General features: G+C 69.5%; 405 protein-coding genes, 12 tRNA genes, 1 other RNA gene, 4 pseudogenes and 1 riboswitch (1 of these 423 only partly in view). Of the genes and pseudogenes, 231 read left to right on the forward strand and 191 right to left on the reverse strand.

Annotated features, from left to right (window positions below; all coding sequences use genetic code 11):
* Positions 1–83: 83 nt before the first annotated feature.
* The gene (aceE, locus tag ACSU1G_RS08070; protein ID WP_439279424.1) at positions 84–2834 is read right to left on the reverse strand and encodes a pyruvate dehydrogenase (acetyl-transferring), homodimeric type; all 2751 of its coding nucleotides are present in this window, start codon (positions 2832–2834) and stop codon (positions 84–86) included.
* Positions 2835–3125: 291 nt separating this feature from the next.
* Between aceE and ACSU1G_RS08075 the strand changes: the two genes are divergently transcribed.
* The 3 genes from ACSU1G_RS08075 (at position 3126) to ACSU1G_RS08085 (ending at position 4192) form a co-directional block, all read left to right on the forward strand.
* Positions 3126–3578: a DUF3052 domain-containing protein gene (locus ACSU1G_RS08075; RefSeq protein WP_439279425.1), complete on the forward strand. Its 453-nt coding sequence runs from the start codon at positions 3126–3128 to the stop codon at positions 3576–3578.
* A 23-nt stretch (positions 3579–3601) separates the two neighbouring features.
* The gene (locus ACSU1G_RS08080) at positions 3602–4078 is read left to right on the forward strand and encodes a redoxin domain-containing protein (protein WP_439279426.1); all 477 of its coding nucleotides are present in this window, start codon (positions 3602–3604) and stop codon (positions 4076–4078) included.
* A 40-nt stretch (positions 4079–4118) separates the two neighbouring features.
* A tRNA-Val gene (locus ACSU1G_RS08085) sits at positions 4119–4192 on the forward strand.
* A 43-nt stretch (positions 4193–4235) separates the two neighbouring features.
* On the opposite strand, the gene ACSU1G_RS08090 is transcribed toward ACSU1G_RS08085, so the two are convergent.
* Entirely contained in the window at positions 4236–5414 is a 1179-nt protein-coding gene (locus ACSU1G_RS08090) for a methyltransferase (protein ID WP_439279427.1), read from the reverse strand.
* A 259-nt stretch (positions 5415–5673) separates the two neighbouring features.
* Here ACSU1G_RS08090 and panD point away from each other — a divergent pair, with 259 nt between their 5' ends.
* The 4 genes from panD to gndA all read left to right on the forward strand — a co-directional run bounded on the left by panD (position 5674) and on the right by gndA (position 9573).
* Positions 5674–6090 carry an aspartate 1-decarboxylase gene (gene panD / locus ACSU1G_RS08095; protein ID WP_439279934.1) on the forward strand — a complete coding sequence of 139 codons (417 nt, stop codon included), beginning with the start codon at positions 5674–5676 and terminating at the stop codon, positions 6088–6090.
* A 314-nt stretch (positions 6091–6404) separates the two neighbouring features.
* Positions 6405–7316, forward strand: coding sequence for a polyphosphate kinase 2 (ppk2, locus tag ACSU1G_RS08100; protein ID WP_439279428.1), 912 nt, complete (start codon positions 6405–6407; stop codon positions 7314–7316).
* Positions 7317–7360: 44 nt separating this feature from the next.
* Positions 7361–8056 (forward strand): SGNH/GDSL hydrolase family protein, encoded by a 696-nt coding sequence (locus ACSU1G_RS08105; RefSeq protein ID WP_439279429.1) that lies wholly within the window; start codon positions 7361–7363, stop codon positions 8054–8056.
* 38 nt (positions 8057–8094) lie between these two features.
* Positions 8095–9573, forward strand: a complete 1479-nt coding sequence (gene gndA, locus ACSU1G_RS08110) for an NADP-dependent phosphogluconate dehydrogenase (protein WP_439279430.1) — start codon at positions 8095–8097, stop codon at positions 9571–9573.
* Positions 9574–9723: 150 nt separating this feature from the next.
* On the opposite strand, the gene epsC is transcribed toward gndA, so the two are convergent.
* The 3 genes from epsC to msrA form a co-directional block, all read right to left on the reverse strand.
* A complete protein-coding gene (epsC, locus tag ACSU1G_RS08115) occupies positions 9724–10308 on the reverse strand; it encodes a serine O-acetyltransferase EpsC (protein WP_439279431.1) in 585 nt (194 codons plus the stop codon).
* 46 nt (positions 10309–10354) lie between these two features.
* Positions 10355–11287 carry a cysteine synthase A gene (cysK, locus tag ACSU1G_RS08120; RefSeq protein WP_439279432.1) on the reverse strand — a complete coding sequence of 311 codons (933 nt, stop codon included), beginning with the start codon at positions 11285–11287 and terminating at the stop codon, positions 10355–10357.
* Between the two features lie 83 nt (positions 11288–11370).
* Positions 11371–11931, reverse strand: coding sequence for a peptide-methionine (S)-S-oxide reductase MsrA (gene msrA, locus ACSU1G_RS08125; protein ID WP_439279935.1), 561 nt, complete (start codon positions 11929–11931; stop codon positions 11371–11373).
* 114 nt (positions 11932–12045) lie between these two features.
* On the opposite strand from msrA, the gene ACSU1G_RS08130 reads away from it, so the two are divergent.
* The 3 genes from ACSU1G_RS08130 to ACSU1G_RS08140 are packed head-to-tail and all read left to right on the forward strand — an operon-like array spanning position 12046 to position 14679.
* Positions 12046–12915 carry a Nif3-like dinuclear metal center hexameric protein gene (locus ACSU1G_RS08130; RefSeq protein WP_439279433.1) on the forward strand — a complete coding sequence of 290 codons (870 nt, stop codon included), beginning with the start codon at positions 12046–12048 and terminating at the stop codon, positions 12913–12915.
* A 10-nt stretch (positions 12916–12925) separates the two neighbouring features.
* Positions 12926–13681: a zinc ribbon domain-containing protein gene (locus tag ACSU1G_RS08135; RefSeq protein ID WP_439279434.1), complete on the forward strand. Its 756-nt coding sequence runs from the start codon at positions 12926–12928 to the stop codon at positions 13679–13681.
* A 2-nt stretch (positions 13682–13683) separates the two neighbouring features.
* Complete coding sequence (locus tag ACSU1G_RS08140) at positions 13684–14679, forward strand: reverse transcriptase-like protein (protein ID WP_439279435.1); 996 nt, start codon at positions 13684–13686, stop codon at positions 14677–14679.
* Positions 14680–14769: 90 nt separating this feature from the next.
* On the opposite strand, the gene ACSU1G_RS08145 is transcribed toward ACSU1G_RS08140, so the two are convergent.
* Positions 14770–15576: a YaaA family protein gene (locus ACSU1G_RS08145; protein WP_439279436.1), complete on the reverse strand. Its 807-nt coding sequence runs from the start codon at positions 15574–15576 to the stop codon at positions 14770–14772.
* Between the two features lie 59 nt (positions 15577–15635).
* Between ACSU1G_RS08145 and rnpB the strand changes: the two genes are divergently transcribed.
* An RNA gene (gene rnpB, locus ACSU1G_RS08150) (RNase P RNA component class A) lies at positions 15636–16031 on the forward strand.
* Between the two features lie 64 nt (positions 16032–16095).
* On the opposite strand, the gene ACSU1G_RS08155 is transcribed toward rnpB, so the two are convergent.
* Positions 16096–17958, reverse strand: a complete 1863-nt coding sequence (locus tag ACSU1G_RS08155; RefSeq protein WP_439279437.1) for a BCCT family transporter — start codon at positions 17956–17958, stop codon at positions 16096–16098.
* 327 nt (positions 17959–18285) lie between these two features.
* Between ACSU1G_RS08155 and ACSU1G_RS08160 the strand changes: the two genes are divergently transcribed.
* The gene (locus ACSU1G_RS08160; RefSeq protein ID WP_439279438.1) at positions 18286–19740 is read left to right on the forward strand and encodes a glyceraldehyde-3-phosphate dehydrogenase; all 1455 of its coding nucleotides are present in this window, start codon (positions 18286–18288) and stop codon (positions 19738–19740) included.
* A gap of 79 nt (positions 19741–19819) precedes the next feature.
* Here the strand turns inward: ACSU1G_RS08160 and def (ACSU1G_RS08165) are convergent, their stop codons facing one another.
* The 5 genes from def (ACSU1G_RS08165) to orn form a co-directional block, all read right to left on the reverse strand.
* A complete protein-coding gene (gene def, locus ACSU1G_RS08165) occupies positions 19820–20431 on the reverse strand; it encodes a peptide deformylase (protein WP_439279439.1) in 612 nt (203 codons plus the stop codon).
* A 56-nt stretch (positions 20432–20487) separates the two neighbouring features.
* Positions 20488–21714, reverse strand: a complete 1227-nt coding sequence (locus tag ACSU1G_RS08170; RefSeq protein WP_439279440.1) for an amidohydrolase — start codon at positions 21712–21714, stop codon at positions 20488–20490.
* Positions 21714–22016 (reverse strand): antibiotic biosynthesis monooxygenase family protein, encoded by a 303-nt coding sequence (locus ACSU1G_RS08175; RefSeq protein WP_439279441.1) that lies wholly within the window; start codon positions 22014–22016, stop codon positions 21714–21716. The genes ACSU1G_RS08170 and ACSU1G_RS08175 overlap by 1 nt, the downstream gene beginning before the upstream one ends.
* 129 nt (positions 22017–22145) lie before the next feature.
* A tRNA-His gene (locus ACSU1G_RS08180) sits at positions 22146–22221 on the reverse strand.
* A gap of 101 nt (positions 22222–22322) precedes the next feature.
* Positions 22323–22943, reverse strand: coding sequence for an oligoribonuclease (orn, locus tag ACSU1G_RS08185; protein ID WP_439279442.1), 621 nt, complete (start codon positions 22941–22943; stop codon positions 22323–22325).
* A 96-nt stretch (positions 22944–23039) separates the two neighbouring features.
* Here orn and mptB (ACSU1G_RS08190) point away from each other — a divergent pair, with 96 nt between their 5' ends.
* From mptB (ACSU1G_RS08190) to ACSU1G_RS08200, 3 genes are read left to right on the forward strand one after another with little or no spacing between them, the layout of a single operon-like run.
* Positions 23040–24602, forward strand: coding sequence for a polyprenol phosphomannose-dependent alpha 1,6 mannosyltransferase MptB (gene mptB / locus ACSU1G_RS08190; protein ID WP_439279443.1), 1563 nt, complete (start codon positions 23040–23042; stop codon positions 24600–24602).
* A complete protein-coding gene (mptB, locus tag ACSU1G_RS08195) occupies positions 24599–26212 on the forward strand; it encodes a polyprenol phosphomannose-dependent alpha 1,6 mannosyltransferase MptB (protein ID WP_439279444.1) in 1614 nt (537 codons plus the stop codon). Before mptB (ACSU1G_RS08190) ends, mptB (ACSU1G_RS08195) begins: the two co-directional genes overlap by 4 nt.
* Positions 26209–27633 (forward strand): glycosyltransferase family 87 protein, encoded by a 1425-nt coding sequence (locus ACSU1G_RS08200; protein WP_439279445.1) that lies wholly within the window; start codon positions 26209–26211, stop codon positions 27631–27633. Before mptB (ACSU1G_RS08195) ends, ACSU1G_RS08200 begins: the two co-directional genes overlap by 4 nt.
* Before the next feature lie 149 nt (positions 27634–27782).
* Here the strand turns inward: ACSU1G_RS08200 and ACSU1G_RS08205 are convergent, their stop codons facing one another.
* Positions 27783–29108 (reverse strand): helix-turn-helix domain-containing protein, encoded by a 1326-nt coding sequence (locus ACSU1G_RS08205; RefSeq protein ID WP_439279446.1) that lies wholly within the window; start codon positions 29106–29108, stop codon positions 27783–27785.
* Positions 29109–29167: 59 nt separating this feature from the next.
* On the opposite strand from ACSU1G_RS08205, the gene ACSU1G_RS08210 reads away from it, so the two are divergent.
* The gene (locus ACSU1G_RS08210; RefSeq protein ID WP_439279447.1) at positions 29168–30229 is read left to right on the forward strand and encodes a ferredoxin reductase; all 1062 of its coding nucleotides are present in this window, start codon (positions 29168–29170) and stop codon (positions 30227–30229) included.
* Positions 30230–30299: 70 nt separating this feature from the next.
* Positions 30300–31598: a fatty acid desaturase gene (locus ACSU1G_RS08215; RefSeq protein WP_439279448.1), complete on the forward strand. Its 1299-nt coding sequence runs from the start codon at positions 30300–30302 to the stop codon at positions 31596–31598.
* Positions 31599–31647: 49 nt separating this feature from the next.
* Here the strand turns inward: ACSU1G_RS08215 and ACSU1G_RS08220 are convergent, their stop codons facing one another.
* Together ACSU1G_RS08220 and ACSU1G_RS08225 are read right to left on the reverse strand one after the other, a co-directional pair.
* Positions 31648–33153, reverse strand: coding sequence for a DUF2079 domain-containing protein (locus ACSU1G_RS08220; protein ID WP_439279936.1), 1506 nt, complete (start codon positions 33151–33153; stop codon positions 31648–31650).
* Between the two features lie 248 nt (positions 33154–33401).
* A complete protein-coding gene (locus ACSU1G_RS08225) occupies positions 33402–35153 on the reverse strand; it encodes an L-aspartate oxidase (RefSeq protein WP_439279449.1) in 1752 nt (583 codons plus the stop codon).
* A 78-nt stretch (positions 35154–35231) separates the two neighbouring features.
* On the opposite strand from ACSU1G_RS08225, the pseudogene ACSU1G_RS08230 reads away from it, so the two are divergent.
* A pseudogene (locus ACSU1G_RS08230) lies at positions 35232–36047 on the forward strand (LysR substrate-binding domain-containing protein); the annotation flags it as partial.
* Positions 36048–36153: 106 nt separating this feature from the next.
* Here the strand turns inward: ACSU1G_RS08230 and ACSU1G_RS08235 are convergent.
* Positions 36154–36226, reverse strand: a tRNA-Arg gene (locus ACSU1G_RS08235).
* Between the two features lie 205 nt (positions 36227–36431).
* Between ACSU1G_RS08235 and ssb the strand changes: the two genes are divergently transcribed.
* Together ssb and ettA are read left to right on the forward strand one after the other, a co-directional pair.
* Positions 36432–36986, forward strand: coding sequence for a single-stranded DNA-binding protein (gene ssb, locus ACSU1G_RS08240; RefSeq protein WP_439279450.1), 555 nt, complete (start codon positions 36432–36434; stop codon positions 36984–36986).
* Between the two features lie 79 nt (positions 36987–37065).
* Positions 37066–38748: an energy-dependent translational throttle protein EttA gene (ettA, locus tag ACSU1G_RS08245; protein WP_439279451.1), complete on the forward strand. Its 1683-nt coding sequence runs from the start codon at positions 37066–37068 to the stop codon at positions 38746–38748.
* 19 nt (positions 38749–38767) lie between these two features.
* On the opposite strand, the gene ACSU1G_RS08250 is transcribed toward ettA, so the two are convergent.
* The 5 genes from ACSU1G_RS08250 to ACSU1G_RS08270 are packed head-to-tail and all read right to left on the reverse strand — an operon-like array spanning position 38768 to position 42947.
* Positions 38768–39811 carry a glutathione synthetase gene (locus tag ACSU1G_RS08250; protein ID WP_439279452.1) on the reverse strand — a complete coding sequence of 348 codons (1044 nt, stop codon included), beginning with the start codon at positions 39809–39811 and terminating at the stop codon, positions 38768–38770.
* A gap of 53 nt (positions 39812–39864) precedes the next feature.
* Positions 39865–41061 (reverse strand): flavohemoglobin expression-modulating QEGLA motif protein, encoded by a 1197-nt coding sequence (locus ACSU1G_RS08255; protein ID WP_439279453.1) that lies wholly within the window; start codon positions 41059–41061, stop codon positions 39865–39867.
* Complete coding sequence (locus ACSU1G_RS08260; protein ID WP_439279454.1) at positions 41058–41471, reverse strand: hypothetical protein; 414 nt, start codon at positions 41469–41471, stop codon at positions 41058–41060. Before ACSU1G_RS08260 ends, ACSU1G_RS08255 begins: the two co-directional genes overlap by 4 nt.
* Before the next feature lie 51 nt (positions 41472–41522).
* Entirely contained in the window at positions 41523–41918 is a 396-nt protein-coding gene (locus ACSU1G_RS08265; RefSeq protein WP_439279455.1) for an N-formylglutamate amidohydrolase, read from the reverse strand.
* Between the two features lie 48 nt (positions 41919–41966).
* The gene (locus ACSU1G_RS08270) at positions 41967–42947 is read right to left on the reverse strand and encodes an acyl-CoA thioesterase (RefSeq protein WP_439279456.1); all 981 of its coding nucleotides are present in this window, start codon (positions 42945–42947) and stop codon (positions 41967–41969) included.
* Positions 42948–43056: 109 nt separating this feature from the next.
* Between ACSU1G_RS08270 and ACSU1G_RS08275 the strand changes: the two genes are divergently transcribed.
* Positions 43057–43815: a hypothetical protein gene (locus ACSU1G_RS08275; protein WP_439279457.1), complete on the forward strand. Its 759-nt coding sequence runs from the start codon at positions 43057–43059 to the stop codon at positions 43813–43815.
* Between the two features lie 44 nt (positions 43816–43859).
* Here ACSU1G_RS08275 and ACSU1G_RS08280 read toward each other — a convergent pair whose 3' ends face one another.
* On the reverse strand, positions 43860–44210 hold the full coding sequence (locus ACSU1G_RS08280; protein WP_439279937.1) for a globin: 351 nt from the start codon (positions 44208–44210) through the stop codon (positions 43860–43862).
* Positions 44211–44480: 270 nt separating this feature from the next.
* Positions 44481–44870, reverse strand: a pseudogene (locus ACSU1G_RS08285) (OsmC family protein); the annotation flags it as partial.
* A gap of 70 nt (positions 44871–44940) precedes the next feature.
* Here ACSU1G_RS08285 and ACSU1G_RS08290 point away from each other — a divergent pair.
* The 4 genes from ACSU1G_RS08290 to ACSU1G_RS08305 are packed head-to-tail and all read left to right on the forward strand — an operon-like array spanning position 44941 to position 48052.
* Positions 44941–45477: a MogA/MoaB family molybdenum cofactor biosynthesis protein gene (locus ACSU1G_RS08290; RefSeq protein WP_439279458.1), complete on the forward strand. Its 537-nt coding sequence runs from the start codon at positions 44941–44943 to the stop codon at positions 45475–45477.
* Positions 45464–45922, forward strand: a complete 459-nt coding sequence (locus ACSU1G_RS08295; protein WP_439279459.1) for a molybdenum cofactor biosynthesis protein MoaE — start codon at positions 45464–45466, stop codon at positions 45920–45922. The genes ACSU1G_RS08290 and ACSU1G_RS08295 overlap by 14 nt, the downstream gene beginning before the upstream one ends.
* Positions 45919–47109 (forward strand): GTP 3',8-cyclase MoaA, encoded by a 1191-nt coding sequence (gene moaA, locus ACSU1G_RS08300; RefSeq protein ID WP_439279460.1) that lies wholly within the window; start codon positions 45919–45921, stop codon positions 47107–47109. Before ACSU1G_RS08295 ends, moaA begins: the two co-directional genes overlap by 4 nt.
* Before the next feature lie 49 nt (positions 47110–47158).
* Positions 47159–48052, forward strand: coding sequence for an SDR family oxidoreductase (locus ACSU1G_RS08305; protein ID WP_439279461.1), 894 nt, complete (start codon positions 47159–47161; stop codon positions 48050–48052).
* Here ACSU1G_RS08305 and ACSU1G_RS08310 read toward each other — a convergent pair.
* The 5 genes from ACSU1G_RS08310 to ACSU1G_RS08330 are packed head-to-tail and all read right to left on the reverse strand — an operon-like array spanning position 47995 to position 52338.
* On the reverse strand, positions 47995–48234 hold the full coding sequence (locus ACSU1G_RS08310) for a MoaD/ThiS family protein (RefSeq protein WP_439279462.1): 240 nt from the start codon (positions 48232–48234) through the stop codon (positions 47995–47997). The two genes, ACSU1G_RS08305 and ACSU1G_RS08310, sit on opposite strands and share 58 nt — an antisense overlap.
* A complete protein-coding gene (locus ACSU1G_RS08315; RefSeq protein WP_439279463.1) occupies positions 48231–49244 on the reverse strand; it encodes an NTP transferase domain-containing protein in 1014 nt (337 codons plus the stop codon). The genes ACSU1G_RS08310 and ACSU1G_RS08315 overlap by 4 nt, the downstream gene beginning before the upstream one ends.
* Entirely contained in the window at positions 49237–49794 is a 558-nt protein-coding gene (gene moaC / locus ACSU1G_RS08320) for a cyclic pyranopterin monophosphate synthase MoaC (RefSeq protein WP_439279464.1), read from the reverse strand. Before moaC ends, ACSU1G_RS08315 begins: the two co-directional genes overlap by 8 nt.
* Complete coding sequence (locus ACSU1G_RS08325) at positions 49794–51146, reverse strand: molybdopterin molybdotransferase MoeA (RefSeq protein WP_439279465.1); 1353 nt, start codon at positions 51144–51146, stop codon at positions 49794–49796. The genes moaC and ACSU1G_RS08325 overlap by 1 nt, the downstream gene beginning before the upstream one ends.
* Positions 51139–52338 (reverse strand): ThiF family adenylyltransferase, encoded by a 1200-nt coding sequence (locus tag ACSU1G_RS08330; RefSeq protein ID WP_439279466.1) that lies wholly within the window; start codon positions 52336–52338, stop codon positions 51139–51141. Before ACSU1G_RS08330 ends, ACSU1G_RS08325 begins: the two co-directional genes overlap by 8 nt.
* A 66-nt stretch (positions 52339–52404) precedes the next feature.
* Here ACSU1G_RS08330 and fdhD point away from each other — a divergent pair, with 66 nt between their 5' ends.
* Positions 52405–53241, forward strand: a complete 837-nt coding sequence (gene fdhD / locus ACSU1G_RS08335; RefSeq protein WP_439279467.1) for a formate dehydrogenase accessory sulfurtransferase FdhD — start codon at positions 52405–52407, stop codon at positions 53239–53241.
* Here fdhD and pepN (ACSU1G_RS08340) read toward each other — a convergent pair.
* Positions 53238–55820: an aminopeptidase N gene (gene pepN, locus ACSU1G_RS08340; RefSeq protein WP_439279468.1), complete on the reverse strand. Its 2583-nt coding sequence runs from the start codon at positions 55818–55820 to the stop codon at positions 53238–53240. The two genes, fdhD and pepN (ACSU1G_RS08340), sit on opposite strands and share 4 nt — an antisense overlap.
* A gap of 152 nt (positions 55821–55972) precedes the next feature.
* Here pepN (ACSU1G_RS08340) and ACSU1G_RS08345 point away from each other — a divergent pair, with 152 nt between their 5' ends.
* Together ACSU1G_RS08345 and ACSU1G_RS08350 are read left to right on the forward strand one after the other, a co-directional pair.
* Positions 55973–56446 (forward strand): ribose-5-phosphate isomerase, encoded by a 474-nt coding sequence (locus tag ACSU1G_RS08345; RefSeq protein WP_439279469.1) that lies wholly within the window; start codon positions 55973–55975, stop codon positions 56444–56446.
* A 16-nt stretch (positions 56447–56462) separates the two neighbouring features.
* Positions 56463–57398: an Fpg/Nei family DNA glycosylase gene (locus ACSU1G_RS08350; RefSeq protein ID WP_439279470.1), complete on the forward strand. Its 936-nt coding sequence runs from the start codon at positions 56463–56465 to the stop codon at positions 57396–57398.
* Here ACSU1G_RS08350 and ACSU1G_RS08355 read toward each other — a convergent pair.
* From ACSU1G_RS08355 to ACSU1G_RS08365, 3 genes are all read right to left on the reverse strand, one after another.
* Complete coding sequence (locus ACSU1G_RS08355; RefSeq protein WP_439279471.1) at positions 57377–58033, reverse strand: SRPBCC domain-containing protein; 657 nt, start codon at positions 58031–58033, stop codon at positions 57377–57379. The genes ACSU1G_RS08350 and ACSU1G_RS08355 overlap by 22 nt on opposite strands.
* A gap of 1 nt (position 58034) precedes the next feature.
* On the reverse strand, positions 58035–58448 hold the full coding sequence (locus ACSU1G_RS08360; protein WP_439279472.1) for an ArsR/SmtB family transcription factor: 414 nt from the start codon (positions 58446–58448) through the stop codon (positions 58035–58037).
* A gap of 233 nt (positions 58449–58681) precedes the next feature.
* Positions 58682–58755: transfer RNA gene (locus ACSU1G_RS08365), tRNA-Gly, on the reverse strand.
* 229 nt (positions 58756–58984) lie between these two features.
* Between ACSU1G_RS08365 and ACSU1G_RS08370 the strand changes: the two genes are divergently transcribed.
* The 7 genes and pseudogenes from ACSU1G_RS08370 (at position 58985) to ACSU1G_RS08400 (ending at position 65130) form a co-directional block, all read left to right on the forward strand.
* Positions 58985–59058 (forward strand) — tRNA-Pro (locus ACSU1G_RS08370).
* Positions 59059–59169: 111 nt separating this feature from the next.
* Positions 59170–60579: pseudogene (gene tig / locus ACSU1G_RS08375) on the forward strand (trigger factor); the annotation flags it as partial.
* A gap of 605 nt (positions 60580–61184) precedes the next feature.
* On the forward strand, positions 61185–61781 hold the full coding sequence (locus tag ACSU1G_RS08380) for an ATP-dependent Clp protease proteolytic subunit (RefSeq protein WP_439279938.1): 597 nt from the start codon (positions 61185–61187) through the stop codon (positions 61779–61781).
* 67 nt (positions 61782–61848) lie between these two features.
* Positions 61849–62517, forward strand: a complete 669-nt coding sequence (locus ACSU1G_RS08385; RefSeq protein WP_439279473.1) for an ATP-dependent Clp protease proteolytic subunit — start codon at positions 61849–61851, stop codon at positions 62515–62517.
* A 186-nt stretch (positions 62518–62703) separates the two neighbouring features.
* Positions 62704–64017, forward strand: coding sequence for an ATP-dependent Clp protease ATP-binding subunit ClpX (clpX, locus tag ACSU1G_RS08390; RefSeq protein ID WP_439279474.1), 1314 nt, complete (start codon positions 62704–62706; stop codon positions 64015–64017).
* Between the two features lie 52 nt (positions 64018–64069).
* Positions 64070–64708, forward strand: coding sequence for a mycothiol-dependent nitroreductase Rv2466c family protein (locus tag ACSU1G_RS08395; protein WP_439279475.1), 639 nt, complete (start codon positions 64070–64072; stop codon positions 64706–64708).
* A 122-nt stretch (positions 64709–64830) separates the two neighbouring features.
* Positions 64831–65130 (forward strand): hypothetical protein, encoded by a 300-nt coding sequence (locus ACSU1G_RS08400; protein ID WP_439279476.1) that lies wholly within the window; start codon positions 64831–64833, stop codon positions 65128–65130.
* Positions 65131–65187: 57 nt separating this feature from the next.
* Here the strand turns inward: ACSU1G_RS08400 and ACSU1G_RS08405 are convergent, their stop codons facing one another.
* From ACSU1G_RS08405 to valS, 5 genes are all read right to left on the reverse strand, one after another.
* Complete coding sequence (locus ACSU1G_RS08405) at positions 65188–65544, reverse strand: DoxX family protein (RefSeq protein WP_439279477.1); 357 nt, start codon at positions 65542–65544, stop codon at positions 65188–65190.
* Between the two features lie 10 nt (positions 65545–65554).
* Positions 65555–65989 (reverse strand): ATP-binding protein, encoded by a 435-nt coding sequence (locus tag ACSU1G_RS08410; RefSeq protein WP_439279478.1) that lies wholly within the window; start codon positions 65987–65989, stop codon positions 65555–65557.
* 4 nt (positions 65990–65993) lie between these two features.
* Entirely contained in the window at positions 65994–66326 is a 333-nt protein-coding gene (locus tag ACSU1G_RS08415) for an STAS domain-containing protein (protein ID WP_439279479.1), read from the reverse strand.
* Positions 66327–66373: 47 nt separating this feature from the next.
* Entirely contained in the window at positions 66374–67480 is a 1107-nt protein-coding gene (locus ACSU1G_RS08420; protein WP_439279480.1) for a response regulator, read from the reverse strand.
* 268 nt (positions 67481–67748) lie between these two features.
* Entirely contained in the window at positions 67749–70472 is a 2724-nt protein-coding gene (valS, locus tag ACSU1G_RS08425) for a valine--tRNA ligase (protein WP_439279481.1), read from the reverse strand.
* 69 nt (positions 70473–70541) lie between these two features.
* On the opposite strand from valS, the gene ACSU1G_RS08430 reads away from it, so the two are divergent.
* From ACSU1G_RS08430 to ndk, 8 genes are all read left to right on the forward strand, one after another.
* A complete protein-coding gene (locus tag ACSU1G_RS08430; RefSeq protein ID WP_439279482.1) occupies positions 70542–70955 on the forward strand; it encodes a DUF488 domain-containing protein in 414 nt (137 codons plus the stop codon).
* Positions 70952–72385 carry an FAD-binding oxidoreductase gene (locus ACSU1G_RS08435; RefSeq protein WP_439279483.1) on the forward strand — a complete coding sequence of 478 codons (1434 nt, stop codon included), beginning with the start codon at positions 70952–70954 and terminating at the stop codon, positions 72383–72385. Before ACSU1G_RS08430 ends, ACSU1G_RS08435 begins: the two co-directional genes overlap by 4 nt.
* A gap of 61 nt (positions 72386–72446) precedes the next feature.
* Positions 72447–73220 carry an SDR family oxidoreductase gene (locus ACSU1G_RS08440; RefSeq protein WP_439279484.1) on the forward strand — a complete coding sequence of 258 codons (774 nt, stop codon included), beginning with the start codon at positions 72447–72449 and terminating at the stop codon, positions 73218–73220.
* 17 nt (positions 73221–73237) lie between these two features.
* Entirely contained in the window at positions 73238–73693 is a 456-nt protein-coding gene (locus tag ACSU1G_RS08445; RefSeq protein ID WP_439279485.1) for a hypothetical protein, read from the forward strand.
* A gap of 274 nt (positions 73694–73967) precedes the next feature.
* Entirely contained in the window at positions 73968–77414 is a 3447-nt protein-coding gene (ileS, locus tag ACSU1G_RS08450) for an isoleucine--tRNA ligase (protein ID WP_439279486.1), read from the forward strand.
* Positions 77411–78970: a bifunctional folylpolyglutamate synthase/dihydrofolate synthase gene (locus ACSU1G_RS08455; protein ID WP_439279487.1), complete on the forward strand. Its 1560-nt coding sequence runs from the start codon at positions 77411–77413 to the stop codon at positions 78968–78970. Before ileS ends, ACSU1G_RS08455 begins: the two co-directional genes overlap by 4 nt.
* Positions 78960–79532: a DUF4233 domain-containing protein gene (locus ACSU1G_RS08460; protein ID WP_439279488.1), complete on the forward strand. Its 573-nt coding sequence runs from the start codon at positions 78960–78962 to the stop codon at positions 79530–79532. The genes ACSU1G_RS08455 and ACSU1G_RS08460 overlap by 11 nt, the downstream gene beginning before the upstream one ends.
* Positions 79533–79599: 67 nt before the next feature.
* Positions 79600–80022 carry a nucleoside-diphosphate kinase gene (ndk, locus tag ACSU1G_RS08465; protein WP_439279489.1) on the forward strand — a complete coding sequence of 141 codons (423 nt, stop codon included), beginning with the start codon at positions 79600–79602 and terminating at the stop codon, positions 80020–80022.
* 321 nt (positions 80023–80343) lie between these two features.
* On the opposite strand, the gene ACSU1G_RS08470 is transcribed toward ndk, so the two are convergent.
* On the reverse strand, positions 80344–81426 hold the full coding sequence (locus tag ACSU1G_RS08470; protein WP_439279490.1) for a hypothetical protein: 1083 nt from the start codon (positions 81424–81426) through the stop codon (positions 80344–80346).
* 298 nt (positions 81427–81724) lie between these two features.
* On the opposite strand from ACSU1G_RS08470, the gene ACSU1G_RS08475 reads away from it, so the two are divergent.
* Positions 81725–82243 carry a GyrI-like domain-containing protein gene (locus tag ACSU1G_RS08475; RefSeq protein ID WP_439279491.1) on the forward strand — a complete coding sequence of 173 codons (519 nt, stop codon included), beginning with the start codon at positions 81725–81727 and terminating at the stop codon, positions 82241–82243.
* A 9-nt stretch (positions 82244–82252) separates the two neighbouring features.
* Here the strand turns inward: ACSU1G_RS08475 and ACSU1G_RS08480 are convergent, their stop codons facing one another.
* Complete coding sequence (locus tag ACSU1G_RS08480) at positions 82253–82795, reverse strand: vitamin K epoxide reductase family protein (RefSeq protein WP_439279939.1); 543 nt, start codon at positions 82793–82795, stop codon at positions 82253–82255.
* Positions 82796–83316: 521 nt separating this feature from the next.
* On the opposite strand from ACSU1G_RS08480, the gene ACSU1G_RS08485 reads away from it, so the two are divergent.
* The 17 genes from ACSU1G_RS08485 to ACSU1G_RS08565 all read left to right on the forward strand — a co-directional run bounded on the left by ACSU1G_RS08485 (position 83317) and on the right by ACSU1G_RS08565 (position 100492).
* On the forward strand, positions 83317–86325 hold the full coding sequence (locus ACSU1G_RS08485) for an Rne/Rng family ribonuclease (protein ID WP_439279492.1): 3009 nt from the start codon (positions 83317–83319) through the stop codon (positions 86323–86325).
* 233 nt (positions 86326–86558) lie between these two features.
* Positions 86559–86867 carry a 50S ribosomal protein L21 gene (gene rplU, locus ACSU1G_RS08490; protein ID WP_439279493.1) on the forward strand — a complete coding sequence of 103 codons (309 nt, stop codon included), beginning with the start codon at positions 86559–86561 and terminating at the stop codon, positions 86865–86867.
* A 75-nt stretch (positions 86868–86942) separates the two neighbouring features.
* Positions 86943–87203 carry a 50S ribosomal protein L27 gene (gene rpmA / locus ACSU1G_RS08495; RefSeq protein ID WP_439279494.1) on the forward strand — a complete coding sequence of 87 codons (261 nt, stop codon included), beginning with the start codon at positions 86943–86945 and terminating at the stop codon, positions 87201–87203.
* A gap of 163 nt (positions 87204–87366) precedes the next feature.
* Positions 87367–89001: a GTPase ObgE gene (gene obgE / locus ACSU1G_RS08500; RefSeq protein ID WP_439279495.1), complete on the forward strand. Its 1635-nt coding sequence runs from the start codon at positions 87367–87369 to the stop codon at positions 88999–89001.
* Positions 88994–90151: a glutamate 5-kinase gene (gene proB, locus ACSU1G_RS08505; RefSeq protein ID WP_439279496.1), complete on the forward strand. Its 1158-nt coding sequence runs from the start codon at positions 88994–88996 to the stop codon at positions 90149–90151. The genes obgE and proB overlap by 8 nt, the downstream gene beginning before the upstream one ends.
* Before the next feature lie 18 nt (positions 90152–90169).
* Positions 90170–91480 (forward strand): glutamate-5-semialdehyde dehydrogenase, encoded by a 1311-nt coding sequence (locus tag ACSU1G_RS08510; RefSeq protein WP_439279497.1) that lies wholly within the window; start codon positions 90170–90172, stop codon positions 91478–91480.
* Positions 91481–91624: 144 nt separating this feature from the next.
* Positions 91625–91852, forward strand: a complete 228-nt coding sequence (locus ACSU1G_RS08515; RefSeq protein WP_439279498.1) for a hypothetical protein — start codon at positions 91625–91627, stop codon at positions 91850–91852.
* Between the two features lie 53 nt (positions 91853–91905).
* Positions 91906–92538, forward strand: a complete 633-nt coding sequence (gene nadD, locus ACSU1G_RS08520; RefSeq protein ID WP_439279940.1) for a nicotinate-nucleotide adenylyltransferase — start codon at positions 91906–91908, stop codon at positions 92536–92538.
* Entirely contained in the window at positions 92535–93500 is a 966-nt protein-coding gene (locus tag ACSU1G_RS08525) for a hypothetical protein (protein ID WP_439279499.1), read from the forward strand. Before nadD ends, ACSU1G_RS08525 begins: the two co-directional genes overlap by 4 nt.
* Before the next feature lie 46 nt (positions 93501–93546).
* The gene (gene rsfS / locus ACSU1G_RS08530) at positions 93547–93993 is read left to right on the forward strand and encodes a ribosome silencing factor (RefSeq protein WP_439279500.1); all 447 of its coding nucleotides are present in this window, start codon (positions 93547–93549) and stop codon (positions 93991–93993) included.
* A gap of 5 nt (positions 93994–93998) precedes the next feature.
* Positions 93999–94613 (forward strand): histidine phosphatase family protein, encoded by a 615-nt coding sequence (locus ACSU1G_RS08535; RefSeq protein WP_439279501.1) that lies wholly within the window; start codon positions 93999–94001, stop codon positions 94611–94613.
* A 110-nt stretch (positions 94614–94723) separates the two neighbouring features.
* Positions 94724–94799: transfer RNA gene (locus tag ACSU1G_RS08540), tRNA-Ala, on the forward strand.
* A gap of 131 nt (positions 94800–94930) precedes the next feature.
* Positions 94931–96757, forward strand: coding sequence for a glutaminase A (gene glsA / locus ACSU1G_RS08545; RefSeq protein ID WP_439279502.1), 1827 nt, complete (start codon positions 94931–94933; stop codon positions 96755–96757).
* A 72-nt stretch (positions 96758–96829) separates the two neighbouring features.
* The gene (locus ACSU1G_RS08550) at positions 96830–97474 is read left to right on the forward strand and encodes an ABC transporter permease (RefSeq protein ID WP_439279503.1); all 645 of its coding nucleotides are present in this window, start codon (positions 96830–96832) and stop codon (positions 97472–97474) included.
* Complete coding sequence (locus tag ACSU1G_RS08555) at positions 97471–98673, forward strand: betaine/proline/choline family ABC transporter ATP-binding protein (RefSeq protein ID WP_439279504.1); 1203 nt, start codon at positions 97471–97473, stop codon at positions 98671–98673. Before ACSU1G_RS08550 ends, ACSU1G_RS08555 begins: the two co-directional genes overlap by 4 nt.
* Entirely contained in the window at positions 98670–99479 is an 810-nt protein-coding gene (locus ACSU1G_RS08560) for an ABC transporter permease (RefSeq protein ID WP_439279505.1), read from the forward strand. The genes ACSU1G_RS08555 and ACSU1G_RS08560 overlap by 4 nt, the downstream gene beginning before the upstream one ends.
* Before the next feature lie 56 nt (positions 99480–99535).
* On the forward strand, positions 99536–100492 hold the full coding sequence (locus ACSU1G_RS08565; protein WP_439279506.1) for a glycine betaine ABC transporter substrate-binding protein: 957 nt from the start codon (positions 99536–99538) through the stop codon (positions 100490–100492).
* A gap of 46 nt (positions 100493–100538) precedes the next feature.
* On the opposite strand, the gene ACSU1G_RS08570 is transcribed toward ACSU1G_RS08565, so the two are convergent.
* Positions 100539–102062, reverse strand: a complete 1524-nt coding sequence (locus ACSU1G_RS08570; RefSeq protein ID WP_439279507.1) for an asparagine synthase-related protein — start codon at positions 102060–102062, stop codon at positions 100539–100541.
* 180 nt (positions 102063–102242) lie between these two features.
* Between ACSU1G_RS08570 and ACSU1G_RS08575 the strand changes: the two genes are divergently transcribed.
* Positions 102243–103394: a N(5)-(carboxyethyl)ornithine synthase gene (locus tag ACSU1G_RS08575; protein ID WP_439279508.1), complete on the forward strand. Its 1152-nt coding sequence runs from the start codon at positions 102243–102245 to the stop codon at positions 103392–103394.
* A 22-nt stretch (positions 103395–103416) separates the two neighbouring features.
* Positions 103417–104418 carry an arsenic resistance protein gene (locus ACSU1G_RS08580; RefSeq protein ID WP_439279941.1) on the forward strand — a complete coding sequence of 334 codons (1002 nt, stop codon included), beginning with the start codon at positions 103417–103419 and terminating at the stop codon, positions 104416–104418.
* Here the strand turns inward: ACSU1G_RS08580 and ACSU1G_RS08585 are convergent.
* The 5 genes from ACSU1G_RS08585 to ACSU1G_RS08605 are packed head-to-tail and all read right to left on the reverse strand — an operon-like array spanning position 104336 to position 109440.
* Positions 104336–105013 (reverse strand): DUF6320 domain-containing protein, encoded by a 678-nt coding sequence (locus tag ACSU1G_RS08585; RefSeq protein ID WP_439279509.1) that lies wholly within the window; start codon positions 105011–105013, stop codon positions 104336–104338. The two genes, ACSU1G_RS08580 and ACSU1G_RS08585, sit on opposite strands and share 83 nt — an antisense overlap.
* Positions 105010–106458: an alcohol acetyltransferase gene (locus ACSU1G_RS08590; protein ID WP_439279510.1), complete on the reverse strand. Its 1449-nt coding sequence runs from the start codon at positions 106456–106458 to the stop codon at positions 105010–105012. The genes ACSU1G_RS08585 and ACSU1G_RS08590 overlap by 4 nt, the downstream gene beginning before the upstream one ends.
* The gene (locus ACSU1G_RS08595) at positions 106455–107429 is read right to left on the reverse strand and encodes an alpha/beta hydrolase (protein WP_439279511.1); all 975 of its coding nucleotides are present in this window, start codon (positions 107427–107429) and stop codon (positions 106455–106457) included. Before ACSU1G_RS08595 ends, ACSU1G_RS08590 begins: the two co-directional genes overlap by 4 nt.
* Positions 107430–107476: 47 nt before the next feature.
* Complete coding sequence (locus ACSU1G_RS08600; protein ID WP_439279512.1) at positions 107477–108769, reverse strand: sensor histidine kinase; 1293 nt, start codon at positions 108767–108769, stop codon at positions 107477–107479.
* A 5-nt stretch (positions 108770–108774) separates the two neighbouring features.
* A complete protein-coding gene (locus ACSU1G_RS08605; RefSeq protein ID WP_439279513.1) occupies positions 108775–109440 on the reverse strand; it encodes a sensor domain-containing protein in 666 nt (221 codons plus the stop codon).
* A 112-nt stretch (positions 109441–109552) separates the two neighbouring features.
* Between ACSU1G_RS08605 and ACSU1G_RS08610 the strand changes: the two genes are divergently transcribed.
* The 13 genes from ACSU1G_RS08610 (at position 109553) to ACSU1G_RS08670 (ending at position 126869) form a co-directional block, all read left to right on the forward strand.
* Entirely contained in the window at positions 109553–110263 is a 711-nt protein-coding gene (locus tag ACSU1G_RS08610) for a response regulator (protein WP_439279514.1), read from the forward strand.
* Between the two features lie 84 nt (positions 110264–110347).
* Positions 110348–112000, forward strand: a complete 1653-nt coding sequence (locus ACSU1G_RS08615; RefSeq protein WP_439279515.1) for an HNH endonuclease — start codon at positions 110348–110350, stop codon at positions 111998–112000.
* A complete protein-coding gene (locus ACSU1G_RS08620) occupies positions 111997–113010 on the forward strand; it encodes a hypothetical protein (protein ID WP_439279516.1) in 1014 nt (337 codons plus the stop codon). Before ACSU1G_RS08615 ends, ACSU1G_RS08620 begins: the two co-directional genes overlap by 4 nt.
* Before the next feature lie 34 nt (positions 113011–113044).
* On the forward strand, positions 113045–113674 hold the full coding sequence (locus ACSU1G_RS08625; RefSeq protein WP_439279517.1) for a hypothetical protein: 630 nt from the start codon (positions 113045–113047) through the stop codon (positions 113672–113674).
* A gap of 1 nt (position 113675) precedes the next feature.
* On the forward strand, positions 113676–113969 hold the full coding sequence (locus ACSU1G_RS08630; protein WP_439279518.1) for a hypothetical protein: 294 nt from the start codon (positions 113676–113678) through the stop codon (positions 113967–113969).
* Positions 113970–113981: 12 nt separating this feature from the next.
* On the forward strand, positions 113982–115118 hold the full coding sequence (locus tag ACSU1G_RS08635) for a hypothetical protein (RefSeq protein WP_439279519.1): 1137 nt from the start codon (positions 113982–113984) through the stop codon (positions 115116–115118).
* On the forward strand, positions 115115–115618 hold the full coding sequence (locus ACSU1G_RS08640; protein WP_439279520.1) for a phage baseplate assembly protein V: 504 nt from the start codon (positions 115115–115117) through the stop codon (positions 115616–115618). The genes ACSU1G_RS08635 and ACSU1G_RS08640 overlap by 4 nt, the downstream gene beginning before the upstream one ends.
* Positions 115618–115935 carry a hypothetical protein gene (locus tag ACSU1G_RS08645; protein ID WP_439279521.1) on the forward strand — a complete coding sequence of 106 codons (318 nt, stop codon included), beginning with the start codon at positions 115618–115620 and terminating at the stop codon, positions 115933–115935. Before ACSU1G_RS08640 ends, ACSU1G_RS08645 begins: the two co-directional genes overlap by 1 nt.
* Entirely contained in the window at positions 115932–116354 is a 423-nt protein-coding gene (locus ACSU1G_RS08650) for a GPW/gp25 family protein (protein WP_439279522.1), read from the forward strand. The genes ACSU1G_RS08645 and ACSU1G_RS08650 overlap by 4 nt, the downstream gene beginning before the upstream one ends.
* The gene (locus ACSU1G_RS08655) at positions 116351–119044 is read left to right on the forward strand and encodes a baseplate J/gp47 family protein (RefSeq protein ID WP_439279523.1); all 2694 of its coding nucleotides are present in this window, start codon (positions 116351–116353) and stop codon (positions 119042–119044) included. The genes ACSU1G_RS08650 and ACSU1G_RS08655 overlap by 4 nt, the downstream gene beginning before the upstream one ends.
* On the forward strand, positions 119041–121692 hold the full coding sequence (locus ACSU1G_RS08660) for a hypothetical protein (protein ID WP_439279524.1): 2652 nt from the start codon (positions 119041–119043) through the stop codon (positions 121690–121692). The genes ACSU1G_RS08655 and ACSU1G_RS08660 overlap by 4 nt, the downstream gene beginning before the upstream one ends.
* Positions 121689–123797, forward strand: a complete 2109-nt coding sequence (locus ACSU1G_RS08665) for a hypothetical protein (protein WP_439279525.1) — start codon at positions 121689–121691, stop codon at positions 123795–123797. The genes ACSU1G_RS08660 and ACSU1G_RS08665 overlap by 4 nt, the downstream gene beginning before the upstream one ends.
* Before the next feature lie 93 nt (positions 123798–123890).
* Complete coding sequence (locus tag ACSU1G_RS08670; protein ID WP_439279526.1) at positions 123891–126869, forward strand: DUF6519 domain-containing protein; 2979 nt, start codon at positions 123891–123893, stop codon at positions 126867–126869.
* On the opposite strand, the gene ACSU1G_RS08675 is transcribed toward ACSU1G_RS08670, so the two are convergent.
* From ACSU1G_RS08675 to ACSU1G_RS08710, 8 genes are all read right to left on the reverse strand, one after another.
* A complete protein-coding gene (locus ACSU1G_RS08675) occupies positions 126847–130086 on the reverse strand; it encodes a phage tail protein (RefSeq protein WP_439279527.1) in 3240 nt (1079 codons plus the stop codon). The two genes, ACSU1G_RS08670 and ACSU1G_RS08675, sit on opposite strands and share 23 nt — an antisense overlap.
* Positions 130083–131861, reverse strand: a complete 1779-nt coding sequence (locus tag ACSU1G_RS08680) for an ATP-binding protein (RefSeq protein ID WP_439279528.1) — start codon at positions 131859–131861, stop codon at positions 130083–130085. Before ACSU1G_RS08680 ends, ACSU1G_RS08675 begins: the two co-directional genes overlap by 4 nt.
* Complete coding sequence (locus tag ACSU1G_RS08685) at positions 131861–133171, reverse strand: DUF4255 domain-containing protein (RefSeq protein WP_439279529.1); 1311 nt, start codon at positions 133169–133171, stop codon at positions 131861–131863. Before ACSU1G_RS08685 ends, ACSU1G_RS08680 begins: the two co-directional genes overlap by 1 nt.
* Complete coding sequence (locus ACSU1G_RS08690) at positions 133168–134328, reverse strand: hypothetical protein (RefSeq protein ID WP_439279530.1); 1161 nt, start codon at positions 134326–134328, stop codon at positions 133168–133170. Before ACSU1G_RS08690 ends, ACSU1G_RS08685 begins: the two co-directional genes overlap by 4 nt.
* On the reverse strand, positions 134325–134975 hold the full coding sequence (locus ACSU1G_RS08695) for a hypothetical protein (RefSeq protein WP_439279531.1): 651 nt from the start codon (positions 134973–134975) through the stop codon (positions 134325–134327). The genes ACSU1G_RS08690 and ACSU1G_RS08695 overlap by 4 nt, the downstream gene beginning before the upstream one ends.
* A gap of 13 nt (positions 134976–134988) precedes the next feature.
* Positions 134989–135510: a phage tail protein gene (locus ACSU1G_RS08700; protein WP_439279532.1), complete on the reverse strand. Its 522-nt coding sequence runs from the start codon at positions 135508–135510 to the stop codon at positions 134989–134991.
* 14 nt (positions 135511–135524) lie between these two features.
* Complete coding sequence (locus ACSU1G_RS08705) at positions 135525–137099, reverse strand: phage tail sheath family protein (RefSeq protein ID WP_439279533.1); 1575 nt, start codon at positions 137097–137099, stop codon at positions 135525–135527.
* A gap of 61 nt (positions 137100–137160) precedes the next feature.
* The gene (locus ACSU1G_RS08710; RefSeq protein WP_439279534.1) at positions 137161–138033 is read right to left on the reverse strand and encodes an AfsR/SARP family transcriptional regulator; all 873 of its coding nucleotides are present in this window, start codon (positions 138031–138033) and stop codon (positions 137161–137163) included.
* Between the two features lie 84 nt (positions 138034–138117).
* Between ACSU1G_RS08710 and mftF (ACSU1G_RS08715) the strand changes: the two genes are divergently transcribed.
* Positions 138118–139680, forward strand: a complete 1563-nt coding sequence (mftF, locus tag ACSU1G_RS08715) for a mycofactocin biosynthesis glycosyltransferase MftF (RefSeq protein ID WP_439279535.1) — start codon at positions 138118–138120, stop codon at positions 139678–139680.
* 46 nt (positions 139681–139726) lie between these two features.
* Here mftF (ACSU1G_RS08715) and ACSU1G_RS08720 read toward each other — a convergent pair whose 3' ends face one another.
* The 3 genes from ACSU1G_RS08720 to mftR form a co-directional block, all read right to left on the reverse strand.
* On the reverse strand, positions 139727–141106 hold the full coding sequence (locus ACSU1G_RS08720) for a M14 family zinc carboxypeptidase (RefSeq protein WP_439279536.1): 1380 nt from the start codon (positions 141104–141106) through the stop codon (positions 139727–139729).
* A gap of 164 nt (positions 141107–141270) precedes the next feature.
* Positions 141271–141957, reverse strand: coding sequence for a mycofactocin biosynthesis peptidyl-dipeptidase MftE (mftE, locus tag ACSU1G_RS08725; protein WP_439279537.1), 687 nt, complete (start codon positions 141955–141957; stop codon positions 141271–141273).
* Positions 141957–142622: a mycofactocin system transcriptional regulator gene (mftR, locus tag ACSU1G_RS08730; protein WP_439279538.1), complete on the reverse strand. Its 666-nt coding sequence runs from the start codon at positions 142620–142622 to the stop codon at positions 141957–141959. The genes mftE and mftR overlap by 1 nt, the downstream gene beginning before the upstream one ends.
* 191 nt (positions 142623–142813) lie before the next feature.
* Between mftR and mftA the strand changes: the two genes are divergently transcribed.
* The 8 genes from mftA to mftD all read left to right on the forward strand — a co-directional run bounded on the left by mftA (position 142814) and on the right by mftD (position 149727).
* A complete protein-coding gene (gene mftA, locus ACSU1G_RS08735; RefSeq protein ID WP_363355522.1) occupies positions 142814–142909 on the forward strand; it encodes a mycofactocin precursor MftA in 96 nt (31 codons plus the stop codon).
* A gap of 2 nt (positions 142910–142911) precedes the next feature.
* Complete coding sequence (gene mftB, locus ACSU1G_RS08740) at positions 142912–143232, forward strand: mycofactocin biosynthesis chaperone MftB (protein WP_439279539.1); 321 nt, start codon at positions 142912–142914, stop codon at positions 143230–143232.
* Positions 143233–143308: 76 nt separating this feature from the next.
* Positions 143309–144550, forward strand: a complete 1242-nt coding sequence (gene mftC / locus ACSU1G_RS08745; protein WP_439279540.1) for a mycofactocin radical SAM maturase — start codon at positions 143309–143311, stop codon at positions 144548–144550.
* 57 nt (positions 144551–144607) lie between these two features.
* The gene (locus ACSU1G_RS08750) at positions 144608–145456 is read left to right on the forward strand and encodes a mycofactocin-coupled SDR family oxidoreductase (protein ID WP_439279541.1); all 849 of its coding nucleotides are present in this window, start codon (positions 144608–144610) and stop codon (positions 145454–145456) included.
* Between the two features lie 60 nt (positions 145457–145516).
* Entirely contained in the window at positions 145517–146359 is an 843-nt protein-coding gene (locus ACSU1G_RS08755; RefSeq protein WP_439279542.1) for a mycofactocin-coupled SDR family oxidoreductase, read from the forward strand.
* 47 nt (positions 146360–146406) lie between these two features.
* Positions 146407–147396, forward strand: coding sequence for an AAA family ATPase (locus tag ACSU1G_RS08760; RefSeq protein WP_439279543.1), 990 nt, complete (start codon positions 146407–146409; stop codon positions 147394–147396).
* 27 nt (positions 147397–147423) lie between these two features.
* Positions 147424–148371: a vWA domain-containing protein gene (locus ACSU1G_RS08765; protein ID WP_439279544.1), complete on the forward strand. Its 948-nt coding sequence runs from the start codon at positions 147424–147426 to the stop codon at positions 148369–148371.
* Positions 148372–148446: 75 nt separating this feature from the next.
* Entirely contained in the window at positions 148447–149727 is a 1281-nt protein-coding gene (gene mftD, locus ACSU1G_RS08770; protein WP_439279545.1) for a pre-mycofactocin synthase MftD, read from the forward strand.
* Here mftD and ACSU1G_RS08775 read toward each other — a convergent pair whose 3' ends face one another.
* Positions 149728–150531, reverse strand: a complete 804-nt coding sequence (locus ACSU1G_RS08775) for a hypothetical protein (protein ID WP_439279546.1) — start codon at positions 150529–150531, stop codon at positions 149728–149730.
* Positions 150532–150601: 70 nt separating this feature from the next.
* On the opposite strand from ACSU1G_RS08775, the gene ACSU1G_RS08780 reads away from it, so the two are divergent.
* Complete coding sequence (locus tag ACSU1G_RS08780; RefSeq protein ID WP_439279547.1) at positions 150602–151648, forward strand: zinc-binding dehydrogenase; 1047 nt, start codon at positions 150602–150604, stop codon at positions 151646–151648.
* Positions 151649–151728: 80 nt separating this feature from the next.
* On the opposite strand, the pseudogene ACSU1G_RS08785 reads toward ACSU1G_RS08780, so the two are convergent.
* From ACSU1G_RS08785 to poxB, 3 genes and pseudogenes are all read right to left on the reverse strand, one after another.
* Positions 151729–151839 (reverse strand): annotated as a pseudogene (locus ACSU1G_RS08785) (hypothetical protein); the annotation flags it as partial.
* A 227-nt stretch (positions 151840–152066) separates the two neighbouring features.
* Entirely contained in the window at positions 152067–152318 is a 252-nt protein-coding gene (locus ACSU1G_RS08790; protein WP_439279548.1) for an NINE protein, read from the reverse strand.
* A gap of 19 nt (positions 152319–152337) precedes the next feature.
* On the reverse strand, positions 152338–154059 hold the full coding sequence (poxB, locus tag ACSU1G_RS08795; protein ID WP_439279549.1) for a ubiquinone-dependent pyruvate dehydrogenase: 1722 nt from the start codon (positions 154057–154059) through the stop codon (positions 152338–152340).
* A gap of 71 nt (positions 154060–154130) precedes the next feature.
* Between poxB and ACSU1G_RS08800 the strand changes: the two genes are divergently transcribed.
* Positions 154131–155684 carry a dihydrolipoyl dehydrogenase family protein gene (locus ACSU1G_RS08800; protein ID WP_439279550.1) on the forward strand — a complete coding sequence of 518 codons (1554 nt, stop codon included), beginning with the start codon at positions 154131–154133 and terminating at the stop codon, positions 155682–155684.
* Positions 155685–155711: 27 nt separating this feature from the next.
* Here the strand turns inward: ACSU1G_RS08800 and ACSU1G_RS08805 are convergent, their stop codons facing one another.
* Entirely contained in the window at positions 155712–156191 is a 480-nt protein-coding gene (locus ACSU1G_RS08805) for a cupin (RefSeq protein ID WP_439279551.1), read from the reverse strand.
* A 516-nt stretch (positions 156192–156707) separates the two neighbouring features.
* Between ACSU1G_RS08805 and nrdH the strand changes: the two genes are divergently transcribed.
* From nrdH to nrdF, 4 genes are read left to right on the forward strand one after another with little or no spacing between them, the layout of a single operon-like run.
* On the forward strand, positions 156708–156950 hold the full coding sequence (gene nrdH / locus ACSU1G_RS08810) for a glutaredoxin-like protein NrdH (RefSeq protein ID WP_439279942.1): 243 nt from the start codon (positions 156708–156710) through the stop codon (positions 156948–156950).
* Between the two features lie 16 nt (positions 156951–156966).
* On the forward strand, positions 156967–157437 hold the full coding sequence (nrdI, locus tag ACSU1G_RS08815) for a class Ib ribonucleoside-diphosphate reductase assembly flavoprotein NrdI (RefSeq protein ID WP_439279552.1): 471 nt from the start codon (positions 156967–156969) through the stop codon (positions 157435–157437).
* Complete coding sequence (gene nrdE / locus ACSU1G_RS08820; protein ID WP_439279553.1) at positions 157434–159602, forward strand: class 1b ribonucleoside-diphosphate reductase subunit alpha; 2169 nt, start codon at positions 157434–157436, stop codon at positions 159600–159602. The genes nrdI and nrdE overlap by 4 nt, the downstream gene beginning before the upstream one ends.
* 54 nt (positions 159603–159656) lie before the next feature.
* A complete protein-coding gene (gene nrdF / locus ACSU1G_RS08825; RefSeq protein ID WP_439279943.1) occupies positions 159657–160631 on the forward strand; it encodes a class 1b ribonucleoside-diphosphate reductase subunit beta in 975 nt (324 codons plus the stop codon).
* Positions 160632–160846: 215 nt separating this feature from the next.
* Here nrdF and ACSU1G_RS08830 read toward each other — a convergent pair whose 3' ends face one another.
* From ACSU1G_RS08830 to mftF (ACSU1G_RS08850), 5 genes are all read right to left on the reverse strand, one after another.
* The gene (locus ACSU1G_RS08830; RefSeq protein ID WP_439279554.1) at positions 160847–161545 is read right to left on the reverse strand and encodes an ABC transporter ATP-binding protein; all 699 of its coding nucleotides are present in this window, start codon (positions 161543–161545) and stop codon (positions 160847–160849) included.
* The gene (locus ACSU1G_RS08835) at positions 161542–163341 is read right to left on the reverse strand and encodes a branched-chain amino acid ABC transporter ATP-binding protein/permease (protein WP_439279555.1); all 1800 of its coding nucleotides are present in this window, start codon (positions 163339–163341) and stop codon (positions 161542–161544) included. Before ACSU1G_RS08835 ends, ACSU1G_RS08830 begins: the two co-directional genes overlap by 4 nt.
* Positions 163328–164185: a branched-chain amino acid ABC transporter permease gene (locus ACSU1G_RS08840; RefSeq protein ID WP_439279556.1), complete on the reverse strand. Its 858-nt coding sequence runs from the start codon at positions 164183–164185 to the stop codon at positions 163328–163330. Before ACSU1G_RS08840 ends, ACSU1G_RS08835 begins: the two co-directional genes overlap by 14 nt.
* Before the next feature lie 65 nt (positions 164186–164250).
* Entirely contained in the window at positions 164251–165453 is a 1203-nt protein-coding gene (locus ACSU1G_RS08845; RefSeq protein ID WP_439279557.1) for an ABC transporter substrate-binding protein, read from the reverse strand.
* 39 nt (positions 165454–165492) lie between these two features.
* Positions 165493–167091, reverse strand: coding sequence for a mycofactocin biosynthesis glycosyltransferase MftF (mftF, locus tag ACSU1G_RS08850; protein ID WP_439279558.1), 1599 nt, complete (start codon positions 167089–167091; stop codon positions 165493–165495).
* Between the two features lie 648 nt (positions 167092–167739).
* Between mftF (ACSU1G_RS08850) and ACSU1G_RS08855 the strand changes: the two genes are divergently transcribed.
* The 3 genes from ACSU1G_RS08855 to ACSU1G_RS08865 all read left to right on the forward strand — a co-directional run bounded on the left by ACSU1G_RS08855 (position 167740) and on the right by ACSU1G_RS08865 (position 172422).
* Complete coding sequence (locus ACSU1G_RS08855) at positions 167740–170688, forward strand: S-layer homology domain-containing protein (RefSeq protein ID WP_439279559.1); 2949 nt, start codon at positions 167740–167742, stop codon at positions 170686–170688.
* Positions 170689–170762: 74 nt separating this feature from the next.
* Complete coding sequence (locus ACSU1G_RS08860) at positions 170763–171638, forward strand: thioesterase family protein (protein WP_439279560.1); 876 nt, start codon at positions 170763–170765, stop codon at positions 171636–171638.
* On the forward strand, positions 171631–172422 hold the full coding sequence (locus tag ACSU1G_RS08865) for a lipoate--protein ligase family protein (protein ID WP_439279561.1): 792 nt from the start codon (positions 171631–171633) through the stop codon (positions 172420–172422). Before ACSU1G_RS08860 ends, ACSU1G_RS08865 begins: the two co-directional genes overlap by 8 nt.
* 46 nt (positions 172423–172468) lie before the next feature.
* Here ACSU1G_RS08865 and ACSU1G_RS08870 read toward each other — a convergent pair whose 3' ends face one another.
* From ACSU1G_RS08870 to ACSU1G_RS08880, 3 genes are read right to left on the reverse strand one after another with little or no spacing between them, the layout of a single operon-like run.
* Positions 172469–173095 carry a uridine kinase gene (locus tag ACSU1G_RS08870; protein WP_439279562.1) on the reverse strand — a complete coding sequence of 209 codons (627 nt, stop codon included), beginning with the start codon at positions 173093–173095 and terminating at the stop codon, positions 172469–172471.
* A 54-nt stretch (positions 173096–173149) separates the two neighbouring features.
* Positions 173150–173797 carry an MBL fold metallo-hydrolase gene (locus tag ACSU1G_RS08875; protein ID WP_439279563.1) on the reverse strand — a complete coding sequence of 216 codons (648 nt, stop codon included), beginning with the start codon at positions 173795–173797 and terminating at the stop codon, positions 173150–173152.
* Positions 173797–174888: an S-(hydroxymethyl)mycothiol dehydrogenase gene (locus ACSU1G_RS08880; protein WP_439279564.1), complete on the reverse strand. Its 1092-nt coding sequence runs from the start codon at positions 174886–174888 to the stop codon at positions 173797–173799. The genes ACSU1G_RS08875 and ACSU1G_RS08880 overlap by 1 nt, the downstream gene beginning before the upstream one ends.
* Positions 174889–175200: 312 nt before the next feature.
* Between ACSU1G_RS08880 and ACSU1G_RS08885 the strand changes: the two genes are divergently transcribed.
* The 6 genes from ACSU1G_RS08885 (at position 175201) to ACSU1G_RS08910 (ending at position 182802) form a co-directional block, all read left to right on the forward strand.
* Complete coding sequence (locus ACSU1G_RS08885) at positions 175201–175884, forward strand: DUF6318 family protein (protein WP_439279565.1); 684 nt, start codon at positions 175201–175203, stop codon at positions 175882–175884.
* A gap of 2 nt (positions 175885–175886) precedes the next feature.
* Positions 175887–176912, forward strand: coding sequence for a hypothetical protein (locus tag ACSU1G_RS08890; RefSeq protein WP_439279566.1), 1026 nt, complete (start codon positions 175887–175889; stop codon positions 176910–176912).
* A 69-nt stretch (positions 176913–176981) separates the two neighbouring features.
* Positions 176982–177806: an SOS response-associated peptidase gene (locus ACSU1G_RS08895; RefSeq protein ID WP_439279567.1), complete on the forward strand. Its 825-nt coding sequence runs from the start codon at positions 176982–176984 to the stop codon at positions 177804–177806.
* A 314-nt stretch (positions 177807–178120) separates the two neighbouring features.
* Positions 178121–178450 carry a DUF6504 family protein gene (locus ACSU1G_RS08900; protein WP_439279568.1) on the forward strand — a complete coding sequence of 110 codons (330 nt, stop codon included), beginning with the start codon at positions 178121–178123 and terminating at the stop codon, positions 178448–178450.
* Positions 178450–182313, forward strand: coding sequence for a DNA polymerase III subunit alpha (locus ACSU1G_RS08905; RefSeq protein ID WP_439279569.1), 3864 nt, complete (start codon positions 178450–178452; stop codon positions 182311–182313). The genes ACSU1G_RS08900 and ACSU1G_RS08905 overlap by 1 nt, the downstream gene beginning before the upstream one ends.
* A 36-nt stretch (positions 182314–182349) precedes the next feature.
* A complete protein-coding gene (locus ACSU1G_RS08910; protein ID WP_439279570.1) occupies positions 182350–182802 on the forward strand; it encodes an SRPBCC family protein in 453 nt (150 codons plus the stop codon).
* 41 nt (positions 182803–182843) lie between these two features.
* On the opposite strand, the gene ACSU1G_RS08915 is transcribed toward ACSU1G_RS08910, so the two are convergent.
* Complete coding sequence (locus ACSU1G_RS08915) at positions 182844–183545, reverse strand: dihydrofolate reductase family protein (RefSeq protein ID WP_439279571.1); 702 nt, start codon at positions 183543–183545, stop codon at positions 182844–182846.
* A 279-nt stretch (positions 183546–183824) separates the two neighbouring features.
* On the opposite strand from ACSU1G_RS08915, the gene ACSU1G_RS08920 reads away from it, so the two are divergent.
* Positions 183825–185519, forward strand: a complete 1695-nt coding sequence (locus ACSU1G_RS08920; protein WP_439279572.1) for a DUF222 domain-containing protein — start codon at positions 183825–183827, stop codon at positions 185517–185519.
* Positions 185520–185539: 20 nt separating this feature from the next.
* Here the strand turns inward: ACSU1G_RS08920 and ACSU1G_RS08925 are convergent, their stop codons facing one another.
* Complete coding sequence (locus ACSU1G_RS08925; protein ID WP_439279573.1) at positions 185540–187489, reverse strand: potassium transporter Kup; 1950 nt, start codon at positions 187487–187489, stop codon at positions 185540–185542.
* Positions 187490–187672: 183 nt separating this feature from the next.
* Here ACSU1G_RS08925 and thrS point away from each other — a divergent pair, with 183 nt between their 5' ends.
* From thrS to ACSU1G_RS08945, 4 genes are read left to right on the forward strand one after another with little or no spacing between them, the layout of a single operon-like run.
* On the forward strand, positions 187673–189697 hold the full coding sequence (gene thrS / locus ACSU1G_RS08930; protein WP_439279574.1) for a threonine--tRNA ligase: 2025 nt from the start codon (positions 187673–187675) through the stop codon (positions 189695–189697).
* Between the two features lie 8 nt (positions 189698–189705).
* Positions 189706–190308, forward strand: coding sequence for an HIT family protein (locus tag ACSU1G_RS08935; RefSeq protein WP_439279944.1), 603 nt, complete (start codon positions 189706–189708; stop codon positions 190306–190308).
* Positions 190308–190928, forward strand: coding sequence for a phosphatidylinositol phosphate synthase (gene pgsA, locus ACSU1G_RS08940; RefSeq protein ID WP_439279575.1), 621 nt, complete (start codon positions 190308–190310; stop codon positions 190926–190928). Before ACSU1G_RS08935 ends, pgsA begins: the two co-directional genes overlap by 1 nt.
* 32 nt (positions 190929–190960) lie before the next feature.
* The gene (locus ACSU1G_RS08945) at positions 190961–191716 is read left to right on the forward strand and encodes a GOLPH3/VPS74 family protein (protein ID WP_439279576.1); all 756 of its coding nucleotides are present in this window, start codon (positions 190961–190963) and stop codon (positions 191714–191716) included.
* Between the two features lie 138 nt (positions 191717–191854).
* Here ACSU1G_RS08945 and ACSU1G_RS08950 read toward each other — a convergent pair whose 3' ends face one another.
* From ACSU1G_RS08950 to ACSU1G_RS08960, 3 genes are read right to left on the reverse strand one after another with little or no spacing between them, the layout of a single operon-like run.
* Positions 191855–192436 (reverse strand): aminoacyl-tRNA deacylase, encoded by a 582-nt coding sequence (locus ACSU1G_RS08950; RefSeq protein WP_439279577.1) that lies wholly within the window; start codon positions 192434–192436, stop codon positions 191855–191857.
* A 28-nt stretch (positions 192437–192464) separates the two neighbouring features.
* Entirely contained in the window at positions 192465–192974 is a 510-nt protein-coding gene (locus tag ACSU1G_RS08955; protein WP_439279578.1) for a SufE family protein, read from the reverse strand.
* Positions 192971–193900 (reverse strand): sulfurtransferase, encoded by a 930-nt coding sequence (locus ACSU1G_RS08960; RefSeq protein WP_439279579.1) that lies wholly within the window; start codon positions 193898–193900, stop codon positions 192971–192973. The genes ACSU1G_RS08955 and ACSU1G_RS08960 overlap by 4 nt, the downstream gene beginning before the upstream one ends.
* Before the next feature lie 213 nt (positions 193901–194113).
* On the opposite strand from ACSU1G_RS08960, the gene zapE reads away from it, so the two are divergent.
* A complete protein-coding gene (zapE, locus tag ACSU1G_RS08965) occupies positions 194114–195220 on the forward strand; it encodes a cell division protein ZapE (RefSeq protein ID WP_439279580.1) in 1107 nt (368 codons plus the stop codon).
* Between the two features lie 139 nt (positions 195221–195359).
* Here zapE and ACSU1G_RS08970 read toward each other — a convergent pair.
* From ACSU1G_RS08970 to ACSU1G_RS08985, 4 genes are all read right to left on the reverse strand, one after another.
* Positions 195360–195433: transfer RNA gene (locus ACSU1G_RS08970), tRNA-Gly, on the reverse strand.
* A 35-nt stretch (positions 195434–195468) separates the two neighbouring features.
* Positions 195469–195540, reverse strand: a tRNA-Val gene (locus ACSU1G_RS08975).
* Between the two features lie 68 nt (positions 195541–195608).
* Positions 195609–195679: transfer RNA gene (locus ACSU1G_RS08980), tRNA-Cys, on the reverse strand.
* 18 nt (positions 195680–195697) lie between these two features.
* A tRNA-Gly gene (locus ACSU1G_RS08985) sits at positions 195698–195771 on the reverse strand.
* 171 nt (positions 195772–195942) lie between these two features.
* Between ACSU1G_RS08985 and ACSU1G_RS08990 the strand changes: the two genes are divergently transcribed.
* The 14 genes from ACSU1G_RS08990 to ACSU1G_RS09055 all read left to right on the forward strand — a co-directional run bounded on the left by ACSU1G_RS08990 (position 195943) and on the right by ACSU1G_RS09055 (position 208835).
* Positions 195943–196839 (forward strand): cytochrome, encoded by an 897-nt coding sequence (locus tag ACSU1G_RS08990; protein ID WP_439279945.1) that lies wholly within the window; start codon positions 195943–195945, stop codon positions 196837–196839.
* A complete protein-coding gene (gene def, locus ACSU1G_RS08995; protein ID WP_439279581.1) occupies positions 196836–197393 on the forward strand; it encodes a peptide deformylase in 558 nt (185 codons plus the stop codon). The genes ACSU1G_RS08990 and def (ACSU1G_RS08995) overlap by 4 nt, the downstream gene beginning before the upstream one ends.
* Positions 197390–198475 (forward strand): methionyl-tRNA formyltransferase, encoded by a 1086-nt coding sequence (locus tag ACSU1G_RS09000; protein WP_439279582.1) that lies wholly within the window; start codon positions 197390–197392, stop codon positions 198473–198475. The genes def (ACSU1G_RS08995) and ACSU1G_RS09000 overlap by 4 nt, the downstream gene beginning before the upstream one ends.
* Positions 198472–200199 (forward strand): RsmB/NOP family class I SAM-dependent RNA methyltransferase, encoded by a 1728-nt coding sequence (locus ACSU1G_RS09005; protein WP_439279583.1) that lies wholly within the window; start codon positions 198472–198474, stop codon positions 200197–200199. The genes ACSU1G_RS09000 and ACSU1G_RS09005 overlap by 4 nt, the downstream gene beginning before the upstream one ends.
* A gap of 11 nt (positions 200200–200210) precedes the next feature.
* The gene (rpe, locus tag ACSU1G_RS09010; protein ID WP_439279584.1) at positions 200211–200906 is read left to right on the forward strand and encodes a ribulose-phosphate 3-epimerase; all 696 of its coding nucleotides are present in this window, start codon (positions 200211–200213) and stop codon (positions 200904–200906) included.
* Between the two features lie 37 nt (positions 200907–200943).
* Positions 200944–201088: riboswitch (FMN riboswitch) on the forward strand.
* Between the two features lie 121 nt (positions 201089–201209).
* Positions 201210–201950 carry a nicotinamide riboside transporter PnuC gene (gene pnuC / locus ACSU1G_RS09015; protein ID WP_439279585.1) on the forward strand — a complete coding sequence of 247 codons (741 nt, stop codon included), beginning with the start codon at positions 201210–201212 and terminating at the stop codon, positions 201948–201950.
* Positions 201934–203058 (forward strand): bifunctional diaminohydroxyphosphoribosylaminopyrimidine deaminase/5-amino-6-(5-phosphoribosylamino)uracil reductase RibD, encoded by a 1125-nt coding sequence (gene ribD / locus ACSU1G_RS09020; RefSeq protein ID WP_439279586.1) that lies wholly within the window; start codon positions 201934–201936, stop codon positions 203056–203058. The genes pnuC and ribD overlap by 17 nt, the downstream gene beginning before the upstream one ends.
* Positions 203059–203126: 68 nt before the next feature.
* Positions 203127–203939, forward strand: coding sequence for a riboflavin synthase (locus ACSU1G_RS09025; protein ID WP_439279587.1), 813 nt, complete (start codon positions 203127–203129; stop codon positions 203937–203939).
* A 38-nt stretch (positions 203940–203977) separates the two neighbouring features.
* A complete protein-coding gene (gene ribB / locus ACSU1G_RS09030; RefSeq protein WP_439279588.1) occupies positions 203978–205297 on the forward strand; it encodes a 3,4-dihydroxy-2-butanone-4-phosphate synthase in 1320 nt (439 codons plus the stop codon).
* On the forward strand, positions 205294–205815 hold the full coding sequence (gene ribH / locus ACSU1G_RS09035; RefSeq protein WP_439279589.1) for a 6,7-dimethyl-8-ribityllumazine synthase: 522 nt from the start codon (positions 205294–205296) through the stop codon (positions 205813–205815). Before ribB ends, ribH begins: the two co-directional genes overlap by 4 nt.
* 91 nt (positions 205816–205906) lie before the next feature.
* Positions 205907–206170, forward strand: a complete 264-nt coding sequence (locus ACSU1G_RS09040; protein WP_439279590.1) for a phosphoribosyl-ATP diphosphatase — start codon at positions 205907–205909, stop codon at positions 206168–206170.
* 81 nt (positions 206171–206251) lie between these two features.
* Positions 206252–207103 (forward strand): ATP phosphoribosyltransferase, encoded by an 852-nt coding sequence (gene hisG, locus ACSU1G_RS09045; protein WP_439279591.1) that lies wholly within the window; start codon positions 206252–206254, stop codon positions 207101–207103.
* A 66-nt stretch (positions 207104–207169) separates the two neighbouring features.
* The gene (gene hisF / locus ACSU1G_RS09050; protein WP_439279592.1) at positions 207170–207940 is read left to right on the forward strand and encodes an imidazole glycerol phosphate synthase subunit HisF; all 771 of its coding nucleotides are present in this window, start codon (positions 207170–207172) and stop codon (positions 207938–207940) included.
* 34 nt (positions 207941–207974) lie between these two features.
* Positions 207975–208835: a GNAT family N-acetyltransferase gene (locus ACSU1G_RS09055; RefSeq protein ID WP_439279946.1), complete on the forward strand. Its 861-nt coding sequence runs from the start codon at positions 207975–207977 to the stop codon at positions 208833–208835.
* Here ACSU1G_RS09055 and ACSU1G_RS09060 read toward each other — a convergent pair.
* A complete protein-coding gene (locus ACSU1G_RS09060; RefSeq protein WP_439279593.1) occupies positions 208832–209539 on the reverse strand; it encodes a TIGR03085 family metal-binding protein in 708 nt (235 codons plus the stop codon). The genes ACSU1G_RS09055 and ACSU1G_RS09060 overlap by 4 nt on opposite strands.
* Positions 209540–209578: 39 nt before the next feature.
* Here ACSU1G_RS09060 and hisI point away from each other — a divergent pair, with 39 nt between their 5' ends.
* From hisI to pyk, 11 genes are all read left to right on the forward strand, one after another.
* A complete protein-coding gene (gene hisI / locus ACSU1G_RS09065) occupies positions 209579–210004 on the forward strand; it encodes a phosphoribosyl-AMP cyclohydrolase (protein WP_439279594.1) in 426 nt (141 codons plus the stop codon).
* The gene (locus ACSU1G_RS09070; protein WP_439279595.1) at positions 209997–211598 is read left to right on the forward strand and encodes an anthranilate synthase component I; all 1602 of its coding nucleotides are present in this window, start codon (positions 209997–209999) and stop codon (positions 211596–211598) included. Before hisI ends, ACSU1G_RS09070 begins: the two co-directional genes overlap by 8 nt.
* The gene (locus ACSU1G_RS09075) at positions 211595–212245 is read left to right on the forward strand and encodes a Trp biosynthesis-associated membrane protein (protein WP_439279596.1); all 651 of its coding nucleotides are present in this window, start codon (positions 211595–211597) and stop codon (positions 212243–212245) included. The genes ACSU1G_RS09070 and ACSU1G_RS09075 overlap by 4 nt, the downstream gene beginning before the upstream one ends.
* 125 nt (positions 212246–212370) lie before the next feature.
* On the forward strand, positions 212371–212643 hold the full coding sequence (locus ACSU1G_RS09080; protein WP_439279597.1) for an HGxxPAAW family protein: 273 nt from the start codon (positions 212371–212373) through the stop codon (positions 212641–212643).
* Positions 212643–213464 carry an indole-3-glycerol phosphate synthase TrpC gene (gene trpC, locus ACSU1G_RS09085; protein WP_439279598.1) on the forward strand — a complete coding sequence of 274 codons (822 nt, stop codon included), beginning with the start codon at positions 212643–212645 and terminating at the stop codon, positions 213462–213464. The genes ACSU1G_RS09080 and trpC overlap by 1 nt, the downstream gene beginning before the upstream one ends.
* An 89-nt stretch (positions 213465–213553) precedes the next feature.
* Complete coding sequence (gene trpB / locus ACSU1G_RS09090; protein WP_439279599.1) at positions 213554–214864, forward strand: tryptophan synthase subunit beta; 1311 nt, start codon at positions 213554–213556, stop codon at positions 214862–214864.
* Complete coding sequence (trpA, locus tag ACSU1G_RS09095) at positions 214864–215682, forward strand: tryptophan synthase subunit alpha (protein WP_439279600.1); 819 nt, start codon at positions 214864–214866, stop codon at positions 215680–215682. The genes trpB and trpA overlap by 1 nt, the downstream gene beginning before the upstream one ends.
* The gene (lgt, locus tag ACSU1G_RS09100) at positions 215679–216713 is read left to right on the forward strand and encodes a prolipoprotein diacylglyceryl transferase (protein ID WP_439279601.1); all 1035 of its coding nucleotides are present in this window, start codon (positions 215679–215681) and stop codon (positions 216711–216713) included. Before trpA ends, lgt begins: the two co-directional genes overlap by 4 nt.
* Before the next feature lie 128 nt (positions 216714–216841).
* Positions 216842–221623, forward strand: coding sequence for a glutamate synthase-related protein (locus ACSU1G_RS09105; protein WP_439279602.1), 4782 nt, complete (start codon positions 216842–216844; stop codon positions 221621–221623).
* Positions 221616–223121, forward strand: a complete 1506-nt coding sequence (locus ACSU1G_RS09110; RefSeq protein WP_439279603.1) for a glutamate synthase subunit beta — start codon at positions 221616–221618, stop codon at positions 223119–223121. Before ACSU1G_RS09105 ends, ACSU1G_RS09110 begins: the two co-directional genes overlap by 8 nt.
* A 53-nt stretch (positions 223122–223174) precedes the next feature.
* Entirely contained in the window at positions 223175–224668 is a 1494-nt protein-coding gene (pyk, locus tag ACSU1G_RS09115) for a pyruvate kinase (RefSeq protein WP_439279604.1), read from the forward strand.
* Positions 224669–224685: 17 nt separating this feature from the next.
* Here the strand turns inward: pyk and ACSU1G_RS09120 are convergent, their stop codons facing one another.
* Positions 224686–225309, reverse strand: a complete 624-nt coding sequence (locus tag ACSU1G_RS09120) for an ANTAR domain-containing response regulator (protein ID WP_439279947.1) — start codon at positions 225307–225309, stop codon at positions 224686–224688.
* A gap of 150 nt (positions 225310–225459) precedes the next feature.
* Between ACSU1G_RS09120 and ACSU1G_RS09125 the strand changes: the two genes are divergently transcribed.
* Positions 225460–225544, forward strand: a tRNA-Leu gene (locus tag ACSU1G_RS09125).
* A gap of 260 nt (positions 225545–225804) precedes the next feature.
* Positions 225805–226977 (forward strand): peptidoglycan DD-metalloendopeptidase family protein, encoded by a 1173-nt coding sequence (locus ACSU1G_RS09130; protein ID WP_439279605.1) that lies wholly within the window; start codon positions 225805–225807, stop codon positions 226975–226977.
* A gap of 22 nt (positions 226978–226999) precedes the next feature.
* Here ACSU1G_RS09130 and ACSU1G_RS09135 read toward each other — a convergent pair whose 3' ends face one another.
* A complete protein-coding gene (locus ACSU1G_RS09135) occupies positions 227000–227590 on the reverse strand; it encodes a hotdog fold thioesterase (protein WP_439279606.1) in 591 nt (196 codons plus the stop codon).
* Between ACSU1G_RS09135 and polA the strand changes: the two genes are divergently transcribed.
* The 4 genes from polA (at position 227583) to ACSU1G_RS09155 (ending at position 234136) form a co-directional block, all read left to right on the forward strand.
* Positions 227583–230501, forward strand: coding sequence for a DNA polymerase I (gene polA / locus ACSU1G_RS09140; RefSeq protein ID WP_439279607.1), 2919 nt, complete (start codon positions 227583–227585; stop codon positions 230499–230501). The two genes, ACSU1G_RS09135 and polA, sit on opposite strands and share 8 nt — an antisense overlap.
* Positions 230485–231837, forward strand: a complete 1353-nt coding sequence (locus ACSU1G_RS09145) for a GNAT family N-acetyltransferase (RefSeq protein ID WP_439279608.1) — start codon at positions 230485–230487, stop codon at positions 231835–231837. The genes polA and ACSU1G_RS09145 overlap by 17 nt, the downstream gene beginning before the upstream one ends.
* Before the next feature lie 174 nt (positions 231838–232011).
* The gene (rpsA, locus tag ACSU1G_RS09150; protein ID WP_439279609.1) at positions 232012–233469 is read left to right on the forward strand and encodes a 30S ribosomal protein S1; all 1458 of its coding nucleotides are present in this window, start codon (positions 232012–232014) and stop codon (positions 233467–233469) included.
* Between the two features lie 115 nt (positions 233470–233584).
* Positions 233585–234136: a DinB family protein gene (locus ACSU1G_RS09155; RefSeq protein WP_439279610.1), complete on the forward strand. Its 552-nt coding sequence runs from the start codon at positions 233585–233587 to the stop codon at positions 234134–234136.
* A gap of 23 nt (positions 234137–234159) precedes the next feature.
* On the opposite strand, the gene ACSU1G_RS09160 is transcribed toward ACSU1G_RS09155, so the two are convergent.
* Together ACSU1G_RS09160 and ACSU1G_RS09165 are read right to left on the reverse strand one after the other, a co-directional pair.
* Positions 234160–235446, reverse strand: a complete 1287-nt coding sequence (locus tag ACSU1G_RS09160) for a class I SAM-dependent methyltransferase (protein ID WP_439279611.1) — start codon at positions 235444–235446, stop codon at positions 234160–234162.
* A complete protein-coding gene (locus ACSU1G_RS09165; protein WP_439279612.1) occupies positions 235443–236180 on the reverse strand; it encodes an IMPACT family protein in 738 nt (245 codons plus the stop codon). Before ACSU1G_RS09165 ends, ACSU1G_RS09160 begins: the two co-directional genes overlap by 4 nt.
* 114 nt (positions 236181–236294) lie before the next feature.
* On the opposite strand from ACSU1G_RS09165, the gene coaE (ACSU1G_RS09170) reads away from it, so the two are divergent.
* The 4 genes from coaE (ACSU1G_RS09170) (at position 236295) to ACSU1G_RS09185 (ending at position 242961) form a co-directional block, all read left to right on the forward strand.
* Positions 236295–238673: a dephospho-CoA kinase gene (coaE, locus tag ACSU1G_RS09170; RefSeq protein ID WP_439279613.1), complete on the forward strand. Its 2379-nt coding sequence runs from the start codon at positions 236295–236297 to the stop codon at positions 238671–238673.
* Complete coding sequence (gene coaE / locus ACSU1G_RS09175) at positions 238670–239302, forward strand: dephospho-CoA kinase (protein ID WP_439279614.1); 633 nt, start codon at positions 238670–238672, stop codon at positions 239300–239302. Before coaE (ACSU1G_RS09170) ends, coaE (ACSU1G_RS09175) begins: the two co-directional genes overlap by 4 nt.
* Before the next feature lie 27 nt (positions 239303–239329).
* Complete coding sequence (gene uvrB, locus ACSU1G_RS09180) at positions 239330–241492, forward strand: excinuclease ABC subunit UvrB (protein WP_439279615.1); 2163 nt, start codon at positions 239330–239332, stop codon at positions 241490–241492.
* Positions 241493–241698: 206 nt separating this feature from the next.
* On the forward strand, positions 241699–242961 hold the full coding sequence (locus tag ACSU1G_RS09185; RefSeq protein ID WP_439279616.1) for a TerC family protein: 1263 nt from the start codon (positions 241699–241701) through the stop codon (positions 242959–242961).
* Between the two features lie 88 nt (positions 242962–243049).
* Here the strand turns inward: ACSU1G_RS09185 and ACSU1G_RS09190 are convergent, their stop codons facing one another.
* Genes ACSU1G_RS09190 through ACSU1G_RS09200 form a run of 3 tightly spaced genes read right to left on the reverse strand, consistent with a single transcriptional unit; the run spans position 243050 to position 247670 of the window.
* The gene (locus ACSU1G_RS09190; protein WP_439279617.1) at positions 243050–244486 is read right to left on the reverse strand and encodes an alpha/beta fold hydrolase; all 1437 of its coding nucleotides are present in this window, start codon (positions 244484–244486) and stop codon (positions 243050–243052) included.
* Complete coding sequence (locus ACSU1G_RS09195) at positions 244483–245019, reverse strand: GNAT family N-acetyltransferase (protein ID WP_439279618.1); 537 nt, start codon at positions 245017–245019, stop codon at positions 244483–244485. Before ACSU1G_RS09195 ends, ACSU1G_RS09190 begins: the two co-directional genes overlap by 4 nt.
* On the reverse strand, positions 245016–247670 hold the full coding sequence (locus tag ACSU1G_RS09200; protein WP_439279619.1) for a DEAD/DEAH box helicase: 2655 nt from the start codon (positions 247668–247670) through the stop codon (positions 245016–245018). Before ACSU1G_RS09200 ends, ACSU1G_RS09195 begins: the two co-directional genes overlap by 4 nt.
* 44 nt (positions 247671–247714) lie before the next feature.
* Here ACSU1G_RS09200 and ACSU1G_RS09205 point away from each other — a divergent pair, with 44 nt between their 5' ends.
* Positions 247715–248557 (forward strand): methyltransferase domain-containing protein, encoded by an 843-nt coding sequence (locus ACSU1G_RS09205; protein WP_439279620.1) that lies wholly within the window; start codon positions 247715–247717, stop codon positions 248555–248557.
* Between the two features lie 29 nt (positions 248558–248586).
* Here the strand turns inward: ACSU1G_RS09205 and ACSU1G_RS09210 are convergent, their stop codons facing one another.
* Positions 248587–249267 (reverse strand): MBL fold metallo-hydrolase, encoded by a 681-nt coding sequence (locus ACSU1G_RS09210; protein WP_439279621.1) that lies wholly within the window; start codon positions 249265–249267, stop codon positions 248587–248589.
* 205 nt (positions 249268–249472) lie between these two features.
* On the opposite strand from ACSU1G_RS09210, the gene ACSU1G_RS09215 reads away from it, so the two are divergent.
* The 13 genes from ACSU1G_RS09215 (at position 249473) to secG (ending at position 263887) form a co-directional block, all read left to right on the forward strand.
* Positions 249473–249880, forward strand: coding sequence for a GntR family transcriptional regulator (locus ACSU1G_RS09215; RefSeq protein WP_439279622.1), 408 nt, complete (start codon positions 249473–249475; stop codon positions 249878–249880).
* An 81-nt stretch (positions 249881–249961) separates the two neighbouring features.
* The gene (uvrA, locus tag ACSU1G_RS09220; RefSeq protein WP_439279623.1) at positions 249962–252928 is read left to right on the forward strand and encodes an excinuclease ABC subunit UvrA; all 2967 of its coding nucleotides are present in this window, start codon (positions 249962–249964) and stop codon (positions 252926–252928) included.
* 8 nt (positions 252929–252936) lie between these two features.
* Entirely contained in the window at positions 252937–253653 is a 717-nt protein-coding gene (locus ACSU1G_RS09225; RefSeq protein WP_439279624.1) for an HAD hydrolase-like protein, read from the forward strand.
* Positions 253654–253707: 54 nt separating this feature from the next.
* A complete protein-coding gene (locus ACSU1G_RS09230) occupies positions 253708–254403 on the forward strand; it encodes a lysophospholipid acyltransferase family protein (protein WP_439279625.1) in 696 nt (231 codons plus the stop codon).
* Positions 254404–254421: 18 nt separating this feature from the next.
* On the forward strand, positions 254422–256461 hold the full coding sequence (gene uvrC, locus ACSU1G_RS09235; protein WP_439279626.1) for an excinuclease ABC subunit UvrC: 2040 nt from the start codon (positions 254422–254424) through the stop codon (positions 256459–256461).
* 69 nt (positions 256462–256530) lie between these two features.
* Positions 256531–257424 carry an RNase adapter RapZ gene (gene rapZ / locus ACSU1G_RS09240; protein WP_439279627.1) on the forward strand — a complete coding sequence of 298 codons (894 nt, stop codon included), beginning with the start codon at positions 256531–256533 and terminating at the stop codon, positions 257422–257424.
* Between the two features lie 10 nt (positions 257425–257434).
* Positions 257435–258475, forward strand: coding sequence for a gluconeogenesis factor YvcK family protein (locus tag ACSU1G_RS09245; RefSeq protein ID WP_439279628.1), 1041 nt, complete (start codon positions 257435–257437; stop codon positions 258473–258475).
* A gap of 84 nt (positions 258476–258559) precedes the next feature.
* Positions 258560–259549 (forward strand): DNA-binding protein WhiA, encoded by a 990-nt coding sequence (gene whiA, locus ACSU1G_RS09250; protein WP_439279629.1) that lies wholly within the window; start codon positions 258560–258562, stop codon positions 259547–259549.
* Between the two features lie 135 nt (positions 259550–259684).
* Positions 259685–260308, forward strand: coding sequence for a superoxide dismutase (locus ACSU1G_RS09255; protein ID WP_439279630.1), 624 nt, complete (start codon positions 259685–259687; stop codon positions 260306–260308).
* A gap of 146 nt (positions 260309–260454) precedes the next feature.
* Positions 260455–261459: a type I glyceraldehyde-3-phosphate dehydrogenase gene (gap, locus tag ACSU1G_RS09260; RefSeq protein WP_439279631.1), complete on the forward strand. Its 1005-nt coding sequence runs from the start codon at positions 260455–260457 to the stop codon at positions 261457–261459.
* Between the two features lie 40 nt (positions 261460–261499).
* Positions 261500–262771: a phosphoglycerate kinase gene (locus ACSU1G_RS09265; protein WP_439279632.1), complete on the forward strand. Its 1272-nt coding sequence runs from the start codon at positions 261500–261502 to the stop codon at positions 262769–262771.
* A 1-nt stretch (position 262772) separates the two neighbouring features.
* Entirely contained in the window at positions 262773–263588 is an 816-nt protein-coding gene (gene tpiA, locus ACSU1G_RS09270; protein WP_439279633.1) for a triose-phosphate isomerase, read from the forward strand.
* Positions 263589–263635: 47 nt separating this feature from the next.
* Positions 263636–263887 (forward strand): preprotein translocase subunit SecG, encoded by a 252-nt coding sequence (gene secG, locus ACSU1G_RS09275; RefSeq protein WP_439279634.1) that lies wholly within the window; start codon positions 263636–263638, stop codon positions 263885–263887.
* Positions 263888–263946: 59 nt separating this feature from the next.
* Here secG and pgl read toward each other — a convergent pair whose 3' ends face one another.
* From pgl to tkt, 6 genes are read right to left on the reverse strand one after another with little or no spacing between them, the layout of a single operon-like run.
* On the reverse strand, positions 263947–264771 hold the full coding sequence (gene pgl / locus ACSU1G_RS09280) for a 6-phosphogluconolactonase (protein WP_439279635.1): 825 nt from the start codon (positions 264769–264771) through the stop codon (positions 263947–263949).
* Positions 264761–265702: a glucose-6-phosphate dehydrogenase assembly protein OpcA gene (locus tag ACSU1G_RS09285; protein ID WP_439279636.1), complete on the reverse strand. Its 942-nt coding sequence runs from the start codon at positions 265700–265702 to the stop codon at positions 264761–264763. The genes pgl and ACSU1G_RS09285 overlap by 11 nt, the downstream gene beginning before the upstream one ends.
* On the reverse strand, positions 265702–267279 hold the full coding sequence (gene zwf / locus ACSU1G_RS09290) for a glucose-6-phosphate dehydrogenase (RefSeq protein ID WP_439279637.1): 1578 nt from the start codon (positions 267277–267279) through the stop codon (positions 265702–265704). The genes ACSU1G_RS09285 and zwf overlap by 1 nt, the downstream gene beginning before the upstream one ends.
* Positions 267272–268945 (reverse strand): glucose-6-phosphate isomerase, encoded by a 1674-nt coding sequence (locus tag ACSU1G_RS09295; RefSeq protein WP_439279638.1) that lies wholly within the window; start codon positions 268943–268945, stop codon positions 267272–267274. Before ACSU1G_RS09295 ends, zwf begins: the two co-directional genes overlap by 8 nt.
* The gene (gene tal / locus ACSU1G_RS09300) at positions 268942–270057 is read right to left on the reverse strand and encodes a transaldolase (protein ID WP_439279639.1); all 1116 of its coding nucleotides are present in this window, start codon (positions 270055–270057) and stop codon (positions 268942–268944) included. Before tal ends, ACSU1G_RS09295 begins: the two co-directional genes overlap by 4 nt.
* A 31-nt stretch (positions 270058–270088) precedes the next feature.
* Positions 270089–272251 carry a transketolase gene (tkt, locus tag ACSU1G_RS09305; protein ID WP_439279640.1) on the reverse strand — a complete coding sequence of 721 codons (2163 nt, stop codon included), beginning with the start codon at positions 272249–272251 and terminating at the stop codon, positions 270089–270091.
* Between the two features lie 261 nt (positions 272252–272512).
* On the opposite strand from tkt, the gene ACSU1G_RS09310 reads away from it, so the two are divergent.
* Entirely contained in the window at positions 272513–273502 is a 990-nt protein-coding gene (locus tag ACSU1G_RS09310; RefSeq protein ID WP_439279641.1) for a heme o synthase, read from the forward strand.
* A gap of 71 nt (positions 273503–273573) precedes the next feature.
* Here ACSU1G_RS09310 and ACSU1G_RS09315 read toward each other — a convergent pair whose 3' ends face one another.
* Positions 273574–276339 (reverse strand): ATP-binding protein, encoded by a 2766-nt coding sequence (locus tag ACSU1G_RS09315; protein WP_439279642.1) that lies wholly within the window; start codon positions 276337–276339, stop codon positions 273574–273576.
* A gap of 301 nt (positions 276340–276640) precedes the next feature.
* Here ACSU1G_RS09315 and ACSU1G_RS09320 point away from each other — a divergent pair, with 301 nt between their 5' ends.
* Entirely contained in the window at positions 276641–277234 is a 594-nt protein-coding gene (locus ACSU1G_RS09320) for a small multidrug efflux protein (RefSeq protein WP_439279643.1), read from the forward strand.
* Between the two features lie 23 nt (positions 277235–277257).
* Here the strand turns inward: ACSU1G_RS09320 and ACSU1G_RS09325 are convergent, their stop codons facing one another.
* From ACSU1G_RS09325 to ACSU1G_RS09335, 3 genes are all read right to left on the reverse strand, one after another.
* The gene (locus tag ACSU1G_RS09325; RefSeq protein ID WP_439279644.1) at positions 277258–278295 is read right to left on the reverse strand and encodes a COX15/CtaA family protein; all 1038 of its coding nucleotides are present in this window, start codon (positions 278293–278295) and stop codon (positions 277258–277260) included.
* A 25-nt stretch (positions 278296–278320) separates the two neighbouring features.
* On the reverse strand, positions 278321–279028 hold the full coding sequence (locus tag ACSU1G_RS09330; protein WP_439279948.1) for an ABC transporter permease: 708 nt from the start codon (positions 279026–279028) through the stop codon (positions 278321–278323).
* Between the two features lie 74 nt (positions 279029–279102).
* The gene (locus tag ACSU1G_RS09335; protein ID WP_439279645.1) at positions 279103–280068 is read right to left on the reverse strand and encodes an ABC transporter ATP-binding protein; all 966 of its coding nucleotides are present in this window, start codon (positions 280066–280068) and stop codon (positions 279103–279105) included.
* A gap of 109 nt (positions 280069–280177) precedes the next feature.
* Here ACSU1G_RS09335 and ACSU1G_RS09340 point away from each other — a divergent pair, with 109 nt between their 5' ends.
* From ACSU1G_RS09340 to ACSU1G_RS09365, 6 genes are all read left to right on the forward strand, one after another.
* Positions 280178–280891 carry a helix-turn-helix transcriptional regulator gene (locus tag ACSU1G_RS09340; protein ID WP_439279646.1) on the forward strand — a complete coding sequence of 238 codons (714 nt, stop codon included), beginning with the start codon at positions 280178–280180 and terminating at the stop codon, positions 280889–280891.
* Between the two features lie 71 nt (positions 280892–280962).
* Entirely contained in the window at positions 280963–282423 is a 1461-nt protein-coding gene (sufB, locus tag ACSU1G_RS09345; RefSeq protein WP_439279647.1) for a Fe-S cluster assembly protein SufB, read from the forward strand.
* A gap of 2 nt (positions 282424–282425) precedes the next feature.
* A complete protein-coding gene (gene sufD, locus ACSU1G_RS09350) occupies positions 282426–283754 on the forward strand; it encodes a Fe-S cluster assembly protein SufD (RefSeq protein ID WP_439279648.1) in 1329 nt (442 codons plus the stop codon).
* Positions 283754–284098, forward strand: a complete 345-nt coding sequence (locus tag ACSU1G_RS09355; protein ID WP_439279649.1) for a non-heme iron oxygenase ferredoxin subunit — start codon at positions 283754–283756, stop codon at positions 284096–284098. Before sufD ends, ACSU1G_RS09355 begins: the two co-directional genes overlap by 1 nt.
* A 59-nt stretch (positions 284099–284157) precedes the next feature.
* Entirely contained in the window at positions 284158–284922 is a 765-nt protein-coding gene (sufC, locus tag ACSU1G_RS09360; protein WP_439279650.1) for a Fe-S cluster assembly ATPase SufC, read from the forward strand.
* Between the two features lie 19 nt (positions 284923–284941).
* Complete coding sequence (locus ACSU1G_RS09365) at positions 284942–285268, forward strand: metal-sulfur cluster assembly factor (RefSeq protein ID WP_439279651.1); 327 nt, start codon at positions 284942–284944, stop codon at positions 285266–285268.
* A 151-nt stretch (positions 285269–285419) separates the two neighbouring features.
* Here ACSU1G_RS09365 and ypfJ read toward each other — a convergent pair whose 3' ends face one another.
* The 4 genes from ypfJ to ACSU1G_RS09385 are packed head-to-tail and all read right to left on the reverse strand — an operon-like array spanning position 285420 to position 288550.
* Entirely contained in the window at positions 285420–286367 is a 948-nt protein-coding gene (gene ypfJ, locus ACSU1G_RS09370; RefSeq protein WP_439279652.1) for a KPN_02809 family neutral zinc metallopeptidase, read from the reverse strand.
* Positions 286368–286404: 37 nt separating this feature from the next.
* Positions 286405–287073, reverse strand: a complete 669-nt coding sequence (locus ACSU1G_RS09375; RefSeq protein WP_439279653.1) for a CbiQ family ECF transporter T component — start codon at positions 287071–287073, stop codon at positions 286405–286407.
* Complete coding sequence (locus tag ACSU1G_RS09380; RefSeq protein WP_439279654.1) at positions 287070–287903, reverse strand: energy-coupling factor ABC transporter ATP-binding protein; 834 nt, start codon at positions 287901–287903, stop codon at positions 287070–287072. Before ACSU1G_RS09380 ends, ACSU1G_RS09375 begins: the two co-directional genes overlap by 4 nt.
* 5 nt (positions 287904–287908) lie before the next feature.
* A complete protein-coding gene (locus ACSU1G_RS09385; RefSeq protein ID WP_439279655.1) occupies positions 287909–288550 on the reverse strand; it encodes a biotin transporter BioY in 642 nt (213 codons plus the stop codon).
* Positions 288551–288658: 108 nt separating this feature from the next.
* Between ACSU1G_RS09385 and ACSU1G_RS09390 the strand changes: the two genes are divergently transcribed.
* On the forward strand, positions 288659–290257 hold the full coding sequence (locus ACSU1G_RS09390; protein WP_439279656.1) for an ABC-F family ATP-binding cassette domain-containing protein: 1599 nt from the start codon (positions 288659–288661) through the stop codon (positions 290255–290257).
* 72 nt (positions 290258–290329) lie between these two features.
* Here ACSU1G_RS09390 and ACSU1G_RS09395 read toward each other — a convergent pair whose 3' ends face one another.
* From ACSU1G_RS09395 to ACSU1G_RS09405, 3 genes are read right to left on the reverse strand one after another with little or no spacing between them, the layout of a single operon-like run.
* Positions 290330–291265: an SURF1 family cytochrome oxidase biogenesis protein gene (locus ACSU1G_RS09395; protein ID WP_439279657.1), complete on the reverse strand. Its 936-nt coding sequence runs from the start codon at positions 291263–291265 to the stop codon at positions 290330–290332.
* Complete coding sequence (locus tag ACSU1G_RS09400; RefSeq protein WP_439279658.1) at positions 291262–291573, reverse strand: hypothetical protein; 312 nt, start codon at positions 291571–291573, stop codon at positions 291262–291264. Before ACSU1G_RS09400 ends, ACSU1G_RS09395 begins: the two co-directional genes overlap by 4 nt.
* Complete coding sequence (locus tag ACSU1G_RS09405) at positions 291570–292016, reverse strand: DUF3099 domain-containing protein (RefSeq protein ID WP_439279659.1); 447 nt, start codon at positions 292014–292016, stop codon at positions 291570–291572. Before ACSU1G_RS09405 ends, ACSU1G_RS09400 begins: the two co-directional genes overlap by 4 nt.
* A gap of 108 nt (positions 292017–292124) precedes the next feature.
* On the opposite strand from ACSU1G_RS09405, the gene fabG reads away from it, so the two are divergent.
* Together fabG and ACSU1G_RS09415 are read left to right on the forward strand one after the other, a co-directional pair.
* A complete protein-coding gene (gene fabG / locus ACSU1G_RS09410) occupies positions 292125–292889 on the forward strand; it encodes a 3-oxoacyl-[acyl-carrier-protein] reductase (protein WP_439279660.1) in 765 nt (254 codons plus the stop codon).
* A 5-nt stretch (positions 292890–292894) separates the two neighbouring features.
* Positions 292895–293713: an SDR family oxidoreductase gene (locus tag ACSU1G_RS09415; protein WP_439279661.1), complete on the forward strand. Its 819-nt coding sequence runs from the start codon at positions 292895–292897 to the stop codon at positions 293711–293713.
* A 79-nt stretch (positions 293714–293792) separates the two neighbouring features.
* Here the strand turns inward: ACSU1G_RS09415 and serB are convergent, their stop codons facing one another.
* Entirely contained in the window at positions 293793–294710 is a 918-nt protein-coding gene (gene serB / locus ACSU1G_RS09420) for a phosphoserine phosphatase SerB (RefSeq protein ID WP_439279662.1), read from the reverse strand.
* 131 nt (positions 294711–294841) lie between these two features.
* Between serB and ACSU1G_RS09425 the strand changes: the two genes are divergently transcribed.
* The 4 genes from ACSU1G_RS09425 (at position 294842) to ACSU1G_RS09440 (ending at position 297744) form a co-directional block, all read left to right on the forward strand.
* Positions 294842–295606, forward strand: coding sequence for an ABC transporter ATP-binding protein (locus ACSU1G_RS09425; protein ID WP_439279949.1), 765 nt, complete (start codon positions 294842–294844; stop codon positions 295604–295606).
* Between the two features lie 30 nt (positions 295607–295636).
* The gene (locus ACSU1G_RS09430) at positions 295637–296491 is read left to right on the forward strand and encodes a sulfite exporter TauE/SafE family protein (RefSeq protein WP_439279663.1); all 855 of its coding nucleotides are present in this window, start codon (positions 295637–295639) and stop codon (positions 296489–296491) included.
* Positions 296492–296573: 82 nt separating this feature from the next.
* Positions 296574–297398 carry a TrmH family RNA methyltransferase gene (locus ACSU1G_RS09435; protein WP_439279950.1) on the forward strand — a complete coding sequence of 275 codons (825 nt, stop codon included), beginning with the start codon at positions 296574–296576 and terminating at the stop codon, positions 297396–297398.
* Positions 297399–297486: 88 nt separating this feature from the next.
* Positions 297487–297744, forward strand: coding sequence for a type B 50S ribosomal protein L31 (locus ACSU1G_RS09440; RefSeq protein WP_363353361.1), 258 nt, complete (start codon positions 297487–297489; stop codon positions 297742–297744).
* Between the two features lie 130 nt (positions 297745–297874).
* Here the strand turns inward: ACSU1G_RS09440 and ACSU1G_RS09445 are convergent, their stop codons facing one another.
* The 4 genes from ACSU1G_RS09445 to ACSU1G_RS09460 all read right to left on the reverse strand — a co-directional run bounded on the left by ACSU1G_RS09445 (position 297875) and on the right by ACSU1G_RS09460 (position 300313).
* On the reverse strand, positions 297875–298414 hold the full coding sequence (locus ACSU1G_RS09445; RefSeq protein WP_439279664.1) for a hypothetical protein: 540 nt from the start codon (positions 298412–298414) through the stop codon (positions 297875–297877).
* A 74-nt stretch (positions 298415–298488) separates the two neighbouring features.
* Positions 298489–299118, reverse strand: coding sequence for a DNA-3-methyladenine glycosylase I (locus ACSU1G_RS09450; RefSeq protein ID WP_439279665.1), 630 nt, complete (start codon positions 299116–299118; stop codon positions 298489–298491).
* Entirely contained in the window at positions 299115–299744 is a 630-nt protein-coding gene (locus tag ACSU1G_RS09455) for a methylated-DNA--[protein]-cysteine S-methyltransferase (protein WP_439279666.1), read from the reverse strand. Before ACSU1G_RS09455 ends, ACSU1G_RS09450 begins: the two co-directional genes overlap by 4 nt.
* A gap of 29 nt (positions 299745–299773) precedes the next feature.
* On the reverse strand, positions 299774–300313 hold the full coding sequence (locus tag ACSU1G_RS09460; RefSeq protein ID WP_439279667.1) for an RNA polymerase sigma factor: 540 nt from the start codon (positions 300311–300313) through the stop codon (positions 299774–299776).
* Between the two features lie 107 nt (positions 300314–300420).
* On the opposite strand from ACSU1G_RS09460, the gene ACSU1G_RS09465 reads away from it, so the two are divergent.
* Complete coding sequence (locus ACSU1G_RS09465; RefSeq protein WP_439279668.1) at positions 300421–301485, forward strand: lipoate--protein ligase family protein; 1065 nt, start codon at positions 300421–300423, stop codon at positions 301483–301485.
* 12 nt (positions 301486–301497) lie between these two features.
* Here ACSU1G_RS09465 and pepN (ACSU1G_RS09470) read toward each other — a convergent pair whose 3' ends face one another.
* Entirely contained in the window at positions 301498–304251 is a 2754-nt protein-coding gene (gene pepN, locus ACSU1G_RS09470; protein WP_439279669.1) for an aminopeptidase N, read from the reverse strand.
* Positions 304252–304507: 256 nt separating this feature from the next.
* Entirely contained in the window at positions 304508–305752 is a 1245-nt protein-coding gene (gene glgC, locus ACSU1G_RS09475) for a glucose-1-phosphate adenylyltransferase (RefSeq protein WP_439279670.1), read from the reverse strand.
* Between the two features lie 92 nt (positions 305753–305844).
* On the opposite strand from glgC, the gene glgA reads away from it, so the two are divergent.
* Positions 305845–307041 (forward strand): glycogen synthase, encoded by a 1197-nt coding sequence (glgA, locus tag ACSU1G_RS09480; protein ID WP_439279671.1) that lies wholly within the window; start codon positions 305845–305847, stop codon positions 307039–307041.
* 49 nt (positions 307042–307090) lie between these two features.
* Here the strand turns inward: glgA and ACSU1G_RS09485 are convergent, their stop codons facing one another.
* Positions 307091–309262: an acyl-CoA dehydrogenase family protein gene (locus tag ACSU1G_RS09485; RefSeq protein WP_439279672.1), complete on the reverse strand. Its 2172-nt coding sequence runs from the start codon at positions 309260–309262 to the stop codon at positions 307091–307093.
* The gene (locus tag ACSU1G_RS09490; protein ID WP_439279673.1) at positions 309259–309996 is read right to left on the reverse strand and encodes a TetR/AcrR family transcriptional regulator; all 738 of its coding nucleotides are present in this window, start codon (positions 309994–309996) and stop codon (positions 309259–309261) included. The genes ACSU1G_RS09485 and ACSU1G_RS09490 overlap by 4 nt, the downstream gene beginning before the upstream one ends.
* A gap of 91 nt (positions 309997–310087) precedes the next feature.
* On the opposite strand from ACSU1G_RS09490, the gene ACSU1G_RS09495 reads away from it, so the two are divergent.
* From ACSU1G_RS09495 to ACSU1G_RS09505, 3 genes are read left to right on the forward strand one after another with little or no spacing between them, the layout of a single operon-like run.
* On the forward strand, positions 310088–311452 hold the full coding sequence (locus ACSU1G_RS09495; RefSeq protein ID WP_439279674.1) for an acetyl-CoA C-acetyltransferase: 1365 nt from the start codon (positions 310088–310090) through the stop codon (positions 311450–311452).
* A 4-nt stretch (positions 311453–311456) separates the two neighbouring features.
* The gene (locus ACSU1G_RS09500) at positions 311457–312836 is read left to right on the forward strand and encodes a 3-oxoacyl-ACP reductase (RefSeq protein WP_439279675.1); all 1380 of its coding nucleotides are present in this window, start codon (positions 311457–311459) and stop codon (positions 312834–312836) included.
* 17 nt (positions 312837–312853) lie between these two features.
* Positions 312854–313786 (forward strand): MaoC family dehydratase, encoded by a 933-nt coding sequence (locus ACSU1G_RS09505; protein ID WP_439279676.1) that lies wholly within the window; start codon positions 312854–312856, stop codon positions 313784–313786.
* Here the strand turns inward: ACSU1G_RS09505 and ACSU1G_RS09510 are convergent.
* From ACSU1G_RS09510 to ACSU1G_RS09525, 4 genes are all read right to left on the reverse strand, one after another.
* Positions 313771–315012, reverse strand: coding sequence for a glycosyltransferase (locus tag ACSU1G_RS09510; protein WP_439279677.1), 1242 nt, complete (start codon positions 315010–315012; stop codon positions 313771–313773). The two genes, ACSU1G_RS09505 and ACSU1G_RS09510, sit on opposite strands and share 16 nt — an antisense overlap.
* Complete coding sequence (gene malQ, locus ACSU1G_RS09515; protein ID WP_439279678.1) at positions 315009–317210, reverse strand: 4-alpha-glucanotransferase; 2202 nt, start codon at positions 317208–317210, stop codon at positions 315009–315011. Before malQ ends, ACSU1G_RS09510 begins: the two co-directional genes overlap by 4 nt.
* 88 nt (positions 317211–317298) lie before the next feature.
* Positions 317299–318204, reverse strand: a complete 906-nt coding sequence (locus tag ACSU1G_RS09520) for a hypothetical protein (protein ID WP_439279679.1) — start codon at positions 318202–318204, stop codon at positions 317299–317301.
* Between the two features lie 188 nt (positions 318205–318392).
* A tRNA-Leu gene (locus ACSU1G_RS09525) sits at positions 318393–318476 on the reverse strand.
* A 147-nt stretch (positions 318477–318623) separates the two neighbouring features.
* Here ACSU1G_RS09525 and ACSU1G_RS09530 point away from each other — a divergent pair.
* Both ACSU1G_RS09530 and ACSU1G_RS09535 read left to right on the forward strand, forming a co-directional pair.
* Positions 318624–319976 (forward strand): M20/M25/M40 family metallo-hydrolase, encoded by a 1353-nt coding sequence (locus tag ACSU1G_RS09530; RefSeq protein ID WP_439279680.1) that lies wholly within the window; start codon positions 318624–318626, stop codon positions 319974–319976.
* Positions 319977–320045: 69 nt separating this feature from the next.
* Positions 320046–321203, forward strand: a complete 1158-nt coding sequence (locus ACSU1G_RS09535) for an acyl-CoA dehydrogenase family protein (RefSeq protein ID WP_439279681.1) — start codon at positions 320046–320048, stop codon at positions 321201–321203.
* A 43-nt stretch (positions 321204–321246) separates the two neighbouring features.
* Here ACSU1G_RS09535 and ACSU1G_RS09540 read toward each other — a convergent pair whose 3' ends face one another.
* Entirely contained in the window at positions 321247–321489 is a 243-nt protein-coding gene (locus ACSU1G_RS09540; protein ID WP_439279682.1) for a DUF5703 family protein, read from the reverse strand.
* Positions 321490–321562: 73 nt separating this feature from the next.
* On the opposite strand from ACSU1G_RS09540, the gene ACSU1G_RS09545 reads away from it, so the two are divergent.
* The 3 genes from ACSU1G_RS09545 to mshC all read left to right on the forward strand — a co-directional run bounded on the left by ACSU1G_RS09545 (position 321563) and on the right by mshC (position 324118).
* Complete coding sequence (locus ACSU1G_RS09545; protein WP_439279683.1) at positions 321563–321883, forward strand: hypothetical protein; 321 nt, start codon at positions 321563–321565, stop codon at positions 321881–321883.
* A 103-nt stretch (positions 321884–321986) separates the two neighbouring features.
* Positions 321987–322820, forward strand: a complete 834-nt coding sequence (locus tag ACSU1G_RS09550; RefSeq protein ID WP_439279684.1) for an undecaprenyl-diphosphate phosphatase — start codon at positions 321987–321989, stop codon at positions 322818–322820.
* Positions 322820–324118: a cysteine--1-D-myo-inosityl 2-amino-2-deoxy-alpha-D-glucopyranoside ligase gene (mshC, locus tag ACSU1G_RS09555; RefSeq protein ID WP_439279685.1), complete on the forward strand. Its 1299-nt coding sequence runs from the start codon at positions 322820–322822 to the stop codon at positions 324116–324118. Before ACSU1G_RS09550 ends, mshC begins: the two co-directional genes overlap by 1 nt.
* A 7-nt stretch (positions 324119–324125) precedes the next feature.
* Here the strand turns inward: mshC and ACSU1G_RS09560 are convergent, their stop codons facing one another.
* Complete coding sequence (locus ACSU1G_RS09560) at positions 324126–325013, reverse strand: PAC2 family protein (RefSeq protein ID WP_439279686.1); 888 nt, start codon at positions 325011–325013, stop codon at positions 324126–324128.
* 82 nt (positions 325014–325095) lie between these two features.
* Between ACSU1G_RS09560 and ACSU1G_RS09565 the strand changes: the two genes are divergently transcribed.
* From ACSU1G_RS09565 to ACSU1G_RS09635, 15 genes are all read left to right on the forward strand, one after another.
* Positions 325096–325833 (forward strand): HAD family hydrolase, encoded by a 738-nt coding sequence (locus ACSU1G_RS09565; RefSeq protein WP_439279687.1) that lies wholly within the window; start codon positions 325096–325098, stop codon positions 325831–325833.
* Between the two features lie 38 nt (positions 325834–325871).
* Positions 325872–326969, forward strand: a complete 1098-nt coding sequence (locus ACSU1G_RS09570) for a site-2 protease family protein (RefSeq protein WP_439279688.1) — start codon at positions 325872–325874, stop codon at positions 326967–326969.
* A gap of 86 nt (positions 326970–327055) precedes the next feature.
* The gene (locus ACSU1G_RS09575; protein WP_439279689.1) at positions 327056–328162 is read left to right on the forward strand and encodes a tRNA (adenine-N1)-methyltransferase; all 1107 of its coding nucleotides are present in this window, start codon (positions 327056–327058) and stop codon (positions 328160–328162) included.
* Positions 328163–328224: 62 nt separating this feature from the next.
* Positions 328225–329940: a proteasome ATPase gene (arc, locus tag ACSU1G_RS09580; RefSeq protein ID WP_439279690.1), complete on the forward strand. Its 1716-nt coding sequence runs from the start codon at positions 328225–328227 to the stop codon at positions 329938–329940.
* Between the two features lie 122 nt (positions 329941–330062).
* Positions 330063–331640, forward strand: a complete 1578-nt coding sequence (dop, locus tag ACSU1G_RS09585) for a depupylase/deamidase Dop (RefSeq protein WP_439279951.1) — start codon at positions 330063–330065, stop codon at positions 331638–331640.
* A 57-nt stretch (positions 331641–331697) separates the two neighbouring features.
* Positions 331698–331889, forward strand: coding sequence for a ubiquitin-like protein Pup (locus tag ACSU1G_RS09590; RefSeq protein WP_439279691.1), 192 nt, complete (start codon positions 331698–331700; stop codon positions 331887–331889).
* A 4-nt stretch (positions 331890–331893) separates the two neighbouring features.
* On the forward strand, positions 331894–333321 hold the full coding sequence (gene pafA, locus ACSU1G_RS09595) for a Pup--protein ligase (protein ID WP_439279692.1): 1428 nt from the start codon (positions 331894–331896) through the stop codon (positions 333319–333321).
* Positions 333322–333367: 46 nt separating this feature from the next.
* Positions 333368–334306, forward strand: coding sequence for an FKBP-type peptidyl-prolyl cis-trans isomerase (locus ACSU1G_RS09600; protein ID WP_439279693.1), 939 nt, complete (start codon positions 333368–333370; stop codon positions 334304–334306).
* A gap of 51 nt (positions 334307–334357) precedes the next feature.
* Positions 334358–334753, forward strand: coding sequence for an FKBP-type peptidyl-prolyl cis-trans isomerase (locus tag ACSU1G_RS09605; RefSeq protein WP_439279694.1), 396 nt, complete (start codon positions 334358–334360; stop codon positions 334751–334753).
* A gap of 7 nt (positions 334754–334760) precedes the next feature.
* Positions 334761–336839, forward strand: coding sequence for a helix-turn-helix transcriptional regulator (locus ACSU1G_RS09610; RefSeq protein WP_439279695.1), 2079 nt, complete (start codon positions 334761–334763; stop codon positions 336837–336839).
* 33 nt (positions 336840–336872) lie between these two features.
* On the forward strand, positions 336873–337172 hold the full coding sequence (gene tatA / locus ACSU1G_RS09615) for a Sec-independent protein translocase subunit TatA (protein WP_439279696.1): 300 nt from the start codon (positions 336873–336875) through the stop codon (positions 337170–337172).
* A gap of 109 nt (positions 337173–337281) precedes the next feature.
* Positions 337282–338067, forward strand: a complete 786-nt coding sequence (gene tatC, locus ACSU1G_RS09620) for a twin-arginine translocase subunit TatC (RefSeq protein WP_439279952.1) — start codon at positions 337282–337284, stop codon at positions 338065–338067.
* A gap of 50 nt (positions 338068–338117) precedes the next feature.
* Positions 338118–341228: a DEAD/DEAH box helicase gene (locus ACSU1G_RS09625; RefSeq protein WP_439279697.1), complete on the forward strand. Its 3111-nt coding sequence runs from the start codon at positions 338118–338120 to the stop codon at positions 341226–341228.
* A complete protein-coding gene (locus ACSU1G_RS09630; RefSeq protein ID WP_439279698.1) occupies positions 341225–342307 on the forward strand; it encodes an amidohydrolase family protein in 1083 nt (360 codons plus the stop codon). The genes ACSU1G_RS09625 and ACSU1G_RS09630 overlap by 4 nt, the downstream gene beginning before the upstream one ends.
* Positions 342308–342386: 79 nt before the next feature.
* Complete coding sequence (locus ACSU1G_RS09635; RefSeq protein WP_439279699.1) at positions 342387–343118, forward strand: polyprenol monophosphomannose synthase; 732 nt, start codon at positions 342387–342389, stop codon at positions 343116–343118.
* 87 nt (positions 343119–343205) lie between these two features.
* On the opposite strand, the gene ACSU1G_RS09640 is transcribed toward ACSU1G_RS09635, so the two are convergent.
* From ACSU1G_RS09640 to ACSU1G_RS09650, 3 genes are all read right to left on the reverse strand, one after another.
* Positions 343206–343553: an RNA polymerase-binding protein RbpA gene (locus tag ACSU1G_RS09640; protein WP_439279700.1), complete on the reverse strand. Its 348-nt coding sequence runs from the start codon at positions 343551–343553 to the stop codon at positions 343206–343208.
* Positions 343554–343682: 129 nt separating this feature from the next.
* Entirely contained in the window at positions 343683–344921 is a 1239-nt protein-coding gene (locus tag ACSU1G_RS09645; RefSeq protein WP_439279701.1) for an SPFH domain-containing protein, read from the reverse strand.
* Positions 344922–345003: 82 nt separating this feature from the next.
* Complete coding sequence (locus tag ACSU1G_RS09650; RefSeq protein ID WP_439279702.1) at positions 345004–345498, reverse strand: NfeD family protein; 495 nt, start codon at positions 345496–345498, stop codon at positions 345004–345006.
* A 79-nt stretch (positions 345499–345577) separates the two neighbouring features.
* On the opposite strand from ACSU1G_RS09650, the gene ACSU1G_RS09655 reads away from it, so the two are divergent.
* The 6 genes from ACSU1G_RS09655 to ACSU1G_RS09680 are packed head-to-tail and all read left to right on the forward strand — an operon-like array spanning position 345578 to position 353724.
* Positions 345578–347719, forward strand: a complete 2142-nt coding sequence (locus tag ACSU1G_RS09655; RefSeq protein WP_439279703.1) for a S9 family peptidase — start codon at positions 345578–345580, stop codon at positions 347717–347719.
* 24 nt (positions 347720–347743) lie between these two features.
* On the forward strand, positions 347744–349867 hold the full coding sequence (locus tag ACSU1G_RS09660; RefSeq protein WP_439279704.1) for an FAD-dependent oxidoreductase: 2124 nt from the start codon (positions 347744–347746) through the stop codon (positions 349865–349867).
* A 30-nt stretch (positions 349868–349897) separates the two neighbouring features.
* Positions 349898–350488 carry a CG0192-related protein gene (locus ACSU1G_RS09665; RefSeq protein ID WP_439279705.1) on the forward strand — a complete coding sequence of 197 codons (591 nt, stop codon included), beginning with the start codon at positions 349898–349900 and terminating at the stop codon, positions 350486–350488.
* Between the two features lie 41 nt (positions 350489–350529).
* The gene (locus ACSU1G_RS09670; protein WP_439279706.1) at positions 350530–350937 is read left to right on the forward strand and encodes a helix-turn-helix transcriptional regulator; all 408 of its coding nucleotides are present in this window, start codon (positions 350530–350532) and stop codon (positions 350935–350937) included.
* A 4-nt stretch (positions 350938–350941) separates the two neighbouring features.
* Positions 350942–351352 carry a VOC family protein gene (locus tag ACSU1G_RS09675; protein WP_439279707.1) on the forward strand — a complete coding sequence of 137 codons (411 nt, stop codon included), beginning with the start codon at positions 350942–350944 and terminating at the stop codon, positions 351350–351352.
* The gene (locus ACSU1G_RS09680; protein WP_439279708.1) at positions 351349–353724 is read left to right on the forward strand and encodes an ATP-binding cassette domain-containing protein; all 2376 of its coding nucleotides are present in this window, start codon (positions 351349–351351) and stop codon (positions 353722–353724) included. The genes ACSU1G_RS09675 and ACSU1G_RS09680 overlap by 4 nt, the downstream gene beginning before the upstream one ends.
* A 13-nt stretch (positions 353725–353737) precedes the next feature.
* Here the strand turns inward: ACSU1G_RS09680 and ACSU1G_RS09685 are convergent, their stop codons facing one another.
* The 4 genes from ACSU1G_RS09685 to ACSU1G_RS09700 all read right to left on the reverse strand — a co-directional run bounded on the left by ACSU1G_RS09685 (position 353738) and on the right by ACSU1G_RS09700 (position 357381).
* Positions 353738–353998 (reverse strand): hypothetical protein, encoded by a 261-nt coding sequence (locus ACSU1G_RS09685; protein WP_439279709.1) that lies wholly within the window; start codon positions 353996–353998, stop codon positions 353738–353740.
* A 123-nt stretch (positions 353999–354121) separates the two neighbouring features.
* Positions 354122–355738, reverse strand: coding sequence for an ABC transporter permease (locus ACSU1G_RS09690; protein ID WP_439279710.1), 1617 nt, complete (start codon positions 355736–355738; stop codon positions 354122–354124).
* Positions 355735–356736 carry an ATP-binding cassette domain-containing protein gene (locus ACSU1G_RS09695; RefSeq protein WP_439279711.1) on the reverse strand — a complete coding sequence of 334 codons (1002 nt, stop codon included), beginning with the start codon at positions 356734–356736 and terminating at the stop codon, positions 355735–355737. Before ACSU1G_RS09695 ends, ACSU1G_RS09690 begins: the two co-directional genes overlap by 4 nt.
* 15 nt (positions 356737–356751) lie before the next feature.
* The gene (locus ACSU1G_RS09700) at positions 356752–357381 is read right to left on the reverse strand and encodes a TetR family transcriptional regulator (protein WP_439279712.1); all 630 of its coding nucleotides are present in this window, start codon (positions 357379–357381) and stop codon (positions 356752–356754) included.
* Positions 357382–357619: 238 nt separating this feature from the next.
* Between ACSU1G_RS09700 and ACSU1G_RS09705 the strand changes: the two genes are divergently transcribed.
* Positions 357620–357913 carry a cytoplasmic protein gene (locus tag ACSU1G_RS09705; protein ID WP_439279713.1) on the forward strand — a complete coding sequence of 98 codons (294 nt, stop codon included), beginning with the start codon at positions 357620–357622 and terminating at the stop codon, positions 357911–357913.
* Positions 357914–358038: 125 nt separating this feature from the next.
* Here the strand turns inward: ACSU1G_RS09705 and ACSU1G_RS09710 are convergent, their stop codons facing one another.
* From ACSU1G_RS09710 to ACSU1G_RS09720, 3 genes are all read right to left on the reverse strand, one after another.
* On the reverse strand, positions 358039–358269 hold the full coding sequence (locus ACSU1G_RS09710; RefSeq protein WP_439279714.1) for a hexameric tyrosine-coordinated heme protein: 231 nt from the start codon (positions 358267–358269) through the stop codon (positions 358039–358041).
* Positions 358270–358309: 40 nt separating this feature from the next.
* Positions 358310–360907 (reverse strand): multicopper oxidase domain-containing protein, encoded by a 2598-nt coding sequence (locus tag ACSU1G_RS09715; protein ID WP_439279715.1) that lies wholly within the window; start codon positions 360905–360907, stop codon positions 358310–358312.
* A gap of 95 nt (positions 360908–361002) precedes the next feature.
* A complete protein-coding gene (locus tag ACSU1G_RS09720; RefSeq protein ID WP_439279716.1) occupies positions 361003–361275 on the reverse strand; it encodes a DUF2249 domain-containing protein in 273 nt (90 codons plus the stop codon).
* An 80-nt stretch (positions 361276–361355) separates the two neighbouring features.
* Here ACSU1G_RS09720 and ACSU1G_RS09725 point away from each other — a divergent pair, with 80 nt between their 5' ends.
* Positions 361356–362072 carry a helix-turn-helix transcriptional regulator gene (locus ACSU1G_RS09725; protein WP_439279717.1) on the forward strand — a complete coding sequence of 239 codons (717 nt, stop codon included), beginning with the start codon at positions 361356–361358 and terminating at the stop codon, positions 362070–362072.
* A gap of 79 nt (positions 362073–362151) precedes the next feature.
* Positions 362152–363399 (forward strand): CapA family protein, encoded by a 1248-nt coding sequence (locus ACSU1G_RS09730; RefSeq protein ID WP_439279718.1) that lies wholly within the window; start codon positions 362152–362154, stop codon positions 363397–363399.
* Positions 363400–363420: 21 nt separating this feature from the next.
* Here the strand turns inward: ACSU1G_RS09730 and ACSU1G_RS09735 are convergent, their stop codons facing one another.
* Positions 363421–364392 (reverse strand): aldo/keto reductase, encoded by a 972-nt coding sequence (locus tag ACSU1G_RS09735; protein WP_439279719.1) that lies wholly within the window; start codon positions 364390–364392, stop codon positions 363421–363423.
* 61 nt (positions 364393–364453) lie between these two features.
* Here ACSU1G_RS09735 and ACSU1G_RS09740 point away from each other — a divergent pair, with 61 nt between their 5' ends.
* Both ACSU1G_RS09740 and ACSU1G_RS09745 read left to right on the forward strand, forming a co-directional pair.
* Positions 364454–365461 (forward strand): endonuclease/exonuclease/phosphatase family protein, encoded by a 1008-nt coding sequence (locus ACSU1G_RS09740; RefSeq protein ID WP_439279720.1) that lies wholly within the window; start codon positions 364454–364456, stop codon positions 365459–365461.
* Positions 365462–365492: 31 nt separating this feature from the next.
* Positions 365493–366926, forward strand: coding sequence for an MBL fold metallo-hydrolase (locus ACSU1G_RS09745; RefSeq protein WP_439279721.1), 1434 nt, complete (start codon positions 365493–365495; stop codon positions 366924–366926).
* A 52-nt stretch (positions 366927–366978) separates the two neighbouring features.
* Here ACSU1G_RS09745 and ACSU1G_RS09750 read toward each other — a convergent pair whose 3' ends face one another.
* Both ACSU1G_RS09750 and ACSU1G_RS09755 read right to left on the reverse strand, forming a co-directional pair.
* Positions 366979–367569 carry a hypothetical protein gene (locus ACSU1G_RS09750; RefSeq protein WP_439279722.1) on the reverse strand — a complete coding sequence of 197 codons (591 nt, stop codon included), beginning with the start codon at positions 367567–367569 and terminating at the stop codon, positions 366979–366981.
* Positions 367566–368231 (reverse strand): hypothetical protein, encoded by a 666-nt coding sequence (locus ACSU1G_RS09755; RefSeq protein ID WP_439279723.1) that lies wholly within the window; start codon positions 368229–368231, stop codon positions 367566–367568. Before ACSU1G_RS09755 ends, ACSU1G_RS09750 begins: the two co-directional genes overlap by 4 nt.
* Positions 368232–368307: 76 nt before the next feature.
* On the opposite strand from ACSU1G_RS09755, the gene ACSU1G_RS09760 reads away from it, so the two are divergent.
* Positions 368308–368742, forward strand: a complete 435-nt coding sequence (locus tag ACSU1G_RS09760) for a DUF3054 domain-containing protein (protein WP_439279724.1) — start codon at positions 368308–368310, stop codon at positions 368740–368742.
* 54 nt (positions 368743–368796) lie between these two features.
* Positions 368797–369087: an Lrp/AsnC family transcriptional regulator gene (locus ACSU1G_RS09765; RefSeq protein ID WP_439279725.1), complete on the forward strand. Its 291-nt coding sequence runs from the start codon at positions 368797–368799 to the stop codon at positions 369085–369087.
* A 27-nt stretch (positions 369088–369114) separates the two neighbouring features.
* Here the strand turns inward: ACSU1G_RS09765 and trpD are convergent, their stop codons facing one another.
* Positions 369115–370170 carry an anthranilate phosphoribosyltransferase gene (trpD, locus tag ACSU1G_RS09770; RefSeq protein ID WP_439279726.1) on the reverse strand — a complete coding sequence of 352 codons (1056 nt, stop codon included), beginning with the start codon at positions 370168–370170 and terminating at the stop codon, positions 369115–369117.
* Between the two features lie 354 nt (positions 370171–370524).
* Between trpD and ctaE the strand changes: the two genes are divergently transcribed.
* From ctaE to qcrB, 4 genes are all read left to right on the forward strand, one after another.
* Entirely contained in the window at positions 370525–371163 is a 639-nt protein-coding gene (ctaE, locus tag ACSU1G_RS09775; RefSeq protein ID WP_439279727.1) for an aa3-type cytochrome oxidase subunit III, read from the forward strand.
* A gap of 96 nt (positions 371164–371259) precedes the next feature.
* Positions 371260–372063, forward strand: coding sequence for a cytochrome bc1 complex diheme cytochrome c subunit (gene qcrC / locus ACSU1G_RS09780; RefSeq protein ID WP_439279728.1), 804 nt, complete (start codon positions 371260–371262; stop codon positions 372061–372063).
* A gap of 68 nt (positions 372064–372131) precedes the next feature.
* Positions 372132–373211 (forward strand): cytochrome bc1 complex Rieske iron-sulfur subunit, encoded by a 1080-nt coding sequence (gene qcrA / locus ACSU1G_RS09785; protein WP_439279729.1) that lies wholly within the window; start codon positions 372132–372134, stop codon positions 373209–373211.
* 5 nt (positions 373212–373216) lie between these two features.
* Positions 373217–374905 (forward strand): cytochrome bc1 complex cytochrome b subunit, encoded by a 1689-nt coding sequence (gene qcrB / locus ACSU1G_RS09790; protein WP_439279730.1) that lies wholly within the window; start codon positions 373217–373219, stop codon positions 374903–374905.
* A 1199-nt stretch (positions 374906–376104) separates the two neighbouring features.
* On the opposite strand, the gene ACSU1G_RS09795 is transcribed toward qcrB, so the two are convergent.
* The 5 genes from ACSU1G_RS09795 to ACSU1G_RS09815 form a co-directional block, all read right to left on the reverse strand.
* Positions 376105–376506 (reverse strand): cytochrome c oxidase subunit 4, encoded by a 402-nt coding sequence (locus ACSU1G_RS09795; RefSeq protein WP_439279731.1) that lies wholly within the window; start codon positions 376504–376506, stop codon positions 376105–376107.
* Complete coding sequence (ctaD, locus tag ACSU1G_RS09800) at positions 376503–378212, reverse strand: aa3-type cytochrome oxidase subunit I (protein ID WP_439279732.1); 1710 nt, start codon at positions 378210–378212, stop codon at positions 376503–376505. The genes ACSU1G_RS09795 and ctaD overlap by 4 nt, the downstream gene beginning before the upstream one ends.
* Positions 378209–379162 carry an aa3-type cytochrome oxidase subunit II gene (gene ctaC / locus ACSU1G_RS09805; RefSeq protein ID WP_439279733.1) on the reverse strand — a complete coding sequence of 318 codons (954 nt, stop codon included), beginning with the start codon at positions 379160–379162 and terminating at the stop codon, positions 378209–378211. Before ctaC ends, ctaD begins: the two co-directional genes overlap by 4 nt.
* Positions 379163–379410: 248 nt before the next feature.
* On the reverse strand, positions 379411–379803 hold the full coding sequence (locus ACSU1G_RS09810; RefSeq protein ID WP_439279734.1) for a HesB/IscA family protein: 393 nt from the start codon (positions 379801–379803) through the stop codon (positions 379411–379413).
* Positions 379804–379964: 161 nt separating this feature from the next.
* A complete protein-coding gene (locus tag ACSU1G_RS09815; RefSeq protein ID WP_439279735.1) occupies positions 379965–381380 on the reverse strand; it encodes a dipeptidase in 1416 nt (471 codons plus the stop codon).
* A 74-nt stretch (positions 381381–381454) separates the two neighbouring features.
* On the opposite strand from ACSU1G_RS09815, the gene ACSU1G_RS09820 reads away from it, so the two are divergent.
* Positions 381455–382060, forward strand: a complete 606-nt coding sequence (locus ACSU1G_RS09820; protein WP_439279736.1) for a DUF3043 domain-containing protein — start codon at positions 381455–381457, stop codon at positions 382058–382060.
* A 4-nt stretch (positions 382061–382064) separates the two neighbouring features.
* Here the strand turns inward: ACSU1G_RS09820 and ACSU1G_RS09825 are convergent, their stop codons facing one another.
* On the reverse strand, positions 382065–383144 hold the full coding sequence (locus tag ACSU1G_RS09825) for a quinone-dependent dihydroorotate dehydrogenase (protein WP_439279737.1): 1080 nt from the start codon (positions 383142–383144) through the stop codon (positions 382065–382067).
* A 67-nt stretch (positions 383145–383211) separates the two neighbouring features.
* Here ACSU1G_RS09825 and ACSU1G_RS09830 point away from each other — a divergent pair, with 67 nt between their 5' ends.
* Complete coding sequence (locus ACSU1G_RS09830) at positions 383212–384279, forward strand: alpha/beta hydrolase (RefSeq protein WP_439279738.1); 1068 nt, start codon at positions 383212–383214, stop codon at positions 384277–384279.
* Here ACSU1G_RS09830 and ACSU1G_RS09835 read toward each other — a convergent pair.
* The 10 genes from ACSU1G_RS09835 to hrcA all read right to left on the reverse strand — a co-directional run bounded on the left by ACSU1G_RS09835 (position 384234) and on the right by hrcA (position 394844).
* Positions 384234–385064, reverse strand: a complete 831-nt coding sequence (locus ACSU1G_RS09835) for an isoprenyl transferase (RefSeq protein ID WP_439279739.1) — start codon at positions 385062–385064, stop codon at positions 384234–384236. The genes ACSU1G_RS09830 and ACSU1G_RS09835 overlap by 46 nt on opposite strands.
* Positions 385065–385081: 17 nt before the next feature.
* Positions 385082–385885 carry a DNA repair protein RecO gene (recO, locus tag ACSU1G_RS09840; protein WP_439279740.1) on the reverse strand — a complete coding sequence of 268 codons (804 nt, stop codon included), beginning with the start codon at positions 385883–385885 and terminating at the stop codon, positions 385082–385084.
* On the reverse strand, positions 385885–387681 hold the full coding sequence (gene leuA, locus ACSU1G_RS09845; RefSeq protein ID WP_439279741.1) for a 2-isopropylmalate synthase: 1797 nt from the start codon (positions 387679–387681) through the stop codon (positions 385885–385887). Before leuA ends, recO begins: the two co-directional genes overlap by 1 nt.
* A 288-nt stretch (positions 387682–387969) precedes the next feature.
* Positions 387970–388935 carry a GTPase Era gene (era, locus tag ACSU1G_RS09850; protein ID WP_439279742.1) on the reverse strand — a complete coding sequence of 322 codons (966 nt, stop codon included), beginning with the start codon at positions 388933–388935 and terminating at the stop codon, positions 387970–387972.
* On the reverse strand, positions 388932–390314 hold the full coding sequence (locus tag ACSU1G_RS09855; protein ID WP_439279743.1) for a hemolysin family protein: 1383 nt from the start codon (positions 390312–390314) through the stop codon (positions 388932–388934). The genes era and ACSU1G_RS09855 overlap by 4 nt, the downstream gene beginning before the upstream one ends.
* Positions 390314–390787, reverse strand: a complete 474-nt coding sequence (gene ybeY / locus ACSU1G_RS09860; RefSeq protein ID WP_439279744.1) for an rRNA maturation RNase YbeY — start codon at positions 390785–390787, stop codon at positions 390314–390316. Before ybeY ends, ACSU1G_RS09855 begins: the two co-directional genes overlap by 1 nt.
* The gene (locus tag ACSU1G_RS09865; RefSeq protein ID WP_439279953.1) at positions 390777–391694 is read right to left on the reverse strand and encodes a PhoH family protein; all 918 of its coding nucleotides are present in this window, start codon (positions 391692–391694) and stop codon (positions 390777–390779) included. Before ACSU1G_RS09865 ends, ybeY begins: the two co-directional genes overlap by 11 nt.
* A 106-nt stretch (positions 391695–391800) precedes the next feature.
* On the reverse strand, positions 391801–392586 hold the full coding sequence (locus ACSU1G_RS09870) for a 16S rRNA (uracil(1498)-N(3))-methyltransferase (RefSeq protein WP_439279745.1): 786 nt from the start codon (positions 392584–392586) through the stop codon (positions 391801–391803).
* Between the two features lie 8 nt (positions 392587–392594).
* A complete protein-coding gene (dnaJ, locus tag ACSU1G_RS09875) occupies positions 392595–393740 on the reverse strand; it encodes a molecular chaperone DnaJ (protein ID WP_439279746.1) in 1146 nt (381 codons plus the stop codon).
* An 84-nt stretch (positions 393741–393824) separates the two neighbouring features.
* A complete protein-coding gene (gene hrcA / locus ACSU1G_RS09880) occupies positions 393825–394844 on the reverse strand; it encodes a heat-inducible transcriptional repressor HrcA (protein WP_439279747.1) in 1020 nt (339 codons plus the stop codon).
* 149 nt (positions 394845–394993) lie between these two features.
* Here hrcA and ACSU1G_RS09885 point away from each other — a divergent pair, with 149 nt between their 5' ends.
* A complete protein-coding gene (locus tag ACSU1G_RS09885; protein ID WP_439279748.1) occupies positions 394994–395869 on the forward strand; it encodes a DUF3097 family protein in 876 nt (291 codons plus the stop codon).
* A 95-nt stretch (positions 395870–395964) separates the two neighbouring features.
* A complete protein-coding gene (locus tag ACSU1G_RS09890) occupies positions 395965–396396 on the forward strand; it encodes a DUF4870 domain-containing protein (RefSeq protein ID WP_439279749.1) in 432 nt (143 codons plus the stop codon).
* A 14-nt stretch (positions 396397–396410) separates the two neighbouring features.
* On the opposite strand, the gene hemW is transcribed toward ACSU1G_RS09890, so the two are convergent.
* Positions 396411–397691, reverse strand: coding sequence for a radical SAM family heme chaperone HemW (hemW, locus tag ACSU1G_RS09895; protein WP_439279750.1), 1281 nt, complete (start codon positions 397689–397691; stop codon positions 396411–396413).
* Positions 397692–397699: 8 nt separating this feature from the next.
* Positions 397700–399574, reverse strand: coding sequence for a translation elongation factor 4 (lepA, locus tag ACSU1G_RS09900; RefSeq protein WP_439279954.1), 1875 nt, complete (start codon positions 399572–399574; stop codon positions 397700–397702).
* 99 nt (positions 399575–399673) lie between these two features.
* Between lepA and ACSU1G_RS09905 the strand changes: the two genes are divergently transcribed.
* Positions 399674–400240 carry a type II toxin-antitoxin system PemK/MazF family toxin gene (locus ACSU1G_RS09905; RefSeq protein ID WP_439279751.1) on the forward strand — a complete coding sequence of 189 codons (567 nt, stop codon included), beginning with the start codon at positions 399674–399676 and terminating at the stop codon, positions 400238–400240.
* A gap of 139 nt (positions 400241–400379) precedes the next feature.
* Complete coding sequence (rpsT, locus tag ACSU1G_RS09910) at positions 400380–400646, forward strand: 30S ribosomal protein S20 (protein ID WP_439279752.1); 267 nt, start codon at positions 400380–400382, stop codon at positions 400644–400646.
* A gap of 79 nt (positions 400647–400725) precedes the next feature.
* Here rpsT and holA read toward each other — a convergent pair whose 3' ends face one another.
* The 6 genes from holA to glpK all read right to left on the reverse strand — a co-directional run bounded on the left by holA (position 400726) and on the right by glpK (position 410331).
* Positions 400726–401730 (reverse strand): DNA polymerase III subunit delta, encoded by a 1005-nt coding sequence (gene holA / locus ACSU1G_RS09915; protein WP_439279753.1) that lies wholly within the window; start codon positions 401728–401730, stop codon positions 400726–400728.
* A gap of 10 nt (positions 401731–401740) precedes the next feature.
* Positions 401741–404272: a ComEC/Rec2 family competence protein gene (locus ACSU1G_RS09920; protein ID WP_439279754.1), complete on the reverse strand. Its 2532-nt coding sequence runs from the start codon at positions 404270–404272 to the stop codon at positions 401741–401743.
* A 13-nt stretch (positions 404273–404285) separates the two neighbouring features.
* Positions 404286–405050: a helix-hairpin-helix domain-containing protein gene (locus tag ACSU1G_RS09925; protein WP_439279755.1), complete on the reverse strand. Its 765-nt coding sequence runs from the start codon at positions 405048–405050 to the stop codon at positions 404286–404288.
* 68 nt (positions 405051–405118) lie between these two features.
* Positions 405119–406093: a DegV family protein gene (locus ACSU1G_RS09930; protein WP_439279756.1), complete on the reverse strand. Its 975-nt coding sequence runs from the start codon at positions 406091–406093 to the stop codon at positions 405119–405121.
* 54 nt (positions 406094–406147) lie between these two features.
* A complete protein-coding gene (gene leuS / locus ACSU1G_RS09935; RefSeq protein ID WP_439279757.1) occupies positions 406148–408685 on the reverse strand; it encodes a leucine--tRNA ligase in 2538 nt (845 codons plus the stop codon).
* A gap of 128 nt (positions 408686–408813) precedes the next feature.
* On the reverse strand, positions 408814–410331 hold the full coding sequence (gene glpK, locus ACSU1G_RS09940; protein ID WP_439279758.1) for a glycerol kinase GlpK: 1518 nt from the start codon (positions 410329–410331) through the stop codon (positions 408814–408816).
* An 82-nt stretch (positions 410332–410413) separates the two neighbouring features.
* On the opposite strand from glpK, the gene ACSU1G_RS09945 reads away from it, so the two are divergent.
* Entirely contained in the window at positions 410414–411541 is a 1128-nt protein-coding gene (locus ACSU1G_RS09945) for an alpha/beta fold hydrolase (RefSeq protein WP_439279759.1), read from the forward strand.
* Positions 411542–411561: 20 nt separating this feature from the next.
* Here the strand turns inward: ACSU1G_RS09945 and ACSU1G_RS09950 are convergent, their stop codons facing one another.
* The 27 genes from ACSU1G_RS09950 to ACSU1G_RS10080 form a co-directional block, all read right to left on the reverse strand.
* Positions 411562–413478 carry a DUF222 domain-containing protein gene (locus ACSU1G_RS09950; RefSeq protein WP_439279760.1) on the reverse strand — a complete coding sequence of 639 codons (1917 nt, stop codon included), beginning with the start codon at positions 413476–413478 and terminating at the stop codon, positions 411562–411564.
* A gap of 129 nt (positions 413479–413607) precedes the next feature.
* Entirely contained in the window at positions 413608–415812 is a 2205-nt protein-coding gene (locus tag ACSU1G_RS09955) for a primosomal protein N' (RefSeq protein WP_439279761.1), read from the reverse strand.
* Between the two features lie 11 nt (positions 415813–415823).
* Positions 415824–417065, reverse strand: a complete 1242-nt coding sequence (gene metK, locus ACSU1G_RS09960) for a methionine adenosyltransferase (protein ID WP_439279955.1) — start codon at positions 417063–417065, stop codon at positions 415824–415826.
* 20 nt (positions 417066–417085) lie between these two features.
* On the reverse strand, positions 417086–418399 hold the full coding sequence (locus ACSU1G_RS09965; RefSeq protein ID WP_439279762.1) for a bifunctional phosphopantothenoylcysteine decarboxylase/phosphopantothenate synthase: 1314 nt from the start codon (positions 418397–418399) through the stop codon (positions 417086–417088).
* 57 nt (positions 418400–418456) lie between these two features.
* Positions 418457–418921 (reverse strand): DNA-directed RNA polymerase subunit omega, encoded by a 465-nt coding sequence (rpoZ, locus tag ACSU1G_RS09970; protein WP_439279763.1) that lies wholly within the window; start codon positions 418919–418921, stop codon positions 418457–418459.
* Between the two features lie 47 nt (positions 418922–418968).
* Positions 418969–419526 (reverse strand): guanylate kinase, encoded by a 558-nt coding sequence (gene gmk / locus ACSU1G_RS09975; RefSeq protein WP_439279956.1) that lies wholly within the window; start codon positions 419524–419526, stop codon positions 418969–418971.
* Positions 419527–419674: 148 nt separating this feature from the next.
* Complete coding sequence (gene mihF / locus ACSU1G_RS09980) at positions 419675–419989, reverse strand: integration host factor, actinobacterial type (protein WP_439279764.1); 315 nt, start codon at positions 419987–419989, stop codon at positions 419675–419677.
* Between the two features lie 133 nt (positions 419990–420122).
* Positions 420123–421055, reverse strand: a complete 933-nt coding sequence (gene pyrF, locus ACSU1G_RS09985; RefSeq protein ID WP_439279765.1) for an orotidine-5'-phosphate decarboxylase — start codon at positions 421053–421055, stop codon at positions 420123–420125.
* Positions 421052–424372 (reverse strand): carbamoyl-phosphate synthase large subunit, encoded by a 3321-nt coding sequence (carB, locus tag ACSU1G_RS09990; RefSeq protein WP_439279766.1) that lies wholly within the window; start codon positions 424370–424372, stop codon positions 421052–421054. Before carB ends, pyrF begins: the two co-directional genes overlap by 4 nt.
* 6 nt (positions 424373–424378) lie before the next feature.
* A complete protein-coding gene (gene carA / locus ACSU1G_RS09995; protein WP_439279767.1) occupies positions 424379–425566 on the reverse strand; it encodes a glutamine-hydrolyzing carbamoyl-phosphate synthase small subunit in 1188 nt (395 codons plus the stop codon).
* Complete coding sequence (locus ACSU1G_RS10000) at positions 425563–426117, reverse strand: PH-like domain-containing protein (RefSeq protein ID WP_439279768.1); 555 nt, start codon at positions 426115–426117, stop codon at positions 425563–425565. The genes carA and ACSU1G_RS10000 overlap by 4 nt, the downstream gene beginning before the upstream one ends.
* Positions 426114–427472 carry a dihydroorotase gene (locus tag ACSU1G_RS10005; RefSeq protein WP_439279769.1) on the reverse strand — a complete coding sequence of 453 codons (1359 nt, stop codon included), beginning with the start codon at positions 427470–427472 and terminating at the stop codon, positions 426114–426116. The genes ACSU1G_RS10000 and ACSU1G_RS10005 overlap by 4 nt, the downstream gene beginning before the upstream one ends.
* On the reverse strand, positions 427469–428437 hold the full coding sequence (locus ACSU1G_RS10010; protein WP_439279770.1) for an aspartate carbamoyltransferase catalytic subunit: 969 nt from the start codon (positions 428435–428437) through the stop codon (positions 427469–427471). The genes ACSU1G_RS10005 and ACSU1G_RS10010 overlap by 4 nt, the downstream gene beginning before the upstream one ends.
* Positions 428434–429039 (reverse strand): bifunctional pyr operon transcriptional regulator/uracil phosphoribosyltransferase PyrR, encoded by a 606-nt coding sequence (gene pyrR, locus ACSU1G_RS10015; RefSeq protein WP_439279771.1) that lies wholly within the window; start codon positions 429037–429039, stop codon positions 428434–428436. Before pyrR ends, ACSU1G_RS10010 begins: the two co-directional genes overlap by 4 nt.
* Before the next feature lie 155 nt (positions 429040–429194).
* Complete coding sequence (gene nusB, locus ACSU1G_RS10020; RefSeq protein ID WP_439279772.1) at positions 429195–429605, reverse strand: transcription antitermination factor NusB; 411 nt, start codon at positions 429603–429605, stop codon at positions 429195–429197.
* 20 nt (positions 429606–429625) lie between these two features.
* The gene (gene efp / locus ACSU1G_RS10025) at positions 429626–430189 is read right to left on the reverse strand and encodes an elongation factor P (RefSeq protein ID WP_439279773.1); all 564 of its coding nucleotides are present in this window, start codon (positions 430187–430189) and stop codon (positions 429626–429628) included.
* A gap of 81 nt (positions 430190–430270) precedes the next feature.
* The gene (gene aroB, locus ACSU1G_RS10030; RefSeq protein ID WP_439279774.1) at positions 430271–431425 is read right to left on the reverse strand and encodes a 3-dehydroquinate synthase; all 1155 of its coding nucleotides are present in this window, start codon (positions 431423–431425) and stop codon (positions 430271–430273) included.
* The gene (locus ACSU1G_RS10035; protein WP_439279775.1) at positions 431422–432003 is read right to left on the reverse strand and encodes a shikimate kinase; all 582 of its coding nucleotides are present in this window, start codon (positions 432001–432003) and stop codon (positions 431422–431424) included. Before ACSU1G_RS10035 ends, aroB begins: the two co-directional genes overlap by 4 nt.
* Entirely contained in the window at positions 432000–433244 is a 1245-nt protein-coding gene (gene aroC, locus ACSU1G_RS10040; RefSeq protein WP_439279776.1) for a chorismate synthase, read from the reverse strand. Before aroC ends, ACSU1G_RS10035 begins: the two co-directional genes overlap by 4 nt.
* A gap of 60 nt (positions 433245–433304) precedes the next feature.
* The gene (locus tag ACSU1G_RS10045) at positions 433305–434204 is read right to left on the reverse strand and encodes a shikimate dehydrogenase family protein (RefSeq protein WP_439279777.1); all 900 of its coding nucleotides are present in this window, start codon (positions 434202–434204) and stop codon (positions 433305–433307) included.
* Positions 434197–435531 carry an endolytic transglycosylase MltG gene (gene mltG, locus ACSU1G_RS10050; RefSeq protein WP_439279778.1) on the reverse strand — a complete coding sequence of 445 codons (1335 nt, stop codon included), beginning with the start codon at positions 435529–435531 and terminating at the stop codon, positions 434197–434199. Before mltG ends, ACSU1G_RS10045 begins: the two co-directional genes overlap by 8 nt.
* The gene (ruvX, locus tag ACSU1G_RS10055) at positions 435512–436042 is read right to left on the reverse strand and encodes a Holliday junction resolvase RuvX (protein ID WP_439279779.1); all 531 of its coding nucleotides are present in this window, start codon (positions 436040–436042) and stop codon (positions 435512–435514) included. The genes mltG and ruvX overlap by 20 nt, the downstream gene beginning before the upstream one ends.
* The gene (gene alaS / locus ACSU1G_RS10060; protein WP_439279780.1) at positions 436039–438780 is read right to left on the reverse strand and encodes an alanine--tRNA ligase; all 2742 of its coding nucleotides are present in this window, start codon (positions 438778–438780) and stop codon (positions 436039–436041) included. Before alaS ends, ruvX begins: the two co-directional genes overlap by 4 nt.
* A 7-nt stretch (positions 438781–438787) precedes the next feature.
* Positions 438788–439198 (reverse strand): hypothetical protein, encoded by a 411-nt coding sequence (locus tag ACSU1G_RS10065; protein ID WP_439279781.1) that lies wholly within the window; start codon positions 439196–439198, stop codon positions 438788–438790.
* Between the two features lie 130 nt (positions 439199–439328).
* Positions 439329–439955, reverse strand: a complete 627-nt coding sequence (gene rpsD, locus ACSU1G_RS10070; protein ID WP_439279782.1) for a 30S ribosomal protein S4 — start codon at positions 439953–439955, stop codon at positions 439329–439331.
* A gap of 223 nt (positions 439956–440178) precedes the next feature.
* The gene (locus tag ACSU1G_RS10075; protein ID WP_439279783.1) at positions 440179–440715 is read right to left on the reverse strand and encodes a general stress protein; all 537 of its coding nucleotides are present in this window, start codon (positions 440713–440715) and stop codon (positions 440179–440181) included.
* Between the two features lie 41 nt (positions 440716–440756).
* Positions 440757–442214 carry a replication-associated recombination protein A gene (locus ACSU1G_RS10080; RefSeq protein ID WP_439279784.1) on the reverse strand — a complete coding sequence of 486 codons (1458 nt, stop codon included), beginning with the start codon at positions 442212–442214 and terminating at the stop codon, positions 440757–440759.
* A 95-nt stretch (positions 442215–442309) separates the two neighbouring features.
* Here ACSU1G_RS10080 and dtd point away from each other — a divergent pair, with 95 nt between their 5' ends.
* The gene (dtd, locus tag ACSU1G_RS10085) at positions 442310–442762 is read left to right on the forward strand and encodes a D-aminoacyl-tRNA deacylase (protein ID WP_439279785.1); all 453 of its coding nucleotides are present in this window, start codon (positions 442310–442312) and stop codon (positions 442760–442762) included.
* On the opposite strand, the gene ACSU1G_RS10090 is transcribed toward dtd, so the two are convergent.
* From ACSU1G_RS10090 to aspS, 3 genes are read right to left on the reverse strand one after another with little or no spacing between them, the layout of a single operon-like run.
* Entirely contained in the window at positions 442759–443547 is a 789-nt protein-coding gene (locus tag ACSU1G_RS10090; RefSeq protein WP_439279786.1) for a DUF4232 domain-containing protein, read from the reverse strand. The genes dtd and ACSU1G_RS10090 overlap by 4 nt on opposite strands.
* The gene (locus ACSU1G_RS10095; protein ID WP_439279787.1) at positions 443526–443732 is read right to left on the reverse strand and encodes a hypothetical protein; all 207 of its coding nucleotides are present in this window, start codon (positions 443730–443732) and stop codon (positions 443526–443528) included. The genes ACSU1G_RS10090 and ACSU1G_RS10095 overlap by 22 nt, the downstream gene beginning before the upstream one ends.
* A 1-nt stretch (position 443733) precedes the next feature.
* Positions 443734–445581 (reverse strand): aspartate--tRNA ligase, encoded by a 1848-nt coding sequence (gene aspS / locus ACSU1G_RS10100; protein ID WP_439279788.1) that lies wholly within the window; start codon positions 445579–445581, stop codon positions 443734–443736.
* A gap of 118 nt (positions 445582–445699) precedes the next feature.
* Between aspS and ACSU1G_RS10105 the strand changes: the two genes are divergently transcribed.
* From ACSU1G_RS10105 to ACSU1G_RS10120, 4 genes are all read left to right on the forward strand, one after another.
* Entirely contained in the window at positions 445700–447001 is a 1302-nt protein-coding gene (locus ACSU1G_RS10105; protein ID WP_439279789.1) for an APC family permease, read from the forward strand.
* Between the two features lie 10 nt (positions 447002–447011).
* A complete protein-coding gene (locus ACSU1G_RS10110; protein ID WP_439279790.1) occupies positions 447012–447449 on the forward strand; it encodes a VOC family protein in 438 nt (145 codons plus the stop codon).
* Between the two features lie 636 nt (positions 447450–448085).
* The gene (locus ACSU1G_RS10115) at positions 448086–450506 is read left to right on the forward strand and encodes a hypothetical protein (RefSeq protein ID WP_439279791.1); all 2421 of its coding nucleotides are present in this window, start codon (positions 448086–448088) and stop codon (positions 450504–450506) included.
* A 233-nt stretch (positions 450507–450739) separates the two neighbouring features.
* Positions 450740–451354, forward strand: coding sequence for a recombinase family protein (locus tag ACSU1G_RS10120; protein WP_439279792.1), 615 nt, complete (start codon positions 450740–450742; stop codon positions 451352–451354).
* 291 nt (positions 451355–451645) lie between these two features.
* Here the strand turns inward: ACSU1G_RS10120 and ACSU1G_RS10125 are convergent, their stop codons facing one another.
* Both ACSU1G_RS10125 and ACSU1G_RS10130 read right to left on the reverse strand, forming a co-directional pair.
* Positions 451646–452401 (reverse strand): ZIP family metal transporter, encoded by a 756-nt coding sequence (locus ACSU1G_RS10125; protein WP_439279793.1) that lies wholly within the window; start codon positions 452399–452401, stop codon positions 451646–451648.
* Entirely contained in the window at positions 452401–453030 is a 630-nt protein-coding gene (locus ACSU1G_RS10130) for a trehalase-like domain-containing protein (protein WP_439279794.1), read from the reverse strand. The genes ACSU1G_RS10125 and ACSU1G_RS10130 overlap by 1 nt, the downstream gene beginning before the upstream one ends.
* A gap of 281 nt (positions 453031–453311) precedes the next feature.
* Between ACSU1G_RS10130 and ACSU1G_RS10135 the strand changes: the two genes are divergently transcribed.
* The gene (locus ACSU1G_RS10135) at positions 453312–453677 is read left to right on the forward strand and encodes a nuclear transport factor 2 family protein (RefSeq protein ID WP_439279795.1); all 366 of its coding nucleotides are present in this window, start codon (positions 453312–453314) and stop codon (positions 453675–453677) included.
* A 109-nt stretch (positions 453678–453786) separates the two neighbouring features.
* On the opposite strand, the gene ACSU1G_RS10140 is transcribed toward ACSU1G_RS10135, so the two are convergent.
* Positions 453787–454281: a DUF1801 domain-containing protein gene (locus ACSU1G_RS10140; protein WP_439279796.1), complete on the reverse strand. Its 495-nt coding sequence runs from the start codon at positions 454279–454281 to the stop codon at positions 453787–453789.
* Between the two features lie 321 nt (positions 454282–454602).
* Here ACSU1G_RS10140 and ACSU1G_RS10145 point away from each other — a divergent pair, with 321 nt between their 5' ends.
* The 5 genes from ACSU1G_RS10145 (at position 454603) to ACSU1G_RS10165 (ending at position 458957) form a co-directional block, all read left to right on the forward strand.
* Positions 454603–455208, forward strand: a complete 606-nt coding sequence (locus tag ACSU1G_RS10145; RefSeq protein ID WP_439279797.1) for a TIGR03086 family metal-binding protein — start codon at positions 454603–454605, stop codon at positions 455206–455208.
* 219 nt (positions 455209–455427) lie between these two features.
* Positions 455428–456744 (forward strand): APC family permease, encoded by a 1317-nt coding sequence (locus ACSU1G_RS10150; RefSeq protein ID WP_439279798.1) that lies wholly within the window; start codon positions 455428–455430, stop codon positions 456742–456744.
* A gap of 82 nt (positions 456745–456826) precedes the next feature.
* Positions 456827–457591 carry a pyrimidine reductase family protein gene (locus tag ACSU1G_RS10155; RefSeq protein WP_439279799.1) on the forward strand — a complete coding sequence of 255 codons (765 nt, stop codon included), beginning with the start codon at positions 456827–456829 and terminating at the stop codon, positions 457589–457591.
* Positions 457584–458093: a flavin reductase family protein gene (locus tag ACSU1G_RS10160; protein WP_439279800.1), complete on the forward strand. Its 510-nt coding sequence runs from the start codon at positions 457584–457586 to the stop codon at positions 458091–458093. The genes ACSU1G_RS10155 and ACSU1G_RS10160 overlap by 8 nt, the downstream gene beginning before the upstream one ends.
* 162 nt (positions 458094–458255) lie before the next feature.
* Complete coding sequence (locus tag ACSU1G_RS10165; RefSeq protein WP_439279801.1) at positions 458256–458957, forward strand: alpha/beta hydrolase; 702 nt, start codon at positions 458256–458258, stop codon at positions 458955–458957.
* A gap of 10 nt (positions 458958–458967) precedes the next feature.
* Here the strand turns inward: ACSU1G_RS10165 and hisS are convergent, their stop codons facing one another.
* Positions 458968–460335 carry a histidine--tRNA ligase gene (gene hisS / locus ACSU1G_RS10170; protein ID WP_439279802.1) on the reverse strand — a complete coding sequence of 456 codons (1368 nt, stop codon included), beginning with the start codon at positions 460333–460335 and terminating at the stop codon, positions 458968–458970.
* A gap of 135 nt (positions 460336–460470) precedes the next feature.
* Between hisS and ACSU1G_RS10175 the strand changes: the two genes are divergently transcribed.
* Positions 460471–461373: the 5' portion of a DUF349 domain-containing protein gene (locus ACSU1G_RS10175; RefSeq protein WP_439279803.1), read on the forward strand. The gene runs 816 nt beyond the window's last position; 903 of the gene's 1719 nt are visible here — the first part of the coding sequence; it begins with the start codon at positions 460471–460473; its stop codon lies beyond the right edge, outside the window.

Below are 461373 nucleotides of genomic sequence, written 5' to 3' on the forward strand. Positions count from 1 at the left end.
CGGCGGGGTGCGCGGAACACCCCGCCGGCCGCCGTCGTGGGGGACCGGGACGGACCGCTGGTCACGGCCGCATCAGGACCGACTCAGGCATCGCCGCCGACGGTGCCCGTGGTGCCGGCGTTGACGTCGTCGATCCGGTACTTCCGGTAGGCCTCGGCGGCGGTGCCGGTCTTGACCGAACCGTCCTTCTCCAGCATCTGCAGCGCCTTGACCACCATCGAGTGGGTGTCGATGTGGAAGTAGCGGCGGGCCGCGGCGCGCGTGTCGGCGAACCCGAACTCGTCCGCGCCGAGGGTGGCGAAGTCGTTCGGGATGAAGGGACGGATCTGGTCCGGGACCAGGGTGGCGTAATCGGTCGTGGCGACGATCGGCCCCTCGACGTCGGCCAGCTTCTGCGTGATGTACGGGGTCCGGGCGATGCCGTCCTCGTTCTGCATGGCCTCGCGCTCGGCGGCCACCGCGTCCCGGCGAAGTTCGGTCCAGCTGGTCACCGACCAGACGTCCGCGGCGACGCCCCAGTCCTTGGCGAGGATCGAGGCGGCGTCGATCACCCAGGGCAGGGACACCCCGGATCCCATGAGCTGGACCTTCGGCCCGTCACCCTCGGCCTGGCTGTAGCGGTAGATGCCCTTGAGCAGCCCCTCCACGTCCAGGTCCTCCGGTTCGTTCGGGTGGATGATCGGCTCGTTGTACACGGTGATGTAGTACATGACGTTGCGGACGTCGTCCCCGCGGTCATGCTCGCCGTACATGTCCTCCAGGCCTTGACGCATGATGTGGGCGATCTCGAAGGAGAACGCCGGATCGTAGGTCTTCACCGCCGGGTTGGTGCCCGCCAGGATGGGCGAGTGCCCGTCCATGTGCTGGGTGCCCTCGCCGGCCAGGGTGGTGCGCCCTGCGGTGGCGCCGATGACGAAGCCGCGCACCAGTTGGTCCCCGGCGGCCCAGAAGGCATCGCCGGTGCGCTGGAAGCCGAACATCGAGTAGAAGATGTACACGGGGATCATCAGCTCTCCGTGCGTGGAGTAGGACGAGCCCACGGCGGTCATCGCCGCGGTGGCGCCGGCCTCGTTGATGCCCACGTGGTAGAGCTGGCCGGAGGTGGACTCCTTGTAGGACAGGAAGAGGTCGCGGTCCACGGAGAGGTAGTTCTGGCCCCGGGGGTTGTAGATCTTGGCGGTGGGGAAGAACGAGTCCATCCCGAAGGTGCGGGCCTCATCCGGGATGATCGGCACGATCCGGTTGCCGATGTTCTTGTCCCGCATCAGGTCCTTGAGCAGGCGCACGAAGGCCATGGTGGTGGCGGCCTGCTGCTTGCCGGTGCCCTTGCGGGCGTGCTTGTACATCGACTCCGGCGGCATCGGGATCCGGTCGTAGTCGGTGCGGCGCTCCGGCGTGAAGCCGCCGAGCTGACGCCGCCTCTCCATCATGTACTTGATCTCCGGTGCATCCGGGCCCGGGTGGTAGTACGGCACGTTGTACGGATCGCCTTCGATCTGTTCGTCCGTGATGGGGATGCGGTGGCGGTCGCGGAACATCTTGACGTCCTCGACCGTGAGCTTCTTCATCTGGTGGGTGGCGTTCTTCGCCTCGAAGTTCTGGCCGAGCCCGTAGCCCTTGACCGTCTGCGCGAGGATCACGGTCGGCTTGCCCTTGTAGTCCATGGCGGCCTTGTAGGCGGCATAGACCTTGTTGTAGTCGTGGCCACCGCGCTTGAGGTTCCAGATCTCGTCATCGGACATCTCCGAGACCATGTCCTTGGTCACCGAGGACCGGCCGAAGAAGTGCTCCCGCACGAAGCCGCCGGACTCGGCCTTGTAGGTCTGGTAGTCGCCGTCGAGGGTCTCGTTCATGATGCGCACGAGCTCGCCCTCGTCATCCTGGTCCAGCAGGGCATCCCACTCGCGGCCCCACATGACCTTGATGACGTTCCAGCCGGCGCCACGGAAGTAGGCCTCCAGCTCCTGGATGATCTTGCCGTTGCCGCGGACCGGACCGTCGAGACGCTGCAGGTTGCAGTTGATGACGAAGTTCAGGTTGTCGAGCTTGTCGTTGGCGGCGATGTGCAGGGCGCCGCGTGATTCCGGTTCGTCCATCTCGCCGTCACCCAGGAAGGCCCAGACCTGCTGATCCGAGGTGTCCTTGATGCCGCGGTTGTGCAGGTAGCGGTTGAACTGTGCCTGGTGGATCGCGTTGATGGGCCCCAGTCCCATGGACACGGTGGGGAACTGCCAGAAGTCGTGCAGCATGCGCGGGTGCGGATAGGAAGGCAGGGCGTGCCCGGCCCTCGACTTCTCCTGGCGGAAGCCGTCCAGGTCCTCCTCGCCCAACCGGCCCTCGAGGAAGGCCCGGGCGTAGTTGCCCGGGGAGGAGTGGCCCTGGTAGAAGATCTGGTCGCCACCTCCGGGGTGGTCCTGGCCGCGGAAGAAGTGGTTCAGGCCCACCTCGTAGAGGGTGGCCTGACCGGCGTAGGAGGAGATGTGGCCGCCCACGCCGACGCCGTCGCGCTGGGCGCGCTGGACGATCATGGCGGCGTTCCACCGCAGGTAGTTGCGGTAGCGGCGCTCGAGCTCCTCGTCACCGGGGTATTCGGGCTCCTGGTCCACGGGGATGGTGTTGACGTAGTCCGTGGTGGTGACCATCGGCACGCCCACCGACTTGGTCCCCGCACGCTGCAGGAGGTGGCGCATGATGTACTCCGCCCGCTCCGTCCCGCGCGCTTCGACCAGTCCGTCGAAGGACTCGATCCATTCGGCCGTCTCCTGCGGATCCTTGTCGGGCAACTGGTTGGTCAGGCCACTCAGGATATGGGAGCTCTCTTCAGCTGCGCTCACGGCAACCTCTCTGTCTGCGGACGGTGATCCGCTGGTCTCTAGGTCCCGCGGTCCGTCCCGGGATCATCCGGGCGGGACGTGTAGCGGCGGGTCCGCTGCTTCCATCCCCGACTGTATAACCTGTAGCGCCTCCCTTGCAGGCTTCGGTACCCTCCATGACGCCCGGAAGACACTCGTCTGCGGGCGTTCTCCAGCACGCCGGAACACGGTGGCATGGCCCCGGGTGTCCCGGAGCACGTAATCTGGTGAGATGATGCCTTTATGGGTAGCCCGCAACAGTCAAGGAGAGAAGTGAACCAGCCAGACTCCGCCCCAGTGGTGGGGGGATCAACGGTGACCAGTGATGGACCGGCCGCAAAGATGGGCCTGTCCGCAGGTCGACTGGTCCAAGAACTCGGTTTTGACGAGGACATCGACTTCGATTTCCGGAACACCCTCGAGGACGAACTCGGCTCCGAGATCCTCACCGAGGAGGACCAGGAGCCGGTGGATGCCGTCATGCTCTGGTGGCGGGAGGCTGACGGTGACGTCGAGGACCTGGCCGATGCCCTGATGGATGCGCAGACCTCCCTGGACGCCGGGGGAGCGCTGTGGCTGCTGACCCCGCGCAACAGCCGTCCGGGGCACGTTCCGCCGGCCGATGTCGCGGAGGCCGCGCCGACGGCCGGTCTGCACGTCACCACCACCGCCGGGGTGTCCGCTGATTGGACCTGCACCCGCTTGGTCGGTAAGCGCAACCTGTGACCGGTGCCCCGGGGGACTGTCCAGTGCTCCGGGACCAACACGGGCAGACCTGGGCTTGGCCGCCCGTGGCGCTGGCCGGCCCCGGTGGGGATCCGGAGCCCACGGACGACGCCGGCCCGGTGCGCTCCCGTGTCTGGCTCCTGTTCCTGCCGGGAGCCTTCACCCCGGTGTGTATGGCCGAGCTGACCTGGGTGGATGACCTGGCCGCGCAACTGGCTCCGGCCGGCGTCGGGCTCCGGGTGTTGTCCTGCGATTCCGCCGCCGTCCTGCGGACGGTGGCCGATCAGCTCGGGGTCCGCACACCGCTGTTGTCCGATTTCTGGCCCCACGGGGCCGCCGCGCGCGCCGTGGGGGAGTTCAACGAGACCACCGGTAGGGCGCTGAGGTCCAGCGTGTTGGTGGACGCCGGCGGTGCGGTGCTCGCCAGGGTGCGCGCCGAGGCCGGTGCCGAGCGGCGACTTCAGGACCACCTGGATCCCGCCGTGCTGGAGCTGGGCTAATATAGGCGGGTCCGGTTGCATTCGGTGCGGCGCGGACCAGGGGCCTATAGCTCAGTTGGTTAGAGCACTTCGTTTACACCGAAGGGGTCGGGGGTTCGAGTCCCTCTGGGCCCACCCACACCGTCGGATGTTCGCGTCGGATGTTCGCGTCGGATGGTCACACCGTCGGCGCCGAGCGTCCCTCCGCCGGCCGTCTGGCCTGCAGCCTCCACAGCGAGGTGACCTCCCGCGACCGTGCGGCGTGGAGGATGTCCGAGCGGTCCTGCGCTCGTCGATGGGTGGGTGCGGTGTCGAGGCGATCGATCACCCGGAGCCCCGCCCGGTCAATGGCGTCCAGAAGCATCTGCCGACTGCGCAGACCCAGCAGTTCGGCCAGGTCCGAGAGGATCAACCAGCCCTCTCCGTCATCGGTGAGGTGGCGCGGCAGCCCCGCCAGGAACTGCAGCAGCATCTTGCCGCCGGGGTCGTACACCGCCGCGTCCAGGGTGGTCGCCGCACTGCCCGGCAGCCACGGGGGGTTGCAGACGACCAGCGGCGCCCTTCCCTCCGGGAACATACTGGTCAGCTGAGCCTCTGCGGCTCCCTGGATGCCCAATCGGGCGAAGTTGTCGTTCGCGCAGTCCACCGCACGTTGGTGGATGTCCGTGGCCACCACCTTCTTCACGCCGCGCTGCACGAGGACTGCGGCCAACACCCCGGTGCCCGTGCCGATATCGAACGCCACCTCGCGACGGACCAACGGCGCCCGGGCCACGAGGTCCACATACTCGTGGCGGGTGGGCAGGAACGTGCCGTAATGGGGATGGATGGACCCGTTCACGGCGGGGATGTCGATGCCGGTCACAAACCACTGATAGGCGCCCTGCACCCCGATCAGCTCCTGCAGACTCACCACAGCGGGCGCCTCACCGAATCCGGGGTGTGGCCCGTAGGCGAATTCCACCGCCGGTCCGACCTGTGGGGCTCGGGGCAGGGGTAACAGTGCTGCCCCACCCGGTGTGTCGAAGGTCAGCGGCACCAGGATCAAGGACATCATCCGCGAACGTTGGGCCCGGCCCTGGCGAAGACGGTAGAACTCCTCCGCGTCGGTGAGTCCAGTCCGTGCCGTGTCGCCCCTGCCGCCTTTGGCCAGGCGTCGATCGATTGCGCTCAGTAGCTGGCGTGCGTTGTGGAAGTCGCCCAGCCACAGCATGGCGGTGCCCTGGGCCGCATACCTCACCGCCTGGTCGGCGGTGAGTCGGTCGTCGACCGCGACCAGTCTCCGGGGGGCCGGTCGACCATTGGCGGACCACCACCTGGCCGCACCGGTCTGACCGGCGTGTTCCCAGGTCAGCATCGGTGCGAGGTCAATCGGTTCCTGAGTGATGGCAGATCAACCTCGTTCGGTAGTAGCACGTCCTGGTTCGACACCGCGCAGGGGCACACCGACCACGGCCATCGACTATCCTCAGACTACCGAGGGGCCCACGCCGGCCGGTGCCGTAGACTGGGTGGTCGGGAATACGCAGAGACCGGCTTCCGTTGCACAGTGCGTTGACGAATGCACGGCGAAACCTGACTCCGTGACTCCGTTTGAAGGGATGTTCCGTATGGCCATGACCCGGACCATGTTCAAGTCCAAGATCCACCGCGCCACCGTGACCCATGCCGACCTGCACTATGTCGGCTCCGTGACAGTGGACCAGGACCTGTTGGACGCCGCGGACATCCTCCCCGGCGAGCTGGTGGCCATCGTGGACGTGACGAACGGGGCCCGGCTGGAGACCTACACCATCGCCGGCGAACGCGGCTCGGGTGTGCTCGGCATCAACGGTGCGGCCGCCCACCTCGTGGACATCGGTGACACCGTCATCCTCATCACGTACGCGCAGCTGGAGGACGCGGAGGCCCGCGCCTTCGTGCCGAGAGTGGTCCACGTCGACGTGGACAACCGGATCGTCGATCTCGGGACCGACCCCGCCGAGGCCCTGACGGCCGAGCTGCAGCGCCCACCCTTTGCGGTGGCCCACTAGCCACCGGAGGCCCCGGCCATCGGGGCGCCGAACACCGCAGCACCGGACCACAGCAACACCGGACCACAGCAACACCGGACCACAGCAACACCGGACCACAGCAACACCGGACCACAGCAACACCGAGGGCCGACCGCCGTACGCGGCCGGCCGTCGTCGTGCTCCCCGACCCTCCCGTGACCGGATCTCGGGATTGTTCACGGTTCGTTCACCGGTGTCACCCGGTGTGACGCCGCCCGCCGTATCCAGTGGGGCCCATGATGGACAATGAAGGCCTAACCCCGCCCTGAGACCGGCATAGAAGGAGAGCCCCCGTGCTGCTGACCCCGGACGCACCCCGACAGAACCTGCGCGAGTTCATCGACAACCTCCGTGAGGGCGGCTACACCGTTGCTGACAAGCACACCCCTGACCCGGACCTGATCTCACCGGACGGCAAGGCCGTGGAGACCTGGCGCGAGGACTACCCGTACCAGGAGCGGCTCTCCCGCGAGGAGTACGAGGTGGACAAGTACATGCTGCAGATCGAGCTGCTGAAGCTGCAGTACTGGGGCGAGGACACCGGGCAGCGGCACATCGTGGTCTTCGAGGGCCGGGACGCCGCCGGCAAGGGCGGCACCATCAAGCGTTTCACCGAGTACATGAACCCCCGGACCGCCCGCGTGGTGGCACTCAACAAGCCCTCGGACCGCGAGCAGGGCCAGTGGTACTTCCAGCGCTACATCAACCATTTCCCCACGGAGGGGGAGATCGTGCTCTTCGACCGCTCCTGGTACAACCGGGCGGGTGTGGAGCGGGTCATGGGCTTCAGCACGGACGATCAGTACACCACCTTCATGAACCAGGTGCCGCTGTTCGAGAAGATGCTGGTGGACGAGGGCATCCACCTGACGAAGTTCTGGTTCTCCGTGACCCAGTCAGAACAGCGGACCCGCTTCGCGATCCGCCAGATCGACCCGGTCCGCCGGTGGAAGCTCTCGCCCATGGACCTGGAGTCCCTGGACCGCTGGGAGGACTACACCGCGGCGAAGGAGGCCATGTTCATGCACACGGACACGGACCACGCGCCCTGGACCACCATCCGCTCCAATGACAAGAAGCGGGCCCGGCTGAACGCCATCCGTTACTTCCTGTCCCAGTTCGAGTATGACGACAAGGACCACGCCGTGGTCGGCTCACCCGACCCGGTGATCGTCCGCCGCGGCCGGGATGCCGTCGGGGACTGAGGCACCCCGTGCGGGCCGGACACCGTTCCACCGGCTGGCCCGGCATGTCCGGTTTGATCCTGGTCCTGGGGCTCACCGCCGCCCTGCTGACCGGGTGCCGGGGCCTGCCCGACGACGGCCCCTCGCGCTCCCCGGAGGGCGGCGGTCCCAGCGCGGGACGGCAGACGATGACCCTCGAGGTCTACGGGGACTCCCTGACGGTGGCGGACTCCCCGTCCGTGGCCGAGGGGCGCACGGGGCCCGAGTCCTGGCTCCACCACCTCGGGCCGCACGGACTGAGCCTGGCGGGAGGATCGGGCCGTTGGGGCGCCACCGCCGGGGACATCCTCGACCAGCACCTGCAGCCGCCGGTCTCCGCCGAGGTGCTGGTGCTCTTCCTCGGCACCAACGACCTCGCCGCGGGCGGCGTGGCAGCGCACGGGGAGGACTACCTGGCGGCCCTGGACCAGATCGTCAGGCGCCAGGGGTACCCGGCGCAGGACGTGGTGGTGGTCGCCGTGGGGCCCCGCGACGCCGGGAGTCCCGGTCCGGTCCAGGCCTGGAACCGACGGACTGCGGAGGCCGCCCGGGAACGGGGTTGGCACCTCATCGACCCGTGGGGCCCCCTGCGGACGGAGGGGAACCGCTACCGTCATAGCGCGCTGACCACGGACGGCCTGCATCTGTCCGTGCACGGGGCCTCGTTGCTCGCGGAGGGGATGGCCGGGGAGCTCCGGCGGGTGGAGGCCGGGACCGCGTAGGCTGGGATGCGCAACTGGAGCTCCTCGGAAGGAACGGCATGAAGGCTGATATCGGCGTCACGGGACTGGCGGTCATGGGGGCCAACCTGGCCCGGAACTTCGCCCGGAACGGCTATACCGTGGCCCTGCACAACCGCAGCCGGGCCCGCACGGACGCGCTGGTGGCCGATCACGGCCACGAGGGAGCCTTCATCCCCACCGAGACCTTGGCCGAGCTGGTAGAGAACCTCGCGGTTCCGCGGCGGGTACTCCTGATGGTCCAGGCCGGGGCACCCGTGGACAGCGTGATCGATCAGTTGGTGCCATTGCTCCAGCCGGGCGACATCGTGATCGACGGCGGGAACTCGCACTACGAGGACACCCGCCGCCGCGAGGCGGCCCTGGCCGCGAAGGACCTGCACTTCGTGGGCATCGGCGTCTCGGGTGGCGAGGAGGGCGCCCTGAACGGCCCGTCCATCATGCCGGGCGGCCCGAAGAAGTCCTACGAGGCGCTCGGGCCCCTGCTGGAGGACATCTCCGCACAGTACGAGGGGGATCCGTGTTGCGCCTGGATCGGCACGGACGGTGCCGGCCACTTCGTCAAGATGGTCCACAACGGCATCGAGTACGCCGACATGCAGGTCATCGGCGAGGCCTTTGACCTGTTGCGCTCCGTCGGCGGGATCGAGCCGGCCGAGCAGGCCGGGATCTTCCGTGACTGGAACTCCACGGAGCTGGCCTCCTACCTGATCGAGATCACCGCCGAGGTCCTGGGACACACGGACGGCGCCACCGGGCAGCCGCTGGTGGACGTGATCGCGGATGCAGCCGGCCAGAAGGGCACCGGCCGCTGGACCGCCATCTCCGGGCTGGACCTGGGCTCGCCCGTCGGGGCAATCGCCGAATCGGTCTTCGCCCGCTCCCTGTCCAGCCAGCCGGCCATCCGCGCCACCGCACAGCAGGTGCTGGCGGCCGGCACCGATCCGGTACACCCCCCGCAGGACGCCGACCGGGCGACCTTCGTGGAGGACGTGCGCCTGGCCCTCTATGCCTCGAAGCTGGTCTCCTATGCCCAAGGCCTGGACATGCTCACGGCGGCGGCCGAGGAGTACGGCTGGTCCCTGGACCTCGGGACCATCGCCTCCCTGTGGCGGGATGGCTGCATCATCCGCGCCGATCTGCTCGATGTCATCATGAAGGCCTATGGCGGCCGGGACACGGACCGCCACCCGGCGCCGGGATCCACGGCCGAGGGCCAGCCCGCCAACCTGCTGTTCGCCCCCGAATTCCGGGACGCGATCGCCGCCGCCCTGCCGGCCTGGCGCCGGGTCGTGGCCACCGCCGTGGCGGCCGGGGTCCCGGTCCCGGTCTTCTCCTCCGCGCTGTCCTACTACGACGGGCTGCGGCGCGAGCGGCTGCCCGCCGCCCTGACCCAGGGGCTGCGGGACTACTTCGGCGCCCACACCTACCGCCGGGTGGATCGGGACGGTTCCTTCCACACCCTGTGGTCCGGCGACCGCAGCGAAGTCCAGGCCTGAGCCACTCCCTGCCCTCAGAGTGCTGAGAGCCGGGAACGACGTCGGCCGGCACCTTCCGCGAGAATCCTGCGGTAGGTGCCGGCCGACGTCGTTCTGGGGTGTCCTCTCCCGGATCAACACCTACTGGGTCAACCCCGGATCACCAAGGCGTCAGATCCACATGGCGGGGTCCACGTACTCCGCCGGGTCCACCGCCGCCTGGTGTTCCTTGGGGGCCCGCAACCGCCAGGTGGCCGGGACGCCCGTGGCGATGGAGTCGGCGGGGGTGTCCTTGACCACCACCGCGTTGGCGCCGACCGCCGAGCCCGAACCGATCTCCACGGGGCCGAGGATCTTCGCCCCGGCGCCCACCACCACGCCGTCAGCCAGGGTCGGGTGCCGCTTCACCTGGGCCAGCGACCGCCCGCCGAGGGTCACGCCGTGGTAGAGCATGACATCGTTCCCGATCTCGGCGGTCTCACCGATGACGACCCCCATGCCGTGATCGATGAAGAAGCGCCGACCGATCGTGGCACCGGGGTGGATCTCGATCCCGGTGAGGGAGCGGGTGAGTTGGGAGAGCATACGGGCCGGGGTCTTGAGCTGTTCGACCTTCCACATCTGGTGCGTCAGCCGATGGGCCCAGATCGCGTGCAGTCCCGAATAGACCACCGCCACCTCCACATCCCCGCGGGCGGCCGGGTCATGGGCTCGGGCATTGGCGATATCTTCCCTCAGTCGGGACAGGAAACCCACGGGAGGCCTTTCGATCGGGGTGACGGGGAGATGGGGGCACCGCGGCTCAGCCGCGGATGTCCTCGAAGAGCACGGTGGAGATGTACCGCTCGCCGAAGTCCGGCACGATGGCCACGATCAGCTTGTCCCGGTTCTCCTCGCGCTGGGCCACCTTCAGTGCGGCGGCGACCGCCGCGCCGGCGGAGATCCCGCCGAGGATGCCCTCGCGGGTGCCCATGGCGCGGGCCGTGGAGACCGATTCCTCGAGGGTGGCGGTGTAGACCTCGTCGTAGATCTCGGTGTCCAGGATCTCGGGGATGAAGTTGGCGCCGAGGCCCTGGATCTTGTGGGGGCCCGGCTTGCCGCCGGAGAGGATGGGGGAGTCGGCCGGTTCCACGGCGACGAGGCCGATCCCGGGCTTCTGCTCCCGGAGGTAGCGGCCCGCGCCGGTGATGGTGCCACCGGTGCCGATGCCGGAGACCAGGATGTCCACGGCACCCTCGGAATCGGCCCAGATCTCGGGGCCTGTGGTGTCATAGTGCGCCTGGACGTTGGCCTGGCTGGAGAACTGGCGGGCCCAGATGGCGTTGCCCGAGTCGGCCACGATCTGCTGGGCCTTGTCCAGGGCCCCCCGCATGCCGTCCGCGCCCGGGGTCAGGACGATCTCCGCCCCATAGGCGCGCAACATCACCCGGCGCTCATTGGACATGGTCTCCGGCATGGTCAGGATGACCTTGTACCCACGGGCTGCGCCGACCATGGCCAGGGCGATGCCGGTGTTACCGGAGGTGCCCTCCACGATGGTGCCCCCCGGCTTCAGCTCACCCGAGGCCTCGGCGGCGTCCACGATGGATCGGCCGATGCGGTCCTTCACGGAGTTCGCCGGGCTGTAGAACTCCGCCTTGACGGCGACCTTGCCGGGCAGGCCCTCGGCCAGGTGGTTCAACATGATCAGTGGCGTGTTACCGATGGCTTCGGTGATGTTGTTCAGAATGGCCACAGCGGGGGTCCTTCCAGAAACGGATGTGGGTTGACGTGGGAGGCAGGGTGCAGCGCCTCGGGCACAGCAGTACTGGGCCCAGCCTAGGACAGGCCGACGGCCTCGGAGGGTTCCACGAGCCATTCGGAGTAACGCCGGCGTACAGCGGCCAGCTTCGGCGTGATGATCACATGGCAGTATCCGACGTCCGGACGGTTGGTGTAGAAGTCCTGGTGGAAGGACTCCGCCGGATACCACGTACCCAGTGGCTCGATGGCGGTGACGATCGGATCCTCCCAGTTCTGCTGGTTGCGTCGGATCGCGGACTGGAACAGCTCCTCGTCCGCCGTATCCGCGGCGAACAGGGCCGAGCGGTACTGGGTGCCCACGTCATAGCCCTGGCGGTTCAGGGTGGTGGGGTCATGGCCGGTGAAGAACAGGTCCAGGATCATGTCCGCGCTGATCACGGACTCGTCGAAGGTCACGCGCACGCCCTCCGCATGGCCCGTGCGGCCGGAGCAGACGGATTCGTAGTCGGGGTCGGGCCAGTCGCTCCCCGTGTATCCGGACTCCACGGCGGTGACGCCTCGGATCCGCCGATAGACGGCATCCAGGCACCAGAAGCAGCCGGCGGCCACGGTCAGGACCCGCGGCGACGGATGCACAGGCTCGGTGGCCGGGTCTACGGCCGGGGCGACGGGGGTGTTCTCGAGATCACTCACATCCGCCTACAGCACCGATTCCACCGTGTTCATTCCCGTCTCAGGCAGAATGGCCTTATGAGCGTGCAGAACCAGCCCCCCCGGACACCGACCCTGACCCAGGTCCTGGAGTGCTTCGAGGAGCTGTGGCCGCAGTCCCTGGCCGAGGGGTGGGATGCCTCCGGACTGGTGACGGGCCGTCCCGATCAGCCGGTCGGACGCATCCACTTCGCGGTGGACCCCGTCCAGGACGTGGTCCAGGAGGCGGTGGGGGCAGGGGCCCAGCTGCTGGTGACCCACCATCCGCTGCTGCTGCGCGGGGTGAACTCGGTGGCGGCCACCGAGTACAAGGGGCAGCTGGTCCACACGCTGATCGAGGGCGGCTGCGCCCTGCTGACCGCACACACCAACGCCGACTCCGCCGTGGGCGGGGTCTCCGATGTCCTGGCCGACATCCTGGGGCTGCGCGACGTGGTCCCCCTGGCACCCGCCCGGGACGGCCTTCCCGAGGAGGGACTGGGCCGGGTGGGACAGCTGGAGAGGCCGATGGCGCTGTCCGATTTCGCCGCCCGCGTGTTCGGTGCGATGCCGGCGGTGGCCGGTGGAGTCCGCGTGGCGGGGGACCGGGACGGGATCGTCCAGCGGGTGGCCGTGTGCGGTGGGGCGGGCGACAGCCTGTTCGACGAGGTCCGGGCGGCCGCCGCGGACGTCTACGTCACCGCCGACCTGCGCCACCACCCCGCCTCCGAGCTGCGGGAGGCCGCCCGTCTGACCGGGGGCCGCCCCTACCTCGTGGAGGTCTCCCACTTCGGCAGCGAATGGCTGTGGCTGCCCGCCGCGGCCGAGGCGCTGGACACCCTGCTCTCCGAGAGCGGCTTCGACGTGGAGATCGCCGTGAGCGGCCAGAACACCGACCCCTGGGACTACGTCCTGACGCCCGGCAGCTGAGGAGCCCGCCTTGACCATCACCACCGCAACACCCGCCGACCAACTCCGGCTTCTGGACCTGCAACAACTGGACACCGCGCTGGACCGGGCCCGGCACCGCATGCAGCAGCTGCGCCAGGACCCCGGATACGCCGGACTGCAACGGGCGCTCGCCGAGCGGCAGGCCGCCGCCGAGCAGTCGGCGGCGGCCTGGGAGCAGGCCCGCGAGACGGTCCGCCAGGCCGAATCCCGCGTGGCCGAGGTCCGGGGGCGCCGGGACCGCAACCAGAAGCGGCTTGATGCCGGCCAGGGATCGGCCAAAGACCTCGAGAGCATGATGCACGAGCTGGCCACGCTCACGGCACTGCAGGACGAGCACGAGGGCACCGAGCTGGAGGCCATGGAGGCCGCCGAGCAGTCCGAGGCCGCCGATGCCGTGGCCCAGCAGGACCTCGCCGCCGCGCGGTCCGCCGCGCAGGAGCGGGGCGCCGCGCTGAAGGAGGAGGCAGCCGCCGTGGCCGCCGAGGGCAACGATCTCACCGGGCAGCGCAAGGCGATGGCCGCCACCCTGCCGGCGGACCTCGTGGCCCGCTATGACAAGCTCCGGGAACGCAACGGCGGCATCGGTGCCGCCCGCCTGATCGGCAACACCTCGGAGGCTTCCGGCATGCCGATCAGCCCCGCGGACCTGGCCCAGATCGAGCAGGCGGACGCCCAGACCCTCGTGTTCTGCCCGGATTCCGGAGCCATCCTGGTCCGTGTCCAGAACACCGAGAAGGAGCAGTGACCGTGCCCGCACAGTCCTCGGCGCGCCCGTCCACGAGCCAGCCCACCGGTGCGCGACTGCTGCAGGTGGAGGCCGATGGCGGCTCCCGCGGCAACCCCGGGGTGGCTGGTTACGGCGCCCTCGTCCGCGACCCCGCCAGCGGTGCCCTGCTGGACATCGACGCGCAACCGCTGGGCAAGGCCTCCAACAACGTGGCCGAGTACTCCGGGCTCATCGCCGGACTGCGGCTGGCGCGGGCGATCGACCCGGAGGCCGCCGTCCACGTGAAGATGGACTCCAAGCTCGTGGTGGAACAGATGAGCGGCCGCTGGAAGATCAAGCACGCGGACATGCAGAAACTCGCGGCTGAGGCCAAGAGCCTGCTCCCCGCCGGTCAGGTCACCTACGAGTGGATCCCGCGGGCCCGGAACAAGGACGCGGACCTGCTCTCCAACGAGGCCATGGACGCCGGGGCCAGCGGCACGGAATGGGTGAAGTCCCGTTCCGGTCTGAAGGTCACGGGGGCACCGGCGCTCACTGCGGAACCGGCCGTGCTGGAACCGGCCGTGCCGGAACCGGCACCCGCCGCGTCATCCCAGCCGGCCGACGTCGGGCCCTCCCGCCGGGCGGGGCGGCTGCACCACGTGGAGATCTGGGTGGCGGATCTGCCCGCCGCCCGCGACGGCCTCGGGTGGTTGTTGCAACAGCTGGGCTATGCGGTGAGCGGGGAATGGTCCGAGGGGACGAGCTACCAGGGCGCGGGTGAGTACCTGGTGCTGGAATCCGGCCCGGACGTGGCGGCGGCCGGTCATGAGCGGCGGCGGCCCGGACTGAACCACCTGGCCTTCCATGCGGGCACCCGTGCTGAGGTGGATGCCCTCACCTCGGCCGCCCGGGAGCGGGGATTCACCCTGCTGTTCGCCGACCGCCACCCCTTCGCCGGGGGCCGCAACCACTATGCCGCCTACCTGGAGGCCCCGGACGGCTTCGAGGTCGAACTCGTGGCCGATCCCGCCTGACCCCTTGAACTGCAGGTCGAATCCGGACCACTTACTCGCCGGTAACCCGGAATTCAGGAGCGGATCCGACCGCCGGTTTCGGCGGGCGGGTCAGACGGTGGTGTGGACCTCGGACAGGGTGACCTGGAGACTGGCGTGCTTCTTCTCACTGGCCGGGACGAGGTCCACGGTCCAGTCGTGGGCTCCGGTCGCAGACCCGGCGGCGGCCACCACCTCGGCGGCGGTCTCGGGAGAGGTCACCACCCGGCTGCCGGCGAGCAGCAGTTCGCGGGCCACCAGACCCCGGGTGTGCTTGGCGAAGTGGGAGACCACCGTGCGCTTGCCCTGGCGGACCTGGAAGACGTCCACGGTGGCGGTGCGGGCGGCCGGCGCCTTCCACTGGGCCATGTAACCGCCGGAGCGGCAGTCGATGATGACCCCCGTGCGCTCGGCGTGGGCGTCCAGCGACGGGGTGAGACGCGGCTTCCACCAGCTGGACATCCGCCCCAGGCCCGGCAGGGTGGCCGTGACGGTCAGGCGGTGGTTCGGGACGCGGTCACCGAGGGCGAGGACGCCGAACAGGCCGGAGAAGACGAGCACGTCCGCCCGGGCCCTGCGGCGGGCGGCCTCGGGGAGGGAGGCGTAGTCCAGGGCGTCGAAGAGGACCCCGGTGAAGATCCGGTGGGCGGGCGCCGCGGGGGACTCGAAGAGCACCATGTTGGCCTCGATATCGGACCGGACGGCCGGGCCGACGCCCAACACCTCGGCGGCGTCGGGGGCGGAGGACACGGCGGAGAGGATGCCTATGGCCGTGGTGCGCTCCCCGGCCAGCGAAGGCAGCACCAGGGATTCGAGGTCCAGGGGGGCACCGGAACGGGGAGCGGTCTTGCCCTCGGAGGGCGGCAACAGGATCAACACGGTGAACAGCCTAGCCAGTGCACGGCAGGTCTCTCACCCACGTAGACTGGGACGCTGGGACAGGCTGGTGGACGGCCGCAGGGCACCGGCGACGGTGCCGTGAGGAACGTCCGGGCTCCACAGGGCAGGATGGTGGGTAACGCCCACTCGGGGTAACCCGCAGGAAAGTGCCACAGAAAGCAGACCGCCTGGTCTATGACGGTGTTCGCACCGCCGTGGGCCCGGTGAGGGTGAAAGGGTGGTGTAAGAGACCACCAGCGGTCCGGGTGACCGGATCGGCTCGGTAAACCCCATCCGGAGCAAAGCCGAACAGGATGTGATCGAGGGCTGCCCGCCCGAGCATCCGGGTTGGCTGCTCGAGCCCGTCGGCAACGGCGGGCCTAGATGGATGGCCGTCGCCGGGAGGTGGGTAACCGCCCCCGGTACAGAACCCGGCGTATAGCCAGCCTGTCCCGCCCCACACTCCACAGAACCCCCACCAGGCTTCGGGCCTGGCGGGGGTTCTCGGGTTGAGGGGGACTACCTCTGTGGTGCGTCCGGTGCGTCCGGTACCTCGGGTGCCTCGGGGGCCGCACCGTGTCGGTCTGCCACCACGGTCTCAGGGACGTCAGGTTCCTCGCGCTGGCCGTGGGCGGCCCGGGTGGCGATCGACTTGGTCACGAGACCGAAGCTGCCGCCGTGGTGGGCCTCCACGGCCTCGGAGACCGAGTCCTCCAGCACGATCCGGGCGATCCTGTCCTGCAGCATCAGCGGATCCCGTCTGAGGTCCTTCCAGATGGCCACGCACAGCAGGAGCATGACCGTCACGAAGGGCAGCGCCGAGACGATGGTGATGTTCTTGATGCCGTTCAGCGCCTCGGCCGGCACATCACCGCCCGCCAGGAGCATGGCGGCTGCGGAGGCCCCCACGGCGACGCCCCAGAAGATGATCGACTTCTTGGAGGGATCGTCGGTGCCGCGCTCACTCAGGGTACCCATCACGATGGAGGCGGAATCCGCGCCGGTGACGAAGAAGATGGCGATGAGGATCACCGTCACGGCGAACACCACGATGGTCAGCACCTGCGGCAACGGCAGGGCGCCGAGCATGTCGAACAGGATCAGGTCGAAGTCGATGTCCGGTGCGCCATCCACGATCTGGGCGAGCTGCGAACCCGTATCACCGGCCTGCTCCGCACGTTCCTGGATGCCGATGGCGCCGCCGCCGAAGATGGCGAACCAGATCAGGGACACGGCCGAGGGCACGAGCAGCACACCGACGATGAACTGGCGGATGGTACGGCCCCGGGAGATGCGGGCGATGAACATGCCGACGAACGGCGCCCAGGACACCCACCAGGCCCAGTAGAAGATGGTCCACGTGCCCAGCCAGTCCTGCATGGACTGGTCACCGGAACCGGTCCGCGAAGCCATGTCCGGCAGGTCGCCGATGAAGGAGCCGATGGCGTCGGGGATGACATTGAAGATGAACAGGGTCGGCCCGCCCACGAAGACGAGCAGTGCCAGCAGCAGGGCCATGACCATGTTGATGTTGGACAGCCACTGGATGCCGCGGGCGATCCCGGAGACTGCGGAGGCGACGAACGCCAGGGTCAGGATGCCGATGATGATCACCAGCAGGCTGGTGGTGGCCTGCTCCACGATCCCGGAGGCCTGCAAGCCGCCGCCGATCTGGAGCGCGCCCAGACCCAGCGAACAGGCGGAGCCGAACAGGGTGGCCAGGATGGCCAGGATGTTGATGACCTTGCCGCCCCAGCCGTTGACGGCCTTCTCGCCGAACAGCGGGGTGAACATGGAGGAGAACAGCTGCGAGCGGCCCAGCCGGAAGGTGCCGTAGGCGATGCCGAGGCCGACCACGGCATACATGGCCCATGGGTACAGGGTCCAGTGGAACAGGGTGGTGCCCATCGCGGCGCCGACGGCCTCGGGTGTCTGGCCCTCCACGGTGCCCGGCGGCGGAGCCATGTAGAAGAACAGCGGCTCACCCACGCCGTAGAACACCAGACCGATGCCCATGCCGGTGGCGAACATCATGGAGATCCAGGAGGTCGTCTTGAACTCCGGCTTCTCGTCGTCGGCGCCCAGGTTGATCCGACCGAAGCGGCTGAAGGCGACCACGAGCACGAACACCGTGAACACGGTGGCGGCGATGACGAACAGCCAGCCGAAGTGCGTGATGGTCCAGCTCAGCGCGTCGGCCGAGAAGTTGCCGAGGGACTCCGATCCGATGAATCCCCACAGGACCATGGCCAGGGCCACGGCCGCCGCCGTGCCGAAGACCCAGAAATCCACCCCCGAGGTGCGGAACATCTTCAGGGGACGCCGTCGGCGTTCCCTGAGTTCGCTGACCAGGTCAGCCGTTGTATTCGTGTCATGGCTCATGATGGCGATGCCGGAGCACGGTGGCTCCGGCCCTCCTCTCGAATGTGATGCGCGGGTGGGGCGTTCGGTGCGAGGTGTCAGTGCGTGGCTTCCCCTGGAAGGGGTCAGCCGAGATGTCAACTCCCAGCACCATATCCCCGGGTCGGCGCCCTGGTCAGCGTCTCGGTGCGCGCGTCTGCCTGTTGTTGGACACATCACGGATACGGGCCGGTCACGTCTCGGCCACACGCCAGGTACCCAAAGCACCGCGGGCCGGCCGGATTCACTAGACTGGACACCGCCGTGGCCGCCAACGTGGTCGGCACGGGAACAAGGGAAGGACCTACCGTGGCAGACAAGACCAACGGCACCGCGCAGGACCAGCACACCACCTGGAACCACCGGGAGGAGCTGGCCGAGCGGATGGTTCCGCTGATCGGCTCGTTGTACCGGGACAACAACGTGATCACGAGCATCTACGGCCGCCAGCTCGTCCACAAGGGTGTCATCGACATCATCAAGGCGCACCGCTATGCCCGCCAGATCGACGAGGCCGTCCTCCCGATCGAGGTGACCTACCCCATGGTCCAGGCCCTGGCCGGCATGAACCTGGGTGCCGCGTCGATCGATCTGGGCCGGATGGCGGCCGCCTACCGCTCCGCCGGTGGTGACCTGCAGGACTTCCTCGACACCGAACTCGCGGAGATCGCCGGTCACGGCGGCGAAGGCGTCAAGACCCAGAAGGACGTGGTCCTCTACGGCTTCGGCCGGATCGGCCGGCTGCTGGCCCGCATCATCCTCTCCCATGAGGGCGGCGGCTCGTCGCTCCGGCTGCGTGCCATCGTGGTCCGCAAGAACTCCGAGGACGATCTGGTCAAGCGGGCCTCACTGCTGCGCCGCGACTCCATCCACGGCCCCTTCGAGGGCACCATCACCGTGGACCAGGAACAGAACACGATCACCGCCAACGGCACGGTCATCCAGGTCATCTACTCCAACGACCCATCCACCGTGGACTACACCGCCTATGGGATCCAGGACGCGATCGTGGTGGACAACACCGGCCGCTGGCGGGACGAGGACGGGCTGGGCCAGCACCTGCAGGCCACCGGTGCCGCCAAGGTCCTGTTGACGGCTCCGGGCAAGGGCGACATCAAGAACATCGTCTTCGGCGTCAACACGGGCGACATCAAGGACGAGGACACCATCCTCTCGGCGGCCTCCTGCACCACCAACGGCATCACCCCGGTGCTGAAGGTCCTCAACGACGCGTACGGGATCGACCACGGCCACGTCGAGACCGTGCACGCCTACACCAACGACCAGAACCTCACGGACAACTTCCACAAGGGTTCCCGCCGAGGCCGCGCCGCCGGACTGAACATGGTGCTCACGGAGACCGGGGCCGCCAAGGCGGTGGCGAAGGCGCTGCCCGAACTGGAGGGCAAGCTCTCCGGAAACGCCATCCGCGTCCCCACCCCGAACGTCTCCATGGCCATCCTCAACCTGGCCCTGCAGAAGGAGACCACGGTGGAGGAACTCAACAAGCGCCTGCGGAACGAGTCCCTGACCGGTGCGCTGCGCAACCAGATCGACTACATCCACTCGCCCGAGATCGTCTCCTCGGACTTCGTCGGGTCCAACCGCGCCGGGATCGTGGACGGGCTGGCCACCATCGTCAACGGCGGCAAGAACGCCGTGCTCTACGTCTGGTATGACAACGAGTTCGGCTACTCCTGCCAGGTCGTCCGCGTCATCGAAGAGATGGCCGGAGACGCCGTTCCGGTGTTCCCGAAGGCCTGAACCGGGCCTGAACCCCGGGCCAGGGCCAACACCCTGGACCACGACGCCGGGAACACTGTCGGGAAGAGGATGAAGAGGATCAGGCGGGGTGGTGGTCCTCATGGTGTTCGTGCTCGTCGTGGCCGAAGGGGTCGGCGTCCACGCCGGGCAACCAGGTGTTGCCGGCCACCGTCCAGCCCTCGCGGCGCAGCGACTTCTTCCACCGGCGGCTCCACTTCCCGTTGAGCCGGTTGATGTAGAGGTAGCCGTCGAGGTGGTCGAACTCGTGCTGCATGATCCGGGCGAACCACCCGGTGGCCTCGAAGTCGATCGCTGCCCCGTGTACGTCGATCCCCGTCAGCCGCACATGGTCGGAGCGCTTCAGGGGGAAGCTGTATCCCGGGACGGACAGGCAACCCTCGGACTCCTCGTCCGGATCGGGGTCCTCCTGGGAGGTCTTGCCCAGGCGGGTCAGCACGGGGTTGATGACGTGGCCGCGGGAGGGAGCCTCGCCGGAGTCGTCGAAGGTCCACGTGAAGATCCGAAGCCCCACGCCCACCTGGGGTGCCGCCAGCCCCACACCGCGGGCCGCGTCCTGGGTCTCGGACATGTCTGCCACGAGGGTGCGGATCTCATCGTCGATCTGGGTGACCTCGGCCGCCCGGCGGTGCAGAACGGGCTCGCCGTGGATGGTGATCGGGCGGACAGTCATGGTGCTGGGGGCTCCTTCGCTACGGTGGCGCCACGCTCCGGACGCCGGAGCTGATTCTAGCGAACGGGCAGGTAGGCCAGCGCCGCCAGCACCTGTGCGCGGGTGGCGACCTCCAGGGTGGGGTCGATGGCCGGGGCGAAGAAGGGGGAGTGGTTGGCCGGGATGTCCGTGGTCACGGTGCCCGCCCGCACCGCGGCACGGTAGGTCTCGGCCGGGACGGAGCCGACGAACCAGTAGGTGTAGGGGATGCCGAAGGCCCCGGGCAGGTGGCTGAAGTCCTCGGAGGCCGTGGCCGGGGCGGCCTGATGCACCGCAGCCGGCCCGAGATGTTCTCTGAAGGCGCGCGTGACGGTCTCGGTCACCACGGGATCGTTGGACGTCAGCGGGAACTGGTCGTAATACTCGAACAGCGGCTCCCGCGGGGAGCCGGCCGCCGCGCACTCGCCGCGGACGATGCGTTCGATCGAGGCGATGATGTGCTGGCGCAGCTGCGTGTCATAGGTGCGCAGGTTCAGGCGCAGCTCCGCGCGGTCCGGGATGATGTTCGCGGTGGTGCCGGCGTTGGAGGCACCGACCGTGACCACGGCGAACTGCCCCGGCTCGGTCTCACGGGAGACGATGGTCTGCAGGCGAAGCACAATCGAGGCGGCCAGCACCACCGGGTCGACCGACTGATGGGGCATGGACCCGTGGGCGCCACGGCCGAACACCGTGATCCGGACCGAGTCCCCGGCGGAGAGGGCAGGACCCGCCACCGTGCCGATGGTGCCGGCCTCGGCGGGCATGACGTGCTGGGCGAAGGCGACGTCCGGGGTCGGCAACCGCGCCACCAGCCCGTCGTCGATCATGGCCCGGGCCCCCGCCGCGTTCTCCTCGGAGGGCTGGAACAGGGCCACATACGTCCCGGACCAGGCATCGCGATGCTCCGCCATCAGCCGGACGGCACCCATCAGTGCGGCGATGTGCAGGTCATGGCCGCAGGCGTGCATGACGCCCTCGGTCTCGGAGGAGTAGTCCAGCCCGGTGTCCTCGGTCACCGGCAGCGCATCGATGTCGGCACGGGCCAGCACGGTGGGCCCGTCACCGTTGCGCAGGACGGTCACGAGCCCCGTTCCACCGCAGCGGATGACCTCGAGTCCCAGTCCGGTCAGTTCCTGTTCGATGCGCTCGGCCGTCTCGTGCTCCTGGAGTCCGAGCTCCGGGTGGCGGTGGAAATGGCGGTAGAGCTCGCGTTGCCACTCGAGCTGCACCGGGAGGGCATCCATCCATCCGGTGGCGGCCATCAGAGGTCCACGACCTCGAACTCGAGCAGCTCGGCGCCGGTGGCGACAGGTTGCTTCTGCCCGCCGTCCGGGCCGCTGTGGGCCGCGGCGCTGCGCGTCTGTCGCCAGGACTGGAAGTCGGCCTCGGTGGCCCAGTGGGTGACCACGAAGTATCGGTCCTCGCCCGCGGTGGGCCGCAGCAGCTGGAAGCCCTCGAAGCCGGGGGAGCTGTCCACGGAGTGCTTGCGGGCGGCGAAGCGTGCTTCCAGTTCGGGGCCGGAGCCTTCTGGGACGCTGATCGCATTGATCTTCACGACGCTCATGTCAGAGACCTTTCGGCAGGCGGATGGTTCCGATGAGGTCATCCTAGGCGCGGCCGGCCCTCAGCGTGGGAGAAAGCCCCGCACAGACGACACCGGCCCGGACTTCCGCAGAAGTCCGGGCCGGTGATATGGGGTGAGTAACGGGGCTTGAACCCGCGACCTTCTGGACCACAACCAGACGCTCTACCAGCTGAGCTATACCCACCATGCTTGATCGGGAAACCGACCGTGACAGCGCGTTCCATCTTACACGGTTTTCACGGTGCCTAGAACCACGCGAACCGTGTGCCGGTGTCCCGGCGCCCGCTAGTGCTCCGGTGACGTCACCTTCTGCAGCCCGGCGGCGATCCGCTGTGCGGCTTTCGAATCGGGCCCGGGGGCGGGCACCATGACGGCCTGACGGTAGTACCGCAGCTCGTTGATGGAGTCGACGATGTCCCCGAGGGCGCGGTGGCCCCCGGTCTTGGCCGGCGACTGGTAGTACGCCTTCGGATACCAGCGGCGGGCGAGCTCCTTGAGGGTGGACACGTCCACGATCCGGTAGTGCAGGTGGTCCGTGAGCGCGGGCAGGTCCCGGGTGAGGAACAGCTTGTCCTGGCCCACCGAGTTGCCGGCCAGCACCGCCTTGCCCGGCTGCGGGCAGTGCTCGGTGATGTACGCCAGGCAGGCCTCGGACGCCTCGGCGAGCGAGACTCCGTCCGCCAACCGCTCCAGCAGGCCGGAGGAGGTGTGCATGTCCCGCACGAAGGGGACCATCTGGTCCAGTGCCGCCTGGGGAGGTCTGATGACGATGTCCACCCCGTCCCCCAGCACGTTGAGCTCGGGATCCGTCACCAGGACGGCGATCTCCACCAGGGCATCTGCCACCGGATCCAGCCCGGTCATCTCACAATCGATCCACACGAGGTTCTCTGCTGTAGCTGCCACGCCTCCCACAGTAGCCTGAGCCCCGGTGGTAGTTTGTGGGAAGCCCGCGGCGGGCTGTGGACCGGCCGCCCACTGCATGGAAGGATCCCGCCTGCGATGAGCGTGTCCAGTACCCGCACGGCACCGGCCTCCGCCTCGTGGACTCTGTCCGTCTGGGTCCCGGCCGTGATGGGTTTCATCGGATCCTGCGCCGTGCTGGCCGGTTCCCTCTCCGTGGGGTGGCTCGCCTCCGTCTCCCCGATCAACCGCTGGGCCTGGCTCATCCCCTGGCGCACCACCGAGTCCGGCGTCATCACCGGCACCGTGGTGCTGACCCTGGGGTGCTGGCTGATGTTCTGGGCCTGGTTGCGCCTCGGTACGGTGCTGCGCCCCTTCGGGCCGGGGGCCCTGAAGATCGTCAACCTCACGACGGCGGCCTGGATCCTGCCGCTGCTGGCCTGCCTGCCGATCTTCTCCCGGGACATCTTCGCCTACCTGGGGCAGGGACGGCTCATGGTGGCCGGCCAGGATCCCTATGAGGACGGGATCTCCACCCTCTCCAATTGGTTCCAGCTGGGAACGGACGCCACCTGGGCCCAGACGGAGACCCCGTACGGTCCCGGATTCCTCTGGATCGAGCAGTTCGTCATGGCCGTGGCCGGTCCCGACGATCCTGACCTGGCCGTCTTCCTGTTCCGGCTGGCCGCCGTGGCCGGGGTCGTGCTCATCATGGTCTACGTGCCCAAACTGGCCTCCCTGCTCGGCACCGATGCGGCGCGCGCCCAGTGGATCACCGTGGCCAACCCGTTGTTCCTCATCAGCTTCGTGGCCTCCGGTCACAACGACGCCCTGATGACCGGACTGGCTGTGGCCGGCGTCTGGTACGCCGCCACCGGCCGCGGACTGCTGGGAGTCCTGCTGGTCACCGCCTCGCTGGGTATCAAACCCATCACCATGGTCCTGTTGCCGTTCATCGGACTGCTCTGGGCCGGGCGCGGCGCCAGCTGGGGCCGGCGCTTCGGTTACTGGTTCCTCACCGCCGGTATCGCGGGCACCATTATGGTGCTGGTCGGGCTCCTCAATGACTTCGGCTTCGGATGGCTCACCGTCATGCTCGGAACGGGAACCGGATCCGTGCCCTGGTCGCCGGTCGGGATCCTGGCCGAGGGGACCAAGGTGATCCTCGACTCCCTCGGCTTCGACAACCACTGGGTGCTCGACGCCTTCAAGACCGCCGGGCGGCTGCTCTCCGTCCTGGTGGTCATCTGGCTCATGTTCCGCGGCCGCCACGAGCACCTCATGCAGCGGATGACGTGGGCCTTCACCGCCCTGGTGGTGCTCACCCCCATCATCCAGCCCTGGTACCTGCTGTGGTTGCTGCCGTTCTTCGCGGTGATCGGCATCCGCAGCGACTGGCAGCTGAAGTGGGTCGTGTTCACGGTGGCCTTCTTCGTGGCCTTCGGGGCTGCGGACCAGCTCTTCGTCTGGCAGTTCCTGGGGATCGGTCCCCAGCTGGCGCAGGGAGCCACGGTGTTGTCCTGGGGCTGCATGCTCTGGATCCTGCTGTTGGATCCGTGGACGAGCTCCATCATGAAGGAGGAATGGCATGTGCGGGCCGCCTTGCGCCGCACGGCCGCGCGCCTCCGTGGCCCGCGGAAGCCGGAGCAGACCGCCCCGTGACGGAACCCAGGAGTGTGAAGCCCGGGCGGCTGGAGGGAATACGCCGCCGCCTGGGCGAGGCGCCGATGACCCGCCGTGTGGTGGGCGGGCCGGATCAGCTGACGGCTCCGAGCCTGTGGCAGGGGCTCATCGGCTCGGTGATGATCATGGTGGGCTCCTGGGGTGTCGGTTGGCTGGCGATGACCCCGACCTCCCTGTTCGCCCGGACCACCGTGCTCAATCCGCTGCGCGTGGAACCGGTGGGCGTGGTGGGGTGTGCCATCCTGCTGGTGGTGGGCTCCCTGCTGCTGGTGCGGGCGTGGCTGCGGCTGGGACAACGTCTGGAGGGGCAGTGGCAGAGTCCGACGGCCGGCGCCACCGTGACCACGGCCACCTGGTGGTGGTCTGCACCGCTGATGCTCGCCTTCCCCGTGTTCTCCCGGGACGTCTACTCCTATCTCAGCCAGGGGCGGCTCCTGCACGCCGGGCTGAACCCCTACGAGGATTGGATCTCCGAGCTGCCCGGCTGGTTCATGCAGGGGGCCGACTCGATCTGGGCCGAGTCCCCGTCACCGTACGGTCCGTTGTTCCTGCTGGTGTCCCGTGCGGTCTGGTTCATCACCGGGGGCGGCCCGGAGCTGGGGTTCCTGCTCTTCCGGCTGGTCTCGGTCCTGGGGCTGGCGCTGTGCCTGTGGGCTGTACCGCGGCTGGCCCGGCGGTTCGGTGCGGAACCGGCGTGGTCGGTGTGGATTTCCGTGGCCAACCCGCTGTTCGCGCTCTACATGATCGCCGGCATCCACAACGACTCGCTCATGGTGGGCCTGTTGTTGGCCGGATTCGTCGTGATCGGCCCCGCGGCCTCCCGCAGCCAGAACCTGACCGGCCTGGTCCTGGTGTCCCTGTCCATCGCCATCAAGCCCCTGACGATCATCGCCCTGCCCTTCGCCGGCCTGCTGATGCTCAGGGACCACCCCGGCTGGTTGGCACGGGTGAAGGTCTGGGCGCTGTGTCTGGCCGTGGCCGCCGTGGTGCTGGCCGGCCTCGGCGCCCTGACCGGCCTGTGGTTCGGGTGGGCACCGGCGATGCTCACCTCGGGGGACGCCGCGTTCCCCTACGCCCCCTTCGGAGTGTTCGGACTGGGGATCGGCTGGGTCGTGGATTCCGTGACGGGGGCCGGGGTCCGCCCCGTGGCGGATGTCGTCTACACCCTGGGCAAGGTGGCCGCCATCGGGTTCACCGCCTGGCTGGCCCTGACCCGGCGGCCCGTGCATCCTGTCCTGGCCACCGGGCTGGCACTGCTGGCCGCCGTCCTGCTGGCCCCGATCATCCAGCCGTGGTACCTGCTCTGGGTGCTGCCGTTGTTCGCGGTGGTGCGGCGGTGGCACGGCTGGCCCGTGTGGACGTTGTACCTGCTGGTCATGGCGCTCGTGGTGGTCGGCGTGGTGGACCAGCTCTCCGTGGCCCAGTGGATCTCGCTGTTCTGGGTGCGGGTCATCACCGGCCTCGTCGGTCTCACCTATATGGTGTTCATTGTCTTTCTGGACCCCAAGACCTCTGCACTGTTCCCCCTGACCGCCCGCTGGCGGTCCCGCCGACACCCGAGAAGCACCACCCACCAGGAGATGCCGTGAACCAGACCGGACCAGCCGCCCCGCACGCAGGCCCGGACCGCCGGTTGTTGTTCGTGCTCGTGGGGGCCACCCTGTTGGCCGCCGTGATCGCCGTGCTGTCCAAGCAGTGGTGCCGCGTCAACGGTTGGGAGGCGCCGGGGGTGCACATCCACATGTGCTATTCGGATTTCGGGCAGCTGTTCGGCACCCGCGGGCTGGCCGAGGGGTACTTCCCCTTCTACACGCCGTTGCCGGAGGACCAGTGGATGGAGTATCCGGCACTGTTGGCCGTGGTGGCCGGGGTGAGCGCCTGGTTCGTCCCGGGCGAGGGGACGCTGTTGGAGCGCACCGTCACCTACTTCGACGTCAATGCGGTCGGCGCCCTGATCTGCTGGCTGATCTTGGTGATCGCCACGGCCTACACCGCCCGCGGACGGTCCAAGGACGCCCTGATGGTGGCCGTGGCCCCGGGGATCATCCTGACCTCCTTCCTCAACTGGGACCTGTGGGCCGTCATGCTGGCCGCCCTGGGACTGTTGCTCTGGTCTCGCAACCACCCCGTGCTGGCCGGGGTGGTCCTGGGCCTCGGGGCCGCCATGAAGCTGTACCCGCTGTTCTTCTTCGGGGCGATCCTCGTGCTGTGCTGGCGGGCCGGCAGACTCGGGGTGTTCTTCAAGTCCCTGGCCGCCGGCGTGCTGGCGTGGCTGGCCGTGAACGTGCCGTTCATGCTCACGGCCTTCGACCAGTGGAGCCGCTTCTACACGTTCTCGGGCGATCGCGAGGTGTCCTTCTCCTCGCTGTGGCTGGCCTTCACGTGGACCGGATGGTCCGGGGAGGCGTTCTCGCTGATCTCCAACGGCCTCTTCGCCCTCTGCTGCCTCGGCATCGCCTATCTGGGACTGTCCTCCCGCCACCGGCCCCGGATGGCACAGCTGTGCCTGCTGATCGTGGCCGCGTTCATCCTGTTGGGGAAGGTGTACTCACCGCAGTTCGTCATGTGGCTGATCCCACTGGTGGTCCTGGCGCGGCCGGACTGGCGGCAGTTCTGGATCTGGCAGGCCGTGGAGGTCTACCACTGGGGCGGGGTCTGGATGGAATCCGCCCGGATCACCTCGGACGGCGAGTTCGGTGGCGGGGCGCTGTGGATCCCGCTCTGGTACGGCTCGGGGATTGTCCTGCACATGGCCGCTGTGATCTGGATCTGCGTGTCCGTCATCCGGGACATCCGCGATCCGGACCGGGATTTGGTGCGCCGGTCAGAGGACCCCGCACCACCCGCCGGCGTGAGCCCTGTTCCGGCTCCCGGCTCCCACCCTGTTCTGTCTTCCGGCTCCGACGCTGTCCCCGCCCCGTGGTATGACCCCTCGGCCGGCATCTTGGCGAGGGAGCCCGACCGGTTCCTTCTGCCACCGGCCGGACGGGGCTCCGTCCGGACCGGGTGACGCCGCCTCGCCGGAGCACTCCTCGCCGCCATCTACAACCGGCTTTCGGGTGTCCCGGCGGAGTCGGGTCGCGACGCCCGGATTTCGGCATGACCGGTCGTCGAGGCCACGCCAAGGATTCGACGAGGAATCTCCTGACGGCACGCCATTCACCCCGCGCCCGTGGTCTGGCCCTCTGACGCCTGGCGTGCGCGCAGGACGAGTTCGAGTTCGAATCGGACCTCGGGGTCGTCCAGGTCGCCTCCGAAGAGGTCCTTCAGCTTCGCCACCCGATACCCCACGGTCTGGGCGTGGATCCCCAGCTCACGGGCGACCGGAAGGCGCTGACCCCAGTGGACCAGCCACAGCAACAGGGTCTCCTCCAGGACACGGCGCTTGGCCTCTCCCAAGACCTCCAGGGGAGCCAGCCGGCGGGCGGCGAGATCCGCCATGACCTGGGGCTCCGAGCCGAGGATGATCTGGGACAGGTGATCCGAGGCGAAGACCGGGTCCCCCGGGTCGGTGGGTTCCGCGAGCGGCAGCTGGGCCGCCACCAGTTGGGCCACCCGGTGGGAATGTGGCACGGCCTCCCAGGGGACGGATGGGCCCAGCACGGCGGAGGAGCCGGCGAAGACCTCCTGTAACCGGGGGCGGAGCCGCTCGGCGTGCGGGACGGCCACGATGGCCATGGCCTCGGACTCGCGCTCGACCACGATCCCGGAGGTGCCCAGGCGCGTCCGGATACCGGCCGCCGCCGCGAGGGGGAACACCGCGGCCGCCATCTGCTGGGGCAGGTGCCAATCGGCTCCGGAGGCCAGCCGGCGTACCTCGTGCAGTTCGGCCCCGCCGGCCACCAGGGCCGCAATCAGGTCTGCCCGGCGCATCTCCAGGGCCCCCGCGTGGGCGGACTGCTCCACCGCATAGGCCTGCACGCTCACGGCGGACAATTCGTCGATATAGGCGAGGATCGTCTCGCCCAGATCCACCACCACCTCCATGGGCAGGCCCAGCCGGGCGCAGGCCTCGGACAGCCCGCGGAAGGTGATCCGGGCACTGGTACGGTAGGCCGCCAGGAGGGCATCCATGCTCCGGCCCTGGCGGAACTCGCCGGCCCCGAGGGCCGCCACCAACTGACGCGACTCCTCATTCAGTGCCGGGTGGTCGGTCCCCGGCAGGGACAGCAGCTGTTCGAGGGCGCCCTGGACGCCCAGGAAGAGCACGTGGCTGAACCGTTCCGTCCGGGCCAACTGGTAGGCGGGGATCTGGTTCGGCACCGTCTCGATGATCTGCTCCACGACGGCGGGGACCGCCGGTGCTAGCAGCTGGGCGAGTTCCGGGGGCAGGGACAGCCACGGTGGCTCCGGTGGGCCCCCGGCCTGCCCGGCTTCCCCGGCACCGTGGGAGCGCTGGGCGTGGGACGTGTCCCCGACCTCGGGCGGCGGGGGCCCACCGGCGAGGGGATGGGGTGAGGTGTTGTCTTGGGACGACAAGTTCATGCACTCAATCGTATCCCCGCGGTGAAGAACTTAGCCCTGTGGGCGTATAAGCTGGACCAATGGCCGGTCGTTCCCTGTTGTCCCTGTTCTCCTCAGTACTCTCCACCCCCCGATCACCCCAGGACTTCCTGGCGTTGCTGGACCCGGTGCACTCGTCCCGGCAGTTGCGCGGGATCGTGACGAGGGTCGAACGCCCTGCGCCCGGAACGGCCACCATCTCCTTCCGCGCCGGATCCGGGTGGAAAGCCCATCAGGCCGGCCAGTGGGCTCGCATCGGGGTGGACGTGGACGGGGTGCGCCAGTGGCGCTCCTATTCACTCTCCGCTGCGGCAGGTATGGACCCGGAGATCACGGTCTCGGACATCGGCAAGGTCTCCGGGGCACTGGTTCGGGACACCGAGCCCGGAGATGTGCTGTTCCTGGCCCGGCCCGAGGGCGATTTCACCCTGCCCGAGCACCCCCGCCCGCTGTTGATGCTCACGGCCGGGTCCGGGATCACCCCGGTGATGTCCATGATCCGCACGCTGGTCCCGCGCCGTCCGGACGCCGATGTGGTCCTCATCCACTCGGTGCGCACGCGTGAGGCCTCTCCCTTCCGGGAGGAGCTGGAGGAGCTGGCCCAGCAGTTCCCGGGCCTGCGGGTGGTCCACCACCTCACCGCGGAGGAGGGGCGGCTCGACCTCACCGTCCCCCACGCCATGGACCGGCTGTGCCCGGATTGGCGGGAACGGGCCGCCTACGCCTGCGGCCCCACGGGCTTCCTGGATGACGCCGAGGAACTCTGGTCCCGCGAGATCGGGCCCGGGGCCGAAGGCCTGAGGATCGAACGGTTCCAGGCTGGGCTGACGGCGGGCGTCGCCGGGGCCGGCGGCATGGCCGTGTTCGAGAACTCGGATATCGAGGTGGAGGCCGCCGGAGACCTTCCGCTGCTCGAGGTGGCCGAGGACGCCGGCGTGGCGGCCCCCAGCGGTTGCCGGATGGGCATCTGCCACGCCTGCCTGGTGCCCCTGCGCTCCGGCCAGGTCACCGACCTGAGGACCGGCGAGGTGCACGGCGATCCCGGAGAGCTCATCCAGACCTGTGTGAGCGCCGCCGCCGGACCGGTCAGCCTGGCGTTGTAGCCTCACAGTCCGGGGCCCTTCCACCTCACAGAACCCCACCGATTTTCCGCTTCCGACCCCTAGGAGCACCATGACCCTCACCGACACGCAGAAGACCACTCAGAAGACCACTCAGAAGACCAAAACCGTCCAAGGCCCGGACACCGTCAGCTGGGCCCCCGGCCGCGGCAAGGGCCCTTCCGGGGAACCACAGCCGAATCCGGCCCCGCACGGCCAGGCCGAGGGCCGACGTCGCGCCCCGGGCAACGGCGCAGTGCGGGCCGGGACACTCCAGACCACCGGCAGCCCCACCGTGCGTCCGCCGGCCGCCGCCCACCTCAGCGACGAACAGGTGGCCGAGCTCGGCCGGGAGCTGGACGCCGTCCGGGACGGGATCCTGGCGAAACGCGGCGCCGAGGATGCGGCGTACATCCGCAAGGTCATCCGTGTCCAGCGCGCCCTGGAGTTCGCAGGCCGCACCTGTCTGCTCGGCGCTGGCAACAAGGTGGCCTGGGTCGCGGGAACCGCCATGCTGAGTGTCGCGAAGATCATCGAGAACATGGAGATCGGGCACAACGTCCTGCACGGCCAGTGGGACTGGATGCGGGATCCGGACATCCACTCCACCACGTGGGAATGGGACTTCGTCACCCCCTCGAAGTCCTGGCAGAACACCCACAACGACATGCACCACCGCTGGACCAACGTGATCGGCAAGGACCGGGACGTCGGCTACAACGTGCTGCGGGTGGACCGGGACCAGCCTTGGGAGCCCAAACACGTGCTGAACCCGGTCATCAACGCCGGGCTGGCACCGGTCTTCGAATGGGGCATCGCGCTCTACGACCTGGAGATCGACCGAGTCAAGACCGGCGAGAAGTCCAAGGCCGAGCTGGTGCGGGACCTGAAGGTCGTCGGGGTGAAGGCCGCCAAGCAGTTCGCCAAGGACTACGCGGCCACACCGCTGGCGGCCCAGCTGCTGACCGGCTCCGGGAAATCGGCGTTGCTGGCCACCGCCACGGCCAACGGGCTGCGCAACATCTGGGCCCACGCCGTGATCTTCTGCGGTCACTTCCCCGAGGGCGCCGAGACCTTCACGGAGGAGATGGTCGAGGGGGAGACCCGGGGGGACTGGTACGTGCGGCAGATGATCGGCTCCGCCAACATCTCCGGGTCCAAGGCCATGCACTTCATGACGGGCAACCTCTCGCATCAGGTGGAGCATCACCTGTTCCCCGACCTGCCGTCCAATCGGTACGCCGAGGTAGCCGTCCAGGTCCGCGAGATCTGCGAACGCTACGGACTGCCCTACAACATCGGCCCCCTGCACAAGCAGGTCGGCTCCACCTGGGGCAAGATCTTCCGCCTGGCCCTGCCGAACCGGGACTGAACCCGGGCTGGGACTGAGCCCGGGCCGGGGCTGAACCCCGGCCCCGGTCTCAGGGCGCGTAGTCCGCGCAGACCGGGTCCACCGGCTTCTCCCGGTGCAGCACCCAGATGCCGTGGTCGTCCTGGGTGACGGGCTCGTAGCCGAGCCGGTCGGCCCGCGCCAGGGCCTCATCCGGGGTGAGCGGGTCCCAGCCGCCGAGCTCCTCGGCCGTGGTGTCGATGATCATCCACGTGGCCAGGTCATCGCCCATGTCCCCGTGCAGGCCCACATAGGTGCGGTCCACCAGATGCGGCACGGCGTTGTCCGCGGCCTCGACGCAGACGCCGTCCGGGATGGACTGGACCGCCCGGTCCAGGGCGTGGGCCCACTCGGTCATTCGCCAGTTCTGACCTGTCACGGTCCGGTGCAGGGGGAAGACCTGTGGGAAGACCGCGGTGCCGGCCACGCCCGCGGCCAGGAAGACTGCGGTGAACACCGTGAAGACCCGGGAACCGGTCGGCCCGGGGGCACGACGCCGGCCCTCGGCGACCGCGTTCGCCTCACCGTGCGCTGCGGCCGGGGATGCCTCGCGTGCGTCACGGGAGACGCGTCGCCGGGCGTGCCAGGCGACGATCCGGCCCAAGGCCTCCAGCGCCGCCATCAGGAAGATGACGCCGAGGATGGCGTCGTACTGGTAGACCGGGCTCCAGACGTTGAGCCGGTCGTTGAAGAGCCGGGATAGCAGGATGGGGGCGCCGATGAGCGCGTAGGGGGAGAGGAACGGGAGCAGCCACAGCAGGACGAAGTGCAGCAGCCACAGCCCGATCTTCAGCGGATGGTCGAACAGCACGGCCGCCGCCGCGAAGGGTTCGGTGAGCATGAACTGCAGCGAGGAGCCCATATCCGGGCCGAGCGCCGTGAACTGCCAGTAGCCGAACTCGCCCTCAGGGGAGAAGTGCGGGATGACCGCGGAGGTCGCGAACCAGTACCCCGCCACCCCGGCCACCGCGGAGAGCACCGCCGGGGCCCAGGCGCGCTTGATGGCGAAGACCAGGGCGATGGCCAGCACGGTGATCCCCATGTCCTCGCGCACGGCCAGCAGGCTCAGGGCTAGCCCGAACCCGAGCCAGTACCGGCGGGCGTCGATGGCCCAGATGACCCACGCCATGATCGGCACGCCGAGGGTGATCTCGTGGAGGTCCCAGTTGACCATGGCCTGGAACGGCCACCACAGCATCAGGCCCGCGGCGGCCAGCAGCGAGGGCAGGTGCCCGCAGCGCCGCCGGGCGAACAGGTAGACCGGGATGGCGCAGGAGGCCAGGAGCAGGGCCATGGCGATCCCCAGCATCCGAGGGTCGTCCCAGATCCAGTAGAGAGGCGCCAGCAGCACCAGGATCGGGTGGAAGTGGTCCCCGAGGATGTTGAAGTCCACCCCCTTGATCGGGACGATGGGCTCCCGGAACAGGGCGTACTGACGCACCACCTGGTCGAAGATGCCCAGGTCGTAGCCTTTGGCCTCGAAGTTCCGGAAGCGCAGGAACGAGTGGATGAGGTAGAGCGCCGTGCTGGCCACCATCACCGCGGTGAGCTGCAGCCACTGCCGCCTCGTGGTGCGTGGCCCGGTGTCCACGGCCCCGTCGCGGCGCTCGGGTTGCCGGCCGATGACCCAGCGCGGCGTCGTGGCATGCTCGCGGGGTGCGGTGCCGGGTGCCGCGTCAGTCACTGCGTGCGGGGCGGGGGTCCGGGGCACAGGCCACCTTCCGGTTCGGGATCGGGTCATCCCCACCATCGTAATGACTGCGGCGCCGGCCGCCCGGCATGCGCCTACTCCACGAGCTTGCCCTCCTGGGAGACCTCCCGGAACAGCGCGGAGATCTCCGCGGGCACCTCGGGGATCTGTTCGCGGACGATTCCGGTGGTGGGGGACCAGACGAGGTTAACCTGCAGCTGCGGGTCCATCTCCGGATAGTCGCTGCGGTTGTGGCAGCCGCGGGTCTCCCGTCGCTCGAGGGCCGCCTCCAGGGTGGCCCGGGCGGCCAGGGCCGAGGCCTTCAGGTCGAAGGCGTGCTGCAGGTCCTGGTAGCCGGCGATGTCCGGGTGGATGCCCACGTGCTCCATGCGGGCCTCGATCTCGGTCAGCTCCCGCAGGCCGGCGGTCAGGCCCTCCTCGCTGCGCACCACGCCGGCGTGCTCGGTCATGGTGTCGCGCAGGGCGCGCTGGAGGGCGCGGACATTCTCGGGGCCGTCCGCGGCCAGCAGCCCGTCCACCTCGGCGCGGGCCTCGGCCAGGGCGCCGGCGGAGCGGCGCTGCGACTCCAATCCGGCGGAGTGGGCCACGGCGGCCCGCCCCACGAGGCGGCCGAAGACCAGCAGCTCGATCAGTGAGTTGCCGCCGAGCCGGTTGGCACCGTGCAGGCCGGAGGAGGCCTCGCCGATGGCGTAGAGGCCTTCGACCTCCGTGCCGTGGTCCTCGGGGCGGACCCAGACGCCGCCCATGGAGTAGTGCGCGGTGGGGGCGATCTCGATCGGGTCCCGGGTGACGTCCAGCATCTGCAGTTCCATCATGGTCTGGTAGACGCGCGGCAACCGCGACATGATCGTCTCGCGCGGCAGGTGGGAGATGTCCAGCCAGACCCCGCCGTTCGGCGTCCCGCGGCCCTCCTGGATCTCGGTGTAACCGGCCAGGGCTACCCGGTCGCGGGTGGAGAGCTCCATCCGTTCGGGGTCGTACTTGGCCATGTAGCGCTCGCCGAGGGCATTGCGCAGGATGCCGCCCTCGCCGCGGGCGGCCTCGGAGATGAGGGTCCCTGCCGCGGATTCCGGCTCGATGATGCCGGAGGGATGGAACTGGACCAGCTCCGGGTCCCGCAGCCGGGCGCCGGCCTCGACGGCCAGCCGGAACGAGTCCCCGGTGTTCTCGTCCCGGCGGGAGGACGTGCGGCGCCAGATGCGGGTGTGGCCGCCGGCGGCCAGGATCACGGAGTCCGCGTGGATGCGGTACCGGGTGCCGGAGTTGAGGTCGAATCCGTAGGCGCCGAAGACCGCGTTGTCCCGCACCAGCAGCCGGGTGATGTAGACCGAGTCGAGGATCGGCACCTCGAGCTGCTCGGCCCGGTGGACCAGGGTGCGTTGGATCTCCAAGCCGGTGTAGTCCCCGGCGAAGGCGGTACGGCGGAAGGTGTGGGCGCCGAAGAAGCGCTGGGAGATCCGGCCGTCCTCCTCCCGGGCGAAGGACATGCCGTAGCGGTCCAGGTCGGCGATGCCCTCGGCGGCATTGCGCGCCACGATCTCGACCGTGTGCGGGTTCGCCAGCAGGTAGCTCTCCTGAAGGGTGTCCGCGGCGTGCTGCTGCCAAGTGTCCTCCTCGTCCATGGTGCCGAGGGCGGCGTTGATGCCGCCGGCCGCGAGGGAGGTGTGGGCGTCCTGTCGCGGCCGCTTGCCCACGGCTAGGACGTCCACGCCCTGCTCGGCCACCTCGATGGCCGCCCGGAGACCGGAACCGCCGGTGCCGATGACCAACACGGTGGTGGAGATCAGGCGTTCTGTGGCTGCCGTGGAGACTGCTGTTCGTGTCATGTGAACCAGCGTAGAAAGGAGGGCCTTGATAACTCCAATGAATAGTTCGAGTAGACACGATACGCTTTTGCTATGGCCATGAATCTGGAGCAGTTGCGCGGCTTCGTGGAGGTGGCCCGAGTGGGCCATTTCACCCGCGCTGCGGAGACGCTTCACCTCACCCAGCCCTCCCTGAGCCGCCAGATCGCCACCCTGGAACACGACCTCGGCTCCGAGCTCTTCCACCGGGCCCGCGGCCACATCACGCTGACCGCCGCGGGGGAGGCGCTGTGGCCCGTGGCGCGGCGGATGCTGGCCGACGCGGAGGACATCCGCCGGCAGATGGCCGAGCTGACCGACCTGAAGCGGGGGCGGGTCCGCCTCGGCGCCACGCCCACGCTCTGCGTCAGCCTGGTGGCGGATGCCCTCGCGGCCTTCCATGCCGACCACCCGGGGATCGAGCTGCACCTGACGGAGCGCGGATCACGCGGGCTGATCGAGGAGCTGGCCGCCGGCGCCCTGGACCTCGCGCTGGTCATCACCTCGGACGCCCACCCGGCCACCGCCCCGAGCCTGGTCCGCAGCCCCCTGCTCACCGAGGAACTCGTGGTGGTCGGCGGCGGCCCCGCGCCGTTCGGCGGACGGGACTCGCTGACGCTGGCCGAACTCGCGGGAAGGCCGCAGATCGTCTTCGCCTCCAGCTACGACCTCCGCGCCACCCTGGACGAGGCCTTCCGGTCCGCGGGCCTCACTCCGACCGTGGTCCTCGAGGGCGCCGAGATGGACGCGGTGCTGCGGTTCGTGGAGCTCCAGATGGGGGTGGCCCTGGTGCCGGCCATGGTGCTCAAGGACCGTCCCGGGCTGAGCTCGGTGCGCCTCGTGCAGCCCCGGCTGACACGCACGATCAGCCTGGCCAGGCGGCAGGACGTGAGTCCGACCCGTGCCGCGGCCGCCCTGCAACGCGTGCTGCTGTCCACGGCGGATGCGCTCGCGGAGGGAGGGGACGGGCTGGTCTCACGGGTGCCCCAGGAGGGAGTCGAACCCCCGACCAAGAGATTAGAAGGCTCCTGCTCTATCCACTGAGCTACTGGGGCTGGGCGCGACCATTCTACCGGCGGCCCGCTCCTGCACAGGACACCGCCGACGGTGCGTTGTCCACCGGCGGGCGGTGGGGCGCTGGTGTGCCCGGCCGGTGGGCGGTGTGCTGGAGGCACAGGAGGAGATCCTCCTGCCGCCGGAGGGGAATTGCCCGACGGCGGCCCCTCGCCGGCCGCGGCCGGCCCACCGAAAGGCACCACCATGAGTGAACACATCACCGTCCGCGGCTTCGTGGCCACCGATCCCACCACCCGCACCACCGGGTCCGGCTTGGCCGTGGGCAACTTCCGCCTGGCCTCCACCGACCGGCGCTTCGACCGGGAGCAGCAGGCCTGGGTGGACGGGGCCACCAACTGGTTCACGGTCAACATGTTCCGCCAGCTGTCCACCAACGCCGCGGCCTCGCTGTCCAAGGGTCAGCCGGTGCTCGTCACCGGGCGGCTCAAGGTCCGGCAGTGGCAGAGCGAGGAGCGGTCCGGAACCTCGGTGGAGATCGAGGCCGAGACCATCGGCCACGACCTGACCCTGGGTACTGCCTTCTTCAACCGGGCCGCAGGCCGTTCTGCGCCCCTCGCCGGGCCGCTCGGCGAAGGGGCCGAGGACCCCGAGGAGGGCGTGGACCGGTTGACCGGCGAGCTGATGGAGGGTTCGGGGTACGGGGACTCTGAGGACCTGGAAGGGGCCGGGCCCGGGGCCGGGGATGGTGCCGGGCGGTCGGCGGACGAGGAGGAAGCGGAGGGCTCACGCGCGGCCTGAGGCACCTCGACGCAGGACGGTGGCCGCCGGCCGCACCCCGATGCGGGTAATCCGGCGGCCACCCACTAGCCTTGGGGTCATGGCGGAATACATTTACAGCATGATCAAGGCCCGCAAAAAAGTGGGCGACAAGCTGATCTTGGATGACGTGACGATGGCTTTCCTTCCGGGGGCCAAGATCGGCATGTTGGGGCCCAACGGAGCGGGTAAATCCACCATCCTGAAGATCATGGCGGGGCTGGACACACCCTCGAACGGTGACGCCCTGCTCTCTCCGGGGTACAGCGTCGGCATCCTCATGCAGGAGCCGGAGCTGAACGAGGAGAAGACGGTCCTGGGCAACGTCCAGGAGGGTGTGGGCGAGGTCTACCAGCAGATCCAGCGCTACAACGAGATCTCCGAACAGATGGCGGATCCGGACGCGGACTTCGACGCGCTGATGGAGGAGATGGGCAAGCTCCAGGAGCAGATCGATGCCGCTGACGCGTGGGACATCGACTCCCAGGTCGAGCAGGCCATGGATGCCCTGCGCTGCCCCCCGGGTGATGCCGACGTCTCGGTCCTCTCCGGCGGTGAGCGCCGCCGTGTGGCGCTGTGCAAGCTGCTGCTGCAGAAGCCCGATCTGCTGTTGCTGGACGAGCCCACCAACCACTTGGACGCCGAGTCCGTGCTGTGGCTCGAGCAGCACCTGGCCGCCTACCACGGTGCCGTCCTGGCCGTCACCCACGATCGGTACTTCCTGGACCACGTGGCTGAGTGGATCTGCGAGGTGGATCGCGGACGCCTGTACCCCTATGAGGGCAACTACTCCACCTACCTGGAGAAGAAGCGCGCCCGCCTGGACATCCAGGGCAAGAAGGACGCCAAGATGGCCAAGCGGCTGTCCGAGGAACTCGACTGGGTGCGTTCCAACACCAAGGGGCGCCAGGCCAAGTCCAAGGCCCGCCTCGCGCGCTACGAGGAGATGGCCACCGAGGCCGAGAAGACCCGGAAGCTGGACCTGGAGGAGCTGCAGATCCCACCGGGCCCGCGGCTGGGCAACCAGGTCATCGAGGCGAAGAACCTGCAGAAGGGCTTCGGCGACCGTGTGCTGATCGACGGCCTGTCCTTCTCGCTGCCGCCCAACGGCATCGTCGGGATCATCGGCCCCAACGGCGTGGGTAAGACCACCCTGTTCAAGACCATCGTGGGCCACGAGCCCCTCGACGGTGGCGAGCTGAAGATCGGCGAATCGGTCAAGATCTCCTACGTGGACCAGTCCCGCGGTGGGATCGACCCGGAGAAGTCGCTGTGGGAGGTCGTCTCGGAGGGACTGGACTACATCAAGGTCGGTCAGGTCGAGATGCCGTCCCGCGCCTATGTCTCCGCGTTCGGCTTCAAGGGCCCCGACCAGCAGAAGAAGGCCGGCATCCTCTCCGGTGGTGAACGCAACCGCCTGAACCTGGCGTTGACCCTCAAGGAGGGCGGCAACCTGCTGCTCCTCGATGAGCCCACCAACGACCTGGACGTGGAGACGCTGACCTCCTTGGAGAACGCCCTTCTCGAGTTCCCCGGCTGTGCCGTGGTCATCTCGCACGACCGCTGGTTCCTGGACCGGGTGGCCACCCACATGCTGGCCTACGAGGGCACCGAGGCGAACCCCGCGGAGTGGTACTGGTTCGAGGGCAACTTCGAGTCCTACGAGGCCAACAAGGTCGAGCGGTTGGGCCCGGATGCGGCCCGCCCGCACCGCGTCACCCACCGCAAGCTGACCCGGGACTGAACCCCGGAGGACGTCCGGCTCACATGGTCGCGAGCCGGGCGTTCTCCAGCGTGTCCCCGTAGTGGGCGCACACATCCATCTTGCGTTCCAGGTCGGCGATCACGGCCGCGGCGAAGTCCTCGCCGTACAGCCGCTGACAGGATCCGAACCCGCCGGGCGAGAACACGTTGATCTCCATCAGCTTGTCGCCCACGATGTCCAGGCCGACCAGGAACATGCCGTCCGCCACCAGCTTGGGCCGGACGACCTCCACGAGGTGCAGCATCTCGTCGGTGAGGTGGACGCCCTCGGCGTCCCCGCCGGCGGACATGTTCGAGCGCACGTCGTTGGACCGGTTGCGTCGGCGGACGGCCGCGGTCTTCCCGTTCACGGTGAGGGGCCGGCCGTTCATCAGGAACAGCCGCACATCCCCGTTCACCGCCTCCGGCAGATACTCCTGGGCCACGATGTAGCCGTCCCGGCCGATGGCCTCGATGATCTGGGTGAGGTTGGGTGACTCCGTGCGGTCGACCAGGAACACCCCGGAGCCTCCGGAGCCCTGGAGCGGCTTCAACACCGCCTTGCCGCCCATCTCGTCGATGAAGTCGGAGATCATCGACTCGTCCCGGGAGATCAGGGTCCGGGGCCGGACCGCCTCGGGGAAGTGCTGGAAGTAGGCCTTGGAGAGGGCGTTGGCCAGGGTGTGCGGGTCATTGACCACGAGCACGCCGGTGGAGGCGATCAGCTGGCCGAAGGCCACCGAGGCGGTGGGGGCCCACGGGCGGTCCACCGCGTCGTCGGCGGGGTCGTTGCGCAGCATCACCACGTCGAAGTCGTTCACGGCGACCTGCTGTTCGATCTCGGGGCGCTGGACGTCCTCGAGGTAGCGGTCCAGGGACCGGTAGTTCTTCTGCGCCCCGCCGCGGGCGAGGACGGAGAGGGTGCCGTCCGGCTCATAGGCGAAGTCTCCCGTGCCCGTCAGCCAGACCTCGTGTCCCGCCCGGGTGGCGGCCAACGCCAGGCGATTGGTCGTGTGGTGCGGCTTCTCGGTGGAGACGTCGTTGACCACGAATCCGATCTTCACACTGCGCTCCGTTCGTTGGGGTGGTACCGCGTCATGCGTCGCGGCCATGGCGCTCAGGCGCCGAGGAATTCCCGGGGGTCGTCGAGGGCGGCGGCCCGTCCGAGGCGCGCGGAGGCGTCCTCGTCGGCCAGCCACCGGGGGGTGAGCAGCGCCGGTTCGAGGACGCCGCGATCCTGGAGGTCACTGACGAGGGGAAGGTCCCGGAGGGAGAACTTGCCCAGCAGCAGGACCTCGAGGGTGCCCCCGTGGCGCAGATGGGCGAGGAGGTCCAGCATCCCGCGCAGGTAGATGGCGTCCTTGGTCAGACCCCCGGAGCGGAAGGCGCGCATGGTGGTGGTGAAGGCCGAGGACGCCGGGATGCCGCCGGCCACGAGCGCCTCGTGGGCCTCCGCGAAGTTGGCGCCGGTGACCATCCGGTGCACGGTCATGACCCGGGCCGCCAACTGCCGCAGGCGGAACGCCGTGAGCCCACCACAGGCCACCTCGGCCAGGACGGCCAGCCCCTCCTGCGTCTCGTCGTAGCCGGCCAGCCCCGAGCCGAGGATCTTGATGGGTTGGACGGAGCCGTTGACGTGGGTGACCAGATGGGTGCCCACCTCGTGCTGCAGCAGGGCATGGGCCCGGACCTTCTGCACCTTGGCCTCCGGCCCGAGCAGGAGGGTGTTCCCGGAGACCATGACCCCGGAGACGTCCTCGCGGATCTCGGCGTGGAGCTCGATGTCCGCATCCTGGTGCCGGTAGTACTCGATCTCCTTCTGGGCCTGGGCGAGGAACTCCTTGGCGCCGAGGCTGCCGGCAGACGTCGACTCAGAGGTCGTCACCGTCTCCAGGATCCGCTCTGCCGATCCCCGCAGGTCCGGGGTGATCGCCCCGTACAGCTCGATGCTCAGCGGCATGAAGTCCTCGGTGTCCCGGGCCGCCAACAGATCGATCTGCAGGGACAGCTCCCGGTGCTTGTTGCGCAACAGCGTGCCCAGGACGGTGTCCTCCACGAGGTGGATCGGGATGTCCGCCAGCACCTGCTTGAGCACCTCGGGATCGTCCTCGAGGTCCCGGTAGCTGAACTCCGGAAGTCCTCCGGTGGCGAGGAACTCGGTGCGCGCCTGTTCCACGTTGACGGGGGTGACGTCCAGGAGGAACCGGAGCGATCCGGACAGCAGGGCCAGCTCGTGGTCGATCGCCCGGTCCCGGGTGGAGATGCCGACGTCGGTGCGGGCCCCGTCGCTACGGGCAGGTTTCCGGAGGCTCATGGTGTGGGCACCTCCACGTCCTCCAAGGCTGCCGTCACGGCCGGGACGGTGCGGGCCAGGGCCTGCGCCAGCTGGTCCAGATGCTCCTCGTCCACCTCCCCGGTCCACTCGTCCATGAAGGTCTTCTTGAACTCGAGCGCGAGAACGCAGGCGGAGTCCGGGAACAGCCGGTGGGTCCAGCGGCTCTCGTTCTGGCCCCAGAACCTGACGTTCTCACGGACGTCCAGCCGTTCACCCGTCGCCGGGATGACCTCGGCGGACAGGGACCGGGTGAAGGCCTCGACCACAGGATCCCAGGGCTCACGGTCGAGCGGCCCGGTGCCGATGTTGACGTCCGGATTCTCCCGGGGTGGCGCGGGGTCGGCCTCGGGTCCGCCCCGACGGTGGTTGTAGCTGTGCAGGTCGAACACGACGAAGGGCCCGCGGCCGGCCAGCGCCGACAGGCGCCGCTCGAGCTCGGCTTACCAGGCGTCGTGGACCTGGCGGCTGCGCTCGACGACCTCCTCCGGCAGGCGCCCGCCCGCCCACACATCCAAGCCCCAGCAGTCGTCCGGCTCGCGGTACACGGAGGTGTCCCGCGGGCGATTGAGATCCGTCTCGAACCGGGACCGGTGCATGACCATCCCCGACTCGAGCCGGGCGCCGAGCCGTTCGGTGTGCGGGTCCTCCTCCCGCGACCGGGTGGCCTCGTCCAGGATCATCAGGTCCCGGAGCTCCGGCCGCAGGTCGTGACCGGCGTGGACGGCGGTGAAGACGACCCGCCCGTCCCACGGGCCGATCACCGACAGGAGGCCGTCGCCCTCGTGGCCGTGGCCGTCGCCGTGACCGGGACCTGGAGGCTGGGTGAGATCGTCCATCCCCTCAACGTAGACCACGTGGTCCTGAGCGCAAGCGGTGTACAGGAGTTATCTGGCGGGACGCCGGGCGGTCTTCAGGTACAGGTCCTGGACGGCGCCCTTGACCTTGTTCTGGAAGTCGCGGGGCACCCGGAGCATGCCCTCCTGGGCCACCGAGGCGACCAGCTCACCGGTACGGGAATAGATCCGGCCGGTGCTCAGCCCCCGGGCCCCCTGGGCCGAGGGACTGGACTGGACGTACAGCAACCACTCGTCCACGCGGGCCGGACGGTGCCACCACATGGCATGGTCCAAGGAGGCGATGGACAGCCCGGGGCGGACCCAGGAGAGTCCGTGACGGCGCAACACCGGTTCCAGCAACGTGTAGTCGGAGGCATAGGCCAGGGCGGCACGCTGGATGTTCTCGTCACCGTCCAGGCTGGAGAAGGTCTTCATCCACACCATGTTCGTGGCCACCTGCCGTTTGTCCGCCGTGGTCTCCAGGGGAGGGTCCACGTGCCGGATGTCGAACGGCCGGGCCCAGGACCACTCCTGGGCCATGGGATGCCCGAGGTGTCCGAGCCGCTGGGAGGTCCGGGGCAGGGACTCGGGGTCCGGGACGTCGGTCGGCATGGGGGACTGGTGCTCCAGTCCCTCCGAGGGCTCCTGGAAGGAGCAGATCAGGGACAGCAGGGTCTTGTCCTCCTGCCGGGCGTGCACGCGGCGGACCGAGAAGGACCGGCCGTCCCGGAGCTCCTCCACGGCAAAGGTGATCGGCAGCGAGGCGTCACCCGGCCGGATGAAGTACCCGTGCATCGAATGGATCAGGCGCCCGGGATCCACGGTGGACATCGCCGCCACCAGGGACTGGGCCATGACCTGGCCGCCGAACACCCGTCCCCGGGCCTGAGGCGGGGTGTGGCCGGTCAGCAGTCTCTCGCCGGAGACCGGGTCGGACCCTGACCCGGTGAGGGACAGGACCTCACGCAGCACATCGGTGGGGTCCTCGGGGAACCCGGATCGCATCGCACGGATCTTGCCTGTCCCCATGGACGTCCCTTCGCTTGACTCCTACCGCCACCGCGTCGATACCGGCCGGTAACACTCCGGGAAGTCTACTCCGCCCGGTCTCCACCGGCCCGGTGGGACAATGGACACCATGTCACCGATGCCTTCCGAGCCGTCCCACCCCGCCCAGTCCTCCTCCGAGTCCCACACGGCGGCGGCCCCGGTGTTGGTCCTGGAGGACCGGGAGGCGGCCGTGGACCTGGAGCGGTTCGCCACGCGGGCCAAGCTGATGGCAGACACGGGTATGCGGCTGCAGGTGGCCGGGAACGTCCTGGCCTCCTGGGTCTCAGTGCTGCAGCCCCGAGGGCTGGGGGACCAGGTGCCCGTGGCGCTGGGCCTGCGGACCATCCGGCTGGTGGAGGGCCGGCAGGACGGCGTCGACGCCGTCTATGCCCTGTCCTCCGTGCTGGAGCGTCTGGCCCGCATGACGTCCACGGGCTCCTCCGCCTTCACCCTGCCGCCCGTGTCCGAGCAGGCCCCCTGGACGGCGGTGACGCCGCCCCGGTCCGGCTGGACCCCGGTGGCCACGGTTGAGGACGAGGAACTGCAGACGGTGGCCCGGGACGGCATCCGGGAACTCGCCGACGCCCTGCCCCAGGATCCGGGGGCCGCCATGGTGGCCCAGGCCCGCGCCGCCGTCTGGGGGCGCCTGCTGGGCGGGCCTACTGCGGATCCTGCTGATCCAGCTGAGGCCGGTGAGGGCTTTCTGCCCGCGGGGGCGGCCTTCGCCGCCCACGGGCTGGGATTCCTCACCCCCGGGGGTACGACGGCGGTGCACACCTCCGGCCCGTGGGTCCGCCTGTCCGGGCCGGCCGGCTTTGTGCTCTGCCGGCGTCCCCTGTTGCTCTGAACTGCAGCGCCTGTGTTGCTCTGAGCCGCACGGACGGGAACGGCTCAGCTGGAGTTGACCATCGAGTGGGCGGCACGTTCCAGGTAGTCCCAGAGGGTGCCCTCCAGCAGCGGTGGCAGCTGCAGGGAGTCCACGGCCGTGCGCATGTGCCGCAGCCAGGTGTCCCGGGCGGCGAAGTCGACCGTGTAGGGCACGTGGCGCATCCGCAGCCGCGGATGCCCGCGCTGCTCGCTGTAGGTCTTGGGGCCGCCCCAGTACTGCTCCAGGAACATCCGCAGCCGCTCCTCGGCCGGGCCCAGGTCCTCCTCCGGGTACATGGCGCGGAACTCGGGATCGCCGGCCACACCCTCGTAGAACACCCGGGCCAGCTTCACGAACGTCGCATGCCCGCCCACCTGGTCGTAGAAGGAGGCGTTCTCCGGCGGGGCCGGCGCGGGGGACTGAGCCGGAGGCCGGTGTCCGGTGGATGCGGTGGGGCGGTTCTCCAGCCCGGTCACGCGGCTGGGGGCCTTGCCCTGACGTGGTTTCAACACCGCGATGGGGGCGCCCAGGCGGCTGCCGAACTCCGGCAGGTTCCGGTTCTGCGGGCGGCGCACCTGCTGTGGCCGGATGGTGACCGGGAAGGAGACCGAGCGGGCGATGAAGCACTGTTCGTGGGCCGTCGCATGCAGCGCGTCCGCAGCATCACGCTGGTCCTCCTCGGCGAGCCAGATCTCGGGGTCCAGCGTCGCGGAGGTGACCCGGCCGCCGTCGTGGTCATGGGTCAACACGCATTCGGCGCGGACTGACGCGCCGGTGACCACCACCCCTGCCCGCGTGGCCGCCTGGAGATACGAGAGCAGGTGGCACTCCGCCAGCGCCGCCAGCAACAGCTGCTCGGGGTTCCAGCGTGACTCGGCCCCGTGGAAGGCTCGGGCGGCGGAACCGGCGAGTTCACCGGGGCCTTCGGCGCGTACCACCAGATCGCGGTCGTAGTCCTTGTACCCGGAGGTCCCGGTGCCCCGGTTTCCGGTCCATTCGGCGTGTAGGGAGAAGGTGTGGTCCACACCCCCCACGGTACCCGCCGGCCCGGTGCTGGCCGGACCGGACCCGCCACCCTAGACTCGAGGGACATCGGGAGGTTCCATGCCACACATCCACATCTTGACGGTCTCCGACCGCGCCCATGCAGGTCATGCACCGGATACCGCCGGCCCCCGGGCCTTGGAACTCGCCTCCGAGCACCTCCCGGAGTGGACGGCGGACGGGGCGGTCGTGCCGGACGGCATCGAGTCCGTGACCTCCGGTGTCCTCGCGGCGCGGGACCGCGGCGCGGACGTGGTGGTGACCCTCGGTGGCACGGGATCGTCCCCTCGGGACCTGACCCCCGAGGCCATGCAGACCCTGATCGGCACGGACCTGCCGGGCATCGCCGAGATGCTCCGCCGCGAAGGCGCCACCCAGACCCCTGCCGCCGCTCTCGGGCGCGGCCGGGCCGGCATCGTGGACCGCCCCGTGGCCGGAGCGGGCGGGGAGGGCACACCGCCGGCCGGCCGGCCGACCGTGGTCGTGAACCTGCCCGGTTCCCTCCGGGCCACTGACCAGGGGCTGCCGCTCATCGCCCCGCTCCTGGGCCATCTGATCGAACAACTCTCCGGAGGTGGTGACCATGCACGTCACTGAGCAGACGGAACGGGCCATGGTGGCCGGCCTCAGTGAGCGGCCGCTGGACGCCGCGGCCCTGGAGCAGTCCGTGACCTCACCCCGGTGCGGGGCGGCCCTGACCTTCACGGGAGTCGTGCGCAACCATGACCCCGAGGCCACCGGCACGGTGACGTCACTGGAGTACTCGGCCCACCCGGACGCCGGGAGCATCCTCGCCGGGATCGTGGAGCGGCACCGCCGGGGGGATGCAGCGCCGGCCGGGGAGGTGCGGATCGCCGCGGTCCACCGGATCGGTCTGCTCGACGTCGGCGACCTGGCTCTCGTGGTCTCGGTCGCCTCCGCGCACCGGGCCGCTGCCTTCGAGGTCTGCCGAGCGGTGGTCGAGGACATCAAGGCCGAGGTGCCCATCTGGAAGAAACAGCAGACGGCCGCCGGCACGTCCCACTGGGTGGGGTTGCCATGAGCTCGGTGGGCGTCACCCTGACCACCAGGACGGCCACGGGCATCGGCGCGGTGCCGGCCGGAGCCGATGCTGCCGCGAACCCTGCCGCAGACCCCGGCGACGGCCCCGAGGCCCGGCGGATCCTGCCCACGCGGGCCGAGCTGGCCGCAGTCGCGACGGCGTCGGCGTCTGACCAGCGCTCCGGCGCGGAGCGCCACCTGACGGACACCTTCGGCCGCGTCCACCGGGACCTCCGGGTGTCCCTGACGGACAAATGCTCCCTGCGCTGCACCTACTGCATGCCGGAGGACGCCGGTCCCTTCCTGCCCAAGGACCAGACCCTGTCTGCCGCCCAGATCGAGCGGCTCGTGCGGATCGCCGTGGACCACGGCATCACCGGGGTCCGGCTGACCGGTGGGGAGCCACTGCTCCGCGCCGACCTGGTGGACATCGTGGGCCGGGTGGCGGCGATCGAACTGCCCGGCGGCGGCACGCTGCCCGTGGCGATGACCACCAACGGCATCTCCCTGGACCGCCGGCTGCCCGCCCTACAGGAGGCCGGGCTGGGGCGCGTGAACATCTCCCTCGACACGCTCAAGCCGGAGAGGTTCCACCAGCTGACCCGCCGGGACCGGCACGCCGACGTCCTGGCCGGGATCGCGGCCGCCCGGGACTCCGGGCTGCGCCCGCTCAAACTCAACGCCGTGGCCATGCGGGGCGTGAACGATGAGGAGCTGGGTGATCTGGTGGCCTTCGCCGTCTCCCAGGACGCCCAGATGCGGTTCATCGAGCAGATGCCCCTGGACGCCGGCCACACCTGGAAGCGGGACCATCTCGTCTCCGGTGAGGAGATCCTCGAACGGCTCTCCGAGAGGTTCGAGCTGAGCGAGGTGCCGGGCCGCGGATCCTCGCCGGCGGCCCTGTACACCGTGGACGGCGGCCCCCACACCGTGGGCGTCATCGCCTCGGTCTCCAAGCCGTTCTGCGGTGACTGTGACCGCTTGCGCCTGACCGCTGACGGGCAGATGCGCAACTGCCTGTTCGCCCGGGAGGAGACGGACCTGCGGACCCTGCTGGGCGATTCCGCCACGGACGGTGACCTGGCCGCCGCCATGCAGCTGTCCGTTACGGCGAAGAAGGCCGGCCACGGCATCGATGATCCGGACTTCGTCCAGCCGGGACGCGGCATGAACGCGATCGGTGGCTGACGTCCCCGCCCCTCTGGTCGAAAGCCTTACCACCGGGTAACTTGTGCTCATGACCACATCACGGAGCAGGGGATACCCACTCGACGGGGCTCGCGTCCTGATCACGGGGGCCGGATCCGGCATCGGCCGGCTGATGGCGCTCGAGGCTGCCCGGCGCGGTGCCGAGGTCATCATCTGGGACCTGGACGATGCCGCGGCCCGGGGCACCGTGGCCGCGGTGACGGCGCAGGGCGGGACGGCCCGTTCCCTCCGGGTGGACGTGACGGACCGCCAGGCCGTCGCCCGGGCGGCCGATGAGACCGGAGCCGTGGACGTGGTCATCAACAATGCGGGCGTGGTGACCGGGGCGCGACTGCTGGACGCCTCGGAGGACTCGATTCAGCGGACCCTGGAGGTGAACGTGATGGCCCTGTTCTGGGTCACCAGGGCCTTCCTCGGTGGCATGATCTCGCGGGGGCGGGGCGCGGTGGTCACCGTGGCCAGTGCCGCCGGCTGGACCGGGGTGGCGCGGCAGACCGACTACTCGGCCAGCAAGTGGGCTGCCATCGGTTTCACGGAATCCCTGCGTCACGAACTGCGGGCCGATGGCCACCCGATCAACACCTTGGTGGTGTGTCCCTACTACATCGACACCGGCATGTTCGACGGTGTGCAGACCCGGTACCCGGCGCTGCTGCCGATCCTGAAGCCCGAGCAGGTGGCGCGCTCAGTGATCTCAGCCCTGGAGGCCGGCCGCCAGCAACTCGTGATGCCGCCCCTGGTGCGTTGGGTGCCGGCCTTGAGGATCCTGCCGGTCAGGATCTTCGACCGGATCCTGGACACCCTGGGCGTGAACCAGACCATGGACCATTTCACCGGCCGAACTGCCGTCCGAACCGGCGGGGATCAGCCGCCGGCGAAGGGCGGCAGCACGTCAACGAGTGAGTCCTCCGCGACCGGGTGATCGTCGCCCGCCGCCCGGACGCCGTCCACGAGGAGTGAGCAACGGGTGATGACCTGCTCCGCGCTGACCCCGTGGCCGGCGGTCAGCGCCGCCCGCAACTCGCCGGCGGTGGCGGCCTGAAGCTCCAGTTCGGTGGCACCGAGGATGTCGGCGGCCCCGGCGAAGAGTCGTACGCGGGTCATGGTCGTTCTCCTTCTGTGCGCTCTGTGCGCTCGGTGCGCTCTGTGGACCGGTACCCCAGGGCGAGCTTCTGGATACGTGCCGAGAGCCGTTCAACGAGAGAGACCGTCTCGGCCGCGTCCGCAGGGGTGTCCTGTCCCGCGGCCAGGGCTTGTCCCACGGCGATGCCGATCAGGTAGGTGGTGGTCGGTGCCCCGGGACGGATGACCCCGTGGGCGACGTCCCGGGCCACATCCAACAGCGGACCGGGCACCACCACGGACGGCGGCAGGCCCAGCTCACGGACCACTGTGCGCAGCCAGGGATCCAGACCGGGGATGCCAGAGGCGGTGGCGGCTTGGACGCCGTCGGGTGCGGGGTCACCGTCCCGCAGGCGGGACCGGACCAGCTCGAGGTCTTCCGGGGTGTCCATGTCCGCCCAGAGTCCCGGAGCGTCGGCGGGTTCGGGCACTTCGGACAGGTCGAGTCCGGCGACCCGTTCCCGCACCCGGCCCGAGGTGGCCGCAGCGGCGGCTCCGGAGTCCGCGGTGGAGTCGCGGCGGAGGGCTGCGGCACGGAAGAGGGCGGTGAGGTGCTGACGGTGGCCCTCGGCATCCACGGCCACGAGGCCGTCGTGTCCGGCGTCCAGCCCGTCGGCAGCCTGGACGAGGAGGGCGGCGGCCGCCCAGGGGTCGGCGAGGTCGCAGGGCAGCACGAGCACGAACTCCGCCGAGACCTGTTCCAGCGCTGCGTCCAGGGCGGGGACCGGCCCGGAGCGGGGAGGATCCTCGCGGACGAACACCACGTCCGCCGCGTCCGCCACGGTGGCCGCCGGGGTGGCATGAGGGGAGGGGGCGGACGGGTCGGGGGCATCACCGGCCACCACCAGCTGGGTGGCACCGGCGGAGCGGGCCGCGTCAAGGGTCCGTGCCAGCAGGGTCTCGCCGTCCCGCAGGGCGAGGGAGGCCTTGTCCCGGCCCATCCGGCGCGAGGCGCCGCCGGCCAGGATGATGGCCGCCAGGGAGTCAACCACGCAGGCCCCGCTCGCCCCGGCGCCAGGTCCCCGAGCGTCCGCCGGTCTTCTCCAGCAGCTTGACCCCGGTGAGCTCCACGGACCGGTCCAGCCCTTTGACCATGTCCACCATGGCCAGCCCGGCCACGGAGGCCGCGGTCATGGCCTCCATCTCCACCCCGGTGCGGTCCGCGGTCCGGGTGGTGGCGATGATCCGGATCCGGTCCGTGCCGACCTCGAAGTCCACCGTGGCCCCGTGCACGCCGATCACGTGTGCCAGCGGCAGCAGCTCCGCGCAGCGTTTGGCCCCCTGGATGCCGGCGATCCTGGCCACCGCCCAGACGTCGCCCTTGGGCACGGTCCCGCCGGTCAGGGCCTCCAACACCGCCGGCGCCACGAGTACGGTCGCCTCGGCCGTGGCGCTGCGGATCGTGGGGGTCTTCGCGGTGACGTCCACCATCCGGGCGGAGCCGTCCCCGGACAGGTGGGTGAAGCCGTCCGCGCCGCCGGCGTCCAGGGGTGCGGCCTGCCGTGCGTTCTGCGGCGCGTCGGACGGTGGGATGGTGCTCATCAGGACTCCAGAGGTCGGTAGAGGACGGTGTCCCCGCTGGACACCTCGAGGGTCTCGGCGGGGACGCGGACCAGGCCGGTGGCCCGTGCCAGGCGCCCGGCCAGGTGGGAGCCGGAGCCGCGCTCGGTGGCCTGCGCCACGCGGAGCGGCTCGCCGGGGCCGGAGACCACGCGGGCGGGGACATACTGTTCGCGGCGGGGTGGGGACCGCCAGCCCTCCGCCGCGGTGGCCGGGTACCAGGTGGGCGCGGTGGTGGCGCGGCCCTGCATGCCGAGCAGCCCCGCCTCCACGAAGACCAGATAGGACACCCAGGCGCTCACCGGGTTGCCCGGCAGCGACCACACGGGCCGGCCGTCGGGCAGCAGCCCGAAGCCCTGCGGTTTGCCGGGCTGGACGGAGACCCGATCGAAGCGCACGGCCGGGTCCTGCGGGGCCGAGGGACCGGCGTCGTGCTCCGGCTCCGTCCTCGTCCCGGCTGCCGCGTCCAGGGGGACGCCGCCGCCCGATCCGGGGGCCAGCACCAGGCGGGCCACATCATGGGCGCCCACACTGGCGCCGCCCGTGACGATGACGGCGTCCGAATCGTCAGCGGTCTGTGCCAGCACGGCCCGGAGCTCCGCGGGATCGTCTGAGACCCGGGCCCGGTGGATGACGTCGGTGCCGGTGGCCTGCACGAGGGCCGCGAGCAGGATGCTGTTGGAGTCCGGGATCTGGCCGCGTTGCACGGGGTGGCCCGGGGCCACCAGCTCGGAGCCGGTGGCCACGACCACCACGCGCGGCACGCGCCGGACCGAGACCTGCGGGATGCCGGCCGCGGCCAGGGCCGCCACCCGCTGGGGCGCCAGGGGTTCGCCGGCGGTGGCGATCACGTGCCCGGCGCGCACGTCCTCGCCGCTGCGGCGGATGTGCCGCCCGGCCTGGACCGGCCGGCCCAGGTCCACGGAGGCGGGGGTGGCGGATCCCGCGGTGGGGGCGGTCGGATCCCAGCCCACGGTGTCCTCCACGGGCACGACGGCGTCCGCGTCGCTGGGCAGGGGGGCTCCGGTCATGATGGCGGCGGTCTGGCCCGGGGCGAGCGCGGGGTCGGCCTCGGTGCCGGCCGGCAGTTCCGTCAGGACGGTCAGCCGGACGGGGGCCGCGGCGGTGGCGGAGGCGGTGTCGGCCGAGCGCACCGCGTAGCCGTCCATGGCCGAGTTGTCCCACGGGGGCAGGTCCAGGGTGGCGATCGCGTCCGCGGCGAGCGTGCGGCCCGCGGCCCGGGTGATGGACACGTCCTCCGCGGGCAGGAGGGGGACGAGGCCGAGGATGCGCCGGCGGTGCTCCTCGACACTGAGATACCGGAATTCAGTCATGGTGCGCTCCGGTGCTGGTGCTGGTGCTGGTGGCGGGGAGTGTGGCGGGCAGCCCGCCGTCCAGGTAGCCCGCCACCGGCCACCCGAGGGACGCCAGGTGACGGGCTGCGGTGGCGCTGCGCGGTCCGGAGGCGCAGAACGGCAACAGGGTGGCGCCGGAGGCCTGCACGGCGGCCAGTGGGTGGCCCGTGGGTAGGGCGGCCGTGGGACCGGCGGACAGCCGTAGCAACAGGTCGAGCGGCAGCTGGACGGCTCCGTCCGGTCCGGGGCGGTCACGGGACTCCTCGGGCCGGCGGACGTCGAGCCAGACGCACTGCGGGTCGCCCGCGGCCTCGGCCGGGGCCACGGGGCCGGTGCCGTTGCTGTGGCCGACCACAGCGTGACCGGCGGCCCCCCGGGGGAGGTGGGCGGCCGGCGTCGTGCCCGGGGTGGTGCCGCCGGCGGCGGGGATGGCCGCGAGCGGGATCTCGGAGGTGGTGCCGGCGAGGCCGTCGATGAGCAGCAGGCGGCCGAGCAGCGGCGTGCCGGTGCCCAGGATGAGTTTGACGGCCTCCAGTGCCATGAAGGAGCCGGTGATCCCGACGACGGCCCCCAGCACCCCGGCCTCGGCGCAGCCGGGGGCGGCATGGGTGGCGGCGCTGTCCTCGAAGACATCGGTGAGCACGGTCGCGGGGAGTCCGGAGTCTGCCGGCGGGGCCGACCAGAAGACGGTGACCTGGGCGTTCCACTGCATGAGTGCGCCGTAGACCACGGGGCGGCCGAGGGCGGTGGCCGCGCGGTGGACGATGAACCGGGTGGTGAAGGAGTCGCTGCCGTCCAGGATGACGTCCGCCCCGGCCAGCAGGTCCCGGGCATTGGCGTCGGTGAGGCGCACGGTGTGCGGGACCACCGTGGTCTCGGGGGAGAGGCGCCGGGCAGCGGCCACGGCGCCGTCGGTCTTGAGCTGTCCGAGGGTGTCCACACCGTGCAGGGTCTGACGGTTGAGGTTGCTCAGCTCCACCGTGTCGTCGTCGATCACGTGGACGGTGCCGATCCCGGCGGCCGCCAGGTACTGGATCACGGGGGAGCCGAGGCCTCCGGCGCCCACCACGGCCACGGTGGCTCGCGCCAGCAGTTCCTGGCCGGAATCGCCGATCTGGGGCAGGGTCCGCTGACGGACCGTGCGGTCAGCGGCCACGTGGGGGGTGGACATGCTCCAACCTTAGTCGGGGTGCACTCGGAGTTTCCGCCGGGGGCGGAGAGCAGAGATGATGGATGCATGAGCAGGAGTGAATCGCGGATCCGGGTGGTCCGAGTCAAAGCGGGTGAGCGGGAGGCACGGGCGGATGTGCTCGCCGCCGAGGAACCGCTGGAGATCCGGGTCAACGGACGCCGGCTGGCCGTGACGATGCGGACCCCCACGGAGGACTTCTCCCTGGCCGTCGGCTTCCTGCTGAGCGAGGGGCTGATCGGCGCTGCGGACGAGGTGCACTCCGTGCGGTACTGCGGCCGCGACTTCGGCCCCGCTGCCGAGGAGACGGACAACACCGTGGACGTGGTGCTGCGTCCGGGGGTGGCCGCCCCGGCACCGGAGATGGAACGCCAGGTGCTGATGACCAGCGCCTGCGGACTGTGCGGTCGGACCAGCATCGAGAACGTGCGCACCCAGTCCCGGTTCCCCGTGGACGGGGATCCGATGCGGGTCACCGAGTCCTTCGTCCTGCAGATGCCGGAGACCTTGCGGGAGCGCCAGAAGGTCTTCGACCGTACCGGCGGCCTGCACGCGGCCGGTCTCTTCGACACGGTCAGTGGGGAGCTGGTGGCGGTGCGGGAGGACGTGGGCCGGCACAACGCCGTGGACAAGGTCCTGGGCTGGGCCCTGCTGCAGGGGATGCTGCCCTTGGCCGGACACGCCCTGATGGTCTCCGGCCGGGCCAGCTTCGAGCTGACCCAGAAGGCCATGATGGCCGGGGTGCCGATGCTCGCCTCGGTCTCCGCGCCGTCATCCCTGGCGGTGGACCTGGCCCGGGAGACCGGTATGACGCTCGCCGGCTTCGTCCGCGGAGACCGCTTCGTCATCTACGCCGGCGAGCACCGAATCCTCCCCGACCCCTAACCCGCTGCATCAGCCTTCCGGGCGGCCAGGGCGCGGACCATCTCGTCGCGGGCCTCGGCCACGGTGCGGGACAGTGCCGGCTGCTTCTGCTGGGACCGTTCCACCAGGGCCTGGGCTGCGTCGATCGTCGCGGCGGACACCTGCGCGCCCGGGAAGAGTCCGATCGCCGCGGATTCGGCCATCTCGTGCGAGCGGGAGGCCCACAGCCCTTCCACCGCCGAGAAGTACTCGGCGGCGAACGGTGCCAGCAGCGCCGGATCGTGTACCCGGTTGAACCCCAGCAGCACGTTGCGCTGCGTCATGTTGGACAGCGAGCCGGACACCACCTGGTCCCAGGCGGTCCGCTTGGCCTCGGCCGTGGCCACGGCGGCCCGCGCCTGGGTGGCGGCCAGCGCACCGGTGGCGGTGGCGTCGCCCGCCTCGGCTGCGGCGATCTCGGCCTCGCCGGCGCGAGAGCCGGCCACGAGCCCGGTGAGCATCTCCCACTTCAGATCCGTGTTCAGGTCGAGACCGGCGAGCACCTCGGTGCCCGTGTGCAGGCCCGCCAGGGTGTCCAGCTGCCCGGCGGTGCGGGCGTGCAGGGCGAAGGCCTTGAGGAACTGCAGCTGGTTGTCCGAACCGGCCTCGGCGGCACGGGCCATCTCCAGCAACCGATCAGCAGCCTCCTCGCGCAGCCGGGCGGCGTGCTCCGGCGCGGCGTACTGGCCCAGCGCGGTGGCCAACTGGCGCAACAGCGTCTGCACCACGGAGGAATCACGCTCCTGGCCGATGTTCGCCAGCAGCAGCTCGACGAACCAGCCGGCGGTGGCCTCGGCATCCCGCACGGTGTCCCACGCGGCACCCCACAACAGGGTGCGCGGCAGGGAATCCGCCACGTCCTTCAGGTGGGTGGACACGTAGGCCCAGGACGCGCCGTCGAGGCGGATCTTGGCGTAGGCCAGGTCGTCGTCATTGGGCAGGATGACGTCCGGGCGGGGCTTCCCGGCGGCCTCGGTGACCTCGGTGACCTCACCGGCCACGTCCAGCTCGAAGCGCTCGGTGCGCACCAGTTTCCCGGAGCCGTCGGCAGAGTAGAACCCCACGGCCATGCGGTGCGGGCGCAGGATGTCGTCCCCGTGCTGTCCGAGGGTGCCGTCCGGCGCGGACTGGCGCAGGCGCAGGGAGGTGATCGGGCCGGCGTCGGGCCCCTCCACCTCGACCGCGAGGGTGTTCACACCCGAGGTCTCCAGCCACAGCCGCGTCCACTCGGACAGGTCCCGGCCGGAGGAGGTCTCCAGCTCACGCATCAGGTCCGGCAGCTCGGTGTTGGACCAGGCGTGCTTGCCGAAGTAGGCGCGCACCCCGGCCATGAAGTTCTCCTGGCCCACCCAGGCCACGAGCTGACGCAGCACGGAGGCGCCCTTGGCGTAGGTGATGCCGTCGAAGTTCACGAGCACGTCATCCAGGTCCCGGATCTCGGCCTTGATCGGGTGCGTGGTGGTGAGCTGGTCCTGACGGTAGGCCCAGTTCTTCTCCATGGAGGAGAAGGTGGTCCAGGCGCCGGTGTAGCGGGTGTTCTCGGCGGCGGAGAGGGTGGACATGAACTCGGCGAAGGACTCGTTGAGCCACAGGTCGTTCCACCACCGCATGGTCACCAGGTCGCCGAACCACATGTGGGCCAGCTCGTGCAGGATGGTGATGGCCCGGCGTTCCACCATGGCCTCGGTGACGGTGGAGCGGAAGACGTAGCTCTCCAGGAAGGTCACGGCACCGGCGTTCTCCATGGCCCCGGCGTTGAACTCGGGCACGAAGAGCTGGTCGTACTTCTCGAAGGGGTACGGGGTGCCGAACTGGGCCTCGTAGAACTCGAAGCCCTGGCGGGTCAGCTCGAAGATGTTCTCGGCGTCCAGGTACTCGAACAGGGAGGCCCGGCAGTAGGCGCCCAGGGGGATCGTCCGGCCGTCCGAGCTCGTCAGCTCGGAGTGGGTGGACCGGTACGGTCCGGCGATCAGCGCGGTGATGTAGGAGGAGATGACCGGGGTGGGCTTGAAGGCCCAGGTCGCCATTCCCTCCCGCCCGGCACCGGCCGGCAGCGGCTGCGGGGTGGGGGAGTTGGAGACCACGGCCCAGTGATCCGGCGCGGTCACGGTGAAGGCGAAGGTGGCCTTCAGGTCCGGCTGCTCGAACACGGTGAACATGCGGCGGGAGTCCGGGACCTCGAACTGCGAGTAGAGATAGGTCTCCGAATCCACGGGGTCCACGAACCGGTGCAGTCCCTCGCCGGTGTTCATGTAGTCGGCCAGGCCGTCCACCACCAGGACGTTCTGGGCGGCCAGGGGTCCGATGGTGATCCGGGTGCCGTCGAAGGCCCCGGCGTCCAGGACCTCGCCGTTGAGGGTCATGGCCGGGGTCTGGGTGGAGACGAAGTCGATGAAGGTGCTGGTGCCCACCGCGTCCGCCGAGGCGGAGAAGGTGACCGTGGTGGCCGAGCCGAAGTGATCGCCCTGGAGCGTCAGGTCCAGCTCGACCGCGTAGGAGCTGACGGACAGGGCCGCGGCGCGCTCGGCGGCCTCGGTGCGGGTGATGTTCAGAGTGGGCACGGGGCCTCCGTTTGTGAAGCGAATGCTGGATATCGGACCATTGTGCCACCGGCCACACCGTCTGCGGTAGTGCGGGGCAGCCGCCGGTAGGCTGGCGTGCGGTCCCGACCGTACTTCACCGGACACCTCACCCCGGATACAGGAGCAGATCCATGCGCGTGCACATCGCCACCGACCACGCCGGCCTCGAGCTGAGCGCCCACCTCATCAGGCATCTGGGTGCCAAAGGACACGAGATGGTGGACCACGGCCCGCAGTCCTATGACGCGCAGGACGACTACCCGGCCTTCTGCATCAATGCCGCCGCCGCCGTGGTGGTGGACCAGCAGTCGGGGGTGGAGGCCCTCGGGATCGTGCTCGGCGGCTCGGGCAACGGCGAACAGATCGCCGCCAACAAGGTCCGCGGCATCCGCGCTGCCCTGGCCTGGAGCCAGGACACCGCTCGACTGGCCCGCGAACACAACGATGCCAACGTCATCGCCGTCGGCGGCCGGCAGCACTCCCTCGCCGAGGCCACCGAGATCGTCGAGGCCTTCCTGAGCACCGGGTTCTCCGGGGAGGAGCGCCACGTGCGCCGCATCGGCAAGATCGCCCACTTCGAGCAGACCCGCGAAGTCCTTGCCTGACCGGGGGGCTGTATAGATGCCTGAGGGCCATTCGATCCACCGTCTGGCCCGGCAGCTCGCCGACGTCTTCGCCGGTCAGCGCCTCCACGTGAGCTCCCCGCAGGGCCGCTTCGAGGCCGGCGCGCGACTGCTGGACGGCCAGGTGCTGCGCGGCACCCGGGCGCACGGCAAGCACCTCTTCCTCGAGTTCGGCGAAGCCGGGTCCCCGCCCGGCGGCACCGAGCGGGTGCTGCGCATCCATCTCGGGCTGTACGGCGCCTTCAGCTTCGGCGGCGACGAGACCTTCCGCGGCGCCTCCAGCATTGGGGCGCCGCGGAGGATGGGGGAGACGGAGGTGCCCGACGACGGCCCCGCCCCCGATTATGCCGGCCCACCGGATCCGGTGGGACAGGTCCGGGTCCGGCTGGTCTCGGAGCACGGCTGGGCGGACCTGCGCGGCCCCAGCGCCTGCGAGGTGATCCCGGTCCCGGAGGCGGCGGCCGTCATCGACCGTCTCGGGCCGGACCCCCTGGTACCCGGCACCGGGCCGGAGCAGTTCCTGGAGCGGGTCTCCCGCCGGGGCGTGGCACTCGGGCAACTGTTGATGGACCAGGCCGTGCTGGCCGGCGTCGGGAACATCTACCGCGCCGAGGTTCTGTTCCGTCAGGGACTCGACCCGTACCTGACCGGCCGCCGGCTGTCGCCTCAGGCGGGGACGGACCTGTGGGAGGACCTCGTGGTCCTGATGGGCCACGGCGTGCGGGACGGCAGGATCATCACCACCCGCCCCGAGCACCGTGCGGTGGTGGACGAGGCGGGGGAACCGGTGCCCGTGTGGCCGGAGAACGCCTATTACGTCTACCAGCGGGACGGGCTGGCCTGCCGGGTCTGTGGGACGGTCGTGCGGATGGCTGCCATGCAGGCCCGGAAGCTGTACTGGTGTCCGGGATGTCAGCCGCCGGCGCCGGTGTAGAAGCCGTACGTCGCGTCTGCGGCACGGCCGGCCGTCTCGGGATCCGTCCCGGCGGCCACCTGTGCCGCCGCCCAACCGTCGGCGGCACCGCGGTAGAAGCGCATTCCCTCCTCGGTGATGGCCCAGGCCTCGGCCTCCTGCGGGGAGAGCGAGCCCTCCGTGGCCCCCAGGTGCAGGCCCAGTCCGAGCAGCCCGCCGTCCCAGCCCACGCCGGTGGCGCCGGGCCCGTAGGTCTCCCACATCCCGGCCGGCAGGTCCCCGGCCCGGGCCACGTGTTCCAGCACGAGCCGGGTGGCCTCGCCCTCGGCGGCCAAGCTGTTGGTCACCCAGGTGACCCCGCCGCCGAACTCCCAGGTGACCCGGTAGCCGGCGGAGCCGTCCGCCGGCGGGGTGCACTCCAACACCGTGCCGCCGGCGTTGCCCTCGAACTGGTAGCGGCCGCCGGGCCGAAGGTCACCGCTGACCGGAAGGAACCAGCGGGCGATGCGGTCGGCCGTGGTGACGGCCTCCCACACGTCCTCGAGGTCGGCCGGGTACGTCTGTTCCAGGGTCTGGACGTGCGAGGGCTCGCCGTCCCGGTCCTCCAGGCTGAGACCGCGGGTGACCGCGGCCAGTTGGCTTTGAACATCGACCATGTCAGTACTCCTTTGGAAGGGTTGTCTCTGTAGTTGGCGGAGTTGGGGGTGTTGGGGGCATCGGTGGTGCGGCGGCCTCCTCCGCGGCGATCCGGCGCTGGCGCTTGCCGCGGGCCAGCTCCGTGCCCAGGGCGTCCAGCTTCGGAGCGAAGAACCTCTCGAAGGGGCTGAGCCATTCGCTGGCCTGGCGTGGACCGCTCGGATCCACGGCATAGAGCCGGCGCGTGCCCTCGGGGCGGACGGTGGCGAATCCCTGCTCGCGCAGCACCCTCAGGTGCTGGGAGACCGCCGGCTGGCTGATGCCGAACTCGGACTGGACCACGGAGCCCACCCCACCGGCACTGAGTTCGCCCTCTGCGAGCAGCTCCAGGATGCGGCGCCGCACCGGATCACCCAAGACGTCGAGAGCGTGCATGGGCCAAGTATTGCATCGGCACTTATATAAGCCAAGGGTTTATAAATAACTGCAGGCCTGATGCAGGCCTGATGCGGGCCGGCGTCCGACGCGGCTTCTGACGCGGGGTCGGACACGGATTGGGGCGGTCCGCCGCGGGGCCGGCTGAGGGGGCGCAGTGCGGCGTGGGGGCCTGCCGTGGCCCCCGTTAACACCACAAGCCCCGGCCGAGGCCGGGGCTTGTGGTGGTGCGGTGGAGGGGATGACGGGAATCGAACCCGCGTAGCCAGTTTGGAAGACTGGGGCTCTACCATTGAGCTACATCCCCACAGCGTTGATGATCCTATCAAGCTGTCCGGTCGGGCCGCAAAATCCTGTTCGTCCGGCGCGGCGTCACGGCGGACAAGTGCTCTCGGCGGACGTCTCGGCAGGGACTCGAGGGGCCCGTCGGCAGGGCTGCCGGTGGCTGTGGCGAGGCTTGAATGTCGTCGGGATGCGGAGTATGGCGCGTCCAATGCGTACACTGGTCTCTGGTCAGAAATGGCCAGGGCCGTCTGCGGGGTGTAGCTCAGCTTGGTAGAGCGCGCGCTTTGGGAGCGTGAGGCCGCAGGTTCAAATCCTGTCACCCCGACGTCATGGTCTCCCCCTCTTGCCAGGGGGAGGCCTGATTCACCGGATGCCCGACGGCCGGGCCCATCCGTGCCCCTATACACGAGACGATCGATCCACACAGGAGTCCCACGTGGTCAAGAGCACCGCAGAAAACCTCAGCCCGACCCGGGTCAAGCTGGACGTCGAGGTCCCCTTCGAGGACCTCAAGCCGCGCCTGGACCAGGCCTACAAGACCGTGGCCAACCAGATCCAGGTCCCAGGCTTCCGCAAGGGCAAGGTTCCTGCGCGCATCATCGACCAGCGCGTCGGCCGCGGCTACGTGGTGGAGACGGCCGTCAACGAGGGCCTCAACGACTTCTACCAGGAAGCCCTGACGCAGACCGAGACGACGCCGATGTCTCGCCCCGAGGTCGAGGTCACCTCGATGCCGGGTGTGGACGGCCAGGCCGAGGGGCCGCTGACGTTCAGCGTGGAGCTGGACATCCGCCCGGAGATCGAGCTGCCCGACTACAAGGGCCTCAAGGTCACCGTGGAGCCTGCCGCCGCCTCGGAGGAGGACGAGCAGAAGGCCCTGGACGAACTGCGGTCCCGCTTCGGTACCCTCAAGGCCGTCGAACGTCCCGCCGCGAAGGACGACTTCGTCACCCTCACCCTGACGGCCACCGTCGATGATGAGCAGGTCGACCACGCCGAGGACCTCTCCTACCAGGTGGGCGCCGGGACGATGCTCGACGGCATGGACGAGGCCCTTGAAGGGCTGTCTGCCGGCGAAGACGCCGTCTTCGAGACCACGCTGGCCGGTGGCGAGCACTCGGGCGCGAAGGCCACCGTCAAGGTGGTGCTCGGCGCCGTCAAGGAGCGCGAGCTGCCCGAGGCTGATGACGACTTCGCCCAGCTGGCCTCCGAGTTCGACACGATCGACGAGCTCAAGGCAGACCTCAAGGAGAAGGCCTCTGAGGGAGCCGTCACCGGTCAGGGCATCGAGGCCCGTGACAAGGTGCTCGAGGAGCTCGTGAAGCTGGTTGAGGTCCCGGTCCCGGATTCGGTCGTCGCCGAGCAGATGGAGCAGCACTTCTCCGGGCAGGGTCACTCCGAGGGCGATGAGCACGACACCGAGGAGCACCGCGCCGAGGTGGAGGGCAATGCCCGCGAGGCCTTCCGGAACGAGATCATCCTCGACAAGATCGCCGACGCCGAAGAGGTCGGCGTGGATCAGGGCGAGCTGATCGAGTACATCATCTCCACGTCCCAGCAGTACGGCATGGATCCGAACCAGTTCGCGCAGATGCTGGACCAGGCCGGCCAGGTCCCGATGATCATGGGCGAGGTGCGCCGTCGCAAGGCCCTGGCCAAGGTCCTTGAATACGCCGTGGTCACCGACACCGCGGGCAACACCGTGGACCTGAGCTCCTTCGTCACCCCGGGTGGTGACGACTCGGCTGAGTCCGCCGAGTCCGCGGACTCTGCCGATTCCGCAGACTCAGCTGATTCCGCAGACTCAGCTGCTTCGGCCGACTCTGCTGATTCCCCGGCGGAGGCCGTAGAGAAGGCCCCGGCGAAGAAGGCTCCCGCCAAGAAGGCCCCGGCGAAGAAGGCTCCGGCCAAGAAGGCCACCGAGGCCGAGGCCGCTGACGCTGATGCCGACAAGGCTCCGGCCAAGAAGGCCCCCGCCAAGAAGGCCCCGGCGAAGAAGGCTCCGGCCAAGAAGGCCACCGAGGCCGAGGCAGCTGATGCTGACGCCGACAAGGCTCCGGCGAAGAAGGCCCCCGCCAAGAAGGCCCCGGCCAAGAAGGCCCCGGCCAAGAAGGCCACCGAGGAGCAGGCCGACTCGGCCAAGTGACCTCTCAGGGCCTCTGACGAGTGTCCGACCGCCCGGGCCCCGCCACGGATCATCCGTGGTGGGGCCCGGGCGTTCTGCTGTCCGGTGGCGGCTCGGTCCGCTGACAGCGCATCCCGGTCCGCTGGCAGCGCATCCATCCACGCCAACAGCGAACAGTCGGGCCGGAAGGGGCACAGGGCCGCCCGGGGACAGTAGTCTCGATCCAAGATCAATGCCTTCGGCGCACCTCCTGGTGCCAACGGAGCATGAGAAGTCCATCTGAAGGAAGGCAGGGCGTCATGTCCGCATCGTCCACTGCTCCCCGTATGGCGTCGGTAGATCCGGCGGCCCGCGAGGACTACATCTACAACCGTCTGCTCAAGGAACGCATCATCTGGCTGGGTTCCGAGGTCATGGATGAGAACGCCAACGCCATCTGCTCGCAGATGCTCCTGCTCTCCGCCGAGGACCCGGACAAGGACATCTACCTCTACATCAACTCCCCGGGTGGGTCCATCACCGCGGGCATGGCGATCTACGACACCATGAAGTACATCCCGAATGATGTGGTGACCGTGGCCACCGGCATGGCCGCCTCCATGGGTCAGTTCCTGCTGTCCTCGGGCACCCCGGGCAAGCGATACGCCACTCCGCACGCCCGCATCCTGATGCACCAGCCCTCCGGCGGCATCGGCGGCACCGAATCGGACATCCGCATCCAGGCACAGCTGATCCTGCACATGAAGCAGGTTATGGCCGAGCTCACCGCCGAGCAGACCGGACAGACGGTGGACACCATCCTCAAGGACAATGAGCGGGACAAGTGGTTCACCGCTCCGGAGGGCCTGGCCTACGGGTTCTTCGACCACATCGCCGAACGTGCCGGCACCGTGTCCGGCGGCGGGGGCGTGGACAACTCCTGATCCGGCCCACGCCGTCCCAGGACCGTCCATCCCAGCTCACAGACCTTTCGCCCAGGAGAAACCAGACATGAACCAGTTCCCCGTCGGAATGCCCTCCGCTGCCGGCCAGCCGGCCCCGGGCAACCGCTACGTCCTGCCCCAGTTCGAGGAGCGCACGCCGTACGGCTTCAAGCGCAACGACCCGTACGCCAAGCTGTTCGAGGACCGCATCGTGTTCCTCGGTTCGCAGGTGGACGACGTCTCCGCGGATGACATCATGGCCCAGCTGCTCGTGCTGGAGTCGATGGACTCGGAGCGGGACATCACCCTGTACATCAACTCCCCGGGTGGTTCGTTCACCGCCATGACGGCGATCTACGACACCATGCAGTTTGTGCGTCCGGAGATCCAGACCGTGTGCCTCGGCCAGGCGGCCTCGGCTGCTGCCGTCCTGCTGGCCGCCGGTGCACCGGGCAAACGCCTGGCCCTGCCGAACGCCCGCGTCCTGATCCATCAGCCCTCCATGGGCGGGGACCGGGGCACCGCCACGGATCTGCAGATCCACGCGGAGGAGTTGCTGCGCATCCGTACCTGGATGGAGGAGATCCTCGCCGGTCATACCAACAAGACGGCGGAGCAGATCCGCCATGACATCGACCGGGACAAGTTCCTCTCGGCCCAGGGGGCCAAGGACTACGGCCTCGTGGACGAGGTCCTGGAATCGCGCAAGATCACGCGTCCCCAGCTCTCCAACTGACCGATACCCCCAGGGCTTCGGCCCGTTCAGACCACGACGGCGGCGCGCACCTCGACATGACACGTCATGTCCGGTGGGTGCCGCCGTTGCGGTCCAGTACCTTAACGTGTCCACCCCCTAAGCTGGAATGGCACGACCTTGGGCAGTTACGTCTGGCCGCCCGACCCCTATCGAGGAGATACCCGCATGGCCCGCATCGGTGAGAGCGCCGACCTGCTGAAGTGCTCGTTCTGTGGAAAGAGCCAGAAGCAGGTCCGGAAACTGATCGCCGGTCCCGGCGTCTACATCTGCGACGAGTGCATCGAGCTGTGCAACGAGATCATCGAGGAGGAGCTCTCCGAGGTCGCGGAGACCGCCGAGATCGAGTTGCCCAAGCCGAAGGAGATCTACGACTTCCTGGAGGAGTACGTGATCGGGCAGTCGGAGGCGAAGCGTTCGCTCGCCGTGGCGGTCTACAACCACTACAAGCGGATCCGCTCGGGGCAGCAGCCGGCCCAGTCGAAGAGTGAGTCGTTCGCAGACCGCTCCGGAGAGGAGGTGGACGAACTGGCGGATGTCGAGGTCGGCAAGTCGAACATCCTCCTCGTGGGTCCCACCGGCTCCGGCAAGACGTACCTCGCCCAGACCCTGGCCCGGAAGCTCAACGTCCCGTTCGCCGTGGCAGATGCGACCTCCCTGACGGAGGCCGGTTACGTGGGCGAGGATGTGGAGAACATCCTGCTCAAGCTCATCCAGTCCGCCGACTATGACGTGAAGAAGGCGGAGCAGGGCATCATCTACATCGACGAGATCGACAAGATCTCGCGGAAGTCCGAGAATCCCTCGATCACCCGGGACGTCTCCGGTGAGGGCGTCCAGCAGGCCTTGCTGAAGATCCTGGAGGGCACCACCGCTGCTGTTCCGCCGCAGGGTGGCCGCAAGCACCCGCATCAGGAGTTCCTCCAGATCGACACCTCGAACGTGCTGTTCATCGTGGCCGGCGCCTTCGCCGGGCTGGATGAGATCATCTCCTCCCGCGCGGGTTCCAAGGGCATCGGTTTCGGAGCCCCCCTGAATACCATCGGCAAGCGGGACGTCTCCTACTCGGACGTGCGGCCGGAGGACCTGCTGAAGTTCGGTCTGATCCCCGAGTTCATCGGCCGTCTGCCGGTCATCACCACGGTGGACAACCTGGACCATGCCCAGCTGATCAGCATCCTCACCACACCGAAGAACGCCCTCGTGAAGCAATATCAGAAGATGTTCCTCATGGACGGCGTCGAGCTGCAGTTCGATGACGAGGCCCTGGATGCCATGGTCGAGCAGGCCGAGGAGCGGGGGACCGGTGCCCGCGGTCTGCGCTCCATCATGGAGGCGGTGCTCAAGCCGGTCATGTTCGACCTGCCGTCCCGCGAGGACATCGCCACCGTGGTCATCACCGGGGACGTGGTCCGGGAGGGCGCTGAGGCCACGCTGATCTCCCGTGAGGTGCAGCGCAAGCGCCGCACCAAATCCGCCTGACTCCGCCTGAACCCATCCGGCCTGAACGTATCCACCCCTTCTGGAGGAAACCGTGACTGAAACCACTGGCACCGCCACGTCCGCTGAGACCGAGACCGTCGACTTCTGGTTCGACTCCGTGTGTCCGTTCGCCTGGATCACGTCCCGGTGGATGCTGGAGGTGGAGAAGGTCCGCCCCGTGACGGTGAACTGGCACATCATGTCCCTGTCCGTCCTCAACGAGGAGCAGGACATCGATGAGGGCTACCGGGAGATGATGGACCGCGCCTGGCTGCCCGCCCGCGCCGCCACCCAGGTGAGGGAACGTCATGGCAACGGTGCGGTGGGCCGGTACTACACCGCGGTCGGTACTCGCATCCACAACGAGGGCCAGAAGGACTACGAGGTCGCCGTCCGCGGCGCCCTGGAGGAGCTGGGGTTCGAGACCGACGAGATCCTCGCCGCGGCGCGGACCGATGTCCTGGATGCGACGCTGCGTGCCTCGCATCAGGAGGGCATCGACCAGGTCGGCCATGACGTGGGCACCCCCGTGGTGGCCCTCAACGGCACCGCGTTCTTCGGTCCGGTCATGACCCGCATCCCGCGCGGCGAGGAGGCGGGCCGGATCTTCGATGCGACCGTGACCCTGGCCGGATACCCGTACTTCTATGAGATCAAGCGTTCCCGGACGACGCGCCCCCAGTTCGACTGAGCCTTCGGCCTGCGGGCGTGCCATGGGCGTATCGGGTCTTGAACCTGACGCACTCCCTGTCTATCCTCGGGTGGTGACAGCGCAGTGATGCGTGCCTCTCCACTGAACGGGATGACATGAAGATGACCACGAGGTTGTTCTCTGCCGGTGCATCCCTCCTCCTGGCGGCCGGGGCCCTCACAGGACTCGCCGGACCGGCCCAGGCCGACACCGTGATCAAACGGACGATCATCGCCGGCCTGAGCCTCAAGCACTGCCAAGGCAGCATTGAGGACGTCAACGAGGAGACCAACAGGATCAACGGCCGGTACATGACGGTCACCAGGTCCTGCTACAAGTTGGCCACACCGGAGAACTGGCAGGGCCAGCGGGTCACCCACAAGGCCGAGGTGGCCATCTGGCGGACCAACATCCCGCGGTGACCCGCTGCCGTTCCGACTGGCGGGGCTGCGTCCGTCAGTGCCCGGCGGCGATGTCTGTCAGTGCCCGGCGGCGATCCGTCCGGCCGCGGCGATCATCGGGATCTGGAGCGGCAGCCGCGCCCACGTGATGGCCCGGACCCTCGGTGAGGCGTTCCGGGCGCGGTAGGCATGGTAGAAATTCCCGGGCCACACGGCCAGGAAGAGCAGCTGAGCGGCCCGGCCACCCGCGCGTCGGGTCCCCGGGACGGCGAGCAGGCCGGCCACGGCCAACTCGGCCACCCCGGAACCGTACGTCCAGGTCCGGGCTGAGCCGGGGAGCGCACGGGGGATGAGCCCGTCGAACGCCCGGGGCGTGGCGAAATGCAGTGCTCCCATGCCCGCAAGCGCGGTGGCCATCAGTACCGGTCTGCTCATGCCACCCAACCTACACGCCGGTCTGCCGCCACAACCGCCAGACGTTGGTGGGGCCGACCCGTTCGAAGCCCAGGGTCACCAGGGTGCGGATCAGGGCCAGGCCCCGTCCTGATTCGGTCAGGCACTGCTGGGCGGCGTCCATGATCGCCTCGTCGCAGGCGCGCGTCCGCTCGGCCAGGAGTGGGGGAGTGGCAGCGCCGTACTCGACGATCGTGGCCTGCAGGGTCGAGGTGCGGGCATCGAGCTCCACGCCGACCTCCAGCGGCCCCGGGCCGGCCACGCCGTGTTGGATGGTGTTGCTGACGGTCTCGATCACGGCCAGGTCAAAGGCCATGCGGTCCGGGAACGGCACGTGGTCGGCGCAACGCCAGAGCCGTTCAAGCTGATCTAGGACCACGTCGACGGTCTGCGGCTCGGCCGGGAGCCGGAAGGCGAGCGTTGACATCGGGTCAACCTGCAGGGAATGCCGACACGGCATCGGGATAGGGCGTCAGGACGCGATCCATGCTGGTCAGCTGGAGGACCATCAGCACCTGCGGCGGAACATTGGCGATGCGGAGGTCTCCGCTGGCCTGGCGGGCCAGCTTCAGGCAGCTGATGAGGGCACCCAGTCCGGAGGAGTCCATGAACTCCGTCTGGCCGAGTTCCACCACGATCTGCCGTGAGCCTGCTCCGATCTCGGTGGCGACCACGTCCTTGAGTTTCGGGGCGGCCACCATGTTGAGCCGGCCCTCGCCCTTTACCTCCGTATAGGTGTCATGCCTTTCCACGGTGAACTGCATCGGGGTGTTTCCTTTCGTCCGGAGGTGTACCGGGTGGGGTGGGGAGATCAAGGGAGGAGTTCACGATGGCGTCGGACCACCACGGCCGTGACGTCGTCGTGCTCCGGATCGCCCTGGGCCAATCGGGCGAGGTCGTCCGCGACGCCCTGGGCGGACGTGTTGGCGAGGACGAGCGCCGACATGGCGGCCCAGGTGCCCTCGAGGTCGCCGACGGCGTCGAGGACACCGTCGGAGACCACGATCAGGGATTCACCCGGGAGCAGGTCGGCACGTTGTGCCTCCCACCGGTCCTCGAACCAGAGCCCCACGGGGGGACCACCCGGTTCGAGCCGGCGGATCCCGCCGTCCGCGGACACGATGGCCGCGATCCCGTGTCCGGCGTCCACATAGGACAGCCGCCCGCTGGTCGGGTTCATGCGGAGGGTGAAGACGGTGGAGAAGGAGCCGGAGCTCTGCAGGGCGCTGGACAGGGCCGCCGCGGCGTGGTTGAAGGCATGGGTCAGGCCCGGCATCAGGGCCACGGAGCGGAAGGTGGCCCGGACGGAGGCCGCGATCATGGCGGCGCCCATGCCCTTGCCCATCGCGTCGGCCAGGGTGAGGTGCAGCTGGCCGGACTCGACGTACCAGTCGTAGAGGTCGCCACCGACCAGCCGGGACGGCTGGAAGGTCGCCGCCACGTCATAACCGGGCAGATCCGGCGGGGCGTCCGGGAGCAGCCCGCGCTGGACCTCGACGGCCCGCTCGCGCTCGGACTGCTCGGGGGCGGAGTCCGTGATGCGGGGGCGGCGGAACAGGGCCGCCACCCGGGCCCGGAGCTCCCGGGTGCTGAACGGCTTGCTCAGGTAGTCGTCCGCGCCCGCCTCAAGACCGGCCAGTTTGTCCGTCTCGGTGGACCGGGCCGAGATCATCACCACGTAGGCGTTGGAGTGCTCCCGCAACCGCCGGCACACCTCCAGACCGTCCAGGCCCGGCAACTGGACGTCCAGGGTGACCAGATCCGGTTCAACCGTCTGGACGAGTTCGATGGCCTGGCTGCCCGTCGGGGCCTCGGTCACGGTGAAGCCCTCCTTGTTCAGGGTGTGGACGAGCAGACTGCGGATATCCTCGTCGTCCTCGACCACGAGGGCATGACGGAGGGTGGTGGGTGGCGCCATGTGTCATCGAACTCCCATGAAGTGGTGCGGAGACTGAGCGGTGGATGACGGGCGTGGAGGGGGATGGAACGCCAGCCATCTGGTACGTGCTTTATCAGTACGGTGCAAGCAACTTTTTACCCCGGGCGTCACTGGGGCCCGAAAAAGACCTGAGGGCCACCCGGAACCCATCGGTTCCGGATGGCCCTCAGGCGGTGTCCCGGCCGGGGGGACTGGCTAGGACTGGCTGGGACTGGCTGGGACTGGCGGGTATCGGTGGGGCCGCGCCCTACCGCCCGGTGGATCCAGTGGACCCAGTCGACTCAACAGGCTCAGCGGACTCGGGTGCGGCGAGCACCACGTCGGAGACCAGCACCTCGGTCTCGCCCGCGGGGGAGCCTGCCGCGAGGGTGAGCTCGCGGACGTTGCCGGCCGCCTTCAGGTCGGCCAGCCCGCCCCGCAGGGACCCCAGGCGGTTCTCCGGGGCGGTCACGACGGCGGAGAGCACCTCCGTGCGCTGCTTCACCTTCGCCTCGGACTTTGCCCTGCGGATGCCGCCCAGGGCCAGGGCGACGGCCGCCAGGACGTCGGCGGTGGCTCCGGCGGACGCGGCCTCGATGCCGATGATCTGGTCCGGCTGCCCCGGCCAGGCGGCCCGGTGCACGGACCCGGTCTGCCACCAGCTCCAGACCTCCTCGGTGGCGAAGGGCTGGAACGGGGCCAACAGGCGCAGCAGGGCGTCCAGGGTGGTGGCGAGGGTGGCCCGCACGGAGGCCTGTTCGGCCTCGCCGTGGCCCCCGTAGGCGCGGTCCTTGATCAGCTCCACATAGTCATCCGTGAACTGCCAGAAGAAGGACTCCGTCAGGTGCAGGGCCCGCGCGTAGTCGTAGGACTCGAAGGCCCGGGTGGACTGCTGGATCGTGTCGAAGAGCCGGACCATGAGGGCTCGGTCCAGGGGATTGGTGATGACCGCGGCGTCCTCTGCCGTGCGCACCACGTGCTCCACGGAGGCGCCCAGGTTCAGCGCGAACTTGGAGGCGTTGAGCATCTTGATGGCCAGACGCCGGCCGATCTTCATCTGCGCGACCTCATAGGCGGTGTCCGCACCCAGCTTGGCCGAGGCCGCCCAGTAGCGGACCGCGTCCGAGCCGTATTCGTCCAGCACATCGGTGGGGACCACCACGTTGCCCTTGGACTTGGACATCTTCTTGCGGTCCGGGTCCAGGATCCAGCCGGACAGGGCGGTGTGGTTCCACGGCACGGTGTCCTGGAGTGACTCGGCGCGGACCACGGTGGAGAAGAGCCAGGTCCGGATGATGTCGTGGCCTTGGGGGCGCAGGTCGAACGGGAAGACCGAGGCGAAGAAGTCCTCATCCCTGCTCCACCGCCCGGCGATCTGCGGGGTGAGGGAGGACGTGGCCCAGGTGTCCAGCACGTCCGGGTCACCGGTGAAGCCGCCGGGCACGTCCCGCTGGGAGTCCTGGTAGCCCGGGGCGGTCTCGGCGACCGGGTCCACCGGCAGCTGGTCCTCGGCGGGCAGGATCGGGTGGTCGTAGTCCGGTTCGCCGGAGTCGTCCAGCGGGTACCAGACCGGGATCGGCACGCCGAAGAACCGCTGGCGGGAGACGAGCCAGTCGCCGTTGAGGCCCTGGACCCAGTTCTCGTACCGGGACCGCATGAACTCGGGGTGCCAGGACAGCTGCCGGCCACGGGCCACGAGCTTCTCGCGCCGCTCGGCATCCCGTCCGCCGTTGCGGATGTACCACTGGCGGGAGGAGATGACCTCGAGGGGTTTGTCCCCCTTCTCGAAGAAGTTCACCGGGTGGGTGATCTTCTTCGGCTCACCGTCCAGCAGATCGGCCTCGATCAGCGAGGCCACCACGGCCTCCTTGGCCGAGAACACGGTCTTGCCGGCGAGCTTCTCGTACTCGGCCCGGCCGGACTCCGTGGTGATCCACTCGGGGGTCTCCGCATGGAAGCGGCCGTCCCGGCCGACCACGGTCCGCGTGGGCAGATCGAGCTCGCGCCACCAGGTGACGTCCGTCAGGTCGCCGAAGGTGCAGACCATGGCGATGCCGGAGCCTTTGTCCTGCTTGGCCAGCCCGTGGGCCCGGACCTCGACCTCGACCCCGAACAGGGGAGAGGTCACGGTGGTCCCGAACAGGCCCTGGTACCGCTCGTCGTCGGGATGGGCCACCAGGGCCGAACAGGCCGGCAGCAGCTCGGGCCGGGTGGTCTCGATGATCACCTGCTGCCCCTCCGGCGTGAAGAAGGGGATCCGGTGGTAGGCGCCGGACACCTCGCGGTCCTCCAGTTCGGCCTGGGCCACGGCGGTGCGGAAGGTGACGTCCCACAGGGTGGGCGCCTCGGCCATGTACGCGTCACCGGAGGCCAGGTTGCGCAGGAAGCCCCGTTGGGAGACGGAGCGGGAGGTGTCGTCGATGGTCCGGTAGGTCAAGGACCAGTCCACGGACAGCCCCAGCCGGGTGAAGAGGTCCTCGAAGACCTTCTCGTCCTCCACGGCCAGTTCCTCACACAGCTCGATGAAGTTCTTGCGGGAGACCACGTCCCAGTCGCGCTGGTTCTTCGCAGGCTGCTCGGGCGGGCGGTAGTCCTCGAGGTACGGCTTGGTCGGATCGCAGCGCACCCCGTAGTAGTTCTGCACCCGGCGCTCGGTGGGCAGGCCGTTGTCATCCCAGCCCATCGGATAGAACACGTTCTTGCCGGTCATCCGCTGGTACCGGGCCAGCACATCGGTCTGCGTGTAGGAGAACATGTGCCCCACGTGCAGGGATCCGGAGGCGGTCGGCGGCGGGGTGTCGATCGAGTAGACCGCCTCCCGCGTGGTGTCCGGATCGAAGGTGTAGGTGCCGTTCTCGCGCCAGACGGCGGAGAGCTTGTCTTCGAGTCCCTCCAGGCCGGGGCGGTCCGGAACGGTCACGGTGGGTGCCGGGGCGGGGGCGGTGGACGGAGAAGTGGCGGGCGTGTCTGTGCCCGGGGTCTGTTCAGCCATGGTCTCGATTCTCCCATGACCCCCGTACACCCCCGAACCCGGTGGCCCGGGAGGGTTTACGGTGGGGGCATGGCACCAGAATCCGGAGAGCGCCCCGCGGAGATCCGCATCCGCCGTGTCTACGAGTCCCCGGACGGCGGGTACCGCGTCCTGGTGGACCGGATCTGGCCGCGCGGGATCGCCAAGGCAGACCTCGAGCTCGACGAGTGGTGCAAGGCGGTGGCCCCCTCCAATGAGGTCCGGAAGGACTTCAACCACGATCCCGAACGCTTCGCCTCCTTCCGCCGGCGGTACACGGCCGAGCTGGAGCACACCGCAGACCCGGAGGAGCCCGACGACGGCGGCGCACCCGCGGTGCAGGCCCTCCTGGAGCGCTGGCGGGACTCCCGCAAGAAGGATCTCGTGCTGGTGTACGCCGCGAAGGACACCGAGAACAACCAGGCGGTGGTCCTGCGGGACCACCTGCGGAAGCAGGACTCATGACGGCAGGGCCGGCCGGCACCGGGGCGCTGCTCGAGGACCTCGCCGCGGAACTCACCCCCGAACTCAGCGCGGGCGCGCTGACCACGGACCCGGAGGTGGTCTCCTCCCACGCCCGGGACGAGGCCCCCTTCGCGGCCGTCGGCACGGCCCTGGCCCTCGTCCGGGCCCGCACTGTGCAGGACGTGCAGGCCACGATGCGCTGGGCCTCCAGGCACCGGATCCCCGTGGTGCCGCAGGGCGCCCGCTCGGGGATCTCCGGTGGGGCGAACGCGGTGGACGGATGCCTGCTGCTCTCGGTGGAGAGGATGGACCGGATCCTGCAGGTCAATGCGGCCGAGCAGACCGTGACCGTGGAACCCGGGATCATCAACCAGGACCTGAAGGACGCGGTGGCCGCCCACGGCCTGTCCTACCCGCCGGACCCGGGATCCGTGGCGATGTCCTCGATCGGCGGCAACCTCGCTACGAACGCCGGCGGGCTGTGCTGCGTGAAGTACGGCGTCACCCGGGACTACGTGCGGCAGGTCGCCGTGGTCCTGGCCGATGGCACCCTGACACGGTTGGGCAGCACCACCGCCAAGGGAGTGGCCGGGCTGGACCTCTGCGGCCTGTTCGTCGGCTCCGAGGGCACCCTGGGGATCATCGTGGAGGCCACCCTCCGCCTGGTGCCGAGCCTGCCTCCGCCCCTCACCGCCGTGGCCACCTTCCGCCAGCCCCGCGAGGCCGCCCAGACGGTCGCTGAGTTCATGGGCGCCGGTGCCCGTCCCTCCATGATGGAATCCCTGGACCGGATCTCCATCGACCTGCTGAACCGCTTCGGTGACTTCGGCCTGGACGATCAGGCCGGAGCCCTGCTGCTGATGCAGTCGGACGGCAACGGCGTGGTGGCCGAGGCCGCCCGGGAGGTCGCCGAGTTCGCTGACGTGGCCCAGCGGCTCGGGGCCCTGGAGGTGGCCTTCAGCGAGGATCCCGAGGACAGCGAGGCCCTCGTGGCGGCTCGCCGCATGGCCCAACCGGCCTTCGAGCGGTACTCCCGTGACCACGGTGGCGGGCAGCTGCTGGACGACGTCTGCCTGCCCCGCACCGCGATCCCGGAGTTCTACGACCGGCTGGACGCCGTCCGGGCCCGGACCGGGCTGATGATCGCCGTGGTGGCCCACGCCGGAGACGGCAACATGCACCCCTCCGTCTTCTTCGACACCACGGACGAGACCTCCGTACGTCTGGCCCATGAGGCCTTCGACGAGATCATGGCGATCGGCCTCGACCTCGGCGGCACCATCACCGGCGAGCACGGGGTCGGGTCCCTCAAGAGCGCCTGGCTGGCCCGGGAACTGGATGAGGGCAGCCGCCGGCTGCACCGGGCCGTCAAGGACGCCATCGACCCGCTCGGGATCATGAACCCCGGCAAGCAGTTCGCGGCGCTGTGACGTGGAGCAGTGACGTGGAGCAGCGAAGCGGATCGGTGAAGCGGATCAGTAGGGTGGTGCCATGAGCACTCAACCGCACCGCACCGCCGTTGTGACCGGGGCCTCCTCCGGCATCGGCCGGGCCACCGCCGCCCAGCTGGCCGCCGCAGGATGGACCGTCTACGCCCTCGCCCGTCGCTCGGAACGACTCGAGTCCCTGGCCGCCGAGGTGCCTGAAGGGACCGGCAGGATCGTGCCCCTGACCGTGGACGTCGCCGACCGGGAGCAGGTGGACCGGGCCGCGGCCGTGGTCGAGGACGGCGGAGGAGCGGACACCCTGCTCTGCATCGCCGGCGGGGCGCTGGGCACGGACCGCGTCGCCGAGGGGCGGGCCGAGGACTGGGACTGGATGTACCGGGTCAACGTCGCCGGCACCCTGAACACCACGCAGGCCTTCCTGCCGATGCTGCGGGCCACCGGCCACGGCACCGTGCTGGTCCTGACCTCGACGGCGGCCCTGGCCAGCTACGAGGGCGGCGCCGGGTACAACGCGGCCAAGATGGCCCAGCACGGCCTGGTGGGGGCCTTGCGCCTCGAGGAGGCAGACCACAACGTCCGGGTCGTGGAGGTGCTGCCGGGGATGGTGCACACCGAGGAGTTCACCCGCAACCGGCTCGGTGGCGACCAGGAGGCCGCGGATCAGGTCTACGCGGGCGTGGAGAAGCCGCTCACGGCCGAGGACGTGGCGGACGTGTGCACCTACGCCGTCACCGTGCCGCACCACGTCAACCTGGATCAGATCGTGTTGCGTCCGGTGGCCCAGGCCGCCCAGTTCAAGGTCATCCGCACGCCGTAGACGAGAGGGCAGGAAGAATGAGCATGGAGAACACCCCGAGACTGCGCCGGGCACTCGGCATGGGGCTGGCCACGGCGGCCGCCTCGGCGATTCCCCTCTGGCGGATCCCGCGTAGACCACTCGTCCTGTGGACCGGCGGACTGGCCGCCGTGGCCGCGGCCGGCGGTGCAGCACTGGCGATGGACCGGGCCCGGCGCGAAGACGAGGTCCAGGGCACGGCCAGACCGGCCAAGCCGCTGGCCCGGCGCATCGCCGGGCCGGCCTTGATCGGCACCGCGGTTGGCAGCGCTGCGGCCGGAACCATGTGGTTCACGGCGGTCTCAGACCGGTGGGCCGAGGCGTTCGTCGCCAGGCTGGGCGCCCGTCGCCCCCGGGCCACCTACGCCGTCCTCGCCGGGGTCGTCACCGCGGCCGTCGAGTACGCCGATCCGGCGCAGCGGGCCACGTCCCCCTCCGGCGCCGAGAAGGCGTAGAATCGGCTGAAGTAACCCCAACAGCCAGCAACACCAACAGCACCGACCCGGCCATCACCGGCGAGCTTCCGGAAGAACAGCCCCGCAGCCAGCATCTGTCTGTCTCGCGGGTCCCAGTAGACCCGGACGGGTAAGCCCGTCACAGCAGTCACAAGCGGCCGGCCCGGCCCCGCAGCAGTCCAGCGGGACACGGGACGGCAAGCAGGGTGGTACCGCGCCTCACGGCGTCCTTGCAGTTCGAGCAGACCAGCACCACAGTCGACCTCACGCAAGGATGGAACGCCCCGTGTACCCCCTCGCCAGCTCTGATCCGGACGCCACCGGCCCCGGCACCCCCGCGTCGCCGCGCTTCCCACAGATCGAGGAGCGCATCCTGAAGTACTGGGAGGCGGACGGCACCTTCCAGGCCTCCATCGAGGCCCGCCCGGCGGAGCACGAGGACGGCTCGCCGAACGAGTTCGTGTTCTATGACGGCCCGCCCTTCGCCAACGGCCTGCCGCACTACGGCCACCTGCTCACCGGCTACGTCAAGGACCTGGTGGCCCGCTACCAGACCCAGCAGGGCCGCCGCGTGGAGCGCCGCTTCGGCTGGGACACCCATGGGCTGCCCGCCGAACTCGAGGCCATGAAGCAGCTGGGCATGACGGACAAGGCCCAGATCGAGGCCATGGGCATCGACACGTTCAACGACGCCTGCCGAGCCTCCGTGCTGAAGTACACGGACCAGTGGAAGGACTACGTCAACCGGCAGGCCCGCTGGGTCGACTTCGAGAACGACTACAAGACCCTGAACCCCGAGTTCATGGAGTCCGTGCTGTGGGCGTTCAAGTCCTTGCATGAGAAGGACCTGACCTACCGCGGTTTCCGGGTGCTGCCGTACTGCTGGAAGGACGAGACGCCGCTGTCCAACCACGAGTTGCGCATGGACGACGACGTCTATAAGTCCCGCCAGGACCCCTCCGTCACGGTGGCCTTCCCGGTCACGGGGGCCACTGCCGGTGCGGCGGAGCCGGACCTGGCCGTCGAACTCGCCGGAGTGCGGGTGCTCGCCTGGACCACCACCCCCTGGACCCTGCCGACCAACCAGGCGCTTGTCGTCGGGCCGGAGTTCAGCTATGCCGTGGTCCCGGCCGGGCCGGACGCGGACGAGGCGGTCGCCGGCCACCGGTACCTGCTGGCCGCGGACCTGATCGGCGCGCACGCCAAGGAGCTGGGATATCCCGACGCCGGCTCCATCACCGAGGCGGTCACCGCCACCTATGCTGGGGCCCGGTTGGCCGGCCTCACCTACGAGCCGCTGTTCACCTACTTCACGGACCCCGAGGAGTACGGGACGCAGAACGCGTGGCAGCTGCTGGTGGACGACTACGTCACTACCGAGGACGGCACGGGCGTGGTGCACCAGGCACCCGCCTACGGCGAGGACGATCAGCGGGTCTGCGAGGCGAACGGCATCCCCGTGATCCTCTCCGTGGACGAGGGGGCGCGGTTCCTACCCCTGTTCGGGAAGGGGGACCTCGGCGGCGGGGTGCTGAAGGACATCGCCGGCGTCCAGGTCTTCGAGGCCAACCGGAGCATCATCCGGGCCCTGCGGGCCGCCGGAAAGCTGGTCAAGGAGGCCTCCTACGAGCACTCCTACCCGCACTGCTGGCGGTGCCGCACCCCGCTGATCTACCGCGCCATCACCTCCTGGTACGTCTCTGTCAGCGCGTTCAAGGACCGCATGGTCGAGCTGAACGAGGACATCAACTGGATCCCGTCCAACGTGAAGCACGGCCAGTTCGGCAAGTGGCTGCAGAACGCCCGCGACTGGTCGATCTCCCGTAACCGCTACTGGGGCTCACCGATCCCCGTCTGGGAGTCGGACCACCCGGACTACCCGCTGCAGGAGGTCCACGGCTCCCTCGCCGAGCTCCAGGAGGCCTTCGGCCGCCTGCCGCGCAATGCGGCCGGAGAGGTGGACCTGCACCGGCCCTGGATCGACGAGCTGACCCGCCCCCACCCGGACCCGGAGGCCGCCGCCGCCGGGGCGAGGATGCGGCGCGTGGAGGACGTGCTGGACGTCTGGTTCGACTCCGGCTCCATGCCCTACGCCCAGGTGCACTACCCCTTCGAGAACCGCGACTGGTTCGACTCCGGGCACCACCCGGCCGACTTCATCGTGGAGTACATCGGCCAGACGCGTGGCTGGTTCTACACCATGCACGTGCTCTCCACCGCCCTGTTCGACCGGCCGGCGTTCTCCAACGTCATCAGCCACGGGATCGTGCTGGGCTCGGACGGGCAGAAGATGTCCAAGTCCCTGAAGAACTACCCGGACGTCTCCGAGGTGCTGGACCGGGACGGTTCGGACGCCATGCGCTGGTTTCTGATGGCCTCGCCGATCCTGCGCGGCGGCAACCTCGTGGTCACCGAGGAGGGGATCCGCGAGGGCACCCGCCAGGTGCTGCTGCCGATCTGGAATGTGTGGCACTTCTTCAGCCTCTACGCCAACTCCGCCCGCGGCCTCGGGACAGACGGAGCCGGTCGCCCCTCCGGCTACCGGGCCCAGCCCCGCTACGAGTCCACCGACCCCCTGGACCAGTACCTGCTGGCCGCCACCGGGCGGATGCTGCGTGAGGTCAAGACCGGGATGGACGCCTACGAGGTCTCCGATGCCACGGACGCGCTGCGTGCCTACACGGACACCCTGACCAACTGGTATGTGCGCCGGTCCCGCCAGCGCTTCTTCGACGAGGACACCCAGGCCCTGGATGTGCTGGCGACCTGCCTGGAGGCCTTCTGCCGTGCGGCCGCACCCCTGCTGCCGCTTGTGGCCGAGGAGATCTGGCGGGGATTGACCGGGGGCCGCTCGGTGCACCTGACCGACTACCCGGATCCCGCCCCGTTCTTCTCCGGCTTCGGTTCCGAGGCCGCGGCCGAGGCCGGCGTGGAGCGGATGGAGACCGTGCGGCGCATCGCCTCGGCCGGGTCCTCCCTGCGCAAGGGGGCCAAGCGGCGCGTCCGCCTGCCCCTGCAGTCCCTGACCGTGGTGGTCCCGGACGCCGCCGGACTGACCGGGGCGTACACGGAGATCATCAAGGACGAGCTGAACCTCAAGGACGTGCAGCTACTGGATGCCGCAGAGGTCTCCGCGGCGGACTTCGGTATCAGCCAGTCCCTGTCCGTCAACGCCCGCGCGGCCGGCCCGCGGCTGGGCAAACAGGTCCAGGTGGCCCTCAAGGGCGCCAAGTCCGGGGACTGGTCCGTGGCCGAGGACGGCTCCGTGGTCGCCGGCGGGATCGCCCTGCAGGAGGGGGAGTACTCCCTCGAGACCACCGTGGGCGCTGCCGGCTCGGCGGACGGGGACGACGACGGCGCAGCGGCCACGGCGCGGGCCGTCACCGTGGTGCCCGGCGGCTTCCTGGTCCTGGACACGGACGTGCCGGCCGCCCTGGCGGCCGAGGGGACCGCGCGGGACGTGATCCGCGCGGTGCAGGCGGCCCGCAAGGACGCCGGGCTGGACGTGTCGGACCGGGTGCGGACCGTGATCACCGGACCGGCCGTCGTCGTGCAGGCTGTTGACGGACACCGGGACCTGGTCTCCAACGAGACCCTGACGCTGGACCTGGTGCTGCAGGATTCCGGCGCCGAGGACCCACGCCGGGACCCGGCGGATGACGCGACGAAGACCGTGCAGGTCACGGTGGAGAAGATCACGGTGGAGAAGGTGGAAGCATGAGTCAGACGCCCCCAGCGCCCCAGACCGTCGAGGCGGTTTACCGGGACCTGCTCGCGCGGGCCCCGGAGAACAAGATGGAGCCGCGGATGGCTCCCATGTTCCGGGCCATGGAGCTCCTCGGGGAGCCGCAGCGCGCGGCGCCCGTCATCCATCTGACCGGGACCAACGGCAAGACCTCCACCGCCAGGATCATCGAGTCGGTGCTGCGCGCCTACGGGCTGCGCACCGGGCGGTACACCTCGCCGCACCTGAGCTCGGTGACGGAGCGCATCAGCATCGACGGTGCCCCCGTGGAGGAGGGGACCTTCGTGCGGATCTGGAACGAGATCCTGCCGATGGTGCAGGTGGTGGACGCCGAGCTCGAGGCGGCCGGGGAGGTCCGGCTGACCTACTTCGAGGCCGTGACCGTCCTCGGCTTCGCCGTCTTCGCGGACGAACCCGTGGACGTGGTGGTACTCGAGGTCGGCCTCGGCGGGATCACCGATGCCACCAACGTGGCAGATGCCGTGGTGTCCGTCGTGACGCCGATCTCGCTGGACCACAGCGACCTGCTGGGGGATTCGGAGGCGGAGATCGCGCAGGAGAAGGCCGGGATCATCAAGCCCGGCGGCTTCCTCGTCTCCGCGGCCCAGGACCCGGACGCGGCCCAGGTGCTGCTGGATGCGGCCCGTGCCGCCGGAGCCGGCTTCCGGTTCGAGGGCGTGGACTTCGGGGTGGAGTCCCGCTCCGTCGCCGTGGGCGGCCAGCAGGTCTCCGTGCAGGGCATCGCCGGTCGTTATCCGGAGCTGACCCTGCCCCTGCACGGCGAGCATCAGGCCGAGAACCTGGCCCTGGCCATCGCCGCACTGGAGGCCTTCTTCGGTGCCGAGAAGCCGCTGGAGTTCGACCTGCTGCAGGAGGGGGTGGCGCAGGTGTCGGCCCCGGGCCGGCTGGAGGTGCTGCGCAAGGCCCCGACCATCGTGGTGGACGCCGCGCACAACCCCGCGGGGATCAAGGCCACCGCCGGTGCGCTGCAGGAGGCCTTCGGCCTTCAGAAGCTGGTGCTCGTGGTGGGGATCCTGCAGGAGAAGGACGCCCTGTCCATGCTGACGGAGCTCTACCGCGAGTTCGGCGACGAGGTGGAGGACCTCTGCCTGACGCAGTCCGACTCGCCGCGGGCCATCCCGGCCGGCGAACTGGCGCAGCTGGCCCTGGACGCCGGCTGGCCGGAGGACGACCTCTTCGCCACCGAGTCCCTCCCGGATGCCATCGAGTGGGCCGTGGGCCGGGCCGAGGCGGTGGACGGTGGCGGTGCCGACGCGTCCGGACTGGGCGGCGGCGTGCTCATCACCGGATCTATCACGCTCGTGGCCGAAGCCCGCGAGCTGCTGGGCGCACCGGCGGCCGGATCCGCCGGGCCGACGACGCCCGAAGTGGTGGCCGTGCCCACCGCCGTGGACGTCTTCGATGACTTCGGGCTCGAGCTGGGTGACGGACTGGACGAGGACGACGAGGAGTTCGAGGACATCTTCGACGAGGGTGATGAGGATGATGAGGGTGAACAGGATGAACGGTAACGAGACCGACGGTCAACCGCAGGACCGCCCGGACCGCCCGGACCGCCCGGACCGCCCGGACCGCCCCGACCGCCCGGACCGCCAAGCCTCGGCCGCGGACCCGGGTGGGCGGGAAGCCTGGCGGCCGGCGCGCGAGTCCAGGTCCCAGCGCGCCTGGACCCCCGGGCAACGCAAGAAGGCCCGCTCCATCCGGGCCACCTTCACCTCCTCCGTGCTGGTGATGGAGGCGCTCGTCCTGGTCTTCTTCGGCATGGCCCTCGCCGGCGCGAACCGGGGTACTCCGATGGCGCCGTGGATCCTGACGATCTCCCTGATCCTGGCCGTCGTGGCCGTCCTGGACTGTGCGCTCGTCCGGAAGCCGGTGGGCCTCTGGATCGGCTGGGCCATCCAGATCCTGCTGGTGGCCTCCGCCTTCATCGAGTACACGATGGCGATCGTGGGGATCGGTTTCGGACTCACCTGGTGGTACGCCGTGACCAAGGGCGGTCAGATCGACCGCGAGAACCTGAAGCGCGCCGAAGCCGAGGACCGCTGGCGCGAGGAGCATCCGGACGGCGTGTGACACCAGGACCGGAGCGTCCCGTTAGGGTTGGACCCGGAGAAACCGTCCCGCACACCAAGGAGCATTCGTGACCACCACCGTTGAAGAGACCCTCGTCCTGATCAAGCCCGATGGCGTGGCCCGCAACCTGACCGGCCAGATCCTGGCACGTATTGAGGCCAAGGGATACACCATCGCCGACCTGACCATGCTGGTGCCCGGCCGGGAGCTGCTCGTACAGCACTACGCCGAGCACGAGGGCAAGCCCTTCTTCGAGCCCCTGGTGGAGTTCATGGGGTCCGGCCCGGTGGTGGCCGCCCGCGTGCAGGGCCACCGCGTGATCGAGGGGTTCCGCTCCCTGGCAGGTACCACCGAGCCCACCACAGCGGCCCCGGGGACCATCCGCGGCGACCTCGGCCGTGACTGGGGCGAGTCCGTGCAGAAGAACCTCGTCCACGGCTCCGACTCGACCGATTCCGCCAGCCGTGAGCTCGGACTCTGGTTCGCCTGAGCCGCTGAGCTGGTCAGACAGCGAGCCGCAGGCCCGCTGCCGCTGACCGACTGAGCCGCTGTCCGTGGCCGACGGAGCCGCGCCGCTCCGCGCCAGCGCCGCTCCGCGCCAGCGCCGCTCCGCGCCAGCGCCGCTCCGCGCCAGCGCCCGGCGCAACGTCATCCGATTCCACGCATTCCGACGACCGTTTCCCGCCGGAGATGCGTGGAATCGGATGACGCTCTGTTTCCGGCCGTCTCCAGCCGCCTCCAGACCGTCTCCAGACCGTCTCCAGCCGCCTCCAGGCCGTCACTAAACCGCCGCCCGGCGTCCTCCCGGATATCAACCTGCACGCCGGGGCACGCCGTGGTGGACCAGCAGGCGTTCGAACCGTCGGTGGTCGCGGAGGTCTTTCCACAGCCAGCGCATGACACCGGCTCCTGTACGGCGGATGGCGTCCTCCCGTTCCTTCTCCCGGACCAAGACGTCCTGCCAGGAGTCGCCGGGTTTCCGGAGGGCTTCCGAGTACTTGGACTTCCCGTCGAACTCGCCGGCCAGCCCGATCTCCTCCCACCAGTGGTCGACCCGGGCGATCCAGCGGCTCCCGTCGTAGAGGTTCCGCTGGGGTTCGGGCACCACGAAGCCCAACTCGTGGACTGCTGCCCGACTCAAGGACTCTCCCGGGGATTCCGCCCGTCCATCTGCGAAAGACCACGCCGTCTCGAGTCGGTACTGTCCGGCCTGTGAGGTGACCAGCGGTTCAGCGAGGTCCGTGAAGGTTCCGGCCCACGCGCTGTGGTGGCGCTTCACGGCATCCGCCGGCACCGCGGAGACCTGGAGCGGTTCATGGATGAGCACATCGGCCAAGGCCTGATGAAGAGGAGCGCAGAGGACGGTCCCCACTTCTGTGCCATCGGAGAGCCGCACGAGCACCGACTCCGGCTCCCGCGTGTCCTGACGCCGGGTCCACCGACGACGCACCCCGGGCTGGACAGGAAAGGAACCGCTGAACTCCTGTCCCGTCGAGTCCAGGTGCCGGAGGTACACCTTCATCCGCTGGGTGCCGTCCCGATAGGGCTTCGTCGGACGGACCACGCCGGCCCGGCCAGCAGAACCTGCTCGGACCTCGAGGTGCGCGGGGACATCGGCAGTGGGCAGCCCCCGGATCAACAGGGCCGTGAGGCCCCTGAAGACCACCGGTTCCTGGCGGGAGAGGGCGTGGGCCACCGTACTGATCAGATACCGGTCCCACGGGGCGTGACGGAACCAGGAGCCGGTGTGGCAGTAGACGCCAGGGGCCAAGCGCAGGGCATCCCCTCGGTCCACGGCTCGTCTCCAGGTGCTCGCGGAACGACCTTTCTCGGGGTTGCGGCAGGAGATCAACAGGGGATCCTGTTCGGTCGGGTGCGGTTCGATGCTGTCCACCCGGTCATCGTGTCTGAGGATGTGGGCGTCTGGGTGAGCGTGGTGCCGGTGTCGTGGACAGCTCGGTGCTGGCAGTGGGTTGTGGAGTACGAGTCTTGGTTCGACGGCGAGATGGGGCCGGTGAACCGGATATCCTCCGATTCCACGCATCTGCGGCGCTGCGTTGTGGGGAGTCTGCGTGAAATCGGAGGACGACCCCCACGCCAACCCGACCCCGACCCCGACGCCAGCCCCGATCCAGTCACCAGGCCGCATTTTCGGAGTGGTCGGGTGGCCTGGACGGGCCTACGCTCGTGTCATGACCGAACCCAGCACTCCGTACTTCTTGGCTGAGCCCTACACCGCGGTCGCTCTCCTCGACGCTCCGGAGGTGCCCACCGTCGTGAGCGCCTTCTCCGACTTCCCGATGACGAACATGCGGGAGGCCTTCGACTCCACCTTCACCGCCCTGTTCCCGGCCCTGAGCGCCCAGGGCATCCAGCCAGTCGGTCCGGGCTTCTCCCTGCACACCCGTATGCCCACGGACACCGTGGACATGGAGATCGGCATCCCGGTGGACCGAGCCCTGGCGGAGAGCGTCACCGAGGGGGCCGGGGTGACACTGCGGGCTTCTCGGCTCCCGGCTGGACGGGTCGCGATCATCTCCCACCTGGGGTCCTATGACGGGCTCGGCGAGGCCTGGGGGGCCTTCCTGCAGGCCGTCGCCGAGGCCGGCCACCAGCCGGCCCTGCCGTTCTGGGAGATCTACGTGACGGAGCCGAGCCCGGAGGCGGACGCAGCGTCCATGCGCACCGACCTCGTCACCCTGCTCGGCTGATCAGCCGGATCAGAAGAAGGCGTTCGAGAAGCGCAGCAGGATCGAGGCCATGACCCCCACGTAGAGCAGCACGATGATCGGCCAGCTCCACTCCGCCGCGAATTTCCGCACGCCGGCGGTCGAGGGGATGACCCCGTGCTGGAGGTTGCGGGAGGTGAGCAGGATCAACATCAGGATCATCCCCGCCCAGACGACCATGCAATACAGGCACAGGATGCTGATGTCATAGACGGCCTGACTCCACAGCCACACGATGAAGACGAATCCGGCCAGCACCCCCACGTTCATCCCGATCCAGTACCAGCGGGAGAAGCGTGCGCGGGCGAACAGGGCCATCGCGATGGTGAGGACGATCGGGAACGCCACCATGCCGATGAACTGGTTGGGGAAGCCGAACAGCTGCGACTGCCAGGTCTTCATCACCTCGCCACAGGACACCCAGGGGTTCACATCGCAACTGGTGATGTGGGCCGGATCGTTCCACAGCATCACCCGCTCCATGACCAGCATGAGCGTGCCGTACAGACCGATCAGCCCGGTCACCAGGAGCATCCACGCCGTGCCGCGAGGCCGTGCGTACCAGCTCCGGTGTGGTTCGGTCTCGGGACGAGGTGCGGGTTCGGCGCCGGCACCGACGATGGCTGGGGAGTTCACCGTCCCATCGTAGAACCTCCCGGCGTTGTCCACAGGCGTGTGAGACAATGAACATCGACTCGCCAGTGGCCACACCATCGGCCGAGTCCATCGGACGGCCACCGGGCTGGCGGCAGAGGATTGCGGCAGTGTTAGGAAACTGCCCGGCCAGAGTGATGCGGACCGCGCGTCCCTGGCCTGCGACAGCCGCCACGGGCACGCGAGACCACGCGTCAGACCGGGTCGGTCGCCGATGGTTCCGGGTACGTGCCCCGCATCCAGCGGAGAACGCGATTCCGGTTCAACTCAGACTTTTGGAGTCCGTCGACGGCGGCACCCCGAGGACCGCTGGACGGGGTCGGGGGAAACGCCACCGGGAACGGACCTACCCGCTCCGCGGGCACGAGTGTGGCGTGATCGCGGTGCAGGAGGTGCTGTTCATGACAGCCAACGACCAGAACGAGCAGAGCGAACAGAACGAACAGAACGAACAGGGCGAGGGCGTCACGGAGGCCGCCGCAGCGGCGCCCCCGGAGGAGTCAACAACCCCCCGGGCCGAGACGACGGCCCCGGTGCCACCGGATGCAGATGCGGCCGTCAAGGCTGACACCGCGGAGGAGGCCGACGTGACGGCCGAGCCCGCCGCTGCGCAGCAGGAGGAGGAGGAGTCAGCCGAGGCTGAGTCCGGGGACCCCTTCGCCGTGCCGCACGACGCGCTGGCCCTGATCTTCCAGGCCCCGGACCTGTCCACGCTGCCGCCGGCCACGCGCTCGCCCCGCGCTCAGCGCGCCCCTGGCGCCGACCAGCAGGCGGATCGCGCCGACCACCGCGCCGACCACCGCGCCGACCGCACGGACGATGGCGAGGACGACCAGCAGCACCACCAGGGCGAGGACGACGACCAGCAGTCGGGCTCCCGCTCCTCCCGACGGCGCCGGCGCAGCCGTGGCCGCTCCGGGGGTCAGGGCTCGGACCAGGACCGCAACCACGACGACGGCGACGACCACTCCCAGCGCCGCTCCGGTCCCCGGGATGCAGACCACGCCGCAGACCACGACGAGGCCGACGAGGACGGCGGCAGCACGCGCCGCCGCCGCAAGCGCCGCCGAGGTGACGTGGACATGGAGCTCGAGGGTGGAGCCGGGGACGACCCGGAGAACACGGTGACCCGCGTCCGGGCACCCCGCCAGGCCGGGTCCACCGGCCCCGAAGCCGTCACCTCGCTCAAGGGTTCCACGCGCCTGGAGGCCAAGCGTCAGCGCCGCCGTGATTCCCGGTCCGGGGGCCGTCAGCGCCGCCATGTCATCACGGAGGCGGAGTTCCTGGCCCGCCGCGAGTCGGTGGACCGGAAGATGCTGGTGCGTCAGCGTGATCATCGCATCCAGATCGCCGTGATGGAGGACGGGGTCCTCGCCGAGCACTTCGTGTCCAACACCACCCAGGACTCGCTGATCGGCAATGTCTACGTGGGCAAGGTGCAGAACGTGCTGCCGTCCATGGAAGCCGCGTTCGTGGACATCGGCCGCGGCCGCAACGCCGTGCTGTACGCCGGTGAGGTCAACTGGGACGCCGCCAACCTCGAGGGCAAGTCCCGCAAGATCGAGAACGCCCTGAAGTCCGGGGACTCCGTGCTGGTGCAGGTCACCAAGGACCCGGTGGGCCACAAGGGCGCCCGCCTGACCAGTCAGATCTCCCTGCCGGGCCGCTACCTGGTCTACGTGCCGGGTGGATCCATGACCGGCATCTCCCGCAAGCTGCCGGATGTGGAGCGCTCCCGCCTGAAGAAGATCCTGAAGGACCACCTCCCGGAGAATGCCGGCGTGATCGTGCGGACCGCCGCCGAGGGCACCTCGGAGCAGGAGCTGATGCATGACATCAACCGGCTGCGGGCTCAGTGGGAGGGGATCGAGGCGCAGGCCGCGTCCACCAAGACGCTGGCTCCCGAACTGCTCTACTCGGAGCCGGACCTGACCATCAAGGTGGTCCGGGACGTCTTCAATGAGGACTTCTCCGGCATGGTCGTCCAGGGCGAGGAGGTCTGGGACAACATCGAGGCCTACGTGACCTACGTGGCCCCGGACCTGCTGCCCCGACTGGAGCAGTGGAAGTCCGAGGAGCATGACGGTGAGGACCTCTTCGCCTCGAACCGCATCGACGAGCAGCTGCAGAAGGCGCTGGACCGCAAGGTGTTCCTGCCCTCCGGTGGTTCCCTGGTGATCGACCGGACCGAGGCCATGACGGTGGTGGACGTCAACACCGGCAAGTTCACCGGCTCCGGTGGCAACCTGGAGGAGACGGTCACCAAGAACAACCTGGAGGCGGCCGAGGAGATCGTCCGTCAGCTGCGGCTGCGGGACATCGGCGGCATCATCGTCATCGACTACATCGACATGGTGCTCGAGTCCAACCGCGACCTCGTGTTGCGCCGGATGGTCGAGTGCCTGGGCCGGGACCGTACCAAGCACCAGGTCGCGGAGGTGACCTCCCTCGGCCTGGTCCAGATGACGCGTAAGCGGATGGGCACCGGCCTGGTGGAGATCTTCTCGGAGAACTGCGAGCACTGCAACGGCCGCGGCATCATCGTCCACGACATGCCGGTGGAGCACCGCCGCTCCCACACCGCGCAGGGCGAGCCCCGCGGTCAGTCCGGTTCCAGCCACGGTGGCGCATCCGGCGGGGGAGACAGCAACGCCCACGACGGCGGCCGGAAATCCTCCCGCAGTGAGCGTCGCCGCCGCAGCCGGGAACGTCAGGCCGAGCGGGAGCACCCGGACCTGTCGGAGGCACCGGTCGAGCGGCAGCTCAGCCCCGAGGAGGAGGCCGAGCGCAAGGCCCGCGCCGAGGTCGCCCGGACGGCCTTCGCCAACATGGCGGCTGCCGCAGCCCACGCGCACGACGAGAAGCAGGACCAGAAGCAGGACCAGAAGCAGGACCAGAAGGGGCGCGAGAAGCAGGAGGGCCAGGGCGGAGCCGCCCAGGACTCCGAGCGGTCGGCTTCGACCCTGACCATCGGGGGCGAGTCCGTGGAGATGCCGCGGGGACGCCGCACGTCCCGGCGCGCCAGGTCCACATCGGACCTCTCCTCGCTGGAGAGCGCCCTGGATGAGAAGACCCCGCACGACCAGCAGCGTCAGGTTCAGCCGGAGCCGGCTGCAGCGGCTGCCGCACCGGCTGCCCAGTCTGCCGCTCCGGCTGCCCAGTCTGCCCCAGCGGCTGCGGCGCCGTCAGCGCGACCGGCGCGCCGCCGTCGTGCCGCCTCCTCGGATGGCACCTCCGGTGACATCCGGACGGTGGACGTCTCCGCCTCCGGAGCCGACGCCGCCCAGGGCCACCGGTTCAGTGCCTCCGCCGCCCCTGCACAGGACAAGGCTGCTGAGCCCGGCGGCGCCCCGGCGCCGATGATGCTCGGGGTCGGGGTCAAGGCGGAGGATATCGCCCGTCCCGAATGAGCGTGTCATTTGGTCCAGACGGGCACCGGCGGGTACGATGAATACTCGGTGCTGCGCCGCCGTCGTTTTCTGTCTGCCCCGTCTTGGGTGTTGGAAAGCCCGCCGGTACGCCTAGGGCCATAGCCCCCGCTGTCCGGGACCGTCCGCTGTTGCCGGCCGGACACCGCTGGTTTGGGTTGGTGCGGGAAAGCAGCAAATACAGATTCGTAAATGTCGAGAGAAGTGAGTCCCAAGTGGTGTACGCGATTGTCCGCGCTGGCGGCCGCCAGGAAAAGGTTTCCGTAGGAGACCTCGTTACCCTTGACCGCGTCGCCGCTGAGGCGGGAAGCTCCTTGGAGCTCTCCGCCGTCATGCTGGTGGATGGGGACAAGGTGACCACCGGTACCGATGACCTGGCCAAGGTCAAGGTCACCGCCGAGGTCCTTGACCATTCCCGTGGCAAGAAGATTGTCATCCAGAAGTACAAGAACAAGACCGGCTACATCAGGCGTCAGGGTCACCGTTCCGAGCTGACCACCGTCAAGGTCACCTCGATCGCCTGACCTCGGTCACCCCACCCGTCCCCGCGGTTACCCGGCGAACAGCCCACGGCCGCACCTTCAGTAAAGGATTCAGCAATGGCAACGAAAAAGGCCGGCAGTTCCTCCAAGAACGGCCGCGACTCGAACGCACAGTTCCTGGGCATCAAGCGCTTCGGCGGCCAGGCCGTCAACGCCGGTGAGATCCTGGTCCGCCAGCGCGGCACCAAGTTCCACCCGGGCTCCAACGTCGGCATCGGCAAGGACGACACCCTGTTCGCCCTGTCCGCCGGCGCCGTGGAGTACGGCAACCGCCGTGGTCGCAAGGTCGTGAACATCGTTCCTGCCATCGCCGGTTGATCACCAGCTGACGGCGCCAGGGGAGTGATCCCCGGGTATTTCATCGCTCCGGCGGGGGCGGGCCACTACGGCCCGTCCCCGCCGTAGTCGTTAACGCACCACATTGCACAACACCGATATCACCGCACGGGTGGTACGGCTGAAGTTTTCAGGAGAGGCGGCCATGGCGGCTTTCGTGGACCGGGTGGTCCTGCACGTTTCCGGCGGGTATGGAGGTCACGGTGTGGCCTCCGTCAAGCGGGAGAAGTTCAAACCCCTCGGCGGTCCCGACGGCGGCAATGGCGGGGACGGCGGGGACGTCACCTTGGTGGTGGACAACCAGACCACCACGTTGCTCTCCTACCACCACGCCCCCCACCGGAAGGGCGGCAACGGTGGGCCCGGGATGGGCGACTTCCGCAACGGCGGGACGGGGGAGTCCCTCACGCTGAGCGTGCCCGACGGCACCGTGGTCAAGGACGAGGACGGCAACATCCTGGCCGACCTGGTGGGCCACGGGACCAGCTACGTGGCGGCCCACGGTGGCCAGGGTGGTCTCGGCAACGCGGCGCTGGCCTCGTCCAAGCGGAAGGCCCCGGGTTTTGCCCTGCTCGGCATCCCCGGCGAGGAACGGGACATCGTCCTGGAGCTGAAGTCCGTCGCGGACATCGCCCTGGTCGGCTTCCCCTCGGCCGGCAAGTCCTCCCTCATCGCCTCGATCTCCGCGGCCCGTCCGAAGATCGCCGACTACCCCTTCACCACCCTGGTGCCCCACCTCGGCGTGGTGCAGGCGGGGGAGACCCGTTACACGGTGGCCGATGTCCCGGGTCTGATCCCGGGGGCCTCTGAGGGCAAGGGTCTGGGCCTGGAGTTCCTGCGGCACGTGGAACGCTGTGCGGCCCTGGTCCACGTGCTGGACTGCGGGTCCCTGGAGTCCGACCGTGATCCGCTGTCCGACTTCGCGGCGATCGAGGCCGAACTCGCCGCCTACGCCGTGGAGCCGACCTTCGCGCAGGCCGGTCACGGTGTGGTGCCGTTGAATGAGCGGCCGCGTCTGGTGGCCCTGAACAAGACGGACCTGCCGGACGGCCAGGACATGGCGGATATGGTCCGGGAATCCCTGGAGCAGCGTGGACTGCGGGTCTTCGAGATCTCCGCGGTGTCCCACAAAGGCCTCGAGCCGCTGAAGTACGCCATGGCAGAGCTGGTCCTGCAGGCCCGGAAACGCCTGCCGGAGCCCGAGCAGCTCGCGGAACCCGAGGTCGTCCGCCCGCGCTCGGTCCGTTCGCGCAAGGGGGGTCGCGGGGAGTTCGAGATCCGCCGCGAGGAGCGCAACCTGGAACCGCTGTTCCGGGTCCGCGGTGTCAAGCCCGAGCGCTGGGTGGCCCAGACCGACTTCACCATCGACGAGGCGGTGGGCTATCTGGCCGACCGGCTCCAACGACTCGGGGTGGAGGACGAGCTGTTCAAGCAGGGCGCCACGCCGGGTGACGCCGTGGTCATCGGCGCCGACGACAACGGCGTGGTCTTCGACTGGGAGCCCACCATGGCCGCCGGTGCCGAGTTGCTCGGCGGACCGCGTGGTGCCGACCTGCGCATGGAGGAGAACCAGCGTCCCACCCGCCAGGACAAGCGACGGGAGTACGAGGAGCGCAAGGTGGCCCGCGCCGCCACGCAGGCGGAGCTGGAGACCGAGCGCCGTACCGGGGTGTGGGCTGTGGACCAGGAGATCAACCGCCTGGCCGGGATCGAGGACGAGTCTGAGTCCGAGTCTGAGTCTGAGTCCAACTCGGGGTCCGATGCCGAGACACATGGCTGAACAGGTCCCCAACCCGGTCACGGGCCGGGACACGCTGCACCGGGCGCGTCGGCTCGTCGTGAAGATCGGCTCCTCCTCGTTGACCACCCCCACGGGCGTCGACGGTGCGGCCATCGACTCCCTGGTGGACACCCTGGCCGCCGTCCGTGGCCGCGGCACCGAGGTCGTCCTCGTGTCCTCGGGGACCATCGCCGCGGGCATCCACCCCCTGGGCCTGGGCAAACGCCCACGGGACCTGGCCACCCAACAGGCCGCGGCCGCCGTCGGGCAGGGCAAGCTGTTGGCCCAGTACACGGCGTCCTTCGCGCGGCACGGCCTGGAGGTGGCGCAGGTGCTGCTGACGGCCGAGGACCTGATCCGCCGCATCCAGTACACCAACGCCCACCGGGCGCTGAACCGGCTGCTGGCGCTGGACGTGGTGCCGATCGTCAATGAGAACGACACCGTGACGACCGCGGAGATCCGCTTCGGTGACAACGACCGACTCTCCGCGCTGGTGGCCAACCTGCTGCGGGCGGATGCCCTGCTGCTGCTGACGGACGTGGACGCGCTCTATACGGCACCTCCCTCGCGCCCCGGGGCCAGAAGGATCGCCCAGGTGGCGTCCCGGGCCGACCTCGATGAGGTGCTGATCAGCAGCACCGGACCGGCCGGCGTCGGGACCGGGGGCATGGTCACCAAGGTGGAGGCCGCGGGGATCGCCTCCGGCTCGGGCATCCACGCCCTCGTCACCTCGGCCGCCAACGCCGATGCGGCCCTGGCGGGCCAGGATGTGGGCACCTGGTTCCAGGCGTCCGGCAAGCGTCAGTCCGCCCGGGGCATCTGGCTCGGGCTGCTCGCCGAGGTGCAGGGCCGCGTGGTGATCGACGACGGCGCCGTCGCCGCCGTGGTGACCAACAAGCGCTCCCTGTTGCCGGCCGGGATCACCGGGGTCCAGGGCCGCTTCGACGCGGGCGATCCGATCGAGCTGGCCGATCCCCGCGGCACGGTGGTGGCCCGGGGCTTCGTGAACTACTCCTCCTCCGAGTTGCCGGCGATGCTCGGACGGCGGACGGCCCAGCTGATGGAGGAATTCGGGCCGGAGTACCAGCGCCCGGTGGTGCACACGGATGACTGCGTGCGGCTTCCCGCCAGACCTCGCCGGGCCTGATCGGGATAGACTGCGGTCATGTCCACCACTGCCGATACCGCTGCCGCATCCGAGGTTCCCACCGAGGTCCGGGACGCCATCCTGAAGGTGGCCGAGCGCGCCCGCAAGGCCCGCGGGGAGCTGGCCACCGCGCGCCGGGCCCGCAAGGACGAGACCCTCCAGGGCATGGCCGACGCACTGCGGGCCGACGCCCCCGCGATCCTGGCGGCCAACCGCAAGGACGTGGAGGACGGCCGGGCGAAGGGCACCTCGGAGGCCATGCTCGACCGCCTGAGCCTGGACGAACAGCGCATCGGCGCCCTGGCCGCGGCTCTGGAGGAACTCGTGGCCCTGCCCGACCCCGTGGGCAACGTGGTGCGGGGACGCGACCTGCCCAACGGGATGCACATGACCCAGCTGCGGGTGCCCCTCGGCGTGGTCGGCGCCATCTACGAGGCCCGGCCCAACGTGACCGTGGACATCGCCGGGCTGGCCCTGAAATCGGGCAACGCCGTGATCCTGCGCGGCGGATCGGCGGCGCGCCACACCAACACCGTCCTGATCCAGATCCTGCGTGAGCAGGCCCTGGCCCACGGGTTCGAGGCGGACATCATCCAGGGGATCGACGAGTACGGCCGAGACGGCGCCACCGCGCTGATGTCCGAACGCGGTTCCGTGGACGTGCTGATCCCCCGCGGCGGACGGGACCTCATTCAGGCTGTGGTCCGCAACGCCAGGGTCCCGGTCATCGAGACCGGGGAGGGCAACGTGCACCTGTTCATCGACGCCTCGGCCCCCGTGAAGATGGCCGTGGACATCGCGTTGAACGCCAAGACCCATCGGGTCTCCGTGTGCAACTCGGCCGAGACCCTGCTGATCCATGCGGACGCCGAGGAGGCCGGGCGCGAGGTGTTGCGGTCCCTGTCCCGCGCCGGGGTGTTCCTGCACGTGGACGAGGGCGCCCGGGCCTGGCTGCCCTCGGCGGCCCAAATCTCGGCCGAGACCGCCACGGACGAGGACTGGGGCACGGAATACCTGGCCCTGGAGTTGGCCGTGAAGACGGTGGGCTCCCTGGACGAGGCCATGGACCACATCCGCCGCTGGTCCACCGGGCACACCGAGGCGATCGTCACCAATGACCTCGCCAACGCCGACCGCTTCGTGGCGGAGATCGACTCAGCGGCCGTGATCGTCAACGCCTCGACCCGCTTCACGGACGGCGGTCAGCTGGGCCTGGGCGCGGAGGTGGGCATCTCGACGCAGAAGATGCACGCCCGCGGCCCGATGGGCCTGGAGGAACTCACCACCACGAAGTGGGTCCTGCGCGGCCAGGGTCAGATCCGCCCGTGAACCGCGCCGGACCCGCCCCGGCCCGCCTGTGATCGGCGCTGATCGGCGCTGATCTGCGCGGTGCGCGGAACGTACTAGGATGGACGGCAGACATCACCGTGATACGCGGCCGGGGCGCCGGCCGCCGCAAGGGAGAATAACCAGATGCAGAACCTCACCGCTGCCTTGACCGTTGCCGCCGAAGAGGCGCACGTGGTCAACGAACTGATCGCCCCGGCCTGGGTGTTCGGCGTAGGGCCCTTCGTCCTGATGCTGCTCATGCTGTCGGCCATCATGTCCCTGCGTTCCGTCGCGTTGCGCCACCCCGCCCCCGTCACGGACGTCGAGGTCCATGGCACCGCCGGCCGTAGCGGCCGGCGCTCCGGCCACTGATCCCTGAAGCGCCGCACCACACTGTGACCCAACGTCGCTTCCGTCTCGGCATCATGGGCGGCACCTTCGACCCGATCCACCACGGCCACCTGGTGGCCGCCTCCGAGGTGGCCTCGGAGCTGGACCTGGACGAGGTCGTCTTCGTGCCCACCGGCCAGCCGTGGCAGAAGGATGCCCAGAAGGTCTCTCCGGCCGAGCACCGCTACCTGATGACGGTGGTGGCCACGGCCTCCAACCCGCGCTTCACGGTGTCCCGGGTGGACATCGACCGGCCCGGCCCCACGTACACGGCGGACACCCTGCGTGATCTGCGGACCCTGCGGCCCGAGGCAGACCTGTTCTTCATCACCGGGGCGGATGCCCTCGAGCAGATCATGACTTGGAAGGACGTGCACCGGTTGTGGGACATGGCCCAATTCGTGGGTGTGACCCGTCCCGGCCATGAACTGGTGGAGGTCGGCCCGGAGACCGGCGTCAAGTTGATGGAGATCCCCGCCATGGCGATCTCCTCCACGGACTGCCGTGCACGGGTGCAGGAGGGCAAGCCGGTCTGGTACCTCGTGCCGGACGGCGTGGTGCAGTACATCGCCAAGCACAACCTGTATCTGCCCTCGGCCCACCTCCCGGGCAGCGCGCCTGATGGCGGGCCGGCGCTCGGCCAGGCCACTGCGGAGTCCACCGTATGAGCGAGAACCCCCGGAAGGGTCCCATGCCGCGGCTGGGCACGCCGCAGATCAAGGGCAGCGCACCCCGTCCCGCGGACCAACCGACCGAGGCACCCCTGTCGACGCGCCGGTCCCCGGGCCACCCGCGCCGGGTCGACAGTGCGGCGGGTGCTCCGGCGGGGAACGCCTCCCAGCCCGCCATCCTCGAACTTCCGGCCGCCACCATCAGCCCCTCGGATGTGCGCTCACTCACGGGCCAGCTGCCGACAGACCTCTCTTCGACGCGACGCGACGCCGACCTCGGTGGCGCCTCCAGGTCCGGGAGTTCACCGGCTATGGCGGTGCGGGTGGATCATGATGGAGTGGCTGTCTGGCCGGACGGGCATCCGTTGACACGTCGAGAGTTGCGCGAATGGCGGCGGCGTCAGGAGGAGGCCTCGGCCTGGCATCCCGAGCCGTCCGAAGCACCGGCTCCGTCCGCGGCGGCCGGCCCACCGTCTCAGTCCCGGCGTGCGGAGGCCCCGGTAGGCTCACCCGGCACCGCGGCGACCGCCGCGACCGCCGCTGAAGGGCCAACGCGGGAGTCCCTGGCGACCGAGGGCGCGGCCCTGGCGGCCAGGATCGAGGAGTCGGGCGGGGGGGACCCCTCCGCCGTGGACCCGGTGCTGCTGCGGGAGCAGGAGCTGTTGGCAGAGCGCGCCCGGCTATTGAACACTGGGCTGATCGCCCGCGTGCCCGTGGCCGATCCCGCCCCGGCTGCCCCGACCGCGCCCCTGACGTCTGAACCGGCCGCGACCGTCACGCCTATGCAGGGGGCCGCGGCCCCGGTCGCTGCCCAGGAACCCGTTCAGGCCCGGTCCGCCCACGGCCTCGACTCCCTGGGGGCCTCCGCGTGGTCGTCCCGGGAACACCGTCTGATCCTCGCGGCGATCCTCGTGATCCTCGCCCTGCTGGTCGCGCTCATTCTCGCTCTCGTGCTCTGATGAGCACGGAGGACCCCATCCACAACCCATCAGCCCTGAGGTGCACATGACCGTTCCCGAGACCACCCTGAACGCCCTGAAACTGGCCGGCCAGGCCGCTGCGGACAAACAGGCCACGGACATCGTGGCGGTGGACGTGGGACAGCAGATGGGCCTGACGGACGCCTTCCTGTTGGCCTCCGCCAGTTCCGAACGCCAGGTCGTCTCCGTGGTGGACGAGATCGAGGACGTGCTGACCCAGCAGTTGAGCGTGGACGTCCTGCGCCGTGAGGGCAAGGCCGGCGGGCGCTGGGTGCTGCTGGACTACGGCCACTTCGTGGTGCACGTCCAGCACGAGGAGGAGCGGGTGTTCTATGCCCTCGACCGGCTGTGGAAGGACGCCCCGGTGATCGATCTCGGTCTGACGGACGGGGTGGCTCCGCATGAGGGCGGCTCCGCGGTGGACCCCGATGCGGGCCCGCGGGACTGGACACCCGACTCCGCCCAGGACTGACCACCGTGCGTCTGGTGTTGCTGCGGCACGGTCGGACCGCCTGGAACGCCGAGAACCGGTACCAGGGGCATACGGACATCCCGCTGGATGACGTCGGCCGGGCCCAGGCCGAGGACGTAGCCCGCCGACTGGCAGGGCACCCCTTCGATCTGGCCGCCTCCTCACCCCTGCTGCGGGCCCGCGCCACGGCCGAGGCCGTAATGCGGGATCGGAGCGGGCAGCTGATCATCGATGACGGGCTGAAGGAGACGGGCGGCGGAAGCTGGGAGGGGCTGACCTTCACCGAGATCCAGACCCAGTGGAGCCAGCAGTGGGCCTCGTGGCGGCATTCCCACCTGGACCGCGGCCCGCTGGGCGGGGAGACACCACGGCAGTCGGGGACGCGGGTGGTGGAGGCGGTCACCCGTCTGGTGCAGGAGGCGGAGGCCCTGCGTGGCCTGCCGGAGAGCGTGCTGGTCACCGCCCACGGAAATTGCCTGCGCGCCGCCACCACGTTGTTGACCGGGATGGATGCCGCGGGGATGGGCCGACTGGAGCGGTTGCGCAACGGGGCTGCCATCATCCTCTGGGGATCCGTGGAACGTCCCGGCGAGTGGAGGATCACGGAGTACAACGTCTGAACCCGCCCGATTTGCGAGTGGCGCGCGGTGCTGTGTATATTTATGGAGTTGCTTCGGGCAAGACGGAAACTCCGCAGGGGTTCCGTGCAGACCGGAGTGGCCACCACTCTGGGGGTATGGCGCAGTTGGTAGCGCGTCTCCATGGCATGGAGAAGGTCAGGGGTTCGAATCCCCTTACCTCCACCAGATGAAAGGCCCCCCTTCCGCGGAAGGGGGGCCTTTCTCATACCCGGTCTCCTGCCCGGCCCCCAGCACGGTTTCCTGCACGGCCTGCAGGAGGAGGGCTGCCGCTGGCGGCAACGATTAGCGTGGGGTCCATGGAATCACCCATCCAGCATTACCTGGAGCAGCTGCTCGCCGAGGTCCAGCACCTGGGTGCCGGTGTGCCGTACGGCGTCCATCCCGGTGGGCGGGAGCCCCGTCCCGAGGACTTCGGGATCTGCCTGGCCACGGTCGACGGCCGCGTGTACTCCGTGGGGGTCGCGGACCAGGAGTTCTCGATCCAGTCGATCTCCAAGCCATTCAGCTACGGCCTCGCCCTCGCCGACTACGGCTTCGACGCCGTGGACGAGAAGGTGGATGTGGAGCCCTCCGGGGATCCGTTCAACCAGATCTCCCTGGCCCCGGACACCGGGCGTCCGCCGAACGCCATGGTCAACGCGGGCGCCCTGGCCATGTCCGGGATGATCCGCGGCGGGGGCGGCAAATCGGCCGTGCGCCGGATCGTGGACACCTACTCGCGCTCCGCGGGACGGGCGCTGACGAGCAGTCGATCCGTCTTCGATGTGGAGATGCGCCAGAGTGACCGCAACCATTCGCTCGCCTACCTGCTCAGTTCCGTGGGCATCATCGAGAACGACCCGACGCGTGCCCTGGAGGTCTATCTGCGTCAGTGCGCCGTGCAGGTGACGTGCCGGGACCTGGCCCTGATGGCAGCCACGTTGGCCAACGGCGGCACCCAGCCCCTGACCGGTGAGGAGGTGTTCGGGATCGACGTGGTGGAGCGGGTGCTCTCCGTCATGATGACCTCCGGGATGTATGACGACGCCGGCGCCTGGGTCAGCAGCGTCGGGATGCCGGCGAAGTCCGGCGTGGGCGGGGGCACCCTGGCGGTGCTGCCCGGCCAGGCCGGCCTGGCCGTCTTCTCACCACCGCTGGACGGCCACGGCAACAGCGTGCGCGGCCTGGAGACCTGCCGCCGGTTGTCCCGTGACATGGAGATGCACTTCGTGCGCGCGGCCCGAAGCGGTCGTTCGGCGGTCCGGGACACCCGGGAGATCTCGCAACTGCCCTCCCGGGTGCGGCGCACCCTGGAGGAGGCCGAGGTGCTGGAACAGCATGGTCATCGGGCCCGGATCATCGAGGTGGCGGGGGACCTGTTCTTCGCCGGCACCGAGTCCTTGGTCCGGGCCGTCAGCGAGCTGGAGGAGACCGTCGCTTTCGTGGTCCTGGACCTGAGGCAGGTCTACGACGCCGGCCGGCTCGCCCGGCAGATGCTCACCGACCTGCAGCACCGGTTGGCCGCCACAGGACGGGAGATGGTCCTCGTCACCGGGGAGGAGGCGCCGGCCTTCATGGCGGGGGACGACGCCGGCCCGGACGGTTCCGCAGTACCGGTCTTCCGGGGGCTCGGCGAGGCCGTCGAGCACTGCGAGGATGCGTTGCTGGCCCGCTATGGGGCTCCGCCCGCGGTGACGGAGCGGGTCCTGGTCACCGATTCGCCGGCGCTGGCCGTGCTGGGGGAGGCAGATCGTCACCGGCTCGCCGGGCTGATGGAACACCGTTCCCATCTGGACGGGGACATCATCCGCCGCGTGGGGCAGCGCTTCGGCGGCGTCCATTTCATCGTGGCCGGCCGGATCAACACCATCGCCACCGATCCTGACGGCGAGCGGGTCCGGTTGAACACGCTGGGGGCGGGCATGACCTTCGGCGAGCTCGCCCTGGGCACCTCCGACCGGCAGGAGACCACCGAGAAGGCCGTCGGCGACGTGGAGCTGATGGTCCTGACCCCGGAGGCGATCGAGGTGTTGGAGTCGGAGGATCCCGCCCTGGCGCTGCAACTGTGGCGGGCCCTGACCCGGGACGCCTATACCCTCGTGGACCGCTACCTGCGGGAGGCGGCCGTCCGGCTGACCTACTGACCGGTGCCCTCCTGACCGGGCCCTTCAACTATAGTCAGGGCCAGGCATCATTCGTTTCGAAAGAGGTCAGCAGTGGAATTTCTCGAGTTCCTGGGGAACCGGGCGGACGACCTGCTGGAGATGGGTCTGGCCCACGCCGCCATCGTCGGTGCGGCCGTGGTCATCGCGACCATCATCGGGATCGGCCTGGGAGTGGCCACCTATCAAACGGATCGGCCGCGGGCGCTGGTCCTGGCCGTCACCGGCACCTTCCTGACCATCCCGTCCTTCGCGCTCTTCATCCTGATGCTCAGACCCTTCGGTCTCGGCTGGAAGCCGGTCCTGGTCGCCCTGGTGATGTACGGTCTGCTGCCCGTGGTGCGCAACACCATCACCGGGCTGCGTGAAGTCGATCCGGCCATCATCGAATCCGCCAAGGGGATGGGCCTGAACCGGCGCCAGCGGTTGCTGCGGATCGAACTGCCCCTGGCCTGGCCGGTGGTCATCACCGGGGTGCGCGTGTCGACCCTGATCCTGCTCGGGATCGCCGCGATCGGTGCCTTCGTGAACGGCCCCGGTTATGGCGAGATCATCGTGACCGGCCTGGCCCGTGTGGGCACCCCGGTCGCGGTGAACATGATCCTGGCCGGCACCCTGGGCGTGATCGTGCTCGCCATCCTCTTCGACCTGCTCTTCTATGCCGTCCAGCGTCTGTCCACTTCGAGAGGTATCCGATGAACCGAACACCGCCCGCAGCTGACCAGGCCGAGATCATGATCCGCCTGGAGAACCTGACGAAGCGTTTCCCCGGATCCGAGCGCAATGCGGTGGACGGCCTGTCCCTGGACATCCGCAAGGGGGAGATCGTGGTGCTCGTGGGTCCCTCAGGCTGCGGCAAGACCACCACCATGAAGATGATCAACCGGATCATCGAGCCGAGCTCCGGCCGGATCATCCTGGGCGGCGAGGACGTCACCACCACCAACCCGGACCGGTTGCGCCGCCGGATCGGCTACGTGATCCAGCAGATCGGGCTGTTCCCGCACATCACCATCGGCGAGAACGTGGCGACGGTCCCGAAGCTGTTGGGCTGGGACGCCGCCCGGGTCCGTGCCCGGGTGGACGAACTCCTGACGACCGTCAACATGGATCCGGCGGAGTACCGGGACCGGTTCCCCAACCAGCTCTCCGGTGGCCAGCAGCAGCGTGTCGGTGTCGCCCGCGCCCTCGGCGGGGACCCCGAGGTCATGCTCATGGACGAGCCCTTCGGGGCGATCGACCCCATCACCCGCGACCGGTTGCAGAACGAGTTCCTCCGGCTCCAGGCCGAGGTCCGCAAGACGATCGTCTTCGTCACCCACGACATCGACGAGGCCATCAAGATGGGGGACCGGATCGCCATCCTGCAGGAGGGCTCGCGGATCGCGCAGTACGACACCCCCGAGAGGATCCTCACCGCCCCGGCCAACGACTTCGTGCGGGACTTCATCGGTGGCGGGGCGTCCCTCAAGCGGCTGAGCCTCTCCCGCGTGCGGGACATCGAGCTAGCCTCCTGGCCGACGGTTTCCGCCGCCGATTCACAGGAACAGGCCCACCGGGTCCTGCGCGAATCGGACCGCGGTTCCGTCCTCGTCCTGGACACGGAGGGTCGGCCGGCACGCTGGGTCGGCGCCGAGGACCTGCGCCGCGACACCACGTCACCACTCGACCGGCTCGGCACCGAGACGCGGGCCGTCATCGAACCCCGGGCGACCCTGCACGATGCCCTCAACGAGCTCATCAGCGCCCGGTACGCGGTCGCCGTGGTGGTGGACGAGGACGGCCGCTACCAGGGGGTCGTGGACATCGACCAGATCAACGACGCCATCCGTTCGATGCGCCGCACCTCGGTCGCTGAGGCCCGCGCCGAATCCAGGCAGACGGAGGTCCCGTCATGACGACCGGGACCACCGTCGAGATCCCCGACTCCGCCGTCGTCGCTCAGACGCCGCCTCCGGCCGGACGCCGCCGATGGCTTTCCTACTTGACGATGCCGCTGATCCTGGCGGCGGTGCTGGTGGCCCTGTACCTCTACGTCAGCAGTCACGAGCTCGACAGCATCGAGGCACGCTCCCTCAACGCGGCCTCCCTGACCACCGCCGTCTGGCAACACGTGCAGCTCGCCGCGGTGTCCACGGGCATCACGCTGATCATCGCGGTGCCCCTGGGTGTGCTGTTGACGCGGCCCTTCACCCGGCGGGTCCGCCCCTACCTGATCACGGTGCTGACCCTGGCTCAGGCGGTGCCGACGATCTCCATCCTCTTCCTGATGGCCGCCGCCTTCCTGTTCCTGGGCTTCAGCGCCGCCATCGTCGGGCTCGTGCTGTATGCCATCATCCCGGTGCTGCTGAACACCATGGTGGGCCTCGAGCAGGTCGACGACTCCGTCCTCGAGGCCGGTCGGGGGATGGGACTGTCCCGATTCCAGGTGCTGCGCCGGATCGAGCTGCCCCTGGCGGTGCCGGTGATCCTGGCCGGCGTCCGCACGGCCCTGGTCATCAACGTCGGCACGGCTGCCCTGGTGACCTATATCAACGCCGGCGGCCTGGGGGACATCATCGTGGCCGGCCTGTCCACCAACCGCGTGCTCGTCCAGATCGTGGGCGCCGTCCTGACCGCCGTCCTCGCCCTGACCATCGACTACTTCGCCGGGATCGCCGAAGACCTGTTGCGGCCCAAAGGCCTGCGCCCGACCGGGGCCTAGGGGCGCCACCACACACGCACCACGTACGACCAAACACACCTAATGGAGGCACGGACATGAAGAACACCACACCGAGATCGACCCTGCTCAACGGCGCCGGACTGGCGGTCGCTGCAGCCCTGCTGCTGACCGCCTGCGGCGGCGGTGACGGAGGTGGCGGCGACGACGGCGGCACCGACGACGGCGCGCTGGCGGGAGCGAACCTGACGGCCGGCTCCAAGGAGTTCACCGAGTCGGTCATCCTGGGACAGATCACCTCCGTGGCACTGGAGGACGCCGGGGCCACGATCGAGGACCAGACCGGCATCTCCGGCAGCGCCACGGTCCGTGAGGCCCTGGAGACGGACGAGATCGACTTCTACTGGGACTACACCGGTACGGGTTGGGTCAACATCCTGGGTCACACCACGGAGGACGTGCCGGAGGACCTGTATCAGGCGGTGGCGGACGAGGACGCGGAGAACGGCATCGCCTGGCTGGAACCGGCCCCGTTCGAGAACACCTACCGCATCGCCGTCAAGCAGGACTTCGCCGATGAGAACGGCCTGGTGACCCAGTCCGATGCCGCCGAGTTCATCACCGCGAACCCGGGCCAGGCCCGCGTGTGTGCGGCGAGTGAGTTCATCAACCGCGACGACGGCCTGCCCGGCCTCGAGGAGGCCTACGGCTTCGAGTTCTCCGAGACCGTCGAACTCGACCTGAACCTGATCTACACCCAGGTCGGGGACACCTGTGAGTTCGGTGAGGTGTTCTCCACCGACGCGCGGGTCGCCTCCAACGACATGGTGATCCTGGAAGACGACGAGGACTTCTTCGTGCAGTACCAGGGGGCCATGACCTTGCGGCAGGACACCCTGGACGAATTCCCCGCGATCGCGGAGATCATGGCCCCGATCTCGGAGAAGCTCACGAACGAGACCATGATGGAGCTCAACGGCAAGGTGGACACGGACGGCGAGGACCCGCGGGACGTGGCCGAGGATTGGCTCCAGGACCAGGGTCTCATCGGCTGAGACCACAGCGTCTGACGCAGCAGACCGTCGGCCGGTTCGCGGGGGCTCAGGCCTCGGCGAACCGGCCGACGGTCTCCTGGGCATTCACCCCGGGCAGAGCGGCGGTGAACATCCGCAGGTAGGCCAGTTCCTCCCGGGTGCGCACCGGTGGGGTCAGCGCCCCCGCCGCGGCGGCCAGATCGTCCTCGCTGACCGTCTGGCCGAAGTGTTCGGTCAACACGTCATTCATCCCGGTGCCCTCGCCGAACTGTTCCTTGCGCCGCCAGAGCACCTCGTCCGGCAGCCAGCCGTCGAAGGCCTTGCGCAGCAGCCATTTGGCCGGACGATCCCGCCCGACCAGCTTCCACTCAGGAGGCAGCGCCATGGCCAGTTCCACCATGTCCAGGTCCAGGAACGGCAGTCGCGGCTCCACTCCGAGGGCACCGGCCACGCGGTCCACCCGCTGCAGGCCACCGATGTGCATGCCCTGCAGGGTGGCCAGCAGCTCGGCGTGCAGCTCGGCCCCGTCGTCATGGCGTCCATAGTGGCTGTACCCGGCGAAGAGCTCGTCGGCGCCCTCGCCCACCAAGACGATCTTGGCGTGTAGGGAGGCCAGCCTCGAGACGAAGTAGTTCGGGACGGCCGAGTGCACCAGGGTCGGGTCGAAGGACTCCAGGCCGGCCACCACGCGTGGCACGGCGTCGATGGCGTCCTCGGCCGTGTAGACCAGCTCGTGGTGGTCCGTGCCGCAGTGTTCGGCCACGAGCCGCGCGGCGGCGAGGTCTCCGCTGCCCTCCAATCCCACCGCGAAGGTCTTCAGTCTCTGCCCCCCGTCCTGCTGGCCCCGGGCGGCGATGGCCGTGATGAGGCTCGAGTCCACGCCACCGGAGAGCAGTACCCCGGGGGTGAGGCGGCCGGCCATGCTGCGGTCGACGGCGCGGATCAGTGTCTCCCGGAGGGCGTCGAAGACCCACGCCGGTGGCTCGTCGTCCTGGGCACGGCTCTGCAACAGGACCGGTGCGGTCCCGGGGAAGCGACGGATGGGCGTGAGGCCGCCCGCCGGAGTCCAGCAGTGCCCCGGCGGGAAGGGCCTCACGGCCGGCCGCTGGTCCTCGTCGAAGGCCTTGAGCTCGGAGGCGAAGACCACCGTGTCGCCCTCGTGCACCCAGTACAGGGGTGCCAGCCCGAGCACGTCCCGGGCCGCCGCGAACCGACCGTCCGTCGCAGCGACCACCAGGGCGAAGGGGCCCCACACATGCTCGAAGGCCTGGGCGCCGAACTCCTCCACGAGCACCAGGACGGCCTCCAGGTCCGAATCGGTCCGGAACCTCTCGGCGCCGAACCGCTCCCGGATCCGCCGGTGGTTGTGGAGCATGCCGTCACCGACCACCCAGAGCTCACCTGCGCGCCCTCCGGACAGCGGCTGATCGCCCGCGACCGGGTCCACGATGGACAGGTACCTGCTGCCCAGCCACGAGGGCCCCAGCGCTCGGCTTCCCGATCCGTCCGGGCCACGGTGGGCCAGCCGGTCCAGCATCCGCTGGCCCTGGCCGGCATCGAAGGGACCGTGGGCTGCAACGATGCCTGACATGGACAACCACCCCTGTGACGAGAACTCCGAAGTCCAGTCCAGCTTAGCCCGGTCCCCGCACCATCAGCCCCGCTTCGAGGCCTCTGGCCCGGGGGACACAGCGACAGCGCTGGGTGGCAGAGGCCCGGTATAGCCTGAGTCACATGGCGTCAGTGCGGCGCCGTAGAACGGATGTAGACCATGCGAAGACCGAATGACGCAGTCCTGGGTGTGCTGGGCAAGTCGCGCAAGACCGACGAGCACCGCGTCCCCATCCACCCGGACCATCTCGAGCGCATCGAGCCCTCCCTGCGCAGCAGGATGGTCCTGGAGGAAGGCTACGGCGAGCGGTTCGGCCGCACCGACGCCGAGCTCCGCGCGCTGGTGGGCGGGGTGACGGACCGGGCCGGCGTCATCGCCGCCGCAGACACCGTACTGCTGGCCAAGCCACAGGCGGCGGACCTGCAGCAGCTCCGCGATGGGCAGACGCTCTGGGGGTGGCAGCACTGCGTGCAGGACCGTGAACTCACCCAGCAGGCCATTGACAAGCGCCTGACGCTGATCGCCTTCGAGGCCATGAACCACTGGGCCAGTGATGGCGGCTTCTCCCTGCACGTCTTCCACCAGAACAACGAGCTGGCCGGCTACTCCTCGGTGATCCATGCCCTGGCCCTCATCGGCGTCACCGGTGTCTACGGGCGGCGGCTCAGTGCCGTGGTGATCGGCTTCGGAGCGACCGCCCGCGGTTCGGTCACCGCGCTCAAGGCCCACGGCATCTCGGATGTCCGCGTGCTGACCAACCGCAAGGTCGCCTCCGTGGCCTCGCCCATCCACTCCGCACAGATGATCCAGTTCGACCATGACGGCGGCCCCTACCTGAGCGAGGTCATCACCGATGACCGCGGACGGGTCCCCTTGGCCCCCTTCCTGGCGGAGAGTGACATCGTGGTCAACTGCACGCTGCAGGATCCCAACCGCCCGCTCCTGTACCTGCGCGGTGGCGACCTGGCGGCCTTCCGGCCGGGGAGTCTGATCGTGGATGTCTCCTGTGACGAGGGCATGGCCTTCGACTGGGCCCGCCCCACCTCCTTCGCCGATCCCCTGTTCACGGTGGGCCGGGACATCAACTACTACGCGGTGGACCACAGCCCCTCCTACCTGTGGAACTCGTCCAGCTGGGAGATCAGCGACGCGATCCTGCCCTTCCTGGGCCCCGTCATGGGCGGACCCGAGGCGTGGGCCGGCAGCGAGACCCTGACCCGGGCGATCGAGATCCAGGACGGAGCCGTTCAGAATCCGGCGATCCTGGAGTTCCAGGGCCGCACCGCGGCGTATCCGCATCCGAGTGTCTGACCCACGTCAGCAGCAGAGCTGGATGGAGCGGCACCAGGTGCCCCTGTACCTGGCCGCGCTGCTGGCCGGGGCCGGCGTCGGGCTCGGGGTACCGGCGGTGGCCGGCCCCGCGGGGCTGGCCGTCACGCCCGTGCTCGGGCTGCTGCTCTACACCACCTTCCTGGCCGTCCCGTTCCGGCAGCTGGGCCATGCCTTCCGGGAACCGCGGTTCCTGATCACCGTCCTGCTGGTCAACTTCGTGCTGGTGCCGATCGTGGCCTTCGGGCTCTCCCGCTTCGTGGCGCAGGACCGGGTGCTGGTGGTCGGGGTGCTGTTCGTGCTGCTGACCCCCTGCGTGGACTACGTCATCGTGTTCACCCGCCTGGCCGGCGGGGCGGCGGACCGGCTGTTGGCGGCCACCCCGCTGCAGATGCTCCTGCAGCTGCTGCTGCTGCCGGTGTACCTGCGGCTGATGGTGGGGGAACAGTTCGCCCGCGTGGTCGAGCTGGGTCCCTTCGTCGAGGCCTTCGTGGTGCTCATCGCCCTGCCGGCCCTGGCCGCCTGGCTGACGCAGCTGGCCGCCGCCCGGTGGCGGGCCGGCCGTGTGCTGGAGCAGGGCGGAGCGGCCGGGATGGTCCCGCTGATGATGGCCACCCTCGCGGTGGTGGTGGCCGCCCAGATGCACGACGTCGGCGCGCATCTGGGCGGGCTGGTCACCGTGGTGCCGGTGTTCGTGGCCTTCGCCGGGGTGATGCTCGGCCTCGGCTCCGCGGCCGGGCGGGTGGCGGGGCTTGCGGTGCCGGACCGGCGGGCCGTGGTCCTCAGCGGGGTGACCCGGAACTCGCTCGTGGTGCTGCCCCTGGTGCTCGCCCTGCCGGCCGGCTTCGAGCTCGCCCCGCTCGTGGTGGTGACCCAGACGCTGGTGGAGCTGGTGGTCATGGTGGCCCTGGTGCGGGTGATGACTACACGTGGAGGCGTTTGGCGAGCTCGTGCCGGACGCCGGCCCCTCGGGCCATCTGGAGCAGTGCCAGGGCGAGGAGGCTGAGCCCGCCGCAGATGGCGGAGGGCACCGGGTGGGTGACCCAGCCCAGGAGCAGGAAACCCAGCGGCGTCAGGCCCAGCAGCACCGTCAACCAGCTGTAGACGACGTGTTCGCCCTCCTCGATGCGCATGACCCGGACCGTGATCAGCAGGCCGACGATCGAGGAGGCACACAGGATGGGGACCACGTAGGTCAGGGACCATCCGGGCCACCCGGCGAGATAGTCCCAGTACACGCAGACCAGCCCGACCAGCACCACGAGGTAGGCCGTGCTCTTGGCGATGTTGCGCCGTTGACGGATGGCCATTAGCACCACCAACCACATGGCGCTCACCCCCAGCCACACGGAGCGCAGCACCCCCAGTCCGTCCACGTCCTGACCGAACAGCAGCTGCGCCGTGAAGGAGGCCAGGATCAGTGCGATCGAGACGAGGGACAGGGCCTTGAGCACGCGCCGCCGGGAGAAGACGAGCGGGATGGCCGCCAGCGGGCTGGGGGACTCCTCCCCGCCCGGCGGGGCGCCGACCGGGGCCGAGCATAGGGGGCACCGGGTCCACACGCCCTCGATCGCCACGTCACACCGATCGCACCGTCTCACGGTGTGACCCCCGTGCCGTCAACGCCCGTGCCGTCAACGCCCGTGCCTTCGGCCCCTGCGCGCACTGTCTCCGCGAGTTCCTCCTCGGTGACGCGCGTCGACGCCACGCTCACCTGAACGCCGTGGCCGGTGAGCTCCCGGGCGAACTCCCGGATGTGCCCGGTCTCGATGAACGGCGAGGAGAAGCTCACGGTGAGCCACCCGGCGTGGGAGACCACGCAGAACTGCGGGCGGGCCGCCGAGACGTGCAGGAACATCCTGGCGACATGGTCCTCGGCCGGCTCGGGTAGGGCGACGCGGCCCATGTTGGAGATCGCGACGGTCAGGCCGCGGTTGTTGACACGGTTCACCAGTCCCAGCATCAGGTCCTTGAGCGGCCGGGGTAACACCCGCAGCACGGGCATCCGCTCGAACCGGATGAACTGGCGCAACTTCGCCTCGAGCGCCTCGGCGGTGGCCTTGGGACGGAACTGCGCCTGGAGCTGGCGGGCCACCGCGCCGATGCTGTCGGCGTCCTCACCCGCCCCCGCTTCTGCACCCTGCCCATAGGTGTGCTCCACCCGCACGGTCGCGAAGAAATTGCGTGCCGACGTGGAGGGGAAGAACTGGCGGAGGTTCACCGGCACGGACACCGCGAGCGTCTGGTTCCGCCCCAGTCCGCCCGAGGAGCGACGGATGGACTCGAAGAACAACGCCGTCAGGTACATCGTCATCGAGACCTGCTCGGCGCGGGCCACCTCCAGCACCTCCGCGGCGGACAGGGTGAGCTCGACGTCCCGGGTGCGGTGGTCCGGGGTCCGGGTGCCACGGACCCGGTAGACCCGCGGACGGCCGGTGCCGACGGACGGCCGGTGTTGCAGGGCGTGCGGTGCGGGCTCCCGTGCGGTGCCCGTCTCCACGCCCGGCACGGTGAGGGTGGCCGGCGCGGCGTCGCGGCGGAAGTACTGGGCGAAGCTGTCCCCCGTCAACCCGCGCGCCGGTTCGGGGGCCCCAAGAACCCCGGGGTCGGGCTCGTGGGACTGTTCCGGGTACCGCAGGCGGTGATAAGCGGTCACCAGGTCCGAGAGGAACCACAGCGCTCCGGTGCCGTCGGAGAGGGCATGGAACACCTCGAGGTTGATCCGCTTCAGGTGGTGGGTCACGCGGAACAGCAGGTTGCGCCGATCCGCCCGGTAGATCGGCGCACAGGAGTGCAGCTCGTCCCCGGTGACGTGGGGGCGGAGGTCACTGTCCTGCAGGTAGTACCAGAACACCCCGCGGCGCAACACCGCGTGGTACAGCGGGTACCGCGCATAGGTCTCGTCCAGGGCCTGCTGCAGGAGGACGGGATGCACCTCGTGGTCCGTCTCGGCACTGAGCCGGAAGACCTTGGGGTCCGCGTCGGTCCGGGCGGCCAGGAAGATGTTGGAGGCGTTGTCCAGCCGCACCCAGGTCCGCCCCGTCATGCCGGGACCTCGTCGAGGAAATCATTGATGACCTCGTAGGCCTCCCGGAGGGAGCGGGAGAACCGGGGTAGGGCGATGAACCCGTGCAGCGCGCCGTCCACGCGGTGGACACGCACCTCATTGCCGGCCGCCCGCAGGGCCCGCCCGTACTCCTCGCCCTCGTCACACAGCAGGTCCAGCTCCGCGGTGATGACCAGGCTCGCCGGCTGACCGGACAGGTCGGTGGCCATCAGCGGGGCCACCAGCGGGTTCCGGCGGTCCTGCGGCTCGGGGACGTACAGCTCGAAGTAGTCCTGCACCTCGGAGTTGGTGAGGCGGTAGTCCTCACCGTGGTGGCGGACCGAGGCGAAGGGGGAGGTCTGCGGATCGTGGTCCCAATGGGTCACCGGGTACAACAGGATCTGCCGGCCGGCCACGGGAAGGCCTCGCTCCCGGAGCATCAGGGAGACGGTGGCGGCCAGGTTCCCGCCGGCCGAATCGCCCACCAGGACGATCTGCCCGGCGTCCTGGACGCCCGCACGCTGCGGGTCCTGCAACAGACGCCGCGTCACGTCGAAACAGTCCTGGAGTCCGGCCGGGAAGCGGTGCTCCGGAGCGAGCCGGTAGTCCACGGAGGCCACCACGCATCCGGTGAGCTCGGCCATCGTGGCGCAGGCCGGTGTGTAGCTCTCGATGTCCCCGGTGACCCAGCCGCCGCCGTGGAAGAACAACAGGACGTCATCCCGCCGTTTCCGTCTCGGCTGGAAGACCCGGACCGGGATGTCGCCGTGCTCCGTGCTGGCCATCGCCTCCCGGTATGCGGTGCGGTACCGCGGCCCCCGCACGGCGGCCAGGACCTGCTGGACCCGCCGGACCTTCGGATAGTCCTCGCGCAGGTTCAGCCGCGGCGCGGCGAAGAGGCCCAGCACCGCCCGGAACAGCGGGTTCACGGCAGCGGACCGGGGTGAAGACGGTGCGGCGGTCGGTTCCATGGGTCCAGCCTAGGCGTGGCACGCCCGCCGCAGGGCGACACACCAGATCACAGCGGCAGGCGGGCCTTCACGGTGAAGCCCCCGTCCGGCGTCGGGCCAGCCGTCACCGTGCCACCGAGGGCGCCGACGCGCTCGCGGATCCCCTTCAGCCCGAGCCCGGCTCCGGGAGCCGGGACCGCCAGCGTGCGGGTGGACGGTCCGTTCACCACCCGGACCCCGATCAGGTCGCCCACCGTGACCTGCACGCGGATCGCCGCGCCGGGAGCGTGGCGCAGGGCGTTGCTCACCGCCTCCTGGACCAGCCGGTAGGCGGTGAGCCCGGTGGCCGGGGGCACGACGGCGGACCAGTCGCCCGCCGCGCTCGGCCCACCCGGTCCGGAGGTGCCGTGGGAGGGGGCCGTGCCCCGTTGGGGCAGCAGCTCCGGATCGATCTCCAGGTCCACGGTGGCCCCGGAGGACCGGGTGCTGGCCACGAGGCTGGGGATGTCCGCGATGGTGGGTTGGGGTGCCAGCTGCGCGGCGTCGTCTCCGCGCAGCACCGCCAGCAGCCCGCGCATCTCGCTCAGGGCGCGCCGGGAGGAGCCGGCGATCGAGTCGAACTCGCCGAGCGTGGACTCGTCCATCCCCGGCAGCCGGTAGGGGGCGGTAGTGGCCTGGACGGAGATGACGGACAGGGAATGGGCCACCACATCGTGCAGTTCCTGGGCGATCCGGTTGCGTTGCTGCAGCTCGCGCCGCTTGGTCTCCTCCTCGGCGGTGAGCCGGCGTTCCTGCACGAGCTGCCGGCGGCTGCTGGTCAGCTGGCGTAGCGCCGTGCCGATGGAGAGGGCGGCAGCGGTGAGGGCGAGGCACAGGAAGGCGTTGCCCAGCAACGGCCCGAGGGCGGCGGCGGGATAGATCCCGAAGGTCACAGCAACGGTGAGGGTCAGCGCCGAGATCACCGCCCCGGTCAGCACGGCGGCAGCACCCGTCCGCCATCCCGCGGTGGCGGCGATCAGCAGCACGAGGAACACATACCAGAGCAGAGTCGTGACCGGCCACGGCCAGGGACCGGAGTCCAGATTCACGGTCAGGGCGGAGAGCAGGGCTCCGGCGGCCCCGAGCAGGATGCCGAGCCGTGGGCGCGAGACGCTCACGGGCAGGGCGGCGGCGAGGAGCATGGCGGCGATCATGGCCCACAGCACGTGCGCCCCGTGGACCGCGGCCAGGACCGGCCAGCCGATCGCCAGCTGGGCCACGGCACCGAAGCCCGTGAGGACGTATAGCCAGCCGGTGGCGGAGAAGCTCGCGGTGGTCTTGCCCGTGACCTTGGCCAGGGGCTCGCGCGGGGAGGCGTGCATGGTCGTCACGCTACCCGGGCCACTGCGGGACCGGACGCCGGAGCGGCACCCAGCGCGGCCGTCGTCGTGCTGGCGTCCAGCAGGGCGATCCCCCGCATGACCAGCGGGAGGGTGAGGGTGAAGAGGACCCCGAGGGCGAGATAGACGATGGACTCCACCAGGTAGCTGGTGGCGAGGCCGTCCGGGATGGAACTGCCGGTCAGGGCCTGGAGCATGCCGCCGACCAGTGGGAAATCGTGGTCGGTCCGCGGGATGAAGTGACCCCAGAGGACGTAGGTGAGTCCACCGAGGGCCACCGCGGTCCAGGTGACGGACACCACGAAGGTGACGATGCGCATCGGGAAGGCGATCAGGGTCTCGAACAGCAGGTCCAGCCACCGGCGCGGATCGGTGAGATACCTCAGGGCACCGTTGAACCCGCTGCCGCGCCCGCGGTAGACGGGCTGCTCCAGCCGGCCGCCCCAGAGGCGGACCCGGCGGCGAGAGAGCTCGGCGAAACCGGCGGCGACGAGCAGCACGATCGGCAGGAGCCAGACGCCGACCGAGACGACGACGGTGCCCAGGGCGAGTGAGAAGAGCGGGACGAGCAGGATGAAGGCCACGAGGGAGAGGACGAAACCGGGCAGGACGTAGGCGTAGTCGCGGCCGAGGCGGCGGAGGGTGTGGTTCATGATGTTGAAACTAGGGTGCGGGCCTCGGCCGGTCGTCACCCGGGCGGGTGAACCTGGGTGTCTGGTGGGATACCTGCGGGGGACCTGCGGGGGACGGCGATAGGCTGGCGGCGTGAGCAATCCTTCGACGGTGTCCACGGGGGACTTCTCCGGTGCGCACCCCATCCGCATCCTGATCGTGGACGACCAGGCCATGGTGCGCCAGGGGTTCGGCGCGCTGTTGGACGCGCAGGAGGACATGAGTGTGGTCGGGAGCGCGGCCGACGGCTCGGAGGTGGTGGACCTCGTGCGCACCACCCGTCCTGACGTGGTGCTCATGGACATCCGCATGCCACTGGTCAACGGATTGGATGCCACGCGGGCGGTCTTCGCGATGCCCGGAGACCTGCACCCGCGCGTGATCATGCTGACCACCTTCGACGCGGACGAGTACGTCTTCGCCGCCCTGCAGGCCGGGGCCAGCGGATTCCTGCTCAAGGACGCCACCGCCGAGGACCTGGCCGGTGCCGTGCGGGTGGTCGCCGGCGGAGAGGCGTTGCTGGCCCCGTCCGTCACCCAGAAGCTCATCGCCGACTATGTGTCCCGGCCGGCCATCCGGACGCCGGACACCACCGTGCTGAAGGCCTTGACGGAACGGGAGCTGGACGTGATGCGGCTGGTGGCCACCGGCCGGTCCAATGCGGAGCTCGCCGCCGAGCTGTTCCTGTCCGAGCAGACCATCAAGACGCACGTGTCCAGGATCCTGGCCAAGCTCGGGCTACGGGACAGGACCCAGATCGTGGTCACCGCCTACGAGTCGGGGCTGGTCAGCGCCGGCTCCTGAGGGGTGGTCCACGGATCCTGCCGTGCTTGTACCGTTCGCGGCCGGGATCCTTATCGTGTCCGTGAGGGTTTATAGCCTGGGATCATGAAGCAGGCAGCCACTCTTCACCCCGTGTTTCGGAACGGTGGCGGGACCGAACAGGTCACCGCGGCGGAGGGACGCGCACCGTTGCCGATCCTCGAGGGGCTGCGGTCACTGCGGGACTCCCTGGGTGCCCTGGACCCGGCCGCGGCGGAGGGCGAGGCGATCGACCGGCTCCGCGTCTTGGAGGAGATCAAGGGCGCCTGCGCAGCTGCCCAGGCCCGGGAATCGGTGGCCCTGGACGGCCTGCGCCGTGACCGAGAGGCCGCTGAAGGTCTGCCGGCGGACAAGCTGTGTCAGGGTCTGGGTGCCGAGATCGCCCTGGCCCGCCGCGACCCGGCCCACCAGGGCGGTCGCCACCTGGGCCTGGCCCGGGCGCTGTGCCGGGAGATGCCGCACACCCTGGGCGCCCTGTCCACGGGAACCATCTCGGAGTACCAGGCCACGGTGATGGTCCGTGAGACGGCCTGGTTGCCGGTGGAGTCCCGCCGGGACGTCGACGCCCTGATGTCCGAACGCCTGGGACGGGTGGGCACCCGGCGGCTGGCCGCCGAGGCCAAGGCCCACGCGCAACGCCTCGACCAGGAGGAGGCCGTGCGCCACCTGGAGCGCTCGGTCCGAGAACGCCGCGTCGGTGTGCGGCCGGCCCCGGGCGGGATGGCGTACCTGACGGCACTGCTGCCCCTGCCACAGGCCGTAGCCGCCCTGGCCTCGCTGAAGCGTGATGCCGCCACGGCCGTGGGGGTGGGGGACGAACAGGCCCGGACACAGGACCAGATCACCGCCGATCTCCTGGTGGAACGCCTGACCGGGCAGCTCTCGGCGGCTGCCGTCCCGGTGGAGGTCCACCTGGTGATGACGGACGGCGCCCTGCTGGGATCGGATCCGGACCCGGCCTGGATCCCCGGGCAGGGACCCCTGCCCGCCGAGACGGCACGGCGGATACTGAGCGATCCTGAGGCAGAGGTCTTCCTCCGGCGGCTCTACACCCGGCCGGCGGACGGTCAGCTGGTGTCCATGGACTCGCGGAACCGGGTCTTCCCACCGCTGCTGCGCCGGATGATCCTGCTGCGTGACGACGTCTGCCGCACCCCCTGGTGCGAAGCACCCATCCGGCATGCGGACCACGTCTTGGCATACCGGGACGGCGGGCCCACCAGCTTCGAGAATGGTTCGGGCTTGTGCGCAGCGTGCAACTTCACCAAGGAGAGACCCGGCTGGACCCATGAGGCCGATCCGGAGGGACTGGCGGTCACCACACCCACCGGTCATCACTACCCGCGGGACGCAACACCGCTTCTCCCCGTCGCCTCCGTGACCCCTTCCGTGCCCCCCGCAGTGACCCCCGCCGTGACAGGGACCGCGCCGGGTGAGCCTGCAAGGCCAACGGCAGCTCCCCCGCCGCACGGCGGCTGGCCGCCCGGTCCGGAGGACGCACGATCCCACCGCCCACCGGTCGCCGTGGCCGAAGCGCGCCTGGAACAATGCCTGCGGGAATACCGCCCGGCGCTGCGCCTGGCCCGTCTGGCGATGGCCAGCATCCCCGCCCGGCATGAGTCCGTCCGGCTGGGCGGGGCACGGAGTATCCTCGACTCACGCACCGGGCTGGACACGTGCAGGCCGGCGCCACCGGTTCCGTCACGAGGAGGGTCATGACCACGCTGCTGCTGATCCACGGACGCGGGCAGCACACCCCGCGAGACTTCCCCGCCGACCGCGTCCCCGCCTTCGCGGCGGATATCCGCGGACGGTGGCTGCAGGCACTGAACACCGGGCTGACGGGTGCCGGGATGGACCCGGTGCCGCAGGACACGCGGGTGCTGTTCCCCTTCTACGGCAACGCCTTCCGTGATGCCGTGGATGCACGGGAGGGCAGTGGCCCCGGCCCCGACCTGGCAATCTGGACCACGGGCCAGCCGATGCCGGACGACCTCCAGGCGGTCTGCGAGGTCAAAGCGCACCTGATCAATGACGTCGTGGCCCACCTGTCGGCGCACCCGCCCTCCGCGGGCCGCGAGCCGATCCCGCCGGACCATGAGCCGACGGCGCGCGGTGTCCCGGCCGGCGTCGGGCGTCCGTGGTGGAATCTGGACGAGCTGCTGCGGATCCCGTGGCTACGGGACGCCCTGCAATATCTGGCCCGGCAGGCCGGCGTCTCGGCGAGCGTGATCGAGAGCCATTTCACGGATGTGGCCTATTACCTGGGCTGCACCCAGGTGCGGGACACGGTTCTGGGGATCGTCGAGCAGGAGCTGGCCACGGTCGATCCGGGTGAGCCGCTGGTGCTGCTCGCCCACAGCCTGGGCAGCGTGGTGGCTTACGACCTGTTGACACGGATGGACCCCGGCCGCCACGTGTCCCTGCTGGTGACGACCGGCAGCCCGCTGGGCCTGCCCGCGGTGCAGAAGCATCTGCTGGGCCACGGGGGAGTGTCCCCGGCGCCGGTGCCGGCCACGGTTCCCGCGAGCGCCGGCGCCTGGCAGAACGGCTTCGATGTGCGGGATGTGGTTGCCATCCTGAACCCCCTGGGACCCCACCTGGCCCAGGCCGTGGACGGACAGATCCGGGACCTGACGGTGGACGCCGGCGAGGAGCCACACGCGGTGGTCGGTTATCTCGAGAACGCCGAGGTGGCACGCGTGATCGGCGGCTCCCTGACGCCGTGACGGGTCGGTGACGAGCGGCCGCCAAGCTGTCTGCATGGCCAGTCCGCTCAGTCCGCGCACTGTCCGGGGCGCGCTGGTGTCGGTCGATCCGGCCAACCCTCCGCCACGGATCGTGCCGTTCCAGTACAACCCCGACGAGGTCGTGCGGGAGATCTCCCCGCTCCAGGCACCGTCCACGGCCGGGGCGGGCACGGACGTGCGCCGGCTGTGGGGTGCCGGGGCGGAGTCCATCAAGCTGACCCTGGAACTGGACGCCGCGGACAACGTGGGGGAGGGGCGCCCGCTGGCCGGGATCGGTGTGGCCGCCCGGCTCGCGGCCCTGGAGCTGATCCTGTATCCGAGCATCGCCCAGGTCGTGGCGAACTCCCTGGCCCAGGCCGCCGGCGTGATCGAGATCCTGCCGCCGCAGGCCCCGCTGACGGTGCTGACCCTGGGGCCGCGACTGGTGGTCCCGGTGTCCCTGGAGGGTCTGACCGTCACCGAACAGGCCTTCGGCCCCGACCTCTCACCCATCCGTGCCACCGTGGCCGTCTCCGCCCGCGTCCTGACCTACTCCGACCTGCCCGTCTCGGACCCCGGTCATGCCCTGTCCGTGGTGCATCAGGGCCTGAAGGAAGCCGTCGCCCTGCTGGCCCCCGCCGCCGCACTGACCGAGGAGGGATGAGATGACGGGACGGTATGAGCGCACGGGAACAGCGGAACTGCAGGTCCCCGACGGCAGGGGTGGAGAGCGCACCGTGCGGTATCTGCTCCGCCGGCCGGAGCCACACGATCCGACGGTTCCACCGCTGGCCCACCACCGGGTCCTCTCCGGGGACCGGCCCGATACCCTGGCCGCCCGGTACCTCGGCGACTCCACGGCCTGGTGGCGGATCGCCGACGCCCACCGGGTGCTGGACCCGGGTGAGCTGACGGCCCGGCCCGGGGACGTGGTGGCGATTCCCACCCCGGAACTGTAGGGCGGTGCCTCCATGGATCTTGGCACCCACGTGGCGGTCCTGGCCGGACCCGTGATCCCCGTGCCCCTACCCGCCTCCGTCGCGGCCCGGCTGCTGGGAGTCGGCGTGCGCGAGACGGACGGGGAACGCTCGGCGTTCAGCCTGGAGTTCGACGCAGGCCGCTCCGGTCCCGCTGACCTGATGGACTCGCCCCTGCTGTCCCTGCCCGCGTTGCAATCGGGTTCCCGGGTCTCGATCATCCTGACCTCATCGGGCCTGCCGATGGTGCTCTTCGACGGCTTCACCACCCAGGTGGAGCACCGGCCCGGTGCCGGGCCGGGGGCCTCCCGGCTGGTGCTGACGGGCGTGGACGTCACCTGGCTCCTGGACCGGGAGGAGATGTCCAGGGAACTGCCGATGGACGACTACCCGCAGGTCCTGATGATCCTGGCCGGCTATGCGGCCCGGGGCATCATCCCCCAGGCGCTGCCCCCCTCGGACATGGACCCACCCCTGCCGGTCGACCGGGTCCCCCAGCAGCGGAACACCGACCTGGCCCACCTGGTGGAGCTGGCCGGACACCATGGCTACGTCACCTATGCCGTCCCCGGCCCGCTGGCCGGGATGAGCACGTTCTACTGGGGCCCGCCGGTCCGGGTGGGCGTGCCCCAACGGGCCATCACCGTGGGCCAGCTGCCCACCGCCAACGTCACGGGGGATCTCACCTTCACCCTGGACGCCCATGAACCGGTGCAGGTCACCGGCCGGGACACCGATGCCCGGACCGGCCAGACCACCTCGGTGCGGACGGGCCCGCCCACGCGGATGCCGTTGTCCGCCCAACCCCTGGCCACCACCCGTCCCGGTGACACCCGGGTGCGTCTGCACCGCACGGCCGGCGCCTCCGCGGCGGGGACGCAGGCGCGGGCCCAGGCGGAGGTGGACCGTGCCGCCGATGCGGTCACCGCCACCGGGACCCTCGACGGCGCCCGGTACGGGGCCGTGCTGCGGCCCCGCGGCCTGGTGGGGGTCCGGGGCGCCGGCTGGGCCCATGACGGGTACTGGTACGTCCGCGGTGTGGAGCACCACCTGGCGCCGGGGTCCTGGACCCAGGACTTCACGCTCGCCCGCGACGGCCACGGTTCCACTGTCCCGGCGGTCCGGCCATGAACGGGCAGCGCGAATACGGCATGCACCGAGGCACGGTGACCAACAACGTGGACCCGAAACGCCAGGGACGGGTGCAGGTGCAGGTCCCCGCCGTGACCGGTGAGGGACGCTTCAACTGGGCCCTGCCCTGCACCCCCTGCAGCGGGGACGGCCTGGGGCTGTTCCTGGTCCCCGCGGTCGGAGCCGAGGTCTGGGTGGTCTTCGAGGCCGGGGACATCGACCGTCCGGTGGTGATGGGCGGGTTCTGGACGCAGGGCACACCACCCTCGGCGACCGGGCTGCCGGGCACGGCCGTGCTGAAGACGGACGGGATCACCCTCACCCTCGACTCCACCCCGGGGGCCGGCGGCCTGACCCTGGAGATCAGCTCTCCGGCGGTGGCCAACCCGGTGACGATCACGGCCTCGTCCTCCGGCGTGGAACTGAGTGTCGGGGCCTCCAAGGTCCAGCTCAACGGGGTCTCCGTGAAGATCAACGACGGCGCTCTGGAGGTGCTGTGATGACCGGGCCACTCGTCACCACCGCCTCCACCGTGCAGTGCTCCCACGCCGGGCAGGCCCAGGGCACCTCCCCGGCCGCCCGCGTGCTGGTGGACGGCAGTCCTGCAATCCTGGCCACCGCCCCCTGGAGCATCGCCGGCTGTCCCTTCCCACCGAACGCGGGCGGGCCGTGCGCCACGGCGACCTGGACGGTCTCCAGCCTGCGGGTCACCAGCATGAACCAACCCCTGGTGCTTGCCACCGGGATGGCGACCTGCGTTCCCACCGGGGTGCCCCTGATGGTGGTCTCCGTCCAGTCTCGGGCGGTGGGCACATGAGGACCATGGTGGGCTTCCCCCTGCGACTGGACGCCCGGGGCCGGGTGGACACCGTGTCCCGCGAGCGCTGGTTGGCTTCACTGGTGGAGCAGGTGCTGTTCACCCGGCCCGGTGAGCGCCTCCACCGTCCCGGGTTCGGCTCCGGACTGTTGGACCTGGTCTTCGAACCCATCGGCGCGGCACTGGCCGAGACCACCACCGCACTGGTCACCGGTGCACTGCAGGACGCTCTGGGTGACCTGCTCCGGGTGGAGGAGGTCTCGATCCGCGTCGAGGAGACGGCGGTGCACGTCACGGTGCGCTACCAACCCCACCATCTGCCGGCCGGGGAGAGCCGGAGCCTGACGGTGTCCAGCCCCACCAGCCCCACCGGTTCTGTCGGCCCCACGGGGTCCGCCGGGACGGGAGGTGCCCCATGAGCACCGCTGACCACCGCGCCCGTCTGGCCGACGTCCCCGCCGCCCTGCTGGGTGTGGTGGACCGCGAGGCCCGACGGGCCGCCGTCGCCGGCTCTGAGGCCCCGGAACCCACCGGCATCGACTTCGTGGAGGTCGTCTCCATGGAACGCACCATGGAGGTGCTCAGTGAACGCCACCGGTTGCCGCGCTGGCGCACCCTGTTGGTGCAGCTGATGCGGGGCCCGGTGCCTTCCGGCTGGGACGCCTCCCGTGTGGCGATCACCGGTGGGGTGCGCCAGGACCCCGCAGTGAACCCCGTGGAGGTCGTCTGGGCGTACCCCGCCCGGGCCGTCACCGGGGCGGAGGGCGGCCCGGTCCCCACCCTGCCGCCGGGGCTGAAGGGGCGGGACCGCCGCCTGGTGTCGGCCGTGGTGGACCCCTCGCGGCGGGACCGCGTCCTGGTCGTGCGGACCAGGGGTTGGGGTGACCTGTCCGGGTATGTGCTGCGGATCCTGCGGGATGACGCGGGTGCGGGGCTCCCGGCGGAGCTGGACGCCCCCCTGGCTCAGGACCGGTTCTCCTTCGCCATCGACTGCCCGAACCCCTTCGACTGCCGCTCCCCGGCCCCCGGCCTGCCGGATGTCGGGGAACACCCGGTGCTGGATTACACGGCCCGCGACTACCCGGCCCTGCGCCAGCGCCTGATGGACCGGATGGCCTCCCTGGTCCCCGGCTGGCGGGAGGAGTCCAGCGCGGACGGGACGGTGATGCTCCTGGAGCTGATGGCGCACCTGGGCGACGTGCACGCCTACCGCCAGGATGCCGCCGTGGTGGAGGCCTACCTGAGCACCGCCCGCCGGCGCACCTCGGTGCGGCGTCACGCGCGGTTGCTGGGCTACCCGGTCCAGGAGGGCTGCGCGGCCCGGACCTGGTTGGCCCTGGAGGTGGAGGGCGCGGTGGACCTCGCAGCCGGGGCGGGCGTGGCCGATGTCGGCGTGGACCCCGCGGTCCCGGGGACCCCCCGTACTCCGGTCCAGGCCCACGAGGCCGGAGCCACCGTCTTCGAGACCACCCGTGGGGTCGCCGTGCGGCCCAGCCGCAACATGATCGAACTGCACCCCTGGTCCGACCGTGACCATGTCCTGGCCGCCGGGTCCACCGCCGCGTTCCTGGCCACACCGGCTGGCGTGGACCCCGGGCTGGTGGCCGGAGACGTCATCGTGCTGGCCGAACTGCCCCACGGAGGCCGGCCGGAACCGTGGAACGGTGACCCAGGACACCGTCAGGCCGTCCGGCTGTCCCGCGATCCGGTGGTGATCGCCGACGCCTATGCGCCGGGGACCACCGTCTGGGAGATCCGCTGGGAGACCACAGACGCCCTGGATGCACCCCTGGTGGTGTCCGAGCCAGGAGGCGACGGGCGCCCCGTGGTCCGGGCGGTGGCGCTGTGCAACGTGGTCCTGGCCGATGCAGGAGCCACCCTCCGGGGGGAGAGGCTGGACCAGGTGCACGACGGCGGCGGTGCGGCAGGGCTGTTCGATGGCCGCCCGCGGACCGCCTACCGGCCCCGGCTGTCCCGTCCCGGTGTGGTCTGGGTCCATGCGGTGGACCCGGAGGCCGGCCCCACCGGTGGGGCGCCCAGCGCCCGCGCCGCGCTGGAAACGGATCCCGCCCGGGCCCGCGCGGCCGTGGGGCTCGACGACGGCTCCCGCACCTGGGCGGTGCGGCCGGACCTGATCGCCAGCTCCGCCCTGGACACACACCTCGTCGCCGAGCCGGAACCCGATCCCCGCGGACCCGGTGCGGACGGAAGTCCCACCGCGACATGGCTGCGGTTCGGGGACGGCACCTTCGGGCGGGAACCCGCCGACGGCACGGACTTCACCGCCACCTACCGGGTCGGCCCCGGTGCCGGGGGCAACGTGGCCCCCGGGGCCCTCACCGAGACACTCTTAGGCCCGGGCCATGAGGTGGTCTTCCCCGCGGGTGTCCGACGGGTATGGAATCCGGTGTCCGCACGGGGTGGCAGCGATCCGGAGCCCTCGGCCACCGTCCGCCAAATGGCGCCACGGTTGATCGGTCGGCAGGAACGGGCGGTGAACACCCAGGACCACCAGGACGTGGCGGAGGCGGTCGACGGCGTGCAGCGGGCCGTGGCACGGCGGCGGTGGACCGGCTCCTGGCATGCGGTGGAGGTGATGGTGGATCCCGTTCAGGACCGGGGCAGCTCCCTGGCTCCGGACCCGGGGCTGCCCGGACGGGTGCTGGAGCGGCTGGAGTCCCGGCGGATGGCGGCCATCGACGTCGAGGTCCGCCGGCCGCTCTGGGTGCCGGTCCGGCTGACGCTGACCGGGTGTGTGCTCGCCGGATACCGGGCCGTGGACGTGGCCTTCCGCATCCGCCGATTGCTCTCGGCGGGCGTGCTGCCGGACGGGACCCGGGGGCTGTTCCACCCGGACCGGTTGACCTTCGGCACCCCCGTCCGGCTCTCTGACGTGGTCGGTACGGCGATGCAGGTGCCGGGGATCGCCTGGATCGAGCCGACGCAGCTGCGCCGCCTCACGGACACCGACGTGCAGGCTCGAGGGCACCTCCTCGCGGGGCTGCTGCAGGCCGGGGCCCGGGAGGTCATCCGGTGCGACTCGGACCCCAACCAGCCCGAGTTCGGCCGCGTCGAGGTCACCCTGGGCGAGGGCGGAGGCCACCCATGACCGAGACCACGGCCGGGCAGCCCCGGCTGGAGAGGAAGGCCCGAACCCATCCGCAGTCCCTCGCGGCCCAGCGCGCCGGGCTGGCAGCCCCCCACCACCCGCCGGCCGTCCGTGGGTTGGCCACGCAGCCGACCTCCGAACCCGGGGTGGCACTGTTGGATGCCTTCGCCATGGTGGTGGACATCGTGTGCTTCTACTCCGAACGCCATGCCACCGAGGGGTACCTGCGCACGGCCACCGAGCGGCGGTCCGTCCGCGAGCTGGCGCGAACCCTGGGCCATGAGCTGCGCCCCGGGCTCTCGGCCTCCGCGGATCTCGTGTTCCAGGTGGAGGACGCCGGTACCGGGGAGCGGGAGGCCACCGTGCCGGCCGGTACCCCCGTGCAGTCCATCCCCGGCCCCGGGCAGGTGCCGCAGGTCTTCGAGACCGGGGAAGACCTCCAGGCGCACGCCGCCTGGAATGAGATCCCCGCGGCGGCCACCGAACCGCAGGTGCTGCGCTACGGGGCTCGGGAGGTCTGGCTGCGGGGCGGCAACCGGGGCCTGCGGCGCGGGGATGCGGTGTTGATCGCCGGCGACGAGCGCCTTCAGTTCCGCCCCGGCACCTCCTCGGGAGTGGACGAGGAGAGCTTCGACCTGCGCCGCCTGGACGAGGTGACCGTGGACCCACCCGACCACCCCGGCTGGACCCTGCTCCGCCTGGACCGCACCCTGGGCTTCCTGCCGTTCCGGCCCCTGGTCGGCACCCGGCGCCAGCGGATCTGGCACCTGCCCGAGCGGGGCCGGCTCTTCGGGGCCACCGCCCCGGACCCCGGGCTGCTGCGGATCGGGCCGGACGGCCAGCTGCCGCCCGGATCCACCGGTCCTCCGGACAGGCCGGGTCAGGACAGGACGGGTCAGGACACGGTGACCTGGGACGGTTTCGACCTGCCGGAGGAGGACGCGCCAACGTTGATCGAGGTCGCGGGGGACCAACCGTCCATCATCCCCGGATCCTGGGTGGTCCTGGAGCAGGAGGACAAGGTCGAGGCCTACGTGGTCAAGGACGTGCAGGCCTCCGGGATGCTGCGCTTCGGGATCTCCGGACCCGTCACGCGGGTCCTGCTGGACACCGGGGAGAAGCTGGAGCGCTACGACCGCCGGGCCGCCATGGTCCACTACGGCTCCGTGGAGATCCCCGAGGCACGCCGGCAGCCCCGTGGCCCGGTGGGCGGTGAGGACACCGCCGTCCTGGACCTGGAACCGTTCCTGCCGCTGCTGCCCGGAGGGCACCGGGTCCTGGTGTCCGGCACCGACGTGGACGGCCTCCACCGGGTGGAGGAGGCAACCGTCCTCGACTGCCGGGAGACCCTGGTGGACGCCGGACCCCGCGGGGAACCGCTCGTCCAACCGCAGCGGCTGGTCCGTCTCACCCTCACGGCGGCCACCGCCCACCGGTACCGGGTCGAGGGCCTCGTGGTGCACGGCAACGTGGCCGCGGCCACGCACGGGTCCACCACCACACAGGTGCTGGGTTCCGGTGACGGCTTCAGCCCCTACCTCCGGTTCGCGCTGAGGCACCCACCTCTGACCCACGTGCGTCCCGGTGAGGAGCAGACCTCGGAGCACACGGCGACCGGTGCGGTCCCCGCCCTGGAGGTCCATGTGGACGGGGTGCGCTGGCACGAGGTGGAGGGCTTCGAATCAGCCCGGGCCACCGACCGGGTGTACCGGCTCGAACACTCTGAACCACGGGCGCTGGTGGACGGCGCCGCCCCGGGACCACTCGAGACCGACGTGGTGTTCGGTGACGGCATCCGGGGGGTCATCCCACCGAGCGGCTCCGAGAACATCGTGGCCGTCTACCGTGCGGGAATCGGAGAGGCCGGGGCCCTGGTGGCCGGACAGCTGTCCCTGCCGATGCGCCGCCCCCTGGGCATCCGGGAGGTGGACAACCCGGGCCCCACCCGGGACTGGGCGCCACCGGAGTCCCTGGCCGAGGCCCGCCGGACCGCGCCGCAGCGCATCCGCACCCTGGACCGGGTGGTCTCCGTGGCGGATTTCGAAGACCTGGCCCGCAACTTCGCCGGCGTGGGACAGGCCGCGGCCGAGCAGGTCTGGGACGGCCGGACCTCCACCGTGGTGCTCAGCGTTCGCGGTACCGCCGGGGTCCAGCCCAGTGAGGCACTGCTGGCCGCGCTCGCCGTCCAGATCGAGGCGGTCCGGGACCCGAGGATGCCGTTCCGGGTGGTACGCGCCACTCTGGCCGGCTGCGGGGTGGGCGTGGACGTCGCCACCGATCCGGACCACCGGCGTGAGCAGGTGCTCCGGGAGGTGCGGGACGAGCTGGTCGTCCGGCACGGGGCCGGGGTGCGGCGGATCGGCCAGCCGATGACGGCCGCCGAGATCCTGGTCTCCGTCCGGTCCGTGCCCGGGGTGCTCTACTGCACCATGCCCGTCCTGCGCCGGACGGGTCCCACCGGCCGGGGCGACCGTGGGGCGCCGGACCACTCCGGCACCCTCCTCGTCGCCCGCGGGGCCCACTGGGAGACCGGCGGGGCGGCAGGCCCGGCCGGATCCCCACCGGTGTTGCACCCGGCCGAGCTGCTCGCCCTGCTGCCGGCCGGCGTCGTGCTCTCCGGAGACGGCCTGAGGGGGCAGCCGCGATGACCACGGCCGACGACCTCTTCGCCCTGCTGCCACGTCACGTGCTGGCCCGGGACGCCACCGAGAACGGCGGTACCGGGCTGCTGCGTGCGGTGCTGGAGGCCGTGGCGGCGGAGGCCACGGTGCTGGAGGAGGATACCCAGAGCCTCTACGACGACTTCTTCGTGGAGACCGCCGGTGACTGGGCCCTGCCCTATCTGGCGGACCTGCTGGGCATCGAGGGCCTGCCCCCGGGGCGGGGTCGCCGGGCCGTGGTGGCCAACACCGTCGAGTACCGGCGCCGCAAGGGGACCGTGGCGGTGGCCGAACAGGTGGCGCGGGACGTGGTGGGTGCCCCGGCGAGGGCGGTGGAGCACCACCGGCTGCTGGCGGCCACGGTCCACGTGAACCACGTACGTCTGGACCGTCCGGCGGTGGCCGGCCTCCGGGACACCGACGAGCGGTCCTCTCCCGCCGTGGCCCACGGCGCCCTGGACCCGCTGATGCACACCGCCGAGGTGCGGCGTGCGGTCTCCGGCCGGGGGAGGTACGGGATCGGCAACCTCTGGGTCTACTCCTTCGGCACCGAGGTGCAGACGCTGCGGGGGGCGGAGGCCACGCCGGATGCCGCCACCGGGTGCTGGTGGGTGCACCCCCTGGCCGTGCCGACCCCGCTCTTCGCCCCGCCGAGGGCCGAGGAGGACCCGGGCCAGCTGGCCGGCGAGGCCGAGCTGCCGATCCCGTTGCGCCCCCGCCGGCTGCTGCACCTGCTCCGCCGGGCCCGGACGGACGCGGCGGCCCGGGCCGAGCTCCCGGTGGCCGTCACCCTGGTGGACGCACCCGGAGTGCCGGGGCAGATGACGCTCGGCCCGGGGAGGCTGTTGGTGCGCGGGCTCGAGGACCTGCCGGCAGACCCCGCGGGATGGTACGGCCTCGTGGACCCGGTCACCGGACAGCTGTGCCTCCACCACGACGGCGGCTCCGTCACCCCGGGCAGTCCGGCGTCCCCTGAGCGGGTGCTCACCGACCACGCGGTGGGTGGCCGGCCGGGCCTCGGCGCCGGCACCTATGACCGGGCCGCGGTCCATGAGGATCAGCTGGTGGACACGTCCCTGTATCCCGGGGCCACGATCCTGCCGGCAGCCCAACATCCCGTCTCGCCCGGACAGGGCGGGGACGTGGCCGAGGCCCTGCACGCCGCCGAGGAGTCCTGGGCGGAGGGGGGCGCAGGGACCGTGGTGGTGTCGCTCGCAGACTCCGGGACCTGGCGGGGCGATCTGGCCGTGACGATCCCCACGGCGGCACGGCTGGTGCTGGTGGCGGCTTCCTACGGGCCACGTCGGCTGCCCGACGGTTCCCTGGTGCCACCGGTTCCCGGCCACTACGCTCCGGACGGTCTGCGTCCGGTGATCCGCGGGGACCTCACCCTCAGGGGAGGCGAGGGGGCCGCTGTGGTGGTGGACGGCATCACCGTGGTCGGAGACCTGGTGGTGCGGGCCGAGGGCATGACCTCGGTGAGCGTGGCGCAGTCCACCGTCACCGGCACCATCCGGATCGAGGGTGCCGGTGACGTCGGCGCCCAGGCGCTCACCCTTCGTATGGTCCGGTCCCTGGCCGGGGGGCTCAGTGCGGACGACCGGGTCCCGAGCCTCGAACTGGTGGACAGCATCCTCAGCCCCGAGGTCGGCGCCATGCCCCTGCCCCCGGGTGGGGCCATGACCGTGCAGGCCCGGGGGGCCCACCTGGACGTGGAGGGCTGCACCGTCCGCGGGGATGTGGCCGTACGGACCCTGGCCGGAACGGATCTGCTGGCGGATGGGACCGTGACGGTCCTGCACCGCCAGGTGCACTGTCTGCGCTACTCCCGGGTGGGAGCCGGATCCAGCACGCCGCGGCGCTTCCGGCCGGCGGAGGCGGCCCCGGCGTACGGGTCCACCACCATCGGGGATCCGGATTTCCTGGTGCTGTCCTCCCCGGGCCTGGAGACCGCCTCGGAGACCGACAACGAGGTGGGGGTGGACGCCTACCTGCGGCGCCCCGAACTGCTGGTGGCGGCCTCGCGCCTGGTGGCCGACTATCTGCCGGCCGGCGTCGAGCTCCACCTGCGCGCGGCACGGCGGCACCGATGAACGACCCTCCGATGACCCCGAACGATCTCGTCCTGAACCGCACCGACCTGAACGGCACCGACCTGAACGGCACCGACCCCGAAAGGACCGACCATGCCCGCGGACTTCTCCCGAACCACGTTCAACCCCCGGAACGGCTACCGCGCGATGCTGCTGATGCAGGGGCGTGTGCTGCTGGACGCCGACCTCAACGAGCAGGGTGACCTGACGGCCCACCATGACGAGATCCGCAGCCGGGACACCGTCGGCCGGGTCGGCGGGCCGCTGCCGGAGGACCCGGCGGATCCCGGTCCCTTCGCCATCGTGGACGAGTCCGGCACGCCGCCCGTGGCCGGCGTGCATCCCACCGGCATCGGCTGGGAGCGGCTGCGGATCACCCCCGGGCGGTACTACGTGGACGGGGCGGCCGTGGAGTCCTTCCCGCCGGCCGAGATCGATTCCGAGGCGGCGGAAGAGCTCACCCGCCAACTCGAGACGGCGTGGCCGTTGCTGTTGCAGCCCTTCGGCTCCACGCCGGCCCCGCCGGGCACCGCCGGGTCCCGCGTGGTGCTCTATCTGGAGGTCACCGACCACCTCGTCACGGCGGATGAGGCCCCGAAGCTACTGGAGTCCGCGCTGGGAGGCCCGGACACGGCGGTCCGCCGTCAGACCGGATGGCAGGTGCGGTGGCGTGCCCTGGAGGGGGAACGGTGCCCGGACCTCGGGCCAGCGTTCTTCGACCGGGAGCCCCGGAGGATGATCGCCCGGGTCACCACCGAACCCGCCGCCGCGGATCCCTGCACCATCACGGCCTCAGGGGGGTACCGACGGCTGGAGAACCAGCTGTACCGCGTGCAGGTGCATGAGCAGGACGCCGTCGGCACCGGGGGTAGCTTTCTGTGGTCACGGGAGAACGGCTCGGTGGTGGCCCGCGCCCTGGACCTGACCGTCCTGCCGGTGGCCGGCACTGCCCGGCTGGCCCTGGACCGGGAGGGCCGGGACCCCGAACTGTCGATGGACATCAACGACCTGGTGGAGCTGACCGGGCCGGACCGGCAGCGCCAGCACCGCCCCGGATTCCTCGCCACCGTCATCGCGCGGGCCGGACTGGACCTGGAGGTCCGGTGGAGTGGCGCCGTCCCGGCCGACCTGCGCGAGGTGGGCGAGAGGCCGATCGTGCGCCGCTGGGAGGGCGGACCACTGCCGATGAGGACTGGCACCACGGACCTGGAGGACGGGATCGCCGTGCGCTTCCCGGCCGGGGGGGAGGCGCGCACGGGCGATCACTGGCAGATCCCCGCGCGTGCAGTCCAGCTGGCCTACGGTCTGACGTCCGCCGCCGGCACCATCGAGTGGCCGCCTCCCGGGACCGTGGGTGATGCCGCGCCTCCGTTGGGGCCGGTGACCCGCTGCGCTCCCTTGGGAATCCTGGCCGCCGCGGCCGACGGTTGGGTCCTCGAGCATGACTGCCGGAGCCTGTTCCCGCCGCTGACCTCAATGACCGCGGTCGACCTCATCGGCGGAGACGGCCAGGAGTCACTGCCGGAGACCTGGCTGGACGAGCCCGTGCTGGTGGCCGTGCGGCGTGGTGACATCCCCGTGGCAGGGGCCCGGCTGCAGGCAGCCGCCTCGGACAGCGGACGCCTGTCCACCGGGGAACCGGGAGCGGCCGGTGTGCCACCGGATGAGGGGCCGGCCGTCGTCGTGGTCACCGGCCCGGACGGGGTGGGCCGGGTGCGCTGGCGGCTGGACCCGGAGGGGCCGGTCACCCAGGTGCTGACCCTGCAGCGGATCGATGAGTACGACGTCGGCCGCGACGTGGCCGTGCGCGTCACCGCCCGCCGGTCGCTGGCCTCCCAGGTGGCCTTCAGCCGGGAGGACTGTGAGGTCTTCGCGGGCGTGGAGACCGTGGCCGAGGCGCTGAACGGGCTGGCCGGCCACCCCGAGTTGCGCCTGCACGGTGGGGACGGGCAACAGGTGGAGCCGGAGTCGCCGGTGCTGCCCCAACCCCTCCGGCTGATCGTGGACAGCAGCTGCGGGCCGGTGGAGGGGGATACCGTGGTGGCGAGAGCCACGGAGGGCGGGCATGTCCGGGCGGCCATCGTGGGTGAGGACCGACCGGAATCCCTCGATGCCGATCCCGCGACCGCCGAGGCCGTCAGTGGGACGGACGGCTCGGTCCTGTTCTGGTGGCAGCCGGCCAAGGCCGCCGGTGGCGGCGCGTCCGACACCCTGACGGTATCCCGGGCCCGGGACAAGACGCGGGTGCCGATCGTGGCCACCGCCCAGTACGAGCGCTTCGGTGGTGGGGGTGGCCCCGTGGCGGACGGCGCCCATCTGGAGGGCATCCGGCTCGGCGCACGCGGGGAATTCCCCAATGACGAGTCCTACTCTCCGGGGGAATTCATCGAGGGCGTGATCCTCACCCTGGATGAGGAGGTAGCCGAGGAGTTCGGCGGGGAGCCTCGGGGCAAGCCCGTGCTGAGGGTGGAGCTGGACCTGCCGTGGCCTTTCGAGGCCGAGCGCTCCCCCTGGGGGCCGGTGCCCGTCGGCACCCGGACGGTGGTCCTGGACGGAAGGGTGGCGGTCAACGGGAACGAGCTGTCCTGGACGCCGAGCCAGCAGACCTGGGAGTGGATGGCGGATGACGGGCCGCTGTGGTGGTTCGCCGACTCAGCCGAGGGTAAGGTCCTGGTCGATCGCGGCCTGCTGGGACGGGTGGTCCTGGAGGGCTGGGCCGTGCGCACCACCCGGAACCGTGCCGTGAACACGCACACCGAGATGGAGCTGGAGCCCGGCAGCGCCGGGATGCGGCTGGAACACCGGTTCCCGAGCGACGACCTGGTGGCCGGGGGGACCTTCACCCAGTGGTTCTACCTGCGGCCGGGGCAGCTCGAACGGCGGAGTGTCCCGGATCTGAGGGGCCTGTCCGTGGCCGAGGCCCGCAAACGGGCCAGTGACTCTGGGTTCCTCAACGTCACGGTGTCCTCTGGCGGCCTGTTCATCGGCCGGGTCACGGCCCAGCAGCCCGAGGCCGGTACTCGCGTGTCCCCTGGAACCCCACTGGAGATCAGGCTGGGCCTGCTGGGGTGACGTCCGGACCGTGAGCCGGCCGGAGCGTCTCCGCGAGCGCCCGGTCCAGCATCAGATCGGCATCATCGATCTCTTCCCGGGCTGCCTGGCGGATCCTGTCCCGCGTGGGGACCGGAGACGGTTCGTTCCGCAGCTGGCCGTGGGTGGACAGCCCAAGGAGCATCTGGTGCTCTCCTTGAACGCAGGCCACCGTCAGATCTGAATACCAGCCCTCTTCATTCCTCAGGACCGCGATCACCTCAGCGCGGAATACGGCATCGGCAGCCGGCGTATCCGCAGGACCTTGAGAATTTCCCTCCGCGACATAACGACGCGTCATGCTTTCCATCTGGTTCGCCGCGCGCGCACGACGTGCTCCTTCGGTCCTGGTCTTCGAATCGGCGGCCCCCTGATAGATCAGGATGGTCGTCAGACCCCGGTCAGACGAAGACAGGACGCTGCGGGACGCCACGCCTTCCACACCCAGCGCCTCCCAGAGCTTGCGCACCACCATGAAGGGCACCACGTGCTCTGATTCCATCGACCAGAGGGGAACCCCGACGTCCGTGAGACGTATCGGCTGAGACCCGTGGCGGACCAGGGATCCGAGGCCGGGGGCACTAGTACCGGGGCCCTCCCCGGTCCCATGCTCGGCAATCCACCGGCCGACGTCCTGGGCGGCCTGGTCTCTGGCCCTTCGGGAGGTAGCGGCGTTGTACCGGCTGACGAGAGTCTCCAGATCCGGGCGGTCCACCGTGTCCATCACCAGGACCGGTGAATGGAGCACGAGTCCACCGTCGGAGGCGTCGTTGCGCAGATGATGCGTTTCGCCGCCGATGGCTACGGGGATGTCGATCCGGTCCGCGGCATCTGGTGGAGGAGCCGCCGGTGGGCCGTCTGCTGCAGTGGCATCTTCCCCACCCCTGGCCAGCGCCCGTAGCGCGGCGGCCCCGATCCGCAGGGCCTGGGCGATCAGCCAGTCGATGGCCCGGGTGACCAGCGCTCGCAGCCGGCCGATGATCTCCACGATCTTCTCGGGCACGTTGCCCAGTCCCACCTGGTGGGCGAGGAAGCCGAGGGCCACCGGGATGGCGTTCGCCAGCCCCTGCTCGAGCATGGCCGCGCCGGGCTCGATCTCCCCGCGGGCGATGGCCGCGAGGGTGTCCACGTAGGTCTTGATGATCTGCAGCAGTTCGGTGATGTAGTCGATCACGGACTGCACGGCGCGGAAGAAGGCGACGGCGCTGTTGATCACGGCCATGACCCCGGTCGGGTCCAGCATCGAGAGCACCTTGGTGATGGCCGCCTGGATCAGGTTGGTCATCAACCAGTCCTGCGCGGCGGACAGGATCGTCTCCCACAACCCGGACAGCTGCTCGGCCACCAGGTCCCAGACCGCCACGAGCCCCCGTTCCTGCACATCCTGGAGGAAGGACCACGCCTGGCCCATGGTGTCCAGAGCACCGCGGATCCGGTCCACCCGTTCCTGACCGACGGCCGCCGCCAGCCTCTCCCACAGGAAGTCCTCGGTGAGACCCAGTACCTGCAGGACCGTCTCGAGGACTCCCGCCCCGCTCAACTCGGTGGGCGGTTCGATGCCCAGGCTCCGCAGACCACGGAAGAGCCAGCCGGCCAGGCCCGCGAACAGGTGGGTGAGGATGTGGTCGAAGAACCGCTGGAATCCGGACTTCAGGGCGTCGAGCAGGTGCATCAGGAAGCCCACCGGGTCACGCTTGATGTCCTCGACGGCGGCCACCACCCCGGCGATGATCCTGGCCAGCAGCTCGGAGGGGAAGTTCATCAGCCGCAGCACCAGCTCGATGACCACCTGGACCACCGTGGCCACGAAGGAGAGGATCCGTCCCAGCGGTTCGCCGAACTGCTCGATCACCCGGCTGATCGCCGCGACGGGATCCAGCAGGTCGGCCAGGGACATCTGGTCCCAGATCGCGCCGAACGTGCCGGTGATCAGCTCCCAGCTGATCTGAAGCCGCCCCATCTCGGACTCGATCCGGCCGGCGGCCTCGGCGATCACGCCGGTCTCGGCGAGCTGGCGGTAGGTCTCCCGGCCGCCGGGCAGCAGCTCGATGAAGCCGCCGATCAGTCCCTCGGCGGTCCGGGGCACCGCGGCCTGGGTGAAGGGGTTCCGCCCGAGGATCACGGTCAGGAGCCGGAACCCGGGGACCTGCCCGGCGTGGTCGCTGACCATCCCCAGCAGCGAGTCCTTGACGAAGACCAGCACCTGCCCGAACACCGTGGTGGCGAAGTCCGCGACCACACCGAACAGGGCCACCGCTCGGGACGCCAGGGCCGGCAGGGTCTCCAACAGCCGGGGCAGGTTCTGGGGCGAGATGGCGTCCCAGGCGTCGGCGAACAGCGCCGAGGCCTGGCCGGTCAACCCCTGGAAGCGCTCGAACTGGGTCTCCAGCCAGTCCGCGGTCTGCTGCAGGGTGCCCCGCTCGCGCATCTGCTCCACGGCCTCGCCCTGGCCGATCAGGGTGAGGAAGTCCGCCAGGATCTCCACGGTGGGCGCCTCGACCGGCTGCCCGGTGAGTGGGTCGGTGCCCAGGACCTTGGTGGCCAGGCTCCACACCGGCGCCACGGCCGGATCGGCCAGCAACGGTTCCACCAGGGGAACGACGGCGGCGCGCACGGCCTCCAGCAGCACGTCCACGATCTGGCGGATGGCCGCCCGCACATCGCTCAGGAAGGCCTCGACGTAACCGGCCAGGATGGCGAGGTTGGCGTCCAGGCCGCGGAGGACCTCCACCCGCTCCCAGGCGGCGCTGAGGTCGCGGCCGATGCGCGCGAAGCTCACCCGGTGGTCGGCGAAGGCCCGCTGCACGGCCTGGACCGCCTCACCGAGGACGTCGAGGACCCCCAACACGGGCCCGACGCCGGCCCCGAAGGGTCCGGCGGCACTGAGCAGGTTCTCGAGGGTCTCGCCCACGGTGCGGTTGACCGCCTGGCCGGTGAGCAGGTCCTGGCCCAGGGCTGCACTGGCGAGTGAGTACCCGGGCAGGCCGCGGGCTGCTGATCTGACCTGCTCCATCAGCCAGCTGTCCTCGGCGGCGGCCGCGGGGGCGGCGAGGGCCACCGATCCCGCCGACCACTGGGCGGTCGGGGCGGGGGACGGGGCGCGGGTCCGTTCGGCCGGCGCGGGGGCCGGCGGACGGGCGGCGGCTGGGGTCCGGACCGGCACGGGAGCGGCCGGTGTGTGCACGGCGACGGTGGTCATGACCCGCCCCGCATCCGGCCCGTCTTGGCCAGCTCCCAGTCCAGGGCCTTCAACACGTGCTCGGTGTCCACCGGCTGCTGTGCCTCGGCGGCCAGATAGGCCCCGGACAGGGCGGCGGCCATGATGGTGGCCCCCGTCGCATCGATCCGGGACAGCCGGGCGAGGTCCAGGTCGCCGCGGGGCATCTGGGCCGGGAAGGCGCGCTGCCACAGCGCCAGCCGGGCGCCGGCGTCGGGATGGGGGAAGACCACCACCGTGGTCAGGCGCCGCAGGAAGGCCGTGTCCAGCGCGGACCGGGCGTTGGAGGCCAGCACGGCCAGACCGGTGAAGGACTCCAGGCGCTGCAGCAGGTAGGACACCTCGATGTTGGCGTAGCGGTCGTGGCTGTCCTTCACCGCGGTGCGCTTGCCGAAGAGGGCGTCGGCCTCATCGAAGAACAGCACCGACCCCTCCTGCTCGGCGGCGTCGAAGAGCCGGGCCAGCGCCTTCTCCGTCTCGCCGATGTATTTGCTGACCACCTGACTCAAGTCGACCTGGACCAGCTCCCGCCCGAGCCCGCCCGCCAGGACCTCGGCGGCGAAGGTCTTGCCGGTGCCGCTCGCCCCGGAGAACAGGGCGCTGGTACCCAGCCCGCGCTGCCGCCGGGCGGCGAAGCCCCACCGGTCCAGCACCGTCCCGCGGTGGCCCACGGTCGCGGCCAGGGCGCGGAGCTGCTCGAGCGGTCCGGCCGGCAGGACCAGATCCTCCCACCCGGGATGATTCCCGACGCCGGCCCGCGCCCGGGTGCCCTCCTGGCGGTCTCGCTCGGCGTGGGTGGGTGGCGGCACGCGCAGGGTGGTGACGGTGCTGGCTGTCATGGCGGTGTGGGCGGTGTGGGCGGCGTTCGGTGCGGCGCCGTCTGAGTCCTCGGTGCCGATCAGCACCACGGCAGGCACGGCGGACAGCAGCCGCGCCCACCGGTCTGCCGCGGGCCCGGCCACACCCGTGAGGTCCACCTGGAAGGCGTGATCCCCGAGCCGGACCTCGCGGGCCATCAGGGTGGCCTGGCGGGCGGCGTCCTGAGGTCCGGTGGCCAGGTCCGTGCCGGAGACCTGCCAGAGACGGCGGCCGTGGTGGGCGGCAGCCCGTCCGGCCAGCGCCGCTGCTGACGGTGCACCGACGCCGGTGACCCGGACCGCGCCGGAGTCCCAGAGCAGGCCCAGTCGTTCCGCGGCGGTGGTCCAGGCGGCGGGCAGCTCCCGTGCCACCGGGGTCGGGACGGGCGCGGGCCAGCAGATGCTGCGGAGGCGGTCGTCGATCAGGTCCAGTCCGGCCACCTGGTGCAGGATCCGTTCATCCACCACGAGTCGGCTGGTCATCAGCTGGCCGGGATCCTCCGGGGCCAGCAGCAGCCAGTGTCGCAGTCCGGAGGTCGGTGCGGTCGCGGACCAGTGGGCCCCGGGCAGCAGGGCCAGCGCGGTGCCGAAGCACAGGTGGGGCATCCCGGTGTGCTCAGCCAGCTCGCGGGCCACGGTGCCCATCAGTGACGGCCCGCAGGCCAGCAGCAGCAGTGATCGTTCAAAGTCGCTGAGGCCGCAGGCGGCCTGCACCAGATCCAGGCCGGCGGTGCTCAGCTCCGCGTCTGCCGCCGCGTCTGCCGCAGTGTCTGCCGCAGTGTCTGCCGCAGTGTCTGCCGCAGTGTCAGCCGCGGCGCTGGGCCCGGGCGCCTCGGTGTCCGCAGTCCTCTCCCCGCGCACGTAGCCACGCAGGACCGCGAGCTCGCCCAGGAGGTCCATCAGAGCAGGTCGAGCCGTGGGCCGGAGTACGTGCCACCGCTGAACTCCGGGATGCTCATGATGCCGTCGGTCTCCAGCCGGACCAACCACCCGCCGTCCGGGATCAGCTCCCGATCCACCGTGACCTCCGCCCGGGGTGCGGCTCCGGGTGGCACCGGTTCCACGGCCAGGACGAGGGGCAGGCGGGGGTCGGACGCCCCGCCGCCGGGTTCGTCGCGCAGCGGGTCCAGGTGCACCACCGCGCGCTGGCCGGCCACCACCGGTGGGAACAGGGTGAAGGTGACCTGATCGGTGGTGATCCCGGCCACCGCCAGAGTCGGATGGACGGTGAGGGCCAGGGCGTTGGAGGCGCCCACCGTCCGTTCCGGTAGGCCACCCGGCCCACCCGGCCCACCCGGCCCGCCCGGCCCGCCCGGGTCGGGGGCCGGACGGAGCAGGAGCACGCGGACGGACTGGATGCCGGCCGGCACGTCCGGTGTCAGGACCGTCCGGAGTTCGGCGGGGGTGGACCCCGGGGACGGGGTCAGGCGCACCGGACCGATCTGGATGACGGTCGGCTCGGTGGGCCCCTGAAGCAGGGACCGTCCGCGCAGCACGAGTTCCACGCCGGTGGCCGGGGCCGTTCCGGGGCCGGCGGGGGAGACCGAGGCCAGGTGCGGCTGGGTGTCGGCCTGCACCGTGAGCACCCGCGTCCGGACCGGCTGGGGGCGCCGGGTGGGCACCTCGGCCTCCAGCAACACCACCGTGGCCCGGTAGGCGATCGAGAGCTGGAAGGTCGCCTCGTGGAACAGTCCCCACAACCGGGTGTGGTCCTCCAGGGACAGGGGGACGGGGGAGAGCTTGACCCGTTCGATCTGGTCGGAGAGGTCAGCCGAGGCCAGGAATGCCGTCTCCGGCTGGGTCTGGTGTGCCGTGCGGGCGGCCTCGATGACGTCCCGGGTCAGCACGGGCGTCGCGGCCAAGGCCACGAGCGCGCGGGCCAGCAGCCGCTGACCCTCCAGGCTGGACTCGTCGCCCGAGGCGGTGATCAGGTAATGCAGGTCCACGGCGGCGTTCGGGCGGCGCACCAGGGCGCCGGAGGCGTCCCGAGTGGACAGGTCCGTCAGGTTGCCGGCGTGGTTGGGGGTCACCTGATAGAGCAGCAGGTTCAGGCACGGCGTCCCCACCAGGTCACCGGTGGACAGCTGGTCCAGACGCAAGGTGTGCACCGTGGCCCCGCCGACCGGACCGGGGTGCGCCGATTCGAGGGCACGCTGGAGGAGATAACGGACAGTCGAGGTCACGGCCGCGATGGCCAGGGTGTTGCTCATCGTGAGGACCGTGCCCTGTGGTCCAGGAAGGTGCGCAGCCGGGAGGGCGCACTTTGGGCTCCGGCGGGGCCCGACGGCGGCACGGCACCGGGCGCTGGCCGTGCCGGTGCCGGCGGTGGTGCAGGGCGGGCCGGAGCTGTCGGCGGCGGGGTGATGACCTCCACGCGCCCGATGTGGACGTGCAGGGGACCGGGTCTGCGCTGACCGGTCTCGGTCGCCGTGGACGGGTCCTCCAGCGAGACCATGGACCCGGGCCCGGCGAGCCCCCGGCGCGTCAACTCCGCCCGGACGGCCGCGTCCAGGGCGTCCGGGTCGGGCGGGCGGGGGGTGCTCCTGCGGGTGGCGGGGTCCGTGGCGACGATGTCCACGGGGTGGTGCCCATGCTCCGCACTCCGCAGGCCCGGGCCCGAGGTCCGGAGGGCTGGTTCCGGCGGGGTTTCCGGTGTGGTCCCTGGCGTGGTGTCCCATGAGTCCTCTGCGGAGGGTGGGGACGACGGTGCGAGCGCCGGTGGCGCCGCGCGTGGGGTCCGGCGCGGGGTCGCCAGGGAATCAGGTGGTGCTGCTGGACCTTGGGTCACCCCGGCACGCGGAGGGCCAGGGGCGGCCTTGCTGGCGCTCGGTGGCAGGGCACGGGTGACCGGCGCCGGGGAGAACGGGGCCGGGGAGAGCTGGGCTGGGGGGACCTGGGCTGGAGGGACCCGGGACGGGGCGGCGTCGTCCCGGACGGGTTCCACCGCGGGCGCGACGGCCGACTCCGGCGCGTCTGGCAGCTCAGGCTCGTCAGAGCCGACAGCACTGAACGAGCCGGCAGCACCGAACGAGCCGGCAGCACCGAACGAGCCGACGGGGTGGCTCGGTGAGGACAACGCACCCGGTGGCGAGGAGGTGGACGGCGCTGCATCCGGGCGGCCCGGCCGTCCGCCGGCTCCGTGGGTCACCGGCCGGACTGCCTCCGGACCGCTACCGATTCCGTCCCGCTGGTCGTTCCCGGGCAGCGTCCCGTCGCCGTCGACGTTGGACTGCAATGAGGACAACCACGAGGACCGAGCGGTGCTCACCGGCCGCGGCTCGAAGCGGGACGCCGGGCGCAACCGCCACTGGGGAGCGTCTCCGCCGCCGCCGAAGGCGGCCAGCTGTTCGAAGATCTCCCCACTCATGGTCCGGCCCCCGCCAGCTGGAGGTAGGCCGTCCGGCGGTGGGCGGACAGGCCCAGGATCTCGGCCTCGGACCAGCCGAAGGCCGAAGCCAGGACGGCCACGTCCGCCAGCAGACGGGGCGCCTCGGTACTGATGCGCTCCCAGGACAGGGCGGCCACATCCAGGGTGGCGTCGAAGACCGCCTCGCAGTCCGGGCACACCACCGGCCCCTGGACCATAGTGCGCTCCGCCAGGTGTGCCAGGACCGTGCCCGGCTCGGTGTGGCCGGCGCACCAATGCCGCAGGGTGGCGGCCGCATCAGGGCGGCCATGGACCCGGGACAACTCACCCAAGGTCGGCAGGCGAGCCGTCTCAGGGTCTGTGGGGGCCGCCGTCGGGCCCGGTTGCGGGGACCGTGGGACCGTGGCCTGCGCCTGGAGCAGGCCACCGCACTGCGGACACCCGACCACCACCTCGACCGTCTCCCCGAAGGTCTCCGCCAAACCGGTACCCAACAGCGCAGCGGCCCGGCCGACGTCGTACTCCAAGGCCGTCCGGTGGTCCGGCGCTAGGCCGAGGGCCACCAGCAGTGCGGCCGTGCGTTCGGCCGGGATCAGGCCTTCCGCCGTTTCCCAGGCGGAGACCACATCGGACGCGGACCACGGCATCCCGGGACCTCACTCACGGTTCGGTGAAGGTCGGTTCGCTGGGCTCGGGGATGTCCACGTCCCGCTCCCAACCCTCGTTCTCCAACTTGATGGACTGGATGGCCACGGCATTGGCGTTGGCGTCGAGCTCCGGCAGGGCTTGGAACTCGGAGACCCAACAGCGGTACACCTTGTATCCCAGAACCACCTGACCGGCCTCGTTGAACATCTCCAGGATCAGGTCCTTGCGGAAATCCGCCAGGGACACCTCCACTCCCGGGCCGGCCTGGAAGTTCCAGACCTTGTTGGCCCACCGTTCGAACTCGAGGTCATGGGTGACTCCGCGTTCGAGGGTGAGCGCCTCGTACTCGGTGCGTCCGGGGGACTTCCGGGATGAGCTCGGATCCCCACCGGAGCGATGCGGGACCACCTCCGTGGTGCGCTTGAGGGGACTGACCTTGCTGATGCCGGCCACGTACTGCCCGTCCCACTTGAGCCGGAACTTGAAGTTCTTGTAGGGGTCGAATCGCTGGGCGTTCTGGGTGAACTCGGCCATGTCCAGTCCTTTCTCTAGGCGGCGGCCGCCGACTTCTGCTGGATGGTGATCAGCACGAACTCCGCGGGCTTGAGCGGGGCGAAGCCCACCTCGATATTCACGATGCCGCGATCGATGTCGTACTGGGTGGTGGTCTCGGCGCTGCACCGCACGAAGTAGGCGTCCTTGGGGCTGGCCCCTTGGAAGGCCCCCTTGCGGAACAGGTCCTGCATGAAGGAGCCGACGGAGAGCCGGATCTGCGACCACAGGGATTCGTCGTTCGGTTCGAAGACCACCCACTGGGTCGCCCTGAACAGCGACTCCTCCAGGAACAGGGCCAACCGCCGGACCGGGATGTACTTGTACTCATCCGCCAGTCGGTCTGCGCCCCGCAGCGTGCGGGTGCCCCAGAGCACGGTGCCGGCCCCCGGGAAGGTCTGGAGGGCGTTGATGCCCTCGGGATTGAGGACCGCGCTCTCCGCATTCGTCATCACCCGGGAGGTGCCCAGCACGCCGGTCAGTCCCGTCTCCGTACCGGCCGGAGCCTTCCACACCCCGCGGGTGGCATCCGTGCGGGCGTACATCCCGGCGATCGCCCCCGAGGGCACGAAGTCACCGACCGCGCCGTCACGCAGGGGATCGGCCTGCCGGATCCTCGGGACGTAGACGGCGGCATTGCGCCCGTTCACCCCGGAGAGCCCGGCCGTCGTGGTGGCCCACTGGGAGACGGCGTTCAGGGCGGTGTCTTTCGGCGCATCCACGATCAGGAAGGCCCGTCGTTCCACGGCATAGGCCATGGCGGGCGCCCAGACGCCAACGGGCAGGTCGCCGCCCGGAACCACCGGCGGCAGGACCAGCAGATTCACCAGGTCCACCGTGTCGAGGGCGCGCAGCCCCGTACGCGCTGGACCGCTGGGAACGTACTCCTCCTGTTCGGGGGCCACTCCGTCGTCCACTGTCGTGGTCACGATGTAGCGCAGGTCCGTCGCGGTCGGGGGATCAGGCCGGGTGGCGGGAAGGGGGGCCTTCACCCGGGCCAACCGGGAGGAGGCCAGGACCGTGTCCACCCGCCGCGGACCGTCGGCCACACTGACATTGACGTAGGTCTCGCGTGCCTCGACCTCAGGATTCTCGACGTCAGCGGCCACCCCCTCCTGCGCGAGCAGGAGCAGCTCCAGGGTGAAGAGTTGGTCGGGAGTCAAGCCCTGGGACTCCGCGATCTCCTGGAGGTCTTTGTCGGCGGGATCGGGATATGAGATGACCACCGCCAGCCGGTTGCCCCACGAACCCGGTCCGTTCGCCTGCAGGATCAGGTCGTCCGCCGAGACCTCGGCAGTATCGGTGGTGCGGGCCACCCGCACCACATAGGCCGGGCCGCCGCCGTTGAGGTAGAAGTCCCGTACCGCGTAACCCAGCCCGGACAGGCGCCAGATCGGACCGAAGGTCCGGATGAAGTCGGTGAGATTCGTGATCCGCACCGGCTCGTCGACGGGGCCGCGCAGTGCGCGTCCGATGAAGGCGGTCACCGAGGTGGCCACGCCCGTCACCGTCCGGTTGCCGGACGGCACCTCCGAGACGTAGACGCCGGGGTAGGTGGGGGTGATGGACATGGCGGCTCCTTTCCGCGCTGGACCGTGGACCCCAGCCTGACGGGTCCACGTCACGGAGTCGTCACCGTGGACGGGGTAGGTCCACCGCCTCGTGCAGGTCCGCACTGGGAGCCGCCCGCAGCTCCTCCCACAATATGGAGCGGAAGCGGGTGAACACCCGGCGGGCCTCCACCAGGTTCCCCTCCGCGAGGTGGGCCCCGATCAAGGCTCGCTGAGCCGATTCGCGGAGGGGCTCGGCCTCGACCGCCAGGACTCCGGCGTCGATCGCCCCGGCGAAATCCCCCCGGTCACACAGGGACCGGGCCACAGCGTCCAAGGCATGCAGCACCCGCTGGCGAAGCCGGTCCCGGTGAACCAGGACCCAGTCGTCGAACCACCCGGGCAGCAGGTGGAGTGCCGGATAGACCGGGACCGGTGGGCTGAGATCAGCGCTGGTCGGCGGGCCGGTCAGCACCCGGTCCGCCCACTCCGTCATGACTTCGGCATCCACCTGGACGGAGGGGGCCAACCGGATGGAGGCCTTGTTGACGGCGATCAGCTCCAGCCCGGTGCGTTGCAATCGCCACAGGCTCGTGCGCAGGCAGCCGGCTGCACGCTCATCGTCGGTGTCCGGCCACAACGATCCCGAGACGTAGCGGCGGTCGAGCGGGCGGCGGTCCAGGGCGAGGAAGGCCAGCAGGCGCTTGGATCCATCGGGCACATCCCGAGTACCGTCCGGGACCGTGACCCAGGGGCCACCCAACAGGTGGACGGAGAGGTGCCGTTCCGACGGTGGTCGCGCGGAGTCTGGCAGAAGGTCCTGAGGGCGTGCGGCGGGGAGGGGCAGACCGGCCCGAGCGGGGGAGGCGGGGGCCGGTGAGACGGTGGCTGGCGCAGCGGGTGCGAGGGGGTAGGCGGCGGAGGAGGAGGACCAGACAGCCGGACGAGTCTCCATGATCGATGATAGGCCGGGGCCCACCGTACGGGCCATGCGCGGTCGGCAGAGCGCGGCTCGGAGGGTGGCTACGATGAACGCATCATGATCTCAACCCCGATCCTGCGGACGCAGGGTTCCTACACCCGCCGGTCCGGTGAACTGCTGTTCGGTGGCTCCCCGTGGGGGTTGGCACGGCTCTCGGCCCCGGCCCGGCCCTGGGCACACCGCGTTCTGCGGGCCGGGGCGAGAGCGGTGGCCCCCGGCACCGACGTCGAGCGGGCCACCGCCCGGCTGCTGGTGGACCGGGGACTGGCGCTGCCGGTGTTGCCGGCCCGCGCCCCGCGCCCGGAGGAGATCGAGGTGGTGGTGCCCGTCTACGGGTCCGCCGAGCCGCTGGCCCGGCTGCTGGCGGCCCTGGGCGCCGCGGATCCGGACGGAGAGGTCGGTGGAGGTTCCCGCGTGCCCCGCGTCACCGTGGTGGATGACGGCTCCGCCGAGACCGACGCGCGTGAGATCGCCCGTGTCTGCGCCGAGCACGGTGTGCGGTTGGTGGTGCTGCCTCAGAACCTCGGGCCGGGTGGCGCGCGCAACGCCGGGCTGGCCGCGACCACCGCAGGGCTGGTGGCCTTCCTGGACGCCGACACCCTGCCGAGCCGTGGATGGTTGGAGCACCTGGTGCCGCATTTCGACGACCCCGCGGTGGCCGCCGCAGCCCCCCGGGTGCGCGGCGCGGTCACCGGCCCGGGAACCGGGAGCCTGCTGGAACGCTTCGAGATGCTGCGGGGCGGGCTCGACCTCGGACCCCATGCCCGCCGCGTGGCCCCCGGCGGGCAGGTCGGCTACGTCCCCACCGCGGCCCTGGTGGTCCGCCGTGTCGCCCTGCCGGATCCAGCGTTCGAGCCCGGGCTGCGGGTCGGCGAGGACGTGGACCTGGTCTGGCGGCTGGTGGAGGCCGGCTGGTCGATCCGGTACCTGCCGGCGGCGGAGGTCCACCACGAGGTCCGCTCGGGGGTGCCCGCCTGGGCTCGCCGGCATGCCGCCTATGGTTCCTCGGCCGTGCCCCTGGAACGGCGGCACCCCGGGCGCCTGGCGCCGGCGACGCTGGGCTGGCCCGGCCTCACCCTCCTCCTCGGCGCGGTGGTGGCGGCTGGGGGTGGAGCGAGAGGCAGTTCAGGGGCCCGGGCCGTGGGCGCCGGGATGGCAGCTGTCGGGATCGCCGTGCAGATCGGTGCATCGGTGCGCCGCCTCCGGGGCCGAGGACTGCCGGTGTCCGCCGGCGTGGAGATCGCGGTGCTGGGCCTGCGCTCCGAGGCCACCGCCATCGGCCATGCGCTGCGCCGGGAATGGTGGCCCATCGGTGCCGCGGCCCTGCTCCTGACCACCGCGTCGGTGCCGCGGGTGCGCGCGGTGGCGCGCGCCGTCGTCGTGCTCGGCATGCTGCCCACGGTGCCGGACACCGCGCACGCTGCCCGGCACCACTGGCAGTTTTTGAGGGGTCCCACCCCCCGGATGCACGACGCCGGCGCCCCCCTGGACCCGGTCCGTCACCTCGTGCTGCGGCTCGGCGCGGACGCGGCGTACGGGACCGGTGTGATCGGTGCCGCGGTGCGCTCCGGATGCCTCAGCGTCTTGCGACCTCGGTTCCGCGGGCGGGTCCGGGGATAGGCCCCGAGCCCGCCCGCGGTGTCTGCTGCCGTCGGTCAGCCGGCGGTCAGCAGTCGTCCAGCGGCGTCGCCTCCGTCAGGCCGTATTCGGAGCGGGCGTCCAGCAACAGCGGGATCAACGTCTTGCTCGGCTGGGCCATGGACACGAAGGCCCCGTTGGCATTCTCCGTCCAGGCGACGTCCTGCAGTTCCAGCGTCGCGCCCACCGCCTGCACCTGGGCCTCCGTCAGTTGGTAGCCGCACATGGGGTCCGGCTCGGCCCCCTCGGACGTGGTCGGGACCATGTTGTCCTGGCCGCCGAAATACACCACACCGGACTGGGCGGCGCCGGCCTCGGTGGCCCGCTCGGCCGCTGCCTCAGACTGACGCGCCAGACGGTTGCGGTTCTCCGAGACCATGGCCAGCGAACCGACGGCACTGGAGTACTGCACCGAGACCCGGCGGCGGTTGGTCAGCAACGGATCGTTCTCCTCCTCCGCGGTGACCGGTCCGGAGGCCGCCTCGGTCAATTGACCCGTGATGTGCTTGAGTCCGGCATAGTTGCGCAGGATCCGGGCCTGCCCGTCACCGGCCACCTGCTGGAACGGCACACCGTCCTTGACCAGCAACCCGTAGATCCCGCTGGTCATGCCCTGGGACTCGATCTGCGGCTCCGTGTAGTCGTTGACCATCCGCTGGGACAGCCGGTGGATGGTCTCGTCCACGTTCCTGTTCCGGGGCCACAGCACCAACGCCGCGGTGTCGTAGTACTCCCGCGGACCGTATTCGTGCAGGTCGTTGAGGACATCGGGTTTCCAGTCGCGGAACACCTTCGCCAGGGCCTGTGCCTCGGGGGTCTCGAGGGCCAGGAAGTCCCGGTTGATGTCCGTACCCTCGGCATTGCCGCGGGTATCCGCCACCCAGCCGTCAGGATTCGTGTAGAGGAATCCCACCGTGGTCTTCTGCAGGAGCCGGTTCCACGCCGGGTCGGTGGTGGTGCTCATGTCCCGCGCCAGTTGGAGGCAGCCCTCACGACCCGAGGGCTCGTCGCCGTGGATGGAGCAGTTGAAGAGGACCATGGAGCCCTCGGCAATGTCCTCCGGAGACTGCTGTGCCGGGGAGCCGATGGTCATCAGGTTGATGGGCCGGCCCTCGCCGGAGGCACCCACCTCGTGAACGGCGACGCGGTCACTGGAGGCCTCCAGGTCCTGCAGGAATGACTGCGCCTGCTCGACCGTGGTCCAGTTCGCCCCGTTGCTGGCCTCGAAGGGTGTCTGCAGGCCTTGTACCGGCGCCGCCGCCAGAGATTTCTCCAGGGTCTGTGAATCGACGGCTACCGTGTTCTCCGCCTTGTTGTCTGCCGTGGCCGCCGTTGGACCGGCCACGAACGCGGTGCCGACCATCGCCAGCGCGCACGCCATTGATCCGAGTGTTCTGCGCTTTCCCATGGGTGTTCCCCTCCACATAGATGAGGCGGCACCACCGGGACCCGTCATCCTGGGGCGCCGCCTTTGGACGGTGCCCAGTAGATGTGAGGTAGGCCACACGGGTCAAGGGTTGGTCAACGGTTTCGGGGGAGGCAGTCGAAGGTGGGAGAGGGGTGCTGCGGGTGTCAGTCCGCGACCCCGTCGAAGGCCGTCAGGGCCTTCTGGACCAGTGCCGCGAAGAGCTCGGCACCTTCTGCCGCGGTGGCGCCCGTCGGGTCTCCCAACACGCCGTTCGGGCTCACGCCCCGGACACCGTGGGCGCGCATCTGGGGGAGTAGATCCCGGAGAGGACTGGTGTTCCCGGGTGCGGCCCGTTGAAGCCGGACGCGAGTCGGGGCCAGATGCAACATCAGTGAGGTCTCGGTCCGTCCGGCGTGGGCGTCCATGCCGGGCAGGCCGAGCGGGTGGGGGAGTAGGGTGCGTCCTTCCGCCGCGCACAGGGCCGCCGCGGATCGGAGCGCCTCCAGGTTGCCTCCGTGCCCGTTGATCACCATGACCGCCGCGAAGGTCGGGGTGGAGCTGCGGACCAGTTCCACGAGGACGTCATGCATCGCCGCGGCCCCGATCGAGAGGGTGCCGGGGAAACCCGCATGCTCACCGCTCGCGCCGAGGGGCAGGGTCGGGGCGAGGGCCGCGCGGTCCCGGACCGCGGCCACCTCCGTGGCGACGGCTGCGGCGATGAAGGCATCGGTGTCTAGTGGTAGGTGGGGACCGTGTTGCTCGAGGGCGCCGACCGGGACCACGAGGAGGGGGGCCTTGCCGCCGAAGGTCTCCGGGCGGACCTCCGGCCAGGTGGTGTCCGCGAGTCGCATCAGGATTCACCCACCGGCAGGGTCATCTGGTGCGCGAGTACTGCGGCAGCCCCGTGTTCGAGGGCATCGAGGTCGAGGATCGCTGCGAAGGCCGTGTCGATGAGCGTCGGCAGGTCCGACGTGGTCGCTGGAATCCACTCCCGGTAGGCCGCCACGGCGGCTGACAGGGCGATCTCCCCGACCAGCTCGGGGAGAAACGCCGAAGGCGGCATGTCGAGTCGTCGGGAGGCGAACTCCGCGACCGCCTCACGCCACTGCTGGAACTTGAGCAGAGACCGGGCAATCAGCTCCGGCTCGGTCAGGATGAGTCCCAGGCGGGCGCGGTGCTGGTCCACCGACTCCGGGGAGACCCGGTTGAAGTCCACCACGGCGCGGCGCAACGCGGCCATCAGCGGCACGTGGTCGGGAACGGCGGTCAGGGTGGCGCGCAACCGGTCGACCTCTTGGGCGAAATCGCCCCAGGGCAGATCCGACTTGGTGGCGAAGTAGCGGAAGAAGGTCCGGCGGGAGACTCCCGCGGCGTCCGCGATCTGCTGCACCGAGACGTTCTCGTAGCCCATGCGGCGGAACAGGTCCATGCCAATGGCCTCCAGCTCATCATGGGTGGTGGCGCGCGGGCGGCCCATCGGCCGATCCGGCGCGGGCACGTCATTCAACCCGGCCATGACCCTCCTGTCATTGTGGTTTCCACCCGGCGGAAGCGCTGTTGAGGCATGGTTCGCAACAGACGGTGATCTTCTCAGATTCTCCACCTGATCAGGGCGAATCCATTGCATTGGCACTGGGTGTCATTTATGCTCCTTGCGTGTGAGTGATCCACCTCACAGTCTCCACCACCAGTTTCCCGGGAGGAACCATGGACCAGTCCACTGCCCATTCCAACTCAGCCGAGGTCACGGCCGACGACCTGGTCGAGGACGTCTCGATCGACGGCATGTGCGGGGTCTACTGACCGTGACGACCACCACGTCCGCAGCCGCTGTCCTGGGATCGGGGCCCGTCCTCGATCCCGGGGCGGCCTGGCTCCTGAATCCCCGCGTCGCGGTGCGGCCCGAGCCTTTCGGTGCGTTGCTCTATCACTTCGGTACCCGGCGTCTGAGCTTCCTGAAGGACACCCGCCTCGTGGAACTGGTCACCGCACTGGCGGACTTCCCGAGCGTGGACGCCACCTTCACGGCTCTGGGCATCGAGGACGGGGCCCGTCCCGGCTATGTGTCCGCCCTGCAGCGGCTGGCCGAGACGGACATGCTGCTGCCGGCCTCCGAGCGTGCCTGATCGCCCACCGATTCTCCGCCTGATCCACTGCTGACTGATCCACCGCCGACCCTGACTGCCACCCCTGGAGTGACCCGTGACCCTCGCACCCGAGCGCCGACCAAGCCTCATCGACCACTTCGAGCGTGGACTCGATTCCCCGATCTGCCTGACCTGGGAGCTGACCTACGCCTGCAACCTGAGCTGTTCACACTGTCTCTCGGCCTCCGGGCGCCGTGACCCGAACGAGCTGTCCACCGAGCAGTGCAAGGAGATCATCGACGAACTGCAGCGGATGCAGGTCTTCTACGTGAACATCGGCGGCGGTGAACCGACCGTCCGGTCCGACTTCTGGGAGATCGTCGAGTATGCCACCAGCCATGACGTGGGCGTGAAGTTCTCCACCAACGGCGTGCGCATCGATGCCGCTGCGGCCCAGCGGATCGCGGACAACGGGTATATCGACGTGCAGATCTCCCTGGACGGGGCCACCGCGGAGGTCAATGACGCCCTGCGGGGCAAGGGATCCTTCGACCTGGCCGTGCGCGCCATGGAGAACCTGCGTGATGCCGGGGTGGAGGGCTTCAAGATCTCCGTGGTCATGACCCGGCACAACATCCCCCAGCTGGATGAGTTCAAGGCCCTGGCGGACCAGTACGGCGCCACGCTGCGTATCACCCGCCTGCGCCCCTCCGGCCGGGCCGTGGACGTGTGGGATGACATCCACCCGCGTCCCGAGCAGCAGCGGGAGCTGTACGACTGGCTGGTGGCCCACGGCGAGGGGGTACTGACCGGGGACTCGTTCTTCCACCTCTCCGCCTACGGGGAGTCCCTCCCGGGGCTGAACCTGTGCGGGGCCGGCCGTGTGGTCTGCCTGATCGACCCGGTGGGGGACGTCTATGCCTGCCCCTTCGCGATCCACGACGAGTTCAAGGCCGGGAACACGGTCACGGACGGCGGCTTCGCCAGCGTCTGGCGGGGAGCCGAGCTGTTCACGGAACTGCGTGAGCCGCAGACCGGCGGGGCGTGCTCCGGGTGCGAGTTCCTGGACAGCTGCCGTGGTGGGTGCATGGCGGCGAAGTTCTTCACCGGCCTGCCCCTGGATGGCCCGGACCCGGAGTGTGTGCGCGGCTTGGGCGAGGAACTGCTCCAGGAGCGGGAGGAAGACCACGCCAAGCCCCGCCCCAGCGTCGACCGCTCGCACCGGACCTCGCCACCCCGGCCCCGGGCCAAGTCCCGCCCCGTGGCGGTGAGCATCGGCATGGGAGTCCCCGCCCGGCCGCCCGTCAGCGCCTGTGAGATCGATCCCCTGGCCGGGTTCGTCCCGCCGGCGTCCTAGACCACCGATAGACCACCAATAGACCCAAGGTCCACCGACTGAAGGAGTCAAAACATCATGGGTGCACGTCTCGAAGGCAAAGTCGCGTTCATCTCCGGCGGCGCACGCGGGCAAGGCAGAAGCCACGCGGTGCGGTTGGCGGAGGAGGGCGCGGACATCATCACGTTCGACATCTGCTCTGATGTCGAGCACGTCCCCTACGCAGGGCCCACCCCGGAGGACCTCGCGGAAACGGTCCGCCAGGTCGAGGCCCTGGACCGAAGGATCATCGCGAAGCAAGCCGATGTCCGGGACTATGACGCCCTGAAGGCCTTGGCTGATGAGGGTATGGCGGAGTTCGGCCGCATCGACATCGTCTCGGCCAATGCGGGCATCTCGGGGGAGATGGCCGAGGCCGACGTCCTGTCCGAGGACGGCTGGCAGTCGATGATCGACATCAACCTCACCGGCGTCTGGCATACGGCCAAGGCAGCCATCCCACATCTCAAAGCCGGAGGCAACGGCGGCTCGATCGTCATCACCAGTTCACTGGCGGGGCTCAAGGGCATGGCGAACATCGCCCACTACGTCTCGGCCAAGCACGGTCTGGTCGGGCTGATGCGGACCCTGGCCATCGAGTTGGCGCCCCACAACATCCGGGTCAACTCCATCCACCCGACCCAGGTGGACACGCCCATGATCATGAACGAGGCCACCAAGAAGCTCTTCCGCCCCGACCTGGAGAATCCCACGGACGAGGAATTCGCCGCGACCTCCCAGGCCATGAACTCCCTGCCGATCCCGTGGATCGAGGCGGTGGACATCTCCAATGCGGTGCTCTTCCTCTCCTCGGAGGAGGGCCGCTACGTCACCGGTGTCCCATTGCCCGTCGACGCCGGCGCCGGCCTCAAATCCGTCATCTTCTGACCGCTACTACTCCCGAGTACTTCCCCCGAGCAGCACCCCATCAGACTGAGGAGTCACATCATGGCAGGACGTATGGAAGGCAAGGTCGTCTTCATCACCGGCGCCGCCCGCGGTCAGGGCCGGAGCCACGCACTCCGGCTGGCCGAGGAGGGCGCGGACATCATCGCCGTCGATCTCTGTGCACCCGTGGAGAGTCTTGAGGGCTTCTACGACCTGCCGGGGGAGGAGGAGCTCCAGGAGACCGCGAGACTCGTGGAGGCCTTGGAACGCCGCATCATCACGCGGGTGGCGGATGTTCGCGATCTCGACGCCTTGAAGGCTGCGGTCAATGACGGGGTGGCCGAGCTCGGTGCCGTCAACGCCATCGTGGCCAACGCGGGGATCTTCACCTTCGGACCGGACACGCACGAGGTCAGTGAGTCGTCGTGGAAGGACATCCAGGACATCAATCTCACGGGGGTCTGGCACACCTACGCGGCGGCAGCTGAGCACCTGATCAAGGCGGGCGCGGGAGGGTCCGTCATCATCATCTCCTCGCTCGCGGGCTTCAAGGGCCTGGCGAATGTTGCCGCGTACACGACCGCGAAGCACGGGATCGTCGGGTTGATGAAGGTCCTGGCGAATGAACTGGGGCCGCACGGGATCCGGGTCAACACCATCCACCCGAACTCGATCGACACACCGATGGTCAAGAACAAGAGGACGTACGGGCTCTTCCGGCCGGATCTGGACGAACCGACGGCCTCCGATGCAGAGGCCGCCTTCGCCGGGCTGAACCCCTTCGGCAAGGCGTGGATCGAGCCCATTCACGTGTCCAACGCCGTGCTCTGGTTGGCCTCCGATGAGTCGTACTACGTCTCAGGCGGTCAGATTCCGGTCGATGGAGGCGCAGCAGTCCAGTAGGACGGGCCACGACGACGGCAACCAGGGGAAGATCAACGAGGGGAAGAATGGGCATCCAGAGCACCGGCCTACGGGACACGAGCCACGTGTCTCGCGTGCGCGCCAGCGTCGGCGACCGCGTCGTCGGCCGGGAGCGGGAGCTCGACCTGGTCCTCGCCGCGGTGGCGGCCGGGCGGGACATCCTGCTGGAAGGACCGCCCGGCACCTCGAAGTCCACGATCCTGCGGGCCATCGCGGAGGAATGGGGCATCCCGTTCGTCCTCGTGGAGGGCAACGCGGACCTGACGCCGTCCAAATTGCTCGGCGGACATGACCCTGCGCGGGTGCTGAGGGAGGGCTACCGGGACGAGAACTTTGTGGACGGGCCTCTCGTGCGGGCCATGCGCGAGGGGGGCTTCCTGTATATCGAGGAGTTCAACCGTGCCCCGGACGACACCCTGAACACCCTGCTGACCGCGATGGCCGAGCGTGAGGTCACCATTCCGCGGATCGGCACCTTCCCGGCCCAGTCGACCTTCCGGATCATCGGTTCCATGAACCCCTACGACCATGTCGGGACCACCCGGCTGTCCACCTCCGTCCATGATCGGTTCAACCGACTGGTCCTGGGATATCAGGATGCGCAGGCCGAACGGCAGATCGTGGCGCTGCGCACCGATGGGGGGCCCGACGGCGGCGCTGACGTCTCGGTGGACCTCACCGACGCTCTGGTCACGGATGCGGTGGCCCTGACCCGGGCCACCCGCGAGCGCGAGGACACCCGTCAGGGCAGCTCGGTGCGCGGCGCGATCGACCTGGTCCTGGTGGCCGGCCAACTGCTGGCGCTGCACGGTATCGACTCCCCGGGTGAGGGGCGGGTGACGGCGGAGGAGGACAACCGACGCCGCTACGCCGAGGCCGTCCTCGATGCTGCACTGGTGGCCCTCTCCGGGCGCATCCATGTGGACGAGTCCGCCGGGACCACGCCGGAGCGCGTGCTGCGGGAAATCTGGGAGGATCACTTCATCCTGCACCCGGCGGCGGCGGAGCCGGGTTGAAGGCAGATCGAGGCCGACGCTCCCATCGTGCGGCGGACGCAGAAGGCGAGCGGCCGTCGTCGTCGGCCCAAGGTCCTGGACGAGGAGCCGACCGTGTTCCAGCCGGCGACCGGCGAGGGTGGCAGCCAGGTGCTGATGGCCACCGGGGCCGGACGCGACCGTGGTGGAATCCGAGCCCGGGGGACCGCAGCACCGGGGGAGACGGGCGAGGACAGCCACGTCATCGACCTGGCGGACCTGGAGGAAGACGCCGACCTCGAGGTCTTGGAGCGGGCCCGGGAGATCGCCTCCGCCCTGTCGATCCCACAGCCGCCGCGGCAGACACGGCCGCGGCGGAGATTGGGCGAGTTGGAGCGGCTGCCCTTTGCGGGCAGTGCCGAGGACATCGACGTCGAGGCCACGGTGGAGAACCTGGTGGCCCAGCCGGTGCCGGATGCCTCGGACATCGTGGTGCGCGAGCGTGTCCGGCAGCGCCGGGCCATGGTGCTGGCGCTCGATGTCTCGGGGTCTATGCGGGGCGAGAGGATCAGGTCGGCTGCCGCCGCGGTGGGTGCCCTCGCGGGAGAGTTCGCCCGGGACGATCTGGCCGTGATCGCCTTCTGGTCAGACGCGGCGATCCTGGCCCCGATGGGACGTGCAGGGACTCCGGCCGAGATCCTCGACCTGCTGGTTCGCATCCCGGCGCGCGGACTGACGAACGTGGAGCATCCCCTGCGGCTGGCCCGCGACGAACTGGCCACGGTCCCTCAGGCCGAGGGCCGGGTGCTGCTGCTGTCCGACTGCGTCCACAACGCCGGCCCCGATCCCCGCACCGTGGCCGCGACGCTGCCCCGGCTGGATGTCCTCCTGGACACCTCGGGGGAGAAGGACCTGGAGATGGCCCGTGACCTGACCCGGTGGGGCCGGGGCCGGATGGAGACGGTGCACACGTTCCGGGACCTGCCCCGTGCCCTGACCCGGATGCTGAGTCCGTGACGACCAGTACAGGCCAGTACAGACCAATTCAGATCAATTCAGACCAAGAAGACTGACAGAAAGGTTGGCATCACCATGACAAACCCGTGGTTCGAGAGCGTGGCGGAGGCCCAGCGCCGGGCGAAGAGACGCCTGCCGAAGTCCGTGTACATGGCCCTGGTGGCCGGTTCGGAGCGCGGCATGACCGTGCAGAACAACATCGATGCGTTCTCGGAGCTCGGCTTCGCGCCGAAGATCACCGGCAACCCCCTGGCCCAGGACACCTCCACCACCATCATGGGTGTGCCGGTGGACCTACCCGTGATGATCTCGCCGACCGGTGTCCAGGCCGTGCACCCGGACGGGGAGATCGCCGTGGCGCGGGCCGCCAACAACCGCGGTGCCGCCATGGGGTTGGGGGCCTACTCCTCCAAGGCCATGGAGGACGTCATGCCGGAGAACCCGGGGCGCACCTTCTTCCAGCTGTACTGGTCCGGGGGGCGTGAGCAGATGCTGGCCCTGGCCCAGCGCGCCCAGGAGGCGGGCACGGCCGGGCTGATCATCTCCCTGGACTGGACCAACGGCTACGGCCGTGACTGGGGCAGCCCCGAGATCCCGCAGGAGATGAACCTCAAGACGATCCTGAAGTACGTTCCGGAAATCGTCCTGGGCCGCAAGTTCGGCTATGCCATGGACTGGGCGAAGACCCTGTCCCCGCCGGAGCTGTCCGTGCCCAACGCCGTGCCGAAGGGGGAGCCCGTACCTGGCTTCTTTGAGGCCATGGGCTGGTGGCGCCAGACCCAGATCCCCACCTGGGAGGACATCGCCTGGCTGCGCGCCCAGTGGGACGGGCCTTTCATGGTCAAGGGCATCACCCGCGTGGATGACGCCAAGTCCGCGCGGGACGCCGGGGTCACGGCCATCTCCGTCTCCAACCACGGCGGCAACAACCTGGACACGACGCCGGCCACCATCAGGTTGCTGCCGGCCGTCGCCGAGGCGGTGGGAGACGAGGTCGAGGTGTACCTCGACGGCGGCATCCGCCGCGGTTCCCACGTCTACAAGGCCCTGGCCCTGGGGGCCCGGGGCGTGCTGATCGGCCGGGCCTACCTGTGGGGCATGAGTGCCAACGGCCAGTCCGGCGTGGAGAACGTGCTGGACATCATGAAGGACGGCCTGAAGGCCGCCATGATGGGCAACGGCCACGCCACCCTGGACGAGATCCGCGCAGACGACCTGCTGATCCCACCAGGATTCGCCATCACCGCCGGCGGCGAGCACGGCCATGTCTGGGGTGCCCCGTCCCTGGGCTCGGCGGTGGCCGAAGGAGTCGGGAGCGGCCTGGGCCCGGCGAGCAGCCCGCAGCTGAGCGAATAGTCAGCCGATCGTGACCGGTGCCAACGCGTGCCAGAGGACCACGGCGATGGCGAGGACCAGCACCACCACCTGCACCACCGGGGAGCCGTGACTCCACGGCTGGTGCAGGTGGGGGACCCGCTGCCACCAGATGGTGGCCAGGGGCGCGAAGACGAGCGCCGTCGTCGCGCCGATGAGGGTGGGCACGAGGTGCTCGGCGTTGTACCCGGCGATCAGGGCGGCGCTGGTATAGACGGCCGCCAGGACGGCCGTGGCCACCAGCCAGGTCATCACGGACGCGGCGACGACGTCGCCGGGGTCCGACAGCGTCCGCAGGAGCTCCCGTGACAGCAGGTAAGAGAGGAGGAACATCCCCGCGATGCCGATGATCCCGGCGGCGATGTAGCCGATCGACGAGAACCCCCAGGTCTCGAAGAGGACGGCGGTGTCCCCGACCGGCATGAACATCCCGACCATGAGGTAGCCGAAGGTGCCCTGCGCCGCGGCGAGGGACATCCATGTGAGGAAGGCCCGCAGATAGCCGGCGGGCAGGGGCCGTGACGCGGCGTAGAGAATGACAGCCAGGACGATCGAGACAAGCGGCCCGGCCAGGGTCGCCAGCGTGTCATCCACCCCGGGGGCGGGCTGGTGCTCGGCCATCAGCGAGCTGATGGTGGCCGGGGCGCCCTGGACGGCCGCGGTGATCCCGTGTGCATACTCGTGCACCTGGATCTGCAGCATGGCCGCCGAGGCGGCGATGACCGATGAGCTGAGGATGATGGTGCGGCGGGAGGGTCCAGAGGCTATGGCGGCTTCGGTGCTCATGACCGCAGGGTAGAGGTTGGACCTGCTCCCTGTCAGCGGTTGGTTCGCGTTCCCCGGTAGCGTGGGACCCATGAAAGCCACCCTCATGTACGCTGCCGGCGATGTCCGGGTCGAGACCGTCCCGGACCCCTCCATCCTCGAGCCCACGGACGCGATCATCCGGACCGTGCGGTCCTGCGTCTGCGGCTCGGACCTGCACCCGTACCACTCGATGAAGTCCTCGGACCACGGCAGCCCCATGGGACACGAGGTGATCGGCGTGGTGGAGGAGACCGGTTCCGCGGTCACCTCGTTGCGGCGCGGTGAGCTGGTGGTCTCCTCCTTCACCTTCCAGGACAACACCTGCGTCTATTGCCGTGAGGGATTCCACGTCTCCTGCCAGCACGGCGGCTTCTTCGGTGGCCACGGCATCGGCCTACAGGCGGAGTACGTCCGGGTCCCGCAGGCGGACGGGACCCTGGTCGTCGTCCCGGACACCGACGGGACCGGCAACGGCTCGGAGGAACTGCTGGCCGGGCTGCTCTCCCTCTCAGACGTCTACCTGACCGGACTCCATGCCGCCACCATGGGCCAGGTGGCCCCCGGGAAGACGGTCACCGTCATCGGAGACGGCGCCGTCGGACTCTCCGCGGTCCTGGCCTCCCGCCAGCTCGGTGCCGAACGGATCATCCTGATGGGCCGCCATGCCTCCCGCACGGACCTGGGCCGGGAGTTCGGTGCCACCGAGGTAGTGGCCGAGCGCGGCGAGGAGGGCATCAACGCCGTGCGCGAGTTGACCGGCGGAGAGGGGACCCACGTGGTCCTGGAGGCCGTGGGGCACCGGCCGGCCTTCGATCAGGCGGTGGGCGTGATCCGTCCCGGTGGCACCATCTCACGCGTGGGCGTCCCGCAGTACAAGGAGGCACCCCTGGGCGGCCCGCTGTTCCTGCACAACATCACCCTGACCGGAGGGACGGCACCGGTGCGCCGTTACCTGGACGGGGCGATCCCGCAGGTGCTCTCCGGGGAGATCCAACCCGGCCGGGTCTTCGACGTCTCGATGCCGTTGGCCGAGGCGCCGGCGGCGTATGCCGCCATGGATGCCCGCGAGGCGCTCAAGGTCATGCTGGTCCCGTAGATGCCGTAGGCGAACGTCTGCAGTGTGCGTTCCGGGAGGGTGAAGATCAACCGGCCGATGTTCTGGACGATCCAAGTGAATAGCTTGTACCGGGGGCGGGAGTGGCCCGGACCGAGCCGGACCTTGCCCTCTTCGGACAGGGCGGCCCAGAGGACGAAGCCGATCACGATCGTGATTGTCAGGACGTGGTACCAGCCGAGGTCGGTCTACCAGATCCGTGGGACCTCGGACCATCTCACTGCTGGTCAGTGGCGGCCGGAACTGCTCCTCGCGGTCCTAGCGCTGCCGCCGGCGGTCGACGGCCGGGTCGGTGCGAGCCGGCCATGCCCCGAGGGGCGGCCGTTGATCGTCGTAGGATTCCCTCTCTCGGGGGACAGCGCCGAGGCGAGCCTACGGCCGGGCCGCGTCCGGCGTCAGGTCAGTTCAGGCCTCCGTTGGCCGCCCGGACCTGGCCGGGGAGACGCATCAGGTCGATCAGGCAGAGCAGGATCACGAGCCCCCCGAAGACGAACCCGATGCCCCAGGAGGCGCTGGCGATCCCGGCGACCGTCAGGATGAGGTAGAGGGCACCGGCGGGGCGGTTCCCCAGATACCACTGGTGTGCACCCAGGAGCCCGAGCGCCAGGCACAGCAGATAGGTGAGGACGAGGTTCTTCGGTGCGCGGGCCACGGGCCCACCCTAATCCGCCCTAGAACAGCTGCCGCAGATTGGTCTTGGCGAGGTCGAACAGTTCGTCCCCGCGTCCCGAGAGCACCGTGCGCAGGGAGTACAGAGCGAAGCCCTTGGCCTGCTCCAGCTGGATGGCCGGGGGAATCGTGAGTTCCTGCGGGTCGGTGACCACGTCCACGAGGGCCGGTCCATCGTGGGCGAAGGCCTCGGTCAGGGCCGCGTCCACGTCCCGTGAGTCCTCCACCCGGATCCCCTTGACGCCCATGGCCTGGGCCACCGCGGCGAAGTCGGGGTTCTCCAGGGTGGTGGCGAAGGGCAGCTGCCCGGCGGCCTTCATCTCCAGCTCCACGAAGTTCAGCGAGGAGTTGTTGAACACCACCACCTTCGCGGGCAAGTCCATCTGCACGAGCGTGAGGAGGTCACCCAGCAGCATGGTCAGCCCGCCGTCGCCGGACAGCGTGACCGTCTGCCGCCCGCGGTCCTGGGCCAGCACCCCGATCGCCTGGGGGACCGCATTCGCCATCGAGCCGTGGGAGAACGAGCCGAGCAGCCGGCGCTGTCCGTTCATCTCGAGGTACCGGGCGGCATAGACCACGGGGGAGCCGACGTCCGGGATGAACACCGCGTCCTGCGCGGCGAGTGCGCTGATCCGGCGGGCCAGGTACTGCGGGTGCACGGCGGCGCCCCGGCGCGAGGGGGTGGCGAGGTCGTCCAGTTTCTCGCGGGTCTTGACGTAGTGCTTCCGCGCGTCCTTGAGGTGCTTGTCCTTCTTCGTCTCCAGCATCGGCACGAGGGCCGCCGCGGTCTCGCGCACCCCGCCGACCAGGGCCAGGTCCACCGGGTGCCGCCGGCCGATGTGCTCACCGCGCAGGTCCACCTGGATCACCGTGGCGTCGTCCGGATAGAACTGCGGGTACGGGAAGTCGGTGCCCAGCATCAGGATGGCGTCGGCCTCGCACATGGCCTTGTAGCCGCTGGCGAAGCCGAGCAGTCCGGTCATGCCGACGTCGAAGGGGTTGTCATACTCCAGGTGTTCCTTGCCGCGCATGGCATGCACCACCGGGGCGTTCAGCTTCTCGGCCAGCTGCATCACCTCGGCGTGGGCACCGGCGGTGCCGGCACCGCCGAGGATGGTCACGCTCTTGGCGGCATTGAGCATCTCAGCAGCCTGTTGGAGCTGGTCCGGCAGGGGCACGACGGCGGAGCGCGTCCTGCGCACGAGCGTGCGCCGTTCGCTCTGGGCGGGCGCCGAGGCCACATCCCCGGGGATGACCAGGACCGCCACGCCGCGCTGCTCGATCGCGGCGCGCATGGCCACCTCCAGCAGCCGCGGCATCTGCTTCGGGTCGGCCACGTACTCCACGTAGACGGAGCACTCGCGGAACAGGTCCTGCGGGTGGGTCTCCTGGAAGTAGGTGGTGCCGATCTCCTCCGTGGGGATGTGCGCGGCGATGGCCAGCACCGGGACCCTGTTGCGGTTCGCATCGTAGAGGCCGTTGATCAGGTGCAGGTTGCCGGGCCCACAGCTGCCGGCGCAGACGGCGAGCTCACCGGTCATCTCCGCCTCCGCCCCGGCCGCGAACGCCGCGGTCTCCTCGTGGCGCACATGCACCCACTCGATCTCGGGGTGGGTCCGCAGGGACTCGGTGACGGCGTTGAGTGAATCCCCGGGGATTCCGTAGACACGCTGCACGCCGTTGAGGGACAGCGTCTGGACGAGGTTCTCGGCAACAGTGACCATGGACCCACCGTACGCACCGGCCGGGGCCGGAGCCATAGCCGGTGGGTACTGCGGAGTGGGACGGTAGGGGCATGGACAGCGAGCAGCAGGTTGCACCGGCCCACGAGGATCAGCACTCCGTCGATCAGCACCCCGTCGACCAGCACCCCGAGCGGAGCGTCGACGCGATCGTGATCGGGCTTGGCCCCGGTGGTGAGGACCTGGCCGCACGGTTGGCCCGCGGCGGATGGCGGGTGGCAGCCGTGGAATCCCATCTGGTGGGCGGTGAGTGCCCCTACTACGGCTGCATCCCGAGCAAGATGATGCTGCACGAGTCCCGCCGTGACGAACCGGACTGGGAGCGGGTGGCGACCCGCATCCGGCAGGACGCCACGGACCACTGGGACGACCGGGTGGCGGTGGAGCGGCTCACCGATGCGGGCGTCACCTTCCTGCGCGGCCAGGCCACGGTCGACGGCGGCCCGTCCGGTCCCGGGGCGCCGTCCACTTCCGGAGGCCGGGGCGGGCAGGGGCACCACGCGGTCACCATCACCCCGGACGGCGGCGGCACGCCCCAGCGGTGGACCGCGAGCCGGGCGGTGGTGCTGAACACGGGGTCCGTCCCCTCGCTGGCGCCGATCCCCGGCCTGCCGGAGCGGGAGGCCTGGACGCACCGGGACGTGGTCACCGCACAGACGCTCCCGGCGTCCCTGGCGATCGTGGGCGGCGGACCCCTCGCCTGTGAACTGGCCCAGGCACTGGCCGGCTTCGGGGTCCGCATCACTCTGGTGGTCCGTGGTGGGCGGTTGCTCTCGGGCGAGGTGCCCCAGGCCGGCGACCTGCTGGCGGAGCGCTTCCGGGCTGAGGGGATCGACGTGCGGACCGGGACGGAGATCACCGGCGTGACCACGAGCGATATCACCCGCTACGAGTCCTCCCACGGTCTGCCGACTCCCTCCGGTCCGGTGGACGTGACCCTGTCCACGGGGGAGTCGCTCAGCGTGGACCATGTGCTGCTGGCCACCGGTCGCATGCCCCGCGACGAGGTCCGGGTGGACGAGTGGTGCCGGATCCTGGACGGCGGGGGACAACCGGTGCCGGGCCGCTACGCCCTCGGCGACATGACCGGTGCCGGGCCCTTCACCCACACGTCTGTGGCCCAGTCGGCCGTGGTGGCGGGGCAGCTGCTCGGCGGGCAGCACGACGGTACGGAGCCGAAGCCGTTCCCCCGGGACTCCGTGCCCCGGGTGACGTACACGGATCCGGAGGTGGCCGCCGTCGGGCTCTCCGAGCGCGCGGCGCGGGACGGCGGGGGCGAGGTGAGGGTCGCCCGGGTGGACCTGGCCTCCTCCAGCCGCGGCTGGATCGATGAGGTGGCGGGGCACCTCACCCTGGTGGCGCGGGACGGTGGAGTGGGAGCCGGCGGTTCGGGAGTTGGTGGTTCGGGCATTGGTGGTTCGGAGGTCGGGCAGGTGCTGGTCGGCGCCAGCGTGGTGGGACCCCAGGCCGGGGAGATCGTGGGGGCCCTGACCGTGGCGGTACATGCCCGGGTCCGGGTGGCCGAGCTGATGAGGATCCCGTGGGCCTACCCCACGCTGCACCGGGCCATCGGGGACGCCCTGGGGCAGCTGGGGCAGGATTCCTGAGTTCGGGTGACTGCTGCGGGTGTCTGCTCAGCGCCCGACGTCGGGCCGTTCCCTCTGGAGCTGGAGACCCGGCTTCCTCTGGTGCACGGTGTGGTAGATCAGCCCGTCCGTCCCGGCGGTGAAGGAGCGCAGGGTGCGGCGGGGCATCCAGAGCAGGTCACCGGCCCGTAGCGGCAGGTCCCCGGTCTCGGTGCCCAGGGTGCCGGAACCGTCGAGGACGTGGATGAGCACGTCGAGGCCGGGGCCCTGGTGCGCCTGGATGCCGTCCCCGGCCGGCAGGGAGACGACGTTCGAATCGAGGTCCCGCACCGGTTCCTCCAGTTTCCAGACAGCACCCGGCGCAGCAGGCCCGGAGCCGCTGATCAGCTCTCGGGTGTTGACGAGCCGGCGGGGTGCGTCCGGACCGGGGGAGCCGACGGCTGGAGTCGGGGCTGGAGTCGGGGTCAGACTCGGGGTTGGACTCGGAGTTGGACTCTCGCTGGGATGGTGGGGGTGGGGTGTGGGCATACGGAGCTCCTGGCGGGGGTGCTGGATGGGTGCTGGTGGTGCCACTGAGGGTAGCTCGCCGGCCGACACGCCGCCCGCGTCGAGGAGACACGCCGGGGGTCTGCGACCGGACCATCTGTGCACAACTTCTCGTGTGGACGTCCACACCCTGTGGACGTTCCCGGTCCGGTCACCGACGATCGGCGTGATTCCGCCGTTTCAGGCGGACCGGCCACCGCCAGCTCATCCACAGGCCCTGTGGATGAGTTGGGGGAAACTAATGACAAACATGTAAGACAGGATCTTGTGGTTGTTCCCTACCTCCACCACTAGATGTAGTATTGGACTCAGTGGTTCGGACCGCGGCGCATGAGGGTGCTGATGGAGCCGGACCGGCTCGGATCCACCGCTTCACGCCTTGTTCAGCAGGCCGGCGGTGCCCTTCAGGGCCATGACGTATGAACACAGACCACAGACCAGAAATGCTCGCCGGTCCGGCCTCTTCCGGATGCGGTAACCGAGGACAGGGGAATGACCATGACCGTCACCGTTTACTCCAAGCCGGCTTGCGTCCAGTGCAATGCCACCTACCGGGCGCTGGACAAGAAGGGCATCGCCTACGAGACCGTGGACATGTCCCAGGATGTCGACGCCCTGGAGCGTGTCCGCGCCCTGGGGTACATGCAGGCCCCGGTCGTGATGGCCGGTGCCGAGCACTGGTCCGGCTTCCGCCCGGACAAGATCGACGAGCTGGCCACCGCCGCCGTCTCGGTGGCCTGAGGTACTCGAGGCCAACATGACAAGCGTGGTCAGCGACCGCAGGCCGGTGGATGGTGCGGAGCCCGGTGCCCCGCAGCGCACGGCAGCCCGGCTGATCTACTTCTCCTCGGCGTCGGGCTACACGCACCGCTTCATCTCCAAGCTGGGATATCCGGAGGGTGAGACGGCGCGGCTGCCGCTCATCACCAGGAAGCCGACCCTCCTGGCCACGGAACCTTTCGTCCTCGCCCTGCCCACCTATGGCGGGGGAGACGGCAAGGGGGCCGTGCCGAAGCAGGTCATCAAATTCCTCAACGTCAAGACGAACCGGGACCTGGTCCGAGGCGTCATCGCCGCAGGGAACACGAACTTCTACGAGGCCTACTGCCTCGGCGGGGAGATTGTGGCACGCAAGTGCCAGGTCCCCCTCATGTACAGATTTGAACTCATGGGCACACCGGAGGATGTCACGGCCGTGCGCGAAGGATTGGAAAGGTTTTGGGGATGACAGTCACCGAACAAGACATGAACCGCTCGACCAAGGAGCTGCCGGCAGCATGGCAGAACCTCGGGTACCACGAACTGAACGCCATGCTGAACCTCTACGGGGCGGACGGCAAGATCCAGTTCGAAGCCGACCGCGCCGCCGCGCGGCAGTACTTCCTGGAACACGTCAACAACAACACGGTCTTCTTCCATGACCTGGATGAGAAGCTGACCTATCTCGTGGACCATGACTACTACGAGGCTGAGACGCTGGAGCAGTACTCCGCCGAGTTCAGGACGGCCCTGTGGGACCGCGCCTACCAGCTCAAGTTCCGCTTCCCGACCTTCCTCGGTGCGTTCAAGTTCTACACCTCCTACGCGCTGAAGACCTTCGACGGCAATCGCTACCTCGAGCGCTACGAGGACCGCGTCTGCATGGTGGCCCTCCACCTGGCCCAGGGCGACGAGCAGCTGGCCACGGAACTCGTGGAGGAGATGGTCGGCGGCCGTTTCCAGCCCGCGACCCCCACCTTCCTCAACGCCGGCAAGGCCCAGCGCGGTGAGCTCGTCTCCTGTTTCCTGCTGCGCATCGAGGACAACATGGAGTCGATCGCGCGGAGCATCAACTCCTCCCTGCAGCTCTCCAAGCGCGGCGGCGGCGTGGCCCTGTCCCTGACCAACATCCGCGAGCACGGCGCGCCGATCAAGCAGATCGAGAACCAGTCCTCCGGCGTCATCCCCGTGATGAAGCTCCTGGAAGACTCCTTCTCCTACGCCAACCAGCTGGGTGCCCGTCAGGGTGCCGGCGCCGTCTACCTGCACGCACACCACCCGGACATCTACCGGTTCCTGGACACCAAGCGCGAGAACGCGGACGAGAAGGTCCGGATCAAGACCCTGTCCCTGGGCGTCGTCATCCCGGACATCACCTTCGAGCTGGCCAAGACGAACGAGGACATGTACCTCTTCAGCCCGTATGACGTGCAGCGCGTCTACGGCAAGCCGTTCACCGAGATCTCCGTCTCGGAGAAGTACTACGAGATGGTCGACGACGCGCGGATCAAGAAGACCAAGATCAACGCCCGCGAGTTCTTCCAGACGCTCGCCGAGATCCAGTTCGAGTCCGGCTACCCGTACATCGTGTTCGAGGACACCGTGAACGAGGCCAACCCGATCAAGGGCCGGATCACCATGTCCAACCTGTGCTCCGAGATCCTCCAGGTCTCGGAGGCCTCGGAGTTCAACGAGGATCTGACCTACTCGAGCGTCGGCAAGGACATCTCCTGCAACCTCGGTTCCATGAACATCGCCAAGACCATGGACTCGCCGGACTTCGGCAAGTCCATCGAGACCGCCATCCGGGCGCTCACCGCGGTGTCCACCATGTCCGAGATCGTCTCGGTGCCGTCGATCGTCAACGGCAACAACTCCTCCCACGCCATCGGGCTGGGCCAGATGAACCTGCACGGCTACCTGGCGCGCGAGCGGGTCCACTACGGTTCGGAGGAGGGCATCGACTTCACGAACATCTACTTCTACACGGTGCTATTCCACGCGCTGCGGTCCTCCAACCTGATCTCGATCGAGACCGGTGAGCGGTTCGGCGGCTTCAACGACTCGAAGTACGCCTCCGGCGAGTTCTTCGACAAGTACACGGAGCAGGTCTGGGAGCCGGCCACCCCGAAGGTGGCCGAGCTGTTCGCCGGTTCCAACGTGTCCATCCCCACCCAGGCGGATTGGCGCGAGCTGAAGGCCTCCGTGATGGAACACGGGATCTTCAACCAGAACCTCCAGGCCGTGCCACCGACCGGCTCGATCTCCTACATCAACAACTCCACCTCCTCGATCCACCCGGTCGCCTCGAAGGTCGAGATCCGCAAGGAGGGCAAGCTGGGCCGCGTCTACTACCCGGCTCCCTACCTGACGAACGAGAACCTCGAGTACTACGACGACGCGTACGAGATCGGCTACGAGAAGGTCATCGACACCTACGCCGCAGCGACCCAGCACGTGGACCAGGGCCTGTCCCTGACCCTGTTCTTCAAGGACACGGCCACCACCCGTGACCTGAACCGGGCCCAGATCTACGCGTGGCGCAAGGGCATCAAGACCATCTACTACATCCGCCTGCGTCAGCTCGCGCTGGAAGGCACCGAGGTGGAGGGCTGCGTCAGCTGCATGCTCTGAGTGACGCCCGCCACGCACCGAAACCCGTACTGAAATGAGGACAACACCACGATGATGGCCGACGCTGTCAAGACCCTCGAGACTGTCGAGGCAATCAACTGGAACCGCATCCAGGATGACAAGGACGTTGAGGTGTGGAACCGCCTGACCTCCAACTTCTGGCTCCCGGAGAAGGTTCCGCTGTCCAATGACATCCAGTCCTGGGCCACACTGACCGAGGATGAGAAGACGCTGACCATGCGGGTCTTCACCGGCCTGACCCTGCTGGACACCATCCAGGGCACCGTCGGTGCCGTCTCGCTCATCCCGGACTCGCTGACCACCCACGAGGAGGCGGTGTACACCAACATCGCCTTCATGGAGTCGGTGCACGCCAAGAGCTATTCCTCGATCTTCTCCACGTTGGCGAACACCAAGGAGATCGACGACGCCTTCCGCTGGTCCCGTGAGAACGCGAACCTGCAGAAGAAGGCCCAGATCATCCTGGACTACTACCACGGTGACGATGCGCTGAAGAAGAAGGTGGCCTCCACCATCCTGGAGTCCTTCCTCTTCTACTCGGGCTTCTACCTGCCGATGTACTGGTCCTCGCGGGCCAAGCTCACGAACACCGCGGACATGATCCGGTTGATCATCCGTGACGAGGCGGTGCACGGCTACTACATCGGGTACAAGTACCAGCGTGGAGTGGAGACGGAATCTGCGGAACGTCAGCAGGAACTCAAGGATTACACCTTCGAGCTGCTGTTCGAGCTGTACGAGAACGAGGTCCAGTACACCCATGACCTCTACGACTCCGTCGGCCTGGCGGAGGACGTGAAGAAGTTCCTCCACTACAACGCCAACAAGGCCCTGATGAACCTCGGGTACGAGGGGATGTTCCCGTCCACCGTGACCGATGTGAACCCGGCCATCCTCTCGGCACTGTCCCCGAACGCGGACGAGAATCACGATTTCTTCTCCGGGTCGGGCTCGTCCTACGTGATCGGCAAGGCCGAGAACACCGAGGACGAGGATTGGGACTTCTAAAAACGTCTCTGAGACGTCCCGGCTGAGAACCTGGTCAGAGGCCCGGATCCGCGATGCATCGCGGGTTCGGGCCTTTTGAGTCCCTTGATCCGGACCACAGCTTCTGCCCTTCGCGGCAGATCGGGGCGGACCGACCCAACGGTAGGACGGTGTGGGATTCGACGCCACGAGGCTGCGCGGAAGAGTACACGGACAAGGACCACACGGGCCCCGTGTCACTCCGGCGGCAGCAGGTACGGAGAGACGAGCGAGGCGCGATCCGCGGCGAGCGCGGCACACGAGGCGCTCAGCACGATGCGACCGTGCCGCATGATGTGTGAGTCGGCGCCGATCCTGAGTGCGGTGTCGACGAACTGCTCAACGAGTAAGATGCCCGTGCCTTCGCGGGCGAGCCTCGCGAGCACCTCGGCGAGGGTCGCGACAATGCGGGGTGCGAGCCCGAGCGACAGCTCGTCGACGAGCAGGAAATCGGGCCGTGTCGCGAGCGCCCGGGCGACCATGAGCATCTGCTGCTCCCCGCCTGAAAGCAGCCCGGCCGGCTGGTCCCGCTGCTCCGCGAGTTGCGGGAAGAGGGCGAACGCCCGGGTGAGCGCGGCAGGTGAGCGGTCGACCACAGCGAGGTTCTGCGCGACGGTGAGTCGCGAGAACACCGTGCGGCCTTGCTCGACGTATGCGAGGCCGCGGCCGACCCGGCGATGCACCGGAAGCCGGTCGATCCGGCGGCCCCCGATCAGCACCTCCCCGGAAGCGAGTGGCAACATCCCGGCGATCCCGTCGAGTAGCGTCGTCTTTCCGGCACCGTTCGCACCGAGCAGCACTGTGATCTCTCCCGCGGGCACCGATAACCACACATCCCTGCAGACGGCGAGATCGCCGCGGCGTACCGAGACGCCTCGCAGCTCGAGTGCGCTCACCGAACGGCCTCCCGCCCGAGGTAGGCGTCGATCACCTGGGGCAACGCCATGGTGTCTACGACGGAGCCGGAATCCGAGCCGGAGGCGATGATCCGCCCCGCCTCCAGCACGGCAAGCCGCTCCGCCGCGGCCCGCACGAACTCCATGTCGTGCTCGACAAGAAGCACCGAGCAGCCGAACCGGGCAGGTATCCCTCGCAGCCGCGCCGCGAGGGATGTCCGCTCCGCCTCCCCGAGCCCGGCGGCCGGCTCATCGAGCAGCAGCACACGCGGCCCTGCGGCGAGCGCACCCGCGATCTCGAGCATGCGACGGGTGCCGACGTCGAGCAGGCGGGTCGGTACGACCACCTCAGGGAGCCCGAAGTAGCGGCGCACGGACTCGCGATGCTCGGTCGCAGCCGCCGGGGCGGCGAGGCGGATGAAATCCCCCACCGTCGCGGCTGAGATGCCGCGGCTGTGCTGGAAGGTGCGACGGATCCCTCGCCGCGCACGCAGATGGGCGGGGGTGCCGTCGAGCGGCACGCCGTCGAGTCGCACCGTGCCCGCAGTATCCGAGAGGAACCCCGAGATCCCGTCGACGAGCGTCGACTTGCCCGCACCGTTGGGCCCGATGAGCGCAAGCACCTCTGCCTCGCGGACGACGAGGTCGACGTCGTCGAGCGCGGGAGTGCCGCCGAAAACGACCGTCATCCCCTTGATCTCGAGGGGTGGGACGTCAGATTCCGGAGGGGTCGTCCGGGTTCCGCCCGCGCCCGTACCGCCGGGGCCGACCGCATTGCCGATTCCGCGGTTATCGATCGGTTCGCACGTGGTGCGCACTCCACGGAATGCGCGATCCTGGAGCTTCGCATGAAGGAGCTCGGCGATGCCGCCGGTGCCCCTTCGCAGCACATCGAAGGCCCCCAGCGCGAGCAACGCGTTTCCAACGTCGAGAGGCAAGCCCACCCGGCGCAGCGCCTCCGGCACGAACACAGCAAACACCCCCGCGAGGAGTGCTCCGCTGAACAACGCGGCACCGCACAGCACCGCGGTCGCGAGGTGCACCATCGAGGTGAGTGGCGTGAAGACGCTCGTAGTCAGCAGCCCGTACTGCCCCGCGAGCATCCCGCCTGCGACCCCTGCAAAGAGTGCCCCCGCCCCGAACGCGGTTGCTTTCGACCACCAAGTGCGCACGCCCAGGGCCGCAGCGGCTCGTTCGCTCGCTCCCACCGCGCGCCAACCAAGCCCGTGGGGCGTCCGGCCGACGGCCCACAGCGCGAGCTGCAGCACGATCAGCAGAGCCCAGGCGAGCGCGAAGAAGCAGCGCGGATCGTCGAACGGCGCGGCTGGCAGTACCGGGACACCCCTGCCCACTCCGGGGAAGCTCCACTGCCGGAGCACCAGGTCGAGAGCACCGGCGAACCCCAGCGTCAGCACCGCGAGTTCGACGCCACGGATTCTCGAGGTGGCGAGTCCCAGCAGCAGCCCGATCGGCGCGGTCGCGATGCCGGCGACGACGACGAGCAGCGGGAATGGAAGCTCGGGCCAGTGCAGTGCCAGCCACGACACGACCCAGCCGCCGATCGCGGCGAACGACATCTGGCACAGGGTAATGATCCCGACCCGGTTCGTGACGAGCCCGACGCCACGGGCGATCATCGCGCTCACCGCGACGGACGACAACAGGTACACCCAGTAAAGGGGTAGCAGCCACCCGAGCACGACGAGGACCACGACGAGCAGTGCCCAAAGTCCGCTGGAGGGTGGAATGCGCTGCCCTGCACGGAGACCATCACGTACGCACTCAGCGAACCGCATCCCAAGCCTCCCGCCTGCGCAGCCAGATGAGCGCGACGACGATGATCACGAAAGGGATCGCGCCACGATAGTCAGCAACGGTTTCGATGCGCGCCCCTGCACCCTCGATCGCTCCGATGGTGAGCCCGGCCAGCGCCGCCACCCACACGTTCGAGAACGCGCCGAGCAGGCCTGCAGCGAGCGCTGGAATGATGAAGAACGACATCGTCTCAAAGGTCGGATTGCGGGTGGGGGCGACGAGCAACAGCGCGAGCGTCGCGAACACGCCCGTCACGGCCCACACTCCGACGCTCAAGAGCCGTGAATTCATGCCCATCAGCTGCGCAGTAACGGGCCGTTCGGACATCGCCTGAAGTCGGAGCCCGAGGGTCGAATAGCGCAAGAGCAGCGACAGCCCAGCCGCGATCACGAGGGTCAGGGCGAGTGCGACAACCGTGGTGAGCGCGACTCGTACTCCGCCGAGATCGAAGGAGATCTCCGGCACGAGGCTCGGCATCACACGGGGCGAGTCACCGAACAGCCGAAACCCCAGGGTGAGCAGGACGATGAGCAGCACGACGGCGACGACCGCGCGCACGGTCGTGCTCGGCTCCCCGAACCAACGCGCGAGGACCCAGCCGGAGAGCCCGGCGAGGGTCCCTGAGAGCACCAGTCCAGCGAGGACGGCGAGCGGCCATGGAAGGCCCGCACCGAGGAGGGCGTAGCAGCCGTAGGCGCCGAGGGCGCCGAGCGCCGCGTGGCTGAAGTTCAGGACGCCGACCAGCCGGTACAGCACGACCACGCAGACGGCGAGGATCGCATAGGTGGACCCCATGATGAGGCCCGAGACGGTTCCGTCAATCATGGTCGGCGACCTTGCCGCGCTGCGTGCCGGTGCGCAGACCGGTCTGGGTGCCAGTCAATGATGGTCTACTGCTCAGGGACTTCGACCCAGTCGCCAACCGGGACCCATCCCTCCTCGGTCGCCTGCACCATCATGCTGGCGCGGTTCGGGTTGTGTGCGCCGGCATCACTGTAGACGAACGGCATGCCCATGAGGGGGTTATCGATCTCGCCGGCGTCGCGGAGTGCCTGGCGCACCGACTCGGGGGTGATCTCGCCATCCATCCCTCGCAGCACGTCGACGAGAAGCTGCGCGCTCACATATCCGCCCTCGGAGAGCGAGGTGATCGCCACGCCGGCGTCGTCGAGCGTCGAACGCCACTCGGTGACCTCGGGGTCGTCGCTGGTGAAGGGCAGGAACTCGGAGTTCGCGTAGACGTTGCCGATCGATTCCTGGGTCTGCAACGCCTCCACTGCAGCCTCTGTGTAGACGTTCGTGAGCATGAGCCAGTCGGCCTGGTCGAAGATGCCCTGCTGCTTGACCGCGTTCATGAACGCGACGCCCTCCGGCTCGGTCGGGTTGAGCACGACCGCATCGCAGCCGGCATCCTTCACCGCGAGAATCGCGGGCGTCGGGTCATCGCCGAGGTTCACGGAGGTATCGACGTGGGTGAAGGTCACGCCAGTGTCCTCCTGCCACCGGTCGAGTAGTTCGAGATATGGCGTGGTGAGCGCCTCACTCTTGAGGATCACCGGGCAGATCCTCTTGGCCCGGAGCTGATCCTTCGCGAAGTAGAGGAGGCTCTCGTAGCCATTGAATGTGCCCGCATTCACCGGCGCAATGTTCCGCGAGGAGAAGCAGGAGGGCTCGATGCCGGTACCCATGACCGAGACGATGTCGCTCTGCTCGTAGAACGCCGCGTTCGCGCTGCACTCGACGAGGCTTGCGGCCCCCACCATCGCGACGACGCCCTCCTCGTTGACGAGGCGACGGGCTGCCTGGCTCGCCTGAGCGGGGTCGGCGCCGTCGTCCGCGGAGATGTACTCGATCATGCGGCCGTCGATGCCGCCCTCCGCGTTCGCCCGGTCGAACACGGCCTGCGCGGCGGCCGGCACCTCGGGAAAAGGCGCGGGACCGGTGATTGAGCTGATCGCACCGATCTTGATGGGTGCTGCATCGCCGCCCGCGCCGCCGTATGCAGTCCCACCCGTCGCACAGCCGGTCAGGAGGAGCCCCGCGACTGCGGAGAGTGCGAGCGTGGAGACAACCCGCGAATGATACTGGGACATGCTGGAAGGTACTACTTTCTCGTCGATGATGGTGCTCGATTACCGCTCGGCGGCTGATGCGGGAGCGGCGTCGCCCGCGTGCGGGCCGGCTTGCATCGACGCCTGCGCGTCACCGCGTTTCTTCGGCCAGGAGGGGATGCGCACGCGCGGGGTGATCACGCTCCAGACCCGGCTGCGGAGTGCTCCCCTGATCACGCCGGTGCCGTAAGAGGCGTCGTCCAGGAGCCGCAACCCCAGGCTGCTGAACGGACCGAGTCGCGTCGGGCGCAGCAGATGATCCCGCACCGGCTCCCACATCATCGCGACACCGATGCCGCGCGCGGCCCGCGAGAACGGGGTCGCCGCGAGCACGGCCCAGCCGACGGGCCACCAGTCGCGGCGCAGCAGATGCCCCATCCAGAACGCGTCGGACCACATCGAGCGCGCCGACATCTCGATCGCGACCGAGAACGGGATTTCGGGGCCCAGGATGCGCCGCTGCCTGGCCACCTCGTAGATGAAGATCGCCGGGGCGAGGAGCCGCACGACACGGAACGGGCTCGTGAGGGCTGCGAGGGCTACGAGTCCCGACGCCGAGGGACGGGCCGGGATAAGCCGTCCCGGGTGGCGCGCCTCGAGCGGAGCCGCAGAGTCGCCGTACATCGCACGGCGGCTTGAGAATTCCTTGAGCGAGGTGCGGACTTCGTGGCGGTTGACGACGTCGGTGACGTAGCGCACGGTCCAACCGGACTCGTACATGCGCCAGAAAAGGTCGACGTCTTCACCCACCCGCATGCCGGGCTCGAACGGGGGATCGGTGACGGCCGCGCGGCGCACGATGACCGAGACGCTCGGCAGCCAGCCGACCGGAACGCCGTAGACGACGCGGCTCGGATCGGGGCCCATATCGAGTTCCGAGCGCGTCTCTTCATAGAGTTCGACGGACGAGTCGCCGACTACCGCGGGGAGCACGCGCGGGCCTACCGCGCCGACGACCGGATCGTCGAAAAGCGGGCGAAGGCGGGCCACCCAGTCCGAAGCTGCGAGTGCGTCCGCGTCGATGAACGCGATGAATGGGGCCGAGGTCTCTTGGAACCCGGTATTGCGCGCGCCGCCGGGGCCGCCGTTCGTCTTCCGGACAACGAGGCGGGCCCCCGCTTGCTCGACAACCTCACGGATGCGAGCGGCATCGGCCATCGGCGACGCGTCATCCACGACCGTGATCGGGATTCCCTGACCCGAGAGCGATGCGAGGCATCGTTCGAGCGGCTCCGCGTCGCCGTGGACGGGGATCACGATCTCGACGTCGTCGACTTCACGTGCCTCGGCTGGAAGTGGGTCGGCGATGCCGCGGTCGAGAAGGTAGATGGCCGCTTCCTGCTCGTCACGTGTCGTCGCGACGACCCCTCGGCGGTTCGCTGCGAAGAGCCTCCGGGCGAAAGGCCATACCGATTCGGGGAGGAGCGTCACCTCCCACGGGGAGCCCCCGATCGTCACCTTGCCGGCGCGGAGCACTACGCCCGATGTCCACGCGAGGGGCACGCGGGTGGTGAACTCAGAAGTCTCGAAGGTGCGCTGGGGCGGCACGGGGGCGGCGGGCGGACCCCAGTCCAGGCGCCCGGAGCACTGCTGCTGCATTGGCTTCTTGGGTAATAGCATTCGATTACTCCACGGTCTTCTCGACGGGCCGTTCCGCAGCGCGCATCCTCGCCTGCTGAGGCTCTGGCGCGGGCTTGCCGGTATCGCCAATACTGACTTCGAAGCAGGGGTTCTTTCTCCAGGGCCACAGGTCGACCATGATGACCTCCTCGTTTGAGCTCTGCGCAAGACTACGGTGGCGTCACTGCACCGCATCCATTTTGTCATCATGTGACAGAAGGCACGACTTGCGCTGAGATCCCTGATCGTCTTCCGCTCAGCGTTGCAGGCTCACTCGGATCACGGCCGTCGGCGCCCCCCGTGAGTTCGCGCGCGGCTCCACTGCGACCCCCCCCGAGGGACAGCAGGGGCGCGTGTCTGATGATCAATAGGGGGCTTCTGACCGTCCGGCACAACTGACCACCGTCTGCCGGCGGCACGCATAGGGACACCGGGTCCACCCTGTCGGGTGGGGCCGGTGTCTTTTCGTGATGATGTGATGCTCACAGCGCAACAGTTCCAACACCCATGTGAACTCTGTGTGAAAACAGAGACTATTGGGACCAGAGTGATTACAACTCCATCAAGAATTGATAACCTTGTCGAGGCGTGGAGGGGAAGAACCACGCCCGCTTCCACTTCTTTGCACCACTTGAGGGAAAAACTGATATGTCGCGGACGCTCCACCCTGTCCTGAAGACCGGCGCAGCCACTGCGTTGGCTCTCGCCCTGGCGGCCACCACGGTCTTGCCGGCCACGGCCATACCCGTCGTGCCGGAGACCACCGGTGTCCCGACGGCATCCACCCCGGCCGACCGGCCGCCGGCGGACCCGGCGGTCGCCACGGGGCAGGAGGCCTCCGAGGTCAAGGGTGCGGGGGAGGAATCCCTCGCCTTGGGCGGGATCGACGCCGAGGCGCTGCCCGAGGTGGCCGAGCAGGAGGAGGCACCGCCGGCAGAGAGCCCCGAGGACAAGGTCGAGGAGCGTGAAGAGCCCGTTCCGACTCCAGACGCTGAGACTGACGCAGCCGACGAGGCAGACGAAGCAGACGCAGCCGCCGCGCTGATGTCCCTGACGGTCCCGGCCTCCGGCACGGCCAGCCCGGCACCGAGGCCTGCGGAGAGCGGTTCCCAGCCGTCCGACGTCGTGATCCAGAACCTCCAGGAGAAGGCCCAGGCCGCTCCCACCACCCTCGACGCACCAGTGGCTGAGGAGGCCGAGGAGCTGACCACATCGGTCATGGACCACGCGCTCTCCGCCACGAAGGACGTCGAGGTCGAGAAGATCGCCACCTTGACGCAGCCCGTGGAGACCATGGACTTCATCGTGGCCGGTGTCACCTGGGATATCGAGGACGCCGGTCAGGTCACGGAGGTGTCTCTCCGGGTACGGGAGGGCTCCGACTGGACCGATTGGAACAGCATGGAGATCCATGCGGGGGATGAGATGCCGAACGCCGACCGCGTGGGCACCGAGCCGCTGATCTCCAGCGGCGCCGATGCCATCCAGGTGCGCATCACCACCGTGGACGGCGAGAACCCCTCCGGGCTCGCGCTGGACCTGATCGACCCGGGCGTGGCGGACACGGACGGCCAGCTCCAGCCAGCCTCGCCGGCCTCCCCGGCACTGCAGCAGATCGAGGGCGAGGCCGGCCTGGCCGCCCAGGAGCCGGTGGAGGCCGCCGCGGCCTCGACCACCCGTTCTGAGGCCCGCGCCACGGATGGCGCGGACTTCGTTCCAGCGGTCCACGAGCAGCAGGGCCTGATCACCGGCACCGCGCAGGCCAGCACCGCCTCGACCGGGAGCAACGCCCTGAAGCCGGCGATCATCACCCGCGCGCAGTGGGGCGCCAACGAGTCCGTGGTCAACGACTGGGGCACCCCGTCCAAGGACCTCAAGGCGATGTACGTGCACCACACGGCCGGTTCCAACAACTACTCGGCCTCGGGTGCCTACGCCCAGATCCGCGGTATCTTCACCTACCACGCGGTCAACCTGCGGTGGGGCGACATCGGCTACCAGTTCCTCGTGGACAAGTACGGCAAGATCTACCAGGGCCGCCGCGGTTCCATCGACGCGCCGGTGGTGGGCGCGCAGGCCGGCGGGTTCAACACGGACACCATCGGCGTCTCGGCCATGGGCAACTATGACGTGGCCTCGGCCCCGGCCGCCATGGTCCGGGCCATCGAGCGGGTCCTGGCCTGGCAGGCCGACCGCTACGACGTGGACCCGACGGCCAGCACCCGGCTCACGCAGAGCGGCAAGGGCACCGCACGGTGGAGTAGCGGCACCACGGTCACCGTCCCCACGATCCTCGGGCACAAGGTCACCAACTCCACGGCCTGCCCGGGCCGCTACCTGGACGCGCAGCTGCCGACCATCCGCAAGAACGTGGACCGCTTGGTCGCCAATGCCCAGGTCAAGCAGCCCCCGGCACAGCCGAGCCTGCCGTCCAACTCCTACCGTCTGGACGGCACCGGAACGCAGGCCACCGCCTCGTGGAACCAGGTCTCCGGAGCGGACCACTACCAGATCATGTACCGCGCCGTCCCACAGGGTGGCGGCGCGATCACGAACCAGCCGTGGAGTGCCGGCAAGACGGGCACGGCCACCAGCACCGTGTTGAGCAACCTTCCCGGTGAGACGGCGCAGTATGCCGTACGGGCCGTCAGCGGAGGGGTGGTGGGACCGCAGATCTACCTGGGTCAGCACACGGCCCCGCTGAACTGGGACGATCGCGACGTCTACTTCGGCAACGGGACGACCCGGTCCAACGGGACCATCCGGGCCGATGCCACGCGTGAGGCCATCCGCTTCGAGGGCGCCGCTCAGGCGGATCGGGTGGTCGTCTCGGCCACCGTTGCCTCCGGTACCGCGAGTATCCGGGTGGAACGGGACGGGAAGTACGCCGGCCGGATGAAGATCCGTGCCGGTGGGGCGACTGTCTGTGCCGTGCCGCTGGGCGCGGGTTCCAACGTGCGCCTGGAGCTGGAGAACAACGCCACCGTGACCTACTCCTCCGTCGCGCTGACGCGTCCCGGCCAGAGTCAGGACCTCGGTCTGGACAACGCCCGGTGCCAGGCCACCTTCGGGGACGTGAACAGTTCGCAGACGGCCTTCAATGCTGTCGAGTGGATGCAGTGGTCCGGACTGAGCCACGGTTACGAGACGGACAACAGCTTCGGGGTCCACCGGGACATCGGCCGCGGCGAATCGGTGGCCTTCCTCTACCGGTATCTGGATCCGCGCTTCTCGGTCCCGAGCAAGGCGCCGTTCTCCGACGTCGCGAAGGGGAGCACCTTCTTCGAGCCGATCAGCTGGGCCGCGGGCACCGGTGTGACCGAAGGCTATGCCGGCGGCGGGTTCAAGGTCTCGAAGAGTGTGACGCGCGGCGAGTTCGCCTCATTCCTCTACCGGGCCGTGAAGCCGAAGTTCAGTGTGCCGGGCAAGTCCGCCTTCTCGGACGTCAGCACCAAGAGCTCCCACCATGCGGCCATCGCCTGGATGAAGAAGGAGAAGCTGTCCACCGGATACTCGGACGGAACCTACCGCTCCGGCCAGCCCATCACCCGTGGCGAGGCGGCACTCCTGCTGCACCGCTTCCACCTGAACCGGTAGGGGCGGCAGGGGAGGCAGATGCGGTAGGGGCGGTCGGGACGGTACGGCCCGGCGATTCTGGCAGGATGGACGGCATGACTTCCAGCACCACAGTCGGCGGCGCGGACCGCCCCGGAAAGCCCCAGCACGACGTCGGCGCCAACTTCCAGCGCACCGCGCCACCGCGGGTGGAGGCAGGGGTCCGGACCGCCGAGTTCGACTCGGTGGTCCACGCCCAGGGCACCTGGCGCGACGACGAACTGCACATGGCACCGGTCTCCGGCCTCATGACCGCGGAGATCCTGGCGCATGAACCGCGCTCGGGGCTGCGGCTGGCCCGGCTCTCCTTCGAGATCCTCGGGACGTTGCACTTCGGACCGCTCACCGTCACCACCCGCACGGTGCGGCCCGGCCGCACGATCGAGTTGATCGAGTCACGGCTCACGGCCCAGGGGCGGGACGTCCTGGTGGCCCGGGCCTGGCGCCTTGTCACGATGGACACCACTGAGGTGGCCGTCACCCATGACAGTGACCTGACACCACTGCAGGAGTGCGAGCCGTTCCCGGCCATGAACCAGCGGTGGCCGGGAGGGTACATCCAGTCCCTTCAGATGCGGGTCGCGGCAGATCACGCCGCCGGGCATGGACGCTGCTGGTCCACCACCACGGTGGACATGGTCGCCGGGGAACAGACCACGGACCTGGTGCGCCTGATCGGCATGGTGGACACCGCCAACGGGGTGGCCCCCGTGCTGCCCGACGGGCCCGGGGCCTTCGCCTTCCCCAACGTGGACCTGCAGATCCACCTGTACCGCGAGCCCGTCGGCCCGTGGCTGGGGTATGCGACCACCTCGAACCTCGGCGGTGACGGGATCGGGGTGACCTCGGCCGTCCTCCACGACGAGCGCGGGGCGTTCGGACGGTCCGAGCAGATCCAGACCATCCGGAGAATCCCCGCAGCTGATGCCTGAGAGATCACCCGAGACGGGGTTGGACTGGGTCAGGCAGGATGCCTCGCTGGGCGCCGCCGCCGACCTGGAGTATGGGATCACCTTGCTGCGGGCTGCCCAGTCCGGGGTGCTCAGCACCCCCCTGGTCCGCGTCTACCGTCCCCGGCCCACGGTGGCGTTCGGCCAGCGTGATGTGCGGCTGGACGGATTCGAGCAGGCCCGGCAGGCCGCCCGGCGGCACGGCTTCGAACCCGTGGTGCGCCGCGCGGGGGGCCGGGCTGCCGCCTACCACCACGGTTCCCTGGTGGTCGACCACCTTGAACCCGACACGGACGCGATGCAGGGATTCCGGGATCGCTTTGCCGGCTTCGGGGAGCTGTTCGCCCAGGTGTTCCGGGACGCCGAGGTGCCGGCCGCCGTCGGGGAGATCCCCGGGGAGTACTGCGCCGGCGAGTTCTCCGTGCACACACCGTTGCCGCCACAAGAGGACGGGTCCGCACGCGGGCCCGTGAAGCTGGTGGGCACCGCACAGCGGGTGGTGCGGGGGGCGTGGCTGTTCTCCTCCTCCCTCATCGTCCAGGACCCGGAACCGATCCGCGCGGTGCTGGTGGACGTGTACCGGGCGCTGGATCTGGACTGGGACCCTAGCACGGCCGGGGCCGCCACGGAAGCCGTACCCGGGATCACCGTCGAGTCCTTGGTCCAGCGGCTCCGCGGGGCCTACGGGGCGGAGCACGGACCGCTGCAGGACCGGTCCTGGTCCGATCTGCTGGACACCGTTCCGCCGCAGGATCCGGGCGGCTGACGAGTCGGCTGTCGAGACGACTGTCGAGACGGCCGGCCAAGTGGACCTATGGTCCGCTGAGCCGCCGATGCAGCTCGCGCTTGGGCACCGGGACGAAGCCTGCAGCCAGATAGTGCTCGCGGATCAGACGCTCCTGACGCATCAGGGACCAGCCTCGTTGGACGAGGAAGGGGACCGGCTTCCGGCGTTCGGCGACGTCGCGGGCGAACCGGCGGGCCGCCGTCGGGAACCGGTGTTGGTCGATGTACCAGGCATGGAAGTCCGTGCCTGGGAGCAGGCCGAGCCGGGACAGGGCGCGCGGCAGTTCGGCGGCGAAGATGCCCTCCGCCACGAGGGGCCCGCCGTTGAGTTCGACATCCTCATAGCCGGTGACCGAGGAACTGGTGATGGAATAGACCGGGACCCGGGTGCGGCCGGTCTCCAGCAGCTCCACGATGGCGTCCACGGCGGCGTCCAGGTTCCAGGTGAGTGGGTCATCCCAGTCGATCTCGCCGTAGACCGTCCGGGGCAACGCCGGCCCGTCGGCCGTGCTGTCTTCGGAGATCTCGCGGTAGAAGGCATCCAGCAACAGGTGCGGACGCCCGTAGGTGCGGGCCAGATAGGACTTGTCCGCACCGGAGGCCCCGCCCAACAGGACGAGGCCTCCGGCATGGTGTTCGGCTGCGTTGTTCAAGAACCCGGTCTTCCCGTCGGCGGCTGGTCGCACTCCGCGGGAGGACCGATCCGCTCAGTGGCCGCGGTCGATCCACTCCTGCAGGTGCGGGGCTTCGGTGCCGATCGTGGTGGAATCGCCGTGTCCGGTGTAGACCGTGGTCTCGGCCGGAAGGGTGAACAGGCGGCCCTTGATCGACTCGATGATGGTACCGAAGTCCGAGTAGGTCCGTCCGGTGGCGCCCGGACCGCCCTGGAAGAGGGTATCTCCGGAGAACAGGACACCCTGGGTGCCGTCCAGGGCCACGAGCTCGGGGGAGTGGAAGCAGACCGAGCCCGGCGAGTGGCCGGGGGTGTGCAGGGCGGTCAGCTGGATGCCGGCCACCGTGAAGGCCTCCCCGTCGGTGATGGTCCCATCAGGGGCCTGGTCCGGGTAGACACTGTCCCACAGCATGCGGTCGTCCTCGTGCATCAGCACGGGGGCGTCCACGAGGGAGCGGAACATCTGGACGGCGCGGATGTGGTCGTCGTGGCCGTGGGTCAGCAGGATCGCCAGGACCTGCCGGCCGTTGACGGCCTTCTGGACCTCGAGGGCGTCGTGGGCCGGGTCGATGACCACGCACGTCTTGTCATCACCGATGATCCAGACGTTGTTGTCCACCTCCCAGGTCCCGCCGTCGAGGGAGAAGGTGCCGGAGGTGACGAGCTGGTCGATGCGTGCCATCAGAGCACCACCACCGAGCGGAGGACGTCACCGGAGTGCATCTTGGTGAACGCGGCGTCGATGTCCTCGAGCGTGATCGTCTCGGTGACGAAGGCGTCCAGATCGAGTCGGCCGAGGTTGTACTGGTCGATCAGCATCTGGAAGTCCCTCGAGGGCAGGGTGTCCCCGTACCAGGAGGACTTCAGGGAACCACCGCGGCCGAAAACGTCCAGCAGGGGCAGCTCCAGCGTCATCTCCGGGGTCGGGACCCCGACCAGGACCACGCGACCGGCGAGGTCACGGGCGTAGAAGGCCTGCTTGTAGGTCTCCGGGCGGCCGACGGCATCGATCACGACGTCGGCACCGAAGCCGCCGGTGAGCTCCTGGATGGCCTCGACGGCGTCCTTCTCCTTGGAGTTGACCGTGTGGGTGGCACCCAGTTCCACGGCCTTGTCCAGTTTCCGCTGGTCCAGGTCCACGGCGATGATGGTGGTGGCTCCGGCCAGCCTGGCGCCGGCGATGGCTGCGGTGCCGACGCCGCCGCAGCCGATGACGGCCACGGACTCGCCGCGCTTGACCTCGCCGGTGTTGATGGCCGCGCCGATGCCCGCCATGATGCCGCAGCCCAGCAGGCCCGCGGCAGCGTTCTGCTCATCGGAGACACCCTCCACCTTGGTGCACTGGCCGGCAGCGACCAGGGTCTTCTCGGCGAAGGCGCCGATGCCCAGGGCCGGATCCAGCTCGGTGCCGTCCTCGAGGGTCATCTTCTGGGTGGCGTTGTGGGTGTTGAAGCAGTACTGGGCCTGGCCCTTCTTGCAGGCCCGGCACTCGCCACAGACCGCACGCCAGTTGAGGATGACCTTGTCACCGACGGCCACGTCCGTGACGCCCTCGCCGATCTGGGAGACGACGCCGGTGGCCTCGTGCCCGAGCAGGTAGGGGTAGTTGTCCCCGATCCCGCCCTGGACGTAGTGCAGGTCGGTGTGGCAGACGCCGCAGGTCAGGATGTCCACCACGGCCTCTCCGGGGCCGGGATCCGGGATCACGATGGTCTCGATGCTGACGGGGGCGTCCTTCGCCTTCGCGACGACAGCCTTCACCTTCTGGGGCACGGTGCAACTCCTTCCGGCCGTGGCGGGGCACGGTCCGACTCGGGATGGGTCTGGGTCCATCTCATCACATCTGGCGGTGGCGTGGGTGGCGCCTTCCCTGTGAGACGTATTCGCCGGGTTCTGGGGTGATGTGGGAGTGACGTGGGAGTGATGTGGGCCTCGTCAATCTGTGGATAACTGTGACGTGGTTCATGGGGTTCTGCTTAGACTGGGCGGCAGACTCGGGGTGGCGGGAACGGCCCGAGGTGGAGTGCTCGATGGGCCGCAGGAACGGCATGTGCCAGTCTTGCGGTCCCCGAAAGAGGGGGCCACATGGCCGTACTGGTGAATCGTTCTGCCCGATGGGCAACTGTGGCGGTGGTGGCCTCGGTGGGCCTGTTGCTGACCGGATGCTCCGGGGACGGTGGGGATGATGGCCCGACGTCGGCCACCCCCACCGCGAGCGTCTCGCCTTCTGCGTCGCCTTCGGGATCAGCCGGTGGTGACTCCGGTTCGCCGAGCGCATCGGCTTCGGGGAGTTATGAGCCGGCGACGTCTGAGGGGCCGGCCAAGAACGTGCCGGTCCCCGAGATGCCCGAGGCCGTGAAGGAACCGACGGAGGAAGGGCTCGAGGCGGCGGTTGAGTACTGGTGGACCACGAATTTCCATCTGCGCGAAACAGGAGACCCCGCGCCTTTCGCCACCGTTTCATCCGACGATTGCAAACTGTGCGCGAACCAGATCGACCGCTGGGTCAAGGTCTATGGGGACGATGCCTGGATTGCTACTGATTTGGCCTCTGTGAAGTTTCAGTTCACTGACTTCGACGAGGAATCCAGAAAGGGCACAACGGCGTTCTTGGTATCCGAGGCGACCGGAGAGATTTACCTCGAAGGCGGAGAAAAGGTCGAAGAGGCGTCAGGTGATGGGTCGGAGGATCGTCCATGGACTGCCGCGCTTCACTTTGACGAAAGTGTGGGGCATTGGATGATTGACGACATTGGCACGGCGAGTTGACCGTGGTCCTGGACACTTTCAACCGGGCCGCCCTGCTCGTGGTCGCGGTCAGTTCGTTGCTTTTCGGTGGGTTGCTGCTTCCCGATCCTGCTTGGGCCTCGAATGATGATTGCCCCGAGTACATCTGCGGTGCTCTCGACGCCGAGGACGATCAGTTTAACGTCGAAGGTGTTATCCCGCCGGCCCAAGAACAAGAAGACAATCAAACAGAACCGACAGGTGCCTGGGATGCGGTAGGGGCAGGCTTCGAACAGAATTCAGATGGACAGAATGGGGGCGAGATCGATCCTAAAAGGTTGATCTCGATTACTCGTGGATACTGCATGGATATCCAGGGCGTCGCGATGCAGGACTGCCTACAAGCCGAACAGTCGGCATGCACGGAACCGGGCAGTCAGTGGTTGATTCGCCTTCAGTATCGAGCGAATGACCCGGGGGCGCTACAGGAAGTTGGTCGCCAGTTTTGCTCTCAGCCAGACGTAGAGGTGTTCAACGATCCTGCCGCTGGTACGCCGGATGCTCCGCCGATGCCGGTCGTGACACTCTCTGACTTCAGGGCTTTGAATATCGCTCCGTCCCAGATCGAATCGGACTCCGGTGGATTTGGACTGATCCGTGCGAACACGAACTTCTATGCGACGGAGGAGCCGCAGACCCTGAACACCACGATGTTGGACCAGGCGGTGGCGATTCAGGCGGTGCCGGTGCGGTGGACGTGGGGTTACGGGGATGGCTCCGAGCCGTTGAGCAATCCTTTTCCGGGTGGTCCGCAGCGGGAGTTCAACCAGGAGACGACTACCTCGCATGCCTATCAGGACACGGGGGAGTTCCCGGTCAGCCTGACCACGTCCTACCGGGGTCAGTTCTCGGTCAACGGTGGCCCGTGGATCGCGATCCCGGGCACAGCCGAGGTACCCAGCGATCCGGTGACGGCGGATATCTGGCGGTCGAAGTCCAAGAACGTGGCGGAGAACTGTGTGGAGAACCCGGAAGGCTGGGCGTGCGGGGACCCGTTCGTCGAAGACTGACCCCTTCGACCCCATCGACCCCATCGGCCCCATCGACAACATCGACGACGAGAGCGGCAGACTGAACCCATGTGCGGACGGTATGTGATGGCACGGGCCATCGGTGACCTGGTGGCGGACTCCGGGGCGCTGGAGCCTGACGAGGAACTGGTGCTCCCGCCCAACTGGAATGTGGCGCCCACCTCGGATGTCCCGGTGGTGCTGGAACGGGCCGAGCCGGCGTCGGGAACCAAGACTCGCCGGGAGATCCACGTGGCCCGGTGGGGTCTGGTCCCGCCGTGGGCCAAGGACCTGTCCGTGGGATCGCGGGCCTTCAATGCGCGTTCGGAGACTGTCACGGAGAAGCCCACCTTCCGTGCCGCGGTCAAGGCCCGGCGCTGCGCCGTGCCGGTGGACGGCTACTACGAATGGCTCAAGCCGGAGGCCGGCGCGCCGAAGTCGGCGAAGAAGCGCCCCTTCTATATCCACCCCGAGGACGGGTCCCCGATCTACTTCGCGGGACTCTACGAATGGTGGAAGGACGAGTCCGTGCCGGAGCACGACCCGGCCCGATGGCTGCTGAGCTGCACCATCCTCACCGGCGCCTCGCCGGACGCCACAGACGTCGAGGCTGCCCGGGCCGAGGGCGTGGACCAGCCCGGACTCAACGCCCTCGAACAACTCGGAGGACTGCACGATCGGCTCCCGCTGCCGATGGACCGGGACACCCTGGACGCGTGGCTGGAACCGGAGAGGCTCGGCTCGGCAGAAGCCGCTGGCGCTCTGGTGGACCGCGTCCGCCGGCAGGCGTTCCGCACCGCCTCGGGATGGATCCTGGATGAAGTGGGGACCGCCGTCGGCAACGTCCGTCACAACGGACCCGAGCTGATCGAACCGTTGGAAACCCTGCTCTGACCTGTGGTGGAATGTCCGGCTCCGATCTCTCCGGGGCTGGGTGCTTATCGTGTCCGGCACTCTTCGTAGTCTTCTTCTTGGCGTTAGAACACATGTTCTAATACCATGGTGGGGTGCGGCCGGGACTTCCCGTCGGCCGTTCTACTTCCCACCGCCCCGCCGGAGCGCCCCGGCGTCTGTTCTGCCGTTCCTTCCCAGACGGCAGGGCCCGACGCCGGCCCGGGCCGTTCCGGACGAACCTCGCCGGCCGTTCGCCGGAGGGGAGGAGCACGGCATGAGAAGTCACGACGAGAACAGGTCAGGAATCACGTCCCATGGGAATCTTCACTCAATCGGTCACCGTTCGATGCACCACGGCGGGGTCCCCGCAGCACCTGGAATGGAACGGTAGGAACTATGTGCTGGCGGCTGATCCGGTGCGCTGGTATGAGCGGCGCAAGTGGTGGACCGAGGAACAGCGGGCCGAACGGGGCCGCGGTGCCGGACTGGTGGACCACGAGGTCTGGCGGGTCCAGGTCCGGCTGGAGCGGGCCCGCAACGCGCCCCTGCTGACGCTGGACCTCTCCCACCATCTCGACTCCGGCCGATGGCGGCTGGTCCGCGTGCATGACGGCGCCGCCGTACGCCTGCGGGAGAGCGCCTGATGGGTGGTGCCGGAGGCTTTCCACACCTGAACGTGGCCAGCGCCTTCAGCTCCCATTACGGGGTGTCCTGGCCGGCTGAGCTGGCCGCGGCCGCCGCGGCGGACGGTGCGGAGGTGCTGGCCTGCACGGACCGGGATGGGCTGTATGGCACGGCCAAGCACGTGAGCGCCTGCCTCGAGCATGGCCTGGCCCCGGTGCTCGGGGTGGACCTGGCGGTGCGCTGGGGACCTCCCGATGACGGACCGGCCGGCCGGGTGCTGGTGCTGGCCCGCGGGGGAGCCGGCGGCACCGGTTACCGCGCCCTCGTCCGGCTCATCTCGGTCGCGCACGCCCACACCACGGGAGGCGCAGCAGGAGGATCGCCGTACGTCACGGTCGCTGAACTGGCGCAGTGGTCCGCCGGCAGGCACCACGGTGCCCCACCGGAGCTGTTCGTGTTGCTGGGACCGGGATCCGGCGTCGGGCAGCTGATGGCCGCACGCAAGTACACCGCCGGCCGGGCGCTGCTGCGCCGCTGGAAGACGGTCCTGCCCGCGGGATCGCTGCGGGTGGAGGTGGTGTGCCACCTCTCGCCGCCGGGGGAGAAGCTCTCCGCGCCGCACGCCGTGAAGATGTTGCGGGCCGCCCGGGATGTGGGGGTGCCCGCGGTGCTGACCAACGCGGTGCGCTACGCCACCCCGGACGGGGCCGCCACCGCGGACGTCCTGGACGCCGCCCGCGCCCTGAGCTCCCTGGAGGCCCTGAGTGATCTCCAGCCCAACGGGCAGGGGTGGCTGAAGCCGGCCGGGGCCATGCACCAGATCGCCCGGGAGGTCTGCCGCGCCGCGAACGGTGAGGGCAACGGTGCCGAGGGGATCGCCGCCCTGCTGGGGGACACCCAGGCCCTGGCCGAGGCATGCCGGATGGACCCCGAGACGGACCTGGGCTGGGGTCGCCCCACGGTGCCGGAGACCTCCGTGCTGGGGCTGGACCGGGACCCCGTCACCGAGCTGCGGAACCGTTCCCTCGCCGGGGCCGGGGCGCGTTTCCCGGAGCTCTACACGGGGAGCCGCTTCGCGTCCTCACGGGCCGGGCAGGACCTGGAGGCTCGGCTGGAACACGAGCTGGGGATCATCAACCGGCTCGGCTTCGCCAGCTACTTCCTCACCGTGGCAGAGGTGGTGCGGATGATCGAGGGCATGGGGGTGCGCGTCTCAGCACGCGGATCCGGGGCATCCTCGCTGGTCAACCACCTGTTGCGGATCTCCAACGTGGACCCGATGCGGCACGAGCTGATCTTCGAGCGGTTCCTCTCGAACGACCGCTCGACCCTGCCGGACATCGACATCGATGTGGAATCGGCGCGCCGGCACGACGTCTACCACGCGATGTTCGCCCGGTTCGGGTCCGAGCGCACCACGCTGATGAGCATGCAGAACGGCTACCGGGCGCGCGGCGCGGTCCGGGATGCGGGCATGGCGCTGGGCATGGAACCCGAGCGGGTGGACACGATCGCCAAGCAGCTGTGGCGGTTCTCCGCCTCGAGCTTCCGTGAGGCCATGGACCGGATGCCGGAGCTGCGCGGCTTCGCCGATCAGGTCGCCTCCGGGCGGGCCGCCGGGCAGCAGCAGCTGGACCTGCTCGTGGACCTCACCGAGCGGCTGGACCGGCTGCCGCGGCACATCGCCATGCACCCCTGCGGGGTGATCCTCGGGGACGCCACCCTGCTGGACCGCACCCCCGTGCAGCCCTCCGGGATCGGGCTACCGATGAGTCAGTTCGACAAGCACGACATGGACCCGATGGGCCTGCTCAAGCTGGACGTGCTCGGGGTGCGTATGCAGTCGACCATCGCCTACACGCTTCAGGAGATCGAGCGGACCACGGGGCGGCGGGTGGACCTGGAACAGGTGCCCTTCGATGACGAGCCGACCTTCGAGATGATCCGCACCACCCACACCCTGGGGCTCTTCCAGATCGAGTCCCCGGGGCAGCGGGAGCTGATCGGGAAGATGGCCCCCACCGAGTTCAACGACCTCATCATCGACATCTCCCTGTTCCGCCCCGGCCCCATGCAATCGGACATGGTGCGGCCCTTCCTGGAGCAGCGGCACGGCTTCTCCGAGGCGAGATACCCCCACCGGAGCCTGGAACCCGTGCTCGCCGAGACGCACGGGGTCACGGTCTTCCACGAGCAGGTGCTGCGGACCTTCCACGTGATGACCGGGTGCGGGCTGGCGAAGGCGGATGAGTTCCGCCGCCAGATCGGCGGACCGCAGGAACACGTGGTGGAGGAGTTCTTCCGGGCCGAGGCACTGCGGCGGGAGTATCCGCTGAAGGTCATCGACGAGGTCTGGGGAACCCTGCACGCCTTCGGCTCCTTCGGCTTCTGCAAGGCCCACGGCGCCGCCTTCGCCGTGCCCACCTACCACTCGGCCTGGCTCAAGACCCACCACCCCGAGGCCTTCCTGGCCGGCATCTTCGAACACGACCCCGGCATGTACCCGCGCCGGCTGATGATCGCCGAGGCCCGCCGCATGGGCATCCCCGTGCTCCCGGTGGACGTCAACGCCTCCACCGGGACCTTCCGGCTCGAGTGGGTGCCCGCGCACCCGGAGCTGAACGGGAAGAGGCCCGACGCCGGCCCGGCGGCTGCCGCTGGAACCGCACCTTCCGCTGGGAGCCGGGGGGCCGACGTCGTGCCCGGAGGTGGGCGTTCTGCTCACCGTCCGCCCGGCCGCTGGGGGATCCGGCTCGCACTGAACGCACTGTCCGGGCTGAGCGAGGCGGAGATCACCCGACTCGTGGCGGGGCAGCCGTACGCCTCGCTGGCCGACGTGCGGGACCGGGCGCGGCCGAGCCGGCGGAACCTCGAACGGCTGGCGCAGCTCGGCGCCCTGGACTGCCTGCTGCCGCCGGGTGGGGCCTCGCGCACTGACCTGGTGCACCACCTGGAACTGCAACACGGTGGGGACGCCGAAGGGCTCTCGGGGCGGCGGAAGCGTCCCGGGCGCCGGCAGGTGGACGGCCAGCTCTCCCTCCAACTGCCGGACACCGAGGCGGCGGCGATCGTGCCGATGTTCCCGGACCCGAGCCGGGACCAGCAGGTGCGCACCGAGCTCGACCTCACCGCGATGGACCTGAGCGCCCACCTGATGGAGTCGCACCGGCCGTATCTGGACGCACTCGGGGTGACGGCGGCGGAGGACCTGCTCTCGTTGCGGTCGCAGTCGCGGGTGCTCGTGGCCGGGGTACGGGTGGCCACGCAGACCCCGCCGATGCGCAGCGGCAAGCGCGTGGTGTTCATCTCCGTGGACGACGGCACCGGTTGCGTGGACGCCTCCTTCTTCACGGAGGCCCAGCACGAGACCGGGGAGATGCTGTTCTCCTCCCGGCTGATGCTGATCGAGGGCACCACCCGCCGCACCGGGCCGAAGGCCGTCAGTCTGCAGGCCATCCGGGCGTGGGACCTGCACCGGCCGGAGTCCCTGCCGGATCCGGACTACCTGGATGCCAGCCGGGACCAGTGGCGGGCCTGGCTGCGCAGAGACCGGAACCGGACCACCGGGCAGCCGGCTCCGGTGCCATGGGGATCCGCTGCCTCGTCGGCGGCCCAGCAGCAGGACACCGGCGGAACGCGAAGGACGGTGGAGCGCGACGCCGGCACCCGGGTCCCTGACATCCCGCACCATGACACCGGGGCCTGGCCCGTCAAGGTCCGCGGACCGGTGGGGGTGCCCGCCGGAGCCTCGGCCACGGGCGGGAACAGGTCGGCCGGGGTCTATCAGGCATCGCACGCGGCCGCGTCGATCCACCGCCCCGTCCCGGTGCCACACCCGGAGACCTGGGAGCTGCTGCCGACGCCGGAGGACTGGGCTGACTGAACGCTGTGCTGTGCCCTGCTGTGCGACGATCGTTGCATGACGAGCACCTTCACGGTGGAGACGATCTCGTTCCATCCCGTGGAGCGACTCTTCGAGGTCTCCCTCAACATCGATGAGCATCTGGGGTCGATGGCCGACTCCGGTGAACGGGCCATCGGCGGCGTGACCACGGGGGCCATTCAGCTCGGAGAGACGGTCACCTGGCGGGCCCGGCACTTCGGGGTCTGGTTCACCATGACCTCGCAGATCACCGAACACGAGTGGCCCCGCCGTTTCGTCGACGAGCAGATCGCCGGCCCCTTCAGATCCTTTCGCCACGTGCACGAATACCGGACGGTGGGCCGGACTGCGGTGATGACGGATACGATCACCCTGGCCTCACCCGTGTTCGGTCGACTGGCCGAGAAGCTGGTGCTGGTGCCCTATCTGCGGCGTCTCATCCGGCAGCGCAACCGGCATCTACTCGCTGTACTCGACGCCCACGGATGACCGGCCCCATGGGGCGACCTCCGGGACGTTGTCGCAGGTCGTCACCGCCAGAAGAAGTGGTGCTCCACCCCACTGGGACTGAGGACGCTCTCGTGAAGATACCGATCCTCGAGATCGGCGGGGGAGTCCCACAACCGCAGTCCTGAACCGACGTCATGGGGTGCCACGGCGATGTGCAGCTCGTCCACGAGATCGGCCTCGATGAACTCCAGCACCGTGGTGACGCCGCCGCCGAGCCGGACATCCTTGCCGTCGGCTGCCTGGTGCGCGATCCTGAGCGCCTCCGGTGGGGTGGCCTCGAGGAAGTGGAACGTGGTGTCGCCGAGGGAGAATGACGGCCGGTTGTGGTGCGTGAGAACGAACACCGGAGTGTGGAACGGCGGATCCTCGCCCCACCACCCCAACCAGTCCTCATCCTCCCAAGGGCCGCGGTAGGGGCTGAACTTGTGGCTGCCCATGATCTCGGCGCCGATGTTGTGGCTGAAATCTCGCACGATGTGGTCGTCTAGGCCGCGCGTACCGCCGGGATCGCTGCGGTTGGGCCAGCTGGCGGTGGCAACGACCCATGCCGTCAGCGGACCCGGATCAACATGACCGAAGGGACGCTCCAGGCTCTGATCCTCCCCGGCCGCGACGCCGTCCCGCGAGACGCAGAAGTTCTGGACCTTGAGCCGTTGGGGTCTGGGCGCGTGGCTGGCTGCGTGGCCGGATGCGGTGCTGGAACCATTCGTGGAGGAGGACATGGGCGCTTTCCTGACGTCGAGGACACCGGTAGCCGCCGCGCCGAGAGGCGTCGGATCCTGTGCGATCACCCGAGTGTAGGAACCCCGACTCCGGCGCGCCAGATCCACGGTGCGCTCGCCGTGGCATGCGTGTGGGTGGGAGCTGAGTCCTCCACAGGGGACTCCTCCCGGCGAGTCGCCCACCTCCAACCCGATGCGCTCTTATCTCGTCTGACCCCCGTGTTCGAATATCAGTACTAGAAAAAACGTTGGGGCGGGAACCAGCGGGAGGTGGGCGCAGTGACAGAATCCATGCCGGACGACGTCGGCGCCCTGGCAGTCCCAGACCTCCTCGCCCTGTCGCTCTCGCTGGCCGCGGAGCTGACGCAGCGATTGTCCTCACCGGACTTCCTGGACGATCTGCCACGGTTTCCGCACGGCCCGCAGCGTGACCGCTCCGCGGAGTGGGGCCTCTATGCCGACGACCGTGCAGACGACCGAGACCCTGGTTTGAACCAGACACCAGACGTTCCCCAGGGAGTCCTGCCGGAGATCACCAGGGCCGTCGAACGGCTGGCCCGCGCCATCGACGCCTCGAGGACCGCGCTGGCGGGGCATGTCGACCGGGTCTTCGAGCTGCCGGACCAGCGCCGAGAGATCCTGGGAATCCCCGAGGGTAAGACTGCCTTTCGCCATGCTCCGGACTACCTCCGTGAACACCTGCTGATCGATCGGAGAGAGGCCAAGCGACGGGTGGAACGGTCCGGGCACGTCATGGCGACCCGTACCGTGGACCAGGCACAGGTCCTCCCACCCCGGATGCCGGTGCTGGCCGATTCCGTGCGTCAGGCTGAGATCGACACCTCTGCGGCTGACCTCATCGCCTCCACGCTGAGCACCGCCCGGCGGGAGGCGGCCCTGGCCGATGCGCCCCCGGAGATCGTCGACGAACAGCTGGTGGCCGGAGAGCGACTCCTGGTGACCTACGCCCGGGACGTCGACCCGGAGACGTTGTCGAAGATCTGCGCCCATTGGCGGCAGCGGTTCGACGCGCTGGTCGATCCCGATGGCCGCGAACCGACCGACGCCGAACTCCATGCAGCGCAGGGGCTCTTCTATCGAGGGCGGAAGCGGGGTCACGGTCTGCACCGGTGGGAGATCCTGGCCGCCGATGGGCAGCACGAGATCCTGCAGACCGTCGCCGCCGCCGCCTCGAATCCCCGGGCTTCCGGTCCGGAGTGTACGACGACCGATGCCGTGGACACCGCTGATCCGAACGCCGCTGATCTGAATGCCGCTGATCTGAATGCCGCTGATCTGAACGCCGTGGATCCAGCCACAGCGGGCGCAGACACCAGGGAGCTGCAGATGCTGGACCCCCGCAGTACGGGGCAGAAACAACTGGACGGCCTCGTGAGCGCCCTGACCGGGGCCCTCTCCCTGGCCGATCTCTCCGACCTGCCGGCCAGCGGTGGCTCCCGGCCGCAGGTGCTCGTCACGATCGACTACGACTCGCTACTCGGCCGCGTGCACCAGAGCCACGCAGTAGACACGATACTGTCCCAGGCGGCCTACGCCGGGACCATCCAGCCACGGCTCATCCGGCAGTGGGCCTGCGATGCGGATCTGATCCCGGTGGTCCTGGGCGGAGACGGGCAGGTCCTGGACATCGGCCGGGCGCAACGGATCTTCCCCCGCAGGCTCCGGCAGGCACTGGTGGCACGTGACGGTGGATGTGCAGCACCGAACTGCTCCATCCCAGCGCCGTGGTGCGAGGCCCACCACATCGACCATTGGGAGCATGGGGGACCGACCTCGGTGGAGAACGGAGTCCTGTTGTGCTCCCACCATCACCATGCAGTCCATGCCGATGCTTGGGAGATCTCTGTCCGCAACGGCGTCCCCTGGTTCATCCCGGCCCCGTATCTGGACACCACCCGGCGTGCTCGGCGGAACAGGTACCGGCGCAGTGGGACCGAAGACCCACCGGATTGATGCCCGCGTCAAGCCGCCTCTCAGGACGGCAGCTCCGAACCCATGACCACCGTGCGGGTGGGGGGCAGGTGGAACACCTCGGTGCGGTCGGCCTGGTTGCGCTCCAGGGCCAGGAACAACCGCTGTCCCCAACTGCGGAACGGATGTGTGTGGGGCGGCAAAAGGGCCAGGATCGAGATGAAATAGTGTGCCGAATCCAGGTCCAGGTCCAGTTCCGGGCCGTGTCCAGAAGTCAGGGCCAGGTTCCGCGGGATGTCCTGCGCGTCCAGGAACCCCACGGTGACGGTCACGTGGACGATTCCATCGGCCGTCGAACCCAGATGGCGCACCTGGATCCGTTGGCCCGGACGTACATGCGGGACTCCTGCGGCAACGACCCGGACGATGACCACCCGCTCATGCAACACCCCGAAACTCTCCACACAGCGCAACAACGCCAGCGGGGTGGTGTCAAGAAAGGGATGCGGGAAGACTGCCACCCCTGGGATTCGTCGTAAGTCCTGCACCGTGGCGATGAACTCCCGCAGCTCGCCCTCCATCCGGCGGCGCGCCTCCACCATGCGCTGGCGTCCGCGGTGCCAGGTCACCATGACGGTCAGGACCAGAGCGGCAAGAAGCAGCGGGATCCAGCCGCCCGACAGGATCTTGGTGGAGTTCGCCGCCAGCAACACCACCTCCAGGAGGCCGATCACCGTCACATAGGCTCCCACCGCCCACCAGGGCCACCGCCAGATGGAGTAGGCGAAGACCAGGAAGATCACGGACTCGAGCAGCAGGGTCCCGGTGACCGCCAGGCCGTAGGCGTTGGCCAGTTCGGCGGAGGAGCCGAAGGCCAACACCAGGACCATGACGCCGGTGAACAGCACCCCGTTGACGGTCGGCAGGTAGACCTGTCCCTCCTCCCGCGAGGTATGCCGCACCACGAGCCGGGGGAGCAGCCCCAGTCGGATGGCCTGGACTGTCACAGAGAATGCTCCGGAGATGACGGCTTGGGAGGCGATGACTGTGGCCAGCGTGGCCAGGATGACCAGCGGTAGCTGCAGTACCGGGGGCGCCAGGTGGAAGAACGGGTTGCCCGCTGTATCGGGTGCGGAGATGACCGCGGCTCCCTGGCCCAGGTAGACGATGGCCAAGGCCGGCATCGCCACCGTCAGCCAGGCCCGCCGCACCGCTTTCGCGCCGAAGTGTCCGAGGTCCGCATAGAGAGCTTCTGCACCCGTCACTGTGAGGACGATCGCGCCCATCAGCACGAAGGCCGGCAAGGGCTGGCGCAGCACCAGCTCGATGGCCCAGTGCGGGGACAGGCTTCCCAGTATTTGGGGGTGGGCGATGATCTGCGGTAGCCCCATGATCGCCATGACCGCGAGCCAGAGCAGCATGACGGGTCCGAAGGCCCGGCTGACCCGCCCGGTCCCGACCGGCTGGAGGAGGAACAACAAGGCCAGGATCAGCGCCGAGACTGGCACCACCGCGTGTCCCAGTTCCGGTGAGACCACGGAGAGACCCTCGACCGCGCTCATGACCGAGATGGCCGGGGTGATCACCGAGTCTCCGTAGAAGAGGGCGGCACCCAGCATGCCCAGCACGGTGAGTACCGCCATCCTGCGGCGTCCGGTCATTCGCCGCTGCAGCAGAGCCAGCAGTGCCAGGATCCCACCCTCACCGCCGTTGTCCGCCCGAATGACCAGGACCACGTACTTGACGGTCACGATGAGTGTGATCGTCCACAGCACCATCGAGATGACGCCATAGATCTCGTGCGAAGAGAGGCCCACGGCGTTGTGATCCATGCTGAACGCCGTATGCAGCGCGTACAGGGGGCTGGTGCCGATATCCCCGAAGACCACCCCGAGGGCACCCAATGTGGCCAGTCGACCTCCGGAGGAGCGATTTCTCGAGCTGTGGTTTCCAGGCCGGCGCTTTCCCGACCCGAGCGACCCGGCTCCGCCCAGCGGACGCGATGCAGTCATACGGGTATTGTGCACCCGCCACAGCCTCCACGGTCAGGTCAGGATCCCTGCCGATGGAACGGCCGGCGATCGCCCACGGGCCGAACAGAGCGCAGGGGCAACACTGGCCTAGAATGGCCGGTGGCTGGCGGTGGCCACCGTATGCCACCAGCTCAGAAGCCCTACCCGAGGAGGAACCGGACCGTGTCCGAGGCGTCGCAGAACGAACTCATCACCATCACCGTCAACGCGGAACAGCGGGAGGTGTCCTCGGGAACCACCGGTACGGAGCTCTTCGCCGAGAAGAGGACCACCGTCGTGATGCGCGTGGACGGCGAGCTGCAGGACTTGAGCCGGCAGATCCCGGCCGGGGCCGACGTCGTGGGCGTTGAGATCTCCGAAGCGGATGGACTGAACGTCCTGCGCCACTCCACCGCACACGTGATGGCCCAGGCAGTGCAGCAGCTGCGCCCGGACGCCAAGCTGGGCATCGGCCCGTACATCACGGACGGCTTCTACTTCGATTTCGACGTGGAGGAGCCGTTCACCCCCGAAGACCTCAAGACGCTTGAGAAGATGATGCTCAAGATCGTCAACTCGAACCAGACCTTCTCCCGCCGGGTCGTCACCGAGGACGAGGCCCGCCAGGCGATGGCGGACGAACCCTACAAGCTGGAACTCCTCGGCAAGCAGAACGACGCCGACGCCGTGGGCGAGGGCGCCAACATCGAGGTGGGCGCCGGTGAGATCACCATCTATGACAACGTGGACCGCAAGTCCGGGGACACGGTCTGGTGCGACCTCTGCCGCGGACCCCACCTGCCGAACACCAAGCTGATCTCCAACGCCTTCGCCCTGACCCGCTCGGCCGCTGCGTATTGGCTGGGCAACGAGAACAACCGGCAGCTGCAGCGCATCTACGGGACGGCCTGGCCCACCAAGGACGACCTCAAGGCCTACCAGGAGCGGCTGGCCGAGGCCGAGCGGCGGGATCACCGCCGACTCGGCGCCGAACTGGACCTGTTCTCCTTCCCGGACGAGCTCGGCTCCGGCCTGCCCGTGTTCCACCCCCGCGGCGGCATCATCCGCAAGGAGATGGAGGACTACTCCCGCCAGCGTCACACCGAGGCCGGCTATGAGTTCGTCTACACCCCGCACATCACCAAGCAGCACCTCTACGAGATCTCCGGGCACCTCGACTGGTATGCGGACGGTATGTTCCCGCCCATGCAGATCGACGAGCAGCGCGACCCGATCACCGGCGAGATCACCAAGCAGGGGCAGAACTACTACCTCAAGCCCATGAACTGCCCCATGCACAACCTGATCTTCGCCTCGCGTGGCCGCTCCTACCGGGAGCTGCCGCTGCGCCTGTTCGAGTTCGGGCAGGTCTACCGGTACGAGAAGTCCGGCGTGGTCCACGGCCTGACCCGGGTGCGCGGCATGACGCAGGATGATGCCCACATCTACTGCACCAAGGAGCAGATGAAGGAGGAGCTGACCAGCACACTCACCTTCGTGTTGGACCTGCTCAAGGACTACGGCCTCAACGACTTCTACCTGGAGCTCTCCACCAAGGACCCGGAGAAGTACGTGGGGGAGGACGACGTGTGGGAGGAGGCGACCCGCACGCTCGAGGAGGTCGCCACCGCCTCCGGGCTGGACCTCGTGCCGGATCCGGGTGGAGCGGCGTTCTACGGCCCCAAGATCTCCGTCCAGGCCAAGGACGCGATCGGCCGGACGTGGCAGATGTCCACAATCCAGCTGGACTTCAACCTGCCCGAGCGGTTCGACCTCGAATACCAGGCCGCCGATGGCACCCGGCAGCGACCGGTGATGATCCACCGGGCCCTGTTCGGCTCCATCGAGCGCTTCCTCGGCGTGCTCACCGAGCACTACGCCGGCGCGTTCCCCGCCTGGCTGGCCCCGGAGCAGGTCGTGGCGATCCCGGTGGCGGAGGCCTTCAACGACTATCTGGGGGAGGTGGTCGCCCAGCTCAAGGCACAGGGCATCCGCGCCCGCCTCGACGACGGCTCGGACCGGTTCCCGAAGAAGATCCGCACGGCCTCCAAGGAGAAGGTGCCCTTTGTGCTCATCGCCGGTGGCGAGGACGCCGAGGCCGGCGCCGTGTCCTTCCGCTTCCGCGATGGCAGCCAGGACAACGGCGTGCCGGTCGCGGACGCGGTGGACCGGATCGTGCAGGCCGTGAGGAATCGGGAGACCCAGTGACCTCGGGGATGGCGTCGGGGCCGGAGGGATGGCCCGACGACGGACCGGTCACCGACGACTTCCAGCTCGCCGGGACGCCGGACGGCTTCCAGCGGCTGTGGAACCCGCACCGGATGGCTTACGTCCGCGGTGGGCAGGACCAGGTCAGCGGAGAGTCGACGTGTCCGTTCTGTGCCGCGCCCGAGCGTCCGGACGAACAGTCGCTGATCGTGGCCCGGGGTGAGACGGCGTACGTGTTGTGCAACCTCTACCCGTACAACGCCGGCCACCTGCTGGTCTGTCCCTACCGTCACGTACCCGATTACACGGACCTGACCCTGGCGGAGACGTCGGAGCTGGCCCGGATGTCCCAGATCGCGATGATCGCTCTGCGGGCCACCGCCCGGGCCACCGGTTTCAACCTGGGCATGAACCAGGGCAAGACGGGCGGTGCCGGGATCGCGGCGCACCTGCACCAGCACATCGTGCCGCGGTGGGGTGGGGACGGGAACTTCCTGCCGATCATCGCGGAGACCAAGAACATCACGGTCACCCTGGACACCGTACGTTCCGCCGTGTCCGGAGCCTGGTCAGAGGCCGAGGCCGAGTTCGACGCCCGGCAGGGCGGCTGATGCTCAACCGCTATGCCCGGGCCCTGTTCGCCCGGATCTTCACACCGGTGGCCAGGTTCCTGCTGGCGCGCGGCGTGTCGGCGGACGCCGTGACGATCGTGGGGACGCTCGGGGTCAGCCTCGGGGCGCTCGTGCTGTTCCCGATGGGCGAGCTGTTCTGGGGCACCATGGTCATCACCCTGTTCGTGTTCTCGGACGTCCTGGACGGGGTGATGGCGCGGCTCTCCGGGACCACCGGACGGTGGGGGAACTTCCTGGACTCCACGCTGGACCGTGTCCAGGACGCAGCCGTCTTCCTGGGGCTGATGCTGTGGTTCTTCGGTGCCGGCGATTTCTGGATCGCCGGGGTGGCGGCCGGTGTCAGCCTGGCGCTGGGCATGCTGGTGTCCTACGTCCGGGCCAAGGCCGAGTCCCTGGGATTCGAGGCCAACACCGGGATCGCCGAACGGGCCGAACGGCTCGTGTCCACGCTCGTGTTGGCCGGGCTCACCGGTCTGGGCCTGGACCCGTGGTTCCTGGCCGTCGTCCTGATGCTGCTGACGGTGGCCTCCGCCATCACCGTGGGCCAGCGCATGGGGACGGTGTACCGGCAGAGCAGGGTCCAACCACCCAGCTCCTGACCTGGCATGGAACTCTGGGTCACAATGGGACTATGAGCGAGCCCATCACCGGCAGCGACGAAGCTGTCATCGACCGTCCCCTGAACATCCCCGAGTACTTCCTCCTGCTCTGCCTGGACGAGAAGAAGGGGCGGCTGTTGCTGGACGGGCCGACCGTCGGCATGGGGATCGCCGGGGCCGCGATCACCGAGTTGGCGCGCCGTGGACGACTCGAGGTGACGGGGACCACCGTGCGCTCGATCGAGCACCCGGAGCAGGTCTTCGCCGCGGACCCCAACCCGCCCGCCTGGGCCAGCGCCACCGATCTGGAATGGCCGTTGGAGCAGGTCTGGGACATCATCAATGCCTTCACCCGCCACCGGGATGCCGAGCAGTGGATCAACCGCTTCTCCCGCCAATCACTGCGTGATGCGGTCGCTGCCTCGCTGGTCAAGCGCCGGATCGTGGAGGAGGGGGAGAGCACCGTGCTCTGGATCTTCCACCGCACCCGCTATGTGGAACGGGACCACCACGTCGAACAGGAGCTGCGGGAACGGATCCGAGCCGTGCTGATGGAGGGACTCCCGGCCGACGACCTCACCTGGCCGCTCATCTCCCTGTTGCGCACCACGAGGCTGTTGCACCGGCTCTTCCCCGACGTGGACAAGGCCAAGGTCCGTGCCGCCGCGCTGACCCCCGCAGGCAGCGCCGCCACCCGGCAATCCATGGCGGAGGCCCTGCTGGCCACGGAGAATGCGGTGGCTGAGGCGCTGACCGCCACCACGGGGGGCGCCTCCGCGCTCGACTGAAGGACCGATGGGGGGATCGGCCGACGGATTGGCCGACGGATCGTCCGAGGGATCGGCCGGGCGCATTCTGGTGTCGGTTCCCGGGTGTCAGATCCTGGGCGTCAGATCCCGGGCGTCAGCTGGATGTCAGATGCCGGGTCAGGACGTCGCGATGTCCGCGACCACGGCATCGAGGACCCGGACCAGGTCCGTGGCGCTCAGCCGGAGGTCCAGCCCGCGTCGTCCCCCGGAGACCAGGAGGTCCGGGAGGGCCAGGGCGGAGGAGTCCACCACCACGGGGGGGCGCTGCCGCTGGCCCAGCGGCGAGATCCCACCGACCACATAGCCGGTGCGCCTCTCCGCCAGCGCCGGATCCGCCATCGCGACCTTCTTCACGCCCAGTGCCGCGGCCAGGGACTTGAGGTCGAGGCTGCCCGCGACGGGGACCACCCCCGCCGCCAGGGAGCCGTCCGGCAGCTGCACCATCAGCGTCTTGAACACGCGCCCGGGATCCTCCCCGAGCGCCGCAGCGGCCTGGAGACCGTAGCCGGCACGGGGACCCACACCGGGCCTCGCTCCCGCAGCCGCCTCCGGCGCGGACTCCTGCACCTCGAACTCCCGCACCTCGAAGGCGACGCCGGCCCGGCGTAGGGCGGTGAGGGCCGGCGTCCCTGTGGTGGCTCGGGCGGTCGGTCGGGTGGTGAGCGGGACGGTCGCTCGGGTGGTCGGTCTGCGGGCCATGGTGGGACGTCTCGAACGACCAGCGGTCTCAGGCGGCCAGTTGCAGGGAGATGTTGCGCTTGATGCGACCCAGCAGCGCCGACATGCCGCGCAGGCGCAGCGGGGTCAGCGACTTCTGCAGTCCCAGCAGCCTGGACAGGTCCTCGGGGACCGCCAGGACCTCGGAGGCGGGGAGTCCATCGAGCCCTTGGGACAACACCGAGGCGAAGCCGCGGGTCGTCGGGGCCTCGGGTGGGGCGGAGACGAACAGGCGGACGAGAGGATCGGGCGAGGGGCCGGCGTCGGGCCCTGCTGTTCCTGCTGTCTCTGCTGCCCCGGCCGGAGCCTCTGGCGCCGGCTCCAACTCGAGGGCCAGGAACAACGGGGTCTGGCACTCCACCACCTGTTCCATCTGATCCAGATGACCGTCATAGCGCGCGGGCAGGGCCGGCAGCTCGTCGGAGAACTCGAGCAGCAGCTCCAGCTTCTCGTCATCCGGCACGGCCTGGAAGTCGTCGATGATCTCCTGCAGCTTCGCCGGGATCTGGTTGTCGCTCATCGGGTGGGGACCTCTCCCGGCTCGGTGCCCACGGCGATCGGCAGGCGCACGGAGTTGCCCCACTCGGTCCAGGAGCCGTCATAGTTGCGGACCTTCTCGTAGCCGAGCAGGTGACGCAGCACGAACCAGGTGTGGGAGGAGCGCTCCCCGATGCGGCAGTAGGCCACCACGTCATCGGACTCCCCGACGCCGGCCTCCACCTTGTAGATCTGTTCCAATTCCTCACGCGACTTGAACGTCCCGTCCTCGTTCGCGGCCCGGGCCCACGGCACCGAGGCGGCGGACGGGATGTGGCCGCCGCGCAGGGTGCCCTCCTGCGGGTAGCCGTCCATGTGGGTGGTCTCGCCGGTGTACTCCAGCGGGGAGCGGACATCCACGAGGGGCTTGCCGAAATGGTTCAGCACGTCCTCACGGGACGCCCGCTCGGTGGCGTCATCACGCTCGGTGACGGGGTAGTCCACGGCGACGACCTCGCGGACCTGACGGGTGGTCTCACGGCCTTCGGCGATCCACTTGTCGCGGCCGCCGTCCATGAGGCGGGTGTCCGGGTGCCCGTAGAGGGTGAAGACCCACAGGGCGTAGGAGGCCCACCAGTTGGACTTGTCGCCGTAGAAGACCACCGTGGTGTCCCGGCCGATGCCTTTGGAACCCAGGACGCGGGCGAACTCCTCCGGGCCCACGAAGTCGCGGGTGACGGGATCGTTGAGCTCCGTGTGCCAATCGATCTTCAGCGCGCCCGGGATGTGTCCGGTGGAGTACAGCAGGGTGTCCTCATTGGACTCCAGGACCACGATGTTGCCGTGGTCGCCGCCCTGGGCGTGCTCGGCCACCCACTGGGTGGAGACGAGCTTCTCCGGATGGGCGTAGGAGGAGAAATCTGTTGCGTCGGGAGAGGTGCCGGGGGAGGTGGTGGAATCCGCAGTCATGATCCGTACATTACGCCACGGGGGCGGGAGCTATTTAGTGAGGTGACCCTTCATTGACTGGCGGCGAGCGGCGGTAGAGTTACCGAGGTCGTTGCCGTCAGTAGCAACCGCCAGTAGCAACCGCCAGTTACAAACGGCCTGTAAGAAGCCGCCGGTACCCATGCGTACCGTGACCAACCCATGACCCGTCACCCGTCCAGGATGGAGCCGCCCGTGGCCGAGATCGTCCACCTCGCCGACCGCACCCCGCAGGTGTCCGCAGAAGACCTGCTCGCCGGCTTCCACCCCTCCTACCGCTTCGGGGAGGTGTCCTTCGACACCTACATCCCGGACCCGGCCCATCCCTCGCAGGCAGATGCCGTGAACCGCCTGCGGGACTTCGCCGCCTCCATCAAGGGCCGCCGCGGCGGGGCCGGCGGCGGTACCGCCAACGGCTCCGGCGGGGGACTGCTCGGCTTCCTGAAGGGCGGCAAGTCTGGCAAGTCCGGGAAGAACGGCAAGGGCACGACGTCGGCCACCGGCGTCTACCTAGACGGCGGCTTCGGCGTGGGCAAGACCCACCTGCTCGCCTCGACCTGGCATGCGGCCCCGGGCCCCAAGGCCTTCGGAACCTTCGTGGAGTACACCAACCTGGTGGGCGCGTTGTCCTTCCGCAAGACGGTGGACGTGCTCAAGGAGTACACCCTGGTCTGCATCGACGAGTTCGAGCTGGACGATCCGGGCGACACCGTGCTGATGTCCCGGCTGATGCGAGAGCTCGCCGACGCCGGCGTGAAGCTCGTGGCCACGTCCAACACCCTGCCGGGCTCGCTGGGTGACGGTCGCTTCGCGGCCCAGGACTTCAAGCGGGAGATCCAGGTCCTGGCCGAGCAGTTCGACGTGGTCCGGGTGGACGGCGAGGACTACCGCCATCGCGGTCTCACCGAGGCGCCCGCCCCGCTGGAGGACAGCCAGCTGGAAGCCGTACGGGCCGAGCGTTTCCCGGGGGCCGGCGTCGTCTCCGAGGACGAGTTCGCCGACCTGACCGCGAACCTCTCCCGCGTCCACCCGAGCCGCTACCGCAAGCTGGTGGAGGACCTGGACGTGATGGTGCTGCACAACGTGCAGACCATCTCCGAGCAGGCCATGGCCCTGCGCTTCGTGGTCCTGGCCGACCGGCTGTATGACAAGGACGTGCCGGTGATCGCCTCCGGGGTGCCGTTCGATCAGCTCTTCACCGAGGAGATGATGAGCGGTGGCTACCTGAAGAAGTACTTCCGCACCGTCTCACGCATGACCGCGCTGGTCCGTGAGGGTCAGATGGGGGAGACGGGGCTGTAGCCCGTACTCCAAGCTCCGCGATCCTCGACACCCCCTCCGTGGATGCGTGGTCGGCTTCTCTGATCCACTGAGCGGGGTTGAGACAACGTTGAGACAACTCTGGCCGCTCCCGATCGGGAGCGGCCAGAGTGTTGTTCGGAGCGGATGACGAGATTCGAACTCGCGACCTCCACCTTGGCAAGGTGGCGCTCTAGCCAGCTGAGCTACATCCGCAGGATCAGGCTATCCCGGAATCGGGATCCTGTCCGTGCGCGATACTGGGATCGAACCAGTGACCTCTTCCGTGTCAGGGAAGCGCGCTACCGCTGCGCTAATCGCGCCCATCAGCCCCGGCGAACCGGAACCGCTGAGATGCAGGTCCCCATCCTAACGGACGAAAACCGATGCGAGGTGGGGACGGGATTCGAACCCGCGTACACGGCTTTGCAGGCCGTTGCCTCGCCTCTCGGCCACCCCACCAGGGATTGGAGACTTGCGAGCGGATGACGAGATTCGAACTCGCGACCTCCACCTTGGCAAGGTGGCGCTCTAGCCAGCTGAGCTACATCCGCACAGAAAACCGGTGACCGGAAGGACCAGTCACCGTGATTTCCAACGAGAGATGACTCTAGTGCACGTGACGCTGGATCGTCCAATCGGCGGTCGGTGCGGTGCCGGGCGCGGTGCGCGCTGTCATCGCCTCAGGCTTATCGCGTCCGCAAGCGATGGAAGAATGGATGACCATGACGCAACCCCAGCTCGCCCACCAGACCGACTATGGACGCATGTACGCGCGGAACCTGACCGGCGTCCCCGAGGTTCCGTCCATCACCACGGTGATCGCCCAGCAGAACACCGATCTCAGCGGCTGGGTGGGACACATGGCCGCCACCGCCGTGATCGAGGATCCACGTCTGCCCCAGGCGGTCGGCTCCCGTCCCCAGCTCAAGACGGTGGCGAAGCAGGCCTCCAATGCGGCCGAGCGCTTCCGGGATGAGGCGGCGGCCCGCGGGGATCGCGTCCACAACTACGCCGAACAGGTGGGCCTGCGCGCCCTGGGACGCCCACACGAGATGGCACCGATGCGTGAGGTGCTCGCGGAGCACGGTGAGGCGGCCTACGCGGATCGCTTCGACGAGTGGTGGGATCTCTTCGACGTCCGGCCCCTGGCCACGGAGCTGACGGTGTGGAACCACACCGTCGGTTACGCCGGGACCCTGGACCTCGTGGCCTCCATCGGCGGGCGGATCTGCATCGTCGACTACAAGACCAAGGGCACCGGCCGCGACGGCAGGGTCAAGCCCCTCGACGCCAAGGTCGTGATGCAGCTCGTCGCAGGACTCAAGGCCGAGGAGTCGCTCGTGGACCCTGCGGCGGGGACCTGGGAGCCCTGGCAGTACGGGGACGCCCCCGTGCTACTGGGCGTGGCCGTCGGACAGACCGAGGTGGTGGCCCACCAGGCCAATCCACAGGTGCTGCCGGACCACTGGCGCAAGTTCTGGGCGTTGCGGCAGGTCTGGGGATACTCGCAGGCCGCGGAAGGGGCCGGCCCCGCCCTGCGCCCACTGGGCCCGCCGCCCGCCACGGACGTCAGCGGTGGGGACGGGGCCGCGGCCACCACGGCTAAGGTGGGCGCGTGACCGTCCTGCCCATTCGCACCGTCCCCGATCCCGTGCTGCGCACCGTCACCGATCCGGTGGTGGGTTCAGGACGTGACCTGCACCGGCTGGTGCAGGACATGTTCGAGACCATGGACGACGTCGGCGGTGTCGGCCTCGCCGCGCCCCAGGTCGGCGTGGGGTTGAGGATCTTCACCTTCGATGTGGAGGACCAGCGCGGACACGTGATCAACCCGGTCCTGCAGACGGGCGGAGACGTGGTCACCGAGCCGGGGGAGGGCTGCCTGTCCGTGCCGGGGCTGCACTACAACCCCGAACGCTTCGTGGAGGCCACCGTCACCGGCCTCGACCAGGACGGACAGCCGGTCGAATACCACGGCACGGGCCTCACCGCCCGGTGCTTCCAGCACGAGGTGGATCATCTGGAGGGCATGCTGTTCGTCGACCGACTCACCGGGGAGGCCCGCAAGGACTCCCGGCGCCGGCTGCGCGACCCCGGCTACGGGCGCATCTCCACCTCCACCCGCGCCGACCGCGCCGCCACCATCAGCTCCAGCTTCGGGGGATTCCGGTGAGCGCCGCGCCCGCCCCGACCGGCACGACCGGCTCCCCGGCGGACTTCCGCATCCTCTTCGCCGGCACCCCCTCCACCGCCGTGCCGTCCCTGGAGGCCCTCGTGGAGGCAGGCTTCACCGTTGCGGCCGTCCTGACACGTCCGGATGCCCCGGTCGGTCGCAAGAAGGTCCTGACGCCGTCGCCGGTGGCCCGCCGCGCCGCCGAACTGGGATTGCCCGTGCTCTACGCCTCCCGCCTGACCGGTGATGCCGGCCGGGAGGCCCTCGAACGGATCGCCGCGCTGGACCTGGACGCGGCCGCCGTGGTCGCCTACGGCGCCCTCGTCCCTGCCGCCGGCCTCGGGCTGCCCCGCCGGGGGTGGGTGAACCTCCACTTCTCGTTGCTGCCCGCCTACCGCGGGGCGGCGCCCGTGCAACACGCCGTGATCCAGCAGGAGGAGCAGACCGGGGCGTGCGTCTTCCAGCTCGAGGAAGGTCTGGACACCGGCCCGGTGTACTCGCGGATCGTCCGGGACCTGGCGCCCGGCGAGACCTCGGGTGAGGTGCTGGCAGACCTGGCCATCTCAGGCGCTGACCTGCTGGCCCGCACACTCGCGGACCTCCTGTCCGGCGAGGCCACCGCAGAGCCCCAGCGCGGGGAACCGACGTTCGCGCCGAAGCTCGATCAGTCAGACGGGTTCATCGACCCCGCGCGCCCGGCTGCCGAGGTGGCCGCCCGCATCAACGGGACCACCCCGGAACCCGGAGCCTGGGCGTGGCTGGACCTCCCGGCGGCCGACCCGGCCGACCCGTCCGCCCCGGCGACGCCGGTGCGCGTCAAACTCGTCGGGGCCGTCGCCGAGGAGTTGCCCGAGGTGGCAACGGTGGAAACGGCGGAAACGGTGGCAGACGACGGGGTCGCCATCGGGGATCTGGTCCGGGGGCGCCAGAGCGTCCACCTGCAGTGTTCCGACACGGCGGTCCGGCTGATCCAGGTCCAGCCCGCCGGCAAGAAGCCCATGATCGCCGCCGACTGGGCCCGGGGCCTGCCCGCAGGGGCCCGCTTCCAGGTGGCACAGGCAGCAGAAGAGGAGACGTCATGAACGCAGAGGGCAACAGGGGCGGCAGTAGCAACCAGGGCGGCCCGGGCGGTCAGGGAGGCTCCGGAGCGAGGAAGTCCTCGGGCCGTGGACAGTCGGGACGGGGACAGCAGAGTCAGGGAAAGCAGAGCCAGGGACAGTCGGGACGGGGACAGGACCGTCGCGACGAGCAAGGCCGCAGCCGCAACCGCGGCACCTCCGGTGGGCCCCGGCAGTTCTCGGCCTCCGCACCGTCGAAGCGCAAGCGCCAGGCCGATCCGGCCCGGCTGGCCGCCTTTGAGACCCTGACGGCGGTCAGCCGGGATGACGCCTACGCGAACCTCGTCCTGCCCGGCCGGATCGCGGCACACCGCCTCGATCAGCGCGACGCCGGCTTCGCCACCGAGCTGGCCTACGGCGCCCTGCGGGGGCAGGGCCTCTACGACGCCGTCCTGGCCAGGTGCGTGGACCGGCCCCTGTCCCAGTTGGACCGTCCCGTCCTGGACGCGCTCCGCCTCGGGACCCACCAACTGCTCAGCCTGCGCGTGCCCGCCCATGCCGCCCTCGACTCCACGGTGGCCCTGGTCCGGGAGCAGATCGGCGCGGGGCCGTCCGGATTCGTCAATGCCGTGCTGCGCAAGGTCACGGCACGGGACCGGGACGCCTGGCTGGATGAGCTGGCGCCGCTGCCGCCCGGGTCTGGCGCCCCCTCGGATGAGGTGCTGTCCATCCGCCACTCACACCCGGTGTGGATCATCCGGGCCCTGCGTCAGTCGCTGGCCAACCACGGGCGTCCTGCGGAGCGCCTCGCGTCAGAACTCGTGGCACTGCTGGAGGCCGACAACGCCGCCCCGGTGGTCAACCTCGTCGCCTTGCCCGGACTGGGGGAGCTGGGCCCCGTACTCGAGGCCGGGGCGGAACCCGGGCCGTTGGCGCCCGGTTCAGCCCTGTACCAGGGGGGCGACGCCGGCCGGTTGCCCGGCGTGAAAGAGGGCACCGTCCGCGTGCAGGACGTCGGCTCCCAACTCACGGCCCATGCCCTGGCCCAGGTCCCCCTGGGCGGGGGCGCCGTGCCGGCAGGTGATTCCGGCGAGGTACCCGAACGATGGCTCGACCTCTGCGCCGGGCCCGGCGGCAAGGCCGCGCTGCTGGCCGCTCTGGCCCGCCAGCGCGGTGCGAGTCTGCTGGCCAACGAGCCCGCCGAGCACCGGGCCCGACTGGTGGAACGGGCCCTGGAGGCGGTGCCCCGCAAACCCGTGGCTGATACCCCCGAACCCACCTGGACCGTGCGGTGCGGCGATGGACGCGAGCTGGACCCTGACCACGAGGGGGCCTTCGACCGCGTCCTCGTGGATGCCCCGTGCACGGGTCTGGGTGCCCTGCGCCGCCGGCCTGAGTCGCGGTGGCGCCGCCAGCCCTCCGACCTCGGCCCCCTGACGGAGCTGCAGCGACAGCTGATCGACGCCGCCGTGGGCGCCCTGAAACCCGGGGGAGTCCTCGGCTACGTGACCTGTTCGCCCCACCCGGCGGAGACGGTCTTCCAGGTCCAGGACGCGCTCAAACGCCACCCCGGATTGGAACTGCTGGACACCACCTCGTTCCTCACCGAGGTCGCGCCCACCCTGCAGGACGCGGCCGGCGGATCCGGATACACCGGCTTCGGTGCCGGCAACACCAGCCAGCTCTGGCCCCACCTGCATTCCACGGACGCGATGTTCATGGCCCTGCTGCGCAAGACGACTCCCTGAGGACGGTTCCCATGACCACACCCGTGACCACCCCCGAGAAGGGGTCCCGCCCCCACGGCATCCACATCCACCCGTCCATCCTCTCGGCCGATTTCTCCCGCCTGGCCGAGGAACTGACACGCATCCAGAACGCGGACGCCGTGCACGTGGACGTCATGGACAACCACTTCGTCCCCAACCTCACCCTGGGACTTCCCGTGGTCCAGGCCATCCGCCGGGCCACGGACCTGCCGCTGGACATCCACCTCATGATCGAGGACGCCGACCGCTGGGCGCCTCAGTACGCCGAGGCCGGGGCGGAGTCCGTGACCTTCCACGCGGAGGCCGCCGCCGCACCCATCCGGCTCGCCCGGGAACTGCGGGCCCACGGCGCGAAGGCGGGGATGGCGCTGAAGCCGGCGACCGCCGTCGAGCCCTATCTGGACATGCTCGAGGAGTTGGACCTGCTGCTACTCATGACCGTGGAGCCCGGCTTCGGGGGACAACCGTTCCTGGACGTCGTCCTGCCCAAGATCCGGCGGGCCCGTGAGGCCTTGGACGGCACCGGGGTGCCGGTGGCGCTGCAGGTGGACGGTGGGGTCACGCGGGAGACGATCCTGCGCGCCGCCGAGGCCGGAGCGGACGTGTTCGTGGCCGGCTCGGCGGTGTACGGCGCGGACGACCCGGCGGCCGCAATTGACGAATTGCGTCGTACGCCACTGCGCTGAGGGCGCAATGTGCTGTCTTTGTGGCAGAATCAGGTTCATCGTGCTCCGGGGTCGGTGTAAATCCGAACCGGCGGTCATAGTCCGCGACCCGCGCGTCGGCCCACACCCGTGGCCCCCGACCAGCGGTTGAACCGGTGGAATTCCGGTACCGACAGTTAAAGTCTGGATGGGAGAAGCACGTGCAGCACCGCCGTTCCGGTCGGTGCGGTCTTGAGGTAGGCCCACAGGCGTACCCGGGATCGGACCACGGGACGATTGAAGCAGCATGAACCCCCGGAGCCGCCGCGTTCCGAAGGAGGATTCATGGATTCCATGCGGTGGCTCGTCGACATCTTCAACTGGTACATCCCGGTCGCCGGAGGCGGCCTGTTGATGCGTGAGGTGTTCGGCAATATCTTTGGTCTGGCCTCGGCCCTGGGCGGCATGCGCCGCAAGGTCTGGGCCTGGCCGGTCGGCATCATCGGCAATCTCATCCTGCTCACGGTGTTCCTGTCCAGCCTGTTCGGCGGGGCGGACACCGCGACCCTGCTGGGCCAGGCCGGCCGCCAGGTCATGTTCATCGCCGTCTCGGTGTACGGCTGGGTGCAGTGGCGTCGGGCCAAGGCCGAACGCCAGACCGGCCGGGAGGACGGTGGCGGAGACGACACCGCGATCGCTCCGCAGTGGGCGGGACTGCCGGCCCGGATCGGGATCGTGGCGACCATGGTGATCGGCACCGTGGCCCTCACCCCGCTGTTCGCCGCCCTCGGGTCCTATGAGCCGGTCTGGGCGGACGCCTGGACTTTCGTGGGTTCCCTCGTGGCGACCTATGGCATGGCCCGCGGATGGGTCGAGTTCTGGCTGGTGTGGGTGGCGGTGGACGTAGTCGGGGTGCCGCTGCTGTTCGACGCCGGCTATTACGCCAGCGCGTTCATGTACATGTTCTACGGGGTCTTCACCCTGGTGGGGTTCTTCGTCTGGGTCCGCGCCAAGGCCCACGAGAAGCCCGAGGTGGAGACGGTCATGCCCGATCCGAGGGTACGGGTCCATGACAGCGTCCGGTAGCGCCGTCAGGGCGCCGGCCGAGGCGTTGTCCCTCGGCGTGCGGGAGGCCAGGCGCGGCCACCGGGGTGCCAATCCCCTGGTGGGTGCCGTGGTGACCGCGGCGGACGGGATGGTGGTGGCCTCGGGGTTCCACCGGGGGCGGGGCACGGCCCATGCCGAGGTGGCCGCCCTGGAGCAGTTCGCCGTGACATCCGCGGCATCGAGGATCCCGCCCGCTGATGTCACCCTGTGGGTCACGCTCGAACCCTGCGACCACACCGGCTCCACGGGCCCCTGCACGGAGGCCATCCTGGCCTCCGGCATCCGACGGGTCCGGTATGCGGTGGCGGACCCCACGGGGCACCACGGCGGCGGGTCGGCCCGGTTACGCCGGTCCGGCCTCGACGTGGAACAGATCGACCCGGCCGTCACCGCAGTGTCGGGTGCAGACGACCTGAACCACCGATGGCTGGTGGCCCGGGACGCCGGGCGCCCCTTCGTGACGGCTCATCTGGCCCAGTCCCTGGACGGCCGCGTGGCCGCCGCTGACGGGACCAGCCAGTGGATCACGGGACCGGAGTCCCGCCGCCATGCCCACGCCGTCCGCTCCCGGGTGGACGCGATCATCGTCGGCACCGGGACGGTGGTGGCGGACGATCCTCGGCTCACGGCCCGGGACGCCGGTGGCCACGACCTCACCGACCAGCCGGTCCCGGTGGTCCAGGGACGTCGAGGTGTCCCTGAGGGCGCGGCACTGCGCGGCGGTCCGGGCGGGGCTCCCCGGCCCTGGATCCACGTTCCGAATCACGAGCCCCACGCCGTGCTCGATCACCTCCGACTGGATCACCGCCGCGAGGCCGGCATCGCCTGGCCGAACGGCGGTGACACCCCGTCTCACCTCCTCATCGAGGGTGGGCCCACCGTGCTCGCCGCCTGGTTGGGGGCCGGACTCGTCGACGAGATCTTCGTCTACCAGGCACCCCTGGTCCTCGGCGGTGGGCCCACCGGCCTCGACCTGCCGCATCTCACCACGCTCACCCAGGCCCTGCGCCTGCGGCTGGACCCCGCCGAGAACGGCGGACTCAGCCGTCGAGGTGATGATGTCCTGCTGCACTACGCGACGCAGTGAACCCGCGTCGCCCTGAAACCTGTACCCCACTGGAACCTCTAGCTCACGGACTTCTCGAAGGAAACACCATGTTCACCGGAATCATCACGGAGCTCGGCACCGTCACGGCGCTGGAGCACCAACCCGAGCGGGACTCCGCCCGGTTGACCATCCATGCCCCGGAATCGGTCGCCGACCTGCCCCTGGGAGGGTCGATCGCCGTCAACGGCACCTGCCTCACCGCCACGTCCACCGCCACGGCGCCGGACAGTACCGGCATCGCCGCCCCGGCGGGGAGCGTGGTGGTGGACGTCATCGGCGAATCACTGCGCCGCACCTCCGTCGGAGACCTGGTCGCCGGGGACCGGGTCAACCTGGAGCGGTGCATGCCGGCGGCGGGCCGCTTCGACGGGCACATCGTGCAGGGCCACGTCGACGGCACCGGGACCATCGCCAAGATCGAGGTCCACGGGTCGTGGCGGTCAATCCGGGTGGCTCTGCCCACCGGCCTCGGCCGCTATGTGGCGGAGAAGGGTTCCATCGCCGTGGACGGCGTCTCCCTGACGGTCACCGCCGTGAACATACCCGGTACCGGAGGCGGTGACGGTGGTGCGCGCGGGGGCGCGGACGACGGTGCTGACGCCGGCGATTGGTTCGAGATCGGCGTCATCCCCGCCACGCTGGCCCAGACCACCTTGGGCGCCCGCACCGTCGGGGACCGCGTCAACCTCGAGGTGGATGTGGTGGCCAAGTACGCGGCCCGGCTGACGGACTATGACCGTGCGGCGGAGGCATCCGGCAACCATGTTGCGAGTAGACGGGAAGCCAGCAGACGGGAAGCCAGCAGACGGGAAGCCAGTAGCCAGGAAGCCGACAGCCAGCTCGGAGAGGGGTCACGATGACCGCGGCCAGGACAGTTCACCCAGGATCGGAACGGATCATGCTGGACCCCATCGAGGAGGCCGTGGCCGCCATCGCAGCGGGCCGGGCCGTCGTCGTGGTGGATGACGAGGACCGCGAGAACGAGGGGGACATCGTCTTCGCGGCGGATGCCGCCACCCCGGAGACCGTGGCCCTGACCGTGCGCTACACCTCGGGGGTGCTGTGCGCGCCGATGCCCGCGGAGACCGCCGCCCGGCTAGAGCTGCCACCCATGACGGCACGCAACGAGGACCCCAAAGGGACCGCGTACACCGTCTCGTGCGATGCCATCGCCGGGACCACCACGGGGATCTCCGCAGCGGACCGGGCCACGACCCTCAAGGTCCTGGCCGACCCCTCCGCCACCGCCGGCCTGATCAGCCGACCGGGTCATGTGTTCCCCCTCGTGGCGGCGCCCGGCGGCGTGGCCGAACGGCGGGGCCATACGGAGGCTGCCGTGGACCTCAGCCGGCTGGCCGGCCGGGCCCCCGTCGGGGCCATCGCGGAACTCGTCCACGATGACGGGACCATGATGCGCCTGCCGGCGTTGCGCGATTTCGCCGATCGGCACGGCATGCCCCTGATCTCGATCGAGGATCTGGTGGCCTACCTCGGGCCGGCGGAGGTGGTCGAGCCGGTCACTCCACCGGACACCAGCACCCCGACCGTCAGCCTGCCGACCCGTTACGGAACCTTCCGCGTATCGGTCCACCCCGATCCGGAGACGGGTGCGGAGCACGTGGTGCTCCAGGCCCCGGCGGACCGGGGGACGTCTGCGAACACCGCGGTATCAGCGGACCCGCTGGTCCGGCTGCACTCCGAATGCCTGACGGGGGACGTCTTCGGATCCGAACGATGCGACTGCGGGGCCCAGCTGGACCACGCCCTGCACCAGGCCATGGCCGAGGGGGGCACCGTGATCTACCTGCGCGGCCATGAGGGCCGGGGGATCGGGCTGGCCAACAAGATCCTGGCCTACGCCCTCCAGGACTCGGGGATGGACACGGTGTCCGCCAACGAGCACTTGGGGCTGCCGGCGGATGGACGCAGCTACCGTTCGGCCGCCATGATCCTGCACCGGCTGGGCCTGGACCGGATCCGGCTGGTGACCAACAACCCGGACAAGGCCGATCAGCTGGAGCGCTCGGGGATCGTGGTGACCGAGATCGTGCCGAGCCCGGCGCCCGTCACCGAGCACAACCGCCGCTACCTGACCACCAAGCGGGACCGCATGGCACACCGGTTGGCGGGAGACCTCGTCCCCGAGCACACCAGCATCACCCCACGTCCCACCACGCCACCCACTGCACGACCCACCAAATCAGGAGACACCCCATGAGCGGACACGGAGCACCCCGAGGGCTTGGCGCCCAGTTGCAGCAGGCCGGACAGACACCACCGGCCGGACAGACACAGCAGGGCCCGACGTCGGCCGGTCCGGCGAGCCTGCGCGTCGCCGTGGTGGCGGCCCAGTGGCACGAGCGGGTCATGGACGGTTTGCTGGACGGTGCCCGCCGGGCGGCCGCGGAGGCCGGGATCGTGATCACCGAGATCCGTGTCCCCGGGGCGTTCGAACTGCCCGTCGCCGCGGCTCGCCTGGCCCCGCGGTTCGACGCCGTGGTGGCTCTGGGGGTGGTCATCCGCGGCGGCACGCCGCACTTCGAGTACGTCTGTTCCGGTGCGACGCAGGGACTCGTCGACGTGTCCGTGCGCACCGGCACCCCGGTGGGTTTCGGTGTACTCACCTGTGACACCGAGGAACAGGCGTTGGACCGCGCCGGACTGGAGGGCTCCAGCGAGGACAAAGGCTATGAGGCCTTCCAGGCGGCGGTCCTGACGGAGCTGGTCCTCCGGTGATCTGACATCTCGTCACCTGTCTCGTCACCTGTCTCGTCACATACTGAGCCACCGGTCAGGGGCACGGCGCTGGGATGGCTACCCTTGGAGAGTGAAAACCTTCGATGAACTCTTCGACGAGCTGAGCCGGAAGGCCCTGACCAGGCCGGAGGGCTCTGGGACCGTGGCCGAACTCGACTCCGGGATCCATGGGATCGGCAAGAAGGTCGTGGAGGAGGCCGCCGAGGTGTGGATGGCCGCCGAGTACGAGACCAAGGAGGAGGCGGCCGAGGAGATCTCCCAACTGCTCTACCACCTGCAGGTCATGATGATCGCCAAAGGCCTGACCCTGCAGGATGTCTACCGGCATCTCTGAGCCGCTGTCCGCCAGCCGTCCACCAGAAGCCACCGAGACGTCCACCAGAAGCCACCGAGCACAACAGGAGAACCAGCACCCATGCTGCGCATAGCCGTTCCCAACAAGGGGGCCCTCTCCGAGGCCGCCCGAGACATGCTCCAGGAAGCGGGATACCTCCAGCGGAGGGACACCAAGGAACTGGTCATGATGGACCCCGAGAACCATGTGGAGTTCTTCTACCTGCGGCCCCGGGACATCGCCGTGTACGTGGGCCAGGGCACCCTGGACATCGGACTGACCGGACGTGACCTGTTCCAGGACGCCCAGGTGGGTGGCTCCGCCGAGGAGATCATGGCGCTCGGGTTCGGTAAGTCCACGTTCCGTTTCGCCGCCCCGGTCGGCCGCTTCTCCTCCCTGCAGGACCTCGAGGGCAAGCGGATCGCCACCAGTTATGACGGCCTGCTCGAGGGTTACCTCGCGACCCAGGCCGTGAAGCCGGAGATGATCGTGCACCTGGACGGTGCCGTGGAATCATCCGTGAACCTCGGCGTGGCGGATGCGATCGCAGACGTCGTGGAGACGGGCAGCACCCTCAAGGCGGCCGGCATGGAGACCTTCGGAGAGCCCATCATGCACTCCGAGGCCATCATCATCGGCCAGACGGGACGCCGTCCGGAAGGACTCGACGTCCTCCTGCGGCGCCTGCAGGGAGTCCTGGTGGCCCGCCGGTACGTCATGATCGACTACGACGTCAGCCGCATCCACCTGCAGGCAGCCACGGCGGCGACGCCGGGACTGGAATCGCCCACCATCTCCCCGTTGCAGGATGAGAACTGGGTGGCGGTCCGCTCCATGGTCAAACAGGAGGACACCAACAAGGTGATGGACGAGCTCTATGACCTCGGAGCGCGCGCCATCCTGGTGTCCGCGATCCACGCCATCCGCCTCTGAGCCGCCGGCCGCCGTCCAGCACCGAAAGGGAGATCCCTGAAAACCACTGCTGAGAAAGCTGAGTCCATGACAGTTGCCATCCGCGTGATCCCCTGTCTCGACGTCGACGCCGGAAGGGTTGTCAAGGGCGTCAACTTCGAGGACCTGCGGGATGCCGGTGATCCGGTGGAGCTGGCCCGGCGCTACAACGAGGCGGGAGCCGACGAGCTCACCTTCCTCGATGTCACGGCATCCACCGCAGACCGCGCCACCACCTATGACGTGGTCTCGAAGACCGCCGAGGAGGTCTTCATCCCCCTGACCGTCGGCGGCGGCGTGCGGACGGTGGAGGACGTGGCCAGGTTGCTGGCCTCGGGGGCTGACAAGGCCTCCATCAACACCGCCGCAGTGGCCCGACCCGAGGTCATCAACGAGATCACCCAACGGTTCGGCTCCCAGGTCCTGACCCTCTCGCTGGATGCCCGCAGGACGGATGACCCGCAGGTGGCGTCCGGCTTCGAGGTCACCACCCACGGCGGACGGCAGGGGACCGGTATCGACGCCGTCCAGTGGTGCCGGGAGGCCTCTGAGCGTGGCGTGGGGGAGATCCTGCTGAACTCCATCGACGCGGACGGCACGAGAGAGGGCTTCGACCTGGAGATGATCCGCGCCGTGCGCGCGGTGACCGGCGTTCCCCTGATCGCCTCGGGTGGCGCCGGGGCACCGGAGCACTTCCCTCCCGCCATCGAGGCCGGGGCGGATGCCGTGCTGGCCGCCTCCATCTTCCACTTCGGACCCGTGGACATGATCGCCCGGGTCAAAAGCGCGATCCGGGAGGCCGGCCATTCCGTTCGTTGAGTCCACCGGGATCTCCGCAACCGAGCTACAGCACCTGACCGTCCTGGGCTGGCCCGCCGTCGAGTCCCAGGACGTCGGCGGTTGGACCGTGCGCTTCTCCTCCGGGATCACCCGCCGGGCCAACTCCGTGGTCTCTGCGGACATGCCCGCAGAGGTGACCGCGATGGAAGAGGCGGTCGACGAGGTCGAGCGTCGCAGCGCCGAGCGCTGGCTGGCCCCGACCTTCCAACTGTGGCGGCCGGCGTCGGGCGCTCGGTGGGGTGCTGAAGGCCATCCTGGCGGTGACGCTGACGGTGGCCGAGGTGCCGCAGGTGCCGCTGATGTCCCTGATGATGCCGCCACCGTTGCCTTCTTCGAGGGCCAGCAGCGCCTGGGTGACCTTCTCGAGGGACGGGGCTACGAGGACGTGGCACCCACTCAGGTCCTCTGGATGGACGGCAACGACTTTCCCGCGGACACCGAGTGGGACCGGCGCATCCTGGTCAGCGAATCACTCAGCGAGGACTGGCTCTCCGCCTACATCGACCCCGCCTCCGGCGATGACCCCGCCAGCCGGCTGGTGCACCGCCGCCTGCTGAGCGGAGGACGGAGTCGGTTCTACAGCTGCCTGGATGCCGACGGGAACATCTGCGGCGGCGCCAAGCTGTCCCTCGTCACGCCGGAGGGTTCGGAGCGGGCCTTCGCGGGCATCTACGCCCTGTGGGTCCGGGAGGACGTGCGTGGACGGGGGATCTCGGCCTCACTCCTGGATGCCGTCTTCAACCATCTGGTCCGCCTGGACGTGGCCGGGTGCTGGCTCCAGGTCGAGGAGCGCTCCACCCGCGCGCTGCAGGTGTATCAGGCAGCCGGTTTCAGCACCGTGGCCGGGTACCGATACCTCACCCACCCGCACTAGTCCACGAGGACGAGGGCATGCCCCCGCCGGCCGAAGCCGTGCAGGACCAGCTCGCCGGCGGGGCCGGCGATGGTCTGGGAGGGGCCGTCCTGGGCCGCGGGACGCGCGACCACGCGCTGACCGGTGCTGCGCGCCAGGACGATCCCGGTGGTCTCGGAGCGGTACAGGAGTCGGGCACGGCGGACGAACTCGGTGAACAGGGCATCGGCGTAGTCATCGGCGAGGTGCCGTGGAGCCCAGCGGTCCTGCGCGCGCCGGACATCCTCGGTGTGGACGAAGAACTCGAGCAGGTTCGCGGCCTGGGCGGCCCGGCGCGCCGGCTTCGTGCCCTTCAGCCGCCCGGAGACCTGGTCGGCGACCGCCGCGGCCCGTGGGTGGCCACGGAGGAGGGCCGGTGGCCGGGGGCCGGCCGCCACGCGGTCCACGAGCTGCTGGTAGGCCTGCGGCCCGCTCGCGGCGTCGCCCACGGACAGGGTCTTGCGATCCAGGGAGCGGGCCAGCGGGGGTAGCAGCAGGCCCGCGACGAGCGGGGAGTTCTCGCGGAGCATGATGTGAGCCGCCAGGTGCTCCGTCTTCCATCCCGCACAGAGCGTCGGCTGCCCCGGACCGGCGGCCAGCAGCGCCTCGACGAGTGCGTCTCGCGAGGCGGCCGTGAAGTCACGTCCAGGGGTGGTGCCGGAGGTCCGGTCGGCGTGGGTGCCCATAACAAGGCCAACGCTACACGGAGCCTAGACTGGACCACCATGGACAACGCCGCCGCTCAATCAGTTGCACTCGACCCCGCGATCGCCCAGCGGCTCAAGAAGACCCCGGACGGTCTGGTGGCCGCGATCGCCCAGCAGCATGACACCGGAGAGGTGCTCATGCTCGGGTGGATGGACGAGGAGGCACTGCGGCGTACCCTCACGAGCGGCCGGGCCACGTACTACTCGAGGTCCCGTCAGGAGTACTGGCGCAAGGGCGACACCTCCGGGCACACCCAGACGGTGGTGGCCGTGTCCCTGGACTGTGACGGCGATGCGCTGCTCGTCCAGGTGGACCAGGTGGGCGCAGCCTGCCACACGGGCACCCGGACCTGCTTCGTGGGCCGCGGCCTGCCCCTCGCAGGACGTCCTGCCCACCAGAATCCCCAGCATCAGACTCACCAGGAGGCCCCCACGGATGCGTGAGCTAGGCACGATCACCCCGACCGCCGAGGAATTCGAGGCCCTCGCCGGCACCCACCGGGTCATCCCGGTCACCCTCACGGTCCTGGCCGACGGGCTGACCCCCATCGGCATCTACCGGCGCCTCGCCGCAGACGAACCCGGCACCTTCCTGATGGAGTCGGCGGCCCAGGGCGGGGTGTGGTCCCGCTACTCGTTCATCGGCGCGGGGAGCGCGGCCACCCTGACCACGCGGGATTCCACGGCCCACTGGCAGGGTGAACCCCCGGCCGGGGTGCCGACGGAGGGCGATCCCGTGGAGGTGCTGCGCCAGACCCTCGACCTGCTGGCCTCGGACATCCCGGGCGGTGGGGGCCGGGACCGGCCGAACCTGGTCTCCGGAATGGCCGGTTTCCTCGGGTGGCCGACCGTGCGCCATTGGGAGGGCCTGCCCAACCCGCCGGCGGATGACCTCGGCCTGCCGGAGATGGCCATGAACCTCATCACGGACCTGGCCGTGCATGACACGGTGGACGGCACGGTCACCCTCGTGGCCAACGCGATCAACCACAACGGCCTGGCCTCCGGCGCCCCCGCCGCCTGGGAGGATGCGGTGCAGCGGCTGCATTCCATGGCCGCCCGTCTGACGGCCGCCCCGGGCGCCGTCCACGACCCCGTGTCCGTGGCCCCACCGAACTGGCTGGACGTGGACGTGGCGGCTCACGTGCACGACTCCTGGACCCACGAGGGCTTCCTGGACGCCGTGGCCAAGGCCCAGCACGCGATCGTGGAGGGCGAGGTCTTCCAGATCGTGGTGTCCCGTCGCTTCTCCGCGCAGACCTCCGCGAGCGGCCTGGACATCTACCGGGTGCTGCGCGCCATGAACCCCAGCCCCTACATGTACCTGTTCTCCTTCGAGAAGCCCGACGGCGGCCGGTACCAGATCGTCGGATCCTCGCCGGAGGCGCTGGTCACGGTCAACGACGGCTCCGTCATCACGCATCCGATCGCCGGCTCCCAGCCACGGGGGGCCACGGTCGAGGACGACCACCTGCACGAGAAGCTACTCGTCAACGATGAGAAGGAGCGGGCGGAGCACCTCATGCTGGTGGACCTGTCCCGGAACGACCTGTCCAAGGTCTGTGTCCCGGGCAGCGTGTCCGTCACCCAGTTCATGGAGGTCGAGCGCTTCAGCCACATCATGCACCTGGTCTCCCATGTGGAGGGGCGGTTGGAGCCGGGGCAGCGGCCGCTGGACGTGCTGGCGGCGGCCTTTCCCGCCGGTACCCTGTCCGGGGCGCCGAAGCCCCGCGCCCTGCAGCTGCTGGATGAGTGGGAACCGCAGGAGCGCGGTCCGTACGGCGGGGTGGTCGGCTACTTCGATCTGGCCGGCAACATGGACATGGCCATCAACATCCGCTCCGCCACACTCGTGGACGGCACCGCCTACGTCCAGGCCGGTGCCGGGATCGTCGCCGACTCCGACCCGGAGACCGAGGCGGCCGAGACCGTGACCAAGTCGAGCGCGCCGATGCGGGCGGTCCTGGCCGCCGGTCTGCTGCGCACGGTGGACAGCACAGCCGGCACCACAGTGGAGAGCACGGTGGAGACGCCATGACCCTGAAACGTCGCACCGCGGTCCTCTGGGCCATCGCCGCAGGCGCCATCATCCTCGGCACCGGAGCCCAGACGTGGATCCAGTCCACCGGTGTCTCCGGGCTGGCCACCACCTCGGTGACCACCACCGGGAACCAGGCGGCCGCCGTCGTACCGGCCATGGGGCTGGTGGGCATGGCCGCGGGCATCGCCCTGTCCATGGCACGGCGGATCGGCCGCTGGATCGCCGCCGTGCTCCTGATGCTGGCGGGCGTGGCCGCAGGCCTCTCCGCCGTCTACGCCGCACTGGATCCCGCAGCCGCCGCCCAGGCCCAGGTCTCCCAGGCCAGCGGCACCACGGCGGACGCCGGCAGCTACGCGGTCACCGTGTGGCCCTGGCTCACCCTGATCGGCGGCGTCCTGCTGCTGCTGTGTGGCCTGACCATCCTGGTCCTCGGCCGGGGCTGGGCCACGAGCCGCCGGCACGAGAGCCCCGTGGCGGCCGGGGCCGTGGGACTCCCGACGGCACCGGGCGTCTCGACAGCACCGGCGGGCGGCCCTGCCGCGGCGGGAACCGAACCCGGATCCGCCGGTGGGGGCGAGGACGACACCGATCTGGACGAGATCGATGCCTGGGACGAGCTGAGCCGGGGACAGGATCCGACCTAGGTGAGATCTGCGGGATCCTGCCGCGGTTCCGTGGCAGAATGAGGAGCAGACCCGATCAGCCGCCGCCCTCCCGCATCCCGGAAGTGCGGCGGGCCTCGATGCCATTGGAACGAAAGGGACGGTCCATGACCACCTCGCACCGCACCGCCGAAGACGACCTCGTGCTCAATGATCCGACGCACGCCGAGCCCCTCGGCCACGGCAACTCGCCGGCCGCATGGACGCTGGTGCTGCTGATCCTCGTGGGTTCGCTCCTGGCCGGCGTCGGCATGCTGGCAGACCTGTTCTTCCTGATCATCGCCGGTGCCGTGGTGGCCGTGGCCGGTCTCGTCGCCGGGTTCATCATGAGCAAGGCCGGCAAGGGCACCCAGGGCCACGCGAAGCCCTCCCGGCACTGATGGCCACCGTTCTCGACGAGATCATCGTCGGGGTCCGCGCCGACCTCGAGGAGCGTCGCCGCGAGGTGTCCCTGCAGGCCATGTCCGAGCGGGCCGCCGACTCCGTGCGGCTGGCCCCGGCCCGGGACGCCCTGTCCGCCCTGAGCGGGGGACGCGGTGATGACCGCGGGATCCGCATCATCTCCGAGGTCAAGCGCTCCAGCCCGTCCAAGGGCGCCCTGGCAGACATCGCCTCACCCGCGGAACTGGCCCGCGCCTACGAGGCGGGAGGTGCCTCCGCCATCTCCGTCCTCACCGAGCGGCATCGTTTCGGCGGTTCGCTGCAGGACCTGGATGCCGTCCGGGCCGCCGTGGACATCCCCGTGCTCCGCAAGGACTTCACGGTGGACGAGTACATGATCCACGAGGCCCGTGCCCACGGTGCCGATCTGGTCCTGCTGATCGTCGCCGCCCTGGATGACGCACAGCTGGCCGATTACCTCGCCCTGACCCACGAGTTGGGCATGGACGCGCTGGTCGAGGCCCACACGGTTCAGGAGATCGAACGTGCCGTGGCCGTCGGGGCCCGGATCGTCGGCGTCAACGTCCGGAACCTGAAGACCCTGGATGTGGATCCGGCGAACTACGCCACCCTCGCCCCGAACCTGCCGGAGGGTGTGGTCCGGATCGCCGAGTCCGGCGTGCAGGGCCCCGAGCAGGTGGCCGACTACGCCCGGGAGGGTGCTGACGCCGTCCTGGTGGGTGAGGCCCTCGTGAAGCACGGGGACCCGAGCCAGGCCATCCGCGATTTCCGGGCCGCCTCGCTGACGGTGCGCGGCTGAGCGGCAGCTGGGTGCCACCGGCTCGAACCGCACCGCCGCCACTTCTTTCTCCGTCCTGACCAACCGATGACCACAGACTGGACCGTACGATGATTGAGCACACCGGGAGCTATCAGAACCAGCCTGGACCGTACTTCGGTCCCTACGGTGGGCGCTGGATGCCCGAATCCCTGATCGCCGCGCTCGAGGAAGTGGATCGGACCTTCACCCAGGCCCGGGACGATCCGGACTTCATCGCCGAGCTGCAGGATCTGTTCACCAACTACGTGAACCGCCCGTCCCTGCTCACGGAGGTGCCACGGTTCGCGGCGGACTCCCCGGGCGTCCGGATGTTCCTCAAGCGCGAGGACCTCAACCACACCGGCTCCCACAAGATCAACAACGTGATCGGGCAGGCCCTGGTGGCACGGCGGATGGGCAAGACCCGCCTGATCGCCGAGACCGGTGCCGGCCAGCACGGTGTCGCCACCGCCACCGCGGCCGCCCTGTTCGGGATGGAGTGCACCGTCTATATGGGCGAGGTGGACACCCAGCGCCAAGCGCTCAACGTGGCTCGGATGGAGATGCTCGGTGCCACCGTCATCCCCGTGACCACCGGTGTGCGGACGCTCAAGGACGCCATCAACGAGGCCCTGCGGGACTGGGTGGCCTCCGTGGACACCACCCACTACCTGCTCGGCACGGTGACCGGCCCGGCCCCCTTCCCGGCCATGGTGCGGTACTTCCACTCGGTGATCGGCGAGGAGGCCCGCGAGCAGATCCTCGCCAAAGTCGGCCGCCTCCCGGACGCGGTCTGCGCCTGCGTGGGTGGCGGCTCCAACGCGATGGGCATCTTCCACGGCTTCCTGGACGATCCCGAGGTGGAGCTCTACGGACTGGAGGCCGGCGGCGAGGGGATCGAGACCGGCCGCCACGCCGCCTCCATCAACCTCGGCCGGACGGGTGTCCTGCACGGCGCCCGGACCTACCTCATGCAGGACGAGGACGGGCAGACCATCGACTCCCACTCGATCTCGGCGGGACTCGACTACCCGGCCGTCGGCCCCGAGCACGCCTGGCTGCATGACACGGGACGGGCCACCTACGAGCCCGTGGGCGACGATGAGTGCATGGACGCCTTCCAGCGTCTCTGCCGGACCGAGGGCATCGTTCCGGCCATCGAATCAGCCCATGCCCTCGCCGGAGGCCTGCGCCTGGCGAAGCGCTGGGCGGACGAGGGCCTCGTCGGGCCCGGAACCGCCGCCGGCGAGGAGAAGGTCATCATCATCAACCTCTCCGGGCGTGGGGACAAGGACGTGGCCTCAGCGGCCAAGTACTTCGGCATGCTCCCGGATCACCCGACCCCCGAGGGTGGAGACGTCGACGCCGTGGCGGCACGCCCCGAAGGAGCACAGAACTGATGAGCGAGCAGACCCCGGAGGGGAACACCCCGATCCGATCATTGACCACTGAGGCCATCGAGGCCGCGCGCACCGCCGGCCGCACCGCCTTCATCGGCTACCTGCCGGCGGGCTTCCCCACCCTGGAGGACTCGATCGAGGCCGCCGTGGCCCTGGGCAACAACGGGGCCGACGTCATCGAGATCGGCATCCCCTACAGCGATCCCGTGATGGACGGGCCGGTCATCCAGGCCGCCACGAGCCAGGTGCTGGCCGCCGGCTTCCGCATCGACGGGGTGTTCGAGATCATCCGCGCTGTGACGCAGCGCACCCGGGCCGCCGTGGTGGTCATGACCTACTGGAACATCGTGGACCGGATGGGCGTGGAGACCTTCGCCCGCCGCCTGGCCGAGGCCGGGGGCGCGGGGATCGTCACCCCGGACCTGGTGCCCGAGGAGGCCGGGGAGTGGTTCGAGGCCTCCGACCGGTACGGCCTGGACCGGATCTTCCTGACCGCACCGAGTTCCACGGATGAGCGCGTGCAGCTCATCACCGAATCCTCACGCGGCTTCGTCTACGGGGTCTCCGTCATGGGCGTCACCGGGGCCCGCTCGGAGGTCTCCACGGCCGCCGAACAGGTCGTGGCCCGTGCCCACGCCGCCGGCGCCCCACGGGTCGCCGTCGGCCTGGGCATCTCCCAGCCGGAGCACATCCGCGAGATCGGCGCCTATGCCGATGGGGCGATCGTGGGCACCGCCCTGGTGGCGGCGCTGCGCGACGGCGGCCCGGCCGCCGTCGGACAACTGGCTGCCACCCTGGCGACCGGTGCCGTGCGATGAGCATGACGTCCTGGGATACCTCGGCCCTGATCACGGCGGCGATCCCCGCGCCCGGCTGGGACGCCTTCCACCTCGGCCCGGTCACCATCCACGCCTACGCCCTGTGCATCGTGGCGGGCATGGTGGTGGCCCTCTGGCTGTCCTCGCAGCGCTGGAAGACGCGCGGCGGCCCCGAGGGCAGCATCATCGACATCTCCATCTGGGCCATCGTCTTCGGCCTCGTGGGGGCCAGGCTGTACCACGTGTTCTCCTCTCCGACGGCCTACTTCGGCCCGAACTTCGACGGCACGGGTGACCTGACTAAGATCTGGCGCGTCTGGGAGGGTGGCCTCGGGATCTGGGGTGCCGTCGCGCTCGGCGCGGTCGGCGCCTGGATCGGATGCCGCCGGTACGGCTTCAAGCTGGCCGCCTATGCCGACGTCGTGGCGCCGGCGGTGTTGCTGGCCCAGGCCATCGGCCGGCTCGGCAACTACTTCAACCAGGAGCTCTTCGGCGGGCCGACCACCCTGCCCTGGGGCCTGCAGGTCGCCGCGGACCACCCCAACTTCCCGGCCGGGGCCTTGGAGGGCACGCTCTTCCACCCCACCTTCCTGTACGAGATCGTCTGGAACCTGGCCGGCGTGGCCCTGCTCCTGCTGCTGGACCGGAGGCTACGCCTGCGCCGCGGCATGATGCTGTGGTCCTACGTGGCCTGGTATACCGCTGGACGCACCTGGATCGAGACACTCCGGATCGATGAGGCGGAGATGGTCACGCTGTTCGGCACCACCCAGCGCCTGAACGTCTGGACGTCGCTGTTGATGTTCCTCATCGCCGTGGGCTTCCTGGTCTATCTCGGCCTCACCCGCCCGAAATCCGCCGAGGCCCGTGCTCTGGCCGACTCTGTGTGGCGCGAGGGCCGCGAGCCGGTGCCTGAGGTCGATGAGCGGGAGGCCGATGAGCCCGAGGCGCCTGCCCTGACCGGTGACGACGAAAGAGTTAACGCCGACGAAACAAAAAAAATCGGCGATCCGGCCCCAAACGCTGAGTGAGTGGCCCTTACCTCAGTAGAATCGAGTCCACTGCACTGACCCGAGACGCCTGAGCGTCGCAGGGCCACCGGGGCCGACGATGTCCCCTTCCACCGCAGCAGATCCCACTGCGCACCGGAAGGATTCACATGACATTGCGCGTTGACCACGAGCAGCCAGACGGCGAACAGCCGGACCGCCAACTGCCGGATGACTCCGCCCAGGACAGACTGGCGAAGGATCCGAAGAACCCCTTCAACCGGTACTCCGGCCTCCCCGCCGAGCAGGGGCTCTACCACCCGGACGCGGAGAAGGACGCCTGCGGGCTGGCGGTGATCGCCACCCTGCGCGGTGTGCCCGGTCACGACATCGTGGAACACGCCCTCGTGGCGTTGCGCAACCTCGAGCACCGCGGCGGGGTCGGCGGGGATGACGGCACCGGGGACGGGGCCGGGATGCTCCTGCAGATCCCGGACGCCTTCTTCCGCGCGGTGCTGGATTTCGAGTTGCCCGACGCCGGCCGGTACGCGGTCGGGACGGCCTTCCTCCCGCAGGAGGAGACCGAGCGCGCCGAGGCGGTGGCCGGCATCGCCGAGCGCGCCGCACAGGAGGGCCTGACGGTCCTGGGCTGGCGGGACGTCCCCGTGGACACCGCGGTCCTCGGGGCCTCGGCCCGTGCGGTCATGCCGCACTTCGCCCAGCTGTTCCTGGCCGTGGACCCCGCGGCCATCACGGAATCCGTGGGGGAGTCCCTCGACGCCCGGGCCTTCCGCGTCCGCAAACGCACCCAGAACAAGTACGGCGTCTACTTCCCCTCCCTGTCCGCCCAGACCATCGTGTACAAGGGCATGCTGTCCACCGCCCAACTCGAACCGTTCTACCCGGACCTGTCCGATGAGCGCTTCGCGACCTCACTGGCCGTGGTGCACTCGAGGTTCTCCACCAACACGTTCCCGTCCTGGCCGCTCGCGCAGCCCTTCCGGACCATCGCCCACAACGGCGAGATCAACACCGTCAAGGGCAACCGGAACTGGATGCGGGCCCGGCAGTCGATGCTGGCCTCGCCCGTGCTCGGAGAGGAACCGGAGACGCTCTACCCGATCTGCACGCCGGGAGCCTCCGACTCCGCGAACTTCGACGAGGTGGCCGAGCTGCTGCTGCTGGGCGGCCGTCCGCTGAGCCACGTGGTCATGATGATGATCCCGGAGGCGTGGGAGAACCACGAGTCCATGGATCCGGACCGGCGCGCCTTCTACGAGTACCACTCCATGTTGATGGAGCCCTGGGATGGCCCCGCCGCCGTGGCGTTCACCGACGGGCGCCAGATCGGCGCCGTGCTGGACCGCAACGGACTGCGCCCGGCCCGCTACTGGGTGACGGACGACGGCCTGGTGGTGCTGGCCTCGGAGGTCGGCGTGCTGCCGCTGGCACCCTCCCGGATCGTCCGGAAGGGCCGCGTGGCCCCGGGCCGGATGTTCCTCGTGGACACCGCCGAGGGGCGGATCATCGAGGACAACGAGATCAAGGCCGAGGTGGCCAACGCCAACCCGTGGCGCGAATGGGTCAGCGAGAACCTGATCAGCCTGAGCGATCTGCCCGAGCGGGAGCACGTCACCTATTCCTCCACCTCCGTGGCCCACCGCCAGCGCACCTTCGGCTACACCACGGAGGAGTTGCGCGTCCTGATCGGACCCATGGCGGAGCACGGTGCCGAGCCCCTGGGTGCCATGGGCACGGACACCCCGATCGCTGTGCTCTCGAAGCGGCCGCGGCTGCTGTTCGACTACTTCACCCAGTCCTTTGCGCAGGTCACCAACCCGCCGCTGGACTCCATCCGGGAGGAGATCGTCACCTCCCTGCGCACCTCGATCGGCCCGGACGGCAACCTGCTCTCCGCCGAGCGGGTGCTCTCCTGCCACATCGGACTTCAGTTCCCGGTCATCGACAACGACCAGCTGGCGAAGATCGCCAACCTGCGGGTGACTCCCGGCCCGGCGGTCGGCCCGGCGGTCGGCCCGCCGGTCGGTCCAGCGGAGGGGGCGGCGGAGGGGGCTGCGGCGGGTCCGGCGCCGGGCACCAAGGCCAGCCTGAAGGTCCGAGGCCTGTACCGGGTCGACGGCGGCGCCGCCGGGCTGCAGGACCGGCTCACCGAGATCTGTGAGCAGGTCTCCGCCGCGGTGAACCGCGGGATCCAGTACATCGTGCTCTCCGACCGTGACTCGAACGCGCAGTGGGCGCCGATCCCGTCCCTGCTGCTGCTCTCCGCCGTGCACCACCACCTGCTCTCCTCGGCGAACCGGACGCGTGCCTCGCTGCTCGTGGAAGCCGGGGACGTGCGGGAGGTCCACCACGTGGCCGTCCTGATCGGCTATGGGGCCTCCGCCGTGAACCCGTACCTGGCCATGGAGTCCGCCGAGGACCTCGTGCGCACCGGCGCCATCACCGGTATCACCCGGGCCGAGGCCGTGGCCCACCTGATCCGGGCCTTGGGCAAGGGCGTGCAGAAGATCATGTCCAAGATGGGCATCTCCACCGTGGCGTCCTACTGCGGGGCCCAGACCTTCGAGGCCATCGGCCTGTCCAGGACTCTGGTGGACCGGTACTTCTCCGGCACCAGGACCCCCCTGGGCGGGGTCGGGCTGGAGGTCATCGCCGCCGAGAACGAGCAGCGGCACCGGGCGGCCTATCCGCCGGACGGCAATGACATCGACCCCTACCGTGAGCTGGAGACCGGGGGTGAGTACCAGTGGCGCCGGGACGGGCCGCCGCACCTGTTCAACCCGGAGACCGTCTTCCGCCTGCAGCACTCCACCCGCACCCGGCAGTACGGCATCTTCAAGGACTACACCCGCCTCGTGGACGAGCAGTCCAGGGACCTGATGACCCTGCGCGGGCTGCTGAGGCTGAAGACGGGGGTGCGCCAGCCCGTGCCCGTGGACGAGGTGGAACCCGTGTCGGCGATCGTCAAGCGCTTCTCCACCGGGGCCATGAGCTACGGCTCCATCTCCCGGGAGGCCCACGAGACGTTGGCGATCGCCATGAACCGGCTCGGCGGCAGGTCCAACACCGGGGAGGGCGGCGAGGACCCCGAGCGGCTCCTGGATCCCGAGCGGCGCTCGGCGGTCAAGCAGATCGCCTCGGGCCGCTTCGGGGTGACCAGCCTGTATCTGGCCACGGCGGATGACCTGCAGATCAAGATGGCCCAGGGGGCCAAGCCCGGCGAGGGCGGCCAGCTGATGGGTACCAAGGTGTACCCCTGGGTGGCCTCCACCCGGCACTCGACCCCCGGCGTCTCCCTCGTGTCCCCGCCACCGCACCACGACATCTACTCGATCGAGGACCTCGCCGAGCTGATCCACGATCTCAAGCGGTCCAACCCGGCAGCCCGCGTCCACGTCAAGCTCGTCTCCGAATCGGGGGTCGGCACCGTGGCGGCAGGAGTGACCAAGGCGAAAGCCGACGTCGTGCTGATCTCCGGGCATGACGGTGGCACCGGCGCCTCGCCCCTGAACTCCCTCAAGCACGCCGGTTCACCGTGGGAGCTCGGACTGGCCGAGGCCCAACAGACCCTGATGCTCAACGGACTGCGGGACCGCGTCGTGGTACAGGTGGACGGCCAGCTCAAGACCGGCCGGGACGTGGTCATCGCCGCTCTGCTCGGTGCCGAGGAGTTCGGCTTCGCCACCGCCCCCCTGGTGGTCTCGGGATGCATCATGATGCGGGTGTGCCACCTGGACACCTGCCCCGTGGGGGTGGCCACGCAGAACCCGGAGCTGCGCTCCCGCTTCACCGGCCGGCCCGAGTTCGTGGTGACCTTCTTCGAGTTCATCGCCGAGGAGGTGCGCGAGTACCTGGCCGAGTTGGGCTTCCGCAGCCTCGAGGAGGCCATCGGACACCTCGAGGTGCTGGAACGGGACGCCGCGATGGACCACTGGAAGACCCGCGACCTGGATCTCAGCGGGATCCTCGACGGCTACGATCCGGCCGACCCGGAGACGGCCCGCCAGCTCTCCAACACCCACGGGCAGGACCACGAACTGGACCGGCACTTCGACAACGACCTCATCACCGCGGCCGAGCCCGCCATCGCCCACGGCACCCGCGTGGACCTCAGCCGGAGGATCGTCAACACGGACCGCGCGGCGGGCACCATGCTCGGCTACCACGTCACCAGCGCCCGCCTGCTGGACGAGTTGGCGGCGGACACGATCACCGTGAACCTGACGGGGGAGGCCGGCCAGTCCCTCGGCGCGTTCCTGCCCGCGGGCATCACCCTGCGCCTGGCCGGTGACGCCAACGACTACGTGGGCAAGGGCCTGTCCGGCGGGCGGATCGTGGTGCGACCCGATCCGGCGGCGGGCTTCGCGGCCGAGGACAATGTGGTGGCCGGCAACGTGATCGGCTACGGGGCCACCTCCGGGGAGCTGTTCCTGCGCGGCCGCGTGGGCGAGCGCTTCCTGGTGCGCAACTCCGGGGCGACCGCCGTGGTGGAGGGCATCGGAGACCACGGCTGCGAGTACATGACCGGTGGCCGGGCCCTCATCCTGGGCCGCACCGGCCGGAACTTCGGTGCGGGCATGTCCGGCGGCACCGCCTGGGTGCTGGACCTGGATGTGGCCACGCTCAATCCCCTGGCCGTGGCCCAGCATGACCTGCTGCTGCTGGAACCCGGCCCGCAGGACCGCCGGGACATCGCCGAACTCTTGAAACGGCATCTGGCGGAGACCGGTTCACCGGTGGCGGCCCTGCTGCTGCGGGACCTGGCGGCGGATCTGGCCTCCGGCCGGGACACCGTGATGACCCGCTTCACCACCGTGCTACCGGCCACCTACGACGCCGTGCTCAAGGCCCGTGCGGCCGTCATCGACGAAGGACTAGACCCGGACGGCGAAGCCGCCTGGGGTCGGATTGTGGAGGCTACCCGTGGCTGATCCCCGTGGATTCCTGAACACCCGCAAGCGGCAGGACCGCCCGTCCCGCCCGGTGCCCGTGCGCATCCTCGACTTCAAGGACGTCTACGTCCGTCAGGACGAGGCCGTCGTCCGCACCCAGGCCGGCCGCTGCATGGACTGCGGCGTGCCGTTCTGCCACCAGGGCTGCCCGCTGGGCAACCTCATCCCCGAGTGGAACGACCTGGTCCGCCGGGGCCGGTGGGAGGAGGCCGCCGCCCGGTTGCACGCCACCAACAACTTCCCGGAGGTCACGGGTCGCATCTGCCCGGCCCCGTGCGAGTCCTCCTGCGTGCTGGGCATCAACCAGCCGGCCGTGACCATCAAGCAGACCGAGGTGTCCATCGCCGAGGCCGCCTTCGAGAACGACTGGCTCGAGCCCGTCATCCCGCAGCGACTCAACGGGCACACCGTGGCCGTCGTCGGATCGGGACCCGCCGGGCTGGCCGCCGCCCAGCAGCTCACCCGGGCCGGCTTCACTGTGGCCGTCTTCGAGCGGGAGGGGCGGATCGGCGGGCTGCTGCGGTACGGCATCCCGGACTTCAAGATGGAGAAGGACCTCCTGGACCGCCGCCTGACCCAGATGGAGGCCGAGGGGACCCGTTTCCGCACCGGCGTGGCGATCGGCACCGACCTCAGCTGGGCGCAGCTGCGCGGCCGTTACGACGCCGTCATCATCGCCACCGGGGCGCCCGTCCCGCGCGATCTCCCCGTGCCCGGCCGTCAGCTGGACGGCGTGCATTTCGCGATGGACTACCTGGTGCAGTCCAACCGGGAGCTCAACGGTGAACTGTCGGTTGAAGCGGCCGCTGCACAGATCCGGGCCGACGGCCAGCACGTGGTCATCCTCGGCGGCGGGGACACCGGCGCGGACTGCATCGGGACGGCCCACCGTCACGGTGCGGCCTCCGTGACCACCCTGGCCATCGGCAGGGAACTGCCCACCGAGCGTCCGGCAGACCAGCCGTGGCCTCTCACGCCGAGGATCTACGAGGTCAGCTCCGCGGACGCCGAGGGGGGCACCCGCGAGTACCTCGCCTCGACGGTGGAGTTCCTCGGGGAGACGGGGCCTGACGGCATCGAACGCGTGCGCGCCCTGCGCGTGGCCCAGACGCAGTACCTACCGGACGGGCGCCGTGTGCCGGTGCCGGGCTCCGAGCGGGAGATCCCCGCGGATCTGGTGCTGCTCGCCCTGGGATTCACCGGGGTGGAGGATGCCGGCCTCACGGCCGAGGGAAGCCGACCGCCCGAGGAGGCGGCCGGCGTCGTCCTCGAGCGGGGTCTCATCAAGCGGGACCACCGCTACGAGACAGAGACCCCGGGGATCTTCGTGGCCGGTGATGCCGGGCGGGGCGCCTCGCTGGTGGTGTGGGCCATCGCGGAGGGGCGAGCCTGCGCCCGGGCCGTGGACGAGTCGCTGGAGACCTGGACCCGGCTGCCGTCCCCGGTGGAGCCGACGGATCGTGCCATGTCGGTCTGAGAGCTCCCACGCCTGTTCACCTCAACGTCAGTTCGGCTCGTTAGGCTGGGAGCATGAGACACGCCAAGATCGTCGCCACGTTCGGCCCGGCCAATGAGGGATACCAGAACACCAAGAACCTGATCGCCGCGGGGGTGGACGTGGCCCGCCTGAACATGAGCCACGGCAGCTGGGACGTCCATGAGCGGACCTTTGCCGACATCCGGAAGGCCGCGAAGGACCTGAACCGCCCGGTGGCGATCTTCGCCGACCTGCAGGGACCCAAGATCCGGTTGGGCCGTTTCGCGGACGGCCCGCATGATCTGGCGGTGGGGGACCGGTTCACGATCACCACGCGGGAGATCGAGGGATCCGCCACCGAGTGCAGCACCACCTTCAAGGGGCTCCCGCAGGATGTGCGGCCCGGTGACGCGCTGCTGATCGATGACGGCAAAGTCGGCCTGCGCGCCGTGGAGGTCTCCGACACCGAGGTCGTCACCGAGGTGGAGGTCCCCGGGACGGTGTCCAACAACAAGGGCATCAACCTGCCGGGGGTGGCCGTCAACGTTCCGGCACTGTCCGAGAAGGACGAGGCGGACCTGCGCTGGGCCCTGGACATCGGGGTGGACATGATCGCGCTGTCCTTCGTCCGCTCCGCGGAGGACATCACCCGCGTGCACGAGATCATGGATGAGAAGGGCCGGCGCGTACCGGTGATCGCGAAGATCGAGAAGCCGCAGGCCGTGGAGGCCTTGCATGGCATCGTGGACGCCTTCGACGCGATCATGGTGGCACGCGGGGACCTCGGGGTGGAGCTTCCCCTGGAGGAGGTGCCGCTGGTGCAGAAGAAGGCGATCGAACTGGCCCGCCGCTGGGCCAAGCCGGTGATCGTGGCCACCCAGGTGCTGGAGTCCATGATCGACAGCCCCCGGCCGACCCGGGCGGAGGCCTCCGACTGCGCGAACGCCGTGCTGGACGGAGCGGACGCCGTGATGCTCTCGGGGGAGACCTCGGTGGGCAAGTACCCCGTGTTGACGGTGGAGACGATGGCACGGATCATCGAGTCCACGGAGACCCACGGGCTGGACCGCATCCGTCCCCTGGGCTCCCGGCCGAAGACCCGCGGAGGGGCCATCACCCGTGCCGCCGTGGAGATCGCCAACCAGCTGGATGTGAAGTTCCTGGCGACCTTCACCCAGTCCGGTGACTCCGCCCGCCGGCTCTCCCGCCTGCGCCCGCAGCAGATGATCTACGCCTTCACCCACGTGGAGCACACCCACAACATCCTGTGCCTGTCCTGGGGCGTCCTGCCGAAGATGGTGCCGTTCGCCTCCTCCACGGACGAGATGACGGCCCAAGTGGACCGGTCCCTGCTGAGGGAGGAGATCGCCGGGGTGAACGACCTGGTGGTCATCGCGGCCGGGTCCCCTCCCGGCAAGCCCGGGTCCACCAACATCGTCAAGGTCCACCGCATCGGTGACCTGGACGACTCCGGTGGCGTGCTGGAGGGCCAGGCGACGCCGGACCGTGAGCGGGTCGGGATCTGGCCGGCGCGCTCCCCGCTGTGAGTCCCCAGCCCCTCTGGTCAGCCCATCTGGTCGACGACCGTCTGGGCCACCTCCCGCATGCTCAGCCGCCGATCCATGGAGGTCTTCTGGATCCACCGGAAGGCCTCCGGCTCGGTCAGGTCCAGGGTGGTGGTCAGTAGGGACTTGGCCCGGTCCACGAGCTTGCGGGTGGCGAACTGCTCGGCGAGGTCGGAGACCTCCTCCTCGAGCGCGCGCAGCTCCTCGAAGCGGGCCACCGCCAGCTCGATCGCCGGCACGAGGTCGTTCTCATTGAAGGGTTTGACCACGTAGGCCATGGCCCCGGCCTCCCGGGCGCGTTCCACCAGTTCGCGTTGGCTGAAGGCGGTGAGCAGCACCACGGGGGCGATCTTGTCCCGGGCGATGTGCTCGGCTGCGGTGATCCCGTCCATGATGGGCATCTTGACGTCCATCAGCACCACGTCCGGTTCCAGTTCCGTGGCCAGATCGAGCGCCTTCTGCCCGTTGTCCGCCTCACCGACCACCTGGTAGCCCTGTCCGGTGAGGATCTCCACGATGTCCACGCGGATCAGCGTCTCGTCCTCGGCGACGACGACGCGCAGCGGCGCGGAGGCTGCGGCGTCGTCGGTGGGGTGGGTCGTTTCGCTCTGCTCGGACGGCATCTCGGTCGGCATGTATGCTCCTTGCGCTCGGTCAGCAATCAGCGTATCCGGTCAGCGGGGAACACGGTGCCGAACCCCGCCGCGCGGCGGGGCCGTGACGTGTATTCTTAGAGGGTTGTCATGCCGGGTCAGACCGGCAGATCTGCTCAGGCCCGAATGGCGGAATTGGCAGACGCGCCGCACTCAAAATGCGGTACCGAGAGGTGTGTGGGTTCAATTCCCACTTCGGGCACCACTGGCCCCGATCCCTTGCAGCACAAGGGGTCGGGGCTTACTCGTCCCGGTATCTGGCCGCTCCTGGACCGCGGATTCGGCGTCCGGAGCGCCCGGTCCCTTCGCACCCCCGCTGCGGACAACCCCTGCGACCCTGGCCTATGGTGTGGCCATGCCGGGTCATCGGTGAGCCCCGCACGCCGTTCTCACCACCATCACCGAAGCACTGCATTCATGCCAGCTGTGTTCGAGTGACCCCGTGGGGGCGGAGGAGACGGAGCCATGACCACCGAGAGCGTTGCATGGGACGAGATCTATGAGGTCCCGGAACTGCCCGACGAAACCGACGATGAAGCCCCGGACGAGGGGCCGCCGCTGGGCATCGACGACCTGTTCCCAGAGGCGGTGGAGCCCGGCCTGGACGACCGGGACTACGGTGCTGAACCACCGGGAGGTTTCGACGGTGGCCGGGTGCAGGGCGGATTCAGTTCGCCCCTGCCCGTGGACTGCCGACTGACCTCGGGCTTCGGCACCCGCAAGGGCATCCTCCACGCCGGCACGGACTGGGCGCCCCCGGAACCCGGACAACGGGGGGTCTCTGTCCTCGCGGTGGCCTCCGGCACCGTCATCGCGGTGGGCCGGGGCAAGGCCCGGACGTCGGACCGCATCCCCTTTCACTCCGGCCGGTTCGTGTGGCTGGACCTGGGTTTCCACGGCGGCCAGCGGATGCGCGCCTACTACGGGCATCTGGCCTCCGTGGACGTGTCTGAAGGACAGTCGGTGAAGGCCGGGCAGGCATTGGGCACCATGGGCGGTTCCGGGGCGAAGGGCGAGAACGACTTCGCGGTGCACCTGCACTTCGGCGTGGCCCAGGACCACAACCGTCCGGTCCTGGCCGCCCGTCGTCACGGGGCGGCCGGCTGGATCAACGCCGACAGCTGGCTGCGGTCCAAAGGCATCCGGGTGGGAACAACGGCCCCGGTCATCCAGAAGCAGTCGAAGACCGTCATCGCTCCCGCCCCTTCTCCTGACGCTGACGGCTCCGAGACCACGAAGCCCGCCACCGCCCGGAAGCACGTCCGTTCCGATGACTCCATCCGGAAGATCTGCATCGGGGCGAGCCATGGGGACGGCACCACCAGCCTGTCCCGGCTCATCGAGCGCTACCAGCACCGCCAGCAGAAGCCGCTCACCCTGGTGCACGATGCCCACTGGGGCGCCGTCACCGAAAGGCACTACCAGTGGGTGGTGAGCCTGCAACGGGCCCTGAACCAGTGGAAGGGCATCGACCTGAAAGTGGACGGCGACTTCGGGAAGAAGACCGTGGCGCGGGTGCGTGAGGTGCAGGAGCGCAACCTGGCCGGCGCCTTCCGCACGGCCGGAGGCCGGGCCGCAGACGGGAATCCCGGTCCGGCCACGGCACGCATGCTGGGGATCGCGCCGTATCCGAACTAGCCCTATCCGAACGAGTCCCGGGCTACCGCCGGCTCGGGTCCAGGATCATGTTCGTGATCTTCGCCGTGGAGAGCCGCTTGCCCTCCTCGTCGGTCATGACGATCTCGTGCGTGATCAGTGTGCCGCCGAGGTGGATCGGGGTGCAGGTCCCGGTCACGATCCCCTCGGTGGCGGCCCGGTGATGGGTGGCGCTGATCTCGATCCCCACCACCGGCTTCTTCCCGCCCACATGCAGCACCGCGGCGATCGAGCCCAGGGTCTCCGCCAGGACCAGATGGGCACCGCCGTGGAGCAGTCCCGCGTTCTGTTCGTTGCCGGCCACGGGCATGGTGGCCACCATCCGCTCCACCGTCATCTCCCGGAAGACGATGCCCATCTTGGCGGTCAGCGGACTGATGCCGAGCTTGCCGAGGTGGCCGTGGAACTCCTCCGGGATGCCGGTGTCGAACAGCATCTGCCGCAGCTCCTCGGCCGTGAGCTGCGGCCGCACCCCCGGCACGAAGGCATGACGGGTTCCGGCGGCAGGCGTGGTGGCAGGACAGGCGGCTGACCCGGCGGCAGGTGCGGAGGTGTCTGCGGCGGGTGTCTCTGTGTGGGCATCGTTCATGACCATTAGGCTGGCACCCGTGACTGATTCGAGCAATCCCGCCCCTGACTCCGCCGCTCCGGCTCCCGGTACGACCGCCGGTAAGACCACCGGCACGACCACCGGAGAGTCCAACCGCCTGCTGGTTCTGGACGGCCATTCCATGGCCTTCCGTGCGTTCTACGCGCTGCCGGTGGACAATTTCATGACGGACACCGGTCAGCACACGAACGCGGTCTACGGTTTCACCACCATGCTGCTCACCATGATCCGCCAGCAGAAGCCCACCCACGTGGCGGTGGCCTTCGACCTGGACACCCCGACCTTCCGCTCCGAGGAGTACACGGAATACAAGGCGGGGCGCTCGAAGACCCCCGAGGAGTTCCACGGCCAGATCAACCTGATCATCAAGGTCATGGAGGCCATGAACATCCCCACCGTCTCGGTGGACGGTTTCGAGGCGGATGACATCGTGGCCACCTTCGCGGCGCAGGCGGAGGCCGCCGGCTGGGACACCCGCGTGGTCTCGGGGGACCGGGACGCGTTCCAGCTCATCACACAGAAGACCACCGTGCTCTACCCCAAGAAGGGTGTCTCGGACATCCCGCCGATGGATGCCGCCGCCATCGAGGAGAAGTACGGCGTCCCGCCCGAGCGCTACCCCGACCTGGCCGCACTGGTGGGGGAGACGGCGGACAACCTGCCCGGGGTGCCCGGGGTGGGCCCCAAGACGGCGGCCAAGTGGATCAACCTCTACGGCACGGTCGAGGACGTGCTGGCCCATGCCGAGGAGATCAAGGGCAAGGCCGGCCAGTCCCTGCGGGACCACGCCGAGGACGTGCGCCGCAACCGGCGCCTCAACCACCTGCTGCGGGACATGGAGCTGCCCGTGGCCCTGGAGGCCACCGAGCTGACGCACCCGGACCACGAGCAGGTGGGAGAGCTCTTCGACGCCCTGCAGTTCAACACGGTCCGCCAGCGCCTCTTCGACACGCTGGCCGAGCGGCTCGGCGGCGAGCCGGAGGCCGCCCCGGTGGAGGACACCCCCGGGTTCACGGTCCTCACCGCGGACACGGACGGCGCCACGGGGCTCACGGAATTCCTGGCGCAGCACGCCGCGAACCTGATGGGCGTGCACGTGGTCCTGGACGGCCCGGCCATCCTGCCCAAACGCAAGATCCCCGCCCCGGGGGACTACGGCGTCGCCCTCGGCGCCGCGCTGGTCGCCGAGGACGCGGCCGTCTATGTGGACCTGGGCGCCCCGGAACCGGCAGGGCACGACGTCGGCCCCGGGCCGATCCTGTCGGCCTACCTCGCCGAGGCGGGACACCCCAAGGCGGTCTACGACCTCAAGGCCGTGGCCAAGTCCCTGAAGGCGACCGGGCACCTCACCGCACTGGGGCAGGATCTCGCGCTGGCCGGCGTCGTGGACGATGTGTTGCTCTCCGCCTACCTGATCCAGCCCGACCGCCGCGGCTACGGCCTGGATGCCCTGGTGCAGACCTACCTGCAGTCCACCCTGGAGATGGAGGCCGACCCCACCCAGGCCGGCGACCAGCTGGAGCTGGACCTCGAGGACGCAGGATCGGCGTCTGAGGAGGCCGTGGTTCAGGCCCGGGCCGCCGCCTGCGTGCGGGCCGCCTGGATGGTGCGCCGGCTCTCCGAACAGTTCCAGCCGGAGCTGATCGCCCGGGGCGCCCAGCAGCTGCTCGTAGACCTGGAGGTACCGCTGGCGAGCGTGATGGTGGACATGGAGCTGGCCGGCATCGCGGTGGACCGCGGCGTGCTGGACGGCCTGTTCGACGACTTCTCCCAGCGCATGGAGGCCGCGCAGGAGTCCGCCTGGGCCTCCGTGGCGGAGGCGAACGGCGGCGAGACCGTGAACCTCGGCTCCCCGAAGCAGCTGCAGACACTGCTGTTCGAGAAGCTGGACATGCCCAAGACCCGCAAGACCAAGACCGGGTACTCCACCGACGTGGAGTCGCTGACGGACCTGCTGAACCAGACACAGCACCCGTTCCTCGAGAACCTCATGCTGCACCGCGACGCCACCAAGCTGCGCCAGACGGTGGAGGGCCTGCGGGACACGGTGGCACCGGACGGCCGGATCCACACCACCTATTCACAGACGGCGGCCGCCACGGGGCGACTCTCCAGCCTGCACCCGAACCTGCAGAACATCCCCGTCCGCACCGAGGCCGGCCGCCGGATCCGGGAGGTGTTCGTGGTGGGGGAGGGCTACAGCAGCCTGCTGACCGCCGACTACTCGCAGATCGAGATGCGGATCATGGCCCACCTCTCCGAGGACGAGGCGCTCATCCAGGCCTTCCGGGACGGCGAGGACCTGCACCGCTTCGTGGGCGCCCAGGTGTTCGGCGTGGCCCCGGAGGAGGTCTCCGGGGAGATGCGCGCGAAGGTCAAGGCCATGAGCTACGGGCTGGCCTACGGGCTGAGCTCCTTCGGACTCTCCAAGCAGCTGCAGATCCCCGTGGACGAGGCCCGGGGGCTGATGAAGGGCTACTTCGACCGCTTCGGCGCGGTGCGCGACTACCTCAAGGACGTGGTCTCCCAGGCCCGCAAGGACGGGTACACGGCCACCATCATGGGCCGTCGTCGCTACCTGCCGGACCTGAACAGTGACAACCGGCAGTTGCGGGACATGGCCGAACGCGCCGCCCTCAACGCCCCGATCCAGGGCTCCGCCGCGGACATCATCAAGCAGGCCATGCTGGACGTCCAGCTGGCCCTGGATGAGCAGGGTCTGGGCACCCGGATGCTCCTGCAGGTGCATGACGAGCTGATCCTGGAGGTCCCGGACGGGGAGCTCGAGGCGGCCACCGCCGTGTTGGAGGACAAGATGGGGCACGCCGCCGAGCTGACCGTGCCGCTGGACGTCAACGTCGGGGTGGGCGGTAGCTGGCATGACGCAGCCCACTGACCCGGAGGCGGTCGGTGGCAGGCTGCCGGGGCTCGAGATGCACCGCTTCGCCGCCACGGGGCTGACGGCGGAGCAGGACCCGGTCATGGCCCGCATGCTCACCGCCCTGGAGCGGAACTTCTACGAGGAGGTGCCCAGCGGCCCCGCCCTGGACCAGGTCCTTCAGCTCCACGGCCGGGATGAGCGCACCTACCTGGGCGTCTATGACGCCGGCGTGGACCCGGCGGAGACGGACCCCGTCGGCACCTACGCCTCGTTCGTCAAACCCCTGCAGACCGGCGTGGGCCGGCAGCTCGACGCCTTCCTCATCTCCGAGGTCACCGTCCGGACCACGCATCGTCGCCGGGGCATCCTGCGCGCCATGATGACCACCGAACTGGACCGTGCCGTGGCCGGGGGGTGGCCCGTGGCCGCTTTGAGCGCCTCCGAGGCCACGATCTACCGCCGCTTCGGCTTCGGCGTGGCCACCGTGCGGCGCGCGGTCCAGGTGGACACCCGCGGCGAGGCCTCCCTGATGGCGGCATCCACCGGCACCCTGCGGATGGTGGAACCGAAGGAGTTGGCCGGCCTCGGACCCGCGCTCTATGCCCGGGCCCTGGCGCAGACCCCCGGTTCGGTGGGCCGCGTGGCCGCCTACACCGTCACGGAGACGGACAGCTGGCGCTCCAAGAACGACGGCAGGGGCACCGGGCTGCTCGCGGCCGTCCACGAGGACGACGGCGGCACCGCCCGCGGATACGTGACCTACCGGTTCAGCGGCTGGAAGCAGGAGGTCCCGACCATCACGGTCACCGGCCTGGTGGCCACGACGGCGGCCAGTTTCCGCGCCCTCTGGGACCACCTGGTGCATCTGGACCTCATCCAGCGGGTCGAATGGGGTTTCGCACCGCAGGACGGGCTGCTGGAGAACCTGCTGACGGACCCACGCCGGGTCAAGACCTCGGACATCGCGGACCAGCTGTGGCTGCGCATCCTGGACGTCCCCGCCGCGTTCGCCGGCCGGCCCTACCACCGGGACGGAGAGCTGGTCCTGGGGGTCACCGACCCCCTCGGCCATGCGGCCGGCACCTGGCGGCTGTCCGTGCGGGACGGGACGGCCGACGTCGTGCCCCTGCCGGAGGGCGGAGCCGCGGCAGCCGAGACAGCCGAGCCGGACACCACCCCTCCGGACCTCACCCTGGACGTGGCCGAACTCTCCAGCGTGTATCTGGGTGGCGTCTCCGCGGAGCTGCTGCGCCAGGCCGGGCGGCTCACCGAACACCGGCCCGGGGCGGCGGCCGAGCTGACGGCGCTGCTCGCGGCGGACCGGCCGGTCTTCTGTATGACGGGCTTCTGATCCGCCGCCCGCGTGGCTTTGACCCGGACTTGCCCGAGTGGCTAGACTAAACGAGCACTTTCTGTGCGCCCTCAATAATCCATATCAACCCACTATCCGGGTGATCAGGCGGCTCCGATACGAGCCTGCAGGACATCCGGCCGAGTGAACAATCCACATCGGAGCCCCTACTACATGACCATTACCTCCACCGCCCCGCAGGTCGCCATCAATGACATTGGCACTGCCGAGGACTTCCTCGCCGCCGTTGACGCCACCATCAAGTACTTCAACGACGGTGACCTGGTCGAAGGCACCGTCGTCAAGGTCGACCGCGACGAAGTGCTGCTCGACATCGGTTACAAGACCGAAGGCGTCATCCCGTCCCGGGAACTTTCCATCAAGCATGACGTGAACCCGGACGAAGTTGTCGCCGTGGGTGACAGCGTGGAGGCCCTCGTCCTCACCAAGGAGGACAAGGAAGGCCGCCTGATCCTCTCCAAGAAGCGCGCTCAGTACGAGCGTGCCTGGGGCTCCATCGAGAAGATCAAGGAAGAGGACGGGGTCGTCACCGGCACCGTCATCGAGGTCGTCAAGGGCGGTCTCATCGTGGACATCGGCCTGCGCGGCTTCCTGCCCGCCTCCCTCGTGGAGATGCGCCGCGTCCGCGACCTGGCCCCGTACATCGGCCAGGAGCTCGAGGCCAAGATCATCGAGCTGGACAAGAACCGCAACAACGTGGTCCTGTCCCGCCGTGCCTGGCTCGAGCAGACCCAGTCCGAGGTCCGCTCCAACTTCCTGCACAAGCTCGAGAAGGGCCAGGTCCGCACCGGCACCGTCTCCTCGATCGTCAACTTCGGTGCCTTCGTGGACCTGGGCGGCGTCGACGGCCTGGTGCACGTCTCCGAGCTGTCCTGGAAGCACATCGACCACCCCTCCGAGGTCGTCGAGGTGGGCCAGGAAGTCACCGTCGAGGTGCTCGAGGTGGACATGGACCGCGAGCGTGTCTCGCTGTCCCTGAAGGCCACCCAGGAAGATCCCTGGCAGCTCTTCGCCCGCACCCACGCCCTGGGCCAGGTTGTGCCGGGCAAGGTCACCAAGCTGGTTCCGTTCGGTGCGTTCGTGCGCGTCGAGGACGGCATCGAGGGCCTAGTGCACATCTCCGAGCTGGCCTCGCGCCACATCGACACCGCCGAGCAGGTCGTCTCCGTCAACGACGAGCTGTTCGTCAAGGTCATCGACATCGACCTGGAGCGTCGCCGCATCTCGCTGTCCCTCAAGCAGGCCAACGAGGGCGTGGACCCGGAAGGCACCGAGTTCGATCCGGCGCTGTACGGCATGGCCGCCGAGTACGACGACGAGGGCAACTACAAGTACCCCGAAGGCTTCGACCCGGAGACCAACGAGTGGCTCGAGGGCTTCGAGACCCAGCGCGCCGCATGGGAGCAGCAGTATGCTGACGCCCAGGCCCGCTGGGAGGCTCACAAGGAGCAGGTCAACCGCAGCCTGAACGAGGAGTCCGAGGTTGCCGCGGACGTCGAGTCCGGCGCATCGTCCTCCTACTCCTCCGATGACCGCCAGGTCGCCGACCAGGGCACCCTGGCCTCGGACGAGGCCCTCGCCGCACTGCGCGAGAAGCTCACCGGCAACTGATCGCATCCGGCTCCGGCCTGACCGTCGGAACCGGAGAAGGGCCCCGCACCACAGCAGTGGTGCGGGGCCCTTCCGCGTCCCGTGCGGACCACCCGCCCCCGTGGATAATGGGCGCATGGAATCCCAACCACCTCAGGACCCACACACGCCGCTCCCGGCCGAGCCGGACCTGGATGTCGGTGAGCTCCGGATGCTCACGCAGTTCATCGACTACTACCGCGCCGTGGTGCGGCGGAAGGCGGAGGGCCTCACCGCCGGGCAGCTCAACCGCACCCTGGCGCCCAGCACCATGAACCTGGGCGGACTGATCCACCACCTCGATTACGTGGAAGACTTCTGGTTCACGGAGCAGGTGGAGGGGCAGCCGGCCTCTGCCCCCTGGGACCGGGCGCCGTGGTCCGAGGACGGCGATTGGGACTGGAACCGCGCCGCCGGGCTTACCCCGGAGGAGCTCCTCAACGCCTACGACGAGCGGGTGGCCCGGTCACGGCAGATCCAACAACGGTGGACCGATCCCGAGGCACGCGTCCGTGCGGCAGGCCGGCAGGGTGCGGGGCAGCGGATGACCTACCGGTACGTCCTCATCCACCTCGTGGAGGAGTACTCGCGCCATGCCGGCCATGCTGACCTGCTGCGGGAGGCGATCGACGGCACCGTGGGGGACTGATCCCGGACGAGCGACCACCGTGGCTAGCGTCGGGTGCTGACCGTCACCGTGAACGTCGGGTTCCGGGTGATCTGCCGGGTGGGGCCCACCCGCCGCTCCAACTCGGAGCGGTACTGCAGGTGGGAGTTCCAGACACACCACAGCTCACCCCCGGGGCGCAGCACCCGGGCGGACTCGGTGATGAGCCGGAGGGCGACGCGTGGATCGACCGTGGACCCGGCGTGGAAGGGTGGGTTGAGCACCAGCAGGTCCTCACTGGTCTCCGGGAAGGTGGCGAGGGCATCATCCCGGCGGACCTCGATCAGCTCCGCCACGCCGTTCAACCGGGCCGTCTCCCGGGTGGAGGCACAGGCATCGGCGGACTGGTCGGTGGCGATCACCCCCACGGGCCCACCTCCCCGGTTTGCACGCGCGCGGCCGGCCAGCGCGAGATAGACGGCGATGGTCCCGTTGCCGCAGCCCACGTCCACCGCCCGGGTGGTGGCGCCCGTTCCGGCGCCCGCCCCCGTACCGGCGGTGGGATGGATCGCCGGACCCAGGTGTTCCAGCAGCAACGCGGTCCCCGGGTCCACCTGCGTGCCCCCGAAGGTGGCCCCGTACGCGGCCAGGATGACCGGGCCGACGTCCGGCAGCACGTGGTCGGCGGCGCGGGGGAAGGGCGCGGGCAACCCGCGGCGCGGCCCACGAGCCGTGAGGACGCGCGACTTGGACCGGCCCCGGCCGGGCACCACGGAGGCGAAGTAGCGTTCAAGCACCGTGTTCTGACGCCGGGTCATGTGCTTGTCCCGTCCTCCGGCCAGCAGCACCACGTCCTCAGCGGCCACCCCGGCGATGAGCTGCGCCCACTGCTCCAGGGCGTCCAGTGAACGGGGGAGTTGAAGCAGCACCGTGTGGGCACCGGTGAACCCCTCGGGGTCGAACGCGTGGCGGGTGAGCGTTCCGAGACCGGTCTGAGGTGCCCGGTGTCGCAACGCCTCCAGATTGTGGTCCACGGACCGCTCCTGGGCGAGGGCATCCTGCGCGAGTCGCACCGGGTGCCCCGCCGCCACCAGGGGCAGGGCCAGGGCGCCGTGGCGGTCTTCGAGGACCGCCACGGCCGGTCGGCCCGATCCGGCTGCTCCGGCTGCTCCGGCATCGTGTCCGGCCTGCCACCAGGCGTGGGCCGTGTCCAGCAGCAGCCGGTCCGCGGCGTCAGAGGCCTGCAGATCGGCGGCCTCCGGGTAGGGCCAGCGGGACAGGGGGATGCGGTCCAGGGCCGCGGACAGCGGGCTGGACACCACGTCCGGGGTGTGGCCCCAGGGAATGCTCACGGCAGGTCCACCCATTCGGTCCCCAGCGTGCGGACGTCCGCCTGCCCGGCGGTGATCGAGGCGATCCGTGCGCCGAACGCCGAACCCGAGCGGCCGTCGTCGGGCAGGGCCACCACCAGGGTGGCCGCACTGGAACCGTAGCGCGTCTGATGCACGGGGTATCCGGCGGTGCGTAGCTCGTTCTCCCACCGGCCGGCCTCGGCGTGCGGGGCGTCCACGCCCGTCATGACCATGCGCTGCCTCGTGATCAGGCGAGCCCGGTCCAGGGTGGCGGAGACGGCGTCCGAGTAGGCGCGCACGAGCCCTCCGGCCCCCAGTTTGATCCCGCCGAAATACCGCACGACGACGGCGCACACGTCGGAGAGGTCCCGCACCACGGTGCCGGGGGACTCGGAACCCAGAAGGGTGTCCGAGGCCGGCCGGGTCTCCCGCAGGCTCAGTGCCTCCAGCATGGGCAGGCCCGCGGTCCCCGCCGGTTCGCCGTCATCCGAGGACCGCATCACGTCCCGGTCGGCGCCCAGGATGAAGGCGCTGCAGGCGTGACGGGCCTCGTGGTGTTCCCGGCGCAGCCCGGCGATGACGGCGCGGGCCCCTGCCTCGGTCTGCACGCGGACCAGATGACCGATGAAGCGGGACCGTTTGATCTCCAGTTCGTGGATGACGGGGGATGCCGCGGCGGTGGCCGGGAGCACGGTATAGCGTGATGCCCGCGATCCGGGCTGCTCCTCAGACATGCCGACCACTCTACTGTTGGGTAGTCCACGGAGGGGATGCGGTACCTTGTTGGCGAGTATTCATTGCCGTGCGGCCCACTGACCACGCGACGGTACCAACTCGAGGGGGACATCGTGCTGACCCGACTACACAACCGGCTGGGCCTGCGGACCGGGCCGGCCATCTTCTTCGTCTCGGCCCTGATCATCGTGGTCTTCACGCTGGCGATGGCGATCTTCCCGGGCCCGGTGCAGGGCGGATTCGGCGTGGTGGCCGCGTACCTGCGCTATGAGGTGGGCTGGTTCTACACCCTCGGAACCACCCTGCTGGTGATCTTCGCCGTGGGATTGGCCCTGAGTCGCTTCGGCCGGATCAAGCTCGGCGACGACGACTCAGAGCCCGAGTTCTCCGGCATGGCCTGGTTCGGCATGCTCTTCGCCGCCGGCATCGGGGCCACCCTGATGTTCTGGGGCGTGGCCGAGCCGATGAACCACTACGCCAATCCACCGCTGTACGGGACCGAGCCGTTCTCGGACCAGGCGGCCACCCAGGCCCTGGCGATCTCCAACTTCCACTTCGGCATCCACATGTGGGCTCTGCTCGTCGTCCCCGGTCTGTGCTTCGGCTACTTCACCTATAAGCGCAAGCTCCCCCCGCGGGTGTCCTCGGCCCTGCAGCCCCTGCTGGGGGACCGCATCCACGGGCCGTGGGGCAAGCTCGTGGACATCATCTCGGTGGTGTCCACCGTGTTCGGCCTGGCGGTCTCCGTCGGCCTGGGTGCCATGCAGATCAACAGCGGCATGAACTACGTGATGGGTGTTCCCATCAGTGGCTGGCTTCAGGCCGGCATCGTCGCCGTGATCACCGGCATCGCCCTGGCCTCGGCCTTGGCGGGTCTGGACAAGGGCATCAAGCGCCTGTCCTACCTGAACATCATCCTGGCGATGGTGCTGTTGGTGTACGTCCTCATGTGGGGCGCCACCATGGACACCGTGCGCGGCATCGTCGAGTCAACCGGCGCCTACCTGTCCAACCTGCCGATGCTCTCCTTCTTCAACGACACCTTCGGCGGCGGAGAGTGGTCGGGTGACTGGACCGTCTTCTACTACGCCTGGACCGTGACCTGGTCGCCGTTCGTCGGCCTCTTCATCGCCCGCATCTCCCGCGGCCGCTCGATCCGCGCCTTCGTGACCGCCTGCCTCGGCCTGCCCACGGCCTTCGTGGTCATCTGGTTCGGCATCTACGGCCTCAGCGCCTTCACCGTCGACCGGGCGGAGGGATCCGCGGGATCCCTGACCCAGACCATCGTCACGGACGGGAACGTGGAGGCGGCGCTCTTCCAGCTCCTGCAGTCGTTCCCGCTGTACCTGGTCACGGCCGTGCTGGCCCTGATCGTCATCATCATCTTCTTCGTGACCTCGCTGGACTCCGGAGCACTGGTCCTGGACTCCATGGCCTCGGGCCACGAGGACGAGGGACCAAAACGCCAACGTGTGTTCTGGGGCGTGTCCGTGGGACTCGTCTGCGCCGTGATCCTCGTGACCTCGGGGGAGAACGGCCTGGGCGCCATGCAGGAGGTCATCATCGTCATCGGCGCCCCGGTGATGGCCTTGGCCCTGTTCCAGTCCTGGCTGCTGCTCCGTGCCCTGCGGGAGGACGCCGGGACCGTCCGGCCGCTGCGCACCCGGCAGTGGAAGCAGGTCCTGCCGCTGGAGGAATACCACCGCCGCGCCCATGAGGACGAGCATGACCTGGACGAGTTCGTGATCCGGCCGGAGTACGAGGTGGGCACCGAGCCCGAGTACGAGGTCCTGCAGCCCAACACCTACCACCGGTTGCAGGCCCGCGAGGGGCGTCCCCGCCTGCTGATCGGTCTGACCGGCGGCATCGCCTCGGGCAAGTCCATCGTGGCCCGGCAGTTGGCCGATCTGGGCGCAGTGGTCATCGACGCGGACGACATCGCCCGTGACGCCGTGGCCTCGGGGAGCGACGCCCTCGCCGAGATCCGGGAGCGGTTCGGGGAGGACGTGATCACCGAGAGCGGGGAATTGGATCGACAGGCCTTGGCGGCGATCGTCTTCGGCAACTCCGCTGCGAGGGAGAGCCTCAACGCAATCGTCCACCCGCGGGTGCGCCAGGAGATCGCCGATCGGGCCCTCGGGGCCGGCCCGCAGTCGGTGGTGGTCGTGGATCTGCCGCTGCTCGTGGAGACCGCCTCCGCGGGCGAGTTCGACCTCGTCCTTGCGGTGGAGACCTCCGCTGAGGACCGTGTGGCCAGACTCGTGCACGAGCGTGGGATGTCCATCCAGGAGGCCTGGCAGCGGGTGGACGCCCAGGCCACGGATGCCGAGCGCCGGGAGGCCGCAGAGGAGATCATCGTCAACGACGCGAGCCTGAACGACCTATCCGAGGCCACCCGGCGGTTCTGGCAAGATCACGTGCAGCCCGTCCTCGACGAGCACCACGCAACCGCCGATACGGACAGCGCCACCACCGGGGGCGGAGCCCAGTGAGCGAGACGGAAGCCGGCCGCGTCAGACCCCGCCTGCACATCGGCCTGACGGGGGGCATCGCCTCGGGCAAGTCCACCGTGGCGGCGGAGCTGGCCGCCCTCGGCGCCCTTGTGGTGGACGCGGACGCCCTCTCCCGCGCGGTCGTGGAGCCCGGCAGTGAAGGCCTGGACCTCGTGCGTCAGGCCCTGGGGCCCACTGCGATCGCGGCGGACGGCACCATGGACCGGGCCGCCGTCGGGAAGCTGGTGTTCGCCGACCCGGAGGCGCGGAACACCCTCAACGGCATCATCCACCCCCTGGTGCGTGCCGCGGGCCGCCGGCTGGTCGAGGAGGCCGGGCCGGACGCCGTCGTGGTCCAGGACGTGCCGTTGCTCGTGGAGACGGGTCAGGCCGGCGCCTATGACCTGGTGCTGGTGGTGGAGGCCGAGGCCGAGGAACGGGTGGCCCGCATGATCCGGGACCGGGGGATGACGGATGCCGAGGCCCGGGCGCGGATGGCGGCGCAGGCCACGGACGAGCAACGCCGGGCGGTGGCGGACGTGCTGATCGTCAACGACGCCGGCCTCGAGGACCTGCGCCGCACCACCCGGCGGGTGTGGGATGAGTACGTGGCCCCGAAGCTGACGTAGTCACTCGAACAGTTGTACGGTGGGACTATGAGTCTGGCGCAGAAGATCAACCGGCAGGTCGCACCGTTCGAGGTCATCTCGGACTATCAACCCTCGGGGGATCAGCCGAAGGCGATCGCGGAACTCACCGAACGGGTGCAGGCCGGGGAGAAGGACGTGGTCCTGCTCGGGGCCACCGGTACGGGTAAGTCCGCGACCACCGCGTGGCTCGTGGAGAAGCTCCAGCGGCCCACCCTGATCATGGTCCAGAACAAGACCCTGGCGGCCCAGCTGGCCAATGAATTCCGGGAGCTGCTGCCGAACAACGCGGTCGAGTACTTCGTCTCCTACTACGACTACTACCAGCCCGAAGCGTATGTGCCGCAGTCGGACACCTTCATCGAGAAGGACTCCTCCATCAACGAGGAGGTCGAGCGATTGCGACACTCGGCCACCAACGCGCTGCTGACCCGGCGGGATGTGGTGGTGGTGGCCACCGTGTCCTGCATCTACGGCCTCGGCACCCCCGAGGAGTACATCGAGCAGATGGTGACGCTGCGCCGCGGCGAGGAGATGGACCGGGACACCCTGCTGCGCCAGTTCGTGGCCATGCAGTACGTGCGCAACGACCAGGACTTCCACCGGGGGACCTTCCGGGTGCGCGGGGACACGGTCGAGATCATCCCGATGTATGAGGAACTGGCCATCCGGATCGAGTTCTTCGGAGACGAGATCGAGTCCATCCAGACGCTGCACCCCCTCACCGGACACATCGTCCGCGAGGAGGAGGAGATGTACATCTTCCCGGCCTCGCATTACGTGGCCGGGGATGAGCGCATGCACAGGGCCATCGGCAGCATCGAGGACGAGCTGCGGGACCGCCTGCAGGAGTTCGAGTCCCAGAACAAGCTGCTCGAGGCCCAGCGGTTGCGGATGCGCACCACCTACGACCTCGAGATGATGCAGGAGATGGGCTACTGCAACGGCATCGAGAACTACTCGCGGCATATCGATGGCCGGGAGGGCGGCTCCGCGCCACACTGCCTGCTCGACTACTTCCCGGACGACTTCCTGCTCGTGGTGGACGAGTCGCACGTGACGATCCCGCAGATCGGGGCCATGTACGAGGGCGACATGTCCCGCAAGCGCACCCTGGTGGAGCACGGGTTCCGGCTGCCCTCGGCCATGGACAACCGCCCCCTGAAGTGGGGTGAATTCCAGGATCGGATCGGCCAGACCGTGTACCTCTCCGCCACACCCGGCAAGTACGAGCTGGCCCAAGCAGATGGTGTGGTGGAGCAGATCATCCGTCCCACCGGACTCGTGGACCCGGAACTCGTGGTCAAGCCGACGAAGGGCCAGATCGACGATCTGCTCGAGGAGATCCGGGTGCGCGCCGCCAAGGACGAGCGGGTGTTGGTGACCACCCTGACCAAGCGCATGGCGGAGGATCTCACGGAGTACCTGCTGGAGCACGGGGTCAAGGTGGAGTATCTGCACTCGGACGTGGACACCCTGCGGCGCGTCGAGCTGCTGCGCGAGCTGCGCCGCGGAACGTTCGACGTGCTGGTGGGGATCAACCTGCTCCGGGAAGGGCTGGATCTGCCCGAGGTCTCCCTCGTCTCCATCCTGGACGCGGACAAGGAGGGCTTCCTGCGTTCGGCGACCTCCCTCATCCAGACCATCGGCCGTGCCGCCCGCAACGTGGACGGCCAGGTGCACATGTACGCGGACCGGATCACCGACTCCATGCAGTTCGCGATCGACGAGACGAACCGCCGCCGCGAGGTGCAGAAGGACTACAACACCGAACACGGCATCGACCCGACGCCGTTGCGCAAGAAGATCGCGGACATCACCGACCAGCTGGCCCGGGAGGACGCGGACTCCGCCGACTTCCTCGCCGGCATGGGCGGGGTGAAGTCCGGCTTCGACTACGGCATGGGCAAACGCGGCTACACCGCCACCATCACGGACGAGCAGCGGGCCGCGGCGGCCCACGGTGACGATTCCGGGTCGTCAGCAGCCTCGGGCGCGCCGGACGTGGCGAAACTACCGGCCAAGGACCTGTCTGATTTGATCGAGCAGATGAGTCAGCAGATGCACCAGGCCGCCGTCGACCTGCAGTTCGAACTGGCCGCACGCATCCGGGACGAGGTGGCGGACCTGAAGAAGGAATTGCGCCAGATGAAGCGGGAGGGCCACGCCTGAGCCAGGCATCCTCGACCTGCTGGGAGGGCTTCGCGGTACACTGGGCCACGGCGTAGGGGAGTATCCCGAACACTGCGGACGTCAACACGCGGACCACCCGGGCGGTGCACCATGCATCCCGAAGGGCCCGCCGGACGCAGTGGCCTGCTGGTGTCAGCAGGCGGAGAGACTTGCGGCACACACCCACCTGAACGGAAAGTGACTGCATGGAAATCACAGCGCTGACGTGGATCATCACCATTGCGGTGATCATCGCGCTCCTGGCCTTCGACTACATCTTCCACGTGCGGAAGGCGCACATCCCCACCATCAGGGAAGCGGCCATCTGGTCCGCGATCTATGTGGGGATCGCCCTGATCTTCGGTCTCGTGTTCTTCGTGCTGGGGGATACCCAGCATGCTGTGGAGTACTACGCCGGGTACATCACCGAGAAGGCCCTGAGTGTGGACAACCTCTTCGTCTTCCTCGTCATCATGGCCTCCTTCAAGGTGCCCCGTGAGTACCAGCAGAAGGTGCTGTTGTTCGGCATCACCTTCGCCCTGATCTCGCGCACGGTCTTCATCCTGCTCGGCGCCGCGGTGATCGAGGTGTGGTCCGACGTGTTCTACCTGTTCGGCCTGGCGCTGCTGCTCATCGCGGGCGGTCAGCTGAAGGGTGAGCTGACCGGCAGCGACGAGAACAAGGACGAGGCGGACAACGTCCTGGTCCGGCTGGCCAAGCGTGTGCTGCCGGCCTCGGACGAGTACCACGAGGACAAGCTCTTCACGCGGAAGAACGGCAAACGGCTGATGACGCCGATGCTGCTCGTCATGGTGTCGATCGGCCTGACCGACGTGCTCTTCGCCTTCGACTCGATCCCCGCCATCTACGGCCTCACCCAGGAGCCGTATATCGTGTTCGCCGCCACGGCGTTCTCCCTGATGGGCCTGCGCCAGCTGTTCTTCCTGATCGACGGGCTGCTGGACCGTCTCGTCTACCTCTCCTACGGACTGGTGGCGATCCTGGGCTTCATCGGCGTCAAGCTCATCCTGCACGCCCTGCACGAGAACAACCTGCGCTTCATCAACGACGGCGAGAACGTCTCGGTGGTCGAGATCTCCACCGGGGTGTCCCTGCTGGTCATCCTCGGGATCCTGGTGGTCACCGTGGTGGCCTCCCTGTACAGCCCCAAGGGCCGTGCCCTGGTGGCCCTGCAGAATGCCGAGAAGTTCGCCCACCGCTACACCAAGCTGGACGAGAACGCCTCGGATGAGGACCGCCGTGCCGCCGAGGAGAAGATGGACCGTTGGACGTTGGAGGCGGAGAAGGTCTCGCAGCGCTACCGGGATGAGCTGTTGGACCATAAGGACAGCTACTCCGAGATCATCCGGACCGCCCACGAGACCCGGGTGGCCACGGCCACGGCCGAGGGACGCGGCGTGCCGGAGGTCTCCGACGCCATCGTCAAGAACCAGGGGCCGAAGGTCTGACACCGGCCCTCTGTTTCCCTGCGCACCACGGCGGAAGGCCCGCACCGGAACCACTTCCGGTGCGGGCCTTCCGCCGGTCAGTGGCCGGTCATCGTGCGGTCATCTCGAGCAGCCGCCGGAGGATGACCGCGCCGTCGTCGCCGAGACCGTCATGGTGGTACGCATCGGTCTCCCAGACCTGTAGCCCGGCCACCCGGGACGCCGTCTCCAGCGAGAGGACACGGTCCACGTAGACATCGTGCGTGTACACGGCCGCCGCCACCGGGACGGTGTTCGCGGCCAGAGACTCCAGGTGGTAGAGCGGGCCCCAGTCGGTGCGGTGGGCGAGGGCCTCGGTGACACCAGTCAATGGCGCCAGCGCCGGATCCAGCTCCGGGTACCAGTCGAAGACCATCTCACCGGTGAGCAGCGGACTCTCCGTTCGGGCAGGGTCGAAGTCTGCCAGCTCGGGGGAGCCCTCCAGGAGCCGTTGCGCGGCCCAGGCCGTCGCGGTGCTGCCGGTGTCTGCACCTTCAGCGTCCGTTCTGGTGGCGCTGTATTCGCGGGGCTGGGCGTAGATGGACTCGTGCATCACGAGGTAGAGGGGGTTCGCGGCCCGGGTGACCTGCTGGTACAGGCCGTGCAGGAAGGCGTCGGACACCAGCGGTCCTTCCGGCGACTCCACGAGCGCCTCCTGCAGCAGGTAGTGCAACTGGTCCATCCGGGTGTTGCCGCCCAGGTACATCCCCAGCACCTGTACCCGACCCACCGTGAGCGGTGACCCGTCCGGCAGTTGGACCCCGCCGGCGCGGACCCTCGCGTAGATGCGGGCCAGCACCCCGCGGTCCTCGGGGAACCGGCCGAAGTACTCCTCGTTCCGTGCGCGCATGCGCTCGAAGGTCGCCCGGTAGACCCGTTCGGCGTGCCCGGTCAGGGGCGCGAGACCGCCGGTGATGAGGGCCCGGGCCATCCCCTCCGGATGCCACGAGAGGTAACTGAGGGCACAGAACCCGCCGAAGCTCTGGCCCAGGACCGTCCAGGGTCCGGCTCCCAGGGCCAGCCGGATCAGCTCGGCATCCTGGACGATCGACGGCGCCCGGAAGTGCACCAGGTACTCCGCCTGGTCCGCTGCGGAACCCACCACCGGCAGGGACTGCCGGTTCGCCGGGGTGGACAGTCCCGTGCCGCGCTGGTCCAGCATGAGGATCCGGAAACGCCCTGCGGCCTCCTTCATCCAACCGCCGAGCCGGGCCTGGCGGACGCCCTTGCCCCCGGGGCCACCCTGCAGGAAGAGAAGCCACGGGAGGTCCTCCGGTTCAGGACCGGCGTCTGTCTCCACGGCCGCGAGGTATTCGCGGGCATACACCGTGATCGACCGTCCCTCGGGACGGGCATGGTCCAGAGGCACCGTGAACCAATGGTCGGTGATCCGGGTGCCGTCCAACAGCGTGGACGTGGTGCCGACGCGGTGGCTGGCGTACCCATCCGCGAGCACCGCGGCCGAAGCGGCGAAGAGACGCGGATCCCCCGCGACGCCCGCCCTCACCGGGCGCTGCCCGAGTTCAGGGCCGCACTGTCCTGACCCGCACTGTCCTGACCCGCACTGCGCAAGGCCTCGCCGCACAGTCGGTAGGTGGTCCACTCCTCCAGCGGCACGGCGCCGAGCGCCCGGTAGAAGCCGATGGAGGGCTCGTTCCAGTCCAGGACGGTCCACTCCACCCGGGCGTAACCCCGCTCAGCGGCCAGCCCGGCCAGGTGCAGCAGCAGAGCCTTGCCGTAGCCGCGGCCCCGGACGGCCGGATCCACGTAGAGGTCCTCGAGCCAGATCCCGTGGGTGCCCTCCCAAGTGGAGTAGTTCAGGAACCACAGCGCCATGCCGACCACGGCGCCCACGCCGCCATCGCCCTCCTCGACCACATGACAGAACACGGCCGGGTGCTCCCCGAAGAGGTGCCGTGCCAGTGCTCCCTCCGTGTTCTTGACCGCATCGGGTTCCTTCTCATAGGCCGCGAGGTCGTGGATGAGACGCAGGATGTGGGGCACGTCCTCCGGCCGGGCCGGACGGATGGCCCCGGTCATACGGTCCAGCCCGGTTCGGGCGCCCCCACGGAGACCACGTGCACCACGGGGTGGGCAGCCTCATCCGAGGCGTCCAGGTCCACCACCGCGTTGATGCCCCAGTCCAGGTTGCCCTCCGGGTCGACGAGGACCTGCCGGACCTGCCACCAGCGGTGACCGGTGACGCCCACCGGGGCGCCGCCGTCGGGACCCGGTTTCGGCGAGGCATCCACGCGGAAGTACTGTGGACCGCGGCCGGCCGGGCCGTCGTCGATGTCCTCGTACTCGCCGAAGTAGCCGTCCAGGGCATCCGCCCAGTCGTGTGCCGAGAAGACGTCCCCGGCCTGGCTGCCGAGCTCGGCGAGCGCAGCGTCCTGCTCGTCGCCGAACAGGCGGACCCGGCGGAACATCGCGTTGCGGACCATGACCGTGAAGACCGGACGGTTGGCCGTGAGCCGTGGAGGTTCCGGAGGTGCCAGCTGCTCGTGGTCCTTCTTCAGCTCCTCCACGTCGCCGGCCACCAGGTCTTCCCACTCCTCGATGAGGGAGGAGTCGGTCTGCTTCACGATCTCCGCCAGCCAGGCCATCAGCACGTCCAACTCATCGTCACGGCTGTCCTGGGGGATGGTCTGCCGCAGCGCCTTGACCGCGTCCGTCAGGTAGCGCAGCAGCACCCCCTCGGAGCGGGAGAGCCCGTAGAAGTTCACGTAGTCGGTGAACCCCATGGCCCGTTCGAACATGTCCCGGACCACGGACTTCGGGGTCAACTCGAAATCGTTGAGCCAGGGGGCCGAGGCCCGGTAGGTCTCGAACTGCTGCTCGAGCAGCTCGGCCAGCGGCATCGGGTAGGTGACCTCGTCCAGGGCGTTCATCCGATCCGTGTAGTCCATGCCCTCGGCCTTCATGGCGGCCACGGCCTCCCCGCGTGCCTTCTTGACCTGGGCGGACAGCACCTGACGGGGCGGCTCGAGGGTGGCCTCCACGATCGAGACCAGGTCCAGGGCGTAGCCCGGATCCGCGGGGTCGAGGAGGTCGAAGGCGGCGAGGGCGAAGGGGGAGAGGGGCTGGTTGAGGGCGAAGTTCGCCTGCAGGTCCACCGTGAGGTCCACGGTGCGGCCCTCCGCGTCCGGCTGCGGCAGCTTCTCCACCACCCCCGTGGCCAGCAGCTCGCGGAAGATCCCCAGGGCGCGGCGCATGTGGGCCGCCTGTTTGGCGGGGCTCTCGTGGCTGTTGCGGAGCATCCGGCGGACGGCGACGACCGGGTCGCCCGGCCGGTCCAGGATGTTCAGCAGCATGGAGTGGCTGATGCGCATCTGGCTGGACATGGGCTCCGGGTCGGCCGTGATCAGCTTCTCGAAGGTGGCGCGGCCCCAGGAGACGAAGCCCTTCGGCGGTGTCTTCCTCGGGGATGACTTCGTGGACTGCTTCATGCGCTTGCTGCGCTCCGCTTCGTCCTTGACCGCCGCGAACTTGGCGGCCAGCTTCTGCTGGGTCTTCGCGTTCTCGATGACGTGTTCCGGGGCCTGGACCACCACGAGCCCCGCGGTGTCATAGCCGGCCCGTCCGGCCCGCCCGGCGATCTGGTGGAACTCGCGGGCATGCAGGATGCGGGTGCGCTGCCCGTCGTACTTGCTCAGCGCCGTGATCAGGACGGTGCGGATGGGCACGTTGATCCCCACGCCGAGGGTGTCCGTGCCGCAGATGACCTTCAGCAGACCCTCCTGGGCCAGGCGTTCCACCAGACGGCGGTACTTGGGCAGCATCCCCGCGTGGTGGACGCCGATCCCAGAGCGGACGAGTCGGTTCAGGGTCTTGCCGAACCCTGCGGAGAACTTGAAGCCGGCGATCCGCTCGGCGATGGCGTCCTTCTCCTCGCGGCTGGCCACGGACACCGAGGACAGCGCCTGGGCCCGCTCCACGGCGTCGAGCTGGGAGAAGTGCACCACGTACACGGGCGCCTGGCGGGTCTGGACGAGCTCGTCGACCTTGTCCTGCACGTGGTCCTCGGACCACTCGAAGGTCAAGGGGATCGGCCGCTCCGTGTGGGCCACCGTGACGGCGGTGCGGCCGGTACGCTCCGTCAGGTCCTCCTCGAAGCGCGTGGTGTCCCCGAGGGTGGCGCTCATCAGCAGGAACTGGGCCTGCGGCAGCTCGAGCAGGGGCAGCTGCCAGGCCCATCCGCGTTGAGGGTCGGCGTAGAAGTGGAACTCATCCATCACCACGGTCCCCACGTCCAGACCGGAGCCCTCCCGCAGGGCCTGGTTGGCCAGGATCTCGGCCGTGCAGCAGATGATGGGGGCGTCCCCGTTGACGGCGGAGTCACCCGTGACCATGCCGACCTGGTCCGCACCGAAGATCTCCACCAGGGCGAAGAACTTCTCGGAGACCAAGGCCTTGATCGGCGCCGTGTAGTACGTCCGCTGACCCGTGGCCAGTGCGTGGAAGTGGGCGGCCACGGCCACCAGGGATTTTCCGGATCCCGTGGGGGTCGACAGGATCACATGATGGCCCTGCACCAACTCCATGACGGCCTCGTCCTGGGCCGGGTACAGGCTCACGTCCCGGGAGCGGGTCCAGTCCAGGAACCCGTCGTACACGGCATCGGGGGAGGGCCGGGCCGGCCGGCCGTCGGCAGTGGGGTCGGCAGCGGGAATCAGATCGGAGAGCAACATTACGTCCAGCCTACGTCGCCACCGGGACGCGCTAGCGTGGGGGCATGCAGGACTTCACCTGGGACCCCCAGCAGTACACCGTGTTCGCCGATCGACGGGCCCGGCCGTTCCGAGACCTGACCGCCCGGGTCCGCGCCGCGGACCCGAAGGTCGTGGTGGATCTGGGGTGTGGGCCGGGGAACATGACCCGCACCCTGGCGGAACGTTGGCCGGGGGCCCGGGTCATCGGCCTGGACTCCTCGGCGGACATGGTCCAGACCGCCCGGCAGCTGGCGGCCGAGGCCGGGTTGGACAACCTGAGCTTCGACCAGGTGGACGCCGAGCGGTGGCAACCGGACGAAGCGGTGGACGTGGTGGTGTCCAACGCGATGCTGCAGTGGATCCCGGACCACCGGGGGCTCGTGGCCGGATGGCTCGAGGCCTTGAAGCCCGGAGCCTGGTTCGCCGTGCAGGTGCCCGGGAACTTCGCGGCACCGTCCCATGCAACCATCGCGGAGATGTCCCGCCGCCCCGAGTTCACCGACGCACTCCATGGCGTGACGGAACGTGAATCCGTCTACACCACCCATGAGTACCTCCAGACCCTCATCGCCGCCGGCTTCGAGGCGGATGTCTGGGAGACCACCTACAGCCAGCCCCTGACCGGTTACGATCCGGTCTACGACTGGGTGCGTGGTGCGGCGCTGCGGCCCTCACTGCAACGGCTGGAGGCCGCCGACCGGCGGGACGGCAGCAACCTGCAGGAACGGTACATCGAGGAGTACCGGCGGATCATGCGCGAGTCCTACCAGACGTACCTCACGCCCGAGGGGGTCCGGCTGACGGACTACCCGTTCCGGCGGATCTTCATGGTGGGCGTCAAGAGCGACCTCTCGCCCAGCATCTGACCCGGCTCCTCATCTGAGCAGGCTCCGCCTCACCAGCCGCGGGCGCGCCACTCGTCGAGGTGGGGCCGTTCCGCGCCCAGGGTGGTGTGGTCGCCGTGGCCCGGGTGGACCGTCAGGTCGTCCGGGTACACCTCGAAGAGGCGCTCGACCACGTCGGTGAGCAGCTGGTTGAACCGCTCCGGGTCCTGCTGCGTGTTCCCCACGCCCCCGGGGAACAGGCTGTCCCCGGAGAAACACAGCGGCGGGCCGTCCTCGGGCTCGTAGACGAGTGCCACCGAGCCGGGGGTGTGGCCCCGGAGCCCGACGACGGCCAGCGAGATCCCGTCAAAGGTCGCGGTATCGCCGTGGTTGAGCAGGACCTTGGCGGCCACGCCGGTCTCCGCCTCGATGGCTGCCGCATCGTCGACGCCGGCGGCAGTCGGTACCCCGGTGGTGTCCACCACCTCGGCCAGGGCGCGGATGTGGTCCCAGTGCTGGTGGGTCGTGATGATCACCGCCAGCTTCAGCTCGCAGGGGGTGTCCTCACTGGCGGAGTGCAGCAACTCCCGCACCGCCTCGGCGTCGTCTGCCGCGTCGATCAGCACCTGCGTCCCCGACGTCTTCGAGGTGATGACGTACACGTTGTTCGACATCTCGGAGACAGCTCGCTGGCGGACGGTCACCCGGGGCAGATCGTGCAGCAGCCGGATGGGAGAGGTGGATGAAGGCATGGGCCACAGTCTAAGGACGTTGACCACCACCGGGGCAAGCCCGCACCACGGGTCAAGGCCCCAAGGCCCCAGGGCCGCCGGGCCGCCGGGCCGCCGGGCACGGTCCCCGTGCGTGCACCGGGTGCAGTCGCACCTGCACGGTCTGGTTCGGATAAGGTGGCGAAACCGGAATCTTCAGCGGGATCACACCAGAGACGGGGGACACATGGCGGGCCAGGCCAAAAACCCCACTCCCACGGTCCCCACGTGGCTGGTCACCGCGCTGACCGTCAAGGCGACCTCGACCGTCCCGCCGTATGAACAGGTCCGGACCGGACTGCTGGACCTCATCCACCGCAACCGGCTCCCCGTCGGCAGTAAGCTGCCCACCGTCCGGGCGTTGGCGGCGGCCCTGGGGGTCTCGGCCAACACCGTGGCCCGGGCCTACAAGGAACTGGAGCAGGCCTCCGTGGTGACCGCCCGGCCCCGGCTGGGGACGGTGGTGGCGCAGGGCGCCGACTCCGCCGAGTCCCAGCTGGCGGCTGCCGCCACCGCCTATGCCGAGGTGGCGCGCACCCTCGGGTTCGGGCGGCGTGATGCCGTCCGGCAACTGGACGCGGTCTTTCCCGCTTGAGGTCGTTCGCTGAGGGGTAGTTCGCTGAGGGCCGACAGTTCGAAGGGGTGTTCGAAGCCGGTCTGTCATACAGTGGATTCCGTGCCGAAATCCCTCACCACCCCCGAGTCCACCCACGGCCTCGCCGCCGGTCCAGCGGCCGGTGCCCACCGCCACGATCCAGACCGGATCGTGGTCAAGGGCGCCCGCGAACACAACCTGAAGAATGTGGACCTGGACATCCCGCGCGATGCCCTCGTGGTGTTCACGGGCCTCTCCGGTTCAGGCAAGTCCTCCCTCGCCTTTGACACGATCTTCGCGGAGGGCCAGCGCCGTTACGTGGAGTCCCTGTCCTCCTATGCGCGCATGTTCCTCGGCCGCGTGGACAAGCCGTCGGTCGACTTCATCGAAGGCCTGTCCCCGGCGGTCTCGATCGACCAGAAGTCCACGAACCGGAACCCCCGGTCCACGGTGGGCACCATCACCGAGGTCTATGACTACATGCGTCTGCTCTGGGCGCGGATCGGCATCCCCCACTGTCCCGAGTGCGGTGAACCGGCCAGCAAGCAGTCGCCGCAGCAGATCGTGGACCAGCTCGGTGAGCTGCCCGCCAAGACCCGCTTCCAGGTCCTCGCCCCCGTGGCCCGCGGCCGCAAGGGCGAGTTCGTGGACGTCTTCGCCAACCTCGCCACGCAGGGCTTCTCCCGGGCCATCGTGGACGGTGAGCTGATCCAGCTCTCCGATCCGCCCAAACTCAAGAAGCAGGTCAAGCACACCATCGCGGTGGTGGTGGACCGCCTCGCCATGAAGGACGGCATCCGGCAGCGCCTCACCGACTCCGTGGAGACGGCGCTGAACCTGGCGGACGGCCTCGTGGTGATCGACTTCGTGGACGTGGACGCCGCCGTGGACCCGGCCAAGGCCAACGCCGGGGAGTGGGATGCCTTCGACGCCGAGGGGAACCCGAAATTCCGCTCGTTCTCCGAGAAGCTGTCCTGCCCGAACGGCCACCAGCTGACGATCGATGAGATCGAGCCGCGGTCCTTCTCCTTCAACAACCCCTTCGGCGCGTGCACCGTCTGCACGGGCATCGGGACCAAGCTGGAGGTGGATGAGGACCTCGTGGTCCCAGACCAGGACAAGTCGCTAGCCGAGGGCGCCATCGCCCCCTGGTCCCTCGGCAAGTCCACCGCCGAGTACTGGCAGCGCCTGCTCTCCGGCCTGGCCAGTGAGGTCGGCTTCGGCATGGACACCCCGTGGAAGGACCTTCCCGCGGCCGCCCGCAAGGCCGTGCTGCACGGCAAGGACTTCAAGGTCGAGGTCTCGTATCGCAACCGGTTCGGCCGCGAACGCCGCTACACCACCGGCTTCGAGGGGGTCATCGACTACATCCACCGCAAGCACCTCGAGACCGAGTCGGACCACGCGCGGGACCGCTACGAGTCGTACATGCGCCAGATCCCGTGTGCCGCCTGCAACGGGGCCCGGCTGAACCCGACGTCGTTGTCCGTCACAGTGGGCGACAAGTCGATCGCGGAGGCCTCCGTCCTGCCCATGCAGGAGGCCATCGACTTCTTCGGTCAGCTCTCGCTCTCGGATCGGGACGTGCAGATCGCCGACCAGGTGCTCAAGGAGATCCTGGCGCGGCTGCGCTTCATGCTGGACGTCGGTCTGAACTACCTGAACCTGGAGCGCCCCGCGGGAACCCTGTCCGGAGGGGAGGCACAGCGGATCCGGCTGGCCACCCAGATCGGCTCGGGGCTCGTGGGCGTGCTGTACGTCCTGGACGAGCCCTCCATCGGCCTGCACCAGAGGGACAACCGCCGTCTGATCGAGACGCTCATCCGCCTGCGGGACCTCGGCAACACCCTGATCGTGGTGGAGCATGACGAGGACACGATCGCGGAGGCCGACTGGATCGTGGACATCGGCCCCCGGGCCGGGGAACACGGCGGCGAGATCGTGCACTCGGGCTCGCTCGAGGGGCTCAAGGCCAACACCCGTTCGCTGACCGGCGACTACCTCGCCGGGCGCCGCGAGATCGCCCTGCCCGCGCAGCGCCGTCCGCTGGACCGGGAGCGGACCGTCAGCGTGATCGGGGCCCGGGAGAACAACCTGCGCAACGTGAGCGCCGAATTCCCCCTGGGCGTCCTCACCGCGGTCACCGGCGTCTCGGGCTCCGGGAAGTCGACCCTCGTCAACGAGATCCTGTACAAGGTGCTGGCCAACCAGCTCAACAACGCCAAGCACGTGCCGGGACGCCACAAGCGGGTCAACGGACTGGAGAACCTGGACAAGGTGGTGCACGTGGACCAGAGCCCGATCGGGCGCACCCCGCGCTCCAACCCGGCCACCTACACCGGCGTCTTCGACACCATCCGGAAGCTGTTCGCGGACACCCAGGAGGCCAAGGTCCGCGGCTACCAGCCGGGGCGCTTCTCCTTCAACATCAAGGGCGGACGCTGTGAGGCCTGCTCGGGCGACGGCACCCTGAAGATCGAGATGAACTTCCTGCCGGACGTCTACGTCCCCTGCGAGGTCTGCCACGGCGACCGGTACAACCGGGAGACCCTCGAGGTGCTCTACAAGGGCAAGAACATAGCCGAGGTCCTGCAGATGCCGATCGAGGAGGCCGCCGAGTTCTTCTCCGCCTACGGCAAGATCTCGCGGTACCTCAACACGCTGGTGGACGTGGGCCTGGGCTACGTCAAACTCGGTCAGCCGGCCACGACCCTCTCGGGTGGCGAGGCCCAGCGGGTGAAGCTGGCGGCCGAACTCCAGAAGCGCTCGAACGGGCGCAGCATCTACGTGTTGGACGAGCCGACCACGGGGCTGCACTTCGAGGACATCCGCAAGCTCCTCGGCGTCCTGCAGTCCCTCGTGGACAAGGGCAACACCGTGATCACGATCGAGCACAACCTGGACGTCATCAAGTCCGCCGACCACGTGATCGACCTCGGCCCGGAGGGCGGCTCCGGCGGCGGCACCATCGTGGCCACCGGGACTCCGGAAGAGGTGGCCCGGAACAAGGACAGCTACACCGGCCAGTTCCTCGCCACCGTCCTGTGACCAGTCCTGTGACCAGTTCTGTCCGCAGTCCTGTGGACCGTCCCGCGATCCTCTTCGACCTCGACGGAACCCTGGTGGACCCGGCCGGATCCATCACGGGCGGGATCGCGGCGTCGCTGAGGAGCAACGGCCTGCCCGTCCCGGGACCCGAGCAGCTCAACGCCCTGGTGGGGCCACCGCTGCGCGAGGGGCTCCGGTCCCTCGAGGGGGTGACCGAGGAGAACCTGCCGGCCGTGATCCGGGACTACCGGGCGGGCTACCTGAGCCACGGCATGGCGGCCAGCACCGTCTACCCCGGCATCCGGGATGCCCTGATGGACCTGGGCGGTGAGTACCGGCTGGTGGTGGCCACGTCGAAGCCGCAGGCCCTGGCCCGCCGTCTGCTCCGCTGCCAGGGACTGGACCACCACTTCGCGGCGATCTGCGGCTCCAACGATGATGAGACCGCGCCCGTGCCGCCACACGGCACCAAGGTGCAGGCCATGGCCGAGGCCCTGGCCGCCGTCGGGCATCCCGAGCGGGCCGTGATGGTGGGGGACCGGCACTTCGACCTGCACGGCGCAACCCACCACGGCCTGCCGGGGATCGGGGCGCTGTGGGGTTTCGGCACGCAGGCGGAGCTGACCGCGGCCGGGGCCACGGCCCTGTGTGAGGACGCCGCGGACCTCCCGGAGAGGTGCCGGGAGCTGTTGCGCCACGGACACGCGGACCGTCCGGCACTATGATGGATCCGGTCCGCGGCGGGTGCCGCGGAAACACCAGCAGTGGAGAGGACGGTCATGGCGACCAGTGAAGCCGTGCGCACGGGGATGCGTGCCATGGTCAAGGTCACCTGCCGGCCCACCGTCACGGGCCTGGAACACGTACCGGACACGGGCGGCTTCATCGTCGCCAGCAACCACCTGTCCTTCCTCGACTCGGTCATCCTGCAGGCGATGATGCCGCGCATGGTGCACTTCTTCGCCAAGGCCGAGTACTTCACCCAGCCCGGGGTCAAGGGCAAGGTCATGAAGGGGTTCTTCGAGTCCGTCGGGTCGATCCCCGTCGAGCGGGACCAGCAGGCCGCGTCGGTGGCGGCCCTGGGCCTGCTCGTGGACCATCTGGAGGCCGGCACCGGCGTGGGCATCTACCCCGAGGGCACCCGGAGCCGGGACGGCCGCCTGTACAAGGGCCGCACCGGGGTCGGCTGGCTGGCGCTGGCCACCGGGGTGCCGGTGGTCCCGGTGGGGCTGGCCGGCACGGAACGGCTCCAGCCGCCGGGGTCCAACCGCTTCACCCCCCACCGTTTCTCGCTCACGGTGGGCCCGCCGCTGCAGTTCGAGCACCTGGGCGCCAAGCACCCACTGCCGCCACGCCGGCAGGCCACCGCCGAGATCATGGACGCCATCGCCGCCCTCTCCGGGCAGGAGCGCGTGCCGAGGTACAACACCCCCGTCTCCGACGGCGCAGCCCAGCAGCCGCCGGCCCAGTCGTGATGCCAGCAGGGATGCGCCGTGGCTGATCCCGCCAGCTACCGGCCGAAGTCCGGTGAGGTCCCCACCTCACCGGGCGTCTACCGCTTCCGTGATCCGGACGGCCGGGTCATCTACGTGGGCAAGGCCAAGAGCCTGCGGTCCCGGTTGGCCTCCTACTTCCAGGACCCGGCAGGCCTGCACCCCAAGACCCGGACCATGGTGTTCACCGCCGGCTCCGTGGAGTGGACGGTGGTCGGCTCCGAGCTGGAGGCCCTGCAGCTCGAGTACACCTGGATCAAGCAGTTCACACCGCGGTTCAACATCATGTACCGGGATGACAAGTCCTACCCGTACCTGGCGGTCACCCTGAACGAGAAGTACCCGCGCGTCCAGGTCATGCGCGGGGACAAGCGCAAGGGGGTGAAGTACTTCGGCCCCTTCCACCCGGCCAAGGCCATCCGTGAGACCGTGGACCTGATGCTGCGGGTCTTCCCGGTCCGCACCTGCTCCTCCGGGGTGTTCCGCCGGGCCGAGCTCTCCGGCCGGCCGTGTCTGATGGGCTACATCGACAAGTGCGCGGCGCCGTGCGTGGGCCGGATCAGCCCGGACGACCACCGCAAGCTCGCGCAGGACTTCTGCGACTTCATGGCCGGGGACGCCCACGTCTACATCCGCCGCCTCGAGACCCAGATGAAGGAGGCCGTCGCGGACCTGCGCTACGAGGATGCGGCGCGCCGGCGTGACGACATCGCCGCGTTGAAGCGGGTCTTCGAGCGCAACGCGGTGGTGCTGCCCGAGACCACCGAGGCGGACATCTTCGCCTTCGCCGAGGACGAGCTCGAGGCCGCCGTACAGGTGTTCCACGTCCGGGAGGGTCGCATCCGCGGCCAACGCGGCTGGGTGGTGGAGAAGGTCGAGGACGTCACGCCGGCCACCATGGTGGAGCAGCTCCTGGAACAGGTCTACGGCTCCCTGGAGGACACCAGCCGCATTCCGCGGGAGGTGCTGGTGCCCGAACTCCCGGACAACGCGGAGCAGGTGGCCACCCTGCTGTCCGGGATCCGCGGGGCCCACGTGAACCTGCGCGTACCACAGCGGGGGGACAAGAAGGCCCTCATGGACACGGTGAAGGAGAACGCCGAACTCGCCCTGAAGCTGCACAAGTCACGTCGGTCCGGCGATCTGACCACCCGCTCCGCGGCCCTGCGCGAGCTGCAGGAGGCCCTCGAACTGGATGAGCCGCTGCTGCGGATCGAGTGCTATGACATCTCCCATGTCTCCGGCACCAACGTGGTGGGGTCCATGGTGGTGGTGGAGGACGGCCTGCCCAAGAAGGCGGACTACCGGAAGTTCAGCGTGACGGGAGAGGCCGCCCGGGATGACACCGCCGCCATGCGCCATGTGCTGACCCGTCGGTTCAAGCACTACCTCGACGACCAGGAGCGCAGCGGCACCTTCGCCACCGGCCAGATCGAGCTGGAGGAGACCGGGCCGGAAGCGGAGTGGAAAGCAGAGCAGAAGACCGGGCCCGACGGCGGCGGCGCACCCGCCGCCGACGGTGCCCGGCCGGCGTCACGCAGGTTCGCCTATCCTCCGTCCCTGGTGGTGGTGGACGGCGGACCCCCACAGGTGGCCTCGGCCGCCCAGGCCCTGCAGGACCTGGGGATCACGGACGTGCCCGTGGTGGGTCTCGCCAAGCGGCTGGAGGAGCTGTGGTTGCCGGGAGACGAGTTCCCCCTCGTGCTGCCCCGGGCCTCTCAGGGGCTCTACCTGCTCCAGCGCATCCGCGATGAGTCCCACCGCTTCGCGATCTCCTTCCACCGGCAGAAGCGCGGCGCCTCGATGGTCTCCTCCGCGCTGGACGGGATCGAGGGTCTCGGGCCGGCCCGGCAGAAGGCCCTGCTGAAACACTTCGGCTCGGTCAAGCGCATCCGCGCCGCCACGGTGGAGCACCTGCAGGAGGTCAAGGGGGTCGGCCCGGCCCTCGCGGAATCCATCCACGCCGCCCTGCAGCCGGAGCCCGGCTCCGAGGCCGTCACACCCGGTGTGAACCTCACCACCGGGGAGATCCTCGACTGACGGCGGAGGCCGATGGACGCCGGGGACCGGCAGAAACCGGGGCGGGGCGAAACTGGGTAGTCTGGACGCATGAGTGACGGACTGACCCCGGTGAAACCACCCACCTCCGAAGTCCTCATCGTCACCGGCATGTCCGGTGCTGGGCGGACCACCGCCGCCCATGCTCTGGAGGACCACGGCTGGTACGTGGTGGAGAACATCCCGCCGCAGCTGTTCGGCACCCTGACCGACCTGATCGGCCGGTCCCCGGAGGCGATCCCGCGGCTGGCCCTGGTGGTGGACGTCCGGTCCAAGGAACTGTTCGCGGACATCCAGGAGGCCCTGGAACAACTGCACGCCCAGGGCGTCGGCTACCGGGTCCTGTTCCTGGACGCCAGCGACGACGTGTTGGTGCGCCGCTTCGAATCGGCGCGCCGGCCGCACCCCCTGCAGGGCTCCGGCCGGATCCCGGACGGAATCGCCGCCGAGCGCCTCCTGTTGCGGGAGTTGAAGGAACAGGCCGAGATCGTGGTGGACACCACCAGCAAGAACGTCCACACCCTGGCCACCACCATCACGGAGCTGTTCACGGAATCCGGGCCGATCGTGCTGCGCCTGAACGTGATGAGCTTCGGCTTCAAGTACGGCCTGCCGCAGGACGCGAACTTCATGGCGGACGTCCGGTTCCTGCCGAACCCGCATTGGGTCCCCGAGCTGCGGCCCTTCACCGGCCGGGACGAAGCGGTCTCGGACTTCGTCCTGCAGCAGCAGGGCGCCGCGGAGTTCGTGGACCACTACCTGGCCGCCCTGCGCCCCGTGCTGGACGGATACCGCCGCGAGAACAAGCACTACGCCACTATCGCCATCGGCTGTACGGGCGGCAAGCACCGCTCGGTGGCGATGGCCGAGGAACTGGGCCGCCGCCTGAGTCAGCAGCCCCGCGTGACCGTCAAGGTCCAGCACCGGGACCTGGGCCGGGAATGACGGGCCGGGGATGAGCAGCCATTTCACGGGCCAGCTACCGCTGGCCCCGAGCTTCGCCCCCGCCCCGGGCGAGCCGGCGGGCACCTACGATCCCTCCCTGCGGGTCACCGCCCTGGGCGGTGGACACGGCCTCTCCGCCACGCTGCGCGCCCTGAGGCTGATCGCCGGCGAGATCACCGCGGTGGTCACGGTGGCGGACGACGGCGGATCCTCCGGACGGATCCGCCAGGAGATGGACGTCCTGCCGCCCGGCGACCTCCGGATGGCCTTGGCGGCCCTGTGTGATGACACCGACTGGGGCCGGACCTGGCGGGACGTGATGCAGCACCGCTTCACGTCCAAGGAAGGCACGGACGCCACCCTGGACAACCACGCCCTCGGCAACCTGCTCATCGTGGCCTTGTGGGAGCTGCTCGGGGATCCCGTGGGCGGACTGAGGTGGGCGGGCGCGCTGCTGGGCGCCCGCGGTCAGGTGCTGCCGATGTCCACCGTCCCCCTGACCATCTCCGGTGCCGTCCTGTCCGAGAACGGGTCCGGCGAGTTGGTGCGGCGCACCGTGACGGGGCAGTCCAAGCTGGCCACGGCGGGCAAGGACAGCAGGGTCTCACACATCCGCCTGCAGCCGGAGGGCGCCCCGGCCTGCGTGGAGTCGCTGGAGGCCATCGAACTGTCCGACTGGATCGTCCTGGGTCCCGGTTCCTGGTACACGTCCGTGCTTCCGCACCTGCTGCTGCCCGAACAGCGCGATGCGCTGGTCCGGACCACGGCGCGCAAGGCGCTGGTGATGAATCTCACCACGGATACCTCGGAGACCTCCGGCATGAGCGCCGCAGACCATCTGGAGGTCATCCGCCATTACGCGCCGGACCTGCGGTTGGACTGCGTCATAGCAGATCAGCACGCGATCCAGGATGTCACCGGCTTCGAGGAGGCGGCAGCCCGGCTGGGGGCGCACGTACTGTTTAGTAAGGTTGGTGGCGGTTCCGGGAACCCCGTGCACGACCCCCTGCGACTGGCCCTGGCGTTTCAAGAGGCCTTCAAAGGCTCCTGATACGGTCATCGTCGTCCCGTCTGCCCGGTCCACTGACCGGGTGGCCACCCACCCGATCAAGCGAAAGATGTGAGGCGAGACCCCATGGCGTTGACTGCGGCCGTGAAAGAGGAATTGGCCCATCATGGGATCAAGAGCTCTTCCGAACGAAAGGCCGAGGTCTCGGCCATGCTGCGGTTCGCTGGCGGCCTCCACATCATCTCCGGACGGATCGTGATCGAGGCGGAACTGGACCAGGCCGCCACGGCCCGCCGGCTCCGGACCGCCATCGCCGAGGTCTACGGGCACGGCAGCGAGATCATCGTGGTCTCCGGGGGCAACCTGCGCAAGGGCAACCGCTACGTCATCCGGGTCATCCGGGACGGTGAGTCCCTGGCCCGGCAGACCGGCCTGCTGGATGTACGTGGGCGGCCGGTCCGTGGCCTGCCCCCGATGATCGTCAACGGCTCCGTGGCCGACGCCGAGGCCGTCTGGCGCGGCGCGTTCCTCGCCCACGGTTCCCTGACCGAGCCGGGACGCTCCTCCTCGCTCGAGGTGACCTGTCCCGGCTCGGAGGCGGCGTTGGCCCTCGTGGGCTCCGCACGCCGCCTCGGGATCGCCGCCAAGGCCCGTGAGGTGCGCGGCGTGGACCGGGTCGTGATCCGGGACGGGGACGCGATCTCCGCCCTGCTGACCCGGATGGGTGCCCACGAGACCGTCTTGGTGTGGGAGGAGCGCCGGACCCGCAAGGAGGTCCGGGCCACCGCCAACCGGCTCGCCAACTTCGATGACGCGAACCTGCGGCGCTCGGCCCAGGCCGCCGTCGCCGCCGGGGCCCGGGTGGAGCGCGCGCTGCAGATCCTCGGGGACGAGGTGCCGGACCACCTCAAGTACGCCGGCCAGCTCCGCGTGGAGCACAAGCAGGCCTCCCTGGACGAGCTCGGCCGCCTCGCCGACCCGCCCATGACCAAGGACGCCATCGCCGGCCGGATCCGCCGCCTGCTGGCCATGGCGGACAAGCGCGCCGCTGACGAGGGCCTCCCCGGCACCGAGGCCGCCCTGCCGAGCGGTGCCACGGACACAGACTTCGGCTGAACATTGCGGCCCTGAGCGGAACGGGTGGCCAGGCCACCCGGCGGCGTGCTTAGGATGGGAGGAAGGACTCCACAGCGGGTCCGCCCCACGGCCCGGTGACCCCGGGACCGCATATCTGTCCATCAAGGAGGAAACATGGCTGAATTCACCCTGCCGGAACTGGATTACGACTACGCCGCTCTCGAGCCGCACATCTCGGCGAGGATCATGGAGCTTCACCACTCCAAGCACCACGCCACCTACGTCAAGGGCGCCAACACCGCCCTCGAGAAGCTGGCCGCCGCCCGTGACGCGAACGACTTCGGATCGGTCAACCAGCTCTCCAAGGACCTGGCCTTCAACCTGGGTGGTCACACGAACCACTCGATCTTCTGGAAGAACCTCTCCCCGAACGGTGGCGACAAGCCCACCGGCGAGCTCTCCGCCGCGATCGACGAGTTCTTCGGGTCCTTCGACAAGTTCCAGGCCCACTTCACCGCCGCCGCACTGGGCATCCAGGGCTCCGGCTGGGCCGTGCTGGCCTACGAGCCGATGGGCGGCAACCTCGTCATCGAGCAGTTCTACGACCAGCAGAACGGTGTGCCCGTGGCCACCATCCCGCTGTTCCAGCTGGACATGTGGGAGCACGCCTTCTACCTCGACTACCAGAACGTCAAGGCCGACTACATCAAGGCCGTCTGGAACATCGTGAACTGGGCGGACGTCACCGCCCGCTTCGAGGCCGCCCGCTCCGGCGCCTCCAAGCTCGTCATCGTCTGATCCGGTGACCTGGTGACGGGCCGGCCTGCCTGACGGGCCGGCCGGCCCGCTTCATCTCCACTCGTTTCCATCGTTTCCAGTTTTGTCGTGTTCGCCTACTTCGCCACGCTTGTCGTCTGTTATCCGTCTGACTGAAAGGCACCACCGTGACCAGGATCGCCATCAATGGATTCGGCCGTATCGGCCGCAACGCCCTGCGTGTCATCGAGCAGCAGGGCCTTGACCTCGAACTCGTCGCCGTCAACGATCTGGCGGACATCGAGGACCTGTTCTACCTGCTCAAGTACGACACGGTGCTGGGCCGCTATCCGCACGACCTCCAGCTGGTGGACGGCAACCTCGTCGCCAACGGCAGGACCATCCAGGTCTTCGCGGAATCCGACCCGGAGAAGCTGCCCTGGGCAGAGCTCGGCGTGGACGTCGTGGTCGAGTGCACCGGCCACTTCACCAAGGCCGAGGGCGCGCGCAAGCACCTCGACGCCGGGGCCCGGAAGGTCATCGTCTCCGCACCGGGCAAGGGCGTGGACGGGACCTTCGTCATGGGCGTGAACGAGGACACCTACGACCCGGCCACCATGGACATCATCTCCTCGGCCTCCTGCACCACCAACTGCCTCGCGCCGATGGTCAAGGTCCTGCACGAGTCCTTCGGGATCGTGGACGGCATCATGACCACGATCCACGCCTACACCGGCGGCCAGAACCTCCAGGACGGCCCCCACAAGGACCGCCGCCGCGCCCGTGCTGCGGCCCAGAACATGATCCCCACCTCGACCGGCGCCGCCAAGGCCATCGGCGAGGTCATCCCGGAGCTCAAGGGCAAGCTGGACGGATTCGCCATGCGCGTGCCGATCATCACCGGCTCGGCCACCGACCTCACCGTCGAGCTGGAACGGGAGGCCTCGGTCGAGCAGGTCAACGCCGCCTTCCAGCGGGCCTCCGAGACGGACGCGCTGCGGGGCCGGCTCGTCTACAGCGTGGACCCCATCGTCTCCTCGGACATCGTCACCTCCCCGGCGGCCTGCACCTTCGACGCGCCCCTGACGAAGTCGATCGGCAAGACCGTGAAGATCATCGGCTGGTATGACAACGAATGGGGCTTCACGTGCCAGTTGATGGACCTGACAGCCATGGTCGGCTCTAGGCTGTAGTCGACACCCCTACCGTCCACCCGCCAGGAAGGCCCTTCGCATGACCGCCCAGACCCTCGACGACCTGCTGGAGTCGGGCGTGGCCGGACGCCACGTCCTCGTCCGCTCCGACCTCAACGTCCCGCTCGAGGACGGTGCTGTGACGGACGACGGCCGGATCCGCGCCTCGCTGCCGGTCATCACCGAGCTGGCCGCCGCCGGGGCGCGCGTGGTCGTCATGGCCCACCTCGGCCGGCCGAAGGGCCAGCCGGACCCGCAGTACTCCCTGAAGCCCGTTGCCGAGCGGATGGCCCAGCTCGCGGGCCGCGAGGTGCGGTTGGCCGCTGACGTCGCCGGGGACTCCGCCCGTGCCGAGGCGGCCGCCCTGGGCGACGGCGGCATCCTCCTGCTCGAGAACGTCCGGTTCGATCCGCGGGAGACCTCGAAAGACGACGCGGAGCGTGCCGGGCTGGCCGCCGAGTTGGCGGCGCTGGCCGGGGGGGTCGACGGTTCTGCCGGTGGAGCCTACGTGGACGATGCCTTCGGCGCCGTGCACCGCAAGCACGCCTCCGTGTATGACATCGCCGCCGAGCTGCCGTGCTATCAGGGACGGCTGGTCACCCGTGAGCTGGATGTGCTCTCGCGCCTGACCGGGGCGCCCGACCGTCCCTACGTGGTGGTCCTCGGCGGCTCCAAGGTCTCGGACAAGCTGGCCGTGATCGACCACCTGATGGAGCGCGCCGATACCCTGCTGATCGGCGGCGGCATGCTGTTCACCTTCCTCAAGGCGCAAGGCCACGAGGTCGGGGCCTCCCTGCTGGAGGAGGACCAGATCCCGGTCGTCACCGAGTACCTGAAGCGGGCCGAGGACGGCGGCTGCCGGATCGTGCTGCCGACGGACATCGTGATGGCCTCGGCCTTCGCGGCCGATGCCGAGTCCGAGGTACTGCCCGTCCAGGCCCTCACCAGCGGTGCCCACGGTGCGGAGGCCCTGGGCCTGGACATCGGCCCGGAGACCCGGGTGGCGTTCGGTGACGAGATCCGCCGGGCCCACACGGTGTTCTGGAACGGACCCATGGGCGTCTTCGAGTTCGAGGCCTTCGCCCACGGCACCCGCACCGTGGCCCGTGCCCTGACCGAATCCTCCGGCCTCACCGTGGTCGGCGGCGGGGACTCCGCAGCCGCCGTCCGCACCCTCGGATTCAGCGAGGGCCAGTTCGGCCATATCTCCACCGGTGGCGGCGCCTCGCTGGAATACCTCGAGGGCAGGCACCTGCCCGGTCTCGAGGCCTTGGAGCGCCCAGACGCCGGCACGGGACAGGCGGGCGCCTGAGATGACCTCGAAGACCGACGGCACCTATGACCGCACCCCGCTGATCGCGGGGAACTGGAAGATGAACCTGGACCACCTCCAGGCCGTGACGCTCGTGCAGAAGCTCACGTGGACGCTCACGGACGCGGACCACGACTTCGAGGGCGTCGAGGTGGCCGTGTTCCCGCCGTTCACGGATCTGCGCAGTGTGCAGACCCTGGTGGCGGGGGACCGGTTGCCCCTGGCCTATGGCGCCCAGGACCTCTCCGCAGAGGACTCCGGTGCGTACACGGGGGAGATCTCCGGGCAGTTCCTGGCCAAGCTCGGATGCACCTACGCCCTCGTGGGCCACTCCGAGCGGCGCACGCTGCACCAGGAGGACGACGCCCTGGTAGGACGCAAACTCGCCGCCGCCCTGCGCCACGGCATCACGCCCATCCTCTGCGTGGGGGAAGGGCTGCAGGTCCGCCAGCGGGGGCAGCAGGTGGAGCACACCCTGGCCCAGCTCCGGGGAGCCGTCGAGGGACTGACGGCCGGGCAGGTGGCCGGGCTCGTGGTCGCGTATGAACCCGTCTGGGCCATCGGGACCGGTGAGGTCGCCGGACCACAGGACGCCCAGGAGATGGCCGCTGCACTGCGTTCCGAGCTGGCCTCGCTGTTCGGCGCCGAGAGTGCCGCTGGCATCCGCGTGCTCTATGGCGGCTCCGTGAAGTCCACCAATGTCGCATCGATCCTGCGGGAGAAGGACGTGGACGGAGTCCTGGTGGGCGGTGCCAGTCTGGATGAAGGGGAGTTTGCTAGCATAGTGAGGTTCGAGCATCACCTTCTGACTGACTGATCACCTTCATTGATCGACCGACTGAACGCCGTACGGAAAAGAGTGACGTGGACGTCCTGACCCTCATCCTGCAGATTGCCCTGGCCGCCATCAGCGTCCTGTTGGTCCTGCTGATTCTGCTGCATAAGGGCCGCGGCGGCGGCATGTCAGACATGTTCGGTGGCGGGGTCACCTCGTCGCTGGGGTCATCCGGTGTCGCCGAGAAGAACCTGAACCGGCTCACGGTCACCCTGGGCGTCACCTGGGGTGCGATCGTGGTGGCTCTGGGCCTGATCATGCGCTTCTCGCAGGATTTCTGAGCAGTCATCCCTGCCGTGCCACGTCCGTACCACGTGGCCGCACCCCTCCCGCGTGCCGGCTAGTGGCCGGCCGCGGCTTCGTCCAACCACCACGTGGTGGAAGAACGTCCGAAGACCACCGATGCCGGCCAGCGGGCCGCCTCGGTGGTCTTGCTGTCTCGGGCCGTCCGCACCGCGCTCACGGCCTCCGACTTGTCTGCCCCGGCCACCACGAACCACAGGTGCTCGGCGGTGTTGAGGGCCTCCACCGTCAACGACAGCCGCAGCGGCGGGGGTTTCGGGGAGTCCGTCACCGCGATCACCGTGGCCTCCGTGGCCAGCGGCCCCGGCAGACCGGGGAAGAGGCTGGCGACATGCGCATCAGGACCGACGCCCAGCATCACCACGTCGAAGACCGGCAGGCGGGGGTCCACGCCCGCACTGGTCTGGGTCTGCTGGTCCTGGGTCTGCTGGATCTGGGCCCGCGAGAGCAGCTCGGCCGCATAGGCGTCTGCCGCCTCGTCCAGGCCCAGGGTCCCCGCCGCCGGCATCGGGTGGATGTTCTCGGCGGGCATCCCGTGTGTGGACTTCAGCAGGTCCAGGAGCGCCTCGTGCGCCTGGACCTCGTTGCGGTCCGGGTCACCCGTGGGCAGGAACCGCTCATCGCCCCACCACAGGTGCACGCGAGACCAGTCGGGCATCGGCACCGCCCCGGCTCCTGTCCCGTCCGCCTCGACCAGCTCCGCCAGCGCGGACAGGATGCCCGTTCCGGTGCCGCCGCCGGTCAACACGGCGGAGGCCTCACCGCGCTGCCTGACGGCGGCGGCGAGGATCCCCACCAGTTCCGTGGCGGCCCGCCGGCACAACTGGCGCCGGTCGGGGAACATCCGGGTCTCATCGCTCACTGGGCAACACCGCTTTCAGATCGGTCAGGGGTAGGCCGTTGACGACCACGTCTCCGAACACCTCGTCCGGGTCCAGCCGGCGCAGTTCCTCCGCCAGGCAGTCCTGGTCGCTGCGCTTGGGCAGGGAGATGTGCTGGACGGGGCGGCCCTGCTGGTAGAGGGAGGCCACGTCTCCGGTGGGCCGGGACAGCACCACATCTCCCGCCCGGCGCCGCAACCGGACGGAGCGCATGCCCTGTCCGGCCTTGGAGTGGGCCATGGTGACGGGGACACCGAGGCACCGCGTGAGCCAGGCGGCCAGCAGCATGGTGGAGGGGGAGTCCTCGGCCCCGTCCACGGTGACGGAGAGGATCTCCGCGGCGTCCAGGCCGTCCAGGATCGCGGCGAGCTGGATCCGCCATCCGGTCAGCCGGGTCCAGGACAGGTCCGTGTCCCCGGCGCGGTAGGTCTGCCGCAGGTGCATGAGCGCCTGGCGCGGCTTGGCGGCGGTCGCCGTGTCCGTGATGCGCCGGTGCGCCATGGCGCCCAGGGCGGACTCGGCGGGGATGGCCGGGGAGGCATGGGGCCACCAGACCACGATCGGGGCATCCGGGAGCAACAGGGCCCCGATGAGGCTCTCGGACTCCTCGGCGTTGGAGCCGGTGCCGTAGAGGATGATCACATCGGAGGCGCCGGCGTCACCGCCCACGCGGATCTGGGCGTCCAGCCGCGTCGGGGCGGCGGGATCCCCGGCGGCCAGGACGATGATCCGGCAGGGATGCTCCCGGCTGGCAAGGTTGGCGGCCAGGATGGCAGCCTCCGTGTGGTCGGGGGTCGTGGAGATGACCAGGGTCAGCACCCGGCCGAGGGCCACCACGCCGCCGGCCTCACGCAGCCGGTTCATCTCCTTGGCGATCTTGGAGGTGGTGGTGTCCTGCACGTCGACGATCATCAGGGCCTCCTCCAGACGCGGCCGTCGCGGGCCATCAGCTCATCGGCGGCCTGGGGCCCCCAGCTGCCGGGGGCATAGGGCTGGGGTTGCCCGGACAGCCCGGCCCAGTATTCCTCGAAGGGATCGAGGATGGCCCAGGACAGCTCCACCTCGGCCTGGCGGGGGAACAGCGGGGGCTCACCCAGCAGCACGTCCAGGATCAGCCGCTCATAGGCCTCGGGGCTGTCCTCGGTGAAGGCGTGGCCGTAGCCGAAGTCCATCGTCACGTCCCGGACCTCCTGCTGGGTCCCGGGCACCTTCGAGGCGAAGCGGATCGTGACCCCCTCGTCCGGCTGGACCCGGATGACGATCGTGTTCTGTCCGAACTCGTCCTCCTCGTGCCCCGGGAAGAGCAGGTTGGGGGCGCGTTTGAGGACCACGGCGATCTCGGTCACGCGGCGGCCCAGTCTCTTGCCGGCCCGCAGGTAGAACGGGACCCCGTCCCACCTCCGGGTGCGGATCCCGAGTTTGAGCGCCGCGTAGGTCTCGGTCGTGGACTCCGGGTTGAAGCCCTCCTCCTCGAGGAAGCCGGTCACCTTCTCGCCGCCCTGCCAGCCCCCGGTGTACTGGCCGCGGGCCGAGGAGGCGCCCAGGCCGGCGTCGTGCAGGGGGACCTCCACGGCGGCCAACACCTTCTCCTTCTCGGCCCGCAGGTGGTCCGCGTCAAAGGAGATCGGCTCCTCCATGGCGGTCAGCGCGAGCAGCTGCAGCAGGTGGTTCTGGATGACGTCGCGGGCGGCACCCACCCCGTCGTAGTAGCCGGCCCGGCCGCCGATCCCGATGTCCTCGGCCATGGTGATCTGCACGTGGTCCACGTGGTTGGAGTTCCACAGCGGCTCGAAGAGCCGGTTGGCGAAGCGCAGCGCCAGGATGTTCTGGACGGTCTCCTTGCCGAGGTAGTGGTCGATCCGGAAGACCGCGTCCGGGACGAAGACCTGCTCGATCACGTCATTGAGCTCGCGGGCGCTGACCAGGTCGTGGCCGAAGGGCTTCTCAATCACCACACGGCGCCACGGCCCCTCGGAGGTGTCCTGCTGCCGTCCGGCCAGGCCGTGGTCGGCGAGCTGCTGGCTGACCTCCTCGAACCAGTCCGGCGGGATGGAGAGGTAGTAGACGGTGTTGCCGGCCGTGCCGCGGGAGACCTCGAGGTCGGCCAGCGTCTGACGGAGGTCCTCATAGGCCGCCGGGTGGTCGAAGCCGCCGGAGACGAACCGGAAGCCGCCCCGCAGCTGGTTCCAGACCGTGTCGTTCCACCCGGTCCGCGCCGAGGACTCCACACTGCTGCGGACGTAGTCCGTGAACTCCTCCTCGCTCCACTCACGGCGGCCGAAGCCGATGAGGGAGAATCCCGGCGGCAGCAGGCCGCGGTTGGCCAGGTCATAGATGGCCGGCAGCAGCTTCTTGCGGGCGAGGTCACCGGTGACCCCGAACAGGACGAGCGCGGAGGGACCGGCGATGCGGGTCAGCCGGCGGTCCCGCGGATCACGGAGGGGGTTGGTGCGCGGTCCGGCCTGCGCGTTGCGTGAGGGCTCAGGCATCCGGACCGTTCGTGCCGTTCGCCGCCTGCAACAGCGCGCCGACACCCGCGGATCGCTCGGTGAGGTGCAGCCGGATCACCGGACGGCCGGTCTCACGCAGCACGGCGGCGTCGCCGGCGGCCTGGGCTGTCAGCAGCTGTCCGAAGGTGAAGGGACGGCCGGGGATGTCGAGGTCGAGGTCGGAGTCCGCCGTGATCTGCAGGAAGACCCCCTCGGGGGCACCGCCCTTGTGGTACTGCCCGGTCGAGTGCAGGAACCGCGGCCCCCAGCCGAAGGTGACGGGGCGTCCGGACCGCGCCGCCAACGCATCCCGCAGGACCTCCAGTTCGGTGTAGCCCAGGCGGTCCAGGTACGCCTGCACCGCCAGGTAACCGTGCGCGGGTACCAGCCGGGCCACGGCGTCCAGCACGGCGGTGAGGTCGCCCTCGGCACCGGCCTGCACGACGGCGGCCGGACCGGTGATCTGCACGGCACCGATCACGGTGTCCGGCTCCGCCGTGGTGGTCCCGCTTCCCGTGGCGTCCAGCAGTCCACGGGCCGCGGTCTTCGCGGCCTCCACGTCGGGTTGATCGAAGGGGTTGATGCCCAGGAGGCGACCGGCCACGGCCGTGGCGAACTCCCACAGGATCAGCTGGGAGCCCAGGCTGCCGTAGATCTCGAGGGCATGGGGCGAACCGCCTGCTGACCCGCCGGCTGCCATCCCGTCATGCTCCTCGCGGTCCTCGGGATCGGCCACGAGACGGATCTGCAACAGGTCCGCTGCCTCCGACACGGTCTCCGGGCCGCCCGCGTCCACCACGACGGGGAGCACGCCGGTCCCCTCCTTGCCGGTGGACTCCGCGATCAGCTGCTCGGCCCAGGAGCCGAAGCCGACCAGCCCGGAAGCCACGTCCGAGAGGATGAGCTTGTTGCGCAGGGGCTCGGTGCCGGCCATCGCCGCGCCCAGCTGCAACCCGGGGTTGTCCGTGTCGTCGGTGGACAGGACCTCGAGCGTCTCCTCGGCATCATCGAGCAGTGCGGACAGGTCCACCCCGGCCAGGCCCGTGGGGACCAGGCCGAAGGCGGTCAGCGCGGAATACCGCCCGCCCACGGAGGGGTCGGCCGTGAAGACGTGCCGGTAGCCGGAGTCTCGGGCCAGCTGCTCCAGGGGCGAGCCGGGGTCGGTGACGACCACCATCCGGGATCCCGGTTCCAGGCCGGCGTCGGTGAAGGCCTGCTCGAAGACCCGACGCTGCGAATCCGTCTCGAGGGTCGAGCCTGACTTCGAGGACACCACCAGGACGGTGTCCGTGAGCCCGGCGGCCAGGATGTTGCCCACCATCTCAGGGTCGGTGGAGTCCAGGACGGTGAGCGGGTGGCCCTCGGTGGCGGCGATCACCTCGGGGGCCAGCGAGGACCCTCCCATCCCGGCCAGGACCACCCGGCTGACGCCCTCGGCGGCGAGCTCGGCGCGCAGCTGTTCGATCTGGGGCACGAGGGCGCGTGAATCCCCGAAGGGGTCCATCCACCCGAGGCGCTTCGACGACTCCTCCTGCGCCTCCGGTCCCCACAGGGTGGGGTCCTGCGCGGCCAGGCGGCTGGCCACCCGGTCACCCACCAGGGTCGGGACGTGGCGGTCGATCGCCGCGAGGGCGTCGCCGGTGGCCTGGAGCCCGAGGGTGCTCATCTCACGTCCTCCATCGCCGTGCTGACGGTCTGCAGCAGCTCCTGCCAGCTGGCCACGAACTTCTCCACGCCTTCGGTCTCCAGCACGGCCACCACGTCGTTGTAGTCGACGCCCGCGTGCGCAACCGCATCGAGGAGCCGGTCGGCCTCCTCGTATCCGGCCGTGATGGTGTCCCCGGTGACCTCACCGTGGTCCGCCAGGGCCTCCAGCGTCTTCTCCGGGATGGTGTTGACGGTGCTGGCCGCCACCAGGCCCGTGACGTAGGCGGTGTCTGACAGGGCCGGGTCCTTGGTCCCGGTGGACGCCCAGAGCGGACGCTGGGCGTGGGCCCCGGCGGCCTCCAGGACGCGCCAGCGCTCCGAGTCCAGGGTCTCCGTGAAGATCCGGTAGGCCAGGCGGGCGTTGGCCAGCCCCGCCTGACCGGTCAACTCGGTGGCGCCCTCGGTCCCGGACTCGCGCAGGCGGCGGTCCACCTCGGTGTCCACCCGGGAGACGAAGAAGCTCGCCACGGAGTGCACGGTGGACAGGTCGATCCCGGCCGCGTGGGCCTGCTCCAGGCCGAGCAGCCATGCGTTGAGCACCTCGCGGTACCGGGTGAGGGAGAAGATCAGGGTCACGTTGACGCTGATGCCGGTAGCCAGCGTGGCCGTGATCGCGGGCAGTCCCTCCTCGGTGGCGGGGATCTTCACCATGACGTTGGGCCGGTCCACGGCGCGCGCCAGATGGCCGGCCTCGGCCACGGTCTGCTCCGTGTCCCGTGCGGACCGGGGGTCCACCTCGATGGAGACCCGGCCGTCCACGCCGCCGGTGGCCTCGTAGATGGGCGCGAAGATCTCGCACGCGGCCTGGACGTCCCGGGTGGTCAGCTCGAAGACGGCGCGGTCCACGTCCGCCCCCTCCGCGACCAGCTGGGTCAGCTGCTCGGCGTAGGCCTGGCCGTTCTTGAGGGCGGCGGCGAAGATCGAGGGGTTGGTGGTCACCCCGGTGACGGTCCGGGTGGCGATCAGCTCGCTGAGGTTGCCCGTGGCGATGCGTTCGCGGGACAGGTCGTCGAGCCAGATGGAGACGCCGGCCTCGGCCAGTGCGCGGGTGTTCGGGTTCTGTTCGGTCATCGCTACTCCGTACGTCTGAAAGGCGGGTGGATCAGTTCTTGAGCAGGTCACGGGCGGCGGTGGCCACGGCCTCGGCCGTGATGCCGTACTCCCGGAACAGGGTCTGGAAATCGGCCGAGGCACCGTAGTGCTCCAGGGAGACCTGGGCGCCGCGGACTCCGGTGTACTTGGCCCAGCCCTGGGCGATCCCGGCCTCCACCGAGACGCGGACGGCGCCGTTCTGGGGCAGCACCGCGTTCCGGTAGGACTCGTCCTGGGCGTCGAACCACTCCAGGCAGGGGGCGGAGACCACACGGGTGGCGACGCCCTCGGACTGCAGCGCAGCGCGGGCGGCCACGGCGAGCTGGACCTCCGAGCCGGTCCCGATCAGGATGGCCTCCGGTTCCACGGTCGCCCCCTCGGCATCCGTGGCCTCCATGAGGACATAGGCGCCACGCGCCGTGTCCTCGGCCCCGGTGAAGCCCTGCTCGTTCCGGGGGAAGACCGGGAGGTTCTGGCGGGACAGCACGATCCCGGCCGGCCCGTCGGTCTTCTCCAGGATGGTCTTCCACGCCCAGGAGACCTCGTTGGCGTCCGCCGGACGGACCACGGCCAGACCCGGGATGGCGCGCAGGGCGGCCAGCTGCTCCACCGGCTGGTGGGTGGGGCCGTCCTCGCCGAGGCCGATCGAGTCGTGGGTCCAGACGTAGATAGCCGGGGTGCCCATCAGCGCGCCGATCCGGATCGCGGGCCGCTGGTAGTCGGAGAAGATCAGGAACGTGCCCATGTAGGCGCGGAGCAGGGACCCCAGCGAGATGCCGTTGATGATCGAGCCGGCGGCGTGCTCGCGGATGCCGAAGTGCAGGGTCCGCCCGTAGGGATCGCCCTTCCAGGTGGCGGTCTGCCGGCTGGCCGGGATGAAGGACGGCTCGCCGTCCATGGTGGTGTTGTTCGAGCCGGCCAGGTCGGCAGAACCGCCCCAGAGTTCGGGCATCACGGGGGCCAGCGCGGTGAGGACCTTGCCGGAGGCCGCACGGGTGGCCATACCCTTGGCCGCGCCGGAGAAGGTGGGGTCGAAATCGGCCTCGAACGTGGGGAAGGCCTCGGCGAAGCCCTCGGGCAGCTCACCCGCGCTCAGGCGGTCGAACAACCGGGCCCGCTCCGGATTCGCGCCGCGCCACGTGGCGTAGGCCTCTTCCCAAGTCGCGCGGTAGGCCGTCGAGCGTTCCTGGACGCTGCGTGCGTGGGCCAGCACGCCGTCGTCGACCGCGAAGCTCTGCTCCGGGTCGAAGCCCAGCACGTCCTTCAACCCGGCCAGCTCCTCCGCGCCGAGCTTGGAGCCGTGGATGGCCCCGGTGTCCTGCTTGCCGGGGGAGGGCCAGCCGATCACGGTGCGCAGCTTGATCAGCGAGGGCTTGGAGGTCTGGGCCTTCGCCTCGGCCAGTGCGGAGTACAGCTGCTCGGTGTCCTCGACGTAGTCGCCGGTGGCCAGCCAGTCCACGGTCTGCACGTGCCAGCCATAGGCCTCGTAGCGGGCCGCGACGTCCTCGCTGAACGCCACGTCCGTGTCGTCCTCGATCGAGATCTCGTTGTCGTCGTAGATCACCACGAGGTTGCCGAGTTCCTGGTGCCCCGCGAGGGACGAGGCCTCGGAGGTGACGCCCTCCTGGAGGTCGCCGTCCGAGGCGATGACGAAGATGTGGTGGTCGAAGGGACTGGTCCCGGCGGCCGCGTCCGGGTCCAGCAGTCCGCGCAGCCGGCGCTGGGCGAAGGCGAAGCCCACCGAGGAGGCCAGGCCCTGACCGAGCGGACCGGTGGTGATCTCCACCCCGTCCGTGTGGCCGTACTCGGGGTGTCCCGGGGTCTTGGACCCCCAGGTGCGCAGCGACTCGAGGTCTTCGAGCTCCAGACCGGCGCCGGCCGCGAAGAGCTGGAGGTACAGGGTCAGGGAGCTGTGGCCCGCCGAGAGGATGAAGCGGTCACGCCCGGCCCACGTGGCATCCGCCGGATCATGGTGCATCACGTTCTGGAAGAGCTGCCAGGCCACCGGGGCCAGCGAGATGGCCGTTCCGGGGTGGCCGTGTCCGGCCTTCTCCACGGCGTCCGCGGCCAGAACGCGCAGGGTGTCCACGGCCTTCCGGTCGATGGCCGAATACGTGTACCCGCGGGCGGGTTCACTGCGGCGGAGGGAGGATGCTGCCGGGGCTGAAGTCACGAAAGAAGCTCCTGAACGTATGACACGGGGGCCAGGGACCGAGGGCCGGTTCCGGCCTGAAGCCAGCTTATCCCCAAGAGTGCGTCACATCGCAGGGCGGTTACGGTCCGCCCCTCCGCGGGGAAACGTCCGAGGATCGTCCGTGAATCGGTGGTGACCGGTCACGACCGGACATCCCGTCGCCAGATCGGTACACTGGAGGGGGTGTTCCGTGAGTTCGTGAGAACGCCCCCCGACATCCCCCTGCACCGTGAGAAGTAGATGCCCAGCACCCTTGATGCCCAGTCCGCCGGTACACCAGCGCCCAGCCGCGTCCGTGGAGACCACCGGAAGATCGGTTTCAAGCGGAAGGCGGCGGCCTATGTCTCGCTGACGAAGCCGCGCGTGATGGAGCTGCTGCTCGTCACCACTCTGCCGACCATGATCTTCGCCCAGCGCGGGTTCCCGGAACTGATGACCATGCTCGCCACCATGGTGGGTGGTGCCCTGGCGGCAGGCTCCTCGGCGGCCTTCAACTGCTATATCGATCGCGACATCGACAAGATCATGAAGCGCACCGAGAACCGACCCCTCGTGACCGGTGAGCTGAGCCCCCGCGAGGCGCTGGTCTTCTCCTGGGTCGTCGGCGTGCTGGCCGTCCTCATCCTGGTCCTCGGCACCAACCTGCTGGCCGCCGGGCTCGGGGTGGCCGCCATCTTCTTCTACGTGGTCATCTACAGCCTGATCCTCAAGCGACGGACCGAGCAGAACATCGTCTGGGGCGGCATCGCCGGCTGTTTCCCGGTCCTCATCGCCTGGGCCGCCGTCCGCGAGACCGTCGAGTGGCCGGCCATCGTCCTGTTCCTCATCATCTTCCTGTGGACCCCGCCGCACTACTGGCCGCTGTCCCTGAAGTACAAGCGCGACTACCAGGCGGCCGAGGTGCCGATGCTGGGCGCCGTGGCCTCGGCCCGGGTGGTCTCCAGCCAGGTCGTGCTGTACGCCTGGGCCACCGTGGTCTGTTCACTGCTGCTCGTGCCGATGGGCTGGGCCGGCATCGTCTACACGGCCGTCGCCGTCGTGACCGGTGGCTGGTTCGTCTACGAGTCCCACGTGCTGTACGCCGAGTCGCAGAAGCCCGAGTACAACGACAAGAAGGCCATGAAGGTCTTCCACCTGTCCATCACGTACCTGACGCTGCTGTTCGTGGCGCTGGCCGTGGACCCCTTCGTGGGTGGGCCGCTGATGCCGGTCCCGGGTGTCCTCGGCTGACCCCGGCCGCTCAGCTCAGCGGCGGCTTCGCGCCGATGAATATGTGTCCGCCATGTCTCGTACCGGTCACGTCACGGCAGGGGAAGCGCCCGGAGCTGCCGTCGGGACGTGATGCCGAGCTTTCGGAAGATGCTGCGTAGGTGGGCCTCGATGGTGCGCGGACTCAGGAACAGCTGCGTACCGACTTCCCGGGAGGTCGCCCCCGTGGCGACCATCCGGGCGATCTGCAGCTCGTGGGCGGTGAGCTCGTCGGTCACCTGGACGGTCCGCTTGCGCGGACGTTCCCCGGTGGCGCTCAGTTCGCGGGCGGCACGTGCGGCGAACGCCCCGGCGCCCATGTCCGACAGCAGCCCATGAGCGGTGCGCAGCTGCTCGCGGGCGTCCAGGCGCCGTCCCTCGCGGCGCAGCCACTCCCCGTAGACGAGGTGGGTGCGGGCGAGGTGGGCGGCCATCCGGGAACGCGCGAGGTGCGTGATCGCCTCACGATAGTGATCCTCCGCCGCCGGCCCGGTGCTGGTGAGGGCTTGCGAACGCGCTGCCAGACCGAGGCCCCACGGGGTGCCGCTGGCCACCGCACGTGAGCAGAGCTGCTCCAGCGCATCGGCGGCGCTCCCGGGCTGACCGGTACGGCACGCCGCTTCGATGAGTTCCGAGTGGGCCAGGTTGCTGTGGGTCAGCTCGGTGGACTCGAAGGCCCGTGCCGCGGCGGCGTGAGCCGCGGGGTAGTCTCCCAGGCCATTGTGGAGCACCGCCATGGCGTATTGCGTCAGCGCAACCTCGGTGCCGCGTCCACGTCCGGATGCTGCCCGGGTCATGGTCGCGTGGATCTCGGCGGCCTCGTCCGAGCGGCCGCCCCAGGCAGCGAGGATGAGCTGGGCATGGAGCAACGGCACCGCCCCGGTCGCGGCCGCTATCTCGGCCTGTCCGGCGGCCCGCGAGAACTCACCGGCGAGCACCAGCATGACGGACTGGACCAGGAGTACAGCGGGCAGCGTGGCCAGGGCTCCGGCCTCCCGGGCGAGCCGGACGTGACGCTCGGTGAGCGCGTGGACCAGATCGTCGTCGAAGACTGCCATGGCTGTTCGGCTGGCGAGCCATCCCCAGCGGAGGGTGCCGGCACCGCCCGCCACATCGGCGTCCGACTCATCGCCGCGGAACGCCTCCAGGGCCCGCCGCAAGCCGGGTGCACCTGAGGCGTACCCCTGCGTGAACGTCGTCACGAGTGCACCGAGCAGCAGGTCCGCCGGCGTCGGAGCACCGGACGGGGCGGGTGCGGCGCGGGCAGATTCGGCGACCTCCCGCGCGTCGGGACCGGAACTGAGACCGCCGGTGACGATCGCGGCATCCAGTGCATCGAGGTATGTCTCGCGAGACAACACCGGATGCAGCGGGGCGAGGCCCCTCGCGGCATCCAGGAGCATCCGCAGCCCCTCGCCCCCTCGGGCCCGATGGAACGCGACCCGAGCGTGCAACAACTCCGACCGTGCCTGCTGCAGTGCATCGAGCGGGCCGGTTACGGCGAGGGTGAGCAGCTCCGCCGCCGCTTCTGGGGCTCCGGCCTCCTGTGTGGCGAACGCCGCCTCGAGCGCCCGGCTCGCGCGGGTCACGGGCTCGGAGGTCAGCCGGGCAGCGTGCTCCATGAATGCCGCTGAGGCAGCCAGCCCGCCCCGGGCGCGCGCTCGACCGGCTGACTGCTCCAGGTCCAGGGCCACTTCGTCGTCGGTGCCCAACACCGCCTGCGCGCGGTGCCACGCGCGCCGGTCCGGGTCTGTCCCCTGATCGGTGGCCGCCGCCAGCGCGCCGTGCACCCGTCGGCGGTCCGGCGGTGTGGCGGCGTGGTAGACCGCCGAGCGTACGAGCGGATGTCGGAACCGGACCCGGGTGTCGATCCCGAGCAGTCCGGCGGCTTCTGCGGGCTCGGTGGCGTTCTGGGCGATCCCCAACTGAGCAGCGGCACGCCACAGCAGGTCCGCATCGCCGGTGGGTTCGGCCGCGGCGACGAGGAGCAGCCGCTGCGTCTCCGCGGGCAGAGCGCCGGAGCGATGCCGGAAGCTCTGCTCGACGCGACGTGGAACATCCAGGGCGCCCGGCAACTCGAACCCGCCTCCCAGGCGTGCCGAGCGGGCACTCAGTGGGAACTCCAGAAGTGCCATCGGATTGCCGCACGACTCGGCGACGATGCGCTCACGCACCCCGTCGTCCAGGGGCACGGGAAGCGCTGATTCCAGCAGCGCCCGCGCGTCGGACTCATCGAGTCCGTCCAGGCGCAGCTCCGGCAGTCCGGCCAACGCCGTCTGTTCCTGCCCCGGGCCGGCAGTGGGAGCTTCAGCGGGGTCCCGGGCGGCGAACACCAGCGCGAGGCGTTCGGCGGCGAGCCGTCGTGCCACGAACGCGAGGACCTGGGCCGAAGCCTCGTCCAGCCACTGCGCATCGTCGACGAGACACAACAAGGGTCCCGACTCGGCGACCTCTGCCAACAGGTTGAGGCTCGCGAGGCCGATCAGGAAGCGGTCCGGCGCCGATCCGCCCTGCTGCCCCAACGCCACGCCCAGCGCGGACTGCTGCGGATCGGGGAGCGTACCTGCACGGTCCAGGAGCGGCGCACACAACTGGTGCAGGCCGGCGAACGCGAACTGCGTCTCGGACTCCACCCCGAGGCAGGACTCCACTCGGAACCCGGATACGTGCGCCACGCCGCGGGCGTACTCCAGTAGCGCGGTCTTGCCGATGCCGGCCTCCCCGCGGACCACCAGCGTCCCACTCTGCCCGGCCCGCGCCTGGGAGAGGAGTGCATCGACCGTTTCTCTCTCGGGGCGCCGTCCCCTCAGTTCCGCCAATGTTGCTCCCTTCCGAGCATATCGGCGTCCTTAGTGCGTAAGTATCACCGACGCGAGGGGGCGCGAACTAGGTGCAGTCGGCTTCGGGCGACGGCGCGACAACGGGCTTTGTACCGACGCGATGGGTGCGCCTGCGGTGCGAGCCTTTCGTTACGGCAGACACGGCGACGGCCGGCTCCTGTGGACACACGCAGAAGACGTCAACGTGGCTCTGCACGCCTTCCCGGCCAGCCCCGCTGGTCGCTGAGCATCCATCCGAACACCACCACCAGAACACCACCACCGGAAGGCGGATCCCGTCATGGACATCATCCAGAACATCGTCAACACCCTCCAGGATCTCGTAGCCCAGATGCCGGAGTTCATCCAGCCGCTCATCGTCCTGCTCGCCGGAGCGATCCCGGCTATCGAGGGGGATATCGCGGCCGTGATGGGTATCGTCAGCGGCCTCCATCCCATCGTCTCGGCGCTAGCCGCGGCTGTGGGCAACTTCCTCACGGTTCTCCTCACCGTGCTCCTCACGTCACGGGCTCGCACCGCCGTGGTGAAACGCAGGGCGCAGGTCGGAGCAACCGTTGGAACTGCAGGGTCCCCTGCGCACGTGAGCACCGAGAGCGATGCCACGCCCCAGGAGACGATGCCCACCAGGCCAGAGTCGAAAGCGCGCCAGAAGGGTCGTCAGCGCTTGAACACGTGGTTCGTCCGCTTCGGCGTTCCAGGAGCAAGTCTCCTCGGACCGTTGGCGCTCCCGACCCAGGTCACCTCCGCAATCCTCGTCGCGGGCGGCTCACCCCGATCCTGGGTCCTGCTCTGGCAGGCTGCGGCCATCGCCGTCTGGACCACGGTGGCCACGGTTTCGGCCTGGCTCGCCCTCATGGTCGTCTTCACGATGTGAAGGCGGACCAACAGATGGCTGGGCTAGAGGCACGGCCTCGTGCGGTAGGTGGAAACCTGCCGGTCCCACGCCGTGGTCATGGCCCACACCACGAGACCGGTTCCCAGCATGTGCAGGATGACCAACCCGATCGGCAGCCCGGTGAAGTGCTGGGTGTATCCCACGAGCCCCTGGAAGGCGACCGCCCCGACCAGGGCCCAGGCGGAGATCCGCTGGAGGCGGGAGGACTGTCGACGCAGCACCACCACGAGGAGCACGAGGGCCGCCGCCGTCATCACGTAGACGGGCAGGGCATGCACGCGGGTGACGATCAGCGGGTCGAAGTCGTGCCGCGGGGCGTCTGCATCGCCGCCGTGGGGCCCGGTGCCGGTCACCACGGTTCCGAGGTACAGCACGAGCCAGCCCGCCACGAAGACCACCCACGCCAGGGCGCGCGAGAGGGGCGACGTCGGCCCGTCCACCACGGCGGTCGGGCTCGCCTCCGATTGGCGGTGCCGGTACTCGGCGGCGACGCGGTTGACCAGCAGCGTGGCGAAACACACCATCACGGAGGAGACGAGGAAGTGGAACGCGACGACCCACGGATTCAGTCCGGTCAGCACGGTGATGCCACCCACCACCGCCTGGGCCGGGATGCAGGCCAGTACGCCCACGGCGATCCAGAAGATGCTCGGGTGGGAGCGGCGCAGGTTCCAGACCCACAGCACCACGGCCACGGCCGCCAGGCCCACCACGAAGGTGAGCAGGCGGTTCCCGAACTCGATGTAACCGTGGATCCCCAGCTCCGGGGTGTTGGTCAGTGACTCCGGGGTGCACTTCGGCCAGGTGGAGCAGCCGAGGCCGGACTCGGTCAGGCGCACGGCGCCACCGGTCACGATGATGCCGATCTCGGTGATGAGGGAGACCACGGCGAGCCAGAACGTGGCCCGGGTGATGTCCGGCGGGGCCAGGCGGCTGATCCCGGCGTCGACCCGGTGCCAGAGACGCCGCCACGGGGAACCGGGGGAGGCCGGGGTGTGATGGGCGGCGGAGGGCCGCCGGGGCTGCGTGGGGGTACTCACGGGTGTTCCTTTCGAGCCGGTTGGATCAGCGCCACTTGAACCACCGCAGGGCGCCGGCCGTGGCCAGGATGCCCCAGCCGGTAAGGATGAGCAGGGCGCCCAGATCAAGGGCACCGGTGCCGAAGGCCGCGCGGAGCCCGTCGCCCAGGGCGGCCGAGGGCAGGTAGGCGGCGGCCGCGGACAGCCACCCGTGTCCGGGGACCGGGAAGGCGGCGCCGCCGACCGCACCCAGCACGACCCACAACAGGTTGGTCAGCGCCAGGGTGGCCTCGGGCCGGGCCGTGCCGGCGATGAGCAGGCCCAGCGCCGTGAAGGATCCGGCTCCGAGGACGAAGAAGACCACCGCCCAGAGGGCCCCGGCCGCTGCGGGCTGCCAGCCGAGCAGGAGCCCGACACCGCCGATCACCACCACCTGCAGCAGCAGGACCGCCAGCACCGCACAGGCCTTGCCCAGCACCAGACCGACCGGGCCGAGGGGGGTGGTGGACAGGTAGGCCAGCACGCCGTAGCGCCGGTCGAAGCCGGTGGCGATGCCCTGCCCCGTGAACGCCGAGCTCAGCACGGCCAGGGCGAGGATGCCGGGCACGGCCACGTCGACGCCGCGGAGGGCGGGGCCATCCAGCATGCCGGACCACACCACGGCGAACAACGCCATCAGCGGTAGGACGAGGGAGATGAGCAGCTGCTCACCGTTGCGGATGGCCGTCACCGACTCGTAGCGGCCCTGGGCCATGACCCGGCGCAACAGCGAACTGGCGTTCGAGGTGCCGGCGCGGGTGAGACGCTCGGACCTCTGGTCTGTGGCATTCACGGGGCAACCTCCAGGAAGACGTCCTCCAGGGAGCGGTGGAGCAGTCGGACATCGGTGGGCATGATCTGGTGGTCCCGCCACCAGGATGCCAGGGCCGACCAGCCCTCGGGGGTGGTGATCCCCTCGACCCGGAAGGTGCGCCCCTGTGGCAACTCGCCAGCCTGCACGGCGCTTGCGTGCGGACCCTCGGGGACGAGGTCCAGGCCTGCTGGGAACCCTGCCAAGGCCACGGCGTCCACGGGCCGTAGGACGGTGAAGTGCACCGGGGTCGGCTGGGAGCTGTCGGTCAGCTGGGCCACGGTCCCGGACCGCTCCACCCTGCCGTCGCGCAGCAGGACCACGTGGTCTGCGAGCCGCTCAGCATCGTCCAACAGGTGGGTGGTCAGCACCACGGCCAGTCCGGAGCGCTTGAGCTCGAGAATGAGGTCGAAGACCAGCTGCCGGGAGACCGGGTCGAGGCCGGCACTGGGTTCATCGAGGAAGACGACGCGCGGCCGGCCGGCCAGCGCGGCGGCCAGTGCCACCCGCTGCTTCTGGCCACCGGAGAGGCGGCGGATGTCCCGGCCGGAGAACTCGTCGATGCCGAGCCGGGCCGACAGGGTGGCCATGTCCGCGGGATCGCGATACAGGGAGGCCACATGGCGCAGCAGCCGGGCCGGCGTCGCCGAGGGGGGCAGGCCGCCGTCCTGGAGCATGACCCCGACCTGGCTGCGCAGGGCCGGACCGCCGCGCCAGGGGTCCTCACCCAGGAGGCGGACGGTGCCGGAGTCGGGACGGTCCAGTCCCTGGGCGATGGTCAGGGTGGTCGTCTTGCCCGCACCGTTCGGGCCGAGCAGGGCGGTCACCTGGCCGCTGCGGGCCTGGAAGTCGACGCCCCGGAGGATGTTCAGCTGCCCTCGGCGGGTGCGGACGGACTGGTGCAATCCCGTCAGGGACACGAGCACGGAGGAGGACGAAGACACCCGTCCATGGTACCCGCGCCGGCACCCAGTTCTACGAATCGTAGAAGTTTCGCTCCAGGCAAGGCCCGCCTTACTTTCTCCTCAGCGTTAATTAGGTAAACTATGAGTTGTGTATTCCCCCTCAGACCTCGACGAGCCCACTGGCGGCCCGGTGGACGGACAGCGCGAGAGCACCCGTGACCGGGTGCTTCAGGTTGTCCTGAACCAGGGCCCCGTCAGTGCCGCGCACGTGGGGGAGGAGCTGGGACTCACGGCCGCTGCCGTCCGCCGGCACCTGGACGTCCTCTCCGCGGAGGGTTCCGTGGAGGTCAAGCTGGTCTCGGGGAACCGGGGTGCCGGCCGTCCCTCCCGCCGCTACGTGGTCAGCCGCGCCGGTCAGTCCCGCCTCGGCAACGGCTACCTCGAGGTGGCGGTCCAGGCCTTGGAGCAGCTCAGTGCCGCCGCTGGCCGGGACGCGGTCCGCACCGTGGCCCGCGAACGGTTCGCCGCCGTCGAGGAACGCTACCGTGCAGCCATCGGCATCACCGCGGACCTGAGGGAGCGTACAAACGCCCTGGCCGGGGTTCTGGATGACGAGGGTTTCGCCGCGAGCGTGCGCACCGTGGGCCAGTCCGCCACCACCAGCGGCCGGCCCACCCTGAAGGCGGCGCAGATCTGCCAGGGCCACTGCCCACTCCAGGATCTGGCGGCCGACTTCCCCGAGTTCTGCGAGGAGGAGACCGAGCTCTTCGCCCGGCTGCTCGGCGTGGACGTGCGGCGCCTGTCCACCCTGCCCACGGGTGGCCACGTCTGCACCACGCACGTACCGCTCGGGCGCGACTAGCCCCCTCAAGTTTCCCAACAGACCAACCAACAGACCAACAGACCATCAGCGCGATCACCAGAGAGGCAGCGATGACTGATCAGATCACCCAGGAGAACGCCGACCCCGGCATCATCTCCGAGGTACTTGAGAAGAATCCCGAGCTCAATGCCATTGGCGCCTACCAGTTCGGCTGGTCGGACCAGGACGATGCCGGCGTCAATGCGCGCCGCGGCATCAACGAGGACGTCGTCCGCGACATCTCGGCCAAGAAGGACGAGCCGGAGTGGATGCTCAACCTGCGTCTGAAGGGGCTGAAGTACTTCGACCGCAAGCCGATGCCGACCTGGGGCGCCGACCTCTCCGGGATCGACTTCGACAACATCAAGTACTTCGTCCGCTCCACCGAGGGCCAAGCCAAGTCCTGGGAGGACCTGCCCGAGGACATCCGCAACACCTATGAGCGTCTGGGCATCCCGGAGGCCGAGCGTGAGCGCCTGGTGTCCGGCGTGGCGGCGCAGTACGAGTCCGAGGTCGTCTACCACCAGATCCGTGAGGATCTGGAGGAGCAGGGCGTCATTTTCCTGGACACGGACACCGGCCTGAAGGAGCACCCGGAGATCTTCAAGGAGTACTTCGGCTCCATCATCCCGGTCGGCGACAACAAGTTCGCGGCCCTGAACACGGCCGCCTGGTCCGGCGGCTCCTTCGTGTACGTGCCCAAGGGCGTCCACGTGGATATCCCGCTGCAGGCCTACTTCCGCATCAACACGGAGAACATGGGCCAGTTCGAGCGGACCCTGATCATCGCGGACGAGGACTCCTACGTCCACTACATCGAGGGCTGCACCGCGCCCATCTACAACTCGGACTCCCTGCACTCGGCCGTCGTCGAGATCGTGGCGAAGAAGGGTGCCCGCGTCCGGTACACCACCATCCAGAACTGGTCCACCAACGTGTACAACCTGGTGACCAAGCGTGCCGTCGCCGAAGAGGGCGCCACCATGGAGTGGATCGACGGCAACATCGGCTCGAAGGTCACGCAGAAGTACCCGGCCGTGTACCTCACGGGCGAGCATGCCAAGGGTGAGACCCTGTCCATCGCCTTCGCCGGCGCCGGCCAGCACCAGGATACCGGCTCGAAGATGGTGCACCTGGCCCCGAACACCTCCAGCTCGATCGTCTCGAAGTCGGTGGCCCGCTCGGGTGGCCGTGCGGCGTACCGCGGTCTGGTCCAGATCATGGAGGGGGCCAAGAACTCGGCGAACTCCGTGGTCTGCGACGCCCTGCTGGTGGACACCATCTCCCGCTCGGACACCTACCCGTACATCGACATCCGCGAGGACGACGCCACCCTCGGCCACGAGGCCACGGTGTCGAAGGTCTCCGAGGAGCAGCTCTTCTACCTGATGAGCCGCGGCATGTCCGAGACGGAGGCCATGGCCATGATCGTGCGAGGATTCATCGAGCCCATCGCCCGCGAGTTGCCCATGGAATACGCCCTGGAACTCAACAAACTGATCGAACTGCAGATGGAAGGATCGGTAGGCTGAGCGTGTCACAGACTGTCAAGACCCCTGTCGAGAATACTGACCACACCGCCCCGGAGAACCTCGACGCGGACGGCGCCGGAACCCCCGTCATCCCGGGTATGGACGAGGAGGGCGAGACGCTCTCCACCACCGTGGCGCAGGCGTCCGACGCCGGCCACGCCTCCCACAGCGTGCCTTCCGGTACGCGGGGGAGCGGGGCCAAGGCCGGTTCATCGCGCGCCGACCGCGTCGTCAGCTTCGAGCTGGCGGACTTCCCGGCCCTGACGGGCCGCGAGGAGGACTGGCGCTTCACCCCGCTGAACCGCCTGGCGGGACTCCACCTGCCCGAGGGCGACGAGGCCCGGCTCTCCGGCCCGGCGCCCGCTGTGACGGTCTCCGAGCTGGACGGCGTCCGAGTCGAGACCGTGGACCGCTCCGACGCCCGTCTGGGCTCGGCCCTGACCCCGGACGACCGCGTCTCCGCGGCTGCCTGGGTCTCGTTCGCCCAGGCCACTGTCGTGACCATCGGCGCGGGTCTCGAGGTCGCCACCCCGGTGCGCATCGACATCGTCGGGACCTCGGATGAACCCGCCGCCCAGCACCTGATGGTGATCGCCGAGCCCAACTCACGGGCCGACGTCGTGATCCGTCACACCGGCACCGCCCGGTTGGCCCAGAACGTCGAGATCGACGTGCGGGACGGAGCCGGGTTGAACGTGACCAGCCTGCAGGCCTGGGACGATGACGCCGTGCACGTCTCGGCGCAGCAGGTGCAGGTCGGAAAGGATGCCCGGATCAGGCACGTCGCCGTCTCCTACGGTGGTTCGCTGGTCCGCCTGACCCCGACCTCCCGGTTGGCCGGGCAAGGCGGTGAGACCGAGATGTTCGGCCTCTACTTCGCCGATGCCGGACAGCACCTGGAGCAGCGCCTGTTCGTGGACCACGCGGTGCCGAACGCGAAGTCCAATGTCCTCTACAAGGGTGCCCTGCAGGGTCAGGACGCGCATGCCGTCTGGGTCGGCGATGTGCTGATCCGCAAGGCGGCCGAGGGCACGGACAGCTACGAGAAGAACCAGAACCTCGTCCTCTCCAAGGGGACCCGGGTGGATTCCGTGCCCAACCTGGAGATCGAGACCGGGCTGATCGAGGGTGCGGGCCACGCCTCCTCCACCGCCCAGTTCGACGAGGAGCAGGTCTTCTACCTGATGACCCGCGGTATTGAGGAGAAGGTGGCGCGCGAGCTCATCGTGCGCGGCTTCCTCAATGAGATCATCCAGAAGATCGGGATCGAGGACGTCGAGGAGTCCCTGTTGACCCAGATGGATACCGAGCTGCAGGCGGCCACCTTCTGATGGCTACCGGTCAGCGTGTGTGTGCCGCCACGGAGATCGGCACGGAAGAGGCCCGTCGTTTCACCGTCGACGGGATCGACATCGCCGTGGTCCGGGCCTCGGATGGCTCGCTCCACGCGCTGGCCGATACCTGCTCGCACGAGGAGGTCTCCCTCTCAGAGGGGTTCGTCGAGGGCTGCGCGCTCGAGTGCATCGGGCACGGCTCGGCCTTCGACCTCGTGACGGGGGCGCCGAACATGCTCCCGGCCACCGAGCCCGTGGCGGTCTACGCGCTGGCCGTCGAGGACGACTCCGTGTGGGTCGACACCTCCACCGTGCTGAACAAGACCTCCTCTTCCTCGTAATCCACCACCCACCAGAACTTCCCGCCGTTTCCCCGGCGGAACCCGCAAGGAGAACACGAATGTCCACCCTGGAAATCAAGGACCTGCACGTTTCCATCGAGACCGACAACGGTCCGAAGGAGATCCTCAAGGGCGTGTCCCTCACCATCAACACCGGTGAGACCCACGCCATCATGGGCCCGAACGGCTCCGGCAAGTCGACCCTGGCGTCCACCATCGCCGGCCACCCCCGCTACCAGGTGACCTCCGGCACCATCACCCTGGACGGTGAGGATGTCCTGGAGATGTCCGTGGACGAGCGGGCCCGCGCCGGACTGTTCCTGGCCATGCAGTACCCCGTGGAGATCCCCGGTGTCACCATGACCAACTTCCTGCGCACCGCCAAGACCGCGATCGACGGCGAGGCCCCGTCCCTGCGCCACTGGACCAAGAACGTCAGGTCCGCCATGGAGGGCCTCAAGATCGATCCCTCCTTCTCGGCCCGCAACGTCAACGAGGGTTTCTCCGGCGGCGAGAAGAAGCGCGTGGAGATCCTGCAGCTCGAGCTGTTCAAGCCCAAGTTCGCCGTGCTGGATGAGACCGACTCCGGGCTGGACGTCGACGCCCTGCGCGTGGTGTCCGACGGCGTCAACCGCGCCCAGGACACGGGCGCCATGGGCACCCTGCTCATCACCCACTACACGCGGATCCTGCAGTACATCAAGCCGCAGTTCGTCCACGTCTTCGTGGACGGCCGGGTCGCCGAGTCCGGTGGGCCCGAGCTGGCCGACCGCCTCGAGGCCGGCGGCTACGAGCACTACGAGAACGCCGCAGCCGGCGCCTGAGAAGCCCGAGGAGGCTGATATGACCACCGAAGCACCGCAGACCGAACTGGATGATGTCCGTGAGGCACTGCATGACGTGATGGACCCCGAGCTGGGGGTGAACATCGTGGATCTGGGCCTGCTCTACGGGCTGCACTACGGCGAGGACGGCGCCCTGATCCTGGACATGACCCTGACCACGGCGGCCTGCCCACTCACGGACGTGATCGAGGAGCAGATCAGCCAGTCCATCGGCACCATGGTGGATGAATGGCGCCTGAACTGGGTCTGGATGCCCCCGTGGGGTCCCGAGCGGATCACCGACGACGGCCGCGAGCAGATGCGGGCCCTCGGCTTCAACATCTGATCCCGTCCCTCAGGCACCCTCTGCCGGCACAGAGTGACCTGACCCCCACCGACGTGACGGGGTCAGGTCACTCTCTGCTTTAACGCCTTAACGCCTTAACGCCTAGACCGTCCGGTCAGATCATCGGGCCCCATCAGATCATCAGGTCCGGTCAGGCTGTCGGCTGGTCCAGGTCCGGGTGGTCCAGGGTGTTGCACTGGTTGAGGTCTTGGGCCTCATAACCGGCCATGAACCACGCCATCCGCTGTTCGGACGTGCCGTGCGTGAAGGCCTCGGGCATGACCCGTCCGGCGGTCTTCTGCTGGATGCGGTCATCCCCGACGGCCCCGGCGGCCGAGAGCGCGTCCGCCAGATCGGACTCGGTGACGGGCTCCAGGAACGGCACACCGGATTCCGGGTCCTCGATCCGCGCGGCGTGGCCAGCCCACAGCCCGGCATAGCAGTCCGCCTGCAACTCCACCCGCACGGCGCCGGACTCGGGCCCCGTGCCGCCGGACTGGGAGTACTGCAGGTAGCCCACGATGTTCTGGATGTGGTGCCCGTACTCGTGCGCCACCACATACTCCTGGGCCAACGGTCCGCCCGAGGACCCGAACTCGCTCTCGAGGAGGCCGAAGAAGTCGGTGTCGAAGTACGCGTACTCGTCCGCGGGGCAGTAGAAGGGCCCCACCTCGGAGCTCGCCGCACCGCAGCCGGTCTCCACGTTCCCGCTGAAGAGCTCCATCCCCGGTTCCCGCCACTGCACGTCGTACTCGGCCAAGAACGGGTCCCAGAAGGCGTCGGCGGACTCCACCGTCGCCAGGATCCGGCAATCCACCCGGGCGTCTGCATCCTCACCGGTCAGGCAGCGCTCGATCGCGGCGGGTCCGGCCGGTTCCCCCTGATAGCCGCCGGCACCGCCGTCCTCAGCACCGGTCAAGCCGAGGTCCTGTGCCAGACCGGGGGCGAACAGGACGATCAGCAGGACCAGGATGCCGCCGGCTCCACCGCCGATCGCGATCTTGCCACCCCGACCACCCCGGCCGCCTCCCCGACCTCCCCGGCCACGGCTGTCCCGGACGCGCGAGGGGTCCAGCTGGACGTCGTCATTGAAGCTCATGGGCAGGAGTGTAATGCGGGCCGGGGTCCCACACCGGTTACCCCGCGTCCGCTGAAGCCGCGTCCGTTGATTCCGCGTCTGCGGGGAGCCCCCGGGCGGCCAAGGCCTCGCCCGTGGCCCGGGCATGGCCCACCGTGGCGACCAGCACGGGGCCCATCAGCCGCACCGGCCCTCGACGCAGCCCACGCGAGGCCAGCGCCTCGGCATTGCGCCGGACCGCGCCACCCACCCACGGGATCGACCGGATCATCACGTTGACCGCCAGCGCTGCCGCCCCCGGGTGGACACCGATCGGCCGCAGCACCCGGAAGAAGGACTCCAGTCCGTCCAGCAGTTCCGTCCCCGGGGTCGTGATGACCAGCAGCCGGGCCGCAGCCAACGCGCCGAACACGGCGGCGACCACCACCAGAGCCGGACCGAGCGCCTCCAGGGGCGGGGCCGCCGTCGGGCCCCAGATGCCGGAGATGAAGCGGGCCACACCCGCGAAGAGCAACAGGGGCCAGCCGCGGCGCCACGGGGCCAGGAAGTCTCGGGGGAGCGCGGCCACCAGGTACAGCATGAACACCACGGCGAGGACGGGGGCCACCACCACGGGGTGGCGCCAGAACACCAGCACGGCCGAGAGCACGAGGAGCACCACGTACTTCGCCCACAGCGGGGCGCGGTGGACCACGGTGGACCCGGGGCGGTAGTCGAGCAGGTTCATGGCCGCGGCCCCGGCTGCCTCTGCCCGTGCCCGTGCCCGTGCCGCCGGGCCTGTACGTCCCGGCGGTACCAGTCCACGGCGGCCGGCCCGGGGCCATCGTGGGCGATCCGCCCGTCCGCGACCACCAGACACCGCTCGGCCTGGGCCGCGAAGTCCAGATCATGGGTCGTGTACACGAGTTGTGCGCAGTGGCCGGTGCCCGGTAGGGACAGCAGCAGGTCCTGGACCTGGAGCGTCCAGTCCAGGTCCAGCAGGGTCGTGGGCTCGTCCGCCACCAACACCACGGGATCCGTGGCCAGCACCGAGGCCAGCGCCAGCCGCTGCCGTTGGCCCCCGGAGAGGTCATAGATGCTGCGGTGGGCCAGTCCGCCCAGGCCGTGTTCGGCCAGCAGCGCTTCGGCGGCCGCGCGCCGGTCCTTGCGGTTGCGGTGGGTGCGGCGCAGGGACAGCTCGACGTCCTCACCCGCGGTCGGCATGACGAGCTGCACGAGGGGGTCGGTGAACACGAACCCGGTACGGGCGCGTACCGCCGTGGTGTCCCGGGCGGCGTCCAGTCCGTGCACCGTGACCGAACCGGCACTGGGCGCCACGAGACCGTTGAGCAGGCGCACCAGGGTCGACTTGCCGGAACCATTGGCGCCGATCACCGCCACGGTGGGTTCGGTCACCGTCAGGTCGATCGGGCCCAGCACCCGCACCGTGCCGGCCTCAGCGCCCGGCTGCTGACCGGGGCCGGGGGCAGCGCCCGGCAGGTCCACCACCACCTCCCGCAGTCGCAGGCCGCCCACCCCCGCCGATGCCGGCGGGGCGGGCCCATCAGGAGTGGCCACGTGGTTCAGAATCGGCGCAGGGCCAGTGCCGGGAAGGCCCGGATCACCGTGGCCGCCACGGCGGTGGCCAGCACGTTCTTGATGACGTCACCGGGCCAGAAGACCATGTCCGCGCCGATCGCCGTGGGCAGATCCAGGTCCAGCGCCAGCATCATCCCGCCGATGCCCATCGGGTGGACGAACACGAAGGAGCCGATCATGGCGGAGAGCCAGACCAGGGCCCACCAGCCGAAGCCCATCCGGCCCGTTCCGGTCTGCCGGCGGGCTGCTGCCGCCTGCCCCCGCTTCAGGACCAGGCTGGACAGGGCGCCGGCCAGGGCGGCCGCGAAGGGGAACGCCAGCAGGTAGCCGCCGGAGGGGCCGGCCAGGACACCGAAGCCGGCGTTGAAGCCGGAGAAGACGGGCAGTCCCACCAGCCCCACCACCACGTACAGGCCCACGGAGAGGAAGCCGAGCCGGGCCCCGAGGATCAGGCCCGTCAGCATGACCGCGAAGGTCTGCAGCGTGATCGGCACGCCGAAGCCGCCCACCGGGACCGGGGGCAGCATGGAGCACACGGCGATCAAGGCGGCGAAGACCCCGGCGAGAGCCACCTGGGTGGGAACGGCCAGGGGTTTGCGCCCCGCGGTGGATGCGGTCTGTGTCACGGTGTCTCCTGCGTTGCTGTGCGTGTGTCCGGCTTTGACTGCGCCGGTAGACTTGACGGGTTCCGCCAGCCATGCCGGACAGTCTATTCATTTCAAGGAGTCCTCCCCGTGCTTGCCGTCACAGACCTCGAACTACGTGTGGGGGCCCGGCTCCTCATGGACGGGGTCACGTTCAAGGTGGACCGGGGGGACAAGGTCGGTCTGGTGGGCCGAAACGGTGCCGGTAAGACCACGCTGACCAAGGTCCTCGCGGGCGGCGGCCAGCCGACCGGGGGCCACGTGACGCGCCGCGGCACGGTTGGCTACCTGCCCCAGGACCCCAAGGTCGAGGACATGGAGCAGACGGCCCAGGACCGCATCCTCTCGGCCCGCTCCCTGGACCAGATCATCCGCCGCATGCGCCAGGCCGAGGATGACATGGCCAACCCGGATGACGCCATCCGGGAGAAGGCCATGGGCCGGTACGGGCGGCTGGAGACGGAATTCACGACGTCGGGCGGTTACGCCGCGGAGTCAGAGGCCGCCACGATCTGTGCGAACCTCGGCCTGCCGGAACGCATCCTGGAACAGCCCCTGCACACCCTCTCGGGTGGCCAGCGGCGCCGCGTGGAGCTGGCCCGGATCCTGTTCTCGGATGCCGACACCCTGCTCCTCGACGAGCCCACCAACCACCTGGACCACGACTCGATCGTCTGGCTGCGCGATTTTCTGAAGGCCTACCAGGGTGGCTTCATCGTGATCAGCCACGATGTGGACCTGATGGAGATGACCGTCAACAAGGTGCTCTATCTGGACGGCAACCGGCAGACGATCGACACCTACAACATGGGCTGGAAGCACTACCAGCTCCAGCGCGAACAGGACCAGGCACGCCGCAAGCGCGAGTTCTCCAACGCGGAGAAGAAGGCCACCCAGCTGATGGACCAGGCCAACAAGATGCGGGCCAAGGCCTCCAAGGCGGTGGCCGCCCAGGGCATGATCAAGCGGGCCGAGCGGATGATGCAGGGACTGGAGGGGGAGCGCGCCGCGGACAAGGTCGCCGCGATCCGGTTCCCGGAACCGGCCAAGTGCGGCAAGACCCCGCTCAAGGCGGAGGACCTGTCCAAGTCCTACGGTTCCCTGGAGATCTTCAACGGCGTGGATCTGGCCATCGACCGCGGTTCCCGCGTGGTGATCCTCGGCTTCAACGGCGCGGGCAAGACCACGCTGCTGCGGATGCTGGCGGGCATCGACCAGCCGGACACCGGTGAGGTGATCGCCGGCCATGGTCTCAAGCTCGGCTACTACGCCCAGGAGCACGAGACGCTGGACACGGAGCGCTCCGTACTGGAGAACATGAGGTCCGCCGCGCCGAATCTGGCGGACACCGAGGTGCGCAACGTCCTGGGCTCGTTCCTGTTCCAGGGCGATGATGTGGCCAAGCCGGCCGGGGTGCTCTCCGGTGGTGAGAAGACCCGGCTGGCACTGGCCACCCTCGTGGCCTCCAGTGCCAACGTGCTGTTGCTGGACGAGCCGACCAACAACCTGGACCCGGCCTCCCGGCAGGAGATCCTCAACGCCCTGCGGACCTACGAGGGCGCCGTGGTGCTGGTGACGCACGATGAGGGCGCGGTGGCGGCCCTGGACCCGGAGCGCGTGGTGCTGCTGCCGGATGGCGTGGAGGACCACTGGAACAGCACCTATCAGGACCTGATCACCCTGGCGTGATCCCGCGCCTGACCGAGCGCTCGCCCCGCTCGTCAGTGCTCGTCAGCGCGCGTCAGTGTCCGTCAGTGCTCGTCAGGGGTGGGAGTCCGCCGCGTCCAGCAGGGCGTCCTCGGCTTCCTCGTCCGTGGGCCGCCCGTTGCGTCGGCGCACCGGTTTGGGGCGGGGCGGGCGGTAGGCCGCGATGTACCCGGTCTCCTCCGTGAGCCCGAGTGCGCGGTCGTCTCGGTCATTGATCGCCCGTTGCCGTGCCATGTAGCCCCAGACGAAGAAGCTCATCAGCCCGAACAGGAACCACTGCACCGAATAGGACAGGTGGGGGCCTTCGTCCAGGGTCGGCGGCACCAGGGTCTGGGGCCGGGTCTGCGGAGCCGGGTCCTCCTGGATCATCTCGCCGTAGGCGGTGTCCGCCACCTGATAGCCCACACTCTCCTCGAAGGCCACGAGGTCGATCGAGGCCAGCTGACCCTCCGGCGCATCACGGCCGATGTCCGGTTCGCCGGGGCGGGTACGGACCTGGACCGTGACCTCGCCCTCGGGCGGTGACGGGACGACGTCGGGCCGTCCTGCCGTGTTGCCGATGGGCAGCCAGCCACGGTTGACCACGATCGTCTCACCCGTGTCCGCCCGGAAGGGGACCAGCACCTCGTAGCCGGGTTTGCCGGCCTTGGGCCGGTTTCGCACGATCCGGGTGTCCTCCTCGTCATACGCGCCGGTCAGGGAGACGGGCGTCCACTCCTGCGCGGCCTGGAAGTCGGTGAAGAGGTCGGCGTGTCCGGCCAGGGGCACGGGAGCCTCGTCATAGTTCTCGAGGACTTTGTTGATCTCGGTCACCGCCTCCATGCGGCGGTCCATCTGCCACTGGCCCAGCAGGGCGCAGGCGATCGAGAAGATCACGCAGAACGCGAGTCCGCCCAGCCATTGCGGGCTCAACACGAAGCGGTAGTCCAGGCGGGCCTTCTTCGCGGACGGCTGGTCCGATTCCGGGGCCGGAGCGGTCAGCTGGCTCATGCCGGGTCCTCCACCGTCAGGGGCAGGATGTCCTTGAGCAGCCCACGGGACCGCAGGTAGTCCGCCAGCCAGTCCCGATGCTCGGGGCAGGCCAACCAGGTCTTGCGGCGTTCGGGGGTGTGGATCTTCGGGTTGTTCCACTGCAGACGCCAGGCGGCCTCGGACCGGCAGCCCTTCCGTGAGCATTCCTGCGGTGCCGGACCGGCGGGACCGGTGCCCGACGCCGGCCGGTCGGCTCCGGCGGGGGCGTTCGGGTCAGCCGGTGGACGCGTCCCATCGAGGGATCCCAACAGATCGTGCTGCTTCATGCGGCCCGATTATCGTGGTGCGGGGCGCCGTGGGCCGTGTTCTGCGCAGGGCCGTCCGTCGTCTCGCCCGGGATCGTCTCCGGGGCCGCGGTCAGCTCGAGGCGGGAGCCGAGCTCCGGGGTGGCCGGCGGAGCCGAGGGCACAGCGTCCATCATGGAACCGTTCGAGACCGTCCCGTTGTTGGCCAGCACCACGGCCAGGTAGGGCAGCACGATCGCGGCGATGAACAGCACGATCTGGATCCAACCGGTGGTGAAGAACGCGCCGATGAAACAGGCGGTCCGGATCCCCATCTGCCACGCATAGCGCACGAACCGGGCGTCACGGTCCACATGGCCGGCCTCCGGGGCGCTCGTGATGCGCTGGACCTCCTCCGGCTCCACGTGACCCCGATGCCGCGGATCACCGGCGTAGTGGCCGGTCTCGGCGTGACGGGTGGACATGGGGAGGACTCCTGGGGTTGCTCGGGTGATCCCCTCATTGTCCCACTTTCCGTCCTAGAGTGGAGCACCGAGAACGTGATCTGACCAACCGTCCCAGGAGGACCCCCGATGTCCGAGCCCAGCACCCCGAACACCACGCCGCCCGCGCCGGACACCGACCCGGTGCCGGCGGGCCGCAGCGTGCTCGTGACCGGCGGCAATCGCGGCATCGGCCTGGCGATCGCCCTGGCCTTCCGGGCGAATGGTGACCGGGTGGCCGTCACCTCGCGCTCGGGTGAGGCCCCCGAGTCCCTCTTCGCCGTGCAGGCGGACGTGACGGATGCCGCGTCCGTGGACCGCGCGTTCACCGAGGTCGAGGCGGCCCACGGCCCGGTCGAGGTGCTCGTGGCCAATGCCGGGATCACCCAGGACCAGCTGCTGTTGCGGATGTCCGAGGAGGACTTCAGCTCGGTGATCGACACCAACCTGACCGGCGCCTTCCGCGTCCTCAAGCGTGCCTCCAAGGGCATGATCCGGAAGAAGAAGGGCCGCGTGGTGCTGATCTCCTCGGTGGTCGGTCTCATGGGTTCCCCGGGCCAGATCAACTACTCCGCCTCCAAGGCTGGCCTCGTCGGGATGGCACGCTCCCTGACGCGGGAACTCGGTTCACGGAACATCACCGCCAACGTGGTGGCCCCGGGCTACATCGACACCGAGATGACCCAGGCCCTCGGCGAGGACCTACAGAAGCAGTACAAGAAGCAGATCCCCGCCGGCCGGTTCGCGGAACCTGCCGAGGTCGCGAACGTGGTCCGCTGGCTCGCCTCGGATGAGGCCTCGTACATCTCCGGTGCCGTCATCCCCGTTGACGGCGGCCTCGGGATGGGACACTGAGGGCCATGACTTCCGAGCACAGCGAACAGAACATGCCCACCCTGCCGGACGCCGACCTGGCCGGCAAGGGCGCCATCATCACCGGGTCCAGCCGTGGCGTGGGCGCAGACACCGCCGGGCTGCTGGCGGCCCGCGGGGCCGGGGTCGTGGTCAATTACCGTCAGAAGGCGCCCCGGGCGCAGAAGGTCGTGGCCGGGATCGAGGCGGCCGGCGGCCGCGCCGTGGCCGTGGGGGCGGACGTCACCACGGCAGAGGGCCGCCAGGCCATGGTGGACGCCGCCGTCCAGGGCTTCGGCTCCCTGGACATCCTGATCCTCAACGCCTCCGGCGGCATGGAGACCTCCCTGGGGGAGGACTACGCCATGGTGCTCAACCGCGACTCCCAGGTGGCCATGCTGGATGCCGCCCTTCAGGTCATGCCGGCCGGCGGCCAGGTGATCTTCGTGACGAGCCACCAGGCCCACTTCATCGACACCGTGCCCACCATGGACGCCTACGTCCCCGTGGCCCAGTCCAAGCGAGCCGGCGAGGTCGCCCTGCGCGAGCGGATCCCCGCCCTGCAGGAGAAGGGCATCGGGTTCGTGGTCGTCTCCGGGGACATGATCGAGGGCACCATCACCGCGACCATGCTCAACCGGGCCGAGCCCGGCGCCCTCGAGGCCCGGCGTGAGGCCGCCGGCAGACTGTATTCGGTGGCCGAGTTCGCCGCCGAGATCGCCGCCGTGGTGGGTGCCGCCGGTCGCGAGCTGCCGGCCGGGCACACCGAGTACGTCGGCGGGGCGCAGGACTTCCTGGCGGTGGCCGGGGATCCGGACCACCGGTAAGCCAAGGGTTTTCAGTCGACTTCGTGTGGGTGTCCGCCGACACCCACACGAAGTCGACTGAAAGTGCGAGGTGCGGCGGCTACAGGCCGGCAAGCACCCGGATCACATCCAGGGACGGCACATCCAGTTCGACATCGGCATGCTCGCGCAGGGCCGGCTTGGCGCAGAAGGCCACGGCCAGCCCGGCGGCGTCGAGCATGTCGATGTCGTTCGCGCCGTCTCCGGCCGCCACCACACCCTCCGGGCTCACCCCCGCCTCGGCAGACCACCGCCGCACCATCTCGGCTTTGACCGCGCGGTCGACCACCGTGCCCAGGACACGACCGGTGAGCCGGCCCTGAACGATCTCGAGGTCGTTGGCCCGGTAGTGATCCAGTCCGAGGTCGTCGGCCAGGGGGGCGAGCACCTGGGTGAACCCTCCGGACACCGCACACACCTGCCAGCCGGCCGCGTGGAAGGCTGCGATGACCTCGCGGGCCCCCGGCTGGGGCTCGACGGCGGCCACCACGTCATCGATCACGGCGGCGTCCAGCCCGGCCAGGGCCTGGACCCGGTGGTGCAGGGATTGGGTGAAGTCCAGTTCCCCGCGCATGGCGGCCTCCGTCACGGCGGCCACCTCGGCCTCCCGTCCGGCATGGGCGGCCAACAGCTCGATGACCTCCTGGCGGATCAGGGTGGAGTCGACGTCCATCACCAGCATCTTGGGCTGTGCCTGCCGGACGGCGTCCGGCACCACGGCCACCGCATGGTCGGCGGCCAGCCGGCCCTCTGACAGCGAGCCCGGTGACAGCGGGCCCTGTGACAGCAGGGCCGCCTCCGGCCTGCCACCTGATGCTCCGGCCGGCACCTCCCAACGCCAGCCCCTGAACCCGACGCCGCCCACCGGTTCGGCGTGGGTGGGCACCGAGGAAGGGGGGGAATCCCCCGCCGAAACGGAGGTGGCGGCATAGACGAGCATCAGGTCTGTGCCGGGGGACGGGGAGAAAGTGGGCGGCATGCCGTGGCCTTTCGTGCTTCGGAGGGTGGTTCTAGCCTAGTGTTTGAAGCATGACCAGCCCTTTCTCCGAGCCTCAGCGTGCCGTGACGGATTCCGACTGGTTCACCCCCTCGGGTGAATCGGTCCTGGAGATGGCCGGGGTGGGCATCCGCCGGGGGACCAAGGAGCTGCTGAAGGACGTGTCCTGGCAGGTCCGGGACGGCGAACGCTGGATCATCATGGGTCCCAACGGCGCCGGTAAGTCCACGCTGCTGCAGGTGGCCGCCACCCGGATGCACCCGACCACCGGCATGGTGGGCATCCTCGACGAGGTGCTCGGCGCCGTCGACGTCTTCGAGCTGCGTCCCCGCATCGGCCTGTCCTCCGCCGCCCTGGCCCAGCAGCTGCCCGGCCAGGAGACGGTGCTCGATGCCGTGCAGACGGCCTCCTGGGGCGTGATGGGACGGTGGAATGAGACCTATGACGCCGTGGACGAGGAGCGGGCCCGGCGGTTGATCTGGCAGTGGGGCCTGCGAGGCTATGAGGATCGTCGTTTCGGCACCTTGTCGGAGGGGGAGCGCAAGCGCGTCCTCGTGGCCCGTGCCTTGATGGCAGATCCCGAGTTGCTCCTGTTGGACGAGCCGGCGGCCGGCCTGGACCTGGCCGGCCGCGAGACCCTCGTACGCGCCCTGACGCGACTGGCGGCCGATCCGGGCGCGCCCGCCCTCGTGCTGGTGACCCACCATGTGGAGGAGGTCCCCCCGGGCTTCACGCACGCCCTGCTGATGCGCCAGGGCGGTGTGGTGGCGGCCGGTCCTCTGGCCGAGACTCTGACCGAGGACCACCTCTCGGCGGCTTTCGGCCTGCCCCTGAAGGTCACGGTGACGGACGGCCGGTACTCGGCCGTGGCCCGCTGACGACCGCCCGGAGACCCCTGCATGGACTTCATGGAATTCTTGAGCCTGGATGTCATGGGCCTGCACCTGTGGCAGGTCGTCGTCATCCTGCTGGCCGGCTTCTGGGCTGGGACCATCAACACCGTGGTCGGTTCGGGCACCCTCGTGACCTTCCCCGTCCTGGTGGCGATGGGGTTCCCCCCGGTGACCGCACAGATCTCCAATGCCATGGGACTGGTCGCCGCCGGGGTGTCCGGGGTCTACGGGTTCCGCCGGGAGCTGGCGGCCTCGCGGTCGGTCCTGCCGGCCCTGACCACCGCATCCCTGGCCGGCGGCGTCGTCGGGGCGTTCCTGCTCATGGTGCTGCCCGAAGAGGTCTTCGGCGTGGCCGCCCCCATCCTGATCGCCGTGGCCATCGGCTTCGTGCTCTTCCAACCGACCCTCTCCCGGTGGGTCCGCCATCGGAAGGTCGATGAGGCCGGGGGAGTGACGGCGGCAGACCCCTTGGCCGAGCCGGAGGCCCCCACGGGGCCCGTCTCCCCGGTGCTGTGGGCCCTGATCTTCTCCGCCGGCATCTACGGCGGGTACTTCGTGGCGGCCCAGGGGGTACTGCTACTGGGCATCATGGGGGTCTTCCTCTCCGGAGCGCTGGTCTACTCGAACGCGATCAAGACCTGGCTGTCCCTGGCCGTGAACCTCATCGCCGCGGTGTCCTACCTGGTCTTCGCCTTCGACCGCATCGATTGGCGGGCCGTGCTGCTGATCGCCGTGTCGTCCATGATCGGTGCCAGCCTGGGGGCCCAGATCGGTCGACGCATCAAGCCCTTCTGGCTCCGGGTGATCATCGTGGTGGTCGGTGTGGCCGGCCTGGTCTACATGGTCTGGCCGTTGGTGACCGGTGGGTGATCCCGTGCTCGATCCCGCAGCCGAACCCGCAGCCGAACCCGTTTCCAACCGCCCCTCGGAGCCCACGGAACACGCGCCGGTCATTGAACTGACGGATGCCGCCGACCCCCGGGTGGACGTGTACAGCCGCCTGAGCGATGCCGCCCTGCGCCGGCGGCAGGACACCCTCCACGGGATCTACCTGGCTGAGTCATCCCAGGTGGTCCGCCGAGCCCTGGCTGCCGGGCACCGTCCGCGCTCGTTCTTCCTGGCGCAACGTTACCTCGACTCGATGGCGGATGTGTTCGCGGCCCACCCCGGGATTCCCGTCTACACCGGCACCGACGCCGTGCTGGAGACGATCACGGGGTTCCACCTGCACCGGGGAGCGCTGGCGGCCATGGACCGGCCGGCGCCCCGGGCCCCGGCTGAGGTGCTGGCCGGAGCGCGGCGTGTCGCCGTGCTGGAGAACGTCTCCGACCACACGAATCTGGGGGCGATCTTCCGTTCCGCCGCTGGGTTGAGCGTGGATGCGATCCTGGTCAGCCCCGAATGCGCCGACCCGTTGTACCGCCGCAGCATCCGGGTGTCCATGGGAACGGTCTTCGGTGTCCCGTGGGCGCGCGTGGGCGAGGCGGACGGCCGTGGCCGTGCCGCCTGGCCCGGAGTCCTGCACGGTCTGAAGTCCGAGGGATTCACGGTGGCCGCCCTGGAACTGAGTGACACGGCCATCGATCTGGACTCCCCGGCGCTGCGGGAACACGATCGACTCGCGCTCGTCCTGGGTGCCGAGGGGCCCGGGGTCACGTCCGAGACCCTGGACGCCTGTGATCTCCAGGTCAAGATCCCGATGGCCTCCGGGGTGGACTCGCTGAACGTTGCCGCGGCCAGCGCCGTGGCCTTCTGGGAACTCCGTCCCCGTGCGTGATAAAGTGGGTCGCTGACCGTACTGCGGCCAACCGCACTTGCTCCTCACAGCCGCTGGCAAAATCCAGTGGCGCCAACGAAGGATTCCCATGAAGACTGACATCCACCCCGAGTACCAGCTGATGATCTTCAACGATCTGGCCTCCGGCGAGAAGGTACTGACCCGCACCACTGCCACGTCCAAGAAGACCATGGAGTGGGAAGACGGCAACACCTACCCGGTGATCGACGTGGAGATCTCCGCGGCCTCGCACCCCTTCTACACCGGCAAGCAGCGGATCATGGATACCGCCGGTCGCGTGGAGCGCTTCAACGCCCGCTTCAAGGGCTTCGGCGGCAAGAAGTAGGCTTCTGCCGCCCCTTAGGATTCCCCTGCAGACCGGGGCCGATCCGGGACCTCTCCACGGGAGAATGGTCCTGATCGGCTCCGGTTCTGTGTTTTCAGGCCTCTGGACGTCTAGCACTAGCCGTCCAGCACTAGACGTCCAGCACCGGGAAGTAGCCGGTGCCCTGGGCCTCGTCCTCGTCGGTGTCCCGGGGGCGGCCGCTGCCGTCTCCGTGGGCGCTGTGCCGCACGGCGATCACGCACCCCATCACGGCCGTGAACAGCGTGATGATGCCCAGTGGATTCGAGAGCGCGGCAGCGGCCCCCTCGGCCCCGGGTCCGGCCAAGGCACCGAGGACGGAGGACGCGCCCTCACCCGCATCCGGGAGGGTGAACCCCAGGATGATGCCGCAGCCCCAGGAGATCAGCAGGATCGTACAGGCCCGTAGCGAGGGTAGACGGGCGGGTCGGCGTGCCGGCACCGTGAGGGCCACCAGCCACAGGACCAGCAGGACCGGGGCCAGCGTGGCCGCATACACGGGCGTCAGGGATCCGGCGCTGTCTGTCAGAACCCGGCCACCCACGAGCCAGAGGGGTACCGCCACCGCGAGGAACCAGCCGCAGCTGGCTGTCCATCGGCGAAAGGTCCCGGCTGGCAGGACAGTGGTGCTGGAGGCCTCAGAGGTGGACATGCCTCGATCCTAGCCAGCCACGGGCGGCACTCGGACCTCTCGGCGATCCGGCACCATCCGGAGACCATCCGGAGCTAGCCGGAGACCCAGAGGCCCGAGGTCCCCCGTCGGTGTGATCCCAGCAGGTGCGTGTCCACGATGCCGACCGCCTCCATCAGGGCGAAGACCGTGGTGGGCCCCACGAAGGAGAAGCCCTTGGTCTTCAGGACCTTGGCGGCCGCCGTGGACTCGGCGGAACGGCTCGGGACTTCCTGCGGGGTACGGGGTTCCGGCGTCTGCTCCGGCTGGAAGGACCAGAGCAGCGCTGCCAGCCCACCCTCCTCCCGCAATGCCGTGGTGGCCTTCGCATTGCCGATGGTCGCCAGGATCTTGGCCCGATTCCGGATGATCCCGGCATCCTCGAGCAGGCGGGCCACCTCCCCCTCCCCGAATCCCGCCACCTCGTCCGGGTCAAAGTCGGCGAATGCCCGGCGGAAGGCCGGCCGCTTGCGCAGGATCGTAGCCCAGGACAGGCCCGACTGGAAGGCTTCCAGGCTGAGCCGTTCGAACAGCCCCCGTTCATCGCGGACGGGCAGGCCCCACTCGGTGTCGTAGTAGTCCCTCAGCAGGGGATCCTTGGAGGCCCAGACCGGACGGGCCAAGCCATCCGGCCCCACCACCAGGCCATCCTCTCGCGGTGCCGTGGGCTCGTTCTGCTGGCTCATGCTGCGTCCTGTCCCTGGTCCCGTTCCAGTTCGAGGAGCGTGGTCTTGGCGTCCAGGCCGCCCAGATACCCACCCAGGGAACCGTCCGTTCGCACCACCCGGTGGCAGGGCACGATCACGGGCAGCGGGTTCGTGGCGCAGGCTGTCCCCACCGCCCGCACGGCCCGGGGATTCTCCATCCGCTCGGCCAATCCGCGGTAGGTGATCGTCCGGCCGTAACCGATGGTTGGCAGTGCCCGTTGCACGGACAGCCGGAACCCGGAGGACAGGACGAAGTCGACAGGTGTCTCGAAGTGGCGCCGCTGCCCGGAGAAGTACTCGTCGAACTCCCGGGTGATGCCCTCCAGCTTCCATGGGGCGTGCAGCAGCCGTGGACTGACCTTCACGGCCACCGTGGCCAGGACGGCGGCGAAGCCCTCACGCTCGAAGGCCACCCGCACCACGCCCCGGTCCCCGGCGATCACCATCAGCCGCCCGACGGGGGTCTCCACCACGCGGTAGGCCAACTCCAGCAGTCCGTCCTGATCCGCCCGGTGGGACAACCGGTCACGCAGCACCGTCAGGTCCGCCTCCGCCACGGAGAAGTGATCCGCCATGAGGCGGGTGGGATCGACCGCGCTGTCCATGCTGTGCATGCTGTGCCTCGGTTGCTCCATCATTCCGCTTCCGTTCTCACTCGCACTGGCGGGGTCGCCGGCTGGCCGTCCCCCGTGTCCTCCGCCCAGATCCGGCGCAGCGCCTTGACGCCGTCGGCAGAGGCCCTGCGGACCGACGCCGGGCTGCCGCCGATCACCGCCGCCGTGTCCGCATGGGGCAGGCCGCCCAGATAGTGGTACGCCACCGCGAGCCGTTGCCGCTCCGGCAGGGAGGCCACCGCCGTCCAGAGCTCCACGGCTTGGTCCACGCCGTAAGCCGCCGCGGAACGACGCGTCTGCTGGCGCTCGGGGAGTTCCCCCCAAGGCGCCGCCGGCCGGTTCCGAGCCCGGATGATGTCGATCGCCTTACGCCCGGCCACCCGGACCAGCCACGGCTCCAACGGCATCGTGGGGTCGAGGTCCGGCCATTCCCGCAGGGCGGCGAGGAAGGTCTCCTGCCAAGCGTCATCGGCATCCGGCCCCGGGCCGAGGACGGCGCGGCACACCTTCAGCACGGTGCCGCCGTGCCGCTGTACGGCCTGCTCGAAAGGTTCTCTCATGGTCATCACACAGTAGACGCGCCAGCACCCCGGAATGTGAGGTGCGGACAGTGGGCTGTGGAGATCCACCGGCCCAGCAGCCTCCCACCACTGCCTACCATGGGGGGATGAGTGACTACACACACCACGGTGAATACAAGGTCTCCGGAGGCAAACTCGTCATCGCGGACCTGGCCGTTGAAAGCGGCACCGTGGCGGCCGCCAGCATCAACGGCGACTTCTTCCTGGAACCCGACGAGGCGCTGGAGGACATCAACCGTTCCCTCCTCGGCCTGTCGGTGGACGCACCCCACGGGACCATCGCGGAGAAGGTCCGTGCCGCCGTCGGGACCGAGACCGTGATGTTCGGCTTCGATGCGGCCTCGATCGCCACGGCCGTGCGGCGGGCTCTGGGCCACGCCACCACCTGGCAGGACCATGAATGGGAGATCCTCGCCCCGCAGCCCCTGCCGATCACCACGCAGGTGGCCCTGGACCAGATCCTCACCGAGGATGTGGCGGCCGGCCGGCGCAGGCCCGCGCTGCGTCTGTGGCAGTGGACCGAGCCGGCCGTGGTCATCGGCTCCTTCCAGTCGCTGGCCAACGAGGTCGATCCTGCCGGGGCACAGCGGCACGGGGTCACCGTGGTCCGGCGCATCTCCGGGGGCGGGGCCATGTTCATGGAGGCCGACAACTGCGTCACGTACTCGATGTACCTGCCGCTCTCCCTCGTGGACGGACTGAGTTTCGCCGAGTCCTATCCGTTCATCGACGCCTGGGCCATGGACGCCCTGCAGCGCACCGGCGTGGAGGCCTTCTACCAACCGCTGAACGACATCGCCACGCCCGAGGGCAAGATCGGAGGTGCCGCCCAGAAGAGACTGGCCCGCGGGGGGCTGCTCCACCACGTCACCATGAGCTATGACATCGATGCGGACAAGATGACCGACGTGCTGCGGATCGGCCAGGAGAAGATCCGGGACAAGGGCATCCGCTCGGCCAAGAAGCGGGTCGATCCGCTCCGCCGGCAGACCGGAATGAGCCGGCCGGAGATCTGGGAGACCATGATGGACACCTTCAGCGAGCGGTACGGCGCCACCCGGGCCGTGCTCTCGGACGATGAGATCGCCCGGGCTGAGGCGCTGGCCACCACCAAATTCTCGACGCCGGCCTGGACCGCACGGGTGCCCTAGTCCCGGTTCGATTCAGCTCCGATGGGTGGCCTGGGCGGTCAGAGACCGCAACAGATCGTCCGTCTGCTCGACGATGATCCGGCGCAGGGCCCGGGGTGCCCCCGGAGTCCCGTCCAGCCAGCTCTGCGCGGCCACCACCACCGGGTGCTCCCGTTGCTCGGCGGCCGTGCCGGTGATCGCGTCCTGCCGGGACGGGAACAACCCCTCGATGGTCCTGGAGGCCAAGCCGTTGGAGCGGCTCGCCCACAACCCCTCCAGCGCCGGCCAGAAGCGTTCCGTGAACGGCTCCGCCAGATCCGGGCGGGAGGCGGTGAAACCGGCGGCGACGGCCGAGAGGTGGTCGTTGGACAGGATCCGGCCGTCGGCGGTGCCACCGGACATGACCGCCTCCCAGGCCTCGTTCCGCACGGCGGGATCGGGCAGCGCGGCGCAGGCCATCCGGTGCCAGACGGCATGCGTGGCACTCACGTCCTGCGCCAGGGTGGCGTCCAGCTCCGCCGTGGTGGCCCGTCCCAGGGCGGCCAGCCCCTGCCAGGCCAACCAACGGATCTCGGCATCCACATCCAATCCGGGTGCCAGTCTCGCCTGGTCCCGCGCCGCCTCGGGGCCCACGCCCGTCAGCGTCCGCAGGACGGGCAGGAACGGCAGCAGCGTCGGGTGGCCATCCGCGCCTCCGTCGGCTGCGCCGCGAGCCAGCCGGGTGAACGTGCGGGCGGCAGATCGCTGCCGATCGCTGCCGGCACCCCGGCTGTGCAGGGAATCCACCAGGACCTCGCCCAGCCGGCCCCGCAGGGTGTTCCGTTCGGAGGCCGGCGCGTAGCGGTCCACCGCGGTCCTGGCCTGCTCGATCACGCTGCCGTAGAGGCCAGCATCACTCAGCGCCCCGGAGAGACGGCAGACCGCCTCCACGAACTGCCCGGCCGGCAGCAGGGCGTCCCGGGTCATGTTCCACAAGGCCGCCCACACGGTGGCGCCGGCCAGCCCATCCGCCACCGGGTATCGGAGCACCGCCTGCAGGGAGGCCTCATCCAGCCGGATCTTGGCATAGGTCAGGTCCTCGTCATTCGGCAGGACGAGGTCTCCGGCCCGCAGCGCCGCCGGGATCGCCACGGGGGTCCTGGCCCCCTCCGCCCCGGAAGCCACCTCCACCTCCACGCTCCGGACGCGCGCGAGACGGCCCACGTCGTCGGGGGAGTACACACCGACCTTCAGCACGTGCGGGCGCAGGACCTCCTCACCGGAGGTGGGGTCGATCCCCGCCTGGCACAGTGCACCATCCTCTACCCACAGTTCGGGTACCCCGGACGTCTGCAGCCAGTCGTCGGCCCAGTCGCGCAGGTCACGGCCCGAAGCCGCCGAGAGGACGGCCAGGAAATCGTCCAGTGAGGCGTTGGACCAGGCATGACGGACGAAGTACTCGCGCGCGGCCGCCATGAAGGCGTCCCGGCCCACGTACGCCACCAGCTGTTTGAGCACCGAGGCGCCCTTGGCATAGGTGATGCCGTCGAAGTTCTGCCGGGCGGCCTCGAGGTCGCGGATGTCCGCCACGATCGGATGGGTGGTGGGGTACTGGTCCTGGAGGTACGCCCAGCCCTTCCGCCGGTTCGCGAAGGTGGTCCAGGACCCGGTGAACTCGGTGGTCTCGGCCACCGCCAGGGTCCCCATGAAGTCAGCGAAGGACTCCTTGAGCCACAGGTCGTCCCACCACCGCATGGTCACCAGGTCGCCGAACCACATGTGGGCCATCTCGTGCAGGAGCGTGGTGGCCCGGGCCTCGTACTGGGCCTGCGTCGCCGTCGAGGTGAAGATGTACTGCTCGGTGAAGGTGACCAGGCCGGGGTTCTCCATGGCACCGAGGTTGTACTCGGGGACGAAGGCCTGATCGTACTTGCCCCACAGGTAGGGGGTGCCGAACTGCTCGTGGAAGAAGTCGAGGCCGGCCTTCGTGGTGGTGAAGATCCTCTCGGCGTCCAGGGAATCGGCCATCGAGGCCCGGCAGTACAGCGCGAGAGGCACCTCCGGGGCTCCGGAGGCGGGATGGCCGGCCCACCGGTCCTGCCACTGGGCGTACGGGCCGGCCAGGAGTGTCGTGATGTAGGTGGACATCGGCTGCGTGGTGGCGAAGTCCACGGTCACCAGGTCGCGGCCCGCACCATCCGTCCCGGCCGCCCGCCGTGCTGCGGGTGCCTGGTTGGAGGCCAGTACCCAGTCGGCCGGGCCGGTCAGGTGGAACGTGAACCGTCCCTTCAGGTCGGGCTGCTCGAAGGTGGCGAAGACCCGGCGGGCGTCGGCCGGCTCGTACTGGGTGTACAGGTAGGTCTGACCGTCGGAGGGGTCCACGAACCGGTGCAGCCCCTCCCCGGAGGTGGAGTACTGCGCGGTGCCGGTGACCGTGACCTCGTTCTCCGCCGCCAGGTCCTCCAGCAGGATGCGGGCCCCTCCGGCGACACGCCCCGGATCCAGGGTTTGGCCGTTCAGGACGACCGACTCCACGCCGTCGTTGATGAAGTCGAGGAAGGTCCAACTCCCGGGCTGGGCGCAGGAGAACCTCAGCGTGGTCCTCGATCGATAGCTGCTCGACTGCGGATCCAGGGCCGTGGACAGGTCCAGGTGGACCTCGTAATCGCGGGTGGCCAGCACCGCGGAGCGGGCGAAGGCCTCGTCACGCGTCAGGTTCGTCCGATCCAGGTAACCCTCCGGGAGTCCGCCGGCCGGGAGGGGAGCGCCGGGGGACGAGGACACCCCGGGTGTGTTGTTGATCACCATGAAGTTATTCAACCACTCTTTCAGGTCTGCTGTCGTCGCGTCACGGACGCACGGCGGGGCTGACAGCACAACGCCCTGAGGCACGAGAAAGTCATCGACCAAGTACAAACCCTAGGCGTTGTTCCTCAGCCGACAAGCCTTAAGTCTTGTCGTTCGAGATCTCCTGGTCCCGACAGCGCCCGGCACGTGGTGACCGCCGGTAGTCCATGCGGTGACCGTGAGGGCGAGCGGTGTACGCGGCGCGAGCCGTCCAAGGTCAGGCGAGCGGTGGGACGAACTGCCCCTTGGATGTCACCGTCAGCCCGGACTCGGTGACCGTGAACCCGCGTGCCTCGTCCTCCGCCCGGTCGAAGCCGATCTGCACGCCTTCCGGTACCACCACGTTCTTGTCGAGGATGGCGTTGCGGACCTTGGCCCCCTTGCCGACCACCGCCCCGTCCAGCAGGACGGACTGCTCCACCCAGGCCTCGTTGTGCACCCTGACGTCCGAGTTGAGGACGGACTGGGCCACGGTGCCGCCGGAGATCACCACGCCCTGGGAGAGGATCGAGTCCACCGCGGTGCCGGGGCGTTTGGTGGCCGATCGGACCAACTTGGCGGGTGGGGACACGGACTGGCGCGTGAAGATCGGCCACTCGGGGTTGTAGAGGTTGAAGTCCGGCCAGGGCTTCACCAGGTCCATGTGGGCGTCGTAGTACGAGTCCAAGGTCCCGACGTCGCGCCAGTAGTGGGTGTCGCCGGATTCGTCCGGTAGCACGTTGGTGGTGAAGTCGTACACGCCGCAGTCGTCCCGGTCCACGAACCACGGGACGATATCCCCGCCCATGTCATGGGCCGTGTCCTGGGCCTTGTCATCCTCGTTGAGCGCATGCACCAGGGCATCCGCGGTGAAGACATAGTTGCCCATCGAGGCGAGGAACTGACTCGGATCATCCACCAGCCCCTGGGTCGTGGCCGGCTTCTCCACGAAACGGGCGATCCGGTCCGGCCGATCCTGCTGCGTCTCGATGACCCCGAAGGACGGGGCCAGTTCAAGCGGCTGACGTACGGCAGCCACGGTGGCCGAGGCGCCCGATTCGATGTGCTGGTCCACCATCTGCTGGAAGTCCATGCGATAGACGTGGTCGGCGCCGATCACCACCACGATGTCCGGCCGGGCGTCGTGGATCAGGTTCATCGACTGGTAGATCGCGTTGGCGCTCCCGAGGAACCAGTCCTTGCCGCGCCGCTGTTGAGCCGGCACGGACGCCACGTAGTTCTGCAGGAGGGTGGACATCCGCCACGTCTCGGAGATGTGGCGGTCCAGGGAGTGGGACTTGTACTGCGTCAGCACCACGATCCGCAGGTACCCGGAGTTGACCAGGTTGGAGAGCGCGAAGTCGATCAACCGGTAACTTCCCGCGAAAGGGACGGCCGGTTTGGCCCGGTCCGCCGTCAGGGGCATCAACCGTTTGCCTTCACCGCCGGCGAGTACGATCGCCAGAACCTTCTTCTGTGGCATCTGAGGCATCCCATCCAGTCAGAGGAGCATCCGTTCCTTCACACTAGCCGCCACACTATCGGCACGGATGTGCGCTGGACTACGTTGTTAGCGTGCGCATCGACATTGTGACCAAGGAATTCCCCCCGGCCATCTACGGAGGCGCCGGCGTCCACGTCGCGGAGCTCTCCCGCGTGCTGGCCGGACGGACCGACCTACGGGTCCATGCCTTCGGCGAGGACCGCAGTCCCGAGTACCACGGGGCCGCCGTCTCCAGCTATGGGGTCCCCGGCGGGCTGGAAGGCGCCAACCCGGCAGTCCAGACCTTCGGCACGGACCTGGCCGTCCTGGAGGCCTTGGCCGGGACCGACCTCATCCACACACATACGTGGTATGCCAACCTGGCCGGTCACCTCGGGGGACTGCTGCACGGCGTGCCGCACATCCTCTCCGCCCACTCCCTCGAGCCGTTACGGCCGTGGAAGGCGGAGCAGCTCGGCGGCGGGTATCGCCTGTCCTCCTGGGCCGAGGCCACGGCCTACGCCTCCGCGGCCCGCGTGATCGCCGTGTCCGCCGGCATGCGACGGGACATCCTGGCCGCCTACCCGGACGTGGATCCAGAGAAGGTACGCGTGGTGCACAACGGCATCGACACCCAGCTCTGGACCCCCCAGGACGACGTCGGCCCCCTCGCCCGGCACGGCATCGATCCGGACCGGCCGACCGTCGCCTTCGTGGGGCGGGTGACCCGTCAGAAGGGCGTGCCCTATCTCCTGCGTGCCGCCGCCCGACTGGCACCGGAGGTGCAACTGGTGCTGTGCGCCGGCGCAGCCGACACCCCGGCGCTGGCCGCCGAGGTCAACGGGTTGATCGCGGAGCTCCAGGCCACCCGTGATGGCGTGGTGGTGATCGAGGGCATGCTGCCACGGGAGGAGATCATGCAGATCCTCTCGCAGGCCACCGTGTTCGCATGCCCGTCCATCTATGAACCGCTGGGAATCGTCAACCTGGAGGCCATGGCCTGCGGTACCGCCGTGGTGGCCTCGGCGGTCGGCGGGATCCCCGAGGTGGTCCAGGAGGGCACCACCGGCCGCCTCGTCGCGTTGGACCAGGCGGGCGACGGCACCGGGACACCCCTGGATCCGGACCGCTTCGTCTCTGATTTCGCGGCGGCCCTGACGGGTGTCCTGGAGGACCCGGACCTGGCGCGGCGCATGGGCGAGGCCGGACGTCAGCGGGCCATCGAGCACTTCTCCTGGGACTCGATCGCCGATCAGACCCTCGAGGTCTACCGCTCCGCGCTGTCCTGACCCGCCCCTGAGCACCGGCCGGCCGGGGGAGGCCCGGCCGGTCCGGCGGCTACTTCTTCCTGCCCTTGGCGCGCGCGGCCTTCGCCGCGTTCTTCTCGCGCTGGTGCAGCACCTTCTCATGGACCGGGGCGTCGGCGGAGGCGCGCAGCTTGCGGTAGTACTCGGCGGCCTCGTCCTGACGCTCCGCCTCTCCGCCGGTGGTGACGTCCATGCGCAGGTGTTCCTGCTCGTAGCCGAAGGCATCCACCAGGTCCTGTGCGTGGGGGCGCAGGCGGGCGGCCAGCCGGTTGATGTACCCGCGCAGGGTGCGTGCGCGTTGCGTGGAGATCCGGCCGGACTGGATGAACCACCCCAGGTCGTCCTCGATGGTGCGCAGGGCGAAGAGATCGCGCAGCCAGGTCATGACCTGCTTCGTGTGGGCATCCTCGATCGTCTTGATCGCGCGGGTGAAGGCCTCCCACTCGAGCAGCTCGCCGTGGTTCCGCGCCGCGTCGATCAGATCCGTCTGGTTCTGGTTGAAGGTGGCCGCCTGCTCGGCCTGGGGCTTCTTGGCCACCGGCATGAGGGCCTGGGCCACCGCACCGGTCTTGGTGCGGACGCGGTCCTCGAGCAGGGCGCGCTGGACCTCGGGGTCTTTGAACCAGCTGGCGCTCTTGCGTTCCGAGCCGGCATCCTGCACGGCCTGGGCCACCCGGCGCAGGCCGGAGCGGTTGACCATCGCCTCCGTGGCCTGGCCCCGCACATACCGTGAGAGGGCGCCGATGGAGAAGTTGGTCAGGTCCTTGGAGTAGTCCGAGAGAAGGCGCTTGGCCACGAGCTGCAGCAGCACGTTGTTGTCACCCTCGAAGGTGACGTAGATGTCCAGGTCCTGGCGCAGTGAGGCGAAGCGGTTCTTCGCCATGTACCCGGCCCCGCCGCAGGCCTCGCGGGCCTCCTGCAGGGTGTCCAGGGCGTTCCACGTGGTCAGGGGCTTGATCGCCGCGGCCAGGGTCTCGAGCTCCTGACGGTCCTCGTCCGTGTCCGACTCCCCGGAGAACACGGCGTTGAACTTCTCCAACAACTCGTTCGAGGCGAAGGTGTCGGCGTAGGTACGGGCCAGCCGGTCGATCAACCGGCGCTGGTGCAGCTGGTAGTCCATCAGCACCTCCTCGTGGACGTCCGAGCTGGCGTTGAACTGACGGCGCTGGTTGCCGTAGGTGATGGCCCCGGTCAGGGCCAGGGCGGAGGCCGAGGCAGCGGCCAGGGACAGTGAGACCCTGCCCTGGACGAGCGTGCCGATCATCGTGAAGAAGCGGCGGCCCGGGGAGGCGATGTCCGAGGTGTAACCACCGTTCTCATCCACGTTGCCGTACCGGTTCAGCAGATGGGTCCGGGGGATGCGCACGTGGTCGAAGTGCAGGCGGCCGTTGTCGATGCCGTTGAGCCCACCCTTGAAGCCGTCGTCCTCGCCGCCCACACCGGGTAGGAAGTCGCCGGCCCCATCACGGATCGGCACATAGAAGCAGTGCACCCCGTGGTTGACACCGTGGGTGATCAGCTGGGCGAACACCACGGCCGCCGTGCCGTGGAGGGCGGCGTTGCCGAGGAACTCCTTCCATGCCGCCTTGAACGGCGTGTGGATCTCGAACTCGTCGGTCTCGGACACGTAGGTGGCGGTGGTCCCGATGGACGCGACGTCCGAACCGTGACCGATCTCCGTCATGGCGAAGGCCCCGGGGACCTCCAGGTTCAGCACATCCGGGAGGAAGCGTTCGTGGTGGGGTGCGGTGCCCAGGTGCAGGATGGCGGAACCGAACAGTCCCCACTGCACCCCGGCCTTGATCTGCAGGGAGGGATCGGCCGAGACCAGCTCCGTGAACAGCGCGATGTTCCCACCGTGGTTGTCCTCGCCCCCCAGGGAGGCGGGGAAGGCCTTCTGCACCACCCCGGCGTCCACCAGGATCTTCAACTGGTTCAGCACCCGCTCGCGGTGCTCCTCCATGCTGATGTTGTCCAGTTTGTGCAGCTCGGGGTTCTTGGCGTTCTCCCGGCCCTGTCGGCGTTCGGCGGACCAGCGGCCCAGCAGCAGTTCCTGGACGGCTGACAGGTCGAGACCGCCCGGTTCGGCGGGGGAGATGGCGCTGAAGGCGGTCTGCGCCTCAGGGGTGTCCGCGGACGCGGCGGTCGGCGGGACGACGCCGGCCACGAGAGGGGCGGCGCTGGAATCGGAGGTGGTGGTCATGACAGCTCCTGTTCGGGAGTGGGAGGGGCGGTGGGGTGGTCGGTTGGTGAGGCGGCATAGGTTCCATCCAGGCCGACGGTGAGCCATGCGGTGATCTTCCGCGCCAGCCGCGCGGCGTCGGGCCGGGAGGCCTCGGGCGGTGTTCCCAGCCACGTCTCCCCGGCCGAGCGGACCATGCCGATGGCGGCGCGGGGCCAGTACCACGTGGCGGACTGACTGGCCGGCGACCGGCCGTGCTGGCGGAGGTAGTCGCGGAAGTGCACGTCCATCACGGCGGCGATCCGGTCGAAGAAGTCCGCCATCGCCGCCGGCTGCCCCTGGGCTGGCGGCCCAGCCGCGGTCTCCGGCGGAAGCCGCGTGGAGAAAGCATAGACATGGGGCGAGGACTCCGCGAGCCTCAGATAGACGGACACCATGGCGAAGAGTCCGTCGAGGGCACTGTCGGAGGCCTCGGCCGCCATCAGGAGTTCACGTTCCATGAAGTTGATAGCCCGTTCTCCCACGGCCACCTGCAGTCCGTTCTTGTCCCCGAAGTACCGGTAGAAGACGCTCTTGGAGGTTCCGGCATGGGTGGCGATCTCATCCATGGAGGCCTGCGGGCCGAGGTCGTGCACGGCCTGGCGGGCCGCCCGGATCAGGTTGGCGCGGCGTTGCTGACGGTGTTCGTCCCATCGCGTGGCGCGACCGTCCGGAACATCGGGCGCGCCGCCGGCAGCAGTCAGTGCGGTATTCACGATACCGAGCGTATCAGGTACTCTGGGTCTCAGTAAGCCCCCTCACATCAGAAGCCCCCTCACATCAGAGATTCCGTCAGGAAGGGACCCCATGACCGAGAACTCCGCCCAGCACCCCACCCCCGAGAGCACCCCGACCACGGATCCCCAGGCCGCGGCCATCGCCGGCGGCCCGCTCCGCCAGGCCGTCATCATCGGTGGCAACCGCACGCCGTTCGCCCGCTCCCACGGTGCGTACGCGAAGGCCTCCAACAAGGACCTCCTGACCTCAGCACTGAACGGCCTGGTGGCCCGCTTCGGACTGCAGGGTGAGCGGATCGGCGAGGTCGCGGCCGGCGCCGTCATCAAGCACAGCAAGGACTTCAACCTGACGCGGGAGTCGGTCCTCGGGACCGCGCTGGACGCCTCCACCCCCGCCCACGAGGTACAGATCGCCTGCGCCACGGGAATGGAGGCCATCGGCGGACTGGCCAACAAGATCCGCCTCGGCCAGCTCGATTCGGCCATCGGCGGCGGGGTGGACTCGATCTCCGATGCCCCCCTGGTCTTCAACGACGCCGCCCGCGCGGTCTTCATGGAGCTGAACCGGGCCCGCACCACCCAGGACAGGATCAAGGCCGTGCTGAAGTTCCGCCCGGGTCACCTGGCTCCCCAGGCCCCGGGCACCGAGGAGCCCCGCACCGGGATGTCCATGGGCGATCACCAGGCCCGCACCACACACCAGTGGGGCATCACCCGTCAGGCACAGGATGAGCTGGCCCTGGCCAGCCACCAGCACATGGCCGCCGCCTACCAGCGCGGGTTCTTCGACGACCTCGTCACCCCGTTCGGCCCGTTGTCCCAGGACAACAACATGCGCGCCGACTCCACCCTCGAGAAGCTCGGCACGCTGAAGCCGGTCTTCGGGCGCGACCTCGGAGACGAGGCGACGATGACCGCCGGCAACTCCACCCCGCTCACGGACGGCGCCTCGGCCGTGCTGCTGGGCTCCGAGGAATGGGCCACGGCCAGGGGACTGCCGATCCTCGCCGACTTCGTGGACTTCGAGACCGCCGCCGTGGACTTCGTGGACGGCGCCGAGGGACTGCTGATGTCACCCGCCTATGCCGTGTCCCGGCTGCTCAAGCGCCAGGGCCTGTCCCTGCAGGACTTCGACTACTACGAGATCCACGAGGCCTTCGCCGGCACGGTGTTGTCCACCCTGAAAGCCTGGGAGGACGAGGACTTCTGCCGCAACCGCCTGGGCCTGGACGCCCCGCTGGGCTCCATCGACCGCAGCAGGCTCAATGTGAACGGCTCCTCCTTGGCCGCCGGGCATCCCTTCGCCGCCACCGGCGGACGCATCACGGCCACCCTGGCCAAGATGCTGCATGAGAAGGGGCCGGGCTCGCTGGGGCTGATCTCGGTCTGCGCCGCCGGCGGGCAGGGCATCGTCGCGATCGTCCGGGGGCGCTGAACCGATGGCAGCACAGACTGACACCTATACGGCCCTTGTCAACCAGCCACTCGGCCAGAAGATCGCGGCGGCCCTGGGGCTCCCGCAGCCGGCGGTGCTCCGCCGGTACGAGCCGGGTCAACGGCTCGTGGAGGGTTCTGTCCTGGTCCTGGGGGACGGACATGCGGCCGATGAGGCGGCGGCCGTCCTCCTCGACTGGGACCTGGATGTGCGCCGTCAGCCGTCGCCGTCGGACCGGTTCTCGGCCGTGATCGCCTGCTACGACAACGTCGTCGCCCCGGGGGACCTGTCCGCCACCACGTTGCACCTCGGGTCGGTGCAGCGCCAACTGGGTCCCTCCGCCCGCGTCATCACGGTGTTCCGCGATCCCGCTGGGACCGACCGTCCCGCCACACGGGCCGCGCGGCAGGGTGTCGAGGGCATGACCCGGTCCCTGGCCCATGAGATGCGCCGGGGCGGGACCGCCAACGGCATCATCCTGGGTCAGGACATCGCCCTGTCCGCCCCGGGCGCGGTGGGTGCGTTGCGGTTCCTGCTCTCCGCCCGGAGCGCCTTCGTGTCCGGTCAGTTCATCCCCGTCGGCACGGACGGCGGGTCCCGGCCCGCGGACTGGGAGAGGCCGCTGGCCGGCAAGGTCGCCGTCGTCACCGGGGCGGCCCGCGGCATCGGTGCCGCCATCGCCGAGACCCTGCACCGTGACGGGGCGACCATCGTGGGCGTGGACGTGCCGGCGGCCGGGGAGGCGCTGGCCGGCGTCGTGAACAGGCTTTCCGGCACCGCCCTGCAACTGGACATCACCGCACCCGATGCCGGGCGGCGGATCCTGGCGCACTGCGCCGAGCGCCACGGCCGGATGGACATCGTGGTGCACAACGCGGGCATCACCCGGGACAAGAAGTTGGCCAACATGGACGCCGCCCGCTGGGATGCCGTGATGGCGGTCAACATCGAATCGCAGCTGGCCATGAACCGGGAGTTCCTGGCCGCCTCCGGTCAGGGGGTGGCCTCGGACGGTCTGCGGATCGCCGCCCTCGCCTCGACCTCCGGCATCGCCGGCAATGCCGGCCAGACCAACTACGCGGCCTCGAAGGCCGGCGTGATGGGCATGGTCGCCGCCACGGCCCGGTTGATGGCCGGCGTCGGGATCGGTGGTGACGAGGGGGGCGGCACCATCAACGCCGTGGCGCCGGGGTTCATCGAGACGGAGATGACCGCCAGGATCCCGCTGGCCACGCGGGAGGTCGGCCGTCGCCTGAACTCACTGCAGCAGGGCGGTCAGCCGGTGGACGTGGCCGAGGCGATCGCGTTCCTGGTCTCCGATGCCGCCGGTGGCACCTCCGGCCACACCCTGCGGGTCTGCGGCCAGGGACTGATGGGGGCCTGATGATCCAGCGGCAGAGCATGACACCTTTGGCCTCGAGTTACCGGGCGGCCCTGAGCCGGGCCGCCACGGACGCGATCCTGAGGCGCCGGCGGCCCCCGTCCCTGCCGGGACGCACGGTGGTGGTGCAGGACCATCAGATCCACGCAGACCTGGTGGCGCGGTACGCGAGCCTGTCCCATCCTCCCGGTCAGCTGGTGGACCCGCAGGATCTGCCCTCGGTGCTGGTGCACGTGGCGGCGTTCCCGGCGGCGATGGAGCTGATGGCGGCCCCGGACTTCCCGCTGCCGCTGCTCGGGATGGTGCACCTGGAGAACCAGGTGGTGCACCATGCGGCGGTGCCGTCGGACACGCCTCTGACGGTGGCGGCCTCCGCCACGGCCCTGGCACCACACCCCTCGGGGACGACCGTGGACCTCGTGGTGACGGTGCACGGCCCCGCCGGCGGCGGCAGCACCAGCAGCACCAGCACCGCCAGCACCACTGACAGCGGGGCGGGCCCACGGTTGTTGTGGGAGGGCACGTCCACCTATCTGGCCACCGGGGTCCACCTCGACGGTCAGGCGCGACCGGCTCGGACCGGACACCCGGCGTTCGAGGCTCCGACCCTGACGGCCCGGTGGGCCCTGCCGGGTTCCGCGGGCCGTCACTACGCGGCGGTCTCCGGTGACTACAACCCCATCCACCTGAACCCGGTGACGGCCAAGGCCTTGGGGCAGCAGGGCATGATCGCGCATGGCATGTATCTCGCCGGGCGCATGCTGGCCGGCCGGGAGCCGGCCGCAGGCGGCTATGCGTGGCGGATCAGTTTCGCCACCCCGGTGCTCCTGCCCGGGACGGTCTCGCTGAACTTCGCGCATCCGGCGCCGGGCCGGACCGTGGTGACGGCCTGGAACGGCCGCCGGCAGCGGCCGCATTTCACGGGGTCCATCACGGATCAGAGCCGCTCGTAGGCGGCGGACAGGCGGGCGGCCATGGCCTCCCAGCCGAAGTCGTGGGCCCGGCGTGCCGCCGCCGGGCCCTGCTGCCGCCAGGCCGGCAGGTCCGCGGCGACGCGTTCCAGCTCCACGGCCCAGGTCTCCGGGTCGAGCCCGTCCACGAGTCGCCCCGTCCGGCCATCGGCCACCGCATAGGTCAGGCCTCCCACCCGGTGGGCCATGACGGGCGTTCCACAGGCCTGTGCCTCCAGCGCGACCAGGCCGAAGGACTCCGAGAAGCTCGGCACGACCACCACGTCCGCGGCCCGGTACATCTCGGCGAGGTCCGCGGCCGAGACCGGCCCGGAGACCGTACACCGATCGCCGAGGCCTGCCTGTTCGCGTAGCCGCGCCAGGTCCAGTCCGTCCGACCCCGAGGTGGCACCGGTGAGGTGCAGGCTGAGGCCGGGACCGGATCCTGACCGTCCATTCACCAGCCCAGCCGCCCGGATGGCCACCTGCGGGCCTTTGTGCCCTTGGATCCGCCCCGCGAAGAGGACCTTGACCCCCGCGGGGTGTCCGGGCCACCGGTGGGGACCGTCCGGATTGAACACTGAGGTGTCGACCCCTGGCGGCACCACCGTGATGCGGGCGGGCTCGGCGCCGTAGTGTCCGATCAGCTCGTCCCGCTCGGCCGGGGTGTTGGCCACCAGCAGGTCCGCCGCTGCGGCGATCTGCTGCTCGGCGGACTCGCGCGTCTCCGGCTCGCTCGACCGGGCGTCGCGGGCGTTCTTGACGGCCGCCATGGTGTGCATGGTGTGCACGATCGGCGCCTTGAGGTCCGCCGCCACGGACAGCCCGGCCAGGCCGGAGAGCCAGTAGTGCGAATGGACCACCCAGCGGCAGTCGGAGCCGTGGCATCCCCCCGCCGCGCTCAGAGCCGCGGGGGCCGCGGCGGCGAAGTCGTCCACCCAGCGGGGCAGCTCCTCCTTGGGTACGGCGGTGGCCGGCCCGGCGCTCACCGGGACCACCCGGGCCCGGGCCGCGCCCGGTACCGCCGGGACCGGGAGGTCCTGCACGCTCTGGCCCGCACGGTCACGGCGCGTCAGGACCCAGACGGGGTGTCCGCCGGTGGCCAGGGTGATGGCCAGGTGGCGGACATAGACATTCATCCCGCCGGCGTCGCCCTGCCCGGGTTGCGCCAGGGGCGAGGTGTGCAGGGAGACCATGACCACACCCAGGGATTCGGACCTCGGCGTCACGGCGTCGTGGTCCCCGGGCCAGCTTGGGGGTCCTGCGCCAGTTCGCGGTCCACGGCCTCGAGCAGTCGGCTGAAGCCCGGGACGGCGTCCAGGTCGTCGATCAGTACCGGCCGTCCCGCGGCGTCGGCCAACGGCACCTCCCAGTTGGGGTACTCGTGCTGTTGGGTGCCCGGTTGGTTCTGGATGCGCCGTTCGCCCACGGCGTCCACCAGCGCCACGCCGTGCAGCAGGGAGGGCGCCTGGGCCAGGTACCGGTAGAGCGCCAGCACGACGTCGGCCCGCTGGCCCGGGTCGGAGAGGTCCGGTTCCACGTCCCGCGGGTAGAACCCCGCCTCCTGCAGGGCCCGCAGGTAGGCCCGGCGTTCCTCGGCGGCCCGTTGTCGCTCGCCGGCGGGATCGGCCAGCAGGCCGAGCTGTTCCCGGAGATCCACGTGTAGCTCCGTGAGGTATCCGGCGGTCGGCGGAAGGTCGTGGGTGTTGACGGAGGTCAGGCACTGCTCCCGGTACTGGTTCGGGGGCCGGGGGACGCCGTCGTGCTGCTCGAACCACAGGATGGAGGTGCCCAGCAGTCCTCGCTCGGCCAGATAGTCCTGGACCCACGGCTCGAAGGTGCCCAGGTCCTCCCCGACCACCACCGCGCCGGCCCGATGGGCCTCGAGGGCCAGGATCCCGATCATCGCCTCGTGGTCATACTCCACGTAGGCGCCGTGGAGCGGAGACTGCCCCACCGGCACCCACCAGAGCCGGAACATCCCGAGGATGTGGTCCACCCGCAGACCGCCGGCATGGCGTAGGACGGAGCGGAGCATGTCCCGGTAGGCGCGGTAACCGGTCTCAGCGAGGCGTTCCGGATGCCACGGGGACTGGGACCAGTCCTGACCCGCCTGGTTGTACATGTCCGGCGGCGCCCCCACGGACATCGAGGACACCAGCAGGTCCTGCAGCATCCAGGCATCGGCGTTGTCGCGGTCGGCCCCCACCGCCAGGTCCAGCATCAGCCCCAGGCGCATCCCGGCTCCACGGGCGGTGGACTGGGCTGCGGCCAGTTGGGTGTCGCAGAGCCACTGCGTCCACCGGTGGAGCTCGATCTCCTCCGACAGTTCATGGCGGTACCGTTCCGCGAGGCGACCACCGGGGACCAGCTCCGGGTCCAGCCACACCGGATCCTCGGCGGCCAGGGGTGAACGGAGGGCGCACCACAGGGCGAAGTCGTCCAGCCCCTGCCCCTCCTCGGCGCAGTAGGTGCGGTAGGCCTGCTCCCGAGCAGGGGAGCGGGGCACCCGGTGCAGCCACCGCAGGGCCAGCAGCTTGTCCGCATAGGCCGCGTTGCGGTCCAGGGTGTCCACCGCGGTGTTCTCCGCACGGCGGGCGGCGGCCAGCTGGTCCACCTGCGCCCGGAGTACCGGTGGGCAGTCGGCATACTCGGGCAGGTCCTCGACCCGCAGGTAGATCGGATGGATGAAGCGGCGCGTGGAGGGGGAGTAGGGGGAGGAGACCACGGGAGGGGTGGGGGCGGAGGCGTGCAGCGGGTTGGACAGCACGAAGTCACCGCCGTGGGCCGCGGCCTGCACGGCCAGATCGGCCAGGTCGGCCAGATCGCCCAGCCCCCAGGAGGCGGCGGAGCGTGCCGAGTACAGCTGAGCGGACAAGCCCCAGCCGCGGCGCTCTCGGAACACCTCTGCGGTGTCCAGCCGGTCCGGCACCACCACCAGTGTGGCCTCCACCAGCCATTCCCCGTCCGGTCCGCCCTCCTCCAGGCGGGCCTGGAGGAGGTGCCATCCCAGCGGGAGGTCCGGCGGCAGTCGGAAGGTGGCCTGGCCCACCAGCTCACCGGATACCTCCTGGGGCTCCGCGAAGTCCTCGAGCTGCTCCAACGGCCACCGCCGGCCATCCTCCAACAAGGCCTCGAGCGTGACGCCGCGGCCATGGGGGACGTGGACCGGCACCGAGGTGCCGGACCCCGCACGGCAGACGGTCGTGTGGGGCAGGACGAGGCGCCATGGTGCCAACCTCCGGTGTTCGAGCGCGGTGTGAAGACCGGCCAGGCCCTCCGGCTCCACGGCACAACCCAGCGCGGTCAGGATCGCGGCCAGCGTCGCATCGGAGACCTGGTGTTCGAGACCGTCGTGTCCCCGGTAGGCCGTCTGGACGCCATAGGCATGGGCCAGCCGGTGGAGCACGGTACGGGCTTCGGTCATGGCTGGAAGGCCTCTTTCCGGTACGGGTGTCGGCGCGGGCACCGTTGCCGGTGCCCTGCAGTCCCGATTATGGCAGGCCCAGGCCGGCTCAGCCGCTGGTCATCGCCGGCGGGAGGCACGCCAGCTGACGCTCGGACAGCCCCGACCGGATGCGGCGGAGGTGGTCCGCCGTGAAGTCCGGTGCCTCCTCCGTCTTCATCGGCGTACGCGAGGACCAGGTGAACGTCACCGAGAGCCGGTCCCGGGCCACCGGGGGCGTGGCACGGTGCAGCAGGCGGCAGTTGTCCGCCACCACGGCGGTCCATCGGGGACCGGTGGCCGTGGCCACGGACCCCGGCGCCACCATCCGGATGACCTTGGCGTGGTCCACGAACCCGGCCACGTAGCGGAGCCTCTCCACCGCATAGAGGGACTCGGCCAGGGGGATGTAGGCGTAGGGCCCGCCCTCTTCGTCGACATCGTTGAGCCACACCAGGATCTTGACCGTGCGCCGGTCCTCGGCGTCCCGGTGCCACTGGCGCACTCCCACGGCCTGGTCATTGGCGACCTCGCGACGGACATCGGCACCGTAATAGCGGGCGGGCACACCCAGGTAGTTCTCCACGATGTCCAGCATCCGATCCTGGAGTCCCCACTGCCACAGGGAGAGATCGGACAGCAGGTCATCCACCGTGGGCCGCACGGTGCTGGCCCCGGCCGAGGGAAGTGCGGCCAGAGGACCGGCCACCTGTTCCAGGGCGGATTTGAGCGTGCCCGTGGACGGGACGTCCAGATCGTCCAGGAGGCCGATGTGAACGCCATCGCGGTGGAGGGTGGAGACCAGCGCTGCTTGGTCCGCGTCCAGGGGAGGCAGGTGCGGGGCCCATTTCCGGCGCCGTTCCTCATGCCGGCCGTCGGCCGCCCACCGCAGGGGTGTCACGTGGGTCAGCATCTCTCGTTTGACCCGGTTGGCGAGCCGGCTGAAAGGGCTCGTCACGGCCTCGGCGGTGATCATGGACCGTACGTTAGGCGACCCTAAGGCCGGTTGGCGAGCAGATGAGTGGCCGACAGGTGGTGGTGGGGTATCGGGCAGGTCACAGCGGCGGCGATCCACGTAGGCGGGGCGGGGGAGGGCGGTGACCGGAACGACTTCGGCTCCCGGCGATGGACCGTGTCCACCGGCCGGGAGCCGATTCACTGTTGTGCGCGGAGGGGGACTTGAACCCCCACGCCCTTGCGGGCACAGCGACCTCAACGCTGCGCGTCTGCCAATTCCGCCACCCGCGCGCACATTCACTTCTCCGCTGCCTCGAAAGGCAGCGCTGATAATCCTAACACCCTTTTCGGGGTGTGCCGCACACCCTGCCGTACACCCTGCCGCGCCCTCCGACCTACCCCTCAGCACGTCAGAGTGCATCTGGCTAGGGTTGCCCCATGAGCTCCTCTGCCCGTGACGCCCGTGACGCCCGTGATCCCGGCGAGACCGCCGACCTCCCGTTCCGCGACGAGGTCGTCCGCATCTGCCGTGACCTGATCCGGATCGACACCTCGAACTACGGCGGCAACGACTCCCGCGGTGAACCCGAGGCCGCCGAGTACTGCGCCGGCTTGATGCGCCAGGCCGGGATGGAGCCGTCGATCTATGAATCCTCGCCGGGCCGGGCCAGCGTGGTGGGCAGGGTGGCCGGCTGGGACCGCCAGGCACCGGCCCTCATCCTCCACGGCCATCTCGATGTGGTCCCGGCCGATGCCGGTGAATGGACAGTGGACCCGTTCTCCGCAGAACTGAGGGACGGCATGATCTGGGGTCGCGGAGCCGTGGACATGAAGGGCATGGATGCCATGATCCTCACGGTCCTGGGGCACCTGCACCGCACCGGGCGCAAGCCGCGCCGCGACCTGATCATCGCGTTCTTCTCGGACGAGGAGGCCGGCGGCGTCTACGGGGCCCGCTGGATGGTGGACGAACACCCGGAGGTCTTCGCCGGCGCCACGGAGGCCATCAGTGAGGTCGGTGGTTTCTCCACCGAGCTCCACGGGCAGCGGGCCTATCTTCTCCAGACGGCCGAGAAGGGACTGGCGTGGTTGAACCTGAGCTCGGTGGGAGCGCCCGGACACGGTTCCTCGGTGCACCCGGACAATGCCGTGACCCGGCTGTCCGGTGCGATCCACCGCATCGGCACCCACGAGTGGCCCCTGCAGTACACCAAGACCACCCGAGCCCTGCTGGAGCAGGTGGCTGAGATCTGCGGGGTGGCCTTCGACGAGTCGGACCCCGCGCCTCAACTCGAGGCCTTGGGCTCCGCCGCCCGCTTCGTGGGGTCCACCCTGCGTAACAGCACGAACCCCACGGGTCTGACCGCCGGCTACAAGCACAACGTGATCCCGGGCAAGGCCGAAGCCACCCTGGACGTCCGGTTCCTGCCCGGCGAGGAGGAGGACGTCATGTCCACCCTGCGTCAGCTCGCGGGGGAGGGCATCGGTTTCAGCCACGAACACCGTGACATCTCCCTGGAGGTGCCGTTCTCCGGCGGACTCGTCGACCTCATGGTCGAGTCCATCCAGGCCGAGGACCCCGGCGCACCGGTCCTGCCGTTCATGATGTCCGGCGGGACGGACAACAAGTCCCTGTCCCGGCTCGGCATCGCCGGGTACGGGTTCGCCCCGCTGCAGCTGCCCGCGGACCTGGACTTCACGGGACTGTTCCACGGCATCGACGAACGGGTGCCGGTCTCCGCCCTCGACTTCGGCTGCCGGGTCCTGCACCGGCTGCTCGAACCCCGCTAGACCGAGGACAACCACCGGAAACAGCCACCGGAGACAGTCACTAGAAGCCACTAGAGAGGACGCCGCCTGATGACCCCATCGACCGTGCTGACGGTATTGACCGATGAACTCCTGGAAGGCCTGCGGGCCCGGGCCGCGTCCTACGACGAGGCCAATGCCTTCCCGCACCAGGATCTCCAGGACCTCACCGTGGCGGGCTACCTCGGTGCCCTCGCGCCCACCGCGGAAGGCGGGCTCGGCTGGGACCTGCCGGCCGTCGTCGCCGCCCAGAGGGTGCTGGCCCAGCACGCCCCGGCCACCGCCCTGGCGGTGAACATGCACCTGATCTGGAACGGTGTGGCGCACCTCCTGCGCCAACAGGGGGATCACTCGCTGGACTTCGTCCTCCGGGAGTCGGCGGCCGGGGAGATCTTCGCCTTCGGCATCTCCGAGGCGGGCAACGACGCGGTGCTCTTCGACTCGGACACGGTGGCGGAGCCGCTGGCCGACGGCTCCTACCGGTTCACCGGCACCAAGATCTTCACCACCCTCTCGCCGGTCTGGAGCCGGCTCGGGATCTTCGGCAAGACGCCCGACGGCGGCCAGCTGGTCTTCGGCTTCCTGGACCGGTCCGCAGCGGGCTGGGAGGCGGACGGCTCCTCGTGGGACATGCTGGGCATGCGGGCCACCCATTCCCACACCACGCGGTTGTCCGGTGCGGTGGTCCCCGCCGAGAGGATCGTGCGGCAGATCCCCGCGGGTCCAAACGCGGACCCCCTGACCTTCGGCATCTTCGCGTCCTTCCTGACGCTGGTGGCCGCCGTCTACACCGGGGTGGGGGAGCGGGCCCTCGAGCTGGCCGCCCAGAACCTGGGCCGGCGGCGTTCCAAGGTCTCGGGTGAGACGCTCTCGCAGGATCCGGTCCTGCGGTACAAGGCCGCGGAGGCCTCGCTGCGTCAGCTCACCATGGACACCCAGCTGCGCTCGGTGGCGGCGGACCTCGAGGCCGGGGCGGAGCTCGGGGCCGAGTGGTTCCCCCGGTTGGTGGCCAACAAGACGATGGCGATCCGCACGGCCAAGGCGCAGGCCGATTTCGCCCTGGAGGCCTCGGGCGGGGCGTCCTATCACCGGAGCAATGAGCTGTCCCGGCTCTACCGCGATGTCATGGCAGGGGTGTTCCACCCCTCGGACGACGAGTCGGCTCACCAGACCCTGGCGAACGCCCTGCTGGGGCCGGTCAGGGAGTAAGGGCCGGGGTAGGCGTCAGGGGGTGAGGCTCAGGGGGTGAGAGTCAGGGGGTGAGGCTCAGGGTGGACTGCACGCGGATGATCCGCCGGCGCATCCAGTACCGGCGGGCACCCCCGCGGTAGAGGATGGTGCGCCGTAGCTCCCACTTCCCGTATTCGGCGTGCTCCACCACCCGCCGTCGGGCCTCGGCGATCGAATCCCTCGGTGCCACGGTCATCACGAGGTACTCCCACTGCTGCCGTTGCTCCAGCGAGTCCAGCCTGCTGGTGATCTCCTGTTCGCGCATTCATCTCCCTGCCGGTCAGCCTGTGAAATGAAACCCTATGCCAGAGCGGGAAAAAGCGGCTACCGTGTTGCTCATGAGCATCGACCCCCGTGTGGCCCTGGAGGCCTTGGTTTCCGCATTCGAAGAACATCTCGCGGCCGCCACCGGCAAACGTGATGATGACGACCCTGCGGTGGAGTCGGCCTTCTTCCGCGTGGCGGATTCCTTCGAGGCCTACGAGGACGCCCTCTACGCCGCCACGGGCGAGTTCACTCCGCTCGACGTCTACGACGACGACGACGACGACGACGATGATGACGACGATGACGATGACGATGACCATGGAGACGACGACGACGACGGCGACGACAGCGACGGCGACGGCGAGGACGACGAGAACCGCTCGGGTAGCTGACCTCCGGCGGCATCCGACCCCAGGATGACCCGGGTCGGCTGCCGCCCCGAGGGGTGGGTCGTGGCGCAGGAAAGGCCCTGTCGGTGCCGTAGGGTTCTCTGATGTGAACTGGTTAGAAGCGATCATCTTGGGCCTCGTCCAAGGCCTGACGGAATTCCTCCCCGTCTCCTCGTCGGCACACCTGCGCATCGTGGGTGAGTTCCTGCCCGGGGCCTCGGACCCGGGGGCCGCCTTCACCGCCATCACCCAGATCGGTACCGAGCTGGCCGTGTTGATCTTCTTCTGGAAAGACGTCGTCCGCATCATCTCCCGGTGGTTCGGATCCCTGACCGGAAAGGTTGATCGCCACGACCCGGACGCCCGGATGGGCTGGCTCATCATCATCGGCTCGATCCCCATCGGCGTGGCCGGACTGCTCTTCGAGGAGTCCATCGACACCTCGTTCCGGTCCTTGTGGATCGTGGCCACCACACTGATCGTGTTCGGCCTGCTGCTGGCGGTGGCGGATTCCCTCGGCAAGCAGACCAAACCGTTGGAGAAGCTGACCCTGCGGGATGGCGTCCTCTACGGACTGGCCCAGATGATGGCCCTCATCCCGGGCGTCTCCCGTTCCGGCGGCACCATCACCATGGGTCTGGCCCTCGGCTACACCCGGGAGGCAGCGGCCCGCTATGCCTTCCTCCTGGCAGTACCCGCCGTGTTCGCATCCGGCTTCTACAAGCTGTTCAAGGCCCTGTCAGATCCGGGCCAGGCGTCCGTCTATGGTATGGGTGAGACCCTCGTCGCGACCCTCGTGGCCTTCGTGATCGGCTACCTGATCATCGGCTGGCTCATGCGGTACATCACGACCAACTCGTTCAAGCCGTTCGTCTGGTACCGCATCGGACTCGGCCTCCTGCTCTACATCCTGCTCGGCTTCGGAGTGATCAACGCCTGATGGAATCCTGGTACACCCCCCTTCCCGCCCGGTTGCCCGTCCAGCCGGACCGGCTCAAGCTCTATGACACCGCCTCCCAGTCGGTGCGCCACCCCGGCAACCTCGCCGAGGCATCGCTCTACGTCTGCGGCATCACGCCCTATGACGCCACCCACCTGGGCCACGCCAACACCTATGTGACCTTCGACCTGCTGAACCGCTACTGGCGGGCCTGCGGCCTGCCCGTCACCTACGTCCAGAACGTCACGGACGTGGACGACCCCCTGCTGGAGCGGGCCACCGCGACCGGCGTGGACTGGCGAGACCTCGCGGCCGAGCAGACCGAGCTGTTCCGCTCGGACATGGAGGCGCTGAACGTGCTCGCACCCGACCACTATGTCGGGGCGACCGAGACGGTGGACTGGGTCGTCGGCTCCGTGGAGGCGCTCGTGGCCAACGGCACGGCCTACGCGGTTCCAGGCACGGACACAGAGCCCGACGGCGACATCTACTTCTCCATCGGTGCGACGGAGGCGGCCACGCACTGGACGTTGGGCAGCGTGGGACGCCTCAGCGCCGAGGAGATGGTCACGGTGTTCCCGGAGCGCGGCGGCGACCCGGACCGGCCCGGCAAGCGCCATCCGCTGGATCCCCTGCTCTGGCGGGTGGCCCGCCCCGGTGAACCGTCATGGGACGGCCGCTCCCTGGGCACCGGACGCCCCGGCTGGCATATCGAGTGCTCCGCGATCGCCCGACGCCTGCTGCCCGCGCCCTTCACCGTGCAAGGGGGCGGCTCGGACCTGCGGTTCCCGCACCACGAGTTCAGCGCCGCCCACGCCACAGCCGGTGACGGACTGCCCCTGGCCCAGGCCTTCGTCCACGCCGGGATGGTGGGCCTGGACGGGGAGAAGATGTCCAAGTCCCTGGGCAACCTGGTGCTCGTCTCGAGACTGCGGAGTCAGGGGGTCGAACCGGTGGCCATCCGGACCACGTTGCTCTCGAACCACTACCGGGACGACTGGGACTGGACCCAGGAGCAGTTGACCCGCTCCATGGACCGGGTCGCCCGGTGGCGTCACGCCCTGGACGTCCAGGAACCGGGGGACGGCACCGCCGTGCTGGCCGCTGCCCACCGGGCCCTGTCCCATGACCTGGATGCCCCGGCAGCCCTGGCCGAGATCGACCGTTGGGCGGAGCAGGCCGTGGCCCGGGCCGAACGAGGACCGGACGGGACGTCCGGGACGCAACCGGCCGACGTCGACCCCGCCAGCCCCGATGTGCGGGCCGCCGTCAACGGGCTGCTGGGCCTGGCGCTCTAGACCGGCGCTAGTCCCGACCCCGGCGCCGGAGATACCGCTCGAACTCCTCGGCGATGGCCTCGCCGGTGGCCTCGGGCAACTCCTCGGTGTCCCGTGCGCGTTCCAGCTGCTCCACATAGGCTGCGACATCCGGGTCCTCGCCCGCCAGCTCGTTCACCCCACGTTCCCAGGCGGCGGCATCCTCCGCGAGCTCCGTGAGGTCCAGGGGGATCTGCAGGAGATCCTCGACCCGGCGCAGCAGGGCCAGCTCCGCCTTCGGGGACGGGGCCTGGGAGACATAGTGCGGGACCGTGGCCCACACCGAGACGGTCGGCAGGCCGGACCGGGCCGCGGTGTCCGTCACCACGCCGACGATCCCCGTCGGACCCTCATAGGTGGGCCGCGCCGCCCCGAGCAGTTCCCGCAGTTCGGGGTCGGCACTGGCGGGGGTGGCCGGGAGGGGGCGCGTGTGCGGGACATCCGCCAGCAGGGCACCGAGCATGATCACGGCGTCCACGTTCTGCTCGGCGGCGTGCGTGAGCAGTTCCGCTGTGAAGGCCTGCCACCGGTAGCTCGGCTCGGCCCCGGACACGAGGACCACGTCCACACCGTGGAGGTCGCTGGCCCGGTACATCCGCGTCCGGGGCCAGGACAACGTCCCCAGCCCGTCCGCATCACGAACCACCGTGGGCCGGGTGAACTGGTAGTCGTAGTAGTCCCCGTCGGTCAGTGACCCGGCCGCCGAGGCCCGCCATTGATGGCGCAACGCGTCGACCGCGCTGGTGGCCGCGTCCCCGGCGTCGTTCCAGCCCTCGAAGGCCGCGATCATGACCACCGGTCGGCGTCCTGAGACCGTCTCGACCAGGTGGGCTCGCCATCGGGTCCGAGCGGTGGGGGTTCCGTCCATCTCTGCCATGCCTGCCACCCTAGACCCGTCTCAACGGCCGGTGCCAGACATGCTGGGAGGAGCCCCGCCTTCCGCATCTAGACTGGGGACCATGCCCCTTCGACCCGCCCCCGGTGCGCCCGGCCCCCAGGACCTCGCCACCACCACGGGCCCGTTGCCGCTGGCAGTCTTCTGGGACATGGACGGAACCCTCGTGGACACCGAGCCGTTGTGGAACGCGAGCCAGCGCGCCCTGGTGGAACAGGACGGCGGGCAGTGGACCACCGAGCTGGCCCACTCCCTCGTGGGCCAGGCCCTGGATCACGGGGCCCGCCTCCTGCAGCAGGCCGGTGTCACCCTGGGGGTGGGGGAGATCATCGACCACACCCTGACGGACGTGGCCCGTGCCGTGCGGCGTTCCGTCCCCTGGCGCCCGGGAGCCAGGGAGCTGCTGACCGCACTGGGCGAGGCAGAGGTCCCCTGCGCGCTCGTCACCATGTCTTACGCCCCACTCGCCGCGGTGTTCGCCGAGTCCCTGCCCACGGGCACGTTCGAGTTCCTGGTCACGGGGGACATGGTGCTGCGCGGCAAGCCGGATCCGGAACCGTACACCACGGCGCTGGATGTCATGGCCCGCCGTCACGAAGGATTGGACCCGGCCGCCTGTGTGGCCGTGGAGGACTCCCTGCCGGGGCTGCTGTCCGCGGCCGGGGCCGGGCTGCCCACGGTGGCCGTCGCCCACGTCATGGCCCTGCCCGATGATCCCCGGTGGGAGCAGTGGGCCACCTTGGCCGGCCGGACGCCGAGGCACCTGGGACTGGTGGCCGCACGTCACTCGGCAGCCTCGTGAGCCACGACTCGCTCGAGACCACGAGACCCCGTAGGGGCATGCTCCGTCTGGGCAGCGTGATCGGGGTTCCGGTCTACCTGTCCTGGAGCTGGTCGCTCATCGCCCTGTTCGTGGTGGTCCTGTTCGGGCCCCAGGTCCAGCGACTCTTCCCCGAGTTGGGTGCCGGCGCCTACGGGATCGCCTTCCTGTACGCCGTGCTGCTGCTGCTCTCCGTCCTGGTCCATGAGCTGGCCCATGCCGCCAGCGCCAAGGCGTTCCGCTGGCCGACCACGGAGATCGTGCTGAACCTCTGGGGCGGGCACACCCAGTTCGGGAATTTCCAGGCCACCCCGGGCCGGTCCCTCATCACCGCGCTGGCCGGTCCGGCCGCCAATGTGCTGTTGGCCCTGGGCGGACAGCTGCTCCAGGCCCTGACGGACCCCGTCGGCGTCGGCAGCCTGCTGCTGGGGATCTTCACCTATGCCAACTGGCTCGTGGCGATCTTCAACGCCCTGCCCGGCCTGCCCCTGGACGGCGGTCGGATCATCGAGTCCGCCGTCTGGGCGGCCACCGGGGACCAGGACAAGGGGACCATCGCCGCCGGATGGGCGGGACGTGTCATCGTGCTGGGACTCATGGTCGGCGTGATCCTGGTGCCCCTGCTTCAGGGGCGGACGCCGGACATCCCCCTCATCGTCATCCTGGCGATGGTCGGCTACTTCCTCTGGAGCGGCGCCACCGAGTCCATCCGCGGTGCCCAGCTGCGGCTGAGGGTGCCCAGCCTGACGGCGGCGCAGCTGATGCACCCCGCGATCGGCCTGCTGAGCACCGCGACCGTGGCCGAGGTCCGGGCCCGGCCCGCCGGCACGCTCACCGTGTTGGTGGGGCCCCAGGGCCTCCCGGAGGCCGTCGTGGACGAATCCGCCCTGGCCACCGTCCCAGACCAGGACGCCGGCTCGGTCCCGGCCGCCGCTGCCGCCCGGGCCCTGACCCACGGGGCGACGGTCCGGGCCACCGACGCCGGCCGCCCCCTGGTGGACCGGCTCGCCGCCGTGGAGGGGGCCGAATACGCTGTACTGGCCCCTGACGGCTCCGTCTGCGGCGTGCTCCGCCAACCCGATGTGGTCCAGTGGCTGACCACCGGCCGCCGTCGCTGAACCGAAGCCCGCTGAACCGAAGACCGCTGAACCAAAGCTCCTTGACCGACGCTCCTTGACCGAATCACCAGGAAGATCCTTCACGCATGACCGAATCCCCGCTCGATCCCCCCGCTGAGGCACCGGCTGACCATCCGGCCGTCTCGTCCGAAGACGTCCCGGCTCCCGCCGCACCGACCGGCGCCGACGAGCGCCGCGGCCCCCTGCGGCCCGGTCAGCGCGTCCAGCTCAAGGACGCCAAGGGCCGCCTCAACACGGTCACCCTGACCGAGGGGGGCCAGTTCCACAGCTATCAGGGCGTGCTGGACCACGACGACCTGATCGGCGGTCCCGACGGGATCGTGGCGACCAACTCGGCCGGGCACGACTACCAGGTGTTGCGCCCGCTGCTGAGCGACTTCGTGTTGTCCATGCCTCGCGGCGCCACGGTCGTCTACCCCAAGGATGCCGGTCAGATCGTCCAGATGGCGGACATCTTCCCGGGTTCCACGGTGGTGGAGGCCGGCGTCGGCTCGGGAGGGCTGTCCATCTCCCTGCTGCGCGCCGTGGGAGACGGAGGAGCGCTGCACTCCTACGAACGCCGTGAGGAATTCGCGGACGTGGCCCGCGCCAATGTCCAGACCTTCTTCGGCGGTGAGCATCCGGCCTGGCGGGTGCACCTCGGTGACGCCCAGGACCGGATGGTCCAGGTCCACGAGCCGGGGTCGGTGGACCGGGTGGTGCTGGACATGCTCGCCCCGTGGGAATGCCTGGACGCGGTGGCCACGGTGCTGGCCCCCGGAGGGGTCTGGATCAGCTACGTGGCGACCGCGACCCAACTCTCCCGCGTAGCGGAGGCCATCCGCGAGGACGGGCGGTTCACCCAGACCGAGGCCTCGGAGACCATGGTCCGCGGCTGGCACCTCGACGGTCTGGCCGTCCGGCCGGACCACCGCATGGTGGCCCACACCGGATTCCTCCTGCTGGCCCGGCGTCTGGCGACGGGCCAGGAGGCCCTGGCCCTGAAGAAGCGGTCCAAGGTGTCCGAGTTCAAGGCGGTCGATGTGGAGGCCTGGCAACCGGCCGATGAGTCACGATGGACCCCCCAGGCCCTGGGTGAACGGCCGGTCACGGACAAGAAGGCCCGCAAGGCGGCGCGCGAGGCGGCCTCCATGGAACAGCGGGGTGCGCGGCGGCACCTGGAGGATCTCTGACCTAGGATGGATAGGTAAGGCTGACCTGAGACACGTCGATCCGGTTGGCCGGAAAGGTCTCCGTGAGCGATCCCACCACCGCCGGAACCCACACCGACGGAACCACCCCCGCAGACTCCGGGCTGACGAACCAGCTGGAGTCGGCCCAACGCCGCGCCACCACCCTGGTGGAGAAGAACCGGACCCTGGAGTACCAGCTTCAGACGGCGGCGCGGAACAACCGCCGCATGGTCGACCTGTTGGATCAGACGCGGCAGGAGATCACCACCCTCAAGGCGGCCCTCGAGCTCGACGGTGAGGCCCCGTTCGCCTTCGCCACCGTGCTGGAGGTCCACGCGGCCCGCGAACCCGTGGAAGGCAGCGAGATCGCCGCGGCGGTCCAGGGCGGGGTGGATGTGCTGCACAACGGCCGCCGTCTGCGCGTCGCCCTGTCCCCACTGCTGGATCCGGCCCGGATCACGCAGGGGGCCGATGTCCTGCTCAACGACTCCCTGACGATCATCGCCCTGCTGGAGGCGGAACGCACGGGGGAGCTGGTCCGGGTCAAGGAGACGCTGGAGGACGGCCTGCTGGTCGTCGTCGGGCGGGGCGATGAGGAACGCGTGCTGCGCCGCGCCGACCGGCTGATCGCCCAGCGCATCCGGGTCGGCGACGCCGTGACGGTGGATACCCGGACGGGCCTCGCCCTGGACCTGGTGCCCCTCAACGAGGTCCAGGACGTGGTCCTGGAGGAGGTCCCGGACGTCAGTTACGAGGACATCGGCGGGCTGGCGGACCAGATCGACCAGATCCGCGACTCCATCGAGTTGCCGTTCCTGCACCCCGGGCTGTACCGGGAGCACGGGCTCAAGGCGCCCAAGGGCATCCTGCTCTACGGACCGCCCGGCACCGGCAAGACCCTCATCGCGAAGGCCGTGGCCTCCTCGCTGGCCGCCCGGTCCACGGAGGAACACCGCTCCTACTTCCTCAACATCAAAGGCCCGGAACTACTGAACAAGTACGTGGGGGAGACGGAGCGGCACATCCGCACCATCTTCGCGCGGGCCCGGGAGAAGGCCTCGGACGGTTATCCCGTGGTGGTCTTCTTCGACGAGATGGAGTCCCTGTTCCGGACCCGCGGCTCGGGGGTGTCCTCGGACGTGGAGACCACGATCGTCCCGCAGCTGCTCGCCGAGATCGACGGTGTGGAACGACTCGACAACGTCATCGTCATCGGTGCGTCCAACCGGGAGGACATGATCGACCCGGCCATCCTGCGACCCGGCCGCCTGGACGTCAAGATCCGCGTCTCCCGGCCCGACGAGGCCGGCGCGGCGGACATCTTCGCCAAGTATGTGACCGAGGCCCTGCCGCTCCACGCCAGCGAGATCGAGCGCCACGGCAGCCGCGGGGCCGCCGTGGCGGCCATGATCGCCGCGGCCACCCAGCGCCTGTTCGCCCGCGGCCCGGAGACCGAATACCTCGAGGTCACCTACGCCGACGGTTCCACCCGGATCCTGCATTTCGCCGACTTCACCTCCGGCGCCGTCATCGCCAACATCGTGGACCGCGCGAAGAAGCACGCCATCAAGGACTACCTCGCCGCGGAGACCACCGCCGCAGCGGATGCCGCGAAGGGACTGCGCACCGAGCACCTGCTCCAGGCGATCGGGGAGGAGTTCGTCGAGCAGGAGGACCTGCCGAACCACGCCTCACCGGAGGAGTGGGCCCGGATCTCCGGCCACCGCGGTGGCCGGGTGACCGGGCTGCGCATGCTCCTGCACCGGGAGTCCCGGTGACGCACGTGCCCCAGGTCCCGGCCGCCGTCGTCCCCGCCTGGCGCGGCCAACGGGGGCTGGTACCGGACGATGCCGAGCTGCCGCCCGGGCGGGACACCGCCGGCTGGGGCGTGCACCGGGTCATGGGGCTGGAGACCGAGTACGGTGTGCACGCGCCGGCGAATCCGGGGGCCGGGCATTCCGCCCTATCCGTGGAGGTGGTCAACGCCTACGCGGACCTCGTCACCTCACGCGGCGGCACCGTGGCGGGCACCGAGTGGGACTACAGCGAGGAATCCCCCCTCGTCGACGCCCGCGGATGGAGGCTCCCGCGCTCCGCCGCCCACCCCACGCAGCTGACCGACCGGCCGCTGACCGGTGACGACGGCCAGTCCGTCCACCTGCTGATGAACCTCGTGCTGCCCAACGGGGCGCGGTTCTACGTGGACCACGCCCACCCCGAGTACTCCTCACCGGAGACCACCAATCCGCGCGACGCGATGATCTGGGACCAGGCCGGAGACCTGGTGGCGCTGGCGGCCTCGGAGCGCATCGCCCAGGCCGAGGGCCAGCCGCAGGTGCTGCTCTACAAGAACAACACCGACAACAAGTCCGTCTCCTACGGCGCCCACGAGAACTACCTGGTGGCGCGCAGCCTGGATTTCGAGGAACTCACCGCGCAGCTCATCCCCTTCTTCGTGGCCCGGCAGGTGGTCTGCGGCGCGGGCCGCGTGGGGATCGGTTCCACGGGCCGGGTCCCCGGCTTCCAGATCAGCCAGCGCGCAGACTTCTTCGAGGAGCAGGTCGGCCTGGAGACCACCGTGCGCCGCCCCATCGTCAACACGCGGGACGAGCCCCACGCGGACGCCCACCGCTACCGCCGTCTGCACGTGATCATCGGGGACGCCAACCTCTCCCAGTACGCCACCTGGTTGCGCTGCGGTATGACGGCCCTCGTGCTGTCCATGATCGAGCTCGGCACCGCGCCCGAGATCGAGCTGACTGATCCCGTGACCGCCCTGCAGGCGATCAGCCACGACCCCACGCTGCAGGCCACCGTCCCCCTGGTGCGTCCCCTCACCGGCACCGCAGGCGAACCCACCACCGCGCGCGAGGTCACCGGGCTCGACCTGCTCGAGGCCTATCTGCGGGCAGCCGAGACGCATGTGGCCCGGTTCGGGATGACGGACGGTGCCACCCAGGAGGTCCTGACGGCGTGGCGGGACTCCGTGCAGACCTTGAGGACGGACCCGGCCGCCATGGCGGACCGGCTGGACTGGGTGGCGAAGTACCAGCTGCTCTCCGGCTACCGGCAGCGCCACGGGCTGGGGTGGGACGATTCCCGCCTCGGCATGATGGACCTGCAGTACGCGGACCTGCGCCCGGACAAAGGCCTGTACCAGGCGCTGGTGCGGCGCGGATCCATCCGCCGGATGGTGACGGACCAGGACCTGGACGACGCCGTCGCCCGGCCCCCGCGGGATACCCGGGCCTGGGTGCGTGGCCGGACCGTGGAGGCCTTCGGCCGGCACGTGGTCGGGGCCAGCTGGGAGACCCTCCTGCTGCGTCAGGACGGCACCGGCCCCCTGTACCGGTTCCACCAGCGCGAGCCCCTGGCCGGCTCCGCCACCGACGTCCCCGGCCTCTTCGACGACCCCGGGGCCGACGACGCCTATGACCGACTGCTCGAAGCCCTCGCCCGCGTCCAGACCTCACGCTGATCGGTCCACGCCGACCAGTTCACGCCGACCGTCTTTTCCCGACCACCAGGAGTCACCATGTCACAGCAGTACGGTTCATCCTTCGACCGCGAGGACGAGACGCCGCCCGCCGAGACCCCCGCACCCACCGGTGGCTCCGCGCAGGCCCACACCGCCGACCTGGACAGCCTGCTGGACGAGATCGACTCGGTGCTGGAGTCCAACGCCGAGGAGTTCGTCAAGGGCTTCATCCAGAAGGGCGGCCAGTAACCCCATGGACCGTAGGATCATGGGCGTCGAGACGGAGTTCGGGGTCCACTACTCGCACCCGGGCTCCCGTCCCCTGACGCCGGAGGAGGTCGCCCGGTACCTCTTCCGACCCGTGGTCGAGTGGGGACGGTCCTCCAACGTCTTCGTCTCCAACGGCTCACGGCTGTACCTGGATGTGGGGTCCCACCCGGAGTTCGCGACCGCGGAGTGCACCACGCTGGACGAGCTCGTGGCGGTGGACAAGGCGGGCGAGAGGCTCATGCAGGGGCTCATCGACCGGGCCACCCGGCGGATGGCCGCCGACGGCTTCACCGGCACCATCTATCTGTACAAGAACAACGCGGACTCGGCGGGAAACTCCTACGGCTCGCATGAGAACTACCTGCTGAACCGACGCACGGAGTTCCGCCGCCTCTCCGAGGCCCTGATCCCCTTCCTCATCACGCGTCAACTCATCTCCGGCGCCGGCAAGACCCTGGCGGCCCGGCCCGACGACGAGGAGCATCCCGGAGCGGCCCGCACCGACGCCCACTTCGCCTTCTCCCAGCGGGCCGACCACGTCATGGAGGGCATCTCCTCCGCCACCACACGATCCCGGCCCATCATCAACACCCGGGACGAACCCCACGCGGATGCCGCCGAGTACCGCCGGCTTCACGTGATCGTGGGCGATTCCAACATGTCGGAGACCACGCAGCTCGTCCGTTTCGGAGCCACCGATCTGATGTTGCGGATGATCGAGGCCGGGACACCACTGGGGGACCACCAGCTGGCCAAGCCCATCCTCGCGATCCGGCAGGTCTCCCACGACCTCACCGGGACGGCAGCCCTGGAACTGCGCAACGGCAGCCAGCGCTCCGCCCTGTCGCTCCAGCGCCACTATCTGGGCCAGGCCACGGCCTTCGTCCAGCGACACGGTGCCCACCACGATCGGGTGCCCGCCGTGCTGGACCTGTGGGAACGCACGCTGGACGCGGTGGAGTCGGGCGACTACTCCGGCATCGACACGGAGATCGACTGGGCCATCAAGCACCGCTTCCTCTCCCGGTACGCCGCCAAGAACGGCCTGGACTGGGGGGCACCCCGGCTGGCCCAACTGGATATGTCCTACCATGACATCACTCCCGGGCGGGGACTGTTCTCCCTGTTGCAGGCCCGTGGCGCGGCCGCCCGCTTCCTGGATGATGCAGCGATCGAGGATGCCGTGGACCACGCGCCGCCGACCACCCGCGCCGTGCTGCGCAGCCGGTTCATCCGGGCTGCGCGGGATGCGGGCCAAGCCTATTCGGTGGACTGGACCCATCTGAAACTCAATGACCGGCCCCTGCACGCCATCAGCATCAAGGACCCGTTCCAGACCCGTTCGGACCGCCTCGATACGCTGCTCGCCTCCCTGCCGACCGGCGGTGCCTCCAGCGTCCATCCAGTCTGACGTGACAGACTGGAACCCTCTGCGTCCCGCTCTACCGAAGGATCCCATGTCCCGCAACCCGTCCCGATCGCGCCGGTTCCGTGCCGCCGCGCCCCTGTCCCTCTCCCTCGTCGGGGCGTTGCTCCTGGCCGGCTGCGCCGCACCGGAACCACGCGGCGCCGGTGACATCGAGGCTCTGGAGCCGGTCTCCCTGAGCCTCAACGACGACGGCGCCCCGGAGGTCACCGTGGACGGGGCGATCGAGGCCACCGAGATCTCCTCGCGGGTGCTGCAGGATGGCGACGGGGCCGAGCTCAACGAGGGGGACATCGCCCTGGTGCAGACCGCGATCGTGGACCCCGAGTCCGGCGAGGTCACCGCGGAGAACTTCACCCAAGGGGCCGAGGCGGTCTTCCTCAACGAGAAGCTCAAGGAGGGCAACGACGTCCTCTTCAACATGCTCGACCAGAACAAGGTCGGCGCCCAGATCTCCTTCTTCATGCCCGCATCGCAGCTGGGCGAGGGGGCCACCGATCAGCTGATGGTGTTCCAGATCGCCGATGCCCGCCCGGCCCGCGCCGAGGGCGAGCCCGTGGAGGTCACCGACGACTCCCTGCCGTCGGTGAGCCTCGACGAGGACTCCGGGGAACCGACCATCGAGGCACCCGAGGGGGACGCCCCGGAGGACCTCGTGGTCCAGCCACTCATCCAGGGTGATGGCGAGGAGGTCGGCGAGACCGACTTCGTCACGGTCCAGTACAAGGGCGTGAAGTGGTCCGACGGCGAGGAATTCGACTCCTCCTGGTCCAAGGGTGAACCGGCCGGCTTCCAGCTCGACCAGGTCGTGGCCGGATGGTCCGAGGGACTCCAGGGCCAGAAGGTCGGCTCCCAGGTCCTGATCGTCGTCCCACCGTCCAAGGGCTACGGCGAGTCGGAAGGCCACGAGCTCCAGGACGAGACCCTCGTCTTCGTGGTGGACATCCTGCACACCATGCCACCGGCCTAGTCCGGACCTGCACGTCTTTGCACCACCCACCCCTGACGGAAGGAATCGACCATGTCCTTTGGACAGCGCAACTATGACCGCACCCGACCGGAGATCGAGTTCCCCGGTGACACCCCGCCGGAAGACCTCGTCATCGAGGACCTGGCCGAGGGCTCGGGGCAGGCCGTACAGGCCGGGGACCAGGTGTCCTGCCACTACCTCGGCGTCGCCTGGTCCACCGGGGCCGAGTTCGACGCCTCCTGGAACCGCGGCCAGCCGTTGGACTTCCAGGTCGGCGTGGGCCAGGTCATCAAGGGCTGGGATGACGGCCTGCTGGGCATGAAGCCCGGCGGTCGCCGCCGCCTCGAGATCCCTCCGCACCTGGCCTACGGAGACCAGGGCGCCGGGGGCGAGATCGGTCCCGGCGAGACCCTGATCTTCGTGGTGGACCTCGTCGGCATCAACTGACCCCACCGTGTCCGCCGCCTCCCCAGCCCGCTCCACCGAGCGCATCGTCTCCCTGCTCTGGGTCCTGCTGGCCAGCGGCCGACGGGGGGTCACCCGGGACTACCTGGTGAAGGCCGTGGACGCCTACGCGCTCTCGAGATCCCCGGCCGCGCTCGAGAAGATGTTCACGCGGGACAAGGACGTGCTGAAAGGCATCGGCGTTCCCCTCGAGGCCTTCACGGTCCAGGACGAGACCGGTTTCGAGTCCTCCGATCCCGGGGCAGACACCCGGTATCGCATCGATGAGGACCGGATGTACCTGCCCACCGTCCCCTTCAGCAACGGGGAGCGGCTGGCCCTGATGCGGGCGGAGTCCGCCTGGGCGGGCTCGGACCTCGGCCACGCCGTGGTCCGGGCCCTGGGCCGGGTGGACGCGGGGGAGGACTGGCTCGGCACCCGCTCCTCCTCAGATCACGAGGCCTTCGGCGTCCGGCTGGCGGGAGCGGACCGGTACCTCACGGAGCTGGGAGACCTGGTCCGTGACCAGTCGGTCATCCGCTTCTCCTACCGCAAGGCCCATGCCGAAGATCCCGAGACCCGGACCGTGCGGGCGTGGGCCCTGACCAATCCCACCGGGGTGTGGTACCTCGTGGGCTGGGATCTGGACCGCGGGGCGCAACGTACCTTCCGCCTCACGCGGATCGAATCCGATCCGGTGGTCGCCCCCGATCCGCCCGGAACGGGCCCGGCACCGTACCGTCCGGCGGATCTGGACCTCGCGGCCGTGCAGGCCGTGATCTCCGGCGAACGGACGCCCGCCAGCGCCCGGCTGCGCTTGGCCACCGGCCGCGCCGTGCAGTTGCGCATCGGCTCCGAGATCCTGGCCTCTGAGCCGGACTCCGACCTGGTGCGCGTGACCTACACCCGCCCGGCCGAGATGGCCGGGTCCATCGCGGCCGCCGGCCCCCTCGCCACGATGCCTGACACCGATGACCCCCTGCACGCCGCCGTCGTCTCCCTGCTGGACGCGGCATTGCAGGCCCACGCCGCGCCGGCCCCCGAATACACACTCGCCGTACCCAAGCGGCGCCGCAACCGCCGCAGCGACCGGGACAAGGTCGCGGCCGTGGTGGACGCGATCGGGCTGGCGAACCGGAGGGATGGGATCAGCCGCACCGAGCTGGCCGAACGGCTCAACGTCCGCGACGCCGAACTCACCACCATCCTCGATGAACTCTGGTACTGCGGCATGCCCGAACGGCAGTTCGCCGGGCAGCAGTTCGAGGTCCACGAGCACGGGGACCGGATCCACATCACCCAGGCCGAGCGGCTCGCCGGACCCCTGCGGCTGAGCATCCCCGAGGCGGCGGCCCTGGTGATCGGCCTGCGCGCAGCGGCCGGGATCCCCGGTCTGACGGATCAGGAACAGCAGGACACGGCCACCGCCCTGCAGAAGATCCTGGCCGCCTCCGGACCTGAAGTACACCAGGCGGGTGAGGGTATCGTGGCCGGCTTCGACGTCGGCCCCCACACTGCGCTGGCCGGACGGCTGCATGCCGCCGTCCGTGAACGCCATGTGGTGGGGTTCCAGTACCACGCGGCCGCCACGGATGAGTCCACGCAACGGACGGTGGAGCCCCTGCGGCTGACCGCCGAGTCGGGCCACGGTTACCTGCAGGCCTGGTGCCGCAGCAGCGGAGGTCTGCGGAACTTCCGGCTGGACCGGATCACCGCCCTCGAGGAGACGGGCGAGGGGTTCGAGCCTCGTGAGGCACCCACCTCCGACCACCTGTTCACGTCCCAAGGCACCGAGACCACCGTGACCGTCCATTTCGCCCACCGGATCCGCGATCTGGTGACCGGGTACGATCCCGTCCGCACGGCAGGACTCGAGGACGGCTCCGTGGTGGCCGAGATCCGGCTCGCGGGCCTCGACTACGCCCACGCCCAGGCGGCCCGGTTCGGCGGTGAATTCCGGATCCTCGCCCCGCAGGAGATCGTGGAGTCCACCGTGGACTGGCTGGTCCGGGCCCGTTCCGGATACGTCACCGACTGTTCACCCGCATCGGGCGGGGCCACGGCCCCGGGCTCCGACGGCGTGACGTAAACTCGAGAACGTTCAATGGAAAGGACTTCCCCCATGGCTGGACTCCAGGGATGGCAGCTCGTCATCATCATCGCGATCGCGCTCCTGCTGTTTGCGGCTCCCAAGCTCCCCGCAATGGCCAGGAACCTCGGTCAGTCGATGCGGATCTTCAAGTCGGAGGTCAAGCAGATGAAAGACGACGGCTCCGGCTCGGCACAGGATTCACCGCGCGCCCCGGGCACCCAGAACCCCAAGGACTCAGCGGACTCCGAGGCTGTGGAGGGCCGCATCGTGAACGGCGAGGCCGAGGGCACCCGCGACGGTCGGAAGACCGGCACCAACGACCAGCCGTAACCAGGTGGTCACCGGCTCCATGACTGAAGAACCACGGGCGGCCCGGTCGAAGCGGACCAAGGCCAGCAGGGTTCCCCGGGGGCTCCGCAAGGGCAACCCCACCGGGGAGATGGCCCTCAAGGACCATCTGAAGGAACTGCGCAACCGGCTGATCATCGCCGCCATCGGCCTGACCCTGGGCGCCATCGCCGGGTTCCTGGTGTACCAGCCCTTCTTCTCCGCCCTGATCGATCCGGTACACCGTCTCTCGGAGGAGGGGCGCCTCGTCACCGTCTCCTTCAGCGCCGTGGGACAACCCTTCGACATCATGCTGCAGGTCGCGCTCTTCGTGGGGCTCGTCCTGTCCAGCCCCATCTGGCTCTACCAGATCTGGGCCTTCGTGGTCCCGGGCCTGCAGAAGAACGAGAAGCGCTATGCGGTCGGCTTCATCGCCGCCGCCGTGCCGTTGTTCCTGCTGGGCGTGGGCCTGGGATGGCTCGTGTTGCCCGAGGCCGTCCAGTTCTTCGTGGGACTCTCCCCGGAGGGCACCGCCAACGTCATCTCCGCCGACGTCTACATCCCCTTCGTGCTGAGGCTGTTCCTGGCCTTCGGGGTGGCCCTCGTCCTCCCCGTGATCCTGGTGGGGCTGAACATGATCGGCGTGCTGCCCGGCCGGCAGATCGTCAAGCACTGGCGGATCACCGTCTTCCTGATCGCCCTGATCGCGGCCCTGGCCGCCCCCGGCTCGGACGCGGTCACCATGTTCTACCTAGCGGCCCCCCTCGTGCTCCTCTTCGGGATGGCGATCGCCATCTGCCTGATCAACGACCGGCGCCGGGTCAAGCGTCGGGCGAAGGCGGAGCAGGAGAACGAGGACTACCTGCAGTCGGGTCCGAAACCCCTCGACGAGCTCTAAGCTCCAGCTGCACCGGCCCGGGACGCGCGGCCATGTCCTAGGCTGGCAGCATGGCACCTTCCGCGGATGACACCACCGGCCAGCTCAGTCCCGCGGAGCGTTACGCCGCCGCCCGGCGTCGCGCCGCGGAGGCCAAGACCGAGTTGGGCCGGTTCGCCGCCACCCTGGACTTCGGCCTCGACCCCTTCCAGACCGAGGCCTGCCGGGAGCTTGAGGACGGCCACGGCGTCCTGGTGGCCGCCCCCACGGGGGCGGGTAAGACCGTGGTGGGCGAGTTCGCCATCCACCTGGCCCTCGCCCACGGCCAGAAGGCCTTCTACACCACGCCCATCAAGGCCTTGAGCAACCAGAAGTTCCAGGATCTGGTGGCCACCTACGGCGCGGACCGGGTGGGACTGCTCACGGGGGACACCGCCATCAACTCAGAGGCCGAGGTGGTCGTGATGACCACCGAGGTACTGCGCAACATGCTCTATGCCGACTCGGAGACCCTGACGAACCTGGGCTATGTGGTCATGGACGAGGTCCACTACCTCGCGGACCGGTTCCGGGGTGCCGTGTGGGAGGAGGTCATCATCCACCTGCCCGAGCACGTCCAGCTCGTCTCCCTCTCCGCCACCGTGTCCAACGCCGAGGAGTTCGGCGCCTGGTTGGACACCGTGCGCGGCTCCACCTCCGTGGTGGTCTCCGAGCACCGGCCGGTGCCCCTGTGGCAGTACGTGATGGCCGGCAGCCACCTCTACGACCTCTTCGCCACCGAGGTCGCCTTCGACGAGGTGGCGCCCGTGGACGAGACGGGGCGCGACCCCGCCGAGCCGGCAGAGGCCGCCCCGGAGCTGAAGGACACCTCCGGGGGGCGGCTGGTGCTCAATCCCGAGCTGGCCCGCCTGGCCGAGGACCAGCGCCGCCGGGAGGAGCGCAGCGACTGGGGCCGGCCGGGGCGCAGCACCTACCGCGGGGGGCGGGGCGGCCCCCGGGACCGCGGCGGCGGCCGGTCCAGCGGCGGCCGGCCGGGACGTTCGGGCCGGCCGGATCGCCGCTCCGGGTCTGCCGCCTACGGGCGGGGGGAGCGGACCACCAACACCCGGTACGACGCCGGCCCGGCTGGCTCCTCCGGCCACGATCAGTCCGGCGCGGAGCAGGGCCCGGCCCACCGCCATCCCGGCAACCTGCGGGTCTCCCGCCCCGGGATGGTGCGGATCCTCGAGCGCGAGGGGCTGCTGCCGTGCATCACCTTCATCTTCTCCCGGGCCGGCTGTGACGGGGCCGTGGAGCAGTGCCTGTCCGGAGGGCTCGACCTGACCACGCCGGGGGAGAAGCAGCAGATCCAGGCCATGGTGGACGAGGCGGGGCAGTCACTGCCGGCCGAGGACCTGGACGTGCTCGGGTTCTGGGGCTGGCGGGACGGGCTGTCCCGCGGCTTCGCCGCCCACCACGCCGGCATGCTGCCGCCCTTCAAGGAGGTCGTGGAGAAGCTGTTCGGCCTGGGGCTCGTCAAGGTGGTCTTCGCCACGGAGACCCTGGCCCTCGGGGTGAACATGCCGGCCCGCACCGTGGTGCTGGAGAAGCTGGAGAAGTACAACGGCGAGGCCCACGTGAACATCACGGCGGGGGAGTACACCCAGCTGACGGGACGGGCGGGCCGCCGCGGCATCGACGTGGAAGGCCACGGGGTCGTGCTCTGGCGTCCGGGGCTGGACCCGGCGGCCGTGGCGGGCCTGGCCTCCCGGCGGACCTATCCGCTCAACTCCTCGTTCCGGCCCACCTACAACATGTCCGTGAACCTCATCGCCCAGTTCGGTCTCGAACGCTCTCGGTCCATCCTCGAGTCCTCCTTCGCCCAGTTCCAGGCGGACCGCTCCGTGGTGGGGCTGGCCCGCGAGGTGCGGACCCGGGAGACCTCCCTGGCCGGATACGAGCAGTCCATGACCTGTCACCTGGGTGACTTCACGGAGTACGCCCGGCTGCGCAAGGAGCTGTCCGCGGCGGAGAAGGTCACGTCCAAGGGGCGCAACCGGGCCCGCCAGCGCGCCGTCAAGGACTCCTTGGGCCAGTTGCTGCCGGGGGACATCATCGAGGTGCCCGGACCACGCAGGCTGGGCACCGCCGTGGTGGTCTTCCCCGCCGGCAACCCCGCCAACCCGCGCGTGGGGGTCATCACGCAGGACGCGCAGCTGCGTCGCATCAGCACGGAGGACGTCACCGGCCCGGTGGACCCGATCGGCGGGGTCCGGCTGCCCCAGAACATCCAGGTCAAGACCCCGACCCAACGCAAGGACCTCGCCTCGTCCATGCGCGCAGCCCTGCGGGAACACCGGCCGGCCCCCGGGGACCGGAGCCGCGCGGGGTTCCGCTTCCCGGACGACGGCAGCGCCGAACGCGCCGCGGACCTGCGCCGTCGGCTCGAGCGCCATCCCTGCCACGGCTGCAAGGACCGGGAGAACCACGCCCGCTGGGCCGAGCGCTGGTGGAAGCTCCGCCAGGAGATCGACCAGCTCTCGGGCCGCATCGAGGGCCGGACGAACACGATCGCGAAGGCGTTCGACCGGCTGGTCGGGCTCCTGAGAACCTACGGCTATGTGACCGCGGCCGCCCCGGGGGGAACCTCCGCCGATTCCACCGCCGACTCCACCCCCGGGGTCACCGACGCCGGTCAGACGCTGCGCCGGATCTACGGCGAGCGGGACCTGTTGACCTCGCTGGTGCTCGAGGACGGCATCGCGGATCCGCTCGACCCGGAGGAGTTGGCGGGTCTGGCCGCCCTCCTGGTGTTCCAGTCCAAGCGGGCCACGGAGAACGTGGGCGTCCCGCAGATGCCCACCTCACGTCTCCAGGAGGTCCTGGACCGGACGGCGGAGCACTGGTACGAGTTGCAGCAGGCGGAGCACGATGCACGGCTGGATCCGACCCCGGAACCCGATCCCGGCCTGGTCTGGCCGATCCACCGCTGGGCCCGCGGCCGCAACCTGAAGGACACCCTCAAAGGCACCGAACTGGCGGCCGGCGACTTCGTGCGCTGGGCCCGGCAGGTGATCGACCTGTTGGACCAGCTGTCCAAGGTCCCCGGCCACCCCGGGCTGCACCGCCAATGCCGGCGTGCTGCGGATCTCGTCCGTCGTGGCGTGGTCGCGTACTCGAGTGTGGATACGCTGGAGGGATGAGCACCCTCTACGTCAACGGCACCATCCACTCCACCTCGGATCCCTACGCCACAGCCCTGCTGGTGGATTCCGGATCCGTCGCCTGGGTGGGGGCGGATGACACCGCGGAGTCGATGCGTGCCCGGTCCGGGGCCGGGTGGGACGTGGTGGACCTGCAGGGAGCGCTCGTGGCCCCGGCCTTCGTGGACTCCCTCGACCTCACCGCCTCCGCCGGCCCGGACGCCGGGATCTTCCTGTCCGCCACGGTGGCCGCTCCCGGACCTCGTGCCATCGGTTACCACCTCCTGGAGGCCGACGAGGCGGCGGGTGCCGCCGAGGACCTAGCGGCACTGGTCACCGGGCTGGGCCGCGAGCGGACCGCGGGCCTGGCGGCCGTCGTCGGGCCCCCAGGACTGGACGGCAGCGCCGTGGCGCACCTGACCGCCCAGGCCACGGCCGCCGGGATCCAGCTGTACCTGTTGCCCGAGGCGGCCGAAGACCTCGCCTCCGTGGTGTCCGCCCTCCGCGCGACCGCCGAGGTGCAGGGGACCCCGGCCCTCGGCATGGCCCGCCACCGGCTGGCGTGGAACGGTCCCGTGGACGAGGAGTCGATGCGGACGCTGGCGGAGAACAGCCTGTCCTTCACGGTGGTGCCCGGGCCGGACGGCACCCTGACCGCACCGATCGCCTCCCTACTGAACCATGCCGTCCCGGTGTCCTTCGGCAGTGGATCCGGACCCGCGGACCCGTGGGGCGCCCTGCGGGCCAGCCTGGAACATCCCGAGCCGGAGCAGCGCATCTCCGCCCGGTCCGGGTTCACGGCCGCCACCAAGGCCGGGCTGCGCGCCCTGCCGCATTCCCTGGGGGCGCAGCATCAGCTGGCCGGCCGGATCGGCACCTCCTCGCCCGCCACCTTCGCCATCTGGGCCACCGAGGCCCTCAGCGTGCAGGCGCCGGACGGCCGGGTGGCCGCCTGGAGCACCGATACCCGCGCGGGTACACCCCTGCTTCCCGTGCTGGAGGAGGGCACCGCCGCCCCCCAGTGCCTGGCCACCGTGGTGGACGGCACCGAGGTCTACCGCTCACCGGACTGGACGTGACGGGCATCCACCCGGCGGCTCACCCTATACTTGACCCCCGAACCACGAACCCGGCCTCTCTTGAAGGATTTCACCGCCTATGCGCCTGCTGACGATCATCCCGACCTACAACGAGATCGAGTCCCTGCCCCGCACGCTCGACCGACTGCGGGTCGCCGTGCCGGAATCAGACGTTCTGGTGGTGGACGACGCCTCGCCGGACGGCACGGGTGACTGGGCCGACCGGGCCGCGGTGGCCGATCCGCAGATCCACGTCCTGCACCGGACCCGGAAGAACGGTCTGGGTGGTGCCTACATCGCGGGGTTCCACTGGGGACTGGACCAGGGCTATGACGTGCTCATCGAGATGGATGCCGACGGCTCACATCAGCCCGAGCAGCTGCCGCGGCTGATCGAGGCGGTCGACCGCGCCGATCTGGTGATCGGGTCCCGCCGCGTCCCGGGCGGCAAGATGGTCAACTGGCCGGCCCACCGGAAGTTGATCTCCCTGGGAGGTTCGCTCTACCCGCGCATCATGCTCGGCCTGAACCTCTCGGACGTCACCGCCGGCTACCGGGCGTACCGGGCGGACACGCTGCGTGCCATCGACCTGGACGATGTCCAGTCCAAGGGATACGGCTTCCAGGTGGACATGACCTTCCGCACGGCACTGCTCGGGAAGAAGATCGTGGAGGTCCCGATCACCTTCGTGGAGCGCGAGTACGGCGAGTCCAAGATGAGCGGCAACATCATCACGGAAGCGGTCACCTCCGTGACCCGGTGGGGCCTGACCGCCCGGTGGCAGGTCCTGAAGGACAAGCTCGGGCTCTGAAGGAGAACCGTCCGGTGACCGCTGGACCGGCACGAAAAAAGCCCCGACCGTGAGGTCGGGGCTTTTTCGTGGAGTGCGTTCGGTCCGTCAGGCCTTGGTCTTCTCACCGCGGCGTGCGCGCAGCTTCTTCAGCTGGCCCTCGAGGGTCTCATCGAGTTCCTCGATGCTGCGGCGCTCCAGCAGCATGTCCCAGTGGGTACGCACCGGCTTGGCGTCAGAGGTGTCCGGCTTCTCGCCGTCCACGAGGTAGGCCACCCGGCCGGTCTTCGAGGTCCAGGTCGGGGGGATGTCCGCCTCGGTGGCGAAGATCACGAAGACCTGCTCGCCGTCCTCGCAGCGGTACTCGACCCGCTGACGCGGTGCCGGCTCGACTCCGGCCTCGGACTCCATGGACTGGGCACCCAGGCGCATGCCGCGCAGGCTACGGTCGCTCATTCGATCTCCTATCGGACCCCGGTGAGGGGCGGTACAACGTCGACGACCCAGTCTAGTGGGTCTACGGGGTCTGTGCTGTCCAACGCCCCGCCGGCGGGTTTTGTTCCCGCCGACGGGGCTGCCACGGCCTCACCGGTCCGTGGTCGGGTCCTGCTCGTGGTCCTGCTCGTGGTGCGGCGGCTGCGGGGTGAGCGGGGGATCCACCGTGGCGTCCAGGGCCCGCTTGGCGGTCGGCGAGTGCTCATCCTGGAGGATCGCCGGCGGGGCCAGCGCCTCCTCGAGGGGGGTGTCGGTGATCTTCGCGACGCTCTGTGCGGAGTTCTGCAGTTCCGCGGCAGTGGTGGGGAGGGGTTCCCGACGCCGGCGCCCACCGCCGGAGTCGGACTCACCGGGGGAACGGCCGTCCTGTCCGCTGTCCTGTCCACTGTCCTGTCCGCCGCCCTTCCCGGCGTCTTGCGGGCGGGGCGGTGAGAGCAGGTCGGCGATTCCGGCACCCTCGGAGCCGCCGCCGCCGAAGGCAGCACCCATGCGACCGATCGCATCGGTCAGCTCGGCCGGGATGACCCACATGGTGTTGGCGTCTCCCGCGGCGATCTTCGGCAGGGTCTCCAGGTACTTGTAGGCCAGCAGGTCCGGGTCCGGGCGTCCCTCGTGGATGGCCTCGAAGACCACGTGGATCGCCTCAGCCTCCGCATTCGCGCGCAGGATCTGGGACTGGGCGTCACCTTCCGCCTCGAGGATGGCGGCCTGGCGCTGGCCCTCGGCCGTGAGGATCTCGGCCTGCTTGGTGCCTTCCGCGGTGAGGATGGCGGCACGGCGGTCCCGCTCGGCGCGCATCTGCTTCTCCATGGAGTCCTGGATGGACAGGGGCGGGTCGATCGCCTTGAGCTCCACGCGGGAGACCCTCAGGCCCCATTTGCCGGTGGCCTCGTCCAGGACGCCGCGCAGCTGGTTGTTGATGGCGTCACGGCTGGTCAGGGCCTGTTCCAGGTTCATGCCGCCGACCACATTGCGGAGCGTGGTGGTGGTCAGCTGTTCCACGGCGTGGATGTAGTTGTTGATCTCGTAGGTGGCCGCCTTGGCGTCGTTGACCTGGAAGTACACCACGGTGTCGATGGAGACCACCAGGTTGTCCTCGGTGATCACCGGCTGTGGCGGGAAGGACACGACCTGCTCGCGCATGTCGATCAGGGGGCGCATCCGATCGATGAAGGGGATCATCAGAGTCAGTCCGGCACCCTTGGTCCCCTGATACTTGCCGAGACGTTCGATGATGCCCGTCCGGGCTTGGGGGACGATCCGGACGGCCCGGATCAGGATGATGGCCACGAGGACCGCGACGACTATGAGCACGATGAGGACTTCCACGCCGATGCTCCCTCCTGCGGCCCCGTTCGGACCGCCCTATCTGTCTGCTGATGCAGATGTCCTTCCGCAGCGGTTGCTGACGTCAGGTTCCTTCGGGTAGTCCGGCGCTGCCGGAATCCCAGTCGATGACGGTGCGGGGATGGATGATCAGGGTGGCTCCGTCCACCTCGTCGATTTCCGCCTCCTGGCCGGCGGGGATGGTCTGGCCGGTGGCTGAGCGGGCCGTCCAGGTCTCGCCGTCCATCTTGGCCAGACCCGCGGTGGCGCCGGTGTCCTCCAGGACCAGGACTGTGCGTCCGGGCAGCAGGTCCACGTTGGTCAGCTGCTCCGCCGAGCCCTTCTTCAGATGCCTCAGGGCGGTCGGCCGGACGGCGGCCAGCATGAGCAGGGAGACTCCGGAGAACATCACGATCTGCAGCCAGGCCTCCCCTCCCGCGAGGGAGGTGGCCAGCGCGGCCGCAGTCCCGGCCGCCAACATCAGGAAGACCAGGTCGAGGATCATGACCTCCACCACGGCGAACACCACGGTCAGGGTCAGCCACAGCAGCCAGAGGTTGTCACCCACCCATTCGAACACCGTGACCTCCTTGTCCGCTTGTCCGCCGTTACCCCCATCCTGCCTCCTCAACCCGGGATGGACAACGTAGGTTATGGACATGCGACCTGATCAGTTGGATCTCATCACCACCGTGGACGCCCCGGCCCTGGCCCCGGATGGCCGCCGGCTCGTGGTCGGCACGGCCCGGACGGACCTCGCCACGGACGGCTATACGGGACAGCTGTGGGTCGTGACCACGGACGGATCCGCCCCACCCCGCCGCCTGACCCGCGGATACCGGGACGCCGCGGCCCGCCTCTCACCGGATGGTTCGATGGTCGCCTTCCTACGCTCCCCGGCACCCGGAGGGGACCCGTCCGAGTCCTCCGCACCCCAGCTGGCCCTGATCCCGCTGGACGGGGGTGAGGCCCGCCTCCTCACGGACCGGCGCCTGGGGGTGGGCGGGTTCAACTGGTCACCCGATGCCCGCTGGATCGTCTTCGCCTCGGCCGACCCTGAGACCGGCCGCTACGGGACCGTCTCCGGTGTCGGCCCCGCCCAGGAGGATCCGCGCCGGGTGACCGGCCCGGACCACCGGATGGACGGGAGGGGCTACACGGCGGACCAGCCCTCCTGCCTCTTCGAGATCGAGGTGCCGGATCCGGACGGCGAACCGGTGTTCCCCGCGCGGGGCCGGATGGCCGATGCCGCAGGCCGGTCGCCACTGGTCCCTCCGGCGCGGCGGCTGACCGGCCGGGACCGGGAGTCCACCGACCCCGTCTACGCGGCGGACAGCCGCCACGTCTTCTTCACCACCACCCCGGCCACAGGCTTCGGCCGCGACCTACGCCGGGCCGTGGCCGTCGTCGAGTCCCGCGCGGACGAGACGACAGAGACGGCGGAGACGGCGGAGACGGCGGAGACGGCGGAGACGGCACAGGGCCAGACGCACGACGCCGGCCCCATCCGTCTCGTGGCCGGGGGCACCGCGGTGCCCTGCGGCTTCCACTCCCCGTGCGCCTCCCGCAACGGCGAGTGGCTGTACCTGCTCGGTGAGGAGCTGGGGGAGTCCGGCCTGGACTTCGTGGCCGCCAACGCCGCGGTCTTTGCCGTTCCGGCCCGTGCGGCGATGCATGAGGCGACCGTCGGGTGGGAGCGCCCCGCGCCGGCCGTGGTCCCGCGGCGGCTCACGGATCCGGAGACCATGGACTGTTCCGGCGGCCCGCTGCATCCTTCCGGCCAGGACAACGTGCTGGCCCTGGCCGAGGCCCGCGGTCAGACGGTGTTGGTCTGGATGTCCCACCACGGCCAGCCCGAGGTGCTCGTGGAGCAGCCGGGGGAGATCGTCGGGGCCTCCGAGGCCGGGGGGACGCTGACCGTCTCCTACACCACCGAGGACTCGCCGGGACGGGTGGGCGTCCAGCAACGCGGGGCCGGGCTCGTGGAGGTCTTCGACCCCAACCGGTCCTGGCTCGCCGAGCAGCGTCTCGCCGGCGGGCGGGAGCGTGAATACGGCCAGCCGTCCGTCCACGGCTGGGTGTTCGTGCCTCCGGGGCCCGGACCGCATCCCGTCATCCTGAACATCCACGGCGGCCCCTACGCCCAATACACGTGGTCCTGGTTCGATGAGACCCAGGTGCTGGTGGCCGCCGGATACGCCGTGGTGATGTGCAACCCCCGCGGCTCGAACGGGTACGGGGCGGCCCACGGCGCCGCCCTCCGAGGCCGGTTCGGGACCGTGGACCGCCAGGACATCCTGGGCTTCCTCGAGGGTGCTCTGGCCGAGTTCGGCCCGGCTGGGACCGGCGAGCTGGACGGGGACCGGCTCGGGGTCCAGGGCGGCTCCTACGGCGGCTTCATGACGGCGTGGATCACCGCCCACGACCACCGGTTCACGGCGGCGATCGTGGAGCGCGGGTACCTGGATCCCGTCTCGGCGCTGGGCTCCAGTGACATCGGCTGGTTCTTCAGCCCGCAGTACATGGGGTCCAGCCCCGAGGACCTGTACCGGCAGAGCCCCCTGCACCACGTGGACCAGGTGGACACGCCCACCCTCGTGATGCACTCCGAGCAGGACCTGCGGTGTCCCCTGGAGCACGCCCAGCGGTACTACCACGCCCTGTGGTCCCGTGGCGTGGAATCGGAGCTGGTGGTGTTCCCGGGCGAGGGCCACGAGTTGTCCCGCTCGGGGACCCCGTGGCACCGACGGGCCCGGTTCGAGCACATCCTGCGTTGGTGGGACCGGCACCTCGCCAGATAAGTTACCAGCCAGTAGCATTGATGCATGACCACACCCGTCGCCGCGCCCTCCGCGGACACGCCGTATCCGCACCTGTTCCGGCCCCTGACCGTGGCCGGGGTGACCCTGCCGAACCGCGTGGTCATGGGCTCCATGCACCTGGGCCTCGAGGACAGGCGGGCGGACACCCCGAAGCTGGCCGCCTTCTACGCCGAACGCGCCCGTGGGGGAGCGGGGCTCATCGTCACCGGCGGCTATGCGCCCAACCTCGTCGGGCGCCTCACCCCGTTCGCGGGCACCATGCGCTCCGCGCGTGACGCCCGTGCCCACCGGACCATCACCGACGCGGTGCACGCGGAGGGCGGGCGCATCGTGCTGCAGCTGCTGCATGCCGGGCGTTATGCCTACCACCCGTTGCAGGTCGGGGCCGGCCGGAGCCCCTCTCCGATCACCCCGTTCACCCCGCGGTCCCTGTCCACCCGGGCGGTCGAACGCACCGTGCAGGACTTCGTCCGCGCCGCCGGCTACGCCCGCCAGGCCGGCTACGACGGTGTGGAGATCATGGGCTCCGAGGGCTACCTCATCAACCAGTTCCTCTCCCCGAGGACCAACGGGCGCACGGACGCCTGGGGTGGCAGCCCGGCTGCGCGGCGTCGCTTCGCCACCGAGATCGTCCGCCGGATCCGGGCGGCGGCCGGCGAGGACTTCATCATCACCTTCCGGCTCTCCATGGTGGACCTCGTGCCCCAGGGCCAGACCCTGCAGGAGACCCTGGACCTGGCCCGCGAACTGGAGTCGGCCGGGGCCAGCCTGCTGAACACCGGCATCGGCTGGCATGAGGCGCGTGTGCCGACGATCGTCACCTCCGTGCCGCGTGCGGCCTTCGCCGACTTCACCCGGCGCGTGCGCGAGGTGGTGTCCATCCCGGTGGCCGCGTCCAACCGGATCAGCATGCCCCACTCGGCCGAGCAGGTCCTGGCCGAGGACCAGGCCGACCTGATCACCATGGCCCGCCCGTTCCTGGCCGACCCGGACTGGGTGGCCAAGGCCGCCGCGGCCGCACCCGAGCAGATCAACTCGTGCATCGGCTGCAACCAGGCGTGCCTGGACCACACCTTCCAGAACCGGCCCGCCTCCTGCCTCGTGAACCCGCGCGCCGGCCGCGAGACCGACCCGGACTTCCCACCGCTGCCGGACCGCCCCCTGCTGCCCCTGACCCCGACCTCGACCCCGACCGAGCCGGCAGCGCAGTCGGTGGCCGTCGTCGGCGCCGGCCCGGCGGGCCTGGCCGCCGCCACCCAGGCCGCGGCACGTGGCCATCACGTGGAGCTCTTCGAGGCCTCCGGTGCGATCGGCGGCCAGTTCCGGCTGGCCCGCCAGATCCCCGGCAAGGAGGAGTTCGCCGAGACCCTGCGCTACTTCGAGGCCCGGCTGGCCCAGACGGGCGTGATCCTCCACCTGGATCACCGGGTCACCGCCACGGAACTGCTCGACGGCGGCTACGACCGGATCCTGCTGGCCACCGGGGTGGTGCCGCGCGGGGTCGGGATACCGGGCGCGGACCGGGCCAACGTCCATGCCTACCCGGACGTGGTAAACGGGCGGGTGACGTGCGGCCCCCGGGTGGCCGTGATCGGGGCCGGGGGCATCGGATTCGACGTCTCCGAGCTGCTAACGGAGCCCCAGCACGCGGGGCGTGCGGGCCACGCAGACCACGGCGCCCAGCCCCTCGAATCGTGGCAGCGCCAGTGGGGGGTGGACCCCGGCTTCACCGATCGTGGCGGCCTCACCACACCGGAGACCGCACCCGCGGCCCGGACCGTCCACCTCGTCCAGCGCAAGACCACCAAGATGGGAGCCGGGCTGGGCAAAACCACGGGCTGGGTGCACCGGGCCACCCTCAAGGCCCGCGGGGTCGAGTTCATCACGGGCGCCCAGTACGTCCGGATCGACGATGCCGGCCTGCACCTGCGGATCGACGGCACCGACCGCGTGCTCGAGGTGGATGACGTGGTGGTGTGCGCCGGGCAGGTCTCCCAACGCGAACTGTACGAGACGTTGCAGGCCGCCGGGGCCGACGTCGTGCTGGTGGGCGGGGCCGATGTGGCGGCGGAGCTGGATGCCAAGCGGGCCATCGAGCAGGCCACACGGGTGGCCGCTGTGCTGTAGTCGGGCGGACCCCTGAGTAGACTGGGGGGTATGGCTACCGTCTACCAAGCAACCCTGGTGCCCTCCAAGATGGAGCTCCTGGAATCCTGGCTGGCCCAGCAGCCCTGGTCCGGGGAGGGCGAGCTGCTCAGGGTCGCCTCCTATCGTTATGACGATCCGGACGGCGAGGTCGGGGTGGAGGGCCATCTCGTCCGCCGTCAGGGCAGTGCGACCGTCCTGCACGTTCCGGTGGCCTACCGCGGCGCCCCGCTGGAGGGCGCTGAACCACACCTGATCGGCACCGTGGAACATTCCGTGCTCGGCCAGCGCTGGGTCTACGACGCCATGGCCGATCCGGTGGCCACCGCGTGTTTCCACCGGGCCCTGGACGGAAACCAGCAGCAGGCCGAGGTGCACCTCTACGAGGAGGACGGCCAGTACATCGGCCATGATGCCGACGAGGTGTCCGTGACCGTGCTCGGCCCGCTGCCGGAGGTGCCCGGCCGGGTCCAGGTCCACCGGGTGATCGCCGATCCGGACGCCCCCGGTCACGAAGAGCTGGACGGGGCGCGCCGGCTGTGGGCCACCTGGCTCGATGGCAGCGGCGTCATCTTCAGCCTGAACACGGACACCCCGGCCTGAGCCCGTCCGCGGTACCCCGGCCCATCCCACTGGAGGACCTGGTGCGCCTGCGCCGGGTCCGGGACCGGATCGACCGCGAGTACCGGCAGCCGCTGGACGTCCCCGCCCTGGCCGCGGGGGAGGCCCTGTCCGCCGGTCACCTGAGCCGGTTGTTCCGCCGGGCCTACGGCGAATCGCCCTATTCCTACCTGATGACCCGCCGGATCGAGCGGGCCATGTCCCTGCTGCGCGGCGGCGGGATGAGCGTGACCGAGGTGTGCTTCGAGGTCGGCAGCTCCTCCCTGGGCACCTTCAGCACCCGGTTCACCGAACTGGTGGGGATGCCGCCCAGCGTCTACCGGGAGCGCGCGGGCCGGGACCCGGACGGACTGCCCACCTGCGTGGTCCGGCACGCCACCCGACCGGTCAGGAATCAAGAAGCGCACGGACCGTCCCACGTTCTACGCTGAGTCCATGACCACCACCATCCACTCCAGTTTCCTGCCCCACCATGACCCCGAGGCCTCCCTGGCCTTCTACCGTGACCTGCTCGGCTTCGAGGTCCGCCTCGACGTCGGCCAGGGCACCATGCGCTGGATCACGGTCGGCCCGGCCGGCCAGCCGGACACCGCGATCGTGCTGACCCCGCCGGCGGTGGACCCCGGCATCACCGAGGCGGAACGTCAGTCGATCACCGAGATGATGGCCAAGGGCACCTATGCCGGCATCAACCTCGCCACGGATGACCTCGACGGCTTCTTCGAGACGGTCCAGGCCGGCGGCGCGGACGTGGTCCAGGAGCCGATCGAGCAACCCTACGGACTGCGTGATTGCGCCTTCCGGGATCCCGCCGGGAACATGGTCCGAGTCCAGGAGGCCCGGTGAACCCCGCCGACCTGCATGACACGATCCGCGTGGTCGGAGCACGGCAGAACAACCTCAAGGACGTCAGCATCGAGCTGCCCAAACGGCGGCTGACCGTCTTCACAGGGGTCTCCGGCTCGGGGAAGAGCTCCCTGGTGTTCGGCACCATTGCGGCGGAGTCGCAGCGGCTCATCAACGAGACCTACTCCTCGTTCGTCCAGGGGTTCATGCCGTCCATGGACCGGCCCGAGGTGGACGTGTTGGAGGGACTGACCACGGCGATCATCGTGGACCAGGAGCGGATGGGATCCGACCCACGGTCCACCCTCGGCACCGCCACGGACGTCAACGCGATGCTGCGGATCCTCTTCAGTCGAGCCGGGACGCCGCACATCGGCCCGCCCAACGCCTTCTCCTTCAACGTGCCCTCCGTCTCGGCCTCGGGCGCCATCACGGTGCAGCGCGGCGGCAAGACGATCGCGGAGAAGGCCACCTTCAACCGACTCGGCGGCATGTGCCCGCACTGCGAGGGGCGAGGCTCCGTCACGGACTTCGACCTCACGGCCCTGTTCGATGAGGAGAAGTCCCTCAACGAGGGGGCACTCACGGTGCCCGGGTATTCCATGGACGGCTGGTACGGGCGGATCTTCGCCGGCTCCGGCTACTTCGACATGGACCAGCCGATCAAGAGGTTCACCAAGAAGCAGAAGCACGATCTGCTCTACCGCGAGGCCACCAAGATCAAGGTCGAGGGGATCAACCTCACCTACCTCGGGCTCATCCCGCAGATCCAGAAGTCCATGCTGGCCAAGGACCGGGACGCCATGCAGCCGCACATCCGCCGCTTCGTGGACCAGGCCATCACCTTCACCACCTGCCCGGACTGTGAGGGCTCCCGGCTCGCGGCCGAGGCGCGCTCGGTCACGATCCAGGGCAGGGGCGGGGCCAGGAACATCGCGGAGTTGTGCGCCCTGCAGATCTCGGACCTCGCCGACTGGCTGAAGGAGCTGGAGATCCCGGAGGTCGGACCGTTGCTGGACAACCTCACCGAGACCCTGGATTCCTTCGTGGACATCGGCCTGGGCTACCTCAGCCTCGACCGCCCCGCCGGCACCCTCTCCGGCGGCGAGGCCCAGCGCACCAAGATGATCCGCCACCTCGGCTCCTCCCTGACGGACGTGACCTACGTCTTCGACGAGCCCACGATCGGCCTGCACCCGCATGACATCCAGAAGATGAACCAGCTGCTGCGCCAGCTGCGGGACAAGGGCAACACGGTGCTGGTGGTGGAGCACAAGCCGGAGACCATCCAGATCGCCGACCATGTGGTGGACCTGGGCCCGCGGGCCGGGACCGACGGCGGCCAGATCACCTACCAGGGCGACCTCGCCGGCCTGCGCGCCTCGGACACCCTCACCGGCCATCACCTCGACGACCGCGCGCGCCTCAAGGACACGGTGCGTGAGGCCACCGGGCAGCTCGAGATCCGCCGCGCGGAGACCAACAACCTGCAGGGCATCGACGTCGACCTCCCGCTGGGTGTCCTGGTGGCCGTGACCGGCGTGGCCGGCTCCGGCAAGAGCTCCCTGATCCACGGCTCGGTGGCCGGGCGCGAGGGGGTCGTGGTGGTGGACCAGGGCGCCATCAAAGGCTCCCGCCGGTCCAACCCGGCAACCTACACCGGGCTGCTGGAGCCCGTCCGCAAGGCCTTCGCCAAGGCCAACGGGGTCAAGCCGGCCCTGTTCAGCGCGAACTCCGAGGGCGCCTGCCCCACCTGCAAGGGCGCCGGGATGATTTACACCGAACTCGGGTTCATGTCCACGGTGGCCTCCACGTGCCAGGACTGCGACGGCCTGCGCTATCAGTCCGCCGTCCTCGAGTACACCTTCGGGGAGAAGAACATTGCCGAGGTGCTGGCGTTCTCCGTGGCCCAGGCCGTGGACTTCTTCTCGGACGGCGAGGCCCGGCTTCCCGCCGCCCACAAGATCCTGGTGCGCCTGGCCGACGTCGGGCTCGGATACCTGAAGCTGGGCCAGCCCCTCACCACCCTCTCCGGCGGTGAACGGCAGCGCCTGAAACTGGCGAACGAGATGGGCGCGGCGGGGGAGGTCTACATCCTGGACGAGCCGACCACCGGCCTACACCTGGCGGACGTGGAGAACCTGCTGGGACTGCTGGACCGGCTCGTGGACTCGGGCAAGACCGTCATGGTGATCGAGCACCACCAGGCGGTGATGGCCCACGCGGACTGGATCGTGGACCTGGGGCCGGGGGCCGGGCACGACGGCGGCCGGGTGGTCTTCGAGGGTACGCCGGCCGAGTTGGTGGCCGGGGTGGGCAGCACGGGGGAGACCCTGACCGGCCGGCACCTGGCTACATACATCGGCGCCTGACCAGGAGCGGACCTCAGCGGGCCCTGGCGCTGCGGCGACATTCTTCGCCACGAAGCGGACCGCCGAGTGCAGCGCTGACATAGCAGAGGTCCCCGACACCGGCGGACAGGGGAAGCAGTCCCCAGATGATGCTGGCCTTCCCTGCCACCGTGCTGCGGCGGCGCAGTCCGATCAGGAGGAACACCGAACCCGCCATGATGCGGAAGACCCGCCCTGGCGGGCTGTTGATCCAGGTGCCGAAGGCGGACGAGTTGAAATCGAATGCAGCACTCACCGGTGACCTCCCTTAACCCTGGGCGAAGGAGCACCCTCAGTATGTACCCGGATCCGGACGGACATGCAGGGGCGATCGGCGCACGATGCTCAGGATTCCTCGTGGCGGATGAGCACTAGACGGCTACCGCGAGGCGATGTCCCGGCGCCCGTAGCCGAGGACCCCGACGATGGCCAGCACCACGGCGATCCCGGTCATCACCAGCAGGGGTGCCGCCTGCGCGGCTGAGAGCCCCGCGGCCGGCAGGGCGGGGACGTGACTGAAGGGCGAGAGGTCCAGGGCCCACGCGGGCAGCTGCAGCAATCCGCCGAGGAACAGGGCCAGCGCGATCCACACCACGGCTGCCCAGGCCAGCACGGTCAGCCGGGGGAGCAGCCCGAACAGGGCCATGGCCACCGCGGCCACCAGCAGCAGCGCGGGGAGGTAGGCCGCGGCGGCCCCGGTCATCTCGCCGATCCAGCGGCCCTGCCCGGTGCCGGCCCAGACGCCCAGGCCCACGCCCACCCCGCCGATCAGGGTGAGGACCACCAGCTGGACGGCCACGGTGGCCGACCACCCCGCCAGCTGCCCTGCACGTGAGCGGCCCGAGACGACGAGCAGCTCGGACCGCCCGGAGGACTCCTCGGCCTGGAGCGTGAGGACGCCCGAGACGCCGATGATCAACGGGGCGATCATCACAAAGGACAGGATCACCCCGGCGAACTCGGCAGTGAGGTCGGTGCCCTCCAGGGCCATCCACTGGGCCAGTTCCGGGTTCTCCTCGAGCATGCCGTCCAGGGAGTCGGCCAGGGAGCCCATGGCCACCGCGAAGAAGAGGATGCCGATGGACCAGGCGATCACGGAGCCGCGTAGGAGCCGCGCCGCCAGGCCGGCGGGGGAGCGGAGGAAACCGGCCGCCGTCGCCGATCCACCGGTGGCCGGGCGCAGTCCGGCGCCGAGGTCTCGACGGTGGGCCAAAGCAGCCGCCAGGGCGAAGACCACGAGGGTCACGGCAAGACTGACCGCCAGCGGCCACCACCGCAACTCGACGAACAGCCTCGTCTGCTGCGCCCAGGCGAAGGGCGAGAACCAGGACAGCCACGATCCCGTGGGGTGGATGACGTCCCCGACACCCCGGACCAGGTAGGCCACGGCCAGCGCGCCCATCGCCATCCCCGTGGCCGAGCGGGCATGTTCGGTCAGTTGGGCGGCCACGGTGGCCAGCGCCGCGAAGACCAGGCCGGTGAGTGCCGTGCCCGCTCCGAGCGCGAGGCAGCTGGCCGCGTCGAGATCCTTGTGACCGACCGCGAGCAGTCCCGCCGTGGTGGCGGCACCCACCAGCAGGCAGGCGAGGGCCACGGTGGATGCGGCTGCGGCGGAGGGGGCGAAGCGGCCCACCGGCCGGGCCCGGACCATCTCGAGCCGGCCGGATTCCTCCTCGGCGCGGGTGTGGCGCACGGCCAGGAGGATGGCCATGATGCCCGCGGTGAGGAACACGTACAGGCTCAGCTCGTTGGCGACCATGGCGCCGAAGGTGTAGTCATCCGCGGCGAAGGCGGGACCGGTCATCATCAGGGTGGCCGGATTCTTCAGCAGTGCGCCGCGGGCCTGGACCGACTCCGGGGTGGGGAAGGCCTCGACCAGCGAGTACACCGAGCCGTAGACGCCCAGTCCGACGGCCAGGGTCCAGATCAGGATCCGGGTCCGGTCCAGCCGGAGGTTCAGCCGGAGCAGGGCTCCGGTGCCGGTGAAGGGACTCATGGCGCGTCCACCCGGTCGCCGTAGTGGCGCAGGAAGAGGTCCTCCAGGGACGGCGGTGCGATCGTGAGGTTCTGCACCCCGGTCTGGGCGAGCTTCCCGAGGACGTCCGTCAGGTGCTGGTGGTCCACGTCGAAGCGCAGCCGGTGGCCGTCGACGGTGAGGTCGTGCACGCCCGGAAGGCCCGCCCAACCGGACTGATCCGCGGCACCGGACGGGCCGGCGTCGGGCCTCTGTTCGGTGGGCCTCTGTTCCAGGGTGGCGCTGACGGTGGACCGGGTGAGGTGACGCATCTCGGCGAGCGTGCCGCTCTCGACGCTCCGGCCGGCGCGGATGATGGTGACGGTGTCACAGAGCTTCTCCACCTCGGCCAGGATGTGGCTGGAGAGCAGGACGGTCTTCCCGCCTTGGCGGAGCGTCCGGATCTCGTCCGTGAAGACCGCCTCCATCAGCGGGTCCAGACCGGAGGTCGGCTCGTCGAGGACGAACAGTTCCGCATCAGAGGCGAGGGCGGCGACGAGTGCCACCTTCTGGCGGTTGCCCTTGGAGTAGGTGCGGGCCTTCTTGCTCGGGTCCAGCTCGAAGCGCTCCAAGAGTTCGTCCCGCCGGGCCCGGTGGCCTGCGCGATGCCTGCCACGGCCCGTCCCGCCCAGGCGGGCCAGGATGTCGATGGCCTCACCCCCGGTCAGGTTCGGCCACAGGCTGGTGTCCCCGGGGACGTAGGCCAGCCGCCGGTGGACGGCCACCTGCTCGGACCAGGCATCGCGGCCCAGTACCCGGGCGGATCCGGAGTCGGCCCGGAGCATGCCGAGGAACACCCTGATGGCGGTGGACTTGCCGGAACCGTTCGGGCCGAGGAATCCGGTGACCTGCCCGGTGGGGACGGAGAGGTCGAGGCCGTCCAGGGCCCGGGTGGTGCCGAAGGTCTTGACGAGGTCCCGGGCCTCGATGGCGAGGGTGTCCGGGGCGGGAGGGTGGGAGCTCGGGTGGGGCGTGGTCATGGCGTGGTCCTTGGGTCAGGACGCCAGATAGGCGTCCAGGAGTGAGGAGTCCGTGAGCAGGGGCTCGGTGAAGAGTTCGAGGGTGGGCAGCAGGATCCGTTCTGTGTAGGCCGTGAACCACCCGGGCAGTGCGTCCAGGTCGAGCGGGTCCCTGCCGGCGGGCAGGTTCAGCAGGAGCGAGCCGAGGGCGAAGTCGGTGAGCAGCCGGGCCCGCGCCGCCTCGTCGCGGCTGGGGGAGAGGGTGCCCGCTGCCACCCCCTGGTCGAGGTACTCGACGGCGTCCGCGACCATGCCCTCGATCAGGTGGGCGGTGAGGACCCCGCCCGCCTGCAGGCAGCGCAGCACATAGCCCACGAGGGGCGCGTAGCCCTCGAGCTGCGCCAGGTGGGCCAACATCGCCGAGGGCGCACCGGTCGGTGCCATCAGCTCGGACTTGCCGTCCCGGATGACGGCCTGGACGTGGTCGTCGCAGGCCTGGCGCAGCCCGGCCCGGGAGCCGAAATGATGCATGATCAGCCCCGCACTGACCCCGGCGTCCGCGGCGATGGATCGGACCGTGGCCTCCAGCCCATCCTGCGCGAACCGCAGGATCGCGGCATCGCGGAGACGGGCCTTGGTGGTCTGGTCATCGGTCCTTGAACGCATGTTCAAAAGACTAAACGAGTGTTCAAACAGCGGTCAAGGGTGATCACGCGGGGTGATCACGCGGGGTGATCACGCGGGGTGATCACGCGGGGTGGTCAGCGGGGTGGTCAGCGGGGTGATCAAGCGGAGTGATCAAGCGGAGTGGTCAGGGGCGGTGGATTGACCGCGCTGGAAGCCTTGCGTCCGCGGCCAGCCGGGCCTACCTTTTTCCCACCCAGCGATCCACATCGGAGATGTCATGGAACAGGATCCAACCGTCACGGATGGCGACCTCTACGCCGTCGTGTTCGAGAACGAGCGGGTCAGGGTGCTCGAGTACCGGGACACACCTGGCGCCATCACGCACGAGCACCACCACGGTGACAGCGTGATGATCACGTTGAGTGACTTCGAGCGGGAGATCACCGTGGGCGGGACCGTCCACCCGGTGTCACTGGGCGCGCATCGGGCGCAGTGGCTTCCGGCGCAGAACCACATCGGACACAACGTGGGGTCCAGTGACACCCATGTGATGTTCGTGGAGTTGAAGTAGGCAGGAAGCAGGCGGAAGACCCCTCTTCCGGACCCGACCAGGAACGCCGATAACCCACATTATGTCAAGTAGAGGCGATCCGGCTGCAGCGGACTCGACTGAAGCATGATGGGGCCTACCGGGATTCAGCCGCGCCAGTAGTTGTTCGCCGCGGCCACGGTGGCGAACTCGATCGCCACCACGTGTCCGGCGGCCGTCAGCGAGTCGGCGTCGGTGGCGTACGCCGGTCGTAAGGTCTTGCGGACGTTCTCGTCTGGCTGGATCGCACCGATGGTCTTGCGGGCCAGCATGATCGCCAGTTCGCGACCCTCTTCAGGCGTCGGGGTGATCAGCGAGTTGTTCGGCACGAGGGCCATGGTGTCCTCCGAATCAGTGGGCGTAGCCCGAGCATAGGCATCATGGTGTGACCTCAACCACCCCGTGGGCCCCCTTCTCCGCATCGGACATCACATGCGAGACCACCGGATAATGGCCGGCCTCGGGAAAGACCAACTCCACGAAGCCGCCCTGGCCCGGCTGCAGCGCCAGGGCCTGGGCACCGTTTCCGGTGTGGCCGAAGGCGTCCTCGCCCCGGTCGAGGTGATACGCGCCCTCCAGGTAGGTGGTGTCGAACTGTCCCCCCACCACGTGCAGGCTCGAGGCCTCGTTCGGTCCGGCGTTGAGCATCCAGAACCGGACCCGCTCCCCCACCCGTGCGGTCAACGGGGACGCGTCGTACTGGTTGGCGATCCCGTTGAACACCACCCGGTCCGGGGTCTGTGCCAGCACCTTGGTCGCCTCGACCTCGGTGGCCTCGTCTGCCGCACCGGCATCGTTGCCGAGGTACAGCTCAGACTGGACCAGCACGTAACTGCGGTCCACCTCGTCCAGACCCTCCGGCTCGATGACCACGGCACCGTGCATGCCGGCGGCGATGTGGGCGCTCATGGGCTCGGTGGCACAGTGGTACATCCAGACCCCCGCCCGTTCGGCGGTGAACCGGTACTCCAGGCTCTGCCCGGGCTGGATGGTCCGCATCGGCCCGTCCGGCGCCAGCGCCCCGGCGTGGAAGTCCACCGAGTGTCCGATCGTGCCGTCATTGACCAGGGTCACCTCGAACACGTCCCCGACCCGCCCGTGCAGGGTCGGCCCCACGTTCCCGCCGTTGAAGGTCCACCGCGTCTGCCACTGGCCAGGGGCCACCTCGAGCGGGACCTCGGTGACCGTCAGCGTGACCTCGTGCACCCGGGCCTCACCGAGCGGCTCCAGGACCGGGTCCACGTGGTCTACCAGCTCCGCCCCGGGTCGGGGCGGGATGAACGGTGCCGGAGACTGGCCCTCCGCATGCCCGTGCCCCTCGCTGCCGGCCGCCGCGCCGCCGTCGACGTCCACAGCGAAGGTCATGCCCATCGCGGCATGCCCGGCGATGGTGCACAGCCCCTCCAGCGGACCGGACACCACCCCCACGTCCAGTTCGGCCGCCTCCCCCGGCGCCAGTCGCGGGGTACGCTCACCGCCCACGGAGAGGTCGTGGGTGTTGGTGGCATCGTCATTCGTGACGGTGAGCACCAGACGGTCGCCCGCCCGGACGGAGACCCGGTTCGGGAAGAACGCCATGTCATGCGCGGAGATGTCCACGTGCACGGTCTCGCCCGTCGGTTGGACTCTCGCGCCCGTCCCCGCCTCCTCCCCCGCGCTCACCGAGCCACCCGTGGTGTTCAGACCCACCGCGGTGGGGTCCAGACCGATCCCGGTGGCCACGGCCAGGATCAGGACGGCCGCACCTGCCAGCAGCTGCCGGGCGGACCAGAGCCGCGGGAGCTCCCGCCGCACCGGCGGCGTCCCTGCCGCCGTGTCCCGCCGGGCCTTCAGGCTCGCCCGGATGGCTGCGACCAACAGCGGGATGAAGACCGCCAGCCCCACGAGTATCACCGCCGACACGGTCACCCGCACCCAGCTGGGCACGGGCAGCAGGTACAGCGCCAAACCGCCGTTGACGACCACCACTCGCACCGTCGCAGCGCGGTTGAGGACGTCCAGCGCGGCGCGCACAGCCTTCGGGCCGCCCCCGAGCACGGTGGGCACCAGGTGGCTCAAGGCCCCGAGGAGCAGCTGCGCCGCGAAGCCGGCGGCGAACACGCTGGAGACCGGGGCGTAGCCGGCACCGAGGCTCTCCCAGTCCTGGCCGAAAGCCAGCAACCAGCCGACCCAGCTGATCCCCACCACGCCCCACACGAGGGCGCAGCCCACCGAGGCCGCGGAGAACTCCCTCGGGGGTTTGGCCCGTAGCGGCCGGATCAGGGCGCGGGCCCACCACAACAGTCCCAGCAGATAGACGAACAGTCCGGTCAACGCCACCGACCGCAACCCCGTGAGTCCGCCGGTCACGAGGACCGCCAGCCCGGTCAGCAACACCGGCAGGGCCTGACCGGCCAGCCGCGCCGCCCGGTCATCCATGCGGGTGCGCAACAGGGTGGGCCAGAACGTCACCAGGGTGCCCGTCACGGTGAGCCCGACCCAGCCGAGCAGGTTGAGCATCGAATGGGATAGCAACAACTGGCTGTGCCAGGGATCGGCGGGCCCCCGCCCCAACAGCACCCCGAGAGTCGCCCCCGCCGCCAGGCAGACCGCGGCGGCCACGTAGTAGTGGATGGTGACCCGGAACCGGGCGGTCAGGGAGTCCCGCAGCATCCGCCAGAGCGCCGCCCCGTGCCAGAGGACGGCGCCTACGGCCACGGCGGCCCCGGTGAGGACCAGCCACCACCAGCCCGAGGGGTACCCGATGAGGACCATCAGGGTGCCACCCATCAGCGCCGCGAGGCGGGTGTTCTGTGCCGTCAGGTGCGCCGCCCGGAGGGGTGCCTTCAACAGGGCCTGGGCAAAGTACATGCTCCAGACCAGGATCGAATGCCCGAGCGCTCCGAGCAGGACCAGATGGACGAGCAGCCATCCGGAGGACGGCACGGAGCGGTGGACCAGAGCCACCACCACGGCGGCCACCAGCCACAGGAGCACGGGATAGTCGCGCCAGGGTGAGCGGCGGCGGGCCGGGCTTCGGACGGTGACCGGAGGCGGCTGAGGAGGTTGAGGCGGTTGAGGCGACTGACCGGTCACGGCGCGGTCTTGGTCAACCGGACCCGCACCTCCTGCGGCTGCTTTGACTCGTAGCCCACCGAGACCGAGTCACCGAACCGTTGGTTCATCTGCTTCAACAGCGGCAGCGGGTCATGGGGTGCGACCAGCACCATGGATTTCCCGGGCTTCAACTGGTCCAGGGCACCGAGTACTGCTCCGTGACGGATGGCATGCGGGATGGTCCGCGCGTCCAGGACGACGTCCTCGCCGGCCTCGGTGAGCGGAAGTTCTTTCTTCAGCGGGTCCATCGGGTCTCCTTGGCAGTGCGGATCAGCAGACCCGACCATTTTATCCAGATTGCTTCGTGTTTAATAAGTAGACTGGATTCATGACGTCCACCGATGGTCCGGCACCGCTCCCCCGGCCCCATCCGCTCAGCCGGGCTCGGCTCCGGGTCCTGAGGCTGGTGGACGGCTCCGGGACCGAGGGACTCACGGTGGCTGCCATCGCCGGGCGGCTCGGCGTCCACGCGAACTCGGTGCGCCACCACCTGACGGCACTGGAGTCCGAAGCCCTGGTGCAGTCAACCTCTGAGGTGACCCGGCGGCGCGGACGGCCGTCCCTGAACTACCACGCGACGCCGGCCGGTCGGCAGGCGGTGGCCGGCCCCGACGGGGCAGTCTCCCCCGAGCTGACCTCCGCCCTGCTGGTGACGGCCGGGTCCCATCCGGAGTTCCGCCAGCAGGTGGGCGAGGAATGGGGGCGGCGCATCGCCGGCCCCGCACCCGGGCCGGTGATGGGCCGGACCTCGACCCGGAACACCCTGCGATCCGCCCTGGGGCGGGTCATGAGCGACCACGGGTTCGCCGCGGTCGAGCGCCGAGAGGACCTCGAACTGCGCACCTGCCCCCTGCTCGAACAGGCCCGGGAGGACCCGGCCTCGGTCTGCGGTCTGCATGCCTCGATGCTGCAAGGCATCCTGGACGCCTGGGGAGCACGGGGCGAGGCGCGACTGGAGCCCTTCGCACTCCTCGGCGGTTGCCGCGTCAGCCTGCAGGACGCGGGGCCCGGGCGCCAGGAGGATGAGGAGTCACCACGGCGTTGACGCGCCAGGCGCCGACCCGCCGCCTGCCTCGTGGATCCATGTCCCGCGTCCCGGGCACCGGATGACGCACGATGGACCCATGCCCCGTCTCTCGGCCCCGGCCCTGCCCCATCCCGCCGTCCGGTGGACCGCACGGTCCGCAATCGCGGCCGGCGTGTTGATGGTCAGCGGATGCGGCGTCGAGACCTCCGCCCCCGACTCCCAGCCGTCCTCCGCCGGTTCCCAGCCGTCCTCCCCCAGTGCTGAACCACGGGGACCGCGTGAGTTCACCGTGAACGTCTCGGGGGATCTGCTCTGGCACGACGATCTCTGGGACAGCGCCCGGATGGATGCCGCCACCGCCGGCCAGACCGGTGCGGATGCCCTGGACTTCGACCCCCAGCTGGCCTCCATCAGGGAGTATGTCTCCTCCGCTGACCTGGCCATCTGCCACGCGGAGGTGCCGTACGCCGAGGAAGGCGGGCCGTACGGCTCCTACCCCCTCTTCGCCGCACCCCCGCAGATCGCAGCCACTCTCGCGCAGACCGGCTTCGATGTGTGCACCACGGCGTCCAACCACACCCTCGACGCCGGCTGGGACGGTCTGGTGCGCAGCCTCGACGTCCACGAGTCGGCCGGGATCAAGACGGTCGGCAGCTATCGCAGCCAGCAGGACGCCGAGGAGTCGTTCCTGCAGACCGTGGAAACAGAAGCCGGGCCGGTGACCGTGGGCATCGTCTCCCAGACGTTCAGCCTGAATGGCGTGCCCGTGCCGGCGGACCGCGAGTGGTCCGTCGGGATGTTGGATGCCGGCCGTGCCGTGGAGCAGGCGAGGCAGGCACGGGAGGCCGGGGCCGACGTCGTGCTCGTCCATCTGCACGCGGGCGACGAATACCAGACGGAACCCAATGCCGAGCAACTCGCGTTCGTGGAGGAGGTGACGGCCTCCGGCGAGGCAGACCTGGTCTTCGGCCAGCACGCCCACTGGGTCCAGCCGGCGGACCGCGTCAACGACACCTGGGTCGTCTACGGGGCCGGGAATCTGATGGCACACCACGAGCTCGGGCGGCCGGGGACCTACGAGGGCGCGCTGTTCCAGTTCACCTTCACCGAGATCGGCGGCAGCGCCGCGGATACCGCCGGGGACTTCGAGGTCAGCGACGCCGAGTACGCACCGACCCTGATCACCCCGCACCACGGCGGACAACCGGCCCGCCTCCTGCTCATCCCCGCCGAGCGGGCGGACCACCCCGAGCTCGCCGCCACGATGGACGCCGCCGCGGAGCGCACCCGCGAGGCGGTCTACCGCCACGGGGTCGAGGGTCTGCGCGAGGTCGGCAGCCCGTAGCCGGACCGGCCCCGTGTCGATTCAGGCGAACGGCTGGGAGGCGCCGTCCAGGGCCCGCACCTCCGACTCGGTCAGCTCGAGGGAGCCGGCCGCCACCAGGGCGTCCAGCTGGTCGGGCCGGGAGGCGGAGGCGATCGGGGCGGTGACGCCCCGGGCCAACTGCCAGGCCAACGCCACCGAGGCCGGCTCCACGCCGCGGGCCTCAGCCACCCGCACCAACTCGTCCACCAGGGCGAAGCCCGCCTCGGTGGCATAACCGCCGGCCATGCGCTCGCGGGCCGCGCCCTCCAGGTCTGCCGCGGTGCGGTACTTGCCGGTGAGGAATCCGGAGGCCAGGGCGAAGTACGGGAACGTGGCAGCGCCGAACTCACGGGCGATCGGCAGGTAGGACTGCTCGAAGTCCTTGCGGTGCGCCAGGTTGTATTGGGGCTGGATCGCGGCCGGCACGGCCAGGCCGTGGGCGGTGGCGTACTCGAACCAGGTGCGCATGCGCTCGGGCGAGTAGTTGGACAGGGCGATGTGGCGGACCCTGCCGGACGCCACCAGTCCGTCATAGGTCCTGGCCTGCTCCTCGATGGAGACGTCCTCATCGTCATAGTGGCTGTAGAAGACGTCCACGTAATCGGTCTTCAGGCGCTGCAGTGAGGCGTCCAGCACAGCCAGGACGGACTCGTGCTGCTGGTTGTCGTACGGGGCCAGGCCACCCATCTTGGTGGCCAGGACCACCTGGTGACGGTTGCCGCGGGCGGCGATCCACTCCCCCAGGACCTTCTCGGAGTCGCCACCGGTGCCGTCACCGGCCCAGACGGCGTAGAGATCCGCGGTGTCGATGAAGGTGCCGCCGGCCTCCAGGAAGGCGTCCAGCACCGCGAAGGAGGCCTCCCGATCCGAGGTCCAGCCGAAGGTGTTGCCGCCGAGCACGAGGGGGATGGTCTGGTACGCGGTATCGCCCAGGGTGATCGTGGTCACCTGGAGCGTGTTCTGGGAGGTCATCCACTCACCCTAACCGCCGTGGTGGACCGGGGGCGTCCCGGGCATTGTTAGGCTGAGGAGCGTGCCCGATCGAGCGAACCCCGACCCCGGTACCCTCACCATCACCACCTTCAACGTCCTCCACGACGATCAGGACCGCACCGGCCGCGCCCTGACAGCCGCCGCCGGACTGAACGCCTCGGCACCGGATCTGGTGCTCCTGCAGGAACTGCCCTTTGAGCACGGTCGTTCCTCCGCCTATCTGGACACCCTGACGGCCGCCACCGGGCTGGCTGTGGCCCAGGCGGCCCCCCTCACCGCGCCGAGACCACACACCACCGACCGCTCCGGGCTGGGCATCCTACACGGGCCGTCCCTCGTCCTGGAGGAGGCCGGAACCCTGCCGCCGGTCCCCGGGTTCGAGGACTACCTGCCGGTCCCCCAGGGCAGCTGGGCCGTGTTCGCCGAGGCGCCGTCCGACCCCGCCCAGCCCGGCACCGCCCAGTCCGGCCCTGCCGATCAGGTGCGGCAGGCACCCGGCCGGGCGGTCGCCGTCGTGAACCTGCACGGGGTCTGGGGCGGGGACCGCGCCTACGAGCGCGAGCAACAGATGCTGCATGCCGTTCGCTGGGCCGAGAGCCTCCGGCAACGGTTGGCGGACCGCGAACCGTTACTCGTGCTGGGCGGTGACCTGAACACCGTCCCGGAATCCTCGGTGATCCGCTACCTCACCGGCCTGCAGCCCCTGGGCTCCGCCGGGACCTACTGGGTGGACGCCTGGGAGCACGCCGGAGACGGCACGGCCGGGCACACCACCTCGGCGGACTCCGCCTGGTTCCTGGAGACAGCCCGGGGCGTGGGCATCCAGCGTCCCGAGTCCGTTCCCCCACGGCGCATCGACTACCTGTTCATCCGGGACTGGGTCTACGGACGCCGCGGTGAGCCCCTGGCCACCCGGGTGGACCTCACCGGCACCGGCCACACCGGCCGGCATGCCTCGGACCACTTCGCCGTCACCACCGAGGTGGACACCGGTCACCACCAACCGACCGCACTCCGGACCTCCTCAGCCACCCGCACCCTGAACTAATCTGGTAGCCGTCCCCCTCTAGGAGCGCGCCATGTTGTTGGAACGGATCTACGACCACGACCTCGCTCAGGCCAGTTACCTGATCGGCTGCCAGGCGGCCGGACAGGCGATCGTGGTGGACCCCCGCCGGGACATCCAGGTCTACTTGGACCTCGCCGCGCGGAACTCGATGAGCATCACCGCCGTCACGGAGACTCACATCCACGCCGACTTCCTCTCCGGGTCCCGGGAACTCGCCGCCGCCACCGGGGCCACCCTGTCCGTCTCCGCCGAGGGCGGTGCCGACTGGCAGTACGCCTTCGAGGCTGAGCGGCTCTCCGACGGTGACACCATCACCGTGGGGAACCTCACCCTGACGGCCCTGCACACCCCCGGCCACACCCCGGAGCATCTGTCCTACCTCGTCACCGACGGCGCCGTGACGGACCAGCCGGGCTACCTGCTCTCGGGTGATTTCGTCTTTTCGGGTGACCTGGGACGCCCGGATCTGCTGGACGAGGCGGCGGGCGGTGTGGACACCCGGTATGAGGGGGCTCGCCAGCTGTATGGCTCCCTGCGGGACGTCTTCCTGCGCCTGCCGGACCACCTCCAGGTGTTCCCGGGCCACGGGGCGGGGTCCGCGTGTGGCAAGGCGCTGGGTTCCCTGCCCTCGACCTCCGTGGGCTACGAACGCCTGTACTCCTGGTGGGGACCGTATCTGGCGCTGGGGGACGAACAGGGGTTCATCCGTGAGTTGCTGGACGGCCAGCCCGACGCCCCCGCCTACTTCGGCCGGATGAAGCACCAGAACCGGCAGGGCCCGGCGGTGCTCGGTGCCCGTGGGCCACTGGCTGAGATGGACGCCACCACCGTGGCCGCCGGCGTCGAGGACGGCTCCCTCGTGCTGATGGACACCCGCCCGGTGGAGGCCGTCCACTCCGGAAGCGTGCCCCGGTCCCTGTCCCTGCCGAACCCCGGCAAGGCCGCCAGCCACGGGGCCTGGGCCTATGATCCGGAGCGCGATTCCACGCCGATCGTCCTGCTGGCCGCAGACGCGGAACAGGCCGGCGACTACTGGGACCACCTCATCCGCGTGGGGTTGGACCGGGTGGTCGGCTACCTCCCCTCGATCGAGGGGCTCCCGGCCGTCACCCCGGCCGTCGTCTCCCCCGCCGAGCTCGCCTCCACGGACCGCGTGCTGCTGCTGGACGTCCGTGGTCGGGGCGAACACGCCGCCGGGCATATCGCCGGCTCCCGGCAGCTCAACGCCGGCCGTGTCCTGTGGAACCAGGACTCGCTCCCCCGCGAGGGGACCATCGTCACGTACTGCCAGACGGGGGTCCGCAATTCGGTGGCCTCCTCCGCCCTGCGCCGCGCCGGCTTCACGGTCACCGAGCTGGACGGCTCGTATGCCGGCTGGCGCCGCTGGCAGGAGGGACAGGGGCACGACGCCGGCCACTCGGCCGCCGCGTCCGGCGTCGCCTGAGCCCGTTCTCACCTCGGGTCAACGGCCTACGCCCGAGGCCATGGCCATGGCCTCAGGCCAGCAGGACGGCCACGCCGACGCAGGCGCAGGCCCACAGTTGGCTGGAGAACGTGCCGAGGATGAACCGCTCGGCAGCGCCGGACTTGCCCAGCTCCGCGTACCGCCCCAAGGCCTTGACGGCCAGGATGATCGCGAGCCCCTCCGGCCAGCCCATGATCAACGTGGAGGCGACGGCCAACCGTTCCAGCACACCGATCCAGGCGCCGCCCCGCAGCACGGGCTGGGCCTCGAGCTCCTCGTTGAAGATCTTCTGCCCGTCCGGACCGGTCAGCACCCGCTGATGCTCGGGGTGTGAGGCGTTGAAGGAGAGCTGGAGGATCGCCGTGGTCGGTGCGCCGCCGCCCGCCGTGGCGGCCACCACCGCCAGCGGACCGACCAGGACCCACCCCGCGCCACCACCGGAGGCCTCGGCCAGTGCCGCCGCCGTGCCGAGCAGCAGCAACTGGATCACCGCTGAGGTGTAGAGGATCGACTGCGGGTGCCCGGCCGTCCCCCGGAACCGCTGGGAGAACTGCGGCACCCCCAGCACGCCTGCCAGCAGGAGCAGGAGCAGGACCATGGCGAGGCCCGCCGGTTCCATCATGCCTGCCCCCTCGGTTCCGTTTTCTGGTCTTCCCCCGCGACCAGCCGGTCGACGCGCTCCAGCATGCCCGACACCACGGACGCCAGACGCCGGGATTCACCCCACAGTCCACTGCGCAACCGGGAGCTGATGGCCTGCTGGCTCACCCCCAGCTCCTCCGCGGCCTCGCGCTGGGTCTTGCCGGCGTCCACCCACCGCCCGGCCTCCTGGCCTTCCGCGCTGCGCCGGAACTCGAGTTCGGCGAGCAGCTGCAGACTGGCCTCGGTGGCCTCCAACAGCTCCCCCACGTGGTTCACGTCCGGGCCCTCCGCCGGCACCTGGCCGGCCACGGCCACGCGCCCGGGCGAGTGCTTGGCCCGCTCCACGGCCTCGCGGGCGTGTTCGAAGGCCGGCCCCGCCCCGGCGCGCGTCTCGGCCGGCAGGGGAAGCCGTACGGGCCCCACCCCGATGCCCACGCTCCAGTGCCCGGAGCGGGCCGCCGAGAGGGCGATGCCCACGGCGGTGTCCGCGTGTTCCACCACGCCCTGGACCTCGTCCCCCGCCGTCCGCTGGAAGGGGCGGAGGATCCCATGGGCCGACGGCACATTCAGACCCTCGACGAGCGCCGCCACCCGGTCGGGGCCGCCACTGGAGGCCCGCTGGTCCATCGTCATCACGAACATTCCACAAGCCTAAGCCATTGTTCACTGACCCACAAGGTCAGAACGTTGTTCTTTGAGATGGAGGTAGGCTGGGCAGATGCCGTCCTCCCCCGCGCCACACGTTGTCTCCCCCACCTCCTCCGCCGCCCGATCGTCGGGACCGTGGATCGGAGGGGCGGTGGACGTCCTGCTGATCATCCTCTTCACCGCGCTCGGACGGCGCACCCACGAGTCGGGGATGGACCTCGGCGGCCTCCTGCTGACCGCACTGCCGTTCCTGGCCGCCTGGGCCGTGGCCACCGCGCTCACCCGCCCGCACCGCACCTGGGCCAGGGTCTGGCCTGCCGGCGTCGTGGTGTGGCTGGTGACCGTGGTCGGCGGGCTCCTGCTCCGGGTCGCCCTGGGAGATTCCGCGGCCCTATCCTTCCAACTGGTGACGGCTGGCGTCCTGGGTGTCTTCCTGCTCGGACGGCGGGGCGTCACAGCGCTGATCCTGCGATGGCGGCGCGGACGGCCGCCGCAGCAGTCATAGGATGGCCACAGCCCCTCCACCGCACCACCCACCGAGCCCACAGGAGGTTCCCCCATGGTGACCGCATTCGTGATGATCAAGACCGACCCGAACCGTATCCCGGAATGCGCCGAGCAGCTGGCGGACCTGGACGGAGTGACCTCCGTGTACTCGGTGACGGGCAACTGGGACCTGGTCGCCATGGTGCGGCTGCGCCAGTACGACGACCTGGCCGATGTCATCGCCGATCAGATGTCCAAGGTGGACGGCATCCGGGACACCGAGACGATGCTGGCCTTCCGCGCCTACTCGCGGCATGACCTCGAAGAGGGGTTCGCCCTCGGGTTCGAGAACATCGAGCAGTGATCGAGCAGTAGCCGCGGCCGGGTACGCCTAGGAGTGTGAGATCTGCACCCAGGTCTCCAGCACCCGCTGAGCGGCCCCGGAGTCGATGGACTCCGCAGCTCGCGTCATATTGGCCGCGATCCTGTCGAGGAGCGGCCCCTCGGCCGAGGTGTCGAAGGCCGTGAGTCCAGCCGCGGCATTCAGGAGCACCGCATCCCGGACCGGGCCCGACCGGCCGGCCAGCAGCTCCCGCACGATCCCGGCATTGTGCTGACCGTCCTGACCGGCGAGGGCCTCCACCGAGGCCAGTGGGATCCCGAAGTCCTGCGGCTGCAGCACGTGCTCGGTCACAGCGCCCTCCCGCACCTCGAAGACGGTGGAGGGGCCGGAGGTGGTGATCTTGTCCCGTCCGTCACTGCCCCGGAACACCAGCCCCCGGAGGCCGCGGTCTGCCAGGACGCCGGCCAGCAGCGGCGCCATCCGCTCACTCGCACAGCCCAGGGCCTGCGCGCGGACGCCGGAGGGATTGGTCAAAGGGCCCAGGTAGTTGAAGACGGTCGGCACACCCAGCTGCTTGCGCGCGGGGGCCACGTACTTCATCGACGGATGGTACCCCTGGGCGAACAGGAAGGTGATGCCGGCTGAGGTGGCGCATTCCACCACCTTCTCCACCGACAACGAGAGGTCGACACCGAGTGCCTCGATCACGTCTGCCGCACCCGCCGTCGAGGAGGCCCCGCGGTTGCCGTGCTTGACCACCGTGGCCCCGGCACCGACCGCCACGAGGGAGGACATGGTGGAGATGTTGACGGTGCCGAGCTTGTCCCCGCCGGTGCCGACGATGTCCAGGGTCTCCCCCGGCACCTCCAGGTGTACCGCGTTGTCCAGCATGACCTGGGTGAGCCCCAGCAACTCCTCGACCGTCTCCCCCTTGGAGGCCAACGCCACCAGGAAACCGGCGATCTGAGCGTCCGTGGCATTGCCGGACATGATCTCCTGCATGGCCCACATGGCCGCGTCAGTGCTCAGATCCCTGCGGGACACGAGCCGCCCGAAGATGTAGGGCCATGAGAGGGACTGGGGGGCAGGGATCGATGTACTCACGCGGATCATGCTATCGCCGGTCAGATCGAACACCGTGGACTACGCATCACTGTTGCTCCACTGTTGCTCCACCGACCGCGCTGCACCACACAATCGGACCGCCGTGGGACCGGAGAGCCATGGGGACTTCCCCCTCCGCCCACGCCCCTCCCCTACTTGGCATCATTAGGGCATACTGATGGGACGTAACTCTCGGAAAACCGCCAAACAACCGTCGACTGACCTGCGAACCTGCGAATCTCCTGACCGTGAGGATCGAAGTTCATGGGAGATCACCCCATCCGGGAAGAACAGGAAACGCCGAAACGTTCGTCGCATTGGAGACGGGGACCGTTTTAGGGCCATAATGGCTGGGTGACGACTGCAACCCATGCCCTCCCCAGGCCCGCAACAGGACTCCCCAGCCGACCCAATATGGTGCAAGTAGGCACCATGGTCTGGCTCTCTAGCGAGATCATGTTCTTCGGCGGGCTCTTCGCCATGTACTTCACGCTGAAGTCGACCTCGCCTGAACTATGGTCCGAAAGCACCGAGACGTTGAACGTCCCCCTCGCTTTCGTGAACACCCTGATTCTGGTGGCGAGCTCCTTCACGGCCCAGGCCGGCGTGTTCGCTGCCGAGCGCCTTCAGCCGCGCCGCACCGGCGGGATCTTCTCCCTGAAGAGGTGGGGCATGATCGAGTGGTTCGTCGTGACCTTCATCATGGGAGCCATCTTCGTCTCCGTCCAGTGCTACGAGTACGCCGTGCTGGTCTCTCATGGCGTCACGATCGACGCCAATGCGTACGGTTCCGCCTTCTACATCACCACCGGCTTCCACGCCATCCACGTGTTCGGTGGACTCGTCGCGTTCCTGTTCATCATCGGCCGCGCCCACCTGGCCAAGCGCTTCGGACACCACGAAGCCACCTCAGCCATCGTCGTGTCCTACTACTGGCACTTCGTCGATGTCGTCTGGGTCGCCCTCTTCGCCATCGTCTACTTCCTGAAATAGCCCGCACCACCCTCAGGCACGCCCGCACCACACCGAGGAAGACCGGATTCGGACCGTCACCCTCGTCCGGTCAACAAGAAACGTTAGGAACCAACCGTGAAGGCACTTTCACAGAAACGGCGCCACCCCATCGCCGGGCTCGCGCTGCTGCTTCTGGGGCTTCTCATCACCGGCGGCCTCTACTCCGTCGCGAGCACCATGAACCAGGCCCAGGCTGCCACCACGGGTTCGACGTACAGCGCTGAAGACATCACCGAGGGCGAGAAGCTCTTCAATGCCAACTGCGCCACCTGTCACGGCATGGACGCGGTCGGTACCGAGGACGGCCCCACCCTGATCGGCGTGGGCGCTGCCTCCGTGGACTTCCAGGTCGGCACCGGGCGCATGCCGATGCAGATGCAGGGCCCCCAGGCCCAGGCCAAGCCGAACCAGTTCAGCGACGAGCAGACCATGCAGCTGGCCGCCTATGTCTCCTCCCTCGGTGCGGGCCCCGCCCTCCCGGAGGATCAGTACCTCGACACCGACCACGAGGACGTGGACCTCGGTAATGGCGGCACGCTCTTCCGCGTCAACTGCGCCATGTGCCACAACTCGGCCGCCTCGGGTGGCGCGCTGACCCGCGGCAAGTTCGCGCCGGACCTGGCCAACGTCACGGAGAAGCACATCTATGAGGCCATGGCCACGGGCCCGCAGAACATGCCGGTCTTCAGTGACGCGAACCTGAAGCCGGAGGACAAGCGGGACATCATCGCCTTCCTGAAGGAGATCGAGAGCCAGGGCTCCCCGGGCGGCGCATCGCTGGGCTCCCTCGGCCCGGTGTCCGAAGGCCTGCTGGTCTGGACCGGCGGACTTGCCGTCCTCGTCGGCTTCATGGTCTGGCTGACCTCCAGGTCCTCCTGATTTGACGGCGCCGTGGGGGCGCCGACCACACACAACGTCACCATCACTCAAGCAAAGGATTCAGATCTATGTCTGAGCAAAGCCACGGAGGCCCGGAGCACCCGGGGGCCGTTGAGCACGCCGGTGTAGAGGAGTCGGGCACATTTGCCCTCGACAACCCCGGCCTCCCGCCGCACCGGCCGCGGCTCGCGGACGAGGACCCCCGGGCAGCCAAGCGCGCCGAGCGACAGGTCGCCTTCCTCTTCGGTCTCTCGATCGTCGGTACGCTGCTGTTCTTCGTGGGCTACTTCGTGGTCGGCCAGATCGGCCCGGACACTCCCATCTCCACGGTCCGGCTGCAGAACCTGCTGCTCGGCCTCGGTACGGCCTTCGCAATGCTCGGCATCGGTGTCGGCATCGTGCACTGGGCCAAGACCCTGATGCCCGACCATGAGACCACCGAACAGCGCCACGAGGTCCGCACCGAAGCGGACCGTCAGCTGGCCGTCGGCATGATGGAAGACATCATCGACGAGACCCAGATCAAGCGTCGTCCGCTGCTGCGGAACACGCTGATCGGCGCCGGTGCCCTCGCCGTGCTCCCGGCCATCGCGATCTTCCGCGACCTGGATGACACGGACAACCGCAGCGACCTGGCTGCCGAGAACTTCGGACCCGAACGTCTGCGCCACACCATGTGGGCCCCGGACGTCCGGTTGGTCCGTGATCCCACCGGCACCCCGATCAAGGCCTCCGACGTCACCATGGGATCCGCGTTCCACGTGATCCCCGAGGGGCTCAACGAGTTGTCATCTCACGAGATGCTCAACCAGAAGGCCAAGGCCGTGGTGCTGCTCATGCGGCTGAACCCCGAGGACATGCATGTCTCCCCCGAGCGGGAGGACTGGAACGTAGACGGCATCGTCGCCTATTCCAAGGTCTGCACGCACGTCGGTTGCCCGGTGGCGCTGTACGAGCAGCACACCCACCACCTGTTGTGCCCCTGCCACCAGTCGACCTTCGACCTCACGCAGGAATGCAAGGTCATCTTCGGCCCGGCCGGCCACGCCCTGCCGCAGCTGCCGATCACCGTCAATGAAGAGGGGTTCCTGGTCGCCCGCAGCGACTTCCAGGAGCCCGTCGGACCGGCCTACTGGGAGCGTGGCTGATACTTATGAGCACCTCAAACAACCCTGAGTACCAGGCGAGCACCCCCACGGGCAAGATCGTCAACTTCATGGACACCCGCGTGGGTGTCTCCCCGATGGTGAAGGAGTTCGGGCGGAAGATCTTCCCGGACCACTGGACCTTCATGTTCGGCGAGGTCGCCCTCTACACCTTCGTCATCCTGTTGATGTCAGGCACCTTCCTGACCTTGTTCTTCGACCCCTCGATGGCCCACACCACCTATGAGGGTTCCTACAAGCCCCTCTACGGCGTGGAGATGTCCGTGGCGTATGCCTCGGCGCTCGACCTCACGTTCGACATCCGTGGCGGGCTGTTCATGCGCCAGGTCCACCACTGGGCGGCACTGCTGTTCGTTGCGGCCATGTCCGTGCACATGCTGCGGGTATTCTTCACCGGTGCCTTCCGGCGCCCCCGTGAACTGAACTGGCTCGTCGGCTGCACCCTGCTCATCCTGGGTCTGGCTGCTGGTTTCACCGGCTACTCCCTGCCGGACGAGATGCTCTCCGGCAACGGCCTGCGCATCATCGACGGCGTGGTGAAGTCGATCCCGCTGATCGGCACCTATATCTCGTTCTTCCTCTTCGGCGGCGAGTTCCCCGGTGATGACATCGTCGGACGGCTGTACATCATGCACGTGCTGGTGGTGCCGGCACTGATCCTGCTGATGGTCGTCATGCACCTGTTCATGGTGGTCGTCCACAAGCACACCCAGTACCCCGGCCCCGGGCGCACCGAGAACAACGTGGTCGGCTACCCGGTCGGCCCGGTGTACGCGGCCAAGGCTGGTGGCTTCTTCTTCATCGTGTTCGGCGTGGTGGCATTGCTCGCCTCCATGTTCACCGTCAACGCGATCTGGAACTACGGTCCCTACGACCCCTCCCCCGTGCAGGCCGGCACCCAGCCGGACTGGTACATCGGCTTCGTGGATGGTGCCCTGCGTCTGATGCCGGGCATGCTCGGCGAGTTCTCCTTCAAGTGGGACATCCCGCTTCCGTGGGGTACCAACACGCTGGCCCTGGGCGTGCTGCTCCCGGCCCTGATCCCCGCCGGGATCCTCTTCGGCGTGATGTTCGGATGGCCCTGGATCGAGCGGTGGATCACGAAGGACAACCGCGAGCACCACATCCTGGACCGGCCTCGCAACGCCCCGACCCGCACCGGTGTCGGCGTGGCAGGCATCGTCTGGTACTGCGTCATGTGGGCGGCAGCCTCCTCCGACCTCATCGCCACGCACTTCCATGTGTCTCTGAACGATGTGACCTACTGGCTGCGGGCGCTGTTCATCTTCGGACCGATCATCGGCTACATCATCACCAAGCGCGTGTGCCTGGCACTGCAGCGCAAGGATCGCGAGATCGTGCTCCACGGCCGTGAGGCCGGTGTGATCGAGATGACCCCCGAGGGTGAGTTCCGTGAACGTCACGAGCGCTTGGACGACTACAAGCTGTACAAGCTGGTCAGTTTCGAGTCCAAGCGTCCGCTGCCGGCCCAGCCGGGCCGCGACGGCAAGGTCTCGGGCGGCGAGAAGGGCCGGGCGAAGCTGCACCGTTGGTTCTACGAGGACCGGGTGGAGCCCGTGACCCGGGCTGAGCTCGCCGAGGCCAAGACCCACGACCAGGGGCATGTCCCGGACGCCGTGGAGGATCAGGACAGCCGCTCCGCCATCGGCCGCTGACCGTCGCGAGCCGCACCGGACCGCAAGTCCTACAGCAGGAAGGGCCCCACCATCGGTGGGGCCCTTCCTGCTGTCCCCCTGCTTTCCTCGCCACCTGCAGGTGCTGACCACCACCTCGGCCTGCCCCCGCGCTTCCCGGCAGCGCTTCCAGGCAGCGGCCCAGAAGGACCCGCCAGCGCCGCCTTGAGCCCGGACTGACGTCCGCGACTGGCGTCCACACGAACCCCGATCCACGGTCCATCACCGCACCCTGAAGGGGCAGTCGGCCGCTCTGATTGAATCTCCGGTCCACTGCGGCCATGAGTTTGTGCCCGTAGGCGGCCAGTGACTGAAATCGACACTGGGGCGGCTCGGGGGCACCTGTGGTGTCCGTGTCGTGGCCGGGCCCTGCGGACGGCTCATCAGCCCACGCGAGGGCACGCGGAGAGTGGCGCGTCGACGGCCAGAACGCCGGCAACGGCGGCAACGGCGGCGACGGTGTTCCGCCCGCTACGCCAAGAAGCGTCGGAACCCGGTCGCCCAGCGCCGTGGAGCATGCCACGGCCATCATGGACAGCACCGTGCACGATGCCGTCGGAGTCCTGCACCGCCTGAGATATCGTGCGTCAGCACCATCGAGGCGTGACCCGGCGACGATGCACGCCGGTGGCCGGCAGTCATCACCGATGGTCGTCAACGGCGATATTGCTGACCGCGTAGGGCAATATCGGGTGGCCCCGAGACTTCGAAGACTCACTGATCACGATGACTGTGCTGCCAGGGGACCTGCCGACCTGCTTGCGCGTGCTAGCTGGCATGCCGATCCCCTTGGCGACGCCTTCGACACCGTCTCCACGGCCCTCAGCTGCATCCTGCGGGCCGATCTCGTGGTCATCGATGCCCGGGGCTGCCGCCGGAGGTCACCGGGTGCTCCAAGGGCATCTGAGTGCGTCTGCCCCTCGAGGACGGCAGCCACGATGAACGTTCTCACGCGATGTCCCGGAACCCGCACCCGGCAGGTTTCGACGGTCTCCTGCTCCAGACCCCGGCCACCGAGCCGCCCGTGGCGGTCCGCCTACGCAGCAGGACAGGCGGGCTCCACGCGCAGACGCCGTTCCGTGGCGCCGTGGGGTGCTGAGGCAACTGCGGCTCCAGACAAGACAGGCCGGGAACCCGATGAGGGGTTCCCGGCCTGTCTGCCGTTCAGTGACCGTTACGGGTCAGTGGGCGTGGTCGCCCTTCGAGTACTCGAAGACCCAGCCCACGATGAAGAAGAGACCCAGGCCGATGCCGGTGATGAAGATCCACCAGCCCAGGGCCAAGCCCAACACGAGGCCGGCGCAGGCCACGGCCAGGCCGAGCGGCCACCAGCTCCACGGAGCGAAGGAACCGTAGGTGCCGGCATACTGGGCGATCTCGCCGTGCTCATCGTCATCCGGGCCCACACCGAACTTGCGGTCCATGAGCCACAGGAAGATGGCGATCATGATGCCGAGGCCACCCAGGGCGAAGAGCGCCGGGATACCGGCCCACTCGGACCATCTCACCCAGAAGCCGTAGACGGTGGCGACCACGACGAAGAAGACGCCGATGATCGCGAACAACTTGACGCTGGTTTTCACTTGGCGGCCGCCTTTTCTCCGAAGACCTCGGCTTCATGCTGCGGGGACGTGGGCAGGAGCTCGGGGTGGTGCAGGTCCAGGGCAGGACGTTCCGAGCGGATCCGCGGCAGGGAGTGGAAGTTGTGGCGCGGCGGTGGGCAGGAGGTCGCCCACTCCAGGGAACCACCGAAGCCCCAGGGATCGTCCACGGTGATCTTCCTGCCGTTGCGCGCCGTGATGTACACGTTCCAGAAGAACGGGATCAGGGAGGCACCCAGCACGAACGAGAAGATCGTGGAGAACTGGTTCATCAGGGTGAAGCCGTCCTCCACCATGTAGTCGGCGTAGCGCCGGGGCATGCCCATCACGCCCAGCCAGTGCTGGATCAGGAACGTGCCGTGGAAGCCGATGAACAGCATCCAGAACTGGATCTTGCCCAGCCGCTCGTTGAGCATCTTGCCGGTGAACTTGGGCCACCAGAAGAAGAAGCCGGCGAACATCGCGAACACCACGGTGCCGAAGACCACGTAGTGGAAGTGCGCCACCACGAAGTAGGTGTCGGAGACGTGGAAGTCCAGTGGCGGGGAGGCGAGGATGACGCCGGTCAGACCACCGAACAGGAAGGTGACCATGAAGCCCAGGCTCCACAGCATCGGGTTCTCGAAGGTGATGGAGCCCCGCCACATGGTGCCGATCCAGTTGACGAACTTCACGCCCGTGGGGACCGCGATCAACATGGTCATCAGCGAGAAGAACGGCAGCAGCACGGAGCCGGTGACGTACATGTGGTGGGCCCACACGGTCACGGACAGTGCGGCGATGGAGGTGGTGGCGAAGACCAACGTCTTGTACCCGAAGATGGGCTTGCGGCTGAAGACCGGGATGATCTCCGAGACGATGCCGAAGAACGGCAGGGCGATGATGTAGACCTCGGGGTGACCGAAGAACCAGAACAGGTGCTGCCAGAGGATGGCGCCACCGTTCTCGGGGTCGAACACGTGTCCGCCGAACCGCCGGTCCAGGCCCAGGGCCGCCAGGGCCGAGGCCAGCGGCGGGAAGGCCATCAGGATCAGGATGGCGGTGATCAGCGTGTTCCACGTGAAGATCGGCATACGCCACATGGTCATCCCCGGCGCACGCATCGTGAGGATGGTGGTGATGAAGTTGACGCCGCCCAGGATGGTGCCGAAGCCCTGCAGGAACAGGCCGAACACCCACAGGTCCCCGCCCACCCCCGGGGAGTACGTGGTGTTGGACAACGGCGCGTAGGCGAACCAGCCGAAGGAGGCCGCACCCTGGGGGGTGAGGAATCCGGCCACCACGATGATGGAGCCGAACAGGAAGAACCAGAAGGCCAGCAGGTTCAACCGCGGGAAGGACACATCCGGCGCCCCGATCTGCAACGGCATGATGACGTTGGCGAACCCGATGAACAGCGGGGTGGCGAACATCAGCAACATGATGGTGCCGTGCATGGTGAACAGCTGGTTGTACTGCTCCTTGGTCTGCAGCAGCTGCATCCCGGGCTCGAACAGCTCCGCACGGATCAGCAGCGCCATGACGCCGCCCAGACAGAAGAAGACGAAGGAGGCGATCAGGTACATGTACCCGATCGTCTTGTGGTCCGTACTCGTCAACCAGTTGACGATGATCCTGCCCTTGGAGACCGGCACCACCCGTGGCTGGGCCGCCGCTGCGTCATCCGTGGCGTATTCGTAGGTGGTCATTCGTTGTCTCCCTCGTCCTCGCCGGCCGCCTTCTCAGCAGAGCCGCCGGAGGCCCCCCTATCTGTTCCGTCGCCCTGGACCTGGTTCTCCTGGTCGCGCTGGCCGTCCGGGTTCTGGTTCGGGTTGCGGTTGTATTCGTCGCCCACATGGCCGTCCTCCAGCTGGGACAGCTGGGTGCGGAATTCCTGTTCGGAGACCACCTCGACGTTGAAGAGCATCTCGGAGTGGTATTCACCGCAGAGCTCCGCGCACTTGCCCTGGAAGGAGCCTTCCTCAGTGGGCGTGAGGTACATGTAGTTCGTCTTGCCGGGGACCATGTCCAGCTTGCGCAGGAAGGCTGGAACCCAGAAGGAGTGGATGACATCGCGCGACTTGAGCTCGAACTCGACGGGCACGTCCACCGGGAGGTACATGGTCGGCAGGGTCTCTTCGACCCCTTCACTGCCGTCCAACTGTGCCTGGACGCCCTGGAAGTGCTTCTCCTCGCCCTCGTAGCTGTAGTTGAAGTCCCAGGCCCACTGCTTGCCGTAGACCTCGACCGTCAGCGGGGAGTCCTCCACGGGGGTGTCGATCTCACGCTGGACGCGGTCGGTGAAGCCCCACAGGGTCAGCACCATGATCACCGGGACGATGGTGAACATCGTCTCCATCGGCACGTTGTAGGCCATCTGACGCGGGAATCCCCGGTCGCTCTTGCGGCGACGGTAGGCCACCATGCACCAGAGCATCATGGCCCAGGCCGCCAGGCCCACGATCAGGGCAGCGATCCAGGAGTTGACCCACAAGTCGGTCACCTGTGCTGAGTGGTTGGTGGTCTCCCGTGTGCCGGGCAGGAATCCTCGTTGAACCTGCTCCGAACAACCGGTCAGGACCATGGCTGCCACGGCGGCAAGCGCTCCCCCCTTCAGGAGACGCCTACCCCGGCTGCCGGCTTGATTCTGCGATCTCACAGACGGCCCTTCCTCTTCAATCTCGAGTGCGAATGCCTCCCGCAGCCACGCTCCGTGCAGATCAGCATCTGAATCCGGAACGGAACAGCCACAGGGGGACCCCTAGGTTTCTACCTACTGTAGAGCTTACCGCCCTGTTCGTCTGCCCCATGACACGCGAAAACGTCGGGTGCCCCCACCAATTTCCTGGTGGGGGCACCCGACGTCATGTGGTTCACCGACAGTGGACCGATCTGAGGTCTGCTGGCCTAGTGGAAGGAATCACCGCAGGCACAGGAGCCGCCGGCGTTCGGGTTGTCGATGGTGAAGCCCTGTTTGGAGATGGTGTCCTCGAAGTCGATGCTGGCACCGGACAGGTAGGGCACGCTCATCTTGTCCACGATGACCTCGACGCCGTCGAAGTCGCGCAGGGCGTCCCCGTCCAGGACCCGCTCATCGAAGTAGAGCTGGTAGATCAGACCGGAGCAGCCGCCGGGCTGCACGGCGACGCGCAGGCGAAGGTCGGTGCGACCCTCCTGCTCGAGCAGGGTGCGGACCTTGGTGGCTGCCACCTCGCTCAATTCGACCTCGTGTGCTGCGAGGTCTTGGGCCGGCTGGGCGGTCGGGATCTCGGTCTCGGTGGAATCCGCGGAAACGGTCATGCTCGCTCCTTCATCTGCGTGCGTGTCCCCCCGTACCGGCTGGGGGCCGGACGGTGGCTGGCCCGAAGGCCGTACTCCTCGGTCTCAACACCCGATGCCGGCGGTTCATTCCCGTCGGCTGGGTCGGGTCAACCGGGGCCAAGGTGTGCTTCGAGTCTAGGTCAGAGGCCCACGGCAGCCAACAGGAGGGCCTCCGCCAGCACGGCGTGCCGGAAGTCGCCCAGGTGCAAGGACTCGTTGGCCGAGTGGGCCCGAGAGTCCGGGTCCTCCACCCCGGTGATCAGCAGGGTCGCCTCCGGGAACACCTCCACCAGGTCCGCGGTGAAGGGGATCGAGCCGCCCATCCCGGCTTCGACCGGCTCCACCCCGAAGGCCGCACGGAGGGAGGCCAGCATCAGCCGGGCTGCTGGAGCCGAGGTGTCCGTGGCGAAGGGCTGCCCGGTCTCCCCCGGCTCGAAGATGACCTCCGCCCCGAACAGCGCGGTGTCCCGCACCGTGTCCAGGTGGGCGCGGACGGCATCCATGGCGGCATCGGGGTCCATCCCCGGCCCGAGCCGCAGGCTGAACTTGGCCCTGGCCTCCGGCTGGAGGGTGTTGGAGGCCACCTCCAGGCGGGTGACGTCCGTGCCGATGATGCTCAACGCGGGCTTGTTCCACAGACGGTCCGCCAGGGGGCCCGTGCCCGCCAGTCGCACAGAGTCCAGGACCGCGGCATCCGCCCGGTAGTCGGCTTCGGGGTAGTCGATGGACGCGTGCTGTGACTGCTCCAGTCCGGCGATCGACACGTTGCCCTCGTCATCATGCAAGGTCGCGATGAGCCGGGCCAGCAGGGTCGGCGCGTCCAGCACGGGACCGCCGTACATCCCGGAGTGCACGGCGTGCCCCAACACGCGCACGCCGATCACCCCGTCGACCAGCCCCCGCAGGGAGGTGGTCAGTGCCGGCACCCCGACCTTCCAGTTGCCCGAGTCGGCCACCACGATCACGTCGGCGGACAGGAGGTCCCGGTGCTCCTCCAGGAACGTCCGGAAGGTGGGCGAGCCGGCCTCCTCCTCCCCCTCGATGAAGAAGGTGACGCCCGTGCCCGAGTCCGCGCCGGCGTCGAGCATGGCCTTGAAGGCGGCCACATGGACCATGATGCCCGCCTTGTCATCCGCCGCTCCGCGGCCGTACAGGCGACCGTCCTTCTCCACGGCGGTGAAGGGCTCGGTCTCCCAGAGGGACTCCTCACCCACCGGTTGGACGTCGTGGTGTGCATAGAGCAGGACGGTCGGCTGTCCGGGCTGGGCAGGACGGCGCCCGACGACGGCCGGGCCCCCGGGCGTGCCGTCCGCCTTGGCCTCGGTCAGCACCTGGACGTCGTCCAACCCCAGACCCCGGATCAGCGCCGCGACCGCCTCGGCCGATGCCTCCAGGGGTGCGCGATCGAAGGAGTCCCAGGCGATGCCGGGGATGGCCACGAGGTCTTTGAGGGTCGCCACGGTCTGCTCGAGCGCGTGGTCCACCGCGTCCGTGATCCGGGCGATCGTCTCGGTATGCAGAGGCAAGGGGGCAGTGTTCTGGGACGGTTCAGTCATGCTGACCAGCCTAACGAGGGGACCTCAGGATGACGCAGGAACCGGTCCCGCCCCCCACCGCCTAGAATGGACAGGTGTTTGGACGCAAGAAGACCTCCGAGAACCCCTCCATCGATGCCGCCGTGTCAGCGCCTGTGATCGAGACCCCCGAGCAGACGGCTGCGCGCCACCAGGCGAAGAAGGGTCCGACGCCGACGCGTGCCGAGCGTGAGGCCGCCCGCCGCCGCCCCCTCGTGCCGGAGGATCGCAAGGCCGCCCGGAAGGCGGCCCGTGACGCCGAGGTGGTCGAGCGCCAGAAGATGCGCATGGCCATGGAGACCGGCGACGAACGCAACATGCCCCTGCGCGACCGCGGTCCGCAGAAGCGCTTCGCCCGTGACTGGGTGGACGCCCGCACCGGTGTGGGCGAATGGCTCATGGTGATCGTGCTGGTCTATGTCTTCCTGGCGTTCCTGCCCCAGTCCGACCTCGCGATCTGGCTGACGTTCTCCCTGTGGGCGATCGTGCTGCTGGTGGTGCTGGAGGGCGTGCTCATCTCCTTCCAGCTGAAGAAGCTGCTGGCCGCGAAGTTCGGGGACGTGGAGCGCGGGGTGCGCTGGTACGGCGTGATGCGCGCCATGCAGTTGCGCCGACTCCGCCTGCCGAAGCCGCAGACCAAGCGCGGCCAGTACCCCGCCTAGCCTGCTAACCGGCGAGCTCGCGATTGATGCGGGCGGCCCAGAACGGTCCCTCGTAGAGGAAGGCCGTGTAGCCCTGCACCAGATCGGCTCCGAGCTCGAGCCGCTCACGGACCTCGGCACCGGTGGTCACCCCGCCGACGGAGATCAGCGCCACCTCCTCCGGCAGGGCTCCCCGGAGCCGGCCCAGCACCTCCAGGGACCGCTCCTTCAGGGGCGCTCCGGACAGTCCACCGGCCCCCATGGCCTCCACCTCGGCCTCCGGGGTGGCCAGCCCGGCGCGGGAGATCGTGGTGTTCGTGGCGATCACGCCGTCCAGCTTCATCTCGACGGCCATGGCCGCAACCTCGTCGACGTCCTCATCCGCGAGGTCCGGGGCGATCTTGACGGCCAGCGGGACGTGGCGGCCGGTGGTCCGGTCCGCTTCCCTCCGCACGGCGGCCAGCAGCGGGGCCAGCGCCTCGATGTCCTGCAGCTGGCGCAGCCCGGGCGTGTTGGGCGAGGACACGTTGACCACGAGGTAGTCGGCATGGAGCGCCAACGCGGCGGTCGAGGCCAGGTAGTCGCCGGTGGCGTCCTCGAGCGGCACCGCCTTGGTCTTGCCGATGTTGACCCCCAGCACGGGACGGCGCCGGCCGAAGCGCTTCGTCAAGACGGTCCGGGTCCTCCTCAGCCGGGGGGCGACGGCCGCGGCACCGTCATTGTTGAAGCCCATCCGGTTGATCAGCGCCCGGTCCTCCACCAGCCGGAAGAGCCGTGGAGCGGGGTTCCCGGGCTGGGGCTGGCCCGTGATGGTGCCGACCTCGATGTGCCCGAAGCCCAGGTCCGCCAGGGCGGCGGTGCCCAGCCCCTGCTTGTCGAAACCGGCGGCCAGCCCGAAGGGTGAGGGGAAGTCCAGCCCCATCACCCGGGTGGCCAGATCCTTCGACGGCCGGGTGGCCCGCCGTAGCGCCGCGGAGGTGCCGCTGGCCTCGGCCGCACGGATCAGGGAGAAGCCGACGTGATGGGCCCGCTCGGCGTCCATGCCCTGGAAGGCGGCCTTGAAGAACGCGGGGTACACACGGGGCAACGGGGGCAGTGCAGTCATGTCCCTTATGGAACCACGATTCCCCCGGTGGTCGGGTCCACATTGCGCCACGTACCATGACGTTCCTATGGACACCCCCTTCTCCCCCGCCGAGGGACCTGTTCCCGGTGCGCTGCTGGCCGATTCCCCTCCCGGGGTGTGGGTCCCGGACATCCTGCCGGGCTTCGAGCGCCAGACCATCCCGCTGGAGGTGGATGAGGAGGGGCCCAACGCCGCGACCCTGATCCGGATGGCACCCGGGGACCGCACCGTCCAGACCCACGGCGACGGGCCGGCGTCGGGCATCCCGGTGTTGTATGTCCACGGCTGGTCCGACTACTTCTACAACGCGCCGCTGGCGCGCCTCTTCGCCGAGCGCGGCTATGCCTTCCACGCCCTGGACCTGCGCAAGTACGGCCGCTCGCTGCGCCCGGGCCAGACCCCGGGCTGGGCAGAGAGCCTCGAGGTCTATGACGACGAGATCGGCCGGGCCCTGCGCATCATCGCGCGGGACCACCCGCGTCGGCCGGTGCTGATGGGACATTCCACCGGCGGACTGACCCTGGCCCTGTGGGCCGACCGGCACCCCGGCCGGGCGAGGGCCCTCGTGCTGAACAGCCCGTGGCTGGAGATGCAGGGCTCCGCCCTGGTCCGCCACATGGCCTCGGCGGTGCTGGACCCGGTGGTGCGGCTGCAGCCCAAGAACTTCCTCAAACTGCCGCGGGTGGACCACTACTGGAGGACGGTCTCCGCGGCGGCGGACGGAGACTGGGACCTGCACCCGCTGTGGCGTCCGCAGTATGCCTTCGAGGTGCCCGGCGGCTGGCTGAAGGCCGTGATGGCCGGCCATGCCAGGGTGGCGGCCGGGCTCGGACTCACCGAGCCGGTCTACGTGATGCTCTCGGACCGCACGGTGTTCGCCCCGTCCTGGCGGCAGGACATGACCGCTGCGGACATCGTGCTGGACGTGGAGATCCTGGCCCAGCGATCCACCCGGCTGAGCCGGCACGTCACGGTGGTCCGCCATACCGGGGCGCTGCATGACGTGATGGCCTCACCGCAGTCCATCCGGAGGCAGGCGGCCCACGAGATGTTCCGGTGGATGGGCACCTATGCCGTGCCGGAAGGTCCCGACCCGGCTGGCGAACCGGCCTGATCCACTGCGCCACCGTACCGGCGGTCGCGGCGCGCATAGACCTCCACGGCATCCCAGAGGGTGGTGCGGTCCACGTCCGGCCACAGGGTGTCCAGGAAGACGAGTTCGGCGTAGGCCGACTGCCAGAGCAGGAAGTTGGACAGCCGTTGCTCCCCGGAGGTCCGCAGGAACAGGTCGACGTCCGGCACGTCCGGTTCATCCAGGTGGCGGGTGATGGTCTCCTCCCGGATGCCGGAGGACCTCAACCGTCCCGCCTCGACCTCGCGGGCGATGGCCTGCACCGCATCCGTGATCTCGGCCCGGGAGCCGTAGTTGACGCACATGGTCAGGTGGCAGCGGGTGTTGTCCCGGGTCTGTTCCTCGGCGGCCTCGAGTTCTTTGATGACGGAGGTCCACAGCCGGGGACGCCGGCCGTTCCAGCGGATGCGGACGCCCCAGGAGTCCAGGGTGTCCCGCTGCCGGCGCAACACGTCACGGGAGAAGCCCATCAGGAAGCGGACCTCGTCCGGGGAACGTTTCCAGTTCTCGGTGGAGAACGCGTAGACGCTGACGTACTCGATGCCCAGCTGCACGGCGCCGGCCATCACGTCCAGCAGGGCCGCCTCCCCGGCCCGGTGGCCCTCCGTGCGGGGCAGCCCCCGCTGATTGGCCCACCGGCCGTTCCCGTCCATCACGATGGCCACATGGCGGGGGATGAACCGCTGCGGGATCCGCGGCGGCTGGACCCCCGAGGGATGCGGGTACGGATCGACGTGACCGGCGCTGGGAGCGGGACGGGAGGGCATGCGGCGGGTCCTCGGGTTCAGGGATGCTGGCGGGCGGACGGGTGACTGCTCTGGTCCATCACGGCCAGGGACTTCAGACGGCGTTCCAGGTGGAACTGGAGGTACCCCGCCACAATACCGGCCGCCTCCCGGCGGGAGGCCTCCTCTGAGGCCTCCGCCGTGTCCCACTGCCCCGAGACCAGGGCGGCGAGCAGGGTGACGGTGCCCGGGGCCGGGGTGGCGGATCCGGGGGGACGGCAGTCATCGCAGACGCTGCCGCCCAGGGTGACGTTGACGGAGCGGTGGGGCCCCGGCGCGCCGCACCGGGCGCAGTCGGTGAAGCTCGCGGCCCAGCCGGCGGTGGCTAGGGAGCGCAGCAGATAGGAGTCCAGCAGCAGTCGGGGCGCGCGGACCCCCCGGGCGAGGGCGGCCAGGGCGCCGTGCAGCAGCCGGTACTGGCTGCCGGCCTCCACGCCGCCGCCGTGTTCACCGATCTCCGCCGCGGTGAGCCGCTCCGCGGTCTCCACCATGGCGGAGGCGGCGGCATAGGCGTCATAGTCCTGGGCGATCCGTTGACCGTACGGGCTCACGGATTCAGCCTGGGTGATGATGTCCAGGTTCCGGCCGTGGACCAGTTGCAGCCGGGAGAGCATGAAGGGCTCCAGGGTGGCCCCGAATTTGGAGCTCGTCCGGCGCACCCCCTTGGCCACGGCCCGGATCTGGCCGTGGCCGGGGGTCAGCAGCACGATGATACGGTCCGCCTCACCCAGCGTGTAGGTGCGCAGGACCAGGGCGTCCGTGCGGTAGCTGTTCGCCGCGTAGCCGGCCCCGCGCCGGGCCATCAGGCCTGCGGAACCGAACCCCGGGCCGGGGACTGGAGAGCCAGTGCCAACTCCTCATCGTCCCGCAGCGCGCGGTTCACGGCGGACACCACGGCCTTCAGCGACGCCATGGTGGTGTTGTAGTCGAGCCCCGCGCCCCAGAGGACGCGGTCACCCACGGCGCACTCCACGTAGGCGGCGGCCATGGCCGAACCGCCCTCGGACAGCGCATGCTCGGAGTAGTCCAGCACGCGGATGTCCAGGCCTTCGTCACCGAAGATCTTGACCAAGGCCGCGATCGGGCCGTTGGCGGTGACGGTGCGCACGCGCTTGACCCCGTCCACGTCCGCCTCAGCGGTCATGGTGAAGCTGCCGTCCTCGGCGGTGTGCGAGCTGACGTCGCCCAGGCGGTAGCGGCCCCACCGGGCGCTGTCATCGGCCGAGTCCTCGGCCGGCAGGTACTCATCCCGGAAGACGTCCCACAGCTGGTCCCCGGTCACCTCGCCACCCTGGGAGTCGGCCATGGTCTGGATGACGTGGGAGAACTCGATCTGGGCGCGGCGCGGCAGGTCCAGGTTGTGCTCGGCCTTGAGCAGGTAGGCCACCCCGCCCTTGCCGGACTGGGAGTTGACACGGATGACGGCCTCGTAGGACCGGCCGATGTCCTGCGGGTCGATGGGCAGGTAGGGCACGGCCCAAGGGATGCCGTCCCGGTCCGTGCCGGCGGCCGCGGCGTCCACGTCCATCGCCTCGAGGCCTTTCTTGATGGCGTCCTGATGCGAGCCGGAGAAGGCGGTGAAGACGAGGTCGCCGCCGTAGGGGACACGCTCGGCGACCTGCAGCTGGTTGCAGTACTCCACGGTGCGGCGGATCCCGTCCATGTCCGAGAAGTCGATCATCGGATCGACGCCCTGGCTGTACAGGTTCATCCCCAAGGTCACGAGGTCCACGTTGCCGGTCCGCTCGCCGTTGCCGAACAGGCAGCCTTCGATCCGGTCCGCGCCGGCCATGTACCCCAGCTCGGCCGCCGCCACCCCGGTCCCGCGGTCGTTGTGGGGGTGCAGGGAGAGGATGATGCCGTCCCGGTTCTCCAGGTTGCGGTGCATCCACTCGATCGAGTCGGCGTAGACGTTGGGCGTGGCCATCTCCACGGTGGCCGGCAGGTTGAGGATCATCTGGCGGTCCGTGGAGGCCTCCAGGATCTCCCCCACCGCGTTGGAGATGCGGGCGGCGAACTCCAGCTCGGTGCCCGTGTAGGACTCCGGCGAGTACTGGTACACGATCTCCGTGCCCGTCAGCTGTTCCTCGTACTTCCGGCAGAGCCGGGCCCCGGAGGTGGCGATGTCCACGATCCCGTCCATGTCCTCCCGGAACACGACCCGGCGCTGGAGCACCGAGGTGGAGTTGTACAGGTGCACGATGGCCCGGTGGCACCCCTCGAGGGATTCATAGGTCCGCTCGATGAGGTGCTCCCGGGACTGGGTCAGCACCTGGATGGTGACGTCCTCCGGGATGCGGTCCTGCTCGATGAGCTGGCGCACGAAATCGAAGTCGGTCTGCGAGGCCGACGGGAAACCGACCTCGATCTCCTTGTAACCCATGTTCACGAGCAGTTCGAACATCCGCATCTTGCGGTCCGGGCCCATGGGGTCGATGAGGGCCTGGTTGCCGTCCCTCAGGTCCACCGCACACCAGCGGGGCGCCTGCGTGATGACCTGGTCCGGCCAGGTGCGGTCCGGGAGACTGACCTCGATCTGGTCCTGGAACGGGAGGTACTTGTGGAACTTCATCCCGGAGGTCTTCTGGAAATTGCGCATGGGGCTGGACGCCTGCCTTTCGTGAAACCCGGTTCGTGCACCGGGGTGGTCTGGCTTCGGGGCCGTGGGGCTTACTCCGCAACGGGGTTCCGGCCCAGCCAAGGTGCGAAGACCCTGGTGCGTCAGCGCGTGGCGGGTGCCACGACCGACGGCTCAGCCCCGTTGCGGCGCTGTAGTAGCAGCCCTTCAACGGTGTCCGGGGAGATCCCGGTGAGGTCCAGTCGGTCGAACATGGAGCCAGCCTAACACCGGATCGGACGGGCGATCAGAACCGCCGCCGCCGGAACCTCAGAACCCCAGACGGCCGAGCTGCTTGGGATCGCGTTGCCATTCCTTGGCCACCTTCACCCTCAGATCCAGGTAGACGGGGGTGCCCAGCAGCTTCTCGATGGAGGTCCGCGCCGTCGAGCCGATGGCCTTGAGCCGGGAGCCGCCCTTGCCGATGATGATGGCCTTCTGGCTGTCCCGTTCCACGAAGACGTTGGCGTAGACATCCAGCAGCGGCTTGTCCTCGGGGCGTCCCTCGCGCGGGTTCATCTCCTCGACCACCACGGCCACGGAGTGCGGCAGCTCATCCCGCACGCCCTCCAGTGCGGCCTCGCGGATCAGCTCGCCGACCATGGTCATCTCGGGCTCGTCCGTCAGTTCGCCGTCCGGGTACAGCGGCGGTGACAGGGGTAGTCGTTCGGCCAGCACGGTGGCGACGTCCTCGACCTGGTGCCCCTTCACGGCGGAGACCGGCACGACGGCGGCGAATCCCGTTCCGCCGTTCTCCGGCCCGAGCACCTCGTCACCCAGGGCGGTGACGGCGACCAGCTGCTGGGCGATCGCGTCCGGCTTCACCTTGTCCGTCTTGGTCACCAGGGCGATCACGGGCTTGCGGTTCAGCAGCGCCAGCTGGGCGGCGATGTAGCGGTCGCCCGGCCCGATCTTCTCGTCCGCAGGGATGCAGAAGCCCACGGCGTCCACCTGGCCGAGGGTCTCGTTCACGAGGTCGTTCAGCCGCTGACCGAGCAGCGTCCGGGGGCGGTGCAGGCCGGGGGTGTCCACGAGGACCAATTGGAAGTCCTGCCGGTGCACGATCCCCCGGATGGTGTGCCGGGTGGTCTGCGGTTTGGAGGAGGTGATGGCGACCTTCTCCCCCACCAGCGCATTGGTCAGGGTGGACTTGCCGGCGTTGGGGCGGCCCACCAAGGAGACGAAGCCGGCACGGAACCCCTCGGGGACGGCAGTGGGATCAAGCAGGGACGTCATGGTCGGCTCTCCTGGGACTGGTTCTGATGCGCCGTCTGATGCGCCGTCTGGTGTTCGGAAGGGGGTGCTGATGGTGCGTCGGTGCCGGGACGACGCCGACGGTGGCCGGTCGCCGCCGAGGGGACCCGCACCACCAGCCGGGCCACGCGGTTGCGCCGGCCCTGGAGGGACTCGGCGGTCAACTCGATGCCCTGGACGGACACGTGCGAGCCCTGGATCGGAACGCGGCCCAGTGTCTTGGCCAGCAGCCCACCGACGGTGTCCACATCGTCCTCGTCGTCCAGGTCCATGCCGAAGGTCTCGGCGAAGTCGTCGATGCTCATGCGAGCGTCCACGGTGAAGGTACCGTCCCCGAGCAGCTCCACCTCGGGCCGGTCCTGGCGGTCGTACTCGTCCGAGATCTCCCCGACGATCTCCTCGATCAGGTCCTCGAGGGTCACGAGCCCCGCGGTGCCGCCGTACTCGTCCACCACGATCGCGATGTGCGTGGACTCTCGCTGGAGTTCCTGCAGCAGCACGGACACGGTCTTGGACTCGGGCACGAACCGCACGTCCCGGGCCACGTGGTCCACGGGGCTGGCCGGATCGGCGGCGCCGTCACCCAGCCCGCGGTGCAGGGCGTAGGCCACGTCCTTGAGGTACACCATGCCGAAGACCTCATCGGAGCTGTCCCCGATCAGGGGGATGCGCGAGCAACCCGAACGCAGGAAGAGGTTCATCGCGTCCTCCAGCGTGGTCCCCGTCTCCACGGTCACCACGTCGGTGCGGGGCACCATGACGGCGCGTACCAGGGTGTCCCCCATGTCGAAGACGGACTGGATGAGCTCGGCCTCCGCGTCCTCCAGGACGTCGGCGTCGTGCGCCCGGGAGACGAACTCGCGGAAATGCCGCTCCTCGATCTCGGCGGCCTCCTCCTCCTCGTCCTCGGAGCGGGGGCCGGGGGCCGCCACGCGGGCGGGCAGCGGCCCGAGGACTGCGGTGAGGAACCGGACGAGCCCCGCGGTGCGCTGGGCCGCGGCCACGTCATGCCGCGCTCCGACGCGACGGGGGGACAGCACCGTCAGCAACAGGGCCAACAGCACCATGAGCACCGCCGAGACACCGGCGGTGATCCACAGGTCCCGGATCAGTGAACCCACGAACAGGGTTCCGGCCACGGCCGCCGTGGTCTCGGCGAAGAGGCGCCAGAAGCGCAGCGCGTGCAGGTGTTCGGGCAACCGCGCCATGACCGTCAGGATCGGGCTGCGTGGGTGGCGCATCGCGATGCCCTCGGCCTCCTTGCGGGAGAGGTAGCCGAGGGAGGTCTCGGCCAGGCCCAGGGTCCAGGCGAGGAAGAGCAGGACGGCCAGGAGGGCCGCCAGGATCAGGGAGGTCACCATCAGTCCTCGGTGGGGTCCGGGGCGTCCCGGCCGAGGAACCCACTGAGGAGCCGGTGCTGCAGCGCGAACATCTCGGTCTTCTCCTCATCCTCCTCGTGGTCGAATCCGAGGAGGTGCAACAGCCCATGGGTGAGCAGCAGGAGGACCTCGTCCTGGGCGGAGTGTCCGCCGCGGGCGGCCTGGGCGGCGGCCACCTGGGGGCAGATCACGATATCGCCGAGCAGCCCCTCCGGACTCGGTGCGTCCGCGGTGCCGGGCCGCAGCTCGTCCATGGGGAAGCTCATGACGTCCGTGGCGTCCGGCAGGTCCATCCATTCCTCATGGAGCTCGGCCATGGCGGCCTCGTCCACGCAGATCACGGAGAGCTCCGCCCCCGGGTGGACGTGCAGGTCCGCCAGGACGGCCCGGGTCAGCGCGAGCATCGCCTCCTCGTCCACCGTCAGTCCGGACTCATTGACGACCTCAACGGTCATGGGGACCCTCCTCGTAGGCGTCCACGATCCGACTCACCAGGCGGTGGCGGACCACGTCCACGGATTGCAGCCGGACGACGGCGATGTCGTCGAGCCCTTCGAGGACCGACACGGCCTGGGCCAGTCCCGAGGCCGTGCCCCGCGGCAGGTCCACCTGGCTCGTGTCCCCCGTGACCACCATGTGGGAGCCGAAACCCAGACGCGTCAGGAACATCTTCATCTGCTCCCCCGTGGTGTTCTGCGCCTCGTCCAGGATGATGAACGCGTCATTGAGCGTACGGCCGCGCATATAGGCCAGCGGGGCCACCTCGATGGTCGCGTCAGCCATCAGCCGGGGGATGGACTCGGGTTCGACCATGTCATGCAGGGCGTCATACAACGGACGCAGATACGGATCGATCTTCTCGCTCAGCGAGCCAGGCAGGTAGCCCAGCCGCTCCCCCGCCTCCACGGCGGGACGGGTGAGGATGATCCGGTTGATCTCCTTGGCCTGCAGGGACTGCACGGCCTTCGCCATGGCCAGGTAGGTCTTTCCGGTGCCGGCCGGTCCGAGGCCGAAGGTGATGGTGTTCTCATCGATGCTCTGCACGTACTGCTGCTGGTTGAGCGTCTTCGGCCGGATCTTGCGGCCGCGGCTGGAGAGGATCGAGGCGGAGAGCAGGCCGGAGGCGCCGGCGTCGGAGCCGCCGCGGACCAGGCTGGTGACCTGTTCGATCACCTCGGGTGTGACGGTGGTGCCGCGCCGCGCGAGGGCGTGCAGGTCCTCGATGACCTGCCGTGCCTGGTTCACCTCCCGGTCCGGGCCTTCCACGTCCAGGTCCTCTCCTCGCACGGAGACGGTCAGTTCGGGGTACAGGCCGTCCAGGACCCGCAACAGCAGGTCCTGCGGTCCGAGGGTCCGCACCATGGTCTCCGCTGAGGCGAAGGTGATGGTGATCTGGTCACGTTCCGTGGGAAGACTCAAGGGAGGTGCTTCAGCTCCTGCGCTGGTGGGTGGTGATGTCACAGTCAGTCTACGTCCGCGGCCCGAACCGGCCCAGCAGATGCTGGAGGACGGCGACGGCGGCCGGTCCGGCCGTGGAGGACCGCAGGACATTGCGGCCCAACAGCACCAGGCGACCACCGGATCCGGTCAGGGCCTCGACCTCGGCGGGGCTGATCCCGCCCTCGGGCCCCACCACGAGCACGATCCTCTCGGGCGGCGCCGAGCCCTCCGTCACCTCGCCCAGCACCTCACCGACCACCTCACCCAGGGACTCCGTCGCGTCCTCGTGCAGGACGAGCACCAGTGTGCCGGGGCCGCAGACCGAGGCGACCGCGACGCCGTCGAGCATCTTCTGGGTGCGCGGCACCCGGGTGCGGCGCGCCTGTTTGGCGGCCGAGAGCAGGGCCGCGTCCCACTTGGCCACGGCCTTGGCGGCCTTCTCGCCCTTCCAGCGGACGATGGACCGCTCGGCCTGCCAGGGGTGGACGGCGTCGAGGCCGAGCTCCGTGGCGGTCTGGACCGCCAGCAGGTCCCGATCACCCTTCGCCAATGCCTGGACCAGCACGAGCTCCGGGGTGGGGAACGGCTCATCCGTGACGGACTCGGCGGACACCTCGAGGTGGTCGGCGGCGGCGGACAGCACGGAACCGCTCACGCGCCGACCCGAGCCGTCCGCCACATCCACCCGCTCCCCCGGCGCCAGGCGCATGACCTGGGCGGCGTGGCGGGCCTCGGCGCCGGTGAGCACGGTAGTGTCCCCGATCCTGATCGGGGCCAGCGCACCGTGCTCGGCGTAGAAGAGCGGGTTGCTCATGGTTCAGCTCACAGGTTCTTGAAGTTGTCCCGGAACTTGGAGAACAGTCCGCGGTGCTCCGTGGTCCCGTGGACCACGTCCTCACCGCGGAGGACGGCCAACTGCTCGAGCAGGGCCTTCTGTTCATCGTCCAGCTTGGTGGGTGTCTCGACCCGGAGCGTGACCTTCAGATCGCCGCGGCCGGAGCCGCGCAGCCGTCCCACACCGAGGTCCTTGAGGGTCTGGACCTCGCCGGACTGGGTGCCGGCCTTGACCGGGACCTCCTGCTCACCGTCGAAGGTGTCCAGGGTGAGGGTGGTGCCAAGGGCGGCGGCGGCCATCGGCACGCTCATGGTGGCCAGCAGGTGGTCACCGTCGCGGACGAAGACCTCGTGCTGGCGCACCTCGATCTCCACGTAGAGATCGGCGTTGGGTCCACCGCCGGGGCCGGCCTCGCCACGGCCGGCGAGCTGGATCCGGGTGCCGGTGGCCACACCGGCGGGGATCTTGATGGTCAACGAGGTGCGCTGGCGGATGCGCCCCTGCCCGGAGCACTCGCGGCACGGGTCCGGGATGACGGTGCCGAACCCCTGGCAGGCGGAACAGGTCTCGGCGGCCATGACCGTGCCCAGGATGGAGCGGACCGGCCGGCGGATGGCGCCCTGACCGTTGCAGATCGTGCACGTCTCCGGGTGGGTGCCGGGCTGGCAGCAGGTGCCGTCACACGTGGGGCAGACCACGGCGGTGTCCACCTCGAGCGTCTTGTCCGTGCCGAAGACGGCGTCCTGCAGATCGAGCTTGGCCATGATCAGGGCGTCCTGGCCACGGCGGGCGCGGCTGGTGGGGCCGCCCCCCATGCCACCGCCCATACCGCCGGATCCGCCACCGCCGAAGAACGTCTCGAAGATGTCCTGGAAGCCGCCGAAGTCACCGCCGCCGAATCCACCACCCATGCCGCCGGTGCCGTTCTCATGGCCGGTGGCGTCATAGTTGCGGCGCTTCTCCGGATCCGAGAGGACCTCGTAGGCGCGCGTCACGTTCTTGAACTGGTCGGAGGCCTCCGGCGCGGGGTTCACGTCAGGGTGGAGCTTGCGCGCCTGCTTGCGGTAGGCGCGCTTGATCTCCTCGGCGGAGGCGTCTCGGCCCACGCCGAGGACCTCGTAATGGTCAGCCACGGTCTGCGGTGTTCCTTCCGGTGGTGAATGGTGTGAAGAAAGTCTCTGGTGCTGCTGGTCTCACTGCTGTCCTGACGGACGGTGTCACGGCTGCTGGGACAGGATCCGGGACAGGTACCGGGCCACCGCCCTGACGGCGGTCATGGTTCCCGGATAGTCCATCCGGGTGGGTCCCACCACGCCGAGCTTGGCCCCGGCCCCCGGACCGTACACCGCCGCGATGACGGAGGCCTCGGCCAGGGACCCCGAGTTCTCGGATCCGATCCGCACGCTGAGGCCACGCACATCCTGCTCCATCTCGGTCAACAGGCGCAACAGGACGACCTGTTCCTCCAGCGCCTCGAGGATGGGTCCGATCGAGAGCGGGAAGTCTCCGGTGGACCGGGCCAGGTTGGCGGTGCCCGACATGATGATGCGGTCTTCCCGGCGGGCCGCGAACACCTGGTCCAGGTGGGCGGCGAACCCGAGGGCCAGGGCCCGGTCCTCCGCCGGAACCTCGGCCATCGCCAGCCGCAGACCGTCCGCCGCCTGGGCCGGCGTGAGGCCGTCCAGGTAGCGGAGGAAGAGCTGCTTGAGCGCCGCCACGGAGGTCTCTGGTGCCTCCGCCTCCAGGTGGAAGGCCCGCTGGTCCACCTGCCCGGAGGACAGGATCACCACCACCAGGGCGCGGTTCGGGGCCAGGGAGACGAACTCGAGGTGACGGATCGTGGAGGAGTCCACGTGCGGGTACTGCAGCACGGCCACCTGATTGGTCAGCTGTGCGAGCGCACGGACCGTGCGGGCCATCATCTCGTTGAAGTCACCGGTGGCGTCCAACAGGGTCTGCACCGCCCGCCGCTCCGCGGCGGACAGCGGTTTGACCTCGGAGATCTGGTCCACGAAGAGGCGGTATCCCTTGTCCGTGGGGATCCGGCCCGAGGAGGTGTGCGGGGCCACGATCAGCCCCTCCTCCTCCAGCGCCGCCATGTCATTGCGCACGGTCGCGGAGGACACCCCCAGGTGATGGCGGTCCACGAGCGCCTTGGAACCGACCGGCTCACGGGAGGACACATAGTCCTCCACGATGGCCTGCAGTACCTGCATGCGACGTGGTTGTTCGCTCATCGGTTCCTCCTGTCCGTCCTTAGCACTCGGCACATTCAAGTGCCAAGTCTAGTACCTGTGTCCAATCGGGGCGTCCCCTCGAGCGAGCCGCTCCCCCGGAACATCCGGCCCACTTGCTAGCGTCGGTCCGTCAGTGGAATGGAGTAACCGTGGAATGGAACAGCTGGGGCCCAGGCGCCCTCGATGGCGGGTTTCGCCCTGCCGCCCGCACCGTGACCAAGGTTCCGGCGAACACGGGCACCGTCCTGGAGGACACCGGGACCGGATTCACTGGCGCCGTGCTGCGGGTGGAGAAGTCCGGCGGCGTCCACCTGGTCGTGCTGGAGGACCGCAGGGGACGCACCAAGTCCTTCCCCCTCGGCTTCGGGTTCCTCGTGGACGGCGAGCCGGTGGAACTCCTGCCCCCGGCCCCCCACCCGGGTGCCGCGGGTACCTCGCCGAGGAAGGCCCTGCGGACGGCGTCGGGCTCACTCCGCGTGGAGAATGCCCGGGCGCGCACGGCCCGGGCCTCCCGCATCTGGGTCGAAGGCCTGCATGACGCCGAACTGGTGGAGAAGGTCTGGGGCGAGGACCTCAGGCTGGAGGGCATCGTGGTGGAACCCCTGCACGGGGTGGACGACCTCGCCGGTGCCATCACCGAGTTCTCCCCCGGGCCGCAGCGCCGTCTGGGCATCCTGGTGGACCACCTCGTCTCCGGGTCCAAGGAGGAGCGGATCGCGGCCGAGGCCATGAGGGTGCCCGGGGCCCGCGGCAACGTCCTGATCGTCGGCCATCCCTATGTGGACGTCTGGCAGGTCATCAAACCGGCCGTCCTGGGGATCGGTGCCTGGCCCGTGGTGCCCAAGGGCCAGGACTGGAAGACGGGCATCCTCGCCGGGCTCGGCTGGCCACACCGCACCAAGGAGGACGTCGGCCTGGGCTGGAAACGGCTGCTGGCACAGGTGCGCACCTACGCGGATCTCGAACCCTCCCTGTTGGGGCGGGTGGAGGAGGTCATCGACTTCCTCACCGCCACCGGGGACTGAACCCGCCCCCGCCCCCTGACCTGCCGTGCACGGAATTCCGGGGCCACGGCGGTACACTGGCGACCGAACGACTCCCGATCGGAAAGGCCCAGGCCGTGTCTCAGCAGCAGCCCGGCGGACCCCACCGCCCGCGTCCCCACGCCGCGCCCCGGCGCGACCAGCAGCTGCAGGGTTCCCCCGACCAGGCCGAGCCACTGACCCCCGCCGAGGACCGCCAGTGGGCCACCCTCGGGCACTTCGGCGGCTTCCTCGGGTGCATCCCCTCGCTCGTGATCTACCTCGTCTTCCGCCACCGCGGCCCCTTCACGGCCCAGGAGGCCAAGGAGGCGCTGAACTTCACGCTGCCACCCACCGTGCTGGCGATCGTGGCGAACCTGCTGGCCCTCATCCCGGTCGTCGGCGGCATCTTCGGGATCGTCGCCATGCTGCTGTGGCTGTTCATGACGGTCTCCGGTGTGGCCGCCGGCATCCAGTGCAACAAGGGCCGGCCGTACCGCTACCCGCTGAACCTGCGCCTGATCCGGTAGTCCGGGAGCGGGCGTCAGAACCCTGCCAGCCGGCGCACGATCGCGTCGTCCAGCAGCCGCCCCTGCAGGGTCGGTACCACCCGGCCGGCCAGCGCGGCACGCCCGTCCAGCAGGCCTTCACCGATCATCGCGGCGATCTCCTGCCGGGCCTGCACGCCGCCGTCGGGCGCCGCCTCGAGCTCGGTCACGGGCAGTCCCTCCGAGAGACGCACCCCCAGCATGACCCGTTCCAGGAACCGCGCCTCGGCGTCGGGTTCCTCCCGGCCGACCGACGGCGAGATGCCGGTCGCCAGCCGCTGGGCGTAGGCGGCCGGGTGCTTGGCGTTCCAGAACCGCACGCCGGCCACATGGGAGTGCGCGCCGGGGCCGGCACCCCACCAGTCCTGGTCACGCCAGTAGGCCATATTGTGCCGGGCCCGGTGGATGCCCTCATCCTCGGGGTCCAGGGCCCAGTTGGAGATCTCGTACCAGCGGTAGCCGGCCTCGGCGAAGAGCCGTTCGGCCAGCAGGTACTTGTCCGCCTGGTCATCCGGGTCCACATCCTCGACCACACCGCGTTTAACCTGGGCACCGAACTTGGTGCCCTCCTCCACGATCAGCGAGTACGCCGAGAGGTGGTCGGGCCGCAGGGCCAGGGCGGCCTGGACGGTGGTCCGCCAGTCGTCCAGGGATTCCCCCGGAGTCCCGTAGATGAGGTCCAGTGAGACCTCCAGCCCGGCCTCCCGCGCCCAGGCGACGGCGGCCGGCACGTTCTCCGGGCGATGGGTACGTTCCAGCGTGGCCAGCACGTGCGGCACGGCGGACTGCATGCCGAAGGACACCCGGGTGAAGCCGCCGGCCGCCAGTTCCTGCAGGGAGGCGGCGGTGACCGAGTCAGGATTGGCCTCGGTGCTGACCTCGGCACCGGCGGCCAGGCCGAAGACGTCCCGGGCGCGCCCGAGGATGCCGACCAGGTCCGAGGCCGGCAGCAGGGTGGGGGTGCCGCCGCCGAAGAACACGGTCTCCAGGGCGCGGTCCGGGATGCCGGAGGCCCGCAGCGCCTCGGCGGCGAAGTCGAGCTCGCCGCGGACGGTGTCCGCGTAGGAGGACCGGGAGGCCCCGGGGCCCAGGTCCTCGGCCGTATAGGTGTTGAAGTCGCAGTAGCCGCAGCGCACGGTGCAGAACGGCACGTGCACGTACAGGCTGAAGGTGCGTGGCGTGCCGCCGGCCGCCGCAGAGTGGATCCGGTGGCCGACCTCGGCAGGGAACCGGCCGTCGTCGGGCGCGGGGTCTCCGAGGGGCAGGATGGAAGGCAAGCGGCGGACTACTTCTTGGCGCCGGTCTCTGAACCGGCCCCGTCCGAGGACAGTGCGGCGATGAAGGCCTCCTGGGGCACCTCGACCCGGCCGACCATCTTCATGCGCTTCTTGCCCTCCTTCTGCTTCTCCAGCAGCTTGCGCTTACGGGAGATGTCGCCGCCGTAGCACTTGGAGAGCACATCCTTGCGGATGGCCCGGATGTTCTCGCGGGCGATGATGCGCGAGCCGATGGCCGCCTGGATCGGCACCTCGTACTGCTGGCGCGGGATGAGCTCCTTGAGCTTGCCCGTCATCATCACGCCGTACGCGTAGGCGCTGTCCTTGTGGGTGATGGAGCTGAACGCGTCCACCGTCTCGCCCTGCAGCAGGATGTCCACCTTGACCAGGTCGGCGACCTGGTCCCGGTCCGCCTTCCAGTCCAGGGAGGCGTAGCCCTTGGTGCGGGATTTGAGCAGGTCGAAGAAGTCGAACACGATCTCGGCGAGCGGGATCCAGTAGCGGATCTCCACGCGTTCCTCGGAGAGGTAGTCCATGCCGTTGAGCTGGCCGCGCTTGCCCTGGCACAGCTCCATGACCGAGCCGATGAACTCGCTGGGCACGATGATGGTGGCCGAGGCCATGGGCTCACGGACCTCCTGGATCTTACCCTCGGGGAATTCGGACGGGTTCGTCACGGTGACGACCGTCTTGTCCTCCTTGGTGACCTCGTAGACCACGTTCGGGGCGGTCGAGATCAGGTCCAGGTTGAACTCGCGCTCGAGGCGTTCGCGGATGATCTCCAGGTGCAGCAGGCCGAGGAAACCGACGCGGAAGCCGAAGCCGAGCGCCACGGAGGTCTCCGGTTCGTAGACGAGCGCCGCGTCGTTGAGCTTGAGCTTGTCCAGGGCATCACGCAGCACCGGGTAGTCCGAGCCGTCGATCGGATACAGCCCGGAGAAGACCATGGGCTTGGGGTCCTCGTACCCGCCGATCCGTTCTGCCGCAGGATTCATGGCGCCCGTGACGGTGTCACCGACCTTGGACTGGCGGACGTCCTTCACACCGGTGATCAGGTAGCCCACCTCGCCTACGGACAGGCCCTGGGTGGGCTTGGGCTCCGGGGAGGACACGCCGATCTCCAGCAACTCATGGGTGGCGCCGGTGGACATCATGCGGATCTTCTCCCGCGGTGACAACCGGCCGTCCACCACCCGGACGTAGGTGACCACGCCGCGGTAGGTGTCATAGACGGAGTCGAAGATCATGGCGCGCGCCGGGGCCTCCACCGATCCCTGGGGGGCGGGGATCTCCTGCACCACGCGGTCCAGCAGGTCCTCCACGCCCACACCGGTCTTGCCGGAGACCCGGAGCACGCTGTCCGGGTCCACGCCGATCAGGCCGGCGATCTCGGCGGCGTACCGCTCCGGGTCCGCCGAGGGCAGGTCGATCTTGTTCAGCACCGGGATGATGGTGAGGTCGTTCTCCATGGCCAGGTAGAGGTTGGCCAGGGTCTGCGCCTCGATGCCCTGGGCCGCGTCCACGAGCAGGATGGCCCCCTCACAGGCGGCGAGGGAACGGGACACCTCGTAGGTGAAGTCGACGTGCCCGGGGGTGTCGATCATGTTCAGGGCGAAGTCCGTGATGGTGCCATCGGCGTCCGTGACGGCCCACGGCATGCGCACGGCCTGGGATTTGATGGTGATGCCGCGTTCGCGCTCGATGTCCATCCGGTCCAGGTACTGGGCCTTCATGTCCCGCGGTTGGACCACGCCGGTGGACTGCAGCATGCGGTCCGCCAGGGTGGACTTGCCGTGGTCAATGTGCGCGATGATGCAGAAATTCCTGATGATCGCGGGATCGGTGGCGGCGGGCACCGGCGCGTGGCTCGCCATGGGCGACACAGGCATCTTCCTTCGACTGGTACGGGAGGAGGTGATTGGTGACTTATTCTTCCATGCTTTGTCACGGACCCCTGCTTCCGCGGTTGCTAGGTTGTGGGCATGGCATTGAACCTCAACCAGTTGTGGTCCGTGGGCCGCCGGGTGATCCGCGTGGCCCGCCAGGTCCGGCGGAAGTCCCCCTCGTCCTCTTCGCCGTCCACCTCGTCGCCGTCCACCCCTCCACAGAAGCACGACGCCGGCCGCGCACCCTCGGGCGCCCAGGTCACCGACTACCCGGGAGACTTCCACGGCACCGCGCAGGTCCAGTACTCCCCCGTCGCCGGCCCCGAGGCCGGGCCCGGGGAGGTGGTGTGGACCTGGGTCCCGTTCGAGGAACTCGATGGGCGGGGCAAGGACCGCCCCGTCCTGGTGGTGGGCCGTGGCGGCGGGTACCTGCTGGCGGCTCAGCTGACCAGCCGTGACCGCACCAACCAGGTGAGCCATGATCCTGACTACATCGACATCGGCTCCGGCGTGTGGGATTCGAAGGGCCGCCCCTCCGAGGTTAAGCTGGACCGCATCCTGCAGATCAATCCCCGGGACGTCCGCCGTGAGGGCGGCGTGGTGGACGAGCGGACCTTCGAGGCCGTGTCCACCGGGCTACGGGAACGCAACGGCTGGTCGTGATAGACTATCCAGCTGTGTGTCCGCGCAGGTCGACGGGCACTCCCGGAACGGCTTACCTAGGTATCCCCACGCCGCTCAGTCGCCGGATCCGGGATTACCCCTCACCGACCACGTCAGAAGACAACAGAAAGACCATTCCTTGGCTAACATCAAGTCCCAGAAGAAGCGCAACCTCACCAACGAGAAGGCGCGCCTGCGCAACAACGCGGTGAAGTCCGAGCTGCGTACCGCCATCCGCGCCGTGGACAAGGCCGTCGCCGCCGGCGATCAGGCTGCCGTCACCTCCGCCGTGTCCGTGGCCAGCAAGAAGCTGGACAAGGCCGCCGGCAAGGGCATCATCCACAAGAACCAGGCTGCCAACCGCAAGTCCGGCATCGCCAAGCGCACCCACAAGATCGAGGCCTGAGCCCGACTCGTGACCGAGGCCCCCGTCCTGATGGACGGGGGCCTCGTCGTTTAACACCGGTCTCGGCGGAGCGCCGCAGTCAGCGCCGGGCGGCCAGGGCGATCCGGGTGACTGCCCGTTCCACCGCGTAGTCGGCGTCCTTGGCCAGGCCTTTGGCCTCGGCGTCCGCCTGGGCCACCCATTCGATGGCCGCGGCGATGGACGCCGGATTCCAGAAGCGGACGGTCTCCGCCACCCGTTTGGCCTGCCACGGGGCCATCCCCAGCACACCGGCGATCTGTCCCTGGCCGATCCGGGCGTCCACGATCCGCGCGATCTGCCGGGTCTTCATGGCCAGAGCGCCCGTGATGGCGGGGGCGGACACGCCGGTGGCCAGCGCGTGGCGCAGCAGCGCGGTGGCCTGACCGGCCCGGCCCTCGATCGCGGCGTCGGCCACCCGGAAGGCGGTGGCCTCCACACGACCGCCGTAATACCGGTCCACGATCTGGCTCGTGACGGTACCCTCCGTGTCCTCGGCCAGCTGCTGGCACGCCGCGGCCAGATCGGTCAGGGATCCGCCGGTGGCATCCAGCAGGGACCGCACGGCCTCGGGGTCGATCGACCGGCGGCGGGAACGGAACTCCCCCTGCACGAATTCGGACTTCTCGGCATCGGACTTGATGGGCTGGCATTCCACGAGCACCCCCGCGGCGGTCACCGCGTCCAACAGCTTCTTGCCGCGGTTGCCGCCGGAGTGGCGCAGCAACAGGGTGACGTCCTCTGCCGGGGAGTGCACGTAGTCCAGGCAGTCCGCCAGGAACGCCTCATTCATCTCCTGCAGGCCGTCCACCTGGAGGATCTTGGCCTCGCCGAACAGGGACGGGCTGGCGAACACCGAGAGTTGCCCGCCCTCGTAGGTCGCGGCGTCGAGACGGTGGGTCTCCAGATCGGGGTCCTGTGCCCGCAGGGCCGAACGGACCCGGTCCATGACCCGGGCGGCGATGAAGTCCTCGGGGCCTTTCATCAGCATCAACGGGGCGGGTGTCACGGTGCGCCAGTCGGCTCCAGAGCTCGTGGTTCGGCGGCTTCGGCTCGGTGCGGGCATGCGGACCATCCTATCCGCCCTGCCCCGTGGACTCGGGCGCACGGGAGCCGGTGAGGGTCGGCACCAGCTGCCCGTCGCGGAGGGACAGGACGGTGGTGCCGTGCTGGTCCGTGCGGATCACCGGGCCGTGCCGTTCCAGCTCGGCCATCACGGAAGGGTGGGGATGTCCGTAGCTGTTGTCCCGGCCCACCTGCACCACGGACAGCGCGGGGTCCACCGCGCGGATCATCTCGTTGCCTCCGTTCCGAGCACCGTGATGGGCCACCTTCAGCACGTCCACCGAGTCCGGGAACCGCCCCTCGGCCAGCAACGCGCCGCTGGCCTCCGCCTCCATGTCCCCCGTCAGCAACACGGTGTAGCTGCCCTGGGACGTCCGGACGGTGGCCAGCATCTGCACCGAGGCGTCGTTCTCGTTGGCCGCCTTCGCGTCGGCCGCCAGTACGGCCCAGTCCACCTGCCAGCCCGACGTCGGCCGGTCACCCGCCGTTCCCGTGTCACCTGCCGCGGGCTGCAGGGCCCCCGCTGGCGCGCCGCCCGGCCCTCCGGAGGAGAACAGGATCGCCGCGGGCTGGCAGCACTCGAGGATCGTCTCGGTGCCGCCGGCGTGGTCCTGGTGCAGGTGGGAGAGGACGAGCAGATCCACGCGTTGCACCCCGAGGACCTCCAGGCAGGCCCGTGCCGCGGCCGGATCCGGACCGGTGTCCACCACCATCCCGGACCGGTCCCCCGTGCGCAGGACCACCATGTCGCCCTGACCCACGTCACAGGCGGCCAGGGACCAGTCGTCCGGAAGTGTCCCCGTGGGCGGGGTGATCACCAGGCCGAGCTGGCTTCCGGCGGCCGCGCAGACGATGGTCCAGGCGGCGGCCAGCATCCAGCGGGTCTGTCGTGGCGGTCGGTTCGGCGGCCTGCCGTGAGGGCCGAGGACTCTGACCCGGGCCGGCCGTGACCGCTCCCAGCGCATCACCAGCCACAGCAGGGCCAGGGCCGCCGCGAGGTGCACCGCCACCAGCACCCCGCCCAGGGCCCCCTCGGGCCAGGCGTGGAGGGCGCCGGGCCAACGGGACACTGTGGTGGCGATCCACCCGATGCCCGCGGCCGGCCAGCCGATCACCCAGAACAGCACGGCGGCCAGCCCCGGCCAGGACACGGCCAGGACCGCGGCCACCGTGCCGGGCACGGTCACGAACGGCACCAGTGGAGCCGCGATCAGGTTGGCCGGGACCGCGTAGGCGCTGAGCTCGCCGGTCATCCCGACGAGGAGGGGCTGGCAGGCGATCTGCGCGGTGGTACTCACGGCCAGGGCGGCTCCGAGGATTCCGGCCACGGGGCCGGAGAGCCAGCGGCTCAGCACGGCAGTGAGCCATTGCTCTGCCGGACGAGCCGCGAGGACGATCCCGGCGGTGGCCGCCAGGGAGAGCTGGAACGCCTTCTCGCCGGCGAGCCCTGGCTGCCAGCACAACAACACGCAGGCCGCCAGACACAGCAGCGGCAGCGCCTGGCGCCCCCGGCCGAAGAACACGGCCCAGGCACCCAAGGCGCCCATGACGGCGGCCCGGATCACGGAGGGTTCGAGCCCGACGATGATCACGAAGAGGATCAGCACCCCCAGCACCGCGCCGAGCACTACCGGGCGGCGGACCCGGAAGGACCGCAACGCCATGGTCACGGCGCCGGCGATCAAGGTGCAATTCGCCCCGCTCACGGCCGAAAGATGGCTCAACCCGGAGGTCTTCATCGCTTCGTCCAGGGCGGGGTCCTGCACGGAGCGATCACCCAGGACCAGACCGGGTAGTAGCTGCGGGGCCGTCCCGACCGAGCCCGCGGCCGCCTGCCGCACCGCCGCGCGGACCACGTCCCGGCCGGTCGCCCCACCGGACGCAGCGGCCTGGCCATCGATCCTCCCGGGTCCTGCCACATCGCAGGCACCGGCCTCGGTGTCCGCACCGGGGCCGGTGGACGCGCGGGCGAAGACGGTGGAGCCCTCGGCCTCCGGTGTCGCCACGAAACAGAGGCTGGAGCCTTCCGCCACCCCGTCCCAGGCCTCCCCTCCGGACACCACGATCCGGTCACCCCCGGGAACCTCCGTGAGGGGATGGCCGAACGCCCACACCGTCACCGTCAGATGCCATGACTCCCCCCAAGGACCTGCCCGCAGGGTCGCGGCGCCGGCGGCCTCCCCGGAGACCCGCACCGGCCGCTCGGCCGCGACGGCCGCCTCCCACCCGGACTCGCGGACCGGAGCCCTCTCGCCGGCGGCCGCCAGCGCAGCCACAGCGGCGATCCAACAGGCACACGCGGTCAAGGCGGCCACCGCCGCCACCGTGGCCAGCGTGCCGGAGCCGGACCGCCCACCACGGGCCGCCCACACCAGCACCACCGTGGAGACCACCGCCCCGGCGAGCAACCACCACGGCAAGCCCAGTGCCACCCCGTACGGCAGCACGGGCACCGCGAGACACGCGGCCAGCGAGAGCACCACCGCCGGCACCAACCGCAGATCGACCGGCGCCGGCACCCGCCCGCCAGCGTGGACCCTCACCAGGAGCCGACCCTCACCAGGAGACCAGGCCGTCCAACCGCTCCATCATGGCGGGCCCGATACCCGAGACGGCATCCAGGTCCTCCAACGAGCCGAAGGGCCCGACCTGCTCTCGATGGTCGATGATCCGGCCGGCCAGCGCGGGGCCGATTCCCGGGAGTTGTTCCAGGGCGGCCGAGTCGGCGGTGTTGACGTTGACGCCGCCGGGCCCCGACGCCCCGCCGGCCACAGCGGGAGCTTCCGCAGCGGCCCCGCCCTCGCCGCTGGCCGCTCTGTTCGCGCTTTCCGGCCCGGGAACCAGGATCTGGCTGCCGTCCACGGCCGGCGCGGCCAGGTTCAGCAGCTCCACCACGGCGTCCCGGGTCGGACCGCCGGCCGCCTGCAACGCGTCCTGCACACGGGCGCCGGCGGGCAGTTCCACAAGCCCGGGCTCCGCGACCTCCCCGGCCACATGGACGGTGACGGTCTCAGCGGCACTGGTGGGGCCGGCGTCGGGCACCGGAGTGTCCGGCTCCGGTCCCGTCTCCTCCCCGGGCGCCGCTGGCCCCACCGAAGCCGCCACCGGCGCGCCGGATCCGGTGGGACCGGCCGGCGAGGTCAGCCACCCGACGGCCCACCAGGTCCCGGCCACCACGGCCAGCAGCAGGACGGCCGAGGTGACGATCCGGGCGCGCCACAACGGCGCGGTCGGAGGTGGTTCCTCCCAGTCATCCGGGTCTGGTCCCTCTGTGGCCGCAGTGGCCTCAGCGACCTCGGCAGCGTAACGGTGGCGTCCCATGCCCCCACCCTGACCTCACCCCGGCTGCGGCGGCAGGGGCGCCCCCGTCCGGTGGGGGCGGCGCGCCGTTACTCGGGCCGCTGTGGAGGAACCGGGTTCAAGGTGACGCCCAGCGCCCCCAGTCCCAGGTGCGCGGCCAGCACGGCCGGCAGGGGGATCACGGGGATGGGCAGGGCGGAGAGGTGCTGCAGCCGCCAGGCCAGCTCGTGGGCGGCGGCCTCGTTGCCGAATCCGTGGATGGCGAGGCGCTCCTTCCGCCCCCCAGCGCCCTGCACCGCCTCCTCGGCCAGCTCGACCAGCCGTTCCGTGGCACGGGCCGTGGTGCGGGGCCGGTCCACGAGGGAGACGACGCCGTCCTCCAGGGTCAGCACGGGCTTCACATTGAGCAGGGTGCCGAGCAGGCCGGCCATGGTGCCGATCCGGCCGCCGCGGCGCAGCTGGTCCAGGTTCGGGACCGTGAAGAAGACCTCGGCTTCTTGGCTTCCCTCGTCGACCCGGGCGAGGACCTGGTCCGCGGGCGTGCCGAACCCGGCGGCGATCACGGCGTCCAGCACCACGGTGCCCAAAGTGAACCCCGTGGTGTGGGAGTCCACCACGGTCACCGGGATGAGGGCCTCCCTGCCGGCGAGCCGGGCGGCCTCCACCGTCCCGGAGAGCTGGCCGGAGATGTGGATCGAGATGATCTGCTCAAAACCTGACTCGGCCAGCTCCTGGTAGACGGCGCTGAAGGAACCGGGCGCCGGCCTCGAGGTCTTCACGGAGGTGCCGGCGGCCAGGGCCAGGGGCAGCTCACGCATCAGCTCGGGGGTGCCCTCGGTGTGGATCTGCTGGCCCAGCATCACCGGCATGGGCACCTGGCGCAGTCCTTTGGCCAGCGGATGCGCCACCACCTGGGCCGGGATGGACGCCGAGGAATCGGTGACGATCGCGGTGCGGCCCTTGCGGGAGGGCGGCAGACCGAAACGGACCCAGCCCGGCTGGGTACTGCGCACCTGCCGGATGTACGCGAGCATGGCCTCCTGCCATGTGGCCAGATCGGCCATGCTCACTCCTCTCCGGTGGTACCTGGGCTCGGTGTCAGCTCAGCTCGGTGCCCCTCAGACGACGATGTTGACGAGCTTGGGCTCGCGCACGATCACCTTGCGGACCGGCGCGCCGTCGATGGAGCGCTGCACGGCTTCCGAGGCCAGGGCGAGCTCCTCAAGGTCCGCGGCGGAGATGTCCGTGGGCACCTCGAGACGGTCCCGGACCTTGCCCTTGACCTGAACCACGGCGGTGGTGGTGTCCTGCACCAGCAGCGCCTGGTCCACGTCGGGCCAGCCGGCCCGGGCCACCGAGGGCTCATGGCCGAGCTTGGCCCACATGTCCTCGGCCGTGTACGGCGCGAACAGGCTGAGCAGGATGGCCACGGCCTCCACGGCCTCGCGCACGGCGGGGTCCCCGGCCCCGGACCCCTCGGCTCCTGCCACGCCGGCATCGATCGTCTTGCGGATGCCGTTGACCAGCTCCATGGTGCGGGCCACCACCACATTGAACTTGTGCTCGTCCAGCAACCGGGCGGCATCCGCCACGGTGCGGTGTGTCAACCGGCGCAGCGTGAGGTCGCCGCCGGTGGGATCCGTCCCGGGTGCGGCCCCGGAGGCCTCGACGTCCTGGGCGAGCCGCCAGGCGCGGGCCAGGAACTTGGCCGAGCCGCCGGGCGAGACGTCCGCCCAGTCCACGTCGTCCTCGGGTGGGGAGGCGAAGATCATGGTCAGCCGGACGGCGTCCACCCCGAAGGTGTCCAGCTGCTCACCGAGGTCCACGCCGTTGCCCAGGGACTTGGACATGGCCTTGCCGCCGTTGAGCACCTGCCCCTGGTTGAGCAGCGCCTTGAAGGGCTCGGTGAAGGAGATCAGGTCCATGTCATACAGGGCCTTGGTGAAGAAGCGCGAGTAGAGCAGGTGCAGGATGGCGTGCTCCACGCCGCCCACGTACTGGTCCACCGGCAGCCACCGGTCCACCGCGGCACGGTCGAAGACCTGGTCGTCGTCGTTCGGTGAGGCGAAGCGCATGAAGTACCAGGACGAGTCCACGAAGGTGTCCATGGTGTCCGTGTCCCGCAGTGCCGCTCCCCCGCAGCCCGGGCAGCTGGTGTTGACCCAGGACTCGATGCTCGCCAGCGGTGACTGTCCCTTCGGCGCGAGCTGCTCGCCGGCCACGTCCTGCGGCAGCAGCACGGGCAGCTGGTCCTCGGGTACGGGGACCTCGCCGCAGTCCGGGCAGTGCACGATCGGGATGGGCGCGCCCCAGAACCGCTGGCGGGACAGCAGCCAGTCACGCAGCCGGTAGTTGACGGTGCCGCGGCCGGTGCCACGCTCGTCCAGGATCTCGATGGCGCGGGTGATGGCCTCGGTCTTGCCCAGCCCGTCCAGCACCTCCTGGCCGCCGGAGTTGATGAGGGTGCCGTCCCCGGTGGTGGCCACGCCGGAGAGGGCGGGGTCCTCCTCGCCCGTGTCCAGCACGGAGCGTACGGGCAGGTCCATGGCGCGGGCGAAATCCAGGTCACGCTGGTCGTGGGCCGGTACGGCCATGATGGCGCCGGTGCCGTAGTCCGCCAGCACGTAGTCGGAGGCCCAGAGCGGCAGCTTCTCCCCGTTGAGCGGGTTCACGGCGTAGCGGCCGAGGAAGACGCCGCTCTTGGGGCGGTCCGTGGCCTGGCGCTCGATCTCCGAGACGTTCTTCAGGGCCTCGCGGTAGCTCTCCAGGACCTCACGGTGCGCCGGGTCCACCAGGTCCAGGGCCAGCTCGGCGTCGGCGGCGACCACCATGAACGTGGACCCGTACAGGGTGTCCGGGCGGGTGGTGAAGACCGTGAGGTCCTGGCCGGGCCGGTCCCCGGTGGCCTCGACGTGGAAGTCGACGTGGGCGCCCTCGGAGCGGCCGATCCAGTTGCGTTGCATGGCCAGCACGCGCTCGGGCCACTGGCCCTCGAGCTCGGCCATGTCCTGGAGGAGTCGGTCCGCGTAGTCGGTGATCTTGAAGTACCACTGGTTCAGGGACTTCTTGGTGACCAGGGTGCCGCAGCGCTCACAGGCGCCGTTGACGACCTGCTCGTTGGCCAGCACGGTCTGGTCCTGGGGACACCAATTGACCGGCGAATCCTTGCGATAGGCCAGGCCTCTGGCATGGAACTGCTGGAACAGCCACTGGGTCCAGCGGTAGTACTCCGGATCGGAGGTGTGCAGTTCGCGGGACCAGTCTGCGGAGATCGCGTAACGCTGGAAGGAGGCCTTCTGCGTGTCGATGTTCTTGTAGGTCCACTCCGCCGGATGCGCATTGCGCTTGATCGCGGCGTTCTCGGCGGGCAACCCGAAGGAGTCCCAGCCGATGGGGTGCATGACGTCATAGCCCTGCTGCATCCAGTAGCGGGCCACCACGTCCCCCATGGCAAAGGCCTCTGCGTGGCCCATGTGCAGATCCCCCGAGGGATACGGGAACATGTCCAGGACGTAGCGGCGCTCGGCGGAGCCGTCATCGAGCGGGGCAAAGGTGCTGTGCTGCTCCCAGTAGCCTCCCCAGCGGCCCTCCAGCGCCGCGAACGAGTACTCCTCGGTCTCGTCGGGCTGTGGAGTACCTGGTGCTGGCTGGCTCACGGAGGTCCTGTCCTTGGGGTGCGTTGCGGATGTATGGCATGGGTGTTAATGAACGGCGACGCCGGCCCGGTCGCCCGGGCGCTCGGCGCGCCTGTCCATCGTACTCCGGTGGGCCGGGCCCCCCGGAATCAGTCCTGGTCCGCCCACCCCAGGGACCGCTGGATGGCCTGGTCCCAACGGCCCAACAGCCGGTCCCGGTCCCGGGTGGACATGGCCGGCTCCCAGCGTTTCCCCTCGCGCCACAGTCCGGCCACCTCCTCCAGGTCCCGCCAGACCCCGGAGGCCAGCCCCGCTGCGTGCGCTGCCCCGACGGCCGTGGTCTCCACGAGTTCCGGCCGCACCACGGGTAGCCCGAGGATGTCCGCCTGGAACTGCATGAGCTCATCGTTGACGGTCATGCCGCCGTCCACGCGCAGCTGCTCAGGCCGCTGGCCGGCGTCCGCCACGACCGCCTCCAGCACGTCCCGCGACTGGTAGGCGGTGGCCTCCAGTGCGGCCCGCGCGATGTGTCCGGCGGTGGCATAGCCGGTGAGTCCGGCGATCAGTCCCCGGGCGTCCGGCCGCCAGTACGGGGCGTACAGCCCGGAGAAGGCCGGGACGAAGTAGACCCCGCCGTTGTCCTGCACCGAGCCGGCGAGCGCCTCCACCTCCTCCGAGGACCGGATGATGCCGAGGTTGTCCCGCAGCCACTGGACGAGCGATCCGGCCACGGCCACCGATCCCTCCAGTGCGTAGTAGGCCGGGCCGTCCTCCACCTGGTAGGCCACCGTGGTCACGAGGCCGTGGTCCGAGATCTCCGGCATGGTGCCGATGTTCTGCAGGAGGAAGCACCCCGTGCCGTACGTGTTCTTCACGTCCCCGCGGTTGAAGGCGGCCTGCCCGAAGGTGGCCGCCTGCTGGTCCCCGAGGATGCCGCACACCGGCAGGCCGCTCAACGGCTCCGCGCCGACGATCGTGCCGAACTCCCCCACGGAGGGATGGATCCTGGGCAGCATGCCCGCCGCCAGGTCGGGATCGATGCCGAAGAGCTTGGCCAGGTCGTCATCCCAGTCCAGGGTCTCCAGGTCCATCAGCAGCGTGCGCGAGGCATTGGTCACGTCCGTGGCGTGGATGCCGCCGTCCGGGCCTCCGGTCAGGTTCCACAACAGCCAGCTGTCCATGGTGCCGGCGCGCAGGCGCCCGCTGCGGGCCAACTCGCGGGCCTCGGGGACGTTCTCGAGCATCCAGTTGATCTTGCCGGCGGAGAAGTAGGAGGCCAGGGGCAGTCCCGTCCTGGCCCGGACGGCATCCTCGTGCCCGTCAGCCTTGAGCCGGTCCATCAGCTCGTCCGCACGCGCATCCTGCCAGACGATGGCCCGGTGCACCGGCCGTCCCGTGACCGCGTCCCACAGGACCGTGGTCTCCCGCTGGTTCGTGATCCCGACGCCGGCCACATCACTGGGCCTCATCCGGGCCCGGGTCAGGGCCAGGCCGGAGAGTTCGCGGGTGTTCTCCCAGATCTCCAGTGGGTCATGCTCCACCCAGCCGGGCTGGGGGAAGTACTGGCGGTGCTCCCGTTGGGCGCTGCCGGCCAGCCGTCCGTCCTGCGTCATCACCACCACCCGGGTCGAGGTGGTGCCCTGGTCGATGCTGATGACTGCTTTCATGCGGGAAGCCTATCCACACTCCGGTCTCTCCACACTCCGGTGTCTCTCCACACTCCGGCGCCGAGATGGTTAGCCTGTGGGAGTGAGTACCTCCCCGACTCCCCCAGTTTCCCGAGTTTCTCGAGCAGTCCCCCGGTCGCTGCCGATCCGCTGGCGCGATCGACTGTTTGTTCCCCCGGCGCCACGGGACACCGCCATCATCACCGGATTCCCCGCCCGGACCCCGGAGCGGCTCATGATCGAGATTCCGGATCCCGTCTCGGGACGCGCCACCCCCTTGGCCGTCTGGCACTACGCGCGCGGTGATGCAGCGGCCCGCGCGCCGATCGTGGCCGTCCACGGATTCCGCGGGGACCACCACGGCCTGGCACTGTTGGCCGACTGCCTTCCCGGCAAGGAGATCTTCCTCCCCGAGCTGCCGGGCTTCGGTGACTCGCCTGCCTTCCCCGATGCCGAGCACACCGTGGCCCACTACGCCACGGCCATGGGCAGCGCCGTCGAGGCGTTGGGACTGATTCCCACCGTGGTGTCCGGCGGCCCCGGCCGGCACGGACGACGCGCGGCGCCGAGCCCCGCGGACCACCAACCCCGGCCCACCCTGTTGGGTCATTCCTTCGGATCCGTGATCGCCTCCCACCTGGCCATTCAGGCGCCGGAGCGGTGGGACGGGTTGGTCCTGCTCAACGCGATCTGCGAGCCGGCCCTGGCCGCTGACGACTCGACCGCCAAGGTGTTGATGTCCAGGATCGCCGCCGGATACTACGAGGTCTCGGCGGCCCTGCCCGGCCGGCTCGGTCATGCGGTGCTGTCCTCGCCGGCGGTCGTCTGGCTCACCGGAACCGTCATGGCGAAGACCACCGACCGCAACACCCTGGCGTACCTGCATGACCAGCACCAGAACTACTTCTCCTCCTTTGATCACCGCACCGTGCTCGTGGAGGCCTACCGTGCCTCCACCACCGGATCTGTGCTGGACGTGGCCGAACAGTTGCGCCTGCCCGTCCTCCTCGTGGTCGGTGCCGACGACGAGCTGGGCTCGGTGCGTGGCCAGCGCAAACTGGCCCGACGCATCGGGCGGGTATCCCCCGGCGTCCAGCTGGACATCCTCGACGACGTCGGTCATCTCATCCACTATGAGCGGGCACCGGAGGCGGCCGAGTTGATCCGCGCCTTCAGGAACGAGCGGGCGCCGTCACCGACGGCTGGCTGACCCCGGTGGCCGGCTGACTGTCAGGTGTCAGCGACTGGCTGTGAGGCGTGGTCGGATGCACGGGCGGATGCACGGCGCGTCACTGCAGCAGCCATCAACAACTGGATCATGCCCTGCTCGAGGATGCTGTTGGCCGGCCGGAAGGTCACCTCGCCGAGCACGGGATGGTGCTGCGAGCTCCGCGGCGAGCCAAGCCATGCGGCGTCCGGCAGCAGGCCTGGTGGCACGTCTGTTGGTGGCACGTCCGTTGGCGGCACGCCTGCTCGCGGGGTGTCAGACAGCGTGTCAGGCGGGACGTCTGAGGGCATGGTCGGACGACCGATCCGGGGCCCCGGCGGCGCTCCCGCCACGAGCGGCCCAGTCCGGACGGCGTATCGGTGGCCCGTGGGCGTGGTGACCGCCAACCGGTCACCGTCCGAGGCATGGGACCACGCCGGGTTCTCCTTGGAGTAGTTGCAGCGGGCACACAGCCCGGAGGCGTTCGAGGCGCTGGTGGCCCCGCCATCCCGGTACGGGGTGACGTGGTCGACGTGCTTGACCGGAGCATCGCAGTAGGGGGTGCGGCAGGTGTCATCCCGCACCAAGATCATTTGGCGCAGGGCTCCGCTGAAGGTGCGGCGCTTCGAATCCATGGCCACGAGCTGTCCGGACGTCGGTTCCGTGTACAGCCGGCGGAGGAAGACCTCCGCCTCCGAATCCGTGATGACCTTCCGGGCCACCTCTGCCGGCAGGGGGCCGTGTCCCACCAACCACGCCGGTGTCTCGGACTCTCCCGACTGGTCCGGGTCCGACTGGTTCTGGTGCGATTGGTTCTGGTGCGATTGGTTCTGGTGCGATTGGTTCTGATCCGATTGGTCTCCGTCCGATGTGTTCTCACCGAACCCGTCTTGGCCGGACCCGCCGGACTCGGTGGAACCCCAGAGCGACCGGTCCGTCATGACCAGATGGATCTCTACTGGCACATCCTCGGCACGGTCCTGTCCGGTGATGCGTTCCACGAGGAGGTCGGCCATGATCTGGTCCTGGGTCCGCTGTGCCGTGTCCCCCGTGCCGACGGTGGTGGCCGCGGACTTCTTCAATCGACCGAGACAGCCGACGGCCTGAGCCATCGGGAGCAGTGCCGTCAGGTAGGCCATGCCGCCGGGGGCCGGTCGCACCGAGACCCGGCGTTCGCGCTCAGACCGGTTCATCTGTTCCACGGCGGAGGCCTGGTCCAGCCGTTGAGCGTGGGCCCGGGCCACGCCGGCCAGCCTCTTGACCCCCAGCTCCTCGAGCTGGTCCGCCATGACTTCGTCCACCTCCCGGCGGTCCTCCACCGAGAGCCACGCGGTCTCCCGGCACATGATGGTGGCCTTCCACTCGGAGATGGCCCCACGCGTCAGGGCGGCCAGGGTGTGCGGCATCTCCTCACACAGGGCCCGGGCCAGGCCCAGATCCCTGGATCCGGTGTTCGGTGACTCCCGGCGGGCCAGGGCCACCTCCGCAGCCAGCCCGCGGCCACGCTCCCTGCGGGGCACTCCCTGCTCCGCCTCAGCCGCGGTCCTCAACCCATGCAGGACTACTGTGGTCCGGGCCTGCGCCGCCGCACACGCCGCCTTGAGCTCCTCCAGAGCGCGGATCAGGTCCACCGCCGCGACCTCCGAGATCGGCGCCGGCAGGGCCGCCAGCTTCGACACGCAGGACAGCACCTCCGCCACATCGGCAGGGATAGCGGACGGAGGAACGGAGACATCAGGGATGGCAGTCATGGTGGCCGCAGGGTCAATGGAGGCGGCGGGGTCAATGGAGGCGGCAGGGGTGGCAGGGCCGGCAGAAACGCCGATCGCAGGGGCTGTGGAGGCAGGATCACACGTCGCGGGGAACACCGCGGCGGCCGGCGCTATTTCTCCGCCGGCCACGACCGCGTTCCGCACCGCCCGCACCCCATCTTCGAACATGTGTACTACTCTACGCAGGGCTCCGGACGCCGTAAAGACCCCAACACCGGCCTGTGGATACTCCATGAAGAGGCTTGTCGGACGTAGCGGCAGGACCTGGTGGGAGACGAGATCTGAGGGAGAGGGCGGCTAGGGCAGGTCGACCGGGTCGATCCGGACGCGCACCGGTTCCGTCAGTCGTCGGGCGCTGGCGGCGGACCGCGCGGCCCGCAAGGCCTCGACCACGGTCCGGGCGGCGCCATAGGGGAAGAACAGCAGCGCCCGGTGCCGCGGCGGGTCCGCCGCACCACCCAGACCACCCGGGCCACCCGCACCGTTCGAGCCACTTGCACCGGCACCAGCCCCCGCACCGCCCGCAGCTCCACCCGTCGACGTCTCCACGGGCACCGGACCGATCCACGGCAATTCCTGGGCCCCTCCCGGGAGCTCCACCAGGTCGATGAAGGACACCACGGCGTCGAGCGGCCCGGAGACCTCGGCCATGCGGACCGCGGGCGGCAGGTGCAGTTCGCGACGCTCGGCCAGCTGGCGGGAGGCGTACCCGGACGGATCCATGCGGACCAGCGCCCCCACCACGTCCTCCTGGGAAGCCGTCACCACCACCACGCCGCCGTGGTCACGGGGCCGCACCAGGGCCGCGGCGGCGAACCACCGGGCCAACACCTGGCCCGGTGTCCTCAACCCCTCACGCAGCAACTGCGAGTCGCCGTCCAGCAGCAGGGCCGCCGCGTAACCCCCCTCGGCCACCGGCTCCGCGCCGATGGTGGCCACCACCAGGGCCGGTGTGCCGTCCACGGTGGACAGCATGTGGTCCCCCGAGGAGGACAGCACGGGCGTGTTCGGGAAGGCCCGACCGAGCTCCTCGGCGGTCCGGTCCACACCCCTCGAGCCGGCCCGCAGTCGCGGTGACTCACATTCCGGGCAGGCGTACTCGCGCTCCCGCCGCCCGCACCACCGGCAGGCGGTCTCGTGGCGGGCCGAGGCCGTGCGGTCGGGGAAGCCCAGTGGCCCGGTGCAGTGCCGGCAGCGGGCCGGCGTGCCGCAGTCGAGGCAGGTCAACGCGGGGATGAAACCGCTGCGGCCCACCTGGACCAGCACCGGGCCGGGATCCCCGTGCCGTCCCTCCAGGCCTTCACGGGCGGTCTTCCACGCCGCCTGGGGCAGCCGGGCCCGGGCCAGCAGGGGGTCACGCTCGGTCTCCCACGAATCGGCGGTGGAGACCACCCGCGGGGTGGCCGCATGGATCGTGGTACGGTCCACCCCGAACTCGCCCAGCCATCCCGACTCGACCATCCGCTGCACCTCGGGGGTGCGCGTCGTCGAGGCCAGCAGCAGGCCGGCGCCGGCCAGCTCGGAGCGCAGCAGGGCCACGTCCCGCACATGCTGGTACGGCGAGCGTTGCTCGGCATGCAGCGAGTCGTCGTCGTTCCAGACGGCCACCAGGCCGGGATGCTCCACGGGGGCCCAGATCGCCGATCGCGTGCCCACCGCGATCTTTCGCAGGCCGCGGCGCAGCTGCAGGAACGCGCGGTACCGAGGGGTGGGGCCGTCGTCGGCGGTCAGGCGGGCATAGCCCGCGGTGCCCACCCGGGCGTCCAGGGCCCGGCACAACCGGTCCAGGTCCCGCTGGTCGGGGACCACCACGACGGCGGCCCGGCCGGCTTCGGCGGTCCGTGCGGCGGCGTCGGCGAGCAGGGCGGCCGCATCCCAGCCTCCGTGCGCGCTCGGCACGGTCAGCGCGGCGCGCGGCCCTTCACCGGCGGCCACCTGTTCGAAGAACGCCTCGGCACCGTGCAGCCGTGTCCAGTCGAAGCGACCCTTCTGATCGGGCCCGTCGGCCGGCTCTGTGGCGATGGTGGCGGCGGTTCCAGCTCCGGTGCCGGTGGCCTCCGGCGACTCGGCCTCAGCGTTCAGTGCCTTCTCCACCTTGACCACGCGCGGCGGCACGGCCACCCGGAGCACGTCGGCCACGGTGCCGGCGTATCGGGCTGCCACGGCGCGGGCGAGGTCCCGTACCTCCGGCGTCAGCACCGTCTCCGGGGAGACCACGGCCCGCAGGGGCAGCAGCTTGGCGCCGGTAGCGGGTTCCGCCCCCCGGGACATCAGCCATCCCAGCACGTCCTGGTGGCCGAAGCGCACCTTGACCCGCACGCCCGGGCGGGCGTCGGCGTCCAGGGCCCGCGGGACGAGGTAGTCGAACTCCCGGTCCAGGTGCGGCACGCCCGAATCCAGCAGGACCCGGGCCACCGGCTCGTCCGGCCAGCCGCCGGCCACCTCCGGCAGCCCCATGACCGGTGGCGGGACGGGTAGGTCGAAGAGGGGCTCTCCGGTCACCAACCGATCCGTTACCGGCCCACGGCGGCGCGCAGGGCGTCCACGCGGTCCAGGCGCTCCCACGTGAAGTCGGGGTCCTCGCGGCCGAAGTGCCCGTGGGCGGCCGTCTTGCGGTAGATCGGGCGCAACAGGTTCAGGTCCCGGATGATGGCCAGCGGGCGCAGGTCGAAGACCTGGTTGACGGCCTTGATGATGGTCTCCTCATCCACCGTCCCGGTGCCGAAGGTGTCCACGTAGAGCCCCACGGGACGCGCCTTGCCGATCGCGTAGGCCACCTGGAACTCGGCCCGCTCGGCCAGTCCGGCCGCCACCACGTTCTTGGCGACCCAGCGCATGGCATACGCGGCCGAACGGTCCACCTTGGAGGGGTCCTTGCCGGAGAAGGCGCCACCCCCGTGGCGGGCCATGCCCCCGTAGGTGTCCACGATGATCTTGCGGCCGGTGAGGCCGGCATCGCCCACCGGCCCGCCGATCACGAACTTGCCGCCGGGGTTGATGATGAAGGTGGCCCCGCCGGTCTCCAGGCCGGAGTGGGCCAGGACGGGGCGGATGACGTGCGCGATGACGTCCTCGCGCAGCTGGTCCAGGGCGACCACGTCCAGGTGCTGGGTGGAGACCACCACGGTCTCCACGGTCTTCGGCTGACCGTCCTCGCCGTAGCCCACGGTGACCTGGGTCTTGCCGTCCGGCAGCAGGTACGGCATGGGGCCGGCCTCCTGGTTGCGGACGGTGGTGAGCCGCTCGGAGAGGCGGTGGGCCAGGAAGATGGGGGCGGGCATGTAGGCGGGGGTCTCGTTCGAGGCGTAGCCGAACATGATGCCCTGGTCGCCGGCGCCCTGGCGGTCCACGTCGTCGACCGAGCCGTCGCGGGACTCCAGGGAGGTCTGCACCCCGGCATGGATGTCCGAGGACTGCTGGCCGATCGAGACGTTGACGCCGCAGTTGGCGCCGTCGAAGCCGTTGGCCGAGGAGTTGTACCCGATCTCCAGGATGGTCTCCCGGACGATGTGGGGGATCTCCACATAGGCGGAGGTGTTGACCTCGCCGGCCACCTGGACGAGGCCGGTGGTCGTCAGGGTCTCCACGGCGACCTTGGCGGTGGGGTCCTGCGCCAGGATCGCGTCCAGGATGGCATCGGAGATCTGATCGCAGATCTTGTCCGGGTGTCCGCTGGTCACGGACTCGGAGGTGAACAGGCGGAGGGCACCGCTGCCGACCCCGCGGTAGGACTCGTAGTCTTCGGGTTCCGGCAGGGCGTCGTTCTGTGCGTCAGTCACTGATCCATCCTATCCAGCCGCGCCTGCTGATCCAGCAGTCCGGCCAGTTCGGTGACGATGGCGGCCCCCACGTCCCGCTTGTCCCCCGCCGCAGCCACGGCGTCGCGGCCGTCCGCGAACAGCATGGTGACCTCGGTGGTGTCCTGGCCGAAGACCTTGTCCCGGCCCACCTGGTTCACCACGAGCATCTCGCAGCCCTTGCGGGCGAGCTTGGCGGCGCCGAACTCCAGCACCGAGGTGGTCCCGTCACCGGTCTCGGCGCCGAAGCCCACGATCACCCCGGGCATCGGTTCGCCGGCGGTCCGTGCGCTGACGGTGTCCGCCAGGATGTCCTGGGTGCGCTCCAGGTGGATCACCGGATTGGACCCGTCCTCGGCCTTCTTGATCTTGGCCTCGGCGTACTGGGCCGGACGGAAATCGGCGACGGCGGCCGCCATCACCAGCGCATCGGCACCGGGCGCGTGGGTCAGGACCGCCTCGTGCAGTTCCCGGGTGGACTCGACCCGGACCACCTCGGCGCCGGCGGGGGGCTCCACGGACATGGCCCCGCCGATGAACGTCACGGTGGCGCCGGCGGCCAGGGCCGCCTCGGCCACGGCCACGCCCTGCTTGCCGGAGGAGCGGTTGCCGAGGTAACGGACGGGGTCCAGGGCCTCGCGTGTTCCCCCGGCGGTCACGACGACGGTGCGTCCGGTCAGCGGGCCGGTGCCCGTCTGGGCGCTGTCTTCAGTGCCTTCAGCGCCTTGAGCGCGAGGTCGGCTGGGTCCGGCCACGGCGAGGCCATGGGTTTCGGCGAGACGCAGTGCCTCGGCCCAGATGCGGTCCGGCTCGGGGAAGCGGCCGGGTCCGGTATCCGTGCCGGTGAGCCGTCCCGAATCCGGGTCGAGGATGCTCACTCCGCGTTCCCGCAGGGTCTGGACGTTGGCCACGGTGGCCGGGTGCAGCCACATCTCGGTGTGCATGGCCGGGACCATCAGCACCGGGCAGGTGGCGGTCAGCAGCACATTGCCCAGCAGGTCCGGCGCCAGCCCGGCGGCGGTGCGGGCCAGGGAGTCGGCGGTGGCGGGGGCCACCACCACGAGCTCCGCCTCGCGTCCCAGCCGGACGTGGTTGACCGATTCCACGGCCTCGAAGGTGTCCGTCCGCACGGGGCGGCCGGAGAGTGCCTCCCACGTGGCCCGGCCCACGAAGTTCAGGGCGGCCGGCGTGGGCACCACATCCACCTGGTGCCCCGCCTCCGTCATCAGACGCAGCAGCAGGGCGGATTTGTAGGCGGCGATCCCGCCGGTGACTCCGAGAACGATCCTCATGGGATCCAACCTAGTCGGCCTGTCCCCGGAGTCCGAAACCCAGCAGCTGACCGTGGGTCAGGCCTGCTGGTCCTCTTCCGTCCCGCCGTCGGCGGATTCGGCAGCCTCGGCCACCTCGGTGTCACCGGTCGCCACGAAGTCGGTGATCTCTGCGGCGGAGTCCAGACCCACGCCCTCGGCCGAGAACGCGTCGTCGGAGAAGTCCGTCTCGGCCGACCCGGCCAGTTCGAACGGGGCGAAGTCACCCTCGGTCTCGGCGGCGAGCTGCTCCTCCGTCATCGGGGTGGCCACCAACAGGTCCGCCTCGATCTCCCGCATGGAGATGGACAGCGGCTTCTCGTTGAGCTTGGTGTCCACCAGCGGGCCGACGTACTCGAACAGGCCCTCGTGGAGCTGTGAGTAGTAGGCGTTGATCTGGCGGGCTCGCTTCGCGGCGAAGAGCACCAAGGCGTACTTGGAGTCAACTTTCTCCAGCAGGGTGTCGATGGGTGGGTTGACGATGCCTTCGTACTGTTCGGTCACAAGATCTCCACGGTTGCTGATGAATGGTCTACGGGTTGCCGGCGGTCCTATCGGCGCTCGTGGGGGTCCAATCCCATGATGCGGACCAGCTCCTGCGCGGCGCGTTCCACGGTGTCATTGACCACCACGGCGTCGAATTCCGGCTCGGCAGCGAGTTCCAGTCTAGCCGTTTCCAGCCGCCGCTGCTGTTCCTGCTCGGATTCCGTGCCCCGGCCGACCAGCCGATGCACCAATTCGTCCCAGTCAGGTGGCGAGAGGAAGACGAATGTGGCCTCGGGCAAGGCCTCCCGGACCTGGCGCGCCCCCTGCAGGTCGATCTCCAGCAACACGTGCTGTCCCTCATCCAGGGCCCGCTGCACCGTGTCCCGCCGGGTGCCGTAGCGGTTGACGCCGTGCACCACCGCCCATTCCAGCATCTGGTCCTGGGTCACCAATTCGTCGAAGTGCTCGGGCTCCACGAAGAAGTAGTGCTCCCCCTCGACCTCTCCGGGCCGCGGACCGCGCGTGGTGGCCGAGACGGAGAGCCAGACCTGGGGGTAGTTCTCACGGATGAACCGGGAGACGGTGCCCTTCCCGACGGCGGTGGGTCCCGCGAGCACCGTGATGCTCGGCCGTCCCTCGGCCGAGGCGGCCTGGTGTTCGGGCCGGAGGCTGACCGGGCGGGCTGCGGGGACAGCCGGAACAGCGGGAACAGCGGGTCTGTCGGCTGAGGTCACACGATCTCCTGGCTGGGCGGTTCAGCCCGGTGGCGGGCTACCGGCCAATATAGGCGATGAGTGCCTCCCGCTGCCTGCGGCCCAGGCCACGGAGGCGCCGATTGGGAGATATGCCACAGGTCTCCATGATCTTGGCGGCCCGCACCTCCCCCACCCCCTGCAACGTCTGCAGGAGGTCCACCGTGCGCATGCGGCCGATCGCGGCGTCTTGGTCGGCCGCCGTGAACACCTGTTCGAGGCTGCTCTTCCCCGAACGGAAGGAGTCCTTGAGTTCGGCCCGCGCAGTCCGGGCCTGCAGCGCCTTGCTGCGCGCCGCCTCCCGTTCAGCGGCCGACAATTCCTTCAGTGCCATCTGTTTCACCTCGGGGACTAGGGTGTGCCAGACACGGCAACGTCGCCGTGACTTGGACGTAAGGTACCCGATGTACCCCGTTCAGGTCTGCAGTCCATGGCCTGGTGCGCAAACTTTACCGAACGGTGACCATCTATTCGGTCAGCTCGTCCACGGCACCCCGGATGCCCTCGCGCAGTCCCGCGGCCGAGGGGCCGCGGGCCAGGATCGCCCGGCTGGAGGTGGCCAGCACGGAGGGCCAGGCGGCACCGAAGCCGGTCCGCATGGACGCCGCGGTGGCACCTTGTGCACCGAATCCCGGGGCCAGCAGGGCACCCCGCACCCCCGCCAGGTCCAGGCCCAGCCGGGCCGCCTGGTCCGCCACGGTGGCGCCGACCACGAGCCCCACCGGGCCCAGGGCCGGACGCGCCCCGCCTGCTCGGGCTGCCGGGGCCACAGCGCTCACGGCGGCTCCCTCGAGGGCGCGGGCGTTGTCTCGGGTAGCTGCCTCGGCGATGGAGCGCGCCACCGAGCCCTCCACTCCCCCGGCGTGCTGTACCGCGGCGCCCTCCGGGTTGGAGGTCAGCGCCAGGATGAAGACCCCGCGCCCGGTGGCCTCGGCCAGGTCGACGGCCGGGGCCAAGGAGCCGTAACCGAGGTAGGGGCTCAGCGTCACGGCATCGGAGGCCAGGGGCGAGTCGTCGGCCAACCACGCCTCGGCATAGCCGGCCATGGTGGACCCGATGTCACCCCGCTTGGCGTCCGCGATGGTCAGCACCCCGGCATAGCGGGCCTGCCGGAGCAGCCGCTCCAGCACGGCCAGCCCCGCAGAGCCGTGGCGTTCGTACAGCGCCACCTGCGGCTTGACGGCCGCCACGGTGTCCACGGCCGCCTCGAGTGCGGTCTGCGAGAAGCGCTCCAGACCCACGGGCGTGTCCGGGAGGTCCCAGTCCGCCAGCAGCTGCGGGTGCGGATCGATCCCCAGGCACAACGGGCCGGCTGCGTCCATCGCGGCCGCCAGCCGGGCACCGAAGGGCACCCGGCCGGCGTCGTGCACGGGCACGGCGGCTCCGGATGAGCTGCTCACGAGGCGGTCCCGGACCGTTCGATCGCAGCGGCCAACCGCGCGTCGTGCTGCTGCAGGGAGGTGACGTCCCACTCATACTCGCGCATGGCGTCGATGGCCTGGATGGCGGCCCCGAACAGGGCGAGGGTGGTGATCATCGGCACCCCGATCGAGGTGGCGGCGGCCCGGATCTCGTAGCCGTCCCCGCGGGACTCCCCGCCGGAGGGCGTGTTCAGCACGAGGGAGATCTCCCCGGCTTCGAGCCGGTCGAGGATGGTCCCGCCGGTACCGGTCCCTCCGTCATCTGCGGCGTCCGCGATCTTGCCGATCACCTCGGCCTGCACCCCGTTGCGGCGCAGCACCTCGGCGGTGCCGCCGGTGGAGACGATGTTGAAGCCCAGATCGATCAGCCGCTTGACGGGCATCACGATCCCCCGCTTGTCCCGGTTCGCCACGGAGACGAACACGGTGCCGGAGGTCGGCAGGGGGTTGTTGGCGGCGGCCTGGCTCTTGGCGAAGGCGGTGTCGAAGTACTTGTCGATCCCCATCACCTCGCCCGTGGAGCGCATCTCGGGGCCGAGCAGCGAATCCACCACACGGCCTTGGGGGGTGCGGAACCGGGCGAACGGCAGCACGGCCTCCTTCACGGCCACGGGGGCGTCCAGCGGCAGGGTGGAGCCGTCGTGGCCGGTGGGCAGCATGCCGTCGGCCCGCAACTCCGCAATGGACGTCCCGGTGCCGATCAGGGCCGCCGCCTTGGCCAGCTGCACGCCCGTCGCCTTGGACACGAAGGGCACCGTGCGCGAGGCACGGGGATTGGCCTCGATCACGTAGAGCACATCCGAGGCCAGCGCGAACTGGATGTTGATCAGACCGCGCACGCCCACACCGGCCGCGATGCCCAGGGTGGCCTCACGGACCCGGGCCAGCGTGTCCGGTCCCAGGTTGATCGGGGGCAGGGCGCACGCCGAGTCGCCGGAGTGGATGCCGGCCTCCTCGATGTGCTCCATGATGCCGCCGATGTACAGATCAGTGCCGTCGTAGAGGGCGTCCACGTCGATCTCGGTGGCGTCCTCGAGGAAGCGGTCCACGAGGACCGGGTGGTCTGCCGTGATCTCCGTGGCGTTCTCGATGTACCGGGCCAGGGACTGCTCGTCGTAGACGATCTCCATGCCGCGGCCGCCGAGGACGTAGGAGGGACGGACGAGGACCGGGTAGCCGATCTCATCCGCCACCCGCTTGGCGTCCGCGAAGGAGACGGCGGTGCCGTTCTTCGGCGCGACCAGCCCGGCCTCGTCCAGCACGCGGGCGAACTCGCCGCGGTGCTCGGCGAGGTCGATCGCCTCCGGAGAGGTGCCCAGGATCGGCACACCGGCGTCCGAGAGCTGCTGGGCCAGCTTGAGCGGGGTCTGGCCGCCGAGCTGGACGAAGACGCCGAGCACGCCGCCCGAGCGCTCCTCCGCCGCGATGACCTCGAGGACGTCCTCGAGGGTCAGGGGCTCGAAGTAGAGGCGGTCCGAGATGTCGTAGTCCGTGGAGACCGTCTCCGGGTTGCAGTTGACCATGACGGTCTCATAGCCGGCCGCCCGCAGCGCCAGCGAGGCGTGCACGCAGGAGTAGTCGAACTCGATGCCCTGGCCGATCCGGTTGGGCCCCGAACCGAGGATGATGACCGAGGGCTGGGCGTGGTCCGTCACCTCGTCCTCGAGGTCATAGCTGGAGTACCGGTACGGGGTGTAGGCCTCGAACTCGGCGGCACAGGTGTCCACGGTCTTGTACACCGGGCGGATGCCCAGCGCGTGGCGCACCCCGCGGACCACAGCGGGGTCCATGTGCCGCAGCTGGCCGATCTGCTCATCCGAGAAGCCGTGGCGCTTGGCGTGGCGCAGCACGGCGGCGTCCAGCTCGGTGGCGGCGGTCACCTCCGTGGCGACCTCGTTGATGAGCATCAGCTGGTCCAGGAACCAGGGATCGATCGCGGTGGCGTCGAACAGCTGCTCGATGCTCGCGCCGCCGAGCAGGGCGCGCTGCACCTGGGAGAGGCGGTCCGTCGTCGGGATCCTGGACTGCTCGATCAGCGTGGCGACCTCGGCCGCGTCCGGGATCTCGAAGGACAGCTCGGCGCCCCGCTGCTCCAGGGAGCGCAGGGCCTTCTGCAGCGCCTCGGTGAAGTTGCGGCCGATCGCCATGGCCTCACCCACGGACTTCATGGTGGTGGTGAGCGTGGGGTCCGCGGCCGGGAACTTCTCGAAGGCGAACCGCGGGACCTTGACGACCACGTAGTCCAGGACCGGTTCGAAGGAGGCCGGGGTCTTCTGCGTGATGTCGTTCGGGATCTCGTCCAGGGTGTACCCGAGGGCCACCTTGGTGGCGATCTTGGCGATGGCGAAGCCGGTGGCCTTGGAGGCCAGCGCGGAGGACCGGGACACCCGCGGGTTCATCTCGATCACGATGATGCGCCCCGTGGCCGGGTCCACGGCGAACTGGATGTTGCAGCCGCCCGTGTCCACGCCGACCTCGCGGATGATGGCGATCGAGATGTCCCGCATCTTCTGGTATTCGCGGTCCGTCAGTGTCATGGCCGGAGCCACCGTGATGGCGTCGCCGGTGTGCACCCCGACCGGGTCGAAGTTCTCGATGGAGCAGATCACCACGACGTTGTCGTTGCGGTCCCGCATCATCTCCAGCTCGTACTCCTTCCAGCCGAGGATCGACTCCTCGAGCAGGACCTCGGAGGTCGGGCTGTACTGGATGCCGGCACCGGCGATGCGGCGCAGGTCCTCCTCGTTGTAGGCCAGGCCGGAGCCGAGCCCGCCCATGGTGAAGGACGGGCGGACCACCATGGGGTAGCCGAGGGTGTCCGCGGCCGCGAACGCCTCGTCCAGGGAGTGGACGATCACGGAGTTCGCGGATTCGGCGCCACAGCGCTCCACGACCCCCTTGAACTTCTCGCGGTCCTCCCCGAGTTCGATGGCCTGGATGTTGGCCCCGATCAGTTCGACGTCGTACTTCTCCAAGACCCCGTTCTTGTCCAGCGCGATGGCGGTGTTCAGGGCGGTCTGGCCGCCGAGGGTCGGCAGGACGGCGTCGGGGCGCTCAACGGCGATGATCTTCTCGACGACCTCCGGGGTGATCGGCTCCACATAGGTGGCATCCGCCAGTTCGGGGTCGGTCATGATGGTGGCCGGGTTGGAGTTGACCAGGATGACGCGCAGGCCCTCATCCTTGAGGACCCGGATGGCCTGGGTGCCGGAGTAGTCGAACTCGGCGGCCTGGCCGATGACGATCGGGCCGGAGCCGATGACCAGGACGGACTTCAGATCGGTGCGCTTGGGCATCGTGGCTCAGGCTCCTTCGGCGGGCTGGGAGGTGGTGGAGGAGGCGGTGCCGGACATCAGGGCGATGAACCGGTCGAACAGCGGGACCGAGTCATGGGGTCCGGCGGCGGATTCGGGGTGGAACTGCACGGAGAAGGCCGGGCGGTCCAGCAGCCGCAACCCCTCGACCACCTGGTCGTTGAGGGACCAGTGCGAGACCTCCACCCGGCCGTACTGCGACTGGGGGGCCGTGATCGGATCGCCCAACGGTGCGTCCACGGCGAAGCCGTGGTTCTGCGAGGTGATCTCCACCCGGCCGGTCGCCTTGTCCATGACGGGCTGGTTGGGCCCGCGGTGGCCGAAGGGCAGCTTGTACGTCTCGAAGCCGAGCGCCCGGCCGAAGACCTGGTGGCCGAAGCAGATGCCGAAGAACGGCAGTCCGGCGTCCAGGACCCTCCGGGTCAGGGCCACCTGGTCATCGGCCGTGGCCGGATCCCCGGGCCCGTTGGAGAGGAAGACGCCGTCCGGGTCCAGCGCCGTGATGTCCTCGAACGTGGCGGTGGCGGGCAGGACGTGGAGTCGGATGCCCCGGGCCGCCAGGTGGAGCGGGGTGGCGGCCTTCAGGCCGAGGTCGAGGGCCACCACGGTGTGCAGGGGTTCTCCCGTCCAGCCGTGATCGGCGGGCTCCACCACATAGGGTTCCGCCGCGGTGACCTCTTCGGCCAGCCGGGCACCGGCCATGGACGGCTGGGCCGCCACCTCGGCCACGAGGTCGGCGAGGGGCCGCTGGGCCGCCTCCCCGGAGAAGATCCCGGCCTTCATGGAGCCTGCGGAGCGCAGGTGCCGGGTGATGGCGCGGGTATCCACCCCCTGGATCCCGACGACGCCCTGGGCCTCCAGCTCCTCGTCCAGGCTGCGCTCGGCGCGCCAATTCGACACCCGGCGGGCGGCATCACGCACCACGTAGCCGGCGGCGAAGACGGCCCGGGACTCGGCGTCCTCGGTGTTCACCCCGGTGTTGCCGATGTGCGGGAAGGTCTGCACGATGATCTGCCGGGCGTAGGAGGGGTCCGTCAGGGTCTCCTGGTAGCCGGTCATGCCGGTGGTGAAGACGGCCTCACCCAGGGTGGTGCCGGTCTGACCGTAGGCGTGGCCGTGGTGGGCGGTGCCGTCGGCCAGGACCAGCACGGCGGGCGTGCGGTTCAGTAGGCTCACGAGTTGTTCTCCATCTGCGGGTCGGTCGTCGGGTCTGTGGTGGGGTTGATCAGTTCTCGGAGGGCGGCCAGCAGCGGGTCTCGGTCCGGTGAGGTGCGGGTCCGGAAGCCGGTGGAGACCTCCTGGCCGCCCAGCATCCAGGTCACCGCCACGAGGCCGTCCTTCTCCACGAACTTGCCGCTCATGCCGGAGGCCAGGCCCGCCTCACGCAGGTCCGCCCGGGGGATGAACAGGTTCGGGCTGCCCTCGCGGAACAGGGCCACCCCGGAGTCGTGGACCTCCAGCCGGGCATTGGTGCGCAGCCCCAGGCCGTGGACCGCGACCCGGTCCAGGTAGTCCTGGCCGCGGACGGTGGCGACGTACATGCCTTCAGCACCAGCCAGCGGCTCGGAACCCAGGACGGATTTCGGCACGGCGGCCGGAGCCGCCAGGTCCTGCTGGCGTCGCTTGCGGTGACGCCATCCCCACCACATCAGGGCCACGAAGACCACCAGTCCGATGCCGGTCAGGATCCCGATGAGGGTGTATTCGGCGCTGAGGTCCTCGTTCACTGCTGGGTGGTTCCTGTCTGGCGGTTCGTGCGCGGCGTGGCCAGGGCCCGGTCACGCACCACCGGGTGGCCGTGGTTGAACACGTCGGTGACCTGGCCGGGCAGTTCCATCCCGCGGTAGGGGCTGTTGCGGGACTTGGTGGCGTGGGTGTCCGGGTCCACGGTCCGGGTGACTCCAGGGTCGTAGACCGTGAGGTTGGCCGGGGCTCCGATCTCGAAGACCCCCGCCGGGGAGATCCGCCCCTGGTCGGCCACGCGGGCGATGCGGGCCGGCGTCGAGCTCAGGATCCGGGAGATCCCCGCCCAGTCCATCAGGCCGGTGTCCACGAGGGCCAGTTGCGCCACGGGCAGGGCGGTCTCCAGCCCCGTCATGCCCATGGCGGCCACCGTCCACTCGCATTCCTTGGTCTCCGCGGTGTGGGGCGCGTGGTCCGTGCCGATGGTGTCGATGGTGCCGTCCGCCAGCCCCTCGCGCAGCGCCATGACATCGGTCTCGCGGCGCAGCGGCGGGTTGACCTTGTAGACCGGGTTGTAGGTCCGGACGAGCTCCTCGGTCAGCAGCAGGTGGTGCGGCGTGGCCTCGGCGGTGACGTCGATCCCGCGTTCCTTGGCCCAGCGGATGATCTCCACCGACCCGGCGGTGGAGACGTGGCAGACGTGCAGCCGGGAGCCCACGTGCTGGGCCAGCAGCACGTCCCGGGCGATGATGGCCTCCTCCGCCACGGCCGGCCAGCCGGCCAGGCCGAGCATGGAGGACAGGGCCCCCTCGTTCATCTGGGCGCCGTCGGTGAGCTTCGGCTCCTGCGCGTGCTGGGCGATCACGCCGTCGAAGGCCTTGACGTACTCCAGGGCGCGGCGCATCATCACCGGGTCGGCCACGCACATGCCGTCGTCGGAGAACACCCGGACCCGGGCCCTGGACTCGGCCATCGCGCCCAGCTCGGCCAGGCGTTCCCCGCCCAGGCCCACCGTCACGGCGCCGACCGGGTGCACGTCACACCAGCCGGCCTCACGGCCCAGCTGCCAGACCTGCTCGACGACGCCCGCCGAGTCCGCGACCGGCGTCGAGTTGGCCATGGCGTGGACCGAGGTGAAACCGCCGAGCGCCGCGGCGCGGGTCCCCGTCTGGACGGTCTCCGCGTCCTCACGGCCGGGCTGGCGCAGGTGGGCGTGCAGGTCCACCAGGCCCGGCAGGACCACCCGGTCCCGGGCGTCGAGCACCTCGGTGCCGGCCGGCGTCGGGAGATCCTGCCCGACGGCGGCCAGCAGGCCGTCCTCCACGAGGACATCCGCGGTGGTGCCGTTCGGCAGGGTGCCGCCGGTGATCAGGTACCGGTTCGGAGGTGTGGGGCTCATGCGGGCTCCTTCTGGTTCAGCAGCAGGTAGAGGACGGCCATCCGGACGGAGACGCCGTGGGCGACCTGTTCCAGGGCGGTGTTGCGGGCGGAGTCCGCGGCCGCGGCCGAGATCTCCAGGCCGCGGTTCATCGGGCCGGGATGCATGATCACGGCGTCCCGGACGCCGGAGGCCTCGATCACGGCCAGTCGCTCGTCCGTCAGCCCCCAGGACCGGGTGTACTCGGCGGCGGAGGGGAAGAACGCGTCGTGCATCCGCTCGGACTGCACCCGCAGCATCATGACGGCGTCCGGGGCGGTGGCCAGGGCCGCATCGAGGGAGTACGTCACGGTGCAGGGCCAGTCCCCCGCCCCGATCGGGATCAGGGTGGGGGGCGCGGCCAGCGTGACCTCGGCCCCCAGGGTGGTCAGCAGCCACAGGTTGGAGCGGGCCACGCGTGAGTGCAGGATGTCCCCGACGATCACGACCTTCATCCCGGCCAGGTCGGTGCCGTGCGGTGCGATCCCGTTCCGTTGCGCCAGGTGCCGGCGCAGCGTGAACGCGTCCAGCAGTGCCTGGGTGGGATGCTCGTGCGTGCCGTCACCGGCGTTGATCACGGCGGACCGGATCCATCCGGAGTCCGCGAGCTGGGCGGCGGCGCCGGAGCCCCAGTGCCGCATCACGATCGCATCGGCGCCGATGGCCTCGAGTGTCTGGACGGTGTCCTTGAGCGACTCGCCCTTGGACACCGAGGTGCCCTTGCCGGAGAAGTTGATGACGTCCGCGCTGAGCCGCTTGGCAGCCGCCTCGAAGGAGATGCGGGTGCGCGTGGAGTCCTCGAGGAAGAGGTTGACCACGGTGCGGCCGCGCAGGGCGGGAAGCTTCTTGACCTCGCGGCCGGAGACGGCGGACATCTCCTCCGTGGTGTCCAGGATCCTCAGGGCCTCTGAGTGGGAGAGGTCCTGGGTGGAGAGCAGGTGCTTCACCGCGCCGCCTCCCCTGCCGCCGGTGCCACGTCCAGGATGGAGACGGCGTCCTCGGGGTATTCCGCCCCGTCGACCTCGACGAGCCGCACCTGGACACGCTCGGCGGTGGAGGTGGGCAGGTTCTTCCCCACGAAGTCGGCTCGGATCGGCAGTTCGCGGTGGCCGCGGTCCACCAGGACGGCCAGGCGCACGGCCGCCGGGCGGCCGAAGTCGTTCAGGGCGTCCAGGGCGGCGCGGATGGTGCGTCCGGAGAACAGCACATCGTCCACGAGCACCACCGTGGCGCCGTCGATGCCGGCGGTCGGCAGCCGGGTCGGTGCGGGGGTGCGGGAGATGGAGCGGCGGAGGTCGTCACGGTAGAGGGTGACGTCCAATTCCCCGGTCGCGGCGGCGGCGTCGAAGCCGGCTTCGATCCGGCCGAGCTTGGCGGCCAGCCGTTCGGCCAGCGGGACGCCACGGCGCGGGATGCCGAGGACCACCAGGGATTCCGGGCCCTTGTTCGACTCCAGGATCTCGTGGGCGATCCGGGTCAGTGCCCGGTCGATGTCCGCCGCGGTCAAGACCTGACGGACAGTACGCACAGCGCGGCTCTCAGGCTGCACACGTGCCTCCTTCCCCGCCTCACAGGACGGAATTTAAAGGAATCGCATCCCCTGCTGGGGCGTGTTGGTCCGCCGTCCACCCTAGCACCGCGGCCGATGCGGTCGGCTCCGCGACGGCCGCATGACGTGGCCGTGGGCCGTGCTGGGGCGGCGTCTCAGTCGAGCAGGGTCGGCTTGAGCTGCTGGAGCCGGCCCAGCAGGCCGTTGACGAAGTCCGGGGAGTCGTCCGTGGAGAGCTCCTTGGCCATCGTGACGGCCTCGGACACGGCCACCCGGTCCGGCACGTCGTCGTTGAACAGCAGTTCCCAGGCACCGATCCGCAGGATGGCCCGGTCCACTGCGGGCATCCGGTCCAGGGTCCAGCCCTGGGCGTAGGAAGACAGGATCTCATCGATCCGCTCCTGTTCGGCCACCACGCCCTGGGTGATCTCCACGGTGTACGGGTTGATCACCTGTTCCGTGGACGTGCGGCGGGAGCTGACCCCCGCTTCCGGGGCGGTTCCGCGCTGCTCAGCCTCGAAGAGGATGTCCAGGGCGCGCCGCCGTGCTTTTCCTCGTGCACTCACTGATCTGACCCGTCGATCCGTCAGTCGTTCACGCGGCCGAGGTAGTCACCCGTGCGGGTGTCCACCTTGACCTTGGTGCCCTGGTCCACGAACAGCGGGACCTGGATCTCGTAGCCGGTCTCCACGGTGGCCGGCTTGGTGCCCGCCGAGGACCGGTCCCCCTGCAGACCCGGCTCGGTGTAGGTGATCTCCAGCACCACGGACGGCGGCATGTCCATGTACAGCGGCGTGCCCTCGTTCATGGCGATGGTGACCTTCTGGTTCTCGAGCATGAAGTTCGAGGCCTCACCCACCACGGCCGCCAGCACCGTGATCTGGTCATAGGTGTCCAGGTCCATGAACACGAAGTCCTCGCCGTCCTGATACAGGTACTCGTAGTCCGAACGGTCCACGGTGGCGGTCTCGATCTTGGCGCCGGCGTTGAAGGTCTTATCCACGAGCTTGCCCGTGGAGATGTTCTTCATCTTGGTGCGGACGAAGGCTCCGCCCTTGCCCGGCTTCACGTGCTGGAACTCGATGACGTTCCACAGGTGGCCGTCCATCTTCAGGACGGTGCCGTTCTTGATGTCATTGCTCGTTGCCACTGTCACTCTCCGTCTGTGTGTGGTGGGCCGGTCGATGGCGTCGGCGCGGCGCAGTCCAGTCGCCCATTCTAGGGGATGGGACTACTCCGAGATCTCCTGATAGGCCGCGAAGAGCAGCGAGGCGTCCGGGACGTCGTAGGTGGTCGGCTTGGCCAGTCCGTCCAACAGGACGAACCGCAGCTGGTCCCCACGGTTCTTTTTGTCCCGGCGGATCCCGTCCAGCAGGGCCTCCCACTTGCCGGCAGCGTACTGGGTCGGCAGCCCGAGGGACTCGAGGATGGTGCGGTGGCGGTCCGCCGTGGCGTCATCCAGCCGGCCCACGGACCGTGCCAGTTCGGCGGCGAAGACCAGACCCACGGACACGGCCGCACCGTGACGCCACTGATAGCGCTCGGCCAGCTCGATGGCGTGGCCCAGGGTGTGGCCGTAGTTGAGCATCTCCCGCAACCCGGCTTCCCGCGGGTCGTCCGAGACCACCTGCGCCTTCACGGCGATGGAGCGCTCGATCAGTTCCCGCAGCTGGCGCGAGTGGGGGTTCTGGGCCTGCTCCGGCGAGGACTCGATGATCCGCAGGATCTCCGGGTCCGCGATGAAGCCGCATTTGACGACCTCGGCCAGGCCGGAGACCAACTCGTTCGGCGGCAGGGTCAGCAGCGTGTCCAGGTCCGCGAGGACGCCGGCCGGGGGGTGGAAGGAGCCCACGAGGTTCTTGCCCTCGGACGTGTTGATGCCGGTCTTGCCGCCGACCGCGGCGTCCACCATCCCGAGCAGGGTGGTGGGGATGTGGACCACCCGGACGCCGCGCAGCCAGGTGGCCGCCACGAAGCCGGAGACATCGGAGACCGAGCCGCCGCCCACGGACACCACGGCATCGGATCGGGTGAAGTCGTTCTGGCCCAGGACCTGCCAGCAGAAGGCGGCCACCTGGATGTGCTTGCCCTCCTCGGCGTCCGGGATCTCCGCCGTGAGCGCCTGGTATCCGGCGGTCTCCAGGTCTGACTTGACCACATCCCCCGTGGCACGCAGGGCGCGGGGGTGGACCACCAGGACGCGGCGGACCGTGGGGCCCAGCATGTCCGGCAGTCGGCCCAGCAGCCCCTTGCCCACCACCACGTCGTATCCACCGGTGGCCTCGGCTGCCGATCCCCCGGAGACCGGGATGACGGTGGCGTCCTCGACGGTGTCAGTCTCAGCTGCGGTCTCAGCTGCGGTGGACGGGACGATCGGCTCGGTCATGGATGGACACTCCTGTGGTTTTTCGATGGGGTTTCCGCCGTGCGTATCAGGCGGATGATCTGGTCGGCGAGGCCGGGGGTCGAGCGGCCGGTGGTGTCCACCGTCCACTGCGACACCTCACGGTACAAGCCGTCTCGTTCGGCGAGGATACGGCGCCAGGTGCGGCCGGGGTCCCCGGCCAGGACCGGGCGGCCGGCACCGCCTTTGAGTCGTTCCAGGGCGGCGTCCTCGTCCACCGTCAGGTAGACCACGTGGGAGCCCTGTGCCAGCCGGTCACGGGTGAGGGCACTGAGGACCGCTCCCCCGCCCAGGGACAGCACGCAGGGTTCGGCGCGGGACAGCACCTCCGCGATCACCTCTTCCTCCGCCTGGCGGAAGGCCGGCTCACCACGGGTCGAGAAGTAGGGGGCGATCGGGCCGTACCGGGCCACGAAGAGATCGTCGGCGTCCAGCCGTTGCACGCCCAGCCGGCGGCCCAGGACGGAGCCGAGAGTCGATTTGCCGGAACCCATGGGTCCCACCAGCACGATCCGCCGACCAGGAGACCACGTGGACGAGCCGCCCGTTGCCGAACTCACTGCAGCGGATCGCCCATGGGTGCCTCTGCGGAGGCCTCGGCGGCGGCGGTCTCGGGGACCGGCAACGGGTCGAGTGCGGCCACGAAGGACTGGAGGTTGCGGCGCGTCTCCGCCACCGAGTCCCCGCCGAATTTCTCCAGCACGGCCTGGGCGAGCACGAGGGCCACCATGGCCTCGGCCACCACGCCGGCTGCCGGCACGGCGCAGACGTCGGAGCGCTGGTGGTGGGCCTTGGTGTCCTGACCGGTGGCGGTGTCCACCGTTCGCAACGCCCGGGGGACGGTGGCGATGGGCTTCATCCCGGCGCGGACGCGGACCACTCCCCCGGTGCTCATGCCGCCCTCGATGCCGCCGGCCCGGTTCGAGGTGCGCACGGGGTGGCCGTCGGTGCCGCGGATGATCTCGTCGTGGGCGGCGGTGCCCCGCCGGGCCGCGGTGGTGAATCCATCCCCCACCTCGACGCCCTTGATGGCCTGGATACCCATCAGGGCGCCCGAGAGCATGGAGTCCAGGCGCCGGTCCCAGTGCACGTGGCTGCCCAGCCCCACGGGGACACCGTAGGCCAGGACCTCCACCACGCCACCGAGGGTCTCGCCCTCCTTGTGGGCGGCATCCACCTCGGCGACCATGGCGTCCGAGGTGGGCTGGTCGAAGCAGCGCAGGGGGTCGGCGTCGAGCGCCGTCACGTCCTGGGGGGTGGGCAGCGCCGCACCCTCCGGCACGGCGACGGTGCCCACGGCGGTGGTGTGGGACACGGTCCGGATGCCCAGCTCGGCCAGGAAGGAGGAGGCCACCGTGCCCAGGGCCACGCGGGCGGCCGTCTCGCGCGCCGAGGCGCGCTCCAACAGGGGGCGGGCCTCATCGAAGCCGTACTTCTGCATCCCGGCGAGGTCGGCATGGCCGGGGCGGGGACGGGTGAGGGCGGCGTTGCGCGCCACGCCCTCCAGCTCCGCCGGTTCCACGGGATCGGCCGACATGACCTTCTCCCACTTGGGCCATTCGGTGTTGGCGATCTCGATAGCCACGGGCGAGCCGAGGGTCGAGCCGTGCCGCACGCCGCCCTTGAGGGTGACCTGGTCCTGCTCGAACTTCATGCGGGCGCCCCGGCCATAGCCGAGACGACGGCGCGCCAAGGCGTCCTGCACCATAGAGGTGGTCAGGGGGATGCCCGCGGGCATTCCTTCAATGATTCCTACGAGTGCGGGCCCATGAGATTCGCCCGCTGTCAACCAGCGCACCATGGACCCGATTCTCTCATGATCCCGCGACCGCAACCGACCATGTGACCGTTTCGACCCCGATCAGGAGCCGGGCACAGAGGTGCGCGGGGAGAGACCGACGGCGGCAGCCATCGCCGCGGTGACGGCATCCCAATCGGGCGTGCTCCCGGCCGGCAGGACCCGCGCGCTGCACAGGCGCACCTGTTCCACCGCCTGATAGAGCAGCATCTCCAGTCCACTGACCACCTGGCCGCCCCCGGACTCCCACGCGGCGGCCAGCGCCGAGGGCCAGGGGTCGTAGGCGGCGTCCAGCAACGGAGGCAGTGCCCCGGCATCTGCTGCGCTCAGCATCCCCGCCGTCAATAGATCCGCCGTCGGGTCCGCTGCCCGCGGGGGCAGGGTGGCGACGACCGCGCGGAACCCCGGCGCCGCCGTCGGGAAATCCTCCAGCAGCCGGACCTCCGGCTCGAGCCCGAAGCCGCGAGCCAGTTCGGCGTGCTCCGCGGCCTTGGCCGGGGTACGGACGAACAGGTCCACACCGGACAACTCCATCAGCTGAGCGGCGGCGATGGCCGCGGCGGCGGTCCCCCCGCCGCCGAGGATGCCCATCCGGCCGCCGGTCGCCGCCTTGTCATAGCCGGCGAAGGCCAGGGATTCCACGATCCCCTCCACATCGGTGTTGTACGCCGTGGAGGTGCCCGCCTCATCCCAGACCACCGTGTTGAGGAATCCGAGCCGTGCGGCCCGCGGGGAGAACCGGTCCACCTCGGCCATCATGGCCGATTTCAACGGCATGGTGACGGACAACCCCAGCCACGGGCCGGTCAGCGTCTGCATGAACGCGGGCAGCTGCTCCGGGGTCACGTCATGCGCCTGGTAGTCCACCGTCAGGCCCAGGGCCTGGTAGCCGACCCGGTGCAGGGCCGGGGACTTCGAGTGTGAGATGGGGTGTCCCAGGACACCGGCCGTCAGCTCAACCACAGATCTCCTCGTTCTCGGCGCAGTAGTCGCGGTACTCCTGCTGGTAGACGCGGTGTTGCGCATAGTCCTTGGCGAACTTCGTCTCGCCCGTCTCGATGTTGGTGGTCACCCAGTAGTAGAAGTCGTTGTCCTCCGGGTGGGCCGCCGCGTCCAGGGCCTGGGTGGAGGGCGCCCCGATCGGTCCGGGGGGCAGGCCGCGGTGGGCGTAGGTGTTGAACTCGTTGGAGGCGTCCTTCTTGTCCTCCTCCGAGAACTGCAGCTGACGCTGACCCAGCCCGTAGATCACGGTGGCGTCGATCTGCAGGTAGCCACCGGTCTCCGGGTTGTCCGGGTGCAGGCGGTTCTCGATGATCCCGGCCACGATCGGGTAGTCGTCCGTGAGCGCCTCGGCCTCGAGGATGGAGGCGATCGTGACGGTGCGGAACTGCTCCGCCTCGTCCGTGATGCCCTGCTCCTCCAGCTCGGCCAGGGTGGGCTCGATCATCTGGGCGAAGATCTCAGCGGGTTCGGCATCCACCGGGAAGCGGTACTCGCCGGGGGCCAGGTACCCCTCCAGGGTCAGGGCCTCGGCTGGCAGGCCGAAGTCCTCGGGATTCTCGGTCGCCGATTCGAGGTCCGCCACGGGGACCCCGGTGGACTCGCTCACGGCCTGGATGGCCTCGTTCAGGCGCATCCCCCGGTTGACCGCCACATAGTGGACCTGGCCCTGGCCGTCTCGCAACAGGATGGCGGCGGCGTCCGCGGCCGTCATCTGCAGCTTCAGCGGGTAGTCCCCCGCCTGGATGGAATTCTCGGACCGGGATTGGTTGACCGCCTCGATGAACGCCTCGCTGCTGGCCACGATGTCCTGCTCCGCGAGCCGGCTGCCGATCGCCAGGGCCCCCTCACCCTCATTGACGGTGAAACTGACGTCCTGACCGCCCGGGCCGGGGTAGTCCTCAGCGGCCGGAGACGGGAGGATGGTCTTGAGGGCGAAGGACAGGCCCGCCACGAGCACCACGAACGCCGCGAAGGCGGAGACCAACACGATGTTGCGGCGACGACGGCGCTTGCGGCGCGCCGCCTTCTTCGCCTGGGCGTCCGGGGAATGGTCCCGATTGACCATGACCGTCTGGTAGCCCTTGCGTCCGGCGGGACGGACGATGACGGGGTTCCGCTTCGACATGGAATCCTGGGCCGGGGCGTACTGGCCGTCGCCAGCGGCGTCCGGGTATTCGCGGAGGTCTTCCTCCATGGCCGGTCCGTCCTGCTCCGACTCACGGCGCCGCAGTTCACGCCGGGTCACCGGAGTGTCCTCTTCGGGGCCTTCAGGAGTCAGATCGGCCACGTGTCCCATCCTCTCCGTCGGGTGCTGGCACGGCAACGGGACGCCCGGCGTCCCGCTGGAGTGATTGTTGCATATTCAACGCCTGCTCGAGGATCTGAACCGCCGCCAGCTGGTCCACCACGGCCCGGTGGGTTCGCGTGTCACGGCCCGCCTCCCGCAGCTGGCGGTGCGCCGAGACGGTGCTGAGCCGCTCGTCCACCAGGTGCACCCGCGCGGCGCTGCCGGCGGCGTGCAGCTGCCCGGCGAGGTCCTCCGCGTACTGCACGGCGTCCTCGGTGGAGGCGGTGGACCGTCCCTGCAGGTTGACCGGCAGGCCCACGTAGACCACCACGGCGTCCCGTTCCAAGGCCTCCCGGACGATCATCCGCCGGTCGTGGCCCTTCTTGGTGTCACGCTTCAGGGTGCGCACCGGGGTCGCCAGGATGCCGTCCGGGTCCGAGGCCGCGAGGCCGACGCGGGCCTGACCCACGTCCACCCCGAGCCGGACCCCCCGTTGTACCGAGCCGCTCACGCGCCCGCGGCTCCGGCCGCAGCACCGATTCCTGCGCCGACGGCATCCTGGACCGCGGCCAGGGCCGCAGCGATCTGGCCCGCGTCCTGACCACCGCCCTGGGCGAGGTCGTCCTTGCCGCCGCCGCCTCCGCCGAGCACGCCGCAGGCCGTCTTGACGAGCGCCCCGGCCTTGAGCCCGGCATCCCGGGCGGCCTGGTTGGTGCCGATGACCACGAGGGGGCGCCCCTTGGCGGTTCCCGCCATGGCCACCACGGCGGGGGTGCCCGCCGCGTTGCCGGCGGCGTTCTCCAGCCGGGAGCGCAGGTCCAGGACCAGGGTCCGCAGCTCGTCGCCCGAGCCGACCGGTCCGGCGTCGTGGGCCAGCAGTCTCACGGTGGCCTGGGTGCCGGAGACCTCGACGGCCTGCTGGACCAGTCCTGAGGCCTCGGCCTGCAGCTGCGCGGCCCGGAGCGCGGTCAGTTCCTTCTCGACCTCCTTGAGCCGGGCCAGCGTGCCGGCCACCCGGTCCTTGACCTGGTCCGCGGGCACCTTGAGCAGGCTGGTCAGCTCGTTGACGAGGGTGCGCTCGGTGGCCAGGTGACGGAAGGCGTCCAAGCCGACGAGGGCCTCCACGCGGCGGTTGCCGGAGCCCACGGACTGCTCGCCGAGCAGGGCCAGGGAACCGATCTCCGCCGTGGCGCCGACGTGCGTGCCACCGCACAGCTCGCGGGACCAGGCGCCGTTGACCTCGACCACGCGGACGCGGTCGCCGTACTTCTCCCCGAACAGGCTCATGGCCCCGAGGCCGCGGGCCTCGTCCAGGGACATCTCGCGGCTCAGGACGGGGTGGTTGTCCCGGATCGCGAGGTTGGAGACGTCCTCCACCTCGGAGCGGGCCATCTCACTCATGGCCTCGCCCCAGCGGAAGTCGAAGCGCAGGTAGCCCTCCTTGTTGAAGGAGCCGGACTGGGTGGCCTCCGGGCCGAGGATCTGGTGCAGGGCGGCGTGCACGAGGTGGGTTCCCGTGTGGGCCTTCTGGGCGTCCAGTCGGCGCTGCAGGTCGATGGCGCCGACGGCCTCGACGCCGGCCGGCACCTCGCCCTCGGTGACCTTGACCCGGTGGACGCTCAGACCTCTGAGGGGGGCCTGGACATCCAGGACTTCCACCACGAAGCCGTCGCCCGTGATGTATCCGGTGTCCGCGGCCTGGCCACCGGCCTCGGCGTAGAACGGGGTGGCGTCCAACACCAGTTCCAGTTCCTGGCCGGCGGTCCCCGAGGCGACTTGCTGTCCTTCGGAGAGCAGCCCGCGGATGCGGGAGGCCGTGGTGTGCTCGGTGTAGCCCGTGAAGACGGTGTCCCCGGAGGCCTGCAGCTGGCGGTAGGCCGAGGAGTCCACGTGGCCGGACTTCTTGGACTTGGCGTCCTGGCGGGCCCGGGTGCGTTGCTCGGTCATGAGCTCGCGGAAGCCGGCCTCGTCCACGCTCACGCCGGCCTCCTGGGCCATCTCGAGGGTGAGGTCGATCGGGAAGCCGTAGGTGTCATGCAGCTCGAAGGCGTCGTGGCCGGAGATGCCAGTCCTGCCGCTCTGGGCGGCGGCGACGGCGGTGTCCATGCGGGCGGTACCGGCGGCGATGGTCCGCAGGAACGCCTTCTCCTCGTTGTAGGCGATGCGCCCGATCCGGTCGAACTCCTGCCCGACCTGCGGGTAGGTGCCCTTCATGGCATCACGGGAGGCCGGCAGCAGCTCGGGCAGCACCGGCTCGGTCACGCCCATCAGACGCATGGCCCGCACCGCGCGGCGGATCAGGCGGCGCAGCACGTAGCCGCCGCCCTCGTTGCCGGGGACCACGCCGTCCGAGATGAGCATCAGGGCCGAGCGGACGTGGTCCGCCACCATGCGCAGCCGGACGTCGTCCGCGTACTTCGGGTCGACCGGGTCCTCGGTGGAGGAGTACTCCTTGCCGGCCAGGGCCGCCGCGCGGTCCAGGACGGGACGGACCTGGTCCGTCTCGTACATGTTCTCCACGCCCTGCAGGATCATCGCCAGGCGCTCCAGGCCGAGGCCGGTGTCGATGTTCTTGTGCGCCAGTTCCCCGGCCACGTCGAAGTCCTCCTTGGTGCGGACCTCGGACAGCTGGTACTGCATGAAGACGAGGTTCCAGATCTCCATGTACCGGGTGTCGTCCACCGCGGGCCCGCCGTCCGGGCCGTACGCCGGACCGCGGTCATAGAAGATCTCGGAGCAGGGGCCGCCGGGGCCGGGCTGACCGGTGTTCCAGTAGTTGTCCGCCTTGCCCAGGCGCTGGATGCGTTCGGGCCGGACGCCGACGTCCTCGCGCCAGATGCGCGCCGCCTCGTCATCCTCCTCATACACGGTGACCCACAGCCGCTCCGGGTCCAGGCCGTAACCGCCCCGCTCCTGGCCGGTGGTCAGCAGCTCCCACGCCATCGGGATGGCGCGTTCCTTGAAGTAGTCGCCGAAGGAGAAGTTGCCGCACATCTGGAAGAACGTGCCGTGCCGGACCGTCTTGCCGACCTCCTCGATGTCCGCGGTGCGGATGCACTTCTGCACCGAGGCGGCGCGCTGGTACGGCGGGGGCTCCTCACCCAGGAAATAGGGGATGAAGGGGACCATGCCGGCGATGGTGAACAGCAACGACGGGTCCGGGGAGACCAACGAGGCCGAGGGGACGACGGCGTGGTCCTTCTGGGCGAAGAATTCCAGCCAGCGGCTGGCGATGTCCTGCGACTTCATGACGGCGCTACGACTGCTTTCGTGGGTTGGTGGGGTCGGTGGCGGGCGCCGATGTGGCCGTGCCCGAGATGGTGGTGTGGGCCGCATCCCAGGCTGGGCCTGAGGCGTCACGGGTGTCACGGGTGTCACGGGTGTCACCGGAGGGGGCGGGCTGCGGCGTGGGGTCCGCCAGGGTGGAGGCCAGGGTCTTCCACGCGGGGACCTCCTCGCGCAGCTGGTACGCGAAGGACCGGGCGCTGGCGGCCAGGGCGGTGGCCGCGGCCTGACCGGCGTTGCGGCCGATGTTCTCCGGGTTCAGGGTGTTGCGGAGGGTCTCCTCGGCGCGGACTGCCGCCGCGTCCCGGCCCTTGCTGAACACGGTGTGACCGAGCCAGCCGACGGCCGCCCCCACTCCCACCAGCATGACGCGCTTGATCACGGCGTGGTCCTTTCGATTCGGTGCCTGGTCCACCCTACCGGGGCCGCGGTTAAATGCCGGAACCCGGCACCCCCTGTTCGGGGAGGCCGGGTTCCGGTGTGCTGCGGTGCAGCGGATCCACGGAAGGGGATCAGCGTGCGTAGTACTCCACCACGAGCTGCTCCTCGCAGGTCACGGGGACCTCGGTGCGCTTGGGGCGGCGGGAGAGCTTGGCCTGCAGCTTCTCGATCTCGACATCCAGGTAGCCCGGGACGGTCGGCAGGACGGCCTGGTGGGCGCCGGTGGCCGAGATCTGGAAGGGGACCATCTTCTCGGAACGGGTGTGGACGTGGATCAGCTGGCCCTCCTTCACGCGGAAGGACGGACGGTCCACGCGGGCACCGTCCACCATGATGTGGCGGTGCACGACCATCTGGCGGGCCTGCTGGATGGTGCGGGCGAAGCCGGAGCGCAGCACGAGGGCGTCAAGACGCATCTCCAGCAGCTCGACCAGGTTCTCACCGGTCAGACCGGCGGTGCGCTTGGCCTCTTCGAAGTAGCGGCGCATCTGCGCCTCACGGATGTTGTACTGGGCGCGCAGGCGCTGCTTTTCCTTCAGGCGCACCGAGTAGTCGGAGTCGGCCTTGCGACGGGCACGGCCGTGCTGGCCGGGACCGTACGGACGGCGCTCCATGTACTTCTCGGCCTTGGGGGTGAGGGCAATGCCGAGGGCGCGCGAGTGGCGCACGGTACGGCGTGTACGGAGGTTGGAAGCCACGAATGGACCTTTCTTGTCATGCGACACGGTTCTGGTTTGTCTCCGGTCCTGACACGGTCATGGGGGCTCCCACGGTGTGACAAGGGTGGACCGGAACCTGGCCTCCTGCACGTCCACGAGGAGAGCTGAGGGGCATGCCGCTGCCCGTCATTGCTACAGCGCCGCACTCGAGGGACGAGGTGAAAACCGGCGGCGCTTGCCAGACAGCAGACCAGACTACCAGTTACCGGGCTTGATCCGCGCCATCATCGCTCCCCGGCATCGGCTGCCCGTCCGCCACCTGGGCGGCCAGGGTGATGTGGGTGGCCTCCACGAGCACGTCATAGGATGCGGCCTCCATGACCTGGATGGAGGAGAAGTCCCGGCGTCCGCGGGTGGCGGCGTGGCCCAGGGCGCCGAAGATGGCACCCCAGACGGCGCCGAAGCCCAAAGCCAGGAGCAGGATGAGGAACAAGTCTCCGGGCGCCAGGATCAGGAACAGGATGCCGATCATCAGGCCGAACCACAGTCCGCCGAGGGCTCCCCGTCCAGCCGCCTTGCCGGTGGTCAGCCGGCCGGTGATCTGCTCGACGGACCGCAGACCGGTCCCCACGATCCGGGACTTCTCCACCGGGAATCCGCCGTCGGAGAGCCGGTCCACGAGTTCCTGCGCCTGCTCATAGGAGGCCACGGTCTGCAGGATCCGGTAGTCCACGTCGGCGGTGTTCGGCACGATGCCGCGGCCGGGGGTGTCGGCGGGGTGGTGGGCTGGGGTGGTCATGGTGCATCCTCCTGATTCGAGCGGATACGGACACCTCCAGCCTAGTCGCGTGGCCCCGTTTCCCTGCCAGTCCCGGTGCCAGTCCCGGTGCCAGTCCCGGTGCCCCGGATGATGGACCGCAACTGCTGCAACCGCTCCCCCAGGTTGCGCTCCACGCCGTGCTGCGTGGGCCGGTAGTAGTCCTTGTCCCGGAGCGTGTCCGGCAGGTACTGCTGGCGGGCCACCCCGTGCGGGGCGTCATGGGAGTAGACGTAGCCCTTGCCGTGCCCCAGCGCCGCGGCACCCGGGTAGTGGGCATCCCGCAGATGGGTCGGCACCTCCCCGGACAGGCCGGCGCGCACGTCCGCCACCGCGGCGTTGATGGCGGCGTAGGAGGCGTTGGACTTGGGCGCCGTGGCCAGGTGGACGGTGGCCTCGGCCAACACCAGCCGGCCCTCCGGCATGCCGATCAGCTGGACGGCCTGGGCGGCCGCCACCGCCGTCTGCAGCGCGGTCGGATCCGCCATCCCGATGTCCTCGGAGGCCGAGATGATCAGCCGACGCCCGATGAACCGCGGGTCCTCCCCCGCCTCCAGCATCCGGGCCAGGTAGTGCAGGGAGGCGTCCACATCCGAGCCGCGGATCGACTTGATGAAGGCACTGATGACGTCATAGTGCTGGTCTCCGGCCTTGTCATAGCGCAGCACGGCCCGGTCCATGGCCTGCGCGGCGTCCTGCAGGGTGATGACCGGCAGGGCGTCGGGTTCCCCGGGGTCCCCGCTCTCGTACCGGTCCAGCGCCACGCCGGCGCTGGCCTCCAAGGTGGTCAGGCCGCGCCGGGCGTCCCCCTGGGCCATCCGCACCAGGTACTCGCGGGCCTCCTCGTCCAACTCCACGCTCCCACCCAGACCCCGCTCGTCCGCCACGGCCCGGTCCAGCAGCCCGCCCACGTCCTCGTCTGTGAGTGGCTTGAGCGTGAGCATGATGGAGCGGGAGAGCAGCGGGGCGATCACGGAGAAGGAGGGGTTCTCGGTGGTGGCGGCCACGAGCACCACCCAACGGTTCTCCACCCCGGGCAGCAGCGCGTCCTGCTGCGCCTTGTTGAAGCGGTGGATCTCGTCCAGGAACAGCACCGTGGTGCGGCCGTAGAGGTCACGGTCGTTCAGGGCCTGGTCCATGACGGCCCGCACGTCCTTGACACCCGCCCTGATCGCGGACAGTTCCACGAACTTGCGGCTCGGCCCGCGCGCGATCACGGTGGCCAGGGTGGTCTTACCGGTTCCGGGAGGCCCGTACAACATCAACGACGACGGCCCCGCGCCTCGGGCGCCCGGCCCACCGGCCGATCCTTCGGCCAGTTTGCGCAGGGGGGAACCCGGCTTCAGCAGGTGCTGCTGACCGACCACCTCGTCCACGGTGCGGGGTCGCATCCGCACCGCCAGGGGGGCACTCGGGCGCTCCTCCGTCTCCCCGTCATCCTCGGGGCCGGCGCCGCCGAACGCACTGAACAGATCACTCACCGGTCCAGCCTAGCCGCCGGTCCTGACTCCGGTCCGTCCGGTCCGTCCGGCCCGATGCACCAGAGATGCACCAGAGATGCACCAGACTGGTCAGCATGAGAGCTGTGCTGCAGAGGGCGAGGACCGCCAGTGTGACCGTGGACGGAACCGTGACGGGGCGCCTCGACTCCCCCGGGCTCGTGGTCCTGTTGGGTGTCAGTGTGGCGGACACGGAGACTGAGGCGAGGCAGTTGGCGGAGAAGGTGGCGCACCTGCGGATCCTGCAGGACGAGGCCTCGCTGGTGTCCGCCGGCGCCGGCGCCCTGGTGGTCAGCCAGTTCACCCTCTACGGGGACGTGCGCAAGGGCCGGCGCCCCTCGTGGTCACGGTCGGCGAAGGGTGAGGCGGCCGAGCCGCTGTATGAGCTGTTCATCGCCGAGCTGCAGGACCGGGGCGTGCCCGTGGAGCGCGGGGTCTTCGGGGCGATGATGGACGTGTCCCTGGTCAACTCCGGGCCGTTCACCGTCTGGGTGGACACGGACGAGTTGAAGGGGCCGCGGCGCGGTTAGCCGGTTCCCGGCTCTGCCTCGGGCTGCAGGAACGGCCCCACCTTCACGGTGGTGAACATCGAGAGGTCGGAGGCCTGCTCGGCGGCCCCGGTGACCACCACGGCGTCCGCGCCGCGGAAGGGTTGCAGGAGCAGATCCCCCAGCGGCTCGGATTCGGCCCCACCCAGGGTCCCGGTCCATTCCACCAGGAGCTGAGCGGACTCCCCCGCGCTGAGGGTGAGGGTCTGGGGCACAGACTCGTCCCCGCCCGGCAGGTACCGGCCGTGCAGATCCACGGGGTTCTGCTCGAGTTCGTTGACGAAGGGGTTCCCCCACGCGCCGCGGGCACCGAGCCCCGGATACCCCCGGACAGCGCAGTCCCCCACCCCCGTGTGGGTCACGGTGATGAGACCGTAGCGGTGTCCCAGGGCCGCGTCCGTGAAGCTCAGTTCCGCGGCGAGGTCTTCCCCGGTGCAGGCCGCTTCCACCGGGTCCGAGGAGGCCCGGATCCGGAGCAGCGCACGCCGGTCCTCAGCGTCCAGCCCCTCCACCGGGGTCACCGGACCATCACCGGGCTCGGCCCAGCCGGACGGCACCTCGGATTCGTGGGCCTCCCCCACCGCGGCGGGCGCGCGGTCCTGCGGGACCGGCGCGGCCGTCGTCGTAGTCCCCGCAGTCTCTGCAGTCCCCGTAGTCCCCGCAGCGCAGCCGGACAGGAGCGCCACCAGGACCAACAGGGCGGGGACGGCGGCAGCACACCGAGTCGGCCGGGCCCGGCGCGGGTTCACCGCTGGCGTGCCGCCCACACCTTGACCACGATGTACTGGGCCACCATCCCGCCGCCGATGGACAGGATCCAGCGCACCCACACGGGCCAGTCGGTGGTCGAGTCGATCAGCATGCTCAGGCCGAAGACCGCGATGAGGACCGGCAGCAGCCGGACCGCGGTCGGCGGGACGGCGCGGACCTCACGGTCCTGGGGCTCGGACACCTCAGGCACCCGTGGTGTCGGCGGAGTCCTGGGGCGCCTTGGCCGCGGGTGTCTCGGCCTCCTTCGGTTCCGGCTTCGCGTCCACACCGGCCTCCTTGCGCTGCTGCTGGGTGATGGCAGCCGGGGCGGCGGTCAGCGGGTCGTAGCCGTTGCCCGTCTTCGGGAAGGCGATGACGTCCCGGATGGAGTCGGTGCCCGCCAGCAGGGCCACGATCCGGTCCCAGCCGAAGGCGACGCCGCCGTGGGGCGGGGCACCGTACTTGAAGCCCTCCAGCAGGAAGCCGAACTTTTCCTGCGCCTCTTCCTGCGCCAGGCCCATGACCTGGAAGACCCGCTCCTGCATGGCCTCCTGGTGGATACGGATGGAACCACCGCCCACCTCGTTGCCGTTGACCACGATGTCATAGGCGTAGGCCAGCGCCGAGGCCGGATCCGTGTCAAAGGTGTCCGCGAACTCGGGCTTCGGGGAGGTGAAGGCGTGGTGCACCGCCGTCCACTGCCCGGCACCCACGGCCACATCGCCTGAGGCCACGGCGTCCGCCGCGGGCTCGAACATCGGGGCGTCCACGATCCAGACGAAGGCCCAGTCCGCCTCGGCGGCGGGCACGCCCGGGCCGGCGTCCTTGATGAGGCCGACGCGGTGGCCGATCTCCACGCGGGCGGCGCCGAGGAGGGCGCGGGAGGCCTTCGTCTCGCCGGCTGCGAAGAAGATGCAGTCACCGGCGGACGCACCGGTGGCGGCGGCCAGTCCGGCCTTCTCCTCATCCGAGATGTTCTTGGAGACCGGGCCGGTGAGGCTGCCGTCCTCCTGGATCAGTACATAGGCCAGGCCCTTGGCCCCACGCTGCTTGGCCCATTCCTGCCAGGCGTCCAGGGTGCGCCGCGGCTGCGAGGCGCCACCCGGCATCACCACGGCACCCACGTACGGCGCCTTGAACACGCGGAACGGGGTCTCGGCGAAGTACTCGGTGAGGTCCGTCAGTTCCAGGCCGAAGCGAAGGTCCGGCTTGTCCGAGCCGTATTTCTCCATGGCCTCGTGATAGGTCATGCGGCGGATCGGGGTGGGCACGTCCACGCCCACCAGCGACCAGACGGACTTCACGATCTTCTCACCGAGAGCGATAATGTCGTCCTGCTCCACGAAGGAGGCCTCGATGTCCAGCTGGGTGAACTCGGGCTGGCGGTCGGCGCGGAAGTCCTCGTCCCGGTAGCAGCGGGCGATCTGGAAGTACTTCTCGATCCCGCCGACCTGCAGCAGCTGCTTGAACAGCTGCGGGGACTGGGGCAGGGCGTACCAGGAGCCCGGGGAGAGGCGGGCCGGGACCAGGAAGTCACGGGCACCCTCGGGGGTGGAGCGGGTCAGGGTCGGGGTCTCGACCTCGATGAAGCCCTCGTCGTGCAGCAGGTTGCGCGCAGTCCGGTTGACCTCGGAGCGCAGGCGCATGATGCGGGCCGGCTCCGGGCGGCGCAGGTCCAGGTAGCGGTGGCGCAGCCGGGCCTCCTCACCGACCTCCACATGCTCGTCGATCTGGAACGGGAGCGGCGCGGCGGTGTTCAGCACCGTCACGGTGTCGGTGATGAGCTCGATCTCGCCGGAGGGCAGTGAGGGGTTCTCGTTGCCCTCCGGGCGGCGTTCCACCGTACCGGTGATCTGCAGGACGTACTCGTTGCGCAGCGGATCGAAGTCCTTCTCGTCCCGTACCACCACCTGGGCGAAGCCCGAGGCGTCGCGCAGGTCGATGAAGGCCACCCCGCCGTGGTCTCTGCGGCGTGCCACCCATCCGGTGACGGTGACGGTCTGTCCGATGAGCGAGGCGTTGAGTTCGCCCAGCTGATGGGTGCGCAGCACTGATGGTCCTTCCGGTCCCGGTCCACCGGGCGTTTCGATGAGCGTGATAGAGACGTAGTCACGTCTTGGCCCCGCACAGGCGGGACGGTTCCGACGTTGATTCTAGTGGGTGGAGCGCATGGGCGATCACGCAGGACTGCAACGGCGCCTCGGCCTGCCCGGCGCGGTGGTCATCGGCATCGGCTCCATGGTCGGGGCCGGGGTGTTCACCGCCCTCGGACTCGCCGCCGCGCGGGCCGGCACCCTGCTGCTGATCGCCCTGGCCCTGGCCGGGGTGGTGGCGTGGATCAACGCACTCTCCACGGCGCAGCTGGCCGCCGTGCACCCGACCTCCGGCGGCGCCTACACCTTCGGCCGGCGTCAGCTGGGAGAGTGGGCCGGGTTCCTGGCCGGGTGGGGTTTCGTGACCGGGAAGTCCGCCTCCATCGCGGCCATGGCCTACACCTTCGCCCTGTATGTGGTGCCGGGGGCCGAGTCCGGCGCGGCCACCTGGACCGCGCGCTGGGTGGCGGCGGCCGCCGTCGTGCTCCTGACGGGGATGAACCTGCTCGGCATCACCCGCACGGTCCAGGCCACCGTGGCGATCGTGGTCCCGGTGGTGCTGATCCTCGGGCTGGTGATCGTGGCCGGGCTGGTCTTCCCCGCGCCCGACGCCGGCCCCGCCGATCCCGCGCTCGGCTCACCGGGTGCGCATCCGGAGGTGTGGGGCGCACTGTGGGGCGTGCTGCAGGGGGCCGGTCTGCTGTTCTTCGCCTTTGCCGGCTACGCGCGGATCGCGACGCTGGGTGAGGAGGTCCGCTCCCCGCGCCGGACCATCCCGCGGGCCGTCTTCGGCGCCCTGGCGTTCACCCTGGTGGTGTACGTGCTGCTGACCACCGCCCTCCAGCGGACCCTCGGCACGGCGGGGCTGGCCGGCTCCACTGCGCCCGTGCGGGATGCGGTGTCCGTGCTATTCGGGGAGGGCTGGATCTGGCTCGCGGTGCTCGGTGCGGCCCTGGCCAGTCTGGGCTCGATGCTGAACCTGGTGGCAGGGCTGTCCCGGACCGGGCTGGCCATGGCCCGCGAGGGCGACCTCCCCCGGCCTCTGGCCGCCGTCTCACCGCGGACGTCGGTGCCGTGGGTGGCGCAGGTGGTGGCCGGCGCCGTGGTGGTGGCGTTGATCCTGACCGCGGACGTGATGACGGTGGTGGGCTTCTCCTCCTTCGGCGTGCTCGTCTACTACGCGGTGGCGAACCTGGCGGCCTTCACCCTGACCGAGCGGGTGGTGCGGGCGCCGCGCTGGCTGAACGTGGCCGGTGCGCTCCTGTGCGTGGTGCTGGCGGCGACCCTGCCGTGGGTGTCTGTGCTGGTGATGCTGGGGGTGTTCGCGGTCGGTCTGGCGGGGCGGGCTGTGGTGGTGTGGCGGCGGGCCCGGCGGTAACGTGCAGCGCATGGGCACCAGGTTCGAGAACGTCGGGATCGCCGTGCGGGACCTTGAGGCGACCATCGCTTTCTTCACCGACCTCGGGCTGAGTGTCCTCGGCCGGGACACCGTCAGCGGCGAGTGGGCGGACACCGCGGTGGGGCTCGACGGCAACCACACCAACATCGCCATGCTCCAGACACCGGACGGCGGCGGCCGGATCGAACTCTTCGAGTACATCCAACCCGAGGCGATCGAGACGGAACCCACCCGGCCGAACGAGATCGGCATGCACCGCGTCGCCTTCTCCGTGGACAACCTCGACGAGGCACTGGCCATCGCCGCGAGGCACGGATGCTATCCGCTGCGCGGTGTGGCGACCTATGGAGACGTCTACCAGCTCACCTATGTGCGGGGCCCGAGCGGGATCATCGTGATGCTGGCCGAGGAACTGAAGAAGGGGTGACGACCCTTCTCCTCTCTCCTCACTGCGGTGCCTTCAGGAGGTCAGGGCACCACAGACGACGTCACTCTTCGGGGCACGGGATGATGTGGTGGTCGATACGCAGGAGTTGTCGGATGGATGGGCCGCCACCGTCGAGGACGTTCCCCTGGGGAGGGTCTCCATCGAGGCAGAGGGAACGTGCACCGTTGAATCTGGGCTGGCCGCAGAGTGGCCAGGGCCCTGATCGCGGACGACGGAGAATGCACGCTGAACCGATTGAGTGTTACAGGGACTATCACCGACGTTGTCTGCCCCGGAACCGCATCCTGGGGTGTGCCTTTTGCCGTCCCCTCCCCGGAGAAGTCACCAGACGGGTGTTACGGGAAACCGCGTGAGGTGTGCTTGCGTGCAGGCAGGTCAGTGGCGGGTGTTGGCGGTGGGGGTTCGGCTTGCGGGACACCTCCTCACTAGGGAGTCGGAGACCCTGCGGCCTTTCGCCGAGACGTCCTGAACGCGGGCGGCAGTCGCCACGATGCAACAACCCCTCATGTGGTTCTGTGATGAGAACTTCGTGGCCCCGGCTCAGTGCCAATAGGCTGGAGGCGCTGTCGCATGGAGCGTTGCAGATAACTGGCGAGCGAAGCGAAAGGACCAGACGTGCCATTTGACGAGGGATTCGCTGAACTTGAGCGGCTAATCGACCGCGAGAGCGACGGCGGTCAAGAGGGCGCGCGCGGTCGAAACGAGGCTCAGACCAGGTTCGATGTCATCGACACCGTGCTCCAAAGAGTCTTGGAGTGGCCCAGCGACCTCATCCGCGTAGAGCAACACTCAACCGACGGTTACACCGACTATGAAATACATGACGGCGGAACGCTTGCAATTGTAGAAGCCAAGCGCGAAGGCGTCAGCTTCTCTATACCGATGGACAGCAAGTCAGGGCTGTGCGGTATACCACCGCTGCTTGCTGATCGCTCAAACTCAGACCTAAAGCGCGCGATGGAGCAGGTGATGCGCTATGCGGGCCATCGCGGTGTTGCACCATGCGTGGTTACCAACGGACATCAGTGGGTTGCATTTCTGGGCAGCCGGAACGATGGCGTTGCTCCACTCGCAGGAAAAGCTCTAGTGTTCCCGTCGTTGTCCGCTATGCGTGACAACTTCGTCACTGTCTACAACGCCCTCTCTCGCGAGGGGCTTCGCGCGAAACGGATCTTCTCGGCGCTTAGCATCGGCACCTCCGCTCCTCCGGCGCCATTAGCGGCCTCAATTCCCGGTTATCCCGGGACAAAACGACGAAATCCGATGCAGTCCAACCTGCAAATCATGGGTGAAGTCATGCTTGAAGATATGCCGCAAGAAGAGGCTTATAGCGATCTCTTCCTCCAGAAGTGCTATGCAACAAGTGGCGCCCTCTCCTCCTATGCTGAGATCTCGCGCGAGCTTCTTACGAGTCGAAGCGCCGCGATGCTTAACGACATGGGAACCGTTGAGGAGCCGGCAACCACAAAGAAGGGCGTCAACCCTGCGCTGTCCGACGAGGCGCTCTCAGCCGCCGCTTCGCATCGTCCGATCGTGCTGCTTGGCGGTGTTGGAGCTGGGAAGAGCACGTTCATTCAGCACCTAGTGCGCGTGGATGCGCGGTCGGTTTTCCAAGATGCTATCGCTATTACCGTTGACTATGGCCGCGGTGCCACATTCGATTCTCCTAGCGAATATGCGATCGAGCGGATCCGTACCGTTCTTTTTGAGCAATATGGCGTTGACGTAGACGAATCGGCCTTCGTGGAAGATCTCTACCGTCGTGATCTCGAGCGATTTGATCGAAGCGTGGATGGACAGCTCAAGGGTATCGACCAGCGAGAATACGCGCTTCGTCGAATAGCATTCTTACGCGGGAAGATTGAGAACGAAAGTGAGCACTTGAGGCGATCGATTAGCCGTATTGTGCGGTCGCATCGCCGTCAAGTCGTGATTTTCCTTGACAATGTAGACCAGCGCGACCATGACGATCAGAACAAGGTCTTTTTAGCGGCCAACGAGTTGGCGAGTTCATGGGATGCAACCGTCTTCGCAACGCTACGACCAGAGACCTATTACGAGTCTCAACGGTATGGCGCCATTTCGGGCTATCATCCTCGGGTCTTTTCGATCGCTCCACCGCGTGCCGACGTGATGCTGCAGAAACGGGCCGACTTTGCCCTCCAGGTGCTTGAGGGTGGCGAGGACGTGCGTACGTCGCGCGGCGGATTGACGCTTGAGAGCGAGAACCTTGAGCTGTTCCTTCGCGTGCTGGAAACGAACTTCAAGCGGAACCGGCCCCTGTTGGCTCTGATTGATAATCTGGCGGGCGGGAATATGCGCCGTGCTCTCTCGTTTGTAACGCAGTTCATCGGCAGCGGACATGTCGATACGGCGAAGATCATAGGTGTCGAAAAGCGGGATCCTGGCGAGTACTTTATTCCGGTACATGAGTTTTTGCGGTCGCTCATGTACGGCGACAATGAGTACTACGATCCTCACATGTCGCCTATAGCGAATCTGTTCGCTATTGACCGACCAGAGCCCCGTAACCACTTTCTCCTGCCGATGACACTTGAGTACATTCTTTCGAGGGGAGACGCTAAGGATAGTTCTGGGTATGTAGAGATCGTGGAGGTGTACCGTCACCTGCAAGGGCTCGGATATGCCCTAGAAGCAATAGCTTTTGCCCTTAATTATCTGGGTCGCTTTCGGCTAATTGAAGCCCCATTGTCGGATTTTGACGTCGCCCACGCGGACCGGGGGCGAATTACGACTGTGGGAGCTTACACTCTAAAAAACCTTTTAGCCCAATTTACATACCATGATGCAATCCTGGTCGACACGCCGATTTTGGAGCAGAACGCCCGGGCCCAGATCGGAAATGTTTACTCAATCACCGATCGACTCTCGCGCGTTGAGGCGTTCAGGACATACCTCGACGAATGCTGGTCCGAGGTGGGGCTAGGTAGCGGTGGATGGATCTGGCCTCCAGTCTCCAGTTCTTTGGCATCGGAGGTCGCACAGATCCGGTCTCGTGTCGTCTCGAATTCATGAGTGACTGTGGTTTGTTTCATGCATCTTCAAATGACCATCGAGGTAAGCGTTAAGCCCGACTCGCTGATCGGTCCTCCCCCAAAGACCGTGTCCGGCAGGGGATCCCGGTATGGGCCCGGTTGCCTCTTGCCTCAGTGAGTAGTAAGCGTCTTGCTGTAGGAGTCGGGTGCTACCCGATGCTCGAGTCGGCAGCATTCCGCAGCCGGGACGGGCCTAACTTCTGGAGGTGCGCCATGAGCGCGCTGCTTGTCGGGTACGCCCGATGCTCCACCGATCAGCAAGACCTGACCGCTCAACGCGACGCTCTGCTCGGCCTGGGCGTCGAGGTAGAGCGGATCTATGTTGACCACGGCCTGACGGGTACTAATCGTGAGCGACCTGGGTTGCGAGAGGCACTTGCCGCCTGTCGGGCCGGGGACACCTTGGTGGTCACCAAGCTCGATCGCCTGGCCAGGTCCCTTCCCGATGCCCGAGCGATCGCTGACGAGCTCACGGCCCGTCAGATCAGCCTGAGCTTGGGCGGGTCGGTCTACGACCCCACCGACGCGGTGGGGCGACTGCTGTTCAACGTCCTTGCCATGGTTGCGGAGTTCGAATCCGACCTGATCCGGCTCCGCACCCGCGAGGGGATGAAGGTGGCAAAGGCCAAGGGGCGTCTGCGTGGAAAGCAGCCCAAGCTCAACCGCCGTCAGGAAGCTCACCTCGTGTCCCTGGTGCACAGCGGAGAGTACAGCACTGCCGAGGTCGCCGAGCTCTTCGGTGTCGGTCGTTCGACGGTCTACCGCGCTATCGAACGGCAACGCGTCGAAGCCAGAGCGGGCCAGGTGGAGACGACAAGTAGACGCTGACAGGAATTCAGGGCGCCGGCTGTTCCGAATGCGACACATCTTCGGAGCGCCGGCGTCTCGCAACTTGCGCGTGACTTTGAAAAACCGATGAGGATCCCCAAATGGACACAACTGAACGCAGATGGCCAGATAGCCCTGCCAGAACCTGGTCCTTCTCTGCGATTCACACTTCACGACTGCTTCCACAGTGCTGGCGGCGATGTATCAAATACGGTCGTGTTCGAGGCCTGCAAGTGGCAAGCGCTGTCGCTTGGCTTGCGTCAGCGCCCTATCCGCTTCCGTGCCTGGAGTTCAGTCACCTAGCCAGCTGATCGCAGCGGCCAGGAGGAACCCGGCGGAGGTGATGAGGCCGGTCCAGGCGTGGGCGATCTCGAAGGCTTCGGGGATCATGGTGTCGGCGATCATGGTCAGGATCGCGCCGCCGGCGATGGCGGTGATCACGGCGATCACGGCGTCCGGCGCCGAGCCGAGGAGCATGTAGCCGGCGGCCGCAGATAGGGCACTGACCACGGCAATGGTGCCCCAGATGCCGAAGATAGACTTTGGGCTGCGGCCGGCCTTCTTCATCCCGGCCGCACTGGAGAGACCCTCGGGCAGGTTTGAGATGAACACGGCGGCCACGACGGCGATGCTGACTGATCCGCCGCCGAGCAGGCTGATACCCAACACTATTGATTCGGGCACTCCGTCCAGCAGAGCCCCGATGGCGATGGCCAGACCGCTGCCGCTGTGTTCCTGCTGCGAGGGCTGCTGGTGCCCGGAGCGCTTGCGGTGTCGGGCACCAAAGCGGGCCAGGGCCAGGTTGGCGAGCATGTAGGCCGCGGCACCGAGGCCGAAGCCGATCACAGTGGGCCACAGGCCTCCGGTGTGAGCTGCCTCGTCGAACAGTTCGAAAGCCACTGCCGATATCAGCACGCCGGAACCGAAGGCCATCACGGAAGCCACGACTTTGGCCGGGACCGGGATGAACCAGGCGACCGCGGCCCCGATGACCAAGGCGATCCCGGCGAACAGGCCCCATCCGCCGGCGGCTAGCACGCCGGCCATCATGCGTCCTGCCGGTCGGTGACGACCTTGATGCCGTCCTCACCAGCTTCGAACGCCTCGGCTGCGCGGTTTAAGCGGACCCGACGGATGAGCTGGTGCGGCCGGTGAAGGTCAGCGCGGGCCAGGGTCTGGGTGGTGACCTCGAAGTCGGCCACCGTGGACAGATGCTTCTCGCGTACCGGCACAAGCGTGTCCAACCACACGGCGTCCGGGCCGGCGATCGTCGAGTGCAGCTGCCCGTGGTGGCTCGGCCGAGGGACGATGTGGCCATAGTCGACGCGCCACCGGTACTCCATGCGCACCGGCACCCGGGCCCCGTCGACCATCGGCACCACGTCCGGCGCCCTGTCCCGCACGGGCATCGCATCCGCCCGGGCCGGCCCGTCCGGGGTGTCCCACTCCGTCTCCAACACCAGAGCCTCGTCCCGGCGGCGCCGCCTGGTGCACCACGCGGCCCCGGCCGGGCCGATCTGCCGGGAGCCGGCCGTCTCGTCCCCCGACAGCCGGGCGAAGCAGGCCCCCCGATCGAACCGCGGCAGGCACAGCCAGTCCACCGAGCCATCCGGCCCCACCAATGCCGTCGTATGCAGATTCCCGATGACCCCGTAGTCCTCGATCCGCTGGTCCATCGTCCTCTCCTGTCTTCGAACAAACCTGAGCGCGCTCCGAAACCGGTCCGGCACTACGCTGGCTGTCCGGTGGGTGCCATGGACAGCAGTCAAAGGTCCGGGCCGCCATGTTCTAGCACGCCACAGTATGCGCCGCGGATCCCGGGTCGTCGACCCCACCTGGATACCCGCCGCCGGGTGAAGACGTGCTTCGTGCCCGCCGATCCTCATGCGGCACACGACCAGGGGCCATGCGACGCTCCGGCAGGCGAGTGCCGTGCAGCGGCGGCTACCGTGGCCACATGAGCTTGCAAGAGTTGATGGAGCTGGAGCATGAGGGCTGGCAGTCGCTGTGCAACAGCACCGGAGCCACTTTCTACGGCCGATTGATGACAGACGACGGCGTCATGGTCCTGGCCCACGGTCAGGTGTTCAGTCGACAGGACGTCGTCGAATCACTCAACGAGGCACCGCCATGGCGTTCCTACGACATCGATGAGGAACGACTCATCCCACTCGGAGACTCCGCCGCTGTGCTCATCTACCGCGGCACCGCCTACCGTGACGACCCAGCACCGGCATTCGTTGCTCTGATGTCCACCGTGTACGTCCGTCAAGGCGACGGCTGGGCTCTCGCCTCGTACCAGCAGACTCCGATCCCCAGCTGACCACCACGCCGCTGAGGGATCCCCGATCAGAACGCGGGAGCTCTTCTGCCTAGCTGACGACGTCGTGTGCGAGAGTCTGTCAAGGGCCCCCTTACGGGACGGTCTCAGTTCAACGCTTCTTGCCCCCGACACCAGGAGCGGACGCGATTTGTTTCATCCACGCCGAGATCTGGTGTTCATTGATGCCTTCTAAGGATTCGATCTCTACACCTCGCGTCGCCTTCCCCATCCCCACGGGTGTTACCGGCGGTATCGGATCGAGCGCCGTGCCATTGATAAACATGAGCTTGACGTGGCCGACAAAGCCGCCGCAGCTGAAGCACCAGCCATCGCCGACGCCGTAATAGGCCATGCCCCACTTCACGGAGCGCTGAAGGCCCGGTAGCGTCTTGGCCGCCAGGGCATCGACCGATTCGGCGATGCCGCGTTGCGGCTGTGGCAGGCTGGCGATGTACGCGAAGACCGGCTTGTCGCCGACCGCCGCTTTCGCGGGGCTTGCCCTGCCCGTCATGGCCTCCGGCAACGTGAAGGCGGCACCGGCCTGTGTCTCAGCGCGCGTGGCCGGATTGTGGACTTCCCGCTCACCGATCTCCCTGCTGGCCATATCTACATATTAAGCGCGCCCCGGTTGCGCGAACAAGGGCCCGTGGCGGCATCTCCGGGTGCCTCAGTAGCGCTCTTGGATGAGGCAAGCATGGGCTGGCAACTTCCAGATTGCGTTCCTACTCACAGTTCCTCAGGTTCCTCTATCGAGGCGCGCAATGCGTTGCTTTCACGCGGCGCCGCGCTGTGGCAGGCTGGGCGGACCGACGTTAATCGAGGGTGAGAGGAGGTGCGGCATCCGTGTCGATGACCGCTTGTGCACCTCCTGTTGTCGACTGACAGCGCTCAGCCGGAGGTGTTGCCTTCGCGAAGGTGGCCCGTGATGACCGACCAGAACAACACCAGCTCGTCTTTACACCCCGATTCGCTGATCTCCGATCTTGCCCGCTCGTTCGACGCGGTCGGCGTGCTCATAGCCCACGTGCGTCCTGATCAGTGGTCCGCGTCTACGCCGTGTACGAACTGGACCGTTCGTGCGCTGGTCGATCACATGATCGGCATGAACCGGGTCTTCATCGCGCTGCTGGTCGGGCAGGCACTGCCCCAGCGCCCAGCTGCTGATCACGTCGAACACGACCCAGTTGGCGCATACCGCGATACGGCCGCCGCGCTGCTCTCCGCTTTCACCGCGCCTGGGGTTCTCGACCGCGAGTATCAGGGGCCGCTGGGCTCGGCCACCGGTGCAGAGCGCCTACAGATCCGGCTCTACGATCTACTCGCGCATGGCTGGGATCTCGCGCGAGCGACCGGGCAGCGTGCCGAGTTGCCCGATGACGTGGCTGAGCGGTCACTTGCCTTCGCGCGCATTCACGTCAGTGAGCAGACGCGGCCCGGTCGGTTTGGTCCGGCCCAAGACATCGACGACCAGGCGTCGGCCATTGAGCGACTCGTCGCGTTCCTCGGCCGCCCCGTCGAAACGCCACGGTGATCAATTCTCAATCGACACACGTGCCGAGGATCGTCTGCCTTCGATCCCAGTAAGCGCGGGTCATGTCCGGTGAAGACGATGTCGCCGTCGTACTTGGCCAGCCGACCCGGGACGAGACCACAGTCCTCCAGCACGGACGTCAATCCTCCCCCGACCGGTACCGGAGCGGGACTGGTCCGGCCGAGTGACCCAGAGGGCAACCGGGTCTAATGTGTCTCTATGCCATCAACCTCTACCGAAACCCAGGGACGGGGCCTGCGCCGTACGGTCACCACCACGGGGTTGTTCCTGTTCATCCTCGGAGACGTCCTCGGCGCCGGCGTGTACGTCCTGGCCGGGAAGATCGCCGGAATTGCCGGCGGGGCGGTCTGGGTCCCTCTCGTGGTGGCCCTCGCCCTGGCCCTGCTCACCGCCGGCTCCTACGCCGAACTCGCCACCAAGTACCCCAGGGCCGGGGGCTCCTCCCACTACACCACGCGCGCCTTCGGCCCCTTCGTCGGCTTCCTGGTGGGGTTCTGCATGCTCTCGGCAGGCATCGTCTCCGTGGGCGCACTGACCCTGGGCTTCGCCGGTGACTACCTCACGGAGTTCGTCTCCCTCCCCGCAGCCCTCGTCGTCATCATCTTTCTGGGCCTCCTCGCGGCCTTGAACGCCCGGGGCATCACGGAGTCGATGAGTGCCAACCGGGTGGCCACGATCATCGAGGTCTCCGGTCTGCTCCTGATCATCGTCCTGGGTGCGATCGTGATAGCCCGGGGTGACGCTGACCTCAGCAGGCTGACTGAGCTGGGGACGGACGAGAACGGGCCCATCGCCGCCGTCTTCGCCGGCTCCGTGCTGGCCTTCTACTCCTATGTCGGATTCGAGACCAGCGTGAACATCGCCGAGGAGACCAAGGACCCGACGCGGTCCTACCCCCGGGCCCTCTTCGGTGCCCTCATCGTCGCCGGGGTGGTCTACGCGCTCGTGGGAGTGGCGGCCTCAGCGGTCGTCCCCACGGCAGACCTGGCCGAGAGCACCGGCCCCCTGCTGCAGGTCGTCACGACCGCAGGCATCATCCCACCGGTGGTCTTCAGCCTCATCGCCCTGGTGGCAGTAGCCAACGGCGCACTACTGACGGGCATCATGTCCTCCCGCCTGGCCTACGGCATGGCTCGGGACGGACTGCTGCCAGCCTGGCTGGGCCGGCTACTCCCCCGTCGGCGGACACCCTGGGTGGCCATCATCGTCACCACTGGCCTCTCGCTGGCCCTCGCCCTCACAGGAACCCTGGAGATCCTGGCCAGCACCATGGTCCTCCTGCTGCTCGTGGTCTTCATCGCCGTCAACGCCGCCGTGCTCGTACTGCGTCGTGACACCGTTCAGGGTCGACACTTCCGCGTCCCCTCCTTCTTGCCCGTCGCCGGGCTGATCTCCTGCATCGGGCTGGCCACGCAGGTCGAGGGCGAGGTCTGGCGACTCGGCCTGCCCTTCCTCGCCGTCGCCGCAGTACTCGCGGGCATCGCCGCCTGGCGACACCACCGCAACGCCACCTGACCACCACCGGGACCCCCGACGGGCGCGATATTCGCCCTGCACACAGATGCGTGATCGCCGCTCAGGACCGTAAAGTGTCCAGATGGAGCTTCTCGAACGCGGCGCAGTGATTCCAGACCCGTTGATTCCCTATCTTGAGGTCGACCGGTCCAAGCCCCGCCATGAGTGCTGGGTCACCGGGCACATGGTGGCCGGGCTGGACGGCACGGCCGCAATAGGTGGTCGGGTCGGTGCTCTGTCGACCAGGCCCGATCAGGCGCTGTTCCGGAGGATGCGACAGATCGCCGACGTCGTGCTGGTCGGCGCCGAGACGGTGCGTCGCGAAGGCTACTCGCCGATCCAGCTATCCGCGCCTGCGCAGACGCAACGACGCGTTCGAGGGCAGTCCCCGAACCCGCCGGTCGCCGTGGTCAGCAGAAGCCTGGAGTTCGACTGGTCGGCAAAGATCTTCTCCAGGGCGCCCGCCGAGACCAGAACCATCATCGTCACCTGCGAGACGGCAGACCCGGAACGGCTGGCCGCTGCCCAGCACGTCGCGGAGATCGTCGTCGCGGGTCATGATCGCGTCGAGCCGGCGGCGGCGATGACGGCGCTGGCAGATCTCGGGCACGGCGTCGTGCTCTGCGAAGGAGGCCCCCGGTGGCTCGGCGAACTCGTCGCGGCCGACCGTCTCGACGAGTTGTGCCTATCCGTCTCCCCGCTGATGGGCGGTGACCCCTTGCCCGTCAGCGTCACTCCTTCAGGTGCGGGAGTCGCCCGATTCGGACTGAAGGGAACCTTGGTCGAGGATGACACCGTCTTCCTCCGCTACGAGGTGGCGCCACCCGAAGGGCCACGTCATGAGTAAGGACGCGTTCAGCAGCCTGATGTCGTCAACGGACCCGGCCGTCGTCGTGGTCACGACCGCAGCGGACGGCGAGCAGGCCGGTTGCCTGGTCGGGTTCCATACGCAGTCCAGTATCGAGGCCGAGCGCTACTGCTTCTGGTTGTCGAAGGCCAACCACACCTACCGGGTGAGCCTACGGTCCACACACCTCGCGATCCACTTCCTCACCGCCGGGGACCTGGCCGTGGCCGAACGCTTCGGTACGCTTACCGGCGAGGAGACAAACAAGTTCTCGGGGATCACTATCGACACCGTCGAGAGTGGTGTGCCGCTACTCAGGGCAGTGCCGAACCGGTTGGTGGTCGAGCGCACCACGATGCTCGACGACGGCGGCGACCATGTCGGCATCACAGCACGGGTGGCCTCCGCCGTGACCACCGGCCCCTTCACTCCCCTACGCCTGTCCGATGTCGGCCACCTCAACGCGGGCCGCGACAGCGAGGAGCGGGCCATCTACCCCTGACGATCGAAGCGGCAATCGTCGATCCGAAAGAGGCAGGGCCACGCGCGAGCCAACGTAGCGGTGTAGGCCTCGTCCGGGCGGACGCACAACAAGCCGCTGCAGCCCGTTCGCGAGCGCGGAATGTACCGTTGAGGACAGCAGACTCGGAAGAAGGAATCCCGGATGGAACTGATCTTCGTACACGGTGCCTTGGTGCGAGACGGGCCATGGTGGTGGAAGCGGGCCGCAGACCTCCTCGAGCAACGCACCGGCATCCACAGCCGCGCCGTTGCACTACCGTCCTGCGGGGAGGCCGCGCCGGAGCACGTCACCGGCGGCCTGACCGCCGACGCGGCGGCGCTTCGCCGTGAACTCGACGACATGGATTCCGCGATCGTGGTGGGCCATTCCTACGGTGGCACGGTCATCGCTGAAGCCGGTCCCCATCCGGCCGTCGCACACCTGCTGTACGTGTCGTCCTATCTACCGGAGATCGGTCAGTCGCAGGCGATGATCATGAGCGGCGAAAGCGACCCGGTGACGCTCAGCGACAACGCCGACGGCACGTTTAGCGTCGCGGGCTACGACGCCAGGTCCTTCGGAGAACGGTTTCTCCAGGACGCGGACGAGGACACCCAGCGCGAGGCGTGGGAGAGGGTGGCCGCACAGGCTGCCGGGGCCTTCGTGACACCGACCACGGCCGCAGGTTGGAAGGGCGTCGATTCGACCTACGTCGTCTGCGGGCAGGACCGCAGCACCTCGGTCGACCTGCAGCGCTTCCACGCGAACCGAGCGACGCGCAGTGTCGAGCTGCCGACCGGGCACCACCCGTTCTTGACCCGTCCTGTTCTGATCGTCGACCAGATACAGGCCTTCATGCAGTGAAGACGGGAGCTCAGTCCTCCAGCACCCGCGGCTGCAGGTCCGTCTTCGGCGGCATCCAGGTCCCCGGGTCGGCCTCGACCTGTTCACCCGAGCGGATGTCCTTGACCTCGTGGACCGTCCGGCCGTCGTCGTCGGTGCTGGTGAACCAGACGAAGGGGATCCCCCGCTTGTCCGCGTACTTGATCTGCTTGCCGAACTTCTCGGCGGAGACGGCCACCTCGGTGGGGATCCCGCGGGAGCGCAGCGCATCGGCCGTGTCCTGCGCAGCCGACCAGTCGTCGTCGTGCGTCAGTGCCACGTACACCGCGGTGGGCACCGATCGAGAGGCCTTCGCCATCTCCTGGGAGAACATCCGCATCATCAACCGGGTCACGCCGATGGACAGGCCCACGCCCGGGAACGTGCGGTTGCCCTTGGCGGCCAGGGCGTCATACCGGCCACCCGAACAGATGGAACCCAACTGTTCGTGCCCCGTCAGCACGGTCTCGTAGACGGTGCCGGTGTAGTAGTCGAGCCCGCGGGCAATGGACAGGTCCGCCACGGCGCGCCCGGGGGCACGGCGGTGCAATTCCCCGACGACGGCGGCCAGCTCCTCGAGCCCTTCGTCCAGCAGCTCGTGGCTCACCCCCAAGGCGCGCACCTGCTCCACGAAAGAGGTGTCCTCCGTCCGGATCGACGCCAGCGCGAGGGCCTGGGCGGCCTGCTCCTCGGTGGCACCGAGCTCGGACTGCAGCAGGCGGGAGACCTCGGCGGCACCGATCTTCTCCAGCTTGTCGATGTTGCGCAGCACCCCGGCGGTGTCCTGCAGACCGAGTCCCAGGTAGAAACCCTCGGCCAGCTTGCGGTTGTTGATGCGGATGGTGAAGTCACCGATGGGCAAGGCCCCGAGGGCCTCCGCCATCACCAGGGCCACGTCCACGTCATAGCGGAAGGGCAGGGCGCCGTCCCCCACCACGTCGATGTCCGCCTGGGTGAACTCGCGGGCGCGGCCCTCCTGCGGCCGCTCGCCCCGCCAGACCTTCTGGATCTGGTAGCGGCGGAACGGGAAGTTCAGGTGGCCGGCGTTCTCCACCACGTAGCGGGCGAAGGGCACGGTCAGGTCGAAGTGCAGGGCCAGCCGGTTCGGATCGGACGGGTCCTGGGTCTTCCCACTCTGACTCTGGTCCGCGTCTGCCTGCAGGCGCGAGACGGCGTAGACCTCCTTGTCGATCTCGCCCTTGCGCAGCAGCTGACCCAGGGTCTCCACGGCGCGGGTCTCGATCGAGGAGAAGCCGTGCAGCTCGAAGGTGGTCCGCAGGGTGTCCAGCACGTGATGCTCCACGATCCGCTCCGCGGGGAGCCATTCGTGGAAACCGGACAGGGATGCCTTGCGGGACATGGGCCACCTTCTGTTGGGGCTGGATGCGGACACTCGGCTCCCCATTCTAGGTCCAGCCGGTACGCTGGAGAGGACCGAATCCACGAATCCCTGCGGCCGCGCGCCGGTGCAGGGCACCAGCAGAAGGTTTCAGCGGTGACCACCAGTCAAGAATCCGACGATCAGCAGTCCACCCAGAGCGAGGCCGTGCAGCCCGACGCTCCGCAGCCCGAGGCTTCGCCCGTCGAACCTGTAGAGACAGCCCAAGCAGAGACAGCACGGGCCGAGACCCCTGCCGAGGTCGAGACCGAGGACGTCTTGGCCTCCGTGGAGTCCGTCGAGGCACCCGCCGCCGTGCCGGCAGCAGCGCCGGCAGCAGCGCCGGCCACCGAGCCCGCCGCAGCCGAGGCACCCGCGGAAGAGCCGGCGTCGCCCACTCCCGCTCCCGTCTCCGCTGTGCCCGCCGCGCCGAAGCCGGCCCAGACACCCACGCCGGGCAAGGCTCCGAAGCCCTCCAACCTGCCGCGTCCGGGCGGTGCGCCCGCCGGTACGGCCGGCAAGCCGGGTCAGGCCTCCCCCAAGGGTCCCGCCGCACCGATGCCGGCCCCCAGCTACACGACCTCTCCCGAGGAAGCCGCCAGGTTCGCCACGATCAGCGACGACGGCCACGTCGTCCTGCTCGACGGCGGCGAGGAACACCCGGTGGGTCAGTTCCCGGACGGCACCCCCGACGAGGCCCTGGCGTACTTCTCCCGCAAGTACGACGAGGTCGTCTCCCAGGTCATGTTGCTCGAGCAGCGCGTGGCCTCCGGCGCCCCGGCCGGAGAGATCCAGAAGACCCTGGGCCACCTGCGCCAGACCATCGGCGAACGCGGCATGGTCGGTGACATGCAGGCCCTGCGCGCCCGCGTCGAGGCGCTGCAGACCCGCCTGGACGACCTGAAGCTCGCCGAGAAGCTGTCCCTGGAGAAGGCCCAGGCTGAACAGCTGGCCACCCGTGAGGCGATCGTGGCCGAGGCGGAGGAGATGGCCGCCCAGGACCCGCAGCAGGTCCAGTGG

The sequence above is a fragment of the Microbacterium sp. A93 genome, from assembly GCF_051842835.1.

Excerpts from the sequence above, each read along its gene's own strand:
- ACSU1G_RS08090 (WP_439279427.1), bottom strand. The coding sequence starts at position 5,414 with ATGCTGACCTGGGAACACGCCGGTCAGACCGGTGCGGCCAGGTGGTGG.
- panD (WP_439279934.1), top strand. The coding sequence starts at position 5,674 with ATGACCCGGACCATGTTCAAGTCCAAGATCCACCGCGCCACCGTGACC.
- ACSU1G_RS08105 (WP_439279429.1), top strand. The coding sequence starts at position 7,361 with ATGTCCGGTTTGATCCTGGTCCTGGGGCTCACCGCCGCCCTGCTGACC.
- gndA (WP_439279430.1), top strand. The coding sequence starts at position 8,095 with ATGAAGGCTGATATCGGCGTCACGGGACTGGCGGTCATGGGGGCCAAC.
- ACSU1G_RS08130 (WP_439279433.1), top strand. The coding sequence starts at position 12,046 with ATGAGCGTGCAGAACCAGCCCCCCCGGACACCGACCCTGACCCAGGTC.
- ACSU1G_RS08155 (WP_439279437.1), bottom strand. The coding sequence starts at position 17,958 with ATGAGCCATGACACGAATACAACGGCTGACCTGGTCAGCGAACTCAGG.
- def (WP_439279439.1), bottom strand. The coding sequence starts at position 20,431 with ATGACTGTCCGCCCGATCACCATCCACGGCGAGCCCGTTCTGCACCGC.
- ACSU1G_RS08170 (WP_439279440.1), bottom strand. The coding sequence starts at position 21,714 with ATGGCCGCCACCGGATGGATGGATGCCCTCCCGGTGCAGCTCGAGTGG.
- ACSU1G_RS08175 (WP_439279441.1), bottom strand. The coding sequence starts at position 22,016 with ATGAGCGTCGTGAAGATCAATGCGATCAGCGTCCCAGAAGGCTCCGGC.
- mptB (WP_439279443.1), top strand. The coding sequence starts at position 23,040 with ATGAGCGTGTCCAGTACCCGCACGGCACCGGCCTCCGCCTCGTGGACT.
- ACSU1G_RS08205 (WP_439279446.1), bottom strand. The coding sequence starts at position 29,108 with ATGAACTTGTCGTCCCAAGACAACACCTCACCCCATCCCCTCGCCGGT.
- ACSU1G_RS08210 (WP_439279447.1), top strand. The coding sequence starts at position 29,168 with ATGGCCGGTCGTTCCCTGTTGTCCCTGTTCTCCTCAGTACTCTCCACC.
- ACSU1G_RS08215 (WP_439279448.1), top strand. The coding sequence starts at position 30,300 with ATGACCCTCACCGACACGCAGAAGACCACTCAGAAGACCACTCAGAAG.
- ACSU1G_RS08220 (WP_439279936.1), bottom strand. The coding sequence starts at position 33,153 with ATGGTGGCCAGCACGGCGCTCTACCTCATCCACTCGTTCCTGCGCTTC.
- ACSU1G_RS08225 (WP_439279449.1), bottom strand. The coding sequence starts at position 35,153 with ATGACACGAACAGCAGTCTCCACGGCAGCCACAGAACGCCTGATCTCC.
- ssb (WP_439279450.1), top strand. The coding sequence starts at position 36,432 with ATGAGTGAACACATCACCGTCCGCGGCTTCGTGGCCACCGATCCCACC.
- ettA (WP_439279451.1), top strand. The coding sequence starts at position 37,066 with ATGGCGGAATACATTTACAGCATGATCAAGGCCCGCAAAAAAGTGGGC.
- ACSU1G_RS08255 (WP_439279453.1), bottom strand. The coding sequence starts at position 41,061 with ATGAGCCTCCGGAAACCTGCCCGTAGCGACGGGGCCCGCACCGACGTC.
- ACSU1G_RS08265 (WP_439279455.1), bottom strand. The coding sequence starts at position 41,918 with ATGGACGATCTCACCCAGCCTCCAGGTCCCGGTCACGGCGACGGCCAC.
- ACSU1G_RS08270 (WP_439279456.1), bottom strand. The coding sequence starts at position 42,947 with ATGGGGACAGGCAAGATCCGTGCGATGCGATCCGGGTTCCCCGAGGAC.
- ACSU1G_RS08275 (WP_439279457.1), top strand. The coding sequence starts at position 43,057 with ATGTCACCGATGCCTTCCGAGCCGTCCCACCCCGCCCAGTCCTCCTCC.
- ACSU1G_RS08290 (WP_439279458.1), top strand. The coding sequence starts at position 44,941 with ATGCCACACATCCACATCTTGACGGTCTCCGACCGCGCCCATGCAGGT.
- ACSU1G_RS08295 (WP_439279459.1), top strand. The coding sequence starts at position 45,464 with ATGCACGTCACTGAGCAGACGGAACGGGCCATGGTGGCCGGCCTCAGT.
- moaA (WP_439279460.1), top strand. The coding sequence starts at position 45,919 with ATGAGCTCGGTGGGCGTCACCCTGACCACCAGGACGGCCACGGGCATC.
- ACSU1G_RS08305 (WP_439279461.1), top strand. The coding sequence starts at position 47,159 with ATGACCACATCACGGAGCAGGGGATACCCACTCGACGGGGCTCGCGTC.
- ACSU1G_RS08310 (WP_439279462.1), bottom strand. The coding sequence starts at position 48,234 with ATGACCCGCGTACGACTCTTCGCCGGGGCCGCCGACATCCTCGGTGCC.
- moaC (WP_439279464.1), bottom strand. The coding sequence starts at position 49,794 with ATGAGCACCATCCCACCGTCCGACGCGCCGCAGAACGCACGGCAGGCC.
- ACSU1G_RS08325 (WP_439279465.1), bottom strand. The coding sequence starts at position 51,146 with ATGACTGAATTCCGGTATCTCAGTGTCGAGGAGCACCGCCGGCGCATC.
- ACSU1G_RS08330 (WP_439279466.1), bottom strand. The coding sequence starts at position 52,338 with ATGTCCACCCCCCACGTGGCCGCTGACCGCACGGTCCGTCAGCGGACC.
- fdhD (WP_439279467.1), top strand. The coding sequence starts at position 52,405 with ATGAGCAGGAGTGAATCGCGGATCCGGGTGGTCCGAGTCAAAGCGGGT.
- ACSU1G_RS08345 (WP_439279469.1), top strand. The coding sequence starts at position 55,973 with ATGCGCGTGCACATCGCCACCGACCACGCCGGCCTCGAGCTGAGCGCC.
- ACSU1G_RS08350 (WP_439279470.1), top strand. The coding sequence starts at position 56,463 with ATGCCTGAGGGCCATTCGATCCACCGTCTGGCCCGGCAGCTCGCCGAC.
- ACSU1G_RS08355 (WP_439279471.1), bottom strand. The coding sequence starts at position 58,033 with ATGGTCGATGTTCAAAGCCAACTGGCCGCGGTCACCCGCGGTCTCAGC.
- ACSU1G_RS08360 (WP_439279472.1), bottom strand. The coding sequence starts at position 58,448 with ATGCACGCTCTCGACGTCTTGGGTGATCCGGTGCGGCGCCGCATCCTG.
- ACSU1G_RS08380 (WP_439279938.1), top strand. The coding sequence starts at position 61,185 with ATGGCGTCGGTAGATCCGGCGGCCCGCGAGGACTACATCTACAACCGT.
- ACSU1G_RS08385 (WP_439279473.1), top strand. The coding sequence starts at position 61,849 with ATGAACCAGTTCCCCGTCGGAATGCCCTCCGCTGCCGGCCAGCCGGCC.
- clpX (WP_439279474.1), top strand. The coding sequence starts at position 62,704 with ATGGCCCGCATCGGTGAGAGCGCCGACCTGCTGAAGTGCTCGTTCTGT.
- ACSU1G_RS08400 (WP_439279476.1), top strand. The coding sequence starts at position 64,831 with ATGACCACGAGGTTGTTCTCTGCCGGTGCATCCCTCCTCCTGGCGGCC.
- ACSU1G_RS08405 (WP_439279477.1), bottom strand. The coding sequence starts at position 65,544 with ATGAGCAGACCGGTACTGATGGCCACCGCGCTTGCGGGCATGGGAGCA.
- ACSU1G_RS08410 (WP_439279478.1), bottom strand. The coding sequence starts at position 65,989 with ATGTCAACGCTCGCCTTCCGGCTCCCGGCCGAGCCGCAGACCGTCGAC.
- ACSU1G_RS08415 (WP_439279479.1), bottom strand. The coding sequence starts at position 66,326 with ATGCAGTTCACCGTGGAAAGGCATGACACCTATACGGAGGTAAAGGGC.
- ACSU1G_RS08420 (WP_439279480.1), bottom strand. The coding sequence starts at position 67,480 with ATGGCGCCACCCACCACCCTCCGTCATGCCCTCGTGGTCGAGGACGAC.
- valS (WP_439279481.1), bottom strand. The coding sequence starts at position 70,472 with ATGGCTGAACAGACCCCGGGCACAGACACGCCCGCCACTTCTCCGTCC.
- ACSU1G_RS08430 (WP_439279482.1), top strand. The coding sequence starts at position 70,542 with ATGGCACCAGAATCCGGAGAGCGCCCCGCGGAGATCCGCATCCGCCGT.
- ACSU1G_RS08435 (WP_439279483.1), top strand. The coding sequence starts at position 70,952 with ATGACGGCAGGGCCGGCCGGCACCGGGGCGCTGCTCGAGGACCTCGCC.
- ACSU1G_RS08440 (WP_439279484.1), top strand. The coding sequence starts at position 72,447 with ATGAGCACTCAACCGCACCGCACCGCCGTTGTGACCGGGGCCTCCTCC.
- ACSU1G_RS08445 (WP_439279485.1), top strand. The coding sequence starts at position 73,238 with ATGAGCATGGAGAACACCCCGAGACTGCGCCGGGCACTCGGCATGGGG.
- ileS (WP_439279486.1), top strand. The coding sequence starts at position 73,968 with ATGGAACGCCCCGTGTACCCCCTCGCCAGCTCTGATCCGGACGCCACC.
- ACSU1G_RS08455 (WP_439279487.1), top strand. The coding sequence starts at position 77,411 with ATGAGTCAGACGCCCCCAGCGCCCCAGACCGTCGAGGCGGTTTACCGG.
- ACSU1G_RS08460 (WP_439279488.1), top strand. The coding sequence starts at position 78,960 with ATGAACGGTAACGAGACCGACGGTCAACCGCAGGACCGCCCGGACCGC.
- ACSU1G_RS08475 (WP_439279491.1), top strand. The coding sequence starts at position 81,725 with ATGACCGAACCCAGCACTCCGTACTTCTTGGCTGAGCCCTACACCGCG.
- ACSU1G_RS08480 (WP_439279939.1), bottom strand. The coding sequence starts at position 82,795 with ATGCTCCTGGTGACCGGGCTGATCGGTCTGTACGGCACGCTCATGCTG.
- ACSU1G_RS08485 (WP_439279492.1), top strand. The coding sequence starts at position 83,317 with ATGACAGCCAACGACCAGAACGAGCAGAGCGAACAGAACGAACAGAAC.
- rpmA (WP_439279494.1), top strand. The coding sequence starts at position 86,943 with ATGGCAACGAAAAAGGCCGGCAGTTCCTCCAAGAACGGCCGCGACTCG.
- obgE (WP_439279495.1), top strand. The coding sequence starts at position 87,367 with ATGGCGGCTTTCGTGGACCGGGTGGTCCTGCACGTTTCCGGCGGGTAT.
- proB (WP_439279496.1), top strand. The coding sequence starts at position 88,994 with ATGGCTGAACAGGTCCCCAACCCGGTCACGGGCCGGGACACGCTGCAC.
- ACSU1G_RS08510 (WP_439279497.1), top strand. The coding sequence starts at position 90,170 with ATGTCCACCACTGCCGATACCGCTGCCGCATCCGAGGTTCCCACCGAG.
- ACSU1G_RS08515 (WP_439279498.1), top strand. The coding sequence starts at position 91,625 with ATGCAGAACCTCACCGCTGCCTTGACCGTTGCCGCCGAAGAGGCGCAC.
- nadD (WP_439279940.1), top strand. The coding sequence starts at position 91,906 with ATGGGCGGCACCTTCGACCCGATCCACCACGGCCACCTGGTGGCCGCC.
- ACSU1G_RS08525 (WP_439279499.1), top strand. The coding sequence starts at position 92,535 with ATGAGCGAGAACCCCCGGAAGGGTCCCATGCCGCGGCTGGGCACGCCG.
- rsfS (WP_439279500.1), top strand. The coding sequence starts at position 93,547 with ATGACCGTTCCCGAGACCACCCTGAACGCCCTGAAACTGGCCGGCCAG.
- glsA (WP_439279502.1), top strand. The coding sequence starts at position 94,931 with ATGGAATCACCCATCCAGCATTACCTGGAGCAGCTGCTCGCCGAGGTC.
- ACSU1G_RS08555 (WP_439279504.1), top strand. The coding sequence starts at position 97,471 with ATGAACCGAACACCGCCCGCAGCTGACCAGGCCGAGATCATGATCCGC.
- ACSU1G_RS08560 (WP_439279505.1), top strand. The coding sequence starts at position 98,670 with ATGACGACCGGGACCACCGTCGAGATCCCCGACTCCGCCGTCGTCGCT.
- ACSU1G_RS08565 (WP_439279506.1), top strand. The coding sequence starts at position 99,536 with ATGAAGAACACCACACCGAGATCGACCCTGCTCAACGGCGCCGGACTG.
- ACSU1G_RS08570 (WP_439279507.1), bottom strand. The coding sequence starts at position 102,062 with ATGTCAGGCATCGTTGCAGCCCACGGTCCCTTCGATGCCGGCCAGGGC.
- ACSU1G_RS08575 (WP_439279508.1), top strand. The coding sequence starts at position 102,243 with ATGCGAAGACCGAATGACGCAGTCCTGGGTGTGCTGGGCAAGTCGCGC.
- ACSU1G_RS08580 (WP_439279941.1), top strand. The coding sequence starts at position 103,417 with ATGGAGCGGCACCAGGTGCCCCTGTACCTGGCCGCGCTGCTGGCCGGG.
- ACSU1G_RS08590 (WP_439279510.1), bottom strand. The coding sequence starts at position 106,458 with ATGACGGGGCGGACCTGGGTGCGGCTGGACAACGCCTCCAACATCTTC.
- ACSU1G_RS08595 (WP_439279511.1), bottom strand. The coding sequence starts at position 107,429 with ATGGAACCGACCGCCGCACCGTCTTCACCCCGGTCCGCTGCCGTGAAC.
- ACSU1G_RS08600 (WP_439279512.1), bottom strand. The coding sequence starts at position 108,769 with ATGCACGCCTCCCCGCGCGAGCCCCTGGCCAAGGTCACGGGCAAGACC.
- ACSU1G_RS08605 (WP_439279513.1), bottom strand. The coding sequence starts at position 109,440 with ATGAACCACACCCTCCGCCGCCTCGGCCGCGACTACGCCTACGTCCTG.
- ACSU1G_RS08615 (WP_439279515.1), top strand. The coding sequence starts at position 110,348 with ATGAAGCAGGCAGCCACTCTTCACCCCGTGTTTCGGAACGGTGGCGGG.
- ACSU1G_RS08620 (WP_439279516.1), top strand. The coding sequence starts at position 111,997 with ATGACCACGCTGCTGCTGATCCACGGACGCGGGCAGCACACCCCGCGA.
- ACSU1G_RS08625 (WP_439279517.1), top strand. The coding sequence starts at position 113,045 with ATGGCCAGTCCGCTCAGTCCGCGCACTGTCCGGGGCGCGCTGGTGTCG.
- ACSU1G_RS08630 (WP_439279518.1), top strand. The coding sequence starts at position 113,676 with ATGACGGGACGGTATGAGCGCACGGGAACAGCGGAACTGCAGGTCCCC.
- ACSU1G_RS08635 (WP_439279519.1), top strand. The coding sequence starts at position 113,982 with ATGGATCTTGGCACCCACGTGGCGGTCCTGGCCGGACCCGTGATCCCC.
- ACSU1G_RS08640 (WP_439279520.1), top strand. The coding sequence starts at position 115,115 with ATGAACGGGCAGCGCGAATACGGCATGCACCGAGGCACGGTGACCAAC.
- ACSU1G_RS08645 (WP_439279521.1), top strand. The coding sequence starts at position 115,618 with ATGACCGGGCCACTCGTCACCACCGCCTCCACCGTGCAGTGCTCCCAC.
- ACSU1G_RS08650 (WP_439279522.1), top strand. The coding sequence starts at position 115,932 with ATGAGGACCATGGTGGGCTTCCCCCTGCGACTGGACGCCCGGGGCCGG.
- ACSU1G_RS08655 (WP_439279523.1), top strand. The coding sequence starts at position 116,351 with ATGAGCACCGCTGACCACCGCGCCCGTCTGGCCGACGTCCCCGCCGCC.
- ACSU1G_RS08660 (WP_439279524.1), top strand. The coding sequence starts at position 119,041 with ATGACCGAGACCACGGCCGGGCAGCCCCGGCTGGAGAGGAAGGCCCGA.
- ACSU1G_RS08665 (WP_439279525.1), top strand. The coding sequence starts at position 121,689 with ATGACCACGGCCGACGACCTCTTCGCCCTGCTGCCACGTCACGTGCTG.
- ACSU1G_RS08670 (WP_439279526.1), top strand. The coding sequence starts at position 123,891 with ATGCCCGCGGACTTCTCCCGAACCACGTTCAACCCCCGGAACGGCTAC.
- ACSU1G_RS08675 (WP_439279527.1), bottom strand. The coding sequence starts at position 130,086 with ATGACCACCGTCGCCGTGCACACACCGGCCGCTCCCGTGCCGGTCCGG.
- ACSU1G_RS08680 (WP_439279528.1), bottom strand. The coding sequence starts at position 131,861 with ATGGACCTCCTGGGCGAGCTCGCGGTCCTGCGTGGCTACGTGCGCGGG.
- ACSU1G_RS08685 (WP_439279529.1), bottom strand. The coding sequence starts at position 133,171 with ATGAGCAACACCCTGGCCATCGCGGCCGTGACCTCGACTGTCCGTTAT.
- ACSU1G_RS08690 (WP_439279530.1), bottom strand. The coding sequence starts at position 134,328 with ATGAGTGGGGAGATCTTCGAACAGCTGGCCGCCTTCGGCGGCGGCGGA.
- ACSU1G_RS08695 (WP_439279531.1), bottom strand. The coding sequence starts at position 134,975 with ATGCCGTGGTCCGCGTCCGATGTGGTCTCCGCCTGGGAAACGGCGGAA.
- ACSU1G_RS08700 (WP_439279532.1), bottom strand. The coding sequence starts at position 135,510 with ATGGCCGAGTTCACCCAGAACGCCCAGCGATTCGACCCCTACAAGAAC.
- ACSU1G_RS08705 (WP_439279533.1), bottom strand. The coding sequence starts at position 137,099 with ATGTCCATCACCCCCACCTACCCCGGCGTCTACGTCTCGGAGGTGCCG.
- ACSU1G_RS08710 (WP_439279534.1), bottom strand. The coding sequence starts at position 138,033 with ATGGAGACTCGTCCGGCTGTCTGGTCCTCCTCCTCCGCCGCCTACCCC.
- mftF (WP_439279535.1), top strand. The coding sequence starts at position 138,118 with ATGATCTCAACCCCGATCCTGCGGACGCAGGGTTCCTACACCCGCCGG.
- ACSU1G_RS08720 (WP_439279536.1), bottom strand. The coding sequence starts at position 141,106 with ATGGGAAAGCGCAGAACACTCGGATCAATGGCGTGCGCGCTGGCGATG.
- mftE (WP_439279537.1), bottom strand. The coding sequence starts at position 141,957 with ATGCGACTCGCGGACACCACCTGGCCGGAGGTCCGCCCGGAGACCTTC.
- mftR (WP_439279538.1), bottom strand. The coding sequence starts at position 142,622 with ATGGCCGGGTTGAATGACGTGCCCGCGCCGGATCGGCCGATGGGCCGC.
- mftA (WP_363355522.1), top strand. The coding sequence starts at position 142,814 with ATGGACCAGTCCACTGCCCATTCCAACTCAGCCGAGGTCACGGCCGAC.
- ACSU1G_RS08750 (WP_439279541.1), top strand. The coding sequence starts at position 144,608 with ATGGGTGCACGTCTCGAAGGCAAAGTCGCGTTCATCTCCGGCGGCGCA.
- ACSU1G_RS08755 (WP_439279542.1), top strand. The coding sequence starts at position 145,517 with ATGGCAGGACGTATGGAAGGCAAGGTCGTCTTCATCACCGGCGCCGCC.
- ACSU1G_RS08760 (WP_439279543.1), top strand. The coding sequence starts at position 146,407 with ATGGGCATCCAGAGCACCGGCCTACGGGACACGAGCCACGTGTCTCGC.
- mftD (WP_439279545.1), top strand. The coding sequence starts at position 148,447 with ATGACAAACCCGTGGTTCGAGAGCGTGGCGGAGGCCCAGCGCCGGGCG.
- ACSU1G_RS08775 (WP_439279546.1), bottom strand. The coding sequence starts at position 150,531 with ATGAGCACCGAAGCCGCCATAGCCTCTGGACCCTCCCGCCGCACCATC.
- ACSU1G_RS08780 (WP_439279547.1), top strand. The coding sequence starts at position 150,602 with ATGAAAGCCACCCTCATGTACGCTGCCGGCGATGTCCGGGTCGAGACC.
- poxB (WP_439279549.1), bottom strand. The coding sequence starts at position 154,059 with ATGGTCACTGTTGCCGAGAACCTCGTCCAGACGCTGTCCCTCAACGGC.
- ACSU1G_RS08800 (WP_439279550.1), top strand. The coding sequence starts at position 154,131 with ATGGACAGCGAGCAGCAGGTTGCACCGGCCCACGAGGATCAGCACTCC.
- ACSU1G_RS08805 (WP_439279551.1), bottom strand. The coding sequence starts at position 156,191 with ATGCCCACACCCCACCCCCACCATCCCAGCGAGAGTCCAACTCCGAGT.
- nrdH (WP_439279942.1), top strand. The coding sequence starts at position 156,708 with ATGACCGTCACCGTTTACTCCAAGCCGGCTTGCGTCCAGTGCAATGCC.
- nrdI (WP_439279552.1), top strand. The coding sequence starts at position 156,967 with ATGACAAGCGTGGTCAGCGACCGCAGGCCGGTGGATGGTGCGGAGCCC.
- nrdE (WP_439279553.1), top strand. The coding sequence starts at position 157,434 with ATGACAGTCACCGAACAAGACATGAACCGCTCGACCAAGGAGCTGCCG.
- nrdF (WP_439279943.1), top strand. The coding sequence starts at position 159,657 with ATGGCCGACGCTGTCAAGACCCTCGAGACTGTCGAGGCAATCAACTGG.
- ACSU1G_RS08835 (WP_439279555.1), bottom strand. The coding sequence starts at position 163,341 with ATGCGGTTCGCTGAGTGCGTACGTGATGGTCTCCGTGCAGGGCAGCGC.
- ACSU1G_RS08840 (WP_439279556.1), bottom strand. The coding sequence starts at position 164,185 with ATGATTGACGGAACCGTCTCGGGCCTCATCATGGGGTCCACCTATGCG.
- ACSU1G_RS08845 (WP_439279557.1), bottom strand. The coding sequence starts at position 165,453 with ATGTCCCAGTATCATTCGCGGGTTGTCTCCACGCTCGCACTCTCCGCA.
- mftF (WP_439279558.1), bottom strand. The coding sequence starts at position 167,091 with ATGCTATTACCCAAGAAGCCAATGCAGCAGCAGTGCTCCGGGCGCCTG.
- ACSU1G_RS08855 (WP_439279559.1), top strand. The coding sequence starts at position 167,740 with ATGTCGCGGACGCTCCACCCTGTCCTGAAGACCGGCGCAGCCACTGCG.
- ACSU1G_RS08860 (WP_439279560.1), top strand. The coding sequence starts at position 170,763 with ATGACTTCCAGCACCACAGTCGGCGGCGCGGACCGCCCCGGAAAGCCC.
- ACSU1G_RS08865 (WP_439279561.1), top strand. The coding sequence starts at position 171,631 with ATGCCTGAGAGATCACCCGAGACGGGGTTGGACTGGGTCAGGCAGGAT.
- ACSU1G_RS08875 (WP_439279563.1), bottom strand. The coding sequence starts at position 173,797 with ATGGCACGCATCGACCAGCTCGTCACCTCCGGCACCTTCTCCCTCGAC.
- ACSU1G_RS08885 (WP_439279565.1), top strand. The coding sequence starts at position 175,201 with ATGGCCGTACTGGTGAATCGTTCTGCCCGATGGGCAACTGTGGCGGTG.
- ACSU1G_RS08895 (WP_439279567.1), top strand. The coding sequence starts at position 176,982 with ATGTGCGGACGGTATGTGATGGCACGGGCCATCGGTGACCTGGTGGCG.
- ACSU1G_RS08900 (WP_439279568.1), top strand. The coding sequence starts at position 178,121 with ATGGGAATCTTCACTCAATCGGTCACCGTTCGATGCACCACGGCGGGG.
- ACSU1G_RS08905 (WP_439279569.1), top strand. The coding sequence starts at position 178,450 with ATGGGTGGTGCCGGAGGCTTTCCACACCTGAACGTGGCCAGCGCCTTC.
- ACSU1G_RS08910 (WP_439279570.1), top strand. The coding sequence starts at position 182,350 with ATGACGAGCACCTTCACGGTGGAGACGATCTCGTTCCATCCCGTGGAG.
- ACSU1G_RS08915 (WP_439279571.1), bottom strand. The coding sequence starts at position 183,545 with ATGTCCTCCTCCACGAATGGTTCCAGCACCGCATCCGGCCACGCAGCC.
- ACSU1G_RS08925 (WP_439279573.1), bottom strand. The coding sequence starts at position 187,489 with ATGACTGCATCGCGTCCGCTGGGCGGAGCCGGGTCGCTCGGGTCGGGA.
- ACSU1G_RS08935 (WP_439279944.1), top strand. The coding sequence starts at position 189,706 with ATGGCGTCGGGGCCGGAGGGATGGCCCGACGACGGACCGGTCACCGAC.
- pgsA (WP_439279575.1), top strand. The coding sequence starts at position 190,308 with ATGCTCAACCGCTATGCCCGGGCCCTGTTCGCCCGGATCTTCACACCG.
- ACSU1G_RS08945 (WP_439279576.1), top strand. The coding sequence starts at position 190,961 with ATGAGCGAGCCCATCACCGGCAGCGACGAAGCTGTCATCGACCGTCCC.
- ACSU1G_RS08950 (WP_439279577.1), bottom strand. The coding sequence starts at position 192,436 with ATGGCCCGCAGACCGACCACCCGAGCGACCGTCCCGCTCACCACCCGA.
- ACSU1G_RS08955 (WP_439279578.1), bottom strand. The coding sequence starts at position 192,974 with ATGAGCGACAACCAGATCCCGGCGAAGCTGCAGGAGATCATCGACGAC.
- ACSU1G_RS08960 (WP_439279579.1), bottom strand. The coding sequence starts at position 193,900 with ATGACTGCGGATTCCACCACCTCCCCCGGCACCTCTCCCGACGCAACA.
- ACSU1G_RS08990 (WP_439279945.1), top strand. The coding sequence starts at position 195,943 with ATGACGCAACCCCAGCTCGCCCACCAGACCGACTATGGACGCATGTAC.
- ACSU1G_RS09005 (WP_439279583.1), top strand. The coding sequence starts at position 198,472 with ATGAACGCAGAGGGCAACAGGGGCGGCAGTAGCAACCAGGGCGGCCCG.
- rpe (WP_439279584.1), top strand. The coding sequence starts at position 200,211 with ATGACCACACCCGTGACCACCCCCGAGAAGGGGTCCCGCCCCCACGGC.
- pnuC (WP_439279585.1), top strand. The coding sequence starts at position 201,210 with ATGGATTCCATGCGGTGGCTCGTCGACATCTTCAACTGGTACATCCCG.
- ribD (WP_439279586.1), top strand. The coding sequence starts at position 201,934 with ATGACAGCGTCCGGTAGCGCCGTCAGGGCGCCGGCCGAGGCGTTGTCC.
- ACSU1G_RS09025 (WP_439279587.1), top strand. The coding sequence starts at position 203,127 with ATGTTCACCGGAATCATCACGGAGCTCGGCACCGTCACGGCGCTGGAG.
- ribB (WP_439279588.1), top strand. The coding sequence starts at position 203,978 with ATGCTGGACCCCATCGAGGAGGCCGTGGCCGCCATCGCAGCGGGCCGG.
- ribH (WP_439279589.1), top strand. The coding sequence starts at position 205,294 with ATGAGCGGACACGGAGCACCCCGAGGGCTTGGCGCCCAGTTGCAGCAG.
- hisG (WP_439279591.1), top strand. The coding sequence starts at position 206,252 with ATGCTGCGCATAGCCGTTCCCAACAAGGGGGCCCTCTCCGAGGCCGCC.
- hisF (WP_439279592.1), top strand. The coding sequence starts at position 207,170 with ATGACAGTTGCCATCCGCGTGATCCCCTGTCTCGACGTCGACGCCGGA.
- ACSU1G_RS09060 (WP_439279593.1), bottom strand. The coding sequence starts at position 209,539 with ATGGGCACCCACGCCGACCGGACCTCCGGCACCACCCCTGGACGTGAC.
- hisI (WP_439279594.1), top strand. The coding sequence starts at position 209,579 with ATGGACAACGCCGCCGCTCAATCAGTTGCACTCGACCCCGCGATCGCC.
- ACSU1G_RS09070 (WP_439279595.1), top strand. The coding sequence starts at position 209,997 with ATGCGTGAGCTAGGCACGATCACCCCGACCGCCGAGGAATTCGAGGCC.
- ACSU1G_RS09075 (WP_439279596.1), top strand. The coding sequence starts at position 211,595 with ATGACCCTGAAACGTCGCACCGCGGTCCTCTGGGCCATCGCCGCAGGC.
- ACSU1G_RS09080 (WP_439279597.1), top strand. The coding sequence starts at position 212,371 with ATGACCACCTCGCACCGCACCGCCGAAGACGACCTCGTGCTCAATGAT.
- trpC (WP_439279598.1), top strand. The coding sequence starts at position 212,643 with ATGGCCACCGTTCTCGACGAGATCATCGTCGGGGTCCGCGCCGACCTC.
- trpB (WP_439279599.1), top strand. The coding sequence starts at position 213,554 with ATGATTGAGCACACCGGGAGCTATCAGAACCAGCCTGGACCGTACTTC.
- trpA (WP_439279600.1), top strand. The coding sequence starts at position 214,864 with ATGAGCGAGCAGACCCCGGAGGGGAACACCCCGATCCGATCATTGACC.
- lgt (WP_439279601.1), top strand. The coding sequence starts at position 215,679 with ATGAGCATGACGTCCTGGGATACCTCGGCCCTGATCACGGCGGCGATC.
- ACSU1G_RS09105 (WP_439279602.1), top strand. The coding sequence starts at position 216,842 with ATGACATTGCGCGTTGACCACGAGCAGCCAGACGGCGAACAGCCGGAC.
- pyk (WP_439279604.1), top strand. The coding sequence starts at position 223,175 with ATGAGACACGCCAAGATCGTCGCCACGTTCGGCCCGGCCAATGAGGGA.
- ACSU1G_RS09120 (WP_439279947.1), bottom strand. The coding sequence starts at position 225,309 with ATGCCGTCCGAGCAGAGCGAAACGACCCACCCCACCGACGACGCCGCA.
- ACSU1G_RS09130 (WP_439279605.1), top strand. The coding sequence starts at position 225,805 with ATGACCACCGAGAGCGTTGCATGGGACGAGATCTATGAGGTCCCGGAA.
- polA (WP_439279607.1), top strand. The coding sequence starts at position 227,583 with ATGACCATTAGGCTGGCACCCGTGACTGATTCGAGCAATCCCGCCCCT.
- ACSU1G_RS09135 (WP_439279606.1), bottom strand. The coding sequence starts at position 227,590 with ATGGTCATGAACGATGCCCACACAGAGACACCCGCCGCAGACACCTCC.
- ACSU1G_RS09145 (WP_439279608.1), top strand. The coding sequence starts at position 230,485 with ATGACGCAGCCCACTGACCCGGAGGCGGTCGGTGGCAGGCTGCCGGGG.
- rpsA (WP_439279609.1), top strand. The coding sequence starts at position 232,012 with ATGACCATTACCTCCACCGCCCCGCAGGTCGCCATCAATGACATTGGC.
- ACSU1G_RS09155 (WP_439279610.1), top strand. The coding sequence starts at position 233,585 with ATGGAATCCCAACCACCTCAGGACCCACACACGCCGCTCCCGGCCGAG.
- ACSU1G_RS09165 (WP_439279612.1), bottom strand. The coding sequence starts at position 236,180 with ATGTCTGAGGAGCAGCCCGGATCGCGGGCATCACGCTATACCGTGCTC.
- uvrB (WP_439279615.1), top strand. The coding sequence starts at position 239,330 with ATGAGTCTGGCGCAGAAGATCAACCGGCAGGTCGCACCGTTCGAGGTC.
- ACSU1G_RS09185 (WP_439279616.1), top strand. The coding sequence starts at position 241,699 with ATGGAAATCACAGCGCTGACGTGGATCATCACCATTGCGGTGATCATC.
- ACSU1G_RS09195 (WP_439279618.1), bottom strand. The coding sequence starts at position 245,019 with ATGACCGGGGCCATCCGTCCGGCCCGGCCGGAGGACGTGCCCCACATC.
- ACSU1G_RS09200 (WP_439279619.1), bottom strand. The coding sequence starts at position 247,670 with ATGTTGCTCTCCGATCTGATTCCCGCTGCCGACCCCACTGCCGACGGC.
- ACSU1G_RS09205 (WP_439279620.1), top strand. The coding sequence starts at position 247,715 with ATGCAGGACTTCACCTGGGACCCCCAGCAGTACACCGTGTTCGCCGAT.
- ACSU1G_RS09210 (WP_439279621.1), bottom strand. The coding sequence starts at position 249,267 with ATGCCTTCATCCACCTCTCCCATCCGGCTGCTGCACGATCTGCCCCGG.
- ACSU1G_RS09215 (WP_439279622.1), top strand. The coding sequence starts at position 249,473 with ATGGCGGGCCAGGCCAAAAACCCCACTCCCACGGTCCCCACGTGGCTG.
- ACSU1G_RS09230 (WP_439279625.1), top strand. The coding sequence starts at position 253,708 with ATGGCGACCAGTGAAGCCGTGCGCACGGGGATGCGTGCCATGGTCAAG.
- rapZ (WP_439279627.1), top strand. The coding sequence starts at position 256,531 with ATGAGTGACGGACTGACCCCGGTGAAACCACCCACCTCCGAAGTCCTC.
- ACSU1G_RS09245 (WP_439279628.1), top strand. The coding sequence starts at position 257,435 with ATGAGCAGCCATTTCACGGGCCAGCTACCGCTGGCCCCGAGCTTCGCC.
- whiA (WP_439279629.1), top strand. The coding sequence starts at position 258,560 with ATGGCGTTGACTGCGGCCGTGAAAGAGGAATTGGCCCATCATGGGATC.
- ACSU1G_RS09255 (WP_439279630.1), top strand. The coding sequence starts at position 259,685 with ATGGCTGAATTCACCCTGCCGGAACTGGATTACGACTACGCCGCTCTC.
- ACSU1G_RS09265 (WP_439279632.1), top strand. The coding sequence starts at position 261,500 with ATGACCGCCCAGACCCTCGACGACCTGCTGGAGTCGGGCGTGGCCGGA.
- tpiA (WP_439279633.1), top strand. The coding sequence starts at position 262,773 with ATGACCTCGAAGACCGACGGCACCTATGACCGCACCCCGCTGATCGCG.
- ACSU1G_RS09285 (WP_439279636.1), bottom strand. The coding sequence starts at position 265,702 with ATGATCGTCGACGTGCAGGACACCACCACCTCCAAGATCGCCAAGGAG.
- zwf (WP_439279637.1), bottom strand. The coding sequence starts at position 267,279 with ATGCCTGAGCCCTCACGCAACGCGCAGGCCGGACCGCGCACCAACCCC.
- ACSU1G_RS09295 (WP_439279638.1), bottom strand. The coding sequence starts at position 268,945 with ATGAGCACCCTCGGGCTCCAGGCCACCGGCGACGCCCTCGCGGCGATC.
- tal (WP_439279639.1), bottom strand. The coding sequence starts at position 270,057 with ATGACCGAACAGAACCCGAACACCCGCGCACTGGCCGAGGCCGGCGTC.
- ACSU1G_RS09310 (WP_439279641.1), top strand. The coding sequence starts at position 272,513 with ATGCCCAGCACCCTTGATGCCCAGTCCGCCGGTACACCAGCGCCCAGC.
- ACSU1G_RS09320 (WP_439279643.1), top strand. The coding sequence starts at position 276,641 with ATGGACATCATCCAGAACATCGTCAACACCCTCCAGGATCTCGTAGCC.
- ACSU1G_RS09330 (WP_439279948.1), bottom strand. The coding sequence starts at position 279,028 with ATGGCCCAGGGCCGCTACGAGTCGGTGACGGCCATCCGCAACGGTGAG.
- sufB (WP_439279647.1), top strand. The coding sequence starts at position 280,963 with ATGACTGATCAGATCACCCAGGAGAACGCCGACCCCGGCATCATCTCC.
- ACSU1G_RS09355 (WP_439279649.1), top strand. The coding sequence starts at position 283,754 with ATGGCTACCGGTCAGCGTGTGTGTGCCGCCACGGAGATCGGCACGGAA.
- sufC (WP_439279650.1), top strand. The coding sequence starts at position 284,158 with ATGTCCACCCTGGAAATCAAGGACCTGCACGTTTCCATCGAGACCGAC.
- ACSU1G_RS09365 (WP_439279651.1), top strand. The coding sequence starts at position 284,942 with ATGACCACCGAAGCACCGCAGACCGAACTGGATGATGTCCGTGAGGCA.
- ypfJ (WP_439279652.1), bottom strand. The coding sequence starts at position 286,367 with ATGAGCTTCAATGACGACGTCCAGCTGGACCCCTCGCGCGTCCGGGAC.
- ACSU1G_RS09375 (WP_439279653.1), bottom strand. The coding sequence starts at position 287,073 with ATGAACCTGCTCGACTACCGCCCCGGGTCCACCGTGGTCCACCGCGCC.
- ACSU1G_RS09395 (WP_439279657.1), bottom strand. The coding sequence starts at position 291,265 with ATGAGCCAGCTGACCGCTCCGGCCCCGGAATCGGACCAGCCGTCCGCG.
- ACSU1G_RS09400 (WP_439279658.1), bottom strand. The coding sequence starts at position 291,573 with ATGAAGCAGCACGATCTGTTGGGATCCCTCGATGGGACGCGTCCACCG.
- ACSU1G_RS09405 (WP_439279659.1), bottom strand. The coding sequence starts at position 292,016 with ATGTCCACCCGTCACGCCGAGACCGGCCACTACGCCGGTGATCCGCGG.
- fabG (WP_439279660.1), top strand. The coding sequence starts at position 292,125 with ATGTCCGAGCCCAGCACCCCGAACACCACGCCGCCCGCGCCGGACACC.
- ACSU1G_RS09415 (WP_439279661.1), top strand. The coding sequence starts at position 292,895 with ATGACTTCCGAGCACAGCGAACAGAACATGCCCACCCTGCCGGACGCC.
- serB (WP_439279662.1), bottom strand. The coding sequence starts at position 294,710 with ATGCCGCCCACTTTCTCCCCGTCCCCCGGCACAGACCTGATGCTCGTC.
- ACSU1G_RS09425 (WP_439279949.1), top strand. The coding sequence starts at position 294,842 with ATGGCCGGGGTGGGCATCCGCCGGGGGACCAAGGAGCTGCTGAAGGAC.
- ACSU1G_RS09430 (WP_439279663.1), top strand. The coding sequence starts at position 295,637 with ATGGAATTCTTGAGCCTGGATGTCATGGGCCTGCACCTGTGGCAGGTC.
- ACSU1G_RS09440 (WP_363353361.1), top strand. The coding sequence starts at position 297,487 with ATGAAGACTGACATCCACCCCGAGTACCAGCTGATGATCTTCAACGAT.
- ACSU1G_RS09445 (WP_439279664.1), bottom strand. The coding sequence starts at position 298,414 with ATGTCCACCTCTGAGGCCTCCAGCACCACTGTCCTGCCAGCCGGGACC.
- ACSU1G_RS09450 (WP_439279665.1), bottom strand. The coding sequence starts at position 299,118 with ATGAGCCAGCAGAACGAGCCCACGGCACCGCGAGAGGATGGCCTGGTG.
- ACSU1G_RS09455 (WP_439279666.1), bottom strand. The coding sequence starts at position 299,744 with ATGGACAGCGCGGTCGATCCCACCCGCCTCATGGCGGATCACTTCTCC.
- ACSU1G_RS09460 (WP_439279667.1), bottom strand. The coding sequence starts at position 300,313 with ATGAGAGAACCTTTCGAGCAGGCCGTACAGCGGCACGGCGGCACCGTG.
- ACSU1G_RS09465 (WP_439279668.1), top strand. The coding sequence starts at position 300,421 with ATGAGTGACTACACACACCACGGTGAATACAAGGTCTCCGGAGGCAAA.
- pepN (WP_439279669.1), bottom strand. The coding sequence starts at position 304,251 with ATGGTGATCAACAACACACCCGGGGTGTCCTCGTCCCCCGGCGCTCCC.
- glgC (WP_439279670.1), bottom strand. The coding sequence starts at position 305,752 with ATGCCACAGAAGAAGGTTCTGGCGATCGTACTCGCCGGCGGTGAAGGC.
- ACSU1G_RS09485 (WP_439279672.1), bottom strand. The coding sequence starts at position 309,262 with ATGACCACCACCTCCGATTCCAGCGCCGCCCCTCTCGTGGCCGGCGTC.
- ACSU1G_RS09495 (WP_439279674.1), top strand. The coding sequence starts at position 310,088 with ATGACCGAGAACTCCGCCCAGCACCCCACCCCCGAGAGCACCCCGACC.
- ACSU1G_RS09500 (WP_439279675.1), top strand. The coding sequence starts at position 311,457 with ATGGCAGCACAGACTGACACCTATACGGCCCTTGTCAACCAGCCACTC.
- ACSU1G_RS09505 (WP_439279676.1), top strand. The coding sequence starts at position 312,854 with ATGACACCTTTGGCCTCGAGTTACCGGGCGGCCCTGAGCCGGGCCGCC.
- malQ (WP_439279678.1), bottom strand. The coding sequence starts at position 317,210 with ATGACCGAAGCCCGTACCGTGCTCCACCGGCTGGCCCATGCCTATGGC.
- ACSU1G_RS09520 (WP_439279679.1), bottom strand. The coding sequence starts at position 318,204 with ATGATCACCGCCGAGGCCGTGACGAGCCCTTTCAGCCGGCTCGCCAAC.
- ACSU1G_RS09530 (WP_439279680.1), top strand. The coding sequence starts at position 318,624 with ATGAGCTCCTCTGCCCGTGACGCCCGTGACGCCCGTGATCCCGGCGAG.
- ACSU1G_RS09535 (WP_439279681.1), top strand. The coding sequence starts at position 320,046 with ATGACCCCATCGACCGTGCTGACGGTATTGACCGATGAACTCCTGGAA.
- ACSU1G_RS09540 (WP_439279682.1), bottom strand. The coding sequence starts at position 321,489 with ATGCGCGAACAGGAGATCACCAGCAGGCTGGACTCGCTGGAGCAACGG.
- ACSU1G_RS09545 (WP_439279683.1), top strand. The coding sequence starts at position 321,563 with ATGAGCATCGACCCCCGTGTGGCCCTGGAGGCCTTGGTTTCCGCATTC.
- mshC (WP_439279685.1), top strand. The coding sequence starts at position 322,820 with ATGGAATCCTGGTACACCCCCCTTCCCGCCCGGTTGCCCGTCCAGCCG.
- ACSU1G_RS09560 (WP_439279686.1), bottom strand. The coding sequence starts at position 325,013 with ATGGCAGAGATGGACGGAACCCCCACCGCTCGGACCCGATGGCGAGCC.
- ACSU1G_RS09565 (WP_439279687.1), top strand. The coding sequence starts at position 325,096 with ATGCCCCTTCGACCCGCCCCCGGTGCGCCCGGCCCCCAGGACCTCGCC.
- ACSU1G_RS09570 (WP_439279688.1), top strand. The coding sequence starts at position 325,872 with ATGCTCCGTCTGGGCAGCGTGATCGGGGTTCCGGTCTACCTGTCCTGG.
- ACSU1G_RS09575 (WP_439279689.1), top strand. The coding sequence starts at position 327,056 with ATGACCGAATCCCCGCTCGATCCCCCCGCTGAGGCACCGGCTGACCAT.
- dop (WP_439279951.1), top strand. The coding sequence starts at position 330,063 with ATGGGGCTGGAGACCGAGTACGGTGTGCACGCGCCGGCGAATCCGGGG.
- ACSU1G_RS09590 (WP_439279691.1), top strand. The coding sequence starts at position 331,698 with ATGTCACAGCAGTACGGTTCATCCTTCGACCGCGAGGACGAGACGCCG.
- pafA (WP_439279692.1), top strand. The coding sequence starts at position 331,894 with ATGGACCGTAGGATCATGGGCGTCGAGACGGAGTTCGGGGTCCACTAC.
- ACSU1G_RS09600 (WP_439279693.1), top strand. The coding sequence starts at position 333,368 with ATGTCCCGCAACCCGTCCCGATCGCGCCGGTTCCGTGCCGCCGCGCCC.
- ACSU1G_RS09605 (WP_439279694.1), top strand. The coding sequence starts at position 334,358 with ATGTCCTTTGGACAGCGCAACTATGACCGCACCCGACCGGAGATCGAG.
- tatA (WP_439279696.1), top strand. The coding sequence starts at position 336,873 with ATGGCTGGACTCCAGGGATGGCAGCTCGTCATCATCATCGCGATCGCG.
- tatC (WP_439279952.1), top strand. The coding sequence starts at position 337,282 with ATGGCCCTCAAGGACCATCTGAAGGAACTGCGCAACCGGCTGATCATC.
- ACSU1G_RS09625 (WP_439279697.1), top strand. The coding sequence starts at position 338,118 with ATGGCACCTTCCGCGGATGACACCACCGGCCAGCTCAGTCCCGCGGAG.
- ACSU1G_RS09630 (WP_439279698.1), top strand. The coding sequence starts at position 341,225 with ATGAGCACCCTCTACGTCAACGGCACCATCCACTCCACCTCGGATCCC.
- ACSU1G_RS09635 (WP_439279699.1), top strand. The coding sequence starts at position 342,387 with ATGCGCCTGCTGACGATCATCCCGACCTACAACGAGATCGAGTCCCTG.
- ACSU1G_RS09640 (WP_439279700.1), bottom strand. The coding sequence starts at position 343,553 with ATGAGCGACCGTAGCCTGCGCGGCATGCGCCTGGGTGCCCAGTCCATG.
- ACSU1G_RS09655 (WP_439279703.1), top strand. The coding sequence starts at position 345,578 with ATGCGACCTGATCAGTTGGATCTCATCACCACCGTGGACGCCCCGGCC.
- ACSU1G_RS09660 (WP_439279704.1), top strand. The coding sequence starts at position 347,744 with ATGACCACACCCGTCGCCGCGCCCTCCGCGGACACGCCGTATCCGCAC.
- ACSU1G_RS09665 (WP_439279705.1), top strand. The coding sequence starts at position 349,898 with ATGGCTACCGTCTACCAAGCAACCCTGGTGCCCTCCAAGATGGAGCTC.
- ACSU1G_RS09675 (WP_439279707.1), top strand. The coding sequence starts at position 350,942 with ATGACCACCACCATCCACTCCAGTTTCCTGCCCCACCATGACCCCGAG.
- ACSU1G_RS09690 (WP_439279710.1), bottom strand. The coding sequence starts at position 355,738 with ATGAGTCCCTTCACCGGCACCGGAGCCCTGCTCCGGCTGAACCTCCGG.
- ACSU1G_RS09695 (WP_439279711.1), bottom strand. The coding sequence starts at position 356,736 with ATGACCACGCCCCACCCGAGCTCCCACCCTCCCGCCCCGGACACCCTC.
- ACSU1G_RS09700 (WP_439279712.1), bottom strand. The coding sequence starts at position 357,381 with ATGCGTTCAAGGACCGATGACCAGACCACCAAGGCCCGTCTCCGCGAT.
- ACSU1G_RS09705 (WP_439279713.1), top strand. The coding sequence starts at position 357,620 with ATGGAACAGGATCCAACCGTCACGGATGGCGACCTCTACGCCGTCGTG.
- ACSU1G_RS09710 (WP_439279714.1), bottom strand. The coding sequence starts at position 358,269 with ATGGCCCTCGTGCCGAACAACTCGCTGATCACCCCGACGCCTGAAGAG.
- ACSU1G_RS09720 (WP_439279716.1), bottom strand. The coding sequence starts at position 361,275 with ATGGACCCGCTGAAGAAAGAACTTCCGCTCACCGAGGCCGGCGAGGAC.
- ACSU1G_RS09725 (WP_439279717.1), top strand. The coding sequence starts at position 361,356 with ATGACGTCCACCGATGGTCCGGCACCGCTCCCCCGGCCCCATCCGCTC.
- ACSU1G_RS09730 (WP_439279718.1), top strand. The coding sequence starts at position 362,152 with ATGCCCCGTCTCTCGGCCCCGGCCCTGCCCCATCCCGCCGTCCGGTGG.
- ACSU1G_RS09735 (WP_439279719.1), bottom strand. The coding sequence starts at position 364,392 with ATGACCTCCCAGAACACGCTCCAGGTGACCACGATCACCCTGGGCGAT.
- ACSU1G_RS09745 (WP_439279721.1), top strand. The coding sequence starts at position 365,493 with ATGTTGTTGGAACGGATCTACGACCACGACCTCGCTCAGGCCAGTTAC.
- ACSU1G_RS09750 (WP_439279722.1), bottom strand. The coding sequence starts at position 367,569 with ATGATGGAACCGGCGGGCCTCGCCATGGTCCTGCTCCTGCTCCTGCTG.
- ACSU1G_RS09755 (WP_439279723.1), bottom strand. The coding sequence starts at position 368,231 with ATGTTCGTGATGACGATGGACCAGCGGGCCTCCAGTGGCGGCCCCGAC.
- ACSU1G_RS09760 (WP_439279724.1), top strand. The coding sequence starts at position 368,308 with ATGCCGTCCTCCCCCGCGCCACACGTTGTCTCCCCCACCTCCTCCGCC.
- ACSU1G_RS09765 (WP_439279725.1), top strand. The coding sequence starts at position 368,797 with ATGGTGACCGCATTCGTGATGATCAAGACCGACCCGAACCGTATCCCG.
- qcrA (WP_439279729.1), top strand. The coding sequence starts at position 372,132 with ATGTCTGAGCAAAGCCACGGAGGCCCGGAGCACCCGGGGGCCGTTGAG.
- qcrB (WP_439279730.1), top strand. The coding sequence starts at position 373,217 with ATGAGCACCTCAAACAACCCTGAGTACCAGGCGAGCACCCCCACGGGC.
- ctaD (WP_439279732.1), bottom strand. The coding sequence starts at position 378,212 with ATGACCACCTACGAATACGCCACGGATGACGCAGCGGCGGCCCAGCCA.
- ACSU1G_RS09810 (WP_439279734.1), bottom strand. The coding sequence starts at position 379,803 with ATGACCGTTTCCGCGGATTCCACCGAGACCGAGATCCCGACCGCCCAG.
- ACSU1G_RS09815 (WP_439279735.1), bottom strand. The coding sequence starts at position 381,380 with ATGACTGAACCGTCCCAGAACACTGCCCCCTTGCCTCTGCATACCGAG.
- ACSU1G_RS09825 (WP_439279737.1), bottom strand. The coding sequence starts at position 383,144 with ATGACTGCACTGCCCCCGTTGCCCCGTGTGTACCCCGCGTTCTTCAAG.
- ACSU1G_RS09830 (WP_439279738.1), top strand. The coding sequence starts at position 383,212 with ATGGACACCCCCTTCTCCCCCGCCGAGGGACCTGTTCCCGGTGCGCTG.
- ACSU1G_RS09835 (WP_439279739.1), bottom strand. The coding sequence starts at position 385,064 with ATGCCCTCCCGTCCCGCTCCCAGCGCCGGTCACGTCGATCCGTACCCG.
- recO (WP_439279740.1), bottom strand. The coding sequence starts at position 385,885 with ATGGCCCGGCGCGGGGCCGGCTACGCGGCGAACAGCTACCGCACGGAC.
- leuA (WP_439279741.1), bottom strand. The coding sequence starts at position 387,681 with ATGCGCAATTTCCAGAAGACCTCCGGGATGAAGTTCCACAAGTACCTC.
- era (WP_439279742.1), bottom strand. The coding sequence starts at position 388,935 with ATGACGTCCCTGCTTGATCCCACTGCCGTCCCCGAGGGGTTCCGTGCC.
- ACSU1G_RS09855 (WP_439279743.1), bottom strand. The coding sequence starts at position 390,314 with ATGGTGACCTCCCTGATCCTGGCGGCCCTCCTGGCCGTCCTGCTCTTC.
- ybeY (WP_439279744.1), bottom strand. The coding sequence starts at position 390,787 with ATGACCGTTGAGGTCGTCAATGAGTCCGGACTGACGGTGGACGAGGAG.
- ACSU1G_RS09865 (WP_439279953.1), bottom strand. The coding sequence starts at position 391,694 with ATGGTGCGGACCCTCGGACCGCAGGACCTGCTGTTGCGGGTCCTGGAC.
- ACSU1G_RS09870 (WP_439279745.1), bottom strand. The coding sequence starts at position 392,586 with ATGAGCAACCCGCTCTTCTACGCCGAGCACGGTGCGCTGGCCCCGATC.
- hrcA (WP_439279747.1), bottom strand. The coding sequence starts at position 394,844 with ATGAGCGAACAACCACGTCGCATGCAGGTACTGCAGGCCATCGTGGAG.
- ACSU1G_RS09905 (WP_439279751.1), top strand. The coding sequence starts at position 399,674 with ATGGCATTGAACCTCAACCAGTTGTGGTCCGTGGGCCGCCGGGTGATC.
- holA (WP_439279753.1), bottom strand. The coding sequence starts at position 401,730 with ATGCCCGCACCGAGCCGAAGCCGCCGAACCACGAGCTCTGGAGCCGAC.
- ACSU1G_RS09925 (WP_439279755.1), bottom strand. The coding sequence starts at position 405,050 with ATGGGACGCCACCGTTACGCTGCCGAGGTCGCTGAGGCCACTGCGGCC.
- ACSU1G_RS09930 (WP_439279756.1), bottom strand. The coding sequence starts at position 406,093 with ATGGCCGATCTGGCCACATGGCAGGAGGCCATGCTCGCGTACATCCGG.
- glpK (WP_439279758.1), bottom strand. The coding sequence starts at position 410,331 with ATGAAAGCAGTCATCAGCATCGACCAGGGCACCACCTCGACCCGGGTG.
- ACSU1G_RS09950 (WP_439279760.1), bottom strand. The coding sequence starts at position 413,478 with ATGTTCGAAGATGGGGTGCGGGCGGTGCGGAACGCGGTCGTGGCCGGC.
- ACSU1G_RS09965 (WP_439279762.1), bottom strand. The coding sequence starts at position 418,399 with ATGAGGATCGTTCTCGGAGTCACCGGCGGGATCGCCGCCTACAAATCC.
- mihF (WP_439279764.1), bottom strand. The coding sequence starts at position 419,989 with ATGGCACTGAAGGAATTGTCGGCCGCTGAACGGGAGGCGGCGCGCAGC.
- carB (WP_439279766.1), bottom strand. The coding sequence starts at position 424,372 with ATGCCCAAGCGCACCGATCTGAAGTCCGTCCTGGTCATCGGCTCCGGC.
- ACSU1G_RS10005 (WP_439279769.1), bottom strand. The coding sequence starts at position 427,472 with ATGAGCCCCACACCTCCGAACCGGTACCTGATCACCGGCGGCACCCTG.
- aroB (WP_439279774.1), bottom strand. The coding sequence starts at position 431,425 with ATGACCGAGCCGATCGTCCCGTCCACCGCAGCTGAGACCGCAGCTGAG.
- aroC (WP_439279776.1), bottom strand. The coding sequence starts at position 433,244 with ATGGTGCGCTGGTTGACAGCGGGCGAATCTCATGGGCCCGCACTCGTA.
- alaS (WP_439279780.1), bottom strand. The coding sequence starts at position 438,780 with ATGAAGTCGCAGGACATCGCCAGCCGCTGGCTGGAATTCTTCGCCCAG.
- ACSU1G_RS10075 (WP_439279783.1), bottom strand. The coding sequence starts at position 440,715 with ATGACCACCCCAGCCCACCACCCCGCCGACACCCCCGGCCGCGGCATC.
- dtd (WP_439279785.1), top strand. The coding sequence starts at position 442,310 with ATGAGAGCTGTGCTGCAGAGGGCGAGGACCGCCAGTGTGACCGTGGAC.
- ACSU1G_RS10105 (WP_439279789.1), top strand. The coding sequence starts at position 445,700 with ATGGGCGATCACGCAGGACTGCAACGGCGCCTCGGCCTGCCCGGCGCG.
- ACSU1G_RS10110 (WP_439279790.1), top strand. The coding sequence starts at position 447,012 with ATGGGCACCAGGTTCGAGAACGTCGGGATCGCCGTGCGGGACCTTGAG.
- ACSU1G_RS10120 (WP_439279792.1), top strand. The coding sequence starts at position 450,740 with ATGAGCGCGCTGCTTGTCGGGTACGCCCGATGCTCCACCGATCAGCAA.
- ACSU1G_RS10125 (WP_439279793.1), bottom strand. The coding sequence starts at position 452,401 with ATGGCCGGCGTGCTAGCCGCCGGCGGATGGGGCCTGTTCGCCGGGATC.
- ACSU1G_RS10130 (WP_439279794.1), bottom strand. The coding sequence starts at position 453,030 with ATGGACCAGCGGATCGAGGACTACGGGGTCATCGGGAATCTGCATACG.
- ACSU1G_RS10135 (WP_439279795.1), top strand. The coding sequence starts at position 453,312 with ATGAGCTTGCAAGAGTTGATGGAGCTGGAGCATGAGGGCTGGCAGTCG.
- ACSU1G_RS10140 (WP_439279796.1), bottom strand. The coding sequence starts at position 454,281 with ATGGCCAGCAGGGAGATCGGTGAGCGGGAAGTCCACAATCCGGCCACG.
- ACSU1G_RS10145 (WP_439279797.1), top strand. The coding sequence starts at position 454,603 with ATGACCGACCAGAACAACACCAGCTCGTCTTTACACCCCGATTCGCTG.
- ACSU1G_RS10150 (WP_439279798.1), top strand. The coding sequence starts at position 455,428 with ATGCCATCAACCTCTACCGAAACCCAGGGACGGGGCCTGCGCCGTACG.
- ACSU1G_RS10155 (WP_439279799.1), top strand. The coding sequence starts at position 456,827 with ATGGAGCTTCTCGAACGCGGCGCAGTGATTCCAGACCCGTTGATTCCC.
- ACSU1G_RS10160 (WP_439279800.1), top strand. The coding sequence starts at position 457,584 with ATGAGTAAGGACGCGTTCAGCAGCCTGATGTCGTCAACGGACCCGGCC.
- ACSU1G_RS10165 (WP_439279801.1), top strand. The coding sequence starts at position 458,256 with ATGGAACTGATCTTCGTACACGGTGCCTTGGTGCGAGACGGGCCATGG.
- hisS (WP_439279802.1), bottom strand. The coding sequence starts at position 460,335 with ATGTCCCGCAAGGCATCCCTGTCCGGTTTCCACGAATGGCTCCCCGCG.